Below are 461,373 nucleotides of genomic sequence, written 5' to 3' on the forward strand. Positions count from 1 at the left end.
GGGCGGCCCGTCGCCAGCCGCGATCCGTCCGGCACGCGCCGGCGCGAGTCAACCGCCCGCACCTGCCCGGCGTTGTCCCCTGGAAGGATTCCGATCCAGCGAGGAGACACCCGATGCGATTGCCCATGGCGCGCTGCCTGGCCTGGCTGCTCTGTTGCGCGGCCACGGCGGCCCAGGCCCAACAACAGGCCGTGCACTTCCCGTCGCTGGACGGTCCGCCGGCGACCTCGCTGAGCGCCTACCTGTTTCCCGCGCCCGGCGAGGTCCGCCACCCGGCCATGGTGTTCCTGCACGGCTGCGGGGGCCTCTACAACCGCGCGGGACGGATCGAATCGCGCGAGCGCGAATGGGCGCGGCGCCTGAACGACGCCGGCATCACGGTGCTGATGGTGGACAGCCTGGGTTCGCGCGATCACGGCGAGATGTGCGCGCCGGCGCATTTCGTGGCCGCGATCTACCGCGCGCGGGCCTATGACGCCTACGCGGCGCTGCGCTACCTGCAGGCGCTGCCCGAGGTGCGCGCCGACCGGGTCGGCGTGATGGGCTGGTCGCAAGGCGGCGGCACCCTGCTCAACACGATCCGCGCCACCAGCCCGGCGCGGCCCGCGAGCCTGCCCGACGGCGATTTCCGCGCGGCCGTGGCCTTCTATCCGGCCAGTTGCAACATGAAGCGGCAAGGCGGCAGCTGGGCCAGCCCGGTGCCGCTGCTGGCGCTGATCGGCGCGCGGGACGTGTGGACCCCGCTGGCGCCCTGCCAGGCGCTGATGAATTCGCTCGCCGAGGGCACCGAGGTCAGCCTGCAGGCCTACCCGAACGCCTATCACGACTTCGACTGGCCGGACATGCCGGTGCACGAGGTGCCGGCCTTCCGCACCCGCGACGGCGTGGTGCCGATCGAGGGCACCGACCCGGAAGCGCGCGCCGACGCGCAGCAGCGCGTGATGGCCTTCCTGACGGCGCGCCTGCTGGCACCCTGAAGCCCTGAACCCGGCGGGCCGGCGCCGGGCAGGCGGGCACGCCAGCGTCAGGCTCGCGCGCCGGGCTCAGCGCTTCTTGCGCGCGACCTCGACCAGGATCCGCTCCACCGCCTCCACATAGCCCGCGGTACCGAAACGGCGCACCGCCGTCTCGAAGCCATTGGCCACCAGCGCCTCGCGCCGCGCGCGATCGTGGCGCAGCGAGCTCAGCGCGGCGGACAACGACGGCGCCTCGCCGGGCTCGCAAAGCAGGCCGTTGACACCATCGTCGATGATCTCGATCACGCCGCCGGCCCGCGCGGCCACCACCGGGCGCCGCGCCAGCATCCCCTCGACGATCACGCGCCCGAACGGCTCGGGCGTGATCGAGGTATGCGCGACCACGTCGACCGCCTTCATCCAGCTGGCGATATCGCGCTGGAAGCCGGCGAAGGTGACACGGTCGCCCAACCCGCGCTGCGCCACCAGGTCCTGCAGTTCGGCCGCGTATTCGTCCTCGCCGAACAACGGCGCGCCAACCAGCACCACGTGCAGGTCCGGATCGCGCATCGCCGCGTCGAGCAGCAGGTGCTGCCCCTTCCAGCGCGCCAGGCGGCTGAACGAGCCGACGATCCAGGCCCGTTCCGGCAAGCCCAGCCGCGCGCGCAGGACCGCCTGCGGCAGCGCGTCGAGCGCCACGAAGGGCGCCGCGTCGATGCCGTTGAACACCACGTCGACCGATTCCTGCTCGCCGCCCGTGAGGGCCAGGTAGGCCTGCGCGGAGGCATTCGAATTGGCGATCACGCGCGTGAGCCCGAGGCGCGCGCAGCGGCGGATCGCGAACAACTGCTTGGCGCCGAAATGCTCGCGGCTGACGATGTCGCGCAGGTGCCAGACCACCGGCTTGCGCGCGATGCGCCCGGCCAGCGCGCCAACCACCATGGCGCGCTGCGTATTGGCATAGATCACGTCGACCTCGCGCGCGCGGCGCACCACCTCGCGCACCAGCGAGAGCAGGCCGCCCACGGCGCGCAGCGAGGCGCCGCCCTGCTTGCGCACGCCGTCGAGCCCGCGCGACTTCAGCACCTCGACCTCGACGCCGGCCTCGGCCAGCGCGGCCTGGAACGGGCCGTCGTCGAACAGCAGCACGCTGGCGCTGCCGCGCCAGTGCGTGACGAATTCGAGCAGGGACAGCTCGGCGCCGCCGAGCACGCCGCTCTGGTCCAGCACCAGCGCGCGCACCTGGCTGGCCGCCGCGGTGCCCGCCTCGCGGGCACCGGCCCGCGCGCGGGCCTGGGCATCGGGCAGCAGGCTCTCGATCTGCTCGACCAGGCGGCGCCGGAAATGCTGGGTCGCGAAACGTTCGGCATTGGCGCGGCAGACCTCGGGCCGGAACCGCGCGGGATCGGCCTCGAAGGCATCCACCGCGGCCACGATCGCCGGCACGCTCTGCTCCTCGAAGAACAAGCCGGTGGGCGTCGCATCGACGGCGCCGTCGCGCACCGTCTCGAGCGCGCCGCCCTTGCCATAGGCGATCACCGGCGTGCCGCAGGCCTGCGCCTCGACCACCGAGATGCCGAAATCCTCCTCGGCCGCGAACACGAAGGCCTTGGCGCGCCGCATGTGGTCCTGCAGCACCGAGAACGGCTGGTAGCCCAGCACCTCGACGTTCGGGCCGGCCTTGGCGCGCACCTTGGCCATGTCGGGGCCGTCGCCGATCACCACCAGGCGGCGCCCCGGCATGCGCGAGAAGGCCTCGGCGATCAGGTCGATCTTCTTGTACGGCACCATCCGCGAGGCCGTCACGTAGAAGTCCTCCTTGTCGGTCGACAGCGCGAAACCGTCGACGTCGACCGGCGGGAACACCACCGCCGCGTCGCGCTGGTAGACCTTGCGGATGCGCCGCGCGATGAAGGCCGAATTGGCGATGAAGCCGTCGACCGAGTTCGAGGTGCGGATGTCCCAGTTGCGGATGTAGTGCAGGATCAGCCGCGCCATCATCGACTTCGGGCCGCGCGTGAGCTGCGACTGCTCCAGGTACTGGTGCTGCAGGTCCCAGGCATAGCGGATCGGCGAATGCACGTAGCTGACGTGGATCTGGTCCGGCCCGGTCAGCACGCCCTTGGCCACCGCGTGGCTGCTGGAGATCACCAGGTCGTAGGCGGATACATCGAGCTGCTCGATCGCCAGCGGCATCAGCGGCAGGTAGCTGCGGTACTTGGTGCGCGCGAACGGCAGCTTCTGGATGAAGGAGGTGGTGACCGGCCGGCCGTGCAGGAAGCCGCGGTCGTCGAGGAAGTCGACCAGGCTGAACAGGTCCGCGTCGGGGAAGCAGGCGATGATCTGCTCCAGCACGCGCTCGGCGCCGGCATAGGTGACCAGCCAGTCGTGGATGATGGCCACGCGCAGCGGCCGGCCCGCGGGCTTGCCGAGCTGCCTGCCGGCGGCGGCCGCGGCCGGCTGGAGCTGGCGCGCGAAGGAAGCCGCCGAGCGTTCTACGAGTTCGCCTTTCATACGCTTTTCCCGGGAATCAGTCGCCCGATCGCACCGCGCGCGAGCGCGCGCAGGCCGGGCGTCGTCAAGAGCGACCACGCCATGTTCAGCGCGGCCACGAGTGCGCAGAGCGCGATGGCTTCCAGCAGCGTCGGGCCGGTCCAGGCCAGCGCCAGGCTGGCGAGCAGGAAGGCCAGGTGGGCCGCCATGTCGAGCAGGATCGGGCGGCGCCGCACCGAGGACAGCATCAGCAGCACGCCGTAGTCGACCAGCGCGCGCGCGGCCACCACCACCGCCGCGCCGATCAGGCCGAAGTGCGCGACGCCGAACCAGAGCGCCGCCACGAAGAACGGCAGCTGGATCACGCCGGCCAGCCCGGCGCGCGCCGGATTGACCTGCGACTGGATCAGGATCCGCACCACGCTGGCCTGGCCGACCAGCCAGATGCCGATCACCAGCACCCGGCCCACCGGCGCGGACTGCAGCGCCAGCTCGGGTCCCACCCACAGGTCGAGGAAGGGCTGCAGCGCGAAGATCGCCACGATCATGATCGGCGTGAACACGCCGTTGAGGAATTCCAGCGACTGGCGCACCAGCTTGTCGGCATGGTCGCGATCGATCGCCGACAGGCGCGGGAACAGCGTACGCACCACCGCGTTGGGCAGCATGTTCAGGCGCGTGACGAGGTTCTGCGGCACCGTGTAGTAGGTCACGTAGCGCGCGCCGAGATGGGCGCCGAGCAGCACCCGGTCGAGCGAATCGGCCACCATGCTGGCGGTGCTGGCGATCAGCATCCAGCCGCCGAAGGTGAACAGTTCCTTCGCGGTCTGCCAGCGCGGCGGCGCCACGCGCCGGATGTTCAGCACGCGCAGGCTGGCGCGGCCCAGCAGCAGCGCCGCCACGAGGCGCGCCAGCACCGCGGCGGCCAGCACCGACTGCAGGTTCGGCGCGATCAGCCAGGCCGCGCCGAGCGGCAGCAACTGGAACAGGAAGGTGCCGAAGGTCTGGTTGGCGTTGTAGATGCCGAAGCGCTCGGCGCCGTTGATCGCGCCCGAGAACACCCAGGACACGTTGGCGATCGGGATCGCGCAGGCCAGCCACGGCAGCGCCTGGTAGACCTCGTGCTGCAGCGCCGGCGACACCTTGGTGAAGTAAGCCGTGTAGATGAAGGCACCGAAATAGATCAGCAGGCCGCCCACGATGCCGGTGCCGAGATTGAGCCAGCAGGCGCTCCAGAACACGCGCTCGCATTGCTCGGGGTCGCCGCTGGCGAGCGCCTTGGAGATCTGGTTCTGGGCAGCCATGCTCATGCCCAGGTCGAGGATCCCGAAATAGCCGATCAGCGTCCACACCAGGCTCACCACGCCGTAGCGATCGACGCCGAGCGCGTGGATGTAGGCCGGCACCGTCACCAGCGACACGAAGGTCGGCAGGATCAGCCCGACGAAGTTCACCGCGACGTTCCTCAGCATGCGCTTATCCATGCCGCCGCCCCGGTAGGTCCCGCCCGTTCCGCTCGACTTGCTCGATCGCCATCATTGCCTCGTGTGCCTCCCTCATCGCGGCGTCCACCGATACATCATCACCTTGCCGCGCGCGTCCTCCTCCACGAAGACCAGGTACTCGCCGTTGTCGCGGCGATGCGCGCTGATCCCGAACGGCACGTCGACCCAGCCCGAGGCGCGCCCCACTTCCGGCCCCGGCTTGATCACGCCGAGCTCGCGGCCGGTGTCCTTGTCGTAGACGTGCACGATGCCGACCGGCTCGACGCCGAACAGGTAGCGGCCTTCCACGGTCAGGCTGATCAGGTTCAGGATCGGCTTGGCATCGGGCGCCCAGGGCAGTTCGACCTGGTAGCGCTTGACGGGCGTGCCGCTCGACCACTTGTCGTAGCGCACCAGCACGCGCCCCACCTCCTTGTTGATGCCGGGCTTGGGCTGCGCATCGGCGGTGTAGCCGGTCACGTAGAGCGTGTCGCCGGCCGGATCGTAGATCGCGCGGCGCAGCTCGGTGAAGGGCTCGGGCACCGGGTAGGCGGTGAGCTTGTCGTAGGAGTAGATCGGGTTGCCGACCTTGTCGAGGCCGCCGTAGCGGAAGCGGAAGATGCCGCGCTTGTCGCTGGCGCGCCAGATGTCGCCGTTGGTATCGACCCACCAGCCCCAGCCGCCGGGCTTGGCTTTTCCGCTGGTGTTCAGCGTGAATTCGCCGTCCTCGAAATGGCCGTTGCCGTTCAGGTCGCGCCAGATCCAGTCGCCGCCCGGCGGCCGGTTCGGGATCTTGTCGACGCCGCGCGCGCGGCCCGCGAACAAGCCCGAGGGAATCGCCGTCTCGCCGTCGCGCTTCGCGTCGAAGCGGTAGATCTTCAGGTGATCGGCGTACATGTCGGTCAGGTACAGGAAGGTGTGACCGTCCAGGCGTCGCGCGGTGGGCAGGCCCGGCCACTGGTCGGTGTTGAAGACCGGATCGTCGGGGTACTTGAAGCGGTTCGACAGGAAACCCGCGTATTTCCATTCGTGCCCGGCCGGCTTCGAGAAATCGAGTTCGAAGCGCTTGTTGCCGGTGTAGACGCTGTTCGGGCGAGCCGGATCGATGCTCGCGCCGTCGACGAACAGCAGGCCGTCGACCTGCCAGCGCAGCTTGCCGCCGCCGTCGTAGCTGGCCAGCGTGGCGCCGAGCCCGGCGCCGATGGTTCCCTGCTTCGGGCCGATGCCATTCATCGACACATAGATGTTGCCGTCGCGATCGGCGCCGACGCCGGTCAGGCCGTTGAAGCGGCCTGGGCCGGGACGGCCCGCCACGCCGGAGAAGATCCCGCCGCGCTCGCCCAGCGGCGTGGCCGGCACGTATTTGTCGCCCTGCTTCGCGTAGATCAGGATCTGCTGGCGCGGGCCGTTGTCGGCCACCAGCACGCGCGATTTCGCGTCGACGGCCACGTCCACCGCCTCGCTGTCGGCCGGCAGAGCCGGCGCGTCGTCGATCGGGCGGCCGTCGGCGCGCACGTGCAGCAGCTTCGCCGGGCCCGTCAGCGTCTTGGAGAGCAGCCACAGCGTGCCGTCGGCGGCCAGCGCGATGCGGCCCGGCTCGGGGGCGCTGAACGAGGACAGCTTGTCCATCGTCTCGGCGTCGTAGACATCCACGCTGTCGTGATTCGGATCGGTGGCGTAGAGCCGCTTCATCGAGGCCGCCAGGCCGCCCACCTCGTCGCGCGTGCCGGTCGGCACGTCGTTGACCTTCAGGAAACTGGCCGCCATCTTCGCGCGCGAGTCGCCCGCGGTGGCCGCGCGGAACGGCGCGGGCTGGCGCATGTCGCCGATCGCGCGGCGCGAGATGCCCCACCATTGGCGTCCCTTCTCCGGCCAGATGCCGGGGCTCACCAGCCGCCCCTTCTCGTTGCCCACGCCGATCGCCACATAGGCATAGCGATCGTTGACGGCGATCGCGCTGCCGCCGGCATTGCCCCAGCCGTGCGTGCCGCCCGCGAAGCCGAGCATCTTGCCGTCCTGGTAGACGCTGGCCTCGGCGCCGCTCTCGTCCCAGGGCGCGTTCGTATAGACCTTGCCTTGCGGCGTCACGGCGATCGCGCGGATATCGATCTGCGTCCAGCTGCCGTCGCCGTAACCATAGGTATTGCCGATCCACGAGGTGGTGGCATCGAGCACGGTTTCGGCCGGCGCGCGGCCGGGCAGGCAGACGAAGGAAATCAGGACGGCGAGGACGATCAGTAGCGGACGTCGCAATGCGGCTCTCCGGAATGGGCTGGCGGGCGGTGATGAACGGCGCTTCCGTGCCCGCGGGGAGGGGGTGGCGCGCATCAGGTGAAATGCCCGGCGCGGCGCCTGCCGAGCACCGCCATGCACCTGGATGCGGCACCGCGTCAGGCCTGCCCGCAGGTACGGTGCGACGCAGGTTACAAGCGAAAATAATCACAAGAAAATCCGAATAATTTCCGCGGCGCCGTAAATGTTTCAATCTCTCATCGGTCGCGTCGGGATTCGGTATTTACGAGTCGATATCGATGCGGCGCGGCAAGATCGACCGGGCATTCGTGCATCGCGTCGTAACATGTACCGGGCACGCAGCCCGCTGCACCGGGGATCGGAAGGCGCGCCGCTGTTTTATTCAGCAGTACCGGATGATGCAGGGATCCATTCCACAAAAAAATCGTTCAGCCATCCGCAATGGCTCGATGGATTTTTTGCCGATTTCTTTTCCCTAGAATTCGGCTCGAATCGACCCGCAAACTTTTACCGACGGAAAGCTTGCGCGTTTCGGCGCTCCGGCCGCGGCACATGGAGAGCCGGCGCAGGCGCCGTCAGGCTCGCCCTTCCGGACACGATGACGATCGACACTCCCGCTTCCGCGCCCTCGCCCCATTCCGGCCGTATCGTCCAGCTCGACGGCCTGCGCGCCATCGCCGTGATGGCCGTGTTCCTGCAGCATGCGCTCAAGGCGCCGCTCTGGATGGGCGTGGACCTGTTCTTCGTGCTGAGCGGTCTGCTGATCACCGGCATCCTGCTCGACCGCAAGGCGCGCGGGCTGCCGCTGTTCCGCCATTTCTACGTGCGCCGCGCGCGCCGCATCCTGCCGCCCTACGCGCTGCTGCTGGTGGTCTCCACCCTGTTGTTCGGCGCCGGCTGGCTCGCGCACTGGCCCTGGTACGCGTTCTTCTCGACCAATATCGGCTTGTCGCTCGGCAGCATCGGCCACGAGAGCCTCAACGTGCTGTGGTCGCTGGCCGTGGAGGAGCAGTTCTACATCTTCTGGCCCTTCGTGGTGCTGCTGTGTCCCGAGCGGGCGCTGGCCTGGGTGGCCGCCGCCCTGGTGGTCGCCGCGCCGCTGCTGCGAGCGATCGCCACGCCCTGGTTCGATTCGTTCTGGCCGATCTACTACCTCACGCCATTCCGCATGGACCTGCTGGCGGCCGGCGCGCTGCTGGCCGTGCTGCTGCGCCGCGACCGCCGCGCGCTCGAGCCCTATACCGGCCTGGCGGTGGCCGGCGCCTGCATCGCGCTGGCGCTGCTGGCCTGGCTGCATCTGTCCAACCCGCGTTTTCGCGCCGCCAATACGCCGCTCTCGAATGCCGCCCTCTACAGCATCTCGCTGCTGCTCTGCACCTCGATCGTGGTGATCGCGCTGCGCGGCCGCGGCCTGGTGCAGCGCGTGCTGACGCATCCGGTGCTGGTCTATGTGGGCACCATCAGCTACACGGTCTACCTGGTCCACCTCAGCGTGCTCTATGCGCTCTGGCCCTGGCACCTGAACCGCTACCTGACGGCCGTGCTCGCGCTCGCGATCACGCTCGCCTACGCCAGCTTCACCTGGTTCGCGTTCGAACGGCGGCTCACGCGCGGTCCCACGCGGCCGGTGATCGTCGCGGCGCCGCGCCCGACCGCCTGACTCCCTTCACTAGTTCATTCCGGAAACATTCATGAGCCAAGCACGTACCGCCATCGTCACGGGTATCACCGGCCAGGACGGCGCCTATCTGACGAAACTGCTGCTCGACAAGGGCTATCGCGTGACCGGCACCTATCGGCGCACCAGTTCCACCAACTTCTGGCGCATCGCCGAACTCGGGGTCGAACAGCACCCGAACCTGAGCCTGGCCGAGCACGACCTGACCGATCTCGGCTCGACCCTGCGCCTGCTCGAACGCACGCGTCCGGACGAGCTGTACAACCTGGCCGCGCAGAGCTTCGTCGGCGTATCTTTCGACCAGCCGATCACCACCGCCGAGGTCACCGGCATCGGCGCGCTGAACCTGCTCGAGGCGATCCGCATCGTCAGCCCGAAGACGCGCTTCTACCAGGCCTCGACCTCGGAGATGTTCGGCAAGGTGCAGGCGATCCCGCAAGTCGAGTCAACGCCCTTCTATCCGCGCAGCCCCTATGGCGTGGCCAAGCTCTACGCGCACTGGATGACGGTCAACTACCGCGAGTCCTATGGCCTGTTCGGCTCCAGCGGCATCCTGTTCAACCACGAATCGCCGCTGCGCGGCCGCGAGTTCGTCACGCGCAAGATCACCGACACGGTCGCCAAGATCAAGCTCGGCAAGGCGCCGCGTCTCGAACTCGGCAATCTCGACGCGAAACGCGACTGGGGCTTCGCCCAGGAATACGTGGAAGGCATGTGGCGCATGCTGCAGGCCGACGAGCCCGATACCTTCGTGCTGGCCACCAATCGCACCGAGACGGTTCGCGACTTCGTGCGGATGGCCTTCGCCGCGGCCGGCTACCAGCTCGAATGGACCGGCAAGGACGAGCAGGAACGCGGGCTCGACGCCGCCACCGGCAAGGTGCTGGTGCAGATCAATCCGCGCTTCTACCGGCCGGCCGAGGTGGACCTGCTGATCGGCTGCGCCGACAAGGCGAAGGAGAAGCTGGGCTGGCAGCCGCAAACGACGCTCGAGCAGTTGTGCAATATGATGGTGGAGGCCGACATCACGCGTAACCAACACCATGACACCTTCTGATTCACCGGGCCGCCGCCGCGCGCTCGTCACCGGCCTGGCCGGCTTCACCGGCCGCTACGTGGCCGAGGCGCTGGAGGCGGCCGGCTACGAGGTTTGGGGCACGGTCTCGCCCGAAGCCGCGCCGCCCGCCGACCCGGCTCTGGCACGCGCCAGGCTGCTGCAGGCCGACCTGCTCGATCCCGACGCGCTGCGCGAGGCGGTGGCCGAGGCGCGGCCCGACGCGGTGATCCATCTCGCCGCGCTGGCGCACGTGGCCGACAACGACCCGAGCGATCTCTACCTGGTCAACGTGGTCGGCACGCGCAACCTGCTGGCCGCGCTCGATACGCTCGACGCCAGGCCGCGCTGCGTGCTGCTGGCGAGCAGCGCGAACATCTACGGCAACGCACGCGTCGAATCGATCGACGAGAGCGTGCCGCCCGATCCCGCCAACGACTACGCCGTCAGCAAGCTGGCGATGGAATACGCGGCGCGGCTGTGGTCGGAACGCCTGCCGATCGTGATCGCGCGGCCCTTCAACTACACCGGCGTGGGCCAGCGCGAGAACTTCCTGCTGCCCAAGCTGGTGGCCCATTACGCGAGCCATGCGCCGCGTATCTCGCTCGGCAATCTCGACGTCAGCCGCGATTTCTCCGACGTGCGCGACGTGGCCGCCGCCTATGTGCGGCTGGTCGAGGCCGCGCCGATCGGCGAGACCTTCAATGTCTGCTCGGAACGCGCCTGTTCGCTCAAGGAAGTGCTGGCGATGCTGGCGCGCATCGCCGGCTACGTGATCGACGTGACGGTGGATCCGCGCTTCGTGCGCGGCAACGAGGTGAAGATCCTGAAGGGTTCGCGCGCGAAGCTGCGCGAGCGCATCGGCGAACTGCCGGTCACGCCGCTGGAGGAAACGCTGCGCTGGATGATGAAGGCGGCGCGCGCCGCCGAGGGCGCGGCCTCGGCCTGACCCGCGGCCCGGCGAGACCATGAGAAACGGGGCCGGGCTTACGCGCCGGCCCCGCTCGATTCGATCACGCCCGGTTCGCTCAGCTATCCAGCCCGCGCGCCAGGTCGCGACGCAGGTCCTCGGCGCTCTCCAGCCCGACCGCGAGCCGGATCAGGCCTTCGGAAATCCCCGCCGCCGCGCGCGCCTCGGGCGTGATGCGCGAGTGCGTGGTGGTGGCCGGGTGGGTGATGGTGGTGCGCGTATCGCCCAGGTTGGCCGTGATCGACGCCACGCGGGTATTGTCGATCACGCGCCAGGCATTGGCACGCTGAGCTTCCGGCGTGTCCCCCTTGAGCTCGAACGAGACCACCGCCCCGCCCGCCTTCTGCTGGCGCTTGGCGATCTCGTACTGCGGATGCGACGCCAGCCCGGGGTAGAACACGCGCTTGACGGCCGGATGCTGCTCCAGCCAGCGCGCGATCTCCAGCGCGTTCGCCGATTGCCGCTCGACGCGCAGCGACAGCGTTTCCATGCCCTTGAGCAGCACCCAGGCGTTGAAGGCCGACAGCGTCGGCCCGGCGCTGCGCACGAACGGGAACACCTTGCCCGTGATGAATTCCTTCGAGCCCACCAGCGCGCCGCCCAGCACGCGGCCCTGGCCGTCGAGGAACTTGGTGGCCGAGTGCATCACCACGTCGGCACCGAGCTTGAGCGGCTGCTGCAGCGCCGGGCTGCAGAAACAGTTGTCGACCACGAACAGCGCCTTCGCCTCCTTGGCGACGGTCGCGATCGCGGCGATGTCGGCCAGCTCGGTGAGCGGGTTCGAGGGCGTCTCGAGGAAGAACATCTTGGTTTCGGGACGCACCGCCTCGCGCCAGGCGTTCAGGTCGGTCGGATCGACGAAGGTGGTCGTGATGCCGAACTTGCTGAAGATCTGCGAGAACATGCCCAGCGTCGAGCCGAACAGGCTGCGCGAGCTGACCAAGTGGTCGCCCGCCTGCAGCGCCGACATCACCACCGACATGATCGCCGCCATCCCCGAAGCCGTCGCGATGCAGGCCTCGCCGCCCTCCAGCGCCGCCAGGCGATCCTGGAACATCGTCACGGTGGGGTTGGTGAAGCGCGAATACGTGTAGTTGTCCTCGGAGTTCGCGAAGCGCGTGGCAGCGTCCTGGGCGCTCGTGAAGCAGAAGCTGGAGGTCAGGAACAGCGCTTCCGAATGTTCGTTGTATTCGCTGCGCAGCGTGCCCGCGCGCACCGCGAGGGTTTCGAGGCTGAGAGAGTCGTCCATGTCTGATTTATCCGGGTTCCTGCGCGCCGCGTCAGGGGCGCGCCACTGAAGGCCGCAAGGCCAACGAAAAAGCCCGCGACGCGTCGGCATCAGCGGGCTTCAGTGCGGTACCACAGCCTGGACTCCAGCCGGCGGTGCCGGCCTTCGCTTTAGCTGTTTCGGGGCGATTGCCCCACGTCCGCAAGCTGAATCAAATCGACGCAAGGCGCATCGTAACACGCGAGCGCGAAACGATGCACGCCGGCGCTCATTCGACCGACAGCTGCAGGTTCATCTGCGAGCGCGAGGACTCGCCGTTCTGGTCCCGGTCGAGCTGCGAGGCGGGCGCCAGGCGCGCGCGCTCCAGCGAATCGAGGTACTCGGCGCTGACGTTGCCGGTGATGTAGTTGCCGTCGAAGCAGGACGCCTCGAAATTGTGGATCTCCGGGTTGATGTCGCGCACCGCGCGGCGCAGGTCGTCGACGTCCTGGTAGATCAGGTAGTCGGCGCCGATGATCTTGGCCACCTCTTCGTCCGAGCGGCCGTGCGCGACCAGCTCGTTGCGCGTCGGCATGTCGATCCCGTAGACGTTCGGGAACTTCACCGGCGGCGCGGCCGAGGCGAAGATCACCGACTTCGCGCCGGCATCGCGCGCCATCTGGACGATCTCGTGCGAGGTGGTGCCGCGCACGATGGAGTCGTCGACGATCAGCACGTTCTTGTCCTTGAACTCGATGCTCATGGCATTGAGCTTCTGGCGCACCGACTTCTTGCGCACCGCCTGCCCCGGCATGATGAAGGTGCGGCCGACGTAGCGGTTCTTGAAGAAGCCCTCGCGATACTCCACGCCGAGCTTGTTGGCCACCTGCATGGCGGCCGGGCGCGAGGAATCGGGAATCGGCATCACCACGTCGATCTTGACGTCCTTGAGCTCGCGCTTGATCTTCTCGGCGAGGTAGTCGCCCATGCGCAGGCGCACGTTGTAGACCGGCACGCCGTCGAGGCAGGAATCGGGACGCGCGAGATAGACCCACTCGAACATGCAGGGGTTCAGGCTCGGGTTCTCGGCGCACTGCTGGCTGTGGAAGCTGCCGTCCTGGCCGATGAAGATCGCCTCGCCCGGCGCCACGTCGCGCACGAACTCGAAGCCGATGCCTTCCACCGCCACCGATTCGGAAGCCAGCATCCATTCGACGCCCTGCTCGGTTTCCTGCTTGCCGATGCACAGCGGGCGGATGCCGAACGGGTCGCGGAAGGCGACCATGCCGTAGCCGGCGATCTGCGAGACGATCGCGTACGACCCCTGGGCGCGGCGATGCACGCCCGAGACGGCCTTGAACACCGCGGACGGGTCGAGCTCGAGGCCGGTGGTGGCGAGCTGCAGCTCGTGCGCGAACACGTTGAGCAGCACTTCGCTGTCGGAGTTGGTGTTGATGTGGCGGCGGTCGATCCGGAACATCTCGTCCTTGAGCTGTTCCATGTTCGTCAGGTTGCCGTTGTGCGCGAGCACGATGCCGAACGGCGCGTTGACGTAGAACGGCTGCGCCTCGGCCTCGCTCGAGGCCGAGCCGGCCGTCGGGTAGCGCACCTGGCCGATGCCCGCGGTACCCGGCAGGCTGCGCATGTTGCGGGTGCGGAACACGTCGCGCACCATGCCGTTGGCCTTGTACATGTGGAAGTTGCTGCCGTCCGCGGTCACGATGCCGGCTGCGTCCTGGCCGCGATGCTGCAGCAGCAGCAGGCTGTCATAGATGAGCTGGTTGACCGGGGAGTGAGAGATAAAACCTACGATGCCGCACATGGCATGGTCCTTCAAGGATACAAAAACGGTTTCGGCCGCTGCGCAATCAGATGTGGATATACGCAGCCAGCCCGTCGGGCAGGAACGGCTTCAGATCGCGCACGCCCTGCTCGGCGAAGGGACGCAACAGCCCGTTGCGCCAGAAATCCTGTTTCGGCAGTTCGGTCAGCCCGGCCGCAGCCACCAGCAGCAAGACCAGCAGCACGCCGCGCAGCAGCCCGAACAGCAGCCCCAGCGAGCGGTCCACGCCGCCCAGGCCGGTGGCCTGCGCCAGGCGCGACAGCAGCGCATTGGCCACGCCGGCGACCAGCACCACGCCGATCACGATCGCCCCGAAGGCGATCACCCACTGGGTCAGCGCCCCGCCCGGCCAGGTGGACGGAATATAGGGCAGCACGACGCCGACATAACGGCAGGCCACGAAAAACGCCACCAGCCAGCCGATCAGCCCGAAGATCTCGGAGACGAAGCCGCGCCACGCGCCGCGCAAGGCCGACAGACCGATCACCGCCAGCACGGCGTAGTCGAACGCGGTCAGCATCGGCGCTTACTGGGTCAGGCCCGCGTCGCGCACCTTCGCGATCGCGGCCGAGGCGGCCGCGCGGTCGGCGAACGGGCCCGCACGCAGCAGTGTAGTCGCGCTGCCGTCGGCCTGCTTGCGATGTTCGACATATGCGGGCACTCCCGCCGCTTTCAACTTGTCCGCCCAGCCGCGCGCGGTGGCCTCGTCCGGGAACGAACCCAGCTGGACCGCGAAGCGCGCGCCGGCGGGCTGCGAGGGCGAGGCGCCGTTCGCGGCGGCCGCGCGCGCGGGCGGCTGCGCCGCCGCAGCGGCGGGCTTGGGCGCGGGCACGGCGGGCTTGGCCGCGGCCTGCTGCGAGGCTTGCTGGGCAGCCTGTTGCTGAGCCGGCCTGGGCGGTGCCACGTCGGCCTTGCTGTCGGAGGAATCGGGGGAAGTGGCGGATTGCGCCGTCTGCGTGTCGTCGGCCGCGCCCGAGGCGGGCGGCTCGTCGTGCGCGACGCCGGCCTGCGTGTCGATCGGATCCTCGTCGCGCGAGGGGGCCGCGTGGGCAGGCTTGTTCGGGATGTCGATCGCGATGTCGTCGGTGACCGGCTTCGGATGCGAATCGAGGATCATCGGCAGCACGATCACCGCGGCCACCACCAACGCGATCGCGCCGACCAGGCGCCGACGCGCGCGTTGTTTCTCGGGGAGGGTCGGGTCGAGCATCATCGCGTCCGAGGGCCGCTCGGCGCGGCGCGTGGTGCGCCGCTCGACTCGCTCGCTGCGTACGGCCCGGGAGCCGGATTTCGACCCGCGCCGGGACGGCGCGTCGTCGTCTTTCTTCTTGCCGAACGAGAAGATTCCCATGTATGGCTGGTCCGAACTACCCGTCAGTGTTGCTGCGATTTACGGTAGGCCATCACGCCGGCCACCGTATAAAAGCTACCAAAGACCACGATTCTATCATTCTCCGAGGCCCGTTTCAGGGCATCTCGAAAAGCGTCCGCGGGTGTGGCGTGATGCGTGACGCTGCTGTCTGGGCCGTCCTCGACGCCTGCCTCGCGCAGCGCCGTCTCGAGCGTCTCGGCCGACGCGGCACGCGGCAGCGGCAGGTCGGTCACGCACCAGTGATCGATCTCGCCCTTCAACTGCTTGAGCACGCCGGCGATGTCCTTGTCGCGCATCGCGCCGAACACCGCGTAAGTGTACGGAAAGAAACCCATGTTGCCGAGGTTTTGCGCGAGAACGGCCGCTGCGTGCGGATTATGCGCAACATCGAGGACGATCGCGGGCTTGCCGGGCAGCACCTGGAAGCGCCCCGCCAGCTCGACGTTGGCCAGGCCCAGGCGGATGTCCTGGGCCGACACCGGCAGGCGCGAGCGCAGCGCCTCCAGCGCGGCCAGCGCCGCCGAGGCATTGATCAGCTGGTTGGCGCCGCGCAGCGCCGGGTAGGCCAGCGCCGGGTAGCGCTTGTCGCGGCCCAGGTAGCTCCACTGCTGGCGCTCGTTGCCCGGCTGCGCCTCGTAGCGGAAATCGCGACCGACCAGCCACAGGTCGGCGCCGATCGACTCGGCATGGTCGATCAGGGTTTGCGGCGGCGAGGGATCGCCGCAGATCGCCGGCGTAGCCGGGCGGAAGATGCCGGCCTTCTCGAAGCCGATCTTCTCGCGCGTGTCGCCCAGGTATTCGGTGTGGTCGATGTCGATGCTGGTGACGATCGCGCAGTCGGCGTCGATGATGTTCATCGCGTCGAGCCGGCCGCCCAGGCCCACCTCGAGGATCACCGCGTCGAGCCCGCTGTCGGCGAACAGGCGCAGGATCGCCAGCGTGGTGAACTCGAAGTAGGTCAGCGTGACCGGCTGCGCCAGGCTCAGGCGCGCCGCCTCGACCGCCTCGAAATGCGGCAGCAGCAGTTCGTCGGCCACGTTCTCGCCGCCCAGGCGCGCGCGCTCGTTGAAGGCGATCAGGTGCGGCGAGGTGTGGCAGCCGACGCGATAACCGGCCTTCAGCAGGATGGTTTCGAGGAACGCGCAGGTCGAGCCCTTGCCGTTGGTGCCGCCGACCGTGATCACCGGGCACGAGAAGCTCAGTCCGAGCGCCTCCTTGACCAGGGTGATGCGGGCCAGGCCCATGTCGATACCGACCGGATGCGCGGTTTCGAGGTGCGAGAGCCAGGCCTCGAGAGTAGGAAATGTGCTCATCTGTACCACTGCGAATCTGCAGGAACGCTGAAAAACGAAAAACGCGCCGCCCGGCCGGGCCGGACGACGCGTCGGCATGGGCCGCGCGGGGCGCGTGACTTCAGGCGAGCGCGTCGGCCGGCTGGCGCTGCAGCAGCGCGAGCAGTTGGGCGATCTCGTCGCGCATCTTGCGACGGTCGACGATCATGTCGATCGCGCCCGACTTCAGCAGGAATTCCGAGCGCTGGAAGCCTTCCGGCAGCTTCTCGCGCACCGTCTGCTCGATCACGCGCGGGCCGGCGAAGCCGATCAGTGCCTTCGGCTCGGCGATCACCACGTCGCCGAGGAAGGCGAAGCTGGCCGACACGCCGCCCATGGTCGGATCGGTCAGCACCGAGATGAACGGCAGCTTGGCTTCCGCGAGCTTGGTCAGCATCGCGGTGGTCTTGGCCATCTGCATCAGCGACAGCAGGCTTTCCTGCATCCGCGCGCCGCCCGAGGCGGTCACGCAGATGAAGGGCACGTGCTGCTCGAGCGCGTTCTGCGCGCCGCGCGCGAAGCGCTCGCCGACCACCGAGCCCATCGAGCCGCCCATGAACGAGAATTCGAAGCAGGCCGCCACCACCGGCAGCGTGCGGATCGCGCCGCCCATCACCACCATCGCGTCGGTTTCGCCGGTTTCGTCCATCGCTTCCTTGAGACGATCCGGGTACTTGCGGCTGTCCTTGAACTTCAGCGTGTCGACCGGCACGATTTCCTGGCCGATCTCGTAGCGGCCTTCCGGATCGAGCAGCGCGTCCAGGCGCTCGCGCGCGCCGATGCGCATGTGGTGATCGCATTTCGGGCACACGTGCAGGTTCGCCTCGACGTCGGAGCGGTACAGCACGGCCTCGCAAGACGGGCACTTGACCCACAGCCCCTCGGGGATGCCCTTGCGGCTCTTCGGGTCGGTCTGCTTGATCTTCGGCGGCAACAGCTTGTCGAGCCAGCTCATCGTATGGTTTCCCTCATCAGAGCGGGCCGGATCGTTCCGGCCCGCATTCGGTGTTTCTCGGTATGTCGCGTGACGTCGCGCGGCGGCCTCAGGCCGCCCTGGTCTCGCCGTCGAGCGCGGCGCGGATCTCGGCGATGAAGGCCTTGAGCACGCCCACCGCCGCTTCCGGCGCCGCTTCCTCGAGCAGTTGCACGAGGCGGCTGCCGATCACGACCGCGTCGGAAACTTCGGCCACCGCGCGCGCCGTGGCGGCGTCGCGGATCCCGAAGCCGACGCCGACCGGAACCGGCACGCGCGACTTGATGGCCGGGATTTTACCCGCAATGCTGGAAACATCCAGATTTCCGGCGCCTGTCACCCCTTTCAGCGACACGTAATAGACATAACCGCTGGCGATCCGCCCCACCTCGGCCATCCGTTGCTCGGTCGAGGTGGGCGCCAGCAGGAAAATGGGGTCGATGCCGGCGGCGCGCATCGTGGCGGCGAAACCGGCCGCTTCCTCGGGCGGGTAGTCGACCACCAGCACGCCGTCGACGCCGGCCGCGGCGGCCGCCTCGGCGAAGGCCTCGGCGCCCATGCGCTCGATCGGGTTGGCATAACCCATCAGCACCACCGGGGTGCGGTCGTCGCGCTCGCGGAAGCGCTTGACGTCGTCCAGCACGTGCCGCAGCGTCACGCCGCGCGCCAGCGCGCGCTCGGACGAACGCTGGATCACCGGGCCGTCGGCCATCGGATCGGAGAACGGCACGCCGAGCTCGATCACGTCGGCCCCGCCTTCGGCCAGCGCGTGCATGAATTCGACGGTTTTCGCCGGGTCCGGGTCGCCCGCCGTGAGGAAGGGAATCAGGCCCTTACGGCCCTGGGCGGCGAGTGCTGCAAAGGTGTTCTGGATACGGGACATGATGTCGTTTCCTGGATTCGGTCGCGATCGGCGGCGAGCGGCCCGTTCGGGCTCAGGCATCGGCCGGCGCGGCGAGCGCGGTGACGCGCTCGCGCGCGATCGCGCAATAACTCTCGTTGATCTCGTAGCCGATGAAGCGGCGTCCGTGTCGCGCGCTGGCCACGGCGGTGGTGCCGCTGCCCATGAACGGGTCCAGCACCACGCCGCCCGGCGGGCAGCTCGACAGCACCATCCGCTCGACCAGCTCGAGCGGTTTCTGGGTCGGGTGGTCGACTCGCTCCGCGTGCTGCCGATGCAGGCGCGAGACCGACCAGACGTCCTTCGGGTTGTAGCCCATCTCGAGCCACTTGCTGCCTTCGAACAGCTTGCGCGAACGCGCCTTCTTCGTTTCGGCGTCGTAGGGGATGCGAACCGGATCGAGATCGAAGTAATAGCCTTTCGATACCGCGAAAAAACCGATGTTGTCGTGCACCGAGGTGAAGCGGCGCGTGGTGCCGCCCATGCTCGGCACGCGGCGGTCCCAGATGATCTCGTTGATCATCGTCAGGCGCGTCTTCAGGAAGCTGAAGATCTCCGGCGCGTACTGCCAGGTGCAGAACACATAGAGCGAGCCGCTCGGCTTCAACTTCGGGATCGCCAGCTCGAGCCACTGCCGGGTCCACGCCAGGTGGGCGTCGCCCTGCAGCTTGTCGGAGTCGTTGCCGTAGTCCTTGCCGAGCCCGTAGGGCGGATCGGCGACGATCAGGTCGATCGACGCATCCGGCAGGCTCGCCGCATCGGTCAGGAAATCGCGGTGACGCAGCTCGATGCCGCCCGGCAACGCGGGTTCGGGACGCACGGACGCGGCGGCGGCCTCGGCCGCCTCGCCCTCGCTCGCCGCGCCGCCGGCCGGCTCCTCGATCAGGTCGCGCATCCGGGCGTCAGAGCACGATGCCGCCGCGTTCCGCGACGGTATGCATGTCCTTGTCGCCGCGGCCCGACAGATTGACCAGCAGGATGCGGTCCTTCGGCAGGGTGGCGGCGAGCTTGGCGCCGTAGGCGATCGCGTGGCTCGACTCGAGCGCCGGGATGATGCCCTCGATCCGGCAGCAATCGTGGAAGGCCTTCAGCGCTTCCTCGTCGGTGATCGGCACGTATTGCGCGCGGCCGCTGTCCTTGAGCCAGGCGTGCTCGGGGCCGACGCCGGGATAGTCGAGGCCGGCCGATACCGAATGCGTCTCGATGATCTGCCCGTCGTCGTCCTGCAGCAGGTAGGTGCGGTTGCCGTGCAGCACGCCGGGGCTGCCGCCCGTCAGCGAGGCCGCGTGACGGCCCGTGTCGAGCCCGTCGCCGGCCGCCTCGACGCCGATCAGCTGGACGTTCGTATCGTCGATGTACGGGTAGAAGATCCCCATCGCGTTCGAGCCGCCGCCCACGCAGGCGATCACCGCGTCGGGCTGGCGCCCCGCCATCTCGGGCATCTGCACCTTGCACTCGTCGCCGATCACGCGCTGGAAGTCGCGCACCAGCATCGGATACGGATGCGGGCCGGCCACCGTGCCGATGATGTAGAAGGTGGTCTCGATGTTGGTGACCCAGTCGCGCATCGCCTCGTTGAGCGCGTCCTTGAGCGTGCGCGAGCCCGATTCGACCGGCACCACGGTCGCGCCGAGCAGCTTCATGCGGTAGACGTTGGCGGCCTGGCGGCGCACGTCCTCGGAACCCATGTAGACGATGCACTCCATGCCGAAGCGCGCGCAGATGGTGGCGGTGGCCACGCCGTGCTGGCCTGCGCCGGTCTCGGCGATCACACGCTTCTTGCCCATCCGGCGCGCCAGCAGCGCCTGCCCGATCACGTTGTTGATCTTGTGCGCGCCGGTGTGGTTCAGGTCCTCGCGCTTCAGGTACAACTGCGCGCCGCCGAGCAGTTCGCTCCAGCGCTGCGCGTGGTAGATCGGCGAGGGACGGCCGACGAAGTGCTTGAGCTCGCGGTTGTACTCGGCGACGAACTCGGGATCGTCGCGAAAGCGGTCGTAGGCCTCGCGCAGCTCGTCGAGCGCGTGAATCAGGGTTTCGGCGACGAACACGCCGCCATACGGGCCGAAGTGGCCGCGATCATCAGGAAGGTCGTACATGAATGTGTCTCTCGACTGGCAGGCCCGGCGCATGCCGCGCCGGCCTTGTGCTCACTGGGCGTCCGCCGCGCGCACCGCGCTCACGAACGCCGCCATCCGGGCGTGATCCTTCACGCCCTTCTCGCCCGGTACCTCGATGCCACTGGAGACATCGACCGCGTACGGGCGGATCTGGCGTATCGCATCACCGACGTTTCGAGCGCTCAAGCCACCACTCAAAACGGCCCGATGCACGAGCTCTGCGGGAATAAGTGACCAATCGAAGACCTTGCCGCTGCCGCCGTAGTCCGGCACATGGGTGTCGAACAACAAGCCGCTGGCTGTCGAATAGTGAAGTGCCGATTCTACCAAATCGGCGCGCTGCGTCGAGGCCCCCACGCGCAGGGCGCGCATCCAGGGCAGCCGGGCCTCGCGCGCGAGCGCCAGGCACTGCTCCGGCGTCTCGTCGCCGTGGAACTGCAGCGTGGTGAGCGGCACCGCGTCGAGCACGCGTGCCAGTTCCCCGGGCGCGGCGTTCACGAACAGCCCGACCGCCGAGACGAAGGGCGGCACGCGCCGCACGAGTTCGGCGGCCTGCGCGATGCTCACCGCGCGCGGGCTCTTCGGGTAGAACACGAAGCCGACCGCGTCGGCGCCGAGCGCCACGGCATGATCGACATCGGCGGGACGGGACAGCCCGCACAGCTTGATGCGGGTACGGGCTTGCGGCGTGGCGGCGGGGCCGCCGGCGGAAAGGGTCGTATCGGTCATCGTCAGGCGTTCCTGCTGGCGCGCGCGCCGCGAAGCCGGATCGGCTCGCGAGCGCGCGGCTCGGGTTCGATTGAGGCGCTCAGGGCTGCGGGTTCGCGCCGGGCGCCGGGCCGTCGAGGTCGGCCCACACCGTGCTCCACGGCACGCTGCCGAGTTGCGCGGGCGGCACCGCGAATTCCTCAGGATAGCCGACATGCGCCAGGTACAGCCCGTCGGGCGCGAAGGTCGGCGCGGCGCGCTCGCGGTTGCGCGCGGCCAGCACCTCGGCCATCCAGTCGGCCGGGTAGCGCCCGCGTCCCACCGCGATCAGGCAGCCCATCAGGTTGCGCACCATGTGGTGCAGGAAGGCGTTGGCGCGGAACCGGAAGTGGATGAAGCTGCCCGAGGCGCGGATATCGATCTGGTACAGGTGCTTGACCGGCGTCTTCGACTGGCATTCCGAGGAGCGGAACGAGGAGAAGTCGTGCTCGCCGATCAGGTGCCGCGCGGCCTCGCGCATCGCCTCGATATCGAGCGGCGTGTGGACCCAGCCGGCACGCGAGGCGAGCATCGGCGAGCGCACCGGATGCACGTAGAGCGCGTAGTAATAGGTGCGCTCGAACGCGGCGAAGCGCGCGTGGAAGCTGTCCGGCATCGGCCTGGCCCACTGCACGGCCACCGTCGAGGGCAGGAAGGCGTTGGTACCGCGCACCCAGGAGAAGTCGCTGCGATCGAGGTCGGTGTCGAAATGGACCACCTGCCCCAGGCCATGCACGCCCGTGTCGGTGCGACCGGCCACCACCGTCTGCAGGGGCACCAGCGCGAACGCCTTGAGCGCGCGTTCCAGCTCGTCCTGCACGGTCTTGCCGTGCGGCTGCGATTGCCAGCCGCAGAACGCCGCGCCGTCGTACTGGATACCGAGGGCGATGCGCATCACGAGGCGTCGGCGAGTTTCGCGAGCATGGCGCGCGCGGCCTCGCGCGTGTCGGCGCGGTTCGCGTCGATCACCTCGCCCAGCAGCAGGCGCGCGCCGTGCAGGTCGCCGAGCTCGACATATTCCCCGGCCAGTTCAAGCTTGTTGCGCGCAATCTGGTCCAGCGCGGCCTCAGTCGGCGGCGGCAGCGTCGCGCCCGGGCCGGCCGGCAGGTCGAGGTCGAAATCGAGATTCAGCGCGCCGAACTGCGCGGCGCCGAAAGGCGTGAAGCTCGGGGCGGGACGGTTTTCTGGGATCGATGGACCGGGCTCGTCGTCGAGCGGCAATTCGTCGGCGGCGGGATCCGTCCCCGCATGGGCCGCCGACGAGCCATGAAGGTCACCCTTCTGTTTGCCGGTTTCATGTGGATGAGTGGATTCGGACGGCTCGAGGCCCGCAGCCGGCAGGCGCGGGTCGGGCAGACCGTTAGTTGCGTCATGCGATGCAAAATCGAGGCCCGCGTCGGGCAGGCCGCTGCGCGGCGGCAGCGGCATGTCGAGGCTGTCCAGCGCGGACACCGCATCGGCCGGGAATTCGTGCACGGGCACACCGGACGAGACGGGATGAGTCAGTTCATTCAATTCGGTCAAGCTCGAAGGTTCGGCGGGAACGGTCGGCGGCGCTGCCTCGAGCGGCGCCGGCAGGTTCCCGTGGTCGGACTGGCCCGGCGGCGGCTCGGCCGCGTCGGGCGTGTTGGTATGCGCGGCCAGGTCGGCCGCGGGTGCCGCGGGTTCGGCCGGCGTGACCGTCTCGTCAGGGACGATCGCGGCGGCCGGTGTTTCGTTGGAAACCGCCGTCGGCGGGATGGTCGGCGGCGTGATCTCATGATCGCGATGATCGAGCGGGGCCGGGGCTTCCGGTTCGGCCGACGTGCGTTGCGCCGCCGCCTCGGCGGCAAGCACGCCCGCTCCTGCCACGGAGTCGGCATCGGCGCCACGCGCCGACGGCCGCGGCGTGACGGCCGCCTCGTCCGCGACCTTGCCCGCCGGCGGTTCGGACTTCGCGGCGGCCGGCACGGCTTCGTCATCGGGCTCGGCGCGTTTGCGACGCCGGAATGCGAAACCGAGGATCAGCGCCGCCGCCGCGACACCGACCGCGATCACCGCGGTCCGGTCGAACGGCGCTGCCGGGGCACTGGGTTGCGCGGCGGCCGGCTTGGCGGGCGCTGCTGCAACGGGCGGTGCCGAGGCCGGCGCGGACGACGCCGAGGCGCTGGAAGCCTGCTCCGCCCCGCTCGCCGCCGATGCCACGCTTGCTGGCGCCGCCTTCGACGGCGCCGCTGCCGGCTTCGCCTTGGGTGCCGCGCTGTCGGGCGCGGGTTTGCCGATGCCGTGCAACTGCAATTCCATCAGCACGCGGTTCTTCAGCGCCAGCAATTGCTGCAGGCTGGACGGACGCGCCTGCGGTGCGTTCGCCAGCGGCGCCGAGGCCGCGCGGGGCGTGACCTGGACCGCGCTGCCGGGGGCCAGCAGTGCGGCCTCCGCGGCGCTCGATCCAACCGGCGGCGCGGTCTGGATCGAACCGCTCCAGGAATGCGCGCTGGCCGGATCGCCGGGGTTGCCGCCATTGGCATGCTGGGCGGCGCCCGGCTGTGTTGCCGGTGCAGCCGTCGCCGCGGAGCCGCCCTGGGCGAGCGCCGCCGAAGTCGGTGTCACCGCCGCGGCCGCCGACACGCCCGTTACCGCAGCCGACGAGACGCCGGCCGGATGCGCGGGCAACGACGCGTCGACATGCGATGCGCCCGAAGCCGACGAAGCGCCTGCGACCGGGGCCGCGCCAGTGGCCGCTGTTGCAACCGTCGCCGGATGCGGCATCGAACCACCGGCAGCCGGTACGGCGGCAGCAGGATTGGAATGCGCTCCCGCAACACTTCCCGCCGACGACGCGCCCGGCGTAGCCGAGCTGCCCGCATACGGCGCCACTGCGCCTGCCACGGCCGTCGCGGCAGTGCCTGCATGTGCGGGCGCGGCCCCGGCCGGCGCCGAAGCCCCTGAAGCCCCCGAAACAGTCGATGTGGCAACCGGCGACGCCACGGCCGACCCGCTTGCGTCGAGCGGCGGCACCGTCAGCGTCGCGCCCACCTTCAGCCGGCTCGGGTCGTGCTTCATGAAAGCCTGCGGATTCGCGGCGAACAGCGCGCGGCCGGCTCGCGCCAGCACGCCCGGATCGCGCGACTGGGTGGCCGCCACCGCGATATCGTTGAGCGATTGACCTGGCTGGACCGTGATCGACTGCGGTGCACTCGCCGCGGCATCGGACGGCGCGGCCTGCGCGAGCGGCACGGCCGAAGCGGACATCAGCGCGAACACCGCGCCCGCGATCGCACGAAGCGCGAACGCTCGCGGCGACAGCGCGGCGCGTGCTCGGGCAAGAGGGGAAATACCGGGGAAAAATCGCAGCGTCATCGGCACATTCGCCGCGGCAGCGCGCGGCCCTGGTTCGCGTTGGAAGGAGGACAGGATTCTGGACGTCGCGGGGGCGCAGGGCGCCACGCGTGCGCGACGCCGATTGCGTCGTAACCGCGTAGTTTACTTTACCCGCCGGCCATTTCGTCGAATTTGTGGCGCCGGCCGCGGATCCGGACCGGACGCGACCGCCGCGCGACGGGCACAAAAACGAAACGGCGCTCGCCGCCCCGGCGAAACACCGGGCACCGCGAACGCCGTCGCCGCCGTCCTTGCCGGACGCGGAACGCTTCGGCTTACTTGTCGAGCAGGATGCGCAGCATGCGGCGCAGCGGCTCGGCCGCGCCCCACAGCAGCTGGTCGCCGACCGTGAAGGCCGACAGGTATTCGCCGCCCATCGCCAGCTTGCGCAGGCGGCCGACCGGCACCGTCAGGGTGCCCGTGACGACGGCCGGTGACAGCTCGCGCATCGAGGCCTCGCGCTCGTTCGGCACCACCTTCACCCAGTCGTTGGCCGAGGCGAGGATCGCGTTGACCTCGTCGAGCGGCACGTCCTTCTTCAGCTTGATGGTGAGCGCCTGCGAATGGCAACGCATCGCGCCGATCCGCACGCACAGGCCGTCGACCAGGATCGAGCCCGGCTCGCCCATGGCAGGCTTGCCGAGGATCTTGTTGGTCTCGGCGCCGCCCTTCCACTCCTCCTTCGACATGCCGTTGCCGAGATCCTTGTCGATCCAGGGGATCAGCGAGCCGGCCAGCGGCACGCCGAACTGGCTGGTCGGCATCGCCTCGCCGTTCATCGCGGCCAGCACGCGGCGGTCGATGTCGAGGATCGCCGAGGCCGGATCGGCCAGTTGCTCGGCCACCGCGCCGTGCAGCGTGCCCATCTGCGACAGCAGCTCGCGCATGTTCTGCGCGCCGGCGCCCGATGCGGCCTGGTAGGTCATGGCCGTCATCCAGTCGACCAGGTTCTCGCGGTACAGGCCGCCCAGCGCCATCAGCATCAGGCTGACCGTGCAGTTGCCGCCGACGAAGTTGCGGGTGCCCTTGACCAGCGCGTCCTTGATCACGTCGAGGTTGACCGGGTCGAGGATGATGACCGCGTCATCCTTCATGCGCAGCGACGAGGCCGCGTCGATCCAGTAGCCGTTCCAGCCGGCCGAGCGCAGCTTGGGGAACACCTCGTTGGTGTAGTCGCCGCCCTGGCAGGTGATGATCACGTCGCACTTCTTGAGATCGTCGATGCTCGAGGCGTCCTTGAGCGTGGACTCGTTTTTCGCGAAGGCCGGTGCCTTGCCGCCCGCGTTGCTGGTGCTGAAAAACACCGGCTCGATCAGATCGAAATCGCCTTCTTCCTGCATGCGCTGCATCAGGACGCTGCCGACCATGCCGCGCCAACCTACGAGACCTACGTTCATGACTAACCCTTTGCTTGAGAGCTTCCCCGCCTTTTCCGTCCCCCGTGTAACCGCGCGGGGAAATCAGGCGGGCACGACGGATGACGATCAGCTTTTCGTGATCGTTTTCGTGGTGATGATTTTCGTGGAGACGATGGCGCGCGTCAGCGCACGGGCCGTGATGCCGTGCAGCTTGGAGACCGGGGAGATCGAACGATTTTGCGCCATGCGAAAGAGTCTACACAAACCTGGTGGGCCGTACAACGGCCCGTCGTTGCTATCGTGCGCGATGTCGCGCGGGTACTCTGTTTCCGGGACAGATCGAGGCAATACGCACCGGAACGAGGGTTCGCCGCGCCTCGCATCGCGAACCGGAACGGCCGCCGCGCCGTCGCTTCACGCGGCGGGCCGCCCGCTCGGGCTTACAGCGCGGCGACCACCGCGTCGCCCATCTGCACCGTGCCGACCTGCTTGCAGCCCGGCGTGGCGATATCGCCGGTCCGGTAGCCCTGCTCCAGCACCTTCTGCACCGCGCGCTCGATACGCTCGGCCTGCTCGCCGCGATTCAACGAGTAGCGCAGCAGCATCGCGACCGACAGGATGGTCGCCAGCGGATTGGCGACGCCCTTGCCGGCGATGTCCGGCGCCGAGCCGTGCGAGGGCTCGTACAGGCCCTTGTTGTTCTTGTCGAGCGAGGCCGAGGGCAGCATGCCGATCGAGCCGGTCAGCATCGCGGCTTCGTCCGAGAGGATGTCGCCGAACATGTTGCCGGTGACGATCACGTCGAACTGCTTGGGCGCCTTGGCCAGTTGCATCGCGGCGTTGTCGACGTACATGTGCGAGAGCTCGACCTCGGCGTATTCCTTCGACACGTCGATCATGATGTCGCGCCAGAACTGCGAGGTCTCGAGCACGTTGGCCTTGTCCACCGACAGCAGCTTGCGGTTGCGCTTCTGCGCGGCCTGGAACGCGACGTGGGCGATGCGGCGCACCTCGGGCTCCGAATAGCGCATCGTGTCGAAACCCTCGCGCGCGCCGGCGAACGGGCCGTCCGGCGCCTCGCGCGTGCCGCGCGGCTGGCCGAAGTAGATGTCACCGTTCAGCTCGCGCACGATCAGGATGTCGAGGCCCGAGATCAGCGCCGGCTTCAGCGGCGAGGCGTCCACCAGTTGCTCGTAGCAGATCGCCGGGCGGAAGTTGGCGAACAGCTCGAGATGCTTGCGCAGCCCGAGGATCGCCTGCTCCGGACGCAGCGCACGCTCCAGCGAGTCGTACTTCCAGTCGCCCACGGCGCCGAACAGGATCGCGTCGGCTTCCTTGGCCAGCTTCAGCGTGGCCTCGGGCAGCGGGCGGCCGGCGGCCTCGTAGCCGGCGCCGCCGACCGGCGCCTGTTCGAGTTCGAATTGCTCGTCGAGGGCGTTCAGGACCTTCACCGCTTCGGTGACGATCTCCTGGCCGATGCCGTCGCCCGGCAGCACTGCAATCTTCATGCGATTTTCCTGAAAGAGTTGTGAGTTCGGAACCCGCGCGCCGCGCGCGCCTTCAGCCGATCAGACGGTTGTTGAGCCAGGGCTGCTTGGCCAGGCGCTCGGCCTCGAACTGGCGGATCTTGTCGGCGTGGCGCAGGGTCAGGCCGATGTCGTCGAAGCCGTTCAGCAGGCAATACTTGCGGAAGCCCGACACCTCGAACGGATATTCGCGGCCGTCGCCGGTGCGCACCACCTGCGCCTCCAGGTCGATGGTCAACTGGTAGCCGTTGAACGCGTAGGTGTCGTTGAACAGGTGGTCGACCTGCTGCTCGGTCAGCACGATCGGCAGCAGCCCGTTCTTGTAGCAGTTGTTGAAGAAGATGTCGGCGAAGCTCGGCGCGATGATGGCGCGGAAGCCGTATTGCTGCAGCGCCCAGGGCGCGTGCTCGCGCGAGCTGCCGCAGCCGAAGTTCTTGCGCGCCAGCAGCACCGAGGCGCCCTGGTAGCGCGGCTGGTTCAGCACGAAGTCGGGATTGAGCGGACGCTTGGCATTGTCCTGGCCCGGCTCGCCGCGGTCGAGGTAGCGCCATTCGTCGAAGGCGTTCGGGCCGAAGCCGGTGCGCTTGATCGACTTGAGGAACTGCTTCGGGATGATCGCGTCGGTGTCGACGTTTTCGCGATCGAGCGGCGCCACGACGCCGGTATGCACTGTGAATTTTTCCATGATCCGTTTCCAGATTGGACGCCGGCCCCGGGGCCGGCGCTCGACTGTTCTTCGCTTGGTCCGTCAGGCGGCGATCAGTTCGCGGCGCGCGTGATCGCGCGGCCCGCGGCATTGATGTCCTCGCCGACGCCGGCCACCGTGTGGCAGGCGGCCAGCCCGAATACCATGCCCGCCAGGGCGAGCGCCGCCGCCAGGCGGCCGACGATGAGGTTGCGGTTGCTGCGCATGCTTATCCCAGCCGGCGAATATCGACGAAATGGCCCTCGATGGCGGCGGCTGCCGCCATCGCCGGGCTGACCAGGTGGGTGCGGCCGCCCGCGCCCTGACGACCCTCGAAATTGCGGTTCGAGGTGGACGCGCAGCGCTCGCCCGGCTCGAGGCGGTCGGCGTTCATCGCCAGGCACATCGAGCAGCCCGGCTCGCGCCATTCGAAGCCGGCATCCTTGAACACCTTGTCGAGCCCTTCTCGCTCGGCCTGCGCCTTCACCAGGCCCGAGCCCGGCACCACCATCGCCAGGCGCACGTTGGCGGCGACGCGACGATTCAGCTTCTTCACCACGTAGGCGGCCGCGCGGATGTCCTCGATGCGCGCATTGGTGCAGGAGCCGATGAAGATCTTGTCGACCTTGATCGATTCGATAGGCATGTTCGGCTCGAGCGCCATGTAGCTCAGCGCGCGCTCCATCGCGTCGCGCTTGACCGGGTCCTTCTCGCGCTCGGGATCGGGCACGCGGCTGTCGACCGCCGTGACCATTTCCGGCGAAGTGCCCCAGGTCACCTGCGGGACGATGTCGGCCGCGCTCAGCTCGACCACGCGGTCGAACTGCGCGCCGTCGTCGGAGCGGAAGCCGCGCCAGTACTGCACGGCCTGGTCCCACTCGGCGCCGGTCGGCGAGAACGGGCGGCCCTTGAGGTAGTCGATGGTGGTATCGTCCACCGCGACCATGCCGGCGCGCGCGCCTGCCTCGATCGCCATGTTGCAGACCGTCATGCGGCCTTCCATCGACAGCGAGCGGATCATCGAGCCGCCGAATTCCATCGCGTAGCCGGTGCCGCCGGCCGTGCCGATCTTGCCGATGATGGCCAGCACGATGTCCTTGGCGGTGCAGCCGCGCGGCAGTTGCCCCTCGACCTTGATCAGCAGGTTCTTGCTCTTCTTCTGCAGGAGCGTCTGGGTGGCCAGCACGTGCTCGACTTCCGAGGTGCCGATGCCGTGCGCCAGCGCGCCGAACGCGCCGTGCGTGGAGGTATGCGAATCGCCGCAGACGATGGTCATGCCCGGCAGCGTCGCGCCCTGCTCCGGGCCGACGATGTGCACGATGCCCTGGCGCACGTCGTTCATCTTGAACTGGGTGATGCCGAAGCTGTCGCAGTTCGCGTCGAGCGTGTCGACCTGCAGCTTCGAGACCGGATCGGCGATGCCGTGGGTGCGATCGGTGGTGGGAACGTTATGGTCGGACACCGCGAGGTTGGCGCTGATGCGCCAGACCGGGCGCTCGCCCATCTTCAGCCCTTCGAACGCCTGCGGGCTCGTCACCTCGTGCAGCAGGTGACGGTCGATGTAGAGCAATGCGGTGCCGTCCTCCTCGGTGTGGACGACGTGCGAATTCCACAATTTGTCGTAGAGAGTCTGTGCCATGGTATGCGGGGTTTGTGGTGACGACGGTTCCTTCTGGGTTCGGTCGATTATGCCACCAAGATTGCCGCCCGGCACTACCAGGATGAGAAAAAACCCAATAAAAACAGTGGGTTGAATGGTAGTTTCGATACCTGGATAAGTGCTACCCGGCAAATGGGGGCGCTAACGGGCACCCCGCGCCGAATCAGGCCACCTCGTACTGCACGCTCACCTGCCCCTTCTTCTCCTTGACCTTGGTGATCAGCACCGCGCCGATCTCGCCCGTGCCGGCCACGTGCGTGCCGCCGCAGGGACTGAAATCGTGTTCGCCATAGGCGATCACGCGCCGCCCTTCCCGCTCGGCCAGCACGCGCGGCAAGCCGGCCGCGATCATCGCGTTGACGCCGTTCGCGAGCGCCTGCGCCTCGATCGCGGCCAGCTCGGCGTCGGCGCTGTCGCGCTCGAACACCACGCGCGCCTCGCCGGGCCAGTGATGTCCCTTCACGGCGCGCCAGCCGACGGCCGCGCCCACGTAGGCGATCAGGTGCCCGGCCGAATGCAGGCGCGCATGCAGCGCGCGCGGCCCGGCGTCGACCTCGATCTCGACCTCGCCCGGCACCACGGCGCGATCGACCAGGTGCACGACGACCTCGCCGTCGGCGGCCACGCGCAGCACGCGCGCCTCGCCGATCCGGCCCGTATCCGACGGCTGGCCGCCGCCTTGCGGATGGAACAGCGTCTCGGCCAGCGTCACGCGAAAGCGCCCGGCCTCCTCGTCGGGCTCGCAGGCGAGCACCTCGGTGCTCAGCGTCAGCGCATCGCTGTCGAAATAGCGGCGGATCGTCATGGTGTTTCCTCGTGCGGGGATATCGAGGTTCCGACTATGCGGTCGACAGCCGCGCCGCTCAAGGGGTTCGGGCCATTCAATTTTTTACAATCCGCGCCCGACGCCGCGCGCGTAGCCTGATGCCCGAACCACTCCTTTCCTCAGACGACTCGCCAGGATCACGCCTCATGGAACACGCCCCGACGCCGGACCAACCGACCCTGAACTTCAGCAGCGACAACACCGCCGGCGCGGCGCCCGCCGTGCTCGATGCCCTGGTCGCCTGCGCGGCCGGCCACGCGGCGCCCTATGGCGCCGATCCCTGGACCGCGCGCGTCGAGCAAAGGCTCGCCGAGCTGTTCGAGCACGAGGTGGCGGTGTTCATCGTCTCCACCGGCACGGCCGCCAACTCGCTCGCGCTGGCCGCGCTGACGCCGCCCTGGGGCAGCGTGCTGTGCCACCCGGGCAGCCACATCAACAACGACGAATGCGGCGCGCCGGCCTTCTACGCCGACGGCGCCAAGCTGATCACGGTGGACGGCCCCGCGGCCAAGCTGGACCCGGCCCGGCTGCGCGCGGCCGCCCGCGCCAAGCTCGGCGACGTCCATACCACCCAGCCCTCGGCCGTCAGCATCACGCAAGCCACCGAAGTCGGCAGCGTCTACACGCTAGACGAGATCGGCACGATCGGCGAGATCTGCCGCGAGGCCAATCTGCCGCTGCACATGGACGGCGCGCGCTTCGCCAATGCGCTGGTATCGCTGGGCTGCTCGCCGGCCGAGATGACCTGGCGCGCCGGCGTCGACGTGCTGTCGTTCGGCGCGACCAAGAACGGCGTGCCGGGCTCGGAGGCGGTGGTGCTGTTCGACCCGCGCCGCGCCGGGGAACTGGCCTTCCGCCGCAAGCGTGCCGGGCAGCTCGCCTCGAAGATGCGCTTCCTGTCGGCGCCGCTCGACGCCTATCTGGCCGACGATCTCTGGCTGCGCAACGCGCGTCACGCCAATGCCATGGCGCAGCGTCTCGCGGCCGGGCTGGCCGGCGTGCCGGGCGTGTCGATGACGGGTGCCGCCGAGGCCAACATCCTGTTCTGCCGGCTCCCGCAGCCGGTGATCGTCGGCCTGCTGGCGGCCGGCGTGCACTTCTATCACGATCGCTGGGAACCGGGCGTGGTGCGCTTCGTCACCTCGTTCGCCACCACCGAGGCAGAGGTCGACCGCCTGCTGGACATCGCGCGCATCGCGGCCGGCTGAGGCAGCGCACGAGCGAGCGCCCCGGTTTCGCGCGGGCGCGTCGGCACGTTTGCCTGGATGGCGTTCAGTAGCGCGACGGCGCGCAGCCGAAGGCGCGCCGGAAGGCGCGGTTGAAATGGCTCTGGTCGTAGAAACCGACGGCCTGCGCGACCTCGGCGATCGACTGCGTGCCCCGGTGCAGCATCAGGCAGGCACGCTCCAGGCGCAGCCGCACCAGCCAGGCATGCGGTGTCATCGAGGCGCTGCGCTTGAACAGCTTGAGGAATACGAAACGGTCCAGCTCGCAAAGCGCGGCCAGTTCGTCCAGCGTGATCTTCTCGGCCAGATGCGCCTCGCAGTAGTCGCGCACGCGCTGCCATTGCAGATCCGACAAGGCACCCGCGACCTGCCGCGGCGCCCAGGCGCGCGATTGCGCGAACAGGCGCTCGAGCGCGACCAGCCAGGCCGACTGCACGCCCAGCGGGGCATCGCGGTATTCGCCGCGCAGCGCAGCGTGAATCGCGTTGAGCCGCTGCGCCAGCCCCAGATCCTCGAGCGAGGCGCCCTGCAGCGCGGGCTCCCGCGTGCTGCCCGACAACTCCTCGGCCAGCCCCGCCATCAGCTCGGGCGGCAGGCGGAAGGTCTTCAGCGTGTAGGCGCCGTCGCCCACGCGCGTGCCGTCATGCACCTCGCCGGGCGGCATCAGTGAGACGCTGCCGGGGCCGAGCAACACCGTCTTGCCGCCGAACTGCTGGCGCTGGACGCCCTCGGTCACCACCCCGACGTGGAAATCGAGGTGGTAATGACGATCGAAGCGGAATTCGCTGAAACGCGCGTCGCCGAGCACGAGTCCGGGGACGTCGCGGCTGCGGGTGTATTCGACGCGGTCTTTCATGGGAAGCGGCTGGATGCGGGAAGGCGGGAACGGGCCGTGGCCGCCTCCTCGGCGGCGCGGCATAGCCGGCCCTAAGCCGGAGTGCGTTCGAGCTTAGCATGCCCGGCCCCGGGGCGCCGGAGCCGCTTCAAGGCCGATAGGGGCGGGTTATTCGGTCGACATCGGCGCCGACGAGGGCGTCGCGAACGGATAGGTATCCGAGGACGACTTCGCGATCCGGTTCGATTCGCAGGCCGGCCGGAAGATATCGCCGTGCCGCGGCGGCGACAGCATGGACGCGCTGGCCGCGAGCACGGCCAGCGAGGCGAGGCCGATGCCGGCACCCAGCAGCCCGCCGCCGCCCTCGCCGCGCAGCATGGGATACGGCGGCGGCCGGGTGACATCGGCCCGGCAGGTCGGCGCGGGCGGGACCGACTTGGTCAGCGTACCGTTCGCGGCGTCGCGGATGTTCTGTTCGGCGACGCCCGCGCTCGCGCCGATCGAGCCGGACAGCGTCGCGGCGGCGAGCAGGCTCGCCAATAGGGATTGGATACGCACCGGCGCCCCCTGAATTTGATCGTTCTGGTGAATGTCCGCAGTGTAGACGGATCGGCCGCGCCGCCTGTCGAGTTTTGTACGCGCTTTGTGACAGGCGGCGCCGGCATTCATTCCGGCTCGTGGCAGACCACGCAGAGCTTGTTGCCGTCGGGATCGCGAAAATACGCGCCGTAATAATCGCGGTGGTAATGGGGCCGCAAGCCGGGCGCCCCTTCGCAACTGCCGCCGCCGGCCAGCGCGAGCGCGTGGCAGCGCTCGACGGTGGCGCGATCGCGTGCCAGCAGGGCCTGCATCTGGCCGTTGCCGGGCGCCGGCGCGCCGCCGTCGAACGGGCGGCAGACCAGCAACAGCGGTCGCGCCGCCTCGGCCGGCATCCACCCCGCCATCTCGGGCGGGTTGCGGAATTTCAGCCGCAGGCCCAGCGCCTCCATCAGCGGCGCGTAAAACGCGTAGGCGCGCTCGACATCCTCCACACCGATACAGACATGAGACAGCATCGACGGCTCCCGACGACGGAATGTCCTGATGATGCCACGCCGCCCCGCCGCCTGCGTCGAGCCGGCGATACACGGCATGCGAGGCACCCAGGGCACGCCCAAAACAAAACACCCCGGGGCCGAGGCCGCCGGGGTGTTTCGGGTCGTCAGGCTAGGCTGCCGACAGGCGCCGCTCAGGCACGCTTGTCGATCGCGGTCGCTTCACGCGGCGTGGAGCCGATGAAGAGCTGACGCGGACGGCCGATCTTCTGCTCCGGATCGCCGATCATTTCGTTCCACTGGCCGATCCAGCCGACGGTACGCGCCATCGCGAAGATGCAGGTGAACATCGAGGTCGGGATGCCCAGCGCGCGCTGGACGATGCCCGAGTAGAAGTCGACGTTCGGGTACAGCTTGCGCGACACGAAGTATTCGTCTTCCAGCGCGATCTTCTCGAGCTGCATGGCGAGCTTGAACAGCGGGTCGTCGTGCAGGCCCAGTTCGTTCAGCACTTCGTAGCAGGTCTCGCGCATCAGCTTGGCGCGCGGGTCGTAGTTCTTGTAGACGCGGTGGCCGAAGCCCATCAGCTTCACGCCCGAGTTCTTGTCCTTCACCTGCTTGATGAACTCGGGGATGTTGTCGGGCGAGCCGATCTGCTCGAGCATGTTCAGCGCGGCTTCGTTCGCGCCGCCGTGCGCCGGGCCCCACAGACAGGCGATACCGGCCGCGATACACGCGAACGGGTTGGCGCCCGAGGAACCCGCCAGGCGGACCGTCGAGGTCGAGGCGTTCTGCTCGTGGTCGGCGTGCAGGATCAGGATGCGGTCGAGCGCGCGAACCAGCACGTCGTTGACCTTGTACTCCTCGCACGGGTTCGAGAACATCATGTGCATGAAGTTCGCGCTGTACGAGAGTTCGTTCTTCGGATAGACGAAGGGCTGGCCGATGCTGTACTTGTAGGCCATCGCGACCAGCGTCGGCAGCTTGGCGATCATGCGGATCGCCGAGACTTCGCGGTGACGCGGATCGTTGATGTCGAGCGAGTCGTGGTAGAACGCCGACAGCGCGCCCACCGCGGCCACCAGGATCGCCATCGGGTGCGCGTCGCGACGGAAGCCGCGGAAGAAGAAGTGCATCTGCTCGTGGACCATCGTGTGCTTCGTGACGGTCTCGACGAATTCCTTCTTCTGCGCAACGTTCGGCAGCTCGCCCTTGAGCAGCAGGTAGCAGGTCTCGAGGAAGTCGGCGTTCTGCGCGAGATTGTCGATCGGGTAACCGCGGTACAGCAGCTCGCCCTTGTCCCCGTCAATGTACGTGATGGCCGAATTGCACGACGCCGTGGACATGAAGCCCGGGTCGTAGGTGAACTTGCCGGTCTGGCCGTACAGCTTGCGGATGTCGATCACGTCCGGGCCCATCGTGCCCTTGTAGATCGGCAGTTCGACGCTCGGCGAATTGTCGCTGAACGATAGCGTGGCTTTAACATCAGACGGGGTCATGGCACATCCTCAATCGAAAATGGAAACGGGATTCGATAACGGGCGCGGCGCTCTCACACGCTGCGCAGCATCTCCAGCAGCCGGGAAACATCCGGGCCGGCAAGGTCGCCTTCCGGTTCCTTGCGCGCGAGCAGCAAGTCCATCAGGTCGTTGTCGGATAGTTCGAGCAGGCGGGTCAACGCACCCACGTCGGTATCGGTGAGGTCATGCTCGTATCGGCTGAAGAAACGCTCGATGATGAGATCGTTCTCCAGCAGACCGCGCCGCGCGCGCCAGCGAAGGCGCGCGCGGCGGTGCGGGTCGGACTGGTGCGACTGTTCAGTCATGTCGAATCAGCTCAGACCGCGCGGCGAACCATCAATTCCTTGATCTTGCCGATCGCCTTGGTCGGGTTCAGGCCCTTCGGGCAGACGTCGACGCAGTTCATGATCGTATGGCAACGGAACAGACGGTACGGATCCTCGAGATTGTCGAGGCGTTCGGCGGTGGCTTCGTCGCGGCTGTCGGCGATGAAGCGGTAGGCCTGCAGCAGGCCGGCCGGGCCGACGAACTTGTCCGGGTTCCACCAGAAGCTCGGGCACGAGGTCGAGCAGCTGGCGCACAGGATGCACTCGTAGACGCCGTCGAGCTCTTCGCGCTCTTCCGGCGACTGCAGGCGCTCCTTCTCGGGCGGCGGCGTGTCGTTGATCAGGAACGGCTTGATCGAGTGGTACTGGTTGAAGAAGTGCGTCATGTCGACGATCAGGTCGCGCACCACCGGCAGGCCCGGCAGCGGGCGCAGCACGATCTTCTGCGGCAACTCGTTCAGGTTCGTGAGGCACGCCAGGCCGTTCTTGCCGTTGATGTTCATCGCGTCCGAGCCGCACACGCCTTCGCGGCAGGAGCGACGGAACGACAGGGTTTCGTCGACTTCCTTGAGCTTGACGAGCGCGTCGAGCAGCATGCGTTCATGCGTGAGCTCGAGTTCGTACGTCTGCATGCGCGGCGCCGCGTCCTTGTCCGGATCGTAACGATAGAGTTCGAAAATGCGTTTTGCCATGGTCAGATTCTCCGGATTCGGCTTAGAACGTACGTGCCTTGGGCGGGACGGATTCGACCGTCAGCGGCTGCATGTGCACCGGCTTGTAGTCGAGGCGGTCGCCTTCGCTGAACCACAGCGTATGACGCATCCAGTTTTCGTCGTCGCGATGCGGGAAGTCGTCCTGCGCATGCGCGCCGCGGCTTTCCTTGCGGGCCTCGGCCGACACCATCGTGGCACGCGCCACTTCGACGAGGTTCGCCACTTCGAGCGCTTCGACGCGCGCGGTGTTGAACACCTTCGACTTGTCCTTCAGGTGGATGTGCTGGGCACGCTCGGCCACCTTCTTGATGTCTTCCACGCCTTCGGCCAGCAGCGCCGAGGTACGGAACACGCCGGCATGCTTCTGCATCGAGCCGCGGATCTCGTTGGCGACGCTCTGCGCGTATTCGCCCGAGCTCGAGCTGTCGAGCTTGGCCAGGCGCGAGAGCGCGAAATCGGCCGCGTCCTTCGGCAGCGGCTTGTGCTCGCGCTGCTTCTTGACGTGTTCGACGATGTGGTTGCCGGCCGCGCGGCCGAACACCACCAGGTCGAGCAGCGAGTTGGTGCCCAGGCGGTTCGCGCCGTGCACCGACACGCAGGAGCACTCGCCGACGGCGTAGAAGCCGTTGATCGGGTCTTCGTGGCCCTTCGAGGTACCGACCACCTGGCCGTGGATGTTGGTCGGGATGCCGCCCATCTGGTAATGGATGGTCGGCACGACCGGGATCGGTTCCTTGATGCAGTCGACGTTCGCGAACTTCAGCGCGATCTCGCGGATCGACGGCAGACGCTTCATGATCGTCTCGGCGCCGATGTGCGACAGGTCGAGCAGCACGTGGTCCTTGTTCGGGCCCACGCCGCGGCCTTCCTTGATTTCCTGGTCCATCGAGCGCGAGACGAAGTCGCGCGGCGCCAGGTCCTTCAGGGTCGGTGCGTAGCGCTCCATGAAGCGCTCGCCGTCCGAGTTGCGCAGGATGCCGCCCTCGCCGCGCACGCCTTCGGTGATCAGCACGCCCGCGCCGGCCACGCCGGTCGGGTGGAACTGCCAGAACTCCATGTCCTGCAGCGCGATGCCCGAACGGGCCGCCATGCCGAGGCCGTCGCCGGTGTTGATGAAGGCGTTGGTGGAGGCCGCGAAGATCCGGCCGGCGCCGCCGGTGGCGAACAGCGTGGTCTTGCCTTCGAGGATGTAGACGTCGCCCGTTTCCATTTCCAGGGCGGTCACGCCGAGCACGTCGCCGTCCGCGTCGCGGATCAGGTCGAGCGCCATCCATTCGACGAAGAATTGCGTCTTGGCCGCGACGTTCTGCTGGTACAGCGTGTGCAGCAGCGCATGGCCGGTACGGTCGGCGGCCGCGCAGGCGCGCTGCACCGGCTTCTCGCCGTAGTTCGCGGTGTGGCCGCCGAACGGGCGCTGGTAGATCGTGCCGTCGGCGTTACGGTCGAACGGCATGCCGAAGTGCTCGAGCTCGTAGACGGCATTCGGCGCTTCGCGGCACATGAACTCGATCGCGTCCTGGTCGCCAAGCCAGTCGGAGCCCTTGATCGTGTCGTAGAAGTGGTAGTGCCAGTTGTCTTCGCTCATGTTGCCCAGCGAGGCACCGATCCCGCCTTGCGCGGCGACCGTGTGCGAACGCGTCGGGAACACCTTCGACAGCACGCAGACCGACAGGCCCGCGCGCGCGAGTTGCAGCGAGGCGCGCATCCCCGAGCCGCCCGCGCCGACGATGACCACGTCGAACTTGCGACGCGGCAGGGAAGTATTGATTGCAGCCATTCTTTTACACTCTCCAGAGAATCTGCGCGGCGTAGCCCGCGCACGCGAGCAGCCAGACGATCGTCAGCGATTGCAGCAGCAGCCGCACGCCGACCGGCTTCACGTAATCCATCCAGATATCGCGAATGCCGACCCAGGCGTGATAGAACAGCGCCAGCAGCGTGACGAAGGTCGCGAGCTTCATCCATTGCGTGGCGAAGATCGATGCCCAGCCGTCGTAGGAGAAATCGCGCGCCGCGAAGAACCAGGCGAGCAGGATCACGGTGTAGACCGCCATGATGACGCCGGTGATGCGTTGCGCGAGCCAGTCGCGCAGGCCGTAGTGAGCGCCGACCACGAGGCGCTTCGAGCCGATTCGGTTGTTGCCTGCCATTTTCTTAGAATGCTCCGAACAGTTTGAGCGCGAACACCAGCGTCAGCGCCAGCGACACGACGAACACGACGATGGCCGTGCGCTTGCCGCTTTCCTTGGTGACGGCGTCATGGTTGACGTCCATCAGCAGGTGGCGGATGCCGGCGCAGAAATGATGGAGGAACGCCCAGGCCAGCACGAGGACGACCAGCTTGACGATGATGTTGGAGAGGAAGGCCTTGAAGACGTCGAAGCTGATTTCGGACGTCAGGCTCTTGTCGAAGAGGAACAGCAGGAACGGAAGCGACAGGAACAGCAGCGCGCCGCTGATCCGGTGGAAGATCGAGAGTTGCCCCGCGATCGGCAGGCGGTAATGGCGAGTTATGTCTCCGATGCCGATGTTCCGATACTCCGGCCTCGGTTTTCTTACTGCTTCAGTCATGCTAGACCCCTACTATGTAGTCACACTAATCCGCGATTTTAGCGCCTTTTTATGTCGCGCTGCAGCGAAAACCTGCTCAGGACAGTTACACCGCAGCGAACAAAAGGCGGCCCAAAACGTGCTTCGCATGTGGGCGCGAGCCCGTTCCCCACTGCCTTGCGGCCGTTCTTCGACGGCCCGCCATCATTCGATCAGCTCAGATCGTTCTGATAGTAATACCCGGTTGTGACATACCAACCGCGGCGCACCTCGACCGGACGGTCTCCATAGGTATAGGACACGCGTTCGACCGACAGCAAAGGAAATCCTTCGGACACCGACAACAGTTCGGCCACCGCCGGCTCCGCCGCCACCGCGCGCACCTTCTCGGTGGCGCGGATCATGCGCGTGCCGAACTCCGACTCGAACATCGCGTAGAGCGGCCCCTTGTACTCGGACAGGCGCTCGAAGCTCAGGCCGCGGAACATCGCGCCCGGCAGCCAGATCTCGTCGAGCACGGTGGCCACGCCGTCGAACTCCAGCAGCCGGCGCACCTGCACCACCGGATCGGCCGGCTTCAGGTCCAGCTGCCGTGCGATCTCAGCCGGCGCCCGGGTGCGGCGGCACTCCAGCAGGCGGCTCACGTGCGGGTGCTCGACGCCGTCCTCGGCCAGCAGGCGCAGGAAGCGGAACTGCGCGCGCTCCTCGCTATGGGTCGCCACGAAGGTGCCCTTGCCCTGCCGGCGCACCAGCAGGTTGTCGGCCGCCAGCTCGTCGATCGCCTTGCGTACCGTGCCCTGGCTCACCTTGTAGCGCGCCGCGAGCTCCACTTCGCTTGGTATGATCTCGCCGGGCTTCCACTCGCCCGATTCCAGCCCCTGGGTGATCAATGCCTTGATCTGCTGGTACAAGGGGCTGAAGGTCGGCGACGGGGCCTGCGCAGGCGTCGGCTCGCCGCCGGCCGAGGCCTGGCCGGGGGCGTTCGGATTCGACGCGTTCGCCTGGTTGGATGTCATGGCGCGCATTTCAACACAAAGCCAAGTTTTTCGTCCACATTTTTCCAGCAATACTCTGTCTTATATAAGACATAAGATACCGTTTGACTTTGCCATAGCTCGCTCCTACACTCCGGGGCGAGCAAGGAAGCGCCCCCGGAACGCGCTCGACCCGCGCCCAGCCTGGCTTCCAGGCCGATCGCCCGGCGCCGGCCCGAGCCGGACGCGCCTCCTGCGCACCGCTTCAATGCAATGCGACGCATAACGCGCATAAAATGGCGCTTTTGCTCGCGTCCCACGCCCATCGTCCTGGAGATTTCTCATGGCTAAGCCCGCAAAGCGCGTTGCCGTTACCGGCGCCGCAGGTCAAATCGCATACTCGCTGCTGTTCCGCATCGCGAACGGCGACCTGCTCGGCAAGGATCAGCCGGTCATCCTGCAACTGCTCGACCTCCCGCAAGCCCAAGCCGCCGTCAAGGGCGTCGTGATGGAGCTCGACGACTGCGCGTTCCCGCTGCTCGCCGGCGTCGTGATCACCGACGATCCGAAGGTCGCCTTCAAGGATGCCGACGTGGCGCTGCTGGTCGGTGCCCGCCCCCGTTCGAAGGGCATGGAGCGCAAGGACCTGCTGTCGGCCAACGCCGAGATCTTCACGGTGCAGGGCGCCGCGCTCAACGAAGTCGCCAGCCGCGACGTCAAGGTGCTGGTGGTCGGCAACCCGGCCAACACGAACGCCTACATCGCCATGAAGTCGGCCCCGGACCTGCCGAAGAAGAACTTCACGGCGATGCTGCGCCTGGACCACAACCGCGCGCTGTCGCAACTGGCCGCCAAGGCGGGCAAGCCGGTCGCCTCGATCGAGAAGCTGGCCGTGTGGGGCAACCACTCGCCGACGATGTACCCCGACTTCCGCTTCGCCAGCGCCGAAGGCGAATCGCTGCTCAAGCTGATCAACGACGACGTCTGGAACCGCGACACCTTCATCCCGACCGTCGGCAAGCGCGGCGCGGCCATCATCGAGGCGCGCGGCCTGTCGTCGGCGGCTTCGGCGGCCAACGCGGCGATCGACCACGTGCGTGACTGGGTGCTCGGCACCAACGGCAAGTGGGTCACGATGGGCATCCCGTCGGACGGCTCCTACGGCATCCCCGAGGACATCATCTACGGCGTGCCGGTGACCTGCGAGAACGGCGAGTACAAGCGCGTCGAAGGCCTGGAAATCGACGCCTTCTCGCGCGAGAAGATGGATGGCACGCTGGCCGAGCTGCTCGAGGAGCGCGACGGCGTCGCCCACCTGCTGAAGTAATGCCCGCCGGGACGGGCACGCCTCGCGCGTGGCCCGCCCCGCACCGGCCGGCGCCCGGCCGAGCTCACGGCGAGCTCGGCCCCCGGGCGCCGGCCGATTCGCATTCGATCCGCGCGCGCTTTGCCCGCCAGGCCGGCCCCGGCCGATGCCCCAGGCACCGCAGAGCCCGCTCGAATCCGATGCCTTTTCGATGCTTGCGATCCCACGCGTAACCACGATGCCCGCGCTCTCCCCCGCCGAAGTCCTCTACGACGGCGCCTCGCCGCCCGCGATCCTGCCCTGCTGCGATCACTACGCGGGCAGCGAAAAGCTGATGCGCAAGTCGCTCGCGCTGCAGGCCGAGCTGGGCCCGGTGTTCGACCTCACGCTCGACTGCGAGGACGGCGCCGCGGTCGGCCGCGAGGCCGAGCATGCCGAGCTGGTGGCCGCCATGCTGGGCGACGCGGCCAACCGCTTCGGCCGCGCCGGCGTGCGCATCCACGACTTCAGCCACCCGCATTGGCGCGACGACGTGCGCATCGTGCTGCGCGCGGCCCGCGCGCCGGCTTACATTACGCTTCCGAAAGTCACCAGCGCGGCCAATGTCGCCGAGGCCTGCGCCTTCATCGAAGGCACCCGCCGCGAGCTCGGCATCGACCGGCCGATCCTGGCCGACGTGCTGATCGAGACGCACGGCGCGCTCGAGCAGGTGGCCCGGATCGCCGCGCTGCCGGCCGTCTCCACGCTCAGCTTCGGGCTGATGGACTTCGTCTCGGCCCACCACGGCGCGATCCCCGACAGTGCGATGCGCTCGCCCGGCCAGTTCGACCACCCGCTGGTGCGCCGCGCCAAGCTCGAGATCGCCGCCGCCTGCCATGCCCACGGCAAGACGCCCTCCCACAACGTCAGCACCGAGATCCGCGACATGAGCGTGGTGGCCGGCAATGCCCGGCGCGCCCGCGACGAGTTCGGCTACACGCGCCAGTGGAGCATCCACCCGGCCCAGATCCCGGTGATCGTGGCGGCCTTCGCGCCGCGCGAGGACGAGATCGCCCTGGCCGCCGAGATCCTGCTGGCCGCGCAGGCCGCCGACTGGGGCCCGACGCGCCACCACGACACGCTGCACGACCGCGCCAGCTACCGCTATTACTGGAGCGTGCTGCGCCGCGCCCATGCCACCGGCCGCGCGATGCCCGCCGAGGTCGCGCCCTGGCTGCCGCCGCGCGACGAGGCGCGTGCATGAGCCGGGCCCGCGATTCGCTTGCCGGCTCGCGCCCGGGCGCCCTCGCCGGCCCCGGCGTGCGGCCGGCGAGCCGACTGTTTCGCGAAATCACGACAGAAGCTTCGAATTCCCTTAAAACCATCGCGCGAATTAGGAGAAAATAGCGGCCGCTGCGCACCATGGGGCGCGTGTCGCGCGCCGGCCGCCTCCCTCGTCAACCGATATCCATAAAAGGCTTGAGCACATGAACAAACTGTTGATCGCCGCCGCCATCGGCACCCTGTCCGCCACGCTCCTGAGCGTCGCCCCGCAAGCCTCGGCACAGACCGCCGGCACCACCGCCAAGGCGCCCGCCAAGAAGGCCGTGGCCAAGCGTCCGGCGCCCAAGCGCCACCTGATCCCGCGCAGCAAGCGCGCCCAGGCGGCCGCGGCGGCCAAGGTCGATCCGGCACCGGACGGCGCGGTCAAGTGGTCGTGCAAGGACGGCCTGTCCTACCAGTTGGCCGGCGACATGAAGCGCGACCAGATCGTCACGGTCCACTGGGCCAACAAGAACTACAAGCTGCCGCGCCAGGCCACCACGACCGGCGCCGACGTGTTCTACGATCCGGCCAGCGGCCTGAAGCTGGTGGTGATCCCGACCAAGGGCATGCTGTTCAGCGACAAGGAAGACACGCGCCTGGCCGACGAATGCGTGACCGCCGAGATGGCCGCCAACGGCACGCCGGCGCCGACCCAGTCGAACGAACTGGCACCGAACGTCCAGAAGTAAGCCGTACCCGCAAGCAGCACCCGGCGGTACCCGATCCGCAACGAAACAGCAGGCCAGCCACGACAGGAATCCTGATGTCCGCCCCGCAAACGAATCTCCGGCCCGCGCCGGACCCGGTACTGGTCGAGATCGTCGACTACGTGCTGGGTTTCGAGATCGACAGTGAGCTCGCGCTGGAAACGGCGCGCCACTGCCTGCTCGATACGCTCGGTTGCGGGCTCGAGGCCCTGTCCTACCCGGCCTGCACCAAGCTGCTCGGGCCGCTGGTGCCCGGCACCGTGGTGCCCAACGGCGCGCGCGTGCCGGGCACCTCGTTCCAGCTCGATCCGGTCAAGGCCGCCTTCGACATCGGCGCGGCGATCCGCTGGCTCGATTTCAACGACACCTGGCTGGCCGCCGAATGGGGCCACCCGTCCGACAACCTCGGCGGGATCCTGGCCACCGCCGACTGGCTCTCGCGCACCGCGATCGCCGCCGGCAAGCCGCCGCTGACGATGCGCGCGGTGCTGGTGGCGATGGTCAAGGCGCACGAGATCCAGGGGTGCCTGGCGCTCGAGAACGCCTTCAACCGCGTCGGCCTCGACCACGTGCTGCTGGTCAAGGTCGCCTCCACCGCCGTGGTCGGGCAACTGCTCGGCCTCACCCGCGACGAGCTGATCAACGCGCTGTCGCTGGCCTTCGTCGACGGCCAGGCGCTGCGCACCTACCGCCACGCGCCCAACACGGGCTCCCGCAAGTCCTGGGCGGCCGGCGACGCCACCTCGCGCGCGGTGCGCCTGGCGCTGATCGCGCGCACCGGCGAGATGGGCTACCCCTCGGCGCTGAGCGCGCCGACCTGGGGCTTCTACGACGTGCTGTTCGAGGGCAGGCCGTTCCGCTTCCAGCGTCCCTACGGCAGCTACGTGATGGAGAACGTGCTGTTCAAGATCGCGTTCCCCGCCGAATTCCATGCGCAGACGGCCGCCGAGGCCGCGCTCGCGCTGCATCGCCGGATCCTCGCCGCCGGGCGCGACGCCGAATCGATCCGGCGCGTCACGATCCGCACGCACGAGGCCGCGATCCGCATCATCGACAAGAGCGGGCCGCTGGCCAATCCGGCCGACCGCGACCACTGCATCCAGTACATGGTGGCGGTGCCGCTCCTGTTCGGACGGCTGACGGCCGCCGACTACGAGGACGACGTCGCTCGCGACCCGCGCATCGACGCGCTGCGCGCGAAGATCGCCTGCGTAGAGGATCCGCAATTCACGAAGGACTATCACGACCCGGACAAGCGCGCGATCGCCAACGCGCTGACGGTCGAATTCGACGACGGCACGGTGCTCGACGAGGTGGTGGTCGACTACCCGATCGGGCATCGCCGCCGTCGCGCCGAGGGCATCCCCCTTCTCGTCGAGAAATTCCGCGGCAACCTGGCGCGGCGTTTCCCGGCGAAGCAGCAACAAGCGATTCTCGACGTGTCGCTCGATCCGGCAAGGCTCGCCGCCATGCCGGTCAATGAATACGTCGACTTGTATGTGATCTAGCCGTCAGATACAGGACATCTTTCCTCGCCTCAACCCAGGAAACCAGGAAAACACCATGGCCCACAATCTCCACAAAACCCTCAAGGAATTCGACAGCGGTTCCGGAAAAGGCAAGTTCTATTCGCTGCCCCAGCTCGGCAAGGAACTGAAGACCAAGATCGAACGCCTGCCGGTGTCGATCCGTCTGGTGCTCGAATCGGTGCTGCGCAACTACGACGGCAAGAAGATCACCGAGGAACACATCGAGCAACTGGCGAACTGGAAGCCCGATGCCAAGCGCGTCGACGAGATCCCGTTCGTGGTCGCGCGCGTGGTGCTGCAGGATTTCACGGGCGTGCCGCTGCTCGCCGACATCGCGGCCATGCGCGGTGTGGCGCAGCGCGCCGGCCAGGACCCGAAGAAGATCGAACCGCTGGTCCCGGTCGATCTGGTGGTCGATCACTCGGTGCAGATCGACTACTTCCGCCAGAAGAACGCGCTCGACCTGAACATGAAGCTGGAATTCCAGCGCAACAACGAGCGCTACCAGTTCATGAAGTGGGGCATGCAGGCCTTCGACACCTTCGGCGTGGTGCCCCCGGGCATCGGCATCGTCCACCAGGTCAACCTCGAGTACCTGGCGCGCGGCGTGCACAAGAAGGCCGACGGCGCCGACACGGTGTACTACCCCGACACGCTGGTCGGCACCGACAGCCACACCACCATGATCAACGGCATCGGCGTGGTGGGCTGGGGCGTGGGCGGCATCGAGGCGGAAGCCGGCATGCTCGGCCAGCCGGTGTACTTCCTCACGCCGGACGTGGTCGGCGTCGAGCTCAAGGGCAAGCTGCGCGAAGGCGTGACGGCCACCGATCTGGTGCTGACCATCACGGAAATGCTGCGCAAGGAAAAGGTGGTGGGCAAGTTCGTCGAGTTCTTCGGCGAAGGCACCGCCTCGCTGTCGCTGCCGGATCGCGCCACGATCGGCAACATGGCGCCCGAGTACGGCGCGACCATGGGCTTCTTCCCGGTCGACGAGAAGACCATCGAGTACTTCGAGGGCACCGGCCGCACCAAGGCCGAGATCGCCGCCTTCGAGAACTACTTCAAGGCCCAGAAGCTGTTCGGCGTGCCCAAGGCCGGCGAGATCGACTACACCAAGTCGCTCACGCTCGACCTGTCGAGCGTGGCGCCCTCGCTGGCCGGCCCGAAGCGTCCGCAGGACCGCATCGAGATCACCCACGTCAAGTCGACCTTCGCCGACCTGTTCTCGAAGCCGGTTGCCGAAAACGGCTTCAACAAGAAGGCCGAGGACCTCAGCGCGCAGTACACCACCAGCAACGGCGTGAACGTGAAGAACGGCGACATCCTGATCGCCGCGATCACCTCCTGCACCAACACCTCGAACCCGAGCGTGCTGCTGGCCGCGGGCCTGCTGGCCAAGAAGGCGGTGGAAGCGGGCCTGACGGTCGCGCCGCACATCAAGACCTCGCTGGCGCCGGGATCGCGCATCGTCACCGAGTACCTGACCAAGACGGGCCTGCTGCCCTACCTGAGCAAGCTCGGTTTCGAACTGGCCGCCTACGGCTGCACGACCTGCATCGGCAACGCCGGCGACCTGACGCCCGAGCTGAACGAAGCGATCGTCAAGAACGATATCGTGGCCGCGGCCGTGCTGTCGGGCAACCGCAACTTCGAGGCGCGCATCCACCCGAACATCCGCGCCAACTTCCTGGCCTCGCCGCCGCTGGTGGTGGCCTACGCGATCGCCGGCACCATCACGCGCGACCTGATGACCGAACCGGTCGGCAAGGGCAAGGGTGGCCGCGACATCTACCTCGGCGACATCTGGCCGACCAGCGAGGAAATCCAGTCGCTACTGAAGTACGCGCTCGACCCGAAGGCCTTCGAGTCGAATTATTCGAAGCTGACCAAGAAGGGCGACCTGTGGAGCAAGATCGAGGGCGAGACGGGCCAGGTCTACGACTGGCCGAAGTCGACCTACATCGCCGAGCCGCCGTTCTTCGGCAAGGACTTCCCGATGCAGCCTTCGGACTCGATCGCGCCGGTCAAGGGCGCGCGCGCGCTCGGCGTGTTCGGCGACTCGGTGACCACCGACCACATCAGCCCGGCAGGCTCGATCAAGGAAGACTCGCCGGCCGGCCGCTGGCTGAAGGAGAACGGCGTGCAGAAGGCCGACTTCAACAGCTACGGCTCGCGTCGCGGCAACCATGACGTGATGATGCGCGGCACCTTCGCCAACGTGCGGATCAAGAACCTGATGATCCCGGCCAAGGCCGACGGCTCGCGCGTCGAGGGCGGCCTGACGATCCACCAGCCGAGCGGCGAACAACTGTCGATCTACGACGCGGCGATGAAGTACGTCGACGCCGGCGTGCCGACCGTGATCTTCGCGGGCGAGGAATACGGCACGGGTTCGTCGCGCGACTGGGCCGCCAAGGGCACCCAGCTGCTCGGCGTGAAGGCCGTGGTGGCGCGCAGCTTCGAGCGGATCCACCGCTCCAACCTGGTCGGCATGGGCGTGCTGCCCCTGCAGTTCAAGGGCTCGGACAGCGTCCAGTCGCTCGGCATCACCGGCGAGGAAACCTACGACGTGGAAGACCTCGGCGACGACTTCAAGCCGCAGCAGGACGTCACCCTGGTGATCCACTACAAGAACGGCGAAACCAAGCGCGTGCCGGTGCTGCTGCGCGTGGACACGCCGATCGAGGTGGACTACTACAAGCACGGCGGGATCCTGCCCTTCGTGCTGCGCTCGCTGCTGGCTGCCTGAGCGCGCGGTTTTTGCAGGTGCCGCGCGTCGGAGACGATGCGCGGACGATTCGAGCCCGGCTCCGGCCGGGCTTTTTTTCGTCCCGGCCCGGGGCGCGATGGCGATGGCGGCGCGCTGACCCGATCGGCCGGGCGGCGACGGCAGCGCGAGCCGGCTCGAGCTCCCGTTCGAGATTCAGGGCACTCGCGCGGCGACGCTTCGCCAGCCGCGCATCACGCGCCGCCCGCCTCTGCCTCTCGTCCCGCTCTCGCCCCCTACTTGGCGCCCCGCTCCGACGGCACCGCCTTGCCCGAGCGATGGGAGGGCGCGAACAGGCGCAGGCCGCTGGCCAGGCTGGCGGCGGCCGAGAAGCCGGCGCCCAGCCCGAGCGCCAGCGTCGGGCCGTGCTTGGCGGCGATACCGAAGCACAGCGCGACCAGGGCCGCGCCGGTGGCCTGCCCGATCAGGCGCGCGGTGGCGATGATGCCGCTCGCGCCGCCGCTGCGCTCGGGCGGCGCGCTCGCCATCAGGGCCTTCAGGTTGGGCGACTGGAAGAAGCCGAAACCGGCGCCGCACAAGGCCATGCGCCAGACGATGTCGGACACGTGCGGATACGGCGGCAGCATCGCCAGCAAGGCCATGCCGAGCGCCAGGATCGCCAGCCCCACCGCGCCCAGCAGCCCCGGCGGATAACGATCCGACATGCGCCCGGCGATCGGCGCGGACAGCGCCACCACCGCCGACCAGGGCGTCATCAGGAAGCCGGTCTCGACCGCGCTGCGATGCAGGACGTCCTCGAAGTAGAACGGCAGCGAGACGAAGGCCAGGCCCTGCGCCGCGAACGAGCAGACCGCCGTCAGCGCCGACAGCGCGAACACCGGCCGCTTGAACAGGTCGACCGGCAGCATCGGCGCGGGATGCCCCGCCTCGCGGCGGATCAGCAGCCAGCCGAACACCAGGGTCACGCCGGCGGCCGCCAGGCTGAAGGCCAGCGGCCCGCGCTGCGAGGTCTCGCCGAGCGCGAAGATCAGCGCCGCGAAGGTCACCACGTTGAGACCGGCCGCGACCGGATCGAAACTGTGGCCGCCGCGCCCCGTGTGCGGCAGCGCCGGGATCGCCACCGCCAGCGCGGCCAGCCCGAGCGGCACGTTGACGGCGAACAGCCAGGGCCAGTCGGCCAGCGAGAGGATCACCGAAGCCACCGTCGGCCCCACCGCGAAGGACACGCCGACGATCAGCGCGTTCAGGCCGAGCCCGCGCCCGAGCCGCTGCGCCGGGTAGAGATGGCGGATCAGCGCCGTGTTGACGCTCATGATGGCCGCCGCGCCCAGGCCCTGCACGATACGCGCCGCGGTCAGCATCGGCAGCGTCGAGACCAGCGCGCAGGCCAGCGAGGCGGCCGTAAACACCACCAGCCCGCCGATATAGATGCGGCGATGGCCGACGATGTCGCCCAGCGCGGCCAGCGGCAGCAAGGTGGCCACCATCGCGAGCTGGTAGGCGTTGATGATCCAGACCGAGGCGGCAGGCGCCGTGTGCAGGTCGGCGGCGATGGCGGGCAAGGCGGTGTTCGCGATCGCCGTATCGAGCGTCGCGAGCGCGACCGCGAGCAGGATCGCGATCATCGCGCGCCAGTTGAACGCCGGCTCCGCGGGGCGGCCGGCGAGAAGGGTTTCGGACAAGGCAGGACTCGGCAGGACGGGCGACGCGGATCGCGCATCGCGAATGGTTCGACGCGGCGGCGCGTCGATTGCCCGATTTCCGGAAACGAAACCCGCCGCAGCCTCCGTATTGTTGCAGAGCGGCGCCGATCCTGCAGGCTCGCGATACGCGAGAAAGCTGGTCGAAAGCCTGGCTGCCGGTGATGGCAGCCGGTGGCTTCCGGCAGTGCCGGCGAAGCCGGCAGGCACGGCGCCGCGGGCTGCCGTCGTCGGCCGATTCACCGCCGGCCGGATCTGCTTGCCGCCCGCCCTTCGCTTCCTCGCCTCCTCGCGTCCCCGTCTACCCGCCCGCGCCGAGCGCGCCGCGATCGAGCGAGGCCGCGCGAATCGCCTCGCCGGGCTCGGTGAAGGTCTGCTGCCGCAACTGCGCGATGCGCGCGTCGCGATCGTCGGGCGAGAGCCCCTGCGCGAGAATCCGATCGCGTTCGGCCGCATAGGCCTGGTAGCGACCCTGCCAGGCATCGTCGTCCTGCTGCAGCTTGGCGGCGCGCGCGGCTGCCTCGGGCCCGAGCGCCTGCGCGAGCTGGGCGCGCATCTGCTCCGGCGTCGCGCCGGCCTGCTGCATGGCCGCGATCTTCGACACGGCATCCTGCTGGGCCCGGATCGCCGCCTGCTGCGCGCGCTCGGCCGGCGTCAGTTGCGCATCGAGCGCGGCCAGGCGCGCGGCCTTCTGCTCGTCGCTGAGCGCGGGATCGCGCGCGATCCGGATTCGCTCCAGGTCGAGCCGCTGGCGGCGCTGCTCCTCGCCGAAGAAGGGCTCGGCCCATTCGCCGAGCGTGCGGCTGGCCAGCGTCGCGCGCTGTTCGAGCGCGAGCTGCATGGCGGCCGGATCAAGCTTGTCGCCGAGCACCGAGCCGCCGCCCGGCAGCCGCGCGAGTCCATCGAAATAGGCGCGATAGCGTTGCCAGGCATCGAGCGCGTCCTGCTGCGCCGGGCTGCCCTCCAGTTGCGCGGCGATCTCGCGACGCACCAGCGCGTCGAGCCCGGCCGGCGTGAGGTCGTGCTGCGCGCTCAGGCAGTAGTCGAGGAAGTCGCGCACCGCGCGCGTCCTCGCCAGCCTGCCGCCGGCATCGAGCGGCAGGCGCGGCGCGCTGGAACCGGCCAGCGAGGCCGGCAGCGTGGCGGCCAGCGGCACCGCCTCGCCCGCCGGCCCGGCGCTCGCCGCGACGGCTGCGGACGCAACGACCGCGGCCGCGTCGTGGCGAGGCTCGCCGCCCGGCGGCAGCAGCCACCAGGCGATCGCGCCGGCCGCGACGAAGCCGCTCGCCGCGAACAGCGCGACGCGCCCGGCCCGCGCGGCGCGCACCGGACGATCGGGCCGCACCATCAGATGCCCTGCTGCTTGAGGCGGTTCACGTGAGTGCGGATCACCGCGACCGGATCCTCGGCATTCGCGCCGCGCACGCCGAGCAACTGGTTGATCTCGTCGAGGTGGTTCCAGTGGTAGCTGGTGCTGATCACCTGGCCGAACAACGAGCTGCAGCGCGACACCAGCCCGTCGTTCTGTCCCGAGCCGCGATTGATCATCACCGCGCCGGTGCCGAGCAAGGCCAGCGTCGAGATATCGGTGACGTTGGCCGAGTCGAAGGTGCTGGTGCTGGTATCGCTCGCGCCCGTCACGCCGAGCACGGTCGCGCCCGGCTGGATCGCCGTGCCGCCCCAGGAATAGAGCAGGTGCTGGTTGCCGGCGACGGTTTCGGTCGCCGCCCCCGTCTGGCAGGTGCCCGGCGCGCCGAGCCCGGCGCTAGGGAAGTTCTTGTTGTAGGCGGCCGTCTGCGCGGTGGTCAGCGTCTTGAGCGCGGCCAGCGCGTCCTGGTTGGTGTTCAGCGAGCTGTTGATCAGCGTGCCGAACACGTTGACGAAGGCGGCGATCACCGTCGACGACAGGCCGGTGGGATCGGTCGCCAGCACGCCCTGCACGAAATCGGCGAACTCGGAGCCGCGATGCGGCGTGCCGATGGTGGTCACCGAAGCCACCAGTTGCGGCGCGACCGCCGCCACGTAGCGCGAAGTCAGCCCGCCCTGGCTGTGGCCGATCAGGTTGACCTTGGTCGCGCCGGTGGCTGCCAGCACCTGCTTGACGTAGGCCAGCAACTGCTCGCCGCGGCCGTTCGGGCCGTCGTCGCTCTGGAAGCCGGACAGGTTGGCCACGTAGACCTTCGCGCCATGCGATTGCAGGTCGCTCTGGATGCCGTACCAGTAGTCGAGCACATTCGCGAACTTGTCGGTGCCGGCCAGGCCGTGCACCAGGATCACCGGATAGCGCGTCGCCGCATAGGTATCGGCCGCCATCGCCGCGGGCGCCGCCGTCATCGCCAGGCCCGCCGCCCCGGCCAGCGGCATCGCCGCCAGCGCCCATGCCACCGCCCTCGCCGCCAGCCTCGAACGCATCGATCTGCGCATGCTTATCTCCCTCGTTATTGGATCCGTCGATGTGAATGCAGCGCTCGATCGCGGCTTCGCGCGAAGCCGGGCGCGGCAAGTGCGGAGTGAAACACGGCGGTGGCAGTCCTGTCTGAACTCACACGGATGTTTGGATGCGCGTCTCTAATCGATTGACGCGCGTGATCGGGAACGGCGGCCGAACGAATCGCGTGGCGATGCTGCGTCGCCACATGGGGATATCACGGACTGCGAAGCATCGCGCGATGTGCGCACGGAACAGACGCGACAAGCCGGCCGGCGATCATGCCGGCCAAGAACGCACGAGGGAGGAAGCTCGGAAAGCAGCGCGTATGTTGCAGGCGCAACCAGCACGCGGGTTCGTTTTGTTACGGCAGGATGCGCCGCAATGTGGCATCGCGCTTCACGAAGTGATGCCAGAGCGCGGCCAGCGCGTGCAGCCCGATCACGAAATAGAAGCTGTTGCCGATCAGTTCGTGGGCTTCCTTGAGCGGCCCGCGCAAGGCCGGGTTCGCGTCGAACAGCGTGAACGAGATACCGAGCGGCGCGATCGTCACGGGATGGCCGCCCATGTTGACGAAGGCGATGCCGAGCAGCGGCTGGGCCAGCGTGAACAGGTAGAGCGCGAGATGGGAGAGCTTGGCGAGGAACGCGAGCACCGGCGGCTGCGGCAGCGGATCGGGCCGGCGCGAGGCGAAGCGCCAGAGCACGCGCAGGATCGAGAGCGACAACACCAGGGTGCCCGCGCAGAAATGCACGTTGGTCCAGAACAGTCGGCTGTCGGTGCCCTTCGGGCCGCGAATCTCGATCGCGAGGTAGCCCAGCGCCACCAGCAGCACGATCAGCCAGTGAAAGGCGATCGCGGGACGGTTGTAGCGCGGCTGGGTCGCGAGGATGTTCTTCATCGGGGCTCCGGCGGGCGGATCGTATCGGGGGCGGCGCCTGGCTGGTGGCGGCCGGCGGCTATCGCGGCGATTGTACCGGGGCGAAGTGGCTCGCGACAGCTTCGGCCAGCACGGATGCGGCGATTGGTCAGGCGTCGCGAGGGAGCCGCAGGGTCCGCAGCGGGGCGAAGCGATGAGGGATCGGCGCAGCCGGCAGCCACGCGATGCGCGTGCCGCACGAACCACCGCAGCGGAAAAAACAACGGCGCGCGCCCCGTCGGGAGCGCGCGCCGCATCGGCGATCGGCAATCAGCCGCTGATCGACCTGGGATCGACCGGTAATCAGCCGCCGTTGCGCGGCAGGAAACCGATTGGGTCGACCGGCTTGCCGTCCTGCCGGACCTCGAAGTCGAACGAGGAACGGCCATCCGGATCGGTGGCCATCTCGGCGATCGCCTGGCCCGCCGCGACGGCGTCGCCGTCGTTGACCAGCAGCTTGCCGTTGTGTCCGTAGGCGGTGATCAGGCCGCTCTCGTGCTTGAGGATCACCAGCGGGCCGTACTTCGCGACGCCGGTGCCGGCATACACCACCCGGCCCGCGGCCGCGGCGCGCACGGTCTTGTCGCCGGTCGAGGTGATCGTGATGCCGCGCGTCTTGCCGGGGATGAAGCGCGAGGTGACGGTGCCCTGCGCCGGCCAGGCCAGCGCCGGCGGCTCGGCCGCCGTGGCGCCGGGCAGCGCGGACGAGGACGGCTGGCCCGAGGACGGCACCGGCGAGGTGATCGCGGTATTGCCCGGCGGCGGCGCGACGCGCAGCACCTGGCCGGGCGTGAGCATGTCGGTTGGCGCGATGTGGTTCCAGCTGGCGACGTCCTGGCTGCGCTGACCGAAGCCGGCCGCGATGGACGGCAGCGTATCGCCGGGGTTGACGCGATAGTAGCCGGCCAGCACGCCGCCCTGGTTCTGGCGGCTGGGTTGCGGCGTGCTCGTCGGCTGCCACGAGTCCGTCCACGGCGTCATCGTGCAGCCGCCGACCAGCGCGGCGCCGACGGCGAACAGGGTCGCGCGCGAGACGGCGCGACGATACGTGGTGGTTTCAGTGAAGATCGTTCTTCTCAAGCTGCCTCCCTAGTTTCGCTTCGCTGCGGGCGGCCTGCATCGCGGGGATGCGTGGCGCGCGCCGCGTGGCCCGGGTCGGGCCGGTCCCGACAGGAGTGGGACCTTCAGACGCTGCCTTCGGTTTCCACGACGAGAATACGAGCTTCCCCGCGTGGATGGGCGACGTGTTCCGTCCCCACCGTGGCGTGAAAGATGTCGCCGGTCTCGAGCAGGGCAATATGCTCGCCGGCGGCATCGCGATAGTGCATGTCGACTTGTCCGTCGAGGACGACGAACACTTCCTCGCCGTCGTTCACATGCCAGACGTAAGGCTGGTCGGTCCAGTGCAGGCGCGTGGTGATACCGCGCATATTGGCGATATCGAGGGCGCCCCAGGCACGCGACGCGGTAAAGGTCTTGCTGCGGATGAGCTTCATGTCGGGTTCCGGCATCGCGGCCAGATGGCCGCGAATCTCGCCGCGCGGCCCGGCCCGGCCGCTGCGTGCCCGTCGGATAGTACCTGCTCGGCGCGAATTTCGGAACCTTCGCGCCCCAGATTCGGCGGCTCGGGAACGCCCGGGCGCTGGATCCGGACCGAGCGCGCCGGGGATTTCGCCATGCAAAAAAAATCGGCCCGTGGGTTCCTGGTGGAACACCACGGGCCGATCCGGACTGCGGTACAACTCGACTTCCACTGCAACTTCAACTACCTGCTTCGATTACCTGCCACGGGCGGCGCGGCCATCCCGGCGCGCCACCCGCGTCGATCAGCGACCCTTGTAGACCGGGGCGCCGTCGGCGATGCGGCGAACCTTCGACGGCGTGCCCGACTCGGCGGCCGCGGCCGGTTGCGCGCCGTAGCCGCTGGTATCGGCGTTGGCGAAGTTTTGTTGCGGGTTGATGCGGGATTCAGCAGCCTGGATACCGTTCGGGTAGTCGTTGCGGTCAGCGCTCGGGTTGTAACCGGCCTTTTCCAGTTGGGCCAGTTCGGCCTTCACTTCGGCACGGGTCAGCGGGCCGTTGGTCGGTTGAGCAAACGAGAGAGCCGGGACAGCGAGAACGGCAGCGGCAGCAACAGTAGCGATCAGCGATTTCATGATTTTCACCTCCGAGACTTTTTTTGCTTCACCGCACACACCATGTGAGCAGCGAGTGATGTGAAGTCTAGTCTTCTCGGCACCTAGGGAAAACCATGAAACGACGAAAACACTGTTCCGCGAACGATAATAATCAGCGGGTTCCGACGCTATCAACCAGATAGATAGCGTGGTTAATCGCAACAATTACCGTTCGCACCCTCCTCAGGCCCAGTTCGCGTGGAAGCTGCCCGGCTTGTCCGTGCGCTCGAAGGTGTGAGCGCCGAAGAAGTCTCGCTGCGCCTGCACAAGGTTCGCCGGCAGGCGTTCCGAGCGGTAGCTGTCGAAGTAGGCGACCGCCGAGGAGAAGGCCGGCACCGGCACGCCGGCCTGCACCGCGGCCACCACCACGTCGCGCAGCGCCTGCTGGTAGTTGGTCGAGATCTCCTGGAAGTACGGGTCGAGCAGCAGGTTCGCGAGTTCCGGGCTGGCCGTGTAGGCATCCGTGATCTTCTGCAGGAAACGCGCGCGGATGATGCAGCCGGCGCGGAAGATACGCGCGATTTCGCCCAGGTTGAGCTTCCAGCCGTATTCCTTCGAGGCCGTGTCGAGCTGCGCGAAACCTTGCGCGTAGGAGATCACCTTGCTCAGGTAGAGCGCGCGGCGCACCGCCTCGACGAAGGCGGCACGATCGCCTTCCGGCTTGGCCGGCGAGGGCCCCTTCAGCACCTTGCTGGCGGCCACGCGCTGCGTCTTCAGCGAGGACAGCACGCGCGCGAACACCGATTCGGTGATCAGCGGCAGCGGCACGCCCAGGTCCAGCGCGTTCTGGCTGGTCCACTTGCCGGTGCCCTTCTGCGCGGCGCGGTCGAGGATCACGTCCACCAGGTGCTGGCCGGTTTCCTCGTCCTTCTTGTCGAAGATCTTCGAGGTGATCTCGATCAGGTAGCTGTCGAGCTCGCCCTGGTTCCATTCGGTGTAGACCTTGCCGAGTTCCTCGTTCGACAGCCCCGCCACCTGCTTGAGCACCGCGTAGCTTTCGGCGATCAGCTGCATGTCGCCGTACTCGATGCCGTTGTGGACCATCTTCACGTAGTGGCCGGCGCCGTCCGGGCCCATGTAGGCCACGCAGGGCTCGCCGTCGCCCGGCGCCTTGGCGGCGATCTGCTTGAGGATCGGCTCGACCAGGTCGTAGGCGTCGCGCTGGCCGCCCGGCATGATCGAGGGGCCGTGCAGCGCGCCCTCCTCGCCGCCCGACACGCCCGTGCCGATGAAGTGCAGGCCCGATTGCGCGAGTTCCTGGTTGCGGCGGATGGTGTCCGTGAAATGCGTGTTGCCGCCGTCGATCAGCACGTCGCCCTTGCCGAGCAGCGGCTTGAGCGCGGCGATCGTCGCGTCCGTGGCTTCGCCCGCCTTGACCATCAGCAGGATGCGGCGCGGCGTTTCGAGCGACGCGACGAATTCCTCCAGCGTGTAGGTCGGCACCAGCTTGCGGTCGGGGAATTCGGCGATCAGCTCGTCGGTCTTGTCGCGGCTGCGGTTGTACACGGACACGGCGTGACCGCGGCTCTCGATGTTCAACGCCAGATTGCGGCCCATCACGGCCATCCCGACCACGCCGATTGCTTGTTTGCCCATTGTTCATTCTCCGAAAAAAACACGGCGCGACCCGACCGAGCCGCGCGCATAGCCGCAAGGATACGGGAAAACCAGGCGAGGCCGCTGCCTCGCGCGCGCCGCGCCGATCAGGCGCGGCGGCGCAGCACCACGCTCAGGTTGTTGGCCGGCATCGCCACCACGCGCTCGAGTTCGAGGCCGGCCGCCTCGGCCAGCGCGACCACCGCCTCCAGGTCGCGCACGCCCCATTCGGCATCGCGCGCGCGCAGTTGCGCGTCGAACTCGGCGTTGGAGGGCGCGGTATGCGCGCCCGCGCGGCGATACGGGCCGTACAGCAGCAGCACGCCGCCGGCGGGCAGCCGCCGCGCGGCGCCGTTCACCAGCGCGATGGCCGCCGCCCAGGGCGCGATGTGAATCATGTTGATGCAGACCACCGCGTCGACGGCGTCCACCAGCCAGGGCTCGGCGCGCACGTCGAGCGCCAGCGGCGCGCGCAGGTTCGGCAGGCCGGCTTGCGCGACCCAGGCGGCGATCGAGCGCCGCGAGCGCGGCTCGGGGTCGCTCGGCTGCCAGTCGATGCCCGGCAGCGCCGCCGCGAAATGCACGGCGTGCTGGCCGGTGCCGCTCGCGATCTCGAGCACGGTGCCGCGCTCGGGCAGAACCTCGCGCAGCACCGCGAGGATCGGCTCGCGGTTGCGCTCGGCCGCCGGCGCCTGCAGGCGATCGGCCGGATTGGCGGCGGCTTCGCCCGTGCATTCGGCACTCGGCCGGGCGTGATTCGGATCGGTGGAATTCGTCATGCGAGAGGATCGGTGGAGGATGAGGACGGGACGGCGGGAAGCCGCGATGCGCGCAGTGTGCCGCATCGGCGGGCTCGGTGGTAGCGGACGCGGGGCGCCTTCGACGCCTCGACACGCTGGCGACGAGCCACGGGCTGGTTCGGCTCGTTCGGCATCGCGGGTCAGGCGGGCCAGCACGCCGGCCCGCTAGACCTCGTCGATTCAGCGCACCGGCACGCGAGCACCCGCGCCCTCAGCGCACGAGGCTCGCCCCCTCTTCCGGATCGGCCAGCCCGAGCCGTGCCAGCAGTGCCTCCAGCGTCGCGCCGCAAGCGGCCTCGACCTTCAGCGCGAGCAGCGGATCGGCGCGCGTGCGCCCCAGGTTCAGCGCGGCGACCGGCTTGCCGCGCTCGCCGGCCCAGACGCAGAAGCGATACCCCGAATACACCATCAACGACGAGCCGACCACCAGCATCGCATCGGTTTCGTCGAGCGCGCGCGTCGCGGCGGCCACGCGTTCGCGCGGTACGTTCTCGCCGAAGAACACCACGGCCGGCTTGAGCATGCCCGCGCAGATCGGGCAGGCCGGCACGCGGAAATCGTCGAGCGTATCGAGTTCGAGCTGCGCGTCGCCGTCGGCCAGCGGTACGGCTTCATAGGCCAGCAGCGCGGGATTGTCGGCCTCGAGCGTGTGCTGGATCGCCGCGCGCGTGTGATGGGCGCCGCAATCGAGACAGCTCACGCCGTCGATACCGCCATGCAGCTCGATCACGCCGCGGCTGCCGGCGCGCTGGTGCAGGCCGTCGACGTTCTGCGTGACCAGCCCGCCGATCCGCCCGGCCGCGCCGAGCCGCGCGATCGCGCGATGCGCCGCGTTCGGCCGCGCGCGCCCCACCACCGGCCAGCCGAGCATGCTGCGTGCCCAATAACGGCGGCGCGCCGACTCGGAACCGACAAATTCCTGGTACTGGATCGGAGGCGAGCGCATCCACTGGCCGTTGCGGTCGCGGTAGCCGGGAATGCCGGAATCGGTGCTGATGCCGGCGCCGGTCAACACGAACAGGCGGGGATGGCGTTCGACGAAAGCGTGCAGCGCGTCGAGCGCCGCCGGGTCCGCCGCGACGAGTTCGGGCAGGGAATCGTGATCGTTCATGGCTGGGTGGGGTGGTCCTGCCGGCGGGTTCGGGGAGCAATCGCCTCGTCCGCCGGCCTGCGCGAGATCATACCGAAGGCCCTGAATCGACGTCGATCGCCTTGTCAGGCATGGCCGACAATGGGGCAAGATCGTTCGCGGCAGCGACCTGGCAGGCCGTTCCGCGTTGCGTGAACACAACGCCGATACGATGTCTAACGAATTCGCTTGCCACGCCTAGTACAAACCCTTAGTATTGCGTCTGTCTCCTCCATGTCTCCAACATGGATTCAGCCCGCAACAGTGTTGCGGGCTTTTTCTTTTGTGGCCCGCGTCGGCGCCCGCCCGCTTCCCGACCCCGCTTCTCCCCCCGTTCTCCCGAACTCGCGCCCTTTACAGCCAGTCTCGCCGTCCTCAAACCCTGAATGCCCGTCGGCACAGGTCGGAACTCGAGACCAATCACGCCGCGATACCAAACGGCCCGACACGAACCGAGCCGAACCGCATCACTCGCCGCGCCGCGCCAGCTCGCCGATCCCCTGCACCGGCAGGCACCGAGCCTCATCGCCCTCTTCCCGCGCCTGCCCCATCGCGCGCGGTCCCGCCGCCAACGCCGCGCCCCGCGCGTGCGCAGAGCCGCGCACGAAACGCCGCCGCGCCGGGCCATACACGGCATCGGGCTCCGGGAACAACCAGACGAAAACGAGATAAAGCGCGCCGCCGAGCAGCAAGGAGATCGGCACGCTCAGGTCGAAGCCGCCGGCCAGGTTGCCGAGCACGCCGACGAACTGCCCCGGCAGGTTGACGAAGGCCAGGCCGACCAGGGCCGCCGGCAGCCAGGCGCCCATCGCCCGCAGGTTCCAGCCGTGCGTGAACCAGTAATGGCCGCCGCGCAGGCCGCGATTGAAGACCTGCAGGTCGTCGGCCAGATAGAAGCCGCGCCGCGTCACGTAGCCGATCACCATGATCGCCATCCAGGGGCAGCTGAAGGTGCCGATCAGGGTCGAGAAGGTCGACACGCTCTCCACCAGGTTGAAGGCGAAGCGCCCCACGAAGATGAAGCCGATCGCCAGCGTGCCGATCAGCAGCGTGGCGCGCACGCGGTTCAGCCGCTTGGGGAACATGCTCGACATGTCGAGCCCGGTGCCGTACAGCGCGGTGGTGCCGGTCGACATGCCGCCGATGATGGCGATCACGCAGGTGGGCAGCAGGAACCAGCGCGGCGACACCGCCAGCAGCCCGCCCACGTAGTCGTTCGAGGCGATGAACGAGGGCGCGTGGGTGGCGATGATGCTGGCCGTGGCGAGCCCGAACAGGAACGGCACGAAGGTGGCGAGCTGCGCCACGAACACGGCGCCGATCACGCGGTGGCGCGGCGTGTGCTCGGGGATGTAGCGCGCCCAGTCGCCGAGCGTCGAGGCGAACGACACGGGATTGCTCATCGCCACCAGCGCGGCGCCGCAGAAGGCGGCCCAGAAGCCCGCGCCGCCCGCGTGCAGGGTGCCGGCATAAGCGGCGTCGAAGCTGCCGGAAAACGCGAAGGCGCCCACCAGGAACATCAGGCTGGCGGCCCACACGGCGATCTTGTTGACCCACAGCATGAAGCGGAAGCCGTAGATGCAGACCACCAGCACCAGCACCGCGAACACCAGGTACGAGAGGCCCACCGTGGCGCCGTTGACGGGCAGGCCGACCAGGCTGTGGGCGCCGCCCACCAGCGCGTCGCCGGAGCTCCAGACCGCCAGCGAGAAGAAGGCCACCGAGGTCAGCAGCGCCAGGAAGGAGCCGACGATGCGGCCGTGAATGCCGAAGTGCGCGCCCGAGGAAACCGGGTCGTTGGTGCCGTTGCGCGTGCCGAACAGGCTCATCGGCGCGAGGATGCAGGTGCCGGCCAGCACGCCGAGCACGATCGCCAGCGCGCCGTCGCGAAACGACAGGCCGACCAGGATCGGGAAGCTGCCGAGCACCGAGGTGGAAAAGGTGTTGCAGCCGCCGAACAGCAGCCGGAACAGGTCGATGGGCCGCGCGTAGCGCGAGGCATCGGGGATGCGTTCGAAACTGAAGGTCTCGATCCGCGTCATGCTGGTGTCGTCGTGGGAAGTGTCGCTCATCGTCTCGCTCCATTCGGGCGCCGGTCCCGCCCGTCGCGCGGGCTGGCCGGCATATCGTGCCGATCGTTGTTCATGCCGCGGGCCGGGGCCCGGCGCGCGGTTTCGCTGGCGCGCCGCGCGGGGCCGGCCCTCGCTCACGGGCTGTCGTGCCCGTGCCGGGGAAGGCTCGAAGTTCGGCGGGCTCGGGCGGCCCGTGCCCATAGGCTTCGGCGGGATCGGAAGTGGTCGAAAACATCGGAGAACGAATCGATCGACAAAGGCGCCGGCGGCACCCAAGGAAACGACGCGGCCGGCACCTGGCCGGCCGCGTCGCGCTCACATCGGGAAGCCCATCGCCTTGATGCCGCGAATCCAGGCGCGTTTCCAGCCGCCCTCGGCATCGGCGCCGTCGAAGGCGTGGAAGGTGATCTTGGCGGCCAGCCAGCGCACCGGCTCGGGCGGGATGTAGGTCGGGCTCTGCCTGGCGATGTCGAGCCGGCGCTCTGGACTGTCGCGATCGAACAGGATGTTCAGGCCCATGAAGGCGCCGAAGCGGCTGGCCGCGACGCCGAAGCCCGTGTAACCGGCCACGAACACGCCCTTGCCGCCCAGGTAGCGCTTGGCGAACACCGAGCCGCGCGAGCAGTAGTCGATCGGGCCGCCCCAGGCATGCGAGAAGCGCAGCCCGGCCAGTTGCGGGAAGGTGCGGAAGAAGGCCTGCGCCAGCCGCGTATAGGTATCGTGGCGCGCATCCTGAGCCGGCTGCGGATTGCCGTCGAAGTGATAGCTGACCAGGCCGCCGAAGATGATGCGGTTGTCCTTGGTGAGACGGAAATAGTTGAGCTGGGTGCGCGTGTCGTAGACGCCCTGCCGGTTCTTCCAGCCGATTAGCGCCAGTTGCGCCTCGCTGAGCGGCTCGGTGGCCAGCACGTGGTCGCGCACCTGCAGCACGCGCCGGTTGATGTCGGCGATGCCGACCTTCGCGGTGCCGCTGCCGAACAGCACGCGCGGCGCGCGGATGCTGCCCTCGGGCGTGCTGGCCAGCACCGTGTCGCCTTCGTCGCGGATCGCCTCGAGCGGCGTGTGCTCGTGGATCCTCACGCCCAGCGAGAGCGCCGCGCGCTTGAGGCCCCAGGCCAGCTTGGCCGGATGCACGATACCGCTGCGATTGCGCGACCAGAGCGCGCCGGCGAACAGCGGCGAAGCCAGTTGCTCGAGCGTCTGTTGGCGATCCAGCAACTGCACGTCGTGGCCATGATGCGTGTGCAGTTCGTGATCCTCGCGCAGTTGCCCGAGATGCGCGGGGTCGACCGCCACCGTCATCTCGCCGTTCCACTCGATGTCGGCATCGATGCCGTAGCGCTCCAGGCTCGCCTCGAAGCCGTCGAGATTGAGATGGCCGAAGCGTTCCAGCTCGGCGATGTCGTTCGGGAACACGCGCACCGCGTTCGGCAGCCCGTGCATCACCGAGGTCGAGATGATGCCGCCGGCGCGGCCCGAGGCGCCATGCGCGACGCGCCCTGCCTCGATCAGCACCACCTCGAGTTCGGGCATCTGCTCCTTGGCCTGGATCGCCGCCCACAGCCCGGTGAAGCCGCCGCCGACGATCAGCAGGTCCGCCTGCCGGTCGCCGCGCAGCGCGGCCTCGGCGGGTGGCTCGGCCGGGTTGTCGAGCCAGTACGGCATCAGCTTCGCGCCGGCCAGCGCGCGTTCGGCATCGGCCTGGCTGGCCTCGCCGCGCGCGCCGCCCCGGCCCTCGTGGCGGGCCGCCGAAGCGGACGAAGGCGCGCCGCCGAGACCGGCTTCACGATGGTTCGCGGTATCAAGCATCGGGGGACTCCTGACGAATGAGGCCGCCGCGATGCGGCGACGAAACGAGGTTCATGCGGGGCGCCGCGGGCGCGAGGCACGCACGCGGGCAACCCGAGGCGGCGAGCGGAAACATCGCGCGGCGCGGCTCAGGCCTTCTCGAGCAGCACGTAGAACTTCTTCGCGTCCTCGAGCGTTTCCCAGCGGCCCGCGAAACCGGCCGGCAGCAGATAACCCTGCCCCGCCGCGAACTCCTGGCGATTGCCCTCGAGATCGGTCAGCGCGACGCGCCCCTCGACCAGCCAGACCGCCTCGTCCGCCTCGGTGGCCGGGAAGTCGAGCGCGCCGACCTTGCCCTCCCACCAGCCGATCACGTGGCCCGCGCTGGGGCCCGCGCCGGCGCGCCAGTCGCATTCGTCCATGCCGTAGTCGAGGCGCGTGAATTCGCCTAGGCCGGCGCCCAGCGGGACGATGTCCTGAATCAGTTTGCTCATTGCGTGGTTCATTCCGTGTAGAAGGGATGAGCTGGACTGTAGCGAGCGGCCGCGCCCCGGTATGCCCCCCCGCAGGGGGGGCAAGCCGCGCTTTCGCCCTCCCGCGAGCCTGCGGAAAACCCCGGATTTACGGCCGGCACGAGGCCTGATCTATAATCGGCTCGCCTCCATTCCGGCATGCATCATGGCCGTTCACGCCCTTTCCTCCCCGCTCGATTCCGCCCCGATCCCGCTGTCGTTCCAGACGCTCGGCGAAGTCATCGACTCGGTCGGCACACCTGATTTCGTGCCGCGCCTGACGGTGCTGCTCAACCAGATCGTGCCGGTCAACGCGGTCCATATCGAACGCTCGCGCGTCGACGCGGCGATGCCGACGGGCTTTCGCTGCGAATGGGTCGGCAGCGGCGGCGTGGGCATGGACCACGGCACCATCGCCGAGGTGATGACGCTCTACTACGACCGCTTCTACGATCGCGATCCACTGTTCGCCGGCATCCGCGGCGAGGTCGGCACCCTGCTGGTGGTGCGCGACATCGGCGCGATCCCGCCCGGCGAATTCCGCCAGCGGCTCTACGACGAGGTGCAGATCGCCCACGAATGCGTGCTGGCGCGCGGCACGCGCCATGCCCAGCACTCGATCGCCCTGGAACGCGATACGCGCCAGCCCGCCTTCTCGCTGGCCGAGATGCAGCGCTTTCGCACCGTCAGCGACTGCCTGTTCCCGCTGCTCGAACTGCATGCCGCCACCGCGGCCTCGCGACGGATCGCGCACGTCACCCCGCACCTGCATCCGCTCGCGCAGTTCGATGCGCGCCTCGCACGCGACCAGCCGCGCCTGTCCAGGCGCGAATACGAGATCTGCGCGCAACTGATCGGCGGACGCACCGTGCCCGAGGCCGCCGAGATCGTCGGCGTGCGGGTGGCCACCGCCGAGTCCTACGTGAAGCGCGCCTTCGCCAAGCTCGGCGTGCGCACCAAGCGCGAGCTGCTGGCCTGGGCGCAGTCGGCAGCCGCCTGAAGGCAGGCCCGCGCGGCACGCGCCGCATGCATCGATCGCGATCGATGTGGACATCGGCAATTCGCGATTCGTCCGCTGCCGGAACTCCCCTACCATCGTCGCGACGCGATCCTCGCAACGATCGCGCACCGAACCCCGGAGACACACCCGATGAGCCTTGTTCCGACCCGCCGCGCCGACGACGGCCGCGCCGTCCATCCCGCCGCGACGATCGCCGGCACCGATCACTACCGCGAAGCCGGCGAACCCGGCGCGCGCACGCCGCTGCATCACGCGGCCACGGGCGCGCCGGCCGGCTGGCAGGACAGCGCGACGGCCGAGCTGGTCGACGAGGCGGTGGCGGCGGCCCGCGCCGCGCTGCCGGCCTGGCGCGCGACGGCCAGCGCCGAGCGCGGCCGGCTGCTGCATGCCATCGCCGATCGCATCGAGGCGGATCGCGAGGCGCTGGCCGCGCTGCAACGCGAGATCAGCGGCAAGCCGCCGGTCGAGGCCGACATCGACGTGGGCGACGCGGCCGCGACCTTCCGCTATTACGCCGAACTCTGCGAGCAGGCCACGCTGTTTTCTCCCGAATCGATCGCGATCCCCGGCGCCGGGATCGCGGCCGAGCGCGACTACCAGCCGGTGGGCGTGGCCGCGCTGATCGTGCCGTGGAATTTCCCGATGGTGACCACCGCCTGGAAGCTCGCGCCGGCGCTGGCCGCCGGCTGCACCGTGGTGCTCAAGCCCTCGGAGCTGAGCTCGCCCGTCGAGCATCGCCTGGTCGCCCACGTGCACGCGGCCGGCGTGCCGGCCGGCGCCGTCAACGTGGTGAACGGCGGCGCCGAGGTGGGCGCGCTGCTGAGCTCGCATCCGCGCATCGACAAGATTTCCTTCACCGGCAGCACCGCCGCCGGCCGGCACGTGATGCGTACGGCCGCCGAGCGGATGACGCGCCTCACGCTGGAGCTGGGCGGCAAGTCGGCGCTGGTGGTGCGCGAGGATGCCGATCTCGAGCTGGCGGTCTCGCTCGCGGTGGGCGGCGCCTTCACCAATGCCGGGCAGATGTGCTCGGCCACCGCGCGCATCCTGGTGCATCACACACTGCATGGCGCCTTCATGGCCGCCTTCGAATCGGCGGTGCGCGAGCTGGTGGTCGGGCCGCCGCAGTTGAGCGGGGTGACGATGGGCCCGCTGATCTCGGCCGCGCATCGCGCGCGCGTGAACGCCGCGCTCGAGGCCGGGCTGGCCGCCGGCGCCGCGATCGCCTTCGAGGGCCGGCTCGATCCCGCTTGCGGCGACGGCTTCTTCCACGCGCCGGTGGTGATCGACGAACCCGCGCTCGACAATCCGCTGTGGACCGAGGAAGTGTTCGGCCCGGTGGCCTGCGTGAAATCGTTCCGCGACGACGAGCAAGCCATCGCGCTGGCCAACGACACCGCCTACGGGCTGGTGGCCACGGTCGTCACGCGCGATGCGGACGCGGCGCGGCGCTATACGCAGGCGCTGCGCGCGGGCCTGGTGTGGATCAACACCCCGCAGCTGATCTTCCCGCAGGTTTGCTGGGGCGGGCTGGGGCTCAGCGGGATCGGCCGCGAACTGGGCCTGGCGGGGCTGCGCAGCTACCAGGAACTGCGGCACCGGATCTCGGCTTGAGGGAGCGGCGCGTGGCTTGCCGCGTCGTGCCGCGGCGCATGTGAATCGCTCCGTCGCCACGCGCGCGGCACCGCGAACGCATCGTCTCGAAGCACGCGAGCGCCATCTCGTGCCCGCCCTTCGATGTCAAGCTGCTGGCACGAAACGGCGGGCCGTTTCGCTGGCCCTTCCCGGGCCTCTCGATCGCAGGCCAAGCGAAAGCTCGGCCCACTAGAATCGCGGCGAGACCAACCCGGGAACCCCTCCCCATGAAAATCAAGACTAGCTGGATGCTGGCGCTGCTGGCCACGCCGATGATCTGCCGCGCCGACGGCATCCCCGCGCCGACCATCACGCCCGGCGACACCTGGACCTACATCAACACGGCAGAGACCGGGCCGAACGGCTGGCGCCAGTCGCACGACAGCATCGTCGCGCTGCGCACCACCGCCGATCACATCTATGTCGAGACCAAGACGGCGAACTCCCCCCAGGCTCCGATCGAATCGATCTCGGGCCTCGACTGGAGCCGCGCGCGCAACGTCAACGGCACCGAGCAGGTGGTCAGCCGGCCGCTGGCGTTCCCGCTCGGCACCGGCAAGCAGTGGGAGGTCAAGTTCACTGAGCAGCAGCCGAACGCGCGCCTGAACTCGCGCACCTACGACACCAGGATGCGGGTGGTGGGCCACGAGGCGATCGACGTGCCGGCCGGCCATTTCGACGCGATCAAGATCGAAGGCGAAGGCCAGTGGACGGCCGAGCTCGCGCCGACGCAAGTCGCCGGCAGCACGGTGGTGCACGACAACAACGGCGTCACCGCGATCGCGCATGCCGGCGGACAGAAGGCCGTCACCACCACCGGCCGCCTCTACAAGGCGGTCTGGTACGTGCCCTCGGTCAATCGCTGGGTGAAGACCGTCGAGGAGTACTACAACCCGAACGGCACGCGCGCGCAGCGCCTGTCCTCGGAGCTCGAGTCCTTCCATTCGGGCACCGCGCACGGCGGCACCGCGCCGAGCGCCGCCCAGGCGCCGGCATCGGCCGTCAATCCCGCCACGCCGGCCTCCTGAGCGCCGCGCTTCAGGACGCTTGGCGGCGCCAGGCGTGTTCGGCCAGCGCCGCCGATAGCGCCTGCTCGGTCCAGTCCTCCGTCAGCGCCTGCCGCAGCAACTGCTGCTGGCTGGCCGGCGCGAGGCCGCCCAGAGGCGGATCGCGATCGAGCCGGGTGGGGAACGGATAACCCTCGGCACTCGATGCGATCACGGCCTCGGCCTGCGCTTGGTCCAGCCGCCCCGAGGCGCGCCAGGCGCGCAGCACCGGGTAGAGCCGCTCGCACATCGCGCGCCGATCGAGCGTCTCCATCGCGCGGCCGTAGGCGGAGGACACCTGCAGCAGGTTCGCCATGCGCTGCACGTCGGCCGTGCGATTCTCGCCGGCGGCATGGAACAGCGCGGGGTTGAAGAACAGCGCATCGCCCTTGCGCAGCGGCAACTGCACGCAATGGGCCTCGAAATAGGCGCGGAAATCGGCCCGCCGCCAGGCGACATAACCAGGCGCATAACGCTGCGAATACGGCAGCAGCTTGGTCGGCCCGCTCTCGACCGGCATCGCGCCATGCGCCACCGCGCCTTGCAGCGTCAGCAGCGCCGACATGCGATGCACGTGCGCCGGGTAGCGCGCGGCTTGTTCGGCGCTCTGGAAACCGAGGTGGTAATCGCGATGCGCCTGCTGCGCGGCGCCGCCGGGCCGCACCACGTTGACCTGCGAGGTCATCTGGTAGGCAGGCCCGAGCCAGGCCTCGGCGATCGCCCGCAGCGCGGGATTGGCGAAATACGCCGCGAACACCTCGGGCGCCTGCCGGCACAGCTTTTCCTGGGCGTTCCAGATCCGGTCGTTGGCGCCGGCCCGCGCGAAGTGATCGGCTCCGCCGCCGCCCTGCTCGCGCTCGGCACGGATGATCGCCTCGAACACCTCGGTGGCGGCGTCGACCGGCGCCGTGTCCTCGTAGGCATGGGCCAGCACCAGCACGCCCGCGCCGTGCTGGAGCACGGCGGCCCATTCGGCCTGCCAGGCCATCAGCGCCTCGCAATCGCGCCACACGCCGCGCAAGTCGCGGCAATCGTAGATCGGCACCTGCCTCAGCAGCTCGCCGGCGCGCGCCGGCCTCCCGTGCTCCCGCTCGCCGCGCCCGAGTTCGGCGACGAAGGCATCGAGCGAGCAGCCCGCCTCGCTGAACCAGTTCGGTTCCGGCTCGGCATCTCCATTCGGAATCCTGTCGAATACTTGCGCTTGCGCCCGGCTCGTCATCGCTTCGTCTCCCGCCTGTCGTGCAGGCTCGTAATGCGAGACGAGTATAGCGATGCACGGCCGATCCGAACTATCATCGATCCATCAAGAACACCTCAAATCCGGATCGCCGAAATCATGGCCCACAAGTTCCTGGTCAAGGAAATCGCCCTGCAGGCCGGCGTCGGCGCGGCCACCGTCGATCGCGTGCTGAACGGCCGGGCGCATGTGCGGGACCACACGCGGCGGCGTGTCGAGCAGGCGATCCGCGAACTGGAGAAGCAGGCGCGGCAGCTCGATGCGGCCGGCCGCAAGCTGATCGTCGACGTGCTGGTGGAGGCGCCCGCGCGCTTCGCCGACGAGATCGGCGCGGCGCTCGATGCCGAGCTGCCGGGCCTGCATCCGGCCGTGTTCCGCCCGCGCCTGCTGATGCGCGAGACGCTAGGCACCGCCGAGGTGGTGGAGGCGCTGCGCGCGATCGGCAAGCGCGGCAGCCACGGCGTGCTGCTCAAGGCGCGCGACGAACCCGCCATCGCCGAGGCGATCGCCGCGCTGCACGCGCAGGGCATCCCGGTGGTGACGATCTTCACCGACCTGCCGGGCTCGGCGCGCCTGGCTTATGCGGGGCCCGACAACCGCGTGGCCGGCGCGACGGCGGCCTGGCTGATCGGGCAGTGGCTGGGCGAGCGCTCCGGCAAGGTGCTGGTGACCCTGAGCGACGAGCGGTTTCGCGGCGAGGAGGAACGCGAGATCAGCTTCCGGCGCGCGCTGCGCAGCCGCTACCCGAAGCTGGGCCTGATCGACGCGAGCGGCGGCCACGGGCTGGACGCGGCCACCGGCGAGCGCGTGCACGCCGCGCTCGGCAGGCGGCGCGAGATCGTGGCGGTCTATTCGATGGGCGGCGGCAATGCGGCGATCGTCGCGGCGCTGGAGGCGCGGCGCCTGGCGCCGGTCTGCTTCGTCGGCCACGACCTCGATCGCGACAATATCCGCCTGCTGCGCGAGGGACGCCTGCACGCGGTGCTGCACCACGACCTGCGCCAGGACCTGCGCGCGGCCTGCCAGCACCTGATGCACTTCCATCGCCTGCTGCCGGCCGGCGCGATCGCGCCGTGTTCGTCGCTGGTGGTGATCACGCCGGAGAACATCCCGGCGCACATCGCGGCCCGTTTCGCCGGAGCGGGCGAGGCGCCCGAGATCGATTCGCGCCGGCCCGCTATCGTCTGAAAAATCGATGCGAGTACAACGAAACGCATCGTTTTCATTCGATTGGACGATTCATCCATCCAGTAGATGGATTTCATCAAAATTACTCATATAACGAAAAATTAACAATGGCATAGTGCCGGAGCCTCGATTTCCACCACGGTCCACGGACCGTCCCGGGAGCGCCAAGCCAGTTCGTCGAGATCACGACAGCCAGGTGCCGCCAGCCGCAAAACGCTTGCCCCGCAACGCCCGCCCGGGTGTCGGCCAGCGTGAGCCAGCGCATCGACCTTCAGCCCGAAGCGCGCGCGACGTCACCCTCGTCGCCGCCGACGCCTAGCGCCGAACCGCAATTCCCCCAGCCGTTTCCCGTGTGTCGATCCGTTGCGGCGCGGCCATTTCCCTTACGGAAGCCCTCGCACGAGTATGTCGGACACGCAGCAAACCGCTTACGAATAAACATGATTCTCATTCTAATTTCGCCCATCGTTTGCCGATAAGCCCGGCATCCGATGCGTACTTCCGGCATGTTCGCTACCCGCGAATCCGGCGGCAACCCATCTCGACACACGACAACAGGACACATCGCATCATGGCAAGGACTGGCCGCCATTTCACCGAAACCACCCGCCTGACCCGCTGCGCGGCGCTCGCCGCGCTCGCGTGCCTGTCGATCGCGGAGCCGGCATTCGCGCAGGAATCCGATCCGAAACCGAAGGAGCCGCAGAACACCACGGTGCTCGACACCATCAACGTGTCGGGCGACTGGCTCGGCAGCGGCCTGCAGAACAGCGTGAAGACCTTCGCGGGCGCGCGCACCGTGGTCAACCACCAGGCGATCGAGGACAGCGGCGCGTCGAGCATCGGCGACGTGCTGCGCCGCGTGCCGGGCGTGCAGGCCACCGACAACTCGGGTTCGGCCGGCAGCGCGATCTCGCTGAACATCGGCGTGCGCGGACTGACCGGTCGCTACGCGCCGCGCTCGACCATCCTGCTCGACGGCATTCCGCTGGCCTTCGCCCCCTATGGGCAGCCGCAGATGTCGTTCGCGCCGATCAGCCTGGGCAACATCCAGTCGATCGACGTGGTGCGCAGCGGCGGCTCGGTGCGCTACGGCCCGCAGAACGTGGGCGGCGTGATCAACTTCCGCACCCGCGACATCCCCAGCCAGCCGGGCCTGAGCGCCGACGCCACGATGCGCGAGAACATCTACACGCACGGCGGCGCGAGCACCCAGTACAGCACCTTCCTCGGCACCCAGATGGACAACGGCCTGGGCGTGGCCCTGCTCTACTCGGGCATGGCCGGCCGCGACTGGCGGGTGGGCAGCGACGAGAGCGTCAACGACCTGCAGCTGAAATGGCGCTACGAGCTCACGCCGAGCTCCGAGCTGTACGGCAAGTTCTCCTACTACGACGTCAAATCGCATACGCCGGGCGGCCTGACGGTGGCGCAGTTCAATGCCGACCCGTTCCAGAACACGCGGCCGACCGACTTCTGGTACGGCGACCGCAAGGGTTTCGACATCGGCTACCTGAACACCATCTCGGCGAACCAGGAATTCGAGATCCGCACCTTCTACAACGACAGCTACCGCACCAGCTCGCTGATCAACGCGGCGCGCACGCAGTTGCAGGACCAGCCGCGCACCTACTCGGTCTATGGGATCGAACCGCGCTTCACCCAGCGCCTCTCGCTGGGCCCGACCACCCATGACGTGACGGTCGGCTATCGCTACATCCGCGAGCGCGGCACCGACAACAGCTTCAACCAGTCGATCCTGACCGGCATCCTGACGAGCCCGACGCGCTTCGACAACTCGACCGACGCGCACGCCGTCTACATCGACGACAAGATCGCCTTCGGCCGCTGGCGCCTGACGCCGGGGATCCGCTACGAGCACATCGAGTCGGTGCGCCGCGACGACATCCTGAACCAGAGCTTCGGCTCGAAGAACAACAAGCCGCTGCCGGCGGTGAGCCTGTCCTACCTGCTGACGCCGGCGCTGACGCTGTTTACCGACTACAGCACCTCGTTCGGCCCGGTGCAGAACCTGCAGTTGAACTCGCAGTCGGCCAACAACCCGCTGCAGCCGGAAACCGCCAAGACCTTCGAGGTGGGCGCGCGCTGGACCAGCCGGCAGATCCACGCCGAGGTGAGCGCCTTCAACATGCGCTTCGACAACCAGATCCAGCAGGTGGTCGGCGTGGTGCCGGCCACCTTCCAGAACATCGGCGCGACCCATCACCAGGGCGTGGAAACCGCCTTCGACTACGAGTTCGCCGACGACGGCCCGCTGCGCGGCCTGGACGCCTACATCAACTTCACCTACACCAAGGCGGTGCAGGAGTCGGGCCAGTTCGCCGGCCGCGACGTGCCGTTCTACTCGCGCTTCACCGATACCATCGGCGCGCGCTACAAGACCGGCGCCTGGACCTTCAACGTCTCGAGCACGCACCAGAGCGCGCAGTATTCGGACACCGCGAACACGGTGGCCGAATCGGCGGACGGCAGCGTCGGCCGCGTGCCGGGCTTCCGCGTCTGGAACCTGCAGGCCGACTGGAAGATCCCGAAGATGAAGGGCAGCACGCTGACCGCCGGCATCAACAACGTCGGCGACGCGCGCTACTACACGCGCAACGTCGACGGCAACGCGGGCCGCATGGTCGGCGCGCCGCGCACCGTGTACGTGCAGGGGCACTTCGTCTACTGAGCGCGCTCGGCCAGGGCCGCCGGTCCTGGCCGCTCATCAGGCAAACGGGGCACCGGAGGCGCACGCACTTGCCGTGTCGCGCCCTCGGTGCCCCGTCCCAGGCGGCGCCCACGCGCCGCCTCGTGTCTTCGAGCGCGCGCGTTCAGACGTGCGCGCCGAACCAGGCAAGCTGCTTCGCGATGCTGTGCTCGAAGTGCTGGCCGTCGTACATGTCGTAGTGGCCGGCGCCGGCCTCGACGAACAGCTCCTTGACGCTCGCGCCCACCGCCTCGTGGAGCGCGGTGCCCTGCTCCGGCGGGTTCACGCCGTCCTCGCCCGCCACCACCACCAGCACCGGGCACGCCACGCGCGCCGCGGCCTCGGCCGGCTTGTAGTTCAGCATCTCGTGCACGGTCAGGAACGGGATCTTGATGTCCATCTCCGGATGACGCGCGCGCGCCTCCACCACGAAGGCCTTCGACTGCTCGTCGGTCAGCACCTTGGTGATCGCGACGAACATCTCGCGGCCGGTGGCGGCCTTCTTCTCGCGCATGCGCTCCAGCGTCGAGACGAAGGCCTGCTTCTCCTCCTCGCTCATGCTGCGCGTGACCACCTGCTCGCCGTCGGCGAAGCTCAGCTGGCTCACCACCGCCTTGACGGCGGGATCGGCCGCGGCCGCCGCCAGCACGTGGCCGCCGCCCAGCGAGGTGCCCCACAGGCCGATGCGTGCCGCGTCGATGCCGGGCAGCGCCTTGACGAATTCGAGCACGGTGGCGATGTCCTCGATCTGCATGGCCGGCACCAGGCGGCCCTGCTCGCCGCCGCTCGCGCCGAAACCGCGATAGTCGAAGGTGACGGCCGCGTAACCGGCCGCCACGAAGGCTTCGGCGAAGCGCGGCAGCAGCAGTTCCTGGATGCCGCAGAAGCCGTGGCAGAGCACGATGACGGGCAGCGCGCCGGCGGCATCGGGACGGCGCAGCGTGATCGCGATGTCGTTGGCGGTTCGGTGGGTGGTGATATCCATGGGATCGGGGCTGGGAGTGGATGGACGGAAGTCCGCGAGCCGGCGCGAGACCCGGATCGACATGCGGCACGCATGGTCCGATCCCGATGGCAGGCTGGGCCTGCGCTCGACGCCGCCGGACGGCGGCGCCCATGATACAAGAGCCGCATGCTTCGCGCGCGGCGTGGGCTCCGTCGTTTCGCGCCAGCGGCGCGGGATTCGCGCGCGGCGCCCCCGCGCCGGGGCGCAGGCTCAGTCGGCGCCGACCGCGCCCGGCCAGGCATCGACGATCGGCAGCAGCTCGGCATCGCGCGTCGCAATCCAGTCCAGCCGCAAGCCGGCCAGCCCGTGCGAGTTCGACAGGCAGCCGAGCGACACCGCTCGCTCGTGGAGGTCGCAGGCCGTCGGCAGCCGCTCGTCCTCGTCGAACACGAGGCCGCGATCAACCTCGTCGCTGAACAGGATCGGCCCGTGGCGGCGCGCGAACTCGGCCACCCGCATGAACAGCTCGCGCGACGGCAGGTAGCCGGCGGGATTGTGCGGCGCGCACGGCACGATCGCGCGCTCCTTCAGGCCGTATCGCGCACCGGCCCGCCCGACGCCGCCGCCGGCGCGTCCCGCCCCGGCAGCATCCTCAGCAGGATGCCGTCACGATCGACGAAATGATGCTTGAGCGCGGCCAGCACATGCAGCGCGATCACCGCGCCGGCGCTCCAGGCGAAGGCGCGGTGGATCCACATCCAGAGGTCGTAGCTGGCCTTGTCGACGGGAACCAGCGGCGGCAGGTTGACGATGCCGAGCAGGGGCACCGGGTGCCCCGCCACCGAACTCCAGATCCAGCCCGACAGCGGCGTGGCGATCATCGCGCCGGCATAGAGCAGCAGGTGCACGCCGCCGGCTAGCCGCCGCATCGGCGGCGAGATGCTCGCGGGCAGCGCCGGATAGGCGCGCCGGCGCCAGATGCGATAGACGATGCGCGCCGCCACCAGGAACAGCACAGTCGAGGCGATCGCCTTGTGCACCAGCAGCAGCGTGCCCCCGCGCGGCGCATCCCCGCGCAGGTGCGCCGAGCCGAAGCCGATGCACCAGACCGTCACGATGATGGCCGCCATCAGCCAGTGGAACCGCCGAGCGCCGCGCGGATAACGCGCCGCCGGCCCGGCATCGCCGTTGCCGTTGCCGTTGCCGTGAAGTTGAGCCATGTTTTCGCCTCCTATATAATCGCCACGCGCAATAATTGATTTTGCAAACAGATGGGCGGATGCCTTGCCGACGCCCTTCATCCCCGCACGCCAGGCTCGCCGACATGCCCGATCTCGATCACTACCGATTCACCGAAGCCTTCCCCTACCTGCTCGCCAAGGTCGGGGTTCGCATGGAGCAACTGTTCTCCGCCGAGCTGCGCGAGGTCGGCCTGACCCTGCCGATGTATCGCGTGATGGCCGCCCTGCGCGAGCAGGAAGACCAGCGCCTGATCGATCTCGCCGAGATGGTGTCGAGCGAGCTGTCGACGCTCTCGCGGCTGGTCGGCAAGATGATCACGATGCGTCACGTGACCCGCAAACGCCTCAGCGACGACGGCCGCACCGTCTGCATCTCGCTGACCGCCTCCGGGCGCGCGCTGGTCGAGCGCTGGATCCCGCGCGCGATCCATTACGAGAAGCTCGCCACGGCCGGGCTCGACAACACCCAGCTCAAGCAGTTGAAGCTGCTGATGGACCACATCTTCGCGAACCTGCACAGCGACGAGGCGACGGCGCCGCGGGTCGAACCGGAACCCGCGCCGGCCCGATCGCGCGCGGCGGCGGCGCGCAAGACGCGCCGCTAAGCCACTCGCTTCCTCGCGCCCCGGGCGAGCCTGGTAGCGCTCGCCCTGCCCCTCTTCCGGCGCACCGCGCCTTGCCGCGCGCCGTGTCGATACGCTAGACCGCGTAGGTCTGCGTGATCTGCTTGCGCTCGATGAAATCCTCGAGCGAAGCCACGCCGCCCAGCCGTCCCAGCCCGCTCGACTTGTAGCCGCCCTCCTCGAACTCGACGGCGATGTTGGCCCAGCCGTTGATCGACACGAAGCCGGCCTCGAGCCGCCGCGACACGCGCACCGGCCGGTCCACGTCGCGACTCCACACGCAGGCGCTCAGGCCGTATTCGCTGTGGTTGGCCAACGCGATCGCCTCCGCCTCGGTATCGAACACCTGCAGGGTCTGCACCGGGCCGAACACTTCCTGCTGCGCGATCACCAACGCGGGATCGTCGATCTCGAGCAGCGCCGGCCGATAGAAATTGCCCTCGGCGAGCGGCGCCTCGGTGACGATTCCGCCGCGCACGATGGCCTTCGCGCCGGCCGCCAGCGCGGCCTCCACCATCGCGTCGATGCGGCCCAGCGAGGCACGGTCGATCAAGGGCCCCATGTCGCTGGCGGGATCGGCGGCCGGGCCCGGCCGGACCGCGCGCAGCCGCGCCGCCAGCCCCTCGCGCACGCGCTCGGCGATGCCGCGCTGCACCAGGATCCGGCTGCCGCACATGCAGAACTGCCCGGCGAACACCGTCGAGGATTTCTCCAGCACCGGCAGCAGCGCATCGAGATCGGCATCGTCGAACACCAGGTGCGGCGTCTTCCCGCCCAGCTCGAGGCCGACCCGCTTGAGCTGCGCGGCGGCGGCCAGCGCGATCGCGCGGCCCGTGCCGGTGCTGCCGGTGAAGCTGACCGTCTTCACCAGCGGCGAATCCACCAGGCGCTTCGCGCCGGCCGCGCCCGACTCGATGAAGAGATTGACCGCGCCCCTGGGCAGGTCCGGCACCGAGGCGAGGATCTCGCTCATCAGCGCCGCGGTCTGCGCGGCCTGCATCGGCATCTTGATCGCCGCCGTGCAGCCGGCCGCCAGCGCCGGCGCGAGCGCACGGATCGACAGGTAGGCCGGCGAATTCCAGGGGATGATCAAGCCGGCCACGCCGATCGGCTGCACGATGCTCATGCCCTGGAAGCCGGGGCGCGGGTCCATCACGCGCCCGAAGTTCTGCAGCGCGAGGCCGGCCGCGAAACGCAGCCCGCGCAGGATCAGCCCCGCCTCGAAACCCGCCTCGTGGCGCAGCTTGCCGTTCTCGCGGCAGAGCGTGGCCACCACCTCCTCGCGGCGCACCTCATAAGCATCGGCCAGGCGCATCAGCGCCACCGCGCGGCGCTGCGGATCGGCGGTCCAGCTGTCGTCCTCGAAGGCGCGCGCGGCCGCCGCGATGGCCAGCTCGGCCTCCTCGGCGCCGCCATCGTGATAGCGGCCGATGATGCGGCCGGTGGCCGGGTCGACGCTGTCGCCCATGCGCGCCGAGCCCAGCCACTCGCCGTCGATCCAGTGCCGCGCCTCGATCGGCGCCGCGGCGCCCTGTTCACTATCCTTTTGCATCAGTCCACTCCTTGCCTGTTCCCATCGATGCGAGGCATCTTACATAGCAATCGCAATACTTGCAATTGCAAACAAATGCACGCGATTCGGACCCGGATCGCGTGCCTCGTGGCGCTTCCTCAGAAGCGTTGCCGCAAGCCCACGCGCACCACCACCTGCTTGTCGGTGGCCGAGGGCGAGAAGCCGCCGATGGTGGCCACCGCCGGCTGGCCGAGCGAATCGCGACCGCTGGCGCGCTGCAGGATCGCCAGCAGGTAGACGTCGGTGCGCGTCGAGAACGCGTAGTCGGCCACCGCGTCGAGCTGCAGGTAGCGCGCGCCGCCGTCGCCGTCGACCGAATTGCGTCGCGTGTAGTCGAAGGCGATGCCGGTCTGCAGGGCCGGCGTGATCAGCGTGCGCACGCCGAGCTCGGCGCTGGTGAACACCGCGTTGCCGGTATAACCGAGCGGATTCGGGCCCGAGGCCGAGCCCAGCGAATCGAAGCGGGTGCGGGTCAGCACGCCGCCCACAGTGGTGCGCCCGAAGCTGTAGCTGCCGCCCAGCCCCATGATCTCCAGCGTATTGGCCGAGGCGTAACCAGCGAAGGCGGGAAACGATTCGGGCGTGGTCGCCGAGCCGGCCGAGCCGATGTTGTTGACCGTGGCGAGCCCCTTGTTCGGGGTATTGCCGTAGAACGACACGTTCGGATTGCGCGCGTTGAGGTAGCCCGCGCCGAAGCCGAAGCCCCCATGCTCGTAGCTCGCGCCGAGCGACCAGACCTGGTTCTGCCCGCCCGCGCCGGGCACGCCGCCGAAGCTGTAGAGCCCGCTCACGCGCAGCCCGCCGAACACCGGCGTGACGTACTTGACGGCATTGTTGATGCGGTACAGCAGCCCGAGGTCGTCGATGTCGCCGACGTGCGAGGCCATCCAGCCGGCCCAGGACGGCGCCGAGAAACGCTGGATCGAGTCGAGCAGCGTGTCGTACTGGCGCCCGAAGGTCAGCGTGCCCAGCCGCGTGGAGGCCAGGCCGACGAAGGCCTGCCGCCCGAACTCCGCGCCGACTTGCGTGAGCGCGCCGTTGTTGATCGTGAAGCCGTTCTCCAGCGTGAAGATCGTCTTCAGGCCGCCGCCCAGGTCCTCGCTGCCGCGAAAGCCCCAGCGGCTACCCGACAAGCCCGCCGTCAGGCCGTCCTGGAACGACACCTGGCCGGCCCCGGTCGGGCGCCCGCCCGGCCTCGCGGTCTGCACGTCGTTCGCGTAGGACACCCCCGCGTCGATGATCCCGTACAGCGTCACGCTGCTCTGCGCGTGCGCGCAGACAGCTCCCAGCGCGGCCAGGCCGCCCAGAATGCAATGCTTCATGACCTATCGTCTCCAATTTCATAATAATTAGTTCTCTTTATCGTCACGATCGTGCTGCTGCGGCTACCAGGTGGGTGGCGGTCTCCTTGGTCTTGGTGGCGGGATGACGGGCGGCAGGCGCGCGTCGCCGGGGTTCAGCCTTCCTCGCGCTTGAGCACGAAGGGTCGATCGGTTTTCCAGAACGGGCCCGAGAACCCGTAGGCGGCCGCGGCGCCGGCATCGTCGACGCGCTCGAACTCGCCGACCAGGCTCTGCTTCACGCCGAACACCGTGTCCTCGGCGAGGTAGGGGCAATCCGGCGAGAAGATGTGCGTGATCACGGTCTCGAAGCCGGGCGCCTGGATCATGAAATGGATATGCGCGGCGCGATTCGGATGGCGCCCCAGCGTGGCCAGCAGCTTGCCGACCGGGCCGTCGTCGGGAATCGGGTAGTCGCGCGGGCGCACGCTGCGGAACCAGAAGCCGCCCCCGGCATCGCTCTCGAACTTGCCGCGCAGATTGCCCTCGGGCTGCAGGCCCTTCTGCTGCACGTCGTAGTAGCCGTCGTCGTTGGTCTGCCAGACGTCGATGGTGGCGCCCGCCACCGGCCGGCCCTCGGTATCGCTCACGCTGCCGGTCACCACCAGCGGCTCGCCCTTGCCGTCCAGGCAGAGATTGCTGCCGGCCGGCAGCACCGGCAGGCCCTCCACGAAGAACGGGCCGAGGATGGTGTTCTCGGTGGCGTTGCCGGGCCGCCGGTGATTGATCGCGTCGACCAGCATCGACACGCCGAGCACGTCCGACAGCAGGATGAACTCCTGGCGCCAGTCGCTGCACATCTGGCCGGTTTCGGTCAGGAAGCGGATCGCCGCGTACCACTCCTCGTGGGTCGGCTCGATCTCCTTCACGGCCGCATGCAGGTGGCGCACGATCGCGGCGGCCATCTGCGCGGTGCGCGGCGCCACGTCGGGCCCGATCCGCGCGTTGACGATCTCGGCCGAGTCCTGTTCGGAAAACAGCGGATAGCTTCGTTGTGGGGTGTCGCTCATGGTGCGTGTTCCTTGCTTCAGGCCGCGACAGCCGGCGCCGCGCCCTGCCAGGCACGTTCCAGCAGGCTCCGCAGCCCGGCCGCCTCGGGCGGCCGCGGGTTCCAGTAGGGATTGGCGAGTGCCAGTTCGACCGCGCGCGCGATGCCGGCCTCCGGCATGCCGATCGCGCCCAAGCCGTGTGGCGCGCCGATCGCCAGGTTCAGATCATGCAGCGCCAGGCAGGCATCGTCCACCTCGAGCGCCGCCGCGAGGCGCGCCATCACGTCCGGGACGGCCGGCGCGTTGTAGGCGAGCGCGTGCGGCAGCACCAGCGCGTGCGTCTGCGCATGCGGCAGGTCGAAGCTGCCGCCCAGCACATGGCAGAGCTTGTGGTGCAGCGCCATGCCGACCGAGCCCAGGCAGACGCCGGCCAGCCAGGCGCCGTAGAGCGCGTCGGCGCGCGCGGCGCGGTTGGCCGGATCGGCATGGATCGCCGGCAGCGCCCTGGCCAGGGCTCGCACGCTGTCCAGCGCGAGCGCATGGATCACCGGGTTCGCGTCGCGCGCGTAGAGCGCCTCCACCGCATGCGCGATCGCGTTCATGCCGCTCATCCCCGACATCTCGACGCCCAGGCCCAGCGTCAGGTCGACGTCGTAGATCACGCATTCCGGCAGGATGCGCGGGCTGCGCCGGGTGGTCTTGATGCCGTTCTCGGTCTCGCCGAGGATCGGCGTCATCTCCGAGCCCGCGTAGGTGGTCGGCAGGATGATCTGCGGCAGGTCGGTGTGCAGGGCGAGCGCCTTCGCGAGACCGGTGGTCGAGCCGCCGCCGATCGCGATCAGCCCGTCGATCTGGCGCGCCTCGACCAGCGCGAGCGCCTCGGCCGTCACCGCCACCGGCGTGTGCATGCGCGCGCCGTCGAAACGCGCGGCATCGCGTGCGCCGAGCAGCCCGGCCAGTTCCTCGGCCACCTCGGCATGCGGCGGCCCATACAGCAGCAAGGCGCGCGAGATGCCGAGCCGCTCGACCGCCTCGCCGAGCTGGGCGCGCGTGCCATGCCCGAAATGCACCCGGGCCGGCAGCGCCTCGTAGGTAAACGGCAGACAGGTGTTGACGGCCGCGTAGGGAATCGGATTCATCGCTTCGATCCAGTCAAGGTGGCGCGCATCCGGCTCAACGCCCGAGCTTCAGCAGCCGCTCGGCATTGCCGCGGCCGATCTTGATGCGATCGTTCTCGCTGATCGAGGCATGGTCGAACCAGTCGGCCGCGTGATCCATGTTCTCGAAGGGCCAGTCGGCCGAGAACAGGATGCGGTCCGAACCGATCTCGAGCATCGCGTCGATCAGCGTCTGGGTGCGGAAATTGCCCGAGGTGGTGAGCCAGAAGTTGTTGCGGAAATACTCGGCGATCGGCTTCTCGGCCGGGTAGTTCGGCTTGGCCGACACCCAGGCGTTGCGATTGTCGACGCGCCACATGCTGTAGGGCAGGCCCTCGCCCATGTGCCCGAGGATGATCTGCAGGCGCGGATGCGCGTCGAACAGGCCCGAGCCCATCAGGCGCAGCGCATGCACTGCCGTTTCCTGCCCGAAGGCCCAGGTCGGCCCCATCAGCCACGAGTGACCGTCGTAGATCGGCGCGCGGCCCGCCAGCGGATTGCGCGGATGCAGGTAGAACGGCACCTCGAGCGCTTCCAGCGCGGCCCAGAGCGGACGATAGCGCGGCAGGTCGTAATAGAGCTCGGCACCGTCCTCGGCCTCGCTGAAGCCATTGACCAGCGCGCCGACGAAACCGAGCTCGCGCACGCAGCGCTCGGCCTCGCGGATGGCCTGCTCGGGCACCTGCATCGGCAGGGCCGCGAAGGCGCGGAAGCGATCCGGGCGGCGCGCCACCTGCTCGGACAGGTAGTCGTTGGCGCGGCGTGCCAGCTCGACGGCCTGGCGCGGATCGCGGATCGCCTGCACGGCCGGCGCGTTCAGCGACAGCACCATCAGCTCGATGCCGGCGCGATCCATCTCGGCGAGGCGCCGCTCCTGGATGTCGAGCAGGCGGCCGCGCAGCTCCACCCAGTCGTCGGGCGGCACGAAGCCGGCCGAATCCTCGATGGTCTCGGCGATGGCGAAATGCTCCTCGAGCGCGATCTTCTTCACATTGCTGAACGTCATGCCAATCTCCAGTGTCAGGCAGTCGGGGCGAGGCCCGTTCAAGGCACGGGCTCGCGGTTCGGTACATCGCTCAGTCGTGCAGACGAGCGGATGCGGGATAGGGGAAATTCATCTCGGTGCCATCAGTGCTCGACGGCGGCCTCGCGCGCGCCGTCGGCCGATGCCGCGTCCCGAGCTTCGGCGTCGCCCGGCCCGTCGCGCCGCCGCGCCAGGACGAGCGTCATCGCGCAGGAGGTCAGCGCGATCAGCGCCGAGGCCACGAACATCGCGTGCGCCGAGCCGCCCAGCGCGACCAGCTGCCCCGCCGCCACCGGCCCGACGATCGAGCCCGCGCGGCCGATGCCGAGGCCCCAGCCGATGCCGGTGGCGCGGATGCGGGTGGGATAGACCGAGGCGGTCAGCGCATTGATGGCCGGCTGGCCGCCGACGATGCAGATGCCGCCGAGCAGCACCACCGCGAACAGGGCCGGCAGCGGCAGGCCCGGCTGGCCGATCAGCAGGATCGCCAGCGCCGCCGCGACGAAGCCCGGCACCAGCACGCGGAAATAACCGGCGCGGTCGATCAGCAGGCCCATGCCGATCGTGCCTAGCGTGCCGCCCACCTGCAGCAAGGTGCCGATCGCGAGCGCCACCGCGCGCGGCTGGCCCAGGTCGCTGACGATGGTCGGCAGCCAGTTCGAGAGGAAGAACAGGTTCAGCAGGTTGGCGAAGTTGAGGCCCCAGAGCAGCAGCGTGGCGCGGGCGCGACCGGCGCGGAACAGCTCGGCCACCGGCGCGCCGGCCGGCTTCGCGCCGCGCACCAGGTAATGCGCTTCGGCGAGCCACGCGGCCGGCTCGTGCGGCACGATGCGCTTCACCAGGCGCGCGATGCGTTCGCGGCGCGCGCCACGCAGCACCAGGAACTGCACCGACTCGGGCAGCATCGCGGCCATCAGCAGGCCGATCGCGAGCGATACCAGGCCGCCCGACAGGAACACGGCGCGCCAACCCGCCAGCGGGATCAGCCAACCCGCGATCAGTCCGCCGCACACGGCGCCGGCCGTGAAGCCGCAGGACACCAGCATCATCGTCGAGGCACGCCGGCGCGCCGGGCAGTATTCGCTGACCAGCGCCATCGCATTGCCCATGATCGCGCCCACCCCGGCGCCGCTCAGCGCGCGCAGCGCGAGCAGTTGCTCGAGCGTCCGTGCATGCGCGGTGCCCAGCATGCAGAGCCCGGCGAACAGCATCGAGGCCACCAGCACCGGGCGCCGGCCGATCCGGTCGGCCAGCACGCTCAGCGCCAGCGAGCCGAGCAGCATGCCCACCAGGCTCGCCGAGAACACCGAGCCGAGCGCGACGCGCGCGATGCCCCAGTCGCGCACCAGCTCCGGCGCGACGAAACCCATCGACTGCACATCGAAACCGTCGATGATCATCGCCGCGCCGGCCAGCACGAACACCCCGAGCTGGAAGCGGCCGATCGGGCTCGCGTCGATCAGGGCCGGGATGTCCAGCGTCGGCCCCTGGGCGAGGTGCTGCGGTGAAGTGGTGCTCATCGTGATCGGCATGCAGTGGCCGCGCGCGGCGGCGTTCGGGCGTGATCGTGACGGGCGCCGCCGGTTCGGCTCGCCCGAAATTTATTTGCAAACGCAAACATGTGTCGAAGTATATATTTGCTTTTGCAAGCAAACATAGGCGTTTACGCGGATATGGCGCGAACGGCAGCGCCGCCGGCCATCAGGCGGCAGCAATCGAAAGCGACAGGCGTCGCGATGCGCGACGAGGAAAACGCGAGGACGGGAAGGAAGCGGTGAGGTTCACCGCGTCATGCGCGGCGGCTCGGCAAGGAGGCGAAACGGGAAAAATGACGGATGCGCGAATCGCGAGCGGTCGAATTTGCCTGGCCATGGCGGCGAGACTCCGGCATGCGACGAGCCGCGATTTGCAGCATCGCCGATGCCGCCTCGATACGTGGCGCCGGGCTCAGCTCAACGCGTAGTCGAGTACCAGGGTGCCGCGTCCGGCGAAGCCCTTGATCAAGCCGCGCCGCGCGACTTCGCGAAACGCGGCATACACGGTGTTCGGATGAAACCCCAGCGAATCGGCAATGGCCTGCTGGCTCGGCAGGCGATCGCCGGGGCGGAACAGCCCGGCGCGAATCGCCTCCTCGATCTGGTCGGCGATGGCGAAGGCCACATGGCCGCGAATTCGTGAAAAGTCAGGGCGCCAATCTTGCGCGAGACGCGTCGCGCGCGATTCGCTCGCGCGGCCGACTGCGGTTTCGATGAATCCTTGCATGCGATATCCACCTAGTGTGAGAGCCCTTTCACGCCGGCAGGCAATGGAGCGCGATCTCGTGCCGCGCTGACGCCGATCCGGCGGTGCAGCGATTTTGACATCAAACCCCCGCCGGACTCCAGCCTCGCGACGGCTCGCGTGGCATTGCACCACGCACTCGCCGATTCGAGCATTCGCGCGATCCGATTTCGTTTTGCTTCGCTGCACAATAATCGATCGGTTCGCCGGCAATGAAACGATGCCCGGCGCGATTCGCAACGATTCCCTCCCTCGTCCCGCCTGAAGCGCCCTTCCCGCGCATCTCCCGGCCTGTTTAAATTTCGCCGTAAACCCTTTCCGCGATAGGATGAATCGCCGCCTGGCCGTTTGGAATTCGCTGTCCATTTACTTGAAAGACGCTACGCATCATAGTTTCGCGAAACAAGTTCCAGCAAATAACACGCAGCGCGTACCGACGGAGACATCGATGCTACGCACGCAAACAAGGGGCCAATCGGGCGAGACTCGCCCGTCATTCCCGCCGGAACGAACAGCGCGCACGAGGCGCATCGCGTTCGTCCCTTCGCCGATACGGCATTCATATCCGCATTTTCACGGATGCGTCGCCACGAGCCGCGCAACCCGCATCCGCTTCACGCATTCGTAATTCCGGACGTCGCGGCCGGTGCCCTGGTGGTGCCGGCCGCGCGCCCGAACCTCGTCGATCGAACCGCCGCATCCGACGGGCCAGGCAAGGCCCGCGCCCCGATCGACGTCGAGACACCGGGAATCACCAACAAGGAGGGGGTATGTTCCGCAACACCAAGCCGCGCATGGCGCTGCTGTCCTGTTTCGCGCTCGCGATGCCGTTCTTCGCCGGATGTGGCGGCGGCGACGGCGGCGATCCACCGGCCGCGATCCAGGTCCCGCAATGCTCGGGCAGCAGCTGCCCGGCAAGCGGCTCGACCACCCAGCCGAGCACCCCCAACGCACTCTGCCCCAGCACGCTCGACTACTCGACCGTCTATACCGGCGGCTCGGGCAGCGGCGAATACGTGAGGGTCCGCTTCGATACCACCAAGCTGACCTACCAGATGGACTTCATCCTGTCCTCGGTGCCGGTCAGCGCCGGGCAGATCAACAACACGCGCGCCGGCCAGACCATCACCGGCACCTTCCATCGCGCCACCAACCTGCCGACCGCCGCGCAGAACCAGTGCGCCTTCGTGCTCGACAACGGCGCCTCCGCCGACGGCTCGTATTCGATCACCGTCAATCCGGCCGACGCGCCCACGCTGTTCGTCGGCAACGGCGTGGTGGGCGGCGGGATTCCCGGCGCGACCATCGCCTTCCCCGGGATCACGCTCGCGCCCGGCATCACGCTCGGCTCGGTGCCCTCGCGCAGCTTCGATTTCTTCCCCTACATCGGCTTCACCGATACCGAGACCGATTTCACCAAGGTGGCCGGCAACTACAACGAGCTGGGCATCCATCTCTCGCCGACCGGCACGGGGTACCAGACGGCGCAACCGCAAGGCTGGCAGCCGGACGTGATCAACTGGAACGAGACCCTGAACGCGGACGGCTCCTGCTCGATCACGGCCGGCAGCGACTACTCCTGCCATACGACCGGCACGCCGTGGACGCTGCGCACCAACGCCGACGGCTCCGCCGACAACGTGTTCGTCAGCAAGCCGACCTCGGCCGGCGCCGCCTATACCAGCGCAGGACAAGGCCAGCCGATCGTGCTGCTCGCGCCGAGCCAGGCGCAGGGGATCATGATCGTCGGCAAGCTGCGCGGCGCGCTGATCCCGATCGTGATCCGGGTTGGTTATGCCTCGACGCCGCCGGGTGATCTGCTCGACACGGTCGCCGACGCGGAAATCGGCATCTCGGCGCTCGCCCCGGCCACGCCGATCGCCGCGAATTCGCTGACCGGCGGCTTCATCGGTGCGACCAGCGCCGCGGCCTGCGGGATCGTGGCCAACAATGGTCCGTCGTCCTCGCCGGCTGTCAGTTCCCCGGGATTCGACGCGAGCAAGCCGCATCCGAACCTGCCGGGCGTGTATGCCAACGGTTCCTTCGATCCGTCGGCCGGCAACTGCCTGGACGGCACCGCGGTCTCGACCTACGGCGCGAACTACACGTCCACGCTGTTCAGCGGCGCCACGGCCGCCTTCGTCAACCCGCTGACCTCGCTGGCCTCGAGCACCTTCTCGCTCGACTACACGCAGGCCACGCCGGGCCTGGTGAAGGTCACCGCGCTGCAGGACTTCAACGCGGTCAACAGTACCGGCAACGTGGCGATCTTCAAGCAAGGCGCCACCGGCTGGGCGATCAAGGTCGGCGAGGTCTACGCGATGGTGGTGAACGACAGCCAGTTCAACCCGTTCTTCACGGTCGGCGCGTTCGTGCAGTAAGGCGGTATTCGAGGTATTCGCAGCAGCAGGCGCAGTAATCGGTACGGATCGGCGGCAGCACTCCTGCCGCCGATCTGGCCGATGGCCGAATCGGTAGGATGCCTATCTATATGGAATCCTGAGAGAAGCGAGGGGGACGTCAGCGCGGGTGGCGCGCGGCGTACCAAGCGGCGCGTCACATCATGCATCGATCAAACGATGCGCCGCCATCCGGCAACGGGTATCGAGGCTCCGTTGCCGGCCATGCTGGACTGTTTCGACCGGGCGCGTCCGCGCGGACGCAAGCGGTTACCCGCGGAACGCGGGCGGTACGCCGCCCGACGTCCGCTCACCCAAGGCGGTTCGCCGCCATTCGTCAATTGAGGCACGCATCATGACTATTCGAAAAGTGGCTTCCCTTGTCGTCGCTCTGGCTGTTTCGTCGGCACTGGCCGCGCCGGCATTGGCCGTCACGGTTTCTCGCGCTGACGGCAATCCGCTGAATCCCAACGGCGAGCCGTTCTCGGCCACCGGCGGCACCACGCTCACGAAGGGCTCGGTAACGGCGAACTGCACCGCCACGTTCAACGGCACGATCACGAGCACCGGGATCCTCACGATTACCTCGACGTCCTTCACCGGCGGCGGCCTGTGCGGGCTGATCCAGGGCAGCGCCACGAGCGCCACTCCGTGGACCGGCCAGGCCGATACGCCCACCCAGCTGACCATCAACAATGCCCAGGTCAGCGCCTCGCTGCTCGGTACCTGCGGCCCGAGCCAGGTCGTGACGGCATGGAACGATTCGGCCTCGTCGCTGACGTTCCAAAATGCCGTCTTGACGCCGAACTGCACGGTCACGGGCACGATCAATACGTCGCCGAAGTTCCACGTCCAATAAACCGCGACGCGCCGGGGCGCAGGGCCGCGCGCCGGAGCGAATCGTGGAATCGGGCAGGACCCGGCAAGATCGAACGGGGTGGTGTCGCGCGCACCACCCCGTTTTCTTTGCGACGGCGGAAGATGCGCGGAAATGAAAAACCGATGCGCGGGCCGCTCAAGGCGGAAACATCATGAATGCGGCATGGAAGAAACCGCCGCGAATACAAATACCCGAAAGCAAAACGGGCCGGCACACCCGGCCAGCCCGCATTTCCCTGCCGCTCAGTTGCGCGACGCCGCCGCGTTCACGGCAGGCTCGTGCGCCAGCTTGATCATCAGCGCGATCAATTCGACGAACTCGTCCTCGGGCAGGTGATCCGACCAGAACCGATAATCGCGCTCGCTCATCTCGAAGAAGCCCTGCCCCAGGGCGCGCACCTTGTCGACCACGCGATCGCGCGCCCCGGCGTCTTCCAGCCAGTCCGGCAAGGCGTCGCCGCGCTGCGGAAACCGGTCCCCGATCCTTTGCTTCAGTTTGTATCCCGTAATGCCTCTCATACCTGCCCCCGATTGTATTGTTGTCGGGCCGCTATCTCGCAGTTCATGCGGCCTTCGCGTCGCGCGGCCTCGCCGCCGGCGACATCAGGCGATACCCGCGCCTCGCGTCCGTCGCCGCCGGCCCGGGCGAAGCCGCGCGTCGAGCCAGGACGACTCGTCAGTAAAAACATCGAAGTTCGTTCACGCAATCGTTGCACCTTGGGAATTTGACCTGAATCAAGCAGATTTATGCTGATTGACGGTCGGGCGCGGCGGAACTTGAGAGGCGCCTGTGAAATCGCCGAGAACGCCATTGCTGACTGGCGCGATAGGCAATGGCGGCATGGCGGAATCGCCTGCCGATACCATTCGTTTCACTGGATCATTTTGTGATGGCCATCAGAAAAACTGAAGGCTCGAATAAAAAATACTCGCTTGGTCGGCCGAGGCGATTCTGGGATAGTGCCTGTCATATTGCCGCCGCATAAGCACGCGTCGAAAGCGGCATCGATCCGATCCCGAACCGACTTCCCAAGCAGGAGACCCGTCATGCCCGCCCACTCGCCGCTCGACGCAGCCGAATCCCTCGCCGTCGAGGGCAGCCTAGCCGCCCTCGCGCAGGCCAAGGCCGCCACGCCCTACCAGGCGGTGCTGCAGAACCCGACCTGCGCGCTTGCCACCAACGCGGGCGAACGCCCCGACGTGGCGAGCAGCGCGATCCTCGGCTACAACTGAGCGAGCCGGCCCGGCCGGGTTCTCAGTCGGGGTAGTTGGCGTCCACCTCGAAGTGCGCGAGCTTGAGGATCGTGCGCAGCGTGCGCGGGTGGATGTCGCGGCCGCCGGCCAGCGAGCCGAGGATGAAGTCGAGCGCGCGGCCGTAGCGATAGAGCGCGAGCCAGCTCTCGGTATCGCCGGGTTGCGCGTGCAGGTGCTCGGCCACGCGCAGCATGCTGGTCGACAGGGCGCGCGCCATGTCGAGTTCGATGCGTTGCTTCTCGCCCCATTCGGCCGGTTGTGGCTGCGTCAGCAGTTTCGCCAGGAAGGCCTGGAATTGCGCGTCGGATTGGTTCGGGCAGGTATCCATGATTCGTTCCGTCAGGCGTTGCCGGACCGCTCGGCGGCCCGTATGTCGTTGATGACGGTTTTTCAGCAGAATTCGTACCAGCTCCGGCGAATCTTTACCGCCTCGCGTTCGATCGGCGTGAAAGCCAGTCCCGATAAGGCCCTGCGGGATCCCCGCGGTTTCCCGCGATGCGTTTGCGCGCCGCGCGCCCATGCCCGCGAGTGCGCGATGTGTCACCGATGTAACGTGACATGCTCGACCCGGCACGTCACGCGGCAACACTTCTCAAGTTTTGTTTACACTGCGCGCGGCCCGGAAAGGCCGGGCTATAATCCGCGCCATGCGACTGCTCCGCACCCTTTTCATCCTGCTGCTTTGCGCGACGCTGCCCCTGAGCGGGCTGGCGGCGAGCGGGCTGACGGGCGCCTGCCCGATGATGCAGGCAGAGATGGGGGCGGACGGCACGAGCGCCATGCCGGAAATGGGCGGCATGTCGGCCAGCGCCATGAACGACATGGCCGCGATGGCCGGCTGCGACGACATGAAACCGGCGCCGGCCGGCCAGCACAAGGCCGGCGGACATCTCTGCAAGATGTCGGCGCAATGCCAGTTCGGCAATCTCTATCACCCGCCCCTGCGGGCCGACCTCAGCCGGCCCGCCTCGCTGACCCAGCCGCTGCGCTTCCACTACACCGAATCGCTGGTGGTGCGCGACCCGAACGGCCTGTGGCGCCCTCCACGTCTCGTCTGATCCCGCAATGACCGGTTCACCGCCTGCGCGGTGAGTGTCGTCCCGTCCACGGGACACGGAATCCGTTCGCGATTCCGCTGTTGGGGTTAGATCATGTCCTTCCATACCGGCGCGCCGTCGATGCGGCGCGCCTTCTCGCGCGCGCCCGCCCTGGCGGCCGTCGCGCTGTTCGCGGCTGCCGCCCAGGCGCAGACGCCCGCTTCCGCCGGACCGGCCGCCGATGCGGCCGCCAATCCGGCAACCAACCCGGCAACCAGCCCGGCCATCCACCCGGCCGCCAGCGCCGCCGCCCTCGCGCCGCCGCCCTTCACGCTCGAGGCCGCGCTGCAATCGGCGGCCGAGCGCTCGGCCGCCATGCAGGCCGCCCAGGCCTCGGTGCGCGCCAGCGGCGAGGCCGCCGTCAAGGCCGGCCAGCTTCCCGACCCGACGCTGAAGGCCGGCGTCGACAACCTGCCCGTGACGGGCGGCCAGCGCTACACGATCGGCCAGGACTTCATGACGATGCGGCGCATCGGCATCGAGCAGCAATGGGTTTCGCGCGACAAGCGCCGGCTGCGCACGGCGCTGGCCGACCAGCGCACCGGTCGCGAACGCGCCGGCTACCTGATGGAGCTGGCGACGGTCCGCCAACAGACCGCCACGGCCTGGCTCGACGCCGCCTACGCCAAAGCGGCGCTGGCCTTGCGCGAGCAGCTCGCCACGCGCATGGACGAAGAACTGGCGGCGACGCGCGCCGCCTATCGCGGCGGCGCGAAATCCGGCGGTGCCGCCGACGTGGTGGCCGCCCAGGCCCTGCAGGCGCAGGCACGCGACCAGGTGCTGGCCGCCCGCCAGGCGCTGCAAAGCGCGCTGATCGCGCTGTCGCGCTGGACCGCGCGCCCGGTCGGCGACGTGGCCGGCGCGCCGCCCGCGCCCGAGTCCTACGTGTCCTCGCTGCCGCCCGAGGCACTGCGGCTGGCGCAGCCGACGCTGATCGCCGCCTCCGACGACATCGCCGTGGCCGAGGCCGATACGGCCGTCGCCACCAGCGAGCGCAAGCCCGACTGGACCTGGGAGATCGCCTACCAGCAGCGCGGCGGCGCCTACTCGAACATGGTGTCGATCGGCGTGTCGATCCCGCTGCCGATCAACCGCCGCGACCGCCAGGATCGCGACGTGGCCGAGAAGGCCGAGCTGGCCAGCAAGGCGCGGCTCGGCTACGAGGACACCGAACGACAGGTCGAGGCCGACATCCGCAACGATTCGGCCGTGCTGAGCAGCGGCCGTGAGCGCATTGCCAATCTGCGCGCGGCCCTGCTGCCGGCCGCCGCGCAGCGCGTGCAACTGGCCGACGCCGCCTATCGCGCCGGCACCGGCTCGCTGGCCGACAGCTTCGCGGCCCGGCGCGCGCAGCTCGATGCCGAGTTGCAGGTGCTCGAGCTGCAACGCGAGGTATCGCGCACCTGGGCCCGGCTCGAATACCAGGTGGTGCCGTCCACCCTGGCCGCCGCGCAATGAGGGAGCCCGTCATGACGATCCGTTCCCTTTCCCTGCGCGCGGCGCTCGCGCTGATCGCCGGCGCGGCCCTGCTCGGCGCCGGCTACCTGGCCGGCAGCCGCCATCGCGGCGGCGGCGATTCGATGGCCGCTGCCGCGGTACCTTCGGCCGGCGGCGCGCCCGCCCCCCGCAAGGTGCTCTACTGGCACGACCCGATGGTGCCGAACCAGCACTTCGACAAACCCGGCAAGTCGCCCTTCATGGACATGCAGCTGCAGCCCGTCTATGCCGACGGCGACGACGGCGCGCCCGGCGCGCAGCCGGGCATCCGCATCGACGCCGGCCTGCAGCAGGATCTCGGGATCCGCTACGCGAAGGTCCGGCGCCGCGAGACCAGCGACGGCATCGACGCGATCGGCACCACCCAGTTCGACGAATCGCGCGCCGAGGTCGTGCAGTCACGCGTGACCGGCTACATCGACCGTCTCTATGCGAACGCGCCGCAGCAGCGCATCGCCAAGGGCGCGCCGGTGGCCTCGCTGTTCGTGCCGGACTGGCTCGCGCCGCAGGAGGAATACCTGGCGCTGCGCCGCGGCTCGGGCGGTGCCGGCGGCTCGGGCAGCCCCGCCGATGCCGCGCTGCTCGACGCGGCGCGCGCGCGGATGCGGGCGCTGTCGATCCCCGACGCGCTGGTGGCCGCGGCCGAGCGCAGCGGTCGCGCGCAGACCCACCTCACGCTGGCCGCGCCCGACAGCGGCGTGGTGAGCGAGCTGGACCTGCGCGAAGGCGCGATGGTCGCGCCGGGCCAGACCATCGCCAAGATCAACGGGCTCTCGACGCTGTGGCTGCTGGTCGAGATCCCCGAGGCGCTGGCGCTGCGCGTGCGGCCCGGCATGGCCGTCGACGCGACGCCCGCCGCCGATCCCTCGCGCCACATCCAGGGCCGCCTGCGCGAGATCCTGCCCGGCATCGACACCGGCAGCCGCACCCTGCAGGCGCGCGTCGAGCTCGACAACCGCTCGCTGGCGCTCACCCCCGGCATGCTGATGCGGGTGCGCGTCGACGGCGGCGCGACGCGCTCGCGGCTAGTGGTGCCGTCCGAGGCGGTGATCGTCACCGGCAAGCGCAGCGTGGTGATCGTGCGCGATGCCGACGGCAAGCTGCGCCCGGCCACCGTCAGCGTCGGCCGCGACCTGGGCGACTTCACCGAGGTGCTCGACGGCCTCGGCGAAGGCGAGACGGTGGTGGCCTCGGGACAGTTCCTGATCGACTCGGAAGCCAGCCTGAAATCGGTGCTGCCGCGTCTCGAGCACGATGCCGCGAGTAGCGAGGCAGGGGGTGAAGCACGCAACGGCCCCGGCGCGACGGACGCCTCGTCCCGGGCGGCAACTTCATCGATGTCGTCGATGCCTGCCTCCCCCGCATCCGCCGCCGACGCGGCCGGCCTCTACGAGACCACCGGCCGCATCGAGCACATCGACGCGCAGGCCATCACGCTCTCGCACCAGCCGGTCCCCGCGCTCGGCTGGCCGGCGATGACCATGAGCTTCGAGAAGCCTTCGCCCGGCGCCTTCGCCGACGCGAAGGTCGGCCAGACCGTGCGCTTCGCGTTCCGCCATGCCGGCGAGGGCTACCGCCTGAGCGCCGTCGAACCGAGCGGAGGCCCGCAATGATCGCGCACCTGATCCGCTGGTCGATCCGCCATCGCCTGCTGGTGTTGCTGGCCACGTTGCTGCTGGCGGCCTGGGGCCTGCAGTCGCTGCGCGAGACGCCGCTCGACGCGTTGCCGGACCTGTCCGACACGCAGGTCATCATCAAGGTCTCCTATCCCGGCCAGGCGCCGCAACTGATCGAGGACCAGGTCACCTACCCGCTCACCACCACCCTGCTCGGCGTGCCGGGGGCGAAGACGATCCGCGCCTATTCTTCGTTCGGCGACGCCTTCGTCTACGTGCTGTTCGACGACAAGACCGATCCCTACTGGGCGCGCTCGCGCGTGCTCGAGTCGCTCAACCAGGTACAGGGCCGCCTGCCGCCCGGCGCGACGGTCACGCTTGGCCCCGACGCGACCGGGGTGGGCTGGGTCTACGAATACGCGCTGGTCGACCGCAGCGGCCGGCACGATCTCGGGCAACTGCGCGCGCTGAACGACTGGTTCCTGCGCTTCGAGCTGAAGACCGTGCCCGATGTGTCGGAGGTGGCCAGCCTGGGCGGCATGGTGCGCCAGTACCAGGTGGTGCTGGACCCGGACCGGATGCGCGCCTACGGCGTCACGCAGGCGATGGTGACCGACGCGCTGGCGCGGGCCAACCGCGAGGCGGGCGGCTCGGTGGTGGAGATGGCCGAGTCGGAATACGTGGTGCACGCCTCCGGCTACCTGCGCACGCTCGACGATTTCCGCCAGGTGGTGCTGCGCACCAACGCGGCCGGCACGCCGCTGCTGCTCGGCGACGTGGCGCGCATCCAGATCGGCCCCGACGCGCGGCGCGGCGTGGTCGAGCTCGACGGCCAGGGCGAGGTGGCCGGCGGCGTGGTGGTGATGCGCTCCGGCAAGAACGCGCTGAGCACCATCGAGGGCGTCAAGGCGAAGCTGGCGGAACTGAAGCGCTCGCTGCCGGCCGGCGTCGAGATCGTCACCACCTACGACCGCTCCGGCCTGATCGAGCGCGCCGTCGACAATCTCGAGGGCAAGCTGGTCGAGGAGTTCGTGATCGTCGCCCTGGTCTGCGCGCTGTTCCTGTTCCACCTGCGCAGCGCGCTGGTGGCGATCCTGTCGCTGCCGCTGGGCGTGCTGGCCGCCTTCATCGTGATGCGCCACCAGGGCATCAACGCGAACCTGATGTCGCTGGGCGGCATCGCGATCGCGATCGGCGCGATGATCGACGCGGCGATCGTGATGATCGAGAACGCCCACAAGCATCTGGAGGCGCACCAGCAGGCGCATCCGGGCGAGCCCTTGACGGCCGCGCGGCGCTGGGAGCTGATCGCGCACGCGGCCGCCGAGGTGGGCCCGGCGCTGTTCTTCTCGCTGCTGATCATCACGCTCTCGTTCGTGCCGGTGTTCACGCTGGAAGGCCAGGAAGGCAGGCTGTTCGCGCCGCTCGCCTATACCAAGACCTACACCATCGCCGCCGCGGCCGGGCTGTCGGTGACCCTGGTGCCGGTGCTGATGGGCTACCTGATCCGCGGGCGCATTCCGCCGGAGCACGCCAACCCGATCAACCGCTGGCTGACCCGGCTCTACGCGCCGCTGATCGCTGCCACGCTGCGGCGGCCCTGGGTCGCGATCGGCCTGGCCGCGCTGGCGCTGCTGCTGACGGCGATCCCGCTCAGCCGCCTCGGTGGCGAATTCATGCCGCCGCTCGACGAGGGCGACCTGCTCTACATGCCCACCGCGCTGCCCGGCATCTCGGTCGACAAGGCCGCCGAGCTGCTGCAGCAGACCGATCGGCTGATCCGCACCGTGCCCGAGGTCGAGACCGTGTTCGGCAAGTCGGGGCGCGCCGATTCGGCCACCGATCCGGCGCCGCTCGAGATGTTCGAGACCACCATCCGCTTCAAGCCGCGCAGCCAGTGGCGGCCCGGCATGACGCCGCAGAAGCTGGTGGACGAACTCGATCGGATCGTGCGCGTGCCGGGGCTCTCGAACGTCTGGGTGCCGCCGATCCGCAACCGGCTCGACATGCTGTCCACCGGCATCAAGACGCCGGTGGGCGTGAAGATCACCGGGCCCGAGCTGGCCGGCATCGATCGCGTCGCGGCCCAGGTCGAGCAGGCCGTGAAGGGCGTGCCGGGCGTGAGCTCCGCGCTGGCCGAGCGCCTCAACGGCGGACGCTACATCGACGTCGACATCGACCGCCTGGCGGCCGCGCGCTACGGGCTGTCGGTGGCCGAGCTGCAGTCCTTCGTCACCACCGCGATCGGCGGCGAGAACCTCGGCGAGGTGATCGCGGGCCGCGAACGCTACCCGATCTCGGTGCGCTACCCGCGCGAGGTGCGCGACTCGCTCGACGCGCTGCGGCAGTTGCCGGTGCTGACCGAACGCGGCGCGCAACTGCGGCTCGGCGACGTGGCGCGCCTGTCGATCGCCGACGGCCCGCCGATGATCCGCAGCGAGAACGCGCGCCTGGCCGGCTACGTCTACATCGACATCCGCGATACCGACCTGCGCTCGGCGGTGCTCGCGATGCAGCGCGCGGTGGCGCGGCAGGTGACGCTGCCGCCCGGTTACTCGATCGCCTGGTCCGGGCAGTTCGAGTACCTGGAGCGCGCCGCGGCGAAGCTGCGCACCGTGGTGCCGGTCACCCTGGCGGTGATCTTCGTGCTGCTGTTGCTGACCTTCGGCTCGGCCGCCGACGCAGCGCTGCTGATGAGCACCGTGCCGTTCGCGCTGGTCGGCGGCTTCTGGCTGATCTGGCTGCTCGGCCATGCGGTGTCGGTGGCCACCGCGGTGGGCTTCATCGCGCTGGCCGGGGTGGCCGCCGAGTTCGGCGTGGTGATGCTGCTCTACCTGAAGGGCGCGCTGCAACGCCGGCTGGATGCCGGCGAGCCGCTCAGCGAGGCGCTGCTGGCCGAGGCGATCCGCGAGGGCGCGGTGCAGCGCGTGCGGCCCAAGGCCATGACGGTGGCGGTGGTGCTGGCCGGGCTGGTGCCGATCCTGCTCGGCCAGGGCACCGGCTCCGAGGTGATGCAGCGCATCGCCGCGCCGATGGTGGGCGGCATGATCACCGCGCCGCTGCTGTCGATGTTCGTGATTCCGGCCGCCTGGTTCCTGCTGCAACGCCGCCGCGTGCGGCTCGCGGCCCGGGCGCGCCATGACCTTTCCCCCACCTCGGGCACGACCGTGCCCGTCATTTCCACCGGAGATAACCGATGAACCCGATGTTTTCCGCTTTTGCCTCCCGCGCCTCCTTGCGCTTTCCCGCCCGCTTTCCGGCCCGCTCTCTGGCCGTGCTCGGCGCCCTGGCCGCCGCGCTCGGTACCGCCGCCACGCCGGCGCTGGCCGACGACGACATGGCCGGCATGAAGATGGCCGCGCCCGCCGACACGGCCAAGGATGCGGGCCTGACCGATGCCGAGGTGCGCAAGGTCGATCCCGCCACCGGCATGATCACGCTCAAGCACGGCACGCTGGCCAACCTCGGCATGCCGGCCATGACCATGGCCTACAAGGCCCGGGACGCCGCGATGGTCCAGCAGGCGCATGCCGGCGACAAGGTGCGCGTGCGCGTCGAGAACGTGAAAGGCACGCTGACCATCGTCAAGCTCGCCAAGCCCTCCTGATCGCGCTCCATCGAGGCCGCGCGCGACGCGTCGAACGCGTCGCGCGTGCGCGCCTCGGCAGGCGCGTTTATCCGGCCTGCCCGCCGACCTGGCGCAGGTCGACCACCGGCTCGAACGGCAGCCCGAGCGAGCGGAAGAAGGCCCCCACCTGCGGCAGCCAGAGCCGCACGCCCGCTGGCGTATCGAAGAAGTCGTGCGAATTGCCGCCGAACACGCCGATATCGACATAACGCGCCTCGGCCGCCGGCCCGCGCGCCTGCTCGCGATAGGCGCCGAACATGCGCTGCGGCAAAGGTTGCGGCCACAACTGGTCGTTGTCGCCGTAGAACCACAGCGAGGGGTAATGCGCCGCGCCGCCGTAGCGCGCGTAGGTGTCGACCAGCGCGTCCTGCCAGCCGGCGCACGCGCTCTTGCGCACCCCGCCCGAGAAATTCACCAGCCCCAGCACGCCGGGAATGCGCCGCGTGCCGAGCGCGATGGTGGTCAGCCCGCCGTCGGATTGCCCCGCGATCACGATGCGCGAACGATCCACGTAAGGCAGCTTGACCAGCGAATCGATCGCGGCCGCCACGTCGGCGGCTTCGTCGATGCCATGGCGGGCGCTGTCGCAGCGATCGCCGTGATAGACGCCGCCCGAGCCCGCGAAACCCTCGCGCATCGGAATCGCCACCACGTAGCCGCGCCGCACGAACTGGGCGGCCACGCGCAGATGGCGCGAGCGCGGCTGCCGACGCGCGTCGCCGGGGTTCTTGCCGTGGTTGAGCACCACCAAGGGGAACGGCCCGGGGCCGGGCGGCTTGAAGACGGTGGTCTGCAATTCGATGGCGCCATTGCCTGGATTGCCCGGGTTGCCTGGATAGCGCGGCAGCATCAGCACCTGTTCGCCGAGCCGCGCATCCAGTTGCGGCACCGCCTGCGCGACGCTGTCGACGGAATTCGCGCCGGCGGCCGGGACGCAACCGGCGGCGGCGATGCCAAGTGCCAGCGCCAGCGCGGCGAGCACCGGCGCGCGGCGCGGGCGGATCACGCCGGTCGGGCCGACGAGCCGGCGCGGGGAAAGGAATCGTGTCTTCAAGGGGCTGCCTTGCGGGTCGGGAATGGGCGAGGATCGGAGCGCGGCGCATGACGGCCGCCACCGCATCACAACGCGCGCCAGCCGGCGATTATTCCATCGCCGGCGACGGCCGGGCGCGTTGCGCTTCGCCCTGCCGTGCCTGGCTGCGGATCGTCGCTGGCGCCCCTCGCGGCGCCTCGTCGAACCGGCGCCTTCGCGCCGGCCCGCTGCGATCCGCCATGCTCGGCGAACCCCGCCGCCGCATGCGCGAACCGCGCGCCGGCAGCCTCCCGACTCAATCCGCCGGCAAGCGAACCCGATACAAGGCGATCGGCAGCCGCATCGTCGAATGGCCGTGGTTGAACACCGGCGCGCCGTCGATCTGCGGCACCGGCAGGTAGAGGTGGCCCTGGCCGTCCAGGAAGGGCGCGTCGACCCAGCGCAGCCGCGCATCGCGCGCGAGCCGGGTGATCCGGCCGTCGGGCGCGCGGCGCATCAGCGTGTTGTCGGCCAGCGGCGTGTAGTAGAGGTTGCCGGCCGCGTCCATCGCGGTGCCGCCCACCGGCGGCAGCGCGAACCAGCGCCGCACGTGGCGCGCGAGTTCGGCGTCGCTGAGGTGGTCGTCGTCGAGGTAGCGCGTCTCGATCCGCGACATCGGCCCCGACAACGGCCCGAAGTAGAAAGTCTTGCCGTCCGGGCTCAGCTCGAGCGGATCGGCGTTCACGCGCAACGGCCGGCCGTCGGGCCCGCGCAGCACGCGCCCTGCCACCACGATGCGCGCATCGGGCGCCGCCTGCGCGAAGGCCATGCCGTCGAAACGGCGCCGCACCGCGCCGCTGTCGAGATCGAGCACCAGGATCGCGCCCTCGCCCGCGTCGGTCAGGTAGGCGTGCCGGCCGTGGATGCGCACGTCGTCGACATAGGTATGCGCGCGAATCGCGCTGGCCGGAAACGGGTAGACGCGCAGCACGCGGTCCTCGCGCGGATCGACCTGCACCAGCTTCGCGCCGTTCGGCACCGGCGTGCCGCCGAACTCGGGCGAGCCGGTGTCGACGATCCACAAGCTGCCGTCGGCCTCGCGATGGATCGCGTTGATGCTGACGAAGGCTCGCGCCGCGTCGGCGCCGGGCGTCCAGCCGTTCCAGGTCGCGTCGGGATAGGGGGCGAGCCGGCCATCGGCTTCGATGGTCGCCAGCGCCGGCCCGGTGCCGCCGGTCCATTTCGGGGAACTGACGAAGATGCGCCCGCGCGCGTCGAGCGCCACGGCGTTCCAGGGCATGGTGGTCGATTGCGCGACCAGTTCGAGCGCGGTGGTGTCGGCCGCGCCGGCGGCCGGGGCGCCGAAGCTGCAGGCCACGAGCAGCGCGAGCAGGGAGGAAAGAAGGATTCGAGGTGTCACGAGAGGCTCCCGCCGGAATTCGCACGCGGCCCGATTGCCGCGTTTCGGCCGCCGATTATCGATAGCCGGGCGAGCGCGAAACACCGCGCATCGACGGAAACAGCTTCGTCGCCGCGACGAAAATCGCTGCATCGGGAATGTTCCGAATCGCCGCTTCCGGCCGATGTCGCCAGCGCGTCTTCAACGCACCGCCGAAAATGTTTCCGGGCCGCGCGGCTGGATCGCGGCGCCTGCCGTTCGCATGATGAGGCCATCCCCATCCATCAACGGAGCCCTTCATGCCCGCCTCGCCGACCATCACGCTGGCCACCATCGACCTGAGCTTCCATCATGCCGCGGCCGGCGTGGTGCGCGCCGTGCTCGAACGGCACGGCGTGGCCGTCACCGAGCGGCGCGCGGCGCACGAGGCCGCCTTCGCGATGCTCGCCGACGATTCGGCCGACCTGCTCTGCAGCGCCTGGCTGCCGGGTAGCCACGGCCGGTATTTCGACCCGCTCGCGGCCAGCTTCGAGAAGCTGGCGGTGCTCTACACGCCTTATGCGTTGTGGGGCGTGCCCGCCTACGTGCCTGTCGACGAGCTCGCTTCGGTGGCCGACCTCGCGAAGCCGGCCGTGCGCCGCCGCATGACGCCGCTGATCCAGGGCATCGGCCCGGGCGCCGGCATCAGCCGCTTCTCGCGCGAGATCATCGACCATTACGGCCTGGCCGCGCTCGGCTACCGCTTCGAGAACGGCACGCTGGCGGATTGCGTGGCGGCCTTCGAACGCGCCGTGGCCGCGCGTGCCTGGGCCGTGGTACCGCTCTGGCGACCGCAGTTCCTGTTCGCGCGCCATGAGATCCGCGAGCTGGCCGAGCCGAACGGCCTGCTGCGCGGCACCGACCAGGCCACCCTGCTGATCCGCCGCAGCCGCCTCGACGACCTGCCGCCGGCCGCGATCGCCGAGCTGCGCGCGCTCTCGCTCGGCAATGCCGCCGTCACTCAACTCGACCTGGCCGTGCACCAGGGCCGCGATGCGCTCGAGGCCGGCCGCGCCTGGCTGGCCGACGCTCAGGCCGACGGCGCGTCGAGGTAGTCGCGCACCCGCGCCTGCAGCGCATCGCGCAAGGCGGTGACGGTGGGCGAGATCAGCGTGCGATGGGTGGTCACCAGATGCAGCGGCGCCGGCTCGCCCTGGTGGTCGGCCAGTGCCTGCACCAGAGTGCCGGCGCGCAGGCTGGCCAGCACGTCGAGCCGCGACTTGTAGGTCAGGCCATGGCCGGCCAGCGCCCAGCGATGCACCAGCTCGCCGTCGTCGGCCACGCGGTCGCCGCTCACCTTCACCGGGTGCGCCTCGCCGGCCGCGTCGAAGAAGGTCCATTGCTGGTGGATCGTATCGCCGAGCGCGAGACGCAGGCAGTTGTGCGAAGCCAATTCCGCCGGCGTGCGTGGCATGCCGTGCTCGGCGAAATAACGGGGCGCGGCGCACAGCACGCGCCGGTTGTCGGGCGCGAGCGGCAGCGCGACCAGCGCGGAATCATGCGGCGGCCCGTAACGCACGGCCAGGTCGACGGGCTGCCGGTACAGGTCGGCGATGCGATCCGAGAGCCGCACGTTCAGGCGTACCGCGGGATGCTCGGCGAGAAAGGCGTCGAGCCAGCCGAACAGCAGGTTGCGGCCCAGGTCCGAGGGGACCGACAAGGACACCTCGCCGCCGATCGTGTGCCGGCCCGCCGCGATCGCGGTGCGTCCCGCCTCGGCCGCGGCCAACATGCCGCGCGCGTATTCGAGGTAGCGCTCGCCGTCGGGCGTGAGCCGCAGGTTGCGCGTCGAGCGCGTCAGCAGGCGCGTGCCGAGCGCGGCCTCGAGCCGCTTGAGCGCGGCACTGGCCACCGCGGGCGTGATGTCGAGCGCGCGCGCGGCGGCCGACAGGCTGCCGTTGTCGGCCGTGCGCACGAATACGCCGATGTCTTCGAGTCTTTCGATCATGCCGGGTCGATGAAGTGGGCCTGGGTTCGGGAGGCGATTGTCGCATTCAGGCATCGCGAGCCGGTCGATACGAAGCGGAAGGCGGAAATCCGAAGACAGAAAAACGAAAGCACGATGAAATATCGAAAATGGGTGGAATGCTCCGGCTCGTGTCGATAGGAAAAAACTGAAAGCTCCAACCGACGCCACCTGCCACGCCCTGCCATCGCCCTTCTCCCATACCATCATGGCTGGATTGCGTTTCGCTCGAAACAGCATCGCCCGACGCATGTTCTGTCACATTACAAAATTAGCATTTCATTTTTTCAAAACTCATACTCGAATAGCTCGACTGTCAGGATTCTTTGACATTCGGCGAGCGCGGCGTTCGCGGCCGCGTGCGTATCGAGCCGTTGTTGTGCAAGCCGCGTGTCCCGTTTCGACAACCCACCTACTCGATGAAAAAGAACATCGCCATGACATTCTCAAGGACCGGTATTTCCTGTCTGCTGCTCGCCCTGGTCGGCAGCGTGGCCCTGACCGCCTGCGGCGGTGACGACGATCCCGCCACGCCGCCGCCGGCCCGGACGCCTACCGCGCTGAAGACGCTCGACGGCAATGCGCCGCTGGTGATCGGCCATCGCGGCCTGCCGGGCCTATATCCCGAGGAAACGCAGGTGTCCTACGAAGCGGCCGCCGATGCCGGCGCCGATTCGCTCGAGGAAGACCTGCACCTGAGCCGCGACTGCGTGCTGGTGGTGCGCCACAACCCCTGGCTCAGCGACAACACCAACGTCGCCGACGTCGCCAAGACCAATGCCGACGTCGCCTCGCGCAAGCGCACCGTGCCCGGCGTGCGCGTGCCGGTGAAGTGGACCACCACGGCCACCACCGGCCCCTCGACCTACCTGTCCGACCTGACCAACCCGGCGGACCCGAAGTCGGTGCTGAAGTCGCTGATCGTCGACGGCGAGGACCACACCAACGACTGGTCGATCACCGACTTCACGGTGGCCGAGCTCAAGCAGTGGATCCGCGGCACCACCTACGACGCCAAGGACGTGCGTCCCACCGCGCTGAACGGCCAGTTCCCGATCCTGACCATGCAGGAGGTGTACGACATCGCGCGCGCGAAGTCGGCCGTCACCGGCAAGCCGTTCACGATCTACCCGGAATCGAAGAACCCCTACTGGAACAACCAGCAGGCGATCGCCAACGGCTGCGGCACAGGCACCCATCCGTTCGAGGACGCGATCGTCAAGTTCCTCAACGACAACAACCTGAACACGCGCACCGCGCCGGTGTTCGTGCAGAGCTTCGACCCGGCCAGCCTGAAATACATGCGCGCGCGCGGCGTGCAATCGCGCATGGTGCAGCTGATCGACGGCAACGGCGTCAACTACCAGACCGGCGAGATGATCTACCAGACCAACGATGACTACGCCTTCGTCGACGGCCGCCCCTACAGCTGGACCATCAACGGCGATTCGCGCTGGTTCGGCGACCTGCTGACGCCGGCCGGCCTGGCCGACATCAAGACCTACGCCGACGGCATCGGTCCGTGGAAGCCGCAGGTGTTCGCCTGGAAAGCCACGCCGTGGAAGGACAAGAACGCCGACGGCACGCCCTACGCGGGCTCGCTGGCCGACGTGAACTCGGTCGAGCCGACCAGCCTGATCGCCGATGCGCACAAGGCCGGCCTGTTCGTCCACTCGTACACGTTCCGCAACGAGGCGCGCTACCTGCCCGGCAAGTACAAGGGTGATCCGGTGGGCGAATACCTCGACGCCTACCGCGCCGGCATCGACGGCGTGTTCTCCGACTTCACGAACACGGCCGTGGCCGCGCGCGCGCAGTACCTGAAGGAAACCGGTCGCTAAGCGCGCCGCCCGGGCCGCGATGCACCGACACGAATCCGCCTCGCCGGCGGCGCGGGATTTCAGCGCCGCCGGTCCCGCCGGCTTCCCGCCTTGGCAGATTCACTGCCGCTTTCAATAAACAGTCGTTTGAATTGGAATTGCATTCCGGCAATTACGGATCCAATCGTCAATTAGCGAATTCATTCTGATACGAGTATTTATCCCGCTGTCCGGCGAATCGGCCCGCCTGCCCCACCCTGCCTGTTCCAACAGGCACGGCGCGGCATCGCTTCCGGATATTTACATCGAGCCGTCAATTCATTACGAAAACCATTCAAATTATCTTATCTAACTTTTTTAGATATTCCTGAAAAAAGTTTGTGACGCTGATTTGACGATGCTACTATCCACGTCGAAATCGACCGGCGATTTTCTGTAGTCGTTCCCTGATTGAGATTCGAAAAAAACCGGCGCCATCCTGGCCGATGGCAAACCGGCGTCGTATCGGCTGGCGGGCTCGTCCCGTGGTGCCAGCCTGCTTCCGCGTCACGGCTTCACACGAATTGCTTAGCAATCCGCATCAATGGGTCTCTTTGCAGAATACCGTGCGTGTCTCGACCGGCGCGATCCGCCGGCCCCGCCGCGCGCGGACGAACCTGCGCGATGCCTACCGCAGAGCGCAGCGGCAGTGACGAAGTCGTCCAATCATCCGAGGGGGAATCATCCAATGAATCGTGTTTCCGGTAATGTTCGCCAGCATTTCACCAAGCTCCTGATCGCATCGGCCGCGCTCGCCGCATTCGGCATGCAGGCCGGCCATGCGGCCACGCAACAAGGGTGGACCACCACCCGTACCAAGGCCTTCCTGCCTCTCGTGCAACCTGCCGCGAGCACCGCGGCCGCAGCCTCGCTCACGTCCTCCGCCGGCCTCACCCAGGCGGCCTCGAGCCTCGATCTCGCGAGCGGCGCCGCCGTTCACGTGACGGTGGGCCTCAAGCTTCGCAACGAGGCCCGGCTCGACCAGTTCATCGCCAAGCTCCAGCACGGCAGCGGCGGCGGCTTCCTCACGCCGGCGCAGTTTGCAGAGCAATATGGCCCGACCCAGGCGCAGGCCGACGCGGTGGCGGCGCACCTGCGCGCCTCGGGCTTCACCAATGTGCAGATCGCGCCGAACCGCCTGTTCGTGACGGCCGACGGCACGGCCGGCACGGTCAAGCAGGCCTTCAACACGCAACTCAAGCAGTTCACCACCGCCAAGGGCCGCCGCGTGTTCGCCAACGCGCAGGACGCGCAGGTGCCGAGCTCGCTCGGCGGCGTGGTCGACACCGTCCTGGGCCTGCAGGACGTGGTGGTCGCGCACACCTACCACCATCGCTTCCAGCCGTCCGAGCAGCAGGGCGAGGCGGCAGCCTCGCTGACGCGCGCCGTCGCTGCCGGCACCGCCACGGGCCACAACCCGGTGCAGTTCTCGTCGATCTACGACGCGGGCTCGACGCCGAGCGCCGCCAACACCACGGTCGGCATCATCACCTACGGCAGCCAGACCCAGACGGTGAAGGACCTGAACACCTTCGCGAGCGCCAACCATCTCGCAGCGGTGTCCTCGCAGGTGATCAACACGGGTGGCTCTGGCCGCACCTACAACAGCGGCGACCTCGAATGGCAGCTCGACAGCCAGTCGATCGTCGGCGCGGCGGGCGGCGCGGTGCAGAAGGTGGTGTTCTACAACGCACCGGACGATGCACAGACCGACCAGGCCCTGCTCGACGACATCTCGAACGCCTTCAACCGCGCGGTCAGCGACAACGTGGCGAAGGTGATCAACGTCTCGCTGGGCTGGTGCGAATCCGACGCGGACGGCTCCAGCATCCGCGCGGCCGACAACAACATCTTCAAGCAGGCGGTCGCGCAGGGCCAGACCTTCTCGGTGTCGAGCGGCGACGAAGGCGCCTACGAGTGCAGCACCAGCCGCGTCTCGGGCGTGGGCGGCGTGCCGAACACCACGCACTACTCGGTGTCGGCGCCGGCCAGCTCGCCGTACGTGATCGCCGTGGGCGGCACCACGCTCTACACCTCGGGCAGCACCTGGGCCAACGAGACGGTGTGGAACGAAGGACTGCAGGCGATCGGCTACTACGACAACGAAGGCGACTACGATTCGACCAAGCGCCTGTGGGCCACCGGCGGCGGCTACAGCACGGTCGAGGCGGCGCCGTCGTGGCAATCGTCGAGCGTCACCGGCACCTCGAGCGGCCGCGCGCTACCCGACATCGCCTTCGACGCGGCATCGAGCACCGGCGCGATCCTGTACTACAACGGCAGCACCACCGACGGCAGCGGCAACCCGAACCAGGTCGGCGGCACCAGCCTGGCCTCGCCGATCTTCGTGGGCATCTGGGCGCGCCTGCAATCGGCCAACGGCAATGCGCTCGGCTTCCCGGCCGCGAGCCTCTACCAGTACTTCCCGAGCAATGCGTCCCTGCTGCACGACGTGACCTCGGGCAACAACGGCAGCGGCAGCTACAAGGGTTTCGCCGCCGCCACCGGCTGGGACGGCTCGACGGGCTTCGGCAGCATCGACATCTCTAAGCTCTACAGCTTCATCAAGAGCCATTCGGATTTCGCGCGCTGATCGCGAGCCGGCACGCGTGAACCGGCCGGTCGGGATTCGATGACCGACGCTGATGCGCGCGTGCGATGCCTCCATCGCGCCGCTTCCTCCCGGGAGCGGCGCGTTTTTCATGGTGCGCGGCGCTCCACGAAAAAACCGGCCGAAGCCGGTTGTCCATGAAGGTGGCACGCAAGCGCCCGTTCAACGACGGCCCGCGCCCCACTCCGCCATGTAGCGGGCCGGCGGCGCGCCGAGCGTCCTGCGAAACATCGTGACGAAGGTGCTGGCGCTCTCGTAGCCGAGTTCGTCCGCGACCTGCTGGATCGACATGCCGTTCGCCAGCCACTGCACGGCCAGCATCAGGTGGAGCTGCTGGCGCCAGCGGCCGAAGCTCATGCCGGTCTGCTCCGTGACGCGACGTGCCAGGGTGCGCTCGCTCAGGCCCGCGCGCCGCGCCCACACGCGGATCGTGCCGCGATCGGCGGGCCTGGCCATGATCGCCTCCGCGATCCCGCGCAGGCGCGTGTCGCCCGGCATCGGCAGGTGCAGCTTGCCGGCCGGCGCCAGCGCCAGTTCATCGAGCAGCAGGGTCATCAGATGCGCGGCGAGACCGCCGTCGGGATACTCGACGGGCAGGCTGGCGGAGCGGATCACCAGCTCGCGCAGCAGCGGCGTGGTCGCCAGCACGCAACAATCGGCGGGCAAGGCCCCTGCCGCCTCGGGATCGACGAACACCACGTAGCACTCGAGCATGCCGGCGGAAACGAACTTGTGCCGGATCCCGCCCGGGATCCAGATCGCGCTTTGCGGCGGCACGATCCAGAAGCCGCCGTCCACCTCGCAGGTGAACACGCCGCGCAGCGCCAGCAGCAGCTCGCCCTTGTGGTGCTGGTGAAATTCCATCGCCGCGCGATGGCGCAGATCGCCGGCGGGGCCGCCGTGATCCTCCAGCACGATATCGGCGGCGCCGATCGTGACCACCGGCCGCGGCACGCGATCCGGGTCCACCCAGTCGTCAAGCGAGGCAAGTCCGCTCAGGAAAGGCATGTCGATGTTCCCGCCGCGAGGGCGTTCCGGTGATTGGCAAGAATTCCATACAGTTTGGCATCTTCGCCCAATGCCGGGGCGCGTCCACGCCCTTACGCTAGGCAGGCGATCGCAAGCGACATCCTCTCTTCGACATCATTTGGACTACTCCTCATCATGAATTCATTGAACACGACCCGCGTGGCCGACACGCTGCAGCGGCTGTTCCAGCAGGCCGAACAGGCCGACCAGGCGCTGCTGGCGCAATTCGAGGCCGAGCATGCCGGCGGATCGCTCGATGACGCCCTGCGCGAGGTGTTCGCCGAGGAAGCGCGCGACCTGCAGGGCTACTATCGCGGCCTGGCCGACAACTTCCTGAACGTCACGCCGCAATACGGCCGCTTCCTCTACCAATGCGCCCGCGCGCGCAAGGCGAGGCGGATCGTGGAGTTCGGCACCTCGATGGGCATCTCGACGCTGCATCTGGCGGCCGCGCTGCGCGACAACGGCGGCGGGCGGCTGATCGGCACCGAGCTGGAAGCGGGCAAGGCCGCCCGGGCGCGCGCCAACCTCGAGGCCGCGGGGCTCGACGACCTGGTCGAGATCCGCGTGGGCGACGCGCGGCAGACGCTTGCCGAACTCGACGGCGAGATCGACCTGGTGCTGCTCGACGGCGCCTTCAGCCTGTACCTGCCGATCCTGACGCTGCTGGAGCCGCACCTGGCGCCGGGCACGCCGATCCTGGCGGAGAATGCCGTCGAGCGGGGCAACGCCTACCTCGACTACGTCCGCGACCCGGCCAACAGCTATCTGTCCCAGCCGATCCCGATCAGCGAGGGCCGCGGCAACGAACTGAGCGTCGCGACCTGGTGATGACGTTCCAGGCCGGGCCGATATTGCATCGATAATCGAATGAACCGGTTTTCCGGGGCACCGGATCCCGGTTCGGCGCCTAATCTAAAGGCTCGTGCTTGCCGGCGAGCAAACCGAACCCGCCGCAACCGTCAACCTGGAGACCCGCCATGCCGCTGAATCCGCTGCGCCGCGCCCTGTGGCTGCTGCCGCTCTCGATCCTGCTCGGCAACACCGCCTCGGCGCAGAGCTGCATCTCGACGCAATACGGCGCGCTCGCGCAAGGCAGCTACACGATCCAGAACGACGAATGGGGCCTGGCCAACAACCCCGGCGGCTGGCAGCAGGTCTGCACCGGCAGCGCCGCCGGCAACAGCTGGTCGTCGACCTGGTGGTGGGCCACCGGCAGCGGCGGGATCAAGTCCTACCCGAGCATCTATCGCGGCTGGCAGATGGGCGCCTGGTCGCCCGACCCGGGCGGCTTTCCGGTCCAGGTGTCGAGCCAGGCGCCGCTGCCCACCCAGGTCAGCTACAGCATGAGCGGCAACAACCAGTACGACGCGGCCTACGACCTGTTCTTCTCGCCCTCGACCAACCCCGGCTCGCCCTCGGGCGAGATGATGGTCTGGCTTGCCTACTCGGGCAATCGGCCGGCCGGCAACCTGGTGGCTTCCGGCGTGACGCTGGGCGGCATGGACGGCAGTTGGGACGTCTACCAGGGCAGCAACGGCTGGCCGGTGTGGAGCTTCGTGCGCACCGCGCAGACCACCAGCTTCAGCGGCAAGCTCCAGCCCTTCATCTATTACCTTGCCTACACCAAGGGCTGGCTGAACCCGAGCTGGTACACGCTGAACACCCAGTTCGGCGTCGAGGTGATCCAGAGCAACGGCGCCAACGGCTCGGTGAACGTCAGCAGCTTCAGCGCCTCGGCACGCTAGGTATCGCGCTTTTCACCAAGCCGACGAATCTTTCATTTTTATTTCGCAATCCCTGCCCCAAAACAGGGATTCGCATCGAGTTTTCAAACGACAGGCACAATATGCGTCGGCGACGCCTCCGCGCCGCCGTTCGCCAGCCGAACGGTCCCGGCCCGCGCCGCCGCTCCGCCCTCTCGATGCCGTCATGAACCACGATACTGCCAGCCGTAGCGTCACCGCCCCGCGCGCGACGAACTCACCCCGTTTCCTGCTGTTCCTGATCTGCCTGTTCGCCTCCGCCGGGCAGCTCGCGATCGACATCTACGTGCCCGCCCTGCCGGCCATGGCGCATTTCTTCTCGACCTCGCCGCAGGCGATCCAGTCGAGCGTATCGGGCTACATGGCGGCCTACGCGCTGGGCCAGCTGATCTTCGGCCCGGTGGCCGACGCCTATGGACGCAAGCGCGTGCTCGCCTTCGGCCTGGTGATCTACACCATCGGCTGCCTGCTCTCGCTGGGCGCGCCGAACCTGGAAACCTTCATCCTGGCGCGCTGCCTGCAGGGCTTCGGCATCGCCACCACCAACCTGCTGGCCAAGGCGATCATCACCGATTCGTTCTCCGGCCAGGCGCTGATGCATGCCTTCACCTACATGTCGATCGCCTGGGGGCTGGCGCCGATCATCGCGCCCGTGATCGGCGCGCACCTGCAGGAATGGTTCGGCTGGAAGGCCTGCCTGGTGTTCCTGCTGGTCTATTCGCTGATCATGTGGGCGCTGCTGTGGCGCTATCGCGAGACCCTGCCCAAACCGGTGAAGCTGGAGCCGCGCACGCTGGTGACGAATGCCGGCAAGGTGCTGTCGAGCCCGGTGTTCCAGAGCTGCTTCCTGGCGCAGGGCGTGTGCTACAGCATCCTGCTGGTGTTCAACATCATCGGGCCGTTCATGGTGCAGAGCACGCTGCACAAGCCGCCCACCTACTTCGGCTACCTGGCGCTGGCGATCGGCGCGATGTACTTCTTCGGCGGCCTGTCGAACCGGATCCACAGCGCGGCGCTGCCGACTTCGGAGCAGCGCCTGCGCATCGGCGCCTATGTGATGGCCGCGGCCTCGGTGGCGATGCTGGTGTTCGCGCTGACCATCGGCCTGCGCGTCTGGACCCTGGCGCTGCCGGTGTTGGTGATGGGCTTCTGCGCCGGCGCGATGTACCCGACGCTGATGGCCAAGGGCAACTCGCTGTTCCCGCATATCGCCGGGCTGACCAGCGCGATCCTCGGCTGCGCGCTGCTGCTGGTGTCCTCGGCGATGATGGGGCTGGCCGGCTTCGTGTCGGTGCGCGAGCTCACGCCGCTGGCGGTGTTCTTCGTGATCCTCGCCGTGGTGGTGGTGGTGATGGTCGGCAAGCTGCTGCGCCACCTGGCCCGGGCCACGCCGCCGCAGCCGGTGGCCTGCCGCGGCGAGACGGCCTGAGCCGGCCGCCCGCTGCGGCATGAGTTCGCGAACCAACGCACAACGCTGGCCAGGCAAGCGGCTCGCTCGCGATTTTTTCCTGCGCAGCCCGCTGGAAGTCGCACCGCAACTGCTCAACAAGGTGCTGGCCGCGGCCGATGGCCGGGCCGGCCGCATCGTCGAGGTGGAGGCCTATCTCGGCGCGATCGATCCGGCCGCGCATACCTATCGCGGCAAGACCCGGCGCAACGCCACCATGTTCGGGCCACCGGGGCACATGTATGTCTACTTCACCTACGGCATGCACTGGTGCGCCAACTGCGTGTGCGGCCCCGAGGGCGACGGCAGCGGCGTGCTGATCCGCGCGCTGGAACCGCTGCATGGGCTGGATGCGATGCGCGCGGCGCGTGGCGAGCGGATTCGCGATCGGGATCTGTGTCGCGGGCCGGCACGGCTCACGCAGGCGCTGGCGATCACCGGCGCCCAGGATGGAGTCGATCTGATACGCGCCGACGAGGGGTTCGCGGTGGTGGACGACGGCACCGCGCCGCCGGAAAACCCGGCTTGCAGCACGCGGATCGGGATCAGCGTCGCGAAGGATTTTCCGTGGCGGTGGAGCGTGCCGGGGAGCCGATTCGTGTCGGGAACGGCGGTGGCGAATGGGGGCTCGGGGATGGCTTCGGCGTAGCGAAGCACACGCCACGCCGCCCACGCCCGCCCCTCGCCCGCGCCCTTACTTCCCCGCCCCCTCGCCGCGCACCCGCTCGGCCGCCGCCACGATGGCATCGGCCACCGCCCGCGGCTGGCTCAGCATCTCCACATGGCTGGCGCCCACGCGCGTAACCGTCGCGCCGATCCGCTCGGCCATCCGCTGCTGCAGCTTCGGATCGATCATCATGTCCCGGGTCGCCACCACGAAGCTCGACGGCTTGTCGTGCCAGGCCGCCTGCGTGACCTTGTCCTCGATGCAACCACCGAACCAGGGCCCCTGCGTGGCCGCCACGACATCCTGCTCGGCACGCGGCAGGTCGGATGCGAAATCCTCGTGGATCGCCTTGTCCGAGAGCGTCATGAAACCCGCCGAATCCTTGCGCAGCTCGCCCACCCAGGCCGGCGGCGGCGCATCCTTGGTCAGGTCGGCGATCGACTGGCCGTTGTCGGGCGCGAAGGCCGCCACGTAGACCAGCGACTTGACCTTCTCCTCGTTGCCCGCCTGGCTGATCACCACGCCGGCCCAGGAATGGCCGACCAGCACCACCGGCCCGTCCTGCTGCTCGATCACGCGCCGGGTGGCCGCCACGTCGTCGGCCAGCGAGCTGAGCGGATTCTGCACCGCCACCACGTGCAGGCCGCGGGCCTCCAGCAGCGGAATCACCTTGCTCCAGCTCGAGCCGTCGGCGAACGCGCCGTGCACCAGCACGACATTGGTGCCCTTGAGGTCGGCCACCGGCGCGGCGCTCGCCACGCCGGTCGCGCCCGCGAACACACCGCCGGCCAGCGCGGCCGAGATCAGCATCCCCTTGATCGAAACCTTCATCGTTACTCCCCCTTCCATGGATTGTCGAAATAAGTCGTGAACGGCGAATGCCTGCGCCGCCGAAGCGGCAGGCGCCAGGCCAACCGCCCTTGCATCAGGAATGCGCGTACACCGCACCGAAGCCCGGCACCTCGTCGCGCGCCGCCTGCGATCGAACCGTCGCGCGACGATGCGCGGCCGGCTTCGGCGCGCGCTCGTCGTCGGCATCGAACTGCGACAGCGACGGGCTGTTCTGGTCGCTGCGCACACGCACCAGCGCGGCCTGCAGGTCCAGCGGGTATTGCGCGTCGTAGCCCGCCGGGTGGTAGCCGGCCTGCTCGACGCGGACCAGGTCGGCGCGCACCTCGGCGCGCGTCAGGCCCGGCGTGCTGCCGGCGAACGACAGCACGGGCGTGCAGGCAAGCGCGGCAAGGACGAGCAATCGGGTGGTGTTCATGCGTTTCTCCTGATATCGGGCGATGGATTGCGGGGTTCGGCAGCGGCGCATTCCGCGTGTCGTCCGCATGAAGCCATTTGAACCGCCGGACGTATCCGGAATGTTTCCGCACGGGGCCTGCCGTGCAAGCCAGTTTTTCCACGGCGGCCCCGGATACGAAACGCTACAAATCCACCGCCCGATCGGGCCGGGTCAGGCGTTGCGCAGCGGCCGGAAACCGGCCCGCACTTCCTGCGCGAACAGCAGCGGTTCTTCCCAGGCCGCGAAGTGGCCGCCCTTGTCGACCTCGTTGAAATAGATCAGCTTGTGATAGGCGCGCTCGGCCCAACTGCGCGGCGCCTGGTAGATCTCGCCCGGGAACACCGTGATCGCGGTCGGCAGGGAGATGTCGACGGCATTGAAGTTGTTCGAATGGTCTTCCCAGTAGATCTGCGCGGCCGAGGTGGCCGAGTCGGTCAGCCAATACAGCGAGATGTCGTCAAGGATCTCGTCGCGCGTCAGCGAGCGCTCGGGCACGCCGCCGCTGTAGGTCCATTGCGAGATCTTGTCGTACATCCACGCGGCCTGGCCCGAGGGCGAATCGGCCAGCGCGTAGCCGACCGTCTGCGGGCGCGTGACCATCATCGCCGAGTAGCCGCAGTTGTCGCGATAGAAGGTGCCGAGCTTGTCGTAGGCGGCCTTCTCCTTCGGCGACAGCCCGGCCGGCGCCGGCGCGTCGAGCTGCAGCAGCCTGGCGATCTCGGGCGGCACGGTGGCCGGCATGTTCACGTGGATGCCGACCAGCCCCTTGACCTTCTGCATCGCCATGCGATGCGAGACCACCGAGCCGCAGTCGCCGCCCTGCGAAACGAAGCGCGTGTAGCCCAGGCGCGCCATCAGCTCGCCCCAGGCGCGCGCGATATGGTCCGAGCCCCAGCCGGTCCTGGTCGGCTTGCCCGAGAAACCGAAACCGGGCAGCGACGGCACCACCACATGGAAGGCATCGTCGGCGCTCGCGCCATATGCCGTCGGGTCCGACAAGGGGCCGATCGCCTTCAGCAGCTCGAAGATCGAGCCGGGCCAGCCGTGCGTCATGATCAGCGGCATCGCGTTCTCGTGGCGCGAGCGCACGTGGATGAACTGGATATCGAGCCCGTCGATCTCGGTCACGAACATCGGGAAGCCGTTCAGCTTGGCCTCGCCCTTGCGCCAGTCGTAGTCGGTGCCCCAGTACTGGATCAGCTGCTGCATGCGCGCGAGGCGCACGCCCTGCGATTCGTCGGCCACGGTCTCGCGCGACGGCCAGCGCGTGGCGGCGATGCGGCGGCGCAGTTCGACCAGGTCGGCATCGGGCACGCGGGCGCTGAAGGGGCGAATCGCGGTATTGCCCGCGGCCGCGCGCGCCGCGGCGGGCAGCATGCCCAGCGCGCCGGCCGCGGCCGATGCCGCGAGCAGGTGGCGCCGCATCGGGGAAAACTCGGAGTGAGACATGGTTCTTATCCTTGTTCCAGTGGTTGATCAGACCGCGTCGCCGGCTCGTCGCGATGCCGGCTGGCCGTGGCGGTGACAGCCATTGGAAAGATTCAATGTATCGGGCATGTGTGCGTCATGTACCGCTTTGTATCCGCCCGACCGAAACGCTGAGTTTTCCTGATCTTTTTCGTTTCGCCTTTACGCCTTGGCCGCGTACACGACACGCCGACGCCGCCAGGGAATTCCCTTGCGCGACAGTCACCTGCATGCGGCACGCCGGGCGCCGTCGCGCGCCATTCGCGCGCGCGGCTTCGCACGGCCGCGCAATGCCGCTCATACGAAGGTATTAAGGCCTCGATATCAATGCATGGGAAGCGGCAGATGCAGGTCTCATGGAATCGGGATAGGTGCCGCCGCTATGCTTTTTCCCATCGGTTCACCTGCTGCTGCCGATCGATTCCGGCTCGCCCGGAACCGCCCGGCAAGTGCGCCGCCACCTTGACGACGCCAACGCGATCCGGCCCGCCCGGCTCGCCCCCGCCCCTGACGACTGGAGAGATATCGATGATGCCGACCGCCCATGAACTGCCCGGTCTCGCCTGTGACGACATCGCGGCGCGCGCGCTGCTCGACATGCTGTTCCCGCCCGTGGGCGGTCTGCCGGCGCGCCCGGCACGGCGCCGCGCCGCACGTCCGGCACGCGACGAGGCCGCCGCCGCGCGCGAATGTCCGTTCGACGCGCGCCTGTGCCCGGATCATGTCGCCGTGATCGACCGGCCCTCGCCGGGCTCGATCACGGTGACCTGGAGCGATCCGCGCTTCGGCAAGCATTCCGAACAGATCTGGCATACCGCGCTGTCGCACGGCCCCGCCGTCTGCGCCTTGACCGGCCGCGAGATCCCGCGCGGCAGCCGCGTGTTCCGGCCGCGCAAGCGCGATGCCAACGAACCGGCCGACTACCCGTGGATGATCCTGTCCTCGGTGATCGACGCCGGCATCGAGTTGCCGATCGCGAACGCGGCCTGCCGCCGCCAGGCCGGCGCCCTGCTCGGGCAGGTCCGCTGACAAGCAGGCAGACGGGCCCCAAGGCCCGCGGATGACCCGGCAAGTCTCCTGCCGGGCCCGGCGCGTGTTCGTGCCGGCGCCCGGATTTCGCGGGCGCTCCCTCCACCGAGGCAAGCGCCCGTTTTGTATCCCAGTGTGTATCGCACGCCGCCCGTTACAGACGCTTGCGCAAATCCCGCGCGGCGGACAAGCCCCGGATACACCGGTGAGCTGAAATCCTTCCCGTGTCCTCCCTGCCTCGCGCGGCCCGCCCCGGCGCCCGCCGCGCGACCACCGACCTCGACCCGGATCCGATCATGTTGCTGATACTCATCGCCTTCCTTGCCGGCGTGCTCACGGTGCTGAGCCCCTGCATCCTGCCCGTGGTGCCCTTCGTGTTCGCCAGGACCGACGGCCCCTTCGTTCGCACCCGCCTGCCGCTGCTGATCGGCCTGGCGGCCAGCTTCGCGCTGGTAACGGGCCTCGGCGCGGCCGGCCTGGGCGGCATCGCGCAGCTCAGCCGCTACGGGCGCTGGCTCGCGCTCGGCGGCTTCGCGCTGTTCGGCGTCGCGCTGTTGTTCCCGGCCCTGGCCGCCCGCGTCGGCCAGCCGCTGACGCAGGCCGCCAACTGGATCATCGGCCGCTCGCAGCAGGCCGGCCCGCGCCGCGGCGTGCTGTCGGCCGCCCTGGTCGGCGTCGCCACCGGGCTGCTGTGGGCGCCCTGCGCCGGCCCCGTGCTCGGCCTGATCCTCACCGGCGCGGCGCTGCATGGGCTGTCGTGGTGGACCATCGCGGCGCTGGCCGCCTACGCGGCCGGCGGCGCGGGCTCGCTGGTCGTGATCTCCGGGCTCGGCCAGCGGGCGATGCAGATGCTCAAGCGCCGCGCCGGCTTCGGCGAGCGCCTGCGTCGCGCGACGGGCGCGGCGGTGCTGCTCGCGGCCGGCGCGATCGCGCTCGGCTTCGATACGCAGGCGCTCGCGCAACTGCCGAGCACCCCCACCAGCGGGCTCGAGACGCGCCTGGTGGGCCTGCTCGGCAAGCACGGCGCCGACGACCAGGGCAAGGCCACGCGCCAGACGCCGCCGGCGGCGCCGGCCGCCGCGCCGATCCGCCTGCGCGACGAGGGCGAACTGCCGATGCTCGACGGCGCGAGCGGCTGGCTCGATTCGCCGCCGCTCACGCGCGATGCCTTGCGCGGCAAGGTGGTGGTGGTCAACTTCTGGACCTATTCCTGCATCAACTGCCTGCGTACGCTGCCCTACCTGAAGACCTGGGCCGAGCGCTACGGCAAGGACGGCCTGGTGGTGATCGGCGTGCACACGCCCGAGTTCGGCTTCGAGCGCGATCCCGGCAACGTGCGCCGCGCGCTGAAGGACCTCGGCATCCATTACCCGGTCGCGACCGACAACGACTACCGGATCTGGCAGGCGTTCGACAACCAGTACTGGCCGGCCTTCTATATCGCCGACGCGAACGGCCGGATCCGCTTCCACCACTTCGGCGAGGGCGGCTACGACGACGCCGAGCGCGCGATCCGGCAGTTGCTGGCCGACGCCGGCCACGGCATGCCGGCGGCCGACGGCGGCGCGCCGGTGGCGACCGGCGCCCTGGCACCGGCCGACCCCGACGACATCGGCTCGGAGGAAACCTACGTGGGCTACCGCCAGGCGCAGGGTTTCGCCTCGCCCGAGCCGGTGCGGCCCGACCACGACGCGGCCTACAGCACGCCGGCGCGGCTCGCGCTCAATACCTTCGCCCTGGCCGGGCAGTGGAACGTGGGCGCCGAATCGGCGGTGGCGACCGCGCCAGGCGCGCGCCTGAGCTACCGCTTCCACGCGCGCGACCTGCACCTGGTGCTCGGGCCCGGCGCCGACGGCCGTCCGCTGCGCTTTCGCGTGAGCATCGACGGCGCGCCGCCCGGCGACGCGCATGGCGCCGATGTCGCCGCCGACGGCAGCGGCAGCATCGACGCCTCGCGCCTGTATCAACTGGTGCGCCAGCGCGGGCCGGTACGCGACCATACCTTCACGATCGAATTCCTCGATCCGGGCGCCAAGGCCTTCAGTTTCACCTTCGGTTGAGCGTGGCGCTGCCGGGGCCTACCGGCGGCGGAAGGCAAAAACCCCCGGATCGCCGATCAGGCGATTCGGGGTTTCGTTCATGTGGGGCGCCATAGCGGCCATGGCGGGCCATAGCAGGCCGTGGCGGGCCCCGCCGGCCCTTGGCAGGCCGGCGCCGGCCATACCCCGCCCATGCCCTTCCGACAAGCCGCTCCACCGATTTTCCCCGCTTTCGCACCCCGGAAATACCGGGTCGGAATCCCTGCTGCCCCGAGATTTGTGTCGCAACGTATCCGCCCGCGTATCCGATACATGTGCTTGCAACAAACCCGGTTCGACGAAACACACGAGATACGTGCGCCGGTTGTAATGCTTTCACGCCGGACGCAAACGCAAGCCGGCCAGTCACCCGGCCGGCAACGACCGGACGACGCGAAACCCCGACGCACCACCGACCACTGAACCGTTCCAGGAGAACACCATGAAAGTCTCGAAGATCGCCCTGTCGTTTGCCCTCGCCGCCTCGTTCGCCGCCGCTTCCTCGGCCTTCGCCTCGGTGCCCGCCCAATCGGCCCCGGCCCAGGACACCGTGCAGACGCAAGTGTCCCGCGCGATGAACGCACCGCTCACACGCGCCGAAGTCCGCGCCCAGTTGATCGAAGCGCAGAAGGACGGCCAGCTCGCCGCCCTGCAGAACCTCTATCGCGGCAGCTGATCCTCACGCAGCCACGCAGCACCACCCGACATTCCCTCAAGCACGAACGAACACTCACTGAAACTGGAGAACACCATGAAAGCCTCGAAACTCGCCCTGTCGCTCGCCGTCGCCGCCCTGTCCGCCACGGCAGCCAGCGCCTTCGCCGCGATGCCCGCCCAATCGGCTCCGGCCCAGGACACGGTGCAAACGCAGGTCGCCCGCGCCATGAACCATCCGCTCACGCGTGCCGAAGTCCGCGCCCAGTTGGTCGAGGCGCAGAAGGACGGCCAGCTCGCCGCCCTGCAGGACCTCTATCGCGGCAGCTGATCCGCGCGCAGTCACGCAGCATCACCCGACCTTCACCCAAGCACTGCCGAACACTCACTGAAACTGGAGAACACCATGAAAGCCTCGAAACTCGTCCTGTCGCTCGCCGTCGCCGCCCTGTCCGCCACGGCAGCCAGCGCCTTCGCCGCGATGCCCGCCCAATCGGCCCCGGCCCAGGACAGCGTGCAAACGCAGGTCGCCCGCGCCATGAACCATCCGCTCACGCGTGCCGAAGTCCGCGCCCAGTTGGTCGAGGCGCAGAAGGACGGCCAGCTCGCCGCCCTGCAGGACCTCTATCGCGGCAGCTGAACGCCACGAACCAGCGACCGTCCACTCCCACACTCATCGACTCGAGGTAAAGCATCATGTTCAAGCCCTACCTGATCGCGGCGGTCGTCGCCGCCGGTATCGCCGCGGCCCCGGCCGCCTTCGCCAGCGGCTACGGCCCGGCCCCGCACTACGACCCGCTCGCCGGCGCACCGGCATCGCAGCGCGGGCAGAGCGCGCAGACGCTCCACGCCGAAGCGGCGCAATGGATGATGGACCAGGCCGATGTCGCGAAGACCTCGTATGGCGCCGAAGGCCATGCCGGCGCGGAATCGGGCGCGCGTCTCGCGCCGGTCGACACGGCCTCGCTGTATGCGCATCACTGACGGACTCGGATCTCCGTCCCGGGATGTCGCTTCGCCAGGCAGCACGCGAAACGCCATGCCTTTTGTCATCGAGCAACACGGCGGCCGGCGCGGAACCCCGCGACGCCGCCGGCAGGCAGGCAATCAAGCGGTACCTGCCGCTCTAGAGATGCAGTCGAATCGCTTCGACGCCGCCGCCTCGCGATCCTCAGGCGATCCTCAGGCGATCACCAGCGGCAGCCGCAAGGTGGCCTCGAGCCCGCCGCCCCGACGATTGCGCAGTTGAAGATCGCCGCGCATCGCCTTCACCAGCCGGCGCGCGATCGCCAGGCCCAGGCCCGAACCCTTCGCCTTCGCGGCTGATTCCGGCGCGCGATACCAAGGTTCGAACACCGCCGCCAGTTGCGAAGGCGCGATGCCGGGCCCCGAATCGAGCACCGCGAGCACCAGGTGCTGGGCCTCCACGCGCACGCGCAGGCGCACGTCGGTGCCGTAGCGCAGCGCATTGTCGATCAGGTTCATCAGCACGCGGCGCAGCGCATGCGGGCAGGTGACGATCGGCCGGCCGACCCGGCCATCCAGTTCGACCACGCGCCCCGCGTCGTGATAATTGTCGACCAGCGTATCGAACATGCGATCCGCGTCGACCCGGCGCGGCGATTCGAGCCCGCCCGACTGGGTCCGCGCGCAGGCCAGGCTGGCCTCCACCAGTTCGTTCATCTCGGCGAGATCGCCGGCCATCGCGTCGCGCATCGCCGTGTCGTCGAGCATCTCGCTGCGCAGGCCGATGCGCGTGAGCGGCGTGCGCAGGTCGTGCGCATAGGCGGCCTGCACCACCAGCAGCTCGGCCTCGCGCTCGGCCGCCTGCCGGCCAGTGCCGTTGATCGCCTCGATCAGCCGGTCGAGCGCCGCGCCGCCGTCGGGCGGCAAGGCCGCGCGCGTGCCCTCGCGGCACTGCCGTTCCAGCGCCGCGGCGAGCCGCGCGATGCGCCGGCGCTGGCCGCGCAGGCGCGCCAGCGCGTGGGCGGCCAGCAGCGCGAAGCCGGTGCCGGGCACGATCATCAGCGTCATCATCAGCAGGTGCGCATAGGGCCGCTGCATGCTCAGCGCCATCGCGCCGTTGACGGCCAGCGTGGCGCACATGAAGCCGATCCGCACCAGCGCCGCATGGCGATGGCCGCGATAGGCGACGCTGCGGGTCAGCCGGCGCAATCGCAAAAGCGGCATGGCGGCAAGCGCGCGGGGACGCGCGGACAACTCGAGGGCGTTGCTACGCAGCAAGGTCAGGGTCCTGTTCATTCCGGTTCTCCCGTCTCGATCGGATCGAAGGCACGGTGCACATGACACCATGGCCGCCGGGAGGCGCGCTATCAGACGAGAGGGCGTCCACCCCCTACCAAGGTTTATCGGGCGATGCGCAGGTTCAGGTCGCGGGCGGCGCGGGCCACAGGCCGAGCGCGCGGCCGATCCACGACTCCAGCTCCGAGGCGTCGATCGGCTTGTCGATCACGCACAGCGCGCGGCTCGCGTTGGCGCGCTCGAGCGTGCGGCCCGAGGCGAACGCGGTGATGAAGACGGTGGGGATCAGGATGCCACGCGCTTCGAGCAGCGAGAGCAGCTCGACGCCGTCGGTGCCGGGCATCTGCACGTCGCAGACCAGGCAGCCGGTGGCCGCGAGCGTATCCGATGCGAGGAATTCGTCCGCGGTCGCGAACACGCGCGCATTCCAGCCGAACGAACGCACCAGGCTGCTGGTGGCGGCACGCACGAACGGATCGTCGTCGACGATGGATACGAGCTGGTTGGCGTCTACGGACAAAAGAAATCTCGCTCATGACCTGGTGAACGAGGCGGCTCATCCGACCATCGTCCGGGGACTAGAGTACCGCGGCGCGGGGGGCGCCAACCATCATATCGAAGTATAGGGTGGCCCCGCCGCGCGCCCGCGTGGCGGGCCGGAAGCCGCGCCGGGCAGGCATTTTCGCGACGCGGCGGCGGCGCCGGGCCCGCTAGCGCGGCGCCAGCCGCTCGATGCCGAGCGCTTCCATCTTGCGCACCAGCTCGGCCACCGAGCGCGAGTTCATCTTGCGCATGGCCTGGCCGCGATGGATCTTCGCGGTGATCTCGGCGATCCCCATGCTGGCGGCGATCTGCTTGTTCATCAGCCCATCGGCCACGTGCCGCAGCACCTCGCGCTCGCGCGGCGTCAGCGACTCCCAGCAGGCACGCGCCTCGCCGAGCTGGCGGTCGGTGGCCAGGCGCGCCGCGTCGCGCTCCAGCGCGCTGATCACCGCGTCGATCATGTCCTGGTCGCGGAACGGCTTGGCGAGGAAATCCATCGCACCGGCCTTCATCGCCTTGACCGTCATCGGGATGTCGCCATAGGCGGTCATGAAGATGATCGGCATGTGCGGGCCGCCGTCGTCCATCAGGGTGCGCTGGAAGGCCAGGCCGCTCTGCCCCTTCAGGCGAACGTCGAGCACCAGGCAGGCCGGGCCGCCGTGGCGCGGCGCGGCGACGAACTCCTCGATCGAGCCGTAGGCGCGCACCTCCAGGTCGATCGAGCGCAGCAGGCCGGCCAGCGCGCCGCGCACCAGCTCGTCGTCGTCGACGACGTAGACGATGCGGGCATCGCGGCGCAAGGCGGGATCGCTTTCGGGGGGACGGGAATAGGACATCGTGGTCAGGGCATGGCCCGTGAAGGCGGCCGCCGCGCGGGCGGCCTGGGTTCGGGGGCGCCGCCGCGGCGGCAGGCGACGGGACGGCCGATGCGGCAGGCCCGGCCAATCGAGCGCGGCGTATCGATCGTGTCGGTTACGTCGCTCACATCGATCGCGTCGATCGAGCGGCGCGGCCGGCGGTTCATGGCGCGAGCAGCGGCAGCGCGAAGCTGGCGCGGGTGCCGGCCTCGGCGCGCCGCGTCAGCGTCAGCGAGCCGCCATGCGCCTCGACGATCGAGTGCGAGATCGCGAGACCCATGCCCATGCCGTTGTCCTTGGTGGTGAACAGCGGTTCGAGCAGGCGGCCGGCGATGCCGGGATCGATGCCGCAGCCGTGGTCGTCGACGCTCACGCGCGCCCAGCCGCCCGGCTCCTCGTCGCAGGACAGCACCAGCCGGCGATCGCCCGCCGCCTGCCCGGCCATCGCCTCGGCGCCGTTGGTCAGCAGGTTGATCACCACCTGCTGGAGCTGGATCCGGTCGCCCTGCACCTGCACGCCGGCCTCCAGCCCGCGCAGCTCGAGCGCCACCTCCAGCGCATCGAGCTGCCCCGCCACCAGGGTGGCGGCCTCGCGCAGCGCCTCGCCCAGGTCGACCGCGGTGAACTGCGGCTCGGCCTTGCGGGCCTTGGCGCGCAGCGCCTGGATGATGGTCTTGGCGCGGGTCGCGCTGAGGCTGATGTAGCGCAGCATCTCGCGCGTCTCGTCGATATCGGGCGGCTCGCGGTTCAGCCAGCGCAACGCGGCGCTCGCCGAGGTGTCGACCGCCGCGATCGGCTGCCCGACCTCGTGCACGATCGAGGCCACCAGCTCGCCCATCGCCTTCAGGCGGCTGGCGCGTTCGAGTTCGGCCAGCGCATTGCGCAACTGTTCCTCGGCCCGCGCGCGCTGGCCATATTGCTCGACCAGCTCCTCGTAGAGCCGCGCGTTCTCCAGCGCGAACGCGGCCTGGCTCGCGATCACTTCCAGCACCGCCGCCTTGGCGGCAGTGAACACCTTGGCGGCGAGCTTGTTCTCCAGGTAGAGCACGCCCACCAGGGTGGCATGCCGCATCAGCGGCACGCACAGCACCGAGCGCGGCCGGTAGCGGCGCACGTACTCGTCTTCCTCGAAGGCCGGCGCGTCGCGCATGTCGTCGATCAGCAGGCCGTCCTGCTTGCGCGCCACCGCCTGCACCAGCGACACCGGCAGCACCTCGGCGCTGAACCCCGCCCCCTGCTGCGTGACCGTGATCTCGCCGTCCTGCACGTAGGCCTGCGCCGGCACGCGCCAACCCTCGGCGCGCAGCAGCGCGAGCACGCAATACCCGGCGCCGGAATTCTCCAGCGCGGTGCGCAGCACCGTCTCGACCAGCCGCGACGGCACGATATCGCTGGCCAGCGCGTTCGAGATCCGCAGCACCGCCTGCACGTCGAGCTCGAACAGCCGGCTGGCGGCCGAGGCGCGCGCATCGGACTCGAACACCGCCGGATGATCGGCCTGCAACTGCCGGACCTTGGCCATCGCGCCCCAGCGCTGCCAGGCACCGCGCGCATGACGCAGATAGGCGGCCGCCGGCACTTCCTCGCCGCGCGCGCTGTAGAAGCGCCCCGCCAGCTCGGCGGCCAGCGCCTCGACCTGGGTGAAGCCGTGACGCCGCGCGTGGGCCACCGCGGCGGCATAGGCGGCGCCGGCTTCGGCGGCGCGATCGCGGGTGCGCAGCCATTCCGCGTGCACCAGGTCGCGACGCGCCACGAAGTTCGCCGGGCAGGCATTGGCCCAAAGCGCGAGCTGGTCGATATGCCGTTGCAGGGCCGCGTCCTGGGCGGCATCGCGGCTGCGCAGCGCGATCAGCGCCAGCGCGCCGTAATAGGCCAGGTCGCCGCTCTCGGCGAACGAGCGGCCGAACCACACGCAGGCCTCGGCGCGGCGCCGCGCCTCGAGCGCGTCCCCCGCGTCGCCGAACATCACGCCAAGCTGCAGGCGATAGACCCAGTAGGCCACGTCCACCAGGGTGACCGGCGCGCCCTCCACCGGCACCGGCGGCGGCGGCTCGCGCCGCTCGGCCGGGTCGTCCTGCAGGCGCGCCAGCAGGTTCGATTGCGCGAGCAACTGGTTGATCACCAGCAGGAAGTTCGAATCGCGCGCCAGCACCAGCCCGCGCCGCACCGTCTCGCGGATGTCGTCGAGATACTCGCCGCCGAAGATCATGCCGGTCGCTTCGTTCGGACTGCAGTAGTTCGCGAAGGTGTGGTCGCCCGATTCGAGCGCGACCGTGTAGGCGCGCCGCGCGTAGTCGCGCGCCGAGCGCGCCGGCAGCGTCCAGGGCACCACGAAGCAGCCGAACACCATGTAGACGCGCGCCTGGTAGCGCTTCAGGCCCAGCTCGTCGACCAGGTACAGCGCCAGCCGGCCGAAGTCGAGCGTGTAGGAATAGTCGCCATAGCGCGCGCCGAACACCAGGTTCATGCAGGTATAGGCGTTCGCCGAGGCATCGGACTGGCCGTAGGCGATCGACAGCGTCGCGGTGCGCATCACCATCAGGTCGACCAGGTTCTGGTCGGTGTACATCGCCGGCGGGATCAGGTCGGCGAGGATGTCCATCAGCGCGCGACGCAGCGGGTCGGCGGCCACCGGCAGCGCGCGCAGGCCCTCCATGCCGTGCTCGTCGAGCCAGCCGCGCAGCCGCGCGTATTCGCGATCGACCTCGGCCACCTCGGGCTGCATCGGGATCTCGATGCCGGCGCGGCGCAGGAAGGCCAGGCCGGTGCCCATCGCCAGGTCGTAGCGGCCCAGCGTGGTGTAGAGCGCTGCGCGCAGGCGCGCCAGGTCGGCGCCGAAGATGCCGTCGCCGGCCACCGCCTCGAGCGCCGCGAGCCGCGCCTCGGCCGCCTCCAGCGCGCCCGTCATGAATTCGGCCTCGCCGCACAGCAGGCGCGCATCCAGGCCCATCTGCTCGCCGTCGTCCTCGCCGATGAAGTCGAGCGCGGCGCGGAAATACACCAGCGCCGAGTGATGCGCGGTGGCGGCCTTGGCGCGCCGCCCCGCGTCGAGATTGAGCGCGGCGAAGGCGGCCCGCTCGCGCCGCGCGTCGACCGCCTCGCGCGCCAGGTTGACCTGGGTTGCCATCGCGAACACGTCGGCCTGCGCGCCCGGGTGCCCGAGCAGCCGGCGCGCCACCAGCAGGTGCAGCGCGGCGCGCTCGCCTTCGGGAATCGAGGCATAGGCCGATTCGCGCATGCTGTCGTGGCCGAACGCGTAGTCGTCGCCGTCGCTGAGGATGGTGCCGGCCTCCAGCGCCGGCTGCAGGTCGCGCACCACCTCGAACGGCGTCAGCCCCGCGGCGATCGACAGCCGCTCGATCGAGGCGCGGTCCCCCAGGCAGGCCAGCAGCCGCGACAGCCTCTGCGCGGCCGGCGGCAATTGCTCCAGCTTGTGCACCAGCAGCTCGAACATGTCGTCGATGCCGCGATGGCGGGCGATGTGATCGAGATTCCAGCGCCAGGTGGCGGCGTCGTGGTCGTAGTCGAGCAGGCCGTCGTCGGCCAGCACGCGCAGCAGGTGGCGCGCGAAGAAGGGATTGCGCCCGGACTTGCGGTCGATCTCGGCCACCAGCGGTTCGAGCGCGGCCGCGTCGCCGCTCAGCGCGCTGGCCACCAGGTCGTGCAGCGCCGCCGCGTCGAGCGGGCCCAGCGCGATCGGCAGCGAGGCAATCCGTTGCGAGCGCAACAAGGCCTGCAGCGCATGGGCATCGTCGATCTCGTTGCCGCGGAAGGCGCCGATGACTGTGATCGCAGCATCGGCATGCTGCAGCAGCACGCGTTCGAGCACTTGCAGGCTACCGACATCGGTCCATTGCAGGTCGTCGAGCAGCAGCACCAGCGGCCGGTCCGGCGCGGCGAAGCAGGCCAGCAGCCGCGCCATGCCCTGCAGCACGCGCTCGCGTTCGAGCGCCGGCTGCGCATCGGGCGGCGCGACCGGCTCCGGCTGCGGGCCGAGCACGGTGGCCAGCGTGGGCAGGAAGTCGGACAGCGTGCGGCCGACCGGCGTGGTGGCCTCTCGCACGCGCTGGCGCCAACTGGCGAAGGTCTCGTCGGGACAGGCCAGCACGTACTGCAGCAGCGGCTCCAGCGCCTGGATCAGGATCGCGTAGGGCGTGCCGCGCCGCCCCTCCTCGCTCTTGCCGCGCGCCAGCAGCGGCGCGCCCTCGCGCTGGATGCGCGAGACCACCTCGTGCAGCAGGGTGGACTTGCCGATGCCCGACTGGCCCGAGATCCAGGCGACGCGCGCGCGGCCGCTCTCGGCCACGGTGCGATGCAGGGACAGCAGCGCATGGATCTCCCGCTCGCGGCCGACCACCACCTCGCTGTGGCGCAGCGAGCGCATCGCCGCGCGCGTATCGAGCGCGAACGGATCGATGCGGCCGTCGCGCCGATAGAGTTCCTCGCAGCGACACAGATCGTCGAGCAGGCCCGCCGCGTTCGCGTAGCGCTGCTCGGGCGCCTTCTCCAGCAGCTTCAAGACGATGCGTGACAGTTGCCGCGGAATGCCTGCCGCCACCTCGGGCAGCGGCCGGGGCCGGCGCGTGGCGTGGGCGTGGATGCGCGTGGCGGTGTCGCCGGCCTCGAACGGCGGCACGCCGCTCAGCAGTTCGTAGAGCACGCAGCCGAGCGAATAGAGATCGGCGCGCGCGTCGACGCGCACGTTCATCCGCGCGCCGAGCTCGGGCGCCATGTAGACGAAGCTCTCGTCGTCCCATTCGAGTTCGTCGTCGGCCCAGCGGCCGGCGCCGAGCGGGTTGCCCCGCTGCCCCTGGCCAGCCTGGGTCGCGCCGCCGCGCACCGCGAAGCCGAAGCCGGTCAGGTAGACGCGCCCCTCGCGATCGGCGAGAAAACGCTTGGGACCGAGCGCGCGATGGATCAGGCCGGCGCCGTGCATCTCGCCGACCGCCGCCACCATGCCGCGCGCCAGCGCGAAGAACGCGGGCAGCGCCTCGCCGCCCATGCCGCCGCGCGGCAGGGGTTCGCCGCCGCGATCGGCCAGCACCAACAGCACGCCGTCGCCATAAGGCATCAGCGCCTGCGGCACCGCGCTCCAGGCTTCGTCGAGCACGTCGCGCAAGGCGAACTCGCGCTGCAGCGCGGCCACCGCGGCCGGCGTCGCGCTGCCCCGGCCCGCCACCAGCAAGGGCGGCTCGCCGGGCGCCTGGGCGCGCTCCATGCGTGGCAGGCCGACGCTGAGCTCGATGAAGCTTCGTCTGAAAAGATCAATCATGGGACGAATCGGAACATGACGACTGACGTCGCGGCGATGTCAAGGGCGGTTATTGAAGTCCAGCAGTCCGAACGGATTATAGCGGCGGACCGGCATTATTTCCTCACTTTTATTAACAATTCGCGAGGCAATTAGATTGCACATACAACGAATAAGCTTATGCCCTGCGGAAGCTCGCGCGCGACGGAATGGTCTGGATATTGGCGAGTCGAGCGGCACTTGCCGAGAGTTCGCCACATCAACGAAAACCCTTGCCAGCATTGAGTTTTCATGGCAACGAAGTGAACCGGTTTCAGGCCTTTTTGATTCATATGCGCAATCTTCTCGCTGCATATGAAATATCTTCAGTTCTTTGAAACGCAAATCAGGTGCTCTCCCGTTCAGCGCCTCGAGTGGTTTAGCCCACAGTCCGGTCGAATATTGCTTCGATGAGTTTTTATTGCATCTGCAGCGGATCGGCGCAGCCGGGCTGCGCCCCCGCCGAGCGCGACATGGATGTCGGACGTCGCATCGACGCCGCGGGACGAGCGCCGGCGCTCGCCTTAGCGGCCGTGCAAGCGGCGACGCCAGGCGGCGGGCGTGGCGCCGGTGTTGGCGCGAAAGCGGCTGGTGAAATGGCTGGCGTCGGTATAACCGAGATGCGCCGCGATCCGCGCGACCGGCCAGCGGGTCTGCGCGAGCAGCCGCTGCGCCTCCTTCAGGCGCGCGTTCGAGACATGGCGCATCGGCGTGATGCCGAGCCGGCGGCGGAACTGGCGCACCAGTTGCGAGACGCTGAGATGAGCGACCTCGGCCAGTTCGGCCAGCGAGAATTCCTGCGTGAGATGGGCGTCGATCCAGGCAGTGACCGCAGCCAGCCGCGCATCGACGCGATCGACGGCGGGTGCCGTGCCGCCCTGGTCGGCCAGCAGGGCCAGCAGCGCGAGGCTGCGCCCTTGTGCATGCAGGGCCGCGAACGGCGTGGCGCCGGCGGCTTCGCCGGCCGCGCAGGCCTCGAACATCGATGCCAGCTCGGCCGCGAGGCGCGCATGGCGCAGCGCCGTGAGCGGGCGCAGCGCGCCTTGCAAGTCGTCCAGCCAATCCTGGCGCGGATCGATCAGCACCAGGCCGTAGCTGACGATGCCCTCGCCGATCGTGCTGCCGCGCACCTCGGAGCCCGCCGGCCGGAACGAGACCAGCCCCGGCTCGCTGACGAAGCGCTCGCGCGCGGCGCCGGCCACTTGCCGCTCGCACTCGAAACCGCGGCTCATTTCGGCGTAGATCGCGTGCCGCTCGTGCGCGACGTGGAGCCTGGCCGGCGCGCCCGCCTCGATGCGGCGCCGGACCAGTTCGATGCTGGTGCCGCCCAGTCGCGTGACCGACCTCGACACCAGGTTCGCATCGTATTCCCGCATGCGCGCTCCCTGAACGACCGCCGACGACGGCGCGGCGGTTCGCGCGGATTCTAGCACCGGGGTTCATGCCCCGCCGCCGCGAAAAAAAGCACCGCGCGGGGCGATGCGCATTTCCTGCCAGCATTCGCGCATCGCCTGCCAGCCGTGCGCGGCGCACCCGCCTAGACTGCGCACTTCCCGTTCGCGGCCCCGCCCTTTGCCATGCCCGAGATTTCGCTCGCCGATCGCCCCGCCCGGCTGACCGCCTGCCTTACCCTGGTCGCCTTCCTGCCGATGCTGTCCTCGGACCTGTTCCTGCCCGCGCTGCCGGCCATCGCGAGCGCCCTGGCGGTGCCGGTGGCCGCCACCCAGCGGCTGTTCGACAGTTACTTCGCCGGCCTCGCCCTGTCGCTGCTGGTCTGCGGGCCGCTGTCCGATCGTCATGGGCGCCGCCGGCCGCTGCTCGCCGCCCTGGCCCTGCACGCCGCGACCAGCCTCGCCATGGCCGGCGCGCACGATCTCGCCACGCTGTCGGCCTGCCGCTTCGCGCAGGGCCTGGCCTCAGGGATTCCGGTCGCGCTGTGGCGCAGCATCGCGTTCGACGCGCTGCCGCTCGAAGCGGCGACGCGCGCGATCTCGGTGGTGGTGCCGGTGATGGTGGTGTCGCCCGCGCTGGCGCCGATCGTCGGCGAGTGGATCGCGGCGCTGGCGGGCTGGCGCGCGATCTTCGCGGCGCTGGCCGGCGTCGGCGCGCTTGCCTTCTTGCTGACCTGGGGCTTCGTGCCGGAAACGCATCGCCCCGCGCCCGCTGGCGGAGCGGCACGGCAATGGATGAGTTCGTGGCTCGCGCTGGCGCGTTCGCGGCGCTTCGTGTCGTTCTGCGCGCTGGCCTGCGCGGCCTATGCGGCCTACTTCCTGTACCTGTTCCAGGCGCCGCTGCTGCTGCTCGCGCTCGGCTACACGCCTCGCGCGATCAGTTACGCCTACCTGCCCGTCACCGCGGGCTTCGTGCTGGGAAGCGCCGTCGGCCGGCGGCTCGCGCCGCGCGCCGGCGATCGCGCCATCGTCACCGCCGGCACGGCGCTGTTCGCGGCCGGCGCCGTGCTGCTGGCGGGCTGGGGCGTCGCGGGCCGGCCGCTCGGCGCGGCCGGGCTGCTGCTGGCCGCCGCGCTGCTGGTGGCCGCCAACGGCACCCTGTTGACGATCGGCGTGGCACGCGCCATGGCGCAGTTCCCGACGCTGCGCGGCACCAGTTCGGCCTTGCTCGGTTTCTCCCAGGCGGCGGTCACGGCCCTGATGGTCGGCCGCATGTCGCGGCTCAACGAAGTGCTGCCCCAGGCGCGCAGCCTGTCGATCATGATCGGCGCCTGCCTGCTGCTGGCCATGGCGGCGCTGTGGGTCTATCGCCGCGCGATCACTGATACGTCATCGTGAAGGTCAGCACCGCGTTCGCGCTGCCGGGCGTCACGCTGGCCGAGGTCTGGTAGTAGTTGGCGGTAAGCGGAATCGTGTAGGTGCCGCCCGTCGCGCTGCTGTAGCTCGTCAGCGTGTATTGGCTGTTGTACTTGAGCGCCTTGCCGCTGCTGTCCTTCAGTTGCAGGCCGATGCCGCTGGCGGTCGAGTCGCTCGACAGGGCCAGCACGCCGTTGGTGCTGTCGAGCACCGCGTTGACGGGGATGAACTGGTACTGGATGGAATTCAGGCCGGCCGGGCAGGCATTGACGCCCACCTTGAAGGCCACCGCCGGCGTGGTCGAGCCCACCCCGGTGAAGGCCGACTGCTTGTACGAGCCCATGTCGACCGTCACGTTCGGCGTGGTGCAGGCCGCCACGTTGATGACGGTTTGCGTCAGCGAGAAGGACTTGCGCCCGGTCTGCATGGTGTAGCCGCCGCCCTGCGAGACGGCCGCGGCGGCCTCGAACAGCACGCCGCCATTGACGGTACCGGCCGTGATCGGCCCGGTCTTGACCAGCGCCATCTCGGCCTGGCCGCCATTGGTCAGCGAGTTGCCCGTGCCGCTGCAGGCCTGGCCCACCCACGGGCTGGGGAAGAACGACGAGGGCACGCCGAGGTCGGCGAAGCCGAGCCAGCCGCAGCCGTTCACAAAGACGCGCACGCCGATCGCGATGCCGACGCCGGGCACATTGGTGTTCCAGACCGTATAGCTGCCGTGAGGACTGGTCACGTTCATCCCGGCCTTGGTCAGGGACAAGGGCTCGAAGCCGGTACCCGTCGCCCCGCTTCCATTGACCTGGCAGTTGAAATAATTATTGGTCATCGAGGTGGACACCCAGGTCGTCAACACCGTGCCGACCGCCGCATCGCGCGGCACCGTGATCGAGGACGGCATCGACACCGTGAAGGTCTGCGCCGTGCTTGAGCAACTGGCGGTCGCCCAGGCCGCGTGCGAGGACAGCGCGAGGACCAGCAGGGCCGCGCAGCGCGCCGCGAGCCGCCACGCCGCCGAAGCGCCGTGGCGATGAAGATGGCCCAATCGCCGTATCCAATCCGACATGCTCGCGATACCTCCGTATTCGTCGAAACCCGCTGCGCGCAACCTACTGGTACGTCATGGTAAAGGTCAGCACCGCATTCGCGCTACCGGGCGTCACGCTGGCCGAGGTCTGGTAGTAGTTGGCCGTGAGCGGAATCGTGTAGGAACCGCCCGTCGAGCCGTTGTAGCTCGTCAGCGTGTACTGCGTGTTGTACTTCAAGGCCTTGCCGCTGTTGTCCCTCAATTGCAGGCCGATGCCCGCGGCCGTCGAGTCGCTCGACAGCGCCAGCACGCCATTGGTGGTGTCGAGCACCGCGTTGACCGGGATGAACTGGTACTGGATCGAGTTCAAGCCGGCCGGGCAGGCATTGACGCCCACGTTGAAGGCCACCGCCGGCGTGGTCGACCCCACGCCGGTGAAAGCCGACTGCTTGTACGAGCCCATGGTGACCGTCACGTTCGGCGTGGTGCAGGCCGCCACGTTGATGATGGTCTGGCTCAGAGAGAACGACTTGCGGCCCGAGGTGGCGACGGTATAGGGCCCGTTGATGTCCATGGCGGTGACCGAGGCGCCCTCGAACAGCACACCGCCCGAGACAGTGCCGGCGGTAATGGTACCGGTCTTGACCAGTGCCATTTGCGCTTGGCCGCCGTTGGTGACCGAACCGTTGGCGTTGCAGGCGCTCCCCTTCCATGGCGACGGCAGGAACCCCGAGGGCGTGCCCAGGTCGCCCCAGGCCTGCCAGCCGCAACCGTTCACGTACAAGCGCACGCCGATCGCGATGCCGACTCCCGGCACGTTGGTGTTCCAGACCGTGTACGCCGCGCCATTCGGCCCGGTCACGCTCAAGCCCGCCTTGGTCATGGACAGCGGCTCGAAGGCCATGCCCGACGCGGGGCGCACGGTATTGCCCACCGGCACCACCGTGCAGTTGTAGTAATTGGTCGTGGCCGCCGTGGATACCCACGAGGTGAGTATCGTGCCGTTCGCGGCATCGCGCGGCACCGTGATCGAAGCGGGCATCGAGATCGGAACCGTTTGTGCGCTCCCCGAGCAGGTAGCGCTCTGCGCGAGCGCCGTGCGCGAGCCCAGCCCGAGCATCAACACCGCCATCGCGAACAGCCAGAACAGCAGCCGGCCGATCTTCGCCGGCTTCCCAACCCGCTTCCCTCTCTCTCCCAGGCCCATCGCCCACCCCTCGTTCACTTCGTGCATACCGCCTCCGCGTCGGTCCAGCGTTGCTTGCTCGCCTTGTCCGCGACCGGCAGCTTGTACGACAGCGAGCAGCCATCGGCGGCCGTCTCGCCCCACTTCACGCTCAGCGTGCCCGTATCGCTCTTCAGCCCGCGCAGCACGATGCGGCCTTCCTGCGCCACCGTGCCGACGTTCTGACCGCTCGCGTCGTTCACCTCGGCGCCGAACGGCACCGGCTGGCCGTCGCTCATACGCGCGCGCATGATCACCGAGCGCCCGCCGCCCTCGGTCTCGAACTTCAGGCGCACCACCGCGCCCGCGGTCGGCGCCGTGTGCTGCGCGCTGGTCTTCAGCTCGACGCTCATCGGCAGGCCCTTCGGGTCGATCTCGATCTCGTTGGTCGAGAACGGCGTGAGGCTCGACACGATCGCATGGCCGAACGGATCGATGCGCAGCCCGCTGCCGGTCGTCACGCGCGCCCCGGCGGCATCCTTGGCCTCGACGATCGCCACCGTCTCGCCCATGGTCGGCGTGAAGGCCACGCCGCCGGAATAGGCCACCACGCCGCCCGAGATGCCGGCGCCGTACTGCGTGAAGCCGGTGCCCTTCGAGGCGTTGCCCGTGACGGTCGCGTACGGCGACATGTAGGAGACGTTGCCGCCCACGTTGGTGGTCGAATTCGCGCCGCCGCCGGTGGTGTGGCCCACGTTCACGCCGTAGCTGAGCGCGTTGTCCACGCCCAGCGAGCCCGTCAGCGACTGCTGGACCACGGTCGCGCCGCCGGTATCGCGCTGCAGGCTGGTGGACGAGTACACCACGTGCGAGCCCAGGTTCAGCGGGATCGACAGGTTCAGCATGAAGCGGTTGTCCCAGCGGTTCTGGGTCACGTCGAACTGGCGCGAGGCCGACACGCCGTAGTTGATGCGCTTGAAGTTGTTGTTGTAGCCGGCCTGGTACTGCGTGTCGTTGCCGCCGCGGTTCCAGTAGTTGACCGTCGAGCCCGACAGGTAGAACGAGCCCCAGCCTTCCGGCAGGCTCTGGTTCAGCGTGACCTGGAACTGCCCGCGGCGGATGCCGCCCGAGAGCAGCCCGTTCACGCCGCCCGTCTGCGGATCGCGCAGCTGCATCGCGTCCTGCAGGCCGAGGTAGCCGCTGCTCGAGTAGCGATAGGCGGCCACCGTCACGTTGGTGTTGGTCGGGCTGATCAGCTTGCTGTAGGAGATCCGCACGCTCTGCCCGTGGCGCGAGGCCATGCCCGGCAGCTCGGTGTTGGCCTGCGTGATGTCGAGCGCGAAGGAGCCCAGCTCGGTGTTGAGCGCCGCGCCGATCACGCCGGCCAGGTAGCCGCGCGCGGCCGTCACGCCGCCATAGCCGGTGATCAGATTGGTGAAGCCGTGCTGGATGGTGGCCTGGAACAGCGCCGGCTTGCTCGACAGCAGCGGGTTGCGATACACGCCGGCCGTCACGCTGAAGTGCGTGATGCCGGGGCGCAGCGAGTTCACCGCCGAGGCATACGGCACCTTGAAGGTGTGGATGCTGCCGTCGGCCTCGGTCACCACCACGTCGAGGTCGCCGCCGTAGCCGGTCGGGTAGAGATCGTTGATCTCGAACGGGCCGGTCGCCACGTTGGTGCTGTAGATGATGTTGCCGTTCTGGCGCACCTGCACCAGTGCGTTGCTGTTGGCGATGCCGTGGATGGTCGGCGCATAGCCGCGCTGCGACTCGGGATACATGCGCTCGTCGCTGGCGATCTGCACGCCGCGGAAGCCCACGCTGTCGAACATGGTGCCGTCGGTGAACGCGTCGCCGATCACGAACTGCGACTTCAGGCGCGCGATCGAGCGCTGCAGGCTGGTCTGCACGCTCTGGTAGTGCGTGCCGCCGTGCGAGTCGTAGGTGAGGTTGCCGTTGTGGCGCAAGCGCCAGGGGCCGAAGTTCAGGCCCGCGGTCAGGCCCATGTAGGCCTGGGTCGAGGACGAACCCTGGTTGTCGGAGCGATAGACGTTGCCGTTGTACGACAGCAGCGCGGCCGGCACGCCCTCGTCCCAGTAGCGCGGGTCCACGTAGCCGCGCGCCTCGCGGCTCAGCGAGGCCTGCGGGATGCTGACGTCCAGGCGCTGCTCGCCGTTGTCGAAAGTCGCCACGCCGTCCGGCACCAGCATGCCGAGGGTCGCGCAGCTCGCGCCCGGCTCGGTCAGCAGCTTGGTGGCCTCGGGCGACAGCTTCGAGATGTCCACGCCCACCTGCTGCAGCAGCTCGCGATCGAAGCAGGGCTGCACGTTGCCCGTGTCGCCGCCGATCTGGCGCAGCGTGATCTCGGCGCGGCCGATCCAGTTGGTATTGACGAACAGGTCCGCGCGATACGAGCCCGGCGCCGCCACGTTGCCCTTGTCGAAACGACTCACGTCCACCTTCACGCCGTCCGGATGCTGCAGGAACAGGTCGTTGAACTGGACTTCCGCCACCTGCATGCTGCCCGCGGCGGTCGCGGCCATCGCGCCCGTCGAGACGAACATCGACAGCGCGAGCACGCAGCACGGACGCGGACGCCAGGGCATGGACAGCGGCAAGGAGGAGGTGCGTTGGTTCACGATGGCGGCCGAAACGTGGGCAAGGCTGCGCCCTGCCCTGGCGGGCATGGACGGTCTTGCGTTGGGAAGGACGTGGCGCGCTACGCGCGACTCACTCGACGGGGGAGTCGGTCAGGCCTCATTTCGAGGAGGCCGCGCCTCCCAGGGGCGTGTCGCCATCGACCGAAGCGCCGTAGTCGTTCAGCGTGGTGTAGTGCACGCTGGCGCCGGCCGCCTCGAGCGCGTCGCCCGAGAGCGGGAACATGTGCGTCTCGCCCGGGCCGATCATGCCGCTGTCGTCGGCGGTGGCCTTGCGGGCGCCCGACTGCAGCGTGATGCCGATCACCGACACGTAGTACGGCGTGGGATTGCGCGCTTCCAGGGCCGGCTTGCCGTCCACCTGGGTGAGGCGCCAGGCGAGCTGCGAAGGCGCATCGGCCGACTTGCCCTTGAGGTTGTCGGGGCGGTAGAACAGCTTGATGCGCGAACGGAACGCCAGCTGGATGCGGTTCATGTCGGCCTCGGCGGCGCTCGGCTTGGGCGGCACTTCGAGCACGTCGAGCCAGAACACCGATTCGCGATCCTTCGGCAGCGGCTCGCCGGTATAGACGATGCGCAGCGTCTGCGACTTGCTCGGATCGATCCGCGAGATCGGCGGCGTGACCACGAAGGGCACCTTGGTGGTGGACGGCGCGGATTTCACGTCGCCTGCATCGACCCACGATTGCACCAGCGCTGGCGCTTGCCCCTCGTTGGACAGCTTGATCGTGACCTCCGGCTCGCTCGCGCCGTAGATCACGCGCGTGCCGCCGATCACCACCGAGGCTTCGGCGGGCGTCGTGAGCTGGCTGAACCACGCGACGCAGGCGGTGGCGATCGCGAATCTGAGTGCTTTGCGGAGCTTCATGGCATGGATCGATGCAGAAAACGTGCGAGTGGGGGAAGCGAACGGCTGGTTCGCCCCGCCCCGCTGGTTACTTCGTATGACTATGCGTCAGCTTACTGGTAGGCGATGGTGTACATCACGCTCGAGTTCGCCGCGCCGGCCGTTGCCGCGCCGGTTGCATAGTATTGCGCGTAGAACTGCAGGGTGGCCGCGCCGCCCGTGCTCACGTTCACCGGCTTCGAGTTCTGCGAGGCATCGGCCTGGCCGAGCTTGACGGCCGACTGGTCGGCGGCGTTCAGCAGCTGGATCTCGACGTTGGTGGCGCCGCCCGAAGCGAGGATCAGGTTGCCGGTGGTGGTGTCGATCGTCGGGCCTGCCTCGAAGTAGGCGTGCACGGCCTTGACGGCGTTGGTGCCGGTGGTCGGCGTGCAGGCCGTCAGGGCGATGTTGAACGGCGTGGCACCCGCGGTGGCGCCGGCGGTGGCCAGCGAGCTGGCCGACACGGTCGGCAGCGTCACGGTGAAGTTCTTCGAGCCGCTGCCGTTGCCGTTGATCGTGCAGGTCTGCGCGGTCACGTTGCCGGAGAACGTGATCGTGCCGTCGGCTGCGAAGGCGACTTGCGAAGCCGTGGCGGCGCCCGCGATCAGCAGGGCGGAAATGAGCTTGGTTTGCATGGTGATTGGTCTCACAAACTAACTGGATGGATATGCGACGCCGCGACTATCTTCACATCAATATCGCTGCTCGACATCCAATGGCAACCCCGAAATAAACATCACGCGTCCGGATGTGTTTTGTTTCGGAACGGTCACCCTTGGACTGGGCGAATCCTAATAGAACCATGCAACTAATACTGTAAAGCATTGTTAAGCGCCGAATATTTAGCATGTAAATTAAACGTTTGCGGGCCACCCCGGCGAAGCGTACAGGAACAGAAGGTTTTCACTGCCTTCACTCTTCCGACGAAATTAGAAAAATCGCCGAAACACCTTGTTACACGGGCTTTCCAAGGATTTCACGCAATCCGGAACGGCAGTCCGGAAGCCACCTGCCGCCCTGCCAGCCAAGCCTCACCCGCAACCCGCCGGAATCAATCATCAAATCTTCAAAGGTAAAACAACGGATTCCTGCCGAATCGAAACCAACGACGAAAACTGTCAAATGTTTTTGACAATTCGAGACTGTGTCCAATCGTCAACAACGACAAAAATAGACAGATTCGACAATTCCGAATACACAATCCCAAACAACCAGAAATAAACCTTGATTATCCGATTCGACGGCTTTCAATAACCACTTATCAGGCGCTCCCGGTTATCGAAATACAGCAACAGGATTTCGATAATCACCCGACCAATCTATAGTCCGATTCGTTTTGGATAACGGTATCCGCCTTGTGCGTCTTGATTGCAGTGCAGCATGTCCCGGCGCCGGAAAAGCGCGGCGCGCGACGAGCCATCGCCTATCGTGACTGGCGTCACTCGATCATCGGGAGGCGCGCATGAGTTACGAGGGAAGCTGTCATTGCACAAGGATCCATCCCTATGCGGACGGCGCGGCCCCGGATGGACGCCCGATGACCGCCGTCAACCTGCGCTGCATCGAGGAGATCGACCTCGAGGCGATCCCCGTCACGCATTACGACGGGCGCGCGCACTGAAACGCCAAAGCCGGCCGGGCCGCGCAAGGCGCGGCGCCGGCCGGCTTCTTCGGTACCGCCCCGTCAGGCCGGGCTCAGTGCGAGCTCCAGCCCTTGTAGCCGGCGACGTTGTCGCGCGTGATCAGCGAGGGCTCCAGCAGGATCATCGGATTGGCCGGCTTCTTGCCGTTCATCACGCCATAACCCACCGTCACGGCCTCCTTGGCCATCGCGTAGGGGTCCTGGCTCGCCGAGGCCTGGATCAGCGAATTCGACTTCAGCGCCGCCTCGATATCCGGCGCCCCGTCCACCGAGGTGATCACGATATTGCCGCGATTGAACTGCTTGGCCGCCAGGTCGGTGCCGATCGCCTGCGGGTCGTTGATCGCGAACACGCCGTCGAGCTTGGGAAAGCGCGTCAGGTACCCCTGCATCGCCGCCAGGCCGCCGTCGCGCGAGCCGTTGCCGTTCTGGTCCGAGGACAGCAGCTTGATGCCGGGATTCTTCGCCAGCACGCCCTTGCAGCCGTTCACGCGGTCGATCACGGCCGACACCTGCGGCCCGTTCTCGATGATCACGTTGCCCTTGCCGCCGATCTTCTTCACCAGGTAGTCGCAGGCCAGCTCGCCCGCCTTGACGTTGTTGGTCTGCACCGTGGCGTCGGCGCCGGCCGCGGCCACGTCCACCGCCACCACCGCGATGCCGGCCGCCTGCGCCTTCTTCACCGCCGGCAGGATCGCCTTCGGATCGGCCGCGTTGAGCAGGATCAGGTCGACATGGGCGGCGATGAAGTTGTCGATCTGCGTGAACTGCTTGTTCAGGTCCCAGTCGGCCGAGATCGCGGTAACCTTCACGTTCGGGTTGATGGCCTTGGCCTGCGCCTCGGCGCCCTTCACCACCGTCACGAAATACGGGTTGCCGAGCGAGCCGACCGTGATGCCGATCGACTTCAGCGGCTTGTCCGCCGCCTGGGCGAGCTGGGCCGCGCCGGCGGCGAACAGCAGCGCGCAGGCCGCGCCGGCCCGCAACGAGCTCTTGAGCTTCAACATGAGGTTTGTCTCCGTGGGTCGATGAGGAAAACGGGCGCGCGGGACCCGACGTCGCGCCGCTGTCGAGGACGGGCCGGTTCCACCCGGCCCGCATGAACAAGCTGGCAGGTGCCTCGCTTCAGGTATGCGCCGAGCTCTGCCGGTAACGGTCGAGCGCCACCGCGCCGATGATCACCAGGCCCTTGATGATGTACTGCCAGATGTCGGACACGCCGAGCAGCACCAGGCCGTTGGACAGCACCGCGATGATCAGCGCGCCGATCAGGGTGCCGACGATGGAACCCACCCCGCCCACGAAGCTGGTGCCGCCGAGGATCACCGCCGCGATCGCGTCGAGCTCGTAGGACTGCCCGAGCTGCAGGCCGTTGGCGGCATACAGGCGCGCCGCCGACATCAGCGCGCCGAGCCCGGCCAGCAGCCCCGAGGCGCCGTACACGAACAGCTCGATAGCGCGCACGTTGATGCCCGACAGGCGCGCCGCCTCGCGATTGCCCCCCACCGAGTAGATGCGCATGCCCAGCACCGTGCGGCGCAGGATGAACCAGGCGGCGGCCACCACCACCAGCGCGATCACCACCAGCCAGGGCACGCCGAGGATCGCGCCGTTGCCGATGAAGGCGAACGGCAACTGCGGGTTGAAGATGGTCGAATCGTTGCCGAGCAGGCGCGCCACGCCGCGCACCGCGGTCAGCGCGCCGAGCGTGACGATGAAGGGCGGCAGGCGCAGGAAGGCGATCAGCGAGCCGTTGACGAGCCCGAACACGAGCCCCACCGCCAGCGCGATCGGCACGCCCAGCCAGCCCCAGCCGGCGATGTTCGAGCCCAGCAGCGAGGCCACCGCGGCGGCGGCCAGCACCGAGCCGACCGACAGGTCGATGCCGCCCGTCAGGATCACGAAGGTCATGCCGGCGGCCAGCACGATATTGATCGAGGCCTGCTGGGCCACGATCGAGATGTTCTGCCAGCTCGCGAAACCGTCGGTCAGCAAGCCGAAGCCCAGGCAGAGCAGCACCAGCACCGGCAGCATGCCGGCGGTGCGCATCAGCGACTGCATGCGGGCGCGGTAGCCCGCGTCGGCGCGCGTCTCGCGCCGGGCCGGGCCCGCGCCGGCGGCGCCGGGTTGGCTTTGATCGTTCATGTCGTCCTCCTGCTGATATCGAATAGGGATGCCCGTGAGGTGATGCGCAGGCTCTCGCGCCTCAGGCCGCCGCGTCGAGCGGCTCGCCGGAGCCGGTGGCCAGCGCGATCACCGCCTCCTGCGTGAGCGCGCTGCCGGTATGCCCGCCCAGCTCGCCGACGATCTCGCCCTCGCGCATCACCAGCACCCGGTCGGCCACGCCGATCAGCTCGGGCAGCTCGCTGGAGATCACGATCACGCCCACGCCCGCCTTGGCCAGCTCGTTGATGATCCGGTAGATCTCGGACTTCGCGCCGATATCGACGCCGCGGGTGGGCTCGTCGAGGATCAGGATGCGCGGCTGCGTCTCCAGCAGGCGCGAAAGCAGCACCTTCTGCTGGTTGCCGCCCGACAGCGCGCCCACGTGGATGCGCGCGTTCGGCACGCGGATCGACAGCGAGGCGATCGCCTGCCTGGCGCGCTGCGCGCCGCGCGCGCGGTCGAGCACGCCGCCGGCGCGCGCGTCGCGCCCGCACACGGCGATGTTGATGTTGCCGAGCACGCTCATGTCGAGAAACAGGCCCTGGCGCTTGCGGTCCTCGGTCAGGTAGACCAGGCCCGCCTCGATCGCCTCGCGCGGCGTGCGCATCGCCAGCGCCCTGCCCTCGATCTCGATCGAGCCGCGCGTGCGGGCTTCGGCGCCGAAGATCAGCCGCGCCAGCTCGGTGCGCCCCGCGCCCACCAGGCCCGCGATGCCGAGCACCTCGCCGGCGTGCAGCTCGAGGCTGCAGCCGCGCACGCGCGCGCCGTCGGCGATGTCGCGCACCGACAGCAGCAGCCGGCCCGGATCGTAGGGCGCATGCGCCTTCTTGTAGAAGCCCGACATGTCGCGCCCGACCATCATCTGCACCAGCCGCTCGGCCGACAGCGCCTCGCGCTCGAGCGTGCCCACGTAGCTGCCGTCGCGCAGCACCGAGACGCGGTCGGACAGCTCGTAGATCTCGGCCATGCGATGGCTGATGTAGATGATCGCCAGCCCCTCCTCGCGCAACTGGCGGATCAGCGCGAACAGGCGGTCGGTCTCGCGCGAGGACAGCGGCGTGGTGGGCTCGTCCATCACCAGGATGCGGGCCCGCGCATGCACCGCGCGCGCGATCTCCACCAGTTGCTGGCTCGCGATCGACAGCGTGCCGACCAGGGTGCGCGGCCCGAAATCGGCGCCCAGGCGCTTGAGCACGTCCTCGCAGTCGCGCTCCATGGCGGCGCGGTCGATGGTCGGCAGCCCGAAGCGTCGGCGCCGCAGCTCGCGGCCGACGTGGATGTTCTCGGCCACGCTCAGGTTCGGCGCCAGGCTCAGCTCCTGGTAGATCACCGCCACGCCGAGCGCGCGCGCGGCCAGCGGCCCGTCGATCTGCACCGGCCGGCCGTCGACCAGGATCTCGCCGCCCGGATCGGCCCGATAGGCGCCCGACAGGATCTTCATCAGCGTCGACTTGCCGGCGCCGTTCTCGCCCATCAGCGCATGCACCTCGCCGGCGCGCACGCTGACGCAAACGTTATCGAGCGCGCGCACGCCAGGGAAGGTCTTGCAGATGCCGCGCATCTCCAGGATCGGCGGCGTCGGCACGGCATCGGTCATGACATACCTCGCTTGGGACAATGAGGAAAGGAAAACGAAGCGCCTCGGCGCGGCCCGGCGCGCCGGCTCATCCGCTGCACCCGCAGGAATCGCGTATCCGCAGCGCCGGCGCGAGCCGGTGCACCGAGTAGTCGCCGCCGGGCTCGGCGATGCGCCGCATCAGCAGGTCCACCGCGCGCGTGCCGATCTCCTCGAGCGGCTGGGCCAGCACGGTCAGCCGCGGGCTCACGTACTCGGCCCAGTCGAAATCGTCGAAGCCGACCAGGGCCATGCGGCCCGGCACCGCCACGTCCGCCTCGCGCAGCGCATGCATCGCGCCGATCATCATCAGGTTGTTCGACACCGTGATCGCGCTGGGCGGCTCGGGCAGCGCCAGCAGCGCATGCACGGCGCGCCGCGCCGGCTCCTTGTCGGAATGGCCGCATCGCACCAGCTCGGCGTCGAAGGGCAGGCCCGCGCGATCGAGCGCGAGCCGGTAGCCGTCGAGCCGCTCGACCGAGGTCGGGATGTCGGGCGCGCCCGACACGAAGCCGATCCGGCGATGGCCGTGCCCGACCAGGTGCGCGACCAGGCTCGCGATCGACTCGAGGTTCTCCACGCCGATCTGGTCGAAGCGGCCGGTGGTGATGCGGTCCACCATCACCGAGGGAATCCGCGCGGTCTCCAGGTAGTCGAGCGCGCGACGCTCGGGGCCGACGGTCGGCGCCAGGATGATGCCGTCCACGCGGCGCTGGTGCAGCGCCTGCACCACGCGCAGTTCCTGGCCCGGATCGTCGTGCGTGTCGGCCAGGAACATCATCAGGCCGCGCCGCGCGCACTCGGCCTCGATGGCGCGCACCGTTTCCGAGAAGTAGTGGTTGGTCAGCGCCGAGATCGCCACGCCGATGGTGCGCGAGGCCGCGCCGGCCAGCGCCTGGGCCAGCGTGTTCGGCACGTAGCCGGTCTTGCGGATCGCCTCGCGCACGGCCTCGACCGTCGCCGGGCTGACCTTGCGCGTGCCGTTCAGCACATGCGAAACCGTGGACATGGAGACATTCGCCTCGCGGGCGACATCTTCCATCGTGGCCATGCATCGTTCTCCGTGACGGCGGACGGCACCGTGCGCGGCCGTCTCCAGGCAGCGCCAGCCCGCTCCAACGCGAGCTAGTATAGAGAACGCAAGCGCTTGCGCAAGCGCTTTCGTCTAGGAAAAAACCCGCAGCCGAGGAGCATTTTCGCGCCGCGCCAAGCGATCAGCGAAAGAGAAAGAACACCGCGCGCCAAAGCCTGGCGATTAATCCGGCCAAGCACGCGCGGCAAGAATGCCGATTGATATTGGCGCGAATGCCGAAAATCAACATCCAGCCCCGCCCTGATTTTCCGACCAGGCCCCCGCTTCTCACCCGGCAATGAAAACCATCGCGCCGCAAACAAGTCTCCATTGAGCGGGATTAACCAGCGACTCACTACCATCTCGCATCGCGGCAATAAAAAACCCGCCCGATCGGAGCGGGCGGGTTTCAATCGCTCGTCATGCGCGGCGAGTCGCGCCGCGCATGCAACCGGCACGCCTCATGCGGCGCGTTCGTTTTCCTGCAGCAGCCACTGCACCGCGACTTCCTGGTCCTCGACGCGATGGACCGTCTCGCCCTGCACGTAGGTATAGGACGCCTTGCCGGCGCGACCCCACACGCTGTCGAGCTGGATCAGCAGCTCGGTGACGTGCGGCGCGCCCAGCAGCGGCGGAATCGCCGTGCCCTGCAGCGCATAGACCTGCTTGGCACCGCCGACGCCCAGCGAATGCACCGAGCCGTGGAAGGCCGATTGGTTGTGCAGCGGCGGGTTGGTGGCCTGGCTCAGCACGCCGTGGCCCGTCACCTGGCTGGTGCCCTGCGGCACGGTGAGGATGGCCTTGAGCAGCAGCCCACCGGGCAGGCCCAGCTTGCCGATCGTGAAATTGCCGGTGTGATTGAAAGGATGAAGTTCTGCCATGATGGTCCCCGTAGGTGGTTGAATGGCGATTTTCGTTTTACCGCGTCATCCCCGAATTAATCGAGGACAAGAGAAAATTAGCATGCAGGTTTTCACATCACCACTGACAGATTTACGAGGTTGAATCGTTAAAATCAAAAATTTATCGAATGCATAGGCGGCGATTTGATTATCAAGATAATAGGAAGGTATTTAATCGAGTCATTAATGGAGTCCGACTCGATCAGTTTTTTCCCAAATCCAGGGATTTGAATCGGAGCCAATGCAATCGGCCCGGCGCCTCCCGCCAGGGAAGCACCGGGCCGATCGTTTCCCGCCGCCGCCGGGGCCTTGCGTCAGGCGAACTGCCGCTCCACGCGCGCCAAGCGCCCTTCGTGCCGGATCGTCGCCTCGGCCGGTCGCAGCACCGCGTCCGACACCTCGAACACCGACACCGCCGCCTTCAACTGCTCGGTCTGCTGGTGCAGCGAGGAGGCCGCCGCGGCCGCCTCCTCCACCAGCGCCGCGTTCTGCTGGGTCATCTCGTCCATCTGCGTGACCGCCATGTTGACCTGCTCGATGCCCGTACTCTGCTCGCGCGAGGAGGCGCTGATCTCCTCCATGGTCTGCGCCACGCGCGAGATGGTGGTCGAGACCCTGCCCATCGCCTCGCCCGCGTTCTCGACCAGCTCCGCGCCGCCGCGAATCAGCTCCACCGATTCGTTGATCAGCGCCTTGATCTCCTTGGCCGACTGCGCGCTGCGTTGCGCCAGGCCGCGCACCTCGCCCGCCACCACCGCGAAGCCGCGGCCCTGCTCGCCGGCGCGGGCCGCCTCCACCGCCGCGTTGAGCGCGAGGATATTGGTCTGGAAGGCGATGCCGTCGATCACCGAGATGATCTCGGCGATGCGGTCCGAGCTCTGCGCGATGCTGTGCATCTTGTCCACCACCTGGTTGACCACCTCGCTGCCCTGGGCGGTCGCCTCCAGCGCGCTGGCGGCCAGGCTGTTGGCCTCGCGCGCGTGCTCCGCGTTGTGGCGCACGGTGGAGGTCAGCTCCTCCATGCTCGAGGCGGTTTCCTCCAGCGAGGCGGCCTGGCTCTCGGTGCGCGCCGACAGGTCGGCGTTGCCGGTGGCGATCTCGTCGGCGCCCAGGTGGATCGCGTCGGCCGATTCGCGCACCAGCTTGACGGTGCCCGCCACGCTGGCCTGCATGTTGGCCAGGCCGGCGAACAGGTGGCCGATCTCGTTGCTGCCGCGCGCGGCGATCGGCGTGTCGAGCTTGCCGGCCGCGATCCGGTCGAAGTGGCGCCCCGCTTCCTCGAGCGGCGCGACCAGGCCGCGCCGCAGCCCGAGGTGGATGGCCGCCGTGACGGCGGCCAGGAACAGCAGGATCACCACGCCCACCAGCTTGAACAGCGACAGGCGCGCGTCGATCGCGTCGAGCGAGGCGCGCCCCGAGCTGCCCGCATAGGCCTCGAAGCCGCGCACCTCCTTCAGGTAGTTGTCCTGGAAGGACTGGGTGGGCTGGTCGAGGAAGGCCTGCACGTTGCCGGCATCGAGGAACTGCGCCAGCTCGCCGAGCGCGGCGTGGTACTTGCCGTAGCGATCCACCAGCTCGGCCGCGCCGGGCGCGGCGTGCTCGCCGCGGCTGGCCTCGGCGAAACGCGCGAAGCTCTGCTCGGCCGCGCCGAGCTGCTCGCGCGCGTGCTGCACGATGTCGGTCGGCTCCACGCCGCCCTTCACCATGCGCGTGCCGGCGCGCGAGAGATTGATGCGCGCGTCCATCAACTGCTGGGTGGCATCGGTGACGGACTTCATCTGCTCGACGGCCACGTTCGACAGTTCGATGACGTTGTCGTGCGTGCGCGTGAGCGCCCAGTAACCGAGCGCGGCGGTGACGAGCTGGAACGCGCAGAACGCGACCAGGACGCACAGCAAGCCGGTTGAAACCTTGATTTTGCTGAACATGCTAATTAACGGAATGAGCGTCGGGGGATCCGACGCTGCGTAACCGCGGTTAACGGCCCGCGCGCCAGCGGCTTGAATCGTAATTCGGGGCACGGTTTCGCCTTGCCGTCCCCACCACGCACCGGAAATGGGCGCATCCGCCCCACGAGGGCAAACCCCAATGACATCCGATCCCGACGACGGTTACTGTATCGATACACTAAATCGATACAGTGTCGAGCGACGGGCCGCGCCGATACCGGGACACCTTCAATCACGAACCAGCCCTGCCCGCTGCGCGGCAACGGCAATCAGGAGACACCACATGCAGTCGACTTCCCGCAGACGCTTCCTCCAGACCGCCTCGGCGGCATCGCTCGCGGCCGCGAGCCTCGGCCTGCCGGCCATCGCGCGCGCCGATTCACCGGTCGCGCTGCGGCTGTCCTCGTCGATGCCGGCCAACGAGAACGCCGCGCATTACGTCTGGTACCAGCACCTGGCGGCGAACCTGAAGGCCAGCGTGGGCGACAGGATCCGCATCGACTTCTTCCCGAACAGCCAGCTCGGCAAGGAAAGCGACGTGGTGCAGCAGGTCAAGGTGGGCGCGGTGGACATGATGGTGTCGGGCTCCTCGATCTGGGCGACGGTGCTGCCCGAGCTCGGCATGCTCGACCTCGGCTACCTGTTCGACGGTTTCGACCACGTCGGCCGCGCCATGGACCGCTCGGTGGGCGCCTCGTTCGACAAGCTGCTGCAGCAGCGCGCCGGCTGCTCGGCGGTGGCCTGGGGCTACTCGTTCGGCGGGCGCAACGTGTTCACCAAGAAGCCGGTGCAGTCGCTGCAGGACTTGAAGGGCCTGAAGCTGCGCGTGCTGCCCACGCCGGCCTTCATGGACACCTTCCGGCTGATGGGCGCGGTGCCCACGCCGATCCCGATCGGCGAGCTCTACATGGCCGCGCAGACGGGCGTGGTGGACGGCTTCGAGCACGACTGCGCGACCGTGCTGGCCAGCAAGTTCGACGAGGTGGTGAAGTCCTGCTGGCAGACCCAGCACGTGTTCAGCCCGGTGGTGGCGGTGATGGGCCGCCGCGCGCTGGCCAAGATTCCCGAGGCGCTGCGCCCGGCCTTCCAGGCCGCCATGCAGGACGCCACCGCCAAGCAGCGCCAGGCCGCGATCCAGACCGCCGCCAACGCCGAGCAGCAGCTCAAGCAGCACGGCATGCGCTTCACGCCGATGTCGCCGGCCGACCGCGATGCGGTGCGCCACACCATGCAGACCCAGCTCTACGCGAGCTTCTCGAAGCAGTACCCGGCCACCTCGCCGTTGTTCCAGGCCATCGCGGCCGCGCGGAGCTGAGCTCATGCGCGCCCTGTCCACCTCGCCCGATCCCTCGGCGGCCCCGGCGGCAGCCTCGCCCGACTCCACCGCGCCGTCCGCCGCCCGGGCCGGCACGCCGCTGGCGCGCGGCCTGGCCGCGCTGCTGCACGGCATCGAGTATTTCTGCGCGGCCGTGCTCGCGGCCGACGTGGCCGTGGTGTTCGTCTCGGTGATCTACCGCTACTTCCTGCACGACCCGGTGGACTGGGCCGAGGAGGTGGCGGGCGCGCTGATGATCGTGCTGGTGTTCTGCGGCGCGGCCAGCGTGCTGGCGCGCAGCCAGCACGTCGGCGTCGACCTGTTCCGCGGCATGCTGCCCGGGCGCTGGCAAGCCACCCTGGTGCAGGCCGGCCACTGGGTGATCGCCGCGGTGGCGGGCAACCTCTGCGTGTCCTCGGTGTTCCTGCTGCTCGACTCCTTCGGCCAGCAGACGCCCAGCGGCCTGCCCGCCTGCATCAACGTCTATCCGCTGGCGGCCGGCAGCGCCTTCATGACCGTGTTCGGCCTGGCCAATGCCCTGAACGGCCCGCGCCGCGAGGTGCTGCGCTCGCTGGTGCTGTGCCTGGCGGCGGCGGGTGCCGTGTTCGGCTGGAACGCGCTCGCGCCGGCCCACGCGATCGGCCCGGGCCTGCTGATGGCGGCGGGCTTTGTGGGCGGCCTGCTGCTGGGCGTGCCGATCGGCTTCGTGCTGGCCTTCTCGGCCCTGCTCTACTTCCTCGCCGAACCCTCGCTGCCGATGCTGGTCTACGCGCAGCAGGTGATGGCGGGCACCGATCACTTCGTGCTGCTGGCGATCCCCTTCTTCGTGCTGGCCGGCCTGCTGATGGAAAGCAACGGCATGTCCTCGCGCCTGATCGAGCTGCTGCTGCGCCTGTTCGGGCGCGTGCGCGGCGGCCTGGGCCTGATCACCATCATCGCCACTGCCTTCTTCTCGGGCGTGTCGGGCTCCAAGCTGGCCGATATCGCCGCGGTGGGCGGCGTGGTGATGCCGGCGGTGCGCCAGAGCCGCGAGGATCCCGACGAGGCCGCGGCCCTGCTGGCCGCCAGCGCGGTAATGGCCGAAACCATCCCGCCCTGCGTGAACATGATCATCATGGGCTTCGTCGCCAATATCTCGATCGCGGGGCTGTTCCTGGCCGGGGTGGTACCGGCCGCGGTGCTGGCCGTCGCGCTGGCCGCGGTGACCGTGATCGCCGGGCGCCGCATCGACCTGGCCGCGGCGCTGCCCAACCCGCGCAACTGGCTGCCGCTGCTGGGCGGCGCGCTGGTGGCCCTGCTGATGATCACCATGATCGGCAAGGGCGTGACCTCGGGCATCGCCACCTCGACGGAAGTCTCGGCCTTCGCGGTGGTGTATGCGCTGCTGGTGGGCTGGCTGGCGTTCCGCGAGCTGAACCCGCGGCTGATCGTGCGCGTGTTCGTGCGCGCCGCCTCGATGGCCAGCAGCATCCTGTTCATCGTGGCGGCGGCTTCCAGCGTGTCCTTCGCGCTGACCATCGAGCAGGTGCCGATGCTGGTGTCCGATTCGATGATCGCCTTCGCGCACCAGTACGGGCCGACCATGTTCATCATTCTGTCGGTACTGCTGATGATCGTGTTCGGCGCGGTGCTGGAAGGCGCGCCGGCGCTGATCATCTTCGGCCCGCTGCTCACCCCGATCGCCATGCAGCTGGGCATCAACCCGCTGCACTTCGGCACCGTGATCGTGGTGGCGATGGGGCTGGGCCTGTTCGCGCCGCCCATCGGCCTGGGCCTGTTCGCGACCTGCGCGATCACCGGCACCGAGGTGAAGGCGGTGGCGCGCCCCATGCTCAAATATCTGGTGGTATTGTGCGCGGCTCTCGTGGTACTGATCCTGGTACCGTCGTTTTCCCTGTGGTTGCCGACCCGGCTCGGCCTGTAGCCGGTAACAAGATCCAGACATGAGCACCATTCAGGATGTCGCGCGCCAGGCCGGCGTGTCCGTCAGCACGGTATCGAACGTCCTCAACGGCCGCATCGACCAGATGCGCGAGGACACGCTGGCGCGCGTGCGGGCCGCGATGGAGGCGCTGCAGTATCGCCCCAGCAAGCTCGCGCGCCAGCTCAAGACCGGCCAGACGCCGCTGGTCGGCCTGCTGCTGCCCTCGATCGCCAACCCGATGTTCGGCTACATCGCGCGCGAGATCGAGACGCTCGCGCAGGAGCGCTACGGCCATCGCGTGCTGATCGGCAACACCTATCGCGACCCGCGCAAGGAAGCCTCGTTCTTCGAGGACCTGTTCTCGCAGGGCGTGCGCCGCGTGATCGTGCTCTCCTCGCTGGCCGACGAGGGCCACCTGGAGACCGCCGCCGCGCGCGGCATGGTGGTGGTCAGCTACGACCGCCGCGCGATCGACGGCGAGCCCAGCCGCATCGACCACGTCACGCCCGACAACTTCGGCGCCGCGCGCCTGGCCACGCGCCACCTGATCGAGCACGGCCACACGCGGCTGGCATACGCGACCCTGGCCGGCGTCACCATGAGCCGCCGCGACAAGATCGACGGCTTCCTGGCCGCCGCGGCCGAGGCGGGCCTGGCCGCCAGCGCGCGCGTGCTCGACAGCGGCCACGTGGACGAATACGGCGATTCGATGATCGCGCAGAACGGCCTGGAGCTGGCGCGCCGGCTCGCGCTCGACGCCGAGCGCCCGAGCGGCATCGTGGCCGTCAACGACCTGATGGCGCTGGGCCTGATGGCCGGCCTGCGCGAGGCGGGCCTGCGCGTGCCGGAGGATATTTCCGTGGTCGGCATGGACGGCCATTTCCTCGGCGCGATCTCGAACCCGGCGCTGACCACCGTGCAACTGCCGGTGCCGGCGATGGCCGCGGCGATGGTGGAGCGCGTGATGCGCGCCCCCGAAGCCCTGCGCGAACACGAGCCCACGCTCTTTACGGACATCGCGCTCGTCGAGCGCGAATCGGTCGCGCGTCCGTCCCGGACCCGGCCTTAAAGGACTCTTCACATGACCCAGGTATTCGTGAGCCATCCGCGCTCGATGCTCGACCATTACTTCGGCGCGCACGCCACGGCCGCGCTGGGCGCGATCGCCGAGGCGCGCTTCAACCCCGAGGACCGCGAGCTGAGCACCGCGGAACTGATCGAGGCGGCACGCAATGCCGACATCATCATCGGCTATCGCCAGACGCCGGCGCCGCGCGCGCTGTTCGAGGCGCTGCCGGATCTGCTCGCCTTCGCGCGCTGCGCGGTCGACATCCGCACCATCGACGTGGCCGCCGCCAGCGAGCACGGCGTGCTGATCACGCAGGCCAGCGCCGGCTTCATGGCCGCCGTCAGCGAGTGGGTGATCGGCGCGATGCTGGACCTGTCGCGTTCGACCACCGACTACGCCGCCGCCTACCGCCGCGGCGAGCGCCCGGTGCCGCGCATGGGCCGCGAGCTGCGCGGCGCCACGCTCGGCGTGATCGGCTACGGACAGATCTCGCGCTATCTGTGCGAGCTGGCGCTGGCCTTCGGCATGCGCGTGGTGGTGGCCGACCCGTTCGCCACCGTCACCGACCTGCGCATGCACCAGGCCGGGCTCGAGGCCCTGCTCGGCGAGGCCGACTACGTGGTATGCCTGGCGCCGGCCAATGCCGACACGGCGCAGTTGATGAACGCCGAGCGTTTCGCGGCGATGAAGCCCGGCGCGGTGTTCGTCAACGCGGCGCGCGGCGAGCTGGTGGACGAGGCGGCCCTGCTGGCCGCGCTCGACGGCGGCCGGCTCGGCGGCTGCGCGCTCGACGTCGGCATGGCCGCCGACCAGATGCCCTCGGCGCGACTGGCCGCGCATCCGCTGGTGATCGCCACGCCGCACGTGGGCGGCCTCACGCCCGGCGCGATCGAGCACCAGTCGCTCGAGACCGTCGCCCAGGTCGAGGCGCTGCTGCAGGGGCGCATCCCCGCCGGCGCCGTGAATGCCGCCCATGCCACGCGCCTGGCGCGTCGCCAGCCGATCGAACTCCAGGAGCCGAACCGATGAGCCCGGTGCACGCGCTGGCAGGCGCCTGCGACTGCCATGTCCACATCTACGACGACGCCTACCCGCTCGCCCCGAGCGCAACCTTCGTGCCGCCGCCGGCGCCCGCCACCGCCTATCGCGACATGCAGCGCGCGCTCGGCCTGTCGCGCGTGGTGGTGGTGCAGCCGACCGGTTACGGCACCGACAACCGCTGCACGCTGGCCGCGATCGAGCAGCTCGGCGACGGCGCGCGCGGCGTGGCGGTGGTGGAGCCCGGCGTGGACGACGAGGAACTGCAGCGCCTGCACGCGGGCGGCATGCGCGGGCTGCGCTTCATGATGCTGCGCGGCGGCGTGCTGGGCTGGGATGCGCTCACGCCGCTGGCCTCGCGCATCGCCGCGCTCGGCTGGCACATCAACCTGCAACTGGACGGCCGCACCCTGCCCGACTACGAGGCGCTGCTCGCGCGCCTGCCCACGCGGCTGGTGATCGACCATCTCGGCAAATTCCTCGGGCCGGTGGCCGCCGACGGCGAGGCCTTCGCGGCGCTGTGCCGGCTGCTCGACGGCGGGCGCTGCTGGATCAAGCTGTCGGCGCCCTATGAGAGTTCGCGCGAGGGGCCGCCCGCCTACCAGGACGTGGCCTGGATCGCGCGCGAGCTGGCCGCGCGTTATCCCGAGCGCTGCCTGTGGGCCTCGAACTGGCCGCATCCGAACGTGAAGCCGGTGCCCGACGACGCGGCCTTGCTCGACTGGGCAATCGGCAACCTCAGCAGCGCCGCCACGCTGGCGCGGATCCTGGTGACCAATCCGGCCGAGCTGTATGGGTTCGCGTCAGGCGACGGCGCGGCCTGAAGAAACTCGGGCGGCCACCCGATCGTGGTGGCCGCCGATCGGCATCGAATTAAAAAATTTACAAGCTCGATCCGCGTCTCGAATCTTCAATACCCCGATTTTCAATACGGAACAATTTACTCAAATCGATTTTCGAATTCGATAAAAAATACTTGATACAAAATACGAATCGAATCGGCAATCCTCCCGGCGATACCACGACAAAATCTGCAAAAATCAGGCTCATCAAGCATTTTCATCGAGTCGAATCGCTTTCAACAGCATTTCAATTACGCTTTACACCACACTGGAAACAAGCAATCCCGAATCGAATAATCGGGATCGCCATTCCATTCACAAATATGACATCGGCCTTGAATCAAGATATCGCCATCTTGAATTCGAACATAATCACAGGTCGGCAAAATGAAAGAATCGAGGGTTCTGGTGGTGCTGGCCGCGCTGCTGATGCTGGCCGGCTGCGACAAGGGAAATCCGGCCGGCGCCGCGTCCTCGCGGCAGGATTTCGCGGCGCTCTCGCTGCACCCGGCCGATAACGCGGGGGGCGCCAATCGCTTCGGCACCGCGCCCGATTCCAGCGCCCCCGGCACGGCCCCCGCCGCCGCGCCGCCCATCGCCGACGCGCCGCACGACACCTCCCCGATCGACCCGCCCTCGCCGGCCATCGCGATGTCGGCCGGCGTGACCGAAACCGTCGATCCGCCGCGCGCCGCCCAGGCGCTGGCGCCCACCATCGATCCCGGCCACGGCGAGTCCGCCTGGCTGGCCGCCGAGCAATCCACCCCGGTCGTCCACTACCCGCCCGAGCCCGCGGCGGACGCCAGCAACTGACCGGTATCGAAGTCCTCAGCAGTCCTGGCAGTTCCCGGCAGTTCGCCAATAGAAAGCCGCCCACAAACGTATCACCGTATCTCTCACGAGAGGCCCGACCATGTCTACCTACAATCGACGACGCTTCCTGCAGACCGCCGCCTCGACGGCCGGCGCAGCCGCTGCCCTGACGGTGTTCCCCGATGCGATCCGCAAGGCGCTCGCCATTCCGGCGGCTTCCGGCACGGGTTCGATCCAGGACGTGCAGCACGTCGTGGTGCTGATGCAGGAAAACCGCTCGTTCGACCATTACTTTGGCCACCTGCGCGGCGTGCGCGGCTACAACGACCGCTTCCCGATCCCCCTGGCCAGCGGCCAGCCGGTCTGGTTCCAGCCGTCCAAGGCCAACCCGCAGACGCCGGTGCTGCCGTTCCGCTACAACGTCAACAAGATCAGCGAGTGCCTGGGCGACCTGGACCATAGCTGGTACCCGACCCACAACGCGATCAACAACGGCCGCATGGACGCCTGGCCGGCCAACAAGTCCGACCTGACGATGGGCTACCACGTGCGCGAGGACATCCCGTTCCACTACGCGCTGGCCGACGCGTTCACGATCTGCGATCACTATTTCTGCTCGATGCCGGGGCCGACGCACCCGAACCGCACCTACCTGATGACCGGCATGGTGGACCCGACCGGCAAGCAGGGCGGCCCGCTGCTGGACAACAACGACGCGGTCGACAACGACCTGCCGCCGAAGTGGGACCTGCTGACCTGGACCACCTACCCGGAGCGCCTGCAGGCCGCCGGCATCTCCTGGCAGCTCTACCAGCAGGGCGTGAACGGCAACGATCCGGTGAACGGCAACTACGGCACCAACATGCTGCCGAACTTCGCCAACTTCATCAACGCGCCGGCCGGCTCCGCGCTGCAGACGCGCGGCAACGCGGTGCGCACCCTGGTCGACCTCAAGAACGACGTGCTGGCCAACAAGCTGCCGCAGGTCTCCTGGCTGTGCCCGCCGGCGATCTATTCCGAGCACCCGAGCTACACGCCGGCCTACGGCGCGACCTACATCGCCCAGATCCTCGACGCGCTGACCGCGAACCCGGATGTGTGGAGCAAGACCGCCTTCTTCCTAATGTACGACGAGAACGACGGCTTCTTCGACCACATCGCCCCGCCGCAACCGCCGACCAACCGCGCCCAGGGCCTGTCGACGGTGGACGTGAGCGCCGAGATCCACAACGTGGTGAACCCGCTGCGCGGCGGCAGCTACACGGCCGACAACCTGCCCTACGGGATGGGCCCGCGCGTGCCGATGATCGTGATCTCGCCCTGGACCAAGGGCGGCTACGTCAACTCGCAGGTGTTCGACCACACCTCGGTGATCCGCTTCATCGAGCAGCGCTTCGGCGTGATGGAGCCGAACATCACCCCGTGGCGCCGCGCCGTGTCGGGCGACCTGCTGAGCTGCTTCGACTTCAGCACGCCGGACGCCGCGTTCCCGACGCTGCCGAACACCAGCAACTACCAGGCGATGTCCGACGCGTCCTGCCAGAACCCCAAGGCGGTGGTGCCGGCGGTGCCGAGCCCCACCTCGATCAAGGAACAGGAAACCGGCGTGCGCGCCGCGCGCGCCCTGCCCTACGAGCTGCACGCCAACGGTCGCGAAGTCAGCAAGGACAACGAATTCCAGATCAACTTCTCGAACACGGGCAAGGTGGGCGCGAGCTTCTACGTGTACTCGACCAACCGAAGCGACGGCCCGTGGCGCTACACGGTGGAGGCCGGCAAGTCGATCGCCGACACCTTCAACCTGGCCGGCACGGACGGCGTCTACAACTTCCTGGTGTATGGCCCGAACGGTTTCGTGCGCCAGTTCGTCGGCGCGATCCCGCAGGACAAGAAGACCCGGAACAAGTCGGCCAAGCCGGTGGTGGTGGTGGGCTACGACGCGGCCAACGGCAACGTCATGCTGAAGATCAGCAACAAGGGCGCCAAGGCCGTGAAGCTGTCCGTCACGGATAACGCCTACGGCGCGCAGACGCGCCACTTCTCGATCCCGTCGGAAGGTTTCGTCGAGGAAGTCTGGACGCTCAAGCACAGCCACCAGTGGTACGACCTGACCGTCTCCGACGGCGCGGCCTTCGCCTGGCGCGCCGCCGGCCACGTGGAGAACGGCAAGAGCAGCTTCAGCGATCCGGCCGCCACGCAGGTGGTGACCGAGCTGCCGAGCTCGATCACTTCCTCGCCGACGGCGATCGCGATGCAGGACCTGGACCTGCCGGACATGCTCGACGCCTGAGCGGTCGGGCCAGCCCGCCAGCCGGCCCCGCTCGCGCGGGGTCGGTCAGGGACGCCACCGGCACCGCGTGCCGGTGGCGTTGCCGTTTCAGATCACGTGCAGCACGCCGCGGACGAACACCGTCGCGGCCGCCAGGATCGCCACGCCGAAAACCAGGCCGGCCAGGTGCGCGCCGAGCAGGCGCCAGGCCAGTGCGGCTTCGCTGTCGTGCTCGTGCTCGTGCTCGTGCTCGCCGCTCGCCCGGGCGCGGCCGGCGTGATCGATCTTTCGCAGGGATTCACCGGCGCAGGCCATGGTTCGCGAACTCAGCCCGCCGTGGCTTCGGCAAGCGCCGCATCGCTTCCGCCGGCCAGCCATTTGTCGAAGCGATAACCGGGTTCCACGTCTTCGCCGAAATCGTGCGCGTAGAACAGCCGATAACCGCTGCTCCGGTACAAGCCGATCGCCTCGGGCTGGCGCGGCCCCGTGCTGAGATAGACGCGCGTATAACCAAGCCCCAGCGCGCGCCGCTCCAGCTCGGCCAGCACGCGCCGCGACAAGCCCTGCCCGCGATGCTCGCGGGCCACCCAGATGCGCTTGAACTCGGTGGTGCCGGCGTCGGCGTGAGGCATGAAGGCGCCGCCCGCGATCGCGATGCCCTCGCGCAGCAGCAGCACCAGCGCGCCGAGCGGCGGCTCGAAATGCTCGGGCGGATAACGCACGAACTCCTCGCGCAGCGCCTCGGGATCGACCAGCCCGGCGTAGCGGCTGCCGTATTCGTAGGCCAGTTCCTCGAACAGCGGCCGCGCGCGCGGATCGACGACGCTCACGCCGACAAACACCTCGCTCGCGCCCGAACGCGCCACCTCTCGCGCCGCCGGCGCCTCGCTCGCTGGCACGCTCATCCCAAGCCCCCTCTTCGCCGAGGCATCACAGCACCTTCGACAGGAAATCGCGCGTGCGCGGATGGGCCGGCTCGACCAGCACGCGCGAGGGCGGCCCCGATTCGAGCACGCGGCCGCCGTCCATGAACACGATGGTGTCGGCCACCTCGCGCGCGAAGCCGATCTCGTGCGTGACGATCAAGAGCGTGGTGCCCGAGTTCGCCAGTTGGCGGATCACGTCGAGCACCTCCTTGACCAGTTCGGGATCGAGCGCCGAGGTGGGCTCGTCGAACAGCAGCACCTTGGGCTTGAGCGCCAGCGCCCGCGCGATCGCCACGCGCTGCTGCTGGCCGCCCGAGAGCTGGCGGGGCCAGGCCTCGGCCTTGTCGGCCAACCCGACGCGCGCCAGCAGCGCGCGCGCCTCGCGTTCGGCGCGCTCGCGCGGCACGCCGGCCGCCAGCGGCGCTTCCACGAGGTTGTCCAGCACGTTCAGGTGTGGAAACAGATGGAAGCCCTGGAACACCATGCCGACGCTGCCGCGTCGGCGCAGGATCTCGCCTTCCCGCAACTCGCGCAGCGTGTCGCCATCGCGACGATAGCCGACCAGCTCGCCGTCGATCTCGATGAAGCCGTCGTCGACGCGCTCGAAGTGGTTGATCGAGCGCAGCAGGGTGGACTTGCCCGAGCCCGACTGGCCGAGGATCACCGTCACGCTGCCCGGCGCCACGCTCAGCGACAGGCGATCGAGCACGGTATTCGAGCCGTAGCGCTTGGACACCTGGTGGATGCGCACCGCGCCGCCCGCGCGGCGTTCGGCCCAGCTCGCGACCGACGCGGCATCGACACCGGCTTGCGCCGTGGCGATGTCGCGCGCACGGCCGGCACGGCGCGCCCCGGCAAGCAGCCCCCGCAGCATGGCCGCGAGCCGCGACGGCGCCACGCCCTCGCGCGTCGCGCCGCGCGAGAAATGCCGCTCCACCAGCCCCTGCAGGGCCGACAAGCCGGTGAGGATCACCAGGTACCAGACGGTGGCCACCATCAGCAGCGGAATCACCTCCAGATTGCGGTGGTAGATGATCTGCACGGTATAGAACAGGTCCGGCATGGCGAGGATGTAGACCACCGAGGTGCTCTTGGCCAGGCCGACCAGGTCGTTGAAGGCCGCGGGCAGGATGCTGCGCATCGCCTGGGGCAGGATGATGCGGCGGATCTGCCGGCCGCGCGGCAGGCCCAGCGCCGCGGCGGCCTCGCGCTGGCCGTGGTCGACCGACAGCAGCCCGCCGCGGATCGCCTCGGCCGAGAACGCGGCCTGGCTCAGCGTGAGGCCGATCGCGGCCGCCATGAAGGGCGTGACGAGCCCGGTGGTGGGCGCATCGAGCAGCACATGCCCGGTGAAGGGCATGGCGATATGCACCGTCTCGTAGAGATAGCCGAGGTTGTTCAGCAGGAGCAGCAGCACGATCAGCGGGATCGAGCGGAACAGCCAGATGTAGCCCCAGGCCAGCGCGCGCAGCAAGGGCGAGGCGGACAGGCGCGCCAGCGCCACCGGCAGCGCCAGCGCGAAGCCGGCCGTGCCGCCCACCAGGGTCAGCACCAGGGTCTTGACGAGGCCGTCGAGCACCGGCGGCGCGAAGAACCACTGCGCGAACACGCCCCATTCCCAGCGCGGATTGCCGAGCACCGAGTCGAGCACCAGCGCGAGCAGCGCGAGCGCCAGCACGCTGCCGGCGATGCGCCCCAGGCGCCGGTTCGGCACGATGCGCAGGTGCCGGTAGTCGTCGGGCCCGCCCGCCTCGCCGAGGGTACCCGCGCCGAGCGGGAGAGCCGCGATGTTCCGGGAGCTGTCGTTCATGGTCTGGACTCCTTCGGGCTCAGGCGGCGGCGTGTTCGGCGGCCTGGCGGGCGTGCCGGCTCTCGCGGCGTGGCAGGCCGAGATGGTCGCGCAAGGTCTGCCCGGTCAGCTCGCGCTGGTAGCGCCCGCGCGCTTCCAGCGCCGGAATCACGTGGCGCACGAAGTCGTCGAAGCCTTCGGCCTGCACCGGGAAGCCGAGGATGAAGCCATCGGCCGCGCCGGCGTCGAACCAGCGTATCAGTTCCTCGGCGATGCTCTCGCCGGTGCCGAGGAACTGCGCCTTCGGCGTGGTCACGTCGAGCGCCACCTGGCGCAGCGTCGCGCCGCTGGCCTTGGCCTCGGCCTTGATGCGGTCGGTGGTGGAGCGGAAGCTGTTGCGGCCGATCTCGCCGAGCTCGGGGAACGGCGCGTCGAGCGGGTACTGGCGGAAGTCGTGATGGTCGAAGAAACGGCCCAGGTAGGCCAGCGCCTCGTCGATGCTGACCAGCTCGCGGATCGCGCGATGCTTGGCCTCGGCCTCCTCGCGGGTGGCGCCGACGATCGGCCCGATACCCGGGTAGAGCTTCACGTCGCCGGCCGCGCGGCCGTGCCGGACGGCACTGGCGCGCACGCGCTCGGCGAATTCGCGGGTTTCCTCCAGCGAGGGCGAATGCGTGAACACCGCGTCGGCGTACTTGCCGGCCAGGTCGATGCCGGCATCCGACGAGCCGGCCTGGAAGATCACCGGCTGCCCCTGCGGCGAGCGCTGGATGTTCAGCGGCCCCGCCACCTCGAAGAAGCGCCCCTTGTGGTCGAGCGTGTGCAGCTTGTCGCGATCGAAGAAGCGGCCGCTGGCACGCTCGCGCACGAAGGCGTCGTCGTCCCAGCTATCCCACAGGCCCTGCACCACCTCCAGGTACTCGTCGGCGATCTCGTAGCGCAGCGCGTGATCGGGATGCTGCCCGCCGTAGTTCTTCGCCGAGCCTTCCAGCGGCGAGGTCACCACGTTCCAGCCGGCGCGCCCGCCGCTCAGCAGGTCGAGCGACGCGAACTGCCGCGCCACCGTGAACGGGTGGCTGTACGAGGTCGACAGCGTGCCGGCCAGGCCCAGCTTGGTGGTGGCTACCGCCAGCGCGGACAGCACCGAGATCGGCTCGAAGCGGTTCAGGAAGTGCGGGATCGAGCGCTCGTTGATATAGAGGCCGTCGGCCACGAAGGCGAAGGCGATGCCGTTGGCTTCCGCCTCGCGCGCGATGCGCGTGAGGAAGCCGAAGTTGACGCTCGCGTCGGCCGGGCCGGACGGGTGCCGCCAGGCGTTCATATGGCCGCCCGCGCCATGCAGCATGATGCCGAAGCTGAGGTTTTTCCGGGTCATGTCGGGATCCGCAATCAGTTAAACGAAGCACAAGGTGGAAGGCGCCGCTCGCGCGACGCCCGGTTTTTTCCCGCTCAGGCCGGCACCGCGTCCAGCGCGCCGGCGATCGCCTCGATCGAGGCCAGGCGCTTGGCGTGTTCGGCCACCGGCGTGTCGATCACGAACTCCTCGATGCCGAAGCGCCGGTGCAGCGCGTCGAGTTCGGCGCGGATCTCCTCGCCGGTGCCGGCCGCCGCGTGCGGGCGCAGTTCCTCGAGCCGGTAGTCGCTGGCGCCCACCTGCGCCGCATAGGCGGCGGCCGCCGCCTCGTTGGGCAGGTTCACGGCCTGCCCGTCGGGCAGGTGCAGCTTGACGATGCGCAGCGCGCCCAGCGCGGCGCGTGCCGCCTCGCCCGATTCGGCCGCGTAGGCGTAGAGCGCCAGCAAGGGCGCGCGGCCGCTGGCCTGGCGATAGGCCTCGATCGAGCGCTCGATGTTCGCCACGTCGCCGTTGAAGTGGCCGGCATAGCAGAACTGCCAGCCGTGGCGCGCCGCCAGCGTCGCGCTCGACGGGCTGCCGCCCAGCAGCACGCGCTGCGGCGCCTCGCCAGGCTGCGGGAAGGCTTGCGCGCCGGCCAGCGCGGGATCCTCGCTCGCGCCCTTGCTCACGAAACCGTCGAGCTCGGCGAACAGCGCATCGAACGACGTGCGCGTCGCGCGATCGTGCCGGGCCTGCAGCGCGCGCGTGGTGGCCGGCAGCCCGCCCGGCGCCTTGCCGATGCCGAGATCGACGCGCCCCGGCGCCAGCGCGGCCAGCAGCCGGAAGGTCTCGGCCACCTTGAAGGGGCTGTAGTGCTGCAGCATCACGCCGCCCGAGCCGATGCGGATCGACGAGGTGACGGCCAGCAGGTGCGCGATCAGCACCTCGGGCGCCGAGCTGGCCAGCGCGGGCGAGCCATGGTGCTCGGCCACCCAGAAGCGCCGGTAGCCGAGCGCCTCGGCGCGCCGCGCCAGGCGCAGCGTGGCCTGCAGGGCCTCGGCCGCGGTGCCGCCCTCGGGGATCGGGCTCTTGTCGAGAAGCGAAACGGTATAGCTCATGATTGCGGATTCCAATCCGGGAGCGGGCCCGGCGGGAAGTTTGGATGTCGCCTGACATCGGCGTGGCATCCATCGATTATGGTCAGTCGCGCGGCGCGCCGTTCGAGCAATTCCTGCGATGCATATGACGAAAAGCTCAGAACGCGTAACGCAGGCGCGCGTAGTAGAAACCGCCGTTCGCGCCGATGGTGGCCGCCGCCGAGTCGTAGCGGATCCCTTCCAACTGCGCCTCGTAGGGCAGCTCGGAAGGCTTCGCGTCGAACAGGTTGATGGCGCCCAGCGCGACCTGGAACCGCTTCGTGAGGTCGTAGCGGACCTCGATATCGGTGGTGTATTTCGCGGCGTTCCGGAAGCGCAGGAACTGCGTGGTCGAGAAGGCATTCGGGCCGACGATGTAGGTTTCCTCGCTGGTGGTGGGGCCGAAGCGCGTCTCGTGGATCGTCACGGCCCACTTGTCGCGATGCCAGGTGCCGCCGACGATCACGCGGTTCTTCGGCGTGGAGGTGGTGAGCCAGGCGATCTGCTGCGCGTTGAGCTGCGGCGCGCCGCTGGCGGTGGTGCCGGCGCGCGTCACCGAGGTGGTGTTGAAGTTCACGCCGAGATCCCAGTCCACCTGGCCGTAGGCGCCGAAGCCGGTATGCCAGGTGCCCGTCAGGTCGAGGCCGCGGGTGCGCGTGTCGGCGCCGTTGGTGAAGTAGCTGGCCGAGACGGACGAGGCCGGCACGCTGCCCGGCACCGACAGGCCGGCTGCCTGCAGCGCGGCGATGGCGGCCGTGCCCGAGGCGGTACCGCCCTCCACGATGCGGTCGCGGATGTCGATCTGGTAGGCGTCGATCGCCAGGTTCAGGTCGCGGGTGGGCGTCAGCACCAGGCCGAGGTTGAAGTTGGTGGATTTCTCCGACTTCAGCGGCTGCGCGCCGATCAGCCGGGCCGCGCCCGAATTGGCGGCCAGCAGCCCGTTGGCCGAGGCCGGCGAGACGTTGACGTTGGTGTAGTTCTCCTCGGCCAGCGAGGGCGCGCGAAAGCCGGTGCTGACGCTGCCGCGCACAGCCAGCGCCGGCGAGAACTGGTAGCGCGTGGCGAGCTTGCCGTTGGCGGTGTCGCCCACGTCGCTGTAGTGCTCGAAACGGCCGGCCAGGTCGATCTTCCAGCGCGGCGTGATCAAGGTCGAAAGATCCACGTAGGTGCCGAGCACGTCGCGCGAGGAACGGCTCGCGCTGACCGGCGCCAGCCCCGGCAGCGCCTGCGCGCCGCCCAGCAGGTAGGAAGCCTCGTCGCCGGGCGAGACGCTGTAGGTCTCGTGGCGCTGCTCCAGGCCGAAGGACACCGACAGCGGCGCCGGCAGCAGCGGCAGGCGCAAGGCGCGCGACAGGTCGAGGTTGTTGGTCAGCTGGGTGCTGCTGACCGTCGACAGGTGGAAGCTGGTGGGCGTATTGCCCTGCGCGCTGTACAGGCCCGTGTTGGCGGAATCGAGCAGGCCGAAGGATTCGTAGTTGCCGCCGTAGGTCGAGTTGAGATCCCAGCTGAAGCCGAACAGGTTCTCGCCCTTGATGCCGGCGGTGACCGAGAAGTCGTTCTCGTTGACGGTCTCGACCGGCGAGAAGCCGTTCGGGTAGACGGCCGGCAGCACCGTGCCGGGACGGAAGTTCTGGTAGGCCTCGCCGCGCCGGTGCGCGTAGGTGCCGAAGCCGTACAGCTCGACCGAATCGCCGAGGTGATAGCCGGCATTGAAGCCCACCGAGGTCCGGGTGCTGGCCGGGTCGCCCTCGATCGGGTTGGCGTAGCCCTGCCCCGGCGCGAAGCGGCCGAAATAGTCGTCGGGTCCGGTGCGCACCGTGTGGTTCTGCCGCGAGAAATCGGCGGCCAGGTCGAGGAAGCCGTTGCCGCCCAGGTTGAAGCCCGCCACGGCCGATTCGTTGTTGCGGAAGCCATCGCCAGCATAGGTCTGGCCGTTGCTCGACTCGACCGAGCCGCCGCGCGAGTTGCGTCGCAGGATGATGTTGATCACGCCTGCGATCGCATCCGAGCCGTATTGCGCGGCCGCGCCGTCGCGCAGGATCTCGATATGGTCGATCAGCGCCACCGGGATGGTGGAGATGTCGACGCCGGTGGAACCCTGGTTCAGGCCGCCATCCAGCGAGATATTGGCCGTTGTGTGGCGGCGCTTGCCGTTCACCAGCACCAGCACGTGGTCGGGCGTGAGGCCGTGCATCGACAGCACGTCGGTCAGCACCGCCGTGTCGCCCGCATAGGACTCGCGCGTGATCGAGGGCGAGAGCCGCACCAGCGCGTCGCGCAGGTTGGCCGCGCCGGTCTGCTGCAGTTGCGCGCCGCCGATCACGTCGACCGGCGTGAGGCTCTGGCTGGCGCGGGTTTGCGTGCGCGCGCCGGTCACCACCACGGCGTCCTGGCGCACCGTGACGGGCGCGCCGGTTGCCGTGCCTGCCGTCGCTCCCGCCGTCGCTCCCGCCGTCGCTCCCGCCGTTGCTCCGCTTGCCGCGGGCGTCACGCCAGCGTCGGGCGTCGCGTGCGCGGCAGGCACGGCCGGCGCGAGCGGCGAGCCGACTGGCCTCGCCTGTCCCTGCGGACCATGGCTCGTGCCCGCATCGTTCGTCGCCGGCGCGGCGGCCTGTGCCCAGGCCGAACCGCAGGCCAGCGCCAGCGCGCCAGCCGTCGCCCATCGCCAAGGCGCGACGGCCATGCCGCGCGCGCTTGCCCTGTGTTCCCTTTGTTCTGACTGCATCGACTATCCCGTGTACGAGACGAGCGTGGTCGCGCGCGCGCCTCGCGGGCACGCGCGACGAGGTCGGCCGTCGTCGTCGCGACGGCCTTCCTGCTTCGCATGACTAAGTGAATCGGCCGAGCCCGGACGGGCCGGCCGGGCTTCGGGTCAGCTCTTCGGCAGACCTGGCGGGTTGGTGCGCGCGGCGTCGATCGCCTCGGCACCGAGGTTCCAGCGCTCCAGCACCTGGCGGTACTTGCCGTTCTTGATCAGGTCGTTGAGCAGCAGCGTGATCGGCGCGGCCAGCCCGCTGCCCTTGCGGGTGGTGACGGCCACCTCGGCCGTGAGCGGCCAGCCGCCGCTGACGGTGCCGACCGCGCGGATATCGTGCGTGCGCGACTGCTGGTAGGCGAGCGTGGCGTTGACGCTGAAGATCGCGTCGGCGCGCCCCGCTACCAGGCCGAGATAGCGTGCGGCCACGTCGTCGAAGTAGATCACCTGCACCGGCTTGAGCCCCTGCGCGACGTTCTGCTTGTCCCAGGCCAGCAGGATCTTTTCCTGGTTGGTGCCCGAATCGGTGATGATGCGCAGCCCCGCCACGTCGCGGCGATCGCGGATCGCCTGGATCCGGCTGCCGTTCGGCACGTAGAAGCCGAGCACGTCGCGACGATAGGTCGAGAAGTCGAACTTCTCCTTGCGCTCCTCGGTGACGGTCACGTTCGACAGCACCGCGTCGACCTTGCCCGATGCCACCGCCAGCGGCCAGTCGGCCCAGGCCAGCGGCACCAGCTTCAGCTTGAGGCCCAGGCCGTCGGCCACCAGCTGGGCGAGGTCGGGATCGTAGCCCACCAGGGTCTTCGCGTCGGAAGCATAGGTGTCGAGCGGCGGCGACGAGGGGGCCAGGCCGACGGTCAGCTCGCCCTTGGTGACGAAGGGGAAGCTGGCCGGGATCGCCGCGATCGCGGCGCGATCGGCGGTGGTCCGCACGCGGTCGTGCTGGTCGGGGCTCAGGTTCAGGGCCGCGGTCGGGGTCGCGGCCTGTGCCGGCACCGCCAGCCATGCAAAGGCGCTCACCAGCAGGCCCGCCATCGTCGCTCGGAATGTGCTGCCTTGGTTCATCGTGTCTTGTCCTGGTTGGTATCGTGGGGAGAAAGCAGGCTCGGCCAGCCCGCTCGGGCTCAGCGCCGTCCGAGCGGCCCGGGGCGCCGCAGGTCGGCCAGCGTGTCGCTGCGCGCGCTCTCCAGCAGGTCCTTGCCGAAGGGCAGGCGCCAATGCACCTCGACCGGGATCGCCGGGTCGTAGAGCGGCGCGTAGCCGGCCGCCAGGTACAGGCCCACGGCTTCCGGTTGGCGGTAGCCGGTGGTCAGGTAGAGACGCCGATAACCCTGCCGGCGCGCCCTCGCCTCCAGCGCGTCGAGCACCTGGCGCGCGACGCCGCGGCGGCGCCAGGCATCGTGGGTCCAGATGCGCTTGAGCTCGGCCGTGATCGCGTCGTAACGCTGGAATGCGCCGCCGCCCACCGCCTCGCCCTCGTGCAGCAGCAGCACGAAGGCGCCCGAGGGCGGCGCGAAATGCTCGGCCGGGTAGGTATCGATCTCGTGGCGCGCCTGCTCCACCCCGCCCGGCCGGAACTCGCGGTAGCGCGTCGCGTATTCGGCGGCGAGCCCGCCGAGCAGCGGCTCGGCCAGCGGATCGAGGGGCGAGGTGTCGACGACGTCGTAGGTGAGGAGCATGGTGGTCCGGGAATCGAGATCGATGCCTGCCGGCACGCGGCACGCAAGCCAAGATAGCAGCGCCCGGGCCTGCCACTAACCAAGCATTCGGCAGATCCTTATGCCCGCGCGAACCGCTATGCGCAGCACGGATCGGCGCGATGCGCGAGGCCCTCCGCCGGGCCGGCGGCGGCGCCGCTCAGGCGTCGAGCGGCGACGCCAGATGGAACAGGCAGTCGCCGCGCCGGACGGCGGCCGGCACGCGGCGGCACACCAGCTCGCCGGCGGCGGCGAAGCGCAACAGCACCGGCTCGCGCAGCGGCGTGTCGGGGAAGTGAATGCGCGCGGCCGCGTCGCCGGCCGCCACCGTCGCGCCGAGCTCGACCAGCGGCTCGAACAGGCCGGCATCGTGCGCGTAGAGGTATTGCTCGCCGCCCGTCACGCGATAGAAGCGCGGCGGCGCGCGCGGCGCCTCGGCGGGCACCAGCGGGCCGTGCAGCAGCCCGACATGGGCCAGCAGCCGCAGCAGCCCGAGCCGGCCCTCGCGCAGCAGCGCCGGGCGCAGCTCGCCGCCGCCGCCCAGCTCGGTGGTGATCGCGATCGCGCCCTGCCGGCGCGCCGCGCCCGAGCTGAGCACCGGGTTCTCGCGATGCAGGAAGGCGCGCGGCAGGCCGAAGGCATTCAGCAGCCCGCGCAGGCGCGTGTGCTCCCCAGCGTCGCGCGGCTCGATCGCCAGCATGTTGCCGCCGTCGTAGCGCAGCGAGCTGCCGCCCGAATGCAGGTCGACCAGGTAATCGGCGCGCGCGAACAGATCGCGCTCCAGGTACTCGGCGATCGCCGCGGTCGGGCCGCCGCGCGCGTCGCCCGGAAAGCTGCGGTTCAGGTTGCCGCCGTCCAGCGGCGAGGTGCGCAGCCCCGCCTCGGCAGCCGGGAAATTCGCCATCGGCAGCAGGATCAGTTGCCCGCGCAACCAGGCCGGGTCGATCTCGCGGATCAGGCTCGACACCAGCACCTGCCCCTCGTATTCGTCGCCGTGATTGCCGGCCATCAACAGCACTACCGGCCCCTCGCCGCGGCGCAGCGAGGCGATCGGCACCGGAATCCAGCCGTAGGCCGAGCGGTGCACCGAATGCGGCACGCGCAGATAGCCGACTTGCCGGCCCTCGGCGTCGAGGTCGATCTCGCTGGTGATGGTGCTCATGACGGTTCTCGTGCGGGCGTGGAGAGAAAGACAGCCATCGACCTTAAGCAAGCCGCGCCGCCGCCGGGAACGAATTTTTTCGCCTTTCGATATGTCGCCCGGGCGTTGGGCCGGCCCGGCGCGCTCACGCTCCGGCGCTGCCGCGTCGATCGTCGCGCGATCGCATCGGGTTAGCGCGATCGCGCATATGCTTGGCTCGATTTCTTCGTGGCCCCCTCGGCAGCGGGCCGGCAGAATCGAAGGCTCCTCAGCAACCGACCAGGACCTTGCATCGTGAGCCGCGACCTTCTGCTGTTGCTCGAACCGGGTTTCACCGATCCCGCCCATCCCGGCGAACGTTTCGTCTGCCCCTACGGCATCCCGATCGAGGGACTGCTGGCGGCCGCGCCCGATCGCGCGGCGCGGCTCGACGTGAAGCGCCTGCCCTTCCCGCGCCCGCGCCCCGAGGTGATCGCGGCCCTGGACGAGGCCCACCAGGGCCTGCCGGTGCTGGTGCTCGGCGACGAACATCCGCTGCCCGAGGACGCCGTCGCACTCGGCGACAAGCATTACGTCACGGATACCAAGCGCATCCTGACCTTGCTGGCCGAGCGGCACGGCTTCCCCAAGCTCCATTGACGCGCCCGCGATGAGTGCCACGCCACCACGCCGCCTGCACCTGAACGTCAACGCCTGGCTGCAGGGCTTCGCGCCCTCTTCCTGGCGCGTGCCCGAGAATTCGCCGCGCGGCTTCGTCGAGATCGAGCATTACCTGCGCATCGCGCGCATCGCCGAGGCCGGCAAGTTCGACGCGATCTTCCTGGCCGATTCGGTCAGCCTCGACGGCCTGGCCACCGGCCCGATCACCGCGCTCGAACCCACCGTGGTACTCACCGCGGTGGCCGGCGCCACTACCCACCTGGGCCTGATCGCCACCGCCTCCACCAGCTACAACGAGCCCTACAACCTGGCGCGCCGCTTCGCCTCGCTGGACCTGGTGAGCGGCGGGCGCGCGGGCTGGAACATCGTCACCACCGCCGACCTGCAATCGGCGCGCAACTACGGCCTCGACGCGGTGCCCGACCACGCCACGCGCTACCGCCGCGCGGCCGAGTTCACCGAGATCGTCAAGGCGCTGTGGAATAGCTGGGGCGATGACGCCTTGCTGGCCGATGCCGCCAGCGGGCGCTTCGTCGACCTCGACAAGCTGCGCGCGGTCGAGCATCGGGGCGAGTTCTTCGCGGTGCACGGCGTGCTGAACCAGCCGCGCTCGCCGCAAGGCCATCCGGTGCTGGTGCAGGCCGGCGGCTCGAACGACGGCCGCGCGCTGGCCGCGCGGCATGCCGAGGCGGTATTCTCGGCCTCGGCTTCGTTCGAGGAAGCGCTCGACTACGCGCAAGGCCTCAGGCACGCCGCCGAGGCGCAGGGCCGCGGCGCGGACGCGATCCGGATCTTCCCTGGCCTGGGCACCTTCATCGGCGGCACCGAGGCCGAGGCGAAGCGCCGGCATCGCGAGCTGATCGACCTGATCCCGCCCGAGCACAGCCTTCGGCGGCTGGCCGGCCGGCTCGGCGTCGCGCCGGAGCGGCTCGCGCTCGACCGGCCGCTGCCGGAAGACCTGCCGCTGCCGGCCAACGGCAACCACACCTTCTTTCGCACCATCCTCGCGCGCTCGCGGCAGCACGGCTACACGCTGCGCGAACTGCTGCGCGAGCTGGCCGGCGGCGGCGGGCATCGCGAGATCGTGGGCACGCCCGAGCAGATCGCCGACGATATCGAGCGCTGGTTCCGCGCCGGCGCGACCGATGGCTTCAATCTCATGCCCGACGTGCTGCCGGGCGGCTTGCAGGACTTCGTCGACGAAGTGGTGCCGATCCTGCAGAGGCGCGGGCTGTTCCGCACCGAGTACGAGGGCGGCACGCTGCGCGAGCACCTGGGGCTGGCGCGACCGGCGGCCTGAGCCGCGACGCAAGGCGCGGCCCGGACCCGCCCCGGCGCGCAAGCGTGCTCAGAACGTATGCTGCATGCCCACCCCGAGCGTGTTGCCGGTCGGGTTGCCGCTGAGCTTGTCGTAGGAATAGACCGCGTAGACGAAGGTGCGCCGCGACAGCACGTATTCATAGGCCAGGCTCGCCGTGTTGCGGATGTCGCTCGCGTTGGCCGGCTTGCTGTGATGCGTGCGCGCCCACTCGGCCAGGATCAGGTTGGTGGGCGTGATGCGCACCGTGGTACCCAGCTCGTAGGTACGCGAGCCCGATTCCGCGCCGTGGTTGCTGGTGGTCTGCATCGCCGCGTAGAACTTCGCGTACTTGGTGTCGTAGGCCGCGCCGGCCAGGTACAGGTACTGCCCCGCGCTCGGCGCCACCGCCGCGGTGCGCACGTGCTGCGCCGAGAACACCGCCGTCAGCGGCCCGCTCGCATAGGTCAGGTGCAGGCCGAGGTTGTCCTTGCCCTGGTGGCCGACGGTGCCGCTCACGCCGTAGATCACCGTGCCGGTCAGCCCGCCGTAGTTCGGCGAGACGTACTCGAGCGCGTTGTCCCACACGGTGTCGCCGATCTCGGTGTTGTCGTAGGTGCTGGTGTAGGACTGCACGATCAGCGGCGAGAACACCACCGAGGAGCCGAACGGGTTCACCAGCTGCTGGTTGATGTAGGTCGGGTTGGTCTGCTCGCCGATCCGGAACGTGCCGTAATGCGCCGAAGCCAGGCCCACATAGGCATTGCGCGAGAAGAAACCGTCGGTGGTGTTGCGTCCCATCTGCCCGGTATTGGGCCGGAAGAAGCTCTCCAGCGAGAACACCACGGCATTGCCGCCGCCGATCTCCTCGCGCCCGCGCACGCCCCAGAACGAGGTGGTCATGCCGCCGCCGCCCACCTGCGCGGTGCTGGCCTTCGAGGTGCTGAGCTTGGAGGTGTCGACGTACATGCCGATCAGGCCATACAGCTGCACCGAGCCCGAGGCGGTGGCCAGCGCGGCGGCCGAGGAGGCGTTGAGGTCGTCGGCGCGGGCCTGGCTCGACAGCACGGCGATCAGGATGCCGAACAGTATGGCGCGATGAAGCACGTTGGGCAGACAGGGCGCGAGCGATGTGCGATGCATGACGGTATCTCCAGGTGTTTTTTTGAGTGCGAGCGGCCCCTGCCGCGCCGCGCGGAGCGCGGGCGGAAGCAGGCCCTTCGGTTGTTATGGGTTCGGCCGGCTCGGCCGGCCAGGCGAGGCGAGGCTTCGCTGCCCCTGCAGCAAAGCCCGCGGATCAGCCCGCCCGGCGGCGCGACATCACCGCGTCGAGCTTGTCGCGATCGAGTTCGCGCTCCCAGGCGGCCACCGCCAGCGTGGCGACGCCGTTGCCGATGGTGTTGACGATCGCCAGGCCCGTGCCCATGAAGCGATGGATGCCGAGGATCAGCACCATGCCCGAGACGGGGATCAGCGGGAACACCAGCAAGGTGGAGGTGAGCATCACGAAGGCCGCGCCGGCCACGCCGCTGGCGCCCTTCGAGGTCAGCATCGCGACCCCGACCAGGGTCAGTTGCTGGACCAGGCTCAGCTCGACGTTGAAGGCCTGTGCGATGAACAGCACCGCCATGGTCAGGTAGATGTTGGTGCCGTCGAGGTTGAACGAGTACCCGGCCGGCACCACCAGCCCGACCACCGATTTCGAGCAGCCCAGCGCCTCCAGCTTCTCCAGCATCTGCGGCAGCGCCGCCTCGGAGGAACTGGTGCCGAGCACGATCAGGATCTCCTCGCGGATATAGCCCATGAAGCGCAGGATGCTGAAGCCGAGCGCGCGCGAGATCGCGCCGAGCACCACCACGACGAACACCAGCAGGGTCAGGTAGAACGCGCCGATCAGCTTCAGCAGCGGCAGCACCGCGCCGATCCCGTAGGTGCCGATGGTGAAGGCCATCGAGCCGAAGGCGCCGATCGCGGCCACCTTCATGATGATGTGCACGATCCCGAAGAAGGTATGCGCGACCTGGTCGATCAGCTGGGTCAGCGCCCGGCCGCGTTCGCCGAGCGCGGCCAGCGCGGCGCCGAACAGCACCGAGATCAGCAGGATCTGCAGCACGTTGCCGGTGGTGAAGGCGCTCACCAGCGTCTCCGGAATGATGTGCATCAGGAAGTCGACGGTGTTCTGGTGATGCGCGGCCGTGGTGTAGTCGGCCAGCGCCTTGGTGTCGAGCCTGGCCGGATCGAGGTTGAAGCCGGCACCGGGCTTGAGCAGGTGCCCGCCGATCAGGCCGACCACCAGCGACAGCGTCGAGACCACCTCGAAGTAGAGCAGCGCCTTGCCGCCCACGCGCCCCACCTTCTTCATGTCGCCCATGCCGGCGATGCCGGCCACCACGGTGCAGAAGATGATCGGTCCGATCACCATCTTGATCAGCTTGATGAAGGCATCGCCGAGCGGCTTCATCTTGACCGCCAGCGAGGGCGCGAAATGGCCCAGCAGCACGCCCAGCACGATGGCGGCGAACACCTGGAAATACAGTGCGCGGTAGAACGGCTTGCGCGGGCTGCGCGCGGTCTGGGTCAGGGCGGCGCTCTGGTTCACGAGGCCTCCCCGGTGCCGCGGGCGGCGGCGCTGTCGAAGCGGATCATGCATGTCTCCTGGTGGGTGTCGCCGGTGCCTCGGCACCGGCTTCCTGAACGGCTCCGCCGTCTGGCGCGGCGGTGGGTGAATCGGGTCGAATCGTCGAACGGGCCGGCCGAGGCGGGCCCGATTCAATGGCCTCGATGCAGCGGCCGTGTTGGGGGCATGGACTCAGCGGCCATACAAGCGGTTCGGATTGTCGACCAGCAGCTTCTGCCGCAACTGCGCGTCCGGGCAGAAGCGGAACAGCAGGTCGACCAGGCCGCCGTCGTTCGGCATGTCCTTGCTGATGTTCGGATGCGGCCAGTCGGTACCCCACAGCACGCGATCGGGTGCCGCCTCGATCAGCGCGCGCGCGAAGGGAATCGCATCGTCGAAGGGCTTGCGGCCCACCGAGACGCGCTCGGCGCCGCAGACCTTGACCCAGGCCAGCGGGTTGCGCATCAGCGCCAGCAGCTCCGCGAAGGGCTGCTGCTCGAGCCCCGCCTCGGCGCGCACGCGGCCCATGTGGTCGATCACGAAGGGCACCTCGATGCGCTCGATCCGGTCGGCGTAGGTCAGGATGTCCTGCGCGTCGAGGTGCAGCACCACGTGCCAGCCCAGGTGCTGGATGCGCTCCAGCACGCGGTCGAACACGTCCAGGTCGGGCGCGCCGCCCAGGTGGGCCACGAAGTTGAAGCGCACGCCGCGCACGCCGCGCGCGTCCAGCTCGGCCAACTGCTGGTCCGTGATGTCGCCGTCGACGATCGCCACGCCCTTGTAGCGCCCCTCGCTGCGTGCGATCGCATCGAGCATCGCCGTGTTGTCGGTGCCGTGGCAGCTCGCCTGCACGATCACGCCGCGTTCGAGACCCAGGAAGTCATGCAGGTCGACCAGGCGCGCGTAGGGTGCGTCGGGCGGCGTGTAGCTGCGATCGGGCGCATACGGGAACACGTCGCCGGGGCCGAACACGTGGCAGTGGGCGTCCCAGGCGCCGGCGGGCAGGCCCTGCGAGGGACGAATCGGGTTCGGATCGGGAGGCAGGCAGGATTTCATGGAATGTCTCAAGGGGGGCCGCTCGCGGCGGCCTGTTTCGCAATATTCGGGAATGGGATGCATTGTCTAGCTTCCGTGTGACCACTACAATCGCCATACCGAACTAGCTGATATGTGAAATTCACATACCAAAGCCATGGATCTCAAGCAACTCGATGCCTTCGTCCACGTCGCCGAACTCGGCAGCTTCACGCGCGCGGCCAACACGCTCAATACCAACCAGCCGGCGCTGAGCCGGCTGGTGCGGCAACTGGAGGTGGAACTGCGCCATACCCTGCTGGAGCGCAACGGCCGCGGCGTGACGCTGACGCCGGCCGGCCAGCGCATGCTGGCCCACGCCAAGGGCCTGCAGCAGCAGGTGCAGCGCGCCTCGCAGGATCTCGACGAGCTGCGCGGCACGCCGGGCGGCCATTTCGGCATCGGCATCACGCCCAGCTTCGCGCGGGTCGGCACGCTGGCGCTGGTGCGGCGCTTCCGGGCCTCGTTCCCGGGCGCCACGCTGTCGGTCGCGCAGGGCCTGTCGACCTACCTGACCGAGTGGCTGATGATGGGCCGCATCGACGTGGCCGTGCTCTACGACACCTTCGACACGCCCTCGATCGACAAGCGCACCATCCATACCGAGGAGCTGTTCCTGGTCGGGCCCGGCGGCGGTGACGGCGACGGCAGCGGCGAGGCCGAGGCGGAGCGCATCGAGACCATCGCGCTGCGCGAGATCGTGCGCTACCCGCTGGTGATCCCGGGCCGCATGCACGCGATCCGCCACATGGTGGAGGCGGCCGCCGCCGAGCAGGGGATCCGCCTGAACATCGAGCTCGAGGTGGACGGCGTGGCCTCGATCCTCGATTTGGTCAGCGAGGGGATCGGCCACGCGGTGCTGGCCCTCAACGCGATTCCCGCCGAGCTGCGCACCGGCCGCTTCCGGCTAACCCGCATCACCGAGCCGACCCTGTACAGCCGGCTGGCGATCGCCACCAGCCGGCGACATCCGCTGCCGCAACTGGCGCGGCAGGCGATCGCCATGCTCGAGGCCGACGTGCTGCCGCTGTATGGCGCGAGCGCGCCGGGGGCGGGCTACGACGCGATCTAGCGAGCCGGTGCCCGGCTAAGCCGCTTTCCCCTCCTGCTTATCGCCGCGCCTGCTTTCCTAGCGACGATTTCTTGGTTCGCGCGCCGCCGCGTCCTGCGTAAATTGCCAGGTTTCCCAGACGACACGGCGCCCCGCCGCCCCTCCCGGAGACCACCCGATGAAGCCGTCCTGGCTGCGCGTGCTGCGCCACGCCGCCCTGTCGATCGCCGCGCTCGCCGCCGGCGTCGCCGCCCTCGCCTCGCAGAACGCGGCGGCCGCCCCTGCCGCGCCCGCCGAGATCCGCGTCGACTACGCCTACTACTCGCCCGAAAGCCTGGTGATCCGCCATTTCGGCTGGCTCGAGGACGAATTCAAGCCCGACCACGTGGCGATCCGCTGGCTGCTGAGCCTGGGCAGCAATCGCGCGCTTGAATACCTGAACAGCGGCGCGGCCGATTTCGGCTCGACCGCCGGCCTGGCCGCCGTGCTGGGCCGCGCCAACGGCAACCCGATCCGCGCCGTCTACGTGTTCTCGCGGCCGGAATGGACCGCCCTGGTGGTGCGCAAGGATTCGCCGATCCACTCGCTGGCGGACCTGAAGGGCAGGAAGATCGCGGCCACGCGCGGCACCGACCCGTTCCTGTTCACGCTGCGCGCGCTGCACACGGTCGGTCTGACGCGCGACGACGTGGAGCTGGTCAACCTCCAGCATCCCGACGGCCGCACCGCGCTCGCCAACGGCCAGGTGGACGCCTGGGCCGGCCTCGATCCGCACATGGCCGCGGCCCAGGTGGACGACGGCGCGAAGCTGCTGTACCGCAACGTCGGCTTCAATACCTATGGCTTCCTGAACGTGCGCGAGGCCTTCGCCAGCCAGTATCCGCAGGCCGTCACGCGCGTGCTGAAGGTGTACGAGAAGGCGCGGCTGTGGATCGTCGCGCATCCTGACGAGACCGCGCGGATCGTCGCCGACGAATCGAAAGTCTCGCTGCCGGTGGCGAAGCTGCAGTTGCAGCGCAACGACTTCAGCGACCCGGTGCCCGGCGAAACCCAGCGTGCTGCATTGAAGGCCGCCGCGCCGGTGCTGACCGAGGAGCAGCTGGTGAAACCCGGCGTCGATCCGGCCAAGGTGGTGGACGCGCTGATCGACCCGAGCTTCGCGCGGCCGCTGGCCGCCTCGCGCTGAGCATGGCCCGCTTCGCCGCCCGCGACGACGCGCTGGCCGCGCCAGGGCCCGCGCACTCGCAGCCGCGAGAGGATGCCGAGGCGCGCCCGCCCGCGCGCCGCGATGCGCTGCGCGCCTGGCGTCTCGCCGGGCTGGCGCTGCCGGTGCTGCTGCTCGGCCTGGTCGAGCTGGCCGTGCGCGCCGGCTGGCTGCCCGATCACCTGGTGCCGGCGCCGAGCGAGATCTTCGCCACGCTCGAACGAATGGGCCTGGCGCGCCTGATGCGCCATGTCGGCGCGAGCACGCTGCGTGTGGCGGCCGGTTTCGCGGCCGGCGCGGGGCTGGCGCTGGCGGTGGGCGCGGCGATGGGCCTGAGCCGGCGCATCGACGCGCTGCTGGAGCCGAGCTTCCAGGCGCTGCGGGCGATCCCCTCGCTGGCCTGGGTGCCGGTGCTGCTGCTGTGGCTCGGCATCGACGAAGCGCCCAAGATCACGCTGATCGCGATCGGCGCCTTCTTCCCCGTGCATCTGGCGGTGGTGGCCGGGATTCGCGGCGTGGACCGCAAGCTGGTCGAGCTGGGCGCGGTCTATCGGCTCGGCGCCTTCGCGCTGTTCCGCCGGATCCTGCTGCCGGCCGCGCTGCCGCAGATCTTCACGGGCTTGCGCACCGGCCTGAGCCTGGCCTGGATGTTCATGGTGGCCGCCGAGCTGATCGCGGCCACGCGCGGGCTCGGCTTCCTGCTCAGCGACGGGCGCGAGACCGGGCGGCCCGACCTGGTGTTCGGCGCGATCCTGCTGCTGGCCCTGCTCGGCAAGCTCAGCGACGGCGCGATGCGCCGCATTGAGCGGCGCTGGCTGGGCTGGCGCGATGCCTTCGACGGCGCCCGGCGCAAGGAGGCGGCATGAGCGCCACCCACCTGCTGCCCGAGCGCGTCGCCGCAGCTGCTCGCGACGACACCCCGCTGCTCGACCTGCGCGTCGAACGCAAGCGCTACGACGGCCGCATCGTGCTGGCCGATATCGCGCTGCAGGTGGCGCGCGGCGAGATCGTCTGCCTGGTGGGGCCGAGCGGATGCGGCAAGAGCACCCTGTTGCGCATCGTCGCCGGGCTCGACGGCGACTATCGCGGCGGCGTGCGCCTGGATGGCCAGCCGCTCGACGGCCCCTCGGCGCGCATCGGCGTGATCTTCCAGGAGCCGCGCCTGCTGCCCTGGCTGTCGGTGGCCGACAACGTTGGCTTCGCGGCCGGCTCTCGTGGCTCTCTTGGCACACGTGGCTCTCGCCACGGCCGCGCGGCCGAGGTCGAGCGCTTGCTGGCCGAGGTCGGGCTGGCGGGGCAAGGCGCCCTGCTGCCCTCGGCGCTGTCGGGCGGCATGGCGCAGCGCGCCGCGATCGCGCGCGGCCTGTTCGGCGAGCCGGAACTGCTGCTGCTCGACGAGCCGTTCAGCGCCGTCGACGCGCTCACCCGCATGCGCCTGCAGACCCTGCTGCTCGGCGTGGTACAGCGCCATGGCACGGCGGCGATCATGGTCACGCACGATCTCGACGAGGCGCTCTACCTCGGCGATCGCGTGCTGATGCTGGGCGCCGATCCGGGTCGCATCGACGAAGCGGTGCAAGTCGATATCGAGCGACCGAGAGACCGGCGCGACGCGCGTCTGGCGGCGCTGCGCGGGCGCCTGCTCGATGCGTTCCACCGGCTGCACGACGCCGGGGATTAGGGAGGGCGTGGCGCCTGCCTCGATGGCCCTCAGCGGTACTTCGCCCCGCCGTCCGCGTCGATCACCACGCCGCTCAGGTAGGACGCGCGCTCGGAGGCGAGGAAGCTGACCAGATCCGCCATCTCCTCGGGCTCCGAGGGCCGCCCGAACGGCAGCGCCTCGAGCAGCTCGCGCCAGCGCGAGGCATCGCCGAAGGCCGTTTCGGCGCGGCTGCGATAGAGCTTCTCGAGCCGCTCGGTGGCGCAGGGCCCGGGGTTGATGCCGACCACCCGCACCCCACGCCGCGTCGAATGCGCGCCTACCGCCTGGGTGAAGGCCACCAGGGCCGCATTGGCGGTCGAGCCGAGGATGTAGTCGTAGCGCGGCGTGACGCCGGCCGCGCCGATCACGTTGACGATCACGCCGCTGCCGCGCGCCATCATCTCCGGCAGCACCAGCTTGGCGAAATCCATGTAGCCGAACAGCTTGAGCTCCCAACTGGCGCGCCAGGCGGCCTCGTCGATCGCCTCCAGGCCGCCGCCGGGAATCGCACCGGCGTTGTTGACCAGGATGTCGACCGGGCCGACCTCGGCCAGCAGTTCGCGGCGCGCATCCGCGTCGGACAGGTCGAGCGCGCTGGCCTTGACCGGCGTCCCGCAGGCGGCTTCCAGGTCGCGCCTGGCGCGCTCCAGCGGCTCGGGATTCGACGACACCAGGTGCAGGCGGCAGCCTTCCCTGGCCAAGGCCATGGCGCTGGCCATGCCGATGCCCTTCGAGGCACCCGTGACGAGTGCCAGGCGGCCCTTGATACCGAGATCCATGTGGACTCCGTGGGGATGAGAGGAACGGGAGATCGCGACGGCCGGCGGGCGGATCGATTCCCGGGCCTTTCATGCGAATGAATACGAGGATCGTAGCGGAAAACCGGAAAACGCGAGGGACGCCGCGCTAGGCGAGGTTTCAGCGGCTAGCGCGGCGCGATGGCGCGGCCTGGGCAGGCGCCGGGGAAGTCGCCCGCGCGAGGCAGGCGAGCGGGGAATCAGGCAAACGCGCCCTCAATGCACCTTCATCTCGTCGACGAAGGGAAACGGGCTCATGGTGCAGACCACGTGGAAATAACCGCCGCGCGCATAGGCGGTGACCTGTTCGAGACGCTCCGATTCGGCGCCCAGGTGGCGGCCGTCGGCGCCGGTTTCCCCGGTTGCGGTGGGGCCGGCGGAAACAGCGAGGCGACGGGCCCGCGCGGCGCCGGGCGCGAGCAGCGATGCCAGCCGCCCCACCAGGGCGAGCGGCGCCAGTCCGATCGAATTCGACATCATCGGCTCCTTCAAGCATGGATCGAGACTTCAATCTAGCCACGCCCGGCGCCGGCGCCAAACAAGCATTTCCGCTTAGCTTTCCAGGCGAGTGGCCCCCGCCCCAAGCGAGCACGGCGCGCACGGAACCCATCGAGCAAATGCGCCGCGCCGCCCGTTCAAGCTTCGGCCGTCACACCCCCGCGCGCCAGCACCGGCACCAGCGCCTGCCCGGTATGGCTGGCCGCCACGCGCGCCAGCGCTTCCGGCGCCGCCGCCGCCACGATCGCGCCGCCGCCCGTGCCGCCTTCCGGCCCGAGGTCGATGATCCAGTCGGCCTCGGCGATCACGTCGAGGTCGTGCTCGATCACCACCACGCTGTGCCCGCCGTCCACCAGCCGGTGCAGCACGCGGATCAGCTTGGCCACGTCGGCCATGTGCAGGCCGACGGTGGGCTCGTCGAGCACGTAGAGCGTGTGCGGCGCCTTCTGCCCGCGCCGGGTGATGTCGTCGCGCACCTTGCTCAGCTCGGTGACCAGCTTGATGCGCTGCGCCTCGCCGCCCGACAGCGTCGGCGAGGGCTGGCCCAGCGTCAGGTAGCCGAGCCCGACGTCCTTCATCAGCTGCAGCGGATGGGCGATGTTCGAGATCGGCGCGAAGAACTCCACCGCCTCGTCGATCTCCATGGTCAGCACCTCGCCGATGTTGCGCCCGCGCCAGCTGACGGCCAGCGTCTCGGGATTGAAGCGCTGCCCGTGGCACACGTCGCAGGGCACCTTCACGTCGGGCAGGAAGCTCATGCCGATGGTGCGCACGCCCTGCCCCTCGCAGGCCGGGCAACGCCCGTCGCCGGTGTTGAAGGAGAAGCGCGAGGCGGTGTAGCCGCGCGCGCGGGCCTCCAGCGTGTCGGCGAACAGCTTGCGGATGGTGTCCCACACGCCGATGTAGGTGGCCGGGCAGGAACGCGGCGTCTTGCCGATCGGCGTCTGGTCGACCTCCAGCACGCGGTCGATCGACTCCCAGCCGGTGATCGACTCGCAGCCCTGCCAGGCATGCGTGACGTTCAGCGAGGGCCGCGGCGCGCTGCGCGCCAGCACACTGCCGCGGCGGCCGGCCGGCGCCGCGTCCTGGCCGGCGGCCTTGCGCGCGCGGCGCGTGGCCGGCGAGGACAGCACCGAGCGCCCCACCGCGTCGAGCAGGTTGGCCATCAGCACGTCGCGCGCCAAGGTGGACTTGCCCGAGCCGCTCACGCCCGTCACCGCCACCAGCCGCGCCAGCGGAATCCCCACCGTGACCTCGCGCAGATTGTGCAGCTTGCCGCCATGCACGGTCAGCCATTGCTCCGGCACCGCCTGCGCGCCCTTGCGGCCCGGCGGCACCACGCTGCGGCGCGACTGCAGCGGATGCACGATCGGCTCGGCCAGGTAGCGGCCGGTCAGCGAGGCCGATTGCGCGGACAGGTCGGCCACGCCGCCCTGCGCGACCACCGTGCCGCCGCGCTTGCCGGCGCCGGGGCCGACGTCGATCACGTGATCGGCGCGGCGGATGGTGTCCTCGTCGTGCTCGACCACCACCAGCGTATTGCCCTTGTCGCCGAGCTTGCGCAGCGCGTTCAGCAGGATCTGGTTGTCGCGCGGGTGCAGGCCGATGGTCGGCTCGTCGAGCACGTAGCAGACGCCCTGCAGGTTGCTGCCGAGCTGCGCGGCCAGCCGGATGCGCTGCGCCTCGCCGCCCGACAGGCTGGGCGCGGCGCGGTCCAGGCTCAGGTAGCCGAGCCCGACCTCCTCCAGGAAGGCCAGGCGGCTGCCGATCTCGCTGACGATGTCGCGCGCGATCTGCGCGTCGCGCCCCTCGAGCCGCAGCGCGTCGATCCACTCGCGCGTCTGCGAGACGGTCCATTGCGCAACCTCGACGATCGAGTGCGCGTCGAAGGTGACTGCGCGCGCCGAGGGATTCAGGCGCGTGCCATGGCAATCCGGGCAGGGCTGGTCGCCCAGGCCTTCCGGTTCCTGCTCCTCGGAGGGCAGGGTCTGCTCGCGGCCGCGGCCGTCCTCGGCGCCCAGCACCGTGTCGTCGTAGGCGGCGCGCTGCTCGCGCGTGAGCGCCAGGCCCGTGCCCACGCAGGTGGTGCACCAGCCATGCTTGCTGTTGTACGAGAACATGCGCGGGTCCAGCTCGGGATAGCTGGTGCCGCACACCGGGCAGGCGCGCTTGACCGACAGCACCTTGGTCTGGCCGATCCGCGCGGTCGCCCCGCGCCCGGCCAGCGCCTCGCCCAGGCCGTCGAGCGGCGCGAGCAGGTGCAGCACGCCCTTGCCGATCTCGAGTGTCTCGTCCAGGCGGCGGCGCAGCTCGGCCTCGTTGTCGGGCGACACCACCAGGTCGGCCACCGGCAGCTCGATGGTGTGCTCGCGGAAGCGGTCGAGCTTGGGCCAGGGGTCGACCGGCACGAATTCGCCGTCCACGCGCAGGTGCGAGTTGCCGCGCGCCTTGGCCCACTTGGCCAGGTCGGTATAGACGCCCTTGCGGTTGACCACCAGCGGCGCGAGCAGCCCGACGTGCTGGCCGCGATGGTCGCGCAGCAGTTGCGCGGCGATCGACTCCACCGTCTGCGAGGTGACCGGCGTGCCGTCGTGGATGCAGTGCTGCAGGCCCAGCTTCACGTACAGCAGGCGCAGGAAGTGCCAGACCTCGGAGGTGGTGGCCACCGTGCTCTTGCGGCCGCCGCGCGACAGGCGCTGCTCGATCGCCACGGTGGGCGGGATGCCGTACACGGCATCCACCTCGGGGCGCCCGGCCGGCTGCACGATCGAGCGCGCGTAGGCGTTCAGCGATTCGAGGTAGCGGCGCTGCCCTTCATGGAACAGGATGTCGAAGGCCAGCGTCGACTTGCCCGAGCCGGACACGCCGGTGATCACGTTGAACTTGCCATGCGGGATGTCGACGTCGAGCGACTTCAGGTTGTGCTCGCGCGCGTTGACGATGCGCACCACGTCCTCGCCCTCGATGGCGCGCCGCTCGCGCACCGCGTTGAGCTTGGCCTGCAGCGGCACGCCGTGCTCGGCAAGCTCCGCCTCGGCGGCCATGGCGCGCTCGTACTGCGCCAGCGCCGCGCCGGTATGCGAGCCGGCGCAGGCCTTGACGTCCTCGGGGGTGCCGGCGCACAGCACCAGGCCGCCGCCGTCGCCGCCTTCCGGGCCCAGGTCGATCAGCCAGTCGGCGGCGCGGATCACGTCCAGGTTGTGCTCGATCACGATCAGCGAATGGCCGCTCGCCAGCAGCTTGCCGAAGGCCTGCATGAGCTTGGCGATGTCGTCGAAGTGCAGCCCGGTGGTGGGCTCGTCGAACATGAACAGGCGCTCGGCGCTCGCCGCCTTGGCCGCCTTGCCGCGCGCGCTGCCCGCCGCCGCCGATTCGGCCAGGAAGCCGGCCAGCTTCAGGCGCTGGGCCTCGCCGCCCGACAGGGTCGGCACCGGCTGGCCCAGCTTCACGTATTCGAGCCCGACGTCGACGATCGGCTGCAGCACGCGCAGCACCTCGGCGTCGCCGGCGAAGAAGGCCGCCGCCTCGCTGACGGTCAGGTCCAGCACCTCGGCCACGTTGAGCAAACGGCCGCCGCGCTCGATGCGCACCTCCAGGATCTCGGGGCGATAACGCTGGCCGTCGCAATCGGGACAGCGCAGGTAGACGTCGCTGAGGAACTGCATCTCGACGTGCTCGAAGCCGGAGCCGCCGCAGGTCGGGCAACGCCCCTCGCCGGTGTTGAAGCTGAACATGCCGGCGCCGTAGCCGCGCTGCAGCGCCAGCGGCGCCTTCGCGAACAGCTTGCGGATCTCGTCGAAGGCGCCCACGTAGCTGGCCGGGTTCGAGCGGGTGGTCTTGCCGATCGGCGATTGGTCGACGAACACCACGTCGCTGACCTGGTCGGCGCCGGCCAGGCGCCGGAACGCGCCCGGCGCCTCGGTGGCCTTGCCCATGTGGCGCGCCATCGCCGGATAGAGCACGTCCTGCAGCAGGGTCGACTTGCCCGAGCCCGACACGCCGGTCAGGCAGACCAGTCGCTGCAGCGGGATCTCGACCGTGACGTCGCGCAGGTTGTGCTCGCTGGCGCCTTCCAGCACCAGCCGCGGCGTGCTCGCGTCCACCGCGCGGCGCGACCATTGCGAGGCATGCGCCACCTCGCGGCGGCCGCCCAGGTAGGCGCCGGTCAGCGTGTCGGCCGAGCGGATCTCGCCGGGCGTGCCGTCGTAGACGATGCTGCCGCCGCGCTCGCCGGGGCCGGGGCCCATGTCGATCAGGCGATCGGCGGCCAGCATCACCGAGGGATCGTGCTCGACCACCACCAGCGTGTTGCCGGCGTCGCGCAGCCGCTGCATGGCCTCGACGATGCGGTTCAGGTCGCGCGGATGCAGGCCGATGCTGGGCTCGTCGAGCACGAACAGGGTCTTGGTCAGCGAGGTGCCCAGCGCGGTGGTCAGGTTGATGCGCTGCACCTCGCCGCCCGACAGGGTGCGGCTCTGGCGGTCCAGCGTCAGGTAGCCGAGGCCGACGTCGCAGAGGTATTTCAGGCGCGTGCGCACCTCGGCCAGCAGCAGCTTGAGCGCATCGTCGAGCAGCGCGCTGGGCAGACTGATGCCGTCGAAGAAACGGCGGATCCGCTCGATCGGCAGCAGCATCAGGTCGTGCACGGTCAGGCCCGGCAGCGCCTCCAGCTGGGCGCGGTTCCAGTCGACGCCGCGCGGCATGAAGCGCGCGGCCGGCGCCAGCACCGCGTCGGCGTCGGCCTTCGAGCCGAGCCGCCACAGCAGCGATTCGGTCTTCAGGCGCGCGCCGCCGCAGACTTCGCAGGGCGTGTAACTGCGGTACTTCGAGAGCAGCACGCGGATGTGCATCTTGTAGGCCTTCGACTCCAGATAGCCGAAGAAGCGCTTCACGCCGTACCACTGGGTCTGCCACTTGCCGTCCCAGTCGGGCGAGCCGTTGATCACCCAGTCGCGCTCGGCATCCGTGAGCTCGCCCCAGGGCGTGCCGCGGCGGATCTTCGCGCGCTCGGCATAGCGCATCAGGTCGTCCTGGCACTCCTTCCAGGCCGGCGTCTGCATCGGCTTGATCGCGCCCTCTCGCAGCGTCTTGCGCGCGTCGGGAATCACCAGGCCCAGGTCGACGCCGATCACGCGGCCGAAACCGCGGCAGGTCTCGCAGGCGCCATAGGCCGAGTTGAACGAGAACAGCGCCGCCTGCGGCTCGGCATAGCGCAGGTCGCTGTCGGGATGGTGCAGGCCGGTGGAGAAGCGCCAGACCTGCGGCTCGGGCGCGGCCTCGTTGGCGTTCTCGGGGGCCGGCGCCAGCACGTAGACGTTGACGCGGCCGGCGCCGCGCCTGAGCGATGCCTCGATCGCCTCGACCACGCGCGCCTTCTCCGTGTGCTGCAGGCGGAAGCGGTCGGCCACCACGTCGAGCACCTTGCGCGTGCCCGCCTCGGACACCACCTCGCGCTGCGCCTGCACGCGCGTGTAGCCGCTCGCCGACAGCCACTGCTCGACCTCCTCGGCCGTCACCGCCTCGGGCAGCTCGACCGGGAAGGTCACCACCAGGCGCGGGTCCTCGCCGGCCGTGCGCGCGGCCAGCTCGGCGTAGATCGTCTCGGGCGTGTCATGCCGCACCGGCTGCGCGGTCTTGCGGTCGAACAGCTCGGCCGCGCGCGCGTAGAGCAGCTTCAGGTGGTCGTTCAGCTCGGTCATGGTGCCGACCGTCGAGCGCGAGCTGCGCACCGGGTTGGTCTGGTCGATCGCGATCGCGGGCGGCACGCCGTCCACGCGGTCCACCTGGGGGCGGTCCATGCGGTCCAGGAACTGCCGCGCATAGGCGCTGAAGGTCTCGACGTAGCGGCGCTGGCCCTCGGCATAGAGCGTGTCGAACACCAGGCTCGACTTGCCCGACCCCGACGGACCGGTCACGACCGTCATCTCGCCGGTGCGCAGGTCGAGATCGACATTCTTGAGATTGTGCTGGCGTGCTCCGCGAATGCGGATCAGATGGCTGGATGACAATTGGCCTGTCCGTATGAAGGGGTTGAACGGGTCTGGCGGGCCGCGAGGCTGCGTCATGCCCGAATGACTGCGACACTATACTGTATATTCATACAGCTTTCACGGCGCCCCGCGGGCTGGGGATGACGGCGGCATCCGGTCGGATCCGCCCGACTGGAAGACACGACCGATCGAGGCCGGTTCCCGCTTCAGTCGAGCGGCGGCACCACGCCTTCCGACAAGGTCTTGAGCAGGCGCGCGCGGCGCCGCTCGAGCTCGGCGATCTGGCGCTCGATGGCGTCCAGGCGCCGGCGCTGCACCTCGCTGATCTGGTCGCAGGAGCGCGCGCCCTCGATCAGCAGCATGCAGTCGGGGAAACCGCGGATCTCGTCGAGCGTGAAGCCGGTCGCGATCATGCGCTGGATCTGCCTGACCTGCGCGACCGCCTGCGCCGGGAAGCGGCGATAGCCGTTGTCGGCGCGCGACGAGGCCAGCAGGCCATGCTCGTCGTAGTGGCGGATCGAGCGCACGCTGGCGCCGGTGCGCCGGGCCAGCGCGCCGATCGTCAGCCATTCCGGGGAGTTCGAGGCGTTCATGGGCGGCAGGCTAGCATGTTTCGCTTGACCCTCACACTGGTGTGAGGGTCGAGACTGGGTGGACCATCACTTCAGAGGAATCCTCTCATGTCCGCCCGTTCGTTGTTCCCCTCTTTATTTCGCCCGCTGTCCCGCCTGCTGCTGGCCGTGCTGTCGTCGGCCACGCTGTTCGCCGTCGCGCCCGCCGCGCAGGCAGCGCCCGACCACTACTCCGTCACCTCGAAGGACGGCGTGAAAATCGCCGTCGAGGAAAGCGGCAATCCCGACGGCCCCGCCGTGATCCTGATCCATGGCCTGCTCGGCAGCCGCCTGGACTGGGATGCCCAGCTGCAAAGCCCGGACTTGCGCCGGTTCCGGCTGATCAGCTACGACCTGCGCGGCCACGGCTTGTCCGACAAACCCGCCGGCGCCGAGCCGTATCATGACGGGCGCCGCTGGGCCGACGACCTCGACGCGGTGATCCGCAGCGCGCATGCCAGACGGCCGGTGCTGGTGGGCTGGTCGCTGGGCGGCGTGGTGATCTCCAACTACCTGGCCGCCTATGGCGACGGCGATATCGGCGGCGCCGTGTACGTGGATGGCGTGGTCGAGCTGAAGCCGGAGCAGTTGGTGAGCCATCCCGAGGTTTACCGGGACATGACATCGCCCGAGCTGCGGACGCATCTCGACGGCGAGCGCCGCTTCCTGGCGCTGTGCTTCCACCGCCAGCCCGATGCCGCCCTGTTCGAGCGACTGCTCGCCAATGCCGCGATGGCCTCGTGGGACATGCAGCGCGCGGTGCCGGGCATGACCGTGGCGGCCGCCGAGGGCTTGAGCCGCGCGCGCGTGCCGCTGCTGTTCATCCAAGGCGGCCGCGACGCGCTGGTCGATACGCCGGCCACCCTGGCCCGCGCCCGCGCGCTGAACCCGCGCATCGCGAGCAAGCTGTACGAGGAATCGGGCCACGCGCCCTTCATCGAGGAACCCGAGCGCTTCAACCGCGATCTGGCCGATTTCGTCGGATCGCTGTCCGCCGCACAACCCTGAGCCAAGGAGGCAAGCATGAGCATCGACACGCCGCCGCCCGGCGACGACGATTTTTTCCCCGGCTTCGCGCCGCTCGAGATCGAGGCCGGCGAGGTGGCGTTTCGCGGCCGGATCGGCGGCGACGGGCCGCCGGTCCTGCTGCTGCACGGTTATCCACAGACCCATCTGGCCTGGCGCCGGATCGCGCCGACGCTGGCGCGCTCGCACACGGTGATCGTGCCGGACCTGCCCGGCTACGGCGCCAGCCGCATCCGCCAGCCGTCGCCGCGCTGGAGCAAGCGGCGCGTGGCCGGGGCGCTGCTCGCGCTGATGGACGCGCTCGGCCATCCGCGCTTCGCGGTGGTCGGCCACGATCGCGGCGCGCGCGCCGGCTACCGGCTCGCGCTCGACCACCCGCGGCGCGTGAGCGCCTATGCCTCGCTGAGCGTGGTGCCCACGCTCGATGCCTTCGCCGGCGTCGACCGAGCCTTCGCGTTGAACGCCTGGCACTGGTTCTTCCTGGCGCAGCCGGCCGGGCTGCCCGAGCGGATGCTGGCGGCCGACCCCGATGCCTTCATCGATGCCGCGCTGGCCAGGATGGCCGGCGGCCTGGAGCGGATCGAGCCGCGCGCGCTCGCGGCCTATCGCGCCGCGTTCCGCGATCCCGAGGTGCGTCACGCGATCTGCGAGGACTATCGCGCGGCGGTGGAGGAGGACCTGGAGCACGACGCGGCCGACCGGGCGGCCGGGCGACGGCTCGACTGCCCGGTGCTGGTGCTGTGGGGTGAAAAGGAACGCAAGGCGGACGCGCCCTCGCCAGTCGAGACCTGGTCGCGCTGGGCCGCGACGGTGAGCGGCCACGGGCTGCCGGCCGGGCATCTGCTGCCCGAGGATGCGCCGGAGCCGGTGCTCGCGGCCTTGGCGGCGTTGCTGGGCGAAAGCGCCTGAGCACGAGGCGGGCGCCGTGCTGGCCGAACGGCCCCGGCGCCCGGCAGCCGGGGCGCGGCGGCGCATCGCTGCGCCGGGCCGCCCTCGCCGAGCCGCGCGCGGCTTACTGCGCCGGCGCGGCGGCCGGCGTGGCGAGCGGCTTGTCCTTGGCGACCACGTGCACCGTGATCAGCGCGACCGCCGCCTCGCCGTCGTTGCGCACGCTGTGCGCCACGCCCGCCGGCACCACGAAGGCGCCGCCGGCATGCACCACCTGTTGCGGCTTGCCGGCCACCAGCAACGTCAGGTCGCCCGACTCGACGTAGCTGATCTCGTCGCCGTCGTGGGTATGCCAGCCGAGCACGCCGCGCGGCGCGACCGTCACGCGCGAGACCACCGCGTGGCGCCCCGGCACCGAGACGTCCTGCGTCAGGACCTCGGTGCGGCTGATGCCGGGCGCCTGCGCGAACGAGGCGGCCGAGGCCAGGAAAAACGATGCTGCCAGGGCAATGCGTATCGATGTTTTCATGTGGGGGTCCCGCGTGTGGATAGGCCGGCTCGGGCCGCCGCACATGGTACTGCGCCGGGCCGCGCCGCGCTCGCGATTTCCGCTGCCGCAGGATTACCGTTGCGTACACATCGATCGGGCCGGGCTCCCGGCTTACGTTCTTCATACAAGACGGCCCACGTCGAGCCTGCCCGCCGATTCCTCGGCGTCACCAAACCGATTTATCATTGCTCGCCAGAACCGGCTCGCAACGGGCGAGCGAGGCGCTGCCCACCCCGGCCGCCGAGGACTCCCTTTCGTTTCGTATGCTCATAACCGACACCGGCGCGACCCCGGTCGCGCCAGCGGAAGGCCTGCCGGCGCAGGCCGAATGCGGCGCCCTGCTGCGGCTCGCCTGCGCGCATTTCGGGGTCGACGCGGCGCTGGTCGTCGGCCCCGGCATCGACGGCCCGGCGGCGCTGGCGGCCGAGGGCGCCTGGCCGGCAGCCCTGCCGCTCGATCCGTTCGCGCCAGGCCCGGGACAGGATTCGGAGCCCGAAGCGATGGTGCTGATGCCCGAGGCGGGGCCGGCCTGCCGGCTGGTCGGCGCGGCCGATGCGCACCGGCCGCGCCTGTTCGCCGCCTGCTCGCTGCGCGACGGCCACGGCGCCCGGCTCGGCACCCTGTTCCTGCTCGCCCCCGCGCGTCGCCCTCTCGACGGCTCGGAACACGCCTTCCTGCTCGATCTCGCCGCGCTGGCCGGCCCGGCGCTGGCGCGCGCGCTGGCCTCGGCGGCCGCGGCCCCGGCCGAGGCGCGCGCGGCCGCGCCCCCCCGTGCCGGCGCCGTCGACACCATCGACCAGGAACTGGTCGCGCTGGCGCTGAACGGCAGCGGCACCGGCATCTGGGATCGCGACGTGGCCAGCGGCGAGATCCGCTACTCGCCGGAATGGAAGGCGATCCTCGGTTATGCGCCGCATGAACTGAGCAGCCGCATCGAGGACGCGGTGGACCGCCTGCATCCCGACGACCGCGAGTATGTCCAGGCGGAGATGCATGCGCACTTCGAGGGCAGGACCGATCGCTACGAGGTCGAGCACCGGATCCTCTGCAAGGACGGCGGCTACAAGTGGATCTGCAGCCGCGGCAAGGTGATCGCCCGCGATGGCGACGGCCGGGCGCTGCGCATGGTGGGCGCGACCACCGACATCACCGCGCTGCGCGAGGCCGCCGCGCGCCTGCAGCAGACCATCGACCTGATCACCAACCTGACCGACGAGGTGGACGGCCTGGTGTTCCAGTATCGCGAGACGGCGGCGGGCGATCGTTTCTTCAGCTACGTGAGCCGCGGCATCCAGCAGATCTACGAACTCGAGCCCTCGCAGGTGGCGGCCAGCGCGGCACCGGTCGAGGCCTGCATCGATCCGCGCGACCTCGCCGCCTACCGGCACTCGTTGCGCGAGTCGGCCGCGCGGCTGACGCCGTGGCGGCTCGAATTCCGCGTGCAGCTGCCGCGCCAGGGCCTGCGCTGGCGGCACGGCGAGGCACGGCCGCAGCGCCTGGCGGACGGCGGCACGCTGTGGCACGGCTTCATCACCGACACCACCGAGCGCAAGCGCATCGAGGCGGAGCTGCACGAGCTCGCCACCATCGACCACCTGACCGAGCTGGCCAACCGGCGCGATTTCCTGGCCCGCAGCGAGGCCGTGTTCATGCGGCTGCGCCACACCGGCAACGGCGAGGCGGCGGTGCTGATGCTCGATCTCGACCACTTCAAGTCGCTCAACGATCGCTGGGGCCATGCGCTCGGCGATCGCGCGCTGCGCCACTTCGCCCAGTTGCTGCGGCAGGAGGCACGCAGCACCGATATCATCGGGCGCATCGGCGGCGAGGAATTCGCGGTGGTGCTGCCGGGCCTGAGCATCGACGCCGCGATCGACTACGGCCTGCGCCTGCAGCAGCGCATGACCAAGGCGCCGCTGGCGGTCGGCGAGCGGCTGGTGGCGCTGACCGTGAGCATCGGCATCGACCGCATGAGCGCCGCCGATCTCGGTGTCGACCAGGTGCTCACGCGCTGCGACAAGGCGCTGTATGTCGCCAAGGCGCGCGGGCGGAATCGGATCGAGTTGTATACGGATTGAAACCTGGGACCTGATGCACGCCGGACCGGGCGATTACAATCCGGCGGTAGCTGCCTGACGAGACGCATCGATCCTCCCGATCCGCACGACAAATCGAACCCGCTCGCCGCATCATGACGACAACAAGAAGAAGCCTCGCGCTCATCGCCGCCGCTCTGCTGGCCGGGTCGCTGCAAGCCCACGCCCAATGCGTCGACCTGATCGCGCCGCTCGACGACAGCCAGCTGCTGCCCTCGCGCATCGCGCTGATCGATCGTGCCGCGCCCGCCGAGCAGATCCGCATCCTCGCCTACATCTTCGAGCTCGACCAGACCGGCAGCCTGGTGCTGCGCCACCTGGTGCAGGCCGCGCGCCGCGGCGTGCCGGTCAAGCTGCTGGTCGACGGCATCGGCCCCGAGCCGCACTACCCGATCGAGGACGAGCTGATCGTCGCCCTGCACCAGGTGGCGCCCGGGCTGGCGCTGCGCATCTTCCACCCGCGCGCGCAACTGGCCGAGCTCTCGCATCGCATGCACGACAAGCTGTTCCTGGTCGGCGACACCGCCGTGATCGGCAGCACCTCGATCTGGGATTCGAGCTTCCGCAACTGGCTCAGCGAGCGCGACCTGATGGTGGCCGGCGATGCCGGCCAGGATGCCTCGACCCTGCATGCCATGCACCAACATTTCGACCTGTTCTGGGGCAGCGAGGCGGCGGTCAGCCCCGAGCCGGAAAAATTCCTCGGCATCGACTCGCCCTATCGCATCTCGCAGGGTTACGCCACGCTCGATCCGACGCGCATCCGCTACTGGCGCGAGCGCCTGCTGGCGCCGCTCGATATCGATGCGGGCGCAACCGACGCGAACGGTGCCGCCGGCGCCCCCTTCGATCCGAGCTGGACCCCGATCGCCTGCGAGCGCCTGCGCTACATGCACGACCAGCCCGACAAGCGCTCGCCCGGCACGCTACAGGACATGCTGCACGAATTTGATCGCGCGCAACACGACATCCTCGTCATCAACCCCTACCTGATCCTGGTGCCGGCGCTGCGCGACGTACTCGTACGCAAGCAACGCGAAGGCGTGCGCGTGACCCTGGTGAGCGCCTCGCTGGCCAGCACCGCGCAGGAATTCCCGGCGGTCGGCCGCGCCTATGCCGACGAATTGCCGGGCCTGGTGAACGCCGGGATCGAGGTGCTCGAGTATCACGACCGCGAGAACCGCATGATGCACGCCAAGCTGGTGCGCATCGACGGCCATCGCTACTACCTCGGCAGCTACAACTTCGATCCGCTGTCGGCGCACGCCAACACGGAAAACGGCCTGTGGATGGATATCCCCGAGGACGGCGCCGATCCGCTGCGCGACAGCGTGGCGTTCTACCTGCGCCATGCGAGCCCGGTGACCGATGCCGACGGCCACCTGCTGGAGGATCCCGATGCGCGCTGCCGGGCGGCGGGCTGCGGCGGCGTGTGGGGTTGGGTGACGAAGCTGATCTGGGGTTATCTCTGAGCGCGGATCACGCATCGCGCCCGCGCCGCGAACGCTTCAAGCCGCGCCGGGCGAATCCACGGTCTACAGGGTGAACAGGCGCACCGCGTCGTCGAGTATCTCGGCCTGCCGCGACAGGCTGTGCGCGGTCGCGGCGCTCTGCTCGACCAGGGCGGCATTGCGCTGCGTGGTGTCGTCCAGGTGCAGCACCGAATCGTTGATACTGTCGATACCCTGCGACTGCTCCTGGCTCGCGCCGACGACTTCGGCCATGATCGAGCCCACGCGCGTCATCACCTGATCGATCTCGGCCATGCGCGCGGCAGCGTGCGACACGCTCGACGCGCCCTCAAGCGCGACACCGACGTTCGATTCCACGATCGAGCGAATTTCGCGGGAAGCGCCGGCGCAACGCTGTGCCAGGGCCCGGACCTCGCCGGCCACCACCGCGAAGCCCCGGCCCGATTCGCCGGCGCGCGCGGCCTCCACGGCCGCATTCAAGGCCAGGATGTTGGTCTGGAAGGCAATGGTATCGATCGTCGCGACAATCGCCACGATCTGCTTGGAGGATTGCGAAATCGCCTCCATGGTCCGCTCGGTGGCCTGCACCGCATCGCAGCCGGTCCGGGTCGTGGCGCGCGCCTGCTCGACGATCTCGTTGGCGTGCCGCGCGGCCTGCGAATTGCTCTTGACGGTTGCGGTCAGTTGCTCGAGCGCGGCGGCCGTCTCCTGAAGCGCGGCCGCCTGCATCTCGGTCCGATTCGACAGATCCAGGTTCGCCGCGGCGATCTCCCGAGTCGCGAACGGCAACTGCACGGTTTGCTTGCGCACGTCCGAGACGATCGCCGTCAGATTCGTGACCGGGACATGCGACGAGCGCACGCGCCGCGCCGCGATGCGGCTGGCTCGTGCCCGCGGCGTCTCGGTGGCCGGCGCGCCGGGCCATCCGGTGCGTGCCGCAAAACTCGCCGCGCTGCTGGCCGCAAGTGCCTGCACCGGCGCTCCAGGCGCCGGATGCGAGGGCCGAACCGGCCGAGGAGGATTTCGCGAGTATCCGGATCGACGGCGTGCAACTGTCGATCGACGATCTCGGCACCGGCTACGCTTGCCTGGCAGCGCTGCTGGATGTCCCCTTCAACGAACTGAAGCTCGACCGCCGCTTCGTCGGCGAGGCGCTCCGCGATCCCGATGCGCGACGCATTCTGCACACCACGGTGGCCCTGGCCCGGGAGCTGGGGATGCGCTGCGTGGCCGAGGGCGTCGAACAGCGCGCGATCGCCGAAAGCCTGCAACTCGAGGGCTGCGACGCGGCCCAGGGCTGGCTGTGGGCCCCCCGATGGACGAACCCGCCTTGCTCGCCTGGTTGAGCGACCATGCTCATCGGGTGCCGAACGACCGGCACCTCGCCGAGACTGCCTGATGAAGCGCGACGCTGCCCGTGACGGCCGCGCGGCCGCCGCCGGCATTGATGCCAACGCGCACCTGGCGCTGGCCTGCTTGCCGAGCTGACCGTCGGCGCCGTCGAGCCCGACGACACCACCGTGGCGCTGTCCGCCCCCGCCCGATCGGCCGGCGTGAGGCAGGGAAAACACCAGCGACGCGCGGCACGGCCGGCACCTTCAGCATCGTGACGCGCCTGCCGACATCAATGTCATGCGGGGATGCGACGACTGCCGGCAGGCCTCCCCGGCCGCCACGCCGTCGACTGGAAAGATAGGATCCTGTTTATTATGGAGTGCATATGTTTGTCGCAATCGGATGGATCGTGGTGCTCGCCTCGGTGATCGGCAGCTTCGTCGGGGTGGGCGGCCATCTGCCCGCCCTGCTGCAGCCCTTCGAGCTGCTGTGCATTTTCGGGGCTGCAGCGGGGGCGTTCGTGGTCAGCAATCCACGCGACACGCTCGGCAAGACCCTGAAATCGCTGCCGTCGTGCTTCAAATCGACCAGCTATACGAAAACCCAGTATCTCGAACTGATCGCCCTGCTCTACGAGCTGCTCCAGAAGGCGCGCCGCGACGGCATGCTGTCGCTCGAATCCGATATCGAGAATCCGGCGAACAGCCCGCTGTTCCAGAAGTACCCGCATGTGCTGGGCGACCACCACCTGCTCGATTTCATCATCGACTACCTGCGCATGATGTCCACCGGCAATCTCAATCCGCTCGAGATGCAGGACCTGATGGACGAGGAGCTCGAAACGCATCACGCCGAGGTCTCGGTCGCGCCGTCGGCCATCCAGAAGATGGCCGACGGCCTGCCGGCATTCGGCATCGTCGCGGCCGTGATGGGGGTGGTGCATACCATGGGTTCGGTGGGCGCGCCGCCGGCGGAACTCGGAAAGATGATCGCCGGCGCCCTGGTGGGTACCTTCCTCGGCATCCTGCTCGCCTATGGTTTCGTCGGCCCGCTCGCGGACCTGCTCAACGCCAAGGGCCGCAATTCGGCCAAGCCGTTCCACTGCGTGAAGGCGGTGCTGCTGGCATCGCTGAGCGGCTATGCGCCGGCGGTGGCGGTGGAGTTCGGCCGCAAGGTGCTGTTCACCGCCGATCGCCCGAGCTTCCAGGAGCTCGACGAGGCGGTACGCGCCACCAAGACGAGCAAGGCCTGAGGGAGCACGGCATGAATAACGACCGGGCCGCGGAACAGGCGGTACGCAAGGCGGCGGGCGGCACGACGGTGGTGCGGCGCGTCAGGAAGAACGCGCACGAGGGGCATCACGGCGGCGCATGGAAGATCGCCTACGCGGATTTCGTCACCGCGATGATGGCGTTCTTCCTGCTCATGTGGCTGCTCGGCTCGACCTCGAAATACGATCGCAAGGGTATCGAGGACTACTTCAATACGCCCCTGTCCACGCTGCTGGGCACGCATGCCGACAGCAACGGCACAGCACGCTCCAGCGTGCTCCAGGCAGGGGGGCAGGATCTGTCGGACCGGCGCAACGGCAACGGCCATGCCGCGTCGGCACCCGCCGCGCCGGCCGTCGATGTCGATGACGCGGCGCGGCTGTCGCGCCTGAGGCAGCAATTGAGCACGCTGGTCGAGGAGAACCCGCAGTTGCGTGCGTTCAAGGACCAGATTCGCCTGTCGATCACGCGCGAGGGCCTGCGTATCGAGATCGTCGACTCGCGCAGCCGCCCCATGTTCGCCACCGGCAGCGCGAGGCTGGAGGACTATGCCAGCGACATCCTGTTTCGGATCGGCACGCTCCTGAACCAGGTCGACAACCGCGTGTCGATCGCGGGGCATACCGATGCGGTTCCCTATTCGGGCGGCATCGCCGGCTATTCGAACTGGGAACTCTCTTCCGAGCGCGCGAACGCGGCGCGGCGCGCGCTGGTGGCGGGCCATCTGCGCGAGGACAAGCTGCTGCAGATCCGCGGGCTCGCCGACGTGCTGCCGCTCGATCAGGGGGCGGCCGACGCCGAGGTGAACCGGCGCATCAGCATCCTGGTTCTCAACAAACAGGCCGAGCGCGCCTTTTTCGCCGATGCGGCGGCCGGGCCGCCGGCCACGACACCCGGCACGCCCGCCGGGCCCTGAACGCCGCGACGGGCCCGGGCCAGTGCCGCCTCATAGCGACACCTGATCGAAACCGCGGCGATTCAGACGGATGTGCAGGACCACCAGCGCGTGCCAGGGACAGTCGCGCGACACCGCTACGCTGCCCGGCGTGGGCATCCCGAGCCGGGCATGGCAGCCGTCCAGCGCGGCGTGGAACGCCCGGGCCGCCGACCAGCGTATCGCGAGCGCCGCCGCCGCGAGCGCCATCAGCATGTACGGGCGAAGACCCGGGCAATGGAGCCGGGCCGCCGGGATCCGCAGCATGCCCAGCGACACCAGCACGCCCGCCTGCACCAGCACGCCGGCCAGGCCGGCGAGTTGCAGATGCGCGCGCCATTGCTCGAGTCGGGATGAAGTCATGATGGGGGGGCTCCGCTGAATCGGACGATGTCGAGGCACGCGCCTGTCGATCCGTCAAGCGATGGTAACGGGGTCGGCGGCCGGCAACCTTAAGCAAGCTTCAGGCAGGCCGAGACTCGCGCGGCGCTCGATTACAATCCATGACACGGCAAGGCCGGGCAAAGTGGGTCATCATTCCCGTCGCCCCCTCACCCGCCAGCGAATGAAAATGCGACTGCTTCTCGTTGAAGACGACGACCTGATCGGCAGCGGCCTGGAAATCAGCCTGCGCCAGGCCGGTTACGAGGTCGACTGGTTGCGCGACGGGATCGCGGCCCAGGCCGCGCTCGCCACCGCCGGCTACGCACTGGTGGTTCTCGATCTCGGCCTGCCCGGCAAATCGGGCTCGGCCCTGCTGCGCATGCTGCGCGCGCGCGGCGACACGATTCCGGTGCTGGTGATCACCGCCCGCGGCACCGTGGCGGACCGCGTGCGTGGTCTCGACGAGGGCGCGGACGACTATCTGGCGAAACCCTTCGATCTGAGCGAGGTACTGGCCCGCTGCCGCGCCCTGGTGCGGCGTTCCCAGGGCCGCACCCGCGACGCCTTCGTCCGGGGCGACATCGCCATCGACCTGACAAGCCGCGTCATTACCCGCAATGCGTCTCGCATCGCGCTGACCGCCCGGGAGTGGGCGATCCTGATCCAGCTTGTCGGCCAGCGCGGCGTGCCGCAATCTCGGGCGCGCCTGGAGGACGCCCTGTACGGCTGGCAGGACGGCGTCGAGAGCAACGCGATCGAGGTCCACGTGTCGAACCTGCGAAAGAAGCTCGGCGCGGACTTCATCCGCACCGTGCGCGGCATCGGCTACGTGGTCGAGCCCGCATGAGCAGTCGCTCGATCCGGCGCGGCGCCACCCTGCTCGCCCTTGGCTGCGTCGGCACGGTCTGGCTGCTTGCCGTATTCGGCTGCTTGCACCTGGTCGACCGCGAGATCGAGGAATGGCAGGACGCGCGACTGGCTGAATACGCGGATTTCCTGCTGCGACTCGACGCGCCCGACCTGACCCGATTCGCACGCGCGCCGGTCGATGCGAGGGTGGAGTTGCCGCGTGCCGGCGAGCCTCCCGGCACGGAGCGGGATGGAGACAAGCTGCCGCGCCAGATATTTTTCGAGGTGCGTGATGCCGGTGACCGCGTGCTCGCCTCGAACCTGCCGCCCGAGGCGGCGGCCGCCACCCTGGCGCCGGGTTACGGACAACCGCCGGCTCCGATGCGCATGCGCGGCATCGAATGGCGCAGCTTCGCGTCGCGCGAGGCCGGCTCCGGCCGCAGCATTCGCGTGATGGAAACCGCCAATACACGCAGCGACCTCGCCGCGCGCGTGGCGCGCGGCATCGTCTGGCCGCTGGGCGCCGCGCTGCCGGTGCTCGCCCTGCTGCTCTGGTATGCGATCGGCAGGGGGCTCACGCCACTGACCGCGCTGTCCACGGCGATCGCCGCGCGCGACGCGCGCTCGCTGGACCCGATCGGCGCGGCCGCGGTACCGCGCGAGGTGGAGGTTCTGGTCGATGCGATAGATCGGCTGCTGGATCGCCTGCGCACCTCGATCGCGCGCGAGCGCACGTTCACGGCGGACGCCGCCCACGAGTTGAAGACCCCGCTCGCCGCCATCAAGATCCAGGCGCAGCTGGCATTCGCCTTCGAGAACGCCGCGCTCAGGCAGCAGGCCTTGCAGCGCGTGATCCAGGGCGTCGACCGCGGCGCGCGGCTGGCCGAGCAACTTCTGCTGCTGGCACGACTCGACGAATACGAGCGGATTCCCAGCCTGGCAGTCGCCGTGGCGCCGCTGATCGATGCCGCGGTGACACGGCATGCGGAGTCTGCCGCCGACCGGGACACGCGCATCGAGGTCGACTGCGAAGCCGGCCTGAGCGCGCACGCCGATCCGGTCCTGTTCGGCATCCTGCTCGACAACCTGCTCGACAACGCGATCAAGTACGGCACGCGCGGCGGACGGATTCGAGTGTCGATGCAGCGCCAGAACGCGCGGCGGCGCCTGTCGGTCAGCGACGACGGCCCCGGCGTGCAAGCGGACGAATACCCGCGGCTCACCGACCGCTTCTATCGCGGTCTCGGCGCGCAATCGCCGGGCAGCGGCCTGGGTCTGTCGATCGTGGCACGCATCGCGCATTACCTCGGCGCTCGCCTGTGGTTCGAGCCCGGCCTCGACGGGCGCGGCCTGTCGGTCCTGGTCGAGCTGGACGCGGCAAGCCCGGACGATGCGCTACAGCGCGACAAGGGCCTTAACGTTTCGTTAAGCATTCCGCATTAGACTCGATTCGCTCATCCAACTCAAATTCGCTCCTCGGGGTGTTCCATGTCGAAACCGGATCGATACGATGGCGTCGCACGCCTGCTGCACTGGTTGATCGTCCTGCTGGTGCTGGTCCAATACCTGCTCGGCTGGTGCATGCCGGATGTGCATCACGACACGCGACCGGTCGGCCTGATCGCCGCCCACCTGGCGGTCGGTACCGCGCTGCTCGCCGCCATGGCGCTGCGCGTGATCTGGCGCGCCACCCATCGGCCGCCTCCGGTCGAGCTGTCGCCCGCCGCGCGCCTGCTCTCCGCGCTGACCCACGGCGGCCTGTACCTGCTGCTGATCGCGGTGCCCGTGCTGGGCTGGATCAATGCCTCCTCGCGGGACTGGCCGGTATTCCTGGCCGGCCTGTTCCCCTTGCCCTCGCTGTCGCCGAGCGGCTCCGCGTTCGGCCACGCCATGGGCGACGTGCATGGCGTGCTGGCCTGGGTCTTGATCGGTCTGATCGGCTTGCATGTCGCCGCGGCACTGCTGCATCGCTTCGTGCTGCGCGATCGCGTGCTGCAGCGAATGCTGCCTTGGTGAGCACGGCGCGGCGGCGCCTCAACCCGCCGCCAACTCCTCGGTGACGGCCAGGAAACGCTCGATATCCTCGGATGTGTGGCAATGCAGCGGCGAGATCCGCACCGCACCCGCCAAACCGAAGGACTTCAGCATGCGGCCCGAATACAGGCTGGTAGCCACCCGCTCGTAGACGATCACGCCGCGCTTCTCGTACTCGCGCACCGCCTGCGTCGGCTCCAGTTTCGCGAAGCCGATGCCGACGATCAGGTCGCGCCGCGCCAGCTCGTCGTGATCCCAGTACACCTCGACGCCGTCGATCGCCCGCAGCCCGCGCCGGCCGCCCCGGCCGTCGAGCAGGGTCGCCAGCAGCGCGCGCTCGTGCGCCTCGATGCGTTCCATGCCCGCCACGAACAGCGCGCGCCGATCGTTCGAATCGACGAAGTGCCGGCCGATCCACACCACGTAGTCGACGATCGCCGTCACCACCGCGAACTGCGCGGGCGCCGGGCTGCCGAGTTCCCAGACCCCTTGGTCGCGCGCCGCCAGCCGGTGATGCGGCAGCGCCGCCGCGCGCGGCGACAGCCAGGAGATGCCCGAGCCACGGCAGCCGAAGAACTTGTAGGGCGCGAAATTGATGCCGTCGACGGGCGTCTCGCGCAGGTCGATCAGGCCATGCGGCGCATGCTGGACCGCGTCGACCAGGATGTACAGGTCCGGCTTCACGGCGCGCGCGCGCGCCACGATCTCGGCCAACTCGAACTTCGCGCCCGAGATGTTCGAGGCCGCCATCACGCTGAGCAGCGCCGTGTCGGCATCGACCAGCGAGACGATCGCCTCGACGTCGACGCCACCGGTGCGCGGATTGCTCGGCGCGAGCCGCAGCGACTTGCCGGTGCGCTGCGCGTAATACGTCATCGCGTCGTACGAGGACGGATGCTCGAGGATGGTGGTGACGGCATTGCCGCCGGGCACGTTCTCCATGATCGCGCGCACCATCTCGAACATCGCGCCCGAGGCGGTCAGCGAGGGATAGACGCTGCCGCCGACGGCGTTCAGGATGGTCCGCACGTCGGCCTCGCCACCGGCCTGGATCGCCTGTAGATCGAGCGCGCGCGCATGGATGCGCTCGGGACAATCGGGCAGCGCGTCCACGCGCGCCCAGGCCTCGACGGCCGTCTTCAGGCGGAACGAGCCGCCCGCGTTGTCGAGGAACAGGCGCTCGCGGCCGTCGATATCGCGATCGACGTGATGGAAACGCGACCTGATTTCCGTCATCAGGGTTTCGGGGAAAAAAGCGCCTCGTTCACTGCTCATCTGTCTTGCTCCTGTCATTATCGATTTCCGCCGGCCCACCGGGGCCGGCCTCATTGCTCCAGCGAGGCGAGATAGGCGCGGCCCTTCGCTTCGTCATACCGACCTTCCCACCTGGCGATCACCAGCGGCGCGAGCGCATTGCCGACCACGTTCAGCGCGGTGCGCCCCATGTCCATCACGCGGTCCACCCCGGCGATCATGGCCAGGCCCTCCAGCGGCAGCCCGGCGCTGGCCAGCGTCGCCAGCAGGATCACGAACATGAAGCCGGGCACGCCCGCCGCGCCCTTCGAGGTGACCACCATGGTCAGCGTCAGGACCAGCTGCTCCTGCCAGCCGAGATGAATGCCGTACAACTGCGCGACGAACAGCGTGCCGATGCCCAGATAGATCGAGGCGCCGTCGAGATTGAAGGTATAGCCGGTCGGCACCACGAAGGTGGTGATGCTCTTGGGCGCGCCGTAATCCTCCATCTTGCGCATCAGCTGCGGCAGCACGGTGGCCGAGCTGCAGGTGGAGAAGGCAATGATCAGCTCCTGGCGGATCACGCGCAGCAGCGTCATGATCCGGAATCCGAACAGACGCGCGGCGAGGCCGAGCACGCCCAGCGCGAACAGCAGGATGGCCAGGTAGGTCACCGCCACCAGCTTCAGCAACGGCAGCAGCGAGGCGAAGCCGAAATTCGCCACGGTCACCGCGATCAGCGCGCACACGCCGATCGGCGCGTAGCGCATCACCATGCCGGTGACGTTGAACATGGTGTCGGCGATGCCCTTGAGCATCGCCAGCACCGGCTTGCGGTACTCGTCCGGCACCGCCTGCAGGCCGAGCCCGAACAGCAGCGAGAAGAAGATCACCGGCAGCAGGTCGCCCTTGGCCATCGAGGCGACGATGTTGTCGGGAATCACGCCCAGCAGCAGCGCCATCAGCCCGTGATGCCCCTGCACCTGCCGGGTCGCCTGCTGGTAGCCCGAGATATCGACATGGCCGAGCCGCGAGAGATCGGTGCCCACGCCGGGCTGCAGCAGGTTGCCGATCAGCAGCCCGAGCACGATCGCGATGGTGGTGACCACCTCGAAATAGATCAGGGTCTTCAGGCCGATGCGCCCGAGCGACTTGCCGTCGCCCACGCCGGCGATGCCGATCACCATGCTGGTGAAGACGATCGGCACCACGATCATGCGGATCAGCTTGATGAAGATGTCGCCGGCCGGCTGCAGGAAGCCCGTCACGGCGGCCTCGCGCAGCGAGGGGAAACGGTTCAGCACCAGCCCGGCCGCGATGCCGAGCGCCAGGCCGATCACGATCTGCCAGGCCAGGCCCAGGCGCGGCCGGCGAACCGTGGGCGGGGCGGGCTGGGCCGGCGGGGCGGGCGGGTTGTCGACGGCGGTATCCATGCTCACTCCAGGTTGGTGGGTCGGTGCGATCAGGCCACCACCTTATGCAGCCGAAATAAGCAAAAAAAGCGATTTTTTGATATGTGAAAATATCGCTTTTCTTCATGCGAGGGCCGCGCGATGCTGACCTTCAAGCAGATGGAGGCGCTGTACTGGATCGTCCAGCTCGGCTCCTTCGAGGCCGCGGCCGCGCGGCTCAATACCACCCAGTCGGCCGTCTCCAAGCGCATCCAGGAACTCGAGCGCGCCTTCGAGCTGACCATGTTCGATCGCGCGCATCGCAGCGCGCGGCTCACCGACAAGGGCGCGGAACTGTTCGAGCACGCGCGGGATCTGCTGGAGCGGCGCGACCGCATCGTCGAGCAGATCATCTCGAAGGAGGCGCTGGTCAGGCAGATCCGCATCGGCGTGACCGAGCTGACCGCGCTGACCTGGCTGCCGCGCCTGGTGGCGGCGATCCAGGCCGCGTATCCGAAGGTGCGCGTGGAGGCCGAGGTGGACCTCAACGCGACGCTGCGCGAGCGCCTGGCCGCCGACACGATCGACCTGATCGTGGTGCCGCGGATCCACGCAACCGAACCCTTCGCGGCCACCCCGGTGGGCCGCGTCGACAATGCCTGGATGTGCGCGGCGGGCGTGGCGCCGCGGCGCCGGGGGCCGCTCGCGCTGGCCGACATCGCGCAACTGCCGCTGATCCTGCAGGGCAACCTGTCGGGCACCGGGCAGCTCTACACGCGCTTCCTGCAGGAGCAGGGCGTGAACCTGCAGCGCGTGCTGGCCAGCAACAGCCTGATCGCGCAGATCGGCCTGGCGCTGTCGGGCCTCGGCATCAGCTACCTGCCCCGAGCCTGCGTCGCGCATCTGGTCGACAGTGGCGCGCTCGAGGTGGTGCGCACGCGCCCCGCCCTGCCGCCGGTGCACTACGTCGCGCTGCACCGCGCCGAGCGGGCCCAGGCCCTGCATGCCGAGATCGCGCGGCTGGCGGCGCAATCCTGCGACTTCGGGCTCAACCTGATGGCGCCGGCCGCGCCGCGTGCCTGAGGCGAGCCGGCCCGCGCAACGCCGCCCGGCCCGCATCGCCGGTTGGCTCCCGCCCATCGCCGGTGGTAGACTGCGCTGCGATTTTTCCCACCCGATTCCTATGCGCCGGCGCTCCCGCACCCGATTCACCGCATGGCTTGGCCTGCTGGCCATGTGGCTGATCGTGCTCGCGCCGCTGGTCAGCCAGCTGCTGGCGGCGCATCGCGCGGACGATCCCACCGTGGCCGCGATCTGCTCGACCGCGCACGCGCCATCGCAGTCGATGGCCATGTCGATGCCGATGCCGGCCGACAGCGCGATGCAGATGGATCACACCGACCCGCTGGCCGCCTGCGGCTACTGCGACCTGCTCGCCGACCATCTCGTGCTGCCCAGCCTGCCGCCCGCGCCGCTGGTGCTGGTGATGCTGGTCGCGCTGGCCGCCGCGCCTGTTCTGTCCACCCGCTTCACGCCGCTCGGCGCCTTCCCTTCCGGCCGCCCCCGCGCCCCACCCCGGCTTTCCTGAGCCTTGCCTGTTGCCTGCCGCGCCACGCCCTGCCTGGCGCGGGCAGCCGCATGTCCATGCATTCCAGGAAATTCCATGTTGTCCTACCTATCCCGAGCGGCGCATGTCCGCTCGCGGCCGCGTGCCCGCGCCATCGCGCTGGGCCTGCTGCCCTTTTCCCTGCCCCTGCTGATCCAGCCGGCCCATGCCGACAACACGGCTGCCGCCGTGCCCGACGCCGCGCGCAAGCAAGCCGGGCCCACGTCCGGCACGACGCCCTCGCCCGACGCCCCCGTTGCGGTGCTGCCGACCGTCAACGTCAGCGCCGCCTCGCCCGCCGGCGGCGGCACCGCCCGCCCCGCGCTGGACCCGAACCTGCCGGCCTCGACCGAAACCGTCACGCGCCGCCAGTTCGAGAACTGGAACGTGGTGAATACCGAGGACGTGCTGAAGTACATGCCCAACCTCGCGGTGCGCAAGCGCTTCATCGGCGATCTCAATTCGATCATCGCGGTACGCGGCACCAGCAATTCGCAGAGCGCGCGCGGCCTGGTCTACGCGGACGGCCTGCTGCTGTCGAACCTGCTCGGCAACAGCTATTCGTTCCCGCCGCGCTGGTCGATGGTGTTCCCGGCCGAGATCCGCCAGGTGGACGTGATCTACGGGCCGTTCTCGGCGCTCTACCCGGGCAATTCGCTGGGCGCCACGGTGCTGATCAGCACCCGGATGCCGACGCACTTCCAGGCCGATGCCGACCTGAAGGCCTTCACCCAGCACTTCAGCCTGTTCGGCGTGAACCGCAACTTCAACGGCAGCGAAGGCAGCGCGACGATCGGCAACCGGATCGGCAAATTCTCGTTCTTCATCGGCGCCAACCACCTGGAGAACACCAGCCAGCCGCTGCAGTTCGCCACGCTCGCGAAGTCGAGCACGCCGGCGAAACCGGGCGACATCCCGGTGACCGGCGCCTCGTTCTACAACAACCAGACCAATACGCCGACGGCCGTGCTCGGCGTGAACGGCGAAGGCATCGAGCACACCGTGCAGGACCAGCTCAAGCTGAAGCTGCAATACGACTTCACGCCGACCTTGCAGGGCGGCTTCACGCTCGGCTACTGGCACCAGACCTACAACAGCGACACGCCGAGCTTCCTGCGCGACGCGAACGGCAAGCCCGTCTACAGCGGGCTGGTGAACATCGGCGGCTACGAGTACAACATCCCGGCCGCCGCGCTGGCGCCGAGCCTGGGCTGGAGCGAGAACTGGCTCTACGGGCTGTCGCTGAGGACGCATCACGCGACGGGCTGGAACGGCGAGGCGATCGCCTCGCTCTACGACGTGTCGAACAGCGTGGCGCGCACCGCCAATTCCGGCGTGCCCGGCAACGGCCCGGGCCTGGTCGCCTACGGCGACGGCACCGGCTGGAAGACGCTCGACCTGAAGGCGACCTGGACCCCGCCCTCGGCGCAGGCGGGCCTGGCCAACCACGCTCTCAGCTTCGGTTACCACTACGACAACTACTACACCGACAGCCGCACCTTCAACACCGCCGACTGGCGCGACGGCGCGGCCGGCAGCCTGGCCAACGCCTTCGCGGGACGCACGCAGACCCAGGCCGCCTATGCGCAGGATGCCTGGCGCTTCCTGCCGCGCTGGAAGCTCGTCTACGGGCTGCGCTACGAGGACTGGCAGGCTTATGGCGGCTCGCAATCGCTCGGCGGCACCCGCCTGCCCTACGCCGGCGCCGACCAGCATCACTACTCGCCGAAGGCCTCGCTGTCCTTCGACCTGACCGACGAGCTGACGCTGCGCGCCTCGATCGCGCGTGCCTACCGCTTCCCGACCGTGGGCGAGCTGTTCCAGGGGCAAATCACCGGTTCCTCGATCGTCAACAACAATCCGAACCTGCAGCCCGAGAACGACCTGTCGAAGGAACTGACCGCCGAGTGGGCGCACTGGAACGGGTTGTTCCGGCTCTCGCTGTTCGAGGACGAGGTGAAGAACGCGATCTTCAGCCAGACCGACATCACCGTGATCCCTAACGTCACCAACTTCCAGAACATCGGCAAGGTGCGTTCGCGCGGCGTCGAGCTGAGCTACACGGGCCAGGATGTCGGCCTGCGCGGCCTGGACCTGATCGCGAGCCTGGCCTACACGCAGTCGCGGATCCTCGCCAACGCGCAGAACCCGGCCACGGTCGGCAAGACCTTCTATCGGATCCCACTGTGGCGCGCGGATCTCGCCGGCACCTACCGCATCGGCGAACGCTACGCGGTGACGCTCGCCGCGCGCTACTCGGGGCGCCAGTACAACACGCTGACCAACACCGATTCGAACCCGAACGTGTTCGGCGGCACCAGCAGCTACCTGGTGGCCGATGCCAAGTTCACTTTCCATCCGAGCAAGCTCAGCGAGATCGGCGTGGGCATCGACAACCTGTTCGACTCGCGCTACTTCGTCTACCACCCGTATCCGGGCCGCACCTTCTACCTGGAAGGCCGGCTGCGGATGTAGGGGCGCGGGGCGCCGGCCGAATGCCGGCGCCCGCCGCTCCCCCTTTTCGATGAAGCGGGCCGCCCGAAATCCGGCCCGGCTTCGTCACGCCCGATCGTGTGACCCTACTAACATCATGAGATTGCATTCTCACATTTAATGTGATTTCATTATCACCCGCGACGGGCCGCTTCCGACCGAGCCCGCTCCGCCCTCATGACAAGGAAGAGACCCAGATGGAGACAATCGCCGTGATCGGCAGCAACATGGTCGACCTCGTGACCTACGTCGAGCGCATGCCCGTGCGCGGCGAGACGCTGGAGGCGCCGAACTTCGAGCTCGGCTGCGGCGGCAAGGGCGCCAACCAGGCGGTGGCGGCGGCGCGCCTGGGCGCGCGCGTGGTGATGGTCAGCAAGGTCGGCGACGACGTGTTCGCCGACAACACCCTGCGCAACTTCGAGCGCGAAGGCATCGACACCACCCACGTGGGCCGCGTGCCCGGCGTGCCCAGCGGCGTGGCGCCGATCTTCGTCGAACCCGATTCCAGCAACAGCATCCTGATCGTCAAGGGCGCCAACCGGCACCTGCTGCCGGCCGACATCGAGGCGGCCGCGCCCAAGCTGCGCGAATGCGCGCTGATCGTGCTGCAGCTCGAGATCGAACTCGAGACCGTCTATCACGCGATCGAATTCGGCGCGCGGCACGGCATCCCGGTGCTGCTGAACCCGGCGCCGGCCACCGCCGCGCTCGATTTCGAGCGGATCCGCACGGTCGAATTCTTCGTGCCCAACGAAACCGAGCTGGCGATCGTGTCCGGCATGCCGGTCGATTCGCCCGAGGCCGCGGCGCGTGCCGCGCAGGCGCTGGTCGCGCGCGGCCTCAAGCAGGTGCTGGTCACGCTGGGCGCCCAGGGCTCGCTGCTGGTCTCGCGCGAGGGCGTGCAGCACGTCGCCGGCGTGCCGGTGCAGGCACGCGACACCACCGGCGCGGGCGACGCCTACATCGGCTGCTTCGCGCGCTACTACGCGAGCTCGCGCGACGCGGCCAGCGCCATGCGCCACGCCTCGGCCTATGCCGCGCATTCGGTCACCGGCTTCGGCACCCAGAAGTCCTACGCCGACGCGGCCGGCTTCGAACGCTTCCTGCGCGACGCCGGCCGCTGAGCGCGGCGCCGCCCATCGACGCAACCAGACAGAGAGACAACCCCGGGAAGGAGACACCCATGAGCCGAGCCAGGATCGAACAATCGCCCGACGGCTATTACCTGAATCGCACGCCCCTGTTCGCGTTCACGCTGCTGTGCTGCCTGTTCGCGCTGTGGGGCACCGCCGCCAACCTCAACGACGTGCTGATCGCGCAGTTCAAGAAGTCCTTCTTCCTGTCCGATTTCGAATCGGCCTTCGTGCAGTCGGCCTTTTATCTCGGCTACTTCTTCCTGGCGATCCCGGCCGCCACGGTGGTGAAGAAATTCAGCTACAAGACCACCATCCTGGTCGGCCTGCTGCTCTACACGACCGGCTGCCTGCTGTTCTTCCCGGCGGCCTCGACGGCCAAGTACAGCATGTTCCTGGTGGCGCTGTTCGTGATCGCCGCCGGCCTGTCCTTCCTCGAGACGGCCTCGAATTCCTATTCGACGCTGATGGGCCCGCGCGAGACCAGCACGCGCCGCCTGAACATCTCGCAGACCTTCTACCCGTTCGGCGCGATGGCGGGCGTCTACATGGGCAGCTTCCTGATCTTCAAGCAGGGCGACGCCTCGCACGCGCAGCTCGCGGCGATGTCGGCCGCCGAGGCGCATGTGCACCAACTGGCGATGATCCAGGCCACGCTGGAGCCCTACAAGTTCCTGATCGTGGTGCTGGCCGCCGTGTTCGTGGTGTTCGCGCTGACGCCCTATCCGTCCTGCAAGGGCAACACCGGCACCGCGGCCACGCATCGCATCGACGCGCGCGGCACGCTCGCGCGCCTGTTCGGCAACCGCCGCTTCGTGGCCGGCATCGTCGCGCAGTTCCTCTACGTGGGCGCGCAGGTCGGCGTGTGGAGCTTCACGATCCGGCTGGCGATGCAGATCGGCGGCCTGAGCGAACGCGGCGCCTCGCGCTACCTGCTGGCCACCTTCTTCGCCTTCTTCGTCGGCAAGCTGGTCGCCACCCTGGTGATGAAGCGCGTCGGCCCGGCCAAGGTGCTGATCGTCTACGGCGTGCTGTGCATCGCCCTGCTCGCCTACACCATCAGCGTGCACAACATCACGGCCGTCTACGCGGCGGTGGGCGTGAGCGTGTTCCTGGGCCCCTGCTGGCCGACCATCTACGGGCTCACCATCGACGGCCTGGGCAAGGACACCGAATACGGCGGCTCGATCCTGGTGATGAGCATCGTCGGCGGCGCGGTGGTGCCGCTGATCCAGGGGCTGATCTCCGACCACACCGGCGGCAACATGCAGCTCGCCTTCGTGGTGCCGCTGGCCTGCTTCGTGGTGATCGTCTACTACGGCTACTACTGCCTGCGCCACCGGCCGGCCGCGACGCCCGACGTGCCGGGCGAGGCCGATGCCGGCTCGCGCTACGTCGACACGCGCCACACCTCGGGAGCCTGAGCATGCGAGGCGAGATCGAACTGCGTCGCGACGACTTCCGCGAGACGCCGCGCACGCTGTACCGCGCCGAGGGCATGAGCGTCACCGCCTTCGCCTATCCATCGGGCGTGGAGGCGCTGCGGCTGGAGAATCGCCGCGGGCAGCTGGTGGTGCTGCCCTACCTGGGGCAGATGATCTGGGCCGCCGCCTTCGACGGCCGCGATCTCACCATGAAGCAGATGTTCCGGCAGCCGAAGCGCGCGGCCTCGATCATCGACACCTACGGCTGCTTCATGTTCCATAGCGGCCTGCTGCGCAACGGCTGCCCGGGGCCGGAAGACACGCACGCGCTGCACGGCGAGATGCCCTGCGCGCCGATGGATCGCGCCAGCCTGGTGGTGGGTGCCGACCAGCACGGCGGCTGGCTGGAGGTGACGGGCGAATACGAATACGTGCAGGGTTTCGGCAGCCACTACCTGGCGCGGCCCTCGGTGCGGCTCGCCGAGCACGAGGCGCTGATGCGCATCGGCATGCAGGTGACGAACCTGGGCGGCACGCCGATGGAGCTGATGTACATGGCGCACCTGAACTACGCCTATGTGCCGGGCGCTCGCTTCGAGCAGGCGCTCGGGCCCGGCGGCCTGCGTCTGCGCGAGAGCGTGCCGGCCCATGTCAGGCCGACGCCGGCCTGGCGCGACTACACGGCGGCGCTGGCGCGCGAACCCGAGCGGCTCGCCACGCTCGACACGCCCGGGCTGTACGACCCCGAGATCGTGTTCTTCATGAACCGGGCGCGTGCCGGCCGGGACGGCCTGGCGCATTTCCGGCTGCATCATCCGGACGGCGGCGCGTTCCATACCGCCTATCGCCCCGAGCAGTTCCCGCATGCGACGCGCTGGATCCTGCACAACGCCGACCAGCAGGTGGCCGCCTTCGCGCTGCCCTCGACCTGCGAGCCCGAAGGGTACCTGGCCGAGCAGCGCAAGGGGCACGTGGCCGTGCTCGCGCCCGGCGCGAGGCGCGAATTCGAGGTGCTGACGGGCTATCTGAGCCCCGCGGAAATGATGGAGGGGAAGTACGCGATGGAGCCCGCGCGCGATGCCTGAGGGACCGCGCCGCCCGCGCTCAGGTCACCAGGGCGATGCCGTGTTCGCGCAGGCTGCTCTCGTAGCGCGGGTTCGGCTGCGCATCGGAGATCACGTAGTGGAAGTCGGTCAGTTCGGCGAAATAAGCCGCGCGGACTTCGTCGAACTTGCTGTGGTCGACCAGCAGGAAGCGGTTCTGCGCGCGCTGCATCACCTTCTTCTTGGCGTCCACTTCATGGAAGTTGAAGCAAGTCACGCCGCAGCGATCGCTCACGCCGGCCGCCGAGATGAAGGCCTTCGAGACGCGCACCGTGTCGAGGATGCCGGTCTCGGCCACCGATTCGAATACCATGTTCTTGCGGTGATAGACCCCGCCGCACAGAATCACGCTGCAATGCGGCTTCTGCTGCAGCTTGGCGAACACGTTCAGCGAATTGCAGACGGCCGTGAATTCGAGTTCGTCGGGAATGAAGTCGATCAGGAAGGGCGTGGTGGAGCCGCAGTCGACGAAGATGGTGTCGCCGGTCTTGACGAACTGCGCGGCGAGCTTGCCGAGGCGGCGCTTCTGCTCGGTCTGCCGGTGGTTCTCGGCGCTGATCAGGTATTCGCCGATATCGCTGCGCTGCGCATCGAAATGGCGCGTCACGTAGCCGCCGATCAGGCTCAGGCCATGCGGATTGTCGGCCAGGTCGCGGCGGATCGTCATCTCGGACACGTCGAACAGCTCGGCCACTTCCCGCAGATGAATCGCGTTCTGCCCTTGCAGCACGTTCATCAGCGTCCTGATCCGTTCGCCCTTCCTGGTTTCCATGCCTGTATCCTGCCTGCCCGTCGCGTGTGGTGCCGGGCGCGGGGGCCCGGTCGGAATGTCGTATTTGTAACAAACCGATGTGAAAACATCAACTTTCCGTGTGCCGTTTTTTCTATCCATTCGACGCACGCTCCGTGGAGTTCCAAAACATGTCGCTTTCCAACGCCCAACTCGCCCAAACCATCGATCACACGCTGCTCGCGCCCGACGCCAGCGACGCGCAGATCCGCGAACTCTGCCGCCAGGCGGCCGAGCATCGCTTCTACTCGGTCTGCGTGAATTCGGCGAACGTGCCGCTGGCCGCGCGCGAGCTGGCCGGCAGCCCGGTGCTGGTCTGCTCGGTGGTCGGTTTCCCGCTCGGCGCGGGCCTGTCCGCGGCCAAGGCCTTCGAAGCCTCGGCCGCGATCGCGGCCGGCGCCGGCGAGATCGACATGGTGGTCAATCTCGGCGCGCTCAAGAGCGGCCGCCTCGACGACGTGAAGGCCGATATCGCGGCCGTGCAGCAGGCCTGCGCCGCGGTGCCGCTGAAGGTGATCCTGGAGACGGGCCTGCTCGACGAGGCGCAGAAGGTCGCCGTCTGCGAGATCTGCCGCGAGCTCGGCGTGGCCTTCGTGAAGACCTCGACCGGCTTCGGCCACGGCGGCGCGACGCTCGACGACGTCCGGCTGATGCGCCGCGTGGTGGGCCCGGAGATGGGGGTGAAGGCCTCGGGCGGCGTGCGCGACCGCGCCGCCGCGCTGGCCATGATCGAGGCCGGCGCCACGCGCCTGGGCACCAGCTCGGGGGTGGCGATCGTCAGCGGCGGGGAGAACCAGGGGAACGGGTACTGAGCAGCGGAATGTGACAGGCAGCCATCCGGCTGCCTGTTGAAGCGGACCTCGCCGAAGCGCGCCATGCCTTTTCAAGGGACAGCCGCGACGGCGAGCTTCGTGCGGATTCGGCGTCGATCCGCTATGGGCCCTTGAACGGGTTCAGCACACGGGCACCGGTTCCGGCGAAATCATCCACGTTGCGCGTCACCACGGTCAGATCGTGAATCAAGGCCGTGGCGGCGATCACCTTATCCAGCGAGTGTTCCGGGCGAGGTACACGCAGGTAGCCCCACATCTGCCCGATCTCCTTGTCCACCACGAGAATGTTCGCGGCAAACTCCCGGAGCACGCCATCGAGCCAGTTCGCGAGACGCGTTGCCTGGGATTCGTCGCCACGGTGACGGATGATTTCCACACCTCGCCGCAGTTCGCCCACCGTCACCACCGACAGGTACAGGCCGGCATCGTCGCGGGCCGCCTGGCGAAAGAAGGCCATCACACCCTTGTCCGCACGATCCCGTTTCCGGACTTCGCTGACCACATTGGTGTCAATCAAATACATTCGCCGCCTCGCCATCGTCCACGCGCGCAAAATCGGCATCGCTACCGACGTTCGGCATGCCCATCAGCACTTGCGCGAATGTCTTGCGTTGCGGCTCGCGCAGCGCCCTTGCCAGGATTGCACGATGCTCGGCTTCCGCGCTGTGCCCGTGAGCGGCAGCCCGCTCGCGCAAGATTTGAACAAGCATTTCGTCCACGTTTCTCACCAGAAGATTCGCCATGAGTCGCTCCATGATCGCGATGCTATCAATGCTATCACTCATCGCTGAATACGCGAACACGGAGATCCAATCCCGACAACGTGCCGCATCGTCTACTGCCAAATCGGCTGCTCGTCGTCGTGACCTGGCCACATCATGCTCTCGAACATCCGGTTTCAAGCGTTCGCTAGCCATCCGGCAGAGTGTTGGATTGACGTCACGGGGCTACGGCATGCCTATCGAGCGAGTTGCCGCTCGGCATCATTCGCGTCGTCGTGACGCATAATCGCGGCGCGCCTTCCATCCCTGACACCGCTCCCGGGCAGCGAGCAGCGCCTACGACCCGCTCGCCACCCAAGGCACCTCGCCCAGCCCCGGCATCACGCCACCGCGCCCGCCCGCTGGCGCCGGCACACCCTGCTGCTGGCTCTCCTGCAGCAGCCACTGCCTGAGCATGGTCACGTCGGCGCGCTGGCTGGTCTCGGGGTTCTCGACCAGCACATAGCGCCCCGCATCCACCGTGTACTCGGGGAACAGTTCGACCAGCCGCCCCTGGGCCAGCAGCCGGTCCACCAGCGGGCGGCGGCCGAGCGCCACGCCGTGCCCGTCGAGCGCGGCCTGGATCACCTGGTCGTACTGTGTGAAATGCAGAGTGCGCATCTGGCGCAGCGGCGGCACGCCGAGCATCGACAGGAAGGACTTCCAGGCCAGCCACGGCCATTCGTCACCGGCGTCGTCCACATGCAGCAGCACGTGGCGCTCCAGGTCGCGCGGCGCGCGCAGCGTCGCCGCCAGGGCAGGGCTGGCGACCGCCACCACGTGTTCGTGGAACAGCGGCCGCGCCTGCGCCAGGCTCATCCGCGCGGGCACGAAACGAACCACCAGGTCCAGTCGCTTGCGCGACAGATCCTCGCTCTCGCGCGCCGTCGAGACATGCACGTCGATCTCGGGATGCCGCGTGGTGAACGAACCGAGGCGCGGGATCAGCCACAGCGCCGCGAAGGGCACGGTGGTCGACAACGAGATCGAGCGCCGCACGCCGCCCGAGGAAAAACTCCAGATCGCCGCCTCGATCTCGGCGAGCGCGCCGGAAATCGCCGCGTAGAACACGTGCCCGTGCTCGGTCAGGCTCAGCGCGCGGATATGGCGATGGAACAGCTCGACGCTGAGCTGCTCCTCGAGCGCCTTAACCTGCCGGCTGACCGCCGACTGCGTGATGTCGAGCTCCTGCCCGGCCCGCGTGAAACTGAGATGACGCGCGGCACTTTCGAATCCCCTCAGGAAGTCGAGCGAATTGAGGATTTTCAGCCGCTTTTCATTCTTCATCGATATCCCTGTTGAATATAATCCCCTCCACGCTGGTTCAAATCATTTCCGCGTCGCCTCGCCAATCCCGATATCCACCGGAAAATCGGCGCCGATTCTTCGCGAATACAAATTCGCATGATCGCGCCGGCGAGTCAAACGAAGAAATCATACGAATCTCCAACATCGCGATTTCAATCACAAAAAGAATTCGTCAGTTATTGACCACTTCGAGGAAAAAATCGCCGATTTCCAGAAAATAATTCCACCGACGTGCCCGAAACCCATGACATGAGAATGTTTCCCACGCCAGTCCTGGAATCTGGCGAGCCAGCCGGCCTGACATGAATGCGCGAGACGCATGCATCGACCGATTAAATATCGTTTGCCAACCGGTCCCGTGCCATGCCTCGGCATGCTGCCCGCCACGCCTTGCGAAGCGCGCAATCCGATCCAGGATGAATGCGCGTCGATCATGCATCGACTGATTAAATATCGTTTGTCGAGGCGGCCGGTATTAACAAAAATTGCATCGCCGAACCAAGCCGAAAACCGAGTCCCGATTGATTCGGCCTGCCGGGTTCCGCCCTCGATCAGCGTGTCACGTCATGGGAGATTCGAAATTGCGCAGATTTGATTCGATGATCGATGCGATTCTCGCGGCCGCCGAGCACCCGGATACGCATCGTCCGGCGCTCCTGGCCGTCATCGAGGACGACGGCCAGGAGCGCAGCCTAGACTACGAGGTGTTCGCGCACCGCGCGCTGGCCGCCTGCGCGGCCCTGCACGAGATGGGCGTGCGCCAGCGCGACCTGGTGATCCTGGCGCTGCCGACCTCGGTCGACCATCTGCTGGCGCTAGCCGGCTGCGTGCTGCTGGGCGCGATGCCCTGCACCGTGCCGCTGCCGGGGCGCCTGGCCACCGATTCCTCGAAGAACCAGCTCTATCTCGCCTGCCGAACCTTCTCGCCGCGCCTGGTGATCGCTCCCGACCTGCTCGCGCAGGGCTTCCGCGACGATCTCGCGAACGCGCGCACCCACGTGATCGCGATGTCGGAGCTGCGGCTGGCCGCCCAGGCTGGCGGCACGCCCGTGATCGGCCGGCGCGGCCCGCACGAGGCGCATCACGTGCAGCTCACCTCGGGTTCGACCGGCCGCCCCAAGGCCGCCGTGCTGACCCATCGCAACGTGCTCGACAACAGTTACGGCATCGGCGGCTCGGTCGGCTACGACACCGCGCGCGGCGATGCCAGCGGTAGCTGGCTGCCGCTGTTCCACGATCTCGGCCTGCTCACCCTGCTGTCGAACATCGCCTACCAGTCGCCGATCCTGCTGATGCAGCCCTCCAGCTTCATCCGCAACCCGCTCGGCTGGCTCAAGCGGATCGCCGCCTTCGGCGCGACCACCACCGCCTCGCCGACCTTCGGCCTGCAATACTGCGTGCGGCGCTTCCGCGAGGCCTCGATGCGCGAGGTCGACCTGAGCCGCCTGCGCAACATCTTCATCGGCGCGGAACGCGTCGACGAGGCCTGCCTGCACGATTTCGCGGACCGGTTCGGCCCCTACGGGCTGTCGCGCTCGGCGCTGCAGCCCTGCTACGGCATGGCCGAGTCGACGCTGGCCACCACCATGCACGACGCCACGCGCAACTACGATCCGCGCTCGCTTGCCTACGTGGTGCCGGACCGCATCGATTCGGAAGCCGTGATCAAGCAGGGCTACGCGCTGCCGGCGCGCGCCGACAGCCATCTCACCGAGAGCATCCTGTCGATGGGCCGCCCGATCCCCGGCATGGAGCTGCGGGTGATCGCGCCGGCCGGCACGCAGGCGCACGAGCGCGAGGTGGGCGAGATCCACATCCGCGGCACCTCGATCATGTCCGACTACCTGCCGGCCGAAGGCCAGACCGAGCGGCACGACCGCGACAGCTGGTTCGCCACCGGCGACCTCGGCTACCTGCTCGACGGCGAGCTCTACGTGCTCGGTCGCAAGAAGGAAATCATCATCATCCGCGGCAACAACTACTTCCCGCACGAGATCGAAGACGTGGTGGCCGCGCATCCGGGCCTGAGCGAGGCGGCGATCGTCGCCGCCGGCGTGTTCGACGAGGTGCAGGGCACCGAGAACATCGTGCTGTTCATCGAATCCGAGACGGTCGACCTGATGGGCGAGTTGCACCGCGCGCTGCAGGCCGCGCTGCGCGAGGCCTTCGGCTTCGGTGCGCAGGCCATCGTGTTCGTCAGGAACGGCAGCCTGCCGCGCACCAGCAGCGGCAAGCTGCAGCGCCTCAAGTGCCGCGATCTCTACGTGCAGGGCCGGCTCGCGGTGGTGGCCGAGCCCGAGGCCGCGCGCCTCGAGGAGCCGGCCGCGCTCTGAAGCCGCGCCCGCGCGGGCGCGCCCCGAATCCCGAACCGCGATCCACGCGGCCGACGGCGCCCCGCGCCGCCGCGCCGCGCGCATCTCAACCGGCAGCAACCGCAGTCCATCCCAGGAGAACCCCATGAGCGCCAACCAGGCAACCAACACGCTGGACATTCTCGCCAAGGAAGTGGCGAAGATCATCAACGCCGACCAGGTCGACACCCACGTTGGCATCGGCACGCTCGGCATCGACTCGCTGAACATCGTCGAGCTGATCGTGTTCTGCGAGCAGCTCTACGGCTCGGTCGACCCGGAGCAGATCAACCTCACGCAGGACACCACGCTCGCGGAACTCGACAGCCGCCTGATCGCCCAGCAGGTGGCGTGACGCGCCGCGCGGGCGCCGCGCACGCGCATGCGCCCCGCCGCCGTCCCCGACCTGCGGCCGCCCGCCGGTCGCGACCAATCCTTTTCCCGGAGTACTTATGTCTTTGATGGTGGGTAGGCCGGCCGGCGAGATGCCGGTCAAATGGAATTTCGCCGTCGATGCGTACATGGCCGAGAGCTACGACTTCAGCGATGAAGATCTCAACGCGCTGTACCAGAAGGCCAAGGCCAACCAGTGGGACGTCAACACCGACATCGACTGGTCGTACCAGCTCGATGCCGCCAATCCGCTCGGCATGCCCGACGCGACGCTGCTGATCTACGGCTCCGACGTCTGGAACAAGCTCGACGAGAAGGGCCGCACCGAGGTCCGCCACCACTGGCAGGGCTGGATGCTCTCGCAGGTGCTGCACGGCGAACAGGCGGCGATGATCTGCGCGGCCAAGCTCGCCACCGCCGAGGAAAGCCTCGACGCGCGGCTGTGCGCGGCCGGCCAGATCATCGACGAGGCGCGCCATATCGAGGCCTATGGCCGGCTGGTCAACGAGAAGCTGCCGATCAGCTATCCGATGAGCCGCTCGCTCAAGAGCCTGCTCGAGGACACCATCACCAGCCGGCATCTCGACCTCACCAATCTCGGCATGCAGGTGCTGGTGGAAGGCATCGCGCTGTCGCTGTTCCAGAGCATCGTGGCCTACACCCAGGACCCGTTCATCAAGGACCTGGTAACCCGCATCCAGCGCGACGAGGCGCGTCATTTCGCGATCGGCCGCATCACCCTGCGCCGCGCCTACCAGGACATGAGCGGCGCCGAGCGCCGCGAGCGCGAGGAATTCGTGGCCGAGGGCGCCCACACGCTGCACGAGCATCTGTGCGCGGACGACATCTGGGAACCGATGGGCATGTCGAAGAAGGATTGCAGCCACCTGGTGCGCCACTCCGACGTGGCCAGCTCGATGCGTCGCTCGATCTTCCGCCGCCTGGTGCCGGCGGTACGCGAGATGGGCCTGCTCACGCCACGCGTGCAGGACGCCTTCGAGAAGCTCGACGTGCTCGACTACGCGGCCATGCCGGTCGCCACGCAATAGCCCCGGCAACGCGCCGGCACGGGGCCGGCGCCTCGCCCGGCGAATCTGCCGTCACGATTAGGAATCCAAAGGAGCTCGACGTGTCATCGACCACCATGCCCCTGGCCGCCACGGCGGGCGACGCCTTCGCCGCCGAGCTGCGCGACACGCTGGGCCCCGGCGCGCTGCTGCACGGCGAGGCGGCCGGCCCGCACCTGGTCGACGTGCTGGGCCACACCGGCCGCGCCGCGGCGGTGGTGCTGCCGCGCGATACCGCCGAGGTCGCCGCGGTGCTCGGCGCCGCGAGCCGCCACGGCGTGCGCCTGGTGCCGCAGGGCAATCGCACCGGGCTGGTGGGCGGCGCCCTGCCCGACGGCTCGGGCCGCCAGGTGGCGCTGTCGCTCTCGCGCATGCGCCGGCTGCGCGAACTGGACCCGCTCAATCGCAGCGCCACGGTCGAGGCCGGCATGGCGCTGTCCGAGCTGAATCGCACCGCCGCCGCTCACCGATTGCAGTTGCCGGTCGATCTCGGCAGCGACCCGAGCATCGGCGGGCTGATCGGCGCCAACGCCGGCGGCAGCCGCCTGCTCAAGTACGGCGACACGCGCCGCAACGTGCTGGGCCTGGAGGTGGTGGTGCCCGACGCGCACGGCGGCCCGGGCCGCGTGCTCGACCTGCTGCGCCCGCTGCGCAAGCACAACGCCGGGGTCGATCTCAAGCAGCTGTTCATCGGCACCGGCGGCGCCTTCGGCGTGATCACCGCGGCCAGCGTGGCACTGCAGCGCGCCGAGCAATCCACCGATACCACGTTCATCGCCCTGCCGGACTACGCGGCCGCCAGCCGGGTGCTCGATGCCTTCGAGCAGGACTTCGGCGACCTGCTGTGCGCCTTCGAGGTGATGTCGAGCGCCTCGCTGGAGGCCGTGACCGAAGCCTTCCCCGCGCTGCGCCACCCGCTGCCGGCGCCGTTCGCGCAATGCTACGCGCTGGTCGAGGTGGCCAGCGCGATGCCCGGGCTCGACAGCCTGCTGGCCGAACGCCGCGACGCGCTGCTGGCACGGCTCCATGCCGACGGCCTGGTGCTGGACGCCGCGCCCGGCCATACCGAGGCGTTCTGGCGCCTGCGCGACGCGCTGCCCGAAGCGATCGCCCGGCAAGGCGCGGTGTTGTCCTTCGACGTTTCGTTCCCGCGCTCGCGCCTGGCCGCCTTCCGCGAACACGTGGTGGACTGGCTGCGGCGCGCCCACCCGCTGCTGCGCGTCTACGACTTCGGCCATTTCGGCGACGGCGGCTGCCACCTGGTGGTGTCGATCCCGAGCGCGCACGCGGCGGCCTACGGCATCGCCAGGACCGTGCAGCTGCGCGGCGCGCTCTACGAACTGGCGGCTCGCCACGACGGTTGTTTCAGCGCCGAGCACGGCGTCGGCCCGCTCAACGCGGCCTTCTATCGCAAGCACGTGGACGCCGCCGCGCAGGCGCTGGCGGCCAGGCTGCAGACGGCGACCGACCCGCTCGCGGTGCTCGGCCGCTTCCGCTACGGCTGAACGACTCCCTACCGGTTTGGCGCCTCCCGCGACGCGATCCCGGCCCTGAAACCCCGACGAAGCGACACCCACACCATGTCAGTCGAAGCCCCTACGCAAACCACCATCAACTACCGCAAGCGCTACGCCGACGAGGCGCGGCGCCTGAGCCAGGTGAGCGCCGCCGCCTCGGCCTGGGTGATCGCCCGTCAATGGCTGGTGATCGCCGCCGCCTTCGCGCTGCCGATCGTGGTGGTCCACGCGCTGAGCGGCCAGCTCGGGCTGTGGCACGCGCTCCGCACGCTGCCGGCCTGGGCGGTGGCGCTGGTGCTGCTGTCGCTGGCCCTGTCCTTCTTCGTGCTGGCCTGCAAGCAGCACGCGCTGGGCATCGTGATGCACGATGCCACCCACTTCCGGCTGTTCGGCAACCGCCGCGTCAACGAGCTGGCCAGCAACTGGCTGTGCGCGTTCCCCAACGGCATGGTGACCTCCAGCTACCGGCGCGGCCACCTGCCCCATCACCTGTTCACCAACAAGCCGAACGACCCCTACTGGGTGCGCCTGACGGTGGACCGCAACTACGTGTTCCCGATGCCGCGCGGCGCCTTCTACCGGATCCTGCTGGGCGACCTGTTCGGCCTGCACCTGCGCGCCTGGTGGCCGATCATCCGCTACTGGACCGGCTGGGCCTTCGTGTTCGACAACCGCGAGAAGCTGCTCACCCAGTCGGAGCGGGTCCAGTTCATCGCCTTCTGGCTGCTGGCGGCCGGCGCGGTCGCGGCCAGCGGCCTGTGGGGCTACTTCCTGCTGCTGTGGATGCTGCCGATGTTCACGCTGGCGCTGGCGCTCACGCGCATCCGCATCGTCGCCGAGCACCCGCTCGACCAGCACGAGACCGAGCTGCTGCGCACCCGCCACGTGGACGGCACCTGGCTGGAGCGCTTCGCGCTGTCGCCGCTGAACATCAACTACCACGTCGCGCATCACCTGTTCCCCTCGGTGCCGCTCTACAACCTGCCGAAGATGCACGCGATCCTGCTGGCCGACCCGGCGTTCCGCGACGAGGCCGAGCTGTGGCCCACCTACCTGGGGCCGCGCGACGGCGCGGTCGGCAGCCAGCTGACCTGAGCCCGGCCTCACGACTCGAACAGGGCTCCCTCCCGATGGACATGCTCACCCGCGCCGACACCCCGGCGCCGCCGCTTGCCGCCGACCGGCAATTCCGCTGGCAGATGCTCGGCGGCTTCATGTCGATGTGCGGCCGGCAACTGACGCTGAGCGCGCTGCCCTGGCTGGTGCTGGCGCTCACCAGCAACAGCGTGGCGCTGGGCCTGGCGATCGCGGCGCTGGAGCTGCCGCGCGCGGCCTTCACCCTGGTGGGTGGCGCGCTGGTGGACCGCCATTCGCCGAAATGGATCCTGCAGCGCTCCACGCTGGCCTCGGCGACGCTGCTGGCCGGCCTGGGCGTACTCGCGGTAGGCGGCGCGATCCGCATCGAGGGCCTCTACCTGCTGGCCTTCGCGATGGGCACGGTGGGCGCCTTCTCCGGCCCGGCCGCAGCCTCGCTGGTACCGCAGACGGTGCCGCGCGAGCGCCTGCAGACCGCCCTGGCGATCTTCATGAGCCTGGCACAGGCCGCCACCTTCCTGGGCCCGCTGATGACCGGCGCCCTGCTGGTGCTGCCGCGCCTGGACCTGTCCGCGCTCGGCATCCGCCACGGCAACGGCGCCGGCACCGGCGGGCTGGGCCTGGCCTTCCTGTTCAACGCCTTCACCTACCTGCTGGCGGCGCTGACCCTGACGCGCGTGGTGCGCTTCATCGGCGCGCCGGCTGCCGTGCCCGGCGCGAGCGCGGCCACCGGCGCGGCGCCCACGCGGCGCGGCATGTTCGCCGCGATCGCCGAGGGCGCGGCCTGGATCGGCGCCGAGCGCGCGCTGCGCTCGCTGTACGGCTACTGGGCGCTGTCGATCTTCCTGCGCGCCGGCGCGCTGCAGATCGGCATCCCGCTCTTGGTGACCACCCAGTTGCACCGCGACGCGGCCACCGGCGCCAGCCTGATGTCCCTGCTCGGCGCCGGCAGCATCGCCGGCATGCTGCTGTCGACCCGGCTCTCGCGCCTGTCGCGGCTGTCGGCCGGCCGGCTGCTGTTCCATGTCGACCTGCTGGTGGGGGCGATCCTGGCCGGTTTCGCGGCGGTCGGCTCGCCGGCCGCGGCCGGCGCCCTGCTGCTGCTGCTCGGCTTCGCCGCCGGGGTGGTCGAGGTGCGGCTGCTGGCCTGGATCCAGGCCCGCATCCCCGGCGAGATGCGCGGGCGCGTGATGAGCTTCCAGATGTTGCTGCTGACCAGCGCCGCGCCGCTCTCCTCGATCCTGGCCGGCCTGTTCATCCACTACGTTTCCACCGCGAGCCTGTTCGTCGGCGCGGGCGCCGGCCTGGTGCTGGTCGCGCTGGCCGCGATCGCGAGCCCCATGCTGCGCTCGATGGACTGAGCCGCCGCCGGCCGCGCGCGGCCGGCACCGCCCGATGCCGTTCGGCGGCGCGCCCCGGCGCTCCGCCCCATTGATCCTGGACCACCGACATGAACATCCTCGACAAGCATCTCGCCCATCCGCTGTCCGCGGCCCAGACCGACCTCTGGATCGCGCACAAGCTCGATCCGGCCAATCCCTCCTACAACACCGCGTCCTACGTGGAATTCCACGAGCCGCTCGAGGCCGCCGTGTTCGAGCGCGCGCTGCGCCAGGCCATCGCCGAGACCGAATCGCTGACCACCCGCTTCGTCGAGATCGACGGCGTGCCCTCCCAGATCATCGGCACGCTGGAGAACTGGCAGTTGCCGGTGCTGGACATGAGCGGCGACGGCGACCCGCTCGCCTCGGCCGAGGCCTGGATGCGCGCCGACTTCATGCGCGCCACCGATCTCACGCGCGACCCGCTGTTCGCCTACGCGCTGTTGCGCGTCGCGCCGGACCGGGTGCTCTGGTACCAGCGCTACCACCACCTGGTGGCCGACGGGGTGGCCGCCAGCATGATCCTGCGCCGCATCCTGGAGGTCTATGCCGCGCTGCTGGCCGAGGCGCCGCTGCCCGACGGCGCCTTCAAGCCGCTGCGCCTGCTGCTGGAGGACGAGGCCGCCTATCGCGAGTCGCCGCAATACGAGCGCGACCGCCGGTTCTGGCTGGCGCGCTTCGCCGACCGCCCGCAGCCGGTCACGCTGAGCAACCGCGAGGCGCCAGCCGCCGCCCATCACTTCCTGCGCCGCAGCGGCAACCTCGGCCGCGACGCGCTGGAGCGGCTCAAGGCCAATGGCGTGGACTGCAGCTGGGCGCAGCTGCTGATCGCCGCCACCGCGATCTACCTGCACCGGCTGAGCGGCTCGGAGGACATCGTGCTGGGCCTGCCGGTGCCGGCGCGGCTCGGCGTGGCGCGGCAGGTGCCCTGCATGGCGGCCAACGTGCTGCCGCTGCGCCTGGCGATCCGCCACGGCGACACGCTCGCCGACGTGCTCCGGCAGACCGCCCGCGAGGTGCTGCAGGTCCAGCTGCGCCAGCGCTACCGCAGCACCGAGCTGAGCCGCGAGCTGGGCCTGCCCGCGCTGGGCCAGCGCCTGTACGGCCCGCAGGTCAACATCACCTTCTTCGACGGCCCGCGCTCGCCGGCGCCGCGCTTCACCTCGCATACGCTGTCGACCGGCGCGCCGACCGACCTGACGATCTCGGCCTCGATGTCCTCGGTGGACTACGAGAGCGTGCGCATCGATTTCGACGGCCATCCTGCGCTCTACAGCGAGGACGAACTGGGCGAGCACCAGCAGCGCCTGTTCCGCCTGATCGAGGATGCCGTGGCGCGCCCCGCCGAGCCGGTGCACCGGCTCGGCCTGCTCGACGAGGCCGCCCGCGCACGCCTCTTGAGCGAATGGAACGATACCGACGCGCCGTTTCCGCACGACACCCTGCATGCGCGCTTCGCGCAGCAAGTGGCGCGCACGCCCGAGGCGATCGCCGTCACCGCCGGCGCTGCCTCGCTCAGCTATGCCGAACTCGAGCGTCGCGCCAACCGCCTCGCGCATCGGCTGCGCGCGCTCGGCGCCGGCCCCGACCGCGTGATCGGCGTATTCGCCGAGCGCTCGCTGGCGATGATGGTGGCCCTGCTCGGCACGCTCAAGGCCGGCGCAGCCTACCTGCCGCTCGACCCGGAACATCCCGCCGAGCGGCTCGCCTACCTGCTCGACGACGCGCGCGTGCCGATCGTGCTGAGCCAGGCGCATCTGCTGGAGCGCCTGCCGGCGACGCAGGCGGCGCGGGTGACGCTCGACGAGGACGGCGAACAGGGCGAACGCGATACCGCCGCGCTCGCCGCGCATCCCTGCGAGGCGCCGCCCGAGCTGGCCGCGCCGCATCATGCCGCCTACGTGATCTACACCTCGGGCTCCACCGGCCGTCCCAAGGGCGTGCTGGTCGAGCATCGCGGCATCGTCAACCGGCTGGCCTGGATGCAGAAGGCCTACCGGCTCGACGCGCAGGACCGCGTGCTGCAGAAGACCCCGTTCGGCTTCGACGTGTCCGTCTGGGAGCTGTTCTGGCCGCTGCTGGAAGGCGCGCGGCTGGTGATGGCCGAACCCGGCGGCCATCGCGACCCCGCCTACCTGGCGCGCACCATCGACGCCGAGCGCATCAGCGTGATGCACTTCGTGCCCTCGATGCTGGACGCCTTCCTCGAACACGCGCCGGCGAACTGCGGCGCCAGCCTGCGCGACGTGATGTGCAGCGGCGAGGCGCTGCGCGCCGATACCCAGAACCGCTTCCTGACGCGCTTCGGCGCGCGCCTGCACAACCTCTACGGCCCCACCGAGGCCTCGGTCGACGTGAGCTTCTGGCCTTGCCGGCTCGACACCGAAACGGCCTCGGTGCCGATCGGCGCGCCGATCGACAACCTCCGCCTCTACGTGCTCGACCGCGCGCTGCAACCGCAGCCGGTGGGCGTGGCCGGCGAGCTGTACCTGGCCGGCGCGGGCCTCGCGCGCGGCTACCTGAACCGCCCGGCGCTCACCGCCGAGCGCTTCGTGGCCAATCCGTTCACGCCGGGCGAGCGCATGTATCGCACCGGCGACCTGGCGCGCTGGCGCGCCGACGGCCAGGTCGAATACCTGGGCCGGCTGGACCATCAGGTCAAGCTCCGCGGCCTGCGCATCGAGCTGGGCGAGATCGAGGCCGCCGCGCTGGCCGAGCCCGGCGTCACCCAGGCGGCGGTGATCGCGCGCGAGGACCGGCCCGGCGAGCCGCGCCTGGTCGCCTACGTGGTACCGCAGGACGGCCTGCGCGAGGACGCGCCGTTCGACGCCGAGCCGCTGCGCGAGGCGCTGGCGCGCGCCCTGCCCGACTACATGGTGCCGGCCGCCTTCGTGCCGCTGGCCGCGCTGCCGCTGAGCGCCAACGGCAAGCTCGACCGGCGCGCGCTGCCGGCTCCGGCCGATGCCGATTTCGCGCGCGATGCCTACGCGGTGCCGGTCGGCGAGACCGAGACGCGGCTCGCGGCGCTGTGGGCCGAGGTGCTGGGCCTGGAACGCGCCGGCCGCTTCGACCACTTCTTCTCGCAAGGCCACTCGCTGCTGGCGGTGCGGCTGCTGGCGCGCGTGCAGCAGGCCTTCGGCATCGAGATCCCGCTGGTCGAGCTGTTCGCCGCGCCGGTGCTGGCGCAGTTCGCCGCCGCGCTCGACGCGCGCCGCGCGGCGAGCGGCGGCGAGGCGGCCGCGGTACCGGCCCTGGTGCCGGTGCCGCGCGGCGGCGACCTGCCGCTGTCGTTCGCGCAGCAGCGGCTGTGGTTTCTGTCCCAGCTCGACGGCGTCAAGGACACGTATCACGTGCCGCTCGCGATCCGCCTGCGCGGCGCGCTCGACGTCGATGCCTGGCGCCGCGCGCTGGACCGCGTCTATGCGCGCCACGAGGCACTGCGCACCGTGTTCGCGGCGCCCGGCGGCCAGCCGCGGGCGCGGCTGCTGCCGGCCGAGCCCGGCCTGCCGCTGCTCGAGCACGACCTGCGCGCGCTGCCCGACGCGCCGCGCGCCGCGGCGCGCCTGGCCGCCGAGGAGGCGCGCGCGCCCTTCGACCTGTCGCGCGGGCCGCTGGTGCGCGCGCGGCTGATCCGCGTGGCCGAGCAGGAACACCTGTTCCTGCTGACCCAGCACCACATCGTCTCGGACGGCTGGTCGCTGCAGGTGCTGATGCGCGAGATCGCCGCGCTCTATGGCGCCTTCACCGCGGGCGGCGAGGACCCGCTGCCGCCGCTGCCGATCCAGTACCTCGACTACGCGGCCTGGCAGCGCGAATGGCTGTCGGGCGCGCGCCTGGAGGCGCAGGCCGCCTACTGGCGCACCGCGCTGGCCGATGCGCCGGCGCTGCTGGCCCTGCCCACCGACCGACCGCGCCCGCCGCAACAGTCCTTCGCCGGCGCGCTGCTGCCGCTCGCGCTCGGCGCCGAGCGCACGCGTGCGCTGCGCCGCCTGAGCCAGCGCCACGGCACCACCCTGTTCGTGACCCTGCTGGCCGCCTGGGCCGCCGTGCTGGGCCGCCTGGCCGGCGAGGAGGACCTGGTGATCGGGATTCCCACCGCCAACCGCGGCCGGGTCGAGCTGGAGGCGCTGGCCGGCTTCTTCGTCAACACGCTGGCGCTGCGCATCGACCTGTCCGGGCAGCCGGACGTGGCCGCGCTGCTGGCGCGCGTGCGCGGCGCCACGCTGGCCGCGCAGGACCACCAGGCGCTGCCCTTCGAGCAGGTGGTGGAGATCGTGCAGCCGCCGCGCCGGCTCGATCACACCCCGCTGTTCCAGGCCATGTTCGCCTGGCAGAGCCAGGGCGCGGGCGAGCTCGCGATCGCCGGGCTCGACGCCTCGACCGTGCACGGCGACTACGACGTGGTGAAGTTCGACATCGAGCTGCACCTGAGCGAGCACGGCGACGACGTCGAGGGCGCGCTGAACTACGCCAGCGCGCTGTTCGACGAAGCCAGCATCGCGCGCCAGCGCGGCTACCTGCTCAGGCTGCTCGACGCGATGATCGCCGACGACAGCCAGGCGGTGGCGCGCATCGACCTGCTTTCCGAGGACGAGCGCCATCTGCAACTGGAGACCTGGAACGCCAACGAAGTGCCGTTCCCGGCCGAACTCGGCACCCACCAGGTGTTCGAGGCGCAGGCGGCGCGCACGCCGGAGGCGATCGCGCTGATCCACGGCGAACGGCGCCTGAGCTTCGCCGAACTGGAGGCGCTGGCGAACCGCATCGCCCATCGCCTGATCGCGCGCGGCGTGAGGCCCGGCGAACGCGTGGTGATCGTGCTCGAGCGCGGCGTGCCGCTGGTGGCCGCGCAGCTCGCGGTGCTGAAGGCCGGCGCCGCCTATGTGCCGATCAACACGCAGACGCCGGCCGAGCGCCAGGCCTGGATCGTCGAGGATTGCGGCGCCGCCCTGGTGCTGACCGAGGACGGCGCGCCGATCCCCGGCAGCCGGGTCGCGACGCTGGCGATCGGCGCGCTTGCCGAACCGGGCCCGGATCGCGATGCGGAGTTGCCCCCCGCGCTCGCGCTGTCGAGCGAGCTGCCCGCCTACGCGATGTACACCTCGGGCTCCACCGGCACCCCCAAGGGCGTGCTGATCCCGCATCGCGCCATCAACCGGCTCGCCATCAACAGCAGCTTCGCCAGCTACGGCCCGGGCGATCGCATGGCCTTCTGCTCGAACCCGGCGTTCGACGCGAACACGCTCGAGGTGTGGCCGGCGCTGCTCAACGGCGCGGCCGTGGTGATCGTCGACCAGCAGGCCCTGCTCTCGGCGCAGGCCTTCCGCGAGGTGCTGGAAGCGCAGCAGGTCAACACCATCTGGCTCACGGTCGGCCTGTTCAACCAGATCGCCGCCACGCTCGCGCCGATCTTCCCGCGCTTCAAGACCGTGATGGTGGGCGGCGACACGCTCGACCCGGCGAAGATCGCCGAGGTGCTGCGCGGCACGCCCCCGCAGCGCCTCGTCAACGGCTACGGCCCGACCGAAACCACCGTGTTCGCCTTGGTCCACCCGATCGAGTCGGTCGACGCGCGCGCGATCCCGATCGGCCGGCCGATCCCCAATACGCGCATCTACCTGCTCGATGCCGATCGCCGCCCGGTGCCGATCGGCGCGCCGGGCGAGATCTTCATCGGCGGCCCCGGCGTCGGCCTCGGCTACCTGAACCGCCCCGAGCTGAGCGCCGAGCGCTTCCTCGACGATCCGTTCAGCGCCGTGCCCGGCGCCCGCATGTATCGCAGCGGCGACCTCGGACGCTATCGCGCCGACGGCAATCTCGAGTTCCTGGCCCGCACCGACCAGCAGGTGAAGATCCGCGGCTTCCGCGTCGAGCTCGGCGAGATCGAGGCACGCCTCACCGAGCACGAGGAGGTGAGCTCGGCGGCCGTGATCGTGCGCGAGGACACGCCCGGCGACAAGCGCCTGGCCGCCTACCTGACGCTCACGCCCGGGGCTCGGACCCACACGCTGCCAGGCCGGCTGCGCGCCGGCCTGGCCGAGGTGCTGCCCGACTACATGGTGCCGTCCGCCTACGTGGTGCTGGCGGCGCTGCCGCTCACGCCGAACGGCAAGCTCGACCGCCGCGCGCTGCCCGCGCCGGCGGCGGACGACTACGCGCGCGAAACCTATGCCGCGCCGCAAGGTGAAGTCGAGACCACGCTGGCCGCCTTGTGGGAATCGCTGCTGAAGGTCGAGCGCGTGAGCCGCTTCGACAACTTCTTCGCGCTCGGTGGCCATTCGCTGCTGGCCGTGCAGATGATCGAGCGGCTGCGCGAGCGCGGCCTCGGCACCGATGTGGGCGCCTTGTTCGCCGCGCCCACGCTGGCGGCGCTGGCCGAATCGCTGGGCCGGCAGCGCAGCGTGGCGGTGCCGCCCAACGGGATCCCCGCCGGCTGCGAGGCGATCAGCCCCGAGATGCTGCCGCTGATCGCGCTGAACCAGGACGAGATCGATCGCATCGTCGCCCAGGCGCCGGGCGGCGCGGCCAAGGTGCAGGACATCTACGCGCTTTCGCCGCTTCAGGAAGGCATCCTGTTCCATCACCGGCTGGCCGAGCAGGGCGACCCCTACCTGCTGATCGACCATCTTTGCTTCGCCGAGCGCGCGCTGCTCGACCGCTACCTGGCCGCCGTGCAGCAGGTGATCGCGCGGCACGACATCCTGCGCACCGCCTTCGTCTGGGAAGGGCTGACGCAAGCGGCCCAGGTGGTCTGGCGCGAGGCGCAGGCCGAGATCACCGAGCTCGCGCTCGACCCGCGCGACGGATCGGTGCACGCGCAACTACTGGAGCGCTACGACCCGCGCCATTACCGCATCGAGCTGGGCCGCGCGCCGCTGCTGCGCTTCGTGGTGGCGCGAGCCGAGGACGGCCGCTGGATCCTGCAGCAGCAACAGCACCACCTGATCGGCGATCACTCGACCCAGGAACTGCTCTACGGCGAGGTGCGCGCGCTGCTGTCGGGCCGCGCCGAGGCGCTGCTCGCGCCGCGGCCTTACCGCAACCTGGTGGCCCAGGCGCGCCTGGGCGTGAGCGAGGAGGAGCACACGCGCTTCTTCCGCGCCATGCTGGGCGACGTGACGCAGCCCACCCTGCCCTTCGGCCTGGCCGAGGTGCGCCGCGACGGCAGCCGGGTCGGCGAGCATCGCGCGATGTTGCCGGCGGAACTCGACTCACGACTGCGCGACCAGGCGCGTCGCGCCGGCGTGAGCCTCGCCAGCCTCTGCCACCTGGCCTGGGCGATGGTGCTGGCGCGTACCAGCGGCCAGTCGCAGGCCGTGTTCGGCACCGTGCTGTTCGGCAGGATGCAGGCCGGCGAGGGCGCCGATCGCGCGATGGGCCTGTTCATCAACACCTTGCCGCTGCGCGTGCCGGTCGATGCCACGCCGGTGGCCAGCGCCGTGCGCGACACGCATGCGCGCCTGAGCGGGCTGCTGGTGCACGAGCATGCGCCGCTGGCACTGGCGCAGCGCTGCAGCGGCGTGGACGCGGGCACGCCGCTGTTCAGCGCGCTGCTCAACTACCGCCACAACAACCTGCCCGATGCCGACGCGCAAGCCTCGGGCATCGAGTGGCTGGGCGGCGACGAGCGCAGCAACTACCCGTTCACGCTGTCGGTGGAGGATTACGGCACGGCGCTCGGGCTGACCGCGCAGGTGGTGGCGCCGTTCTCGCCGGAACGTCTGTGCGGCTACGTGGCCCGCGCGCTGGAGCAGCTCGCTGCGGCGCTCGAATCGGCCGGCGCGACGCCGGTGGCCGAGCTCGACGTGCTGCCGGCCGAGGAGCGCACGCTGCTGCTGGACACCTGGAACGCCACCGACCTTCCCGCGCCCGGCGCGCATCCGGTGCATCGCGAGATCGAGGCACAGGCGGCCGCCACGCCCGAGGCGATCGCGCTGGTCGCCGACGAGGAAAGCTGGACCTACGCGCAGCTCAACGCGCGCGCCAACCGGCTCGCCCACCGGCTGATCGAGGCCGGCGTGGTGCCCGACGCGCGCGTGGCGATCTGCGCCGAGCGCAGCCCGGCGATGGTGCTGGCGATCCTCGCGGTGCTGAAGGCCGGCGGCGCCTATGTGCCGATCGACGTCAACTACCCCGCCGAGCGGATCGCGCACATCCTCGACGACGCCGCCCCGGTGCTGGTGCTGGCCGACGCGGCCGGCCGCGAGGCGCTGCGCGAGCGCGACGGCAGCCGCGTGCTCGACCTCGACGCGCCGCTGCCCGACACGCTCTGCGCCGAGGACCCGCATGTGCCGGACCTCGGCGCCTCGAGCCTGATCTACGTGATCTACACCTCCGGCTCGACCGGCAAGCCCAAGGGCGTGATGCTGGAGCACGGCAGCTTCCGCAACCTGATGCACTGGTACCTGGAGGACGTCGGGCTCGACGCCTCGGACCGCGTGCTGCTGGCCTCCTCCTACAGTTTCGACCTGACCCAGAAGAACATCCTCGGCCCGCTGATGGTGGGCGGCAGCCTGCACCTGACGCGTGCCTTCTTCGATCCGCCCGCGCTGGTGGCGCGAATCCGGCACTGGGGCATCACCCACCTGAACCTGTCGCCGAGCGCCTTCCACGCGCTGGCCGACGCCGACCTCGACGGCCGGGCGATCGCCTCGCTGCGGCGCGTGGTGCTCGGCGGCGAGCCTCTCTCGCTGAGCCGCCTGCGCACGCTGCCCGCGCCGCGCCCCGAGATCATCAACAGCTACGGCCCGACCGAATGCGCCGACGTGATCGGCTGGCACCGCCTGGCCGAGGATCTCGAGCGCTACGACGGCGCCTCGGCGCCGCTCGGCAAGCCGCTGCGCAACGCGCGCCTGTACCTGCTCGACGCGGCGCGCCGCCCGGTGCCGCTGGGCGCCGTCGGCGAGCTCTACCTCGGCGGCGTGGGCGTGGCGCGCGGTTATCTGAACCGGCCCGAGCTGAGCGCCGAGCGCTTCCTCGACAACCCCTTCGGCCCCGGCCGCCTGTACCGCTCGGGCGATCTGGCGCGCTGGCGCGCCGACGGCGAGCTCGAGTACCTGGGCCGCGACGACCACCAGGTGAAGATCCGCGGCTTTCGCATCGAGCCCGGCGAGGTCGAGGCCCAGTTGGCCGCCTGCGAGGGCGTACGCGAGGCGGCCGTGATCGCCCGCGAGGACGGCGGCGCCGGAGCGCGCCTGGTGGCCTACGTGGTGGCCGAGCCCGACGAGGCCCTGGCCGCCGCGCTGCGCGCGCGCCTGGCCGCCGTGCTGCCCGACTACATGGTGCCGGCCGCCTTCGTGCGCCTGGACGCGCTGCCGCTCACGCCCAACGGCAAGCTCGACCGCCGCGCACTGCCCGCGCCGGACGCGCTGGCCTTCGCGCGCCAGGACGGCGAGGCGCCGCGCGACGAGCGCGAAGCCAGCCTCGCGGCGCTGTGGAGCGAGCTGCTCGGCGTCGAGCGGATCGGCCGCCACGACGACTTCTTCGCGCTCGGCGGCCATTCGCTGCTGGCCGTGCGCCTGCTGGCGCGGATCTCGCAGACCTTCGGCGTGACGCTGCCGCTGAGCACCGTGTTCAGCGCCACCACCCTGGCCCGGCTCGCCGAGGCGCTGGAGGCGCAGCGCGGCCGTGCCGAGCGCCCGGCCCTGCCGCCGCTGCGGGCCCTGCCGCGCGACGGCGGCCCGCTGCCGCTGTCGTTCGCGCAGCAGCGCATGTGGTTCCTGATGCAGTTCGACGGCTTGCGCACGGCCTACCATGTGCCGCTCGCGCTGCGCCTGAGCGGCATGCTCGACACCGCCGCGCTGCGCGGCGCGCTGCAGCGCGTGCTGCAACGCCACGAGGCGCTGCGCTCGGTGTTCGTCGAGATCGACGGGCAGCCGGCGATCCAGGTGCTGCCCGCCGACACCGCGCTGCCCTTCGAGGAACACGACCTGCGCGGCCAGCCCGCCGACCGGCGCGAGGCGCTGCGCGCGCGGCTGGCCGCCGAGGCCGCGCACGCGCCCTTCGACTTCGCGCGCGGCCCGCTGCTGCGGGCCAGCCTGGTGCGCGACGAGGAGCATGCCTGGCTGCTGGTGCTGACGCTGCATCACATCGTCTCCGACGGCTGGTCGCTGGCGGTGCTGCTGCGCGAGCTGGGCGCGCTCTATGCCGCCTGCGCGGCGCAGCGCGAGGACCCGCTGCCCGCGCTCGGCGTGCAATACGCCGACTACGCGGCCTGGCAGCGCGGCTGGCTCGGCGAGGCGCGCAGCGCGGCCGAGGCCGCGCACTGGCGCGATACCCTGGCCGGCGCGCCAGCCCTGCTGGCCCTGCCCACCGACCGGCCGCGCCCGCCGCGCCAGTCCTTCGCGGGCGCCACCGTGCCGCTGCGGCTCGACGCGCAGCGCGCCGCGGCACTCGCCCGGCTCGGCCGCAAGCACGGCGCGACGCGCTTCATGACCCTGCTGGCAGCCTGGTCGGTGGTGCTCTCGCGCCTGTCGGGCCAGCACGACGTGGTGATCGGCACGCCCACCGCGAACCGCAGCCACGGCGGCCTGGGCTCGCTGATCGGCCTGTTCGTCAACACCCTGGCGATGCGCGTCGACCTGTCGGGCGACCCCGACACGGCCACCCTGCTGGAGCGCGTGCGCGGCACCGTGCTGAACGCGCAGGACCACCAGGACCTGCCCTTCGAGCAGGTGGTGGAGATCGTCAACCCGCCGCGCCGGCTCGACCACACGCCGCTGTTCCAGGTGATGTTCGCCTGGCAGGGCGAGGGCGGCGGCGGGCTCGACCTGCCGGGGCTGCGCGTCGACACCGAGACGCTCGCCTACCAGGCCGCGCGCTACGACCTGGAACTCACGCTCGGCGAGGCCGGCGGCGAGATCGTCGGCGAGCTGCGCTACGCCACCGCCTTGTTCGACGAGGCCACGGCGCTGCGTCATCGCGACTACCTGCTGGCCGTGCTCGACGCGATGACGGCCGCCCCGGCGCAGCCGGTCGGCGCGCTCGCGATGCTCTCGGCCGCCGAGCGCCGGCTGCTGCTCGAGACCTGGAACGACACGGCCGCGGCGCTCCCGGCGCGGGGCTGCGTGCACCAGTTGTTCGAGCAGCAGGTGCGCGCCACGCCCGCGGCCATCGCGCTGCGCGATGGCGCGAGCGGCGCCGCGCTGTCCTATGCCGAGCTCAACGCGCGGGCCAATCGGCTGGCGCACCGGCTGATCGCGCTCGGCGTCGGCCCCGACCGGCTGGTGGCGATCTGCGCGGCGCGCGGCGTGGACATGGTGGTGGGGCTGCTGGCGATCCTCAAGGCGGGCGGCGCCTACGTGCCGCTCGACCCGAGCTACCCGGCCGAGCGCCTGGCCTACATGCTGGAGGACGCGCGGCCGGTGCTGCTGCTGGCCGACGCGGCCGGCCGCGCGGCCCTGGGCGGGGGCGATACGGCGCATGGCGGGGACGATGCCGCTGCACTGCCTCCCTCACTGCCGCCCTCGCTCGCGCTGGACGCCGCCCTGCCCGGCGATCCAGCCGACAGCGACCCGGCCCCCGCCGCGCTCGACGCCGATTCGCTGGCCTACGTGATCTACACCTCGGGTTCGACCGGCAAGCCCAAGGGCGCGCTCAACGCGCATCGCGGCGTGGTGAACCGGCTCGCCTGGATGCAGCACGCCTACGCGCTCGACGCCGGCGACGCGGTGCTGCAGAAGACGCCATTCGGCTTCGACGTCTCGGTCTGGGAATTCTTCTGGCCGCTGATGACGGGCGCCACCCTGGTGATGGCGCCGCCCGAATCGCACAAGGACCCGCGCGCGCTGATCGAGCTGATCGTCGCGCACGGCATCAGCACCCTGCACTTCGTGCCCTCGATGCTGAGCAGCTTCCTCGACATGGACGAGGCGGCGCGCTGCACCTCGCTCAAGCGCATCGTCTGCAGCGGCGAGGCGCTGCCGGCCGCCAGCGTGCGCCGCTGCCGACGCGCGCTGCCCGGCGCGGCGCTGCACAACCTCTACGGCCCGACCGAGGCGGCCATCGACGTCACCGCCTGGACCTGCCCGGCCGATTTCGCCGGCGAGGTGGTGCCGATCGGCAAGCCGATCGCCAACCTGCGCATCTACCTGCTCGACGCGCATGGCCAGCCGGTGCCGCGCGGCGCGGCCGGCGAGCTTCACATCGGCGGGGTGGGCGTGGGCCGCGGTTACCTGAACCGCCCCGAGTTGAGCGCCGAGCGCTTCGTGCACGACCCGTTCGCCGCCGAGGCCGGAGCACGCATGTATCGCACCGGCGATCTGGCGCGCCACCTGCCCGATGGCGAGATCGAGTACCTCGGCCGCAACGACCACCAGGTCAAGATCCGGGGCTTCCGTATCGAGCTCGGCGAGATCGAGGCGCGGCTCGCCGCCTGCGGGCTCAAGGACCCGGTGGTGCTGGCGCGCCGCGACGCGCTCGACAACCCGCAGCTGGTGGCCTACCACGCCGGCCCGGAGCGCCCCGCCGCCGCGCTGCGCGCCGAGCTGCTGCGCAGCCTGCCCGACTACATGGTGCCGGCCGCCTTCGTGGCGCTGAAACGCCTGCCGCTGAGCCCGAACGGCAAGCTCGACCGCGCCGCGCTGCCCGCGCCGGGCGAACTGGATGCCGCGCGCCGCGACTACGTGGCGCCGGCCACGCCGCTGGAGGCCGGCATCGCGGAACTGTGGGCCGAGCTGCTGCAACAGCCGCGCGTGAGCCGCGACGACGATTTCTTCGAGCTGGGCGGCCATTCGCTGCTGGCGATCCGGATGCTGGTGCGGCTGCAACGGCAGTTCGGCGTGGCGCTGCCGATCGGCGCGCTGTTCGAGGCGCCCACGCCGGCCGCGCTGGCCTCGCGCGTGGCCGCCGGCGACGACGCTTCGGCAGGCGCGCGCGACAGCTTCGGCGTGGTGCTGCCGATTCGCGCTGCCACCGCGAACTCGACGCAGGCGCCGCTGTTCTGCCTGCCGCCGAGCTTCGGCCTGGGTTGGTGCTACAGCGCCCTGCTGCCGCTGGTGCCGGCCACGCGGCCGATCTACGCGCTGCAGTCGCCGGCCTTCGCCAAGCCGGACGCGCCGCTCGACTACAGCGCCGAGGCCCTGGTCGAGTTGCATCTGGCGGAGATCCTGCGCATCCAGCCGGCGGGCGACTACCACCTGCTGGGCTGGTCCTTCGGCGGCGGCCTGGCGCACGCGCTGGCCACCCGCCTGCAACGCTCGGGCCGCCAGGTCCGGCTGCTGGCGATGCTCGACAGCGTGCCGCCGGGCCACGGCGACACCGCGCAAGCCCCCGACGAGACCCGCATCCTCGCCGAGGTGGTGAACGCCTTCGTGCCGGACACGCGCGAGGCCGCCCCCACTACGCCGGCCGGGCCCACGCTCGACCAGGCCGTCGAGCAGGTCTGCCGGGCGACCGGCAAGCCGCGCGAGGTGGTGGCGCGCCTGCTCGACATCACGGTGCGCGTGACGCGCCATCACGCGGCGATCCAGGCCGGCTTCCGGCTCGAGCGCTACGCCGGCGAGCTGCAATTGTTCAGTGCCGCGCGCGGCGACGCACCGGCCTCGGCCGGGCACTGGCGCGCGGCCTGCGAGAGCAGCCGCATCGCGGTGCACGAGATCGACGCCGACCACCACGGCATGCTGCGGGCCGCCCCGCTGGCCGCGATCGTCGCGGCCCTCGCCCCCCGACTGAACCCTTGAGACCAGGAGACGCCATGGAAAGCCTCTTCGAACGCGACGACGCCCGCTACCAGGTGCTCGTCAATGCCGCCGGCCAGCATTCGCTGTGGCCGGAATCGCTCGACCTGCCGGCCGGCTGGCAGGTCGCGCTGCCGGCCGGCCCGCGCCGCGAGGCGCTCGACTACGTGGAGCGGCATTGGGCCGGGCTGGGGGCCGATCAGACCGCCTGAGCCGGCACCGGATGCCCCCAAGCAACCACCAGCACGATCGAAACAGCGCCCGACGGCGCCACCGTCGGATTCCCGGGCCGGATCGCGATTCGCGCGGCCACGGCCAGCCAAGCACGGAGATCGACCATGACGAGCAGCACCTTCCTGTTGGACCGACCGGAAACGCAGTTGGAGAGCCAGGACATCCACCTCGACAAGCCGCTCGACGGCGTGATCCGGCGCATGTTCGAGGCCATCGACTCGCGCGACTTCGCGCGTCTGCCGGACTTCTTCCACCCGCGCGTCGCCTACGAGCGGCCCGGTTACGCGGTGATCGACGGCCTGCCGGCGCTGACGCATTTCTACGAGAACATCCGCATCATCGCCGAGGGCCGGCACACCGTGCATTCGGTGTTCGTGTCGGGTGCCAGCGCGGCGGCGGCCTGCGGCCTGTTCGTGGGCCGCTCGCGCAGCGGCGAGCCGCTCAACGAGCAGTTCTGCGACGTCTATGTGTTCGAGGCCGAGCGCATCGTGCGCCGCAAGACCTTCTTCTTCCGCAAGGCCATCTGAGCGACAGGCTCGCGCCTCGCGTCGAGCGGCGCGGGCGCGCGAGCGCTCCCCGGCCTCGCGTTCAACCCTGGAACACGAAACCCGTCGACATGAACTACTCCCACGAAGCAACCCCCGCCTGGCTGTGGATCGTCCTGCTGCTGGTGGTCTGGCGCGCGATCCGCGCGCTGCAACCGAAGATCATGTCCACCAGCCGCATGCTGATCTTCCCGGCGCTGTTCACGGTCTGGAGCATCGGCAACCTCGAGCATCGCGCCGAGGGCCATGCGGTCCCGATGCTGGCGGCGATCGTCGCGCTGGCGCTCGGCGTGGCCGCCGGCTGGTACGCGGCCGGCACCGGCCGGGTGCGCGCCGATCACGAACGCCGGCTGATCGAGCGGCCCGGCGGCGTGGTGCCGCTGATCGTCGTGCTGGTCAGCGTCGGCGGCAAGCTGCTGTTCTTCTCGGGCGGCGCGCCGGGCGCCATGGCGATCCTGTTCTCGGTGCTGCTGCTGGGCCTGCTGTGGGGACGCACGCTGCATTACGGCCAGCGCTACCTGAGCGCGCCGCATACTTCGCTGACTCCGGCTACCTGAGCGGCGCGCCGAAACGAAAAACGGCACGCCATGGCGTGCCGCTTCGCGTACCCCGCCCGCCGCGAACGGCGCCCCGTCCTCAGGGCAGCGCCACCGCACGCCCGGTCACTTCCTTGCGATAGCGATTCAGCTCCTGCGCGGTGGAGAAGCTGCGCTCGAACAGGATCGACAGGTTGTGCAGGATCCGGTCGACCACCTTCTTCTCCCACTCGCCGTCGAAGCGGATCTGCTCGTCGAGCCAGTGCTCCAGCCAGTCGGGATCGGGCAGGCGCGACTGCACCGTGTCGCGCGGGAACAGCGACTGGTTCACGTGCAGGTTGGTGGGGTGCAGCGGCTTCTCGGTGCGGCGCGCCGAGGCCATCAGCACGCCGATCTTGGCGAAGGCCGAGCGCGCGACGTCGCCGCAATCGACCAGCGCCTTCTTCATGTAGCGCAGGTAGGCGCCGCCGTGACGCGCCTCGTCGCGCGAGATGATGTCGTAGATCTGCTTGATCACCGGCTCGGTATGCCACTCGGCCGCGCGGCGATACCAATGGTTCAGGCGGATCTCGCCGCAGAAGTGCAGCATCAGCGTCTCCAGCGGCGGCGCCGGGTCGAAGACGAAGCGCACCGCGTGCAGCTCGGCCTCGGTCGGCATCAGCTCGGGCCGGAAGCGCCGCAGGTACTCGATCAGCACCAGCGAGTGCTTCTGCTCCTCGAAGAACCACACGCTCATGAAGGCGGAGAAATCGCTGTCGTGCTGGTTGTCGCGCAGGAACATCTCGGTGGCCGGCAGCGCCGACCATTCGGTGATCGCGTTCATCTTGATCGTCCGCGCCTGCTCGTCGGTCAGCAGCGCGGCGTCGAAGCGGTCCCACGCGATGTCCTTCTCCATGTCCCAGCGGACGGCTTCGAGCGATCGATACAGCTCCGGATACAGCATCATCGGTACCCCTCGGTGGCTACGGTTGGCGCGCGAGCGCGTGGCACCGCGGGCGCGGCGTCGAGGCGACGCGCCCCGGATGCGGATCGGCCCCGCGCGGCGCCGTCATGAGGGCGCGCGCGAGTCGGGCGCGACGTATTGTTTCGCCGGCCGCGCCCCCTGACAAACGACTTTTCCGAACCTCATGGATGAGGCTCGCGCATGATGGCGAGCCTTGCCGGGCGGCTCCGCGCGGGCCGCGCCATGAATGCCCGTGGCGCATGCATTGACTGCAAATATTCCGTTTGTCGCGTGCCCGCGGATTCGACAAGATGATTGCGTCCGTCAACCAACCCGCGCCGACCCGCGCCACGACGCGTCGAGGAACCACGCCGATGACGATGTGCCCGCACCGCGTTCCCCGGCCTGCCCGCCTCGCCCGCCATCCCTCATGAGCCCACCGCTGTCCTTCGCCTGCCGCCGCGACACGTTCCGGATCGGCATCGACGCCGCCGCCTACGAGCTGCCCGGCGCGCGTGTCGAGATCGAGGCCTGGGCCGCCGAGCACGGCTACCCGGCCGAGCGCGCCGCCGCCATCGCGCGCGCCGGCAGCCGCTATTTCCACGTCGCGTCCGATACCAGCGAGACCGAGCTGGCGATCGCGGCGGTGCAGCGCCTGCTCGACACGTCGCGCAGCAGTGCGAAGCAGATCGGCGCGATCGTGCACGTGCATACCCAGCCGTTCAGCGTGCCGCCCGCGCCGCGCAGCCTGCCCCACGAGGTGGCCGCGCACTGCGGGATCGCGCCGCTGTGGATGGGCTCGATCGCGCCGCTCGCCAGCGCGTCGATCGCCACCGGCATCGAGGCGGTGCGCGCGCTGATGCGGCGCCACGCGCAGCTCGACGCGGCCCTGGTCGTGTCCTCGGATCGCGCCTACGGCGAGGACACGCGCATGCGGCAGGATCGCGGCGTGCAATGCGACGGCGCGGCGGCGATGCTGCTGGTGCGCAACAGCACCCGCAACCGGCTCGGCGGCATCGCGCTCTCCACCTCGGCGCCCGCCTACCGCGACGCGGACGCGGCCGGCTACGAGACCGGCTTCGACGGCGCGCCGGAAGCGGGCTTCGAATCCAGCTTCGATTCACGGCTCGATTCACGGCTCGATTCACGGCTCGATTCACGGCTCGATTCACGCTTCGATTCGCGCTTCGAATCGGCCTTTGAATCCCGCCTCGGCGAGCGCCACCGCGCCGGCTTCGCCCCCCACGCGCGCGCGCCGAGCTGGCCGGTCACGCGCGAGGTGATCGACGCGGCCGTCGCGATGGAGCCGCACCCGCTCGCCGACTACGCCCTGCTGCTGCCGCCCAACGTGGACCTGCCCGGCTGGGATGCGCTGTGCCGCGAGATGCGGCTGCCGCGCGAGCGCCTGTTCGCGGCCAACATCCACGCGCGCGGCCACGCCTGCTGCTCCGACTTCCCGATCAATCTCGCCGATGCCGGGCTCGACGCGCTCGCGCTGGGCCAGCACGTGATCGGCGTGATGCAGTCCAGCCGCGGCGCGCACGCGGCCCTCACCCTCCACCCCGCGAGCCGCCATGACGATTGACCGATCGATGCCGCGCGATGCCGACCATGCCTGGCTCGCCGGGCTGCGCACGCCCTGCTACGTGTACGACCCGCAAGTGGCGCTCGCGCGCTACCGCGCGCTGAAGGCGCGGCTCGGCACGCGCCTGGTGGTGTCGCTCAAGGCCAATCCCGATCCCGCCCTGCTGGCGCGCTGCGCGAGCGGCTTCGAGGACGGCGTGGAGCTGGCCAGCCGCGGCGAGCTGGCCCTGGTCGAGACGCGCACCGAGCTGCCGCGCTACCTGAACAATCCCTCGATGGACGAGGACTTCATGCGCGCGGGCCTGGCCGCGCGCTGCCGCATCGTGCTCGACAACCTCGACGCGGCAAGGCGCTTCGTGCCACTGGCGCTCGAATCAGCCGCGCACGGCAGGCCGCCCGAGGCGATCCTGCTGCGCCTGAACGCCGGCGCGCTGGCCGGCGAGCAGGCACGCCCACACTGGCACGACCACTTCGGGATGACGCCGAACGAGGCTGCCGCGGCGGTGCGCGCGCTCGCCGCCGCCGGTTTCGCCGCCGCCGGCCTGCACGTGTTCGCCGGTCCTCACAGCTTCGCGCGCCAGGACGCGAGCCCCGCCGACCTGCGCATCCTGCCCGAGGCGCTGGCCGCGCTGGCGCGCGACCTCGCGCCCCTCAACGGCGCGCCGCTCACCCTGCTGGGGCTGGGCGGCGGTTTCGCCGAAACCCCGGCGCCCGAGGCGATGTTCGACGGCTATCGCGCCGCGCTGGCGCCGCTGGCCGCCGCGCACACGCTGACCCACGAGGCCGGCCGCGCGATCTTCGCCGACGCGGGCTGGTTCGTCACGCGCGTGGTGGCGGTCAAGCACTGGGCCGACCGCAGCATCGCGGTCTGCGATGGCGGCCTGTCGCACAGCTTCCTGCTGGCGCAGACCGAGCTGGTGATGCGCCGCCTGGCCAGCCCGATCCTGGTGCGCCGCACGCCGGCCGGCGTCGCGCGCGCGGTGCCCACGCTGTTCGTCGGCAGCACCTGCAGCCGCGCCGACGTGATCGGCCGCGACGAACGGCGCGACGCGCCGCCGCCGCAAGCCGGCGACCTCGCCGTGTTCCCGCGCTGCGGCGCCTATCACCGCACCTACTCGATGACGCACTTCCTGTCGCACCAGCCCGCCCACGTTGAGATCCGGCCGACCGGCACGGATCCGGAATGAGGAGCCGCCCATGAACGCCCTGATCAGCCTTGCCGACATCCTCGAGGACAGCGCGCGCCGCTGGCCGCATCACCCGGCCTTTGCCGACAGCAAGCGCGAGGCGAGCTACGCCCGGCTCGCGCAGGCCGTCGCGCACGGCGCCGCCGCCCTGCTCGCGGCCGGCGCCGCGCCCGGCGAGCGGATCGCCATCCTCGGCCCCAAGCAGTTCGAGACGGTGGTGGCGATCCTGGCCGCCAACGCGATCGGCGCGCTGTTCGTGCCGATCAATCCGCAGTTGAAGGAAACGCAGATCGAACACATCGTCGCCGACAGCGGCGCCAGCCTGTTGCTGGCCGGCGCGGAGCGGCTCAAGCGCATGCCGGCGCTGGCCGCGCGAATGGCCTCGCGAACGCTGCCGATGGAGGCCTTCGCCGAGGCGATCCATGCCGGCGGGGCCATCGTCGACTCGCCGACGACGAGCGCCGCGCGCCGGCTGGTCGACGACGACCCCGCCGCCCTGCTCTACACCTCCGGCTCCACCGGCAAGCCCAAGGGCGTGGTGGTCTCGCAGCGCAATCTCGTGTCGGGCGCCTTCAGCGTGGCCGCCTACCAGGGCCTGGAAGCGCACGACGTGATCCTCGGCGTGCTGCCGCTGAGCTTCGACGCGGGCCTCAGCCAGCTCACCACCGCCCTGGTCTCGGGCGCCTGCTACGCGCCGCTCGACTTCCTGCGCCCCTCGGAAGTGCCGAAATACTGCGAGGCGCGCGGCGTCACCTCGATCACCGCGGTGCCGCCGCTGTGGATGCAGCTGGCCTCGGTCGAATGGAGCGAGGCCGCGCGCCAGCGCATCCGCCGCTTCGCCAATACCGGCGGCCACCTGGCCACGCCGCTGCTGAACCGGCTGGAGGCGCTCTACCCGCGGGCCGCGCCCTACCTGATGTACGGGCTGACCGAGGCGTTCCGCTCGACCTACCTGCCGCCGGCCGAGGCGCGGCAGCGCCCGAGTTCGATCGGCAAGGCGGTGCCCAATGCCGAGATCCTGGTGCTGCGCGCCGACGGCAGCGAATGCGGCGTCGACGAGCCCGGCGAGCTGGTGCATCGCGGCGCCTTCGTCACGCTCGGCTACTGGAACCAGCCGGAGCTGACCGCGCAGCGGTTCCGGCCGCTGCCCAGCCGCCACGGCGAGATCCCGCGCCACGGCGTGGGCGTGTGGTCGGGCGACATCGTGCGCCGCGACGCGCAGGGCTACCTCTACTTCGTGGCGCGCGCCGACGACATGATCAAGACCTCCGGCTACCGCGTCAGCCCCACCGAGGTGGAGGACGTGCTGTTCGCGCTGCCGCACGTGCGCGAGGCGGCCGCCTTCGGCGTGCCGCACCCGGCGCTGGGCGAGGCGATCGCGGTATCGATCGTCACCACCCTGGATGCCGAGCAGTGCCGCGAGGACATCGCCCGCGCCTGCCGCGCCGCGCTGCCCACCTACATGGCGCCGCTGATCGTCGACATGCAGCCGGCCCTGCCGCGCAACCCGAACGGCAAGATCGACCGCGCCGCGCTCAAGGCGCTACACCGCCACAAGTTCACCGGCGCGGCGCGCCCGGAGACCCACGCATGAGCCTGTCGAGGCACCACGCCGCGCGGCACGGGGCACGCGGCGGGACACCCGCCGCGGCGCTCGCCGCGCGGCCCGCGCTGACGCTGTCGGGCGGCGTGCTGGTGCTGCCGGCCGCGGTCGCCTTCGGCACCGTGCAGGCCCAGGAGCGGCACCCCGGCTATCGCCACCTGCTGCTGCCGCAGGCGCGTTTCGCGCGGCCCTGCGACGCGCCGGGCCACCTGGCGCCGGCCGGCCGCGCGCGCCTGCACGTGGCGCCGCCGGGCCGCAGCCTGGCCGACCTGGCCGCCGACGCCGCGCTCGACCTGCGCGACCAGCTCGGCTCGCTGCGCCTGGCGCGCAGCACCCACGTGGTGGTGGCCAGTTGCGCGCTCGACGAGCGGATCGGCGCCTCGGTGGTGGGCCGCATGCAATGCGAGCTGGGCCTGCGCGATGCCGCGCCGCTGGCGCTGGGCCAGAACGGCACGCTCGGCTGGTACGGCGCGCTCGACCTGCTCGACGGCATGCTCGACGAGGGCGAGCAGGCGCTGGTGATCCTCAGCGATAAATGGCTGCATCCCTTCGTGCGGCAGTTCGGCGACCTGGTCGGCTACGGCGACGCGGCCGCGGCCCTGCTGGTAAGCCGCGAGGCGGGCGCCCCGCGCGAGCCGGTCCGCGCCGGCGGCCAGGGCGCGAACTGGGGCGAGCTGCGCGGCGTGGCGCTCGAATTCGGCCCGGCGATCGCCGATCCCTGGTGCGCCGCGCCCGAGGCGCTGCGCGAGGCGCTGACCCCGCTCGCCGCGCGCGCCATCCGCCGCGCGCTCGAGCAGGCCCGCACGCCGGCCGACACCCTCGACTGGTGCGTGCCGCCCGGTTTCGATCCGGCCTTCGTGGCCCGCGTCGCCGACGCCGCCGCGATTCCGGCCGGCGCGCGGGTGCGCCACGAACTGGCCGGCCACCTGTCCTCGTCCGATTCCGCGGCCTCGCTGATCCAGCTGGCCGCCTCGCTCGACGAGGGCGAACGGCGCAGCGTGCTGGTCTGGGACGCCGCGCTGCACGGCGCGGCCGCGGCCGCCGTCTACGACGTGACGGGCGGCCTGCACGCCGCCCTCGATATCGAAGGAGAGGCGCGATGAGCGCATACAAGCTGAGCCTGCGCGAACTGCGCTTTTTCCTGTGGGAGCTGTTCGAGACCGAGCAGCGCTTCCTCGGCGAGGGCCCCTACGCGGGCCTCGATCGCGCCGCGCTCGACGCGCTGCTCGAGCGCGCGCGCGACTTCGCCCTGGACCTGGGCCGCAGCTACCAGCAATCGGATGTCGAGGGCTGCGAGCTGCTGGCCGACGGCCGGGTGCGCATCCCCGCCGACTTCCACGGCCTGTGGGCGCGCTTTCGCGACGAGTGGTCGAGCACCCTGTTCGGCACCGAGCGCGGCCTGCCGCCGATCCTGACCCAGGTGCTCTACGAGATGTTCATGGGGGCCAACCCGTCCTTCATGACCTACGGCGGCTTCTCGCGGCCGGCCATCAAGCTGCTGCAGTCGAGCGGCACACCGGCCCAGAAGGCCCTGATCGAGCCGCTCAGGACCTCGCGCTGGGACGCCTGCTTCTGCGCCACCGAGCCGCGCGCCGGTACCGACCTGACCGCCGTCGGGCTGCGCGCCGAACCGCTCGATCAGGACGTCTACACGCTGCGCGGCGAGAAGGTCTTCATCTCGGCCGGCATGCACGAGCTGACCGAGAACACGCTGTACTTCGTGCTGGGCCGCGTCGAATCCTCGGCACCGGATTCCTTCTCCCTGTCCTGCTTCGTGGTGCCGCGCTTCTGGCCCGACGAGGCCAGCGGCGAGCTGCGTCCGAACCACGTGGAATGCATCGGCCTGCCGCGCAAGATGGGGCTCAAGGGCTGCGCCAACACGCACCTGGTGTTCGGCCGCGGCGGGGCCACTCGCGGCTGGCTGCTGGGCGCTCGCCGCAACGTCGGCCTGCTGCAGCTGATCCCGCTGATGAACCAGGCGCGCATGAGCACCGGCATGTTCGGCGTGGGCGTGGCCTCCAACGCCTACCTGCACGCGGTCGACTACGCGCGCCAGCGCCGGCAGGGCCGCCCCATCGAGCAGGCCTCGAACACCAGCGCCGAGCGCGTGGCGATCATCGAGCATGCCGACGTGCAGCGCATGCTGATCGACATGAAGAGCCGCCTGGACGGCTGCCGCGGCCTGCTCGGCAAGCTGGCCGCCACCGCCACCCAGGCGCTGGTCCTGGAGGCCGCGCCCGATGCCGACCCGGCCCTGATCGAGCGCCGCCGCAAGCTGCAGCAGATGCTCACGCCGATCTGCAAGGCCTTCATCTCGGACCAGGCCTGGCGCATCTGCGAGAGCGCGATCCAGGTGCACGGCGGGCTCGGCTACACCGACGCGAGCCCGGTCGAGCAATGCGCGCGCGACGTCAAGGTGCTGTCGATCTGGGAGGGCACCAACTACATCCAGGCCCAGGACCTGGTGCGCGACAAGCTCGGCTACGGCCGCCAGTCGCGCCTGATCCAGTATTACCGCGACGAACTGGAGATCTTCCTCGCGCAGCGCGGCCGCGCCGACACGCCGGCCGAGCTGCGGCCCTGCTTCGACGCGCTGCGCGCCGGCGCCGAGCGCATCGCCACGGCACTCGACCACATCTCCCGCGACGTGCGCGACGGGCTCACGCATCGCAGCAGCCAGTTCTACACGCGCTTCCTGGAGATGTTCGGCATCGTCACCTCGGCCTGGGTGCTGCTGGAATCGGCCTGCATCGCCGCGCGCCGGCTGGCGCTGCCCGAGGTGGCCGGGGACGCCGCCGAGGCCGCGTTCTATCGCGGCAAGCTCAAGAGCGCGCGCTACTACTTCGCCAACGTGCTGCCCCTGGTCGACCAGCATGCCGCGCTGATCGCGACCATGGGCGAGGCGGCCATCGAGATCAGCGGCGACGAACTTGCACAGGTGGAATGACATGGAGACGAACCCCAGCAGCACGGCCGAGCCGGTCGAGATCGCCGGGCGTGCCGAACGCACGGCGCCGGCCGGGCGGAACATGACCGGCCGGGCCGAAGCGGCGGACCAGACGGCCCGGGCCACCTCGCCGCCGGCGGCAGCGGCCGCCGGCAAGCCCGACGGCCCGCCACGCGACCTGTTCGGCCGCCCGGTGACGCGCCATCGCGGCACCGACATCGACGGCGCGACGCTGGCCCCCGACGAGGCGTTGCGCGTGCGCGGCATGGACCTCAACGCGCTGATCGGCGCCACCAGCTTCGAGGGCGCGCTGGCCCACCTGTGGTTCGACGTCGAGCCCGGCGCGGCCGGCCACGCCGGGCACGAACTCGCGCTGCGCGCGCGTCTGGCCGAGCTGTCGGGCGCGCTGCTGCCGGGCTCGGCCGCGCAGACGGTGGCCGCCGAGATGGGCGCGGCCGGCGTGGCGCCGGTGTTCGCGGCGGCTGCCGGCCTGCTGCGCGGCCTCGACGACGCCTGGGCGCGCGTGGCCACGCCCTCGCCGTTCGACGCCGACCTGGAGGCCATGCTCGGCAGCGCGGCCGCCGCGCCCTTCCTGCTGCGCGCGGCGATCGAGGGCAGCCCCTTCGCGGCCGGCGCGCGCGCCGACGACGTGGTGGCCTTCGACGCCGGCTCGACCCACGCGCGCCGCATGCTGGCGCTGACCGGCGCGCGCCGCCACGACGCGCGCGCCGAGCAGACCATGGACGCGCTGCTGGTGGCCTGGCATGCCGGCTTCGGCTATATCACGCCGACCGTGCTGGCGCCGCGCGTGGCGATCGGCACCGGCATCACGCTGAGCCAGGCGGTGGCGGCCGGCTTCATGGCCAGCGGCCCCTCGCACGTCGGCGCCGCGCTGGAGGCGATGCAATGGCTCACGGCGCTGGCCGACACGGTGAGCGCGCCGCGCTCGCCCGCCGCGCTGGAGGCCGCCGCGCGCGCCGCGATCGACGCCGCCCTCGAGGCGCGCCAAACCCTTTACGGCTTTGGCCATCCGCTGTTCACGGCCGATCCGCGCCCGCCGCACCTGCGCCGGCTGCTGGGCGAATTCGGCCTGGACGGCGGCCCCTTCCTGAGCCTGTTCGACGCCAGTTGCGAGCACGCCGCCGCGCGCCGCGGGCTGCGTCCGAACATCGATTTCCTGACCGCGACCGCCCTGCTCGAACTCGGCGTCGAGGCGCCCTCGTGGGGCGTCGGCGTGGGGCTCGGCGCGCGCATCGCGGCGATGTGCGCGCACGCGGTCGAGCGCCGGCAGCGGCCGGCCTTCGGCGTCAACAGCGCCACCGCGCGACGGCTGCTGGCCGCCGTGCCGGCGGGCTGGCTGTAATCCCCCCAATCCTCACCTCATCTCATCCATCGGGAGCTCATCCATGCTGCTCAAGAACCTGAGACCGGCGAACGACTACGATCGCTTCGCCACCGAAACGCTCGAACCCTGGGACCTGATGTTCATCGGCCGGATCCGCCAGTTGGCGCGCGGCATGACGCCGGGCGTGATCGCCGACATCGGCACCGCCACCGGCGTGGTGCCGGTGCGGCTCGGCTCCGATCCGGCGATGGCCGGCTGGCGCTTCGTCGGCGTCGACCTGGACCCGGCGATGCTGGAGGAAGGCATGCCGCGAATCCGCGAGCTCGGCCTGGAACCGGTGATCGAGATGCGGGTGGGCGACGCGCTCGACCTGCCCTTCGAGGACGGCTCGCTGACCATGGCGGTCGGCCGTGCCACCCTGCACCACCTGCCGGACAAGGCGCTGAGCCTGACCGAGATGTACCGCGTGCTGGAGCCGGGCGGCATCGCCCTGGTGCACGACATGCGCCGCGACGCGCCCCAGCATCTGCTCGACCGCTTCACCGAGATGCGCGCCGCCGCCAACTACCCGCCGACCCACGTCGAGGAGAAGGTCACGCTGGCCGAGGCGCGCGAGCTGGTGGACAGCGCGGGCCTCACGCCCTACGCGACCCTCTTCAGCCCGGCCGGCGGCCTGGGCGCGCTCGGTTTCGAGATCCTGCTGAAGAAGCCGGCGCTGGCCTGAGCCATGAACGCCCCAGCCCCCCTCATCCCTGACGCGGCGGCCCTGCTCGGCGCGGATGCCGTGCGATGCGCGCCGCTGGTCGAAGGCAGGCTGCTGCCACTGTGCGTGACGCCGCTCGCCCCCGAGCTGGCCAGCTCGACCGAGGCCTTCACGGCCTGGTACGCGACCCGGCGCGCGGCCGTCGACACCCTGCTCGACGCGCACGGCGCGGTGCTCTGGCGCGGCTTCGCGCTGCCCGACACGGCCGCCTTCGGCCGCTTCGGCGCGCTCTACCCGGCCCACCGCCAGGGCTACACGGCCGGCGCCGCGCCGCGCCAGCAGATCGCCGGCCAGGTCTACGAATCGACGCGCATGCCGCCGCCGTTCAAGATCGGCCTGCACCAGGAGATGGCCTACATGCCGGTCTTCCCGCGCCTGGTGGCCTTCTACTGCCGGCAACCGGCCGAGGCCGGCGGCGAGACGCCGATCTGCGACATGCGGCGCGTCACCGAGCGGCTGCCCGCGCCGCTGCGCGAGCGCTTCGCCGAGCGCGGCGTGATGTACCTGCGCAACTTCGCGGCCCCGGGTGAATCGGCGGCGGACAAGGAGGTGCGCGCCAGCTCGCCGTTCGGCGAATACCACCGCGCCTGGGACGACGCCTTCGGCACCACCGGGCGCGCCGAGGTCGAGCGGCTGTGCGCCGAGCGCGATCTCGGCTGGCGCTGGCTGGACGACGGCAGCGTGACGGTCTCGCATGTCGGCCCGGCGATGCGCGTGCATCCGCGCACCGGCCAGGCGGTCTGGTTCAACCAGGCCAGCGCCCAGCATCCCAACCCGCGCTCGATGAACGCCTACAGCTTCCGCTACCTGCAGCGCGTCTATGGCGGCCGCGCCGCGTTTCCCTACGAGATCCGCTACGGCGACGGCGAGGCGATGCCCTTCGAGGATCTGATCGCCGTGTACGACGCGCTGGACCGGGAGGAACTGTCGTTCCCGTGGCAGCGCGGGGACCTGCTGCTGGTCGACAACATGCTGGTCGCGCATGGGCGCAATCCGTATCGCGGACATCGCGACACGCAGGTGATGCTGTTCGATTGAGGGACACCGCCGGGCCGCCGGTCATCGACCTGGCGGGGCACGAAGCGCGCGCGGGCCTCAATAACCGTGCGCGTCGCCGTTGCCGGCGCCGCCGCCGTTGCGCGAATCGCTGCCGCGCGGGGACGCGCCGCGTGAATCGGGCGAGCCGCGATGCGCGCCGGCATGGCCGGCGGCGCGATTGTCGGGCTGCACCGCGCCGCCCGTCTCATGCACGGCGTTCGGGCTTTCTCCATGCGGCTGGGAAGCACCCGAGGACAATTGCGGGCGTCCCGGCACGCCCGGCGCGATGTTCTGGGCCGAGGCCGCGCCCGGCGCGCCGGCCGCCGCGAACGCGCCCGCCGCGATGACGATGCGCAGGATGGCACGATATCGGCTGTTCATGGCGTTCTCCTCCCGAGTGGATTGATAGCGACTCCATCAGCAAGCCGCGTTCCGCCGCGCGCGCGGCGCGGGTATCGCGTTTGCGTCCCGAGCCGCCACCACCTTGACCGCGCGAGCCGCCATGAAGCCGACATCCCCACCCGAATCCCCTTCCTCCCCCGGCGAGCAGCCTGTCGAGGTCCGTCGCGGCCAGGTCGAGTCGATGCTCTCGCGCAAGGCGTTTCGCGAACGCTATCGCGCGCGCTTCCACGATCCGGCCTTTCACGGCGAGGATGCCGCCATCGCGCGGCTCGAGGCGATCGCCTGGGACGCCTATTCGAACGGGCGCAAGTCGCCGCTCACGCACGCGGCCGGCCCCGGTTTCGTCGATCCCGGCTACGCGCTGTCGGACGAATGGCGCGCCGCGCGCGAGCGGATCGAGCAGGCGCAGGCGCGGCAAGCCGATCCGGCCTCGCCCTCGCGCGTGCTGGTGGTCAACGCGTCCTCGCGCAACGACTACACCTGCCCGGGCGAGATGTCGAAGAGCTTCCGGCTCAGCGGCATCCTGCGCGAAACGCTGGAAAACCGCGGCTGCGAGGTCGACCTGCTCGACCTGTCGCGGCTCGCCTCCGATCCCGACCTGCACATCCATCCCTGCAAGGGCTGCGTGTCCAGCGCGATGCCGCTGTGCCACTGGCCCTGCAGTTGTTATCCGAACCACTCGCTGGGCCAGGTGAACGACTGGATGAACGAGATCTACGCGCGCTTCGCGGCCTGCCACGGCGTGATCTTCGTCACGCCGGTGTACTGGTACCAGGTCAGCAGCCCGCTGAAGCTGATGATCGACCGGCTGGTCTGCGCCGACGGCGGCAATCCCGATCCGACCTCGACGCACGGCAAGCAGGTCGACGAGGCCAAGCAGCTCGAGCTGGCCGGCTGGGATTATCCGAAGCACCTGGCCGGGCGCGCCTATGGCGTGATCGTGCACGGCGACGTGGCCGGCATCGAACCCTCGCGGCGCGCGCTGAGCGACTGGCTGGACTGGACCGGCCTGGTCGAATCGGGCGCGAAATCGCGCCTGGATCGCTACATCGGTTATTACGAGCCCTATGCCACCAGCCACGCTGCGCTCGATCGCGACGAGGCGCTGCGGCAGGAAACCGCGAACGTCGCCGAGGCGGTGGCGGTCAACGTGGCGCGGCTGCGCCAGGGTCATGCGCCGCCCGACGCCGAATTGCCGACGCCGCGTGCCAAGTAGCGCCGCGCAGGTCGATCCGCTTCATCGGCCCGCGCCGCCCATCCGTTTCGCCAATCCTTTGTAGCGAGTGCTCGTTCACCACTTCCGCGCCGCGCCGGCCGTCCCGACGGGCCGCGGCGCACGCGCGGCGCGCGGCGGCACGCCGCCTGCTGCCTCATGACAGGCAAACCCGGCCACGGCAACCGCCGCGCGCCCCAATCCAGTCACCGGGAGCCACCATGAAAGCACTTGTCTACGAAGGACCGAGGAACGTCACGGTCAGGAACATGCCGGACGCGAGGATCGAGAAACCGACCGACGTGCTGGTGAAGATCACCACCACCAATATCTGCGGATCGGACCTGCACATGTACGAGGGCCGCACCGACATGGAAGCCGGCCGCATCCTCGGCCACGAAAACCTCGGCGTGGTGATCGAGGTCGGCCAGGGCGTGGAGCGCGTCAAGGTGGGCGATCGCGTCTGCCTGCCCTTCAACATCGGCTGCGGCTTCTGCAAGAACTGCGAGCGCGGCCTGACCGGCTTCTGCCTGACCGCCAACCCCGGCATGGCCGGCGCGGCCTATGGCTTCGCCGGCATGGGCCCCTACAGCGGCGGCCAGGCCGAGCTGCTGCGCGTGCCCTTCGGCGACTTCAACTGCCTGCTGCTGCCGCCCGACGCCGAGGAAAAGGAGAACGACTACGTGATGCTGTCGGACATCTTCCCCACCGGCTATCACGCCACCATGCTGGCCGGCGTCGAACCCGGCGACAGCGTGGTGATCTACGGCGCGGGCCCGGTCGGCCTGATGGCGGCGATGTCGGCGCGCCTGCGCGGCGCCGCCAAGGTGATGGTGGTCGACACCCACGCCGACCGGCTCGCGCTGGCCGAGCGGCTCGACGCGATCCCGATCGACGACAGCGACGGCGGCGCGATCGATCGCGTGCTGGAGCTGACCGGCGGCGAAGGCGCCGATCGCGGCTGCGAATGCGTCGGCTACCAGTGCAGTTGCCACGGCCGCGAGGTGCCGCATGCCACGCTCAATGCGTTGATCAAGGCGGTGCGACCCACCGGCGGGATCGGCGTGGTGGGCGTGTTCGTGGCCGAGGATCCGGGCTCGCCGGACAAGCTGGCCCAGCAGGGCAAGCTGGCCTTCGACTTCGGCCCGTTCTGGATGAAGGGCCAGCGCATCGCCACCGGGCAGGCCAACGTCAAGGCCTACAACCGCAAGCTGCGCGACCTGATCCAGGCCGGCCGCGTGCAGCCCTCGCGAATCATCTCGCACGAGCTGCCACTGGAGCAGGCGCCGGAAGGCTATCGGAAGTTCGACGCGCGCGAGGACGGCTGGACCAAGGTGGTGCTCAAGCCGGCAGCCTAGGCGGCGACGATAGCGGCATCGATGGCGGCATGCCGCGCCTCCTCGCGAAACAGGCGGCGAGCGGCCCGCCGCCGCGTTTCAACGACGCCGCACGGCCGCCACGAACAGCCCGAGCGCGACCACCAGCAGCGCGATGCAGCCGATCCGCTCGACCAGCGCCATCGCGCTCGACACGCCTGCCAGGCAGCGCGCAAGACATGTACCGCGCGCCGCCGGGGGCAAGGCGTGGATGGCCGCGCGGCACTGCGCGACTCCCGACGAATGGCTACAAGGCAAGAGGCGCCCGCCCGGGCCGGCATGCGGCTTGCGAAGCTCTGGCAACCGACAGGAGCCGCCATGGAACTGACCGATGCGATCCCCGCACCCGCGCGTGAGGATGCCGCCTCCCGCGCCGACGCGCCGCCAGCCGCGCCCGGCACCTGCCGGCGCTGCCCGCTGTGGGCCGATGCGACCCAGGCGGTGGACGGCCGGGGCCCGGCACCGGCCGCGCTGATGCTGGTCGGCGACCAGCCCAGCGACCACGACGACCGGCACGGCGCCCCATTCAGCGGCACCTCGGGCCGCATCCTCGAGCGCGCGCTGCGCGAGCTCTCGCTGGCGCGCGACAAGGTCTATCTCACCCACGCGGTCAAGCATTTCAAGTGGGAAGCGCGCGGCAGGCAGCGCCTGCATCGCCCGCCCGCGCCCGACGAAGTCGCGGCCTGCCGCTACTGGCTCGACCACGAGATCGAGGCGGTCAAACCACGCGTGATCGTGACGCTCGGCACGCTGGCCTGGCGCACCCTGCTCGACGACCCGCTCGCCAGCCTGCCGGTCACGGCGCTGACGGTCCGGCTGCCGGGCGGCTCGTGGATCGTCGCGGCCCCGCATCCGGCGCTGGTAATGCGCACCCGCGACGCGGATTCGCGCGAACGCGTCTACGGCCGGCTGGTCGATGCGCTGCGCATCGCGAAACGGTTGGTCGAGGCCGACGAGGACTCGCGCTGAAATCGATGGCGCTGGATGGCGCGGGCGACGCGATGTCGCCCGGCAAGAACGACCGCGCCGACGGCGATCCGCGCAATCGCATCGCTCGCCGGCGCGATTCCGCGCTTGGTCACCGCATCGAAGCGGACCTCGTCGCTCCGGCCTGACGTATCGAGACACTCGGCATGGCGCGCGTCATGGCGCACCGCTGGAGCGGGCCGTCATGCGTCGCGCTCACGGTCAATTGCCGTTGGCGGGACGATTGCCGCTGCCCGCGCCTCCGAGCGCCATCGGGTGCATGCCCGGGTCGGTGCGGCTGCGCATCGCCGCGCCGCTGTCCTGACCCTGCGTGCCCGAGGCCGGGTAATGCGGATCCTCGCCGCGCGCGCCGGGCGAGGTGCGGGTCGGCGCCTGGGTGGTACCGGTCGGCGCGGGCCGCATGGTGGTCTGTGCCTGGGCGCCGGCGGACATGCCGGCCAGCACCAGCAGCGAAGCGGCCGTGGCCGCGCGAAGCAAGGGTCGGGGGATGCGATGCATGGGAAGGATCTCCTTCGGATTGAGGAAATCCAGGGCACGCAATGGGTGTTCCGGAGATGTGACAGATCGGCGACAAGCCGGTGAGGCATCCCGGCTGCGCGAGGCCGGCCAGCGGCACGGCCCGGATCCATCGCCGCGCGAGGAACCAGGGCGCGGCACGGCCGGCGGTTTTGACAAGTCTTGCAGAAAGTACCGCGTCATCCGACGCGCCGACGGGTATCGATGCCGCCATCAGCCCCGCCCGCGCTCCCGCTTGCCCGGCGCGGGCGTCGAGCCGAGCGCGTCCGAGTGGGTGACGGTGCGGCGCTCGGGCGTCAACACCACCGAGGCGCCGCCGATCGGTTCGACCGCGATCCGGTTGTCCACGCTCGCCACCGCGGGGCATTGCGCGGCGGCATGGCCGATCGCCTCGCGCAGCGCGTCGGTCGGCACCTTGCCTTCCAGCGTGACATGCGCCTGGCGCACGGCGATCGAGACGCGGCCCGCGCCGGCATCCAGAACCGGGGCGATCGCCTCGCGCACGGCGCGGTCGATCCCGGCATCGTCGTCGCGGCCCTCGCGCGGGACCGCCGGATTGTGCGGATCGTCGCGCGACGCGCCGGGCTCGTCGTCCGCGCCGGAGGCGGCCGTCATCAGGCTCGGCCCCGCCCCGCCTGCGGCGGGTCCCTCGGTGATCGGCAGCGCGCCGAGGCGGCGCCAGTCCAAGCCCGCATGATGCGCGGCGAAATGAAGTCGGAATGTCATGGTGGCCTCCACGAAACAGGGTGGTCGGGGTGATCGGCGATACGCGCGGCTGGCTCTCGAGCGCGGGGCCATCGCGCGATCAACGCCATCAATACGTAATCAACATGCAAGCATCGTGCCGCCCTTGCCCGGGCACATCGATTGCGCGATAGCGGGATTCCAGCCGATCCTCCGGAGTCCAGATGAACGTGCCCCAGTTGCGCATCCAGCCCCTGCCATTCGACCCGATGTTCGAGCGGATCCCCGACGACGAGGCCGACACCGCCCGGCAACTGCTTGCCGCCCTCGAGGACATCCAGGCCACCACCTCGCGCGACTACGCGCATGCGGTGCGCAGCGTGCATGCCAAGAGCCACGGCCTGCTGGAAGGCGAACTGACGGTGGACGGCGAGCTTCCGCCGGCGCTGGCGCATGGCGTGTTCGCGCGTCGCGGCAGCTATCCCGTGACGCTGCGCCTGTCGACCAACCCCGGCGACGTGCTGGACGACGCGGTATCGACGCCGCGCGGCCTGGCGCTGAAGATCGCCGAGGTCGACGGCGAACGCCTGCCGGGCAGCGAGGCACATACCACGCAGGACTTCGTGATGGTCAACGCCCCGGCGTTCGCGGCGGCGACACCGAAGGCCTTCGTGCGCAGCCTGGCGATGCTGTCGAAGACCACCGATCGCGCGCCCGGCGGCAAGAAGGCGCTGTCGGCCGTGATGCGCGGCGCCGAACGCGCGTTCGAGGCGCTCGGCGGCGAAAGCGCGATGCTGAGGAATCTCGGCGGCCATCCGGCCACGCACATCCTCGGCGAGCGCTTCTACACCTGCGCGCCCTGCCTGCACGGGCCGTATTTCGCCAAGCTCGCCGTGGTGCCGGTGTCGCCGGAACTGCTGGCCTTGCGGGACGCGCCGATCGACCTGAAAGGCCGGCCGAACGCCTTGCGCGAGGAGGTCGAGGCCTTCTTCGCCGTGCACGGCGGCGAATGGGAGCTGCGCGTGCAGTTGGCCACCGACATCGAGAAGATGCCGATCGAGGACGCCTCGGTGGTCTGGCCGGAAGACCTGAGCCCGTATCTGCGCGTCGCGACGCTCCGCGTGGCGCCGCAACCGGCCTGGAGCGACGCGCGCTCGGCGGCGATCGACGACGGCATGGTGTTCAGCCCCTGGCACGGGCTGGCCGCGCATCGTCCGCTAGGCGGCGTGATGCGCGTGCGCCGCAGCCTCTACGAAGCGTCCGCCGCATATCGCAGCCGCTTCAACGGCTGCCCGGTACACGCTTGATACGCGCGGCGCCAGCCACGCCGCCGCCCCGGCATCGGGCGAGGCAAGGCGCGCCGCGTGGCACCGCATCAAAACGGCTCGCCATATGCCCACGACGGGCACGGTCGTTGCGTCGACAACGAACGATGTGCCGGCGACCGCCCCGGCACCCGACTTTCATCTGCCAGGAGGAACCGATCCATGACCGATCACACCGACCAGACCACCATGCGCGACCCGCTCACCCAGTACCCGCGTCCCGACTTCGAGAAGCAGCCGCAACCGGCGCCGGGCCTGGCCCGCGAGATGCGCCCGAAGCCCGACCACGGCGAGCAGAGCTATCGCGGCTCGGGCCGCCTGAAGGGCCGCCGCGCCCTGATCACCGGCGCCGACAGCGGCATCGGCCGGGCCGTGGCGATCGCCTTCGCGCGCGAGGGCGCGGACCTCGCCCTGAACTACCTGCCCAGCGAGGAGGCCGACGCGCGCGAGGTGGTGGAGCTGGTCGAGGCGGCCGGCCACAAGGCCATCGCGCTGCCCGGCGACATCGGCGACGAGGCCTTCTGCCAGCGGCTGGTCGACGAGGCCGTGGCCAACCTCGGCGGGCTCGACATCCTCGTCAACGTGGCCGGCAAGCAGGTCTATGTCGAGAAGATCGCCGACCTGCCCACCGAGCAACTCGAGGCCACCTTCCGCACCAACGTGTTCGCGATGTTCTGGCTCTGCAAGGCGGCCCTGCCGCACCTGCCGCCGGGCGCGACCATCATCAACACCACCTCGATCCAGAGCTACCAGCCCAGCCCCGGCCTGCTCGACTACGCGTCGACCAAGGCCGCCATCACTGCCTTCACGCACGCCTTCGCCAAGCAGGTGATCGACCAGGGCGTGCGCGTCAACGCGGTGGCGCCGGGGCCGATCTGGACCCCGCTGCAGCCCAGCGGCGGCCAGCCCCAGGAAAAGGTCGAGGTGTTCGGCTCGGAGGCGCCCATCAAGCGCCCTGGGCAGCCGGCCGAGCTCGCACCCGTCTACGTGCTGCTGGCCTCGCAGGAATCGAGCTACGTGACGGGCGAGGTGTATGGCGTGACCGGCGGCAATCATCTGCCCTGAGCCGCGGCGCGGGGAAAAATGACAAGGCGGGCAATTTCCGCCGGGTTCCGGAATCGACCCGCCGGCACGCGCCTGCCCCGGTGCCGGGCGTGTCCGGCGCCGGGAGCCGGCATCGTGCTTGCTCGCCGATATCGATCACGGCATGAACAGGGAGGGACCATGACGCCAAGCCCGCAAACCCAGCCGCGCAGCGATCCGCCGCGGCAACCGGCGCCGCGCCGACCGGCCGTCGCGCGTGCCCCGGCGCAAGCCGCCCCGCGCGATCGCGTGCCGGACCTCGCCGAGCTCGATGCGCTGCTGGCCGGCATGCCCGCCCCGCTCGACGACGCCGCGCTCGCCTCGGCGGCGCATCGCCTGGCCGCCGACTGGCCGTCGCTGCCGCGGCCCGGCGCGGGCGACACGTTGGCACGCTGGCGCTTCCTGGCCGGCGTCGCCGCCCACGACCTGCCGCTGGTGAAGCTCTACGAGGCCCATGCCGATGCCGAGGCGATCCTGGCCGAACTCGACGCGCAGCCGGCCCGGAATGAGCCCGAACCCGAGCCCGGGCCCGGGCTGCTGGCCGTGTGGGCGGCGCGCATGCCGGGCCAGGAACTACGCGTCACGCATCGCGAGGGGGAAGGCACGGCGGTGCGCCTCACCGGCACCAAGGCCTGGTGCTCGGGCGCCACCTGCGTCGACACCGCCCTGCTCACCTGCCTCGACGAAGCCGGCCACGACCGCCTCGCCGCCGTGCCGATGCGGCAGCCCGGCGTGACGGTCAGCACGCGCGGCTGGGAGGCGCTGGGCATGCGCGCCACGCAGAGCGTCGAGGTCGATTTCGCCGACGCGTCCGCCAGGCTGGTCGGGCCGCCCGGCGGCTACCTGAGGCGCCCCGGCTTCTGGCATGGCGGCGCCGGCATCGCCGCCTGCTGGTACGGCGCGGCGGCCGCGCTGGCCGCGCGCCTGCGCGAGGCGGCGGCGCGGCGCGAGGACCCGCATCTGCAGGCCCATCTCGGCGCCGCCGACGTGGCGCTGAGCGCCGCGCGCGCCCTGCTGCGCGAGGCGGCGCAAACGATCGACGCGAACCCGCGCGCCGATGCGATGACGCTCGCGCTGCGCACGCGCGGCGCCGTCGAGCAGGCCGCCGAGGCGGTGCTGCGCGCCGCGCTGCGTGGACTCGGCGCGGGCCCTCTGTGCCGCGACCGCTGGTTCGCGCGGATGGTGGCCGACCTGCCCGTGTTCATGCGCCAGAGCCATGCCGAGCGCGACCTGGCCGCGCTTGGCGCGGCGCTGGCCCAGGCGCGGGAGGACTGGCGCCTATGAGGCCTATGAGGGCGCAACGCAGCGAAGCCGTCCCGGCCGGGCACGAGCGCCGCGCGCGGCAAGCCGAATTCGACGCGAAGTTCGCCGCACAGGACGATCCCTGGCGCTATCGCAGCAGTTGGTACGAGGCGCGCAAGCGGGCCCTGCTGCTGGCCGCGCTGCCGCGCCAACGCTATCGCCGCGCCTTCGAGCCCGGCTGCGCCAACGGCGAGCTGTCGGCCGAACTCGCGCCGCGCTGCGAGACGCTGCTGTCGGCCGATTTCGCGCCGCGCGCGGTGGCGCTCGCGCAGCGCCGGCTCGCGCCCTTCGCGCAGGCCCGCGTGGAAACGCGCGCGATGCCGGACGACTGGCCCGAGACGCGCTTCGACCTGATCGTGATCAGCGAATTCGGCTACTACCTCGACGAGCCGGCTTGCGCGGCGCTGGCGAGCCTGGCCTGCGCCTCGCTGGACGGCGACGGCACGTTGGTTTGCTGCCACTGGCGGCATGGCGCCGAGGACATGCGCATCGGCGGCGGCGCGGTGCACGCACGCTTCGCGCAGGCCGCGCGTCGTGCCGCGCTGGAGGTGGTGGCGCATGTCGACGATGCCGATTTCCTGCTCGACGTGTGGAGCGCGGAGCCGGCCAGCCTGGCGCGGCGCGAGCAGCGCCGTGGCGATGCCGCGGATCGCTAGGGCCGCGCGCCGGCGGGCCGCCGCGACGACCGCGGCGTGCTTCGCCTCACGGCGAACCAATGCGCGGCCGCAAGAACCCGGCAACGCGCGCCTCGAGGCGGGATCCTCTTCAAGTCGTGCAGCCCGTCGCGCCGCGCCATTCCATGCGCCAGTAGCGCTCGGGCCGCTCGAGATCGGCCAGCGGCGCCCCGCCGAACGCGCGCAACTGGCTCGCATAGGCCGCCACCGCGCGCCGCTTGATGCCGCGCGCGCGCCTCGCCTCGCGATCGGGGCACCAATCGACGCCGAGCGGCGTGATCTCCAGGCCGGCGCGCTCCAGCTCGGCCAGGCGCCGCCGCGTTTCGTCGGGTGCGGCGCGATGGATCGCCTCCTCGTAGACCAGGCAGGCGCCGACCCGTCCCGCGCGCAGCAACGCGAGCCAGGCCGCCGCGACGCGCCGATGATCGGGATGGCGCAGGCCGAGCGGCAGCAGCGGCGCGGCGCCGGCATGCCGCGCCAGTTGCGTGGCCAGCGCCTCGGCCAGGGCCGGCACCTCGGGCGAGGCGCCGTATTGCGCGTCGAGGAAATCCAGGCAGACGCCGCGCGCCGCGCACCAGGCCAGCGCGCGCTCGTCCTCGCGGCGCCGTTCGTCCATCGCGGCGGTGGAATCGGCGAAGCCGGCCGCCTGGTCCCAGGGCTGCCGCTGCGGCGCCGCGGGCGTGCCGGCGAACACGGTGCAGACCACCGCGCCGGGCCGCGCCGCCAGCAAGGCGGCGCAGCCGAACACGGCGTCGTCCAGGTGCGGCGAGACCACGAACAGCGGCGCGCGCTCGTCGCGCGTCATGTCGGGCAGCGTGGCGGCTTGGGCGCTCGCCTCGCCTCGCCGACACGCCTCGACGGGCGATGGAGCACCACGCTGGCCGCTGGCCTCCTGGATCGGCCGCCTCATCGCAGCTCCGGCGCGGCATCGCCGGAATCGACCACGGCCGGCGCGCGCGGCAGGCCCGACGCGACGGCCGCGCCGTCCACCCTCGCCCAGGTTTCCAGCGTGTCGCCGAAACCGCCGCGCACGCGAGGGTCGGCCCGCGCGCTGGTGCTCACGCGCGGCGCGGCGCTCCAGGCGATGGTGGCACCGGTCGCCGCCAGCAGGTCGACCAGCATCACGTCCTCGCCGCAGGCCAGCGGCGGAAAACCGCCGGCACGCCGATATGCCCGCGCGCTCACACCAAGGTTCGCGCCATGCACGTGACGATGCCCGTCCACGTCGCGATAGGCGCGGTGCCAATGCTCGCGCACGCAGGCGGGATGGCCGCGCCAGTCGTCCACGGCCACCGTGCCGCACACGGCGTCGGCGCCAAGCGAGAGCTGCACGGCCAGCCAGTCGGGCGCGACGCGGCTGTCCGCGTCGGTGAAGGCCAGCCAGCGCGCGCCGAGCCGCAGCAGATGCGCGGCGCCGGTGGCGCGCGCCACGCCCACCTTGCGCGCCTCCACGCCCAGCACCTCGACCGGGTACCGCGCCGCGATCCGCGCCGAGGCGTCGCTGCAACTGTCGAGCACCACCACGATGCGCACCACCTCCTCCGCCAGCGCGGGATGCCGCGCCGCCGCGACGGCGGCCGCCAGGCAGCGCGCGAGCCGCCTTGCCTCGTTGTGCGCGGGTATCACGATACCGATCATGCTTGCTCCCGGGTCCAGGTCATCGATCGACACGAAACCGCAATTTCGGTGCCCAGCCGCCGCCTCGCGCGAATCGTCTACCGAGGCGATCTCGCGCTCGTGGCGAGCGCAACTTTCTGCACGGCACGGCGGTCGATTGAAGAAATCGCGGGCCAGTGGCAAGGCGGACCCTGCCGTACCATTTCGCACCCCGCAGCAATCATTCGCGGCCATCGATCCCGCCACCGCGGGGCCCTCGGCCGCCCTTCAGGGAGGAACGCCGATGCTCCATGAAACCCTCTGGTATCTGCTGGTCGGCGGCGTGCTGATCGCGGTCGGCGTGCTGGGCTCGGCCCTGCATCGGCTGCCCTGCAGCACCGCGATGATCTATCTCGCGGTGGGCGCCGCGCTCGGGCCGGCCGGGCTCGGCATGATGGATCTCGATCTCGGGCGCGACGCCAAGCTGCTCAGGCAGATCACCGAGGTGGCCCTGCTGGTGTCGCTGTTCGCGATCGGCCTGCGCCTGCGGGTGGCCGCGCTGGACCGCCTCTGGCTGCTGCCGGTGCGGCTCGGCTTCGTCGCGATGATCGTCACGGTGCCGCTGCTGGCCGCCGTGGCCATGCCGCTGCTGGGCCTGGCCTGGGGCCCGGCGCTGCTGCTCGCGGCGATGCTCGCGCCCACCGACCCGGTGCTCGCCCACGACGTGCAGGTGCGCAACCCCGGCGACGTGGACCTGGTGCGCTTCGCGCTGTCCGGCGAAGGCGGCCTCAACGACGGCATCTCGTTGCCCTTCGTGCTGGCCGGCCTCGCGCTGTGCGGCCATGCCGGGCTGATCGGCGGCGCATCGCCCGCCTCGCTCCACTACGCGCTGGAGGTGGTCTGGGGCATCGGCGGCGCGCTGGCGATCGGCGCCGCGCTCGGCTGGCTCACCCTGCGCGGCGTCACCTGGTTGCGCACGCATCATTCGCAGGCGCTCGGCCTGGAAGGCTTCTTCGCGCTCGGGCTGATCGTGGTGGCCTTCGGCCTGGCCCAGCTCGCGCACGGCTTCGGCTTCCTGTCGGCCTTCGCCGCCGGCGTCGCGATGCGCCGCGTCGAGCATCGCGCGAGCGGCCCGAACGCGCCGCGCGAGGTGATCGGCACCATCGACTCCACCGACGTGGGCGCCACCGCCCAGGACCCGCAGCGCGCCCACGCCTACATGGCCGAATCGGTGCTCGGTTTCACCATCGAGCTGGAGCGCATCGCCGAGGTGGTGGTGATGACCATGATCGGCAGCCTGCTGCCGGGCCTGCTGACGGCCCGCGGCTGGTGGCCGATGCTGGCGGTGGCCGCCGCGCTGATGCTGCTGATCCGCCCGCTCGCGGTGGCCGTCTCGCTGGCCGGCTCGCCCACCAGCCCGACCCAGCGGCGGCTGGTGGGCTGGTTCGGGATCCGCGGCATCGGTTCGTTCTACTACCTGCTGTTCGCGCTGGAATACGCGCCGGCCGCGGCGCGGCCGCTCGCGCCCGTGGTGCTGGCGATCATCGCGCTGTCGGTGGTCGCGCACGGCATCTCGGCCACGCCACTGATGAACCGCTATCACCGCCACGCGCAGGCGAAAGACTGAGGTACTCCGCGCCCTGGCTCGCTCACCACCCGCCGCCCCGCGGCGACGCGGCAGCCATGCAGGATTCGGCGCGGTTTTGAAAAAAATGCCCGCCGGATGCGAGTTTCGATCCGCGCACCCGAGCCTCGCGCCTTGCCTGCCGGCGCCTCGCATCCCTGGTCCGGAACTTGCAGCCATCCTCGGATGGCTGGCTCGCTCCGGCCGGTCATCGCCCCTCAATCGCTTGCGTCCCTCCACGACAAGACAGCCCATGCCCCACATCCTGGTGGTCGACGACGACGCGGAAATCCGCGCGTCCATGGCGGCCTTCGCCGCCTCGCGGGACCTGCCCTGCGATACCGCCGGCTCGCTCGGGCAAGCGCGCGAGCGGATCGCCGCGCGCTTGCCGAGCCTGGTGCTCTGCGACCTGATGCTGCCCGACGGCAGCGGCCTGTCGCTGCTCGACGAATTGCCCCGGGAGCGCTGCGAATTCGTGGTCGCCACCGGCAATGCCTCGCTCGACACAGCGATCCGCGCGATTCGCCTCGGCGCCAGCGACTACCTGGTGAAGCCGTTCAACATGGAGCGCGTGCAGCGCCTGCTCGCGCGCGTGGCGCGCCAGGAGCAACGCGCCGACAATCTCGAGGCGCTGGCCGCCGAACTGCGCCGCTCCTCGCGCTTCGGCCGCATGCTGGGCCGCTCGCCGGCGATGCTTGGCGTCTACGATGCGATCGCGCGCGTGGCCGGCACCTCCGCCTCGGTGCTGCTGACCGGAGAATCGGGCACCGGCAAGGAGCTCGCCGCGCAGACCGTGCACGACCTGAGCCCGCGCCACGACCAGCCCTTCGTGGCGATCAACTGCGGCGCGCTGCCGGCCAACCTGATCGAGAGCGAGATGTTCGGCCACGAGCGCGGCAGCTTCACCGGCGCCGAGCGCGATCATCGCGGCTTCTTCGAGCGCGCCGACGGCGGCACCCTGTTTCTCGACGAGATCACAGAGATGCCGATCGAGCTGCAGGTGCGCCTGCTGCGCGTGCTGGAGACGCGCCGCGTGATGCGCCTGGGCGGCACGCGCGAGGTGGAAGTGGACGTGCGCATCGTGGCGGCCAGCAATCGCGATCCGCTCGCCTCGATCGACGAGGGCACGCTGCGCGCGGACCTCTATCACCGCATCAACGTGTTCCCGATCGCGCTGCCGCCGCTGCGCGAACGCGAGAACGACGTGGTGCTGCTGGCCGAGGACTTCCTGGCGGCGCTCAACCAGCAGGCGGGCCGCGCCTTGCGGTTCTCGGAGGCGGCCAGACACGAGATGCGCCAGCGCAACTGGCGCGGCAATGTGCGAGAGCTGCGCAACCTGGTGCAGCGCGCGGCGATCTTCTGCGAGGGCGAGCTGATCGACACGCTGCCGCTGTCGATCATCGACGAACTGGCGCAGGCCGCGCAGGTGCCGGGCGAATCGGTCTCGGTGCCGCTGGCCGTGCCGCTCGACGAGATGGATCGCCGCCTGGTGGCGGCCACCCTGGCGCATTGCGCGGGCGTCAAGGCCCATGCCGCGGAGATGCTCGGCATCAGCCTCAAGACGCTCTATAGCCGGCTCGCCGCCGATCCGGCCGAGGGCGGCTAGGCGCCGGGCGGAGCGCCGCCAGCAGCACCCTCGCCACGGACGCGGTTCGCGACGCGCGCCACAACGGCGCCGGGCTCGCGCGCCGCCCCGCCGCGAGCGAGCCCGAGATCCGCGCCAGCGCGTGCTGGATCATGCAGCGGTGGTTGTCGTCGTAGTGGTAGGTCACGCGCGCCGCCGGCAGGCCGAGGCGTCGCGCTCGTCTCCCAGGCTCACGCGGCGCTCGGCCAGCGGCAGCGTCGCCCCACAGGCCGCGCCCGACAGCTCGCCGCGGGATCGCCTGGCCGGTTTCCTGCGTGACGGCAAGGGGCAACCGGCAAGCGGTGCCCCGCGCGAAGACGGCGAGCCATAAACCGCGCGAACCCGCAGCCCGCCAGACCAGGGCGGTCAAGCTCGAACATGGTGAAGCCGTGCGTGGACCGCTCCGGCGGCCACGCGCGAGACACACCGCTCAGTGGCAGCTTCGAACGCGCTGATTCTGCAGCATCGCCACTTCGACGCTATCGCGCGAGATCTCGACCAGGTGGTCGAGCGCCTCCTCCAGACTCAGGCCAGCCTTCAGGTATGGCTTGATGCCGATCGTCACCGGCAGGCGGGGTACGCCGCCATCGGTGTCGGTGACGTGGATGCGGGCAACCGACCGCTCGGGATGCAGTTCAACGAGCACGCGGGTGGTGCCGACGACGAGGCTTCGGGAGAGTGGATTCATGATGGTCGAACGCAAAATAAGGCGCACGTCCCGGGCTTTGCGGCTTCGTCCTTTTCTACCGGCGGCTCGGGGACACGCGCATATTCACGGAGATTCACGCAGCTTAATAAACGGAAGAAAACCCTGCAATAGCAGTTTTCAATTTCCAAAAATCTCGCGATTGAATCCGTCTGCGCGTGCTCGGACCTCACGCGAAGTCCGGCGCACTGGGCCGCGAGCCGGCTCGCCGACGCCGCAACTGGCGCGCGATCGAGCAGATGGTTGCATGGCCGGTGGATCGGGCGGGTCGAGAAACGAGCGCCTCTTGCCGATCAGATGGGCACGTCGGCCCCCGTCTGCGTGGCGCTCCAGCATGATCAAGCGGCGCCCGGCGACGGGCGCGACCGGGCGGCCGCGCCACCTAGCGTGCCGCCCGCGCGGCCCGCCGAACTCACCGCCTCATCCGGCGCTGACCTCGATGCGCCGCGGCTTCGCCTCCTCTCGGCGTGGAATGCTCAGCTTCAGCACGCCGTCGCGCAATTGCGCGTCGATGCGCGCCACGTCGAAATCGGGGCTCAGCGTGAAGGCCCGCCAGAAACGCGGATGACGGACCTCGCCATGCTGCAGGCGCAGCCCGGTCGGCGTCGGAATCACCGCCTCGGCCTCGATGTTCAGGCTGCCGTCCGCCACGCGCACGTCGAGCTTGTCGCGCGGCACGCCGGGCAGGTCGGCATACAGCGTGATGCCGTGGCTGTCCTCGATGATGTCGACGGCCGGCGAAATGCGCTCGGTCGGTTTCGCGCCGCCAGCCGCGTCCTCGCGCTGCGCCAGGTCGGTACGCTTCGGTTGGGTGGTCAGTTCGCTGTTCTCGGTCATGATGGGCTCCGTTGTCTCTGATCGTCGTGAAAGCTCATTGAATCGACACCTGGCGCGGCCGGGATGCCTCGGCACGCCCGACGCTGATCATCAGGCAGCCGTTCACGTAGCGCGCGCCGACGCGGTCGGGATCGGCATGCTGGGGCAGTTCGATCACGCGCCGGAACGCGCCCATGAAGCGCTCGCGCGCATAGACGCGCGCACCGGCTTCACGCTCGGGCGCCTTGCGCTCGCCGCTGATGGTCAGCAGCCGCTTGTCGATCGAGACGTCGATCGTGGCCGGATCGAGGCCCGGCACGAACGCGACGATCTCGACGCTGTCGTCGGTGTCGCCGATGTTGAGGGGAGGAAAACTCTCGCTGCGCGAGGCGCGCAGGCTGGCGGGGAAACCCGCCAGGCGGCTCATCTGCCGGTGCAGGCGGTCGAACTCGCCCAGCAGGTCGGTACTGAAGAAAAGATCGCTCATGATCGGCTCCTTGAAAAATCGGGGCGTCACACGAACGAGGAATTGGACCACGCGCTCCAGTTCGCTCGTCCGTGGGGCAACCCCATCAACAAACAAATCGAAACACGCAGCGCGAATCGCGACTGCCTGAGCGATGCATAACATAGCGCAGGGAAGGAAAATTTCAAGAGCCGGCCAAGCTGAAATATTTTGTTACATAGTGGCTTTCGGCGCCCTCTTGAAGGGCCCACGCCCCACCTCTATTTCGAGTACCGCCGGACCATGGCACGGGCCGCGCGACCGTCGCGCCAGCCATGGCCGGGCGCTGGACCCGCGACGGCTCCAGGTGGCCGACGCGGGCGGATCACACCGCTGCTGGACACGCATCATGAAACTGAGCCTCACGATCGATTCGAATCCGCTCGATATCGAGCTCGACGAAGTGGTCGCCGGCCTGCTGGGCGTTCGCCTCGGTTTGCCGCCGGCGCCCGTGGCCGCCCTGCAGGCGCCGATCACCCGACATCTGAACGACACCGCCGGCCCCTGGACGCTCGATGCCGAGCACATGCGAGCCCGCATCCTGCGCAAGGTGATACTCGACATCGCGGACCCGGCGCTGCTGCTGCGCTATCTGTCGGATTAGCGGCAGCCGTTAGCCGCGCGGCTGGCCCCATGGGTTGACGGGCCGTGCCCCGCTTCGACAAGGCACTTGCCGGCAAGGCCCGGCGAATGCTTCGCATTGCTCATCAGATTCCAAGCCCGAACGCTCAAATCAAATACAGGAGGCTGAAGTGAGTCGTCTCGTCGTGGTATCGAACCGGACATCCGATCCGGACAGTTCGGCCCCGGGAGGCCTGGCCGTCGCGCTCAACGACAGCCTGCAGCAGCGCGGCGGCATCTGGTTCGGCTGGAGCGGCAAGCTCGCCGAGGCCGACAGCGATCCCGGCAACCAAGAGGTGCAGGTCCGCGAATACGGCAACATGGAACTCGCCACCATCGACCTCTCGCAGCGCGACTACGACGCCTACTACCTCGGCTATTCGAACAACGTGCTCTGGCCGGTGTTCCACTACCGGCTCGACCTGGCCAACTTCGACGTGCAGTTCAGCGAGGGGTATCGCCGCGTGAACCGCCTGTTCGCGCGCAAGCTGATGCCCCTGCTCAAGCCCGACGACGTGATCTGGGTGCACGACTACCACCTGATCCCGCTGGCCACCGAGCTGCGCGCCCAGGGCTGCCGCAACCGGATCGGCTTCTTCCTGCACATTCCCGTGCCGCCGCCGCAGATCATGGCCGCGATCCCCGAGCACGAATGGCTGATGCGCTCGCTGTTCGCCTACGACCTGGTGGGCTTCCAGGCGCATACCGATGTCACCCACTTCGTGCGCTACGCCGAAGCCGAGGCCAACGCGCAATTCATCGACGGCGAACGGCTGCGCGCCTTCGACCGCACCATCCGGGTGGGCACCTTCCCGATCGGCATCGACGTGGACGGCTTCGCGCAGATGGGCAGCGACGACGACGGCCTCAACATCTACGAGCAGATGCGCGACGAGTATTCGCGCCGCAAGCTGCTGCTCGGCGTGGACCGCCTCGATTATTCGAAGGGCCTGCCGCAGCGCGTGCAGGCGTTCCGCGAGATGCTCGACGCCTTCCCCGACACACGCAAGCAGGCCACCCTGATCCAGATCGCCGCGCCAAGCCGCGAGGACGTCGACGCATACGGCCAACTGCGCCAGGAGATGGATGCGCTGTGCGGCTCGCTCAACGGCGACTACGGCGAACTCGACTGGATGCCGGTGCGCTACATCCACCGCAGCCTCGAGCGCAGCTCGCTGCCGGGGCTGTACCGCGCGAGCCGGGTGGCGCTGGTCACGCCGCTGCGCGACGGCATGAACCTGGTGGCCAAGGAATTCATCGCCGCGCAGGACAGCAGGGACCCCGGCGTGCTGGTGCTGTCGCGCTTCGCCGGCGCCGCCGAGCAGCTGACCGATGCGCTGCTGGTCAATCCCTACGACATCCAGGGCACCGCGCGCGCGATCCAGGCGGCCCTGACCATGCCGCTGGACGAGCGCGTGCGGCGCCACACGGCCCTGCTCGCCGAGATCCGCAAGCACGACGTGCACTGGTGGACCGCGAGCTTCCTCGATGCGCTGGACGAGACGGGCGCGGCGCGCGAGCGCCGTCAGCCGCGACTGGTTCAGTCGGCCGCCTGAGCAGCGAGCCCCGTGCCGCGCGTGAAACCTGACCGGGATGGCCACCACGCCGCGGTACGGCGTCGAAGCGCGCCTCGTGGCCGCGTGCGTCCCGCCGGCCGGCCGCCTCCCGGCTCCACGTCACGGCACCGGCTACGCTCGCCGCGCAGGTCCCGGTGCGTCTTTCTCGCCTGATCCCGCCGCGCGCATTGCATTTTTTCCAGGCCTCGACGTTCCTGCCCGGCTCGTCCGCGCCGCCGGCGTGCCTCGACATCGCCAGCAAGCTACGCGCCTGCCGCCGGAACAGGCGAGCGCAAGCGCGCTCGCCTGCTCGCCAGCTCCGCCACCTTCGCGCCCTCACGCGGCGCGTGAGGAAATCGACAAGCGCTTGAAAAAACGCGCCGCTTCCCCGGCATCGCGTTTGCTACGCAATTCCTCATCCCGACCGACGATGCCGGGATCGATCCGGAGGACCCTGCATATGAAACATTCCAGCACCCAGGCGCCGCGTCGTTTTGCCAAGGACCCGCGCCCTCCCGCGCCGCGGCGGGAACCGCTCGCACGCCGCGCGCCGCGCGGCTCGCCAAGCGCGGGCGCGGCATCGGCGCGGCCCTCGCGCTCTCGAGACGGCGGCAAGGACGGCGCCGCGCAGCCCGACCCGCCGCTGCGCCGCGTCGACGACAGCCGGCCCGGCTACACGCGCCGGCGCGGCGCCGACGGCTTCGTCTACCTCAATACGCGCGGCCTGCCGATCCGCGACCTGCGCGAAATCGCCCGCATCAATGCACTCGCGATCCCGCCCGCCTACGTCGACGTGTGGATCTGCGTGGACCCGCTCGGCCACCTGCAGGCCACCGGCCGCGACGATCGCGGCCGCAAGCAGTACCGCTACCATCCGCGCTGGCGCGAGCTGCGCGACGCCGAAAAATACGCTCGCCTGGCCGCCTTCGCGCAGGCCTTGCCGCGCATCCGCGCGCGGGTGAGCCGCGACCTGTCGAAGCCGGGCCTGCCGCGCGAGAAGATCGTCGCCGCCGTGGTGCGCTTGCTGGACAGTACCCTGGTACGCATCGGCAATGCCGAATACGCGCGCGACAACGCCTCGTTCGGGCTGACCACGCTGCGCAAGCGCCATCTGTCGATCGAGCCCGGCGCGATGCGGCTGCGTTTCGCGGGAAAAAGCGGCGTCGAGCACGACGTGACGATCGACGACGCGCGCGTGCTGCCGATCCTGCACGCCTGCGCGAAACTGCCGGGGCGGCACCTGTTCCAGTACCTCGACGCCGAGGGCACGCGGCACGCGATCGGCCCCGTCGAGATCAACGACTACCTGCGCGAGACGGGCGGCGCCGACTTCAGCGCCAAGGACTACCGGACCTGGGCCGGCAGCGTCAACGCGCTGGCCCTGCTGCGGCGTGCCGCCTGGCTCGATGCGCGGCAGGCGCGAAAGCAGATCGTCGCCACGGTGCGCGAGGTGGCGGCGCTGCTGCACAACACGCCGGCCGTGTGCCGGAGCAGCTACATCCACCCCGTGGTGCTGGAAGCCTTCGAGACCGGCGCGCTCGCCGTGCTCGGGCCCTGCACCAAGCGGCGCGGGCTGCGCACCGACGAGATCCTGTTCGCGAGCCTGCTGACGGGCACGACGGCTCGCGCGTAGCGCACCACGCCCGGCGCGCGAACGCCGGCACGAATGCCGCCCGCTTGCCGATGCGCGCATCGCGGGCAACGGCTGACGAAACCTCATGGAGCAAGGAGCACGATGATGAACCAAGCCAATACACCGGCACCGCGAGACCGGAACCGGGACCAGGAAGAGGACGAGGACCGGGACGCGAACGACGCGCCGCCCGCCACCCGGCCGGCCAATCCCTCGCCGTCCCCCGACAAGCGCTTGCCGGACCTGCCCGATCCGGTGGAGGTGGGCGAGGACGGCTGATGGCAGCCGGCTTCGTGGGGGCTTCGATATCCCGAGGCGGGATTGCGTGCATACTCGAACGCGGCCTGGATGACGGCAGCCCGAGCGCATCCGGCCGCGACGCAATCACGAAAGCACAACATGGAGATGCCCCCGTGAATCCCATCCAAGGCTTCAGCGTAGACCCGGCCTCGATCCGCCATGTCGGCCACGACCTGCAGCGCCCCGAATGCATCCTCGCGCAGCGCGACGGCTCGCTGCTGGTGGCCGACGCGCGCGGCGGCGTGCAGCGCATCGCCCCCACCGGGGAACAGACGCTGATCCTACCTAAGGGCGCCGCCGCGACCGCCGCCTCGGACGGCCTCACCAGCGGCTCCTTGCCCAACGGCCTGGCGCTCGACGCCGAGGGCAACATCCTGATCGCCAACATCGGCACCGACCGCGTCGAGCGGCTCACGCACTCGGGCGAGCTGCGGGTGCTGTTCGACGGCCTGGACGGCAAGCCGCCCGGCAAGGTCAACTTCGTGCTGCGCGACAGCCGGGACCGGCTGTGGGTGACCATCTCCACGCGTGTCGATCCCTGGCCGAACGCGGTGCGCAACAACCTGGCCGATGGCTACATCGTGCTGATCGACCCGCGCGGCGCACGCATCGTGGCGGATGGCCTGGCCTTCACCAACGAGATCCGGCTCGACCCCGACGAACGCTTCCTGTACGTGGCGGAAACCACCGCGAACCGCGTCAGCCGCTTTCGCGTGCTCGACGACGGCGCGCTGGGCCCGCGCGAGACCTATGGCCCGAGCCGGCTCGGGCCGGGCCTGATCGATGGTTTCGCCTTCGACGCCTACGGCAACCTGTGGTGCGCGATGATCTTCGCCGATCGCATCGTCGCGATCGACCCCGAGGGCGACCTGCACACCCTGCTGGACGACGGCGACGCGGCCGCCACCGCGCGCTTCGACGCGGCCTTCGCGAGCGGCGAGATCGTGCCGATGTCGATCATGGCCGAGACGGGCGGCAGCATCGCGCCCTGGCTGACCAGCGTGACCTTCGGCGGCCCGGACCTGAAGACGGTCTACCTCGGCAGCCTGAAGGGCACCACGCTCGCCAGCTTCCGCTCGCCGGTGGCTGGCCGGCCGATGATCCACTGGTAGGCGGCAACGGCGAAACGACGCCGCCGCCGAGACGGTTGTCGGCGGCGGCGAGCCGGGCCGGGCGCGAGGCCCGGCCGGCGGTTCAGCGGTTCAGCGGTTCAGCGGTTCAGCGGTTCAGCGGTTCAGCGGTTCAGCGGTTCAGCGACGATCCGCCCATACCGTCTGCGCGTTGCAGAACTCGCGCAGGCCGAAGTGCGAGAGCTCGCGTCCGAAGCCGCTCTTCTTCACGCCGCCGAAGCCCACCCGCACGTCGCTGGCGCTGTAGCCGTTGATGAACACGCCGCCCACCTCAAGCTCCGCCGCGATCGACTCGGCCAGCGCGGCATCGCGCGTGAACACCGAGGCGCACAGGCCGAAGTCGCTGTCGTTGGCCAGTTGCACCGCGTGCGCGGCGCTGTCGGCGGGGATGATCGCGGCCACCGGCCCGAACAGCTCCTCGCGGAAGGCGGTCATGCCCGGCTTGACGTCGGCCAGCACGGTGGGCTGGTAGTAGTTGCCCTCGCCCTCCACCTTGTGGCCGCCCACCAGCAGCGTGGCGCCCTCGGCCAGGCTGCGCTCGACCTGGCGATGCAGTTCGTCGCGCAGGTCGTAGCGGGCCATCGGGCCGATGTAGTTGTCCGCCACCCGCGGGTCGCCCATGCGCAGCGCCTTGACGGCCGCCACGAAGCGCTCGGTGAACTGCGCCAGCACCGGCGCCTCGACGATGAAGCGCTTGGCCGCCGCGCACACCTGGCCCGAATTCTGGAAGCGCCCGGCCACCGCGGCCGCCACGGCGAGATCCAGGTCCGCGTCGGCCAGCACGATGAAGGCATCGGAGCCGCCCAGCTCGAGCACGCACTTCTTGAGCGCGGCGCCCGCCTGCGCGCCGATCGCGGCGCCGGCGCGCACGCTGCCCGTCACCGTCACCGCGGCGATGCGCGGATCGGCGATCGCCGCCGACACCAGATCGTTGCCCAGGTCGACCAGCTCGAACACGCCGGCCGGGAAATCGGCCCGCTCGAAGGCCTCGGCCAGCAGCCGGGCCGAGCCCAGCACGTTGGGCGCGTGCTTGAGCACATAGGTATTGCCGGCGGCCAGGGCCGGCACCGCGCCGCGCACCACCTGCCAGATCGGGAAATTCCAGGGCATCACCGCCAGCACCGGCCCGAGCGGGCGATATTCGATGCGCGCCTTCTGGCCCTCCACCTGGGTGGGTTCCGGAGCCAGCAGGGCCGCCGCGTGCTCGGCGTACCAGTCGCAGACGCCGGCCGACTTCTCCACCTCGGCCAGGGCCTGCTTGATCGGCTTGCCCATCTCCAGCGTGATGGTCTCGGCGATGCGCTGCGCGTCGGCCCTGAGCACCTGGCCGAGCCGGCGCAGCGCCGCGCAGCGCTCGGCCATCGGGCGCCGCTTCCAGTCGCGGAAGGCGGCCGAGGTGCGCTGCAGGGCCTGTTCGAGCTCGGCCGGCCCCTGGGCCGGGAATTCGGCGAGCCGGCGGCCGTCGAGCGGGCTGATGGAACGGAATACCTGAGGATCTGCGCTGCTCATGCTGAACTCCATTGGCTTGGGATGGCGCTCATAGTAAGCTCCGCACACGCTCAGAAAAACTGAATAGTTTTGAGCAACTTATTCACGTTTCGAGAATGTCGACATGGATCTCATCCAACTGGAAATGTTTCAGGCGGTGGCGCGCCACGGCAGCATCGCGGCAGCCGCGCAGGCCGTGCACCGGGTGCCGTCCAACCTGACCACGCGCATCAAGCAACTGGAGGAGGAGCTCGGCGTCGACCTGTTCACGCGCGAGCGCAACCGGCTGCAGCTATCCCAGCCGGGGCGCGTGTTCCTCGACTACGCGAGCCGGATCCTGGGCCTGGTGAGCGAGGCGCGCGCCGTCACGGCCGGCCAGCAGCCGGCCGGCCGCTTCGCGCTGGGCGCCCTGGAAAGCACGGCCGCGGTGCGCATCCCCGGCATCCTGGCCGCCTACAACCAGCGCTTCCCGCAGGTGGCGCTGGAACTCGCCACCGGGCCCTCGGGGCAGATCATCGACGCGCTGCTCGGCGGCGACCTGATCGCGGCCTTCGTCGACGGCCCGCTCGACCACCCCGAGCTGACCGGCTTCCCGGTGTTCGACGAGCAGATGGTGGTGGTGGCGCCGAGCAATCACGCGCCGATCCGCCGGGGCCGCGACGCCGACGGCGATGCGCTCTACGTGTTCCGCAAGAACTGCTCGTATCGCCGCCACCTGGAGCGCTGGCTCGCCAACGACGGCGCGGTGCATGGCGAGATCCGCGAGCTGGAGTCGTATCACGGCATGCTGGCCTGCGTGAGCGCGGGCGGCGGCCTGGCGATCATGCCGCTGAGCATGCTGGAGAGCATGCCGGGCTCGCAGACGGTGCGCGCCTGGCCGATGGGCAAGGAGTTCGGCCTGCTGCGCACCTGGCTGGTGTGGCGCAAGGAGACCATCTCCAAGGCGCTGGAGGCCTTCACACAGTTGGTGAAGGCGAGCGCTTCGGCCTGAGGCGGCCGGCGCGGCTATTCCTCGCGGATCTCGGCGGCGCCCTTGCCGGTCCAGCGCTTCAGCGCGCGCCGGAAATTGGCGACGTCGGTAAAGCCCACCAGCATCGCCACGTCCTCGGTGCTCATGCGGGTGGTGCGCAGATATTCGATCGCCAGCGAGCAACGCACGTCGTCGACGATCGCCACGAACGAGGTGCCTTCCGATTCGAGCCGGCGTCGCAAGGTCCGGCTGGTCATGCCCAGGGTGGCGGCCACGGCCTCCATGCCCGGGAATTCGCCGGGGCTGCGCATCAGCAGCTGGTACACCTCGCCCGAGGCGCCGGACGAGGTCTTGGCCTGCCCGATCAGCCGATCGCAGGTGTCCTGCAGCAAGGCCGCCGAGTGCCGATGCGCCAGGTGCGGGCGCAGCTCGAGGATCGCGCTGTCGTAGATCAGTTCGCACTGCTTGGCATCGAAATCGCAGGGGCAACCGAGGTACTCGGCATAGAGCGCGGCATGCGCCGGCGCGGCATAGGAGAAGCGCGCGCGCAGCGGCGGGCAGGCGCGGCCGGCCACGTCCTGCAGATGGGTGACGTGCTGGGTGTACTGCTGCTCGAGCAGGAATTGTTGAAGCTCGTGGGGGAGGTTCGGGCCGAACGCGTCGGGAAAGGTCCATACCGCGCGATCGGGGAATTCCCGCCATTCGATCGTCAGGGTCGGCGTGGCCAGGCGATGGTATTTCACGCCGAGCCGGAAGTAGTCGCGCAGCGACAGGCAGGACATCAGCGCATAACCATACATGCCGTAGGCGGCCAGGTGCAGGCGCGAGCCGGTCCGGAACGGCGTGGCCGGATCGGACGACAGCTCGATCGCGTTGCGGCACACGACAGCGTACTGGCGCACCGAGGTCAGCACCGCGGCATCGTCGAGCTGGTCCACCGACAGGCCGCTGCCGCGCAGGCTGTCGAGCGGCGCGATGCCCTGCTCGGCCAGCACCTCGACCAGGGCCGCGATCTTGTAGGGTGCATAGATGCGCTCGTTGAGCAGGGGGTACCGCGCCGCCATTCGCCTCCCGGGGATGTCCTGCGAGGACATGCAACTGTCCGAAAATGACCTTACCGCCGCGATCGTATCTCACTAATATGGTGGCAACAAGAATCGAGGGCGCGGCGCTCCCGGCGCGCGCCCGGATCCAGGAGACGAACATGCGCAGCATCCTCGCCGCCGCGTCGCACGGCCGACGCGCCACGCCCCCGCCGGGCCCGCCCCGCTGAGCGGAATTCGCCCGCGTCGCGATCGCAACCCGCGCGCGGGCATATCCGGCGCGGCTCGATCCGTACATAGCCGGCAGCTTCCCTTCCATCCACGCTCAGGCCTCCTCATGAACGGCCTGCGCCCCGCGTTGCCGGCGCTTCCGGCAAGGAAATCCTCCATGAGCCAGGCCCATCCCGTCATCATCACCTGCGCCGTGACCGGCTCCGCCCACGTGCCGTCGATGTCGCCTTACCTGCCGATCACGCCCGACCAGATCCGCTCGCAGGCGCTGGAAGCCGCCGAGGCGGGCGCCGCGATCCTGCACCTGCATGCGCGCGACCCCGAGGACGGCCGGCCCACGCCCGCGCCCGAGGTGTTCCGCCAGTTCGTGCCGGCGATCGCCGCCGCCACCGATGCCGTGATCAACATCTCCACCGGAGGCAGCACCCGGATGAGCCTGGACGAGCGGCTGGCCTACGCGCGCCTGGCCAAGCCCGAGATGTGCTCGCTCAACCTCGGCTCGATGAACTTCTCGCTGCATCCGGTGGCCGCCCGCATGCAGGAATGGCGCTTCGACTGGGAGAAGGATTACCTGGAGGGCATGGAGGACATGATCTTCCGGAACACCTTCCGCGATATCCGCAACATCCTCACCGAGTTCCGCGACTACGGCACGCGCTTCGAGTTCGAGTGCTACGACCTCGGCCATCTCCACAACCTGGCCTACTTCGTCGACGCGGGACTGGTGAAGCCGCCCTTCTTCATCCAGTCGGTGCTCGGCATCCTGGGCGGGGCCGGGCCGGATCCCGAGAACCTGGCCGTGATGCGCGCCACCGCCGACCGGCTGTTCGGCCGCGAGAACTACGCCTTCTCGGTACTGGGCGCGGGCCGTCACCAAATGTCGCTGGTCACGATGGGCGCGATCCTGGGCGGCAACGTGCGGGTCGGGCTGGAGGACAGCGTGTACCTGTCGCGCGGCGTGAAGGCCCGCTCGAACGCCGAGCAGGTGCGCAAGATCCGCCGCATCCTCGAGGAGCTGTCGTTCGAGATCGCCACGCCCGCGCAGGCGCGTGAGCTGCTCGGGCTCAAGGGACGCGAGCGGGTCACGCTGTAGGTCCTGCCGCAAGGCCATCGGACACGAACCATAAACACATTCCGGAGACACCCGCCATGACTGCCGCCACGCCCGCCGCCGACCTGGGCGACACCCACCGGCTCGCGACCCGCAAGGCCATGACGCGCCTGCTGCCGCTGATGGGCCTGATCTACTTCCTGTCCTTCATCGATCGCACCAATGTCGCGCTGGCCAAGACGGCGCTGGCCGCCGACCTCGGCATCGGCGCGGCCACCTACGGGCTGGGCGCCGGCATCTTCTTCATCGGCTACGCGCTGCTGGAGGTGCCCAGCAACCTGGCCGCGCATCGCTACGGGCCGCGCCGCTGGATCTCGCGCATCGCGGTGAGCTGGGGCCTGCTGTCCACCGCCATGATGCTGGTGCGCGGCGACGCCTCGTTCTACCTGCTGCGCGTGCTGCTCGGCATCGCCGAGGCGGGGCTGTTCCCGGCGCTGATGTACATGGTGACGCTCTGGTTCGCGCCGCGAGACCGGGCGGTGGCGGTCGGCTGGATCTACACCGCGCCCTCGATCGCGCTGATCATCGGCAGCCCGCTCGGCGCGGCGCTGATGCAACTCGACGGCACCGCCGGGCTGCGCGGCTGGCAGTGGCTGTTCCTGCTCGAAGGCCTGCCCACCGTGCTGGTCGGCATCCTGCTGTACTTCAAGCTGCCGGATCGGCCCGCCGAGGTCGGCTGGCTGACGCCGGACCAGGCGCGCTCGCTCGAACGGCACGCGGTGGCCGAGGTGCACGGCCAGGGCGCGTTCGGCTCGGCGCACTGGATCGCCGCGCTCAAGCGCCCCACCACGGTGCTGATCGCCCTGATCTACTTCATGAACCAGGTGGCCTTCGTCGGCCTGTATTTCTTCATCCCCTCGATCGTGGCGCAAATGCACGTGAGCTCGCCGCTGCTGGTGGGGCTGCTGTCCAGCAGCGTGGGGATCGGCTTCCTGATCGGCGTGCTGTGGCTGCCGCGCCTGCATCGTCGCGTGCGCAACGACTGCGGCTTCCTCGGCGCGCTGACCGCCGGCGTGCTGGCGAGCGCCCTCGCCTTCGTCGCCATCCGCAGCCAGGCGCTGCAGGTGCTCCTGCTCGGCGTCACCGGCTTCTTCGCCGGCGGCATCCTGCCGTCCTACTGGGCGGTGGCCATGAAGCGCCTGCAGGGCATCCAGGCCGCCGCCGGGCTGGCCTTCATCAATACCGTCGGGCTGCTGGGCGGCTTCGTGGGCCCCTATCTGTTCGGGCTGGCGGAGAGCGTCACGGGCCGCAGCGATGCCGGCTTCAAGGTCGTGATCGCGGCCTCGGCGGTCGGCCTGTGCCTGGTGCCGCTGCTGGCCCGCGCGATCGATGCCGAATCGCGACCGCGGGCGGCGGGCAGCGGCCTTGCGCTCGACGACGAGCAGCCGCAATACCCGGGGCGATGAAGCGCGCGCCGGCCATGCCGGCAGCCTGCATCGCGTCGATTCTCGACCTCGCTTCTCCCGTCGCGCAGCCGCCGGCCGCTCGCCGGCCGGAATGCGCGACGGACCACCCCCTATCGCCCACACGGGCAAGGCAGTCATGAACACCTTCGAGCTTCTCAAACCCCGCCCCGGCCTGCGCGTGGTCGTCTCCGGCGCGGCCTCGGGCATCGGCGCGGCGATCGCCGAGGCCTTCCTCCAGGTGGACGCGCGGGTCTGCATCTGCGACGTCGATCCCGCCGCGATCGAACAGGCCAGGGCGCGCCACCCCGGGCTGCACGCCACGCTGGCCGACGTCGGCGACCGCGTCCAGGTCGACCGGCTGTTCGACGAGGTGGCACGGCACTTCGGCGGCCTCGACCTGCTGGTCAACAACGCGGGCATCGCGGGGCCGACCGGCGGGATCGAGACCATCGCCCCCGAGGACTGGGAGCGCACCATCGCCACCAACCTCAACAGCCAGTACACCTTCCTGCGCCGCGCCGTGCCGCTGCTGAAGGCGAATCCGGACGGCGGCGGCATCATCGCCATGTCCTCGGTGGCGGGCCGCCTCGGCTACGCGTTTCGCACGCCCTACGCGGCCAGCAAATGGGCCATCGTCGGGTTGATGAAGTCGCTGGCGGTGGAACTGGGGCCGAGCGACATCCGCGTCAATGCGATCCTGCCCGGGGTGGTCGAGGGCGAGCGGATGGATCGCGTGATCGCCGCGCGCGCCCAATCCACCGGCACCAGCTTCGAGGCGATGAAGGAGCAATACCTGGGGAAGATCTCGCTGCACCGCATGGTGAGCATGGCGGATATCGCCGCGATGGCGCTGTTCCTCGCCTCGCCGGCCGGGCGCAACGTCTCGGGGCAAGCCATCGGCGTGGACGGCAACCTCGAATATCTCTGAAGCCGCCGCGCGGCATGCCCGTTCAGCGGCTCGCCAGTTCCCGCAGGTAGGCGCAGAACATATCGGACATGGCCCTGGCATAGGCCTCGATCTCGGCCGGCGTGCGCGGGCGCTCGGAAAACTGCTTGCCGACCAGCCGCAAGGTGGCGCCGATCATCTCCCCGGCCAGTTGCAGCGTGGCCGGCGACGCGCCGGGCAGCACCTCCAGCATGAAGCGATCCAGGGTGCCGGCGCTCGAGGCCCGGACCTCGCGCGCTTCCGGCGCGTCGCGATACAGCGGCGCGGCGTCGTTGAGCGCCACCCGCATGTCGGCTTCCTCGCATTCCGAGAGGATGAAGGCGTGCACCATCTTGTGCAGGCGCTCGGGCGGCGGATCGCGGCGGTCCTCGAGGATCGCGCGCAGCATCGCGGTGGTGCGGCGCCATTCGTCGGATTGCAGGCGAAACAGGATCGCCGCCTTGTTCGGGAAATACTGGTAGACCGAGCCCACGCTGACCCCGGCCTTCTCGGCCACGCGCGCGGTGGTGAAGCGCGCCGCGCCTTCCCTGGCCAGCACCTGGGTGGCCGCCTCGAGGATGGCCGCGACGAGTTCCGTCGAGCGTGCCTGTTGCGGCTGCTTGCGCACCGCAAGACGGGGCGTGCGACGCGTGCTCATGAGGTGGCGGCGGCCAGGCCGGTTCGCGGGTCGACATGCGACAGCGCCTGGGCCGGCACGCCCTGGTCGAGCGCCTCGATCAGCACCTCGCGGAACCAGTCGACGAACACGCGCACGCGGTTGGGCATGCGCTGGCTCGGGTAGTAGACGATGTGCACCGGCTTCGGCGGCGGCCGATGCGCGGGAAGGATCTCGCGCAGGGTGCCGGCGTCGAGGCAGGGCTGGAACGCCAGGCGATAGCCGAACGCGATACCCAGCCCGGCGACCGCGCAGGCCAGGTAGGCATTCGCATCGGCCGCGCTGGCGCGTTGCCGCAACGCGCCCCGCACCACGATCTTCTCGCCCTCGTCCCATTCGCCCGGCGCGTGCACGCCATTGCCGACGATTGGATGCGCACGCAACTGAGTCAGCTCGCGCGGCTCCGCGTGCCGGCGCAGATAGGCCGGCGCGGCGCAGAAGATCTCCGCCGCGTGGCCCACCGGGCGCGCCACCAGGCTGGTCTCGCGGATCGCGCCGACGCGCAGCGCGCAATCCACCCCGGCCTCCACCAGGTTGAGCTCGCCGTCGGCCGTCACGATCTCGACGTCGAGCGCGGGATAGGCCTCGAACAGCAGCGGCAAGGCGGGGATCAGCAGATGCTGCGCGAACGGCGCGGGCAGCGCCACCCTCACGCGCCCTTCCGGCACGCCGGCCGCCAGCTCGGTGCTGCGATCGAGCCGATCGAGCTGGCTCAGCAAGGCCACGCAGCCCTCGTAATAGGCATAACCTTCCGGCGTCGGGCCGACGCTGCGCGTCGAGCGGCTCAGCAGCCGCAGCCGGGTGCGCTCCTCCAGGCGCCGCATCACCCTGGACACGGTCGGCGTGGTCAGCTGCATGGCCTCGGCGGCCCGAGTGAAGCTCAGCAGCTCGACGATCTTCACGAAGATCCGCATCTCCTCGACGCGGTCGTTGACGATTCTCATGCTCATGTCCTCATGCAAGCGTGGCGGCCATGTCGCGACGGCCGCCCGTTTCAGTCGATGCGCTCGTGCGCGTCGGCCTGCCCCGCCACCCAGTATCCCGAGAACTTGAACCACTTGGCGGGATGGCCGCGATCATCGACGAAATGACGGCGCAAGGCACGCGCCACGGTCGCCTCGGCGGCCACCCACAGGAAGGTATCGGCCTCGACCTCGATCTCCCGCGCCGCGGCCAGCAGCGCATCGGGCCGATCTGCCTCGGACAGCGGCCGGTAGGCCCAGCGCGCATCGAGCCGCGCGGCGCTCTCGAAGTGCTGCCGCTCGGCGGCGCCGGCCACGCTGACCAGGCTGGTGATGCGCGTGCCGGCGCTCGCCTCCTCGATGCGGCGGCCGATCGCCGGCAGCGCCGTCTCATCGCCGATCAGCAGCCAGCGACGCACCTCCGGCGAGATCACCGCCGAACCCTTGGGGCCGCCGATGCTGAGCGTGTCGCCGGGCCGCGCGGCACGTGCCCAGTTCGAGGCGGGGCCGGCGTCGTGCAGGGCGAAGTCGATCACCAGCAGGCGCGCGTCGACGTCGACGCGACGCACGGTGTAGTCACGCCGCGATTCGAGGCCGGCGGCGCTGGTGAAGGACAGCTTGACGCGATCGTCGGGGGCGAGGCTGCGGAAATCCGCCAGTTCCTCGCCGGTAAAGGTCACACGCGCCATGTGCGGCGTCAGGCGCTCGACCTGCGTCACGCGCAGCGTGCGGATCTTCACGTCGTGACGGATCCGCTCGATCCGCGGCGCCTGCGCGCCGCCATGCAACCAGGAAAAATTCATCGCGTTCTCCTTGGGCGGTTCATTGCGCCACGGCCACGCGCGCGCGGCGCAGGTACAGCGCGATCAGCAGCCCGGCCAGGGCCGCCAGGCCGCCGGTGAGGAACACGTGGCCGTAGCCGGCGCGATCGGCGAGCAGGCCCGCCACCGGCCCGGTCAGGCCGTAGGCGAGATCCTGGAACGCGGCGAAGGCGCCCATCGCGGTGCCGCGCAGGTGCGGCGCCACCAGGTGCACCACCTCGCGGCCCATCGCCGGAAACACCATCGAGCAGCCGAGCCCGGTGAGGAAGGCGCCCGCCAGCGCCAGGGCCGGGTCGTGCGCGCCCCAGATCAGGAACTGGCCGACCGTCTCCACCGCCAGCGAGCCGATCGCCACCGGCAGGCCGCCGATGCGGTCGGGCAGATGGCCGAAGCTCATGCGCACCAGCACGAAGCCCGCGCCGAAGGCGCTCAGGCCCAGGCCGGCGTAATGCCAGCCCTGCTGCAGGAAGTCGAGCGCGAAGAAGGCGCCGATCGCGGCGAAGCCGATCCCCTGCAGGCAGACCACCAGCCCATGCAGCCAGACCTGGCCGACCACGCTCAGGAAGCTCGGGCGCTCGGCATGCGGATGCGGCGCGACGCCCGCCATGCCGGCGATCGCCGCGAGCCCGAGCAGGGGCAGCACGGCGCTGATCGCCATGGTGCCGGCGAAGCCGACGCGATCGAACAGCAGCAGGCCGAGCGGGCCGCCCACCACGAACGCGCCGTAGAAAGCCGCGCCGACCACGGCCAGCACCTGGCCGGAGCGCGCCGGGCCCATCAGGCCCACGCCCCAAGTGATGATGCCGACGCCGACCAGGCTCTCGCCGACGCCCAGCAGCAGGCGCCCGGCGATCAGCGTCGCCAGCGCGGCCGGCGCGCCGCTCGACAGGCCGGCGAGCAGCGACACCGCCGCGCCCGCGGCGTACAGCAGCATGCCGCGCGCCACGGCCGTCTTCGCGCCGTGCCGGTCCGCCAGCTTGCCGGCGTAGCCGCGCGTGAAGATCGTGGTGAAGAACGCGACGCCCACGCCCAGGCCGGCCCAGACGTTGTCCAGACCGAGCTGGTGCGTCACGAACACGGGGATGACCGGCAGCGGGATCGCCACGCAGAGATAGGAAACGAACAGGACCGCGGCGAGCAGGTAGAGCCGCGCTCGCGATGCATCGGCTTGCGAATATGTCGACATGATGAGTTCTGCGAAGGAAATGAATGCGGATGGCGCGCATGAGAGGCGCGCGCCATGAATCGAATCTCGCCGTGCCGGCGCGGAACACCCGCGCGAGCAGTTGGCAGGGACGGCCGGCGAAACCCTCGTTTCGCTTCCGGCCTGCCCCGAATGTGACGAATCCGTCGCACTCAAGAATACGATCGATCCTTCGCGTTTCCTACTCGCATCGCGGCGCGGCGTAACGGTGCCTCGCGATCGGCCCGACAGCCTTGCTGGCAAAGGGATCGAGGCAATGGGAGCGGCTCCGGGCGGCGCCGGTCGCGGCGAGCTTATTCACATTTTCCCGCGCCGATCGGGATACCGGAGCGTGCTTCCGGTCGTTCTTTCAGGCGGTCTTTTTCACCGACTCCGCCGACTCGCGCGATGTCGCCGACGGATCCGCGCTCGCCATCAAGGCCGCGATCCGCCGCGCCGTATCGGTCGACGGCGCCGGCGCATACACCATGATCCGCATGCCCGGCGCATCGGGTACCTCGAGCGAGAGCGCGTCGAGTTCCAGTCGCCCCGCCCGTGGATGCGCGATGCGCTTGCGCCAGTCGCTGCGTTCGAGCACCTCGTGCTCGGCCCACCAGAGGCGGAAATCCGGGTCGCTGTCGATCAGTTCCTCGACCAGCTCGCGCAGGAACACGTCCTCGGCCGGCCGCAGGATGTAGTCGCCCCGAAACTGCGCGAGCACGCATTTCGCGTAGGCGTCCCAATCGAGAAACAGCGAACGCGCGCCGTCCTGCTGGAAGGTGAACCACAGCAGGTTGCGGCGCGGCGCCGGCATCGCGCCGAAGTCGCCGAACACGCGCCGCGCCGCCTCGTTCCAGCCCACGTAATTCCAGTTGCCGTCCACCACGTAGGCCGGCATCGCCCCGAGCTGGTCGAGCATGCGGCGCACCGTGCCGGTCACGTTCTGCACCACCGGATAGGGGCCGGGCGGCGTATAGTGATTGGCCAGTTCGAACAGGTGCCGGCGCTCGTGCGGCGGCAGCCTCAGCGCGTTCGCCAGGCTCTCGACGGTCTTGAACGAGACGTTGACCTCGCGGCCCTGCTCCAGCCAGGCATACCAGGTCATGCTGATGCCGGCCAGCTCGGCCACCTCCTCGCGCCGCAGGCCGGGTGTCTTGCGGCGGCTGCCGGCGGGCAGCCCCACATCCTCGGGCCGCAGCCGCGCGCGGCGCGTCCGCAGGAAATCACCCAGTTCGTCCAGGCGTTGCTGCTTTTCCATTTCGCTTCTCCGGCAGCCACCCTGTCACTGCCAATACCAGGAATGGCAGTTGCTGGATGCACCGCTTGATTCATGCCACATTCCGCGCTCGGCCGGGACGGTGCCCCATCACCCGAGCGCAGCGCGCGATTATAGATGGCGCGCCGGAACGCGGCAGCCGGCCGGCTCGATCAACCCTTCTCATCCGAGGCTTCATTCCATGGAAAAACGGGCACTCATCATTGGCGCGAGCGGCATCGTCGGCTCCAACCTGGCCGACCAGCTGCGCTCGAGCGGCTGGCAGGTCGCCGGCCTGTCGCGCGGGCGCACGGCCGTCTCGCCCGACATCGAGCCAATCGTGGCCGACCTCGGCGACGCGGCTTCGGTGCAGGCGGCGCTGGCGGGCCGCAGCTTCAGCCACGTGTTCTTCACGGCCTGGGCCCGCCAGGCCACGGAGAAGGAGAATATCCGCGTCAACGGCGCCATGGTGCGTCACGTGCTGGATGCCGTGGGGCCTTCGGGCAGCATCGAGCATGCCGCGCTGGTGACGGGCCTCAAGCACTATCTCGGCCCCTTCGAGGCCTATGCGACCGGCGCGGTGCCGCTCACGCCGTTTCGCGAGGAACAGGGCCGGCAGCCCGTGGAAAACTTCTACTACGAGCAGGAAGACCGGCTGTTCGAGGCCGCGCGGCGCCATGGCTTCAGTTGGAGCGTGCATCGCCCGCACACCATCATCGGCCATGCGATCGGCAATGCGATGAACATGGGCGTGACGCTGGCCGTCTATGCCACGCTGTGCCGGGAGACCGGCCAGCCCTTCCGGTTCCCAGGTTCCGAGGCGCAATGGAACGGCCTGACCGACATGACCGATGCCCGGCTGCTGGCCCGCCACCTGGAATGGGCGGCCGATTCCGACAACGCCCGTGACGAGGCCTTCAACGTCGTCAACGGCGACGTGTTCCGCTGGAAATGGATGTGGTCGCAACTGGCCGACTATTTCGGCATCGAGGCGGTGCCCTTCGACGGGCAACCGCGTCCGCTGGAGGCGCGCATGGGCGATGCCGGAGCGGCGTGGAGCGAGATCGCCGCCCGCTTCCAGCTGCGCGAGCCGGAGCTCGGCAAGCTGGCCTCGTGGTGGCATACCGATGCCGATCTCGGCCGCCCGATGGAAGTGCTGACCGACATGAGCAAGAGCCGCAAGGCGGGCTTCCTCGATTACCAGAGCACGCCCGATGCGTTCTTCGCGCTGTTCGAGCGGCTCAGGCAGGAGCGGGTGATTCCGCGGTGAACGGTGAAGGCGGCGCGCCGGGCAACCGCCGGCCGAGCCGCCGACGCCTAGGTTCCGGCTCAGAACGAATGCCGAATTCCCGCCATGATGCCGAGCTGGCCGACGCCGGCATTGGGCGTGGCACCGGGCCCGCCCTGGCTCAGCGTGTAGCGCGCCCTCGCGCTGTTGAACACGTAGCCGCTTTGCAGGTACACGCTGCTGCGCTTGGACAGCAGGTAGGTGCCGCGCAGCGCGGCCAGCGTGGCACGCGTGTCCTGGGCCGTGTCGATGGTGCGATAGGCGCCGCCGTCGAGGATCACCGTGGGCGTCACGAACCAGGTTCCGCTCAGGTAGAAGATGTCGGTATGCACGCCCTGCAGCCCCGGCGTGCCGACCACCACGCGCCGCCCCAGCCAGCCGCCGCCGAGCTTCACCGGCCCGAGCTTGAGATAGCCGTTGAGCTGGGTGCGCGCGTCCTTGTCGCCGCTATGGGTGAGCGGGATCGCCGCGCTGCCGTTGAACAGGTTGGCAGCCGCGCCGGGGCCGCCGCGCTGCTCGTCGTAGGCCGCCGCCACCCCGAAGCTGCCGGCGTCGTACCGCAGGAGTACTGACCATTGACGGCACGCGTTGAAATCCCCCGGGATCGATCCCGCGCAGGTGCCCTGCCCCGGCGAGTTGCCGGTGCCAGCCGAATCGCGCCCGAACGAATAGGTCGCGCCCAGCGTCACGCCGCCGAAGCTGCCCTTGTAGGCGATGGTGTTGTCGCTGCGCGCGTTGGGGATGTACGAATCGATCGAGCCGACGCCGCCGTAGATGTCGGGCCCCAGCGCATCGGCATCGACGATCGCCCAGAACGACATGGTGTATTGCCGCCCGAAGCTGAGCGTGCCGTAGCGATTCGCCAGGCCGACCCAGGCCTGCCGGCCGAACAGGCGGCCGCCCTGGTTGAGGTCGCCGCCACGCAGGTTGAAGCCGTCCTCGAGCACGAAGCTCGCCGAATAACCTCCGCCCAGGTCCTCGGTGCCGCGCAGGCCCCAGCGCGAGGGCACCGAGCCGGTGATGCCGGGCATCCGCACCAGGCTCTTGCCGCTCGGCCCGGCATGCGTGACGAACTCGAGGCCCGTATCGAGTATGCCGTACAGCGTCACGCTGCCTTGCGCGCAGGCGCTCCCGCAGCCCAGCGCGAGCGCGCCGGCCGCCATCATCCTTGTGCACTTCATGTCTCCGTCCATTCATGTGGTTTTTTTGGGTCCCGCGCGAACAGCGATGATGAGCGTCACACCTCGCTGTTTCGAGTGAAGTTGTCGGGGACTGCCGGCCCCCACATATAGAGCGAATCCTCCGGGTCGAAATCGCCGGCGGGCCACGCCTGTCCCGCCGAGACATAGTCGATGTCGGCCGAGTACTCGCAAAACGAGCCCCAGGGATCCTCGACGTAGTGGAAATAGTTCGAGCCGAGCACGTGCCGCCCGGTGCCCCAGCCGCGCGTGTAGCCGGCCGCCGCCATTTGCGCCGCGCCCTCGCCCACGCGGTTGACGTCCTCCACGTCCCAGGCGGCGTGATGCCAGCCGCGCGCGCTGCTCTTGGCGAACGCCAGCAGGTGGTGGTCGCTGCCGTGCGGGGCATGCGTGAAGGCGATCAGGTCGAGCGAGCGATCGGACAGGCGCAGGCCCAGCGCGCGCCCGTGGAAATCCAGCGCGCGCGACACGTCGGGCGAGAACAGCAGCACATGCGAGAGGCGCCCCGGGCGCACCTGCCGGACTTCGGCGCGCGTGCAGTTGCCGCGCCGGTCGGCCGGCGTGCCCGGTACCGAGTGAGGGATCTTCGACGCGGGGCTGGTCTTGGGGCCGGGCTTCACCTCGACCAGGTTGCCGTCGGGATCGTGGAACCAGAAGCCGGGCCCCTCGCCCGTCGTCAGCCTGCCTCCCGCCGCCCGCGTCTGCGCCAGCAGCGCGTCGAGATCGGCTTCGTAGCAGTTGAAGCTCAGGTAAGCCAGCGACTTGCGCGCGGCGGGCAGCACGCGCGCCCAACGCCGGCCGTCGCCGGCGCGCAGTTCGAGTTCCTCGCCCCGCGCGCCGGCGCGGCGCACGTCCAGGCCGAAGCGGGTGTAGAAACGCTCGGCCTCGTCGATCGACGGCACGTTCAAGGCGAAGTGATCGATCGAATGCACGCCGGCCCGGGCCGACGGCGCTACCGGTTCGCTCATGATGTCTCCTGTCCTGGTTCGATGCATCTGGTTCGATGCTCTGGTTCGATTCCGGTGTCGATGTCCCCGTTCTCGCCCTCAGCGGGCCGCTTCGTCCGCGATCGGATTGCGCAGGGTGCCCATGCCCTCGACGCTGACCTCGCAGACGTCGCCGGCCTTCATCAGCAGCCGCGGCGTGCGCGCCCAGCCGATCCCCGAGGGCGTGCCCGAGACGATCACGTCGCCGGGCTCCAGGGTGATCGCCTCGCTGATGATGCTGATCAGCGTGGCGACGTCGAACACCAGGTCGTCGGTGCTGGCCGACTGCACCAGCTCGCCGTTCAGCCGCGTTTCCAGCCGCAGCCCCTTGATCCCGGGCGGCAGCTCGTCCGACGTGATCAGCTCCGGGCCGAAGGCGCCGGTGGCGTCGAAGTTCTTGCCGACGGTCCATTGCGGCGTCTTGAACTGGTACTCGCGCACCGAGCCGTCGTTGAACAGCGCGTAACCCGCCACGCAATCGAGGGCCCGCTCCCTGGCGATATGGCGCCCGCCCCGGCCCAGCACCACGGCGATCTCGCCCTCGAAATCGAGGCCCTCGGAATCCTTCACCGCCGGGCGGATCATCGGCTGCCCATGCGCCACCAGGCTGGTATCGACGCGCAGGAACAGCGTCGGATAGGCCGGCTGCTCGTAGTTGCTCTCCCTGGTGTGGTCGGCGAAGTTGAGGCCGACGCAGAGGATCTTCGGCGGATGCCGCAGCGGCGGCAGCCAGTGCAGGCCGTCCACCGGCAGCCGGCGCCCATCGTCCTGGGCGCTCGCCCACTCGGCCAGGTCGATGCCGCGCGCCAGCAGCGTCTCCAGCGTCTCGTGGCCGAGCACGCGCACCGCGTCGCCATCGCGCACGCCGAGCGTGGCACGTCCATCCATCATGAAATTCACCAAGCGCATATCCACATCCTCGTTGCAAAGAGATTGAAAAGTTCCGTCACGCCCGCGCCGCGCCGTCCGGGCCACCTGCCCGGTAGAGCCAGCCGGTGGCGAACATGGCGAGGCCGGCCACCACCACCGGCGCGGCGAACACCGCGAAGGCCGCCGTCGGCGCAGGGAGTTCGACCAGCAGCAGGCCGCCCGTCATCGAGCCGATGATCGAGCCGATGCGGCCCACGCCGAGCGCCCAGCTCACGCCGGTGGCGCGCGCCGCGGTGGCGTAGAAGCCGGCCACCAGCACGTTCGCGCCGGTCTGCGCGCCGGACAGCCCGAAGCCGGCCATGAACACCGTCAGGTAGACCAGCGCGGGATGGCCGATCGCGCCGCCGATCAGGGCGACCGCCACGGCGGCGATCGCATACGAGCCGCTCAGCACGAAGAAGGGATTCATGCGATCCATCAGGCGCGCGTTGACGAGCGAGCCGAGGGTGCCGCCCAGCGGCAGCATGGCGCCGACGCGGGCCGCGTGCGAGGCGCTGATGCCCGCGCCGGTGATCACCGTGGGCAGCCAGCTGCTGACCTGGTAATAGACCCACAAGGTGCAGAAGAAGGCCAGCCAGAGCAGCCAGGTGCCGGTGCGATAGCGCGGCGAGAACAGCAGGCCGATCGCGTTTCCGGCACGGCTGTCGGCTTGCTCGCCTTCGGGCACCAGCCGTTCGATCGGCGTGTTCGCATCGCCGCTCAGGCGCGCGATCACGCGGCGCGCCTCCGCTTCGTGGCGCGGCTTGCCCGCCATGAAGCGCAGCGATTCGGGCAGCCAGATCCAGATCACCGGCACCAGCAGCAGCGGGAACAGGCCGCCGAACACGAACACGCCCTGCCAGCCGAAGCTCGGCAGCAGCAGCGAGGCGACCAGGCCGCCGCCCGCCAACCCAAGCGTGAAGCCGCAGAACATCAGCGTGACGCGCATCGCGCGGCCCTTCGCCGGGCTGAACTCCGAGGAGAGCGTGATCGCGTTGGGCATCGCCCCGCCGAGCCCCGCGCCGGTCAGGAAGCGCAGCGCGACCAGCCAGCCCGCGCTGGGCGCGAAGGCGCAGGCCAGGCTGCCCAGGCCGAACAGCAAGAGCGAGATCGCGATCACGCGCTTGCGGCCGACGCGATCGGCCAGCGGCCCGAACAGGAAGCTGCCCACCGTGAGGCCGAACAGCCCCGCGCCGAAGATCGGGCCGAGCTGCGCGGGCGTCAGCGCCCAGGCCGATCTCAGCAGCGGCGCGACGTAGCCGACCGAGGCGACGTCGAAGCCGTCGGCCGCCACCACGAGGAAGCACAGCACGAGCGTGAGCAGGGGTAGCGAGGAAGCCTTCGCGGCCTCGACGGCGCCCGGCGGTGATACGGATTGCGCTTGCATGGTCTTGTCTCCTGCTTGTCGGGGTTCGTCGTTTCCGTCGAGCGGCCGCGAACCTTTGGTTAAGACTGCTCACTGCATGGCGTGGGCCGCCTCCTGCCGCCGCGCATGACCGACGCTGCGCCAGGCCGCCGCCTCGAAACCGCCGTCTAGCGCGCGGCCGCGCCAGGCCACGTGCTGGTCGGGGCGGATCAACACGTAGCGGGCCTGGTAGGCCTGCGCGAGCTCCGTTTCGTCGTCGAGCCGCAGCACCGCGAGTTGCGGCAGCGCGCGCGCGGCCCGCTGCACCGCCTGCGGGTCGAAGGCCGCGCCCTCGGCGCCGGTGCAGAGCAGCGTGAAGCCCGGGCCGAGGCGGTCGTAGAGCGAGGCGCCGTCGGCCAGCCAGACGTGCGGCGCGCGATGCCCGGCGCGCGCGCTCGGCAGGTAGAGATTGGCCGCGTCGGGCGGCGCCGCGCCCGGCTCGGCCTCGACCAGCGGCGAAGCCTCGTAGCGCGTGCCCAGGTGCACGCCCGGAATCACGAATTCGGCCCGGGCATGGAACGCGAGGTACTCGCCGATCGCGGCACGCGCGGCCTCGCCGGCGGCGCTCGCTTCATAGGCGGCCGCGGGCAGGCTCACATGGCCGATGCCGTCGGCGAAACCGCGCGCGAAGGCGGTGTTGCGCAGCGCGGCCGGGCGCCGTTCCGCCTCGTAGCTCGCGCCGAGCGCCTCGCCGGCCAGGCCCTTGACCATCGCCTCGAGCTTCCAGGCGAGGTTGGCGGCATCGTCGATGCCGGTGTTGTAGCCCAGGCCGCCGGTCGGCGTGAACAGGTGCGCCGCGTCGCCGGCCAGGAAGATCCGCCGCTCGGAGAAACGCTCGGCCACCAGCGCGAAGCCCGCCGTCCAGGTCGAGCGGCTCTTGAGCTCGAAGGGCACCTCGGCCCCGATCGCCTCGGCGATGCGGGCACGCACGTCCTGCGCATCGGCCGCCTCGCCGTCGCGCAGTTGCACGTTCATGATGAAATCCCCTGCGCCGTCGACGGCAATCACCAGCGCACGCTGCCGCGGGCCGAAGGTCCAGTACTGCCAGGCCGGCGGGCGGCGGCTCGCGCGATAGAGTGCCGGCGCATGGAAGTACACGGCATCCATCTGCCCGCCCATGAATTCGCGCCGCTCGCCGGCCATGCCCTCGAAGCGGATGCCGAGCGACTTGCGCACGAAGCTGCGCGGGCCGTCGCAACCGATCAGGTAGCGCGCGCTCACGGTGCGAGTGGCGGCCTCGCGGCCTTCCACGGCGTCGAGCTCGACCGTCGCCAGCACGCCATCCTCGTGCTGTTCGAAGCCGACCACGCGCGAGGAGAAATGCACGCGGCAAGCGGCATGGCTGCGCGCCGCCTCGAGCAGCACCGGCTCGACGTAGAGCTGCGAGCAGCGATGCGGCGGCTCCGGCGTCGGCCAGGTGAAGGCGTGTCCCCTGGCCCATTCGACCGCCTCGCGCGAGGTGGGCTGAGGCAGCCGCGCCAGTTCGTGCCCGGCGATCGAGGTGAAGTAGGCGATGTCGGGCGCGTAGTCGGCGGGCAGGCCCAGCGAGCGCACCCGCGAGGCGATGCCGATGCGCCGGAAGTGCTCCATGGTCCTCGCGCTATTGGCATTCGCGGCGGGATGGCGGCTGGTGCCGTCCTTGGCGTCGAACAGCTCGACGCTCACGCCCCGCTGCCCCAGTTCGGCGGCGAGGAACAGCCCCACCGGGCCGCCGCCGACGATGATCACATCGCAATCCAGCACTTCCGTCTCCTGTTTTTTCGAAGCCGGATGCAAAATTAATCGCCTGGCCTCTATAAATCCATACAATGAATTTCATATCCAGAATGAATCGAATGCATACATGAACACGCCCGACCTGAACTTCCTGTACGTGTTGCAAGCGCTCGCCGAGGAGCGCAGCGTGTCGCGCGCCGCCGACCGCCTCGGCCTGACCCAGCCCGCCGTCAGCCACGCGCTGGGCAAGCTGCGGGTGCTGTTCCAGGACGACCTGTTCGTGCGGGCGGGCCCGGTGATGGCGCCCACCGCCGTGGGCGAGCGGCTGCTGAAGGGAGTCGAGCACGTGCTGGCGGTGGTGCAGGAGGAAATATGGAGTGCCAAGGCTTTCGACGCGGCCACCACCACCCGCAGCTTTTCGGTCTGCTTGAGCGACATGGGCGTGATCGTGCTGCTGCCGCGCCTGCTCGCGGCCTTCCACGAGCGCGCGCCGGGCGCCGTGCTCAAGCCGATCCAGCTGCCTTCGCCGGAGCTGGCGGGGGCGCTGCAGGACGGCGCGCTGGACCTGGCGATCGGCTATCTCGGCAGGCTCGGCGACAACCTGCACCAGCAGCCGCTGTTCCGGCGCTCGCTGGTGGGGATCGTCAAGGGCGGCACGACGCGCCGCAAGCGAGGCATGACGCTGGCGGAATTCGTCGAGCGCAAGCACGTGGTGGCCGGCACGCTGGCGCTTACCAACCAGTTGCTGGAGAAGGAGTTGCGCCGCCACGGCGCGCGCCTGAAGGTGGGCGTGGACGTGCCCTACCTGCTGGCGGTGCCCAGCCTGGTGGCGAATTCGGACTACATCGCGGCGATTCCCGACGAACTGGCGGCCCTGTTCGCGCGGCTGGCCCATGTGGACGTGTTCCCGCTGCCGATCGAGCTGCCGGACCTGACCGTGCAGCAGTTCTGGCACGCGCGCCACCACAACGACGCCGGGCATCGCTGGTTCCGCCGGCTGGTGGCGCAGACGCTGGCGCAGGACGACGCGGCGCCGGCGCGGTAAGCCGTCGGCGTCACGGATGGCAACATCCGCGCATGATCGAACACGGATTCGCCACAATTTCGACACAGACCGACCACCGAGCCCTGCCTAGACTTCTTCCCTGCCGGCTCGCCAGCACGAGCCGACCGCCCTGCCCGGCATGCCCGGCGATCGGGGCGCCATCCAGCCAGGGAGCCTCATGGAACAAGCAGACGAAGGGAAGCATCGCGGCGCCGCGTGGCGGGCGTGGCATACGAGAGCGACGGGATGGATCGGATGCGGCGCGCTGTGTCTCGCGCTGGGCGGCTGCGGACTGGCCGCGGCACCCTGCCGGGTCGCCTCGGCCGGACTGAAGGCCGTGCCGCTGGTCGGCCACGTAGCCGCCTTGCCGACCGATGCCTGCGCGGGCGTGGTCGATCCCTGATCGCCCGATCGCAGCAAGCGGCCGGGCGGCCGGGCGGCATCAGCTCGTGCCGCCTCGCATCGACGAACACGGCTTCGCCTCGGCGACGGCCATCGCTCGACCACCGCGCATCAAGCCGCCCCCATCCAGCGCAGCACCTGCTGCCAGCGCGGCGCCGTCATGGCCTCGAACCAGTCGTCGTGATTCGCCCCGGGCAGCAGCATCAGCCGGCTGCCCGGATGCAGGCTCGCCAGCCGCTCGGCATGCGCCACCGGGATCAGCGTGTCGCGCACCGAGCCGATCACCACCAGCGGCCCGCGATAGGCCGACAGCGCCGCGATCGAATCAAAACCATCGTGCAGCATCCAGCGCACCGGGAACATCGGGTACTTCTCCCCCGCCACCGAGGCGAGCGTGTCCCAGGGCGTGATCAGCGCCACGCCGGCCAGCACCTCCTCGTTGCCCTGCACCACGCGCGCCGCCATCCCCGCGCCGAGCGATTCGCCCACCAGCCAGACCGCGCCCGGCCAGCGCGCCCGCGTGGCCGCCAGCGTCTCGCGCGAGGCCCCGAGCGCGGCGCGCATGGTGCGCGCGCCGGCGCGCCGGCCATGGCCCGGGTACTCGGCGATCACCACGCGATAGCCGGCATGCACGAAGATCTCGGCCAGCGGCAGCTTGGTTTCGGCCGATTCCTCGTTGCCGTGATAGACGATCACGCTGCCGCGCGGCGCGACGCGCTCGGGCGTGACGAGGTAGCCGGCGTATTGGCCGCCGACCTGCCAGGGCTCGACGCGCTCGCCGGGATGCGAAACGCTGGTGGGATCGACCGCGGGCGGCGTGGCCGGCAGCAGCCTGCGGTCCTGCAGCAGGTAGAGCGCCGCCCCCGCGGCCAGGTAGGCCGCGACGGCAATCGCCAGACAAGAAACGAGAATCCGCTTGATCGACATCGCGCGTCAGGAGAGTGGAGACGCGCCAGTATAAGGAGTCGATCGAGTTCGTGACGGCACGGGCCGAACGAACGTCGCCGCGCTTCCGGCGGCGGGACGACACTTCGTGCCGATCAGTTCGCCGCCGGCACCGAGGTATCGACGCCGAACCACTGCACCGAGATCTTCCTGAGCGTGCCGTCCTGCTTCATGGCGCTGATGGCGTCGTCGAGCGCCTTGGCGAACTTCGGGTTGCCCTTGCGGAACGGAATGCCCATCTCCTGGCCGCCGCCGGGCACCACGGCGCCGGCGCGCAAGGGCAGCTGGGTGGTCTTGAGCAGGTACGGCACCATCAGGCGGTCGTCGAGCGTGGCGTCGATGCGGCGGTTGACCAGGTCGCTCAGCTTCTCCGGCGCGCCGGGGTAGGTCTGCGCGTTGATGCCGGGCACCGCGCGAGCCATCGCGTCGTAGTTGGTGCCGAGCGTCACGCCGAGCTTCTTGTCGCCCTTGAATTCCGCCAGGCTGCCGAACCGCCGGTCGTCCTTGGCGCGCTGGATCAGCTGGGCCGCCGAATAGACGTAGGGCTGGCTGAAGTCGAGCGCCTGCTTGCGCGGTGGGGTGATGGTCACCTCGTTGACGATCACGTCGTACTTGCCCGCCTGCAGGCCGGCGAGGATGCCGCTCCATTCGGTGGCGATGAACTGGGGTTTCACGCCCAGGCGAGCCGCCACCGCCTTGGCGACGTCGACGTCGAAACCGACCAGGTTGCCGCTGGCGTCACGCGAATCGAAGGGGGGATAGGTGCCTTCCATCGCGATCTTGAGCACCCCCGCCTGCTTGACCGTGTCGAGCAGGTCGGCGGCCTGGGCCGCGCCGGCCGCCACGCCGAACCATGCCGCGATGCACGCGAGCTTGAACATCGGCTTCGAAACCTTCATTGCTTGTCTCCCTGACGAAAGGCGGAATATTTTTGAACATGACCGGCGCACGTCGGAACAGAACCGGTTGTCATGTTCCGCAGCGCATCGGTCAGCGACACGCTTAATCGGATCGACAGGAAAAAGGCTCCCCGATGAATCGAATCGGCGAATGCATGGATGCGCTCAACTCGCGTCGCCCTGCCCGCCCTGGTACGCCGGCCAGGCCGACTCGATCGCGCGCAGCGCGCCCAGCACGATCGAGCGGTTCAGCGCGGCCGCCAGCACGCCGTCGCGTTCGGCATAGGCCTCGCAAAGCCGCTGGTGATCGGCGCACGAGCGCTGCATGCGCCCCGGCAGCGAGGTGCTCAGGTGGCGCAGGCGGTTGGTGCGCATGCGCATCGAATCGAGCACCTGCTTCACCGTGCCGTTGCCGCTGATGCGCAGCTCCTCGTCGCGAAACGCGACGTTGGCCCAGAAGTAGCCATCCACATCGCCCTTCGCCGCCACCTCGGCCAGCCGCTCGGCGGCGCGCCGCAGCGTGGCGATGTCCGCCTCGTCGGCGCGCTCGGCGATCGCCATCGACACCTGCCCGTACAACAGCGCGCGCAGCTCGTAGATCTCGCGGATCTCCTTCAACCGCATGGTCGCCACGCGCGGGCGGCGCCGCGGCGGCCAGTCCACCAGGCCCTCGCGCACCAGCGCGAACAGCGCCTCGCGCACCGGCGTGCGGCTCACGCCGAAGCGCCGGGCCAGGTCCACCGAATTGAGGTCGTGGCCGGGCGCGAGCCGCCCCTCGATGATGCCGCGCGCCACCCAGTCGACGATCTCCGCCACCGGCGTGGTTTCCTTGTCTTCGGCAGGCAGGCTGGTGCCTTCGTCCAGATCCATCGGGCAGTCCTCGAGGGCGCAAAAAAGGTCCGCGATTGTAGCAAACCCGGTTTGGCGGCTTGCGGCTTGGCTCATGCCAATTCCGTTAAGTGTATACACTAATCAGGAATTACTGCGAATTCTTTCAGTTAACTGGCATCATATCCGAAAAATGTCGACACTCAATCGAATCGTCGGCATCACCTCATTCAGGAGACGCCATGTACATGGAACAGGAGATCGCCGGCTCCGCGCGCCAGCGCGAGGCGAGCGTCTCGGCGCGGCTGGACCGCCTGCCGCCGACCCGCTACTTCCGCGGGCTGGTCGCGCGCATCGCGATCGGCGGCTGGTTCGAGTTCTACGAGATGTTCATGGCCGCCTACATCTCGCTCGGGCTGATCAAGGGCGGCATGTACCACGCCACCACCGAGGGCATCTTCGACGTCAACGGCTTCGCCAGCTTCCTCGGCTCCTTCTTCGCCGGCATGTTCGTCGGCACGGTCGCGCTGGGCGGCTTCACCGATCGCTTCGGGCGACGCGCCGTGTTCACCGGCGCGATGCTGCTCTACTCGGTCGCCACCTTCGCGGCCGCGTTCCAGGTCTCGCCAGAGGCGATGGATACCTGGCGCTTCGTGGCGGGCCTGGGCATCGGCGTGCAGCTGATCACGGTCGACACCTATATCTCCGAGCTCACGCCCAACCACGCACGCGGCAAGTACATGGCCTTCAGCATCCTGGTGATCCTGAGCTCGGTGCCGACGGTCGCCCTGCTGTCCTACGTGCTGGTGCCGCATACGATCCTCGGGCTGGACGGCTGGCGCTGGGTGATGATCATCGGCTCCGCGGGCGCGCTGCTGATCTGGCTGATCCGTCGCGACCTGCCGGAATCGCCGCGCTGGCTCGAGTCCAGGCAGCGCGTGGCCGAGGCGCTCGCGATCGTCGAGCGGATCGAGAGCCGGGTGGTAGCGGAAACCGGCCAGCCGCTCGCGGCGCCGATGCTGGACGCCGCCGCGCCCGAGCAAGGCCAGGGATCCTGGTCGGAGATCTGGCGAAGGCCCTACCTGGGCCGCACCCTGATGCTGTCGCTGTTCAACTTCTGCCAGACCTTCGGCGTGTACGGCTTCGGCGCCTGGGTGCCGGTGCTGCTGTATTCGAAGGGCATCACCATCACGCATTCGCTGCTCTACACGATGGTGATCGCGATCACCACGCCGCTGGGCGCGATCGGGGCGATGGCCTGCGCGGAGCGCATCGAGCGCAAGTGGCAACTGGCGGCCTGCGCGGCGGTGGTGGCGGTGGCCGGCGTGATGTTCGGGATGGTGCGCGAACCGGCGCTGATACTGCTGTTCGGCAGCGCGGTGACGATCGCCAACAACTGGCTGATCGGCATCTTCCACACTTACCAGGCGGAGCTGTACCCGACCCGCATCCGCGCGCGGGCGGTGGGCTTCGTGTTCAGCTGGAGCCGGCTCAGCTCGATCTTCGTCGGCTTCTGGGTGGCGGCGCTGCTCAAGCACTATGGCGTGCCGGCCGTGTTCGTGCTGATTTCCTCGGCCATGCTGGTGATCGTGGTGGCGGTCGGCGCGTTCGGCCCGCGCAGCAACGGGATTCGGCTGGAGGAGCTGTCGCGCTGAGCGGCGCCGCCAAGGCGGCCCTCGATCCCGTGGATGACGAGCGGGACCGCCGCTTCACGGACCGTGCGACGACGCCGGCGCGTTCACTGCAGGCGCGGCCCCGCCACGCACTGGTAGCTGGCCGCCGCGTTGCGATCCCCCGTGCCGCGATACCGCGGATAAGCCGGATAAACGCACACGGGCCGTTCGAACGCGACGCCCGAGGCCGGGTTGTCGTCGACGTACTTGGTCGCGACAAAGCCGTCCGGCGCGACGCCGCCCTCCACCCATGCGCGCAAGCCGGCCACCACGTCGCGGCTCGCATCGCCGCGCAGCGGCGGCACCGCCCCGCCGATCGTGTTGGCGCCGGGGCCGCCGCCGCAATGATCCATGCCCGGCACCATCACCACGCGGAAGAACGGCGTGGTCGCGTCGATCCCGCCCTGCCGTGCCGCGACCTGCTCGAAATACTCGATCGGCAAGGTCTGTGCATTGAGCGAATCGACCCAGCCCTGGGTCATGATCAGCTTGCCGCCGCGCGCGGCGAATGCGGACAGGTCGGGGTTCGTCGAATTGATTTTCGGCGTGAGCATCGCGTCCACGCGCGCCGCGTCCTGGCCGAAATCGAAGCGGGTCCAGTCCCAGTTCGGATCGCCGAACACGGTATTGGCCAGCAGCGGCTGCGCGTAAGCGCCGATCAGCGCGCCCTGGATCGAGGCCCAGTGCCGTTCGCTGCCGAACGCGAAGCCGGGGTAGATCTCGCTGCCGTCGACGGTATTGCGCACCGGCGAGTAGAGACGCTGCGCCTGCCGGACCTGCGCGGCGCTCAGGCAGCGCGCCGGATCCTGGCCGGCCGCGCATTGCAGGCGCGTGACGTCGAAGCTGCAGGCGAGCGGATTGGCGAGGAAGCCATCGCCGGCGGCCTGGCTGCCGCCGCACTGGTTCAGCACGGCATCGTTGAGCAGCGCCATCGCGGCCGGCGTGAGCGTCGCCTCGGGCTGCGTGCTCGGCAGCAGCCCGCCCCACAGGAAACTCTCCATCAGGTGGCTGTAGCCCATGCCGGGCGAGCCCGCATGAATGCCGTCGTAGTCGTCGGGATAGAACTCGGCCTCGGCCATCGCCTCGTTGCCGCCGGTCGAACAGCCTTCGAAATAGGCGTGCTGCGCGCCCTGCCCGTAGAAGGCGTGGACGATCGCCTTGGCCGAGACCGTCATCAGGTGCACCGAGGTCCGTCCCCAGTCACGCAGTTGCACGGGATCGACCGCCCAGCCGAGCACCTGCCCGATCGCGCCCGAGGCGCCGCCGAGGTGGCCCGTGTCGGTATTCGCCGCCGCGTAGCCGTTCGCGATCGCGGACATCAGGCCGCCATAGACGATCGCGCCGCCGAATCCGCCCGATCCCGTGCCGAGCAGGCGCCCGTTCCAGTTCGAGGCCGGCAGCCAGACCTCGATGCCGACGTGCTCGCCCGGCTCGCTGCCGACGGTGGCGACAACGCGGCAGAACGCGGCGGCGGCCTTGCCCGCGCTGCCGGTGATCGGCTGCAGGTCGGCGCCCGCCGCGACGAACTGCGTTTGCTGCACGGTGGTGTCGGTGAAACGCGTGGCGGCCAGGTTCGCGCAGCCTTGCGCGTCGGGGGAAGTGGCGACGTCATCGCTCGAACAGCCGCCCGCGGCCAGGACCATCGCGGCGAGCACGGACGCGAGCCGGATCGTTCGCGATGCGAAATATTGGAATGTCATCCCTCGTCTCCAGATTGGACTTGTGATCTGTCAGGCGACCATCACGGGAGACGACGCGGCGCCGGCCGCGTGGAAGAGAAATGCATCGGCGCACCACGCTCGCTGCCCTTGTCTGACGAGAAGCAAGCCTAGAGGCGATGCGCCGATCCAACAATTGAAATGATTTTATTGCTGCGATTACGGATGGTGATGCTTGGCTCGCACGATTGCCGCCGCAAAGGCGGCCTCGCCCTCAGCCCGAGCTGGTCGAATCGCGCAGCAACCCGAGCCGCACCAGGCTCTCGGCGGTCGCGACGATCGCCTCCTCGCGCGAGCGCGGCGCCCAGCCCAGCAGGCGCCGGGCCTTGTCGGCGCTGGCGTTCATGTCGACGCCGAGCTGTGGCAACAGGATCCGCATCGAGGGATTGGCGAGCGCGATCAGGCGCATCAGCCAGTTGGGCAGCACGCGGGTCGGCACCCGGCGCGCATCCGCCCCCATGCGATCGCGCAGGACGCGGGCGAGCTCGGCCATCCACATGCTTTCGCCGGCGATCGCCAGGAAGCGCTCGCCCTTGGCGGCGGGATGCGTCATGGCGAGCAGGTGCAGGTCCGCCAAATCGCGCACGTCGACATAACCCGAGTTGATCCTCGGGCATCCCGGCTGGCCGTTCATCAGGCTCGCGACGATGCGGATCGAATGCGAGTAGTCGGGGCCCAGCACCGGGCCGAGCACGGCGGTGGGGTTGACGGCCGCGAGTTCGAGCCCGCCCCCTTCCCTGGCGATGAAATCCCAGGCGGCGCGTTCCGCGAGGGTCTTCGACTTCTGGTACGGCGCGATCGGGCTGGACAGGTCGCTCCAGTCGGCCTCGGTGAAGGGACGGGGATGATCCGGCGCGTGCCCGACGCCGACCGCGCCGAACGCGGAGGTCAGCACCACGCGCTCGACGCCGGCCTCGCGCGCGGCACGCAGCACACGCAGATTGCCGTCCACGGCGGGCCGGATCCACGCCGCTTCGTCGACCTGGTCGCCCGACGGGGTCGGCGAGGCGCCGTGGAGCACGTAGCGGCAGCCGGCGGCGGCCTCGGCCCAGCCGCGGTCGTCGCCCAGGTCAGCGGCCACGAAGGCGAGGCGCTCGCCCGGTTCGGCGCCGCCGGTCCTCAGATTGGCCCGCACCTCGGCTTCCCGCCCGGGCGAGCGAACCGTGGTCCGCACTCGATAGCCGCATCTGAGCAGCGCCAGGATGCAGTGCTGGGCGATGAAGCCGGTGCCGCCCGTAACCAGTACCCATTCGTTGTTCATGTCGATTTCCTGAAGGCCGCCCGGCGGCCGATGGTCGTCGCAGCCCGGGCGGTGCCTCGGGCTGGGACAAGGAAACGCGAGATTACGGATGAGTTGCCGAGCCGGGAATGCTCGAACGTGCGCTTTACTTGCGCGATCGGACGGGAAACCGCGCCGGTGTGGTCAGGCGCGTTCGCGAATGGGCCAGGAGATGACGATGATTAAACGGATCGCGGCGGCGCCACCGGCAGCCTTCCGGCAGGCATTGCGCCGCCGCGATCCGGGGCGACGCCGATACAGCCGGCGTCGCGCGCTCAATCGCGCGTCGCGCCCCTGGCCGGACGTCCGGCCCAGTAGCCGGCCAGCAGCGAGCCCGACAGGTTGTGCCATACCGAGAACAACGCGCCGGGCAGCGCGGCGATCGGCGTGAAATACAGTTTGCCCAGCGTCGCGGCCAGGCCCGAGTTCTGCATGCCGACCTCGATCGCCAGCGTGCGGCACACGGCTTCGTCGAAGCCGAGCAGGCGCCCGCCCCAGTAGCCGCCGAGCAGGCCGATCGCGTTGTGCAGCACCACGCCGACCATCACGACCAGGCCCACCGAGGCGATGCTGTTGCGCGTGCCGGCCACCACCGCGGCGATGATCAGCAGGATCGAGACCATCGACACCAGCGGCAGGTAAGGCTCGATCGCGTTCACCGCGCGGCGCAGCAGGTGGTTGACGATCAACCCGACCACGATCGGCAGCGCGACGATCTGCAGGATGCTCATCAGCATGCCGTGCACGTCCACGGCGATCGAGGCGTCGACGTACAGGCGCGTGAGCAGCGGCGTGGCGAACACGCCGACCAGGGTCGACAGCGCGCTGATCGTGACCGACAGCGCGACGTCGCCGCGCGCGAGGTAGATCATCACGTTCGACGCGGTACCGCTCGCCACGCTGCCGACCAGCACCATGCCGGCGGTCAGGTCGGGCGGCATGCGCAGCAGCCTGGCGAGCGCCCAGGCGGCCAGCGGCATCACCAGGTAGTGCAGCACGATGCCGGCGATCACCGGCGCGGGCCGCGTGAAGACGCGCCGGAAATCGGCGAGCGACAAGGTCACGCCCATCGACAGCATGATCAGCGTGAGCAGCGCGGTGACGTGCGGCGCGACGGGCGAGAAGGAAGCCGGCGAGAAATAGGCGGCGAGCGAGATCAGCACGGCCCACAGGGGGAAGAGTCGGGTAACCCGGGCAAGCATGAGGCGAATCCTTGGTCGGTCTTGTGTTGGAGGCGAATGGCGGTGCCGCCCCGGATGCAGCGGGCGCAATCGGCCCGGGCGGGCCTGGCCGGCATCTCGATCGATGCGCGAGGCGCGGAGCCGATGGCGGGTTCGCCGCCGATCGGCTGGATGCCGGCCCGGGTGGGGAGCGGCACGCGTCCGGGAGAAGCACGAAACCGGCGATTCTACTCCGCGAGCGCTCTCCATCCCTTCCGGTGCCGGCGCCCTGCCACGGCCAAGCTCGGGGCCCGGCGCCGACCGCCCTGCAAGACCGGCCCGGATCTCGCCGCCGCGGCCGCCCTCGCAAGATCAAGACCCAATCGTCCTCAACGCCCCTTGCTGGCCGCCGCCACCCACTGATCGAAGCTCGCCTTGTTCGCGGCGATCCACTGGTCCGCCAGCGTCGTGACGATCGCCGACGATCCATGCGCCTGGCTGATCGCCAGCTCCCAGTTCGACCAGGTCGACGAGGGAAAATGGATCTGCTCGACCAGCGCGCGCACCGGCGCATTCGCGGCGATGAAGCCCTTGTTGGCCACCGCGCTGTAGTTCCACGAGGCCATTGCCATCCGGCACGGATTCGCCCCGCCCGCGCAGCCCGGCACGTCCTTCACCAGCGCCGAGCCCGCGTTCGGCACGTTCGGCGGCAGCGCGTCGGCCGGCGTGGGCAGCCACACCACGTCCTTGCCCGGCACCAGCTCGCTGGTGGTCCAGGACGGGCTCCAGGCATAGAAGAAGGCCGGCTCGCCGCCCTTGATGCGCGACACCACGTCGGCCATCAGCGCCTCGTACTTGCCGGTGACCGGCTTGACGGTCTGCCGGAGCCCGAACTTGTCGAGCTGGTAGTTCACCACCTCGCCGCAACTCCAGCCGGGGTCGCAACTGATCAGTTGCGCCTTGCCGTCGTTGCCGAACAGCGCGGCGATCTTAGGGTCCTTCATCTGCTCGAGGCTGGTGATGTTGTGCGCGAGCGCCGTCTTGCGGTCGATCAGGTAGCCGTTGATGCCGCCGCCGTCGATCTGCCCGCGGCCCACCTGCACGGCGCGATCCTGCACCGCGCGGAAATCCGGGTCGCTCTGCGGGAAGTTGACGTCGGTTTCCAGGTCGACGTCGCCTTGCGCGACGGCCTGGAAGAACAGCACCGTGCCCATGGTCTTGAGCTTGACCTCGTATCCCATCGCCTTGAGCGCCTTGATGGTGATCTGCACCGACACGTAGTTGGCGCCGAGGCCGTCGGTCTGCGCATAGTTGATGGTCTTGCCGGCGCCCGGCAGGCCGGCGGCGGATGCCGTCGCGCCGCCGGTGGCGAACATCGCGACGCACGTCAGGGCGGCCAGCGCCGGTTTCAGTCTGTTCATGATCGATCTCCATGCCTGTCTGGATAGGGTGTGCTGCATGCCGGCACGCCAGGCGCGCCGGTCTGTTCTTGTATTCCACTTGCCGAGAACCGCCTCAGCGGGCCGACAGGTTCGCGTCGGATGCCCAGGACGGCAAGCTATCCACCTTGGTCTTGACCACCTTCGTCACCACGTAGGTGAAGTACCGCTCGATGCCGAGTTGCGCGCCGAGCAGGCCGTCGATGAACTGCTGGTAATGCTCGATGTCGCGCGACAGCACCTGCATGACATAGTCCACGCCGCCGCCGGTGGCCAGGCACTCGACGACCTCCGGTGCCGCCGCGACCCGCTCCTCGAAGCGCCGCATGTCCTGCGCGGTGTGCCGCGCGAGCGTCACTTCCACCACCACGCGGCTGCCGGTGAACGCGCCGGCCCAATCCACTTCCGCGCGATAGCCGCGGATCAGCCCTTGCGCCTCCAGGCGCTTGACTCGCTCCCAGGCCGGCGAGATCGACAGGTTCACCTCCTGCGCGAGCCGCGATTTGGTGATGCGCCCCTCGGTCGAGAGGATCCGCAGGATCGCGATGTCGTAACGATCGAGCTTGATCCGCCCGGCCCCGGCGCCTGCCTGTTCAGCCTTCATGGTCTCCCCCTATCCTCGACTGGAGGACCTACCTTAGGGAATGCCAAAAAACCGTGCTTCCTCCGAAACGAGGAAAGCGAGCCGCGGCACTCCGTCGTTTGCTAGCAGCGCCGCCCGGCTCTCGTGCGTTCCACGGGTTTACCTGGCGCCGGCCGCGACGCGATCCGCAACCTGGTCGACCGCCTGCTTCACCCGCGCGACGATCTCGTCGGCCTCGGCGCGCGTCATCACCAGCGGCGGCGCGAAACCGAGGATGTCGCCGTGCGGCATGGCGCGTGCGATCACGCCGCGTTCGAGCGCGGCCGCCGACACCTGCGCGCCGATCTTCGAGGCCGGACCGAAGGGCTGGCGCGCCTCCTTGTCGGCCATGAATTCGAGCGCGGCCAGCATGCCCACGCTGCGCACCTCGCCCACCAGCGGATGCGCGCCGAACTGCTCGCGCAGGCGTTCGCCGAAATAGGCGCCGACCTCGGCCGCGTTGCCGGCCAGGTTCTCGCGCTCCAGGATGTCGAGGTTGGCCAGCGCGGCCGCCGCGCAGACGGGATGCCCCGAATAGGTCCAGCCGTGTCCCATCGGGCCATGCTCGCGCGAGCCGCGCGCGATCACCTCCCACACGCGCTCGCCGACGATCACGCCCGACAGCGGCGCATAGGCGCTGGTCAGCCCCTTGGCGACGGTCACCAGGTCCGGCTCGATGCCGTAATGCTGGGCACCCATCCTCGAACCGAGCCGGCCGAAGCCGCAGACCACCTCGTCGGAGATCAGCAGGATGTCGTGGCGGCGCAGCACCTGCTGGATGGCGTCCCAGTAGCCGGCCGGCGGCGCGATGATGCCGCCGGTGCCCATCACCGGCTCGGCGATGAAGGCCGCGATCGTATCCGCCCCCTCGCGCGCGATCAGCTTCTCCAGTTCCCCGACGCAATACGCGACGAATTGCGGCTCGCTCATGCCGGCCGGCGCCTTGCGATACCAATGCGGGCAGATCGTATGCCTGACGCGATCGATCGGCAGGTCGAAATGCTGGTGGAAGCTCGGCAGGCCGGTGAGGCTGCCGGTCACGATGCCCGAGCCGTGATAACCGCGCTCGCGCGAGATGATCTTCTTCTTGTTCGGCCGCCCCAGCACGTTGTTGTAGTACCAGACGATCTTGACCTGGGTTTCGTTGGCGTCCGAGCCGGACATGCCGTAATACACCTTCTTCATGCCCGCCGGCGACCACGCGATGATGCGCGACGAGAGCTCGATGATCGCGTCGGAGGAATGGCCGACATAGGTGTGGTAATAGGCCAGCGCCTTCGCCTGGGCATGCATCGCGTCGGCCACCTCGGTGCGCCCGTAGCCGATGTTCACGCAATAGAGCCCGGCGAACGCGTCGATATACTCGCGCCCCTGGTGGTCCTCGATGCGAATGCCCTTGCCGCCGCGAATGATCTTGCCCGGCAGGGCGCCGCAAGCATGGTCGTAGGCATGGGTCGACGGGTGCATGAAATGTTCGCGGTCCTGGTCGAACAGCGTGTCGAGCGGCTGAGTCATGGAATCTCCTGTTGTGCTTGCGTCAGGCCATCGGCGTCACGGGCAGGCCGAGATCGCCGAGGCAGAAGTACTTGGTTTCGGTGAACGGCTCGAAGCCCTCGCTGCCGCCCTCGCGGCCGAGCCCCGAGGCCTTCATGCCGCCGAACGGCACCGGCGCGCCGGTGAAGCTCGCGCCGTTCACCGAGATCATCGCGAAATCGAGCCGGCGCACCAGCTGGAAGATCAGGTCGGCGCGCGTCGCGCACACGTAGGCGGCCAGGCCGTATTCGGTATCGTTGGCCGCCGCGACCACCTCGTCCAAGGTGTCGAAGGCGCTGACGGCCGAGATCGGCGCGAAGTTCTCCTCGTCGACCACGCGCATGCCGGGCCGCGCGTCGGCGATCACGGTGGGCTCGAAGAACCAGCCGCCCAGCGCATGCGCGCCGCCGCCGGCCAGGATGCGCGCGCCCTGCTCGCGCGCATCGGCCACGCGCGCGGCGGTGGCATCGAAGGCGGCCTGGTGCATCAGCGGCCCGATCTGCACGCCAGGCTCGAACGCCGAGCCCACCTTCAAGTCCAGAACGGCGGCGGCATAACGTTCGAGGAAGGCCTCGTAGAGCGGCCGCGCCACGTAGATGCGGTTGGCGGCGCAACAGTCCTGGCCGGAGGTCTGGAACTTCGCCTCGACCGCTACCGCCACCGCCCGTTCGAGATCGGCGCAGGCGGTGACGACGAAGGGCGCGTTGCCGCCCAGCTCCAGCGCCACCTTCTTGATGCCGGCCCCGGCGACGGCCTGCATCACGAGCTTGCCGACGCGCGTCGAACCGGTGAAGCTGACCGCGCGCACGCGCGTATCGGCCACCAGCGTCTCCATCGCCATCTGCGGCTCGCCGAGCACCACATTGAACACGCCGGGCGGCAAGCCCGCTTCCTCGGCGAAGTGGGCCAGCGCGAGCGCGGAGAACGGCGTCTCGTGCGCGGGCTTGACCACCACGCTGCAGCCGATCGCCATCGCCGCGGCGGCCTTGCGAGTGATCATCGCCATCGGGAAGTTCCAGGGCGTGATGAGCGCGGCCACGCCGACCGGCTCGGCGATCGTGCCCAGCTGGGCACCGTCGATATGGGAGGCGATGGTGCGCCCTGCCGGGCGCCTGGCCTCGTTGGCGAACCACTCGATGAAGCTCGCGCCGTAGCGCAGCTCGCCCCGGGCCTGCGCCAGGGGCTTGCCCTGTTCGAGCGACAGCAGGGCCGCGAGATCGTCGAGATGGCGCAGCAGTAGCGCGTGCCAGCGCAGCAGCAAGGCGCTGCGCCGCGCCTGGGGCACCCAGCGCCAGCTTTCGTGGGCGCGTTGCGCGGCATCCACCGCCGCCACGATCTGCGCCCGATCGAGCATCGGCACCTGGCCGATCACCGATCGGTCGGCGGGATTGCGCACCTCGAGCGTCGCGCCGCTGTCGCTCGACAGCCAGCGGCCGTCGACATGGCACAACGAGCGGATCGGGACCGGATGTCCGGTAAGCATGGCATCGACTCCAGAAGGAACGGTATGGCCATTACTATGTCCCGGCGGGCTGCCCGAAACTTTTGGTTCCGGGGCGTCCGGCTTGCGGTTTTTTCTGCTTGTCGGGCGGCGCGCGGAAAGAACCGGAACCCGCGCCGCCCCGCCCGATTCAGCCCAGCCCGTTCAGCCCAGCGCGCCCTCGCTCAGCAGCACCTCGTGCGCCGCCTTGAAGGCACCGAGGCCGTGAGGAATCCCGGAATACGCCGTCGCGTGCAGCAGGGCCGCCTTGATCTCCTCGACGCTCACGCCGTTGTTCAAGGCGCCCTTCACATGCAGCTTGAGCTCGTTGGTATGGCCGGCCACGGTCAGCAGCGCGATCTGCATCAGGCTGCGGGTGCGGCGGTCCAGGGTCTCGTCGCCCCAGGCCCATCCCCAGGCCCAGGTGGTAGTCGCACGCTGGAACGCCATCATGAAATCGTCGGCCTTCGCCATCGAGGCATCCACATACTCGGCACCCAGCACCTCGCGGCGGATCGGCAGGCCCTTGCGGAACAGCGCGTCGTCTTCGTTCATCTCCATTCTCCTTTCGTCGGGCGAAAAAAAAGCGCACGGCTCGCCGTGCGCCCGGTCGAGGCCATGCCTTACTTCGCCTGGCTGGCCACCGTGATCCATTGATCGAGCTGCGCCTTGTTGCCGGCCATCCAGTCGCCGGCGAGCTGCGTGATCAGCGCCTGGCTGCCGCCTTTCCTGCTGATCGCGTATTCCCAGGCGGACCAGGTGGTCGAGGGGAACTTGATCTGCTCGATCAGCGAGCGGATCGCCGGATTGGCCGCGATGAAGCCGCGGTTGCCCACGGCGCCCCAGTTCCAGGACGCCATCGCCATCCGGCAGGGGTCCGCGTCGCCGGCGCAGCCCTTCACGCCGCTCACCAGCGGCGACCCGCTATTGGGCATGTTGGGCGGCAGGGCCGCTTCCGGCGTCGGCAGCCACACCACGTCCTTGCCCGGCACCAGGCTGCTGACGGTCCAGGACGGGCTCCAGGCATAGAAGAAGGCCGGCTTGCCCTGCTTGATGCGCGCCACCGTGTCGACCATCAGCGCCTCGTACTTGCCGCGCACCGCGCGCACCGTGTCCTGCAGGCCGAACTTCCTGAGCTGGAAGTCGACCACGTCGCCGCAGCTCCAGCCCGGATCGCAGCTGATCAGTTGCGCCTTGCCGTCCGAGCCGAACAGCGCGGCCAGCTTCGGGTCCTTGAGCTGGGCGAGATTGGTGATCTTGTAGGCGTCGGCGGTCTTCTTGTCGATCAGGTAGCCGTTGATGCCGCCGCCCACGATCATGCCGGTGCCGACGATCTGCGCGTCCTTCTGCACCGCGCGAAACGCCAGCTCGCGCTGCGGGAAGTTCACGTCGGTGGCGAGGTCCTCGTCGCCCTGCGCCACCGCCTGGAAGAACAAGGTGGTGTTCATGGTGGTCAGCTTGACCTCGTAGCCGAGCCGCTTCATGGCCGCCATCACGATCTGGGTGGCGACGTAGTTGCCGCCGAAACTGTCGCCCTGCGAATACTGGATCGTCCTGCCCTTGCCGGGCATGTCCTGCGCGAACGCCGGCACGCCTGCCATCATCACCGCCGCGAGCGCTGCCGCGCCGCATGCTGCCGCCAACCTCTTCATCGAGCTACTCCTGCGTGTGGATACGATCGTCCATGGACGATGCTTGCTGGGAATCGATCCGGCGCCATGCCGGCGACCGGGAACACGGCGCGGCCGCCCCGCGCGGCCGCGCGCTTGCGCTGCATGGCTTCAGAGCGCCTGCTTGGGATCGCTGCGCTCGGGCAGGGCCGGCGCCGCGGCCTCGCCGCGCCCGCCGCCGCGTACCAGCCGCGCCAGCACCGAGCGCAGCGAACCGCCCGCGCCGGGCTGCGAACGCGCGAGCTTCTGCGTCACGCGGTCGAGCATCATGGCCAGCAGCACGATCGCCACGCCGCCGATCGCGGCCTGCCCCACGTCGAGCCGGCCCAGGCCCTGCAGCACCACCAGGCCGAGCCCCTCGGCGCCGATCATCGAGATCACCACCGACATCACCATCGCGGTCAGCACGGTCTGGTTCAGGCCGCCGAGGATGGTCGGCACGGCCAGCGGCAACTGCACCTCCCAGAGCAACTGGCGGCGGTCCGCGCCGAACGCGAGGCCGGCCTCGACCAGCTCGTGGTCGACCATGCGGATGCCGAGGTGGGTGAAGCGGATCAGCGGCGGCATCGCGGCCGTCACCACCGCCACCTCGCCCGACACGGTGCCCACCCCGAACAGCATCACCACCGGCACCAGGTAGACGAAGGTGGGCGTGGTCTGCATGATGTCGAGGATCGGCTGCACCACGCGCCAGACCCGCTCGCTGCGCGCGCAGGCGATGCCGACCGGAATCCCGATCACCGCGCAGAAGGCGATCGCGGTGACGATCAGCGCGAGCGTGGTCATCGCGTCCGACCAGACGCCGAGCACCGCGACGGCCAGCAGCCCGAGCAGGGTGAACGCGCCGATCGCGCGGCCCGCGAAGCGCCAGGCCAGCAGCGCGCAGACCAGACAGAACAGCGGGAACGGCACCGCGTGCAGGGCGTCGATATTGGCCTCGAGCAGCTTCTGGATCGGCCACTTGACGGCCAGGAACAGCGGACGCAGGTGCAGCGCGATCCACTGCACGGCGGCCTGGATCCACTGCGCGATCGGGAATACCGCCAGATCGTCGGCTTTAAGCATGATGAGCTCCGTTGACGCTGCCCGCGCCGATGCGTGCGAGGACCTGCCCCGCTTCCAGCCGGCCGACCAGCCGGCCCGATTCGTCGAGTACGCCGAGCGCGCGCGCCGTGCCGAAATGGCCGGCCACGTCGATCAGGCGCGCATGGCCCGGCACGCAGGCGAACGCGCCGTCCAGCGGCGGCAGCGCGGCGCCGTCGCGCAAGGCCTGCAGTTGCGTGTCGCCCACCGCGCCGAGCATGCCCAGCACGCGCGCCTCGCCGTCCACCACGAAGGCCGGCCCCGGCCCCGCGCAGCCGAGCACGGTCCAGCCCTCGCGGCGCACCAGCGGCGCCAGCGGCGTCATCGAGGCTTCGGCGTTGAACAGGCGCGAACGATCGACCTCGCGCGTGAAGGCGGCCACGTAGTCGCTGCCGGGCGCGGTCACGATCGACTGCGGTGTGCCCTCGCGCACCAGCTTGCCTTCCGACATGATGGCGATGCGCGTGCCCAGCTTCAGCGCCTCCTGGAAGTCATGCGTGATGAACAGGATGGTCTTGTTGAGGCTGCGCTGCAGACGCAGCAGCTCGTCCTGCATCTCGGTGCGAATCAGCGGATCGAGCGCGCTGAAGGCCTCGTCCATGATCAGGATGTCGGCGTCGGTGGCCAGCGCGCGCGCCAGGCCCACCCGCTGGCGCATCCCGCCGCTCAGCTCGTGCGGCATCTTGCTGGCCCAGCGCGCCAGGCCCACCACCTCGAGCACCTGCTCGGCGCGCTTGCGGCGCGTCGTGCCGTCCACGCCGCGCAGCTTCAGGCCGAACTCGACGTTCTCGATCACGCGCCGGTTCGGCAGCAGGGCGAAATGCTGGAACACCATCGAGATGCGCTTGCGGCGCACCTCGCGCAGCTCGCGCTCGCCCAGCGCGCAGAGGTCGACGTCGTCGAGCAGGATGCGCCCGGCGCTGGGCTCGTTGAGCCGGTTCACGCAGCGCGCCAGGGTCGACTTGCCGGAGCCGGACAGGCCCATGATCATGTACATCGCGCCGGCCGGCACGCTCAGCGACACGTCGTCGAGGCCCACCACCTGGCCAGTGTCGCGCAGCACGTCGGCCTTGCTGGCGCCCTGGCGCAGCATGCCGAGCGCGCGCTCGGGGCGATCGGAGAACACCTTGTACAGATGCTCGATTTTCAGGCGTTCAGTCATCAAGCTCACTCCTTCGGTGGAACGGGCCGGGCACCCGGCTCGGCCTGCCCGGTCGGCAGTTGTTGCAGCGGCGAAAACGCGGTCGGCACCAGGATCCGGTTCTCGGCCTGCTCGATCAGCTCGGACAGGCGCGGGACGAAGGCCTGCCAGCGCGGGTCGGCGGCGAGCCGCTGGCGGCGCAGGCGGCGGTCCTCCAGGTCGGCATAGCCCCACCAGTGCACCACCTGGGACAGGCAGCCGATCTCGGTGGTGAAATACCCGAGCAGGTTGCCCAGCGCCGGCTGCTGCATCGGCAGCGCCTCCTCGGCGACCAGCTTCAGGAAGCGCGCCATCGCGCCGTTGCGGATCCGGTAGATGCGCTCCTCGACGATCATCGGGCCGCCTCCCCGCTGTCAATCAGGAACGCCCGCATCAGCGCCGCCACCTGTTCGGGCGCCTCGTTGAGCAGCGAATGGCGCAGATTAGGCAGGATCGCCAGCCGCGAATCCGGAATCCGTTCATGCATGTAGCGTGCCATCCGCGGGTTCGAGCCGGCATCGCATTCGCCGGTCGCGATCAGGGTCGGCATCGCGATCTGGTCGATCAGGCCGCCGAAATCGGTCTGCGCCAGCACCCGGTAGGCCGCCGCGTAGCAGTCCGGATCGTTTCGCGCGTTGCGTCGGCGCAGTTCGTCCACCAGCGCCGGGTGCCGCGCCTGGAAATCCTCGGTCAGCCAGCGCGACAGCGAGGCGTCGTAATGCGCGCCGCGCTCGCCCGCCTGCAGGGCGGCCAGCCGCTCGGCCACGCGCGCGCGCTCCTCGGCGGTGCGCCCGGCCACGGTGGCCAGCAGCACCAGCCGGCGCAGCCGCGCCGGATGCGTGAGCGCGAGCCGCTGCGCGATCAGGCCGCCCAGCGAGAAGCCGGCCAGGTCGAAGCGGGCGAAGCCGGCGTGATCGGCCAGCGCCAGCACGTCGCCGACGAAATCGTCGATCTCGTAGCGCCCCTTCACGCGCTCGGAGCGGCCGTGGCCGCGCAGGTCGAAGCTGAGCACGCGAAAGCCGCCGCCCAGCGCGTTGATGGCGCCCTGCCAGGCCTCGAGGTAGGAGCCCACGCCGTGGATGCAGACCAGCTCGCGCGGCCCCTCGCCCTGCAGGCGATAGGCCAGGCGCACGCCGTCGACGTCCAGGCTGTCCTCGATCGCGTCGGGCGGCGCCTCGGGAAGTGCGTCGCGCATGGCTCAGGCCCCCGCCGCCGCGGCCTGGCGCTCGCGCGCGGCGAAGTGCGGCATGATCTCGTCGATGAACAGGCGCAGCGTCTTCATCTGCAGCTCGAAGGGCAGGTTGAACGACAGGCCCAGGCAATACTGGTCGACGCCCTCGTCCTCGTAGATCTGCAGCTTGCGGATCACCTCGTCGGGGGTGCCGAACATCAGGTTGTCGCGCACCGCGGCGGGATCGTAGTTGGCGCGGTTGGCGACGGTCTCGAAGGGCACGGCCTCCGGGAAGCCGTTGTGCACGGTGCCGATGTTCTGCATCAGGTTCTCGAAGTAGCGGCCGTAGTCGACGCTGTGGCGCACCGCGGTCTGCCAGTCCTCCTCGCGGTCGTAGACGCAGGTGCGCCGCTGCATCATGAAGCGCGGGCGCGGATGCTCGGGATGGTCGGCCACCGCCTTGCGGAATTTCGCGCCGAGCACGGCCACCTCGGAAGGCGGCGCCGACAGCGGCGTGGACAGGATGTTGGCGCCGATGCCGACCGCCCAGTCGAAGCTGCCGGGGTCGCGCGTGGCCACCCAGATCGGCGGATGCGGCTGCTGCAGCGGCTTGGGCACCGAGGTGGCGAGCGGGAAGCGCCAGTAATGGCCGTCGTGCTCGTAGTCGCCTTCCCACAGGCGCTTGACGGCCGGCACCAGCTCCTTCATGTAGGCCACGCCTTCCTGCTGGGGAATGCCGCCTGCCATCCGGTCGAACTCGTATTGGTAGGCGCCGCGCGCGATGCCGAACTCGAGCCGGCCGTTGCTCAGGTGATCGCACATGGCGGCCTCGCCGGCCAGCCGGATCGGCGACCAGTAAGGCGCCACCAGGGTGGCGGTGCCCAGCCGGATGCGCTCGGTGTGCTGGGCCAGCCAGGTCAGCACCGTGAACGGGTTCGGCGAGATGGTGCATTCGATGGTGTGATGCTCGGCGGTCCACAGCGTCTCGAAGCCGCCTTCGTCGGCCACGCGCGCCAGCGCCAGCAGCCGGTCGCGCGCCTCGGTCATCGACGCCTCGGGGGAGAACCGCTCCATGCTCAGTGATACGGCGAATTTCATAGATGCCTCGTGTCGGATGGAAACGCGCGTTTCAACGCAGACGAATGACGAACGGGTCCTGCATCGCGCCCGAGTAGTCGAGCACCACGTTCTTGAGCCGCGAGAACTCGCGCATCACCTCGAAGCCGCCGCGCCGGCCGTAGCCGCTGTGCTTGAGGCCGCCGTTCGAGGACATGTAGGCGGCCGAGCGGTAGGTGTTGATCCAGACCGTGCCGGCGTCGATGTCGCGCGCGAAGCGCATCGCGCGGTCGATGTCGCGGGTCCAGATGCCCGACGCGAGCCCGTATTCGGTGTCGTTGGCCAGCGCCATCAGCTCGGCCTCGTCGTGGAACGGCACCACGCCCACCACCGGCCCGAAGATCTCCTCCTGCATGAAGCGCATCGAATTGGTGGCCTGGGTCATCACGGTCGGCTCGAAGTACCAGCCCTCGGCCAGCGCGCCCGTGTTCGGGCGGCGCCCGCCGGCGGCGATGCGCGCGCCCTCCTCCACGCCCGAGGCCACGTAGCGCTGCACCTTGTCGAGCTGGGTGGCCAGCGCGAGCGGCCCGATATCGGTGTCCTCGTGCATCGGATGGCCCACGCGCACGCGCCGGGTGCGCTCCACCAGGGCCTCGACGAAGCGCTCGTAGACCGAGGCCTCGACGAAGCAGCGCGAGCCGGCCACGCAGGTCTGGCCCGCCGCGGCGAAGATGCCCGACACCACGCCGTTGACGGCGCGCTCGATCTCCACGTCGCCGAACACCACGTGCGGGGACTTGCCGCCCAGCTCCATCTGGCAGGGCACCAGGTTCTGCGCGGCATTGCCGGCGATCTTGCGGCCCGTGACGGTGCTGCCGGTGAACACGTACTTGGCGACGCCGGGATGGCGCGTGAGCGCCTCGCCGGTGGTGGCGCCGTCGCCGGTCACCACGTTGAACACGCCGGGCGGAATGCCCGCCTCGATGGCCAGCTCGGCCAGCGCCAGCGAGGAGGCGGTGGCGTGCTCGGAGGGCTTGACCACCACCGTGTTGCCGATCGCCAGGCACGGCGCGAGCGTGCCGGTCAGCATCATCAGCGGCGAATTCCACGGGATGATCATGCCGACCACGCCGATCGGCTCGCGCAGGTTGAAGTTCAGCATGTCGAGCTTGTTGACGGGGATCGTGTCGCCCTGCAGCTTGTCCGCCATGCCGGCGAAATACAGATAGGAATCCGGAATGGCACGCATCTGCGCGCGCATCTCCTTGAGCAGCTTGCCGTTGTCGCGGCATTCGAGCAGGGCCAGCGCGTCGGCATTCTCGAGCACCAGCTCGCCCAGGCGGCGCACCAGCTTGCCGCGCTCGGTCTGGGTCATGCGCCGCCAGGCGGGGTTCTTCAACGCGGCCTGGGCCGAACGCACGGCCGCGTCGACGTCGGCCGCGTTCGACTGCGCGAACTCGTACCAGGGCGTCGAGGTGGTGGGGTCAAAGCTCGGGGCGTAGCTGCCGCTGGCCGGCTCGACGAAGCGGCCGTCGATGAAATTGCCGATGCGGGCATGCTGCAGGGTTTCGACTGTGGTCTTCATGAAATGTCCTTGGTCATCCAGCCTGGGTTCAGGACTGCACGTGATGGCGCCACGGCTGCGCGGCGCCAACCGTCGCGACGCGGCCGCCGTCGTGCGAGCCCATGTAGATCGAATAACTGCCGCCGCCGGCCGTCTCGCGCACGAAACGGCGCAGCATCGCGCGCATCTCGACCGAGGCGATTTCGTCGTAGGGAAGCGCGTCGGGGGCGAAGAAGCGGAATTCCGGCGGCAGCGCCAGCGCGCCGCGCGGCTCGGCCAGGCGGGCCCGGTAGATCAGGTAGCCGGAATCGTGGCCGTCGGTGTCGTAGACGGAATAGAGGAAGGTGTCGTCGGGCACCAGCGCCAGCGAGCCGCCGCCCGCCACCGGCAGGCGGGCGTCCACCAGCCGGCGCGGCGCGGTGGGCAGCACCCAGCCGCCCTTGCCGTCGGCCACCAGCAGCACCTCGCCCTGCGCCTCGATCAGGTAGCCGACGATCATGTCGGTGGACGACAGCCAGCCCGGCGGCAGCGGGTCCTTGACCTGCGCGTAGCGGCCGCGGCAGAAGCCCAGCGGCGCCGCGGGGCTGGTGCCGAAGGCCTGCACGCGGCCGATCAGGATCAGGTGGTCGCCGGCCTCGACGCGGTCGTGCATCGAGCAGTCGAACCAGGTCAGGCAGTCGGTCAGCACCGGCGCGCCGGTATGCACCACGTCGTGGTTGATCGCGGCGAACTTGTCGGCCGCCTTCGAGGCGAACAGGTTGGAGACATCCACCTGGCTGTCGCTCAGCAGGTTCACCGCGAACTTGTCGGCGGCGGCGAAGGCCGGGTAGCTCGACGCGCCCGCGCCGACGCAGACCAGCAGCAGCGGCGGGTCGAGCGAGACCGAGGCGAAGGAGTTGGCCGTCATGCCGCGCGGGCGGCCCTCGGCGTCGATGGTGGTGAGCACCGTCACGCCGGTGACGAAGGTGCCGAAGGCACGGCGCAGCGCCTTCGGGTCGATGGTGGTTCGGTTATCGGATACTGCCGCTTGCATGGCCATTCACCTCGTACATCGTTGTCCTGAGGTGAATGTAGGTGGCTGAAATCGGGCTGGCTTCCTGCGGATCGAAGGAGAACCGGGGGAACCTCACCTGCTGTTCGTCGGACCGGGAAAACCACTAGTGGGGACTTCGCGGGCGAGCTGGTGACGGGGCCCGCGACGCGCGCGGGCCCCGTCGGCAGGCGCTGGCGAGGGCGTCCCGCCTAGTGCGCGCCGTGCGCCGCCGCGGCCACCGGCGGGCTGCCCTCCAGCAGGTTGTGCAGTTGCAGCGCGAGCTCGATCGCGAAGCGCCGCTCGGGCGTCTCCACGTCGATGCCGAACAGGTCCGAGATACGCGACAGCCGGTAGCGCAGCGTGGTCACGTGCAGGCCCATCGCGTCGGCGCAGGCCTGGCTGCGGCAGCCGTGGCGGATGTAGATCGCCAGCGTGTCGAGATAGGAGGCGCGGTGGCTGGCGTCGTATTCGACGATCGGCCCGATGGTGCCGGTGATGAAGGCGCGCACGTCGGGCGAGTCGGCCGCGCCCATCAGCATCGGCAGCGGCCCGAGGTCGGGCACGCTCAGCGCGCCGGTCTTGCCGAACGAGCGCGCCACGCGGATCATCCGCCAGCAGCGGTCCCATTCGTTGGCCAGCTCGGTCAGGCCCGCCACGCGGTCGCTGGCCACCAGGGTGGGCTCGCCGCCGAACAGCGGGCTCAGTGCCGCGCACAGCTGGCGCGCGAAGGCGTTGATGCTGGCCAGCGGCCGCTGGCCGTCGTCGGGCAGCAGGCAGACCAGGCCGCCGCCGACCGTCACCGGATGCGCGGCCAGCTTGTGCTGGGCCGCGATCAGGCCGGCGGTGCGATGGCATTCGGCCGAGCGGTCCAGCGCCGGGCCCTCGCGGCGCGGATAGTCGACCACCAGCAGGCGCATCGGCGCGCCCAGCGCGATGCCGAGCCGGCGCGAGCGCTCGACGATGTCCTGCTCGTCGCGCCAGCGCCGCTCGACGATCTCGAAGAACAACTCGGTCAGGGTGCGCGTCTCGGCGCGAAAGCGGATCACGCTGCGCATCAGCTGCACGCTCATCGCGAACTTGGCGCTCTCGATCGCGAGCGCCTGCAGGTCGCCCTCGGCGCGCCCGCCGAAGCTCAGCAGCGCGCCCACCGTGTCGCCGTCCACCGCCAGGGGCTCCACGTCGGCCGTGAGCGGCACCCCGCCCGGCAGCTCGAAGCGCACCCGCCGCAAGGCATGGCGCGCGATCGCCTCGCGCGCGGTCTCGCGCATCTGGCGGCCGGTCTCGCCGTCGAGCAGGGCGCGCCAGGCGGCGCCGTCGAGCCCCTCGACGGGCGGGCGCGAGGCCAGCAGCTCGCCGCCGTAGAAGTCGATCACCAGCACCGGCGAGTCGAGCAGGTCGGCCAGCATGCCTGTCAGCGTGTCCATTGAGCCGCCCACCAGCACCTCCTGCAACATCGCGCCCTGCACCGAGAGCACGCGTCGCAGTTGCTCGGCGGCGGCCTGCTGGGCGCGCTGGCGATGGGCGCGCTCGATCGCGATCGCGCCGAGGTGCACCACCAGCTCCATGAAGGCCAGGTGCTCGGGCGCCACGTCCACCACCTTGCGCGCCGACACCACCAGCACCATCGGCCGCCCCTCGGCATCGCAGCTCGCCATCGGCAGCACCAGCACGGTGCGGTAGCCGCGCTCGGGCGCCTCGCGCCGGTAGCCGAGGAATTCGGTGGTCTCCAGCGCATCGCGGATGTAGACCGGCTCGTTGCGCTGCAGCGCGACCAGCGCGGGGCTGGTGGCCAGCTCCCAGCGGTCGGCCAGCGCGCGCTTGAGCAGGGTCGGGTCGCGCCGCGCGATCACCAGCGCATAACCGTGCGCGATATCCACGCTCATGATCGAGCCGAGATCCCAGGAGCCGTGATGACAGGCCAGCTCGATCAGGCTGTGCAGCAGCGTGTCGACATCGGCATCCGCATTGATTCGGCTGGCGACGTCGCGCAGGGACGACATGAGCGACAACGTATCCGGCATCGAGAGCTCCTGTTGGGCGTGGCTGACTATACGACTTATCGCAGTGTCAAAAAAGTCGTGCTTCCCCCGGAACGGAGGAAGACGCTCGAATTGACGCTACTTAGCATGCCTCGCATCGATCACGTCATCCGATTGGAGTGCTGATGAATACCGATTTGCAAGTGCGCAAGATCTCGACCTTCGTCGAGGAACTGATGGTCGAGGGCGGCCGCGCGGCGCCGCGCCCGATCACCACCGTGGTGGTGGCCGCCGTGCTGAAAAACCCCTGGGCCGGGCAGGGTTTCTGCGAGGACCTGCAGCCGGAGATCCGGCGCCTCGCGCCGCCGCTGGGTGCCGAGCTGACGCGCCGGCTGGTGGCGCTGATGCCGGCCGCGCGCGTGGAAGCCTATGGCAAGGCCGCCGTGGTGGGCGTGAACGGCGAGATCGAGCACGCCTCGGCGCTGATCCACACGCTGCGCTTCGGCAACCTGTTCCGCGAGGCGGTGGACGGCACCGCCTTCCTGAGCTTCACCAATACGCGGCTCGGGCCGGGCTCGATGGTCTCGCTGCCGATGATCCACAAGTCGGCCACGGGGCAACGCTCGCACTTCCTGACGGCGACATTTCAGATCGCCGACGCCCCGGGCCCCGACGAGGTGCTGGTGGCGATCGGCGCGGCCGACGGGGGACGCGCTCATCCGCGCATCGGCGATCGCTTCATCGACATGGCCGAGATGGAGGCCCGCAAGCCGGCCGAAGCGCAGACCTGGGGCGACTGAGGCGCGGGCGCACCCTCGCGGCGCGCCTGCTCCGAGCCCCGGCGCTTCCGCTGCGCTTTTCCTCCGATTCGCAGCAAACCCCGGCGCGCACGCACGGCGTGCCCGCTCCACCGTTTCCGCCGCCACGGCACCCGCCATGAACGACATCATCATGCTGGCCACCCGGCTGCCCGCCGGGCAGGAGGCCAAGTATCGCGCCGCGCTCGCCGCGGCGATGCCGGACGAAACCATCGTGCCGTTGCGCGAGGCCGATGCCGATGCGCGTGCCGGCGCGAGGATCGCGATCGTGGCGCGTCCCGATCCCGCCGAACTCGCCGCCCTGCCCCGGCTCGCCTGGATCCAGAGCCTGTGGGCCGGCGTCGAGCAACTGCTCGAGAGCCTTCCGGCCACGGCGCCGCCCGTGGTCCGGCTGGTGGACCCGGAAATGTCGCGCACCATGGCCGAGGCGGTACTGGCCTGGACCTACTACCTGCAACGCGAGATGCCCGCCTACCGCGGCCAGCAGCAGGCGCGCGAATGGCGGCAGCGGCCCTATCGCAAGCCCCGGGACATACAGGTCGGTATTGTCGGCCTCGGCACGCTCGGGGCGGCCGCCGCGGCGCGGCTGCTGGAGGCGGGCTTTCGCGTGGCCGGCTGGAGCCGCTCGCCGAAGCGCATGGCCGGCGTGGACACCCATCACGGCGCCGAGGGCCTGACGCGCCTGCTCGGCGCGAGCGAGATCGTGGTGTGTCTCGTGCCGCTGACCGACGAGACGCGCGGCCTGTTCGACCGGCACACGCTGGCGGCCATGCGGCCCGGCGCGGCGCTGATCAACTTCTCGCGCGGCCCGGTGGTGGTCACCCGGGATCTGCTGCAAGCGCTCGATGCCGGCCGGCTCTCGCATGCGGTACTCGACGTGTTCGAGGTCGAGCCGCTGCCGGAAGCCTCGCCGCTCTGGGCCCATCCCGCCGTGACGGTGCTGCCCCACATCTCGGCGCCGACCGACCTGCACACGGCGGCGGCCGTGGTCGCGGCCAACGTCGCCGCCTATCGCGCCAGCGGCCGCATTCCGGCCGGCGTCGATCTCTCGCGCGGTTACTGAGCCGGCGCGAACCCTTTCGTTTCATCCGGCCCGAGCCGCGCCATCGGTCGTCTTCGTCCGCTGGTGTGTACCCGCACGCCGGCGCAGTGCCAGCAAGGCTTCGATTCATGCAACACGACCACCACCAGGGGAAATCATGAGCAAGGCAGCAGGCTTGGAAACACGCATCGCGGCAGCGGTGGCGACGGCGCTGGCGATACTCGCCGGCAGCAGCACGGCGGCGCAGGCACAGAGCAGCGTCACGTTGTACGGCATCATCGACGAAGGACTCAACTACACCAGCAACGCGAAGGGACACGGCACCTTCCAGATGAAGAGCGGCGACACCTTCGGCAGCCGCTGGGGCATCGCCGGCTCGGAAGACCTGGGCGGCGGCACGCGCGCGCTGTTCCGCCTCGAGAACGGCTTCGACGTGAACAGCGGCGCCTTCAAGCAGGGCGGCCGCGAGTTCGGCCGGCAGGCCTGGGTCGGCCTGCAATCGGACCGGCTCGGCACGCTCTCGTTCGGCCGCCAGTACGGCCCGACCATCGATCTCTGGAGCGGCCTGACGGGCGCGGGCGGCGTGAGCGGCGACGTCGCCTCGCACCCGTTCGACAACGACAACGCCGACTTCGATTTCCGCGTCAACAACTCGGTCAAGTACACCAGCCCGAACTTCAACGGCCTGAAGGCCGAGGCGATGTACGGCTTCAGCAACGACACCGGCTTCGCCAACAACCGGCTCTACAGCGCGGCCCTGCAATACAAGCTGGCGGGCCTGACCGCCGCGCTCGGCTACCTGAAGATCGACGCGGGCGGCTCGGCCAACGGCGCGGTGTCCACCGACACGGTGTTTACCGGCTCGTCCGAGCAGAACATCGTGGCGGGGCTGTCCTACGCGTTCGCGGCCACCAGGCTGGGCCTGTCCTACTCGCATGTCGACGTCTACGACCCGACCGCGAACGCCTATATCGCCTCGACGGCCACCCAGCCGCCGGGCGGCCACTGGCAGTCCTGGAAGTTCGACAACTTCGAGGTCAATGCGAAGTACGCCTTCACGCCGTCGTTCTGGCTGTTCGGCGCCTATACCTTCACCGAGGCGAACCTGCATGCGAGCACCGGCGATTTCGAGCCGAAGTGGCACCAGCTCTCGCTGATGCTCGACTACGACCTGAGCAAGCGCACCTCGCTCTACATGCAGGCCGCGTACCAGCACGTGGTCAGCGCGCATACCGGCACGGCCTTCGATTTCGCCACCACGCCCGCCTCGGCCGGCGCCTCGTCGGGCGAGAACCAGACGCTGGTGCGGCTCGGCATGATCCATCGCTTCTAGGCGCGCTCGCGCGCCGTTTTCCGCGGCCGGTGCTCCCGATGCGCCGGCCGCGTCCCGATCCCCGGCGGATCCCTTTTCGAGGTAGCAGATGCAAAAAGACCTTCTGGTCGACGCCGATCGTCGACACCTGATTCACCCGGCCGTGGCCTATCGCGCGCACGAGGCGCGCGGCGTGACGATCCTGGATTCGGGCCATGGCGTATGGCTGCGCGACGCCGACGGCCGCGAACTGCTCGATGCCTTCGCCGGGCTCTGGTGCGTCAACACCGGCTACGGCCAGGCCAGCATCGTCGAGGCGGCGATGCGCCAGATGAGCCGGCTGCCCTACGCCACCGGCTATTTCCACTTCGGCTCGACGCCCGCCATCGAACTGGCCGAGCGGCTCACCGCGCTGGCCCCGGCCTCGCTGTCGCGCATCTACTTCACGCTGGGCGGCTCCGACGCGGTCGATTCCGCGGTGCGCTTCATCACCTACTACTACAACGCGATCGGCAAGCCGGCGAAGAAGCACTTCATCGCGCTGGAGCGCGGTTACCACGGCTCGTCATCATTCGGCGCGGGGCTCACGGCGCTGCCGGTGTTCCATCGCGGCTTCGACCTGCCGCAGGCGACCCAGCACCATATCCCCTCGCCCTATCCGTATCGCAGCGCCACGCCCGACGATCCGCGGGCGATCATCGCCGCCTCGGTCAAGGCACTCGAGGACAAGGTGGCGGAGCTTGGCGCCGAACACGTGGCCGCCTTCTTCTGCGAACCGGTGCAGGGCTCGGGCGGCGTGATCGTGCCGCCGACGGGCTGGCTGAAGGCGATGCGCGAGGCCTGCCGGCGGCTCGGCATCCTGTTCGTGGCCGACGAGGTGATCACCGGCTTCGGGCGTACCGGCCCGCTGTTCGCCTGCGAGGCCGAGCAGGTCGAGCCGGACCTGATGACGGTGGCCAAGGGCCTGACGGCCGGTTACGCGCCGATGGGCGCCGTGCTGATGGCCGAGCATGTGTACCAGGCGATCGCCGACGGCGCGCCGGCCGATGCGCCGATCGGCCATGGCCAGACCTATTCCGCGCATCCCGTCAGCGCGGCGATCGCGCTGGAGGTGCTGCGCCTCTATCACGAGGGCGGGCTGCTGGAGAACGGCCGCACGCGCGCCCTGCAGTTCGGCGCCGGGCTCGATGCCCTGCGCGAGCATCCGCTGGTGGGCGACGCGCGCCATCGCGGCCTGCTCGGCGCGCTGGAACTGGTCAGCGACAAGGCCGCGCGCACGCCCTTCGATCCCGCCGTGAAGCTGCCCACGCGCCTGTTCGACACGGCCGGCCGCAACGGCATCGTCCTGCGCGCCTTCGGCGACGGCACGCTCGGCTTCGCGCCGGCGCTGTGCCTGGGCGAGAGCGAATGCGAGGAACTGTTGGCGCGCGTGAAGCGCGTGCTGGACGAGGTGCTCGACGAAGCGGAGGTGCGTGCGGCGCTGAGAGGTGGGCTCATGGCCTGAGCTTGCGCGCGCGCCGCATCGCCTGACCGGGGGCCGTGCCGCCGATCAGGCCTTGCTCGTCGAAGCCGCTTCGTGAAGCTCGGCGTCGCGTGCGCGCCGGCGCCCATGCCAGCGCGCGTAGGCGGCCGCCGCCAGGGGCGCCAGCAGAGAGGTGACGATGGTCGAGGCCGCGATCTGCGGCGTGGCCATCGCCACCAGCGAGCCCAGGCGCGGGTCCACCGCCGCGATCGCGGTGGGCGTCGCCACCGCATTGCCGGCGGTGGTGGCCGCCGCCATGCCGGCCACGCCGGTGCCGCCGGCCAGCCGCGAGGCCAGCACGTTGCACACGGCGCCCGCGGCCAGCGTGATGAGCCCAAGCAGGATGCCGGACAGGCCCGCGCCGAGGATCGCGTGCAGGTTGATCTGCGCGCCGAGGCCGAAGGCGAAGAAGGGGATCAGCAGGTCGCCGCCAGACTTGAGGAAGCGCCGCATGTCCTCGTCGAGGTTGCCGAGCACCATGCCGATCACGATCGGCAGCACGGTGGCCACCAGGTCGATCACGGGGATGGTCGCCAGCCCGGACAAACCGAGCGCCACCATCGTCACGAACGGCCCTTCGAGGATCGAGAGCACCGCCAGCGCGCCGCGATCGACCTCGTCGCCGAACTGGCGCGTCACCGCCGCGTACAGGCCCATGTTGGCATTGGTCACGGCGGCGATGATCGCCATGCCCGACAGGCCGAACAGGCCTTGAGGCCCGCACAGCCGGCTCACCGCGAAGCCGATCGCCACGCCGCTGGCCAGCTTGGCGAGGGTGATCGCCGCGCCGTTGCGCAGCGCCCGGGGGGCGGTGCGCAACTGGATCTCCGCGCCCATGCAGACGAAGAACACCGCCAGGATCGGCAGGGCGCCGTGGGCGAGCTGGGTGGAGAAGCTGCCGATGGCGAGGACATGCGGCGCGAACGTGTTGAGCACGCTGCCCCACAGAAGGGGGATCACCATCATGCCGCCGGGAAAGCGCTCGATGGCTCGTTTGATCTTCATGCCGAGTCTCCGTCCGGTGCGCGCAGCCTGGCGTCGCGTCACCGGCACTTGATTGGTATTGCGAATCGAATCGATCGCGGCGGGCCGCGTCCTCGCGCGCGGCGCCCGCCGTGCCGCCTTACATCTGCGCGCCGATCATCCAGGGCACGAATTCCTCGTTGCCCACGCCGAGCGCCTCGCTCTTGCTCTTGCCGCCCGAGGCGACCTCGATGATCATGCGGAAGATCTCCTCGCCCTTCTGCTCGACCGAGGCGCCGCCCTCCATGATCTCGCCGCAGTTGATGTCCATGTCGTCCACCATGCGCCGGTACATCGCCGAGTTGGTCGCGACCTTGATCGACGGCGCCGGCTTCGCGCCGAAGCAGGACCCGCGTCCGGTCGTGAACACCACCAGGTTGGCGCCGCTGGCGATCTGGCCGGTCGCGCCCATCGGGTCGTAGCCCGGCGCATCCATGAACACCAGCCCGTTGGTGTCGATCGGCTCGGCGTAGCGGTACACGCCCATCAGCGGCGACGAACCGCTCTTGGCCACCGCGCCGAGCGACTTCTCCAGGATCGTGGTCAGGCCGCCCGCCTTGTTGCCCGGCGTCGGATTGTTGTCGATGCTGCCTTTTTCACGCTCGGCATACGACTCCCACCAGTGGATGCGCTCGACGATCTTCTCGCCCACCTCGCGGCTGACCGCGCGACGCGTCAGCAGATGTTCGGCGCCGTAGATCTCCGGCGTTTCGGTCAGGATCGCGGTGCCGCCGTGGCTCACCAGCAGGTCCACCGCGGCGCCCAGCGCGGGGTTGGCGGTAATGCCGGAGTAACCGTCGGAGCCGCCGCATTGCAGGGCCACGCTCAGGTGGGAGACCGGCAGCGGCTCGCGGCGCGCCTGGTTGGCCAGCGGCAGCATCGCCTCGACGGCGCGGATCGCGGCGTCCACCGTCTTCTGCGTGCCGCCCTCCTCCTGCATCACCAGCGGCACCAGCAGCGGCCCCGGCTCCACGCCCTCGGCGACGAACATCGCGCCCATCTGGTTGGCCTCGCAGCCCAGCCCGATGATCACCACGCCGGCGAAGTTCGGATGCCTGACGTAACCGCCGATGGTGCGCCGCAGTTGCTGGATGCCCTCGCCGTGATGGTCGATGCAGCAGCCGAAGCTGTGCGTGATCGGCACGATGCCGTCCACGTTCGGGTAGGCATCGAGCGCGCCGGGCGCCGCGAAGTGCTGGCTCACCAGCTTGGTGACGGTGGCCGAGCAGTTGACGGTGCTGATCACGCCGATGTAGTTGCGGGTCGCCACGCGCCCGTCGGCGCGGCGAAAGCCCTGGAAATCGAGCGGCGCGGCGGCGGGCGAGACCGGGCGGAGGTCCTCGCCGAACGCGTAGTCGCGATTGAATTCGCCGATCGACAGGTTGTGCACGTGGACATGCTCGCCGGCGCGGATCGCCTGCGTGGCGAAGCCGATGATCTGGCCGTAGCGGCGCACCGGCGCGCCCTGCGCGACGTCGCGGCAGGCGATCTTGTGGGCGGGCGGAATCTCCGCGCTTGCGACAAGGTCGTCGAATTCGGCGAGAATCGTTCCCGCGGCGATCGCGCCGCGCGCGATCAGCACGTCGTCCTTGTCGTGCAGCTTGATGGCGAGCGTGGGCTGGCTCATGTGATGCCTCCTGATTGTGGGGTCGAGCTGCCGGGCCGCGCCTGTCGTGTGGAGCGCCGCATGCGCTGGACCGGGTGCAGGCATCATCCGGCGAAGGCCGACGGCGGCGCAAATTGGTCAGGCCACTTTTCCGGGCGGCCGGCCAGGCGGGTCAGGAGTGGAGCTGGGTATGAAAAGCACGGGTGCGCTGAATCGGACTATCCGGCAGATCGAGACCGGTATTTCGGAGGGACGATGGCTGGCCGGCGAACGCCTGCCGGCCGAACGGGCGCTGGCCGAGTCGCTCGGCGTGTCGCGCGCGACGGTGCGCGAGGCGATCGGCCGGCTGGTCAGCAAGGGCTTGCTGGAGAGCCGGCACGGCAGCGGCGTCTATCTGCTGGGGAACAAGCCGGTGGGTACGGCGGCGCCGTGGATGCAGCTGATCGCGGAAACCCCGCCGCTGCGCTCCGAAACGCTCGAATTCAGGATGGTGTTCGAATGCGCGGCGGCACGCTTCGCCGCGCAACGCGCATCGGCCCAGCAGGTGGAGCGCTTCGAGGGGATACTCGAGCGCATGCAGGCGGCCGTGCGGCAGGCCGATGTCGACGAGGAAGCGCGTACCGATTGCGAATTCCACGCCATGCTCACGACGGCCTCGCACAACCGCATGCTGGACCAGTTCTATGCCGGCGTGATCACCATGCTGCGCGAGCATATCGCCAGCAATACCTACGACGCGACCGTCAACAACCTCAATGCGGCGGTGCAGGCGCGCGATCGGCTGCTCCAGCACGAAACCATCTATCGCGCCATTCGCGACCGCAATCCCGACGCGGCGCAGGACGCGATGTTCGCGCACATCGACTACGTGGGGCGGCAGTTCAACGTCGAGTTGGGCGGGTAAGTGGTCGAATGAGCGGCCGACGCTTTCCGCGAAACACGGCCTGCGCCCCTAGCGGGACGCGAGGCCGGTTTCGCCTGCCTTCCGGCGGGAATCAGCGGAACGGATCGGCCGGCAAGCGCAGCTATATCTGCCCGAGCAGGACCAGCACGATCACGATGACCAGCACCACGCCCAGCAGGCCGCTCGGCCCGTAACCCCAGCTGCGACTATGAGGCCAGGTGGGAATCACGCCGACCAGTATCAGCACGATGATGATCAGTAAAATCAGTCCCAGTGACATGTCGTACCTCCTTGGATTTGTATGAATGACGCCTTGTCCGGGCGAATCCCTGGCCGGCCCCCGTCGCGGCACCGCGTTCAGGCGGGGCCGCCTATCGGTTCGGGTTCGCCGGTGGCCGATGCGTCAGCCTGGTTCGAGCAAACCTCGTACCCGGCCGCCGGCGGGCGCCGGCCGGCCGGATTCGCGGCGCGCCCGAGGCACCCGGGGCGCTTTGCCCGGAGCGGCACGGGGCCGGCGGCGAAGCGGTGTCGCGCCATGGAACGGATGTCCGCGCGTCATTCATCATCCTCGGCAGCGAGGACGCTCGATCCGGGTCGTGTCATCCGGCAGGTACATGAGCGACGGTAAGATTTTCACGAAGCCGCCCGGAACGACACGGGCGGACTTCGCCCAGCCGGTACCCGCCCGCGGGTCTCACCTGTCGAGGCCGCCCATCAGCACATACTTCACTTCGACGTATTCCTCGATCCCGTGGTAGCTGCCTTCGCGGCCATAACCGGAATGCTTGATGCCGCCGAAGGGAATCGACGCGGTCCCGACCGAGCCGCTGTTGAGGATCACCATGCCGGACTCGATCGACCTCGACAGGCGGAGCGCCCGCCCCAGGTCGCGCGTGAACACATAGGCGACCAGGCCGTATTCGGTGTCGTTGGCGCGCTTCACCACCTCGTCCTCGCTCGTGAATCGATAGACCGGGAACACCGGGCCGAAGATTTCCGTGCGGGCGATCTCCATCGTGTCGTCGAGCCCGGTCAGGATGGTGGGCTCATAGAACAGGCCGCCCTTCGCATGCGGCTTGCCGCCGAGCACGAGCTTCGCGCCGGCCTGCCTCGATTGCTCGACCAGTTGCGCCACCTTGTTCAAACCGGCCTGGTTGATCATCGGGCCGACCACCGATTCCTCCTGCATACCCTGGTCCACGCGGATTGTCGCGACCTTCTCCGCCAGCGCGGCGACGAAGCGGTCGTGGATGCGCTCGTGGACGTAGATCCGATTGGGCGAGATGCAGACCTGGCCGGAGTTGCGCAACTTGGCGGCGACCAGCCCCGCCACCGCCCCGTCGAAATCGGCATCGTCGAACACGATGAACGGCGCATTGCCGCCCAGCTCGAGCGTCATCTTCTTCAGGTCCTTGCCGCAGGCGCTGGCCAACAGCTTGCCCACCGCCGTCGAGCCGGTGAACGACAGCTTCCGGATACGCGAGTCGCTGGTGAAGAGCTCGCCGATCTGCTTCGGATCGCCCGTGACCATTTCGAACACGCCTTCCGGGATGCCGGCCTTGCGGGCGTATTCGAGCAGCTTGTAGGCGGTCAGCGGCGTCAGCTCCGACGGCTTGATGATCATCGTGCAACCGGCGGCAAGCGCCGTCGCGATCTTGCGCGTGATCATCATGAAGGGGAAATTCCATGGCGTAATGGCGGCCGTCGGACCCGCCGGCTCCTTGACCACCACCACCTGGGCGTTGGCGGCGTGAGTCGGAATGGTGTCGCCATACACCCGCTTGGCCTCTTCCGCGTACCACTCGACAAAGCCGAGGCCGTAATCGATTTCTCCCATGGCATCGGAAAGGCATTTGCCGTTCTCCCTGACCATGATTTCCGCGAACGCGCGCTTGTCGTCGCGCACCAGTTCGAACCAGCGACGCAGCAACTCGCCGCGCTCCCTGGCGAGCTTCTTCGACCATGCCGGAAAGGCGTCGCAAGTGCGCGCGATCGCGGCCCTGACCTGGTCCGATGTCATTTCTGGCGCCTCGCCGACGAAGCTGCCATCCGCGGGATTGATTACCTTGATCATGATTCAGGATTCCTTTGTAAGTCAGTTTGGGAAGCGCAAAAAACCGGTGATTCAAGCGCTCGAGATGGGATCGGGATGCGCAATCAAGCTTAAGGCGACTGGCCGATTTCCACGATGACACGGTGTCTATTTCTATTGCCTAATCCTATGTTCGCGGCCTCGGCGGACCTTCCGCCGTCAACGGCCGGCCGGCAATTCGTCGCCGGCTGCTCGCACCGGAGCCGCATCGGCGCCGGCTGCGCACCGTCCCGCCGCTTCCTGCCCGAGGCCCCAGAAAGCGGTCACGACCAGGCAGGGCGCCATCGCAAGCATCGAGTACACGACGCCCGCCAATTGATTGCCCGTCAGATGGACGAAGAACAGGCTGATCAGGGGAAGAAATCCGCCGAACAGGATGTTGCCCAGTTGCTGGGACAACCCGAAACCGGTGGTGCGGCTCTGCGGCGGAAACGATTCGGCGATAAAGGCCGGCAGCGGCGCCATGATCATGGCGGTCAGGATGGCGAGCACGCTGATCAGCGCAATGACGGCGCCCCACTCGCCGGCCGATACCGCCGCGCGAATCCCGGCGAAGCACGGGTATGCCGCGACGATCCAGAGCGCAATGCCGACCAGGATCACCTTCGCCCGGCCGATCGCATCGGACAGGCGCCCGAACACCGGGTACATCGGCGCCGCGACCAGGATCGCCACGCCCAGGCAGAGGCTGGCCCGCGTTTGCTCCACCTTCAGGACATTCTCGAGAAAATAGAGCATGTAGACGATCGACGTGTACAGCGACACGGAGGTCCCGCCCTGGGGGCCGAACATCGCCACGAAGATCGCCTTCCAGGATGTCTTGCTGCCCAGGGTGTCCTGCAGCGGCGACGCCGACAATCGTCCGGCATGCTTCAGCGCCATGAAGGTCGGCGTTTCGGACATGCCGAGCCGAATCCAGGTTGCAATCACCACGATCGGCGCGGAAACGAGAAACGGGACCCGCCATCCCCAGGCGCGGAAGTCCTCGGCATCCAGCGCGAACCGGAGCGTGCAGACGATCAACAGGGCCAGCAGCAGGCCGATCGTCGCCGTGCTTTGCAGCACGCTGGTCGCCATGCCCTTCCTGCCCGCCCCGGCATGCTCCATCACGTAGACGACCGCCGAGCCGTATTCCCCTCCCAGCGCCACGCCCTGGACGATACGCAGGCTCAGGAGCGCCGCCGGCGCGGCGGCACCGATGGCCGCATAGGTGGGAAGACAGCCGATTCCCACCGTCCCGATCCCCATGATCGCGAGCGTGATCACGAAGGTCTTCTTCCGCCCTATCCTGTCGGACATCGGGCTGAAAATCAGCGTCCCCAGCGGTCGCGCGACATAGGCGATGCCGAAGGTCGCGACGCCCGCCAGGCTCATGACGAGGCGATCGGTAGCGGGCAGGAACAGCTCGGTGAGCGTCGAGGTCAGCGCGACGTAGATGAAAAAATCGTAGTACTCGAGCATCGTGCCGATGCTCGAACTGGCAATGATCCGGAACATACCGGGCCGGCGATGCCCGGCCTCGTGATCGGCGAACATGCTTGTCTCCTTTGACTCGAACACGGGCTGTCGTGCCACTTGGCGCGGCCGCAGCTCTTTTTTCGCGTGCTTATCGATTGCGCCTGGCCAGCGCCTGCTGCTCGTTGAATTCCGTCACCCGCTGCTTGTGCTCCTGGCCGCAAAGCAGGATGGCCTGCATGCTGGCCGCCATCTCGAGCGCGGCCGCCAGGGGGATCTGCGCCGATTCGCGAACCAGTTTCTTGGCCATGCGCGCGGCGCCGGGCGGATGCGCCGCGATACGCGAGGCGAGCGCCAATGCTTCGTCGTCCAGGTCATCGTCGGGCACGACCCTGGTGACGATGCCGAGCCGGCAAGCCTCGTCGGCATCGATGAACTCGCTGGTCAGCGTCAGTTCCAGCGCCTTGGCCGGCCCCACCACGCGGCTCAGGAACCACGCGCCGCCAATGCCCGAGATGAGGCCGAGGCGCAGGAAGCTTTCGGCGAACAGCGCGCGCCGGCCGGCGATCCGGATATCGCACATCAGGGAGAGATCGAAGCCGGCCCCGATCGCCGCGCCATTGACGGCACAGACCGAGGGCACCTCCATCTCCTGAAAGCCACGGGTGATGCGGTGCAGGCTGCCGTGCAGGCGATCGCGAACCTCGGTGGCGCCGCCTTCCATCAGATCGCCGCCGCTTTGCATGTCCTTGACGTTGCCGCCGGTGCAAAAATGCTTTCCCGCCGAGCGCAGCAGGACGCAGCGCACGTCGTTTCGGCGATTGGCCGCTTCCAGCTCGTCCGACAAGGCTTCCGTCATGGCGATCGTGAGCGCATTGCCGTTCCTGGTTTCGTTGAGCGTGATGGTCAGGATTCCGGATTCGAAGGACGTCGCGACCAGCCGGCCGTCCTGGTTGTCATGGGAAGACATGGTTGAACCTCTAGTTCAAGGTGAAATGCCGCGCGAGCGCCGGCAATCAGCGGTTGTCGAATTTCGCGGGACGCCGTTCGATGAATGCCGCCATCCCCTCCTTCTGGTCCGCCAGGGAAAACCCGGCGTGAAATGACCTGCGCTCGAACAACAGCCCTTCGGAAAGGGAGGTTTCGAAGGCGCGATTGACGGCCTCCTTGATCGCGACGATCACCGGCAGGGAATGCCTGGCGACCTGCCCGGCGACGAGCATCGCCGCATCGATCAGTTCGTCCGGGGCCACCACCTTGGCGACCAAGCCGCCGGCAAGCGCTTGCTGCGCGGTAATGGGCTCGCCGGTCAGGCACATCAGCATCGCGCTGGCCTTGCCGAGCGCGCGCGGCAGCCGTTGCGTGCCTCCCGCGCCGGGCACGATGCCCAACTTGATTTCCGGTTGGCCGAATATCGCGTCCGAAGCGGCGATCACCACATCGCACATCATCGCCAGCTCGCAACCGCCGCCCAGGGCGTAACCCCGCACGGCGGCAACCAGCGGCTTGCGCAAGGTACGCAAGGCATCCCAGTTGCGCCCGATGTAATCCAGCTCGAACGCCGTGGCGTAGTCGAGCTTCGACATGCCGACGATATCCGCCCCCGCGGCAAAGGCCTTGTCGGAGCCGGTGATGACGCTCGCGTGAATGTCCGGGTCCGCCTCGTTGATCGACAATGCCTCGACAAGCCCATCGATCAGTTCGTCGGTCAGCGGGTTCAGTGGATTCCTCGAGCTCAGGCTGATCAGCGAAACCTTGCCGTGACGCTCTTGTTGTATGCAGCTGTCCGTCATTCCTGTCCTTCGTTACCGTAATCTGCCTGGGCGGGGCACGGGGAGCACGCGTGAATCACGCCTTGTTCGAGCAGCGCGTCGATTTCCTCGCGGCCGATGCCGTGTCGTTCGAGCACGGCGATGGTGTGCTCGCCTTTCAGTGGAGCGGCCCGGTCGGCCTGGCCCCGTGACGTCCCGGAAGGCCCGAGGGCGAAACCGATCGTCCGCATGCGGCCCGCCACCGGGTGATCGACCATGCGGGACAGACCGCTTCCCGCGTATTCGTCGGATGCCACTACTTCGTCGTACGAAACAATTGGCGCACACATGATGTCTCGCGAGGCGAGACGCTCCATCCACTCGGCCGTGCGGCGCTCAGCCAGTTTTCCGGCCAGCAGTTCGTGGAGCGCCGCTCGGTTTCGTACGCGCAGATCGTTGCTCGCGAAGCGCGCATCCGCCACGAGCCATGGCATGTCCAGTTCATCGCACAAGGCGGCCCAGCGCGCCGGATGATAGGCCACCACCATGATCCAGCCGTCCCGGCTGGGAAATGCCTCGTTCGGCGCCGCATAGGGCGCGGCGCTCCCCAGCCGGTCCGGGTTGCGCCCCGTCGCGAAATACGCGGCGAAACCCGTTTGCTGCAGCATGACGGTGGCGTTGTAGAGGCTGATATCGAGGTGCTGGCCGCCCTTGCCGTCGCGAACGCGGTGCAGCGCGCCGAGGATCCCGATCGAAGCGAGATAACCGCCGATCATGTCCGCGATCGGAACGGGAACCTTCAGGGGATCGTCGGCGGCGGCGCCCAGGGTGCTCATCAGCCCGCTGGCGGCCTGGATCACGCCATCGACCCCGGGGCGCCGACGATGCGAGCCGTGCTGGCCAAAGGCCGAAATGGAGCAATACACGATGCGCGGATGGGCGGCGCGAATCGAGTCGTAGTCGAAGCCCATCGACTTCATGACGCCGGGCCGGAAGTTTTCCACCAGCACGTCGGTGCTATCCAGCATCTTCCAAACCAGACGGCGGCCCGCTTCGGTCTTCAGATCGATCGAGACGCCCTGCTTGTTCCTGTTCACGCTCATGAAGGTGGCGCTTTCGCCCTGTATCCAGGGCGGTCCGATCTTCCTTCCGAGTTCGCCATCGGGAGGCTCGATCTTGACGACTTCCGCCCCGAGGTCCGCGAGCGTCATCGAACAGACCGGGCCTGCCAGCACGTGCGAGAAATCGAGCACCCGCACGCCAGCCAGACTATCTGTCAGCACGTTGAATGTCCTGTCTGCCGGCTCGTCACCTCGACAAGCCACGAGACGAGCATAAGGACCGCGCACCGACGCGACAAACGACTTTATCTCAGCGACTTTTTGACTTTTTGTTAAAAGGCCCGTTCCTGGGCGACGAGCGCCACCAGCCAATCGCGAAAGATCTCGAGCGCTTTCGAGGCGCGGCGCTTGCTGGGCCAGACGAAATAGTAGGTATGCGCGCCACGGTCGAGCTTGAACGCGAAAGGCGCGACCAGGGCGCCGGAATCGAGTTCGGCGCGCACCAGCGCTTCCTGCGCGATGGCGATGCCATGCCCTTCGATCGCGGCCTGATAGGCGAGCAACGAGGTCTCGTAGCGCATGCCTCGTCGCGCCGGGTGCGGCGGCCGTCCCGAGGCCTTGAGCCAGAGCAACCAGTCCTCCGGCCGGGCCAGCGAATGCAGGAGCGTCTGCCCCTGAAGCGGCGAATCCTCGTCGACCAGGCGCGACGGCGCCGCCACCGGGACCAGCAGGTTCGGAATCAGGCGCCGCACCTCGACGTCCTTCCAGTCTCCATCGCCGAGCTGGATTCCGGCATCGATATCGTCGCGACCGAAGTTCAGGGGCGCTGACGAGGTGGTGAGCTGGACCTCGATGTCCTCGTGCAATCGGTGGAAATTGGCCAGGCGCGGAATCAGCCAGCGCACCGCGAAGGTCGAGGGCGATCGGATCTTCAGGATGCTCGCGCGGCGGGTGGTGGTGCGAATGCCGGTCGTGGCGTCGCGCAGCGCCGCGAAGATGGGCATCAGTTCGGCAAGGTAGGCGGCCCCCGCGGCCGTCAGTTCCAGGCGCCCTTTCACGCGTTCGAACAGCTCGACGCCGAGGTAGAGCTCGAGCGTCTGCACTTGGCGACTGACGGCCGCCGGCGTGACAGCCAGTTCCTGGGCCGCCTTGGAGATGCTCAACAGACGGCCGGCAGCCTCGAAGGCGCGCGTCGGGTTGAGCGGCGGAAGCGACTCTCGTGGCTCCATGAACCATCCGGGCTGGGTAGTGGTCGCCGCAATTCTGTGCCAGAACGAATAATTGGGCAATATTGCCGGCCAGGACGCATCGGGCTTGCGCTGGCGGCATGCCCGGGTCAGGGCGACGCCACCGGAAGCGCTCGCCGCCGAGTGCGGAAGAATGCCCAGAGCATCGCGCTCGCGTCCGGGCCGCGCGCCGCGTTGAACGGCAGCCGATCGTCGCCGCCGCTCCAGGCGTGGCCGAGCCCTCGCACCATGCAGACTCGCACGATCGCGCGCCCGCGGCGCCGATAGTCGACGACCAGGCGGTCGCCATGCTCGGTCATCACGCGCGTGCCGCCCGTCGCCTCGCCGCTCGCGTCGACGAGGCCATTGACGCGCAGCCACTGCCGCGCCGCCTGCTCGGCATTGATCTTCGCGACCACGCCATCCAGTTCGCCATGCACGATCAGCACCGGCATGCCCGGGTAGCGATCGAGCTCGATCGCCGCGTCGATCAACGCGATCGGCTCGGCGCGGCTGCCGTGCTGCATGACGCGCAGCGCATGGATCGACGAGCGCGCGGCACCGGCCAGGGCGCCCGAATGAAGGCCGAGCGCGGCGAACAGTTGGGGCTCATGCAGCCCGAGCTGCGCGGCCAGCCCGGCGCCGGCCGACATGCCGGCCAGGTAGACACGCGCCGGATCGAAGCCGTGCAGCGCGATCATCGCGCGCACCAGCGATGCCACCGCATCGGCATCCGAGCCGGGCGCGGGGGCCGGCGGATCGAACCAGTTCCAGCAGCGATGCGGATGCCTGCCGGTCGACTGTTCCGGCAACAGCACCGAAAAACCATGGCGGTCGGCGAGGCGGTCGATGCGCGTGCCGAGCGCGAACGCCTCGGCGGTCTGCTTGCAGCCGTGCAGCATCACGACGAGCGGGCCGCCGGGCTTGGCGAGCGGCGGACGGTAGAGCAGATAGGTGAGGTGATTCACGAGTTGGCCCGGTGCCGGCCGGGCCGAATGGAACGAACGGGTCCACGTGCCCAGCGGCGACAGCGTCGGCCGGGAGCGTGCGCCGCGGCCGGTTTTCGGAGGCTTCGGCGAGGTCGGCGACGAGCGAGGCAGGGAGCCGCCCGCCCCCTTTCGCGCGGCGAGCGATGGCTTGGCCGGCGCGGGTTTCGACAAGGGCTTCGGCGGCTTGCTCGCGCCGCCTCGCTTCGATCGGCGTGTCACCGGGGTGGCGAAGCTGGCGAGCAGCTTGAGCCAGGCGTTGGAGGATCGACGAGGCATGTTCTGGCAGCGGGCCTCGGCGCCATCGGCGCCGCGACGAGGTTCGTGGAAGGATTAGCCTGACGATACAGGAAGGCGAATGACGACATCGGCTCTCATGGCTCCCGACGTCGGCCAACGCATGCCGGACATGCGCGGGACGCCGGCGCCGGGCAATTTTCGCGCCTCGCCGCGGCCCTCCTGCTCGCGGCGTTTCCTGCCTCCACGCCCCCGTTGACATAGAAACCGATCAGTCCATATAATGCGTCCATCTTCCACGAGGCTCATCCATGGCAAACCCCGCTGGTCTCGGCCGTCCCCGCGAATTCGAACTCGACGACGCCGCGCGCGACGCGATGAACGTGTTCTGGGACCGAGGTTATGAAGGCGCGTCCCTGCCCGATCTGATCGCGGGCACCGGGCTGTCGCGCGGCAGTCTCTACAAGGCGTTCGGCGACAAGAAGGGCCTGCTGCTGGCCGCGCTCGACCTGTACATGGCCGACGGCCTCAAGGCGACCGCCGACATCCTCGCGCAGCCCGGCGCCGTGAAGGACGCCATTCGCGATTCGCTGCTGCGCTACGCCCGTCTTTCGCTCGGCGCCGCCGGGCGACGCGGCTGCCTGGTGGTGGCAATGACCACGGAAATGGCCGCGCACGATGCCGAGGTCGCGGAACGCAGCGGCCGCATGTTCCGCCGCCTGCAGCAGCTTTATGCCGGCGCGATCGTGCGCGGCCAGGCGAGCGGCGAGGTTGCCGAACGCGACGAGCAGGTGCTGGCGCGCTTCCTGGTCTGTCAGATCGAGGGAATGCGCGTGCTGGGCAAGACCGGCATGGACGAAGCGGACATGCTCGCGCTGGTCGACAGCACGATGCGCATCCTCGACTGATTTTTTTGCTCAATTTGGAACCGAATGGTTCCGTAACAAGGCTCATTCATGTCCTCAAACACGCCCCTTTCACCCGATCCGCGCCGCTGGGCCATGTTCTCGATCCTGTTGGTCGGCGCCTTCCTGCCACCCCTGGATTTCTTCATCGTCAACGTCGCGCTGCCCTCGATCCAGGGGGAACTGGGCACCTCCTCCTCGGCCGAGCAACTGGTCATTTCCTCCTATGCGGCGTGCTATGCCGTGACGCTCATCACCGGCGGCCGGCTGGGAGATCTGTTCGGCCGCGGACGCATGTTCTTCCTCGGCCTGACCGGCTTCGCGGCGGCATCCTTGCTGTGCGGCATCGCGTGGTCGCCGTGGACGCTCATCATTGGACGCGCCTTGCAGGGCGTGACGGCGGCCATCATGGCGCCGCAGGCACTCGCCTCGATCCAGGCGATCTTCCCGGAAACGGAAAAATCGCTCGCGCTGAGCCTCTATGGCGCGGTCTTCGGCCTGGCCTCGGTGATCGGGCAGGCGCTGGGCGGCATCCTGATTTCGCTGAACCTGTTCGGCATGGCCTGGCGCACGATCTTCCTCGTCAACCTGCCGGTGGCGATCCTGGTGGTGCTGTTCGGCATTCCCCTGCTGAAGGAGACGCGTGCGGAACACGCCCGCAAGCTGGACCTGGTCGGCACGGCGCTGTCGATGGCGACGCTGGGCGCGCTGATCGTGCCGCTGATCGAGGGGCGTGCAGCGGGTTGGCCGCTGTGGTCATGCCTCTGCCTGGGCGCGGTGCCGGCATTGGCATGGATCTTCTGGCGCTACGAAAGCCGGCTTGCCGGCAAGGGCGGCGCCCCGCTGCTCGATCCGACCGCCCTGCGGGCGCCGGGCCTGGGCCGCGCATTGCTGGTCGCCCTGCTGTTCTATGCGATCGCCGCCTTCTTCCTGCTGTTCTCCGTCTACCTGCAAAACGCCCTGCACGTCGACGCCTTGAGCGCGGGCCTCGTGTTCCTGCCGTTCGGCGCGGGCTTCCTGCTGGGCCCCTTGTCCACGCCGCTGGCCGCGCGCATGCTCGGCGCCTATGTCAATCCGTTCGGCATGGGCCTGGAAGTGCTCGGCTTTGGCGGCCTGGCCGGCTTGATCGCGGCCTCGCCGGCCGGCATGCCGCCCGCCTCCGCGCCGCTTGCCATCGCGCTTTTCACGATCGGCTTCGGACAAGGGCTCGCGCTGCCGACGCTGATGCGGATGGTGACCGGCCGCGTCGCGCCGACCATGTCGGGCATGATCGCCGGCATCGCCAGCTCGACCCTGCAGATCAGCACCGCGCTCAGCGTCGCGGTCATCGGCGGGATTTTCTATACCGTGCTCGGCTCGCGCCAGGACCCGGCGTCGATCGCGCACGCCTTCGTGATCGCGATGCTCTGTATCGCCTTCTGCCTTGCCGTCGGCGCCACGCTCAGCCTCACCCTCGCCCGGAAACCCGCGACACGGAGCCCGGCGGGCGCCCGCCTCGCGGCGGCACTCGAGCCGGGCAAGCGCTCCTGATAACCGGTCTCGGCAGGCATCTCACACGATTTATTCGCATTGCAAATCAAACGACGAAGCGTCGCCGGTCGCCACGCGCGACGCTTCGCATCCGAACCGACCGTCCATCAGTCTGAATTGGAGGCTTCCCATGTACTTCATCGTTTCCTATCGTCGTGCCCCAGGTATGCGGTTCGATTCCCGATACTATGTCGAGCAACATATCCCCCTCGTGGAAAAAACGTGGAAGCCGTTTGGGCTCGACTACATCGACGCGTTTTTCCCATCCCGGGAGGACAGCGACGTGATCGTGGTGGCGATGTGCCGTTTCAAGGATCGCGCGGCACTGGACGCCGCCCTCGCGGCCGAGGAAACCGCAATCATCATGGCCGATATCGAGAAGTACACCGATGGCGAGCCGGACCGGCATGTCACGGAGGTGTTTCAGCTTTCCCGGTGAGCGAATATCCGCCGGCTTCAGAACACCAGGACCAAGGTCGTATAGGCGTTGAGCGAGCTGCCTCGCTTCGGCGAGAACGTGGGATTGTCCGTATAGATCAGCGCGGATTGAAGATACACGCCCTGCCTCACGCGGTAAGCGTAGGAGATCGACAGATTGGTCGTCGCGTTCGCGTAGTCCGCGCCCGACAACGCCGCATTGCGCTTCAACCAGTTGCTGTACTGGTTCCTTGAAATGCCGAAGGCAAGAAGATCCTAGGGACGAGATTCGAACGGCGCCAGGCTGTAGATCGAAGCACCGAACGCGATGGGCAGGTATCTCACGCTGCCGGCCTCGACGGACAGCCCCGCCTCGCTGTGGGATCACTCGCAGCCGCAAGGTTTCATCGATCTCTCGCACAACTTCCCCGAACACGCGCCGGGCATGGCCGGCGCGCATGCGCTGCTGGGGACCCAACTGCGCGTGGAAGATGCCGCGCGCCTGCTCGCCACGCAGGTGGATGCCGGCCATGTCGCGCATCGCACCGCCGCGGCACGCTGGCTCGACAGTCGCGGCGTGCCGGCCGTGGCGGACCATCTGGTCGTGACCTGCGGAGCCCAGCATGGCCTGTTGCTCGCGCTCGGCGCGCTGACGCGGCCCGGCGACATCGTGCTGACCGAGGAGCTGACCTATTACGGCCTGAAGTCGGCCGCCGCGATGATGGGGCGTTCGCTGGTGGGCGTGCGCATGGATGCCGAAGGCCTGCTGCCGGAAGCGCTCGACATGGCTTGCCAACGCTCGGGCGCGAAGGTGCTGTTCTGCTGCCCCACCCTCCACAACCCCACCACCGCCACCATGAGCGCCGCGCGCCGGCGCGAGATCGTCGAGGTCTGCCGGCGCCGCGATCTCCTGATCGTCGAAGACGACGTCTATGGCTGGATGCCCGAGGAAGCGCTGCCCTGCCTGGCGATTCTGGCGCCGGAGCGCACCACCTACGTGACAGGCCTGTCGAAGCTGGTCGGGCCGGGCTTGCGCATCGGTTTCGTCGTCACGCCGCCGCAGCATGTCCACGCGCTGGGCGTCGCGTTGCGTGCCACCACCCTGATGGCATCGCCGCTCAACGCGGCGATGGCGACCAGCGTATTGGAATCCGGCGAGATGACCCACATCGTCGAGACGATCCGGGAAGAAACCCGGGCACGACAGGCGCTGGTCGCGGCGAGCCTGCCGGCATCGGCGATCGTGACGCGCCCGGGCGCGTTCTATTTCGGACTGCGTACCGGCAACCACCAGACCGGGCAGGGTTTCGCCCGCGCCGCGGAGGCAGCCGGAATCGGCGTCACGCCCTACGATCTTTTCGAGGCCACGCCCCTGACCGGCAGCACCCTGGTACGCGTGTGCCACAACGCGGCCCCCGATCGCGACAGCCTGCGCCGGGCCCTGGCGGGACTGGCGCGGATGCTCGACCAGCCGGTCGCGGCGCCCCCGTTCAGGCAGGGGATCTGAGGGCCGCACGAAACAGGCGTCGTGCGAAGCAGCGGCAAGCCATTCGCTCGCTCGCGGCTCGCGCGGACCCGAGCAAGTGCAAGGAGTTCGCCATTACACAACGCCAGTGATTGGCGAGCGCTGGCGCTCCCCGCCTCAACCGATACCGAGCGCCTGCAACACTGGCAGATGAAGCTCGGCGAAGCGCCTGGCCTGTGCCACCCGTTCCGCCAACGAAACCGCCGTATCCCCGGGTGGCGCCGCGACATTCAGCACGCCTTCGGCGAATTCGGCCCACTGCACCGGGTCCGGTTTGTCCTGCCGCCGCGCCAGCAGGAACAATTGTGCAACGCGCGGCATCAGTACCCCCGAGCCCGCCACCGGGCTCGCCAGGAACCCTACCTCGTCGCTCGTGCGCGCCGCTTCGCAGATCGCCACATTCAGACGCTCCGCACCTGCGCGAGCACGGTCGATTTGTTCGTCATCCTGCGCATTGAGCAGCGCTCCCGTGCCGATCAGCAGTGTGACAGCCTTGACGATCCGCTCGAGCGTGATGCCTCGCGCGCGAAGTGCCTGCTCGATCTTGCCAAGCGCGGTGGGTTGGTGGTCGGCCAGCACGTCGAGGATCGGGCCGTACAGGGCTTCGGGCAAGGCCGCCTCGCCCAAGGTGCCGCGTACCTTCAGGATCACCGAGGCCCGTGGCAAGGCCAGGACCACGCGATGTGCGCGCAAGGCGGCATCGCGCGCCGCGTCGTCGAGCCGGCGCGGCGCCTTGATCCAGTAGTCGCGCCGCAGCGACCGGTTGAGACAGACATCGCGCACGGTCTCGCGCAAGCCGATGTCGGCGATCTGCGCCAGCATCGCGCGTTGCGCCGCGTCGAGATGGATCTCCTCCGCCCGGTCGCGGTAGTCGGCGGAGCCGGCGTAGATCAGCCCGGCATCCGTCAGCGACGCGTGGACCTCCTGGAACAACATCGCGCGCCAGTCACGATTGAAATACTCGTGCGCCAGATAGCGCGGGTCCGCCCGCGACAGGGCCTCGACGCGTTCGGCCAGCAGCGGGTTCACCACGGCGTAACCGGGCTGGGTCGCAAACACGCCGCGAACAAAATCGATCGCGGCCTTCACGCGCATGGCGATCGCCTGCTCGGTGGGCACGGCCTCGCGGGCCTTGACGGCATCGGCGGCGGCGTTGAAATGGAAATGCCGGTACAGCAACTCGCGCACCGGCAGCATCGGTGTCCAGCCCGGCTGGGTGTTGTAGCTGAGATAGAGCACACCGCCCGGTTTCAGCTTGCGAGCGATGAACTCGCCGATCAGCCCGCGATTCTCCTCGGAAACCCAGCTCCAGATGCCGTGCATGCCGATGAAATCGAAATCAGGCAGGTCGTCGCGCAGGCAGAATGTCGAAAAACTCTCGCCGGACAGGCTCGCCTGCGATCCGGCATGCTGCGCGAGCCGTTGCGCGAAACCGGCGTGGGCCGCGTTGAAGTCGGTGCCATGCCAGCGCGTGGTGGAACCGGCCGCATGAATGTTGACGCTGACGCCGTAGCCGAATCCGAGCTCGCAGGCGGTCTCGACGGCAGGTACCGCGAACCCCGCCTGCAGCAAGGGAAGCTTCAGCCGCAGCGGGTTCAGTTCATCGCAATAGCCGAACGTGTAGGCCACCTCGTCCACGCTACCCACATTCCAGTTGTTCATCTGTCGTTTTCCAGGGGTTTGCGGTTAGGGACGACGATGCCTCTTTCACGGCACGCGAGCCTTGAGACTAGCTGCCTTGAGCTGCCCATGCATTTTGCAGTATCTCTTTTAGCAAGCGATGCCCGTCCAGCCTCCCCTGCAAGGGATGCACAGACTCAGGCAGACATGCTCGGAGGGAAGTGTGGTGGGCCCGGCGGGGTTCGAACCCGCGACCAATCGATTATGAGTCGACTGCTCTAACCGCTGAGCTACAGGCCCTGATCTGACGCAGTGGGAAGACTGCATTGACGCGCGCCCCGGCAGACTACACTCGGGGACGGCATTGTACCGAACAATTGGGGAGAGAAGAACCGCCGCCGACCTTCACGGCCGGCGGCGGCCACATGCTTGACGCCGATCAGTTCCCTTCCAGGAACGACTTCAGCTTGTCCGAACGGCTCGGGTGACGCAGCTTGCGCAGCGCCTTGGCCTCGATCTGGCGGATCCGCTCACGCGTGACGTCGAACTGCTTGCCGACTTCCTCCAGCGTGTGATCGGTGCTCATCTCGATACCGAAACGCATCCGCAGCACCTTGGCCTCGCGCGGCGTCAGCGAATCGAGTACGTCCTTGACGACGTCGCGCATGCTGGCATGCAGCGCGGCGTCGGCCGGGGCGACCGTGTTCGAATCCTCGATGAAGTCGCCGAGATGGGAATCGTCGTCGTCGCCGATCGGCGTTTCCATCGAGATCGGTTCCTTCGCGATCTTCATGATCTTGCGGATCTTGTCTTCCGGCATCTCCATCTTCTCGGCCAGGGTTGCCGGATCCGGCTCGAGGCCGGTTTCCTGCAGGATCTGGCGCGAGATCCGGTTCATCTTGTTGATCGTCTCGATCATGTGAACCGGAATCCGGATGGTACGTGCCTGGTCCGCGATCGAACGCGTGATCGCCTGGCGGATCCACCATGTCGCGTAGGTCGAGAACTTGTAGCCGCGACGGTATTCGAACTTGTCCACCGCCTTCATCAGGCCGATGTTGCCTTCCTGGATCAGGTCGAGGAACTGCAGGCCGCGGTTGGTGTACTTCTTCGCGATCGAGATCACCAGGCGCAGGTTGGCCTCGGTCATTTCACGCTTGGCCTGGCGCGCCTTCAGTTCGCCCGCCGCCATCTGGCGGTTGGTTTCCTTGAGGTCCTTGAGCGGCAGCACCACGCGCGCCTGCAGATCCAGCAGGCGCTGTTGCTGCTCGTGGATCGCCGGCACGTTGCGCTGCAGGATGGCGCTGTACGAATGGCTTTCCGTGGCGATCTTCTCGGCCCAGGCCAGATCCGTTTCGCTGCCCGGGAAGCGCGAGATGAATTCCGAACGCGGCATGCCGCACTTGTCGACCACGATGTGCAGGATCTGGCGCTCGACCTGACGCACCTCGTCGACCTGGGCACGCAGTGTGTCGCACAGACGCTCGACGGTACGCGCCGTGAAGCGGATCGACATCAGCTCGTTCTGGATCGTTTCCTGCGCCTTCAGGTAGGACTTCGACTTGTAGCCTTCCTTCTCGAAAGCGCGACGCATCTTGTCGAACCATTCGCTGATCAGGGCGAACTTCTCGAGCGAGGTGCGCTTGAGCGCTTCGAGCTGGGCGGCGTTGGCGGTGGCCTGCGCGGCACCGTCGTCGTCCTCTTCCTCTTCGTCCTCGCCGGCTTCCTCTTCGTCCTCGTCCGCCTGCTCGGCTTCTTCCGCTTCCTTCGCGTTGAAACCGTCGGCGTCCTCGGCGTTCGGATCGTTCAGGCCGTCGACCAGCTCGTCGATGCGGATTTCGTCGTTCGCGACGCGCTCGGCCATCGCCAGGATGTCGGCGATCGTGGTCGGGCATGCCGAGATGGCCATCACCATGTGGCGCAGGCCGTCCTCGATGCGCTTCGCGATCTCGATTTCGCCTTCACGCGTGAGCAGCTCCACCGTGCCCATCTCGCGCATGTACATGCGGACCGGATCGGTGGTGCGGCCGAATTCGGAATCGACCGTCGACAACGCGACTTCGGCTTCCTCCTCGACCTCGTCGTCCGACGACGCGGCGGGCGCGTTGTCGTTCAACAGCAGCGTCTCGGCGTCCGGCGCCTGCTCGTAGACCGCCACGCCCATGTCGTTGAACGTGCCGATGATGCCTTCGAGCGCTTCCGTTTCCGTGAAGTTGTCGGGCAGGTGATCGTTGATTTCCGCGTACGTCAGGAAGCCGCGATCCTTGCCCAGCTTGATGAGCGCACGCAGCTTGACGCGCCGCTCCTCGAGCTCCTCGGCCGTGCCGGGCTGGCTCGTCGCGAACGCTTCCTTCAGCAGCAGCTTTTCCTTCGCGCGACGATCCCGCGCCTTGGTTTTTTCCTTGCCCGCTGCAGCGGCGGGCTGCTCGTCGCTCTGGGTTGCGTCGTCATCGACGGATACTTCGTTCAGCTTTTTCGTCATGGAGTTCGCCGTACCGGCTAAATCGACTCGCGGCTGCTGGACAACAGCCTCTTGAACCGTGGATGCTTGAGTAGTGCGTACTGCCGTTTCGTCCGCGGCGGCAGCCGCTGCCCTTGCGCTATTCGCACTTGCCCGCTTCGCCGACGGCTTGGCCGCCGTACGCGATTCGGACTTCGCGACGGCCCGTGATGCGCGAACCGTCGGTGCCGGCGCAGCCTTGGCGGTGCCGGCAGCAGTGCGTTTCCTGCCAACTGGCGACGCGCCGGACAACGACTTCGCGGAAGATGAAGATGCAGTGCTGGCCTTCGTGACCTTGCCGGTCGGCTCGTCGGAGCCCTTGCCTACTGATCTTTTCCCGCCTGTCGTCTTTGCCATTGCGAATCTCGCCTTTGTGCTTAGAAAACAAACCGCTGAAAACCTTGTATTATAGCACGTTGGGGTAGGCCTCTCGCCCTACCCCGTTGTTCCTCGTTTACAGTCCCAGTTTTGCCTTCATGTCCGTGCGTGCGCGATTGAGCGCCATCAGCTCGGTCAATTCCTCTGGAGAATGCGTCGACTGGCGCGACAACTGGTTAAGCCGGTCGTTGCAGGCGTCGTAGCGCATCTTCAGCACGGCAGCCTTCAGTTCCTCCCCCGCGATCCGTTCGCGCTCGCGCACGGCCTCCTGGCCGGCCTCGTCCTCGGGGCTTTGCAGCAGCAGCTCCCGGACGTTTTCATCATAGTCGAGAATTTCGCGGAAGATTTCGTCGTAGGTTTCGGCGTTCGTCGTATTGCGGAGAACGTCTGACAACAGCCGGAATTCGGCCGCATCGCCCAGCTCCCGCGAGATCGCCAACACCTCGTCGAATAGCTCCCCATTTCTAGGCAAGCCGCGTAGGGTCGCAACATCATCCTCGTCGAGCAGGGCCACGATGCGCGGGTACATCACCAGGTTGCGCAGCGTGCGTTTCTCGTGGTCGGTCACGCGGCGCCGGTCGGCGCGCGCGGGCGCCTGGCGGGCCGGCGCGGCGATCCGCGCGTCGACGTCGCTCAGCCCCGCCACTTCCTCGAACGGGATGTTCAGGCGATCGGCGAACATGTGCATGATCTGCGCGCGCAAGGCATTGGCCGGCAAGGCCTGCAGCAGCGGCTTCGCCTCGAACAGCGCCTTGGCGCGCCCTTCCGGCTGGTCGAGCTCCTTGCCGGCGATCGCCTCGTTGAGCAGGAACTGCGACAGCGGCATGGCGCGGCGCACCTGGTCCGAGAACGCCTCGGCGCCGAATTCGCGCACGTAGCTGTCGGGATCATGCTCGGTCGGCAGGAACAGGAAACGGATCGTGCGATTGTCGGCCGCGTGCGGCAGGCAGGCCTCGAGCGCGCGGCGGGCGGCGCGGCGGCCGGCCGCGTCGCCGTCGAAGCTGAACACCACCGTGTCGGTCTGCCGGAGCAGCTTCTGCACGTGGATCGGCGTGCAGGCCGTGCCGAGCGTGGCCACCGCGTTCGGAAAACCGAGCTGGGCGAGGGCCACCACGTCCATGTAGCCCTCCACCACCAGCGCGTACTTCTGGTCGCGGATCGCGAGGCGCGCCTCGAACAGCCCGTACAGCTCGCTGCCCTTGTTGAACAGCGGCGTCTCGGGCGAGTTGAGGTACTTCGGCTCGCCCGAGTCGAGCACGCGGCCGCCGAAGCCGATCACGTTGCCCTTCACGTTGCGGATCGGGAACATGATCCGCTCGCGGAAGCGATCGTAGCGGCGCGCGGTGCCCTGCGCGTCGGTCTTCTCGCTGACGATCACCAGGCCCGCGTCGACCAGCGTGTCGGCGCGGTAGTCCTCGAAGGCTGTCTCGAGGTTCTGCCAGCCGTCGGGCGCGTAACCGAGCCCGAAGCGCATCGCGATCTCGCCGGTCAGGCCGCGCTTCTTCAGGTACTGGATCGCATTGGTCGCGCCGCGCAACTGCTTGCGGTAATAGTCGCTGGCCGTCTGCATCACGTCGGTCAACGCGGTGGTGACCGATTTCGAGGCGGCCGGCAGCGAGCTGCCCTCGCCGCCGTAGCCGCCACCGCCCCCGCCGCGCATCGAGGGCTCATGCGGGACGGTCAAGCCGACCGACTGCGCGAGTTCCTGCACGGCCTCGGGGAAGCTCAGCCCGGCATGCTCCATCAGGAAGCCGATCGCGGTGCCGTGGGCGCCGCAGCCAAAGCAGTGATAGAACTGCTTGGTCGGGCTGACGGTGAACGACGGGCTCTTCTCGTTGTGGAACGGGCAGAGCCCCATGAAATTGGCGCCGCCCTTCTTGAGCTGGACGAAGCGGCCCACCACGTCGACGATATCGACGCGGTTCAGCAGATCCTGGAGAAAGGAACTCGGAATCACGATACAGGCGTGGACAGGAACCGGCGGACGCCACGAGGCGCCCGCCCGACGCTCACTTCGACAGGGCGGCCTTGACGCTCGCGGACACGGCCGTCATGTCGGCCTTGCCGGCCAGCTTGGCCTTCAGCACGCCCATCACCTTGCCCATGTCCTGCGGGCCGGCCGCGCCCACCTCGACGATCGCGGTCCGCACCGCGTCGGCCACCTCGGCCTCCGAGAGCTGCGCCGGCATGTACGCAACCAGCACCGCCACTTCCGACTGCTCCTGCGCGACCAGGTCGTCGCGGCCGGCGGCCTGGAACTGGGTGATCGAATCCTTGCGCTGCTTGAGCATCTTGTCGACCACAGCCACCACGCCGGCGTCGTCGATCGTGATGCGCTCGTCCACCTCGCGCTGCTTGATCGCGGCCAGCAGCAGGCGGATCGTGGCGAGCCGCGCGCTGTCCTTCGCGCGCATCGCGGCCTTCATGTCTTCGCTGATCTGGTCTTTCAAACTCATTGCTTCACCCGGAGAGAAAAAATACGGAATGCCCGAGCGCCCGGGCATCAACACAAAAACCCGCTTGAGAGCTTGCTCAAGCGGGTTTGCTCGAATTCGGCATCGACAGCCCGCTGCGTGGGACTACCGGCGCGCCGCCTGGCCAAACTGCGGCGCCTGAGATGTGAGGGGTGGGTGACGACCCGCGTTCAGTAGAGCTTTTTCGGCAGCGTCTGGCTGCGGATGCGCTTGTAGTGCCGCTTCACCGCGGCTGCCTTCTTGCGCTTGCGCTCGGCCGTCGGCTTTTCGTAGAACTCGCGGGCGCGAAGTTCGGTCAGCAGACCGTTCTTCTCGATCGTCCGCTTGAAGCGGCGCATCGCGACTTCGAAAGGCTCGTTTTCTTTAACGCGAATGATCGTCATGACCCGTCACTGAAAAAGGGAAACCACGGAAGAAAGGTTTCCGAGTATAGCAGACGCGTTGCACAAACGCACTAGCACGTCAAGCGCCGCGAGCCAGTTCCGCGGCCGCCTGCCCGGCCGCCACGCCCGAGGCCCAGGCCCACTGGAAGTTGTAGCCGCCGAGCCAGCCGGTCACGTCGACTGATTCGCCGATAAAAAATAGTCCCGGAACGCGCGCACTCATCATCGTCGACGAGGACAGCTCGCGCGTATCGACGCCGCCCTTGGTCACCTCGGCCTTCTTGTAGCCCTCGGTGCCGTCGGGCACCAGGCTCCAGCGCGACAGCGCGCCGCCGACCTGGCGCAGCGTCTTGTCAGGCAGGTCGGCCAGGCGCGCGTCGGCCGCGACGCGCTGGGTATCGAGCCAGGCCTGGGCCAGCCGCGCCGGTACCCATTCCGACAGCAGCGCGCCGACCTGCCGCTTCGAGCCGGACTTGGCGGCCAGCAGCGCCTCGCTCGCGTCCTCGCGCGGCAGCAGGTCGACGTGGATCGGCTCGCCTGGCTTCCAGTAGCTCGAGATCTGCAGGATGCCGGGGCCGGACAGGCCGCGATGCGTGAGCAGCAGGTCCTCGACGAATTCCGCGCCGTCCTTCCTGCCGCCGGTCGCCACGCGCACCTCCAGCGACAGGCCCGAGAGCGCCGCGAACGGCGCCCAGTCGGCCGAGGCGAACGTCAGCGGCACCAGCGCGGGGCGCGTGTCGATCAGCTTGTGGCCGAACTGCTTGGCCAGCCGGTAGGCGAAATCGGTGGCGCCGATCTTGGGGATCGACAGGCCGCCCGTGGCGACGATCAGCGTGCGCGCGTTGATCGCGCCGGCGCTGGTGTCGAGCGTGAAGCCGGTGTCGTCGGCATGGCGCACCGCCTCAACCGAGACGGGGCGCCGCCAAGCGATGCGCCCCGCGTCGCATTCGGCACGCAGCACGTCGATGATGCCCTCGCTGAGCTGATCGCAGAACAACTGGCCCTTGTGCTTCTCGTGCCAGGTGATGCGGTGGCGCGTGAGCAGCGCCAGGAAATCGCGCGGCGTGTAGCGCGCCAGCGCCGATCGGCAGAAACGCGGGTTCTGCGACAGGTAGTTCTCCGGCCCCGTGTTGAGATTGGTGAAATTGCAGCGGCCGCCGCCGGAGATGCGGATCTTCTCGGCCAGGCGCGGCGAATGGTCGACCAGCACCACGCGGCGCCCCAGTTGCCCGGCGACGGCCGCGCTCATCATGCCGGCCGCCCCCGCGCCGATCACGGCGATATCGAAATTTTCCATGGCGCGGATTGTAACCGCCCGGCAAGCCGCGCCCGGCGCCGACCGGCCCCTCGCTGCTATACTGCCCGGTTGCCAATGCTGATCCGGCTGTCCAGCCGCCCCACCAACCATGCTTGTCCTCGGCATCGAAAGCTCGTGCGACGAAACCGGCCTCGCGCTCTACGACACGCAGCGCGGCCTCGTCTCCCATGCGCTCCACTCGCAGATCGCGATGCACCGCGAATACGGCGGCGTGGTACCCGAACTCGCCTCGCGCGACCATATCCGCCGCGCGCTGCCGCTGCTCGAGCAGGTGTTCGCCGAGGGCGGCGTGACGCGCGAGCAAGTCGACGCGATCGCCTTCACGCAAGGGCCCGGCCTCGCGGGCGCGCTGCTGGTCGGCGCGAGCATCGCGAACGCGCTGGCGATGGCCTGGGACAAGCCCACGGTCGGCATCCATCATCTCGAAGGCCACCTGCTCTCGCCGCTGCTGGTCGAGGCGCCGCCGCCGTTTCCGTTCGTCGCGCTGCTGGTGTCGGGCGGCCATACGCAGCTGATGCGCGTGACCGACGTCGGCGTCTACGAGACGCTCGGCGAAACGCTCGACGACGCGGCCGGCGAAGCCTTCGACAAGACCGCCAAGCTGATCGGCCTCGGTTACCCGGGCGGCCCCGAGGTGTCGAAGCTGGCCGAGCGCGGCACGCCCGGCGCGGTCGCGCTGCCGCGGCCGATGCTGCATTCGGGCGATCTCGATTTCAGCTTCAGCGGCCTGAAGACGGCGGTGCTCACGCAGATGAAGAAGATCGAGGCCGGCGGCGCGACGGGCGAGGCGCTCGAGGCGGCCAAGGCCGACCTGGCGCGCGGTTTCGTCGATGCGGCGGTGGATGTGCTGGTCGCGAAATCGCTGGCGGCATTGAAGCAGACCCGGCTCAAGCGCCTGGTGGTGGCCGGCGGCGTAGGCGCGAACCGGCAACTGCGCGCGGCGCTGTCGGCTGCCGCGAAGAAGCGCGGTTTCGAGGTGCATTACCCCGATCTCGCGCTGTGCACCGACAACGGCGCGATGATCGCGCTGGCCGGCGCGCTGCGCCTCGCGCGCTGGCCCGAGCAGGCCAATCGCGACTACGCCTTTACCGTCAAGCCGCGCTGGGACCTGGGTTCGCTGGCGGCTTGAACCTGGCGGCGCTACTCGGCGCCGATTCCAGCGCGCCGGATGCGCACCGAGCGCGTTATCGCCACTCAAAAAATAGCGGCGAACGAGATCGCATCATCAGATGGATTCTGATTATTCAGATGCCGGCGATTTTGATTCCCTGATAGCCCCGAAAACCACCTGATATTTCCATGCCCGATCGATACGATCGGCCGCATGGTTTTCGTCGTTCTCCGTGGCTATATTCCCCTCGCACATCAAGTTCACGACGTCGCCGTGGTTCTTGCCGAACTTTCGGCGCGAGGGAAAGCCATCATCGCCATGCCGCATTCCACGCAAAACTTAAGAGAACTGAAGTTCGATTGTTGCAGCGTCCTGCCTCACGGCTTCCTGTTGATCGATCCCGTCACTCGGATCGATACCCCCGAGCTTTCCGAATTCGACGGACAGCCCTGCGTGCCGCGTGTACTGGCACATCGTGAAGAATGCATGCCGCAACTGGTCGATATAGCCGCCCTCGACGACCAGGCAAGAACCCTGGCAACCCGATATCTGCTTGCCGAGAGGCATGTCGAACGAGCCCCCGTGATCTGTGCCTGGCTCGACAGCGAAGCAAGCGGCAATGCAATCAGGGAACACATTGCGAACCATCTCGTCGGCCCCGGCGCTGAAGGCGCGGACGTTTTCTGGCGCTTTTACGATCCGCGCGTGATGAGCCTGGCGCTCGCGGTCCTGGATCCCTCGCAACGACAAGCGCTACTCGGACCGGTGACATCGTGGACGTTTCCATGGGCGGGGCATTACTGGTGCGTCGAGACGAGCGACAACGGGCGTGCCGCCGTCGACGCATCGTCCGGGTGGCCGCGCCCGGACCAATGGCCTCGCATCGACCGCAGCGATCTTGCCGACCGAATCGTGCGCCGGCGCCTCGCTTTTTCAATCGATCACCTCGCACATCTCCCCAGCACCCTGGATCGGATGTTTTGCGAAGCGGTGCGTCAGGGAATCACGAGCCCCGATGCGCTTGTCGATTACGCGCTGCATCGCCTGCGACAAGCGCTCCTTGTTCCCTGATCCAGCACCACGGCGCTCCAGCCGGCTACCGAGGATGCCTTTCATGCCAGCCCGCAAAGCTTGCCCAATGTGTGATCGCCAGTCATTGCTGATCCATCCGGTTCGCTACGCAATCGCGTGCCCGCGTGGCGCGGACAAGGCGCCGCCCTTGTCCGGCAATTTCCGGATCGACGATCGCGCGCCGCAATCCGTCGCCTCCGCCCGATACACCTTGCGCGCATTGCGCGGCGGCTACCTCTACACCTACGACGAGAAACGCAAGCTCCTGCGTGCCTACATGGTGATCGATAACGGCATGCTCTGGCGTTTCCCTCCCGGCATCGCGCCGCCGGCCGGCGATGCTCCCGAGCGCTTCATTGAACAGGCTTGCCCGGCGAGCGACACGGCTTATGAATCGTATGGGCGTTGCGTGGATGTGCTGCATACCCCGGGCAGCGACGAGGCGACCAGGCTCTGGATCGGCTGGTCCAACGTGCGTTGGACACGCGAGCTCGTTTTCAAGAAGATCGAGAGCGAGGCGTGGCGCAAGCAGCACATGCAATGCATCGATATCCCGGCCATGCTCGCCGGCAATGCATGCGACACGGGAGAGTTTCAAGCGTCGCATCGGCAGATCGCGCATTTCGCGATGGACGACCAGGCGATGACGGAGGCTTTCTTGTTCAGCAATCAGCCTGTCAAGTACGAGACGCTCGCGCGCCGCAGCCAGGTGGCCAAACGTATCGGCGACGCGATGGCGGAATCACCGAACAAGAAAGGTTTCGTGGTCGCGGTCAATGATCCAGTGGGCATTACCAACGATCTCGCGGAATTGACGGTTCCCAGCCTGCATAACGGCTTCGACGAACAGATCTACTGGAAATCCATCTCGGCACGGCTTCTGGAGCGCGCGGAAGCCGGCATTCGCGCCAATGCGCGAGCTACGGCCGGCTTGACGTATGGCGTGTCAAAAGCGATTGCGGAGGCCAACGCCGTCAACACGAAGATCGGTCGCCCAGTATCGGCGGATGCAATGGGAGCTTTTCATGTGCTGCGCCGGTGGATCAAGACAGGAAGCCTCGAGAAGGCCGTGAAAGAGGAAACGAAGAAAGCGAGCGATATTCCCGCAACCCAGGAGGATGCGGCCAACGAGGCTTGGGAGGAGGCTTCGACCAGGGTTGGTGCGGACGGAAAGCGAGTCAGCGTGATCGACACGGAGGCGCTGAAGCGCTTCCCGCAGGAATACCAGCAAGCGCTCGACGCGTTCAGGCCAACATGGGAAGCCCTCGTGCAGGCTCATGCCGATTGGTTGAAATCGCTGCTGCTTGCCGAATGGATGGCAGGCAACCATGACGTGAAGGACTTGCGCAGCGGTTATGCCTACAGCGAATCCTGCGCGCAGGCGATCGGCGCCGCCGCAGGTACCGAAGCCTGCAAGAAGGTGCTCGACGACTGGCTGAACGGCCAGGCTTCGGATATCAGGAATCTGTATGCGCGGGCCCTGATGTTCAATCATGAGCAGTTGATGAAGGCGGCTGACGCGCATATCCATGCCTCGGATATTCCGTACGAAAACTTCCTGAATATCTACAAGCTGGCCTTCGATCAGATCAAGGATCTGAGCAAGGCCGACAACTTGCGTGACAGGCTCGTGATCACGACGGCCAATCAGGTCGTGGACGTATTGACGAAAGCGGCGCGTAGTTCCGCGGTGGGTTTCATCACGATCCGCCTGGCGATGCAATCGGGTGTTCGGATCAAGCGATCGGAAGCCAGCAAGCTCGCGATACGTGATTGGACGCTGGAACAGGTCAAGACGCTGGAAGTGAAGCTCGATGGCGATCGGACCAGCCAAAGGGCAGCCGCCACGCAGGTCGGCAAGCAGGTTCTGAGGGCGGCGCCCGCGACGGATATGAATATCGTCGCCTACGAGATGGACGTCGATGCGTTGGTGAAGAACGGGAAACTCGAGGCCGGCGCGATCAAGGCGATCAGGGTGCCTGGGGTGGATGCGACGAAGAGGTGGCTGGGGTCATCCACGGATTTCAATCTCGGCATCGTAACGATGATTTTCCAGCTTGCGACGCTGCGCTTCGCGACCAAGGAATGGGAGGGGCGTGATCAGTTCAATCACGACGAAGCGGAATTGAAGCTTGCCGCCGCTGTTGTGTCGATTCTTGGAACGGTTATCGAAACGGCTTCGATAACGATTATAAAAGCACCTGCTCATCCGCTATCGACGTTCATTATGAAGCAGTGGGCAAGAGCAAGTGAATGGGCCGGAGTCGGCATTCGGTTCGGACAAGGACTCAGCGCTATCGGCGGCATATGTTTTGCAACTTACGACGCATTAAACAAAGCGCCCGAGGCGTTTACCAACAACAACTCCCAACTAGGATGGTTATATCTCTCGAGCGGAACATTGGGAACATACATCTCCGTCGCACCGCTTTTCAGCCTCCCACTTTTTTGGACGACATTCATCGCGTCGATATTACTCAGCATCGCAATCGCGATTTGCAGACAATCAGCAATCGCGGAGTGGATATCGAGAAGCAAGTTCAGCAAGGACAACCACTATCAATCGCTTGACGATGAAATCAAAGCTTTTCATTTCTCAATAGAAGGGTAGCAATGGACGAACTCGCGATGAAAAGCTGTATCGGCAAACCCATACCAGAATGGGACATAACACACCGATTGAGCATTGATCAGCCCGTCGGACCATCCTTACAGGATTTTGGCGCCACGTTTCGAATAAATTCAAACCACATGGATGCAACTGAACCATCATTCCTGGACAAACAGTGGTCTATTACGGGAGTTGCCTTGTCCGTCATTGCCACTGGATTGGGCCCATATGCCTATTGGCTTACCAACGTACGCTATCCCTACGCTGGAGGATTAATCGGAAACATGTTTTCCGCCGGCGTTTCCTTGGTGTTTGCAACCATTGCCTGGAAATTCGGCCACGTCCTATTTTTCAGCCTGCGCTACAGGCCAGTTCGATTCCATCGCCAAGATCGCAAAATCTACGCAATCCGATCCCGACGTTACTTCGCGAAACCCGGCGAAGGCGACATAGTCTGGGAAGCCCCCTGGTCGACCGAATCGATCTTCTGCCTGCATCGGGAGCACACATCGTTCGGCACCATTTTCCACATCCGACACTACACGCTCGACGACAACGGCAACGTCGCACGCGTGTTCTCGATCGGCAGGGAATGGACCGGCTACCCGCAAATCGACATGGCTCTTGCCCAATGGAACTACTGGTGCACCTACATGAACGATGGACCGGAAGATCTACCCAAACCGATGTTGTTCCATACCCAGCAAGAAACGCTACGCGAGGCATTCCTGTTCTCGCTTTACAGCTTCGGCTTGCGCGCCCCGGTCGTCGTCCGGCTGCTGATGATGCCGCTCATCCTCGTCTTCACGGTCATGCGCGTATTCGCAAACGCAACCTGTCGCGCCCCCATCTGGCCTGAAACGATCGAACGCATCTCGAACATTTCCGCCGACGATCCCCACGCCGAACCTCGCCCGGGTACCCCTGTCGGCTGGGGCGACACCATCCTGGCCCAGCAACGCGGTGAATATCCAGACAACCCCCAAGCCCAAGTCAAAAACTGGAACGGGGAAATGAACGAGCAAAAAAACGCCGCTGCATGGATCGAAAATCCGGCCGCGGCCACCCGCCGAACCTCACAAGGCAAGCGGTGAAAGACGACCACGCACGACACGCGCCACCTACTCGCCCCAAGGAAAACAAAACCCCTCGTGATGGAAGTCACGAGGGGTTTTGTCCGTCCGCCCAGCCCGACGTCAGTCGTCAACCGATCCGCTTGTCGCGCTCGATCAACGCATACGCGCTGTGATTGTGAATCGACTCGAAGTTCTCCGCCTCCAGCACATAAGCGACAATCCGCTCGTCGGCATTGAGCCGCTGCGCGACATCACGCACCAGATCCTCGACGAACTTGGGATTCTCATAAGCGCGCTCGGTGACGAACTTCTCGTCGGGACGCTTGAGCAGCCCCCACAGCTCGCAGGAGGCCTCCTCCTCGGCAATCCCGATCAACTCCTCGACGGCCACCTCGCCATCGAACTCGGCGTCGATCGTCACGTGCGAGCGCTGGTTATGCGCGCCGTACTGCGAGATCTTCTTCGAGCACGGGCACAGGCTCGTCACCGGCACTAGCACCTTCAAGAACAGGCGCGTCGCGCCATTGCGCACCTCGCCGGCCAGCGTCACCTCGTAATCGAGCAGGCTCTTCACCCCCGACACCGGCGCGGTCTTGCTGACGAAATACGGAAATGTCACCTCGATACGCCCGGCCACGGCCTCGAGCTTGTCGAGCATCGATGCCAGCAGCCCCCGCAACGCCTCGGGCCCGAGCGGCTCCCGGTTGTCCTCGAGCAGCGCGACGAAGCGCGACATGTGGGTGCCCTTCTGCTCGGCCGGCAGATGCACGTCGAGGTTCCAGGTGCCGACGCTCGGCTGGATCTCGCCGCTTGCGGTGCGCACCGTGAGCGGATGGCGGACCGCCTTCACGCCGACGCGCTGGATCGGGATCTGCCGCGTATCGACCGTGCTCTGCACGTCGGGCATCGCGAAGCCGGGATTCATCTGGTTCATCTTGTTCGAGTCCTTGTCGTCGCGCGACGCGCCGCTTGCGGCACGCGCGCCTCCGCTCGCAAGCGGGGAGCCGGAAAAGCAACATGGGCCCGCAGGCCCATGTGTTCCGTTCCGGAGATACGGGATGCCCGCCCGCCAAACCGGCCGGGCGGCGCCGCGATCCTCAGGCCACGCGCTTCGCCTGGTCGGCGACGCTGTTGGCCTGGTCGAGGAAGCGCTCGCGGATCGACTTCGCGATGCCGGCGGCGTCGAGGCCGCACAGCGACAGCAGCTTGGCCGGGTCGCCGTGATCGATGAAGCGGTCGGGCAGGCCCAACTGCAGCACCGGACGAATCACCCCGCCTTCCATCAAGGCTTCCACGCAAGCCGAACCCGCGCCGCCCTGGATGCAGCCTTCCTCGACCGTGACGAGGTAGTCGTGCGTCTGCGCGAGTTCGCGCACCAACTCGGCGTCGATCGGCTTCACGAAGCGCATGTTGGCGACCGTGGCGTCGAGCTCCTCGGCGGCGGCCAGCGACGGCGCGACCATCGTGCCGAAGGCCAGGATCGCGACGCGCTTGCCTTCCGGCTGCGCCGAACGGCGGCGCACCTCGCCCTTGCCGACCGGGATCGCCGTCATCGCCTTCACGGTCGGCACGCCGGCACCGGCGCCGCGCGGGTAGCGCACGGCCGTCGGGTTCGGCTGCTGGACCGCCGTGTAGAGCATCTGGCGGCATTCGTCCTCGTCCGACGCAGCCATCACCGTCATGTTCGGGATGCAGCGCAGGAAGGCCAGGTCGTAGGCGCCCGCGTGAGTCGCGCCGTCGGCACCGACCAGGCCGGCGCGATCGATCGCGAACACCACCGGCAGGTTCTGCAGCGCCACGTCGTGGATCAACTGGTCATAGGCGCGCTGCAGGAAGGTCGAGTAGATCGCGACCACCGGCTTGAGGCCCTCGGTCGCCATGCCGCCGGCGAAGGTCACCGCGTGCTGCTCGGCGATGCCGACGTCGTAATAACGATCCTTGAAGCGCTTCTCGAACTCGACCATGCCCGAGCCCTCGCGCATCGCCGGCGTGATGCCGACCACGCGTGCGTCGAGCTCGGCCATGTCGCACAGCCATTCGCCGAACACCTGCGTGTAGGTCTTCTTGGCGGGCGTGGTCGAGGGCTTGATGCCTTCGGCCGGATTGAACTTGCCCGGGCCGTGGTAGAGCACCGGATCGGCCTCGGCGAGCTTGTAGCCCTGGCCTTTCTTGGTAACCACGTGCAGGAACTGCGGACCGCGCAGCTCCTTGATGTTCTGCAGCGTCGGGATCAGCGAGTCGAGGTCGTGACCGTCGATCGGGCCGATGTAGTTGAAGCCGAATTCCTCGAACAGCGTGGCCGGCACCACCATGCCCTTGGCATGCTCCTCGAGCTTGCGCGCGAGTTCGAGCACCGGCGGCGCGACGCTGAGCACCTTCTCCACGCCGGCGCGGGCGGCCGCGTAGAAGCGGCCCGACATCAGGCGCGCCAGGTGGCGGTTCAACGCGCCGACCGGCGGCGAGATCGACATGTCGTTGTCGTTGAGGATCACCAGCAGCTTGGCATCCTCGGACACGCCGGCGTTGTTCATCGCCTCGAAGGCCATGCCGGCCGTCATCGCGCCGTCACCGATCACGGCGATCGAGAAGCGGTCGTCGCCGTTCAGCTGGCTGGCGAGCGCCATGCCGAGCGCGGCCGAGATCGAGGTGCTCGAATGGGCGGTGCCGAAGGTGTCGTAGACCGATTCCGAGCGACGCGGGAAACCCGAGATCCCGTCGAACTGGCGCAGCGAGCTCATCTGGTCGCGGCGGCCCGTCAGGATCTTGTGCGGATAGGTCTGGTGACCCACGTCCCACACGATGCGATCGTTCGGCGTATTGAAGACGTAATGCAGCGCAAGCGTCAGTTCGACCGTGCCGAGATTGGACGACAAATGGCCGCCCGTCTTCGACACGCTGTCGAGCACGAACGCACGCAGCTCGTCGGCGAGCGGTTGCAGTTGGCGACGATCGAGGCGGCGCAGGTCCGCAGGGTCGTCGATGGTTTTCAGCAAGTCGTACATCGTCGTTCCATTGTAGGAAATCAAACGCGCCCGCACTCCTTATGCACGCTTCCTGGCGACCGGAAGCGCGGCGGCGGGCTTTCGCGTCAGCTGACCCGGTTCACCACCAGGTCGGCGAGTTCGGCAAGACGCTGGGCGCGCGCGCCGAACGGTTGCAGCGCCGCGTGCGCGTCGGCACGCAGTTGCGCGGCCAGCTCGCGCGAGGCATCGAGGCCGATGATCGACACGTAGGTCGGCTTGTTGGCCGCCGCGTCCTTGCCCGCCGTCTTGCCGAGCGTCGCGGAATCGGTCGTCACGTCGAGAATGTCGTCGACTACCTGGAAGGCCAGGCCGATCGCGTCGGCATAGACGTCGAGCGCGCGCATGGTGTCGTCCGACGGCGTCTCGCCGGCGAGCGCGCCCATGCGCACCGCGGCGCGCAGCAGCGCGCCGGTCTTCTTGCGATGCATCGTCTCGAGCTGCTCGCGCGTGAGCATCAGGCCCACGCTGGCCAGGTCGATCGCCTGGCCGCCGGCCATCCCGACCGAACCGCTCGCCAGCGCCAGTTCGCGCACCAGCGCGGCCTGCTGGACAGCCGTCAGCGCGGCCGCGTCCGTCAGCGCGACGAAGGCCTGCGATTGCAGCGCGTCGCCGACCAGCAGCGCGGTCGGCTCGTCGTACTGGATGTGGACGGTCGGCTTGCCGCGACGCAGCGCGTCGTCGTCCATGCACGGCATGTCGTCATGCACCAGCGAGTAGACGTGGATCATCTCCAGCGCTGCCGAGGCGGCATTGCGCGCGGCCTCGGTCGCCCCCGTCAGCTCGCCCGCGGCGTGGCACAGCAGCGGGCGCACCCGCTTGCCGCCGCCCATCACCGCGTAGCGCATCGCCTCGTGCAGCTTGCCCGGCACCACCGTCTCGGCCGGCAAGTAGTGGCCCAGCGCATCTTCGACGCGCGCCAGCACTGCGCGCATCCATTGTTCGAATGTCATAGATCGTCGTCTTCGCCGTCCGTGGCGCCCGCTCCGTTGGCGTGCGGCTTCAGCGTGGCCCCGTCGAGCACACGCACCTGCTGCTCCACCTTGTCGAGTTGTTGTTGGCAAAACGCAACAAGAACCGCCCCGCGCCGATAGGCGGCGAGCGAATCCTCGAGGCTCAGTGTCCCGCCCTCCATCCGTGCGACAAGCGTTTCGAGCTCCTCGAGCGCGGTTTCGTAGGAGGCCGGCACCGATTCGGGGCCGGCACCCGACGCCGCAGCGCCCGGAGTTGCGTTTTTCGCCATGGGACGAGGTATCAAATTTAAAAACAAGTCGGACATTCTACGGCAAAAGCGGAATCCAGCACGGCTCGACGTGAGCGATCCGCCCCCGCCGGCTTCGCCGCGGCTCTGCCGGCAGGACAAGATGCTGCGGGCCGCGATACGAAATTTGACACAAATCAGGTACTTAACTTACCCCCGGGAAACAGTTCCGGGTATAATCGCCGGTTCCCCTAAATCGATTTTTCGATGGTTGGGTTGTTCACTGCTTTCACGCTTTCCGGGAGTGGGAATGTCCAATCTGAGCGACGCGCTGCAGTTGAAGTCGGCATCCAGCCAGCTTCCAGTCACGGCTTACTTCGATGAGGCGCTTCTCCAGCGCGAAGTCGAAACCCTATTCAAGAAAGGACCTCGCTACGTCGGGCACGAATTGATGGTGCCCGAGGCGGGAGACTATTTTGCCTTGCCTTCCGAGAAGGAAGGCCGCGTGCTCGTGCGCAACCAGGAGTCGCGCATCGAGCTGCTGTCCAACGTCTGCCGCCATCGGCAGGCGATCATGCTGAACGGCCGCGGCCACGCGAACAACATCGTGTGCCCGCTGCACCGCTGGACCTACGATCTCGACGGGCAACTGCTCGGGGCGCCGCATTTCCCCGACAAGCCCTGCCTGAACCTCGGCAAGTCGCCGCTGCAGAACTGGCAGGGGCTGCTGTTCGAGGCCGAAGGCCGCAACGTCGCGCAGGACCTCGCGAACCTCGGCACGCGCCATCACTTCGACTTCTCGGACTACCAGTTCGATCACGTCGAGGTACACGAGTGCGACTACAACTGGAAGACCTTCATCGAGGTCTACCTCGAGGATTACCACGTCGTCCCGTTCCACCCAGGCCTCGGCAGCTTCGTGTCCTGCGACGATCTCAAATGGGAGTTCGGCGACTGGTACAGCGTGCAGACGGTCGGCATACACAACGCGCTCGCCAAGCCGGGCAGCCCGACGTACCAGAAATGGCACGAACAGGTGCTGCGCTTCCGCGATGGCGTGCCGCCCGAGTTCGGCGCGATCTGGATGGTCTACTACCCGGGCCTGATGATCGAGTGGTATCCGCACGTGCTGGTGGTGTCCTGGCTGATCCCGCGCGGGCCGCAGAAGACCACCAACATCGTCGAGTTCTACTATCCCGAGGAGATCGCGCTGTTCGAGCGCGAGTTCGTCGAGGCCGAGCGGGCCGCCTACATGGAAACCGCCGTCGAGGACGACGAGATCGCGATGCGCATGGATGCCGGCCGCCGCGCGCTGATGGAGCGCGGCGAATCGCAGGTCGGGCCGTACCAGAGCCCGATGGAAGACGGCATGCAGCACTTCCACGAATTCCTGCGACGCAAGCTGGGAAGCTTCTGAGGCAACCAGCAGCGCCGGCATGCCAAACGAAAAAGACGGGCCGTGGCCCGTCTTTTTTTGTTTAGACTGGATGGATCCGGCCGTTTTCCTCGGAGGAGCCATCATGCCCCACACTCACTACACCACCCTCATCTCCGCCGGCAATCTCGCCGAGCGCCTCGCCGCCGCGCCCGACAGCGTCTTAGTGTTCGATTGCCGCTTCGACCTGGCCGATCCCGATTCCGGCTCGCAAGCCTATGCGGCAGGCCACCTGCCCGGCGCCCGCTACCTGCATCTCGATCGCGACCTGTCGGGCCCGAAGACCGGCAGCAACGGCCGTCACCCGCTGCCCTCGCGCGACACGCTGGTGGCGACGCTGGCCGCCAAGGGCCTGCGCGCGAACCAGCAGGTGGTTGCCTACGATGCCCAGGGCGGCATGTACGCGGCCCGGCTCTGGTGGCTGCTGCGCTGGCTCGGCCATGATTCCGTCGCCGTGCTCGACGGCGGGCTGCAGGCCTGGCAGGCCGCCGGCCAGCCGCTCACGCAGGCGGCCCCGGCCGACCAGGCCGGCGACTTCCGCGCCCAGCCGCCGCTCGCCACCGTGATCGACGCGGCGGCCGTGGTCGCGAACCTCGCCTCGAAGTCGCGGCTGGTGGTCGACGCGCGCTCGCCCGATCGCTATCGCGGCGAAAACGAAACGCTCGATCCCGTCGGCGGCCACATCCCGGGCGCGGCCAATCGCTTCTTCAAGGACAACCTCAATGCGGAAGGCCGCTTCAAGAGCGGCCATGAACTGCGCGAGGACTGGACCCGCGTGATCGGCGACCAGCCGGCCAACAACGTGATCCTGCAATGTGGCTCGGGCGTCACGGCCTGCCACAACGCGCTGGCGATGGAGATCGCCGGGCTCCACAACCCGCTGCTGTACGCGGGCTCCTGGAGCGAATGGAGCGCGGACCCGTCGCGGCCGGTCGCGACCGGCCCGAACCCCTGATCCGCGCGCGCGGCGTCACAGAACGCCGTGCTGATGGAACCACGCGAGCGCGCGCTTCCAGCCGTCATCGGCATCGGCCTTCACGTAGCTGGGCCGGTAGTCGGCGAAGAAGGCGTGCCCCGCGTCCGGATAAGCGAGGATCTCCGAGTCGCGCGCGGCCTTCAGGTTGCTCGCCAGCAGCTTGCCGCGCATCTCGGAGAGCGTCGACTGCGGGATGCTGTCGTCCTTCGCGCCATATAGGCCCAGCACCGGCGCCTTCAGGTCGGCCACATGGTCGATCGGATTGAAGGGCGTCATCTCGTTGCGATCGCCCACCACCTTGCCGTACCAGGCCACCGCCGCGCGCACGTGCGGGTTGTGTTCGGCGAACAGCCAGGCCTGGCGCCCACCCCAGCAGAAACCGGTCACGCCCAGGCGCGTCAGGTCCCCGCCGTTCTTGCCGGCCCAGGCCACCGTCGCGTCGAGATCCTCGGTGACTTGCCGGTCCGGCACCTTGCTGACGATCGCCTCGTAGAGCCCCTGGATGGTCGGGTATTTCGAGGGATCGCCTTCCCGCGAATACAGGTCGGGGGCAATCGCCAGGTAGCCGAGCTTGGCGAAGCGACGGCACACGTCGGCGATATGCGCATGCACGCCGAACACCTCGTGGATCACCAGGATCACCGGCAGGTTGCTCTTGCCGTCCGGCTGCGCGCGATAGGCGGGCACGCTGGCATCGCCCGAGCGGATCTCGACGGTATCGCAGTCGAGGCCGTTGCTGTCGGTAGTGATGGTCTGCGCCGAGACCGGCAGCACGGCGGCGGCGAACGAGCCGCCCAGTGCCGCCTGCATGAAGCGGCGGCGATTGAACGGAACGTGCGGAACGAGGCTGTCCACTTCGGGTTTCAACATGGAGGGCTCCTTGTAATTCAGCGCGACGGCATCGCCGAGGCACTCGGCAACGCCGGAAAGTCGAACGAGGAAAGCCGGTGGAGCGAGCCGCGCGGCAAAAGGCCGGCGCACCGCCCACGGGTTCCGGCGATCCGGACCCCGCACACGATGCCGAATCTTACATACCGCCGTCAACTGTTTCGCGCGCCCGGGGCACGATCGGGCAGCGTCCTGTCAGCCCGGCGCCAGCCTGCTGCCAGCATCGCACCGGGCTTCATCCCGCCCGCTGGGCCTCGCGCACTGCCCCGCTCCGCCTCAATGCAGCTTGACCCGCGGCAGGGTCGAGCGCCGCAGCCAGTGCGCGAAAGTGTCGAGCACCATGCGCGGATAACCGTGCAGCGCGGCGATATGCAGGCGATACAGCGACATGTACATGAAGCGCGCGAACAGCCCTTCGATCAGCATGTTGCCGCCGATCAGGCCGCCCATCAGGTTGCCGACCGCGCTGAAGTGGCCGAGCGAGACCAGCGAGCCGAAGTCGCGATAGCCGAAGGCCGGCAGCGGCCGGCCCTCGAGCCGGCAGGCCAGCGCGCGCAACAGGAAGCTGGCCTGCTGATGCGCGGCCTGCGCGCGCGGCGGCACGTTGCGATCGGTACCGGCCCAGGCACAGGCCGCGCAATCGCCGAGCGCGAACACGTCGTCGTCGAGCGTGGTTTGCAGCGTGGGACGCACCACGAGCTGGCCGAGCCGGTTCACCTCCAGCCCGTCCAGTTGCGCGAGCACGGCCGGCGCCTTGATGCCGGCGGCCCAGACCGTCAGGTCCGCGCGCACCGCGGCGCCGCTCGCGGTGTGCACCATGCCCGGCGCGACCTCGGTCACGCGCTCGCCCATCATCAGCCGCACGCCGAGCTTCTCCAGCAATTCGGCGGTGGCCGTCGAGACGCGCTCGGGCAGCGCCGGCAGGATGCGCTCGCCCGATTCGATCAGCACGATGCCGACGTCGTGCTTCGGATCGAGCTTGTGCAGGCCATAAGCCGACAGCACCTGCGCGGTATTGCGCAACTCGGCCGATAGTTCGACGCCGGTCGCGCCTGCGCCGACGATCGCGATCTGGATCGGCGGCTCGCCGGGCGTCGCGGCCTGCGCGGCCGCCTCGGGCGTGCGATGTTCGGCGCGGATGCAGGCCGCGATCAACCGCTTGCGGAAACGCTCCGCCTCGCCGACCGTATCGAGCGCGATCGCGTTGCGCTGCGCGCCCTCGACGCCGAAGAAATGCGTGGTGCTGCCGATCGCGATCACCAGCGTGTCGTACTCGAGCACGCGCTGCGGCATCAGCTCCAGGCCGTCGCTGTCGAGCACGGACGACACCACGATGCGCTTCGCGCCGCGATCGACCGAGCTCAGTTCGCCCTGCTGGAACTCGAAACCGTGCCAGCGCGCCTGCGCGGCGTATTCGAGCTCCTGGGTGAACGGGTCCATGCTGCCGGCAGCCACTTCATGCAGCAGCGGTTTCCAGATGTGGGTCGGATAACGATCGACCAGCGTGACGAGTGCCCGGGCCTCGCGCTTGCCGCGCGCGCCGTAGCGATCGCCGAGCCGGGTCGCGAGTTCGAGCCCGCCGGCGCCGCCGCCTACGATGATGAAACGATGCATTCGAATCCCCCAATGCGTGATCCTGGCCTTCAGGAGTGCAGAGGGTCGCGCGCCCGTGAACGAGATGCGCAACCGCGTCGAACGCGCCGCGGCCGGTCGAACCGCGGCGGCATGCCCATTTGTCGATCGCGCCGGCATGTCGGCGCGTGCTTCCTCAGGCCGGCGCGACGCGCGAAGCGCCATCGTCGGCCGGGACGAGGCGACCGCCCGGCCGCCCCGCCCCGATTCCGGTGGCGCTCAGTGCGCCTCCTCCCAGTTGTCGCCGGCGCCGACCTCGGCGACCAGCGGCACCTTCAGCTTGGCGACCCCGCTCATCATCTCGGGCAGCTTCTCGCGAACCAGGGCGAGTTCGTCCTCGGGCACCTCCAGCACCAGTTCATCGTGCACCTGCATGATCATGCGCGAACGCAGCTTGTCGCGTTCGAGCCAGCCGTCCACGGCGATCATCGACAGCTTGATCAGGTCGGCCGCGGTGCCCTGCATCGGCGCGTTGATCGCCGCGCGCTCGGCCGCCTGGCGGCGCGGGCCGTTGCCGCCGTTGATCTCGGGCAGCCACAGGCGACGCCCGAACACGGTCTCGACATAGCCCTTGTCCTTGGCCACCGCGCGCGTGGTTTCCATGTAGTTGGCCACGCCCGGGTAGCGGGCGAAGTAGCGGTCGATATAGAGCTTGGCCGCATCGCGCGTGATGCCGAGGTTCGAGGCCAGCCCGAAGGCGCTCATGCCGTAGATCAGGCCGAAGTTGATCACCTTGGCGATGCGCCGCTGGTCGTTGCTGACCTCCAGCGGGGTCACGCCGAACACCTCGGCCGCGGTCGCGCGGTGGATATCCTCGCCCTGCGAGAAGGCACGCAGCAGCGATTCGTCCTCCGAGATATGCGCCATGATGCGCAGCTCGATCTGCGAATAGTCGGCCGACACGATCCGGCAGCCCGGCGAGGCGATGAAGGCCTCGCGGATGCGCCGGCCCTCGGCGGTGCGCACGGGGATGTTCTGCAGGTTCGGATCGTTCGAGGCCAGGCGCCCGGTGACGGCCACCGCCTGCGCATAGTTGGTGTGGACCCGGCCGGTCCGCGCATTGATCATGCGCGGCAGCTTGTCGGTATAGGTGGACTTCAGCTTCGACAGGCCGCGGTGCTCCAGCAGCAGCTTGGGCAGCGGGTAGTCCTCGGCGAGCTTCTGCAGCACCTCCTCGTCGGTCGAGGGCGCGCCGCTCGGCGTCTTCTTGACCACCGGCAGTTGCAGCTTCTCGAAGAAGATCTGGCCGATCTGCTTGGGCGAGCCGAGGTTGAACTCGCCGCCGGCCAGCTCGTAGGCTTCGCGCTCGAGCTCGATCAGGCGCACCGCGATCTCGTGGCTCTGCTTGTCGAGACGCGCGCTGTCGATCAGCACGCCGGTGCGCTCCATCCTGCGCAGCACCAGCGACACCGGCATCTCGATCTCGGCATAGACGCGCTTGAGGCCCGGCTCGCGCGCGACCTGCGGATACATCGCCAGATGCAGCTGCAGCGTGATGTCGGCATCCTCGGCGGCATAGGCCGCGGCGGTCTCCAGCGGCACCTCGTCGAAGCCGATCTGCTGCGCGCCCTTGCCCGCCACTTCCTCGTACTTGATGGTCTTCACGCCCAGGTGACGCAGCGCGAGGCTGTCCATGTCGTGCGTGCGATGCGATTCGAGCACGTAGGATTCGAGCAGCGTGTCGTGCTCGATGCCGTTCAGCGCGATCTCGTAGTTGGCGAGCACCTGCGCATCGTACTTGAGATGCTGGCCGACCTTCCTGCGCTCGGCACTCTCCAGCCAGGGCTTCAGCTTCGCCAGCACCTCGTCGCGCGGCAGTTGCTCGGGCGCGTCGGGGCCGCGATGCGCGACCGGGATGTAGGCCGCGCTGCCGGGCTCGGTCGACAGCGAGATGCCGACGATCTGCGCAACCATCGGATCGAGCGAGGTGGTTTCGGTGTCGAAGGAGGTCAGCTCGGCCGCCTCGATCTTCGCCAGCCAGGCGTCGAACTGCGGCCAGGTCTGCACGGTCTCGTAGTTGCGCTCGATGGCGGCGGCCGCCGGCACCGGCTCGGCCGCCGCTTCGCCCGCCGGCACATCGCCGGGCGCGTCGGCCGGCGCGGCCTCGAGCTCGCGCCGCCAGGTCTTGAAGCCGTAGTTCTCGAAGATCGGCAGCAGCGCCTCGCGCGATTCGCCGAGCGTGGCCAGCGAGGCCTCGATCGATTCCACCTGCGGCTTCAGCTCGCAGGCCGTCTCGACTGTCACCAGCTTGCGCGCGAGCGGCAGGAAGTCGAGCGCGCGGCGCAGGTTGTCGCCGACCACGCCCTTGATCTCGGCCGCATGCTCGACGACGCCGTCGAGCGTCTCGTATTGCGTGAGCCACTTGACGGCCGTCTTCGGTCCGCACTTCTCGACGCCGGGCACGTTGTCGACGGTGTCGCCGATCAGCGAGAGATAGTCGACAATGCGCTCGGGCGGCACGCCGAACTTGGCGATCACGCCGTCGCGGTCGAGCAGTTCGTTGCTCATGGTGTTGACCAGCGTGACCCGCTCCGTCACCAGCTGGGCGAGATCCTTGTCGCCGGTCGAGATCACCACCTTCATGCCGCGCGCCTCGGCGGCATGCGCGAGCGTGCCGATCACGTCGTCGGCCTCGACGCCCTCGATCATCAGCAGCGGCCAGCCGAGCGCGCGCACCGCCTGGTGGATCGGCTCGATCTGCAAGGCGAGATCGGTGGGCATCGAGGGGCGGTTCGCCTTGTAGTCGGCGAACAGATCGTCGCGAAAGGTTTTGCCCTTTGCATCGAACACGCACGCGCTATACTCTGCTGTGACTTCCTTGCGCATGCGGCGCAGCATGTTGATGATCCCGTAGAGCGCGCCAGTCGGTTCCCCGCCCGGCCCGCGCAAGTCAGGCATCGCATGGTAAGCCCGATAGAGATAGCTCGAACCATCAACCAACAGCAGGGTCTTACCTTCCAGGTTCCGTTCTTCAGGCATTATGAATAAGAGAAAAGTGATTCCGAGCTTGCGTTCGCTCGCAGATCAAGAACGCGCGACAGCAAAGAAAGCCCGCGCTTCGTGGCAGATGTTCACGATTATGGCAGAGTTTATCGAGGCCACCGAGTACCTGTCCGAGATCCGCCCGGCCGTCAGCATCTACGGTTCGGCGCGCCTGAAAGCCGATTCCCCGCACTACCAGCTCACCGTGGAAATCGCCCGCAAGCTGTCCGACGCGGGCTTCGCGGTGATCTCCGGCGGCGGCCCCGGCATCATGGAAGCGGCCAACAAGGGCGCGCATGCCGGCAAGGCGCCGTCGGTGGGCCTGAACATCGAGCTGCCGCACGAGCAATCGGGCAACAACTACCAGGACATCTCGCTGCGCTTCCGCCATTTCTTCACGCGCAAGGTCACCTTCGTGAAGAATTCCGACGCGGTGGTGGTGATGCCGGGCGGCTTCGGCACGCTCGACGAACTGTCCGAAGTGCTGACCCTGATCCAGACCAAGAAATCGCGCCTGGTGCCGATCATCCTGGTCGGCACCAGCTTCTGGCAGGGCCTGCTGCAGTGGTTCCGCGACCAGTTGATCCCGATGGGCCTGATCAATCCGGACGACATGAACCTGATGCAGGTGATCGACGATCCGGACCAGGTGCTCGAGGCGGTGCTCGCGTTCTACGAGGACACCGGCGAGGAAGGCGGCACGCCCGAGGAGCCGCAGCGCGCGCAAGACGACCGCCACGACGACGACCGGATGTTCTATCTGTAGGCAGCCGGGCCGGTGTTGAAAACGAAAAGGGCGACGTCGAATCGACGTCGCCCTTTTCCTTGGACGCTCATGCTTCGCAGTGCTTGCCTTCCTCGCGCGACCGGGCACCTCGTCCCGAGCCGTATCCGCCCTTCAGGCCTCAGCCAGCACGTCGCGCCGCCATCACGCTGCGCCGCGCGAGCGGCCCGTCGTCGTGCTGCAGGTCGCCGATCAAGCGCTGCAGCAAGGCGATCTGCCCCACCGCATCCATCTCCAGTTGCGCGAGCTTCTCGCGCGGCGGCAAGGCGCGACGCGGCGGCACGCGTCCCGAGGACAGCATCGCGTCGATATCCTCGCTCGCCGTGGCCACCCATTCCACCAGGTCGATCTCCATGCGCGGCCCATGCACGCTCGCGCGCAGATGCGCGGCGGTGCCGGCCATCCGGCGCAGCAGCCCCAGCACGGTGGAGGCGGCCGTATCGAAGCGCGAATCGTCGAGCCGTTCGAGGCGGATCCGGTTGAAGGCTTCCTCGGCGTTGTTGCTGGCCAGCCCCGCCTCGCGGCGCAGGCGCTCGGCCTCGCGATTGGCGCGCCCCGGCGCCTCGATCGCATCGACCAGGTAGCGCAGGTTGGCCGCGATCGCCGCGGCGAGCTGGCCACGGATATCGATCTGCTCGCGGGTCGGCCACAGCAGGAAGGTCGCGGCCAGCGCGATCGCGCAGCCGAGCACGTTGTTGCCGAGTCGCGTCAGCGCATAACCGAGCTCGTTGGCGGCCGGGGTGGCGAAGTCGGCCACCAGCACGAAGGTCGGCGTGAGGAACAGCACGAACAGGCTGTAGCTGACCGGCCGCAGCGCCATGGTCGCGCAGACCAGCGGAAACACCACCAGCGAGATGCCGATCGGCGAATGCACCGTCAGCCCGATCGCGGCGGCCAGCAGGCCGCCGATGATGCTGCCGGCCGCCCGCTCGACGCTGCGCGGCCAGGTGCCGGCGATCGAGGGCTGCAGGATCAGCAGGGTCGCCATGGTGGTCCAGTAGCCGAAGGGCACGCCGAGCAGGCGCACCACCAGGAAGCCGAGCGTGGTCGCCACGCCCACCCGCGCGGCGTGGCGCAGGCCGATCGACTGCCACGACAGGTTGGCGCGCAAGCTCGCCCAGGACCTCGCCAGCACGCCGCGCAGGCTGCGCGTCCAGGTCAGTTGGCGGCGCGGCGTGGGTGCCACGTCGGCGGGATCGGGCTCCAGTTGCAGGGCCATCGTCATCGATTCGCCGAGCGCGGCGTCGAGCCCGCGCGCGAAGCGGCGCAGGCGCCGCTGCAGCATGTCGGGCCGCTCCCAGGGCGCCGCGTCGATCGCGTCGCCGGTGCGATGCAGCAGCTCGGCGATGCCGGCCAGCACGCGCGCGGCGCGCGCCGGATCGCGCAAGGTCTGCCGGCCGCGCTGGCAGACGCCCGCCACCGCGATCAGGTGCGCGAACCAGCGCTCGCCCTCGGCCAGCGCGATCAGCAGGTTCGCATAGGATTCGCGGCGGTCGGTCCTGGCCACCGGCATGCGCGCCAGCGTGCGGCGCGCGGCCTCCAGCGCGGCGCGCGCGTCCGAGCGGTACTTGCTGGCATGCAACTCCCAGGCGCGCTGGCCCGGGGCCGGGTCGGCCAGCAGGCGGGAGGCGTCCAGCGCGATGTCGGCCAGCCGCACATAGATGCCGCGCACCGCGCCGCGGCTCTGCGCGAACGGGTGGATGCGCCAGACCGTCAGGCTCAGCACGATCGCGAACACGCAACCGCCGAAATAGACGCCGAGGAAGGCCAGGCCCGCGCGCCAGTCGTGCATCGGCCGGTCGGCCATCACCACGCAGGCGGTAGCAGCCAGGATCGAGACCTGCGCGGTGGCCGCGCCCCAGATCCGCCCGAGCGCGCCCAGCGAGGTGAACACCAGCACCGCCGCCAGCGCGGCCAGGGTGCCGACGCCGGAGGCGAAGGCGGTCACGCCGCCGCAGATGGTCGAGAGCACCGCGAAGCTCGCCATCGAGGCGAAGCGCGTGCGGTTGGAGCCGGCCGCATCGGCCAAGCAGGTCCAGAACGCGCCGATCGCCGCCCAGGCGAAATCGGGCTCGTGCAGGAGGTTACCGATCACCAGCATCGCCGTCGAGGCGCAGGCGGCGCGCAGCCCTTCGGACAGGCTCGCGTCGTTGACGGCGAAGGACACCATCCACAACGGCCGGCGACGCGACCAGGCGCCCGCGAGCACGTTGAGACTTCTCAGGCGCGCGACGACCAGGTGCCGGACGCGATGGTGTAGATGGCGAAGCATTGCGAATTCGATCTTGAAGCAAGTGAAAAACCGGGGCCGCTAGCGAATCCGGCGACGACTGACTACTGAAACAACGGCTACCGACCCGGAATCGATGATAAGGGAAAACCCTTGGTTTCAGAAATCATCGGGCCGGATGGACGCGCGAACCGGGAAATCGCCGCCCGCGCAGACAGCCGGGGCAACGCGCGGCAGGCGCCGGCAACGCTGCGCCAGCGTATCGGAGCCGCGCGGCGATTTCATGGTTCGCCCCCTGCAACACTCGCCGCGATTCGTAACCAGCCGTTTCAGCAGACCAGAGGCCAATCCATATCGAGGCACCCGCCCGCGCCGACTCGCGGCAAAGTTCGGGCCGGATCGCCGGCCCGCGTCGGCCGAGCCGGCGGCACCCCGCCCGGCGAATCCAAGGTTACAAATCCACACGCTAATTAATCTGCCCGATCGCCAGACTGAAGCCATGCCGTGACCGCCGCGGCACCGGGCAAGCGCGCCAGCCGGCCGCCCCCGCCATCCAGACGCGGCGGACATCCCCGATCCACCTTTCGAGGAGAAGACCATGAAACGCACCCTGATCGCCACGCTGCTGGCCGCCTTCGGTATCGCCCTGTCGGGCGGCGCCGCCAACGCACAAGTCGTCAACGTCCAGGTCGGCGGCCCGCGGGTAGTGGAGGGATGGCATGGCGACCGTTACTGGGATGGCCATCGCTACTGGCAGCGCCAGGAATGGATGGAGCATCATCGCCATGACCGCCCGCACTGCCCGCCGGGACACTGGGGGCACAACGAGTGCCGATAAGCACGCGACGCTGATCGACCGACAGGCCGATCAGCGGGTGAAAAACAGGCCGCGCCGACGAGAAGTCGGCGCGGCCTGTTTCGTCATCCGGGCGGCACGCGAAGCGCACGAAGCGTGATCAGGCCGCGCGAACTGTACTGGATCCCGCCACGCGATTCGCCGTCGATCGACAAAAAAGCACATAAGCCGATCGATCGCGACGGAATCGATGCGCGAGCGCTGCCTTCCCTGCTTACTGGAACGCCACCTCGGCGAAGCTGCGCAGCTTGCGGCTGTGCAGCTTGGCCAGCCCGTTGGTGCGCAGGATCTCCATGGCGCGCACGCCGATCTGCAGATGCTGGTCGACCTGCGCGCGGTAGAACTGGTCGGCCATGCCCGGCAGCTTCAGCTCGCCGTGCAACGGCTTGTCCGATACGCACAGCAAGGTGCCGTAAGGCACCCGGAACCGGAAGCCGTTCGCCGCGATGGTCGCGCTCTCCATGTCGAGCGCGATGGCGCGGCTCTGCGAGAGCCGCTGCACCGGCTCGCGATGGTCGCGCAGCTCCCAGTTGCGGTTGTCGACGCTGGCCACCGTGCCGGTGCGCATCACGCGCTTGAGCTCGCTGCCGTCGAGTCGGGTGACTTGCGCCACCGCGCGCTCGAGCGCCACCTGCACCTCGGCGAGCGCCGGGATCGGCACCCACAGCGGCAGGTCGTCGTCGAGCACGTGATCCTCGCGCACGTAGCCGTGCGCCAGCACGTAGTCGCCGAGCCGCTGCGTGTTGCGCAGCCCCGCGCAGTGGCCGAGCATCACCCAGGCATGCGGGCGCAGCACGGCGATATGGTCGGTGATGGTCTTCGCGTTCGAGGGGCCCACGCCGATATTGACCATCGTGATGCCGCTGCCGTCGGCGCGCTTCAAGTGGTAGGCCGGCATCTGCGGCAGCCGCGGCGGTGGCGAGCCCTCCATCGGCTGGCTGCCGAGGTTGGCGTTGTAGGTCACCACGTCGCCGGGCTCGACGAAGGAGGTGTACTGGCTGCGGTACTCGCGCACCTCCGGATCGTCGCTGGCCGACATCATGGTGCGGCCCAGTTTCACGAATTCGTCGATATAGAACTGGTAGTTCGTGTACAGCACGTAGTTCTGGAAGTGCGTCGGCAGCGTGGCCGTGTAGTGGCGCAGCCGGTGCAGCGAGAAATCGACGCGCGCGCCGGTGAACAGCGCGAGCGGATGCGGCTCGTCCGGCGCCGGCTCGTAGGTGCCGTTGACGATGCGGTCGTCGAGATTGGCCAGGTTGGGCACGTCGAACACGTCGCGCATCGCCAGCAGGCGGTCGCGGTCGAGATCGCCCTCCAGGTGGATGCCTTCCGAGAACGCGAAATGGATCGGAATGGGCTGGTCGGACACGCCGACCTCGATCTTCGCGCTGTGGTTCTTCACCAGCAGGCGCAACTGCTCGCGGTAGTAGCTGGCGAACAGGTCCGGGCGCGTGACGCTGGTCTCGAACACGCCGGGGCCGGCCACGAAACCGTAGGAGCGGCGCGAGTCGATATTGGTGTTGACCTCGGTGCGCACCCGCACGAACGGGTAGCAGGCGCGCACGTGGCCGCCGAGCGGCTCGCTGCGGCGGTAGCGGGCGAACGCCTCGCGCAGGAAGGCGGTATTGGTCTCGTAGATCGAGGACAGCCGCTCGAAGGCGGCGGCCGGGTCGTCGAAGGCTTCGACAGGGGGGCTCTCGGGCGAGAGCGGAAGATGCTGGCGATGCGTATCCTTGTTCATTGTCGATTGCCTCTTCGGTTGCGTTCGACATTATCTCGCAAGCGAGCGCGCGTCGGTGCCCTTCGCGCGCCGACGCGGCGCCGCCACAGCGGCGCGACGGCAAGCTCGGCGCCCGGCCGGTTTTGCTAGAATCGTGCGGTTAATCCGGAGAACCTCATGAAGCCGCTCATTTTCGCCGCAGCGCTCGCGACGGCCGTCGCCCTCACAGGGCCCGCATTTGCCGACGGCCAGCAGCCGAGCGACGAAGCACGAGCCCGGGCCGCGCAGGACGAAGCCGCCGGCCTGCCCGATCTCACCAAGATCAACCGCCCCGGCGCCGAAGTCAGCTCGAAGGTCGAATTCGACGACATCACGCGCACGCCGAGCTTCCACGAGAAGAGCGTGAGCGGCACCGAGGTCACCGAGTACCGCGATCGCGGCAAGCCGGTCGAGATCGACGTGCGTTCCAACTTCGGCACGCGCTACCAGATGAGCTCGACGCCCGACATCTCGCCGCGTCCCCACCAGGGCAACGTGCCGGTCACGCGCGTGCCCTCGATCAACCTGCACTATTGATCCATCCCGCCGGCATCGCCGGCCTGGCGGGGCGGCCCCGCCCGCCCCCTCCGCAGCCGCCGGCCCGCTCGCCGGCCTGCCAACCCGTTTCGACGCATCCCCGCATGGCAGTTTTCACCGCAGTCTCCGATTCCGATCTCGCGCACTGGATGCGCCACTACGATCTCGGCGAAGTCGTCGCGTTTCGCGGCATCCCGTCCGGCATCGAGAACAGCAATTTCTTCCTGACCACCACGCGCGGCGACTACGTCCTGACCATCTTCGAGAAGCTGACGGCCGCGCAACTGCCGTTCTACCTGGAACTGATGCGCCATCTCGCCGGGCACGGCGTGCCGGTGCCGGACCCGGTGGTACGCGCCGACGGCACGCTGTTCGGCGAGCTGCACGGCAAGCCGGCCTCGATCGTCACCAAGCTGGAAGGCTCGGCCCAGCTCGCGCCCGAGGTCGAACACTGCGTCGAGGTCGGCCAGATGCTGGCGCGCATGCACCTGGCCGGCCGCGACTACGCGAACCGCCAGCCGAACCTGCGCAGCCTGCCCTGGTGGCAGGACAACGTGCCCGCCATCGTCCCCTTCGTCGACGATGCGCAGCGCACGCTGCTCGAGGGCGAACTCGCGCACCAGGCCGCCTTCTTCGCCTCGGACGACTACGCCGCGCTGCCCGAGGGCCCCTGCCACTGCGACCTGTTCCGCGACAACGTGCTGTTCGCGCACGCGGCGCCCGATACCGGCCATACGGTGCGCCTGGGCGGCTTCTTCGATTTCTACTTCGCGGGCTGCGACAAGTGGCTGTTCGACGTCGCCGTCACCGTCAACGACTGGTGCACCGAGCTGGCCACCGGCGTGCTCGACACGCGGCGCGCCGACGCGCTGCTGCGCGCCTACCAGACCGTGCGCCCGTTCACCGACGACGAACGCCGCCGCTGGCCCGACATGCTGCGCGCCGGCGCGTACCGGTTCTGGGTGTCGCGCCTGTATGATTTCCACCTGCCCCGCGCCGCCGAGATGCTGAAGCCGCACGATCCCGGCCATTTCGAGCGGATCCTGCGCGAACGCATCGCCCATGCGCGGGCGCTCCCCGAGCGACACGACCCATGCAACTGATCGAAGTCCCCGCCAAGACCGGTTACGTCTGGTTCCGCCAGGGCATCTGGCTGTTCCGCCGCAATCCGCTGGCCTTCATCACGCTGTTCTTCACCTACCTGCTGGCGATGATGATCGTCTCGCTGGTGCCGGTGATCGGCCCGGCGCTGCCCTTGCTGTTCATCCCCGGCATCTCGGTCGGCTTCATGGCGGCCTGCCGCGACGCGGTGGCCGGCAAGCCGGTGCTGCCGACGATCCTGATCGACGGCTTCCGCGCCTACGGCAGCCTGACCACGCAGCGCCTGTTCACGCTGGGCGGCATCTACATCGTCTCGATCGCGCTGGTGTTCGCCTGCTCGGCCTTCGGCGACGGCGGCATGCTGCTGCGCCTGATGTTCGGCCTGGGCGACGACAAGCCCGATCCGAACCTGATCCTGTCGATGGGCACCCTGGTCGCCCTGCTGATCTGCGCCACGCTCTACGTGCCGGTCGCGATGATGTTCTGGTTCGCGCCGGTGCTCACCGCCTGGCACGAGATCCCGCCCGTCAAGGCGCTGTTCTTCAGCGTGGTGAGCTGCTGGCGCAACCGCTGGGCCTTCACGCTGTACGGCCTGCTGTGGTTCGCGGTCGCCACCGGCGCCTCGTTCAGCCTGGCCGCCCTGCTGCAGGCGCTCGGCGTCGGCGTCTACGCCATGACGATCATGATGCCGGTCTCGGTGGTGATCACCGCGGCGCTCTACTGCTCGTTCTACGCCACCTATCGCGGCTGCTTCGGCGTGCAGGAGCCGGGCAGCACGGCCGTCCCGCCCCAGCGCTGAACTCGGCGGGCGGTGGCCATGATGCGCCGCCGCTCGCCAGCCGGGCGCGATCGGCGCACAATCCTTAGTGTGCGAATTTCTTGTGCCCGATCAACGGGCCGCCGATCATGACCGACCTCCCCGCCCTCCCCACGCTTCCCGCCACGCTCGACGAGCAGCTCTGCTTCGCGCTCTACTCCACCTCGCTGGCCATGACAAAGGCCTACAAGCCCTTGCTGGAGCGGCTCTCGCTGACCTATCCGCAATACCTGACGATGCTGGTGCTGTGGGAAACCGACGATCTCGCCGTCAAGGACATCGCCGCGCGTCTCAACCTCGATTCGGCCACGGTCACGCCGCTGCTCAAGCGGCTCGAGTCGCTCGGCTATCTCGAACGGGTGCGCGGCACCGCCGACGAGCGGGTGGTGCATGCCCGCCTCACCGCCGAGGGCACCGCGCTGCGCAAGGCCGCCCGCTCGGTACCGGTCGACCTCTATTGCGCCATGCAGCAAACGCCCGAATTCCTCGGGCAATTGCGCGAAAACCTCCGCCAACTGCGCGAGGCGCTGAAGGAGCACAACGAGGAATAAAGGGAGTCGCCGGCACGCTATCGCCGGTCGTCGCCGGCTTCATCGAAAATTCATTTGCACACTAATCTTTTGTTCGATATATTTCCATCCATGGCTGGCGGACGCGATACGGCAAGTCCGGGCCGGTTTCCCTTCTCACCGAGATGAACAGGAGTCGAGCATGAACATTCTGTACAAGACGAGCGCCACCAGCACGGGCGGCCGCGACGGCCGCGCGGTTTCGGAAGACAACAAGCTGGACGTGAAGCTGGCCGCGCCGCGCGAGCTGGGCGGCACGGGCGCGGAAGGCACCAATCCGGAGCAACTGTTCGCCGCCGGCTATTCGGCCTGTTTCCTGAGCGCGATGAAGTTCGTGGCCGGCCAGACCAAGCAGGCGCTGCCGGCCGATACGACGGTGACGGGGCAAGTGGGCATCGGCCCGAACGACAAGGGGGGGTTTGCGCTGGACGTCGAGTTGCGCGTCTCGCTGCCGGGCCTGGCGCCCGAAGCGGCCAAGGCACTGGTCGACAAGGCACACGAGGTGTGCCCGTATTCGAACGCGACGCGCAACAACGTGCCGGTGCGGCTCGTGATCGCCTGAGGCAGGTGCCCGCTCAGGCCCGTGCCCGGCCAAGCCGGGCACGGCGCGGCGGATATGAAAAAAGCGTGGCAACCAGGCTGGTTGTCACGCTTTTTTGTCTGCGCGAGACTCGCGCAACGGCGGGAAGATCAGGAACGCATCGCCCGGTTCGAAGCCGGAGCCGGCGATCAACGTGCGGCCATCCAGGCCGGCGCGCGATGTGCGGCTTCCTGGTCGAGCTTGCGGATGCGGAATTCGAGATCGTAGAGATCGGTGGCATCGGCCAGATACGCATCGGCGCGTTCCTTGGCGATCTGTTCGGAAGACTTGGTCAGGAACAGGAACAGGCGGCTCAGCATGTACATCATGATAGGGCTCTCCAAATTCAGGGTTATTGCTTAAGTATTAACCCGAATTATAGGGAAAACCCTTAGTCCCGCCAAGCGTTTCAAAAATACCTGGTCACCTTGTCGCACCCTGGCGACAATGCTCCGCGAAAAAGCCCCAGATCATCGTGCTCGCATCCGGTCCGACCGCCGCGTGGAACGGCACCGTTTCGTCGCCGCCGGCCCAGGCGTGGCCGAGCTTGCCGACATGGCAGACGCGCAGCATCGTCGTGCCGTCGCGACGGTAATCGACCAGGCTCGCGTCGCCCATGTCCGTCTCGGTCCGCGTGACGCCGCGCCGTGCCCCGCCCGCCTCGACCATGTCGTTGAGCCGCAGGAATTCCAGCGCGAGGTGCTCGGCGTTGACGGGCGATACCACCGGATCCTCGTCGCCATGGACGATCAGCACCGGCATGCCGGGATAGCTGCCGGGTTCGGCGTATTCGTCGGCGATCGCGACCGGATCGCGATGCAGGCCGCGCCGCATCACGTCCATCGCCGCGATGCTCGAGCGCGCATCGCCGAAGGCCGGCCCCGAATGCAGGGCGATCGCCGCGACATGCGCCGGGAAATGCAGCGCCAGCAGCGTCGCCAGCCCGGCCCCCGCCGACAAGCCGGCGACGAAGACGCGAGACGCGTCGAAATGTCGCTCCTCGACCAGGCTGTCGACCAGGTCGACCACGGCACGCGCCTCGCCGCGGCCGCCCCGCTCGGTGTCGTCGTACCAGTGCCAGCAGCCATGCGAATGCGCCTGCGTCGACTGCTCCGGGTACAGCACCGCGAATCCGTGCCGATCGGCCAGCAGGTTCATGCGGGTGCCTTGCGCGAACTGGTCGGCATCCTGGGTGCAGCCGTGCAGCATCACCACCAGCGGCGCGCCTTCCGGGAGATCGCGCGGCACATACAGCGCGTAGCCGAGGTGCCGGACCAAGCGGCCGATCACGAAGGGCAGCGGATGCTCGCCGCGGCTCCATTCGCCGCCGGCCCAGGCGGCCGCGCGTGGCCGAACGCGCGATTCGCGCGGCGGCACCGGCGCGCGTGCATCGGCGCCGCGGGGCGTGGAACGGGGGGCGCTCGCGACGCCGGCGGGCGATCGCGGCGCGGGCGTGCGCAGCATTTTTTTCATACCGCCCAGCCAGAGTTTCGTCAGACTTTTGGTCATCGATCGGCTCGCAGTCGAATCGGGGCGCCAACAGCGGCGCCACCACGTTGAATTTGTGCATTGCACAATAACATTGTTTCAGCCGCTTGACCGGGGGCCGGATCGTGTAGCGCCGGGATGGACCCCGTTATACTGGGCAGTCGCCGTCCGCCTCACGGCTCGCGTTCCGCCTCTTTCCACTTCATCTCGCCGCCGTTTCTCGATGTACGACCTGCCGCTTCAACTGTGGAACTGGATCACCTACTTCGGTAGTGCCGGCATCACGCTCCCCCTCGCCGCCACGCTCGCGATCTGGCTCGCGCTCGGCTACTCGGCGCGTCTCGCGCTGACCTGGCTGGCCGTGCTCGGCGTCGCGGTGGCCGCGGTCGGGCTGACCAAGATCGCCTTCCTCGGCTGGGGCATCGGCATCCGCGCCTGGGATTTCACCGGCTTCAGCGGCCATTCGATGCTGTCGAGCTCGGTCTACCCGGTCGCGATGATGATCGCGATGACGCGCGCCCATCCTGCCTTGCGCGCGGCCGGCGTGGCGGCCGGCCTGGCGCTGGGGGTGGCGGTCTCGTTCTCGCGCGTGGTGCTCTCGGCGCATTCGCCTTCCGAATCGATCACCGGCTGCGTGGTCGGCGCGCTGGCCGCGCTGTCCTTCGTGCTGATCGCCTGGCGCGCCGAGCCGCATCGCTGGTCGGTGCCGGCCGTGGTGGCCAGCCTCGCGATCGTCACCATCACCCTGCACGGCATCCCGGTGCCTTCGCAGCGCTGGGTCACCGAGGTCGCGCTGAAGGTATCGGGCCACGAGCGTCCCTATGTGCGCGCCCGCTGGAAGGCCAACCCGAACTATCGGCCAGCCTCGCGCCCCGGCGCGGCCTCTTCCTCCTCCCGACCACCCGCCTTCCGCAGCATCTGAGCCATCCTCGCGATCCCGCTGCAATCGGCTCCGTGACAGCGACTCGCGCACGGCGGCGTCGCCTCACTCAGCGCCCAGTGCCGACGTTCGCCTCCACGCGCTAGCCGCGCAGCTTGGGGCGCCACAGCTTGCGCAGTTGCGCCTCGGCCGCGATCGTCGCGTAATGCTGCGCGGCCGCGCCGTAGCCGCGCGCGAAGCCGAGTTGCTCGGGCGGCGCGGCGAGGCGCTCCAGGTGACGCAACGCGACCTCGACATCGTTGGCGTCGCCCAGCGTGCCCTGCACCTCCGAGACCCGCTTGATCAGCTTGCGGCGCGTGTCCTGCGAAGCGATCGAGGCGAAGAATTCGAGCGCGTAGCGCAGCCGTTTCGCGTCGATCCGCACGCGGTGGCGCGCGGCGGCATCGAGCGTGGCCAGGTCCGGCGCGCCGTAGACGCGTGCGAACAGCTTGTCGACGCGCCGGGCGGCATGGCGCCTTAGCGCGCGGCGCTGGCGCCGCGTGGCGACCTGCTCGCCGCGCAGCGACAGCAGGCACAACCATTCGACCCAGCCCAGCACCAGCCGCGCATAACGCGAGGAACCCAAGGCCTGCCGCAGCTCGCCGCGCGCCACCTCGCGCTGGCGTGCCGCCGCCTCGAGCGTGGCGGCCCAGGCGGGCGCGCCGGCGACGTCGGTATCGGCCTCGGCCAGGCGCGGCAGCGTCTCGCTGACGCAGACATCCCAGTCGCGCACCACGCCGAGCTGTGCGCCGAACCAGGAGAGATCGGCCGCGAAGGCCTCGCGATAGGCCTCGTCGGCGTAATCGCGGAACAAGCGCATCAGCGTGCGCAGCCGGCGCAGCGCGATGCGCATCTGGTGAACATATTCCGGATCGCTGCTGTCGCGCACGCCGGCGTCGTTGCCTAACCATTGCGCGACCACGTTCGCGCCGAACGCGAACAGGGCCTCGCGCTGCCGGCGCATGCCGGCCAGGTCGACGGGATCGGCGCGCACCGGGCCGCGCTCGGCATCGGGCGGCACGCCGGCGCAGGCCAGGTCGAGCAGCGAAGCCGGCTTCAGGAAGGCAGGCCAGGCGCCGCTCAGTTCGCGCGCCGCATCGAACAGCGATCGCAGGGCCAGTTCCCGGCCGGCATCGTCGTCGACATAGTCCACCGCCAGCCGCAGCTCGCAGGCGCGGCCGGCGCCCTGTTCGCCGCGCCAGCCCAGGTCGTCGAGCGTGAGGTCGACCGGCACGCGATCCTCGCGCTGCCAGCGGCCGCGCCGGCGCTCGCAATCGAAGCCGAACGCATCGGCGGCCGGCGTTTGCGTCGGCCGCTCGCTTGCTTCGGATTCCGCATGATCCGCGCCGGCCCCCATCGCATGGGCAGGCACGCTCCCCTCGCGCAAGACGCGCCGCAGCTCGGCGGCCAGCGAGCCGTCGTCGGCGGCCGCCTCGGCATCCTGCGTCTGGTCGGGCAGCGTCTCGCGTATCGCGACGCCCGGCGCGAACGGCGTCGACTGCACCGCCACCCACCGCTCGCCGGCCTGCCCCGTCTCGCGCCAGGCACGCCAGCGCGATGCATGAGGCAGCGCCTCGGCCAGCGCCAGCGGGGTAATCGCGATGCTTTCGTGCCCGCGCTTCATCCGCACCGGCGGGCAGATCCGCCAGGCACGAACCAGTTCCGCGCCGAAGTCGCGCACCGCGCGCGCGGTACCGCGGCGGCGCCCGGTGGTCACCCCGCCCGACGGCAAGGGCAGGGCAAGCACGATTTCCAGCACACGCGTCATGAGGCCTCCGCTCGCCAGCCTGCCCGTCGCGCCCATGCGCGCCGTCGACGGCTGTCGATGACGAGCATGGTACACGGCACGGCCTGGCCGGGAACGCGGCGCCCGACGCGCCGCCGGCGCTCAGTTCGCGTACTGCGCGAGGCCCATCCCGAACGACCAGTCGTCGAGCTTGACCTCGACCAGGCTGATCAGCACGTCCTCGGGACGCACGCCCGGCGAGGCCCCCAGTTCCTCGACGATCAGCCGATACAGCTCGCGTTTCTGCTCGCGCGTGCGCGTATCGCTGACGGTGATCTGCAGCATCACCAGGTCGTCGCTGCGCTCGATGCCGAGGTAGTGGCGCCCGAAGATGAAGTCCTCGGCGGCGTGTTGCGTGACCAGCATGAAGATGTCGTCCTCGGGCACATTGAAGGCGCGCTGCAGGGCGCGATGGACGCCGGCGGACAAGGCGCGGCGATCCTCGACGGAACGGCCTTCGCGAACGGCGATACGGGTGAAGGGCATGACGGGCTCCTGGCGGTTGAAGGGGAAACGGGTGTTTCCCATCAATGTCTCCCAGCATAGGCAGGCCCATCTATAATCAACAGACATCACCGGATATATCATTCATTTTCATTCGAAATGAAACCACTCGATCTCGATGCCGTCCGCGCCTTCGTGCTGGTCGCCGAGCTGGCCAGCTTCACGCGCGCCGCCGACGCGCTCGACACCACGCAATCGGCCGTCAGCCTCAAGATCAAGCGGCTCGAGGCGCATCTGGGCCGCGCCCTGCTGGAGCGAACGCCGCGCGTGGTGCGGCTCGCCGTCGACGGCGAGGCCTTCCTGCCGGCCGCGCGCGAACTGCTCGACGCGCATCAGCGCGCGCTCGGCACGGTGGCCGCCGAGCCGCGCCGACTGTCGATCGGCGTCAGCGAGCACGTGGCGGTGCCGGACCTGCCCGCGCTGCTGACCAGCCTGCACCGGCACGATCCCTCGCTGTCGCTGGAGATGCACCTGGGCTCCTCGGCCCGGCTGCTGGCCGACTACGACGAACGCCGCTTCGACGCGGCCGTGGTGCGCCACGAGCCCGGCGAGGACCCGCCGCGCGAGGATGCCGTGCCGCTGTTCAGCGAGGCCTTGAGCTGGCTGGCCGCGCCCGACTGGGCGCCGCGCGCCGGCGAACCGCTGCCGCTGTCGGTACTGGCCGGCCCCTGCGGCGTGCGCGCCGCCGCGCTACGCGCGCTCGAGCGGGCCGGCATCGCCTGGCGCGAGCGCTTCACGGGCGGCGGCGTGGCGGCCGTGGCCGCCGCCGCCGCCGCGGGCCTGGCGGTCTGCCCGCTGGCGCGCCGGGTGGCGCCGCGCGGGCTGGTGGAGGTCGGCGCGCGCTTCGGCCTGCCGGCGCTGCCCATCTCGCAGGTGGTGCTCTACTCGCGCGTGCGCGAGCCGCGCTCGGCCGACACGCTGCGGCGTTTCACCGCCAGCCTGGCCGCTTCGGCATAAACTCTCTCCTTTTGCGCCTTTTCGAATCCCCTCGCCGATGACGCCCGTCGCCCGCCTCCACCTCCGCGCGAACCTGCTGATGCTGGCCGCCGCCGTCATCTGGGGCTCGGCCTTCGTCGCCCAGCGGCTCAGCCTGTCGGTGATCGGGCCCTTCCTCTACACCGGGCTGCGTTTCCTGCTCGGCGCGCTGGTGCTGGTGCCGCTGCTGCTGACTCGCCAGTGCGCGCGCCGCGAGATCGCCGCGCTCGCGCAACGGCCGGCCGGGCTGCTGCCGGGCCTGTTGCTCGGCCTGCTGCTGGCCGCCTCGATCTCGCTGCAGCAGATCGGCCTGCAATACACCAGGATCGCCAATGCCGGCTTCATCAGCTCGCTCTACGTGGTGCTGGTACCGCTGATCGGCGTGCTGCTGCGCCATCGCGCCGGCACCGGCACCTGGCTGGGCGCCACGCTGGCCGCGATCGGCCTGTACTTCCTCAGCGTCGACGAGCACTTCAGCGTGATGTACGGCGACGGTTTCCAACTGGTCGGTGCGATCCTGATCTCGATCCACGTGATCGCGGTCGGTTATTTCGCGCGCCGCCACGATCCGCTGGTGCTGGCCTTCCAGCAGTTCCTGGTCTGCGGGCTGCTATGCGGCGCGATCGGCCTCGGCGTCGAGACGCTCGACGCCAACACCCTGGCGCGCGCGCTGCCGACCCTGCTCTACGGCGGCCTGCTGTCGGTCGGCGTCGCCTATACGCTGCAGGTGGTGGCGCAGCGCGACGCCGCGCCCGCCCACGCGGCCGTGATCTTCAGCATGGAAGGCGTGTTCGCCGCGCTGGCCGGCTGGGCCGCGCTGGGCGAGACGCTGAGCCTGCGCGCCCTGCTCGGCTGCGCGCTGATGCTGGCCGGGCTGCTGGTCTGCCAGTTGCTGCCGAACCGCGCCGCCGCGCGCGAGGACGGCGTGCCGGCCTGACGGCCGGCGCGGGGCCACGATCGCGCCGAAACCGCGCGAAACCAGGAAAATCGGCGGCATGCCGCGGGCGACCGGCCCCGATCAATAGGCGCCGATCGATTCGCAACATCGCGCATCGGCGCGCATTCGCCCTCGAAGTCGGCGCGACGCGTCCCGGTCCGGTCCCTATAATGTGGATTCCGTCATCTCAGCACCGCCCTCGTGACCCTCTCCCCCGCCGATCCCCGCACCGAGCTGCTGCGCGAGCGCGCCGCCCGTTACGCCGCCGAGGCCGCGCTGTTCTCGCGCGACCAGGCGCTGTCCGTCGCGTCGCACGATCTGCGCAGCCCGCTCAACGCCATGCATAGCTGGGCCTATGTGCTGGAGCGCCAGTTGCCGGCCGGCGACGCGTCCCTGCAACGCGCGCTGAGCGGCATCCGCACCGGCATCGAGCAGCAGACCCGGCTGATCGAGAGCGCGCTCGACGCGCCGCGCGCCGATACGCGCGCGCTGGCGATCGCGCCGGCCCCGGTGGTACTCGCCGAGCTGCTCGACGAGGTGGCCGCGCTGGCCCGCGCCGCGCTCGCCGACGCGCGCGGCACCCGCCTCGAGATCCATCTCGAAGGCGCGCGCGAAGCCACCCTGCTGGCCGATCCCGAACGGCTCGCGCAGGCGCTGTGGACGCTCGCGGTGTTCGCGATCGAGGCCGCCGCGCCGGGCTCGACCGTCACGCTCGCCTGCGACGCGCTGCACTCGGCCGACAGCGTCGGCTTCGAGCTGGCCTTCGTCGCCGAGCCGAACGCGATCGTCGACGCCTCGCTGCCGCACGCGCTCGATCCCGGCGCGCGCCGCGAGGCCCTGCTGGAGCGCGACGGCCGCCGCCCGCCCTGGGCGATCGCGCTGTGCCAGCGCGTGGCGCTCGCCCACGGCGGCAGCTTCACGGCACCGGAACTCGCCGCCGGCAGCGCGGCACGCGGCACCCTGACGCTGCCGCGCAAGGCCAGCGCATGAGCTTTTTTCCTGCGCACGAACTTTACGTGCGCCTTTCCGCCTCTATACTGACGCTTCCTTTATTCCCGGAGTCGTTTCGTTGATACAGATCATCGCGCTGATCGGCGCGTTGTTGCTGGTGGCCCTGAACGGGTTCTTCGTGGCCGCCGAATTCGGTCTCGTCAAGCTGCGCGCCACGCGCGTCAAGACGCTGGCCCGTCAGCACGGCCTACGCGGCCGCATCCTGCGCATCGTCCATGCGCGCCTCGACGCCTACCTGTCCGCCTGCCAGCTCGGCATCACGCTGGCCTCGCTCGGCCTCGGCTGGATCGGCGAGCCCGCCTTCGCCGAAATCCTCTCGCCGCTGCTCGACGTGCTCGGCATCGAATCGCCGCAACTGGTGCACGCGATCTCGCTGGTGTTCGCGTTCTCGGTGATTTCCTTCCTGCACATCGTGGTGGGCGAACTCGCGCCGAAATCGATGGCGATCCGCCAGCCCGAGCAGGTCGGCCTGTGGCTGGCACTGCCGCTCTATGCCTTCTACTGGATGATGTACCCGGCGATCTGGGTGCTGAACAGCAGCGCCAACGCGGTGCTGCGCATCGTCGGCCTGTCCGCCGAGCACGGCGGCGACTCGCATTATTCGACTGACGAGCTGAAGCTGATCCTGCGCAGCCGTCGCAACGCGGCCGGCGCCAAGGCGCCGGTAGCCACCTACAGCAACGACGAGTGGAACACGCTGGCGCATTCGCTCGACTTCTCCTCGATGACGGTATCGGACCTGATGCGCCCGGCCAACGAGATGATCGGCCTGCGCCGCGACCTGCCGCTGCCCGACAACATGGAGGTGGTGGCGCGCCATCGCTTCAGCCGCTACCCGCTGTTTACCGACGCCTCGCGCGAGCAGGTGACGGGCCTGATCCACCTGAAGGACCTGCTGCTGGCGCGCCATGCCGGCGCCGCGCTGGAGGACCTGTCCGACTACGTGCGCCCGGTCCAGTACGTACGGCCCGACACGCCCGCGCTCGAGCTGTTCCGGCGCTTCCGCAAGGGCGCACCGCACTTCGCGCTGGTCGGCAACAAGCACGAGAAGCCGATCGGCTTCCTCACGCTCGACAACCTGCTCGGCGCGCTGGTCGGCCAGATCCACGACGAGTTCCGCCAGGGCGACGCCGACTGGGCGCGCCTGGACGACGGCACGCTGATGGGCAAGGGCAGCCTGCCGGTGGTGTCGCTCGAGCAGGCGCTGGGCATCGACATCGACGAGGGCCGCGCCGAATCGGTCGGCGGCCTGGTGATCCAGGCGCTCAGCGACCTGCCGACCGAGGGCCAGCGCGTGTCCTTCGACAGCTTCGACGTGGTGGTGAAGAAGATGAACGGGCCGCGCATCGTGCTGGTGCGCGTCTACCCGAAGGCGCTGAAGGAAGCCGACGAGTAAGCGCGACGGCGGCTTCCCCCTCCCTCGCCGCCGTTCTCTCTCCCCAAAACAAAAGCGCCCGCGCGCGACGGCCCCGAGGCCATCGCGCGCGGGCCGGCTTGCGCCCTTTTCCGCCGCCGTCACGCGCCGGATCGGCGCGCCGCCTCAGGCGCGCTCGTGCCGCATGTCGGCGGCGATCCAGTCGAGCACCGAGGCGTGCTTCGGCTGCCAGCCGAGCAGGCGCTTGGCGCGTTCGCCGCGCACGCGGCTGTTCGAGCCGAGGCCGTAGTTCGCCATCTCGTAGCCCCATTCCGCCTCGGCGTCCTTCAGCGGCCAGTCCTGCGCCGCGCCCAGGCCCATCGCCCTGGCGATCGCGGCCGACATGTCGCGGAATGCCGCCTCGCCGTTCTCGACGAAGTAGAAGGTGCCTTCGGCCGGCGTGCGCTGCAGCGCGAGCCGATAGACCTCGACCACGTCGTCGATATGCACGTTCGACCAGATGTTGCGGCCCGGGCCGACGTGGCGCACCACGCCGCTCTTGCGCGCCTGGCGGATCAGGCGCGGCAGTTGCACGCTCTCGCGCGGCAGGCCCAGGCCATGGCCGTAGATCAGCGTATTGCACAGCACGGCGGGACGAATGCCTTGCCGCGAAGCGTCCAGCACGAGATTGTCGATCGCCACGCGCGCGGCCTTGTCGGCGGTCGGCTCGGGCAGCTTGTCCTCGTAGTAGATCGTCTCGCTGCCCTCGCCGCCCGAGGCGTCGCCGACGATGCTCGAGCCGCTGGTATGCAGCAGCACCTTGCCCGAACCGCCCAGCCCTTCGATCAGCGCCTCGACCGCGCCGCGATGGTCGCTATCGGCCGCGTTGATCACCGCATCGGCCGCCTGGGCCTCGCGCACCAGCAGCGCGCGATCGTCGAGCGAACCGAGCCGCGGCTCGACGCCGATCGCACGCAGTTCCTCGGCCTGCTCCTCGCGGCGCACCAGCCCGACCACTTGGTGCCCGTCGCCGGCCAATCCAGCGGCGATCGAGCCGCCGATGAAACCACCCGCGCCCGTGATGAAAATCTTCATGTCGCACTCCTTGTATCGATTCGTGAATGCAGCCAGTGTGAGCGCGATCGGGCCTCGCAAAAACCGTGTTAGGCTCAAGTCATTCTTGAATCAGGATCAAAAATGAAGACCTCGACCGAGGAATTGCAGACCTTCGTCGCGATCATCGACAGCGGTTCGATCACCGCCGCCGCCGAGCAGCTCGGCCAGACCGTGTCGGGCGTGAGCCGCGCGCTGAACCGGCTGGAGCGCAAGCTCGGCGTCACGCTGCTGCGCCGGACCACGCGCAGCTCGCAGTTGACCGACGAGGGCGAGTTGCTGCTCACGCGCGCGCGCGACATCCTGCAATCGGTGGAAGAGGCCGAGACGGCCGTGTCGCTGGGCCGCGTGAAGCCGGCCGGGCGGCTGCGCGTGGACGCCGCCACGCCCTTCATGCTGCACGCGATCGTGCCGAACCTGCCCGCCTTCACCGCGCGCTATCCCGACATCCAGCTCGAACTGACCAACAACGAACGTTTCGTCGACCTGATCGAGCAGCGCATCGACATCGCGATCCGGATCGGCACGCTGCCCGATTCGACGCTGCATGCGCGAGCGCTCGGCGCCTGCCCGCTGCACATCCTGGCCAGCCCCGCCTACCTGGCCGAGCACGGCACGCCGCGCAGCGTCGCCGACCTGAAGCGGCACAAGCTGCTCGGTTTCAGCGACATCGAAACCCTCAACCGCTGGCCGCTGCGCCGGCGCGGCGCGGGCGGCCAGCCCGACGGCGAGGGCGTCGTCATCGAGCCGGCCCATACCGCCTCGAGCGGCGAGACGCTGCGCCATCTCGCGCTCGGCGGGCTCGGCATCGTCTGCCTGTCCGATTTCATGAGCGCCGCCGATATCGCGGCGGGGCGCCTGGTCCCACTGCTCGGCGAACTGATGAGCGACTATCGGCAGCCGATCAATGCCGTCTACTATCGCCATGCCGCGCTGACCGGGCGCGTGCAGGGCTTCCTCGATTTCCTGAGCCAGCATGTCAAGCTCTGAGACCGCGGCGCGTCCCGCGCTGCCGGCCGTCTACCTGATCACGCCGGAGCCTGCATCCGCCTCGGGCGATGCGCTCGATGCGTTCGTGGCGCGGCTCGAAGCCGCCTTCGCGAGCGGCATCGCGTTGCTGCAATTGCGCGTGAAAAGCCTCGATGCAGTCGCCTACGCCGTGCTCGCCGCGCGCGTGATCGAGCTCGCGCATGCAGTGGGCGCACGCGTGATCTGCAACGGCGCGATCACGCCGGCCGCCGCACTCGCGCTCGGTGCCGATGGCGTGCATTTGAGCGAGGCCGCGCTATTCGCCATCTCGTCGAGGCCGGTGGCGCCTATGGTGCTGTTGTCGGCGGCCTGCCACGACGCGACGTCCTTGCGGCAAGCGCAGCAGATCGACGTCGATCTCGTCACGCTCTCGCCGGTCAAGCCCACCCTCACCCATCCCGGCACGCCCGCGCTCGGCTGGCACGGCTTCGCGCAATGCATCGCGCAGGCAGGGCCCGCCATCGAATCCGCGGCGGCGCTGCCAGCGCGCCCCGCCATCTACGCGCTCGGCGGCATGACGCCCGAGGACCTGCCGGACGCGCGCGCCCACGGTGCGCATGGCGTCGCCGGCATTCGCGGTTTCGGGGTGTTCTGAGAGAGGGAATGCGCGCGGCGCCGCCGACCCGGCAACACCGCGCGACAGGGGAGAAACGCCGCTCAGGCGTTGAACGCCGCGGCACCCTCGCGAGGATAGAAGCGCGCGTCATGCGAGAGCGCATAACGATTGACGTCGCCCGTCACCCAGGCGACCAGCGCATAAGGCGGCAACTCGCCGAACAGCACGCGATCGCGCGAGCGCGCCGGCGTCTCGAACACGATGGTGCCCTTGGGCACATGCGCGAGCGTCAGCGGATCGGGCGACAGGTTCAGCGCGAGACTGAGCAATTCGCCGTCGCCAAGCCGCCAGACCGCCAGCAGCGCATCGGCCTCGACGCCATCGGCCAGCCTCAGCAACTCGGCCGATTGCGGCCGCGAATCGAGCAGGCGCGGCGCGATCAGCTTGGCGCGCACCGCCAGCGCCGATTGCACGAAACGCTCGCTGGCCGCGTCGGGCGCGGCCTCGGCGAACACCAGCGGGATCTGCGGCGTCAGCAGCGACAGCGCGAGCGCCGCCAGCCCCGCCTCGCGCGTGGCGGCCGTCGGTCGACGAGCGCCGTCGGACAACACCAGCGAGGTGATCGGCAGCGTGATGTCGTTGCCGCCGCGTTCGTCGCCGACGCGCTGGTAGGCCGAGCCGCCGGCCGTCAGCGCGCGGGCCAGCGTGTGGATGGTCTGGCGCGTCGAGATCGCCTCGCGATACGGATGCGCGGCGCGCCCGGTCAGGCGATGCAGCGCGCGCTCGCCGCATTCGTTCCATTGCGCGTCGAAATGCGTGTCGGCCAGGTGCGAGGGATGGCGCTCGCTGCCGAGCACGAAGTGCACGAGACGATCGGACGACAACGCCGCGCGCGCACGATCGGCGATCTCGCGCAGGCCCGCGTTGCTGATCCGGTCCGCCTCGCGCAGGCGCAGCCCGTCGCAGCGATACTCCTCGATCCAGTAGAGCGCGTTGTCGCAGAAGAAATCGCAGACTTCGGGATGCTCCAGCGCGAGCGGTGCCTGCTGGGGATCATCGCGCAGTTGGAAGAACGGCACCGCGTAGCGCCGCAAGGCTTCGTTGCCGGCACCGAAGCGCGCGTAGTCGAGATCGAGCAGCACCGCGAGGCCCAGGCCATGCGCCGCGTCGATCAGCGCCTTGAGCGCGTTGGGGCCGCCGTAGGCGGCCACCGGCGCGAACGGCAGGCTGTCGTGCGTGGCATCGGGCGAGGCCAGCAACTCGATGGCGGTCACGCCGAGCCGCGCGAGCTGCGGCAGGCGCTGGCGCACGGCATCGTAGCCGCCGAGCGCGCCGGGACGGATCGCGTACAACGCGATCTCCTCCCAGGGCCGGCCGCGCCAGAAGGTGTTGCGCCACTCGAAGGCGCGCGGATCGATCACCTCGCTCGCGCCGCCGATGCCCTCGGGCTGCGAGCGCGAGGCGGGATCGGGAATCAGCAGCGTGTCGTCGAGCCGGTAGCGGTAGCGCGCGCCGGGGCCGCATTCGGCGAAGGTCTCGAACCAGCCGTTGCCGGCCGGCGCCATCTCGATGGCGGGTTCCGCCGCGCCGTCGATGCCGAATTCGAGGCGCACCTCGGCGCTGGCGGGCGCCCACAGGCGGAAGTGGGTACGAAGCGTGGCGGCGGAGGCGCTGCAGGGTTGGGCGCCGAACGGCAGGCAATGCGTGTAGCGGTGTGCGTAAGGGTCGTGCGGACAGTCGGACATGTGATGCGCTCCTTTAGGGAGGCATGGCCGGCACTGCAAGCGACGTGCCGGGCAGCAGGAACAAGCAGTATGCGCCGAATAGCGAGCGCGTGCGAGTGTCGGACTCCGCTTTTAAATGCGTCTTGACCCTTGCGCACCGTGCCCAGGCAGCGTCGCGCAAGGCTGGTGCTCGATGCACCTGCCGCGCGCGCCGAGCGCATTGCATGTCGCTCGACGGTGCACGCGATTCGACAGGAACCCGAAACGATCGAGGCCAGCGTTCAGCTCGTGGCGACACCTGCCGCATCGGCCTGCATCAACTGGAACACGTTGCCTTCCGGGTCCGTGCCGTCGCAAAGGCGATAGGGAAAACCGTCGTAACGCTTGATGCCGCGCATCGGCACGCCAGCCTTCAGCAGACTGTCGTGCAAGGCCTCGATGCCGGCTTCGATCCGGAACACGAACTTCGCATTGGAACCCGTTCCCGAACGCGCCGCGCCTTCCCCGGGCGGGCTTCGATACGCCTCGCCGACGCGATGCAGGGCGAGCTCGATACCGCCCGCGTCGAGCACCACCCATTCGCCCTCGATCTCCTCGCGCAGCGGCAGTGAAAAATACGTTTGGTAGAAACACTTCAACTGGCGCACGTCTTGCGTGTATAGAATCAGCCGGGTCATCGGAATCGGCATCGGCAAGGTCTCTCTCGTATGGATGTGGAACGCGGGCCGTCACGGGCTCGCCAGCGCGAGCATAACCCGGCCGGCCCTGTTCCGGTCCGCTCGCCCGTCGCCATCGCGAGCGGCACGCTCCGCGTGCGAGGCGCCCCCATCCAACAGGCCCATGCTGACCGTCCACCACCTGAACAACTCGCGCTCGCAGCGCGTGCTCTGGCTGCTAGAAGAACTCGGCGTTCCCTACGAACTCAAGCGCTACGAGCGCGATCCCAAGACCATGCTCGCGCCGCCCGAGCTGCGCGCCATCCATCCGCTCGGCAAGTCGCCGGTGCTCACCGACGAAGGCTTCACGATGGCCGAGTCGGGCGCGATCATCGAGTATCTGGTCGAGCGCTACGGCGAGGGCCGTTTCGCCCCGCCGCCGGGCACGCCGCAGCGGCTGCGCTATACCTACTGGCTGCACTACGCGGAAGGCTCGGCGATGCCGCCGCTGCTGCTCAAGCTGGTGGCGCTGCGCATCGCGCAGGCGCCGATGCCGTTCTTCGCCAGGCCGATCGCGCGCAAGATCTCGTCGACGCTGCAATCGAGCTTCGTCGATCCGCAGTTGAAGCTCCATCTCGGCTACGTCGACGCGGCGCTGCGCGAGACCGGCTGGTTCGTCGGCGACAGCTTCAGCGCCGCCGACGTGCAGATGAGCTTTCCGCTGGAAGCGGCCGCCTCGCGCGCCGACACGCTCGCGCAACTGCCGGCGATCCGCGCCTTCCTGGAGCGCATCCATGCGCGGCCCGCCTACCAGCGCGCGCTGGAACGCGGCGGCCCCTACGCGATGGTCGGCTGAGGCACGGCGATACCGGGCGCGGAGCGGGCATGCACCGCGCCTAGCCCAGCAGCCCGGCCGCCACGTTGATCGACAGGCCCAGCACCGCCATGTTGAAGTAGAACGAGAGGATCGACTGCGCGAGGCCCGCGCGCCGGATCGAGCGATTGTTCAGCATCACGTCCGAGGTCTGCGAGGCGACCGCGATGGTGAACGAGAAGTAGAGGAAGTCCCAGTAATCGGGCTCGAGCTCGCGATCGGGAAACTGCAGCGCGCGCGCCTCGGGCGGCGACTGGTAATAGAGCCGCGCGTAATGCAGGGTGAAGATGGTCGGGATCAGGAACCAGGCGCCGAACAGCGTCGCGCCCGTCACTGCGTAGTGCTCGATGCCGGCGCGCAGGCCCACGCTCTTGGCGCTGGCCAGCTCCACCGCGATCGCGGCCACACTCGCCACCGTCGCCAGGCAGATGATGGTCAGCACGGTGGTGGCGCTTTCATCCTCGCGCATCGCGATCTCCCGCACCTTGTCGTAATGCGCGCGCGTCATCTGCCACCACATCAGCGCCAGATAGAACCACACCGTCACGTCCCAGCCGATCAGCATGCGCGCGAAACGGCTGTGCACGGCCGGCAGCAGGGCCGCGGCCACCATCCCCACCAGCAGCGCGACCCACATGCGCGGACGATTGCGAAACAGCATCGGCAGACTCGACATCGGTATCTCCGGGGAACGCGGGAATAAGCGGAAATAAGCGGCCGGCCTCAGCCGACCTGGTTCAGCTCGAACACCACGTCGACGGCCGAGCCGTTCCAGTTGTATTCGAGGTAGGCGGCGTGATGGCAGTCGCGCAGCAAGGTGGTGCGGAACGCGGCCAGGCACTCGCCGCCGCGATCGCGCACCGAGGGATAGGCCAGGCCCGCGAAACCGGCGCCGCGCACCATGCGCCCGAAGGCCTGCCCCGCCGAATAGTCGAGCGCGTCGAGCAGGGCCGGGTCGCGCTCGGGCCAGGCGCGGATGTCGGCCACCTCGCCCTGCGCGGCCACGGTATAGAGCCGCATCTGCTGGCGCATCGGCTTCTCGCGCGTGGCGGCCAGGAACAGGCCGGTGTGATGGCGCGTCTCGGCGATCGCGGTGGCGCGCGAGCGCGCGCAGTAGAACACGCCGTAGCTGCCATCGGAGAAACGACTGCCCTGCGGATTCAGGTGCGTGAAGGCCGCCATGATCGGCCCGTAGCCGGGGCCGTAGCGGCGCTCCGCCGGCGGCACCAGCTCGAGCTGGCCGACCTCGGCGCGCACCCGGTCGTTGGTCATCGCCTCGAGCGCGTAGAGCGCGTCGAAATCCTCGGGCGAGGCCACCCGGTCGAACAGGTTGATGGCGGGAAAGCGGGTGGGAATCACCCGGTAGGCGGGCGCCCAGTCGAGCGTGGTGACGGGCCAGCGGGTCGAGCGATCGGCCGCGCTCACGCCCAGCCCCCCCGTACCGCGTCGAGATACTGGCGCACCGCCACCAGGTCGCTGACGTTGCCGGCCAGCATGCGGTCCAGCGCGCGGCCGCCGTTGAAGGGCGCGGCGCTGTTGCTGCGCTTGAGCCAGCCGTCGGCCGCCTCGGGCGGCAGCAGGATCTGCAGCGCCTTGTAGATGCCGAGCATCAGCGACAGGCGCTCCAGCGTGTCGCGCGGCAGGCGCGCCGCCTGCGGCGCGTTCTTCCATTTGAAGAAGGTCGAGCGGCCCGGCGAGCCGAGCAGGACGATCTGCTGCTCGGTCGACAGGTCCCAGTCGCGCGCGATGTTGAAGAACGCACGCAGGCCGGCGGCGGACATCTGCGCCGGGGTCGCTTCGGGCACCGGATGCGAATCCGGTAGCGGGGTCGGTGCGGGTCGAGACATGGCCGTTAGTCTCAAAGTGAATTGACTAACAAGATTAGTCCATTCTCGGATGATTGCAAGGGCCCGATGATCGGAAGTTGCGGTCGCGGCGGCGGGGACAGCCGCCGATTGGTCGCCGGCGTGGCCCGGCAAGCCCTTCCGGCGGTACCGCTGCCGCGCTGGCCTGGCGCGAACGCCGCGCCGATCGGCTCGGCGTTCGCAGCAAAAAGTCAGAGGAATCGCCATCGAAAGATGCGGCGGCGCGCGGTCATCACGCCATCGCGACGTCATCGGCCCGCGCAAAAAAAAGCGGCGACGCATCGCGCCGCCGCCTTGCCTGCCTGCCGGGTCGTGCCCGGCTTCATCCTCGTGCCGTCTTGCTGTCGTTTCGATGGGGTCCGGGCCGCCACCCGCCGCCCTCAGGCCGCGCCGAGCCGCCTGCGCACCGCCGAGACCTGCGGCTCGACCCAATCGGCCTGCCGCGCCTCGTTGGCGGCGACGATCTGCGACATCATCGCCAGATGGCGCCGGTTGTCGTGATCCCAGGGATGGAAACCGGGCCGGAAGAAATCGAGCCATTCGCGCGCGATGCGCGGAAACACGCCGTGGCGCGGCCCGTAGAGGAACTTGATCACGCGCCACATGCCGCGCACGCGGTGGTCGGCCTGCCGATCCGAGCGGATCAGCCGCGTGTGGATCAGGAACACGGTCGGCCAGAAGGTCAGCGTGGTCATCAGGTAGGTGCCCACGCGCAGCAGGTAGCGCTTCGCGCCCGGCTCCATCACGGCGTTCCAGACGTCGAAGGACACCGCCTTGTGCTCGGTTTCCTCCAGCGCGTGCCACAGCCACATCTGCTTGTAGCCCTCCTCGGCGCCGTTCATGCGGGACGGATCGTCGAGCAGCAGCCCGGCCAGCATGGCCGTGTAGTGCTCGGCCGCCACCGTGTGGGCGAGCTGCATCGAATGCGGCATCACGCGCTTCATCCAGCCCAGCACCTTCCAGACGCGCTGGTCGAGCTTGCGCGCCGGCAGCCGGTTGGCCTGCAGCGCCTCGTTGTACTCGACGTGCTCGCGCGTGTGCATCGCCTCCTGGCCGATGAAGCCCAGCACCTGCTGCTTGAGCACCGGATCGTCGATGCGGTCGCGGTAGTTGCGCACCGAATCCATGAAGAAGCGCTCGCCGGCCGGGAACAGCAGCGACAGCGCGTTGAAGAAGTGCGTGACGGCCGGGCCCTGGCCGTGCCAGTCCTTGGCGCGCTCGATCGCGAGCGGGAAGCGCAGGTCCCGGCGCACGGGCATGATGTCGGCCGCGACGGCGGCTGCTGACGGATGAGGCATCGTCGACGCTCCTTGGCGGCACGCGCGGTTCGCGGGTTCGCCGGGCGCCTCGCCCGGCTCGCGGATCGATCGCGCGCCGAATTGATTACATTGGACGATGTAAAGATACGGCGATTCGCCGCGCCCGCGCAAGTCCCCCGCTAGTGCCGCGCTTCCAAACGAGACGCCCGGCGCGGCGGGCCGCCGGGCCGGGCAGGGCCGCCCCGCTTGAAACCGCGCCTGTCTGAGGAATCGATGAAAAAGGGGGCGGTACCGGCTGAAAAAAATCCGGCCGACGGCGAAAAACGACAGGCTCGGGGCCTGCTCGGGATGGGGTCGAAACGTTCGAGGCCGATTTCGGCGGCAAATTCGGACGCTCGGACGCTCCGGTGTCTCAGGCGGCGACCGCCGCCGGCTCTTCGGCCGGCGGCACGAAGATGTAGCCGCGCCCGCGCATGGTCTGGATATGCCGGGGCCGGTCGGGATCGTCCTCGATCAGCGCGCGCAGCCGGAACACCAGCACGTCGAGGCCGCGCTCCGAGCGCGATTCGTCGCCGACCTGCAGCAGTTGCAGCAGGGTCGCGCGCGACAGCACCTGCAGCGGATGGCTGACGAAGGCCTTGAGCAGCGCGAATTCGCTGGGGCGCATGCCGAGATCGCGGCCGTGCTTGCGGGCGCGGCGCGCGGCGAAGTCGATCTCGATCGCGCCCAGCATGCGCGGGCGCGGCACCTGCATCACGCCGAGCGCCGGGCCCACCGGGCGCTGCACGATGGTGCGGATGCGGGTGGACAGCTCCAGCAGGTTGAGCGGTTCGGCGAGGAAATCGTCGGCGCCGAATTCGAGCGCGAGCACCTTGTCGCTGACATCGGGCGCCTCGCCGATCATCACCACCGGCATCTCGTAGCCGGCCGCGCGCAACTGGCGCAGCGAAGCATAGGTATCGGGATAACCGGGCCCGGCGCGCATCACGATCGCGGTGGGCTGCTCGCGCTCGACGCGTTCGACCAGGGTGGCGCTCGAATACCAGACCGACATCTCCATCCGGTGCTTGCTGAAATGGCTGCGCAGCGCGTCGCGCTGGGCTTCGTTCGGTTCGATGACGAGGATGTTGATGCTCATGGGCGATCCGTGGTTGACGTCGGTGCGTGCGCGAAGCGCCACCGGCCCGCGCCGCCGGGGCGCATCGCGGGCGGGGCGATGCACGATGGCCCCCGAGACTAAGCACAGAATGCGCATCAAAAATGGGGGAAATGAGGAGAAAATATGAAATCCGCCCGCGCCGGCACGCGGGCCGCCGCAAAACCGGGACAATCCGCGGCTGACCGCCGCCTCGGCCCTGCATCCGGCCCCGAGTAAGCCCCGCAACCGGCCGGCGCCGGACCTTCCAGCCCCGCCCTGCTCGACACCACCGCTGCGCATGAAAGTCGGCATCACCTCCAAGCTGTTCCTCGCGATCCTCGCGACCTGCGTGGCCGTCGCCGTGGCGATGGGCGCGGCGATGCGCTACAGCTTCGAGAGCGGCTTCGGCCACTACCTGGTGGGCCGCAACGACGAGGAAATCACGCGCGTGACCAAGGCGCTCGAACGCGAGTACGCCGAGCACGGCAGTTGGGCCTTCGTCACCGACCGGCCCGGTGCCTGGATCGGCTTCGTGCGCTCGGTCACGCCGATCTTCCCGCACGAGGCGACGGGCCCCGAGGGCTCGGGCTGGGACCAGCCGCCCGGCGCCTATCGCGGCCCGCGCTGGGGCGAGGGCAAATTCGGGCCGCCGGGCGGCGGCGATGGCGGTGACCGCGGAGACGGCGATGACGGCCGCCGCGACGGCCGCGGCTGGGGCGGGCCGCCCTGGGGCCAGGCGCCCTGGGCCGACGAGCCGGCCGGCTTCGACGGCTCGCGCGGCAACCGTCACGACGGCCCGAGCCCTGCCTCGCGCGAAGCCGCCGACGCAGCGGCTTCGGCCGGCACCGCGGGAGGCGCGGCCTCGACGCCGGCCGCCTCGCCTCCCATCCCGGCAAGCCAGCGCGCCGACACCAGCACCGATCCGGCCTCCTCCACGCCACCGTCCTACCCTGGCCCGGGCCCCCGCGACGGCTGGCGCGAGCACCCGCCCGGCTTCCATCATCCGCCGCCGATCGCGCTCTACGACGCCGGGCGCCACCGCATCGCCGGCTACCCGCCGCCGCCCGGCACGCCGCTGCATGCGCTGAGCTCAGGCGGCAAGCTGGTCGGCTGGCTCTCGGTGGCGCGCCCCGGCGGCCCGTTCTACGCGGCCGACCAGCGCTTCCAGATGCAGCAGTCGCGCGCCACCTGGGTGATCGTGATCGCGGCGGCGGTGCTCTCGGCCCTGGTCTCGATGGTGCTGGCGCGGCTGATCCTGGCGCCGGTGCGGCGCATCGTGCGCGCCACCCACCGGCTCGCCGAAGGCCAGTACGCGGTGCGCGTGCCCGAGCGCGGCAGCGACGAGCTGAGCCAGCTGGCGGGCGACTTCAACCGGCTGGCCGAATCGCTGGCCGCCGCCGAGCGCGCGCGGCGCAACTTCATCGCCGACATCTCGCACGAGCTGCGCACGCCGCTGGCCGTGCTGCGCGGCGAGATCGAGGCGCTCGAGGACGGCGTGCGGCGCCCCGACGCCGGCACCTTCGCCTCGCTGCAGGCCGAGATCGCGCTGCTGAGCAAGCTGATCGACGACCTGCACGAGCTCTCGCTGGCCGATATCGGCGCACTCTCGTTCGAGATGATCGCGGTGGACCTGGCGCGGGTGGCCGAGATCGCCGCCGAGTCCTTCGTCGACCGGCTCGGCGCCAAGCGCATCGCGCTGGAGACGCGGATCCCGGCCGGCCCGGTGCTGGTCTCGGGCGACCCGCACCGGCTCGCGCAACTGCTGCAGAACCTGCTCGAGAATGCGCTGCGCTACACCGATGCCGGCGGCAGCGTGCGGGTGGCGGTCGGCGCCAGCGGCCGGCACGTGCAGCTCGACGTGCTCGACTCCCACCCTGGCGTGCCCGAGCCGATGCTCGGCCAGGTGTTCGAGCGGCTGTTCCGCGTCGACGCCTCGCGCAGCCGCCAGAGCGGCGGTTCGGGCCTGGGCCTGGCGCTCTGCAAGCACATCGTCGAGGCGCATGGCGGCAGCATCGCGGCACGCCGCTCGCCGCTCGGCGGCCTCTGGATCATGATGCTGTTTCCCCTGCTCGAGCCGGACCATGAACCCTGATCGCCCTGGACCCTCCATCCTGATCGTCGAGGACGAACCCAAGCTCTCGGCCCTGCTGGCCGACTACCTGCACGCCGACGGTTACGCCACCGCGATCGTCGCCGACGGCCGCGAGGTGGTGCCCCACGTGCGCGCTCACGCGCCCTCGCTGGTGCTGCTCGACCTGATGCTGCCTGGGCGCGGCGGCCTCGACATATGCCGCGAGCTGCGCGGCTTCTCGACCATCCCGGTGATCATCCTGACCGCACGCGTCGACGAGATCGACCGCCTGCTCGGCCTCGAGCTCGGCGCCGACGACTATGTCTGCAAGCCCTTCAGCCCGCGCGAGGTGGTGGCGCGCGTCAAGGCGATCCTGCGCCGGATCGAGCAGGCCGAGAAGCAGGCCGAAAAGCAGGCCGAGAGAAAGGGGAAAGGCGAGGCGGGCCACGAGGCAAGCGCGGCCGACGGCGGCGCGGCGCCGTTCGAGATCGACCCCGAGCATCACGTGGCGCGGCTCGACGGCCGCAACCTGCACCTGACGCCGGTCGAGCTGCGCCTCCTGGCGCTGCTGGTGGCCAACCCGGGCCGCATCTATTCGCGGGATTTCCTGCTGCGGCGGCTCTACGACGACCATCGCGTGGTCACCGACCGCACCGTCGACAGCCATGTGAAGAACCTGCGCCGCAAGCTGCAGGCGGTACGCCCCGAGCGCGACTTCATCCGCTCGATCTACGGCGTGGGCTACCAGTTCGAGCTCGACGCGGAAGACGCCGACAACCCCGCCGACAAGCATGCTGACAAAAACGTCGGCAGCCCACCGCCGCCGCGCCGCTAGACGTTCGCGACGCGGAAATCGGCCGCCACGCAGCCCGTCAGCACGCGATCGACGTTGGGCAGGTCGTTGCCGTCGAGCTTCTCGACGATCGCCGCCTCGCTCATGCCGTAGCCGTGCCAGCGCGCCGAGAGCCGCTCGACCAGCACCGCGCGCGGCACCTGCAGCATCACGGTGAGATCGAAGAAGGCGCGCAGCGGCGCCCAGGCCGGATCGTCGAGCAGCAGGTAGTTGCCCTCCACCACCACGATGCGCGCGCCGGCCGGGATGATCGCCGCGCCGGCGCGGGCGATCTCGATCGAGCGGTCGAACACCGGCACCGCGATCTCGCGGCCGTCGTCGGCCTTCAGGCGCGCCAGCATGGCGCCCAGCCCGTCGATGTCGAAGGTATGCGGCGCGCCCTTGCGCGGGCGATCGCCGCGCGCCTCCAGCACGCGATCGTCGTAGTGGAAGCCGTCCATCGCCAGCAGCGCGGCGCGACCCGGCGCCGGCGCGTCCAGCGCCTCGCGCAGGCGCTCGGCGAAGGTGCTCTTGCCCGCGCCGGGCGGCCCGGCCACCGCCACGATGCGGCGCGCGGCCGGATCGGCATCGGCCAGCGCCGCCACCAGCGCGGCGAAATCGACGTCGCGCGTCACGCTCATGGCAGGCGGCTCCGCTCGGCCTGCTTGAGCGCTTCCTGGGCCGACTTGAGCTGGGCGCGCGTGTACATCAGCGCGTGCGAGGCGAGGTCGCGCCCGTCTTCCCAGAGGTTGCGCCAGATCGCGAGGATCCCCTCCAGCGGCTGCCCGACCACGCGCGAGGAAAAGCTCTCGAAGGTGATCGGCCCCGTATAGCCCGAGAACACCAGCGCGCGGAACACTTCCGCGAAGTCGATGCTGCCCGAGCCCAGGTAACCGCGATGCGAATCGCCGGTATGGAAATAGCCCAGATGCGCGCCGGTTTCGCGTATCGCCGTCATCACGTCGGATTCCTCGATGTTCATGTGGTAGGTATCCAGATGCACCAACACGTTCGGCCGGCCGATCCGCTCGCAGAGCTCGACGCCCTGCGAGGCCGTGTTCAGCACGTTCGACTCGTAGCGGTTGACCACCTCGAGGCCGAGCATGATGCCGCCCGCCTCGGCCGTCTGCGCCACCTGCGCGAGGATCTCGACCGACATCGCGACGCCGGCCGGGGTGGTCGGCACGAAGTTCTTCTGGAATGCGGAGTAGAGGATACCGCAGACATGCTTCGCGCCGCACTCGTGCGCCACGCGGATCGCGGCCTCGAGCTTGCGCTTGCCGCGCGCGGCCTTCTCCGGGTCGCCGCTGGAGATGTCGGAATCGGCATCGAGCCCCAGCGAGAAGCTGCAGCCGATGCCGGCGCGCTCCAGCTCGCGGCGCGTGAAGGCGGTATCGATCGAGGCCGGATCGAGCGCCGGGATCTCGATGAAGTCGAAACCCACCTCGGCCGTGTTCGCGATCGCGCGCGCGGCTTCCTCGTGGCTCCAGCCGGCCTCCCAGACCAGTGCATGTACGCCCAGCTTGTTCATTCGCTCTCCTTGTGTCGACGGGATGCGGGCGCGGCCACCGGGGATCGGGGCCCGCGCTCGCGGATGAGGGATGGCAGCCCGCCTTGCGCCCAGGCCCAGCGGGCCAGCATCACGGCGAGCAGGAAGGCGCCCCACAGGGCGGTGGCGAGGTGCTGGTTGGCACCCAGCAGGTTCAGGCCCGAGGCGATCACCTGCAGGATCACCAGCGCGATCACCACCGGCACCACCCGGCCGAAGCCGCCGAACGGATCGACCCGGCCGAGGAAGCAGGCCAGCACCGAGATCAGCAGGAAGGCTTCGCCGTGGCCGACGCGCACCGAGTTGAAGCTGCACAGCATCACCACCCCGGCCACCCCGCACATCAGGCCCGAGAGCAGGTAGATGCGGGTGATCGCGCGCGCCGTGGCGATGCCCGAGTAGCGCGTGGCCTCCAGGTTCGAGCCGACCATGCGGGTGGTGAAACCGAGCCGCGAGCGCGTCATCACCACGTGCCAGACCAGCGCGCAGGCGATGAAGATCCACAGCGGCACCGGCACGCCGAGCCACAGCCCGTTGCCGAGGTAGCGCACCGAATGCGGGAAGCCGGAAATGTCGCCGCCGCGCGTGAGGAATTCGCCCAGGCCGCGCAGGAAGATCATCGCCGACAGCGACACCAGGATCGGGCTCGCGCCGGTGTAGGCGATGATCGCGCCGATCATCGCGCCGGCCGCGGCGCCCGTGGCCAGCGCCGCGAGGATGCCGAGCAGCACCACGCCGAGGCTGGCATCGGCGCCGCCGTGCGACTGGATCACCCAGGCCATCGCCAAGCCCGCCATGTTGGCGGTGAAGGTGGCGGCCAGGTTGAAGCCGCCCGAGATCAGCGGCATCAGCATGGCCAGCGCGAACAGGCCCAGCTCGGGCAACTGGAACGCGATCGACTGGAAGGTGCCGGCCGTCAAGAAGCGGTCCGAGGCGAGGCTCATGCCGATCACCACCACCGCCAGGAAGCCCAGCAGGCCGGCCACGTCGGCCGGCACGCGGAACACGGACGAAGTACGGGATTGCGACGTGTTCATGAGCCCACCTTGGCGCGAGAAGCCGAGACGCGCGTGCCGACCAGGCGCGCGGCGCCCTCGCTGGACAGCGTGATCGCGACCAGGATCACCGCGCCGACGATCATCTTGTACGCATACGAGGAAATGCCGAGCAGGTTCAGGCCGTTGGCCGTGACCGACACCAGCAGGATGCCGAGGATCGCGCCGAGCACCGTGCCGCGCCCGCCGCCCAGGCGCGCGCCGCCCAGCACCACGGCCGCCAGCACCTCCAGCTCGCGCCCGTAGAGCGCGTTGGGCACCACCTCCTGCACGTAGTGCGCCTGCATCAGGCCGGCCACGCCGCTCATCATGCCGAGCCAGCCGTAGGCGAGGTAGTGCATGCGGCCGATGCGGATGCCCACGCGCCGCGCCGCCTCCGGGTTGTCGCCGGTGGCATAGAGCTGGCGGCCCGCCGTGGTCCGGCGCAGCAGGAACCAGGTGGCCGCCACGCAGGCCGCCATCACCGCCACCGGCAGCGACAGCGTGGCCACCCCGCTGGACGTGCCCAGTTGCAGCAGCGAGACGCGGTTCATCCACCAGTCGGGCAGGTCGTAGATCGACACGCCGCCGGTGACGAACATCAGTCCGCCGAAGAACAGGTTGAAGGTGGCGATGGTCACCACGATCGAGACGATCCGGAAGCGGTAGATGATGGTCGCGTTGAACGCGCCGAGCAGGAAGCCGAAGCCGAGCGAGGCCGCGAAGCCGAGCGCCCAGTTGCCGCCGCCGAGGTGGCTCACGGCCAGCGCGGTCAGGTACTGCGTGACCGAGGCGCCCACCGCGAAGGAGATGTCGATGCCGCCGGCGATCAGCACCACCAGCAGGCCGACCGCGAAGATGATGTTGACCGCGCTCTGGTTGAGCAGGTCGAACAGGTTGGACAGCGTCAGGAAGGTCGAGGTGGTGAGGCCGAGGCCGATCGCCATCACGGCGAGCACGGCGATCAGCAGCGCCTCGATCGAGCCGATCCCGGTCTTGCGCAGCAGCTCATGCATGGACGTCTCGCTCGATATGGTCGATCGGAACCGCGCCCGGCACGTACTCGGCGACGAGACGGCCATCGCGCATGTGCAGGATCCGATCGGCGTTGAAATAGACCTCGGGGATCTCGTCGGAGATCAGCAGGATCGCCATGCCCGCCTGCGCCAGCTCGCGGATGATGGCGAAGATGCCGGCGCGCGCGCCGACGTCCACGCCCACCGTCGGCGAGTCGAGGATCAGCACCTTCGGGCTGGTGGCCAGCCACTTGGCCAGCACCACGCGCTGCTGGTTGCCGCCCGACAGCGTCGAGACCGGATCGTCGGGATGGCCGATCTTCACCGCCAGGCGGCGGATCCAGTCGTGCACCAGGGCATCGCGCCGGCCCGGCGAGATCAGCCGCGCGCCGTCGAGCAGTTCGTCGAGCACGGCGATGCAGGTGTTGTCGCCGATCGACTGCGGCTGCACCAGGCCGAGCTGCAGCCGATCCTCCGAGACGTAGGCGATGCCGGCGCCGATCGCGTCGCGGTTCGAGCGCAGCGCGAGCGCGCGCCCTTCCAGCTCGATCGCGCCCGACTCGGGCCGCGTCATGCCGAACAGCGAAAGCGCCAGCTCGGTGCGCCCGGCGCCGAGCCGCCCGGTCAGGCCGAGGATCTCGCCGCGGCGGATCTCGAGGGAGATCTCACGGTACTCGCGCCCGCGCGTGAGCCGCTCGACGCGCAGCACCACCGGCGCGGCCGACAGGTCGGCGTCGCGCACCGCGTAGTCGAGACTGCGGCCCGTCATCAGCTCGCCGAGCCGCGTCTGCGTCATGCCGGCGGTCGGGAAGGTGCCGACCTGGCGGCCGTCGCGCATCACCGTCACGCGCGTGCACACCGCCAGCACCTCGGCCAGCCGGTGGCTGACGAACACCACCGCGATGCCGTCGGCCGACAGGCGCCGCACGATCGCCAGCAGCGCCTCAGTCTCGGCGTGGCTCAGCGAGGCAGTCGGCTCGTCCATGAACACCAGCCGCGCCTCGGCCACCAGGGCCCGCGCGATCGCCACGATCTGCCGCTGCGCGATCGACAGCTTGCGCACCGGGCGCTCCAGGTCGAGCTCGACGCCGAGCCGCGCCAGGATGCGGCGCGCCGAGGCCTGCATGCGGCCGTAGTCGACCCAGCGCAGCCGCTCGCCGAGGTTCTGCTCGAAGGCGATGTTCTCGGCCACCGTCATCTCGGGAAACAGCGCGAGGTCCTGCCAGATCACCTGGATGCCGAGCCGACGCGCGCCGGCCGGATCGAGCGCCTCGACCGGCTCGCCGTCGAAGCGCATCCGCGAGCCCGGCTCGGGCTGGTAGACGCCGCTGACGATCTTGATCAGGGTGCTCTTGCCGCAGCCGTTCTCGCCGGCCAGGCACAGCACCTCGCCCGGCAGCACCTCGAAGCTCACCTGCTGCAGCGCCTTCACGCCGCCGAAGGTCTTCGAGACGTTCTCCAGTTGCAGCAGCGGCGGGGCCAGCGCGGCGGCGGGCACCGTGCCGGTGGCGGCCGCGGCCTGCCCGGGGGAAGCTGGATTCATGGCACGAATCTCCAGTACAGGATGCGCGCGCGAGGCGGGGCCGCCCCGCGCGCCGTCACACTTCAGAGGCCGAGCTTGGCGAGATCGTCGACGGTCTTGTCGTTGAGATCGACCAGCTGGTCGACGATCAGGTTGTGGCCGCTCGGGTGCACCACGCCGAGGCCCGGGATCGTCATGCCGTCCTTGATCGGCTGGCCCTTGGCGACCATCGTGCCGAGCGTGACGAACACCTCGCCGGCCTGCTCCGGATTCCACATGTAGCCGCCGGTGAGCACGCCGTCATGCACCAGGCGCCGGCCCTGCCCCGGCGAGAACGGCCCCAGCACGATCACCTTGCCCTTCTGCTCGCGCTCGGCCACCGCGCGCGCCGCGCCGATCGGGCCCTGGCTGCCGAAGGCCAGGATCGCGCGCAGGTTCGGGTGGGCGCGCATCAGGTCCAGCGCGGTCTGGCGCGAGGCGTCGACGTTCTCGGCCACGCCGTAGCGGTCGCCCACCAGGGTCATGCCCGGCGCGTTGGCCTTCAGCCAGGCGATCGCCGCGTCGGCCCAGGCGTTGTGCAGCGGCACCGTCAGCGAGCCGACGAACACCGCGTACTCGCCCTTGCCGCCCACCAGGGCGGCGAGCCGCTTGGCATAGGCCTCGCCGAAACCCTTGGCCGAGGCCAGCTCGAAATCCCAGTCGGCGTTCTTCTGCTGCGGCGACTCGTGCGTGATCACCTTGATGCCGGCCGCGCGCGCGCGCTGCAGCACCGGCTCGAGCACCTGCGCGTCGTTCGGCACCACGCCGATCACGTCGACGTGCTGGGCGATCAGGTCCTCGATGGCGCGCACCTGCAGGGCCGGGTCGGCGCTGGTCGGGCCCACCATGAAGGCCTTCACGCCGAGCTGGTCGGCGCGCTTCTTGATGCCGGCCTCCATCGCGTTGAACCAGGGAATCCCGCCCACCTTCACCACCACGCCGATCACCGGCTTGTCCGGCGAGGCGAGCGCCAAGCCCGTCGCCAGCGCGAATGCCGTCATGCCCACGCAGAACCTGCGCATCAGCTTGCCCACCATGTCTCCTCCCGTTCCAGTGAGGGCCGCTGCCGTGCCGAGGGGCCGGCAAGCGGCGTTCTTACAGTTCGCTTTTTGCTGCTAAATCCATTCAGCATAAAAAGTTCGTGTATGCTGAATCCATTCAGCGCCAACGGGAAGCATGGGAAAACCCTGATAATGGCAAGCGGAGCGGCCCGCCCTCGCCCCGCCAGGATTCCGAGGCAGGCGCGCACGGGACGACCAATGAACTCCACATCCAGCGGCAAGAAATCGACCATCTACGACATCGCGCGGGCCACCGGCTCGTCGACCTCGACGGTCAGCATGGTGCTGAACGGCAACTGGGCGCGCTACCGCATCAAGGAGGACACCGCGCGCCGCATCCTCGAGTGCGCGCGCGCGCTCGGCTACCACGTCAACCAGAGCGCGCGGGGGCTGCGGCTGTCGCGCTCGGGGCTGGCCGGGATGATCATTCCGCACTACCGCAACCGCTTCTTCGCGGGGCTGGCCGAGACCTTCGAGGAGCGCGCCAAGGGCCGCGCGCTGTGCCCGATCGTGGTGGGCACCAAGCGCGATCCGGAGGTGGAGCTGAACGTGACCCGAACCCTGCTGTCGCAGCGCGTCGAGCTGCTGTTCATCGCCGGGGTACGCGATCCGGGGCCGCTCAACGCGCTGTGCGCCGATGCCGGCGTGCCCTCGGTCAATCTCGACCTGCCCGGCGAGGGCGCGCCCTCGGTGGTGTCGGACAACCGCCAGGGCGCCAGCACCCTGGCCGGCATGCTGCTCGACAAGATGCTCGCGCGCGGCGCGGTGCCCGAGGAACTGATCCTGCTGGGCGGGATCGCCCACGAATACGCCACCGAGATGCGGATCGCCGGCTTTCGCGACGCCTTCGCGGCGCGCGGCCTGCCGGCCCCGGCCGAGGACGCGATCGAGTGCTGCGGCTATGGCCCGGCCGCCACGCGCGAGGCGCTGGCGCGGCGCGTGGCGCGGCTCGGCCGCTTGCCGGCCGGCATGCTGATGAACTCGATCACCGCCTTCGAAGGGCTGGTGCAATACGCGGCCGACCTGCCGCTGGCCGAATGGCAGCGCGCCGTGGTCGGCTGTTTCGACTGGGATCCGTTCGCGGTGCACCTGCCCTTCGACGTGACGATGCTGCGCCAGGACGTGCAGACCATGATGTCGGAGGCCTTCGCGCTGGTGGACCGCGCCGCGGCCGAGGGCATCGCCGGCGGGCCGCATCCGCGCATCGTGGTGCCGACCCGCTTCGGCGAGCGCTTCGACACCAACGATGCCGAACCGCGCGTCGATCCGGACCTGTCCTGAGGGGCGCCGCCGGGGCGCGCCGACCGCTGCCCGGCCGGCTCCCCTACAATAGCGGTTTGTCCGTTCAATTCAGGAGTTGCAGATGACTGTCGTTACCACCGAAACCGGCCTCAAGTACGAAGACCTGACCGAAGGCTCGGGCGCCGAAGCCGTTGCCGGCAAGTCCGTCACGGTCCACTACACGGGCTGGCTGACCGATGGCCAGAAGTTCGACTCGAGCAAGGATCGCAACGACCCGTTCGTGTTCGTACTCGGCGGCGGCATGGTCATCAAGGGCTGGGACCAGGGCGTGCAGGGCATGAAGGTCGGCGGCACGCGCCGCCTGACGATCCCGGCCGAACTCGGCTACGGCGCGCGCGGCGCGGGCGGCGTGATCCCGCCGAACGCCACCCTGGTGTTCGAGGTCGAGCTGCTGGCCGTCTGAGGCCGCGGGCGGGGCGCGAGGCCGGCTTTGTCCAGCCGGCTTCCTGCCAGGTCCATGCGCCGGCTCCCGAGCCGCTCACGCGCCGACGCCCGCCCTTTCCGTTTTCCTTTCTGCTGATGACTACCCGCCCCGCCGCCCCGTCGATCTCGCTGCGCGCCTACGAGCGCGCCGAGGCCTCGGACGTGCATGACTTCCACCAGGTCGTGCTGGGCGTGGACGGGCAGATGCTGATGTCGATCGACGGCGTGGCCGAGCGCATCGACGGCCGCCACGCCTGGCTGATCCCGGCCGGCGCGCGGCACGACTACGCCGGGCTCGGCCCCAATCACCAGCTCGTGCTGGACCTGCCGATCGCCTCGCTGGCGGTGCCCGAGCGCCTGTTCGAGCGCGGCCGACCGTTCGCGGTGGCGCCCGCGCTGGGCAGTCTGGTCGACGAGCTGGCACGGCTGACTACGCACGGCGACTCGCGCGCGCTGCACTGGCAGGCCGCCGCGCGGCTCTGCGAGGCCCTGCTCGATGGCGCGCCTTCGCCCGCCGGCGACACAGCCCGCCTCGATTTCGCGCGCATCGACCGCTGGCTGCGCACGCGGCTGGCCGAGCCGCTGCGGGTGGCCGACCTGGCCGCGCATTGCGGTTTCGGGATGCGGCGCTTCCATCAATTGTTCGTCGACGCCTTCGGCGAAACACCCCATCAATACCTGCTCAAGCTGCGGCTCGACACTGCCGTGCTGCTGCTCGCCAATCCCTCGCGCGCGCTGGCCGAGATCGCCGCCGACGTCGGGTTCGCGGACCAGAGCGCCTTGACGCATGCCTTCACGCGGCGCTTCGGCGTCGCGCCCGGGCAGTGGCGGGCCGGCCGCCACTGAACGCGAACGGCGCGGGCCCTCGATGGCACCCGCGCCGTTCTTCGTCACCGCCTGGTCCTTCCCTCCCGCCGGCTTCAGGCCGCGCGGATCGCTTCCTCGTAGACCTGCGCCACGCGCCTGGCGATCACCGCATTGTCGAAGTTCTCGCGCGCGTAACGGCGGCAGGCATCGGCATCGGGCAGCTTGAGCGTGCCCGACAGCGCGCCGTCCAGCCCTTGCGCGATCGCCGCCGTGCCGGTGCCGCCCAGCACCAGTTCCTCGGAGAGCCCCGAGACGGCCTCGGGCAGGCCGCCCACCGGCGTGACCAGCACCGGCGTGCCGGAGGCCAGCGATTCCACCGTGATCAGCCCGAAGCCCTCCAGCGCCACGGTCGGCACCACGCTGACGGTGGCGGCGCGATACAGCGCGGCCAGGTGCTCGTCCGGCACGAAGCCGAGCAGCTTCACATGCTCGCCGAGCCCCGCCGCGTCGATGCGCTGCTGCAGTTCCTCGGCCAGCCGCCCCTTGCCGGCGATCAGCAGCAGGATGTCGGGATGGCGACGGCGCACCTGGTCCACCGCGTCGATCAGGTCCTCCAGCCCCATGCGCCGCACCAGGCGCCGCACCGCCAGCACGATCGGCCGGCCCTGCGGCAGTTGCAGCTTGCGGCGCGCCTCGGCCTGCGTGATCGGCAGGTCGAACTGGGCGGTGTCCACGCAGCCCGGCACGATCCGCACCTTGTCGCGCGCGATGCCGTAGCGCGAGGTCAGGATCTCGGCGAACGCGCTGGACAGCACGATCAGCCGCGAGGAACGCGCGTAGACGGTCTGCTCCAGGTAGCGCTTGGCGCGCTGGCCCAGCGAATCGGCGCCCTCCACCTGGCTCTCGTCGGCCCAGGGGCCCTGGAAGTGCGAGACCTGAGGGATGCCGCGCGTGACGTCGAGCCCCGGGAAGGTATAGAGCGCGAAATGCGAGGACACCACGTCGGGCCGCTCGTGGCGGATCACCTCGCGCAGCGCGCGGCGCGCGGCCATCATGCGGCGCGGCAGCGATTGCGCGGCGGAGCCGAAACCGCGGATCGCGCCGTCGGTGTCGGCGGCCACGCGCCCCGAGCCGGCCACCACGCCGCGCACGGCGACGCCCGCGCCGGGCAGCGCGCCGACCAGCGAGTAGTACATGCGGTCCAGGCCGCCGGCGCGCTCGGGGAACCAGTGCATGCCGATCTGCAACGACTTGATGCTCGAAGATTGAGGAAGGGTGCTCATCGGAGGGGCTCCTGGGTGGGCAACGGGCCGGGGCCCTGGGTCGGCACGTGGGCCGGCGGCGGATTCACGGCCTGCGTGCCCGACGAAATCGGTTGAGGTTGGGAAATCAGCCTCCGGTAGAGCGCCAGGTACTGGGCGCCCATCTGGTTCCAGCCGAAATCGTTCATCAGGGCGCGCGCGGCGCGCCCCATCTCGCGGCAGCGTTCGCGCGAATGCGCGAGCGAGCCGATCGCGCCGGCCAGCGCGTTGGCGTCGTCCGGATCGTCGAGCACGATCCCGCAATCGGCCGTGATGATCTCGGCGCCGCCCGCGGTGCGCGCGGTCACCACCGGCAGGCCGGCGGCCATCGCCTCGAGCAGCGACAGGCTCATCGCCTCGTAGCGCGAGGGGAACACATAGGCGTCCACCGAGGACATCAGCTGCGGCATGGTCTTGACCAGGCCGAGGAAGTGCACGCGCGAGGCGATGCCCAGCGCGCGCGCCTCCTCGGGATAGGGGCTGCCGGGCAGGTAGCCGGCCACCGCCAGGTGCACGTGCTCGGGCAGCTCGGTGAGCGCCTTGAGCACGGTGCCGAGGTTCTTGCGCGGCGTGCGCAGGTCGCCCACGAACAGCAGCAGGAAGGCGTCCTGCGGCAGCCCGTAGGCGCCGCGATCGGGCTGCGCGCCGCCGAAGGCCTGCGCGTCCACGCCGTTGTAGATCACGCCGATGCGGTTGCCGTCGATGCCCAGCCGGCGGATCTCGTCGGCCACCTTGCCCGATACCGCGATCACCGCGCGCGAGCGCCGGTAGGCCCAGCGCTCCAGCACCGCGTTGACGCGCGTGTACACGTATTGATAGGCCGACCACAGGCCCCGGCCCGGCGAGAACGGGTAGTAGCGGCTGGCGAACCAGCCGCCGTGCACGAAATGCGCGGTATTGACATCGGCACGCACCCACGAGATGAAGCCGTTCACATGCAGCACGTCGAACTCGTCGCGATGACGGTTGATCCACAGCGCGCTCTTCAGGGCGAACACCTGCTGGCGCAGCAGGTTGCTCGGCCAGAAGCGGCCCGGCTGCACCGGGATCCAGCGCACCCGCGGGTGCTCCAGCAGCTCCGGCGCGACATGCGACGCGACGAGCGTCACTTCGCACTGCTCGGCAAGTGCCGCGCGTGCGATCTCGTAGTTGACGCGGCCTTGCCCGTCGTTGTGACGGACCACGTGCGTGACGATGGCGATTCTCACAGTCCTGCTCCCCGATTGCGTTTGGCGGCGGCACGCTGGATTTTTTGCCAATGCGATGCCGCCAGGATCGAAAACAAACTCATGAACAGCAACAAACCTCCCGTTCCGATCAGCGAATTGGTGAACACCAGCATCGCGAAGATCGAGATCGCGAGGCTCACGCAGGCGGCGACGTATTTGTCGTCGCGCATCCCGAACGACACGCGCAGCGCGCGCGCCAGCAGCCAGAGCGTGCCCGACAGGTAGAGCAGCGTGCCGGGCCAGCCGAGCACGAAGGGCACGTTCATCACGCCGCTGTCGAAGCTGCCGTACTTGCCGAGCTCGCCGCTGTCGCTGGACAGCTTGGTGGAGGCGCCGGTGGCGCCCAGCCCCTCGCCCGCCACGTCGGTGAAGGCGGTCTGCGCGAAGCTGGCGTAGAACTTGTTGCGATCGTCGTAGCTGCGATCGTCCTTGAGGTTGGTGATCGACTCCAGGCGCTGGCCGAGCCGGTCGGCCACCGGGCCCACCGTGAGCAGCGGCACCGACAGCCCGGCCAGCACCATCGCGCCCACCACCATGCGCAGGCGCACGCGGTTCGAGGATTTCGCCAGTTGCACCGCCAGCGCGATCACCCAGCCGCCCCAGGTCGAGCGCACCAGGCACAGCATGAAGGCGATGAAGCCGGCGCCGCCGGCCAGCCAGCGCACCCGCTGGGTGGCCGCCAGCATGAACACCAGCGAGCCCATCATCGCGAAGGCGAACGGCCCCGAGGAGTTCATGGTGCTGAACACGCGCACGCCATAGGGCACCGGCTCGCCCTGCGAGGCCATCTGCGAGCCCACCATCCACAGCACGTCCCAGGCCGGCATGATGAAGAACTGCACCATGCCGTAGGCGCCCATCACCAGCATCCCCCACACGAAGGTCGAGACGATCACGTCGCGGTATTCGGGGTAGTCGCGCGCGTTCACCGCGATGTGGAAGCCGATCAGCACCGGGTAGATCCAGTTGGCCAGGTCGTAGGTGGCGGCCAACAGGCCTGCCGAGACCAGCCCGACGAAATAGGCATAGGCCAGGCCCGCCAGGATCATCAGCATCGGCAGGCCGCGCCGCTGCGCCAGCACGCGGTAGTGGCGCAGCAGGCCGAGCCCGCAGATCATGGTGACCGCCAGCGGCGCGATCTGGATCAGGCTGGTGGGCGTGTAGGCGCCGCGCGACCAGTCGGCCAGGCGCCGCACCTCGGGCGCCAGGAACCACAGCCACCAGACGAAGCCCACGTAGCGCGCGGGGCTGCGGAAGTAGAGCCAGAAACCGGTGGCGATCGACAGCGCGGGGAACGCCAGGGTCAGGATCGAGCCCTGGTGCGCGAGGATCAGCAGCCCGGTGAGCGTCCACAGGCCGGCCTGCGCGGCCCAGTGCTTGGGCTCGGCCAGCAGGCGCCGCTTGGGCTGCTTGCCGCGGCGCGCGCGGACGAGCGGTTCGACGGGATAGGCGGGCGTACTCATGCGGCTCGGTGCGTCAGTTCGAGGGCGTGCGCGAATCGGCCAGCGGCAGCGGCGCGGCGGCGCCGGCCGTGACGCGGCGGCGCTGCAGCAGCTCGCGCGTGATCCGCACGTGCTGGGCCGCGAAGGCCTCGGTGGTCAGCTCCGCCTCGACCAGCCGCGCCGCGGCCGCGCGGGCCCGCGCCAGCGCCCGCTCGGGCTGGGCCACCATGCGATCGGCCGCGCCGCGCATGGCGCTGGCGTCGAAGGCCGGCACATAGGCCGCGCAATCGTTCGGGAAGTAGTCGCGCAGGCCGCCCACGTCGCTGACGATCATCGGCTTGCCCACCGCCGCCGCCTCCAGCATCACGGTGATGCCCGAGGCGTGGTGGTTGGGCCGCAGCGGCACCACGATCACGTCGGCCCAGTCGTAGAACTCGCGCTGCCTCGCGATGCCGGACACCGAGGCGATCTCCACGTTGGGCCGGTGCAGCTCGCGCGGGATGCGCCGCCGCGTGGCCAGCTTGACCTGGTAGCGCGGCAGGCCGCCGAAGGCCTCGATCAGGGTGGCCCAGTCGCGGTCGCGGTCGTTGCCGATCGCGGCGATGCGCAGCGGGCGATGCGGCGTCCAGGTCTCGGGCATGCGCACCGGGAAGTCCTGCGTGTTGAGCCCGTAGTAGACCTGCACCGCGTCGCGCTGCAGGAACTCGCGGCACAGCACGGCGTTGTCGCGCGCCAGCGTGGTCAGCACGTCGGCGCGCGCCAGCAGCTTGCGATAGACCCAGCGGCGCAGCGCGCCGAAGCGCGGCCAGCGATCCAGCAGCCAGACGCTCTGCGCCAGCAGCAGCGGCCGCGCGCCGCGCGCGCCGGCCAGCTTCAGCACCAGCGCGGCGGCCAGATGCTCCTGCTCGGTATGCGTCCAGATCACGTCGGCCGCCAGCAGCGCCTCGCGATTGCGCCAGGCATGGATCGCGTCGAAGCCGAGCGCGGCCTTCAGGGCGCGGCGCGCCACGCTGACCGGGCGCGATTCGCGGCGGTCGCGCGAATAGCTCATGGCGAATTCGTCGGAGGCCGCGTGGTGATAGCCGTACAGGCAGCCGATGTTGTCGCCGGCGCGATAGCTGCGCGGATCGGCGCCGTAAAACAGGTGAACGTGCACGTTCGTGGCGGTCATGCGGAATCTCCGGGTTCGGTGCTCAACAAGCGTGCGCGTGCGCGCCGGCGCGGGGCGTCGTCGCGCGACAGCGGGCGGCAGCGGGCGGGCCGCGCGAGGCGGCCCGGGCGCGTGGACGCGTTCATGCCGTTCATGCGGTAGCCAGCGGCCGGCCCGTGGCCGAGGTCTCGCGGCGCGCGTCGTGGGCGCCCTCGCGCACCGCGCGCCAGCGCTCGCGCACCCGCGAGCCGCCGCGCGGACCGAACGACAGCAGCACGTGCGCGAAGCCCGGATAGACGCGCGTGCCGACCAGCGCGTACCACCACCAGGCGATCTCGCGCCGCGCCGGCGGCAGGTGCTCGCGCAGCGTCAGGTGCAGGTTGTAGGCGGCGTTGACGATCGCCTGGCGCGAGGCGGCATCGCGCCGGTCCTCGTCGAAGCGCTCGGCCGGATAGTGGTCGACCGCCACCGCCGGGTCGTAGACCAGCTTCCAGCCGCGCCGCTTGACGGCCATGCTGAAGGCCATGTCGTTGTGGGTCTGGGCGCCCGCGCCGCGCAGGCGCGTGTCGAAGCGCAGCCCCGAGATCGCCGCGCGGCGGTAGATCATGTTGGCGCCCTTGAGCATGTCGACCTCCCGCGCGCCGCCGATGCCCAGGTGATGGTTGCCGATCAGCTTGCCCGAGAGCCGCACGCGGCCCACCTCGGGCCGCTCGCCGTCGATCACGCGGCCCTTCTCGTGCACCCAGTCGCGCCCGCCCAGCGCGCCCAGCCGCGCATCGGCGGCGAACGCGGCGGCGATCCGCTCGAGCCAGTCGGGATGCGGCGCGGCATCGTCGTCGGTGATCGCCACCACGTCGCCCTGCGCGGTGTCGAGGCCCCGGTTGAGCGCGGCCACCTGCCCACCCACCTCGACCGGCGCGACCACCAGCGGCAGCGCGCCGCGCACGCGCGGATCGGCCAGGCATTCATGGGTGGCATCGTCCTCGGGACGGGCCACCACGATCACCTGGTCGGGCGCGCGGCGCTGGCGCTGCAGCGCGATCAGGCAGCGCGCGAGATCGGCGGGACGCCGGTAGGTCGGGACCAGTACGGAGAGTTTCATCGGTGCATACCTCGTCGTCGTTGTGCGGCACGCCCGTCAGGCGTTCAGGTATTCGTGGACCGAGGCATAACCCCGGCCGTAGCCGCGCGTGCGCGGCGGCACGCCGTTGAAGATGCCGCCTTGCAACTGCACGCCCGCGGTGCGCAGCCGCTTGATCGAATCGCCGATCTCGCCCTCGGTATGCATGCCCGAGCGCAGCACTAGGAAGGTGGAGCCGGCCAGCACGCCGAAGATGGTCGCGTCGGTAACGGCCAGGATCGGCGGCGAATCGACGATCACCGCGTCGTAGCGCTTGCCGAGCCCGTCGAGGTAGAGCGCCAGGCGCGGCGACATCAGCAGCTCGGAGGGATTGGGCGGGCGCTGGCCGGTCGGGATGAAGGACAGCCCCGGCACCTGGGTCTCGCGGATCGCCTCCTCCAGCGCGATCTGGTCGCTCAGCAGCTCGGACAGGCCGTTGCGGCGCGGCACGCCGAAGTAGCGGTCGAGCGCGCCGCGACGCATGTCGGCGTCGATCAGCAGCACGCGCTTGCCCGAATGCGCCAGCAACGCGGCCAGGTTGACGGTCAGGAAGCTCTTGCCGATGCCCGGGGTCGGGCCGGTCAGCACCATCACGCGGTTCTTGGCGTCCATCAGCGCGAACTGCATGGCGGTGCGCAGGCTGCGCAGGCTTTCCACGCTGAGGTCCTTGGGCCGCGCCACCGCCAGGATCGGGCGCATGTCGCTGCCGCTCTTCTGGGCCGCCGCGTCGAGCCGTTCGAGCTCGACGCTCTTCGGGATCAGGCCGTACATCGGCAGGTTGAACATGCGCTCGACGCGCTCCGGATCCTCGATGCCGTGGAACAGGTTGCGGCGCAGGAACACCACGCCGGTGCCGACGATCAGGCCCAGGATCACCGCCGCCGACAGGATCAGCGCCTTCTTCGGCTTGACCGGCACGCCGGGGCGCAGCGCCGCGTCCACCAGGCGGATGTTGCCGCCGGTGCCGGCGCGCTGCACCGAGAGCTCCTGCACGCGGTTGAGCAGCAGCACGTAGATGTCCTCGGCGACCTTGGCGTTGCGCTGCAGCGCGACCGCCTTGACCTCGGTGGCCGGCAGGCTGCGGAACTTGTCTGCGTACTTGTCGCGTTCCTTCTGCAGTTGCGCGAGCTGCTGGTTGGCCGCGATCACCATCGGATGCTCGGGCGTGAAGCGCTGTTCGAGCGAGGCCAGTTGCAGGCGCTGCGCGGCGATCTGCTGCTCGTACTGGATGCTGCCCTCCAGGTAGACCTTGGCCTCGTCGCTCGCGTTGATCGAGCCCGAGGTGCTCTGGTACTCGGTCAGCGCGGCCTCGGCGCGCTCCAGGTCGGACTTCAGGCGCGGCTCCTCGCTCTTGAGGAAGTCCAGCATCTTGTTGGCCTCGGCCTGCTTGCTGTTGACGTGCTGCTGCAGGTAGGACTGCGCCAGCGCGTTGGCGATCATCGCGGTCTGCACCGGGTCCTTGCCCTCCAGCGAGATCTGCACCACGCCGGTCTGCTTGCCCTGCTCGCTCACCTGGATCGCCGACTGGAAGGCGGTGATCGCGTCCAGGTCGTTCTGGCGCACCACCACGAACTGCGTGCCGGGCCGCGCCACCAGCTGGCTGACCAGCAGCGACACGCCATTGCCCTCGGCGCGCTCGCCCACGCGGCCGCGCAGCAGCAGGCCGCCGTCCTCGTTGGCCAGCGTGTAGGCGCCGTCGGCGCCGGCCGTCAGCATCAGCTTCTTGCCTTCGAGCGCCGGCGTCACGTCGATCGAGTCGACCGCCGCCTGCTCGCCGCCCCAGGCATAGGAGCTCATGCCGAGCCAGGGCTTGGCCAGCTTGCCCGGCGCGGCCAGGCGCGCCGAGATCGCGCCCAGCAGCGGGAAGGTCTTGGGCGCCACCGAGAAGTTCAGCTTGCACTGCTCGACCACCGGGCCGACCACGCCGCGGCTCTTGATGATCTCGATCTCGGCGTCGGTGGCGGGCGTGGCCGGCCCGCCGTTGATCACCGCGCCGGTCTGGGTCTGGGTCAGCGCCTGCGAGGTGTTGTCAGCCGCCTCGACGCGCACGTGCGCGTCGGCCGAGTAGATCGGCTTCGCGAGGTAGCAGTAGACGCCCGCGAGCGCCACGATCAGCGCGGCGATGCCCAGCAGCAGCCAGATGTCGTCGAGGATCACCTGGATCAGCTGGCCGAGGACCACGTCCTCGTCGTCGGGCTTGGCCGCCATGTCGGCGTAGGGATGTTTGACTTGCGTATTCACGATGGCTATCCGCCTCAGGTTGGTGGGCCGGCGTCGGGGGACGCCGGCCTCGCCAGATCAGCGCGTGATCTGCTTCATGTAGTAGATCGACTGGATCGTCGGGAAGATCTGCTGCAGCAGGCGGTTGAACTGCACCGACCCGGCCGTGCCCACGTAGACCACATCGAGCGGCTTGAGCTGGAACCGGCTCGACAGCATCAGCGCGTCGGGCTGGGTCATGTCCAGGCGATAGATGTCCGGCATGTCGGGCTTGTCCTGCAGGTCGCGCAGCACATAGACCTGGCGCGGATTCGCGTCGGTGTCGAGGATCCCGCCGCCGGCCGTGATCGCGTCCGCGATGGTGAGCTTGCCCTTGAGCATCGGCACCGTCACCGGCTGCTTGACCTCGCCCATGATGAACACGCGGCTGTCGCTGCGGTCCGGCACGTTGATCACGTCGCCCGGCTGCAGCATCACGTTCTCCTTCGCCTCGCCGCGATCGAGCATGGCGTTCGCGTCGAGCACGTAGAACTTGCCGTCGCGCGTGAGCCGCACGCGCTGCAGGTCGGCCTCGGCGGTGGTGCCGCCCGAGCGCGTGATCGCGTCGACCAGGCGCAGCGGCACGTCGGTGATGGCCAGCGGCCCCGGCGTCTTGACCTCGCCGGTCACCTGCACCTTCTGGCTGCGATACGACAGCACGCGCAGGTCGATCTGCGGGTTCTTCACGTAGCGCGCCAGCTTGACGGCCAGCTCGTCGCGCACGTCCTGCGCGGTGCGCCCGGCCACGCGGATGCGGCCCACGAACGGGAAGTAGATGGTGCCGTCCGCGCCGACCGTCTGGCCGTAAGGATCGGCCTGGCCCGGCAGCGCATTGGTATAGGGCTGCTGCAGCGCGCCGGCGATGGTCTGGGTGGTGTTGCCGCCGGCCGAGAAGGACTGGCCCTGCGGGGTGGTCAGCTCGGGGTGGTCCCAGACCGTCACGCCGAGGATGTCCTGCGGCTCGATGCGGTAGACGTACTGGGTCGGATCCGGGAACAGGTCGGCCGGCAGCGGGCGGCTGTCGTGCTGCGCCAGCGCCTGCGAGACCACCAGTTGCGGCGTGATCAGCTTGACGTCGTAGTGCGTGTCGGGCATCGAGCCCTTCTCGTCGAGCCGCGAGGTGTTGATGTAGTTGCCCGGCGCAGTGGCGCAGGCGCCGAGCAGCGCGGCCGCCACGAGCGGCGCGAGCGCGGTGAGGAAAGTTCGCTTGAGCAGGCGTTTCAGCATAGTTTGTGCAGCCATCCTTGAACCAGGCGTTCGATCAATTGGCAGCTTTCGCGGTACGCGGCCTCGCTGCGTCCGTGCGGATCGGCGATTTCCGCGTCCTCCCACTTGCCGAGCAGGAACACCTTGCCGCGCGCGCAGGGATCGACCGCCTCGATCGCGTCGATCTGGCGCCGCTCGGTGACCAGCACCAGGTCGGCGTCGCGCACGATCGCCTGGCTCAGGCGGCGCGAGCGGTGCGTCGAGGCATCGACGCCGCGCTCGGCCAGCAGGGCCTGCATCACCGGGTCGATGCCGTCGCCGTCGTTGGCGTCGAGGCCGGCCGAGTGGAAGGCGCAGTCCTCGCCGAGCGCCTCGCGCCCGTGGGTGCGGAACAGCATCTCGGCGGTCGGGCTGCGGCACACGTTGGCATGGCAGACGATCAGCACGTTACGGAACATCGTGTGTCCTCCTCGGGTTCGGGCGCTCAGGCGCCGGCCTCGGCGGCCGGGCTGGCGCTGGCGGCCGGCTGCGCGGCGGCACGGCCCGCGGCCGGCGCCTGCGCCTGCGCCGCGTGCGCGCGGCCGATCGCGTGGTATTCGATGCCGAGCTCGCGCATCGCGAGCGGCTCGTAGAGATTACGGCCGTCGAAGATCACCGGCGCCTTCCAGCGCTCGGCCAGGGCCGCGAAGTCGGGGCTCTTGAAGGCCTTCCACTCGGTGACGATCACCAGCGCGTCGGCCTGGTCGGCCACCTCGCCCGGCTCGTCGACGAAGCTCAGGCGTTCGAGCCATTCGGGCTGGCCGGCCAGGTCGAGCGCGAACACGCGGCGCGCCTCGGCGGTGGCCACCGGGTCGTAGGCCCGCACCCGCGCGCCGCGCGAGAGCAGCTCGGCGATCAGCGCGCGGCTCGGCGCCTCGCGCATGTCGTCGGTATTGGGCTTGAAGGCCAGGCCCCAGACGCCGAAGCTGCGGCCGGTGAGGTCCTCGCCGTAGCGCGCCACGATCTTGCGCGCCAGCACCTGCTTCTGCTCGGCATTGACCTGCGAGACCGCGCGCAGGATCTGCAGCGACTGGCCGCTGGCGTCGGCGGTGCGGATCAGCGCCTCCACGTCCTTCGGGAAGCAGGAGCCGCCGTAGCCCGCGCCGGCGTACAGGAAGTGATAGCCGATGCGCGGATCGGAGCCGATGCCGCGGCGCACCGCCTCGATGTCGGCGCCCACGCGATCGGCGAAATTCGCCAGCTCGTTCATGAAGGAGATGCGCGTGGCCAGCATCGCGTTGGCCGCGTACTTGGTGAACTCGGCCGAGCGCACGTCCATGTAGAGCGTGCGCTCGTGGTTGCGGTTGAACGGCGCGTAGAGCTTCTTCATCAGCTCGCGGGCCTTCTCGCCCGGCACGTCGTCGTCGCAGCCGATCACGATGCGGTCGGGTCGCGCGAAATCGTCCACCGCCGCGCCTTCCTTCAGGAACTCGGGGTTCGAGACCACCGAGAACATGGTGTCGACGCCGCGCGCGGCCAGCTCCGCGGCCACCGTCGCGCGCACGCGCTCGGCGGTGCCGACCGGCACCGTCGACTTGTCGACGATCACCTTGAAGGAGGTCATGTACTTGCCGATGTTGCGCGCCGCGGCCAGCACGTACTGCAGGTCGGCCGAGCCGTCCTCGTCGGGCGGGGTGCCCACCGCGATGAACTGCACGTCGCCGTGCGCCACCGCCGAGGCCACGTCGGTCGAGAAGCGCAGGCGCCCGGCCGCGCGGTTGCGCGCGATGATCTCGGCCAGGCCCGGTTCGTGGATCGGCACGCCGCCGTCGTTGAGCACGCCGATCTTGACGGGATCCACATCGAGGCAGAACACGTCGTGCCCGATGTCGGCCAGGCAGGCGCCCGTCACGAGCCCCACGTAGCCGCTGCCGATGATAGTCAGGTTCATTTGTCAGCCCTTGCGACCGTCGCCGGTCGTCGTCGTTGAAGCGGAAATTCGAGGAGGAGGCGCTGCCGCGCCTCAGTAGGCGTTGCTGCCGGTGAAGCCCTTCCAGAGCGTCAGCACCACGATCTTGATGTCGAGCCAGAACGACCAGTTCTGCATGTAGTAGAGGTCGAGCTTGACGCGGCCCGACATCTTCTCGATGCGGTCGGTCTCGCCGCGAAAGCCGTTGATCTGCGCCCAGCCGGTGATGCCGGGCTTGATCCGGTAGCGGAACATGTAGCCGCGCACCAGATCCTTGTAGATGTCGTCGTGCTCCAGCGCGTGCGGGCGCGGGCCGACCACCGACATCTCGCCCTTGAGCACGTTGATGAACTGCGGCAGCTCGTCGAGGCTGGTGCGGCGCAGGAAGCGCCCGACCGGCGTGATCCGCGCATCGCCCTTGCGTGCCTGGGTGACCTGCCCCTTCACCTCGGCATGGACCTTCATCGAGCGGAACTTGTAGATGCGGAACTCGTTGCCGTCGATGCCCTTGCGGGTCTGGCGGAAGAACACCGGGCCCGGCGAGGTCAGCTTCACCAACGCCGCGATCAGCAGCATCACCGGCGCCAGCATGGTCAGCGCGACCAGCGCGAACATCCGGTCGAACACGAACTTCGGCAGGATCCGCACGTCGGTGATCGGCGAGGCCGCCAGGTTGATGGCCGGCACGCCCAGCAGCTCGACCACCTCCTGGTTGAAGAAGGACAGGCTGCGCACGTCGGGGATCAGCCGGATGTTGACGAAGTCGTGCTGGAACTCGGTGACGATGCGGTGGATCTGGCGCTCCTCGGTGATCGGCAGGGTCAGCCACAGCTCGCGCAGGTGGCGGCAGCGCACCAGCCGCACCAGCTCGGAGAAGCGCCGCTCGACCGGCACGCCGTCGAACTCGCGGGTGTCGACCTTGCCCGTCACGTCGAAGATGCAGGAGGGCGTGAAGCCGGCCTCGGGGCGCGCGCGCATCTGCGCGATCAGGCGGCGCGTCACGCCGGTGTCGCCCACCAGGCCCACCGCCTTGTGGTTGTAGCCCTCGCGACGCAGGCTCTGCAGCACCCAGTGCACGCCGGCCTTGGTGGCGATCAGCAGCGCCGAGGTGGTCACCGCCCAGTAGCCGAGCCACAGCCGCGACAGCTCGCCGGAATGGTGGAAGCTGAAGCTCATCAGGATCCCGGCGCCCTCCACCACCAGCCAGCCGATCGCCACGCGCCAGAGCAACGCGCGGATCGGCTTGCCGCGCCAGGACTGGTAGATGCCGAAGGCCGGGAAGAACGCGACGATCAGCATGCCGTTGAACAGCACCATCGAACGCTGCAGATCGTCGAGCGCGACGATGCCGCCGCGATGCAGCGCGGCCGCGATCAGCGCGCCCAGCAGCGCCATCGCGATATCGATCACTCTCGCCAACACGCTCAACATGGTCGCTCCCTCGCCTGACAGATGATCGGATCGCAGTGCATGACGGGTCCGACGCGGAACCGTTTCGCTCTGCTGCAGACGCTATGAAGCGGTAAGAAAAATGTTGCTGCAAGCGCGCAAGTATTTCTAAAAATATTCGGAAAGTTTTGCGTATTTTCTTTGAATTTTTCTCGGCACTTTTTTCCTGCGACAAGTCAAGTCCGGATCCCTTCGTGGCGCGTCATTTCACAAATCTCATAAATTTCAAATACTTGCCATCATTCATTCCCTATTTTTTACTTTTTTTATCAAGGCAAATATTGAGCGCGGCTTAGACATTATTTTTTATATTTTTCCAGGATCTTACGATGCCGCGCCGCAGCAAAAACTTTTTAGCGTCTTTCTGTTGTGCTAAAAACGTTCTGACCGATCCACCGTTTCGAGGAGTGTCCCGATGAATCCTCCGTCCGTCGCCGGCGTCGAGCCGGACGTCGCGTCCCCGTCCTCCCGCGCCAATCCCGCGTCCGCTCCGGCCGACGGCGCGGCGGCCCCTGCCGGCACGCGCCTGGCGGTCCAGCAGGTGGTGCTGGCGGGCGGCTCCGGCACGCGCCTCTGGCCGATGTCGCGCGAGCAGTTCCCGAAGCAGCTGATCGGCCTGCTCGGCGAGGAATCGCTGCTGCAGTCGACCACCCGGCGCCTGGAGGGTTACCAGGGCGAACATCCGGTCTCCGAACGATTGATGGTGGTCTGCGGCGACGATCATCGCTTCACCACCGCCGAGCAGTTGCGACTGGTCGGCCGCGAGGCCTCGATCGTGCTCGAGCCCTTCGGCCGCGATACCGCCCCCGCGCTGACCATCGCCGCGCTGCGCGCGCTCGCCTGCGAGGGCGACGCGGTGCTGACGGTGATGCCGGCCGACCACGCGGTGGCCGATCTCGCGCGCTTCCAGGCCGCGCTCGACGCGGCCATCCGCCATGCCGCGCAGGGCCGTATCGCCACCATGGGCATCCTGCCGGATCGCGCGGAAACCGGCTTCGGCTACATCCGCGTCGGCCAGGCGCTCGACACGCAGGGCGAGATCGCCGTGCGCCGGCTCGAGCGCTTCGTCGAGAAGCCGCACCTGGAGCTGGCGCAGCAGTACGTGGATTCGGGCGACTACTGGTGGAACAGCGGCATTTTCGTGGTGCGTGCCTCGGTCTGGCTCAAAGCGATCGGCCATTTCCAGCCGGCCATCCTGGCGGCCTGCGAGCGCGCGGTCTCGCTGGGCCGCGACGACGGTACCTTCTTCCGCCTCGATCGCGACAGCTTCGGCGAATCGCCCTCGAACTCGATCGACTACGCGGTGATGGAGCCGCTGGTGGGCGCGCCGCAGATCTGCGAGAGCGTGGTGGTGCCGCTCGACGCCGGCTGGTCCGACGTCGGCTCCTGGGATGCGATCTGGCAGATCTCCGAGAAGGACGAGGCGGCCAACGTCGGGCGCGGCGAGGTGATGTTCGAGGGCGCGAGCGCGACCTTCGCGCATTCGGAAAGCCGGCTGGTGGCCTGCGTCGGCACCCGCGAGCTGATCGTGGTGGAGACCGCCGACGCGGTGCTGGTGGCCGACAAGGCGCACGTGCAGGACGTCAAGAAGATCGTCAAGCGCCTGAAGAGCGAGTCGCGCGGCGAGGCGAGCAATCATCGCAAGGTGCATCGCCCGTGGGGCCATTACGATTCGGTCGACATGGGCGAGCGCTTCCAGGTCAAGCGCATCGTCGTCAAGCCCGGCGCGCAGTTGTCCCTGCAGATGCATCATCATCGCGCCGAGCACTGGATCGTGGTGTGCGGCACGGCCCGCATCACGCGCGGCGAGGAAAGCTTCCTGCTGTCCGAGAACGAATCGACCTACATCCCGCTCGGTGTCAAGCACCGGCTCGAGAACCCCGGCAAGATGCCGCTCGAACTCATCGAGGTGCAGTCGGGCTCGTATCTCGGCGAGGACGATATCGTCCGCTTCGACGATACCTACGGCCGCGGTTGATTCACGGGGCGGGCTTCCGCCCGCCTTTGCGTTCACTGGCCGCTCGCGATCGCGCTGTCCAGGCGCGGCGCGGGCGGCCCCCCTTCCCTCCTCGTCCCTATCCTCTCGCGATCCGCCGCGACGCATGACATGCCGGTGCGATCGACCTCGGCTTCCTCGTCATTGGATGACCTGCCGCGTGCGCGGCGTAGCGCGCCAGCATCGCGCATGAGCTCGCGCGCATGAAGCCACGAGCAGCGAGGCCGCGGAATACCCGCGCAAAAAAAACCGGCAGCCCGAAGGCTGCCGGCGCATCATCCGGCGCACGGCGCCGAATCGATCTCAACCGATCTGGTAGGCGAACTCGCGATGCGCGAATTCGGTGGCGAGCGTAGCCGGATCGGTCAGCTCGCCGTCCATCAGATGGCGGCGCTCGGTGCCGAAGTGGCGCACGTTGCCGCGATCGGCCGGCACCAGCGTGGACAGCGTCGCCAGCGCTGCTGCCGAGTGCGCGGTGCGCATCGGCAGCAGCGCGGCGGCGGCTTCCGCCTTGGCGCGCGGCGCCGGCACCGAGGCGACGGCGGCCACCGGCTCGGCATGGACTTCGCGCGGTGCATCGGCCGCGGCATCGGGCTGGACCTCGAGCGCCAGTTGGTGATCGACCCAGTCGCGGCCCCAGGCGATCGCATAACGCTCGGCCGCCTCGGGATCGGAGAAGCGCGGGCCGATCAGGCCCGAGCGTTCCACCCGGCGGCCGTCCTGCGCGATCTCGGCCCAGGCGCGATACATCATGTTCTGCACCGGCTGCGCGGTGCCGTAGAGCGTGTAGCCGTGATACGGCTCGGACTGCGGCGCGACGGTGGCGAAGCGCACCGACACCGGCCGCGGATGCTCGCCGTGATCACCCTGGTCGCCATGCTCGGTGGTCTCGCCGGCAACCGGCGCGGCCGCCGCATCGGCGCGGGCTTCGCGCGCGAGCAGGGCCGCGCGCGCCGCGCCGGCCTGCAGCTCCGCTTGCGCGACCTGCTTCGCCAGTTGCGCGACGGCCGCCGCCGGTGCCTCGCGCACCGTCTGCCGCATGCCGACCTCGTCTTCCTCGTCCTGCCATTCGTCCGTCTCGGCCACCGGCAGGCGCCACGATTCGGGGTTCTGCCAGAACACGCCGCGCAGGCGGTCGTTGTTGGCGACCGGCTCGGCGCGCGGCGCCGGCACCGCCAGCTCAGGCGGCGGCGGCACATAGGCGAACGCGCGCCCGCTCAATTCAGTGAGCATCGCGACCATCTCGCCGAGCGTGCCGCTCGCGAGCCACTCCTCGAAGCGGCGGCGGCAGGTCGGGCCCGAGGGATAACGGCCGGGCAGTTTCGACCACGGCTCGCCCGTGGTCAGAATCCACAGGATCGCGTTCGCGACCACGCGCGTCTCCGCGCGCGGTCGCCCGCGCCGGTTCAGCCGGATCGGTTCGTCCGCGATCAGCGTCGACACGCGTGTCCATTCTTCATCGCTCAACTCATCGAAGAACATAGATCTCTCCACACGCAGCCAGGCCGGGGCTGCGATCGGGGCAACATGACCGTGTAGCACGCACGATCATGGCCAGGTTGCACATTGGACGATACCGGGGGGCGCCGCGCCGATGCATTGCGCACTGAAGCGGTGCTGCAATTCACGACGTCGATGCACGAAACCCCTGTCGCAGTGGGATGCGGGATTTAATGTGCATGAAGCATACCACCATCAGGGTTTATCTCAATATGACAATCTCGTATTGTTACCCGCTGAAACAAGGAATTCTCAAGCTCCGCCTCATCCAATCCGACACTGATTTAAATGCTTATCCATTTTGTTGAAAAGCCTTGCCCAGCAAGGGCTTTGAGCTTGGTCATATTTGCTTACGATTTGTTGCAGATTGGAGCCACTGATTGAAAAAGGAATGAATTTCCGATTGATATCTCCAATCGGTAAATTCTCCGGAAATTCGATAAAGAATTTTTGATTCGCATTGCCAATCCGCCTGTCGGTTTCTACAGGAATACAGGTCTGTCAGGGCATGGAGCGGTGTAGACGCGGTTGGCGAAATGGCGTGTCGCCATTGCCGTCGCATACGGCGGAGGAGATGAAAAGGAGACTATCGGAATCGGCGGAGGCCGGAGCAAGGGGGACGGCGCGGACGCCACGCGCGAGGCATGGGTCCGCGCCGGTGCTTCAGAACTTCCAGAGCAGGTTGCCGAGCACCGCGTTGTCGCGCACGCCGCTGCCGTACTGGCCGCTGTAGGTCAGGCCCAGCTTGAGCCGCTGCGTGAGGTTCGCGTCGACGCCCAGCTCGACCACTGCCGCGTCGCGCGCGATCGGCACGCCCGACACCTGGAACGCCGAGCCGCCGTTCACGAAGGCGAAGGTCGAGTTCGGCGTGGTCGAGCCGAAGGCATGGCGCCAGCCGGCCATCGCCCGCGCCGAGAAGCCGCCCCGGGACATCACGTCGAACTTGGTGGCCGCGCGCAGGCCGGCGGTCGAGAAGCCGATGCTGTTCGACTCGTTGGCGCTGCGCAGGGCCGCCGCGCCGCCCGTCTCGGTCATGCCGTCGGTGTGCAGGTTCACGTAGGCGAGGTTGACGAAGGGCTCGAGGGCCACCGCGCCGGCCGGCAGCGCGTAGCCGACTTCGCCGAACACCTGCGCGGTCTGCGCGTTGATGCCGCTTTGCGCGTGGTCCGAGAAGCCCGCGAAGCCCGGGTAGCGATCGGTGTCGATGCGATGCCAGGTGTAGGCCGCGCCGCCGCGCAGGCCGAGCGCGCCGAACTGGCCGCCGCCGTAGATCGACAGCGAGTAGCTGTCGGCGCTGGCCGAGGACTGCGTGTCGTTGTCGAAGCTGCTGTGGGTCACGCCGCCGGCCACACCCGCGCGCCAGTGGTCGCCCAGGCCGACGTCGGCACCGGCGATGAAGCCCGTCATGCTGCGCGAGACGCTCGAGGCGTTGTTGTTGCCGTCGAAGCGGCTGCGGCCGCCGAAGGCCTGGCCCCACACCACCGGCTGATACGGCGTGGACTGGCAGCGCTGCTGCGCGGTGGCCGCACCGGCCGGGCCGGACAGCACCGAGTTCGCGTCGCCGCACAGCGAGGCGCCGCCCGCGGCGAGCGCCGAGAGCGGCCCGCTGGAGGCCGCCAGGCCCTGCCGCACGCGATCGGTCACGGCATCGCGCACATAGCGGCTGTCGGTCAGCAGCAGGCTCTTCATGCTCGCGTAGAGCTCGCCGTCGAGCGAGTTGTAGGCCGCCCGCGCGGTGGGCGCATCGGTCGACAGCAGCGTGTCGTAGACCGGGTTGCCGGCGCCGAGCGTGCCGATCGCGGCGGCCACCTCGTGCTGGTTCGGGGTCTGCGCCACGTCGGTGAACGAGGTGCCGTTGGCCACCAGGGCCAGCACCGCGCGATTCGCGTCGTAGCTGAGCTGCGGCTTGAGGAAGGCGAGGTTGCTGGTGACGTTGCTGAAGGTGCCGCTTAGGCCGCCGCTCGCATCCACGATGGTGTAGCTGGTGGACGGCGAGTAGACCCCCGTGTTGGCCAGCACCTGCACCGTGCCGCCGCCGATCTGCGCGGCGCCGGTGGCCTTCACCGAGCCGGCCTGCTGCGGGTTGGCCGCCACCTGCAGCGTCGAGCCCGGCTGGAAGATGAGGTTGCCGCCCACGTTCAGCGAGCTGCCCGGCTGGCTGGCCGCCGCGGTCGCGCCGTTGCCGACCACCAGGCCGCCGATCGTGCCGGTGCCGGTCACCGTGCCGCCGTTCATCACCGTGACGGTCGACTGCGCCAGCGAGCCGGCCACGTTCAGCGTGCCGGCCGCCACCGTGGTCGGGCCGCTCAGCGTGCTGGCGCCGGTCAGCGTGAGCTGGCCGCTGCCGGCCTGGGTGAGCGAGCCGGTGCCGCTCACCGTGCCGCCGAAGCTGGTGTCGTCGGAGCGGTTGAAGACCAGCGAGCCCGCGTTCGCGACATTGCCGGCCAGGGTGCCCGAGGTGCCGCCGTTGCCGACCTGCAGCGTGCCGCCGGCGATGGTGGTGCCGCCCGCGTAGCTGTTGTCGCCGGTCAGCGTCAGGGTGCCGGTGCCGCTCTTGGTCAGCGAGCCGGCGCCCGTCAGCGCGCCGCCGTAGGTGCCGCCGCCCGCCACGTTCAGGCCGCCGCTGCCGGTGTCGATGGTGCCGCCCGCGGCGCCGTCCAGCGAGCCGAGCGTGAGCGTGGTGCTGCCCAGCAGCAGGCTGCCGCCGTTGACGGTCAGCGCGCCGGTGCCGAGCGCCTGCGCGTTGCCGAGCGCGAGCGAGCCGCCGTTCAGCGTGGTGCCGCCGCTGTAGGTATTGCTGCCCGAGAGCGTGAGCGCCGCGTTGCCGTCCTTGACCAGGCCGCCCGTGCCCGACACGGTGCCGGCCAGCGTCAGGTCCTGGCTGCCGCCGATGGTGGCCGTGTTGCCGAGGTTGACCGCGTTGTTGAGCGTGACCGCCGCCGAGGTGTCGAGCGTGGCCGGGCCGCTGACGGTCAGCGCGCCGCTGCCGAGCGCGCCGTTGCTGCCCACCACCAGGGTGCCGCCGCCGAGCGTGGTGCCGCCGCTGTAGGTGCTGTCGGCGCCCAGCGTCTGGCTGCCGGTGCCGGCCTTGACCAGCCCGCCGGTGCCCGTGATGGTGCCGCCGAAGCTGGTGTTGCCGGCGCCGCCGAGCGTCAGCGTGTTGCCGCCGAGGTTGACCGTCGAGCCCGCCGCGCCGGCGAGGCCGCCGACCGTCTGCGGCGTGTTCGCGCCGCTCAGGTCGAAGCGCGTGCCGGTGTTGGCGAGATTGACGGTGCCGCCGGCCGCGAGCGAGCCGCCCGCGCCGATCGCCAGCGTGCCGGCATTGACCGTGGCGCCGCCCGTGAAGCTGTTGGCCCCCGTCAGGGTGGCGGTGCCCGTGCCTTCCTTGGTGATGCCGCCGGTGCCGGCGATGGTGCCGCCGAAGGTTTCGTTGCCCGAATCGCCGAAGCTCAGGCCGTTGCCGCCGAGGTTGACGGTGGTGCCGACCACGCCGGTCAGCCCGCCGATGGTCTGGGCGCCGCCCGCGTTGCCGATGTCGAAGGTGGCGCCCGCGTTGGCGAGGTTGACGCCGGTGCCGGCCGAAAGCGCCCCGCCCGCGCCGATCGCCAGCGTGCCCGCATCGACCGTGGCGCCGCCCGTGAAGCTGTTGGCGCCGGTCAGCGTGGCCGTGCCGCTGCCGATCTTGACGATGCCGCCCGCGCCGCCGATCGAGCCGCCGAAGGTCTCGTTGCCCGAATCGCCGAAGCTCAGGCTGTTGTTGCCGAGCGTGACGGTCGAGCCGGTCACGCCGGTCAGCCCGCCGATGCTCTGCCCCGCGCTCGAATTGCTGATGTCGAGGCCCGTGCCCGCGTTGGCGAGGTTGACGCCGGTGCCCGCCGCCAGCGACCCGCCCGCGCCGAGCGCGAGCGTGCCGGCGTTGACCGTCGCGCCACCGGTGAAGGTATTGACGCCGGTCAGCGTGGCCGTGCCCGTGCCCGACTTGATGATGCCGCCGGTGCCGGCGATCGTGCCGCCGAAGGTTTCGTTACCCGAATCACCGAAGCTCAGGCCGTTGCCGCCGAGGTTGACCGTCGAGCCGGCCACGCCGCTCAGGCCGCCGATGCTCTGTGCGCCGCCCGCGTTGCCGATGTCGAAGGTGGTGCCGGCATTGGCGAGGTTGACGCCGCTGCCGGCCGAGAGCGACCCGCCCGCGCCGATCGCCAGCGTGCCGGCATTGACCGTGGCGCCGCCCGTGAAGGTATTGGCGCCCGTCAGCGTGGCCGTGCCGCTGCCTTCCTTGGTGATGCCGCCGGTGCCGGCGATCGTGCCGCCGAATGTTTCGTTGCCCGAATCACCGAAGGACAGGCCGTTGCCGCCGAGGTTGACGGTGCTGCCGGCCACGCCGGTGAGGCCGCCGATCGCCTGCGGCGTGGTCGCGCCGCTGATGTCGAAGCCCGTGCCGGCGTTGGCGAGGTTGAGGCCGGTGCCGGCCGTGAGCGAGCCACCCGCGCCGATCGCCAACGTCCCCGCATTGACGGTCGCGCCGCCCGTGAAGGTGTTCACACCCGTCAGCGTCTCGGTGCCGGTACCGGCCTTGGTGATGCCGCCGGTGCCGGTGATCGCGCCGCCGAAGGTCTGGTTGCCGGCGTCGCCGAAGCTCAGGCCGTTGCCGCCCAGCGCCACCGTCGAGCCGGCCGCGCCGCTCAGGCCGCCGATGGTCTGCGCCGCGCCCGAGTTGCTGATGTCGAAGCTGGTGCCCGAGTTGGCGAGGTTGATGCCGGTGCCGGCCGCCAGCGAACCGCCCGCGCCCAGCGCCAGCGTGCCGGCGTTGACGGTCGCGCCGCCCGTGAAGGTGTTGGCGCCGGTCAAGGTGGCGGTGCCCGTGCCCTCCTTGGTGATGCCGCCCGTGCCGGCGATCGTGCCGCCGAAGGTTTCGTTGCCGGCATCGCCGAAGGACAGGCCATTGCCGCCGAGGTTGACGGTGCTGCCGGCCACGCCGGTGAGGCCGCCGATCGCCTGCGGCGTGGTCGCGCCGCTGATGTCGAAGCCCGTGCCGGCATTGGCGAGGTTGACGCCGGTGCCGGCCGAGAGCGAACCGCCCGCGCCGATCGCCAGCGTGCCCGCATCGACGGTCGCGCCGCCGGTGAAGGTGTTGACGCCCGTCAGCGTGGCCGTGCCGCTACCCGACTTGATGATGCCGCCGGTGCCGGCGATCGCGCCGCCGAAGGTTTCGTTGCCCGAATCACCGAAAGTCAGGCCGTTGCCGCCGAGGTTGACCGTGCTGCCGCCCACGCCGGCCAGGCCGCCGATGGTCTGCGGCGTGGTCGCGCCGCTGATGTCGAAGCCCGCGCCCGAATTGGCGAGGTTGATGCCGGTGCCGGCCGCCAGCGAACCGCCCGCGCCGATCGCCAGCGTGCCCGCATTGACCGTAGCGCCGCCCGTGAAGGTATTGGTGCCCGTCAGCGTTTCGGTGCCGCTGCCGTTCTTGGTGATGCCGGCCGTGCCGGTGATCGCGCCGCCGAAGCTCTGGTTGCTGCCGTCGCCGAAGGTGAGGCCGTTGCCGCCCAGCGCCACCGTGGTGCCCGCCACGCCGGACAAGGCGCCGATGGTCTGCGCCGCGCCCGCGCCGCTCAGGTCGAGTGCCGCGCCCGTGCCCGTCAGCGCCACGCCGCCGGTCGCGGCCAGCGAGCCGCCCGCGCCCAGCGCCAGCGTCCCCGCGCCGATGGTGGTGCCGCCCGTGTAGGTGTTGGCGCCCGTCAGCGTCTGGGTGCCGGTGCCCTGCTTGACCAGCCCGCCCGTGCCGCCGATCGCGCCGCCGAAGCTGGCGTTGCCGGCATCGCCGAGCGTCAGCGTGTTGGCGCCCAGATTGACGCTGGCGCCGCCCACGCCCGACAGTTCGCCGATCGTCTGCGGCGTGGTCGCGCCGCTGATGTCGAAGCCCGTGCCGGCATTGGCGAGATTGATGCCGGTGCCGGCCGCGAGCGACCCGCCCGCGCCGATCGCCAGCGTGCCGGCATTGACGGTCGCGCCGCCCGTGAAGGTGTTGGCGCCCGTCAGCGTTTCGGTGCCGCTGCCCTCCTTGGTGATGCCGGCCGTGCCGGTGATCGCGCCGCCGAAGGTCTGGTCGCTGCCGTCGCCGAACGTCAGGCCGTTGCCGCCCAGCGCCACCGTGGTGCCCGCCACGCCGGACAAGGCGCCAATGGTCTGTGCCGCGCCCGCGCCGCTGATGTCGAAGCTCGCGCCCGTGCCGCCCAGGTTCACCGCGCCGCCGGCCGCCAGCGAGCCGCCCGCGCCCAGCGCCAGCGTGCCGCCGTTGATGGTGGTGCCGCCCGTGTAGGTCTGCGTGCCCGTCAGCGTTTCCGTGCCGGTGCCGGTCTTGGTCACGCCGCCGGTGCCCCCGATCGTGCCGCCGAAGCTGTGATTGCCCGCATCGCCAAGCGTCAGGCCGTTCGCGCCGAGGTTCACGCTGGAGCCCGCCGCGCCCGCCAGCCCGCCGATCGCCTGCGGCGTGGTCGCCCCACTCAGGTCGAGCGAGGTGCCCGCGTTCGCCAGGTTCACCGTGCCCTGGTTCGACAGGCTGCCGCCCGCGCCGATCGCGATCGTGCCCGCATTGATGGTGGTGCCGCCCGTGTAGGTGTTGGCGCCCGTCAGCGTCTCGGTGCCCGCGCCCTGCTTGACGATGCCGCCCGTGCCGCCGATCGCGCCGCCGAAGCTCTGGTTGGTCGCGTCGCCGAAGCTCAGCGTGTTGCCGCCCAGCGAGACGGTGGTGCCGGCCACGCCCGACAGCGCGCCGATGGTCTGGTTGGCACCCGCCGCGCTGATGTCGAAACCCGCGCCGGCGGTGCCGAGGTTGACGCTGCCGCCCGCCGCCAGCGAGCCGCCTGCGCCCAGCGCCAGCGTGCCGCCGTTGATGGTGGTGCCGCCCGTGTAGGTATTGGCGCCCGTCAGCGTTTCGGTGCCGCTGCCCTGCTTGACCAGGCCGCCGGTGCCGCCGATGGTGCCGCCGAAGCTCTGGTTGGTGCCGTCGCCCATGGTCAGCGTGTTCGCGCCGAGCGAGACGGTGGTGCCGGCCGCGCCGGCCAGCGCGCCGATGGTCTGGTTCGCGCCCGAGGCGCTGATGTCGAAGCCCGCGCCCGCGCCGGCCAGGTTGACCGCGCCGGTGGCCGCCAGCGAGCCGCCCGCGCCCAGCGCCAGCGTGCCGCTGTTGATGGTGGTGCCGCCCGTGTAGGTATTGGCGCCCGTCAGCGTGGTGGTGGCCGCGCCGTTCTTGACCAGCCCGCCCGCGCCCGAGATCGCGCCGCTGACCGTCATCGCGTTGCTGCCGCCCAGCGCCAGCGAGGCGCCGGCATTGACGGCCACCTGGTTGGCGACGGTAACCGCCTGGCTGCTGTCGAGCGTGGCGTTGCCGCCCACCGTCAGCGTGCCGGTGCCGAGCGCCTGGTTGTTGCCCATCACGATGGTGCCGGCGTTGAGATTGGTGCCGCCCGTGTAGGTATTGTTGCCCGACAGGATCAGCGTGCCGCTGCCCGACTGGGTGACCGGCCCGGCGCCCGAGATGGTGCCAGACAGGTTCAGGGAGGCGCTGCCCGACACGCCCAGCCCGGCGCCGCTGGTGCCGATGTTGTTGGACAGCGTGAGGCCCGGCGTGGCCGACTGGATCGCGCCGCCGTTGGCGTTGATGGTGCCGGTGCCGAGCGAGGCGGCATTGTTGACCACGGCGGTGGCGCCGTTGCCGAGCGTGGCGTCGGCCGCGCCCGAGGCGCCCGACAGCGTCCAGGTGCCGCTCTGCACGTCGAGGTGGTTGAAGTTGACGTAGTTGCCGTTGTTGATGGTGCCGGTGGCCGAAGTGCCCTGCTGCAGGGTCAGCGTGTTGTTGCCGCCCGCGCCGCCGTCGACGGTGCCGGTGGCCGCGAAGCCGATGGTGATCGCGCCGATGCCGAGATTGACCGCCAGGCCGGTGCCGCCCGAGCTGTTGACCGAGGAATCGGTGGTGGCGATGAACTGGTTGGTGCTGTTGGCGCCCATCGAGACGCTGCCGTTCACCGTGCCCGAATTGGTGAAGGTATTGCCGCCGGCCGAGCTGCCGAGCGCCACGCGCCCGGTGATGGTGCCGGAATTGTTGATGTTGACCTGGCCGCCGCCGTAGGCGGCGATCACGCCCGCATCGGGGCCGAGCAGGGTGGCGCCGATGATGCCGCTGGTCGACATGGTGCCGGTGTTGGTGATGTTGGTGGTGCCGCCCGCGCCGTTCTGCACCGCCAGCGCCATGCCGGTCAGGCCGATCGACAGGCCGGTGGTGCCGGCCATGGTGCCGTTGTTGGTGACCGTCTGGGTGCTGGCCGAGGCATTGCCCATCACCACGCCCGAGGACAGCACGCCCAGCCCGGTGCCGAGCAGGGTCGGGTCGATGCGGCCGTTGTTGGTCAGCGTGTCGTTGCTGCCGGTGAGCGTCATGGCATTGCCGCCGACACCGAGCAGCACACCGACGCTACCGCCCGGATTGACGGTGACGTTGAGGTTGTTGGCGCCATTGGCATAACTGGGCGCAAGCGGATTGGCGGCGCCGGAACAACTGACATTGGAGCCGGCCGCGGTACACGCCGCCTCGGCCGGAATGATTCCGGCCCCGACCAATGCAAGGAATACGCCCATGGCGGGCAGGAGTTTCGGCAATTCGCCGTCTTTCGAATCGCGGGCGCGGACCATCTGTCAATTCTCCTTAACACGGTTTCATACGATGTAAATCTGTTAAGCAAGGCAAATCGATGGCGGCAATCGGCAACCGATCCGGAACGCGCGTGCCAAACCGGGCTCCGGGGCGAAAAACGCGGGACGAGCGAAGCCCCGCCGCGTTTATGCGCAGCGCCAAGCACCTGAAACAACTGGGAAAATTCAGTACATCAACGCAACGTCGCAGCGGATCAGCTCGGCATGGCCGTATTCCCCCTCAGGAATAAAACGTGCGTCTCGGTCGATCGGGTTAATTCTTTTGTATGACAAAAAAAGGCTACAACAAAGCACGGCAAATTGACAATTACCATCGGAACGAATTTTACGAATTCGACAGGAAAAGCGATTGCGAGACCTCCGCGAGCCGAATAATAGGCACCTCAAATTTTTCAATTGAAACAATCGGGGAATGAGACAAATCGAGACTCGATTGAATTGAGCCGTGCCTTGTTCAATTGTGCGGATACAGCAATTACGCCGCGTCAAGGCAATGGATAGGCCCATGGCTTGTTCGTCGCAGTGCAGCGAAGGGCGGGATGCGCTCGCGCGAGGGGCAATGAACACACCCGGCCCCGGCACGGCGTTGTCGTGCCCTTGCAACGGATGCACGCGCTGGATGTGCATGTCGATGCGATCGCTGTGTCGCGACAGGGCAACTGTCGGTGATGCGCAACAGAGAGCCGATCGAAGTGGTTCGGGGGGCGACCGATGCGCGTGCCGCATTCCATCCGGGCAAGCGTGGACGGCACGCGGCGCATGCCAGCCGTCGAAGAGGAGCGGGCCGTCGCAGCGGACGGCCCCGCCCCGCGCTCAGCGCCTCGTGACGGGCAGCGCGGCGGCGCGCGCGAGCAGCAGTTCGCGCTCGCGCGCATTGCGCGTCAGGTCCGCTGCGCGCAGCCATTCGGCACGCGCCTCGTCGTGACGTTCGAGCCGCGCCAGCAGGTCGGCACGCACGCCCGGCAGCCAGGGATAACGCACCAGCGCGGGATCCCCGGCCAGCGCATCGACCAGCGCCAGCCCGGCCGCCGGGCCCGCGGCCATGCCGACCGCCACCGCGCGATTGAGCGCGACGACCGGCGAGGGCGTGACCTCGGCCAACGCGTCGTAGAGCGCGACGATACGAGACCAGTCTGTATCTTCAGCCGTCCGCGCCTGCGCGTGACAGGCGGCCAGCGCGGCCTGCAGCGCATAGGGACGGCGCGCGCCGCCCAACGCACGCGCGCGCTCGAGCGCGGCCAGCCCGCGCCGGATCAGCAGCCGGTCCCAGCGGCCGCGGTCCTGGTCGAGCAGCAGCACCGGACGGCCAGCCGCATCGATGCGTGCATGCATGCGCGAGGCCTGCAGTTCCATCAACGCCACCAGCCCATGGACCTCGCTGTCGCCAGGTGTCAGTTCGGCCAGCACGCGGCCCACGCGCAGCGCCTCGTCGGTCAGGGCCGGGCGGGTCCAGTCGTCGCCGGCGGTGGCCGAATAACCTTCGTTGAAGATCAGGTAGATCACCTCCAGCACCGAGCCGAGCCGCGCCGCGCGCTCGTCGTCGCGCGGCACCTCGAACGGCACCCGAGCGGAGGCGAGCGTGCGCTTGGCGCGCACGATCCGCTGCGCGATGGTCGGCTCGGGCGTCAGGAAGGCGCGCGCGATCTCGTCGGTCGACAGGCCGCCGAGCAGCTTCAGCGTCAGCGCGACCCGCGCGTCCCTTGACAGCACCGGGTGGCAGGCGATGAACACCAGCCGCAGCAGGTCGTCGCCGATATCGTCCTCGCGCGCGGCCTCCAGCGCCTCGGCCACGTCGGGCGCGACCCAACTGCCGAGCGTGTCGAGTTCATGGCCGAGCTGCTCCTGCTTGCGCGTGTGGCGCGTGTCCTGACGCAGCCGGTCGAGCGCGCGGCGCTTGGCGGCCGTCATCAGCCAGGCTGCGGGATTGTCGGGCACGCCCTCGCGCGGCCAGTGCTCGAGCGCGGCCACCAGCGCGTCCTGCGCGACCTCCTCGGCCGCGCCGACGTCGCGCAGCATGCGCGTCAGGTAGGCGACGATCCTGGCCGATTCGATCCGCCACACGGCTTCGATCGCGCGCGAGGCCGCGGCGCCCGTCATGCCGCGGCTCCGCTCGCGCGGGCCGGCGGCCGGTTGTCGATGCGCTGCTGCACGGCTGTCTCCTCGGGGCATCGGCCAAGCGCGGCCGTGCCCGGTATGCACTCCGAATGAATGCGCCGTTGGTTCTTGGGATCGACGCCGGCATGCGCAGGATGCGTCGTGCTCGTCTCGCGCCCGGCCCGGCGCGCCGGTCGCCTGGATATCTACCCGGAGGCCGGCCGTGTCGCGCCGCGACCGGGCCCTTGCCTCAGGCGCGCGCCTTGCGATCGAAGTAGCCGCCCGGCTCGAAGTCCTCGGGCTCGAACAACTGCCGCACCTCGATCGTGCCGTCGTCCTCGCCGAACGGCGAGGGAAAGCGCCGCGACCATTCGAGCGCCTCCTCGCGCGAGCGCACCTGGATCATCGTGTAGCCGGCGATCAGCTCCTTGGTCTCGGCGAACGGCCCGTCCAACACGGTGCGCCGCCCACCCGCATGCTCGACGCGCCAGCCTTCGTCGCTGGGCCGCAACCCGGCCGCGTCGAGCAGCACGCCCGCCTTCGCGAGCTCAACGTGAAAGACCTCCATCGCCTCCATCAGCGCCTGGCCGGGCCGCATGCCGGCCTCGCTCGCGCGGGTCGCCCGCACCATGATCATGAATCGCATCGCTTCGTCCTCCGTTGGTCGTGGATCGGTGCCGCGCCGTCTGGCGGGCTCCTGTCGCTACGACGCACGAGCCGACACGATTTCGACATCGCCTCGGGAAAACCACGAGCGTGCCGCTGCCGCTACAGGAAACAGGGGCCGAGCTCGCGAACCTCAACCGTGCACCATTCGGCCGCCGGACAGGTCTTGGCGATCGCCACCGCCTCGCCCTCGGTCGCCACGTCGAGCAGGAAGAAGCCGCCGATCATTTCCTTGGCCTCGGCGAACGGGCCGTCGACCACCCGCGCCTCGCCGTTGCGGACCTGCACGCGCGTGCCCTTGTCCTCCGACACCAGCGATTCGGCCGCGCGCAGCACGCCGCGCGATTCCAGCTCGCCGGCGAAGCGCAGCATCCGCTCGTACAGCGCGCGCCCCTCCTCCTGCGTGCGCTGCGCGCGCTGGCCGACGGGTTCGGCAATCAGAAGCATAAAAGCCATGATCTTCTCCGGTGATCGAACGGTGGACCAAGCAGCGCGGCAATGCGAATGAGCGCGGCGCCGGGCCCGAGCCGCCTATTCTGGGCGCGCGTCCGGCGAGCGTCCATCAGGGCCGGCCCACTCGCGAACGATGCGCCAGGCCGCGGCGCCGGCCAGCCACAGGCAGGCGGCCGCGATGCCGGCCAGGTGCCCCTCGACCCGCACCGGCCCGCCCAGCCAGGCGGCTTCGGCCGCCGGTGAGCCGACGACGGCCTGCCAGCCGACCCTGGCCAGCACGGCGAGCAGCAACAGCCGCGCCGGCCAGCCCTGGCGCGCGAGCGGCGCCAGCCCCAGCACGGCCAGCGCATAGATCACGCCCGACAGGCCCACGTAGTGCGCGACGCCGGGCGCGCCGGCCCACAGCAACAGGCCGCTCGAGGCTGCCAGCCCGGCCAGGGTCGGCAACGCGCGCCGGCGATACGCCATCAAGGGCATGCAGACCGCCAGGCAGGCCAGGTTCAGCGCCGCATGCCGCCAGCCCAGATGCACGAAATGGCCCGTGACGAGCCGCCAGAGCTCGCCGCCGCGCAGCGCGGCGCGATCGAAGGCGAGCGCCTCGCGCCAGGCCGGCGGCAGCGCCTGCAGCAAGGCGATCGCCAGCCCGGCCACGAGCCAGCCGCTCCAGCCGCCCCAGCCGGCCAGCGCCTCGCGCCCGGCGCCCGGCACGACCGGCACGACCGGCGACGCGCGCCCCGCCACCCCTTCCAGCCCCTCCATGCCCGCCTCCCTTGCCTCGACCGACGATCCAGCCCAGGCCCCAAGCGTACCGGCGCCAAACCTCGGGCACATCCTGGCCGAATGGCCAGGTTTCGCGGCGTCCCGCGAATCATTACATTTCACTGTCACCATGCAAACGTAATCTTCTCGATTCCTTTCATAATCATAAAAATCCCATGACACTAGCCATTCCGCGTTTCCTTCTCGTGTCGCTGTGCACCGCGCTGGCCACCCTGCCGGCCCGGGCCGCCGTGGTCAGTGCCGCCTGCGGCGACCCCGCCACGCCGATCGCCGAGATCCAGGGCAGCGGCGCGCCCTCGCCGCTCAACGGGCAGACGGTGTCGATCGAGGCCGTGGTCACCGCCGATTTCGGCGGCACCGACGGCTTCGGCGGCTTCTTCGTCCAGCAGGACGACAGCCGGCGCGTCCACCAACCCGGCGTGTCCGAAGGCCTGTTCGTCTACGCGCCGAAGCTGCGCGCCAAGGCCGGCGACATGATCCACCTGAGCGGCAAGGTCGAGGAGAAGTACGGCCAGACGCAGCTCACCCTCGCTGGCGCGATCGCCGTCTGCGCGAGCGGCCAGAGCGTCACGCCGGCCACCCTGACGCTGCCGGTCGCCGATCCGAACGCGTTCGCCGCCGTCGAGGGCATGCTGGTGCGGGTGCCGCAGAAGCTGACCGTCAGCGAGGTCTACGAGCTGGGCCGCTACGGCAGCGTGCTGCTCTCGAACGGGCGCCTGCCGGTGCCCACCAACGTCGCCGCGCCGGTCGACGCGAAGGCGCAGGCCGCCGCCAACGCACGCAACCGGCTGATCCTCGACGACGGCTCGAACAAGCAGAATCCGCTGGCGGTGCCCTACCCGGCGCCGGGCCTGTCGGCCGCGAACACCTTGCGGGTCGGTTACACGGTGGAGAACGTCGAGGGCGTGATGGAGAAGCGTTACGACGCCTGGCGGCTGCAACCCGTGCCCGGCACGGCCGCGCCGAGCTTCGACGCGAGCGCCAATCCGCGCGGCGAGGCGCCAGCGCGCCATGCGCAGGCCGATCTGCGGGTCGCCTCGTTCAACGTCCTCAACTACTTCAACGGCGACGGCAAGGGCGGCGGCTTCGACGCGCCCGACAATCGGGGCGCGCCCACCTACAAGGAGTTCCAGCGCCAGGAAGCGAAGATCGTCAAGGCCATCACGGCCTTGCAGGCCGACGTGATCGGCCTGATGGAAATCGCCAACAACGGCTACGGCGAACTGAGCGCGGTGCGCCAGCTCGCGGCCCGGCTCGGCGACGGCTGGCGCGTGGTGGATCCCGGCACGGAGAAGCTCGGCGGCGACGCGATCAAGGTCGCCCTGCTCTACAACAGCCGCTCGGTCGAGCCGATCGGCAAGCCGGCCACGCTCGCGATCGACAACAAGAACCGCCAGCCGCTCGCGCAGACGTTCCGGCGCATCGGCGGCGCGCGCGCGGTGACGGTGGTGGTCAACCACCTGAAGTCGAAGGGCTGTACCGACGCGAGCGGCGGCGATGCCGACCAGGGCGACGGCCAGAGCTGCTGGAACCCGACGCGCGTGCGCGCCGCCGGCCTGGTTGCCGACTGGCTGGCCGGCAATCCGACCGGCGTGGACGGCGCCGGCGTGCTGCTGATCGGCGACATGAACAGCTACGCAAAGGAAGATCCGATCGCGCTGTTCGAGGCGCGCGGCTACGTGAACCTGGCGGCGCGCTTCATCGGCGCGGGCGCCTACAGCTACGTATTCGGCGGCGAGACCGGCTATCTCGACCACGCGCTGGCCTCGGCCTCGCTGCTGCCGCGCGTGAAGGCCGTGCACGAATGGCACATCAATGCCGACGAGCCGGTGGTGCTGCAGTACACGCTGGCCTACAAGAGCGCCGAGCAGCAGAACAGCTTCTATGCGCCCGACGCCTATCGCTCCTCGGACCATGACCCTGTGGTGGTCGACCTGGCGATGGCCGATGCGCCGCCGGCCGTCGACGACAGCGCGGCGGGCCCCGGTGCCGCGCCGGGCAGCAGCGGCGGCGGCAGCGCCGATCCGTGGCTGCTGCTCGCGCTCGGCGCGGGGGCGGCGCTCGCCTGGCAAGCCAGGCCGGGCCGCCCCTGAGTCGCCGGAACCGCGAAGGAATGCCGGGCGAGCGGCTCGCCCGGCAAGGGAAAAAACTACAAACTCGCCAGTTTCTTCGTGCAAAAAAGCACCATCGGCCCACAATTTCGCGGCAAATGTGAAATTCCGTCAAATCCGGCCGGGACGGGGCCCGGCACGCGCCATGCGAGGCGCGCCGGGCGCCTGTCGCCGATCACGCCTCGATGGCGTCGCGATCAGGCCCGACAACGCCCGGCGGGGATCTCGCAACTCGCGCGCCCGTTGTCGACCGGCCTTTCCTGCCGGGTCCCGCCACCCGACGAACGGAAAAATCTACCGCTGTGGAAGCTTCCGTCGAAAGCGCCACGAAAATTTGTTTCATTTTCGCAAGCCCCTGTCGCGAAAGGACTTTTCCATCGGGGGGCGCGACATGGCACGCGAGTTGCGAAACTCGACGGGAGAATGCGAATCACACCCGAGCAGTGTCTCGCACCATCGACCCTTTTCTCGATCGTAAGGAGAACGACCATCATGGCACTCACGAACAGCATCGAAGACAAACTCGACCGAGGTTTCACGGAGCTGCGCCGCACCGGCCGCCGTGTGGCGCGCGATGCACGCCACAACGCCCACAACCTCAATGCCGACGTCAAGGACGACGTCCGCTCGCTGGTCGAGGAACTCGAAGATCTGTTGAAGAAGGAAGACGCCGACGTCGAATCGCTGCGCAAGCGCCTGCACGGCCGCCTCGCCGAAGTGCGCGGCACGCTCGACGACGCCACCGACGACGCGCTCTATCGCCTGCGCGCGCAGGCCGACCGCGTCTCGCAGGCGGTCCACGAAAATCCGTGGCAGACCGCCGGCGTGGTCGCCGGCCTCGCCTTCGTCGCGGGCCTGCTGCTCGCGCGCCGTTGATTCGGCACACCGCCCCCTTTGGCCAACACGTAAAAATCCAACCTTCAACGAGGGAGAACAAACCATGCGTCAAGCACTTGTGATGAAAGCCGCCGCCGCCGTCGTGATCGGTGGTCTCGCCCTGGCCGGCTGCACCACCACCCCGCCGAACGAACCGCAAAGCGCCTCGGCCAATGCGTCGAAGCGCCAGGCCATCAATTCGAGCGTCGACGCGACGCTCTCGCGCCTGTACACGACGGTGCCGGGCTCGCGTGAGCTGGTCGCGAAATCGCGCGGCGTGCTGGTGTTCCCGAGCGTGCTGCAAGCCGGCTTCATCCTCGGTGCCCAGACGGGCAACGGCGCGCTGCGCGTGGGCGGCAGCACCGTCGGCTACTACAACACCTCGTCGCTGTCGGTCGGCCTGCAGGCGGGCGCGCAGTCGAAGGCGGTGATCTTCCTGTTCATGACGCAGGAGGCGCTCGACAAGTTCCGCAGCACGGACGGCTGGTCGGCCGGCGCCGACGCCTCGGTGGCGGTCGTGAAGATCGGCGCGAACGGCGCGGTCGACTCGAACACGGTGCAGTCGCCGATCGAGGCGATCGTGCTGACCAACGCCGGCCTGATGGGCGACCTGTCGGTGAACGGCACCAAGGTCACGCGCATCAACCCGTAAGGGCAAGGCGCCGTTCGCGGCGCGCCTGCCTGACCCGCGCCGCGGACTGGCTCCGCGGCGTTTTTTTGCCCGCGCGCCACGGCCGCGCGGCAGCCGCCGCCCGGCCTTCCCGCATCTCGCCGCGCTACCCGGGCGCCGCGCTTGCAGGCATACTCGCGGGAATTCGAAATTTAGCAGCGAAGGCGCGCAGGCGCCCTCGCCCAACCGGGCCGTCCGAGCGACCACATGGAAAGCGGCAAAGACCACCAAAAATTCTTCCACCTGCTGCTGGCGATCGTCACGATCGGCTTCTGCTGGATTCTCGTGCCCTTCTTCGGCGCGATCTTCTGGGGCACGATCCTGGCGATCCTGTTCCAGCCCGTGCAACGCTGGTTCGCCGCGCATTTCGGCAAGCGCCGCAATCTCGCCGCGCTGGTCACACTCTCGCTGATCGTGCTGATCGTGATCCTGCCGCTGACCTTCGTGGCCGGCACCCTGGTGCAGGAAATCGCCTTCGCCTACCAGCAGATCAAGGCCGCGCAGCCGAACATGACGGGCTGGTTCCAGGAGATCGTCCACGCGCTGCCCGCCTCGCTGCAGCGCATCCTGCACAGCTACGGGCTGACCGACATCGCCGGGATCCAGAAGAAGCTGACCGACGGCGCGGCCGCGATCAGCCAGTTCGTCGCCGCGCAGGCGTTCAGCATCGGCCAGAACACCTTCCAGTTCATCGTCAGCTTCGGCATCATGCTCTACCTCGTGTTCTTCCTGCTGCGCGACGGCGGCGAGATCGGCCGGCGCGTGCGCCGCGCGCTGCCGCTCGACGAGGATCACAAGCAACTGCTGCTGACCAAGTTCACGACCGTGGTGCGCGCCACGGTGAAGGGCAACATCGCGGTGGCGATCGTGCAGGGCGCGCTGGGCGGCCTGATCTTCTGGATCCTCGGCATCGAGGGCGTGCTGCTGTGGGGCGCGCTGATGGCCTTCCTGTCGCTGCTGCCGGCGATCGGCGCGGGGCTGGTGTGGGCGCCGGCCGCGGTCTACTTCGCGGTCACCGGGCAGATCTGGAAGTGCGTGATCCTGGTGGCCTTCTGCGTCGGCGTGATCGGCCTGGTCGACAACCTGCTGCGCCCGATCCTGGTCGGCAAGGACACCAAGATGCCCGACTGGGTGGTGCTGATCTCCACACTCGGCGGCATGGCGCTGTTCGGCATCAACGGCTTCGTGATCGGGCCGCTGGTGGCGGCGCTGTTCATGGCGAGCTGGGACATCTTCGCGCGCGCCGACCAGAACGGCTGAGCCGGCCGCGCACGCCCGGCCACGGGGCCGGAAACGACAAGGGCACGCGGATCGGATCCGCGTGCCCTTGTGTCTTTTGCGCCGTCGCGCCGGCGCCCGGTCGAACGAGTCGATCTAGTCGAACTTGAACTGCATGTCCTTGACCACCGCCTGCTGCCCCCACACGAAGGAGCACACGCGCCCGGTCTCGACGCTGACCGCCTCGCCGCCCTTGCCCTGCGTCTCGGTCAGCGGGTGGCAGCCGCCGGTGATCGTCACGGTTCGCATGCCCTGCTTCGAGAGCGGGAATTCATTGCTGTCGTCCTCGGGCACCGTGTGGGTGAGCGAGACGTTCTCGACGTAGTCGTCGGGCAGCATGAACACCGGCGCGTCGTCGACCCACAGCGTGTAGTAGTCGTGCTTGAAGGGCGTCTGCTCGATGCAGAGCTTGGATTTGTGGCTGCCCTGCGTCTGCGTCTGGCAGAGCGGCGCGGCCAGCGCCGCCGTGGCGCCGCCCAGCAGCAGCGCGGCCACGCCCGCGCGCAACGCGTCTCGTGTCTTCATGTTTTTATCCCGGAATAAGAGGCCCTGTGGAACGGCCAGGCACGTGGCGCGCGCGGTGAAACCACCGCGTGCGCGACATGCGCTGCCGCGATCCGCCTTCGGTACGTCTTCGGCGGCTGCCATCTTACCTAAGTCCGGGCGCCCGCCAAAGCGGGCTCGAGCCCTTCCTCGACGCGCGGGCCGGGATCAGAAGGTGGTGCGCAGGCCCACCATCACGCTGCGCCCGCCTTCCGGCGCGATATCCCGCACCACCGAGCTGGCGTAGCGGATCTCCTGGTTGGTGAGGTTGTCGCCGCGCACGTAGGCCAACCAATGGGTCGAGCCGACATGGAAGCGATAGCTCAGCACCAGGCCCAGCGAAGTGTAGCTGTCGGTGGGCAGGTCGTTGTCGGGCACGCGATGCTGGGCCCAGGCGTGGGTGAGCTGCGCGCGCGCGCCGAACGGCCCGTAGCCGTAGTCGGCCGCCAGCGAAGCGCGCAGCGGCGAGATCCGCGGCAGCGGCTCGCCCGTCTCGGCGTTGCGCGCATGCGTGTAGTCGCCCGTCAGTTCGATGTCCAGACGATGCGCGCCCTTCTCGAAGGCGCGCCACTTGCCTTCCCATTCGAGCCCGTAGAACTCGGCGCGCACGCCGCGGTAGACGGCTTCCTTGAGCGCGTCGTCGGTGCCGGGCGCGACCACCTCGCCGTCGTCGTCGACCAGGCGCCCGGTGTTGAACTCGGTCAGGTAGTTCGAGAAGCGCGTGTAGAACACGCCGATGCTGCCCTTGTTCGGACCGGCCGCGTAGCGCAGCGACAGGTCGGTCGAGACCGCCTTCTCCTTCTGCGCGCCGGGCGCGCCGATCAGGTACTGGCCGGTCGCGTCGTGCGGGCCGTTCGCGTAGAGCTCGTAGAAGGTCGGCGCGCGCTCGGTGTAGGACACGCTGCCGGCCAGCGACCACACCGGGTTCAGCTTGTAGAGCGTGCCGAACGAGACGCTGCCGGTATTGAAGCTGTGGCCGCTCGCGCCGGCGAAGCGCTCGTTGCCGGCCGGCGTCGGATCGAGCTTGACGTGCTCGATGCGCCCGCCGAGGCTGAACTTCAGCGCCTGGGTGGCCTGCCATTCCTCGAGGCCGAACAGCGCCACGTTGGTGGTCTGGGTGGTCGGCACCAGGGCCTCGTCGCCGAGTGCCGAGAAGGTGTTCTGCGAGACCTGGATGCCGAACGCGCCCTCGAACGGCCCGATCTTGCGATGGCGCGCCTCGATGCGCGCCTCGTAGCCGTGGTTGCGGAAGGTGGTGCTGGTCTCGCCGTTGTCGATTTCCTTGTGTTCGTAGTCCGTATAACCGAAGTCGAACTTGAGCTGCGAGATCGGGCCGGACAGGTTGCGGATCTCGGACGAGGCCGCCAGGTGCTGCTGGCGCATGCGCAGCCGCACGTCGCTCTCGGCCACCGAGCCGTAGTTCGATTCGAAGCCGCTGTACGACAGGCCCGCGTAGCCGTCGGCCCAGGTGTAGGCGCCGCCGACCGCGCCGCCGTGCGAACGGCCGTCGCTGTTGGGGATGCTGCCCGAAGCCTCGCTCGCGTCGGGGCCGTCGAGCGCGCGCTGGCGGTCCGAATGCGCGAAGCCCGGGATCCGCAGCTTGCTGGTCTCGCGATCGAAGGCATCGACGTGGAACGCGAAGCGGCCGTTGCCGCCCTCCACCAGCGCGGCGCCGGCACGCGCGTCGTTGGCGCCGCCGTAGCTCGCGTCGACCGCGCCCGACACGCCCTTGATCGCCTCGCGCGGAATCCGGTTGTCGATGGTGTTGACCACCCCTCCGATCGCATTGCCGCCATAGAGCAGCGCCGCCGGCCCGCGCACGATCTCGACGCGCTCGACCGTCAGCGGGTCCTGCGGCACCGCGTGGTCGTAGGACAGCGAGGAGGCGTCGAAGGCGGCCACGCCGTTCTGCAGCAGCCGGATCCGGTCGCCGTCCATGCCGCGGATGATCGGGCGGCCCACCATCGGCCCGTAGGTGGTGGTCGACACGCCCGGCAGCCCGTCGAGCGTGGCGCCCAGCGAATCGGCGCGGCGCAGCGCCAGCGCGTCGCCGCCGATCGAGGCGGTCGGCGAGATCAGCTCGGTGTCGCCGATCGGGTTCGCCGTGACGAACACCGGCGCCAGCGTGGGGGTGGGCGTGGCGATGGCGGGCACCGCGGCAGGCAAGCCCGTCGCGCCGTTCGCCGCCGACTGCGCATAGGCCAGGCTGGCGACGAACATCAGGGTCAGGGGAGGCAGCCCGCGCGCGGCGGACAGGGATCGAAAACGGGCGGAGTCGCGCATGATGAAGGTGGTTGTCGTGAAATGAGCCGGAATGCGCCGCCGGCTGATTCGCGCGACGTTATAACGTATCATCGCGAATCCGTGGTTCGCCGTATCGATTCGACGTCATCCACGCGACCGGGCCGAGAGAGAGGAGCTCGGGGTCGGAAGAAGCAGCACTCGGATATGTTATATCATTTCAGAATGTAACAACAAGCACGGACTTCGAAAGATTCATGAATAGATTTCGTCATCGAGGGAAATGCCCGCGCGAGCGCGCGGATCAGGCGCCGCGGGCGATGAGGGATCGGGAAGGAAGGTCGAGGGATGCAAACGCGCCGCTCGGGCGCAAGACTCCGTAAGCCTCGTTAATCACGCTTAATCGCGCGAAATTGACTCTACGGCGGCGCAGCAGAAGAATGAAGTCTGTCTCGTGATCATCTTCCGGCCACCCCGGTACACGGTGATCAGAGGCGGCCAGACCTCCAGTCATACCCCCCTCTTGACTGGGAATTGCAAGCCACGGAGCAATCCGTGGCTTTTTTTTGCCTTCTTTTTGCCTCTCGGCGGCGCGGCCCTCAGGCGTCCTCGGCCACACGCAGCACGAGCTTGCCGACATGGCTGCCGTCGAACAGGCGATTGAGCACCTCGGGTGCGTTCTCCAGCCCCTCGGCGACGGTCTCCTCGGCCTTGATGCGCCCCTCGCTCAACCAGGCGGCCAGTTGCTGCACGGCCTCGCGATTCTTGCGGTAGTCGAGGATCAGGAAGCCGCGCATGCTGAGGCGCTTGGAGATCACCGTGCCGAAATCGTCGCCGGCGCGGCCGTTGTTGTTGTAGTTCGAGATCACGCCGCACAGCGCCACGCGCCCGCCGATCACCATGCGCGAGAGCACGGCGCGCATCACCTCGCCGCCCACGTTCTCGAAGTTCACGTGCACGCCGTCGGGCGTGGCGGCCTTCAGCGCGGCCTTGAAGTCGGGCGCCTTGTAGTCGACCGCGGCGTCGAAGCCGAGCGTCTCGGTCAGGTAGCGGCACTTCTGCGGGCCGCCGGCGATGCCGACCACGCGCGCGCCCTGGATCTTGCCGATCTGCCCCGCGATCGAGCCCACCGAGCCGGCCGCCGCCGACACCACCAGGGTCTCGCCCGGCTGCACCGGCGCGATGTCGGTCAGTCCGTAATAGGCGGTCAGGCCGCTCATGCCGCAGGCGCCGAGCAGGGTCGGCAGCGGCAGGCCCACCTCGGGCAGCCGGGTCAGCCTGGGCACCTCGTCGGCGAGCACGTGGGCATAGTCCTGCCAGCCCACCAGCCCCTGCACCAGGTCGCCGACCGCGAACTTGTCGGCGCGCGAGGCGACCACCCGGCCGAGGCCGAGCGCGCGCATGGTCTCGCCGATCGCCACCGGCGGCAGGTATTGCGGGATGTCGCTCATCCAGACCCGGTTGGTCGGGTCCATCGACAGATAGAGCACGCGCACCAGCACCTCGCCCTCGCCCAGTTCGGGCAGCGGCGCTTCGACGAGCGAGAAATGTTCGGCGCCGACGCGCCCTTCGGGGCGCGCCTTCAGGCGCAACTGGCGGTTGAGGGTTGCGGACATCGTGCCTCCTCGGCTTGACTGTTCGACTGCGGCGCCCGGCGCGAACGCGCCCGGCAGCGGGTGGATTGGATGGCGGTGCGCGATGCGGGCGATGCAGGCGATGCACGCTACGCAGGCGCGCCGCCGCTTACATCGCGCACAGGCCGCCGTCGATCACCAGCTCGGCGCCGGTCACGTAGCGGCTCTCGTCCGAGGCCAGGTAGATCGCCGCGTAGGCGACGTCGTCGGGCTCGCCCAGGCGGCCCATCGGCACGCCGCGCACCAGCTTGCGGGTGGCCGCGCTCTCGCCGAGCTGCGCGAAGAAGGGCTCGACGATGCCGGTGCGGATGAACGAGGGATGCAGCGAATTGCAGCGCACGCCGGTCTGCTTGCGCGCGCAGTCGACCGCGATCGACTTGGTTAGCGAGGCCACCGCCGCCTTCGAGGCGTTGTAGGCGGTGTACTCGGGCTCGTGCTTGAAGGCTGCCACCGAGGACACGTTGATGATCGAGGCCGGCTGACTGTCGCGCAGGAACGGCAGCGCATGGCGCACGCCCAGCACGATGCTCTCGACGTTGACGTCCATCACGCGGCGCCACTCCTTCTGCTCGATCTGCTCGACCGTGCCGAGCGAGCCGATCCCGGCATTGTTGACCAGCACCGACAGCGCGCCCATCGCGCCATTGGCCTCAGCGGCCAGTGCCTGCCAGCGCGCGTCGTCGCGCACGTCCTGCTCGGCCGACCAGGCCACGCGCGCGCCGGCCGCCTCGTTGAGCTGCGCGGCCAGCGCCTCGAGCGCCTCGCGCTGCGCGGCCACGTCGGTCAGGAACAGCTTCGCGCCGTGCTCGGCCATGCGCGTCGCAATCGCGCGTCCCAGCCCTCCCGTCGCGCCGGTGATCCAGGCGCACTTGCCCGCCAGCCGCGGGGTTCCGATCGTCGTCATGGGTTCTCTCCTCCTTGCTGTTGTCCGCATGCGGCGCCCTCGCGCCGCGCGTCGCCACTATACCGACAGATATCCGCCGTCCACGTTGAGCACCGCGCCGGTGGTGTAGCTCGACGCGCCCGAGGCCAGGAACAGGATCGCGCCGGCCATCTCGGAGGGCGCCGCGACGCGACGCATCGGCACGTGGGCCAGCACCTGCTCGAGCACGGCCGGGTTCTTGGTCAGCGCCGAGGCGAACCTGGTGTCGGTCAGGCCCGGCAGCAGCGCGTTGCAGCGCACGCCGTCGGCCGCGCATTCGATCGCGAAGGCCTTGGTCATCGAGATCACCGCGGCCTTGGTGATCGAATAGATGCCCTGCTTGTCGCCGGGGATCACGCCGTTGACCGAGGCCACGTTGACGATCGCCCCGCCGCCATTTGCCGCCATCCGGCGCGCGCCGTGCGAGGACATGAAGAAGTAGCCGCGGATATTGACGTCGACGGTCTTCTGGAACGCATCGACGCCAGTGTCGACGATCGGGCCGTAATAGGGATTGGCGGCCGCGTTGTTGACCAGCACGTCGAGCCGGCCATGCTTCGCGTCGATCGCGGCGTAGAGCGCCTCGATCTGCTCGAGTTCGCCGATATGGCAGGCGGCGGCCTCGGCCGAGCCGCCGTCGGCGACGATCGCCTCGGCCACGCGCCGGCAGTCGTCGATACGGCGGCTGGCGACGATCACGTGCGCGCCGAAGGCGGCCAGCAGGCGCGCGGCCTCCTCGCCGATGCCGCGGCTCGCGCCGCTGACGACGGCGATCTTGCCGGACAGGTCGAACAGATTGGGTGCAGTCATCGTGGGATGTTCCGATGGAGTTGACGGAAAAGGCAGCGGCACGCGCCGCGCGCACGAAGCGGCGGCGCGTTGCACGGCATGCAGCCGAGGGACGATCGCGTCGGCATCAGCGATGCGTCACCAGCGCGGCGTCGGCGGCGGTATCGAGATGCGGCCACGCGTTGTAGGTGACGAGCTGGGCGCCGCGCCGGCCGGTGCGGATCCGCGACACGCTGGTATTGACCAGCGGCCAGGCGAAATCGAAGGCCCGCTGCGGGTCGGCGCCGGCCAGCAGGGTGGCGATCACGGCGATCGGGCCGCCCGAGGACACCACCCAGACTTCCTCGGCGCTCTCCTTGGCGAGCGTGTCCCAGGCCGCCAGCACCGCGGCGCGGAAGGCCGGCCAGGCGAGCGTGTAGTCGCCGTCGGCCTGGCCCGAGGTCCAGCGCGCCACGGCCGCCGAGAACAGCGCCTGGAACGCGCGGCGCGGGTCGCCCGAGGCGGCCAGCTCGGCCAGCAGCGCCTCGCGCGAGGCCAGCTCGGGTCGCAGGCGCGCCACCAGTTCGTCGGAATCGAGTTCGTCGAGGCCGGGCAGCACGCGGATCGGCGGCTCGATGCCGGCCGCCCGCGCGGCCAGCGTCGCCGTCTGCGCGTGGCGGCGCAGCGTGCCGGTGAAGATCGCGCCGGGCCGGCCGCCGCGCGCCGCCATCCAGGCGCCGAGCTTGCCGGCCTGGGTCTCGCCGCGCGAGGACAGGCAATCGTAGTCGGCCGCGTCGAAGCTGGCCTGCGCGTGGCGGATCAGGAAGATCTCGCTCATCGCCACGCTCTGGCCGCCTCGATGCGCGCGCGGCAGCGCAGCGTCAGGTAGCGCACCGCGTCGCCGAAGCCCGCGAAGGCCGGGTTGGTGGTCTGGCCGAGCACGTAGCGGCGGTAGATCTGCTGGATGATGCCCATCAGCCGGAACAGGCCGAACACCTCGTAGAAGGCGAAACCGCCGATCTCGGTGCCGGTGCGCTCGCCGTAGTGCGCCACCAGCTCGGCGCGCGTCATCATGCCGGGCGCGTGGGTCGGCTGGCGGCGCATCGCGCGGAACGGCGCCTCGTCGTCGGCCTGCACCCAGTAGGCGAGCGAGCCGCCCAGGTCCATCAGCGGATCGCCGAGCGTGGCCATCTCCCAGTCGAGCACGCCGACGATGCGCAGCGGGTCCCGCGGATCGAGCACCACGTTGTCGAAGCGGTAGTCGTTGTGGATCACGCAGAGCCGCCCGTCGCGCGCCGGCCGGTTCACCTCCAGCCAGCCCGTCACGTCCTCGGCGGGATCGGTGCCGTCGGTCAGCGCGCGCTGCCAGCGCTCGCGCCAGCCGCTCACCTGCCGCGCCACGTAGCCTTCGCCGCGGCCGAAGGCGGCGATCGCCGGCGCCGAGGCGTCCACCGCGTGCAGCTCCACCAGCCGCTCGACGAAACTCTCGCAGAGCCGCCGCGTGCCGGCCGCGTCGAGCCCGAGCTCGGGCGGCAGGTCGCGCCGCAGGATCACCCCGGCCAGTCGCTCCATCACGTAGAACTCCGAACCGATCAGCGAGGCGTCGTCGCAGCGCGCGACGATGCCGGGCACGTAGGGATAGGCTGGCTTGAGCGCGGCCATCACGGCGGCCTCGCGCAGCATGTCGTGGGCCGAGCCCGCCTTCGCGCCGGCCGGCGGGCGGCGCAGCACCAGCTCGCGATCGGGATAGCCGAGCAGGTAGGTCAGGTTCGAGGCGCCACCATGGAACTGGCGGATCTCGGGCGTGCCTGCCAGGCCGGGCACCTGCGCCTTGAGGAATGCGTCGAGCCTTGCCGCGTCGAGCCGGTCCTCGTCGCGCACCTCGCGGGCGCCGTCGATCGGCGCGCTCATGCCGCGGCTCCCGCGCGACGGCTCGCCTGCTCACCGGCCTGGCGCTTGAACTCGAGCTTGGCGACCACTCCGCGATGCACCTCGTCGGGCCCGTCGGCCAGACGCAGCACGCGCGCATAGGCATACAGGTGGGTCAGCGGCACGTCGTCGGACACGCCCGCGCCGCCGTGGATCTGGATCGCCGCGTCGGCGGCCTGCTGGGCCACCGCCGGCACCACCACCTTGATCTGCGAGATCAGGCTCAAGGCTGCCTTGACGCCCTGCGTGTCGATGGTCCAGGCGGCCTTCAGCGTCAGCAGGCGCGCCTGGTCTATCGCCATGCGCAGGTTCGCGACGATGTCGGCATTGCCGCCCAGCGCCGCCAGCGGCTTGCCGAACGCGGTGCGCGAGGCGGCCCGCTCGCACAGCAGGCCCAGCGCGCGTTCGGCGGCGCCCAGCGCGCGCATGCAGTGATGGATGCGGCCCGGCCCGAGCCGGCCCTGGGCGATCTCGAAGCCGCGCCCGGGGCCGAGGATCACGTTCGAGGCCGGCACCCGCACCTGGTCGAACACCACCTCGCCATGGCCCGAGGGCTCGTCGTAATGATGGAAGGCCGGCAGCATGCGCTCGATGCGCACGCCCTTCGCGTCGAGCGGGCAGATCACCATGGTGTGGCGGCGATGCGGCTCCGCCCCGGCATCGGTCAGGCCCATGAAGATCGCGACCCGCGCATGCGGATGGCCGATCCCGGTCGACCACCACTTGCGGCCGTTCAGCACGAACTCGTCGCCGTCGGGCGTCGCGGTGGCGCGCATGTTGGTGGCGTCCGACGAGGCCACCTCGGGCTCGGTCATGCAGAATGCCGAGCGGATCTCGCCGGCCAGCAGCGGCGCGAGCCAGCGCGCCTGCTGCCCGGGCGTGCCGTAGCGCGCCAGCACCTCCATGTTGCCGGTGTCGGGCGCGTTGCAGTTGAACACCTCGGGCGCGATGAAGGAATGGCCCATGATCTCGGCGAGCGGCGCGTACTCGGCATTGGACAGCCCCGCGCCGCCGTGCTCGGCCTCGGGCAGGAACAGGTTCCAGAGGCCGGCGGCGCGCGCCTTCTGCTTGAGCGCCTCCATCACGGGCGGCTGGCGCCATTGCCGCCAGTCGGCGCCGCCGGTCAGTTCGGCGGCATAGTGCGCCTCGGCGGGCGCGATCTCGTCGCGCATGAAGCGGCTCAGTCGGTCGGCGAAATCCTGGCTGCGAGCGGTCGGCGTGAAGTCCATGGCATCGTTCCGGTTGAAGTGGCACTCAATCTACGCCGATCCCGCCGATCGATGAAATGAATGTTCTTCATGTCAGGTCATCAAAGGGATTAATATGCTGGCTTCCCTTTCGCCCGCTGCGGCCCGTCGCCGGCCGCCCGCCCCGTGAGCTCCGACCTGCGCCTCGACCTCAACCTGTTCCGCGTGCTCGACGCGATCCACAGCCATGGCGGGATCAGCGCGGCCGCGCGCACCCTGCACCTGACCCAGCCCGCCGTCACGCACGCGCTGAACCGGCTGCGCGCGCATTTCGACGATCCGCTGTTCGTGCGCCAGGGCAATCGCATGACGCCCACCGAGCGCACCCGCGCCATGATCGGCGAGGTGCAGCGACACCTGAAGGGCCTGCAGGCGGCCGCGCAGGCACAGGCGAGGTTCGATCCCGCCACGCTCGAGCAGCGCTTCGTGGTGGGCATCCGCGACGTGCTCGAGTCGATCGCGCTGCCGCAATTGGTGGAGCGGCTCGCGCGCGAGGCGCCGCGCATCACCGTGGTCAGCCGGCGCATCGTGCTGGCCGAGGTGGGCCGCGAGATCGCCGGCGGCCAGCTCGACCTGGCGATCGACCGGCGCGTGCCGACCGGGCCGCAGATCGTGCGCGAGCCGCTGGTCGACGACGCGCTCGCCGTGGTGCTGCGCCGCGATCATCCGCTCACGCAGGGCCCGCTGCGCCGCGCCGAGTATTTCGCGGCGCGCCATGTGACGGTCTCGCCGCTCGGCGAGCCGAATTCGCTCGACGTCCTGCTGGCCGCCGACGGCCGCTTTCGCCGCATCCAGCTGGTCTGCCAGCACTATTTCGCGGCCTGCCAGATCGCGGCGGCGGGCGACCTGCTGCTGACCCTGCCGCGCTCCTACGCGCGGCGCATGGCGGCGCTGCTGCCGATCGTCGTCAGGCCGCTGCCGCTGCGCGTGAAGCCCTATGCGATCCAGGCCTACTGGCACGAGTCGCGCGACGGCGACGGCGCGCATCGCTGGTTTCGCGAGCGGGTGGCGCAGATCGTGCGCGAGGCGGCCACCGGCGAGGCCGGTGCCGTTGGCGAGGACGAAGCCGGCTGAGGCGGCTGAGGCGGCTGAGGTGGCTGAGGTGGCTGAGGTGGCTGAGGTGGCTGAGGTGGCGGCAACTGGAACGGCCGCCGCCGCGCCGTGGCCGGCAGCGACACCACATCCTGGCGGCAAGACGTTTATGCTTCGAGGGCGCGAGCACGCATCGCGGGCTGCGAATCCGGCCGACCGCGATGCGCCGCTCGCCGAAGCCAGCACCGAACCCATCGCCGCATCACCGCATCACGACGAACCGAGGAATGCCATGCCCCTGATCCACGCCGCAGCCGAGCTGGCTGCCGATGCCCCGAACTATCTCGTCGACATCCAGGCCGGCGCCCATCGCTTCCAGGGCGACGAGGCCGAACGCGAGGGCGGCCGCGGCGCCGGCCCCGCGCCCTACGAGCTGCTGCTGGCGAGCCTCTGCCAATGCACCGTGGCGACGCTGCGCATGTACATGCAGCGCAAGGAATGGCCGGCCGTGAAGCTGCACGCGCATGCCGAGCTGCACGCGGACCGCGACGGCGCGCAATACGTGCGTCGCACCATCACGGTCGACGGCGAGCTGGAGGAGGCGCAGCGCGCGCGGCTCGGCGAGATCGCCGAGAAGACGCCGCTCACGCTGTTCATCAAGCGCGGCACGCGCATCGAAACCACCTTGCGCTGAAGCACCGGCATGAAAAATCCGCGCGACCAGGCATGCAAGCTGGTCGCGCGGTGTGTCCCTGGCACGGGGCGACGCCGCCCCGCCCGCCTCGTCAGATGCCGAGCGCCGACAGATCGGGCTTGCCGTCCTCACCCGCCGGCGGGCACCAGAAGAACGCGCCCGTGATCGGCTGGGTGAAGCGGAACAGCCCGTCGAGCACGCCGTCGGTGGCGCCCACCATGCGCCGCATCTGCACCTCGAAGGCCCGGAACGAGTGGCCGAAGGCGACGAAATAGAGGCCCGCGCGGCGCTCGTCGGCCCACGGCGCCGAGCGGCGCAGCACCTTGGCCTCGGGCGTGAAGCTCTCCTGCTCGGTGCGCTTGACGTGCGCATAGGCCGGCGCGTCCTCCAGCTCCTCGTTGTCCGACTTGCGGCGGCCGACGATGCGATCCATCTCATCGCCCGGAATCGCCTCCATCGACGGGAAATCGTGCACCCATTGCTGCACGGCCACGAAGCTCGCGCCGTCCAGGCCCGGGCCCTTGCCGCTCACGAAGGCGGTCTCCACGGCTTCCTCGGCTTCGGGATTCTCGGTGCCGTCCTCGTAGCCGGACAGGTCGCGATCGTCGGCATAGCGGAACGCATTGGCGGCGCTGTCGAGCACGAAGGCCGGCGCCAGCAGCTTCTCGATCGCGCGCGAACGCAGCGTGATCTCGCCATGATCCTCGCCGCGCAGCCAGATCCACAGCGCCACCTGGGTGGACGGCACCGGCGCGCCCGGCTTCGACATATCCGGGAACGGCTTGAGCCCATCGATCTTGCGGTCGAGCCCCTGCACCAGCGAGGGACCGAAGCCGACCACCGTGTGCGCCGTGTCGATCGCCTCGCGCAGCGCGCCGAGCGCGCGCACGACGTCCTCGGCGCGGGCGGTCTGGAACGAGAGATAGCGGTTGGCCGACGGAAGCGGCGCCAGGATGCCCTGCTGGAAGGTGCTCATCGTGATGTGGGTCTTTTCGGTGGATGCGGGATGCGGGGATGCGGGAATTCGAGGGCCGGATTGTCCCATACCTCGCACGCAGCGCCCAAGGCAGGCGAACGGCGGCGCGGCGACGCCGCGTGTCGCATCGGCAACACAAGCCCCAGCCGACGCTTGGCAGCGCCTCCCGCCTGTGTTTACAATCGCGGTCATGGGGCAAAATGTCGCCCCAAGAAAGTCGTAGTCCAGCGCGAGCGGCGCCTGCCCCGCGCGTTTCCCATCCACGCTCCATCCATTCACGTTCAAGGGAGGTCAGAGATGATGCATCACATGCCATCCACGAGTGGCTTCCCGAACGCCGTCCGACAAGGCACCTGCTAGGTCCCTTGCACGCGACGGGCTTCCGAGGCCCGTCCGTCCGCAGTTCTCCCGGTCGTCCGTTCCTGTATCGCCCCGCGCGAGCGTCGTGCCTTTGCGTTCGCGCCGCCGCCTGGTTTCGTTGCCTCGACGAGCCCGGCGGCATCGACGACCCGTTCGTTACCGACAATTGACAAGTCCTGGCGCACACAATGCGACCAGGCCACGACACATGATCCAACACACCGATCGTCACGGCAGCCGGCCGTTCAACGACGTGCTCGGCTTCACGTTCCGCCACTGGCGCCGCCAACCCGCGCGCGCCCTCGCGGTCGCCCTGTTCGCCCTGCTCGCCGCGCTCGGCGACGTCCTCACCCCGCTGTTCGCCGGCAAGCTGGTGGACGCGGTCTCGCTCGGCCTGACCGACCGCGCGGCGGCCTGGAGCGCCGCCCTGCACGCGTTCACGATCCTGATCGCGCTGGGCATCGCCGCCACCCTGCTGCGCCAGGCGATGTTCATGAACATCATCGTGCTGACGCTGCGCATGATGAGCGAGATCTCGGCGGGCGCCTTCCATCGCGTGCAGCGCTTCTCCACCGATTGGCACGCCAACAGCTTCGCCGGCTCCACGGTGCGCAAGATCACGCGCGGCATGTGGGCGCTCGACCTGCTCAACGACACGCTGCTGGTGGCGCTGCTGCCCTCGGTGGTGATGCTCGGCGGCGCCACCCTGCTGCTCGGCTGGCACTGGCCCGTGATGGGGCTGGTGGTGGGCGCGGGCTCGCTGCTGTTCATCGCCATCACGGTGGGGCTCTCGCTGGGCGTGATCGCGCCGGCCGCGCGCCTGGGCAATGCCTGGGACACGCGGCTGGGCGGCGCGCTGGCCGATTCGGTCAGCTGCAACGCGGTGGTCAAGGCCTTCGGCGCCGAGACGCGCGAGGAAGCGCGCATCGGCCGGGTGATCGGCAAGTGGCGGCTGCGCACGCGCCGCACCTGGATCCGCGGCACCCTCAGCGGCGGCCTGCAGGGCACCCTGCTGGTGCTGATGCAGGCGGCCATCCTGGGCTCGGCGCTGTGGCTCTGGTCGCATGATCGCGCCAGCGTGGGCGACATCGCCTTCGCGCTGACCATGTTCTTCATGCTGCAGGGTTACCTGCGCGACATCGGCATGCATATCCGCAACCTGCAGCGCTCGGTCAACGACATGGAGGAACTGGTGGCGCTGGAACGCCAGCCGCTCGGCATCGACGATGCGCCCGACGCGCGGCCGATCGCGATCACGCGCGGCGAGATCCGCTTCGATCGCGTGACCTTCCGCTACGGGCCGCGCAGCGCGCCGCTGTACTCGGACTTCTCGCTGCGCATCGCGCCGGGCGAGCGGATCGGGCTGGTGGGCCATTCGGGCTCGGGCAAGACCTCGTTCATCAAGCTGATCCAGCGGCTCTACGACATCGACGGCGGCCGGATCCTGATCGACGGGCAGGACATCGCGAAGGTCACGCAGGAATCGCTGCGCAACCATATCGCGATCGTCCAGCAGGAGCCGGTGCTGTTCCACCGCTCGCTGGCGGACAACATCGCCTATGCGCGCCCCGAGGCGACGCGCGACGAGATCATCCGCGCCGCGACGCTGGCCAGCGCGCACGGCTTCATCTCGGAGCTGCCGGAAGGCTATGACACGCTGGTCGGCGAGCGCGGCGTGAAGCTGTCGGGCGGCGAGCGCCAGCGCGTGGCGATCGCGCGCGCGTTCCTCGCCAACGCGCCGATCCTGATCCTCGACGAGGCCACCTCGAGCCTGGACAGCGAGAGCGAGCTGCTGATCCAGCAGGCCATGGAGCGGCTGATGGTGGGGCGCACCACCATCGTGGTGGCGCACCGGCTGTCGACCGTGCGTTCGCTGGACCGCCTGCTGGTGCTCGATCGCGGCCGCGTGATCGAGGAAGGCGATCACGACGCGCTGATCCGCATCGAGGGCGGCGTCTACCGGCGCCTGTTCGAGCGCCAGGCGCTCGAGCTCGCCAAGGGGCTGATCGAGCAGACCGGCGGTTACGGCATCGACCGGCTCGGCTCCCGCGTGGCCGCCGGTGCCGACGGCCACGTGCAGCCGCTGGTACGCGATACGGTCGCGAAGTAGGCGCGGGTTCGCATTACCGCGTACTCGCCACGGGGCGGTAGCCGAAAGCTGCCGCCCCGTTTTTCATGGCCGTCGATGCTTCGCAGTCCTCGCTGCCTCGCGCATTGATTCGGCATTCTCGCGAGTCGCCGACTTTCGACTCGCTTTCCATCTCTTTTCGAATTCAATCGAATCGTCCACCGTTTCGCCGGGAAATCGTCATGCGATTTTTTCAAGCGGCTTTCACTGCTTCAAAATCCGCGCCAAGCGCTTCATGGCGACACGCTCTCGACAATACTCCCGGCCTTTCCCGAAATATTTTTTTGTGTCGTTTTGTCGGTCGGCCAAATCTCACCGACAATCTCGCGACACCTTGCCGGCCAGTCCCATCATGGCTTCGAGCGATACGCCGCGCACTCGACCGGCATCCGGAACCGGCAGTAAGACAGAGCGGCGCATTGACGATTTTCACATGCCTATACCATTCATCGCGGATGATCCACATAATCACGGTAACTCGCGGACAGGCATAAAGTGCCTTCAAAAAGCCTACAAGGCTTATCCATTACCGTTTTCGACATCCATTCAAAGACGAGGACATGACCCGGTGAAAGACGTGATGACCACCGACCGATCCCGCCCCCCGACGTTCGCGCGTTTCAGCCGTCTGTGGTTCGGCCCCGTCGGGCTGCGCACGGGGTGGGCCGCGCTGCTGTATGCCGCGATCGTCGCCGTGCTGATGGCCGGCGCGGACTGGCTCGCGCGCCGCCTCGGCCTGCCGTTCCGCCTGCAGGGCGAAGTGAGCGCCGCGCACCAGGTAGTGTTCGAACTGGCGATGTGCGGCGCGGTGCTGGTCGCCACCCGCGTGATGAGCCGCATCGATCGCCGCGCCTGGCTCGATTTCGGCCTGCGCGCGCCGCGCCGCCTGCAGCACCTGCTGCTCGGCGGCGCCTGCGGGCTGGCCGCGGTATCGGCCATCATGGCGCTGCTGGTGGCCACCGGCGGCGCCACGCTCGCCTATTCCGGCATGAGCCTGGCCGCGGCCCTGGAAGCGGGCCTGATGTGGGCCTTCGCCTTCGCGCTGGTGGCCGCCGCCGAGGAACTCGCGTTCCGCGGCTACCTGTTCTTCCGCCTCGCGCAGGGCATCCCGCCGACCGCGGCCGCCGTGCTGACCTCGCTCGCCTTCGGGCTCGCGCACATGTCCAACCACGGCGAGAACATGGCCGGCATCGTGCCGGTGGTGATCTACGGTTTTGTCGCCTGCCTGGCGATCTGGCGCACCGGCTCGCTGTGGTGGGTGTTCGGCGTGCACGCCACCTGGGACTGGTCGGAATCCTTCCTGTTCGGCGCGCCCAACAGCGGGCTGGTACCCGGCAGCAGCCTGCTGGAAAGCCATGCGATCGGCCCGGTCTGGCTGAGCGGCGGCACGGTCGGCCCGGAGGGCAGCGTGCTGGTGTTCCCGGCGCTCGGCGCGCTGGCCTGGGTGGCCTGGCGCGCCCTGCCCGCCACCGGCGACGCCGCGCGCGCGGCGGCCGGCACGCGGCCGGGCCGGGGTCGCGCGGGTCGCGCCGGCTGACGCCTCGAAGGCGCCGGCGGCAGCCGCAGGCCCGGCTCCGGCGTCGATGCGCTCGCGCCGGCTGCCTCGCGCGAACTTCGCCGCCGGTGCCGCCGGTGCCGATTTACCCTGCAGTCCTCAGCATCGAACGGCATGGCCCCGCCTCAGGCCGGCTCACGCTCGCTCTCCCGCTTGGGCTCCGTCGCCGGCCGCCGCAGCGCCGCGTCGGCGAGCCGCCCGCCCGCGCTGAGCCAGGGATGCTTGGCATGGCCGATGCGCTGCGCGCGATAGATGCCGGTGTGCCCCGAGAACAGGTAGGCGATCACGCAGGCCAGCGCGGCGAACATCCCGATCGGCGCGCCGAACAGCTCGATCGCCATGATCGTCGAGGCGATCGGCGTATTGGCCGCGCCCGCGAACACCGCGACGAAACCGAGCGCCGCCAGCACCGGCAAGGGCAGCGCGAGCAGGTGCGAGAGCGCGTTGCCGAGCGTCGCGCCGATGTAGAACAGCGGCGTCACCTCGCCGCCCTTGAAGCCGGCCGCGAGCGTGAGCACCGTGAAGCCGAACTTGCCGGCGAAGTCGTAGACCGGCAAGGGCCCGCGAAAGGCCGCCTCGATGGTGGGAATGCCGAGTCCGAGATATTGCGGCACGGCCAGCACGCTGCCGGCCAGCGCCACCAGCACGCCGCCTGCCATCGGCCGCAGCGGCCCGTAGGGAATCCAGCGCTTGAAGCGCGCGCCGAGCGCGTGCGTGGCATCGGCGAACAGCATGCCCACCACGCCGAAGGCGACACCCGCGACGATCGCCGAGCCGGCCGTGGCCAGGCCCATCGGCGGCACGTAGGGCACCGGGTAGACGGGATGGTGGATGCCCCACAGCCGGCACACCAGGTCGGCGACGATCGCCGCCGCCACGCAGGGAAACAGCGCGTCGTAGCGCAGGCGGCCGATCGCCAGCACCTCCAGCCCGAACACCGCGCCCGCCAGCGGCGTGCCGAACACCGAGGAAAAACCCGCGGCGATGCCGGCCATCAACAGGATGCGCCGCGTCTCGGCATCGACGCGCAGGATTCGCGCGACGCGATCGGCCAGCGCCCCGCCCATCTGCACGGCGGTGCCCTCGCGCCCCGCCGAGCCGCCGAACAGGTGCGTGACCACGGTGGCGATCATCACCAGCGGCGCCATGCGGGTGGGCACCGCGCGCGCCGGATCGTGGATCTCGTCGATCAGCAGGTTGTTGCCGCCCTCCACCGAGCTGCCGATGCGCAGGTAGACCCAACCCATGGCGAAGCCACCCAGCGGCAGCAGCCACAGCAGCCAGGGATGCGCCAGGCGCGTGCCGGTGGCGAGATCGAGCAGGTAGAGGAACAGGGCGGAAGCAGAGCCGGCCAACGCGCCGACCAGGCTCGACAGCACGAGCCAGCGGCCGAGCGCGCGCAGCATCGCGACTTGCTCGACGGATTCGAAAGCTTTCATGGTTTCCAGATTCGACGGGACATCAAACCTGGGCGGCAGGACGCCGCTTGTCGTCAAGACGGCCTACGACCTCCTGTACCCAGGATGCGTAGGCATCATCAGCCGGCTGACCGGCGGTTGTGTACGGAGGAATGCCATCTCCGGCAAGCACGGATTGTACGCGAAGTGCAGGCGAAAAAAATGCGGCGGCATCGAAATCGCCGCCGCGACGCGGAGCGCATCGGCTCGCGCGGCCTGCCTTTCGCAATGCTTAGCCGTTGCCGCCGGCGGCCCCGCCGCGCGGCATGCGCGGCGGGGCCGGGCGCTCGAACCTCAGTGCAGGTCCGAATGCTTGCGGATCGCGTCGGCGGTCTGGCCCGCCTTCTCCTGCAGCTTGCCCTGGGTCTTCTCGGCGACACCTTCCGCCTCGGTCTTGCGGTCGCCCGTCACCTTGCCGAGCGCCTCCTTCATCGAACCCTTCACCTGCTTGAGCTTGCCGTCAATACGATTCTTGTCCATGGTCGACTCCTTGAGGGATTCATCGGGACCGGCCGCGCGGGCCAGGGCCGCGCGCCGGGGGAGTCACCATCTTCGCAACGCGCGGCCGCCGCGAGCAGATGCAGATGGGCCAGCGCTTTTAGTGCATTCGCACCGGCCCGATGTTCAGCGCGCGGCCCGTCCGCGCGGCGTGCGCGCCGCGCCGGTGGCCTTGGCGGCGGGTTTCGCGGCCGGTTGCTGCACCGCGGCAGGCGCCCCGGTCGGGGCGGGCGCCGCGGCCTCCACCGCGCCGACGATACCCCGCTCGCGCGCCCACACGATCGCCTCTCCGCGGCTATGCACGTCGAGCTTGTTGTAGATGGTCGAGACGTGGTTGCGCACCGTGTTCGGCGCGAGCCCGAGCCGGTTGGCGATCTCCTTGTCGGGCAGGCCGTGGCAGAGCAGGTCGAACACGTCGCGCTCGCGCGCGGTCAGGTCGGCGAGCTGGGCGCCGGCATCGGGTGCCTTGTCACGGCGCACGTTGGCCAGCTTCTCGATCAGGGTGCGGCTGAACCAGGAGGCGTCCTGCATCGCCGTCTCGATGGCCTGGATCAACTCCATCTCGGTGCGCTTGCGCTCGCTGATGTCGAGCAGCGCGAGCAGCAGGCAGTCCTGTCCGTGGATCGCCACCATGTCGGCCGACACCAGGCAGTCGCGCGGCTCGCCGTCATGCCGGAGCACGCGCGCATCGCGCATCCGCACCGCACCCTCGCGGCCGATCGCGTCGACGATCTCGCGCTGCATGCCCGGCTCGGCCCACAAGCCGATCTCCTCGGCCGAGCGGCCCAGCACCTCGTGCTGCGCATGGCCGGTCATGGCGGCGAAGGCCTCGTTGCAGTCGAGGATCTCGCAGCCGCCGGCGGTCAGTATCGCCATCGCCACCGGCGCCATCCGGAACGCCTTGGCGAAGCGCTCCTCGCTCTGGCGCAGCGCGGTCTCGGCCAGCCGGCGCGGCTGCAGGTCGGTGAACGTGAACAGCATGCAGGCGTGCTCGCCCATGTCGATCGGCTGGCCCGACACGATCACCGCGTGGTCGCCGCCGTCGGCGCGGCGCAGCAGCGCCTCCATCGGCGGGATCGACATGCCGTCGCCGAGCCGCTCGATCGCCAGCTCGCGCCGCTCGGCGCGATCGAACACGTCGAGCTCGTAGACCGAGCGGCCGATCACCGCCGCCTCGCTGGCCTGGCCGGTGATGTCGAGGAAACCCTGGTTGACCTTCACGTAGCGGAAGTCGTCGAGCCGGCAGATCGCGGCGGGCGCCGGATTGGCGTTGAAGGTGCGTTCGAAGCGCTGCTCGGCGCTGGCCCAGTCGGTGGCGTCGTGCAGCACCAGCGCCAGGCAGTCGGGCTCGCCCGCCGCGTTGGTCAGCACCAGGCTGCGGATCCGGTGGACCCAGCGCAGCCGGTCGTCGGTGGCCGATTCGACCTCCACCGTCACGTCGCTGAACTGCTCGCCGCTGATCACGCGATCGATCGGATACTGGCCCTGCCGGACCGGGTCGTGGTTGGTGTCGCGCAGCCGGAAGCGCTCGCGATACTCGGTCACGTCGGCGCCCAGTTCGGCAAGGCTGGCCGCGCCGTGCATGGCCAGCGCCGCCTCGTTGGCCCACACGATGCGCTGGTCCGGCTCGACCAGGATCACGCCCTCGGTCAGCCCGGCGATGATCTGGTGCAGTTGGCGGCGGTCGGTATGTGTCTTCAGTGCCTGCTCGTCGGGCGGCGCTGGCTGGAATTCGGCGGCGGGTCGGTTCATCGATGACAGAAGCATGGCTGGCGCGGTCGGGTAAATCGGCAAGAATCGGCCGCGCCGGCACTGTAAAAATTGCACGCCCCGGCGCGGCCCGGCCGCCGCGCGGGCTTGCGGGAACGTCCGGCAAGCCGCCGCGAGGCGGGCTGTCGCAAGGATCGAGCAAGTTTCGTGCAAGGCTGCCGCGAACACCATGCAGGCACCACGCAGACACCGCGCGAGCGTCGCGCGCAAGCCGGGCAAGCGGCCCGGCCGCCTCCCGCAAGCGGCGTTCAGCGCGAGCGCGCGAAGCGCTGCAACTGCAGGGTGACGCGCTCGGCGATCTGGTCGAGCGGCAGGATCGCCGAGGCCGCGTCGATCGCGGCGGCCGCCTTGGGCATGCCATACACGGCGCTGGTGGCCGCGTCCTGGGCGATCGTGTAGAAGCCCTTGGCGCGCATCGCCTTCAGGCCGAGCGCGCCGTCGCGACCCATGCCGGTCAGCAGCACGCCGAGCGCGTCGCCGCGCCAATGCTCGACCACGCTGTGGAAGAACACGTCGACCGAGGGCCGATACGGCGTTTCCTCGGGATGGCGCGTGTAACCGAGCTGGCCGCGCGCGGTGAGATGGAGGTGATCGTTGGTGGCGGCCAGCAGCACCTCGCCGCGCTGAGGCGCCCCGCCCTGTTTGGCCACGCGCACCGGCAAGCGCGTGAAGCCGTCGAGCCATTCGGCCATGCCGATCGCGAAGGCCGCGTCGACATGCTGGACGATCACGATGGCGGCCGGGAAATCCTCGGGCAAGGGCTTGAGCAGGGCGGCCAGCGCGGTGGGCCCGCCCGCCGAGGCGCCGATCGCCACCAGCGGTGGCAGCCCCGTGGCGGGCGCCGCCGCCGGCTGCGCCGGCACCGGCCCGCGCGTGGCCAGCAGCCGGCCGATCTGGTCGATCTTGGCCAGCAGCGGCTGCGAGGCATCGGCCAGCATGCCCTGCGCGAGGGTCGGCGTATCCACCGCGTCGAGCGCGCCGGCGCCCATCGCCTCGTAGATGGTGGCCTTGTTGGCATCCACGCTGGCGGTCACGATCAGGATCGCGCAGGGCGAGCGGGCCATGATCTGGCGGGTCGCCTCGACGCCGTCGACGCGCGGCATGATCAGGTCCATCAGCACCAGGTCGGGCGGGTTGGCGACGCAGAAATCGACCGCCTGCTCGCCGTCGGCGGCCACCCACAGCACACGGTGCTCGGGCCGGTGCGACACCGCCCGGCGCAGCGCGGCCACCGCGAGCGGCAGGTCGTTGACGATGCCGATGTTCATGCGCTGGCCTCCCCGATCAGGTCGTGGACGGCGTCGAGCAGGGCCTCGTCGTGGAAGCTGCCCTTGGCCAGGTAGTAGTCGGCGCCGGCTTCCAGGCCGCGCCGCCGATCCTCGTCGCGATCCTTGTACGAGACGATCATCACCGGCACCGCCTTGAGCAGCGGATCGCCCTTGATCAGCGTGACCAGCTCGATGCCGTCCATGCGCGGCATGTCGATGTCGGTCACCACCAGGTCGAAGCGCTCGCCGCGGATCGCGTTCCAGCCGTCCATGCCGTCCACCGCGATGGTCACCGCGTAGCCGCGCTTCTCCAGCAGCTTGCGCTCGAGCTCGCGCACCGTCAACGAATCGTCGACCACCAGCACCTGCTTGCGGCGCTGCGCGAGCGCGCCGCCCGCGTCGCGACGGATCTTGGTGAGCTGGCCGCCGCGGATCAGCTTGTCGATCGAGCGCACCAGGTCCTCGACGTCGACGATCAGCACCGGATCGCCGTTCTCGAGCAGGGCGCCGGCGGCGATGTTGCGAATCTTCTGCAGGCGCGCGTCGAGCGGCTGCACCACCAGCATGCGCTCGCCGAGGAAGCGGTCGACCGCCACGCCGTAGGTTTCCGGCTCGGCGCCGATCACCACCACCGACGTGCCGGGCCCCGCGCCGTCGGGCTCGCCGGCATCGAACAACTGGTGCGCGGTGACCAGCCCGACGCGGCGCTCGTCGAGCGAGAAGTGCTGCTGCCCCTCGAGCACGTCGATGCCGGCGCGATCGATCTCGAGCGCGCGCCGCACGTGCACCAGCGGGAACGCATAGGGCTCGCCGCCGACCTCGACCAGCAGGCTGCGGATCACCGACAGCGTGAGCGGCAGTTGCAGCACGAAGCGCATGCCCTGCCCCGGCTCGTTGAAGATCCGCACCGCGCCGCGCACGCGCTTGACCATCTCGTGCACGGCATCGAGCCCGACGCCGCGGCCCGACACGTCGGTGACCTGCTCGCGCATCGAGAACCCCGGCAGCAGCAGGAATTCCAGCACCTCGGCATCGGTCAGGCGAGCGGCCGTCCCGGCATCGGTCAGGCGCTGCCGCACGATCGCCGCGCGCACCGCCGACAGGTCGGCGCCGGGCCCGTCGTCGGCCACGCTGATCAGGAGCGAGCCGGCGCTGTGGCGCGCCTCCAGTGTGATGCTCGCCTCGGGCGGCTTGCCGCGAGCCACGCGCAGCTCGGGGGCCTCGACGCCGTGGTCGAGCGCGTTGCGCAGCAGGTGGCCGAGCGGCGCGTCGAGCATGTCGAGCAGGTCGCGATCGACCTGGGTGGATTCGCCGACGATCGAGAAACGCACCCGCTTGCCCAGCGAACGCGCCAGGTCGCGCACCACGCGCGGATAGGCGCGGGTGGCGTCGCCGAACGGCCGCATCCGGCATTGCAACGCCTCGTCGTAGAGCTGCTCGGCGATATGGCTGCTGCGCCGCTCGAAGCGGTCGAGTTCGTCGATGCGGGCCGTGAACGCGCGCTGCAGGTCGTTCATCATCTGCCGCACCTCGTTGAGCGCGGCCTCGCGCCCGGGGTCGAGATCGTCGGCCAGGCTTTCGTAGAGCGTGTCGAGCGCGCGCGCCGCGTCGCGCTGCGTGCGCCGGATGCGCAGCATCGAATCGGCGAAGGGCTTGAGCCAGCGCGATTCGACCAGCGATTCGCCCGACAGGCTCAGCAGCCGGTTCAGGCTGTCGGCGCGCACGCGGCGCATCTGGCCGGCGTCGCCGGCGCTGTCGTGGCTGTCGCGCGCGGCCGGCTCGATGCTTGCGGGCGCAACGGCTCCGGCGGGATTCGCGGCGTCGCCGCGCGCGGCGCCGGCCGATCCGCCCGCCGATCCGCCGGCCACGCCAGCATCGGCCGCCAGGGGCGGCGCCGCGGCGGGTTCGTCGAGCCGCAGTTGCGCGGCCAGCTCGGGCGGCACGGTCGATTCGAACGGCATGGCCGCCTCGTCGAGCCCGCGCGGCAGCGGCGCGAGCGACGGCTCCAGCGGCAGCCGGACGTCGTGCTTGGCGAGCGCCTCGTCGGGCAGCGGCTCGGACAATCGCAACTGCGCGGCCAGCTCGTCGAGCGAGAGCGGCGCGGCCGGCGCCGACACGGCGGCGCGACCCGCCTCACCGCCCTCGCCGGCATTCGCCAGCGCGACCGCGAAGGCGTCGATCTCGATCGGCGTCACCGAAGCGGCCGTGCCCGGGTCGCCGACGCGCACCAGCAGGTCCACGCCGGTCAGCAGTGCATCGATATGGCTGGCGCCCAGCACCTGCTCGCCGCGCTGCGCGGCGACGAAGCATTCCTCCATGCGCCCCGCGATCTCGACGCCCTGCGGCACGCCGACGATGCGCGCGGCGCCCTTGAGCGAATGCGCGGCGCGCATGCAGGCCTCGAACGCGGCGGCATCCTGGGCGCCTTGCTCCAGCGCGAGCAGGTGCCGCGACAGCGCCTCGGTCTGGGTCTGGGTTTCCTCGCGGAACAGGTCGAGCAGCGACTGCCGGCTCAGGTCGTCGTCATGGCTCATCTGAGGCTCCGCAACAGCGAATCGAACAGCCGGTCCTCGTCGAGCAGGCCGACCACGCGCTCGCGCCAGCCGAACACGCAGCGCGTATGCGTCACGCCGGCGCGCGCGACGGTGGCCGGCGGCGGCACGCGATCGGCGGCGGCGAAGCGCAGCACGCCCTCCACCTCGTCGACCGGGAACACCACCGGCTCGCCGCGATGGGCCACCACCAGCATGCGCGTGAAGGCCGCGCGCGCGCCCTCGGCGGCACGCCCGGCGGCGGCGTCGAGATCGAGCAGGCGGGCCAGCGAGACCGCGATGCGCAGCGTGCCGCGCACGTTGACCACGCCCAGCACGGCGCGGCTGCGCCGGTCGGGCAGCGAATGGATCGGCCGGTCGTCGACGATCTGCCGGACCGTCGAGGTGGACAGCGCGAGCCATTCGTCGGCCACGCGAAACGCCAGCACCGACTGGCCCTCGCCGTGCTCGCCGTGCTCGCCGGGCGTCGCGGCGGCGGGCGAGGCGGCCACCCGCCGCGCGGCCTGCGCGAGATCCTCGCCCGACAGCGGCCGGTCCAGCAGGTGCGCCGCGTGGCGCGCGAACACCGGGCAGTTGAGGCAGCGCTGCACCTCGGCCAGCCGCTCGCAGGACTGGTCGCCGCGCACGCCGATGCGGTTCCAGCAATCGTCGATCGCGTCGATGTCGACCACGCCGTCAGCGACGTCGCGCATGATCGCGTCCTCCCGTGTCCTTGCCGCCGGCCTGGGCCTCGGCGCGGCGCGCGCGCTCCTTCAGCCAGCGCGCGCCGTCGTGGTCGCCGGCGATGTCGAGCAGCGTCGCCAGGTGAGTCAGCGCCTCGCGGTGGGTGGGCGCCAGGTAGAGCGCCTTGCGGTAGTGCTCGGCGGCCACCGGCAGCCCCTGCGCGTCGGCGATCAGGCCGAGCAGGTAGTAGGCCTCGGCGCTCGGGCCCGCCGCGCTCATCGCCTCGAGCACGGCGCGCTCGGCGGCCGCGAAGTCGCCGGCATCGGCGCGGGCGCGAGCCGTCTCGAGCGCCTCGGCGCCAGTGACGGCGGGGATCGTGCCGCCAGCGGCGGGCGCGGCGGGCACGACGGAAGCGGCCTTCGCGCCGGCGGGTCCGGTGCGGCCCGGCAACGTCGTCACGGTGGCGGTGGCGGTGGCACCGCGCGGCGCGGACTGGGCCGGCGAGGAAAGGCCCGCGCCGCCCGGCGCGATCCGACCGCGGCGCCAGGGCGTCGCGCCCTCGCCGCCGTCGACGCTCGCCGTCGGCGCCTCGGCACCCGGGCCGCCGGCCCGGGCGGCCCTGCCCGGCTCGGCCGTCGGCAAGGGCCAGGCGATATCGGCGAACCATTCGTGCGCGGCCGATTCGGCCGGCGCGGTCAAGGTCGCGCGCACGCCGACCGGCGGCAGGCCCGGGCCCGGCTCGACGGCGTGACGGCGCCCCGTCCCCGAACCGGCGGCGGCAGCAACAACGGGCATCGCGACCGCGGCACGCGGCCACGCGGCCGGCGCCTCGGCTTCGCGCGTGCGGCGGAACGCGAAGGCCAGCGGAATCTTCGCCGAGCTCATCGCCTGGCGCATCACCACGCCGGTCTCGGCCGGCCCGACGAACAGCAGGCCGTCCTCGGCGAGGCGCGCGTCGAGCGCGCGCAGCGCGCGCTCCTGGGCCTGGCGGTCGAAATAGATCAGCACGTTGCGGCAGAAGATGAAGTCGTAGCGCCCCTCGTCGGCCGCCTGGCCGGGGCCGCCCAGTTCGAGCAGGTTGGCGCGGCGGAAACGCACGCAGTCGCGGATCCGCGCATCGAGCCGCCAGCCGTCGGCGGTCGGCGTGAAATAGCGGGCGCGAAACTCGAGCGCGTGGCCGCGAAACGAATTGCGGCCATACTCGGCGCGCTGCGCCTGCGCGATCGCGCGTGCGCTGATGTCGAGCGCGTCGATCTGCAGGCGCGCCGGATCGATGCCGGCGTCGACCAGGGCCATCGCCGCCGAATAGGGCTCCTCGCCGGTCGAGCATGGCGCGCTCAGCACGCGCAGCGGCAGCGAAGGTTCGGCGCGCAGCCTTTCGAGCGCGCGCGCGGCCAGCGCGACGAAGGCCTCGCGTTCGCGGAAGAACCAGGTCTCGGGCACCACGCACTGCTCGATCAAGGCGCGCTGCTCGTCGGCCGAGGCCAGCAGCAGGCGCCAATGGGCATCGATATCCTCATCGTTCAATTGCCGCGCGCGCTGCATCACCGCCGACGACGCGGCGGCGGCCTCGCCGGCCAGCATCGCGGCGATCCGCTCGGCCAGCACGCGCGCCACGAAATCGGCGCCGAGCGAATCGGAATCGATGCCGGTCTCGCGCGCAAGCCAGTCGTGGATGCGCATCAGGTTGGCACGCGTCATCGGCGTTCTCCGGCCCAGGCGTCGAGGCTGTCGACGGCGCCCTGGCCGTCGCCCGCATCCGCGGCCTCGCGCGCCGCGGCGGCATACAGCAGCGCGCGCGCCTCCTCGCCCAGCAGATGACGCACCGTCACCCACTGCAGCACGCCATGCGCGTCGTGCGCGACCGGCCCGAGCCAGCGCGCGTGCGGCGTATCGATGCCGCCGTCGCTGAACGCCGCCGGGTCGAGCCGCGCGGTCTGCGTGGCATGCTCGACGATCAGCCCCAGCAGGCGCTCGCCCTCGGCCTCGGCCGGCTCGGCATCGCCGTCCAGCGGCAGGCGCAGGCGCACGATCACCAGGCGCGTGGAGCGCATCGGCGCGGCGGCGCGACCCAGCGCGAGCCGCGACACGTCGATCACCGGCACCGGCACGCCGCGATGGATCAAGATCCCGGCCACCCAGGCGGGCGCGCCCGGGATCGGCTTGGCGGCGGCCAGCGGCAGCACCTCGGCGATGTCGGCGGCATCGAGCGCATACCGCGCGCCCTCGAGTTCGAACAGCAGGAACAGCATGGTGGGGCGGGTCGGGGCGCTCACGCCTCGACCTTGAAGCGCGAGACGCTGGTGCGCAGCCCGTTGGCGACCAGGGTCAGGTCGTCGATCGCCTGCGAGGACTGGCGCAGCGATTCGGCCGTCTGCTGGGCCGCCTCGGACAGTTGCGAGAGCGCCTGGGTGATCTGCTCGGCGCCGCTGGCCTGGGTCTGCATGCCCTCGTTGACGAGCTGGAAGCGCGGCGCGAGGGTCTGCACCTCGGTGATGATCTGCGAGAGCTGCGAGCCGACCTGCTGCACGTCGAGCATGCCGCGCCGCACTTCCTCGGAGAACTTGTCCATGCCCATCACGCCGGCCGACACGGCCGACTGGATCTCCTTGACGGTCTGCTCGATATCGTAGGTCGCCACCGCGGTCTGGTCGGCCAGGCGGCGGATCTCGGTGGCCACCACGGCGAAGCCGCGGCCGTATTCGCCCGCCTTCTCGGCCTCGATCGCCGCGTTCAGCGACAGCAGGTTGGTCTGGTCGGCGACCTTGGTGATGGTGGCCACCACCTGGTTGATGTTGAGCGCCTTCTCGTTGAGGATCGCCAGCTTGGCGTTGACCGAGCCGGCCGCGTCCATCACGCTGCGCATGGTCTCGCCCATCTGGGTCAGGCCGTTGCGGCTCATGCCGGCCAGCGTGGCCGACTGCTCGGCCACGTTCGACACCTCGTTCATGGTGTGCAGCAGGTCGCGCGAGGTGGCGAAGATCTCGCGCGAGGTGGCGCCGATCTCGGTGGTGGTGGCGGCCGTTTCGTTGGCGGTGGCCTGCTGCTCGCGCGAGGTGGCGGCAATCTCGGCCACCGAGGTGGTGACCTGCAGCGAGGACTGCTGGGCCTGCGCGACCAGCGAGGTGATCTCGTCGGCCATGCGGTTGAAGCCGGTCTCGAGCGTGCCGAACTCGTCGCGCCGGCCGAGCTGCAGGCGCTGGGTCAGGTCGCCGGTGCGCATCACGTCGTGCACGCCGACCAGTTCCGCCATTGGCCGCATCACCGCGCGGTACAGCAGCCAGCCCATCACCAGCGCGGCCACCAGTTCGACGGCCACCACCGTGGCCAGCGTGATCTGCGTGCTCGACACCGATTCGCGGATCGACTGCGCCGACTGATCGGCGAAGCTGCGATTCTCGGTAACCAGGATGTTGGCATTGCGGATCACGTCCTCCCACACCGGCGTGCAGCGCGCGTAGGCGCTCACCGCGTCGGCATGCGAGCCGCTGCGTGCCTTCTGCACGGCATCGGCCAGCAGCGGCAGGTAACGCTCGTAGACGCCGCGGAAGGTCGCGAAACGCTGGCGATCGTCCTCGCGGAAGGTCGATTTCTGGTAGGTGGCCGACAGCTTCTCGAACGCATCCAGCATGCCGGGGATCTTGTCGAGTTCGGCGGCCGAGGCAGCCGCGTCGGCATCCACGAAGATGGCGCGCTGCATCGCCGTGTAGGACTCGTTGGCCGAGGCGCGCAGCGAGGTGGCCAGGTACACGCCAGGCAGCGAATCGCGCTGGATGCTGTTGGTTTCCTCGTCGATCAGGCGCAGCTTGGTGTAGGAGAAGCCGGCCATCACCAGCATCAGCACGAACAGCGCGCCGAAGCTGAGCAGGATCCGGTTGCCGAGCGTGATCCGCGCGCCGGCGGACTTGGAGGGATGCTCGATGCTTGCGCGAGGCGACACGTTGGCCATGTTTTCGATGTGGGTAGTCAGCGGATGCGTTCGGGAGCCGTCGCGGCACGGACGGCATGGCGCCCGGCGGGGCGCGAGCCAGCACGAGTGTACTGTCTTTACGGCCGCCTAGACAGCCCGGGCGGGCCCGGCGTGGCGGGCGCGCAGCGGCGGCGCGCGGCTCGCGCCGGCGGCGGTCCCCCGAAACAGGGACGGAAGGATGCGCGGCAGGTTCGAGGCGGAAGAAAACGGCACGGGAGAGGCGGCCGGGAACCGCTCGCGCCGGGCGCGGGCGCGTCCGCTCAGGCGCGCGGCGAGGCCTTGGGCAGCGCGAGACCGGTCATGAAGCCGCGCGCGGTGTAGCGCATCAGGATCTCGCCGCGATGCTTGCCGGCGGCGGCCCGCACGAAGGCCAGGCCGAGCCCGAAGCCGCCGCGCTGGGTGCCGGGCCCGTGGGTCAGGCGCACGAAGGATTCGGTGGCGCTGGCGCGCAGCTCGGGCGCGATGCCCTGCCCTTCGTCCTCGACGCCGACCAGCCAGTCCTCGCCGTCGTCGGCGATCAGGCAGCGCACCTCGGCGCCGGCCGGCCCGTACTTGAGCGCGTTGTCGATCAGGTTGGCGACCGCGCGCGTGAGCATCATCCGGTCGCCGATGCAGAGGCACTCCAGCTCGGGCACCCCCACGCTGATCCGGCTACCCATGTTGCCCGCCTTCTCCCAGAGCTGGTCGGCCGCGTCGAGCAGCACCTCGTTGAGGCTGACCAGCTCGGTCGGCTGCTTCTCTGATTGCGCGCGGGTCAGCTGGATGAAGCCGTCGGCCAGCGCCAGCGCGCGACGCGCGTGCAGTTCGATGCGCTCCAGCAGCAGGGGCATCTCGCCGTGGGTGGCGCGGTAGGTGTCGAGCAGCGAGAGGATCGAGCTCTGCGGCGCGCGCATGTCGTGCGAGAGGAAGTCGAGCACCTCGTCGCGCTGACGCAGCGTGCGATAGGAATTCGAGTGATAGCGGATCCGCGCGATCATCTCGATCGGGTCCGGCAGCTTGACCAGGTAATCGTTCGCACCGGCGACGAAGGCTTCGCGTTTGGCCAGCGGATCGTCGTTGACCGAGAGTACGATGATCGGCACCAAGGCCGTGAAGGCCTCCGCGCGCCAGGCGCGCACCATCTCGAGCCCGTCGATGTCCGGCATCACCAGATCCTGCAGGATCACGCTCGGGCGCACCTCGCGCGCCATCTCCAGCGCGGCGTGCGCGTCGGCGCAGACATGCAGCGCGATATCGGATTCGGCGGCGAGCAGACGACGCACCACCTCGCCGACGAACGCCTGGTCGTCGACAAGCAGCACCGAAATGCCGGATTCATGCGAATCCGGCGCGTAGTCCGTATTGGTTGTTCCGTTCATGGAGTCGTCGCGTGTGCCGTCGCCCGCCGCCAGGGATGGACAGCGGCTGGGTCCATGCGGGGGCGGCTCCGCCTGCGCCCTCTCTGGCGCACTTCCGGTTGTGAATGCCCGGTTTTCAGCGGCATTGCTTCTTTTAGAGAAATATAACCTAATGATTCTAAACGATTTTTATATTTCACGCTGGGGAATCCGACGCACTGGGCATGCGCCATGCTCATTTGCGACGCAATCGCGGACGACATCCTGAGCAAGCCGCCGGGGCAACCGCCGCGGGCGAAAAAAACCGGCCGCGCCGGGCTTGCGCCACGACGCGGCCGGATTCGCAGCGAGCCGCCTCGGCAAGGCGTTCAGCCGGGTTGGCGGACCACCATCAGGCGCGGCTCGGTCATGTCCTCGATCGCGTAGCGGATGCCCTCGCGACCGAGCCCCGAATCCTTGACGCCGCCATAGGGCATGTTGTCGACGCGGAACGAGGGCACGTCGTTGATCACCACCCCGCCCACCTCGAGCGCGTCCCAGGCGCGATGCGCATGCGACAGCGAATCGGTGAACACGCCGGCCTGCAGGCCGAAGTCGCTGTCGTTGACGCGCGCCAGCGCATCCTCGAAGCGCTCGAAGGATTCGAGCAGCGCGACCGGCCCGAAGGCTTCCTTGCGATAGAGATCCTGATCGCGGCCGACCTTCTCCAGCAGGGTGGCCTCGAACATCGCGCCGTCCACCTTGCCGCCGGCCACGATCTTCGCGCCGGCCTGCACCGCCGCCTCCATCCAGCCGGCCAGGCGGCGCGATTCCGATTCGGAGATCATCGGCCCGACGAAGGTTTGCGGATCCTTCGGGTCTCCCATCTTCAGCGCGCGGGTCTTGGCGATCAGCTTCTCGCGCAGCGCCTCGTAAAGGCTTGCGTGCACCAGGATCCGCTGCACCCCGATGCAGCTCTGCCCCGATTGATAGAAGGCGCCGAACACCAGCCGCTCGACCACGTAGTCGAGCCGCTCGCGCTGGTCGGCGTCGACGATCGCGGCCGCGTTGCCGCCCAGTTCGAGCACCACCTTCTTCTTGCCGGCCTTCTGCTTGAGGTCCCAGCCCACCGCCGGCGAGCCGGTGAAGGAGAGCAGCTTGAAGCGCGCGTCGGTGGTGAACAGGTCGGCGCCGTCGCGATGCGCGGGCAGGATCGAGAAGGCGCCCTTGGGCAGGTCGGTCTCGGCCAGCACCTCGCCGATGATCAGCGCGCCGATCGGCGTGCGGCTGGCCGGCTTGAGCACGAACGGGCAGCCCGCCGCGATGGCCGGCGCCACCTTGTGGGCGGCCAGGTTCAGCGGGAAGTTGAACGGCGAGATGAACGAGCAGGCGCCGATCGGCACGCGCTTCACGTAACCCGAATAACCCTGGGCGCGCTTGGAGATCTCCAGGTCGACCAGCTCGCCGCCGATGCGCACCGATTCCTCGGCGGCCACCCGGAAGGTGTCGATCAGGCGCGTGACCTCGCCCTTCGAATCGTTGATCGGCTTGCCGGCCTCGATGCACAGCGCG

At 69.4% G+C, this 461,373-nt stretch carries 383 protein-coding genes, 1 tRNA gene, 2 pseudogenes and 1 riboswitch (1 of these 387 only partly in view); of the genes and pseudogenes, 157 read left to right on the forward strand and 229 right to left on the reverse strand.

The genetic code is table 11. From position 1 onward, the window contains the following. Positions 1-113 precede the first annotated feature (113 nt). Positions 114-977 (forward strand): dienelactone hydrolase family protein, encoded by an 864-nt coding sequence (locus BM43_RS08090; protein ID WP_088555542.1) that lies wholly within the window; start codon positions 114-116, stop codon positions 975-977. Between the two features lie 66 nt (positions 978-1,043). Here BM43_RS08090 and BM43_RS08095 read toward each other — a convergent pair whose 3' ends face one another. The 3 genes from BM43_RS08095 to BM43_RS08105 all read right to left on the reverse strand — a co-directional run bounded on the left by BM43_RS08095 (position 1,044) and on the right by BM43_RS08105 (position 7,186). Continuing rightward, complete coding sequence (locus tag BM43_RS08095; protein WP_036055925.1) at positions 1,044-3,470, reverse strand: glycosyltransferase family 4 protein; 2,427 nt, start codon at positions 3,468-3,470, stop codon at positions 1,044-1,046. Continuing rightward, complete coding sequence (locus BM43_RS08100) at positions 3,467-4,933, reverse strand: oligosaccharide flippase family protein (protein WP_017920158.1); 1,467 nt, start codon at positions 4,931-4,933, stop codon at positions 3,467-3,469. Before BM43_RS08100 ends, BM43_RS08095 begins: the two co-directional genes overlap by 4 nt. 72 nt (positions 4,934-5,005) lie before the next feature. After that, positions 5,006-7,186: an NHL repeat-containing protein gene (locus BM43_RS08105; protein ID WP_042286146.1), complete on the reverse strand. Its 2,181-nt coding sequence runs from the start codon at positions 7,184-7,186 to the stop codon at positions 5,006-5,008. Between the two features lie 278 nt (positions 7,187-7,464). Here BM43_RS08105 and BM43_RS40255 point away from each other — a divergent pair, with 278 nt between their 5' ends. The 4 genes from BM43_RS40255 to BM43_RS08120 all read left to right on the forward strand — a co-directional run bounded on the left by BM43_RS40255 (position 7,465) and on the right by BM43_RS08120 (position 10,867). After that, positions 7,465-7,665 carry a hypothetical protein gene (locus BM43_RS40255; protein ID WP_144417638.1) on the forward strand — a complete coding sequence of 67 codons (201 nt, stop codon included), beginning with the start codon at positions 7,465-7,467 and terminating at the stop codon, positions 7,663-7,665. Positions 7,666-7,784: 119 nt separating this feature from the next. Continuing rightward, on the forward strand, positions 7,785-8,846 hold the full coding sequence (locus BM43_RS08110; RefSeq protein WP_036055924.1) for an acyltransferase family protein: 1,062 nt from the start codon (positions 7,785-7,787) through the stop codon (positions 8,844-8,846). A gap of 31 nt (positions 8,847-8,877) precedes the next feature. Further along, the gene (gene gmd / locus BM43_RS08115; RefSeq protein ID WP_036055923.1) at positions 8,878-9,921 is read left to right on the forward strand and encodes a GDP-mannose 4,6-dehydratase; all 1,044 of its coding nucleotides are present in this window, start codon (positions 8,878-8,880) and stop codon (positions 9,919-9,921) included. Beyond that, positions 9,908-10,867, forward strand: a complete 960-nt coding sequence (locus tag BM43_RS08120; protein WP_042286145.1) for an NAD-dependent epimerase/dehydratase family protein — start codon at positions 9,908-9,910, stop codon at positions 10,865-10,867. Before gmd ends, BM43_RS08120 begins: the two co-directional genes overlap by 14 nt. A gap of 79 nt (positions 10,868-10,946) precedes the next feature. On the opposite strand, the gene BM43_RS08125 is transcribed toward BM43_RS08120, so the two are convergent. The 13 genes from BM43_RS08125 to asd all read right to left on the reverse strand — a co-directional run bounded on the left by BM43_RS08125 (position 10,947) and on the right by asd (position 26,136). Beyond that, positions 10,947-12,137: an O-succinylhomoserine sulfhydrylase gene (locus BM43_RS08125; protein WP_036055921.1), complete on the reverse strand. Its 1,191-nt coding sequence runs from the start codon at positions 12,135-12,137 to the stop codon at positions 10,947-10,949. A 247-nt stretch (positions 12,138-12,384) separates the two neighbouring features. Continuing rightward, the gene (purF, locus tag BM43_RS08130) at positions 12,385-13,917 is read right to left on the reverse strand and encodes an amidophosphoribosyltransferase (protein ID WP_013690571.1); all 1,533 of its coding nucleotides are present in this window, start codon (positions 13,915-13,917) and stop codon (positions 12,385-12,387) included. Positions 13,918-13,963: 46 nt separating this feature from the next. Continuing rightward, the gene (locus BM43_RS08135) at positions 13,964-14,458 is read right to left on the reverse strand and encodes a CvpA family protein (protein ID WP_013690572.1); all 495 of its coding nucleotides are present in this window, start codon (positions 14,456-14,458) and stop codon (positions 13,964-13,966) included. A 6-nt stretch (positions 14,459-14,464) separates the two neighbouring features. Beyond that, entirely contained in the window at positions 14,465-15,289 is an 825-nt protein-coding gene (locus BM43_RS08140; RefSeq protein WP_036055920.1) for an SPOR domain-containing protein, read from the reverse strand. Positions 15,290-15,312: 23 nt separating this feature from the next. Further along, a complete protein-coding gene (folC, locus tag BM43_RS08145) occupies positions 15,313-16,623 on the reverse strand; it encodes a bifunctional tetrahydrofolate synthase/dihydrofolate synthase (RefSeq protein ID WP_036055919.1) in 1,311 nt (436 codons plus the stop codon). Positions 16,624-16,723: 100 nt separating this feature from the next. Beyond that, on the reverse strand, positions 16,724-17,596 hold the full coding sequence (gene accD, locus BM43_RS08150; protein ID WP_013690575.1) for an acetyl-CoA carboxylase, carboxyltransferase subunit beta: 873 nt from the start codon (positions 17,594-17,596) through the stop codon (positions 16,724-16,726). Positions 17,597-17,684: 88 nt separating this feature from the next. Beyond that, on the reverse strand, positions 17,685-18,497 hold the full coding sequence (gene trpA / locus BM43_RS08155) for a tryptophan synthase subunit alpha (RefSeq protein ID WP_036055918.1): 813 nt from the start codon (positions 18,495-18,497) through the stop codon (positions 17,685-17,687). 52 nt (positions 18,498-18,549) lie between these two features. Further along, positions 18,550-19,410 carry a DNA-methyltransferase gene (locus BM43_RS08160; RefSeq protein WP_013690577.1) on the reverse strand — a complete coding sequence of 287 codons (861 nt, stop codon included), beginning with the start codon at positions 19,408-19,410 and terminating at the stop codon, positions 18,550-18,552. Between the two features lie 7 nt (positions 19,411-19,417). After that, positions 19,418-20,611: a tryptophan synthase subunit beta gene (trpB, locus tag BM43_RS08165; RefSeq protein WP_013690578.1), complete on the reverse strand. Its 1,194-nt coding sequence runs from the start codon at positions 20,609-20,611 to the stop codon at positions 19,418-19,420. A gap of 51 nt (positions 20,612-20,662) precedes the next feature. Next, complete coding sequence (locus BM43_RS08170) at positions 20,663-21,361, reverse strand: phosphoribosylanthranilate isomerase (protein ID WP_036055917.1); 699 nt, start codon at positions 21,359-21,361, stop codon at positions 20,663-20,665. 79 nt (positions 21,362-21,440) lie between these two features. Further along, on the reverse strand, positions 21,441-22,274 hold the full coding sequence (gene truA / locus BM43_RS08175) for a tRNA pseudouridine(38-40) synthase TruA (RefSeq protein ID WP_036055916.1): 834 nt from the start codon (positions 22,272-22,274) through the stop codon (positions 21,441-21,443). Then, the gene (locus tag BM43_RS08180; RefSeq protein WP_042286723.1) at positions 22,274-24,718 is read right to left on the reverse strand and encodes a FimV/HubP family polar landmark protein; all 2,445 of its coding nucleotides are present in this window, start codon (positions 24,716-24,718) and stop codon (positions 22,274-22,276) included. The genes truA and BM43_RS08180 overlap by 1 nt, the downstream gene beginning before the upstream one ends. A 296-nt stretch (positions 24,719-25,014) precedes the next feature. Then, positions 25,015-26,136: an aspartate-semialdehyde dehydrogenase gene (asd, locus tag BM43_RS08185; RefSeq protein ID WP_036055914.1), complete on the reverse strand. Its 1,122-nt coding sequence runs from the start codon at positions 26,134-26,136 to the stop codon at positions 25,015-25,017. On the opposite strand from asd, the pseudogene BM43_RS42665 reads away from it, so the two are divergent. Continuing rightward, a pseudogene (locus BM43_RS42665) lies at positions 26,135-26,293 on the forward strand (3-isopropylmalate dehydrogenase); the annotation flags it as partial. The gene asd and the pseudogene BM43_RS42665 overlap by 2 nt on opposite strands. Positions 26,294-26,537: 244 nt before the next feature. On the opposite strand, the gene leuB reads toward BM43_RS42665, so the two are convergent. From leuB to BM43_RS08215, 5 genes are all read right to left on the reverse strand, one after another. Further along, a complete protein-coding gene (gene leuB, locus BM43_RS08195) occupies positions 26,538-27,605 on the reverse strand; it encodes a 3-isopropylmalate dehydrogenase (RefSeq protein WP_036055913.1) in 1,068 nt (355 codons plus the stop codon). Between the two features lie 52 nt (positions 27,606-27,657). Further along, a complete protein-coding gene (leuD, locus tag BM43_RS08200) occupies positions 27,658-28,308 on the reverse strand; it encodes a 3-isopropylmalate dehydratase small subunit (protein WP_013690584.1) in 651 nt (216 codons plus the stop codon). A 74-nt stretch (positions 28,309-28,382) separates the two neighbouring features. Then, a complete protein-coding gene (locus BM43_RS08205) occupies positions 28,383-28,535 on the reverse strand; it encodes an entericidin A/B family lipoprotein (protein WP_025098901.1) in 153 nt (50 codons plus the stop codon). Positions 28,536-28,537: 2 nt separating this feature from the next. After that, positions 28,538-29,947: a 3-isopropylmalate dehydratase large subunit gene (leuC, locus tag BM43_RS08210; RefSeq protein ID WP_036055912.1), complete on the reverse strand. Its 1,410-nt coding sequence runs from the start codon at positions 29,945-29,947 to the stop codon at positions 28,538-28,540. Between the two features lie 184 nt (positions 29,948-30,131). Beyond that, positions 30,132-30,773 carry an alanyl-tRNA editing protein gene (locus BM43_RS08215; RefSeq protein ID WP_036055911.1) on the reverse strand — a complete coding sequence of 214 codons (642 nt, stop codon included), beginning with the start codon at positions 30,771-30,773 and terminating at the stop codon, positions 30,132-30,134. 167 nt (positions 30,774-30,940) lie between these two features. Between BM43_RS08215 and BM43_RS08220 the strand changes: the two genes are divergently transcribed. Beyond that, positions 30,941-32,002 carry a threonine aldolase family protein gene (locus BM43_RS08220; RefSeq protein WP_036055910.1) on the forward strand — a complete coding sequence of 354 codons (1,062 nt, stop codon included), beginning with the start codon at positions 30,941-30,943 and terminating at the stop codon, positions 32,000-32,002. 64 nt (positions 32,003-32,066) lie between these two features. On the opposite strand, the gene BM43_RS08225 is transcribed toward BM43_RS08220, so the two are convergent. The 10 genes from BM43_RS08225 to BM43_RS08270 all read right to left on the reverse strand — a co-directional run bounded on the left by BM43_RS08225 (position 32,067) and on the right by BM43_RS08270 (position 40,014). Further along, positions 32,067-32,876, reverse strand: coding sequence for an AraC family transcriptional regulator (locus BM43_RS08225; RefSeq protein WP_025098905.1), 810 nt, complete (start codon positions 32,874-32,876; stop codon positions 32,067-32,069). A gap of 147 nt (positions 32,877-33,023) precedes the next feature. After that, positions 33,024-33,524, reverse strand: coding sequence for a hypothetical protein (locus BM43_RS08230; RefSeq protein ID WP_144417639.1), 501 nt, complete (start codon positions 33,522-33,524; stop codon positions 33,024-33,026). Next, positions 33,521-33,910 (reverse strand): VOC family protein, encoded by a 390-nt coding sequence (locus tag BM43_RS08235; RefSeq protein WP_036055908.1) that lies wholly within the window; start codon positions 33,908-33,910, stop codon positions 33,521-33,523. Before BM43_RS08235 ends, BM43_RS08230 begins: the two co-directional genes overlap by 4 nt. 173 nt (positions 33,911-34,083) lie before the next feature. Further along, positions 34,084-35,388, reverse strand: coding sequence for a citrate synthase (gltA, locus tag BM43_RS08240; RefSeq protein WP_025098908.1), 1,305 nt, complete (start codon positions 35,386-35,388; stop codon positions 34,084-34,086). Positions 35,389-35,441: 53 nt separating this feature from the next. Continuing rightward, the gene (locus tag BM43_RS08245; protein WP_013690591.1) at positions 35,442-35,714 is read right to left on the reverse strand and encodes an FAD assembly factor SdhE; all 273 of its coding nucleotides are present in this window, start codon (positions 35,712-35,714) and stop codon (positions 35,442-35,444) included. Positions 35,715-35,725: 11 nt separating this feature from the next. Then, on the reverse strand, positions 35,726-36,427 hold the full coding sequence (locus BM43_RS08250) for a succinate dehydrogenase iron-sulfur subunit (protein ID WP_013690592.1): 702 nt from the start codon (positions 36,425-36,427) through the stop codon (positions 35,726-35,728). Between the two features lie 22 nt (positions 36,428-36,449). Continuing rightward, entirely contained in the window at positions 36,450-38,225 is a 1,776-nt protein-coding gene (sdhA, locus tag BM43_RS08255) for a succinate dehydrogenase flavoprotein subunit (protein WP_013690593.1), read from the reverse strand. Positions 38,226-38,229: 4 nt separating this feature from the next. Further along, the gene (gene sdhD, locus BM43_RS08260) at positions 38,230-38,598 is read right to left on the reverse strand and encodes a succinate dehydrogenase, hydrophobic membrane anchor protein (protein ID WP_013690594.1); all 369 of its coding nucleotides are present in this window, start codon (positions 38,596-38,598) and stop codon (positions 38,230-38,232) included. 4 nt (positions 38,599-38,602) lie between these two features. After that, positions 38,603-39,019: a succinate dehydrogenase, cytochrome b556 subunit gene (sdhC, locus tag BM43_RS08265; protein ID WP_013690595.1), complete on the reverse strand. Its 417-nt coding sequence runs from the start codon at positions 39,017-39,019 to the stop codon at positions 38,603-38,605. A 191-nt stretch (positions 39,020-39,210) separates the two neighbouring features. Beyond that, on the reverse strand, positions 39,211-40,014 hold the full coding sequence (locus BM43_RS08270) for a GntR family transcriptional regulator (protein ID WP_025098911.1): 804 nt from the start codon (positions 40,012-40,014) through the stop codon (positions 39,211-39,213). 301 nt (positions 40,015-40,315) lie between these two features. Between BM43_RS08270 and BM43_RS08275 the strand changes: the two genes are divergently transcribed. The 5 genes from BM43_RS08275 to acnA all read left to right on the forward strand — a co-directional run bounded on the left by BM43_RS08275 (position 40,316) and on the right by acnA (position 47,571). Continuing rightward, complete coding sequence (locus BM43_RS08275; RefSeq protein ID WP_013690597.1) at positions 40,316-41,299, forward strand: malate dehydrogenase; 984 nt, start codon at positions 40,316-40,318, stop codon at positions 41,297-41,299. A gap of 217 nt (positions 41,300-41,516) precedes the next feature. After that, positions 41,517-42,521: an HpcH/HpaI aldolase/citrate lyase family protein gene (locus tag BM43_RS08280; protein WP_036055907.1), complete on the forward strand. Its 1,005-nt coding sequence runs from the start codon at positions 41,517-41,519 to the stop codon at positions 42,519-42,521. 223 nt (positions 42,522-42,744) lie between these two features. After that, positions 42,745-43,272: a hypothetical protein gene (locus tag BM43_RS08285; RefSeq protein ID WP_013690599.1), complete on the forward strand. Its 528-nt coding sequence runs from the start codon at positions 42,745-42,747 to the stop codon at positions 43,270-43,272. A 74-nt stretch (positions 43,273-43,346) separates the two neighbouring features. Then, positions 43,347-44,798, forward strand: coding sequence for a bifunctional 2-methylcitrate dehydratase/aconitate hydratase (locus tag BM43_RS08290; protein WP_036055906.1), 1,452 nt, complete (start codon positions 43,347-43,349; stop codon positions 44,796-44,798). Between the two features lie 55 nt (positions 44,799-44,853). Further along, complete coding sequence (acnA, locus tag BM43_RS08295; protein WP_013690601.1) at positions 44,854-47,571, forward strand: aconitate hydratase AcnA; 2,718 nt, start codon at positions 44,854-44,856, stop codon at positions 47,569-47,571. 254 nt (positions 47,572-47,825) lie between these two features. Here acnA and BM43_RS08300 read toward each other — a convergent pair whose 3' ends face one another. The 13 genes from BM43_RS08300 to BM43_RS08360 all read right to left on the reverse strand — a co-directional run bounded on the left by BM43_RS08300 (position 47,826) and on the right by BM43_RS08360 (position 62,653). Next, positions 47,826-49,175 (reverse strand): MFS transporter, encoded by a 1,350-nt coding sequence (locus tag BM43_RS08300; protein ID WP_042286731.1) that lies wholly within the window; start codon positions 49,173-49,175, stop codon positions 47,826-47,828. Positions 49,176-49,551: 376 nt separating this feature from the next. Further along, positions 49,552-50,598: a lipase secretion chaperone gene (locus BM43_RS08305; protein ID WP_036055904.1), complete on the reverse strand. Its 1,047-nt coding sequence runs from the start codon at positions 50,596-50,598 to the stop codon at positions 49,552-49,554. Beyond that, positions 50,598-51,674 (reverse strand): alpha/beta hydrolase, encoded by a 1,077-nt coding sequence (locus BM43_RS08310; RefSeq protein ID WP_017920562.1) that lies wholly within the window; start codon positions 51,672-51,674, stop codon positions 50,598-50,600. The genes BM43_RS08305 and BM43_RS08310 overlap by 1 nt, the downstream gene beginning before the upstream one ends. Before the next feature lie 368 nt (positions 51,675-52,042). Next, a complete protein-coding gene (locus BM43_RS08315; protein ID WP_036055903.1) occupies positions 52,043-52,579 on the reverse strand; it encodes a cytochrome b in 537 nt (178 codons plus the stop codon). Positions 52,580-52,900: 321 nt separating this feature from the next. Then, on the reverse strand, positions 52,901-53,677 hold the full coding sequence (locus BM43_RS08320; protein WP_013690606.1) for a peptidoglycan DD-metalloendopeptidase family protein: 777 nt from the start codon (positions 53,675-53,677) through the stop codon (positions 52,901-52,903). Between the two features lie 104 nt (positions 53,678-53,781). Continuing rightward, a complete protein-coding gene (locus tag BM43_RS08325) occupies positions 53,782-54,093 on the reverse strand; it encodes a cupin domain-containing protein (RefSeq protein ID WP_036055902.1) in 312 nt (103 codons plus the stop codon). Positions 54,094-54,423: 330 nt separating this feature from the next. Continuing rightward, on the reverse strand, positions 54,424-54,753 hold the full coding sequence (locus tag BM43_RS08330; protein ID WP_013690608.1) for a DUF4148 domain-containing protein: 330 nt from the start codon (positions 54,751-54,753) through the stop codon (positions 54,424-54,426). 204 nt (positions 54,754-54,957) lie between these two features. Beyond that, positions 54,958-56,370, reverse strand: coding sequence for an NADP-dependent phosphogluconate dehydrogenase (gndA, locus tag BM43_RS08335; RefSeq protein WP_013690609.1), 1,413 nt, complete (start codon positions 56,368-56,370; stop codon positions 54,958-54,960). Between the two features lie 107 nt (positions 56,371-56,477). After that, positions 56,478-57,149 (reverse strand): DUF938 domain-containing protein, encoded by a 672-nt coding sequence (locus tag BM43_RS08340; RefSeq protein ID WP_230676422.1) that lies wholly within the window; start codon positions 57,147-57,149, stop codon positions 56,478-56,480. Positions 57,150-57,381: 232 nt separating this feature from the next. Further along, complete coding sequence (locus BM43_RS08345; RefSeq protein WP_036055901.1) at positions 57,382-58,281, reverse strand: NAD-dependent protein deacetylase; 900 nt, start codon at positions 58,279-58,281, stop codon at positions 57,382-57,384. Between the two features lie 485 nt (positions 58,282-58,766). Then, on the reverse strand, positions 58,767-60,371 hold the full coding sequence (locus BM43_RS08350; RefSeq protein WP_036055900.1) for a purine-cytosine permease family protein: 1,605 nt from the start codon (positions 60,369-60,371) through the stop codon (positions 58,767-58,769). A gap of 315 nt (positions 60,372-60,686) precedes the next feature. Beyond that, the gene (locus BM43_RS08355; RefSeq protein ID WP_042284990.1) at positions 60,687-62,036 is read right to left on the reverse strand and encodes an NAD(P)/FAD-dependent oxidoreductase; all 1,350 of its coding nucleotides are present in this window, start codon (positions 62,034-62,036) and stop codon (positions 60,687-60,689) included. 272 nt (positions 62,037-62,308) lie between these two features. Next, complete coding sequence (locus BM43_RS08360) at positions 62,309-62,653, reverse strand: cupin domain-containing protein (protein ID WP_013690614.1); 345 nt, start codon at positions 62,651-62,653, stop codon at positions 62,309-62,311. 184 nt (positions 62,654-62,837) lie between these two features. Here BM43_RS08360 and BM43_RS08365 point away from each other — a divergent pair, with 184 nt between their 5' ends. From BM43_RS08365 to BM43_RS08375, 3 genes are all read left to right on the forward strand, one after another. Next, positions 62,838-63,671: a helix-turn-helix transcriptional regulator gene (locus BM43_RS08365; protein WP_017921992.1), complete on the forward strand. Its 834-nt coding sequence runs from the start codon at positions 62,838-62,840 to the stop codon at positions 63,669-63,671. Between the two features lie 150 nt (positions 63,672-63,821). Then, on the forward strand, positions 63,822-65,306 hold the full coding sequence (locus BM43_RS08370; protein WP_036055899.1) for an aldehyde dehydrogenase family protein: 1,485 nt from the start codon (positions 63,822-63,824) through the stop codon (positions 65,304-65,306). A 248-nt stretch (positions 65,307-65,554) separates the two neighbouring features. Continuing rightward, complete coding sequence (locus BM43_RS08375) at positions 65,555-66,355, forward strand: hypothetical protein (protein WP_036055898.1); 801 nt, start codon at positions 65,555-65,557, stop codon at positions 66,353-66,355. A 10-nt stretch (positions 66,356-66,365) separates the two neighbouring features. Here the strand turns inward: BM43_RS08375 and BM43_RS08380 are convergent, their stop codons facing one another. After that, on the reverse strand, positions 66,366-67,592 hold the full coding sequence (locus BM43_RS08380; RefSeq protein WP_088555541.1) for a phytanoyl-CoA dioxygenase family protein: 1,227 nt from the start codon (positions 67,590-67,592) through the stop codon (positions 66,366-66,368). A gap of 117 nt (positions 67,593-67,709) precedes the next feature. Here BM43_RS08380 and BM43_RS08385 point away from each other — a divergent pair, with 117 nt between their 5' ends. Further along, the gene (locus BM43_RS08385; protein ID WP_042284948.1) at positions 67,710-68,798 is read left to right on the forward strand and encodes a LacI family DNA-binding transcriptional regulator; all 1,089 of its coding nucleotides are present in this window, start codon (positions 67,710-67,712) and stop codon (positions 68,796-68,798) included. Between the two features lie 571 nt (positions 68,799-69,369). Further along, positions 69,370-71,490, forward strand: coding sequence for a TonB-dependent receptor family protein (locus tag BM43_RS08390; RefSeq protein ID WP_036055897.1), 2,121 nt, complete (start codon positions 69,370-69,372; stop codon positions 71,488-71,490). A gap of 142 nt (positions 71,491-71,632) precedes the next feature. Here the strand turns inward: BM43_RS08390 and uilS are convergent, their stop codons facing one another. The 3 genes from uilS to BM43_RS08405 all read right to left on the reverse strand — a co-directional run bounded on the left by uilS (position 71,633) and on the right by BM43_RS08405 (position 73,674). Next, the gene (gene uilS, locus BM43_RS08395; RefSeq protein ID WP_017919244.1) at positions 71,633-72,493 is read right to left on the reverse strand and encodes a UilS family quorum-quenching N-acyl-homoserine lactonase; all 861 of its coding nucleotides are present in this window, start codon (positions 72,491-72,493) and stop codon (positions 71,633-71,635) included. 231 nt (positions 72,494-72,724) lie between these two features. Next, a complete protein-coding gene (locus tag BM43_RS08400; RefSeq protein ID WP_302055630.1) occupies positions 72,725-73,045 on the reverse strand; it encodes an aminotransferase class I/II-fold pyridoxal phosphate-dependent enzyme in 321 nt (106 codons plus the stop codon). Then, positions 73,042-73,674: a cytochrome b gene (locus BM43_RS08405; RefSeq protein WP_080742071.1), complete on the reverse strand. Its 633-nt coding sequence runs from the start codon at positions 73,672-73,674 to the stop codon at positions 73,042-73,044. Before BM43_RS08405 ends, BM43_RS08400 begins: the two co-directional genes overlap by 4 nt. Positions 73,675-73,778: 104 nt before the next feature. Between BM43_RS08405 and BM43_RS08410 the strand changes: the two genes are divergently transcribed. Beyond that, entirely contained in the window at positions 73,779-74,300 is a 522-nt protein-coding gene (locus tag BM43_RS08410; RefSeq protein WP_036055895.1) for a MarR family winged helix-turn-helix transcriptional regulator, read from the forward strand. A 94-nt stretch (positions 74,301-74,394) separates the two neighbouring features. Here BM43_RS08410 and BM43_RS08415 read toward each other — a convergent pair whose 3' ends face one another. The 7 genes from BM43_RS08415 to BM43_RS42200 form a co-directional block, all read right to left on the reverse strand. Beyond that, complete coding sequence (locus BM43_RS08415) at positions 74,395-75,870, reverse strand: aldehyde dehydrogenase family protein (protein WP_042284951.1); 1,476 nt, start codon at positions 75,868-75,870, stop codon at positions 74,395-74,397. 119 nt (positions 75,871-75,989) lie between these two features. Next, positions 75,990-77,213, reverse strand: coding sequence for a porin (locus tag BM43_RS08420; protein WP_036055894.1), 1,224 nt, complete (start codon positions 77,211-77,213; stop codon positions 75,990-75,992). Between the two features lie 134 nt (positions 77,214-77,347). Further along, a complete protein-coding gene (locus BM43_RS08425) occupies positions 77,348-78,241 on the reverse strand; it encodes an intradiol ring-cleavage dioxygenase (RefSeq protein ID WP_025097928.1) in 894 nt (297 codons plus the stop codon). A gap of 17 nt (positions 78,242-78,258) precedes the next feature. Further along, on the reverse strand, positions 78,259-79,359 hold the full coding sequence (locus BM43_RS08430; protein WP_042284954.1) for a maleylacetate reductase: 1,101 nt from the start codon (positions 79,357-79,359) through the stop codon (positions 78,259-78,261). 34 nt (positions 79,360-79,393) lie between these two features. After that, entirely contained in the window at positions 79,394-80,383 is a 990-nt protein-coding gene (locus BM43_RS08435) for an amidohydrolase family protein (protein WP_036055893.1), read from the reverse strand. 122 nt (positions 80,384-80,505) lie between these two features. Continuing rightward, entirely contained in the window at positions 80,506-81,921 is a 1,416-nt protein-coding gene (locus BM43_RS08440) for an MFS transporter (RefSeq protein WP_230676421.1), read from the reverse strand. Between the two features lie 427 nt (positions 81,922-82,348). Continuing rightward, positions 82,349-82,921 (reverse strand): GntR family transcriptional regulator, encoded by a 573-nt coding sequence (locus BM43_RS42200; RefSeq protein WP_227742787.1) that lies wholly within the window; start codon positions 82,919-82,921, stop codon positions 82,349-82,351. A gap of 530 nt (positions 82,922-83,451) precedes the next feature. Between BM43_RS42200 and BM43_RS08450 the strand changes: the two genes are divergently transcribed. Then, positions 83,452-85,062 carry a DUF2957 domain-containing protein gene (locus BM43_RS08450; RefSeq protein ID WP_036055890.1) on the forward strand — a complete coding sequence of 537 codons (1,611 nt, stop codon included), beginning with the start codon at positions 83,452-83,454 and terminating at the stop codon, positions 85,060-85,062. A gap of 373 nt (positions 85,063-85,435) precedes the next feature. Beyond that, complete coding sequence (locus tag BM43_RS08455; protein WP_013690633.1) at positions 85,436-85,939, forward strand: hypothetical protein; 504 nt, start codon at positions 85,436-85,438, stop codon at positions 85,937-85,939. A gap of 263 nt (positions 85,940-86,202) precedes the next feature. Here BM43_RS08455 and BM43_RS08460 read toward each other — a convergent pair whose 3' ends face one another. After that, a complete protein-coding gene (locus BM43_RS08460) occupies positions 86,203-86,409 on the reverse strand; it encodes a hypothetical protein (RefSeq protein WP_017919252.1) in 207 nt (68 codons plus the stop codon). 597 nt (positions 86,410-87,006) lie between these two features. On the opposite strand from BM43_RS08460, the gene BM43_RS08465 reads away from it, so the two are divergent. After that, complete coding sequence (locus BM43_RS08465) at positions 87,007-87,192, forward strand: hypothetical protein (protein WP_017919253.1); 186 nt, start codon at positions 87,007-87,009, stop codon at positions 87,190-87,192. 22 nt (positions 87,193-87,214) lie between these two features. On the opposite strand, the gene BM43_RS08470 is transcribed toward BM43_RS08465, so the two are convergent. Then, positions 87,215-87,541 (reverse strand): hypothetical protein, encoded by a 327-nt coding sequence (locus BM43_RS08470; protein ID WP_013690634.1) that lies wholly within the window; start codon positions 87,539-87,541, stop codon positions 87,215-87,217. 319 nt (positions 87,542-87,860) lie between these two features. Between BM43_RS08470 and BM43_RS08475 the strand changes: the two genes are divergently transcribed. The 5 genes from BM43_RS08475 to BM43_RS08495 all read left to right on the forward strand — a co-directional run bounded on the left by BM43_RS08475 (position 87,861) and on the right by BM43_RS08495 (position 95,030). Further along, positions 87,861-88,271, forward strand: a complete 411-nt coding sequence (locus BM43_RS08475) for a hypothetical protein (protein WP_036055888.1) — start codon at positions 87,861-87,863, stop codon at positions 88,269-88,271. A 93-nt stretch (positions 88,272-88,364) separates the two neighbouring features. Beyond that, a complete protein-coding gene (locus tag BM43_RS08480; RefSeq protein WP_036055887.1) occupies positions 88,365-89,768 on the forward strand; it encodes a TolC family protein in 1,404 nt (467 codons plus the stop codon). A gap of 11 nt (positions 89,769-89,779) precedes the next feature. Continuing rightward, a complete protein-coding gene (locus BM43_RS08485; protein WP_036055885.1) occupies positions 89,780-91,420 on the forward strand; it encodes an efflux RND transporter periplasmic adaptor subunit in 1,641 nt (546 codons plus the stop codon). Then, complete coding sequence (locus tag BM43_RS08490) at positions 91,417-94,623, forward strand: efflux RND transporter permease subunit (protein WP_036055884.1); 3,207 nt, start codon at positions 91,417-91,419, stop codon at positions 94,621-94,623. Before BM43_RS08485 ends, BM43_RS08490 begins: the two co-directional genes overlap by 4 nt. A 5-nt stretch (positions 94,624-94,628) precedes the next feature. Further along, positions 94,629-95,030 (forward strand): copper-binding protein, encoded by a 402-nt coding sequence (locus BM43_RS08495; RefSeq protein ID WP_370449005.1) that lies wholly within the window; start codon positions 94,629-94,631, stop codon positions 95,028-95,030. Between the two features lie 67 nt (positions 95,031-95,097). On the opposite strand, the gene BM43_RS08500 is transcribed toward BM43_RS08495, so the two are convergent. The 3 genes from BM43_RS08500 to BM43_RS41510 form a co-directional block, all read right to left on the reverse strand. Further along, positions 95,098-96,105 (reverse strand): dienelactone hydrolase family protein, encoded by a 1,008-nt coding sequence (locus BM43_RS08500; RefSeq protein WP_036055883.1) that lies wholly within the window; start codon positions 96,103-96,105, stop codon positions 95,098-95,100. Between the two features lie 274 nt (positions 96,106-96,379). Further along, the gene (locus BM43_RS08505) at positions 96,380-97,483 is read right to left on the reverse strand and encodes an L-dopachrome tautomerase-related protein (protein WP_042284959.1); all 1,104 of its coding nucleotides are present in this window, start codon (positions 97,481-97,483) and stop codon (positions 96,380-96,382) included. 55 nt (positions 97,484-97,538) lie between these two features. Further along, positions 97,539-97,763 (reverse strand): hypothetical protein, encoded by a 225-nt coding sequence (locus BM43_RS41510; protein ID WP_162487440.1) that lies wholly within the window; start codon positions 97,761-97,763, stop codon positions 97,539-97,541. Here BM43_RS41510 and BM43_RS08510 point away from each other — a divergent pair. Then, positions 97,762-98,556 (forward strand): glycine betaine ABC transporter substrate-binding protein, encoded by a 795-nt coding sequence (locus BM43_RS08510; RefSeq protein ID WP_036055882.1) that lies wholly within the window; start codon positions 97,762-97,764, stop codon positions 98,554-98,556. The two genes, BM43_RS41510 and BM43_RS08510, sit on opposite strands and share 2 nt — an antisense overlap. Here the strand turns inward: BM43_RS08510 and BM43_RS08515 are convergent. After that, positions 98,532-99,449 (reverse strand): LysR family transcriptional regulator, encoded by a 918-nt coding sequence (locus tag BM43_RS08515; RefSeq protein WP_217281869.1) that lies wholly within the window; start codon positions 99,447-99,449, stop codon positions 98,532-98,534. The two genes, BM43_RS08510 and BM43_RS08515, sit on opposite strands and share 25 nt — an antisense overlap. A gap of 455 nt (positions 99,450-99,904) precedes the next feature. On the opposite strand from BM43_RS08515, the gene BM43_RS08520 reads away from it, so the two are divergent. Both BM43_RS08520 and BM43_RS08525 read left to right on the forward strand, forming a co-directional pair. Further along, a complete protein-coding gene (locus tag BM43_RS08520) occupies positions 99,905-101,308 on the forward strand; it encodes a glycerophosphodiester phosphodiesterase family protein (RefSeq protein WP_036057208.1) in 1,404 nt (467 codons plus the stop codon). A gap of 706 nt (positions 101,309-102,014) precedes the next feature. Next, a complete protein-coding gene (locus tag BM43_RS08525) occupies positions 102,015-103,919 on the forward strand; it encodes a S53 family peptidase (RefSeq protein WP_036055881.1) in 1,905 nt (634 codons plus the stop codon). A gap of 180 nt (positions 103,920-104,099) precedes the next feature. On the opposite strand, the gene BM43_RS08530 is transcribed toward BM43_RS08525, so the two are convergent. Beyond that, positions 104,100-104,945, reverse strand: coding sequence for an AraC family transcriptional regulator (locus tag BM43_RS08530; protein ID WP_025097909.1), 846 nt, complete (start codon positions 104,943-104,945; stop codon positions 104,100-104,102). 156 nt (positions 104,946-105,101) lie between these two features. Here BM43_RS08530 and BM43_RS08535 point away from each other — a divergent pair, with 156 nt between their 5' ends. From BM43_RS08535 to BM43_RS08550, 4 genes are all read left to right on the forward strand, one after another. Beyond that, positions 105,102-105,797 carry an O-methyltransferase gene (locus BM43_RS08535; protein WP_036055880.1) on the forward strand — a complete coding sequence of 232 codons (696 nt, stop codon included), beginning with the start codon at positions 105,102-105,104 and terminating at the stop codon, positions 105,795-105,797. A 149-nt stretch (positions 105,798-105,946) separates the two neighbouring features. Further along, on the forward strand, positions 105,947-106,714 hold the full coding sequence (locus BM43_RS08540) for a GH12 family glycosyl hydrolase domain-containing protein (protein WP_036055879.1): 768 nt from the start codon (positions 105,947-105,949) through the stop codon (positions 106,712-106,714). Between the two features lie 184 nt (positions 106,715-106,898). Next, the gene (locus tag BM43_RS08545; RefSeq protein WP_036055878.1) at positions 106,899-108,161 is read left to right on the forward strand and encodes a multidrug effflux MFS transporter; all 1,263 of its coding nucleotides are present in this window, start codon (positions 106,899-106,901) and stop codon (positions 108,159-108,161) included. Between the two features lie 19 nt (positions 108,162-108,180). Then, positions 108,181-108,828 carry a DNA-3-methyladenine glycosylase gene (locus BM43_RS08550; RefSeq protein ID WP_036055877.1) on the forward strand — a complete coding sequence of 216 codons (648 nt, stop codon included), beginning with the start codon at positions 108,181-108,183 and terminating at the stop codon, positions 108,826-108,828. Between the two features lie 45 nt (positions 108,829-108,873). Here the strand turns inward: BM43_RS08550 and BM43_RS08555 are convergent, their stop codons facing one another. The 3 genes from BM43_RS08555 to BM43_RS08565 all read right to left on the reverse strand — a co-directional run bounded on the left by BM43_RS08555 (position 108,874) and on the right by BM43_RS08565 (position 111,583). Then, positions 108,874-109,677: an alpha/beta fold hydrolase gene (locus BM43_RS08555; RefSeq protein ID WP_036055876.1), complete on the reverse strand. Its 804-nt coding sequence runs from the start codon at positions 109,675-109,677 to the stop codon at positions 108,874-108,876. 94 nt (positions 109,678-109,771) lie between these two features. Beyond that, the gene (locus BM43_RS08560; protein ID WP_036055875.1) at positions 109,772-110,113 is read right to left on the reverse strand and encodes a DUF4148 domain-containing protein; all 342 of its coding nucleotides are present in this window, start codon (positions 110,111-110,113) and stop codon (positions 109,772-109,774) included. A gap of 192 nt (positions 110,114-110,305) precedes the next feature. Next, a complete protein-coding gene (locus tag BM43_RS08565) occupies positions 110,306-111,583 on the reverse strand; it encodes an epoxide hydrolase family protein (protein WP_025097902.1) in 1,278 nt (425 codons plus the stop codon). A 546-nt stretch (positions 111,584-112,129) separates the two neighbouring features. Here BM43_RS08565 and BM43_RS08570 point away from each other — a divergent pair. From BM43_RS08570 to BM43_RS08595, 6 genes are all read left to right on the forward strand, one after another. After that, positions 112,130-112,630, forward strand: coding sequence for a DUF3331 domain-containing protein (locus BM43_RS08570; RefSeq protein ID WP_052409157.1), 501 nt, complete (start codon positions 112,130-112,132; stop codon positions 112,628-112,630). A 296-nt stretch (positions 112,631-112,926) separates the two neighbouring features. Beyond that, a complete protein-coding gene (locus BM43_RS08575) occupies positions 112,927-114,690 on the forward strand; it encodes a cytochrome c biogenesis protein DipZ (RefSeq protein WP_036055874.1) in 1,764 nt (587 codons plus the stop codon). A 460-nt stretch (positions 114,691-115,150) separates the two neighbouring features. Then, a complete protein-coding gene (locus BM43_RS08580; protein WP_036055873.1) occupies positions 115,151-115,384 on the forward strand; it encodes a DUF4148 domain-containing protein in 234 nt (77 codons plus the stop codon). A gap of 75 nt (positions 115,385-115,459) precedes the next feature. After that, positions 115,460-115,693 carry a DUF4148 domain-containing protein gene (locus BM43_RS08585; RefSeq protein ID WP_036055872.1) on the forward strand — a complete coding sequence of 78 codons (234 nt, stop codon included), beginning with the start codon at positions 115,460-115,462 and terminating at the stop codon, positions 115,691-115,693. 75 nt (positions 115,694-115,768) lie between these two features. Continuing rightward, positions 115,769-116,002 carry a DUF4148 domain-containing protein gene (locus tag BM43_RS08590; protein WP_025097897.1) on the forward strand — a complete coding sequence of 78 codons (234 nt, stop codon included), beginning with the start codon at positions 115,769-115,771 and terminating at the stop codon, positions 116,000-116,002. Positions 116,003-116,058: 56 nt separating this feature from the next. Next, positions 116,059-116,346, forward strand: a complete 288-nt coding sequence (locus BM43_RS08595) for a hypothetical protein (RefSeq protein WP_036055871.1) — start codon at positions 116,059-116,061, stop codon at positions 116,344-116,346. Positions 116,347-116,544: 198 nt separating this feature from the next. Here BM43_RS08595 and BM43_RS08600 read toward each other — a convergent pair whose 3' ends face one another. The 5 genes from BM43_RS08600 to BM43_RS37470 all read right to left on the reverse strand — a co-directional run bounded on the left by BM43_RS08600 (position 116,545) and on the right by BM43_RS37470 (position 125,690). Continuing rightward, positions 116,545-117,624 carry a sensor histidine kinase gene (locus tag BM43_RS08600; protein WP_036055870.1) on the reverse strand — a complete coding sequence of 360 codons (1,080 nt, stop codon included), beginning with the start codon at positions 117,622-117,624 and terminating at the stop codon, positions 116,545-116,547. Positions 117,625-117,748: 124 nt separating this feature from the next. Further along, positions 117,749-118,144 carry a response regulator transcription factor gene (locus BM43_RS08605; protein ID WP_036055869.1) on the reverse strand — a complete coding sequence of 132 codons (396 nt, stop codon included), beginning with the start codon at positions 118,142-118,144 and terminating at the stop codon, positions 117,749-117,751. Positions 118,145-118,334: 190 nt separating this feature from the next. Next, positions 118,335-119,003 carry a response regulator transcription factor gene (locus tag BM43_RS08610; RefSeq protein ID WP_036055868.1) on the reverse strand — a complete coding sequence of 223 codons (669 nt, stop codon included), beginning with the start codon at positions 119,001-119,003 and terminating at the stop codon, positions 118,335-118,337. 184 nt (positions 119,004-119,187) lie between these two features. Next, the gene (locus BM43_RS08615; protein WP_036055866.1) at positions 119,188-124,296 is read right to left on the reverse strand and encodes a trifunctional serine/threonine-protein kinase/ATP-binding protein/sensor histidine kinase; all 5,109 of its coding nucleotides are present in this window, start codon (positions 124,294-124,296) and stop codon (positions 119,188-119,190) included. A gap of 542 nt (positions 124,297-124,838) precedes the next feature. After that, positions 124,839-125,690, reverse strand: coding sequence for an AraC family transcriptional regulator (locus tag BM43_RS37470; protein WP_052409158.1), 852 nt, complete (start codon positions 125,688-125,690; stop codon positions 124,839-124,841). 201 nt (positions 125,691-125,891) lie between these two features. On the opposite strand from BM43_RS37470, the gene BM43_RS08625 reads away from it, so the two are divergent. Continuing rightward, positions 125,892-127,103, forward strand: coding sequence for a Bcr/CflA family efflux MFS transporter (locus tag BM43_RS08625; protein WP_036055865.1), 1,212 nt, complete (start codon positions 125,892-125,894; stop codon positions 127,101-127,103). Here BM43_RS08625 and BM43_RS08630 read toward each other — a convergent pair. From BM43_RS08630 to BM43_RS08650, 5 genes are all read right to left on the reverse strand, one after another. After that, positions 127,084-128,163 (reverse strand): fimbrial protein, encoded by a 1,080-nt coding sequence (locus BM43_RS08630; protein WP_230676419.1) that lies wholly within the window; start codon positions 128,161-128,163, stop codon positions 127,084-127,086. The genes BM43_RS08625 and BM43_RS08630 overlap by 20 nt on opposite strands. A gap of 64 nt (positions 128,164-128,227) precedes the next feature. Then, positions 128,228-129,379, reverse strand: a complete 1,152-nt coding sequence (locus BM43_RS08635) for a fimbrial protein (protein WP_036055863.1) — start codon at positions 129,377-129,379, stop codon at positions 128,228-128,230. Continuing rightward, positions 129,367-131,997, reverse strand: a complete 2,631-nt coding sequence (locus BM43_RS08640) for a fimbria/pilus outer membrane usher protein (RefSeq protein ID WP_036055862.1) — start codon at positions 131,995-131,997, stop codon at positions 129,367-129,369. The genes BM43_RS08635 and BM43_RS08640 overlap by 13 nt, the downstream gene beginning before the upstream one ends. 70 nt (positions 131,998-132,067) lie before the next feature. Next, positions 132,068-132,835 (reverse strand): fimbria/pilus periplasmic chaperone, encoded by a 768-nt coding sequence (locus BM43_RS08645; protein WP_036055861.1) that lies wholly within the window; start codon positions 132,833-132,835, stop codon positions 132,068-132,070. A gap of 92 nt (positions 132,836-132,927) precedes the next feature. Continuing rightward, positions 132,928-133,488: a fimbrial protein gene (locus BM43_RS08650; RefSeq protein ID WP_036055860.1), complete on the reverse strand. Its 561-nt coding sequence runs from the start codon at positions 133,486-133,488 to the stop codon at positions 132,928-132,930. Between the two features lie 827 nt (positions 133,489-134,315). On the opposite strand from BM43_RS08650, the gene BM43_RS08655 reads away from it, so the two are divergent. Continuing rightward, positions 134,316-134,474 carry a hypothetical protein gene (locus BM43_RS08655; RefSeq protein ID WP_370449002.1) on the forward strand — a complete coding sequence of 53 codons (159 nt, stop codon included), beginning with the start codon at positions 134,316-134,318 and terminating at the stop codon, positions 134,472-134,474. Positions 134,475-134,548: 74 nt separating this feature from the next. On the opposite strand, the gene BM43_RS08660 is transcribed toward BM43_RS08655, so the two are convergent. The 6 genes from BM43_RS08660 to BM43_RS08685 all read right to left on the reverse strand — a co-directional run bounded on the left by BM43_RS08660 (position 134,549) and on the right by BM43_RS08685 (position 142,178). Further along, positions 134,549-135,502, reverse strand: a complete 954-nt coding sequence (locus tag BM43_RS08660) for an ABC transporter substrate-binding protein (protein ID WP_013690666.1) — start codon at positions 135,500-135,502, stop codon at positions 134,549-134,551. A gap of 118 nt (positions 135,503-135,620) precedes the next feature. Further along, complete coding sequence (locus BM43_RS08665) at positions 135,621-136,640, reverse strand: ABC transporter permease subunit (protein ID WP_025097881.1); 1,020 nt, start codon at positions 136,638-136,640, stop codon at positions 135,621-135,623. Between the two features lie 61 nt (positions 136,641-136,701). Continuing rightward, positions 136,702-138,258: a sugar ABC transporter ATP-binding protein gene (locus BM43_RS08670; protein ID WP_036033741.1), complete on the reverse strand. Its 1,557-nt coding sequence runs from the start codon at positions 138,256-138,258 to the stop codon at positions 136,702-136,704. A 67-nt stretch (positions 138,259-138,325) separates the two neighbouring features. Then, positions 138,326-139,327 (reverse strand): LacI family DNA-binding transcriptional regulator, encoded by a 1,002-nt coding sequence (locus tag BM43_RS08675; protein WP_025097879.1) that lies wholly within the window; start codon positions 139,325-139,327, stop codon positions 138,326-138,328. 482 nt (positions 139,328-139,809) lie between these two features. After that, entirely contained in the window at positions 139,810-140,229 is a 420-nt protein-coding gene (locus BM43_RS08680) for a DUF1842 domain-containing protein (protein WP_025101048.1), read from the reverse strand. A 335-nt stretch (positions 140,230-140,564) separates the two neighbouring features. Beyond that, positions 140,565-142,178 (reverse strand): methyl-accepting chemotaxis protein, encoded by a 1,614-nt coding sequence (locus BM43_RS08685; RefSeq protein WP_036055859.1) that lies wholly within the window; start codon positions 142,176-142,178, stop codon positions 140,565-140,567. A 304-nt stretch (positions 142,179-142,482) separates the two neighbouring features. On the opposite strand from BM43_RS08685, the gene BM43_RS08690 reads away from it, so the two are divergent. The 7 genes from BM43_RS08690 (at position 142,483) to BM43_RS08720 (ending at position 151,490) form a co-directional block, all read left to right on the forward strand. Beyond that, positions 142,483-143,514 carry a TRAP transporter substrate-binding protein gene (locus tag BM43_RS08690; RefSeq protein ID WP_036055858.1) on the forward strand — a complete coding sequence of 344 codons (1,032 nt, stop codon included), beginning with the start codon at positions 142,483-142,485 and terminating at the stop codon, positions 143,512-143,514. Positions 143,515-143,518: 4 nt separating this feature from the next. Then, the gene (locus BM43_RS08695) at positions 143,519-145,438 is read left to right on the forward strand and encodes a TRAP transporter large permease subunit (protein WP_036055857.1); all 1,920 of its coding nucleotides are present in this window, start codon (positions 143,519-143,521) and stop codon (positions 145,436-145,438) included. 19 nt (positions 145,439-145,457) lie between these two features. After that, entirely contained in the window at positions 145,458-146,507 is a 1,050-nt protein-coding gene (locus tag BM43_RS08700; protein WP_036055856.1) for a LacI family DNA-binding transcriptional regulator, read from the forward strand. Between the two features lie 12 nt (positions 146,508-146,519). Next, positions 146,520-147,536, forward strand: coding sequence for a hydroxyacid dehydrogenase (locus tag BM43_RS08705; RefSeq protein WP_036055855.1), 1,017 nt, complete (start codon positions 146,520-146,522; stop codon positions 147,534-147,536). Beyond that, a complete protein-coding gene (locus BM43_RS08710; RefSeq protein WP_036055854.1) occupies positions 147,533-148,369 on the forward strand; it encodes an amidohydrolase family protein in 837 nt (278 codons plus the stop codon). Before BM43_RS08705 ends, BM43_RS08710 begins: the two co-directional genes overlap by 4 nt. A 405-nt stretch (positions 148,370-148,774) precedes the next feature. After that, on the forward strand, positions 148,775-149,200 hold the full coding sequence (locus tag BM43_RS08715; RefSeq protein WP_120513429.1) for a hypothetical protein: 426 nt from the start codon (positions 148,775-148,777) through the stop codon (positions 149,198-149,200). 100 nt (positions 149,201-149,300) lie between these two features. Further along, positions 149,301-151,490, forward strand: a complete 2,190-nt coding sequence (locus BM43_RS08720; protein WP_036055852.1) for a phosphocholine-specific phospholipase C — start codon at positions 149,301-149,303, stop codon at positions 151,488-151,490. Between the two features lie 87 nt (positions 151,491-151,577). Here the strand turns inward: BM43_RS08720 and BM43_RS08725 are convergent, their stop codons facing one another. From BM43_RS08725 to BM43_RS08770, 9 genes are all read right to left on the reverse strand, one after another. Then, entirely contained in the window at positions 151,578-151,784 is a 207-nt protein-coding gene (locus BM43_RS08725; RefSeq protein WP_036055851.1) for a hypothetical protein, read from the reverse strand. Between the two features lie 11 nt (positions 151,785-151,795). After that, positions 151,796-152,374 carry a GNAT family N-acetyltransferase gene (locus BM43_RS08730; RefSeq protein ID WP_042284969.1) on the reverse strand — a complete coding sequence of 193 codons (579 nt, stop codon included), beginning with the start codon at positions 152,372-152,374 and terminating at the stop codon, positions 151,796-151,798. A gap of 25 nt (positions 152,375-152,399) precedes the next feature. Next, on the reverse strand, positions 152,400-154,205 hold the full coding sequence (locus BM43_RS38540; protein WP_080742074.1) for an amino acid ABC transporter permease/ATP-binding protein: 1,806 nt from the start codon (positions 154,203-154,205) through the stop codon (positions 152,400-152,402). A 19-nt stretch (positions 154,206-154,224) separates the two neighbouring features. Continuing rightward, positions 154,225-155,559 (reverse strand): LLM class flavin-dependent oxidoreductase, encoded by a 1,335-nt coding sequence (locus tag BM43_RS08745; RefSeq protein WP_036055850.1) that lies wholly within the window; start codon positions 155,557-155,559, stop codon positions 154,225-154,227. 74 nt (positions 155,560-155,633) lie between these two features. Further along, on the reverse strand, positions 155,634-156,635 hold the full coding sequence (locus BM43_RS08750; protein WP_036055849.1) for an LLM class flavin-dependent oxidoreductase: 1,002 nt from the start codon (positions 156,633-156,635) through the stop codon (positions 155,634-155,636). Positions 156,636-156,771: 136 nt separating this feature from the next. Beyond that, entirely contained in the window at positions 156,772-159,336 is a 2,565-nt protein-coding gene (locus BM43_RS08755) for a TonB-dependent receptor plug domain-containing protein (RefSeq protein WP_232484044.1), read from the reverse strand. A 189-nt stretch (positions 159,337-159,525) separates the two neighbouring features. After that, on the reverse strand, positions 159,526-160,476 hold the full coding sequence (locus BM43_RS08760; protein WP_036055847.1) for an ABC transporter substrate-binding protein: 951 nt from the start codon (positions 160,474-160,476) through the stop codon (positions 159,526-159,528). A 59-nt stretch (positions 160,477-160,535) separates the two neighbouring features. Further along, positions 160,536-161,090 carry a GNAT family N-acetyltransferase gene (locus BM43_RS08765; protein WP_036055846.1) on the reverse strand — a complete coding sequence of 185 codons (555 nt, stop codon included), beginning with the start codon at positions 161,088-161,090 and terminating at the stop codon, positions 160,536-160,538. Positions 161,091-161,268: 178 nt separating this feature from the next. Next, entirely contained in the window at positions 161,269-162,270 is a 1,002-nt protein-coding gene (locus tag BM43_RS08770) for a succinylglutamate desuccinylase/aspartoacylase family protein (RefSeq protein ID WP_036055845.1), read from the reverse strand. Between the two features lie 273 nt (positions 162,271-162,543). Here BM43_RS08770 and BM43_RS08775 point away from each other — a divergent pair, with 273 nt between their 5' ends. Continuing rightward, positions 162,544-162,888 carry a DUF3088 domain-containing protein gene (locus BM43_RS08775; RefSeq protein WP_013690686.1) on the forward strand — a complete coding sequence of 115 codons (345 nt, stop codon included), beginning with the start codon at positions 162,544-162,546 and terminating at the stop codon, positions 162,886-162,888. A gap of 10 nt (positions 162,889-162,898) precedes the next feature. Continuing rightward, entirely contained in the window at positions 162,899-164,209 is a 1,311-nt protein-coding gene (locus BM43_RS08780; protein WP_036055844.1) for an LLM class flavin-dependent oxidoreductase, read from the forward strand. Between the two features lie 48 nt (positions 164,210-164,257). On the opposite strand, the gene BM43_RS08785 is transcribed toward BM43_RS08780, so the two are convergent. The 3 genes from BM43_RS08785 to BM43_RS08795 all read right to left on the reverse strand — a co-directional run bounded on the left by BM43_RS08785 (position 164,258) and on the right by BM43_RS08795 (position 167,879). Continuing rightward, positions 164,258-165,349 carry a porin gene (locus BM43_RS08785; protein ID WP_036055843.1) on the reverse strand — a complete coding sequence of 364 codons (1,092 nt, stop codon included), beginning with the start codon at positions 165,347-165,349 and terminating at the stop codon, positions 164,258-164,260. Positions 165,350-165,503: 154 nt separating this feature from the next. Then, positions 165,504-166,805 (reverse strand): dicarboxylate/amino acid:cation symporter, encoded by a 1,302-nt coding sequence (locus tag BM43_RS08790; RefSeq protein WP_042284977.1) that lies wholly within the window; start codon positions 166,803-166,805, stop codon positions 165,504-165,506. A 210-nt stretch (positions 166,806-167,015) separates the two neighbouring features. Then, the gene (locus tag BM43_RS08795; protein ID WP_036055842.1) at positions 167,016-167,879 is read right to left on the reverse strand and encodes an amidohydrolase family protein; all 864 of its coding nucleotides are present in this window, start codon (positions 167,877-167,879) and stop codon (positions 167,016-167,018) included. Positions 167,880-168,015: 136 nt separating this feature from the next. Here BM43_RS08795 and BM43_RS08800 point away from each other — a divergent pair, with 136 nt between their 5' ends. The 4 genes from BM43_RS08800 to BM43_RS08815 all read left to right on the forward strand — a co-directional run bounded on the left by BM43_RS08800 (position 168,016) and on the right by BM43_RS08815 (position 171,833). Then, entirely contained in the window at positions 168,016-168,969 is a 954-nt protein-coding gene (locus BM43_RS08800; RefSeq protein WP_036055841.1) for a LysR family transcriptional regulator, read from the forward strand. A 157-nt stretch (positions 168,970-169,126) separates the two neighbouring features. After that, positions 169,127-170,134 carry an aliphatic sulfonate ABC transporter substrate-binding protein gene (locus BM43_RS08805; RefSeq protein WP_042284980.1) on the forward strand — a complete coding sequence of 336 codons (1,008 nt, stop codon included), beginning with the start codon at positions 169,127-169,129 and terminating at the stop codon, positions 170,132-170,134. A 2-nt stretch (positions 170,135-170,136) separates the two neighbouring features. Continuing rightward, complete coding sequence (locus tag BM43_RS08810; protein ID WP_036033791.1) at positions 170,137-171,018, forward strand: ABC transporter permease; 882 nt, start codon at positions 170,137-170,139, stop codon at positions 171,016-171,018. Next, positions 171,015-171,833 (forward strand): ABC transporter ATP-binding protein, encoded by an 819-nt coding sequence (locus BM43_RS08815; RefSeq protein WP_036055840.1) that lies wholly within the window; start codon positions 171,015-171,017, stop codon positions 171,831-171,833. The genes BM43_RS08810 and BM43_RS08815 overlap by 4 nt, the downstream gene beginning before the upstream one ends. Positions 171,834-171,862: 29 nt before the next feature. Here the strand turns inward: BM43_RS08815 and BM43_RS08820 are convergent, their stop codons facing one another. The 4 genes from BM43_RS08820 to BM43_RS08835 all read right to left on the reverse strand — a co-directional run bounded on the left by BM43_RS08820 (position 171,863) and on the right by BM43_RS08835 (position 179,732). After that, positions 171,863-172,633 carry an SDR family oxidoreductase gene (locus BM43_RS08820; RefSeq protein ID WP_013690694.1) on the reverse strand — a complete coding sequence of 257 codons (771 nt, stop codon included), beginning with the start codon at positions 172,631-172,633 and terminating at the stop codon, positions 171,863-171,865. Between the two features lie 234 nt (positions 172,634-172,867). Beyond that, on the reverse strand, positions 172,868-173,128 hold the full coding sequence (locus BM43_RS08825; protein ID WP_144417640.1) for a hypothetical protein: 261 nt from the start codon (positions 173,126-173,128) through the stop codon (positions 172,868-172,870). A gap of 158 nt (positions 173,129-173,286) precedes the next feature. Continuing rightward, a complete protein-coding gene (uvrA, locus tag BM43_RS08830) occupies positions 173,287-179,157 on the reverse strand; it encodes an excinuclease ABC subunit UvrA (RefSeq protein ID WP_036055838.1) in 5,871 nt (1,956 codons plus the stop codon). A 188-nt stretch (positions 179,158-179,345) separates the two neighbouring features. After that, on the reverse strand, positions 179,346-179,732 hold the full coding sequence (locus BM43_RS08835; protein WP_036055836.1) for a MerR family transcriptional regulator: 387 nt from the start codon (positions 179,730-179,732) through the stop codon (positions 179,346-179,348). Positions 179,733-179,819: 87 nt separating this feature from the next. Between BM43_RS08835 and BM43_RS08840 the strand changes: the two genes are divergently transcribed. Then, complete coding sequence (locus BM43_RS08840) at positions 179,820-180,758, forward strand: alpha/beta fold hydrolase (RefSeq protein WP_042284983.1); 939 nt, start codon at positions 179,820-179,822, stop codon at positions 180,756-180,758. A gap of 15 nt (positions 180,759-180,773) precedes the next feature. Then, entirely contained in the window at positions 180,774-181,685 is a 912-nt protein-coding gene (locus BM43_RS08845; RefSeq protein ID WP_036055835.1) for an alpha/beta fold hydrolase, read from the forward strand. A 103-nt stretch (positions 181,686-181,788) separates the two neighbouring features. Here BM43_RS08845 and BM43_RS08850 read toward each other — a convergent pair whose 3' ends face one another. Continuing rightward, the gene (locus BM43_RS08850; protein WP_042284985.1) at positions 181,789-182,193 is read right to left on the reverse strand and encodes a cupin domain-containing protein; all 405 of its coding nucleotides are present in this window, start codon (positions 182,191-182,193) and stop codon (positions 181,789-181,791) included. A gap of 284 nt (positions 182,194-182,477) precedes the next feature. Here BM43_RS08850 and BM43_RS08855 point away from each other — a divergent pair, with 284 nt between their 5' ends. After that, positions 182,478-184,292 carry a sensor domain-containing diguanylate cyclase gene (locus tag BM43_RS08855; RefSeq protein WP_036055834.1) on the forward strand — a complete coding sequence of 605 codons (1,815 nt, stop codon included), beginning with the start codon at positions 182,478-182,480 and terminating at the stop codon, positions 184,290-184,292. A gap of 113 nt (positions 184,293-184,405) precedes the next feature. Then, positions 184,406-185,782, forward strand: coding sequence for a phospholipase D-like domain-containing protein (locus tag BM43_RS08860; protein WP_036055833.1), 1,377 nt, complete (start codon positions 184,406-184,408; stop codon positions 185,780-185,782). Between the two features lie 63 nt (positions 185,783-185,845). On the opposite strand, the gene BM43_RS08865 is transcribed toward BM43_RS08860, so the two are convergent. Continuing rightward, on the reverse strand, positions 185,846-186,511 hold the full coding sequence (locus tag BM43_RS08865; protein WP_272947765.1) for a methyl-accepting chemotaxis protein: 666 nt from the start codon (positions 186,509-186,511) through the stop codon (positions 185,846-185,848). A 236-nt stretch (positions 186,512-186,747) separates the two neighbouring features. On the opposite strand from BM43_RS08865, the gene BM43_RS08870 reads away from it, so the two are divergent. The 3 genes from BM43_RS08870 (at position 186,748) to motB (ending at position 189,304) form a co-directional block, all read left to right on the forward strand. Then, a complete protein-coding gene (locus BM43_RS08870; protein ID WP_036055832.1) occupies positions 186,748-187,128 on the forward strand; it encodes an EAL domain-containing protein in 381 nt (126 codons plus the stop codon). Between the two features lie 374 nt (positions 187,129-187,502). Then, complete coding sequence (motA, locus tag BM43_RS08875) at positions 187,503-188,369, forward strand: flagellar motor stator protein MotA (protein ID WP_013690705.1); 867 nt, start codon at positions 187,503-187,505, stop codon at positions 188,367-188,369. A gap of 11 nt (positions 188,370-188,380) precedes the next feature. Beyond that, complete coding sequence (gene motB / locus BM43_RS08880; protein WP_036055831.1) at positions 188,381-189,304, forward strand: flagellar motor protein MotB; 924 nt, start codon at positions 188,381-188,383, stop codon at positions 189,302-189,304. A gap of 30 nt (positions 189,305-189,334) precedes the next feature. Here the strand turns inward: motB and BM43_RS08885 are convergent, their stop codons facing one another. Then, entirely contained in the window at positions 189,335-189,685 is a 351-nt protein-coding gene (locus BM43_RS08885; protein WP_036055830.1) for a hypothetical protein, read from the reverse strand. 208 nt (positions 189,686-189,893) lie between these two features. On the opposite strand from BM43_RS08885, the gene BM43_RS08890 reads away from it, so the two are divergent. Genes BM43_RS08890 through BM43_RS08900 form a run of 3 tightly spaced genes read left to right on the forward strand, consistent with a single transcriptional unit; the run spans position 189,894 to position 192,571 of the window. Next, positions 189,894-190,553: a response regulator gene (locus BM43_RS08890; protein ID WP_013690708.1), complete on the forward strand. Its 660-nt coding sequence runs from the start codon at positions 189,894-189,896 to the stop codon at positions 190,551-190,553. Beyond that, the gene (locus BM43_RS08895) at positions 190,550-191,998 is read left to right on the forward strand and encodes an ATP-binding protein (protein ID WP_036055828.1); all 1,449 of its coding nucleotides are present in this window, start codon (positions 190,550-190,552) and stop codon (positions 191,996-191,998) included. Before BM43_RS08890 ends, BM43_RS08895 begins: the two co-directional genes overlap by 4 nt. Before the next feature lie 45 nt (positions 191,999-192,043). Further along, positions 192,044-192,571: a cytochrome b gene (locus BM43_RS08900; RefSeq protein WP_036055827.1), complete on the forward strand. Its 528-nt coding sequence runs from the start codon at positions 192,044-192,046 to the stop codon at positions 192,569-192,571. 18 nt (positions 192,572-192,589) lie between these two features. On the opposite strand, the gene BM43_RS08905 is transcribed toward BM43_RS08900, so the two are convergent. After that, positions 192,590-193,864, reverse strand: coding sequence for an aminotransferase class V-fold PLP-dependent enzyme (locus tag BM43_RS08905; RefSeq protein WP_036055826.1), 1,275 nt, complete (start codon positions 193,862-193,864; stop codon positions 192,590-192,592). Positions 193,865-193,914: 50 nt separating this feature from the next. Next, positions 193,915-195,258, reverse strand: coding sequence for a cation:dicarboxylate symporter family transporter (locus BM43_RS08910; protein WP_036055825.1), 1,344 nt, complete (start codon positions 195,256-195,258; stop codon positions 193,915-193,917). A gap of 120 nt (positions 195,259-195,378) precedes the next feature. Between BM43_RS08910 and BM43_RS08915 the strand changes: the two genes are divergently transcribed. The 6 genes from BM43_RS08915 to BM43_RS08940 all read left to right on the forward strand — a co-directional run bounded on the left by BM43_RS08915 (position 195,379) and on the right by BM43_RS08940 (position 202,957). Next, positions 195,379-196,299: a LysR family transcriptional regulator gene (locus BM43_RS08915; RefSeq protein WP_036055824.1), complete on the forward strand. Its 921-nt coding sequence runs from the start codon at positions 195,379-195,381 to the stop codon at positions 196,297-196,299. Between the two features lie 100 nt (positions 196,300-196,399). Continuing rightward, positions 196,400-196,804 (forward strand): DUF2946 domain-containing protein, encoded by a 405-nt coding sequence (locus BM43_RS08920; RefSeq protein WP_036055823.1) that lies wholly within the window; start codon positions 196,400-196,402, stop codon positions 196,802-196,804. Positions 196,805-196,879: 75 nt separating this feature from the next. Beyond that, entirely contained in the window at positions 196,880-199,297 is a 2,418-nt protein-coding gene (locus BM43_RS08925; protein ID WP_036055822.1) for a TonB-dependent receptor, read from the forward strand. 215 nt (positions 199,298-199,512) lie between these two features. Continuing rightward, positions 199,513-200,439, forward strand: a complete 927-nt coding sequence (gene rbsK / locus BM43_RS08930; protein ID WP_036055821.1) for a ribokinase — start codon at positions 199,513-199,515, stop codon at positions 200,437-200,439. 59 nt (positions 200,440-200,498) lie between these two features. After that, the gene (gene fucP, locus BM43_RS08935; RefSeq protein ID WP_036055820.1) at positions 200,499-201,872 is read left to right on the forward strand and encodes an L-fucose:H+ symporter permease; all 1,374 of its coding nucleotides are present in this window, start codon (positions 200,499-200,501) and stop codon (positions 201,870-201,872) included. Between the two features lie 2 nt (positions 201,873-201,874). Further along, positions 201,875-202,957 carry an aldose 1-epimerase family protein gene (locus BM43_RS08940; RefSeq protein ID WP_036055819.1) on the forward strand — a complete coding sequence of 361 codons (1,083 nt, stop codon included), beginning with the start codon at positions 201,875-201,877 and terminating at the stop codon, positions 202,955-202,957. A 19-nt stretch (positions 202,958-202,976) separates the two neighbouring features. Here the strand turns inward: BM43_RS08940 and deoR are convergent, their stop codons facing one another. Next, complete coding sequence (deoR, locus tag BM43_RS08945) at positions 202,977-203,747, reverse strand: DNA-binding transcriptional repressor DeoR (protein WP_036055818.1); 771 nt, start codon at positions 203,745-203,747, stop codon at positions 202,977-202,979. Positions 203,748-203,896: 149 nt separating this feature from the next. On the opposite strand from deoR, the gene deoC reads away from it, so the two are divergent. After that, positions 203,897-204,577, forward strand: a complete 681-nt coding sequence (gene deoC, locus BM43_RS08950) for a deoxyribose-phosphate aldolase (protein ID WP_036055817.1) — start codon at positions 203,897-203,899, stop codon at positions 204,575-204,577. Between the two features lie 121 nt (positions 204,578-204,698). On the opposite strand, the gene BM43_RS08955 is transcribed toward deoC, so the two are convergent. The 3 genes from BM43_RS08955 to BM43_RS08965 form a co-directional block, all read right to left on the reverse strand. Then, complete coding sequence (locus tag BM43_RS08955) at positions 204,699-205,121, reverse strand: type II toxin-antitoxin system VapC family toxin (RefSeq protein WP_036055816.1); 423 nt, start codon at positions 205,119-205,121, stop codon at positions 204,699-204,701. Continuing rightward, the gene (locus BM43_RS08960) at positions 205,108-205,341 is read right to left on the reverse strand and encodes a FitA-like ribbon-helix-helix domain-containing protein (protein ID WP_036033948.1); all 234 of its coding nucleotides are present in this window, start codon (positions 205,339-205,341) and stop codon (positions 205,108-205,110) included. Before BM43_RS08960 ends, BM43_RS08955 begins: the two co-directional genes overlap by 14 nt. Before the next feature lie 315 nt (positions 205,342-205,656). After that, positions 205,657-206,646: a LysR substrate-binding domain-containing protein gene (locus BM43_RS08965; RefSeq protein WP_036055815.1), complete on the reverse strand. Its 990-nt coding sequence runs from the start codon at positions 206,644-206,646 to the stop codon at positions 205,657-205,659. A 620-nt stretch (positions 206,647-207,266) separates the two neighbouring features. Here BM43_RS08965 and BM43_RS08970 point away from each other — a divergent pair. The 10 genes from BM43_RS08970 (at position 207,267) to BM43_RS09015 (ending at position 229,484) form a co-directional block, all read left to right on the forward strand. Beyond that, positions 207,267-209,000 carry an AMP-binding protein gene (locus tag BM43_RS08970; protein WP_230676417.1) on the forward strand — a complete coding sequence of 578 codons (1,734 nt, stop codon included), beginning with the start codon at positions 207,267-207,269 and terminating at the stop codon, positions 208,998-209,000. A 124-nt stretch (positions 209,001-209,124) separates the two neighbouring features. Next, positions 209,125-209,373 carry an acyl carrier protein gene (locus tag BM43_RS08975; protein ID WP_013690725.1) on the forward strand — a complete coding sequence of 83 codons (249 nt, stop codon included), beginning with the start codon at positions 209,125-209,127 and terminating at the stop codon, positions 209,371-209,373. A gap of 97 nt (positions 209,374-209,470) precedes the next feature. Then, entirely contained in the window at positions 209,471-210,460 is a 990-nt protein-coding gene (locus BM43_RS08980) for a ferritin-like domain-containing protein (protein ID WP_013690726.1), read from the forward strand. Positions 210,461-210,540: 80 nt separating this feature from the next. After that, positions 210,541-211,983, forward strand: coding sequence for an FAD-binding oxidoreductase (locus BM43_RS08985; protein WP_080742285.1), 1,443 nt, complete (start codon positions 210,541-210,543; stop codon positions 211,981-211,983). Positions 211,984-212,088: 105 nt separating this feature from the next. Next, a complete protein-coding gene (locus BM43_RS08990; protein WP_172535101.1) occupies positions 212,089-213,090 on the forward strand; it encodes a fatty acid desaturase family protein in 1,002 nt (333 codons plus the stop codon). 35 nt (positions 213,091-213,125) lie between these two features. Continuing rightward, complete coding sequence (locus BM43_RS08995; protein ID WP_036055810.1) at positions 213,126-214,451, forward strand: MFS transporter; 1,326 nt, start codon at positions 213,126-213,128, stop codon at positions 214,449-214,451. 89 nt (positions 214,452-214,540) lie between these two features. After that, positions 214,541-228,151 carry an amino acid adenylation domain-containing protein gene (locus BM43_RS09000; protein WP_052710564.1) on the forward strand — a complete coding sequence of 4,537 codons (13,611 nt, stop codon included), beginning with the start codon at positions 214,541-214,543 and terminating at the stop codon, positions 228,149-228,151. Positions 228,152-228,165: 14 nt separating this feature from the next. Further along, on the forward strand, positions 228,166-228,360 hold the full coding sequence (locus BM43_RS09005; RefSeq protein ID WP_017921608.1) for an MbtH family protein: 195 nt from the start codon (positions 228,166-228,168) through the stop codon (positions 228,358-228,360). Between the two features lie 126 nt (positions 228,361-228,486). Next, positions 228,487-228,909 (forward strand): nuclear transport factor 2 family protein, encoded by a 423-nt coding sequence (locus BM43_RS09010; protein ID WP_042287084.1) that lies wholly within the window; start codon positions 228,487-228,489, stop codon positions 228,907-228,909. 89 nt (positions 228,910-228,998) lie between these two features. Next, positions 228,999-229,484, forward strand: a complete 486-nt coding sequence (locus BM43_RS09015) for a hypothetical protein (protein WP_013690732.1) — start codon at positions 228,999-229,001, stop codon at positions 229,482-229,484. Between the two features lie 79 nt (positions 229,485-229,563). Here BM43_RS09015 and BM43_RS09020 read toward each other — a convergent pair whose 3' ends face one another. Then, on the reverse strand, positions 229,564-230,406 hold the full coding sequence (locus BM43_RS09020) for a ferritin family protein (protein WP_036057194.1): 843 nt from the start codon (positions 230,404-230,406) through the stop codon (positions 229,564-229,566). 430 nt (positions 230,407-230,836) lie between these two features. On the opposite strand from BM43_RS09020, the gene BM43_RS09025 reads away from it, so the two are divergent. The 8 genes from BM43_RS09025 to BM43_RS09060 are packed head-to-tail and all read left to right on the forward strand — an operon-like array spanning position 230,837 to position 240,873. Further along, entirely contained in the window at positions 230,837-231,991 is a 1,155-nt protein-coding gene (locus tag BM43_RS09025; RefSeq protein ID WP_036055809.1) for a beta-ketoacyl-[acyl-carrier-protein] synthase family protein, read from the forward strand. Further along, on the forward strand, positions 231,981-233,177 hold the full coding sequence (locus BM43_RS09030; RefSeq protein ID WP_036033847.1) for a type III PLP-dependent enzyme domain-containing protein: 1,197 nt from the start codon (positions 231,981-231,983) through the stop codon (positions 233,175-233,177). Before BM43_RS09025 ends, BM43_RS09030 begins: the two co-directional genes overlap by 11 nt. A 10-nt stretch (positions 233,178-233,187) precedes the next feature. Beyond that, entirely contained in the window at positions 233,188-234,771 is a 1,584-nt protein-coding gene (locus BM43_RS09035; RefSeq protein ID WP_036055808.1) for an acyl-CoA ligase (AMP-forming), exosortase A system-associated, read from the forward strand. Then, positions 234,768-235,883, forward strand: coding sequence for a hypothetical protein (locus BM43_RS09040; protein ID WP_230676416.1), 1,116 nt, complete (start codon positions 234,768-234,770; stop codon positions 235,881-235,883). Before BM43_RS09035 ends, BM43_RS09040 begins: the two co-directional genes overlap by 4 nt. Next, positions 235,880-237,727: an acyl-CoA dehydrogenase family protein gene (locus tag BM43_RS09045; protein WP_017921938.1), complete on the forward strand. Its 1,848-nt coding sequence runs from the start codon at positions 235,880-235,882 to the stop codon at positions 237,725-237,727. The genes BM43_RS09040 and BM43_RS09045 overlap by 4 nt, the downstream gene beginning before the upstream one ends. A 1-nt stretch (position 237,728) precedes the next feature. Continuing rightward, entirely contained in the window at positions 237,729-239,090 is a 1,362-nt protein-coding gene (locus BM43_RS09050) for a citrate/2-methylcitrate synthase (protein WP_088555540.1), read from the forward strand. Positions 239,091-239,133: 43 nt separating this feature from the next. Continuing rightward, positions 239,134-239,796 (forward strand): class I SAM-dependent methyltransferase, encoded by a 663-nt coding sequence (locus tag BM43_RS09055; RefSeq protein ID WP_013690740.1) that lies wholly within the window; start codon positions 239,134-239,136, stop codon positions 239,794-239,796. A 3-nt stretch (positions 239,797-239,799) separates the two neighbouring features. Further along, positions 239,800-240,873 (forward strand): TauD/TfdA family dioxygenase, encoded by a 1,074-nt coding sequence (locus BM43_RS09060; protein WP_036055807.1) that lies wholly within the window; start codon positions 239,800-239,802, stop codon positions 240,871-240,873. 57 nt (positions 240,874-240,930) lie between these two features. Here the strand turns inward: BM43_RS09060 and BM43_RS09065 are convergent, their stop codons facing one another. After that, on the reverse strand, positions 240,931-241,254 hold the full coding sequence (locus BM43_RS09065; protein WP_036055806.1) for a hypothetical protein: 324 nt from the start codon (positions 241,252-241,254) through the stop codon (positions 240,931-240,933). Positions 241,255-241,375: 121 nt separating this feature from the next. On the opposite strand from BM43_RS09065, the gene BM43_RS09070 reads away from it, so the two are divergent. The 4 genes from BM43_RS09070 (at position 241,376) to BM43_RS41305 (ending at position 244,979) form a co-directional block, all read left to right on the forward strand. Continuing rightward, positions 241,376-242,491, forward strand: coding sequence for a flavodoxin family protein (locus tag BM43_RS09070; RefSeq protein ID WP_172535100.1), 1,116 nt, complete (start codon positions 241,376-241,378; stop codon positions 242,489-242,491). 218 nt (positions 242,492-242,709) lie between these two features. After that, a complete protein-coding gene (locus BM43_RS09075; protein WP_036055804.1) occupies positions 242,710-243,846 on the forward strand; it encodes a glutathione-independent formaldehyde dehydrogenase in 1,137 nt (378 codons plus the stop codon). Between the two features lie 336 nt (positions 243,847-244,182). Next, entirely contained in the window at positions 244,183-244,833 is a 651-nt protein-coding gene (locus tag BM43_RS09080) for a uracil-DNA glycosylase family protein (RefSeq protein WP_036055803.1), read from the forward strand. Between the two features lie 5 nt (positions 244,834-244,838). Continuing rightward, entirely contained in the window at positions 244,839-244,979 is a 141-nt protein-coding gene (locus tag BM43_RS41305; RefSeq protein WP_155296550.1) for a hypothetical protein, read from the forward strand. A 73-nt stretch (positions 244,980-245,052) separates the two neighbouring features. Here the strand turns inward: BM43_RS41305 and BM43_RS09085 are convergent, their stop codons facing one another. Continuing rightward, on the reverse strand, positions 245,053-245,349 hold the full coding sequence (locus tag BM43_RS09085) for a hypothetical protein (protein ID WP_144417641.1): 297 nt from the start codon (positions 245,347-245,349) through the stop codon (positions 245,053-245,055). Positions 245,350-245,580: 231 nt separating this feature from the next. Further along, a complete protein-coding gene (locus BM43_RS09090; RefSeq protein WP_036055801.1) occupies positions 245,581-246,093 on the reverse strand; it encodes a BON domain-containing protein in 513 nt (170 codons plus the stop codon). Between the two features lie 182 nt (positions 246,094-246,275). Here BM43_RS09090 and BM43_RS09095 point away from each other — a divergent pair, with 182 nt between their 5' ends. From BM43_RS09095 to BM43_RS09110, 4 genes are all read left to right on the forward strand, one after another. Next, positions 246,276-247,358: a catalase family protein gene (locus BM43_RS09095; RefSeq protein WP_036055799.1), complete on the forward strand. Its 1,083-nt coding sequence runs from the start codon at positions 246,276-246,278 to the stop codon at positions 247,356-247,358. A 180-nt stretch (positions 247,359-247,538) separates the two neighbouring features. Then, on the forward strand, positions 247,539-248,441 hold the full coding sequence (locus BM43_RS09100; protein WP_036055798.1) for an SDR family oxidoreductase: 903 nt from the start codon (positions 247,539-247,541) through the stop codon (positions 248,439-248,441). Between the two features lie 159 nt (positions 248,442-248,600). Then, entirely contained in the window at positions 248,601-249,743 is a 1,143-nt protein-coding gene (locus BM43_RS09105) for an acyl-CoA dehydrogenase family protein (protein ID WP_036055797.1), read from the forward strand. Beyond that, the gene (locus BM43_RS09110; protein ID WP_230676415.1) at positions 249,740-250,417 is read left to right on the forward strand and encodes an SAM-dependent methyltransferase; all 678 of its coding nucleotides are present in this window, start codon (positions 249,740-249,742) and stop codon (positions 250,415-250,417) included. The genes BM43_RS09105 and BM43_RS09110 overlap by 4 nt, the downstream gene beginning before the upstream one ends. A 109-nt stretch (positions 250,418-250,526) precedes the next feature. Here the strand turns inward: BM43_RS09110 and BM43_RS09115 are convergent, their stop codons facing one another. Together BM43_RS09115 and BM43_RS09120 are read right to left on the reverse strand one after the other, a co-directional pair. Next, a complete protein-coding gene (locus tag BM43_RS09115; RefSeq protein ID WP_052409307.1) occupies positions 250,527-251,345 on the reverse strand; it encodes a PIG-L deacetylase family protein in 819 nt (272 codons plus the stop codon). Then, positions 251,342-252,073 (reverse strand): glycosyltransferase family 2 protein, encoded by a 732-nt coding sequence (locus BM43_RS09120; protein ID WP_080742300.1) that lies wholly within the window; start codon positions 252,071-252,073, stop codon positions 251,342-251,344. The genes BM43_RS09115 and BM43_RS09120 overlap by 4 nt, the downstream gene beginning before the upstream one ends. Before the next feature lie 262 nt (positions 252,074-252,335). Here BM43_RS09120 and BM43_RS09125 point away from each other — a divergent pair, with 262 nt between their 5' ends. Continuing rightward, a complete protein-coding gene (locus tag BM43_RS09125; protein WP_036055794.1) occupies positions 252,336-253,658 on the forward strand; it encodes a cation:proton antiporter in 1,323 nt (440 codons plus the stop codon). A 250-nt stretch (positions 253,659-253,908) separates the two neighbouring features. Next, positions 253,909-255,261 (forward strand): sigma-54-dependent transcriptional regulator, encoded by a 1,353-nt coding sequence (locus tag BM43_RS09130; RefSeq protein ID WP_036055793.1) that lies wholly within the window; start codon positions 253,909-253,911, stop codon positions 255,259-255,261. Positions 255,262-255,340: 79 nt separating this feature from the next. Here BM43_RS09130 and BM43_RS42560 read toward each other — a convergent pair. The 4 genes and pseudogenes from BM43_RS42560 to BM43_RS09145 form a co-directional block, all read right to left on the reverse strand. Further along, positions 255,341-255,504: pseudogene (locus BM43_RS42560) on the reverse strand (GMC family oxidoreductase); the annotation flags it as partial. 205 nt (positions 255,505-255,709) lie between these two features. After that, positions 255,710-255,967 (reverse strand): hypothetical protein, encoded by a 258-nt coding sequence (locus tag BM43_RS09135; RefSeq protein ID WP_111946511.1) that lies wholly within the window; start codon positions 255,965-255,967, stop codon positions 255,710-255,712. Between the two features lie 438 nt (positions 255,968-256,405). Continuing rightward, positions 256,406-256,822: an Hsp20/alpha crystallin family protein gene (locus tag BM43_RS09140; RefSeq protein WP_036055791.1), complete on the reverse strand. Its 417-nt coding sequence runs from the start codon at positions 256,820-256,822 to the stop codon at positions 256,406-256,408. A 34-nt stretch (positions 256,823-256,856) separates the two neighbouring features. Further along, on the reverse strand, positions 256,857-257,288 hold the full coding sequence (locus BM43_RS09145) for an Hsp20/alpha crystallin family protein (protein ID WP_036055790.1): 432 nt from the start codon (positions 257,286-257,288) through the stop codon (positions 256,857-256,859). Between the two features lie 367 nt (positions 257,289-257,655). Between BM43_RS09145 and BM43_RS09150 the strand changes: the two genes are divergently transcribed. From BM43_RS09150 to BM43_RS09165, 5 genes are all read left to right on the forward strand, one after another. Beyond that, positions 257,656-257,910: a hypothetical protein gene (locus BM43_RS09150; RefSeq protein ID WP_013690806.1), complete on the forward strand. Its 255-nt coding sequence runs from the start codon at positions 257,656-257,658 to the stop codon at positions 257,908-257,910. 148 nt (positions 257,911-258,058) lie between these two features. Next, a complete protein-coding gene (gene otsA / locus BM43_RS09155) occupies positions 258,059-259,483 on the forward strand; it encodes an alpha,alpha-trehalose-phosphate synthase (UDP-forming) (RefSeq protein WP_036055789.1) in 1,425 nt (474 codons plus the stop codon). 460 nt (positions 259,484-259,943) lie between these two features. Continuing rightward, the gene (locus BM43_RS09160) at positions 259,944-261,116 is read left to right on the forward strand and encodes a DNA topoisomerase IB (protein WP_230676414.1); all 1,173 of its coding nucleotides are present in this window, start codon (positions 259,944-259,946) and stop codon (positions 261,114-261,116) included. Between the two features lie 105 nt (positions 261,117-261,221). Next, complete coding sequence (locus BM43_RS41310; protein ID WP_155296534.1) at positions 261,222-261,395, forward strand: hypothetical protein; 174 nt, start codon at positions 261,222-261,224, stop codon at positions 261,393-261,395. 134 nt (positions 261,396-261,529) lie between these two features. Beyond that, positions 261,530-262,528, forward strand: a complete 999-nt coding sequence (locus BM43_RS09165) for an SMP-30/gluconolactonase/LRE family protein (RefSeq protein WP_088555538.1) — start codon at positions 261,530-261,532, stop codon at positions 262,526-262,528. Between the two features lie 138 nt (positions 262,529-262,666). Here the strand turns inward: BM43_RS09165 and BM43_RS09170 are convergent, their stop codons facing one another. Then, entirely contained in the window at positions 262,667-264,055 is a 1,389-nt protein-coding gene (locus BM43_RS09170) for an aldehyde dehydrogenase family protein (RefSeq protein WP_036055788.1), read from the reverse strand. Positions 264,056-264,158: 103 nt separating this feature from the next. Here BM43_RS09170 and ptrR point away from each other — a divergent pair, with 103 nt between their 5' ends. Further along, entirely contained in the window at positions 264,159-265,025 is an 867-nt protein-coding gene (ptrR, locus tag BM43_RS09175; protein WP_013690812.1) for a putrescine utilization regulator PtrR, read from the forward strand. Between the two features lie 14 nt (positions 265,026-265,039). Here ptrR and BM43_RS09180 read toward each other — a convergent pair whose 3' ends face one another. After that, entirely contained in the window at positions 265,040-266,068 is a 1,029-nt protein-coding gene (locus BM43_RS09180; protein ID WP_036055787.1) for an AraC family transcriptional regulator, read from the reverse strand. Between the two features lie 367 nt (positions 266,069-266,435). Here BM43_RS09180 and kce point away from each other — a divergent pair, with 367 nt between their 5' ends. The 3 genes from kce (at position 266,436) to BM43_RS09195 (ending at position 269,723) form a co-directional block, all read left to right on the forward strand. Further along, complete coding sequence (gene kce, locus BM43_RS09185) at positions 266,436-267,371, forward strand: 3,5-dioxohexanoate:acetyl-CoA acetone transferase (RefSeq protein ID WP_036055786.1); 936 nt, start codon at positions 266,436-266,438, stop codon at positions 267,369-267,371. A gap of 56 nt (positions 267,372-267,427) precedes the next feature. Then, the gene (locus BM43_RS09190) at positions 267,428-268,795 is read left to right on the forward strand and encodes an MFS transporter (RefSeq protein ID WP_042286112.1); all 1,368 of its coding nucleotides are present in this window, start codon (positions 267,428-267,430) and stop codon (positions 268,793-268,795) included. Positions 268,796-268,931: 136 nt separating this feature from the next. Further along, positions 268,932-269,723, forward strand: coding sequence for an SDR family oxidoreductase (locus BM43_RS09195; RefSeq protein WP_036055785.1), 792 nt, complete (start codon positions 268,932-268,934; stop codon positions 269,721-269,723). 22 nt (positions 269,724-269,745) lie between these two features. Here BM43_RS09195 and BM43_RS09200 read toward each other — a convergent pair whose 3' ends face one another. The 5 genes from BM43_RS09200 to BM43_RS09220 all read right to left on the reverse strand — a co-directional run bounded on the left by BM43_RS09200 (position 269,746) and on the right by BM43_RS09220 (position 274,620). Beyond that, positions 269,746-270,378, reverse strand: coding sequence for a TetR/AcrR family transcriptional regulator (locus tag BM43_RS09200; RefSeq protein ID WP_036055784.1), 633 nt, complete (start codon positions 270,376-270,378; stop codon positions 269,746-269,748). Then, positions 270,375-271,340 (reverse strand): LysR family transcriptional regulator, encoded by a 966-nt coding sequence (locus BM43_RS09205; protein ID WP_052710565.1) that lies wholly within the window; start codon positions 271,338-271,340, stop codon positions 270,375-270,377. Before BM43_RS09205 ends, BM43_RS09200 begins: the two co-directional genes overlap by 4 nt. A gap of 50 nt (positions 271,341-271,390) precedes the next feature. Further along, complete coding sequence (locus tag BM43_RS09210) at positions 271,391-272,161, reverse strand: siderophore-interacting protein (RefSeq protein WP_036055783.1); 771 nt, start codon at positions 272,159-272,161, stop codon at positions 271,391-271,393. A gap of 19 nt (positions 272,162-272,180) precedes the next feature. Then, positions 272,181-273,365 carry an arabinose transporter gene (locus BM43_RS09215; protein ID WP_036055782.1) on the reverse strand — a complete coding sequence of 395 codons (1,185 nt, stop codon included), beginning with the start codon at positions 273,363-273,365 and terminating at the stop codon, positions 272,181-272,183. Positions 273,366-273,732: 367 nt separating this feature from the next. After that, positions 273,733-274,620: a helix-turn-helix transcriptional regulator gene (locus BM43_RS09220; RefSeq protein ID WP_013690817.1), complete on the reverse strand. Its 888-nt coding sequence runs from the start codon at positions 274,618-274,620 to the stop codon at positions 273,733-273,735. Between the two features lie 199 nt (positions 274,621-274,819). Between BM43_RS09220 and BM43_RS09225 the strand changes: the two genes are divergently transcribed. Further along, positions 274,820-275,887: an SDR family oxidoreductase gene (locus BM43_RS09225; RefSeq protein ID WP_036055780.1), complete on the forward strand. Its 1,068-nt coding sequence runs from the start codon at positions 274,820-274,822 to the stop codon at positions 275,885-275,887. Between the two features lie 59 nt (positions 275,888-275,946). Here BM43_RS09225 and BM43_RS09230 read toward each other — a convergent pair whose 3' ends face one another. The 5 genes from BM43_RS09230 to BM43_RS09250 form a co-directional block, all read right to left on the reverse strand. Further along, the gene (locus tag BM43_RS09230) at positions 275,947-277,086 is read right to left on the reverse strand and encodes a porin (RefSeq protein WP_036055778.1); all 1,140 of its coding nucleotides are present in this window, start codon (positions 277,084-277,086) and stop codon (positions 275,947-275,949) included. Between the two features lie 56 nt (positions 277,087-277,142). Continuing rightward, positions 277,143-278,072, reverse strand: coding sequence for a VOC family protein (locus BM43_RS09235; RefSeq protein ID WP_036055777.1), 930 nt, complete (start codon positions 278,070-278,072; stop codon positions 277,143-277,145). A 78-nt stretch (positions 278,073-278,150) separates the two neighbouring features. Continuing rightward, positions 278,151-278,999, reverse strand: a complete 849-nt coding sequence (locus tag BM43_RS09240; RefSeq protein WP_036055776.1) for a fumarylacetoacetate hydrolase family protein — start codon at positions 278,997-278,999, stop codon at positions 278,151-278,153. 37 nt (positions 279,000-279,036) lie between these two features. Next, on the reverse strand, positions 279,037-280,386 hold the full coding sequence (locus BM43_RS09245; RefSeq protein ID WP_036055775.1) for an MFS transporter: 1,350 nt from the start codon (positions 280,384-280,386) through the stop codon (positions 279,037-279,039). Between the two features lie 69 nt (positions 280,387-280,455). Further along, positions 280,456-282,147 (reverse strand): FAD-dependent monooxygenase, encoded by a 1,692-nt coding sequence (locus tag BM43_RS09250; RefSeq protein WP_036055774.1) that lies wholly within the window; start codon positions 282,145-282,147, stop codon positions 280,456-280,458. Positions 282,148-282,247: 100 nt separating this feature from the next. Between BM43_RS09250 and BM43_RS09255 the strand changes: the two genes are divergently transcribed. Continuing rightward, positions 282,248-283,165, forward strand: a complete 918-nt coding sequence (locus BM43_RS09255; RefSeq protein ID WP_036055773.1) for a LysR family transcriptional regulator — start codon at positions 282,248-282,250, stop codon at positions 283,163-283,165. Positions 283,166-283,415: 250 nt separating this feature from the next. After that, positions 283,416-283,568, forward strand: a complete 153-nt coding sequence (locus tag BM43_RS38545) for a DUF6726 family protein (protein WP_308729303.1) — start codon at positions 283,416-283,418, stop codon at positions 283,566-283,568. Positions 283,569-283,678: 110 nt separating this feature from the next. On the opposite strand, the gene BM43_RS09260 is transcribed toward BM43_RS38545, so the two are convergent. The 3 genes from BM43_RS09260 to BM43_RS09270 form a co-directional block, all read right to left on the reverse strand. Next, positions 283,679-284,494: an alpha/beta hydrolase gene (locus BM43_RS09260; RefSeq protein WP_036055772.1), complete on the reverse strand. Its 816-nt coding sequence runs from the start codon at positions 284,492-284,494 to the stop codon at positions 283,679-283,681. Between the two features lie 113 nt (positions 284,495-284,607). Next, complete coding sequence (locus tag BM43_RS09265; protein WP_036055771.1) at positions 284,608-285,411, reverse strand: transporter substrate-binding domain-containing protein; 804 nt, start codon at positions 285,409-285,411, stop codon at positions 284,608-284,610. A gap of 165 nt (positions 285,412-285,576) precedes the next feature. Next, positions 285,577-286,281 (reverse strand): GntR family transcriptional regulator, encoded by a 705-nt coding sequence (locus BM43_RS09270; RefSeq protein ID WP_036055770.1) that lies wholly within the window; start codon positions 286,279-286,281, stop codon positions 285,577-285,579. A gap of 200 nt (positions 286,282-286,481) precedes the next feature. On the opposite strand from BM43_RS09270, the gene BM43_RS09275 reads away from it, so the two are divergent. Further along, a complete protein-coding gene (locus BM43_RS09275; protein ID WP_042286110.1) occupies positions 286,482-287,894 on the forward strand; it encodes an MFS transporter in 1,413 nt (470 codons plus the stop codon). A gap of 83 nt (positions 287,895-287,977) precedes the next feature. On the opposite strand, the gene BM43_RS09280 is transcribed toward BM43_RS09275, so the two are convergent. From BM43_RS09280 to BM43_RS37475, 17 genes are all read right to left on the reverse strand, one after another. Next, the gene (locus BM43_RS09280) at positions 287,978-289,612 is read right to left on the reverse strand and encodes a tannase/feruloyl esterase family alpha/beta hydrolase (RefSeq protein ID WP_036055769.1); all 1,635 of its coding nucleotides are present in this window, start codon (positions 289,610-289,612) and stop codon (positions 287,978-287,980) included. 232 nt (positions 289,613-289,844) lie between these two features. Then, the gene (locus BM43_RS09285; RefSeq protein ID WP_036055768.1) at positions 289,845-290,891 is read right to left on the reverse strand and encodes an SDR family oxidoreductase; all 1,047 of its coding nucleotides are present in this window, start codon (positions 290,889-290,891) and stop codon (positions 289,845-289,847) included. 293 nt (positions 290,892-291,184) lie between these two features. Beyond that, positions 291,185-292,111 carry a ketopantoate/pantoate/pantothenate transporter PanS gene (gene panS, locus BM43_RS09290; protein WP_036055767.1) on the reverse strand — a complete coding sequence of 309 codons (927 nt, stop codon included), beginning with the start codon at positions 292,109-292,111 and terminating at the stop codon, positions 291,185-291,187. Positions 292,112-292,458: 347 nt separating this feature from the next. Then, positions 292,459-293,490 carry a glycine betaine/L-proline ABC transporter substrate-binding protein ProX gene (proX, locus tag BM43_RS09295; protein ID WP_036055766.1) on the reverse strand — a complete coding sequence of 344 codons (1,032 nt, stop codon included), beginning with the start codon at positions 293,488-293,490 and terminating at the stop codon, positions 292,459-292,461. A gap of 94 nt (positions 293,491-293,584) precedes the next feature. Continuing rightward, positions 293,585-294,112 (reverse strand): Lrp/AsnC family transcriptional regulator, encoded by a 528-nt coding sequence (locus tag BM43_RS09300; RefSeq protein ID WP_080742208.1) that lies wholly within the window; start codon positions 294,110-294,112, stop codon positions 293,585-293,587. Positions 294,113-294,250: 138 nt separating this feature from the next. Continuing rightward, positions 294,251-295,645, reverse strand: coding sequence for an aspartate aminotransferase family protein (locus tag BM43_RS09305; protein WP_036055765.1), 1,395 nt, complete (start codon positions 295,643-295,645; stop codon positions 294,251-294,253). A 22-nt stretch (positions 295,646-295,667) separates the two neighbouring features. Further along, complete coding sequence (locus tag BM43_RS09310; protein ID WP_036055764.1) at positions 295,668-297,146, reverse strand: NAD-dependent succinate-semialdehyde dehydrogenase; 1,479 nt, start codon at positions 297,144-297,146, stop codon at positions 295,668-295,670. Positions 297,147-297,308: 162 nt separating this feature from the next. Then, a complete protein-coding gene (locus BM43_RS09315) occupies positions 297,309-297,698 on the reverse strand; it encodes a carboxymuconolactone decarboxylase family protein (protein WP_025097127.1) in 390 nt (129 codons plus the stop codon). Between the two features lie 68 nt (positions 297,699-297,766). Then, a complete protein-coding gene (gene proX, locus BM43_RS09320; RefSeq protein WP_036055763.1) occupies positions 297,767-298,795 on the reverse strand; it encodes a glycine betaine/L-proline ABC transporter substrate-binding protein ProX in 1,029 nt (342 codons plus the stop codon). Between the two features lie 129 nt (positions 298,796-298,924). Further along, entirely contained in the window at positions 298,925-299,878 is a 954-nt protein-coding gene (locus BM43_RS09325) for an ABC transporter permease (RefSeq protein ID WP_036055762.1), read from the reverse strand. Further along, positions 299,871-301,058: a quaternary amine ABC transporter ATP-binding protein gene (locus tag BM43_RS09330; protein ID WP_025097124.1), complete on the reverse strand. Its 1,188-nt coding sequence runs from the start codon at positions 301,056-301,058 to the stop codon at positions 299,871-299,873. The genes BM43_RS09325 and BM43_RS09330 overlap by 8 nt, the downstream gene beginning before the upstream one ends. A 5-nt stretch (positions 301,059-301,063) precedes the next feature. After that, entirely contained in the window at positions 301,064-301,432 is a 369-nt protein-coding gene (locus tag BM43_RS09335; protein ID WP_013690834.1) for an NIPSNAP family protein, read from the reverse strand. Continuing rightward, positions 301,429-302,271, reverse strand: a complete 843-nt coding sequence (locus tag BM43_RS09340; protein WP_036055761.1) for an alpha/beta fold hydrolase — start codon at positions 302,269-302,271, stop codon at positions 301,429-301,431. Before BM43_RS09340 ends, BM43_RS09335 begins: the two co-directional genes overlap by 4 nt. Before the next feature lie 3 nt (positions 302,272-302,274). Beyond that, complete coding sequence (locus BM43_RS09345) at positions 302,275-303,345, reverse strand: LLM class flavin-dependent oxidoreductase (protein ID WP_013690836.1); 1,071 nt, start codon at positions 303,343-303,345, stop codon at positions 302,275-302,277. Between the two features lie 31 nt (positions 303,346-303,376). After that, a complete protein-coding gene (locus BM43_RS09350; RefSeq protein ID WP_025097120.1) occupies positions 303,377-304,888 on the reverse strand; it encodes an aldehyde dehydrogenase in 1,512 nt (503 codons plus the stop codon). Between the two features lie 28 nt (positions 304,889-304,916). Beyond that, positions 304,917-305,900: a flavin reductase gene (locus tag BM43_RS09355; protein WP_025097119.1), complete on the reverse strand. Its 984-nt coding sequence runs from the start codon at positions 305,898-305,900 to the stop codon at positions 304,917-304,919. 209 nt (positions 305,901-306,109) lie between these two features. Then, a complete protein-coding gene (locus tag BM43_RS37475) occupies positions 306,110-307,921 on the reverse strand; it encodes a helix-turn-helix domain-containing protein (protein WP_025097118.1) in 1,812 nt (603 codons plus the stop codon). 143 nt (positions 307,922-308,064) lie between these two features. On the opposite strand from BM43_RS37475, the gene BM43_RS09365 reads away from it, so the two are divergent. The 4 genes from BM43_RS09365 (at position 308,065) to BM43_RS09380 (ending at position 312,555) form a co-directional block, all read left to right on the forward strand. Next, a complete protein-coding gene (locus BM43_RS09365; protein WP_025097117.1) occupies positions 308,065-308,679 on the forward strand; it encodes an amino acid synthesis family protein in 615 nt (204 codons plus the stop codon). 136 nt (positions 308,680-308,815) lie between these two features. Further along, positions 308,816-309,760 (forward strand): 2-hydroxyacid dehydrogenase, encoded by a 945-nt coding sequence (locus BM43_RS09370; RefSeq protein WP_036055760.1) that lies wholly within the window; start codon positions 308,816-308,818, stop codon positions 309,758-309,760. Between the two features lie 136 nt (positions 309,761-309,896). Beyond that, positions 309,897-311,072 (forward strand): porin, encoded by a 1,176-nt coding sequence (locus BM43_RS09375; RefSeq protein ID WP_036055759.1) that lies wholly within the window; start codon positions 309,897-309,899, stop codon positions 311,070-311,072. Positions 311,073-311,160: 88 nt separating this feature from the next. Beyond that, positions 311,161-312,555, forward strand: a complete 1,395-nt coding sequence (locus BM43_RS09380; RefSeq protein ID WP_036055758.1) for an aspartate aminotransferase family protein — start codon at positions 311,161-311,163, stop codon at positions 312,553-312,555. Positions 312,556-312,600: 45 nt separating this feature from the next. On the opposite strand, the gene BM43_RS09385 is transcribed toward BM43_RS09380, so the two are convergent. Next, on the reverse strand, positions 312,601-313,578 hold the full coding sequence (locus tag BM43_RS09385; protein ID WP_013690844.1) for a 2-keto-3-deoxygluconate permease: 978 nt from the start codon (positions 313,576-313,578) through the stop codon (positions 312,601-312,603). Between the two features lie 118 nt (positions 313,579-313,696). Next, entirely contained in the window at positions 313,697-315,223 is a 1,527-nt protein-coding gene (locus BM43_RS09390; protein WP_013690845.1) for a UxaA family hydrolase, read from the reverse strand. A gap of 169 nt (positions 315,224-315,392) precedes the next feature. Between BM43_RS09390 and BM43_RS09395 the strand changes: the two genes are divergently transcribed. After that, positions 315,393-316,106, forward strand: coding sequence for a FadR/GntR family transcriptional regulator (locus tag BM43_RS09395; RefSeq protein WP_036055757.1), 714 nt, complete (start codon positions 315,393-315,395; stop codon positions 316,104-316,106). Between the two features lie 121 nt (positions 316,107-316,227). Here the strand turns inward: BM43_RS09395 and BM43_RS38550 are convergent, their stop codons facing one another. The 8 genes from BM43_RS38550 to BM43_RS09435 all read right to left on the reverse strand — a co-directional run bounded on the left by BM43_RS38550 (position 316,228) and on the right by BM43_RS09435 (position 324,659). Beyond that, entirely contained in the window at positions 316,228-316,386 is a 159-nt protein-coding gene (locus tag BM43_RS38550; protein WP_013690847.1) for a DUF3309 family protein, read from the reverse strand. Positions 316,387-316,800: 414 nt separating this feature from the next. After that, positions 316,801-318,180, reverse strand: a complete 1,380-nt coding sequence (locus BM43_RS09405) for an NAD-dependent succinate-semialdehyde dehydrogenase (RefSeq protein WP_036055756.1) — start codon at positions 318,178-318,180, stop codon at positions 316,801-316,803. 177 nt (positions 318,181-318,357) lie between these two features. Then, the gene (locus BM43_RS09410) at positions 318,358-319,734 is read right to left on the reverse strand and encodes an MFS transporter (protein WP_036055755.1); all 1,377 of its coding nucleotides are present in this window, start codon (positions 319,732-319,734) and stop codon (positions 318,358-318,360) included. Between the two features lie 70 nt (positions 319,735-319,804). Next, positions 319,805-320,623 carry an enoyl-CoA hydratase-related protein gene (locus BM43_RS09415; protein WP_036055754.1) on the reverse strand — a complete coding sequence of 273 codons (819 nt, stop codon included), beginning with the start codon at positions 320,621-320,623 and terminating at the stop codon, positions 319,805-319,807. Between the two features lie 46 nt (positions 320,624-320,669). Beyond that, entirely contained in the window at positions 320,670-321,446 is a 777-nt protein-coding gene (locus tag BM43_RS09420) for an enoyl-CoA hydratase-related protein (RefSeq protein WP_036055753.1), read from the reverse strand. Continuing rightward, positions 321,443-322,687: a CaiB/BaiF CoA transferase family protein gene (locus BM43_RS09425; protein WP_080742207.1), complete on the reverse strand. Its 1,245-nt coding sequence runs from the start codon at positions 322,685-322,687 to the stop codon at positions 321,443-321,445. The genes BM43_RS09420 and BM43_RS09425 overlap by 4 nt, the downstream gene beginning before the upstream one ends. Positions 322,688-322,797: 110 nt before the next feature. After that, positions 322,798-323,694: a LysR substrate-binding domain-containing protein gene (locus tag BM43_RS09430; RefSeq protein WP_036055752.1), complete on the reverse strand. Its 897-nt coding sequence runs from the start codon at positions 323,692-323,694 to the stop codon at positions 322,798-322,800. A gap of 107 nt (positions 323,695-323,801) precedes the next feature. Then, entirely contained in the window at positions 323,802-324,659 is an 858-nt protein-coding gene (locus BM43_RS09435) for an extracellular catalytic domain type 1 short-chain-length polyhydroxyalkanoate depolymerase (protein ID WP_230676413.1), read from the reverse strand. A 46-nt stretch (positions 324,660-324,705) separates the two neighbouring features. Here BM43_RS09435 and BM43_RS42205 point away from each other — a divergent pair, with 46 nt between their 5' ends. The 4 genes from BM43_RS42205 to BM43_RS09450 all read left to right on the forward strand — a co-directional run bounded on the left by BM43_RS42205 (position 324,706) and on the right by BM43_RS09450 (position 327,788). Continuing rightward, positions 324,706-325,014 (forward strand): hypothetical protein, encoded by a 309-nt coding sequence (locus BM43_RS42205; protein WP_230676412.1) that lies wholly within the window; start codon positions 324,706-324,708, stop codon positions 325,012-325,014. A 211-nt stretch (positions 325,015-325,225) separates the two neighbouring features. After that, positions 325,226-325,822, forward strand: a complete 597-nt coding sequence (locus BM43_RS09440; protein ID WP_036055750.1) for a TetR/AcrR family transcriptional regulator — start codon at positions 325,226-325,228, stop codon at positions 325,820-325,822. Between the two features lie 48 nt (positions 325,823-325,870). After that, complete coding sequence (locus BM43_RS09445; RefSeq protein ID WP_036055749.1) at positions 325,871-327,349, forward strand: MFS transporter; 1,479 nt, start codon at positions 325,871-325,873, stop codon at positions 327,347-327,349. 130 nt (positions 327,350-327,479) lie between these two features. Further along, on the forward strand, positions 327,480-327,788 hold the full coding sequence (locus BM43_RS09450) for an EthD family reductase (protein ID WP_042286106.1): 309 nt from the start codon (positions 327,480-327,482) through the stop codon (positions 327,786-327,788). A gap of 17 nt (positions 327,789-327,805) precedes the next feature. On the opposite strand, the gene BM43_RS09455 is transcribed toward BM43_RS09450, so the two are convergent. Continuing rightward, on the reverse strand, positions 327,806-327,997 hold the full coding sequence (locus tag BM43_RS09455; protein WP_036055748.1) for a hypothetical protein: 192 nt from the start codon (positions 327,995-327,997) through the stop codon (positions 327,806-327,808). A gap of 97 nt (positions 327,998-328,094) precedes the next feature. Between BM43_RS09455 and BM43_RS09460 the strand changes: the two genes are divergently transcribed. Next, positions 328,095-329,273: an aminotransferase-like domain-containing protein gene (locus BM43_RS09460; protein ID WP_230676411.1), complete on the forward strand. Its 1,179-nt coding sequence runs from the start codon at positions 328,095-328,097 to the stop codon at positions 329,271-329,273. Between the two features lie 135 nt (positions 329,274-329,408). On the opposite strand, the gene BM43_RS09465 is transcribed toward BM43_RS09460, so the two are convergent. From BM43_RS09465 to BM43_RS09495, 7 genes are all read right to left on the reverse strand, one after another. Then, positions 329,409-330,953, reverse strand: coding sequence for a class I SAM-dependent methyltransferase (locus BM43_RS09465; RefSeq protein WP_036055747.1), 1,545 nt, complete (start codon positions 330,951-330,953; stop codon positions 329,409-329,411). A 182-nt stretch (positions 330,954-331,135) separates the two neighbouring features. After that, positions 331,136-331,211, reverse strand: a tRNA-Ile gene (locus BM43_RS09470). Positions 331,212-331,350: 139 nt separating this feature from the next. Next, positions 331,351-333,768: an RNA polymerase sigma factor RpoD gene (gene rpoD, locus BM43_RS09475; RefSeq protein ID WP_080742206.1), complete on the reverse strand. Its 2,418-nt coding sequence runs from the start codon at positions 333,766-333,768 to the stop codon at positions 331,351-331,353. 97 nt (positions 333,769-333,865) lie between these two features. Next, on the reverse strand, positions 333,866-335,746 hold the full coding sequence (gene dnaG / locus BM43_RS09480; RefSeq protein WP_036055746.1) for a DNA primase: 1,881 nt from the start codon (positions 335,744-335,746) through the stop codon (positions 333,866-333,868). A 52-nt stretch (positions 335,747-335,798) separates the two neighbouring features. Then, a complete protein-coding gene (locus tag BM43_RS09485) occupies positions 335,799-336,245 on the reverse strand; it encodes a GatB/YqeY domain-containing protein (protein WP_013690883.1) in 447 nt (148 codons plus the stop codon). 188 nt (positions 336,246-336,433) lie between these two features. Beyond that, entirely contained in the window at positions 336,434-336,646 is a 213-nt protein-coding gene (gene rpsU, locus BM43_RS09490) for a 30S ribosomal protein S21 (protein ID WP_006479415.1), read from the reverse strand. A gap of 79 nt (positions 336,647-336,725) precedes the next feature. Then, entirely contained in the window at positions 336,726-338,069 is a 1,344-nt protein-coding gene (locus BM43_RS09495) for a BaiN/RdsA family NAD(P)/FAD-dependent oxidoreductase (protein ID WP_330219051.1), read from the reverse strand. Here BM43_RS09495 and tsaD point away from each other — a divergent pair. The 4 genes from tsaD (at position 338,053) to BM43_RS09515 (ending at position 343,851) form a co-directional block, all read left to right on the forward strand. Further along, the gene (tsaD, locus tag BM43_RS09500) at positions 338,053-339,093 is read left to right on the forward strand and encodes a tRNA (adenosine(37)-N6)-threonylcarbamoyltransferase complex transferase subunit TsaD (protein WP_036055744.1); all 1,041 of its coding nucleotides are present in this window, start codon (positions 338,053-338,055) and stop codon (positions 339,091-339,093) included. The two genes, BM43_RS09495 and tsaD, sit on opposite strands and share 17 nt — an antisense overlap. A 195-nt stretch (positions 339,094-339,288) precedes the next feature. Continuing rightward, entirely contained in the window at positions 339,289-340,146 is an 858-nt protein-coding gene (locus tag BM43_RS38555) for a DUF4123 domain-containing protein (protein WP_080742205.1), read from the forward strand. A 43-nt stretch (positions 340,147-340,189) separates the two neighbouring features. Next, positions 340,190-342,757, forward strand: coding sequence for a T6SS effector BTH_I2691 family protein (locus BM43_RS09510; protein ID WP_036055742.1), 2,568 nt, complete (start codon positions 340,190-340,192; stop codon positions 342,755-342,757). Positions 342,758-342,759: 2 nt separating this feature from the next. Then, a complete protein-coding gene (locus tag BM43_RS09515; protein WP_036055741.1) occupies positions 342,760-343,851 on the forward strand; it encodes a DUF6708 domain-containing protein in 1,092 nt (363 codons plus the stop codon). A gap of 109 nt (positions 343,852-343,960) precedes the next feature. On the opposite strand, the gene folE2 is transcribed toward BM43_RS09515, so the two are convergent. From folE2 to BM43_RS09535, 4 genes are all read right to left on the reverse strand, one after another. Further along, positions 343,961-344,767: a GTP cyclohydrolase FolE2 gene (gene folE2, locus BM43_RS09520; protein WP_036055740.1), complete on the reverse strand. Its 807-nt coding sequence runs from the start codon at positions 344,765-344,767 to the stop codon at positions 343,961-343,963. A 163-nt stretch (positions 344,768-344,930) separates the two neighbouring features. Next, entirely contained in the window at positions 344,931-346,835 is a 1,905-nt protein-coding gene (dxs, locus tag BM43_RS09525) for a 1-deoxy-D-xylulose-5-phosphate synthase (RefSeq protein WP_013690890.1), read from the reverse strand. Between the two features lie 86 nt (positions 346,836-346,921). Beyond that, complete coding sequence (locus tag BM43_RS09530; protein ID WP_013690891.1) at positions 346,922-347,806, reverse strand: polyprenyl synthetase family protein; 885 nt, start codon at positions 347,804-347,806, stop codon at positions 346,922-346,924. Continuing rightward, positions 347,803-348,096: an exodeoxyribonuclease VII small subunit gene (locus BM43_RS09535; RefSeq protein ID WP_025100639.1), complete on the reverse strand. Its 294-nt coding sequence runs from the start codon at positions 348,094-348,096 to the stop codon at positions 347,803-347,805. The genes BM43_RS09530 and BM43_RS09535 overlap by 4 nt, the downstream gene beginning before the upstream one ends. A gap of 268 nt (positions 348,097-348,364) precedes the next feature. On the opposite strand from BM43_RS09535, the gene BM43_RS09540 reads away from it, so the two are divergent. Next, positions 348,365-349,471 (forward strand): aromatic ring-hydroxylating oxygenase subunit alpha, encoded by a 1,107-nt coding sequence (locus BM43_RS09540; RefSeq protein WP_036055739.1) that lies wholly within the window; start codon positions 348,365-348,367, stop codon positions 349,469-349,471. 103 nt (positions 349,472-349,574) lie between these two features. Beyond that, positions 349,575-350,444, forward strand: a complete 870-nt coding sequence (locus BM43_RS09545) for a sulfurtransferase (RefSeq protein WP_036055738.1) — start codon at positions 349,575-349,577, stop codon at positions 350,442-350,444. A 15-nt stretch (positions 350,445-350,459) separates the two neighbouring features. Here the strand turns inward: BM43_RS09545 and BM43_RS09550 are convergent, their stop codons facing one another. The 3 genes from BM43_RS09550 to polA all read right to left on the reverse strand — a co-directional run bounded on the left by BM43_RS09550 (position 350,460) and on the right by polA (position 355,964). Next, positions 350,460-351,335: a dienelactone hydrolase family protein gene (locus tag BM43_RS09550; RefSeq protein WP_036055737.1), complete on the reverse strand. Its 876-nt coding sequence runs from the start codon at positions 351,333-351,335 to the stop codon at positions 350,460-350,462. Positions 351,336-351,629: 294 nt separating this feature from the next. Beyond that, entirely contained in the window at positions 351,630-352,967 is a 1,338-nt protein-coding gene (locus BM43_RS09555; protein WP_036055736.1) for an NAD(P)/FAD-dependent oxidoreductase, read from the reverse strand. 237 nt (positions 352,968-353,204) lie between these two features. Beyond that, positions 353,205-355,964, reverse strand: a complete 2,760-nt coding sequence (gene polA, locus BM43_RS09560; protein ID WP_036055735.1) for a DNA polymerase I — start codon at positions 355,962-355,964, stop codon at positions 353,205-353,207. Position 355,965: 1 nt separating this feature from the next. On the opposite strand from polA, the gene BM43_RS09565 reads away from it, so the two are divergent. Then, positions 355,966-356,733, forward strand: coding sequence for an LOG family protein (locus BM43_RS09565; protein WP_036055734.1), 768 nt, complete (start codon positions 355,966-355,968; stop codon positions 356,731-356,733). Between the two features lie 139 nt (positions 356,734-356,872). Here the strand turns inward: BM43_RS09565 and BM43_RS09570 are convergent, their stop codons facing one another. Next, complete coding sequence (locus BM43_RS09570) at positions 356,873-359,023, reverse strand: FUSC family protein (protein WP_036055733.1); 2,151 nt, start codon at positions 359,021-359,023, stop codon at positions 356,873-356,875. A 556-nt stretch (positions 359,024-359,579) separates the two neighbouring features. Here BM43_RS09570 and BM43_RS09575 point away from each other — a divergent pair. Further along, on the forward strand, positions 359,580-359,819 hold the full coding sequence (locus BM43_RS09575; protein ID WP_036055731.1) for a membrane protein: 240 nt from the start codon (positions 359,580-359,582) through the stop codon (positions 359,817-359,819). A gap of 232 nt (positions 359,820-360,051) precedes the next feature. On the opposite strand, the gene BM43_RS09580 is transcribed toward BM43_RS09575, so the two are convergent. Beyond that, the gene (locus tag BM43_RS09580; RefSeq protein WP_036055730.1) at positions 360,052-361,578 is read right to left on the reverse strand and encodes an AMP nucleosidase; all 1,527 of its coding nucleotides are present in this window, start codon (positions 361,576-361,578) and stop codon (positions 360,052-360,054) included. A gap of 156 nt (positions 361,579-361,734) precedes the next feature. On the opposite strand from BM43_RS09580, the gene BM43_RS09585 reads away from it, so the two are divergent. The 5 genes from BM43_RS09585 (at position 361,735) to BM43_RS09605 (ending at position 365,182) form a co-directional block, all read left to right on the forward strand. After that, positions 361,735-362,133, forward strand: a complete 399-nt coding sequence (locus tag BM43_RS09585) for a hypothetical protein (protein ID WP_013690902.1) — start codon at positions 361,735-361,737, stop codon at positions 362,131-362,133. A 104-nt stretch (positions 362,134-362,237) separates the two neighbouring features. After that, entirely contained in the window at positions 362,238-363,236 is a 999-nt protein-coding gene (locus tag BM43_RS09590; protein WP_036055729.1) for a homoserine kinase, read from the forward strand. Continuing rightward, entirely contained in the window at positions 363,227-364,033 is an 807-nt protein-coding gene (locus BM43_RS09595) for a BPSS1780 family membrane protein (RefSeq protein WP_036055728.1), read from the forward strand. The genes BM43_RS09590 and BM43_RS09595 overlap by 10 nt, the downstream gene beginning before the upstream one ends. Before the next feature lie 107 nt (positions 364,034-364,140). Next, positions 364,141-364,602, forward strand: coding sequence for a MarR family winged helix-turn-helix transcriptional regulator (locus BM43_RS09600; protein WP_036055727.1), 462 nt, complete (start codon positions 364,141-364,143; stop codon positions 364,600-364,602). A gap of 160 nt (positions 364,603-364,762) precedes the next feature. Then, positions 364,763-365,182, forward strand: a complete 420-nt coding sequence (locus tag BM43_RS09605; RefSeq protein WP_036036958.1) for an organic hydroperoxide resistance protein — start codon at positions 364,763-364,765, stop codon at positions 365,180-365,182. Between the two features lie 167 nt (positions 365,183-365,349). Here BM43_RS09605 and BM43_RS09610 read toward each other — a convergent pair whose 3' ends face one another. Together BM43_RS09610 and BM43_RS09615 are read right to left on the reverse strand one after the other, a co-directional pair. Then, the gene (locus tag BM43_RS09610) at positions 365,350-365,526 is read right to left on the reverse strand and encodes a DUF3563 family protein (protein ID WP_080562447.1); all 177 of its coding nucleotides are present in this window, start codon (positions 365,524-365,526) and stop codon (positions 365,350-365,352) included. A gap of 97 nt (positions 365,527-365,623) precedes the next feature. After that, the gene (locus BM43_RS09615; RefSeq protein WP_036055725.1) at positions 365,624-366,709 is read right to left on the reverse strand and encodes an extracellular catalytic domain type 1 short-chain-length polyhydroxyalkanoate depolymerase; all 1,086 of its coding nucleotides are present in this window, start codon (positions 366,707-366,709) and stop codon (positions 365,624-365,626) included. 202 nt (positions 366,710-366,911) lie between these two features. Between BM43_RS09615 and BM43_RS09620 the strand changes: the two genes are divergently transcribed. Beyond that, on the forward strand, positions 366,912-367,610 hold the full coding sequence (locus BM43_RS09620) for a phosphatase PAP2 family protein (protein ID WP_036055724.1): 699 nt from the start codon (positions 366,912-366,914) through the stop codon (positions 367,608-367,610). A gap of 100 nt (positions 367,611-367,710) precedes the next feature. Here BM43_RS09620 and BM43_RS09625 read toward each other — a convergent pair whose 3' ends face one another. Next, positions 367,711-369,375: a CHAD domain-containing protein gene (locus tag BM43_RS09625; protein WP_036057179.1), complete on the reverse strand. Its 1,665-nt coding sequence runs from the start codon at positions 369,373-369,375 to the stop codon at positions 367,711-367,713. 120 nt (positions 369,376-369,495) lie between these two features. Further along, positions 369,496-369,879: a tautomerase family protein gene (locus BM43_RS09630; RefSeq protein ID WP_013690911.1), complete on the reverse strand. Its 384-nt coding sequence runs from the start codon at positions 369,877-369,879 to the stop codon at positions 369,496-369,498. Between the two features lie 117 nt (positions 369,880-369,996). On the opposite strand from BM43_RS09630, the gene BM43_RS09635 reads away from it, so the two are divergent. From BM43_RS09635 to BM43_RS09650, 4 genes are all read left to right on the forward strand, one after another. Beyond that, entirely contained in the window at positions 369,997-370,854 is an 858-nt protein-coding gene (locus BM43_RS09635; protein ID WP_025100622.1) for a LysR family transcriptional regulator, read from the forward strand. A gap of 37 nt (positions 370,855-370,891) precedes the next feature. Further along, positions 370,892-371,809: a DMT family transporter gene (locus BM43_RS09640; protein ID WP_036055723.1), complete on the forward strand. Its 918-nt coding sequence runs from the start codon at positions 370,892-370,894 to the stop codon at positions 371,807-371,809. Between the two features lie 201 nt (positions 371,810-372,010). Beyond that, positions 372,011-372,799: a sensor histidine kinase gene (locus BM43_RS09645; RefSeq protein WP_036036950.1), complete on the forward strand. Its 789-nt coding sequence runs from the start codon at positions 372,011-372,013 to the stop codon at positions 372,797-372,799. 79 nt (positions 372,800-372,878) lie between these two features. Further along, the gene (locus BM43_RS09650) at positions 372,879-374,216 is read left to right on the forward strand and encodes a hemolysin family protein (RefSeq protein ID WP_036055722.1); all 1,338 of its coding nucleotides are present in this window, start codon (positions 372,879-372,881) and stop codon (positions 374,214-374,216) included. Between the two features lie 144 nt (positions 374,217-374,360). On the opposite strand, the gene BM43_RS09655 is transcribed toward BM43_RS09650, so the two are convergent. Next, positions 374,361-375,269, reverse strand: a complete 909-nt coding sequence (locus BM43_RS09655; protein WP_036055721.1) for an NAD-dependent epimerase/dehydratase family protein — start codon at positions 375,267-375,269, stop codon at positions 374,361-374,363. Between the two features lie 102 nt (positions 375,270-375,371). On the opposite strand from BM43_RS09655, the gene BM43_RS09660 reads away from it, so the two are divergent. After that, positions 375,372-376,277: a LysR family transcriptional regulator gene (locus BM43_RS09660; protein ID WP_017920617.1), complete on the forward strand. Its 906-nt coding sequence runs from the start codon at positions 375,372-375,374 to the stop codon at positions 376,275-376,277. Next, complete coding sequence (locus tag BM43_RS09665; RefSeq protein ID WP_036055720.1) at positions 376,264-376,911, forward strand: thiamine phosphate synthase; 648 nt, start codon at positions 376,264-376,266, stop codon at positions 376,909-376,911. The genes BM43_RS09660 and BM43_RS09665 overlap by 14 nt, the downstream gene beginning before the upstream one ends. Before the next feature lie 62 nt (positions 376,912-376,973). Here the strand turns inward: BM43_RS09665 and BM43_RS09670 are convergent, their stop codons facing one another. Further along, entirely contained in the window at positions 376,974-378,617 is a 1,644-nt protein-coding gene (locus tag BM43_RS09670) for a DUF3459 domain-containing protein (protein ID WP_013690919.1), read from the reverse strand. A gap of 260 nt (positions 378,618-378,877) precedes the next feature. Then, entirely contained in the window at positions 378,878-379,285 is a 408-nt protein-coding gene (locus tag BM43_RS09675; protein ID WP_036055719.1) for a VOC family protein, read from the reverse strand. A gap of 151 nt (positions 379,286-379,436) precedes the next feature. On the opposite strand from BM43_RS09675, the gene BM43_RS09680 reads away from it, so the two are divergent. Further along, positions 379,437-380,108, forward strand: a complete 672-nt coding sequence (locus BM43_RS09680; RefSeq protein WP_036055718.1) for a glutathione S-transferase family protein — start codon at positions 379,437-379,439, stop codon at positions 380,106-380,108. Positions 380,109-380,148: 40 nt separating this feature from the next. On the opposite strand, the gene BM43_RS09685 is transcribed toward BM43_RS09680, so the two are convergent. The 5 genes from BM43_RS09685 to BM43_RS09705 form a co-directional block, all read right to left on the reverse strand. Then, positions 380,149-380,802 (reverse strand): DUF1345 domain-containing protein, encoded by a 654-nt coding sequence (locus BM43_RS09685; protein ID WP_036036930.1) that lies wholly within the window; start codon positions 380,800-380,802, stop codon positions 380,149-380,151. A 47-nt stretch (positions 380,803-380,849) separates the two neighbouring features. Beyond that, on the reverse strand, positions 380,850-381,551 hold the full coding sequence (locus BM43_RS09690; protein WP_036055717.1) for an RES family NAD+ phosphorylase: 702 nt from the start codon (positions 381,549-381,551) through the stop codon (positions 380,850-380,852). Further along, the gene (locus BM43_RS09695; protein ID WP_013690924.1) at positions 381,548-381,973 is read right to left on the reverse strand and encodes an MbcA/ParS/Xre antitoxin family protein; all 426 of its coding nucleotides are present in this window, start codon (positions 381,971-381,973) and stop codon (positions 381,548-381,550) included. Before BM43_RS09695 ends, BM43_RS09690 begins: the two co-directional genes overlap by 4 nt. Before the next feature lie 398 nt (positions 381,974-382,371). Beyond that, positions 382,372-383,289: a metal-dependent hydrolase gene (locus tag BM43_RS09700; protein ID WP_025101175.1), complete on the reverse strand. Its 918-nt coding sequence runs from the start codon at positions 383,287-383,289 to the stop codon at positions 382,372-382,374. A 373-nt stretch (positions 383,290-383,662) separates the two neighbouring features. After that, positions 383,663-384,388 (reverse strand): response regulator transcription factor, encoded by a 726-nt coding sequence (locus BM43_RS09705; RefSeq protein ID WP_013690926.1) that lies wholly within the window; start codon positions 384,386-384,388, stop codon positions 383,663-383,665. Positions 384,389-384,686: 298 nt separating this feature from the next. On the opposite strand from BM43_RS09705, the gene BM43_RS09710 reads away from it, so the two are divergent. Next, positions 384,687-386,480 (forward strand): ATP-binding protein, encoded by a 1,794-nt coding sequence (locus BM43_RS09710; RefSeq protein ID WP_052710566.1) that lies wholly within the window; start codon positions 384,687-384,689, stop codon positions 386,478-386,480. Further along, positions 386,470-387,294, forward strand: a complete 825-nt coding sequence (locus tag BM43_RS09715) for a response regulator (protein ID WP_036055715.1) — start codon at positions 386,470-386,472, stop codon at positions 387,292-387,294. The genes BM43_RS09710 and BM43_RS09715 overlap by 11 nt, the downstream gene beginning before the upstream one ends. On the opposite strand, the gene BM43_RS09720 is transcribed toward BM43_RS09715, so the two are convergent. From BM43_RS09720 to BM43_RS09745, 6 genes are all read right to left on the reverse strand, one after another. Next, on the reverse strand, positions 387,291-387,932 hold the full coding sequence (locus tag BM43_RS09720) for a nucleoside/nucleotide kinase family protein (protein WP_036055714.1): 642 nt from the start codon (positions 387,930-387,932) through the stop codon (positions 387,291-387,293). The two genes, BM43_RS09715 and BM43_RS09720, sit on opposite strands and share 4 nt — an antisense overlap. Further along, positions 387,929-388,822 (reverse strand): sugar phosphate isomerase/epimerase family protein, encoded by an 894-nt coding sequence (locus BM43_RS09725; RefSeq protein WP_013690930.1) that lies wholly within the window; start codon positions 388,820-388,822, stop codon positions 387,929-387,931. Before BM43_RS09725 ends, BM43_RS09720 begins: the two co-directional genes overlap by 4 nt. Continuing rightward, positions 388,819-389,877, reverse strand: coding sequence for an ABC transporter permease (locus tag BM43_RS09730; RefSeq protein WP_088555597.1), 1,059 nt, complete (start codon positions 389,875-389,877; stop codon positions 388,819-388,821). Before BM43_RS09730 ends, BM43_RS09725 begins: the two co-directional genes overlap by 4 nt. After that, positions 389,874-390,890 (reverse strand): ABC transporter permease, encoded by a 1,017-nt coding sequence (locus tag BM43_RS09735; protein WP_080742281.1) that lies wholly within the window; start codon positions 390,888-390,890, stop codon positions 389,874-389,876. The genes BM43_RS09730 and BM43_RS09735 overlap by 4 nt, the downstream gene beginning before the upstream one ends. Next, entirely contained in the window at positions 390,883-392,433 is a 1,551-nt protein-coding gene (locus BM43_RS09740; protein WP_036055713.1) for a sugar ABC transporter ATP-binding protein, read from the reverse strand. Before BM43_RS09740 ends, BM43_RS09735 begins: the two co-directional genes overlap by 8 nt. Positions 392,434-392,495: 62 nt before the next feature. Next, complete coding sequence (locus BM43_RS09745; RefSeq protein ID WP_080742282.1) at positions 392,496-393,488, reverse strand: substrate-binding domain-containing protein; 993 nt, start codon at positions 393,486-393,488, stop codon at positions 392,496-392,498. Positions 393,489-393,710: 222 nt separating this feature from the next. Between BM43_RS09745 and BM43_RS09750 the strand changes: the two genes are divergently transcribed. The 3 genes from BM43_RS09750 (at position 393,711) to BM43_RS09760 (ending at position 396,083) form a co-directional block, all read left to right on the forward strand. Continuing rightward, on the forward strand, positions 393,711-394,793 hold the full coding sequence (locus BM43_RS09750; RefSeq protein ID WP_036055712.1) for a LacI family DNA-binding transcriptional regulator: 1,083 nt from the start codon (positions 393,711-393,713) through the stop codon (positions 394,791-394,793). Between the two features lie 82 nt (positions 394,794-394,875). Next, entirely contained in the window at positions 394,876-395,217 is a 342-nt protein-coding gene (locus BM43_RS09755; protein WP_013690936.1) for an FKBP-type peptidyl-prolyl cis-trans isomerase, read from the forward strand. 116 nt (positions 395,218-395,333) lie between these two features. Continuing rightward, complete coding sequence (locus tag BM43_RS09760) at positions 395,334-396,083, forward strand: AraC family transcriptional regulator (protein ID WP_036055711.1); 750 nt, start codon at positions 395,334-395,336, stop codon at positions 396,081-396,083. A gap of 74 nt (positions 396,084-396,157) precedes the next feature. On the opposite strand, the gene BM43_RS09765 is transcribed toward BM43_RS09760, so the two are convergent. From BM43_RS09765 to BM43_RS09810, 10 genes are all read right to left on the reverse strand, one after another. Then, a complete protein-coding gene (locus tag BM43_RS09765) occupies positions 396,158-397,327 on the reverse strand; it encodes a glycosyltransferase family 4 protein (protein WP_013690938.1) in 1,170 nt (389 codons plus the stop codon). Further along, positions 397,324-398,553 carry a glycosyltransferase family 4 protein gene (locus tag BM43_RS09770; RefSeq protein ID WP_017919993.1) on the reverse strand — a complete coding sequence of 410 codons (1,230 nt, stop codon included), beginning with the start codon at positions 398,551-398,553 and terminating at the stop codon, positions 397,324-397,326. The genes BM43_RS09765 and BM43_RS09770 overlap by 4 nt, the downstream gene beginning before the upstream one ends. After that, the gene (locus tag BM43_RS09775; RefSeq protein ID WP_013690940.1) at positions 398,550-400,037 is read right to left on the reverse strand and encodes a glucose-6-phosphate isomerase; all 1,488 of its coding nucleotides are present in this window, start codon (positions 400,035-400,037) and stop codon (positions 398,550-398,552) included. The genes BM43_RS09770 and BM43_RS09775 overlap by 4 nt, the downstream gene beginning before the upstream one ends. A gap of 13 nt (positions 400,038-400,050) precedes the next feature. Beyond that, positions 400,051-401,187 carry a glycosyltransferase gene (locus BM43_RS09780; protein WP_036055710.1) on the reverse strand — a complete coding sequence of 379 codons (1,137 nt, stop codon included), beginning with the start codon at positions 401,185-401,187 and terminating at the stop codon, positions 400,051-400,053. Positions 401,188-401,317: 130 nt separating this feature from the next. Next, on the reverse strand, positions 401,318-402,268 hold the full coding sequence (locus tag BM43_RS09785; RefSeq protein ID WP_013690942.1) for a glycosyltransferase family 2 protein: 951 nt from the start codon (positions 402,266-402,268) through the stop codon (positions 401,318-401,320). A 36-nt stretch (positions 402,269-402,304) separates the two neighbouring features. Further along, entirely contained in the window at positions 402,305-404,530 is a 2,226-nt protein-coding gene (locus tag BM43_RS09790) for a polysaccharide biosynthesis tyrosine autokinase (RefSeq protein ID WP_036036901.1), read from the reverse strand. A 54-nt stretch (positions 404,531-404,584) separates the two neighbouring features. Then, positions 404,585-405,772 (reverse strand): polysaccharide biosynthesis/export family protein, encoded by a 1,188-nt coding sequence (locus BM43_RS09795; RefSeq protein WP_017921522.1) that lies wholly within the window; start codon positions 405,770-405,772, stop codon positions 404,585-404,587. Beyond that, entirely contained in the window at positions 405,766-406,209 is a 444-nt protein-coding gene (locus tag BM43_RS09800) for a low molecular weight protein-tyrosine-phosphatase (RefSeq protein WP_013690945.1), read from the reverse strand. The genes BM43_RS09795 and BM43_RS09800 overlap by 7 nt, the downstream gene beginning before the upstream one ends. Before the next feature lie 26 nt (positions 406,210-406,235). After that, entirely contained in the window at positions 406,236-407,681 is a 1,446-nt protein-coding gene (locus tag BM43_RS09805) for a UDP-glucose dehydrogenase family protein (RefSeq protein WP_036055709.1), read from the reverse strand. Positions 407,682-407,753: 72 nt separating this feature from the next. Further along, positions 407,754-409,130: an undecaprenyl-phosphate glucose phosphotransferase gene (locus tag BM43_RS09810; RefSeq protein WP_036055708.1), complete on the reverse strand. Its 1,377-nt coding sequence runs from the start codon at positions 409,128-409,130 to the stop codon at positions 407,754-407,756. Between the two features lie 433 nt (positions 409,131-409,563). Between BM43_RS09810 and BM43_RS09815 the strand changes: the two genes are divergently transcribed. After that, entirely contained in the window at positions 409,564-411,126 is a 1,563-nt protein-coding gene (locus BM43_RS09815) for a mannose-1-phosphate guanylyltransferase/mannose-6-phosphate isomerase (RefSeq protein ID WP_036055707.1), read from the forward strand. A 321-nt stretch (positions 411,127-411,447) separates the two neighbouring features. Here the strand turns inward: BM43_RS09815 and BM43_RS09820 are convergent, their stop codons facing one another. The 6 genes from BM43_RS09820 to rrtA form a co-directional block, all read right to left on the reverse strand. Beyond that, complete coding sequence (locus BM43_RS09820) at positions 411,448-412,626, reverse strand: transposase (protein WP_036055706.1); 1,179 nt, start codon at positions 412,624-412,626, stop codon at positions 411,448-411,450. Positions 412,627-413,307: 681 nt separating this feature from the next. Continuing rightward, entirely contained in the window at positions 413,308-421,329 is an 8,022-nt protein-coding gene (locus BM43_RS09825; RefSeq protein ID WP_036055705.1) for an autotransporter-associated beta strand repeat-containing protein, read from the reverse strand. A gap of 834 nt (positions 421,330-422,163) precedes the next feature. After that, positions 422,164-423,447: an RNA polymerase sigma factor gene (locus BM43_RS09830; RefSeq protein WP_036055704.1), complete on the reverse strand. Its 1,284-nt coding sequence runs from the start codon at positions 423,445-423,447 to the stop codon at positions 422,164-422,166. A gap of 247 nt (positions 423,448-423,694) precedes the next feature. After that, positions 423,695-424,090 (reverse strand): YciI family protein, encoded by a 396-nt coding sequence (locus BM43_RS09835; protein WP_036055703.1) that lies wholly within the window; start codon positions 424,088-424,090, stop codon positions 423,695-423,697. Between the two features lie 122 nt (positions 424,091-424,212). Next, the gene (locus BM43_RS09840; RefSeq protein ID WP_025100977.1) at positions 424,213-424,566 is read right to left on the reverse strand and encodes a YciI family protein; all 354 of its coding nucleotides are present in this window, start codon (positions 424,564-424,566) and stop codon (positions 424,213-424,215) included. Positions 424,567-424,641: 75 nt separating this feature from the next. Further along, complete coding sequence (rrtA, locus tag BM43_RS09845; RefSeq protein ID WP_052409292.1) at positions 424,642-425,322, reverse strand: rhombosortase; 681 nt, start codon at positions 425,320-425,322, stop codon at positions 424,642-424,644. A 176-nt stretch (positions 425,323-425,498) separates the two neighbouring features. On the opposite strand from rrtA, the gene BM43_RS09850 reads away from it, so the two are divergent. The 4 genes from BM43_RS09850 to BM43_RS09865 all read left to right on the forward strand — a co-directional run bounded on the left by BM43_RS09850 (position 425,499) and on the right by BM43_RS09865 (position 430,260). Then, positions 425,499-427,436, forward strand: a complete 1,938-nt coding sequence (locus BM43_RS09850) for an ExeM/NucH family extracellular endonuclease (RefSeq protein ID WP_042286606.1) — start codon at positions 425,499-425,501, stop codon at positions 427,434-427,436. A 510-nt stretch (positions 427,437-427,946) separates the two neighbouring features. After that, positions 427,947-428,330, forward strand: coding sequence for an ElaB/YgaM/YqjD family protein (locus BM43_RS09855; protein ID WP_013690956.1), 384 nt, complete (start codon positions 427,947-427,949; stop codon positions 428,328-428,330). A gap of 64 nt (positions 428,331-428,394) precedes the next feature. Beyond that, positions 428,395-428,982: a BPSL1445 family SYLF domain-containing lipoprotein gene (locus BM43_RS09860; protein WP_036036882.1), complete on the forward strand. Its 588-nt coding sequence runs from the start codon at positions 428,395-428,397 to the stop codon at positions 428,980-428,982. 225 nt (positions 428,983-429,207) lie between these two features. Continuing rightward, positions 429,208-430,260, forward strand: a complete 1,053-nt coding sequence (locus BM43_RS09865; RefSeq protein ID WP_036036879.1) for an AI-2E family transporter — start codon at positions 429,208-429,210, stop codon at positions 430,258-430,260. A gap of 114 nt (positions 430,261-430,374) precedes the next feature. On the opposite strand, the gene BM43_RS09870 is transcribed toward BM43_RS09865, so the two are convergent. The 8 genes from BM43_RS09870 to BM43_RS09905 all read right to left on the reverse strand — a co-directional run bounded on the left by BM43_RS09870 (position 430,375) and on the right by BM43_RS09905 (position 439,544). Next, positions 430,375-430,803: a hypothetical protein gene (locus BM43_RS09870; RefSeq protein WP_017920515.1), complete on the reverse strand. Its 429-nt coding sequence runs from the start codon at positions 430,801-430,803 to the stop codon at positions 430,375-430,377. A 186-nt stretch (positions 430,804-430,989) separates the two neighbouring features. Beyond that, the gene (locus BM43_RS09875) at positions 430,990-433,104 is read right to left on the reverse strand and encodes a TonB-dependent receptor (RefSeq protein ID WP_042286620.1); all 2,115 of its coding nucleotides are present in this window, start codon (positions 433,102-433,104) and stop codon (positions 430,990-430,992) included. A gap of 557 nt (positions 433,105-433,661) precedes the next feature. Next, complete coding sequence (locus tag BM43_RS09880) at positions 433,662-434,678, reverse strand: NADP-dependent oxidoreductase (RefSeq protein WP_036055702.1); 1,017 nt, start codon at positions 434,676-434,678, stop codon at positions 433,662-433,664. Between the two features lie 127 nt (positions 434,679-434,805). Beyond that, on the reverse strand, positions 434,806-435,600 hold the full coding sequence (locus tag BM43_RS09885; protein ID WP_036036876.1) for an SDR family oxidoreductase: 795 nt from the start codon (positions 435,598-435,600) through the stop codon (positions 434,806-434,808). Between the two features lie 57 nt (positions 435,601-435,657). Then, the gene (locus tag BM43_RS09890; RefSeq protein ID WP_013690963.1) at positions 435,658-436,428 is read right to left on the reverse strand and encodes an SDR family oxidoreductase; all 771 of its coding nucleotides are present in this window, start codon (positions 436,426-436,428) and stop codon (positions 435,658-435,660) included. A gap of 106 nt (positions 436,429-436,534) precedes the next feature. Then, entirely contained in the window at positions 436,535-437,224 is a 690-nt protein-coding gene (locus tag BM43_RS09895; RefSeq protein WP_036055701.1) for a histidine phosphatase family protein, read from the reverse strand. Next, a complete protein-coding gene (locus BM43_RS09900; RefSeq protein WP_036055700.1) occupies positions 437,221-438,297 on the reverse strand; it encodes a phosphotransferase family protein in 1,077 nt (358 codons plus the stop codon). The genes BM43_RS09895 and BM43_RS09900 overlap by 4 nt, the downstream gene beginning before the upstream one ends. Beyond that, positions 438,294-439,544 carry an acyl-CoA dehydrogenase family protein gene (locus tag BM43_RS09905; protein ID WP_036055699.1) on the reverse strand — a complete coding sequence of 417 codons (1,251 nt, stop codon included), beginning with the start codon at positions 439,542-439,544 and terminating at the stop codon, positions 438,294-438,296. The genes BM43_RS09900 and BM43_RS09905 overlap by 4 nt, the downstream gene beginning before the upstream one ends. A 144-nt stretch (positions 439,545-439,688) precedes the next feature. On the opposite strand from BM43_RS09905, the gene BM43_RS09910 reads away from it, so the two are divergent. Both BM43_RS09910 and BM43_RS09915 read left to right on the forward strand, forming a co-directional pair. Beyond that, positions 439,689-440,636, forward strand: coding sequence for a LysR family transcriptional regulator (locus BM43_RS09910; protein ID WP_036055698.1), 948 nt, complete (start codon positions 439,689-439,691; stop codon positions 440,634-440,636). A gap of 250 nt (positions 440,637-440,886) precedes the next feature. Further along, positions 440,887-441,288: an OsmC family protein gene (locus BM43_RS09915; RefSeq protein ID WP_013690968.1), complete on the forward strand. Its 402-nt coding sequence runs from the start codon at positions 440,887-440,889 to the stop codon at positions 441,286-441,288. A 91-nt stretch (positions 441,289-441,379) separates the two neighbouring features. On the opposite strand, the gene BM43_RS09920 is transcribed toward BM43_RS09915, so the two are convergent. Then, the gene (locus tag BM43_RS09920; protein WP_036055697.1) at positions 441,380-442,264 is read right to left on the reverse strand and encodes a Dyp-type peroxidase; all 885 of its coding nucleotides are present in this window, start codon (positions 442,262-442,264) and stop codon (positions 441,380-441,382) included. Between the two features lie 568 nt (positions 442,265-442,832). Here BM43_RS09920 and BM43_RS09925 point away from each other — a divergent pair. Both BM43_RS09925 and BM43_RS09930 read left to right on the forward strand, forming a co-directional pair. Further along, positions 442,833-444,734 (forward strand): ABC transporter ATP-binding protein, encoded by a 1,902-nt coding sequence (locus BM43_RS09925; protein WP_036055696.1) that lies wholly within the window; start codon positions 442,833-442,835, stop codon positions 444,732-444,734. A 598-nt stretch (positions 444,735-445,332) separates the two neighbouring features. Further along, positions 445,333-446,289: a CPBP family intramembrane glutamic endopeptidase gene (locus BM43_RS09930; protein WP_045577447.1), complete on the forward strand. Its 957-nt coding sequence runs from the start codon at positions 445,333-445,335 to the stop codon at positions 446,287-446,289. Between the two features lie 143 nt (positions 446,290-446,432). Here BM43_RS09930 and BM43_RS09935 read toward each other — a convergent pair whose 3' ends face one another. From BM43_RS09935 to BM43_RS09985, 11 genes are all read right to left on the reverse strand, one after another. Beyond that, a complete protein-coding gene (locus BM43_RS09935) occupies positions 446,433-447,746 on the reverse strand; it encodes a voltage-gated chloride channel family protein (protein WP_036055695.1) in 1,314 nt (437 codons plus the stop codon). Between the two features lie 82 nt (positions 447,747-447,828). Next, a riboswitch (Fluoride riboswitch) is annotated at positions 447,829-447,897 on the reverse strand. A gap of 161 nt (positions 447,898-448,058) precedes the next feature. After that, complete coding sequence (locus BM43_RS09940) at positions 448,059-448,244, reverse strand: CsbD family protein (RefSeq protein WP_013690973.1); 186 nt, start codon at positions 448,242-448,244, stop codon at positions 448,059-448,061. 144 nt (positions 448,245-448,388) lie between these two features. Beyond that, entirely contained in the window at positions 448,389-450,014 is a 1,626-nt protein-coding gene (locus BM43_RS09945; RefSeq protein WP_105851088.1) for a helix-turn-helix transcriptional regulator, read from the reverse strand. A 266-nt stretch (positions 450,015-450,280) separates the two neighbouring features. After that, a complete protein-coding gene (gene cheB, locus BM43_RS09950; protein WP_036055694.1) occupies positions 450,281-451,300 on the reverse strand; it encodes a chemotaxis response regulator protein-glutamate methylesterase in 1,020 nt (339 codons plus the stop codon). Continuing rightward, positions 451,297-453,834, reverse strand: a complete 2,538-nt coding sequence (locus tag BM43_RS09955; protein ID WP_036055693.1) for a hybrid sensor histidine kinase/response regulator — start codon at positions 453,832-453,834, stop codon at positions 451,297-451,299. The genes cheB and BM43_RS09955 overlap by 4 nt, the downstream gene beginning before the upstream one ends. After that, positions 453,831-454,547, reverse strand: coding sequence for a chemotaxis protein CheW (locus BM43_RS09960; protein ID WP_370448942.1), 717 nt, complete (start codon positions 454,545-454,547; stop codon positions 453,831-453,833). The genes BM43_RS09955 and BM43_RS09960 overlap by 4 nt, the downstream gene beginning before the upstream one ends. Continuing rightward, positions 454,528-456,216, reverse strand: coding sequence for a CheR family methyltransferase (locus BM43_RS09965; protein WP_036055692.1), 1,689 nt, complete (start codon positions 456,214-456,216; stop codon positions 454,528-454,530). The genes BM43_RS09960 and BM43_RS09965 overlap by 20 nt, the downstream gene beginning before the upstream one ends. Continuing rightward, positions 456,213-456,767: a chemotaxis protein CheW gene (locus tag BM43_RS09970; protein WP_036055691.1), complete on the reverse strand. Its 555-nt coding sequence runs from the start codon at positions 456,765-456,767 to the stop codon at positions 456,213-456,215. The genes BM43_RS09965 and BM43_RS09970 overlap by 4 nt, the downstream gene beginning before the upstream one ends. 20 nt (positions 456,768-456,787) lie before the next feature. Beyond that, complete coding sequence (locus tag BM43_RS09975) at positions 456,788-458,464, reverse strand: methyl-accepting chemotaxis protein (RefSeq protein WP_036055690.1); 1,677 nt, start codon at positions 458,462-458,464, stop codon at positions 456,788-456,790. Positions 458,465-458,745: 281 nt separating this feature from the next. Further along, positions 458,746-459,843 carry a hybrid sensor histidine kinase/response regulator gene (locus BM43_RS09980; RefSeq protein WP_013690981.1) on the reverse strand — a complete coding sequence of 366 codons (1,098 nt, stop codon included), beginning with the start codon at positions 459,841-459,843 and terminating at the stop codon, positions 458,746-458,748. A 347-nt stretch (positions 459,844-460,190) separates the two neighbouring features. Further along, on the reverse strand, positions 460,191-461,373 hold the 3' portion of the coding sequence (locus tag BM43_RS09985; RefSeq protein ID WP_036055689.1) for an aldehyde dehydrogenase family protein. The gene runs 254 nt beyond the window's last position; the window shows 1,183 of its 1,437 coding nt (coding positions 255-1,437); its start codon lies off the right edge, out of view; the stop codon is at positions 460,191-460,193.

It is taken from the genome of Burkholderia gladioli, from assembly GCF_000959725.1.
Classification (GTDB): domain Bacteria; phylum Pseudomonadota; class Gammaproteobacteria; order Burkholderiales; family Burkholderiaceae; genus Burkholderia; species Burkholderia gladioli.

Coding starts and splice junctions, on each gene's coding strand:
- BM43_RS09465 (WP_036055747.1), bottom strand. CDS start 330,953: ATGAACAACTGGAATGTGGGTAGCGTGGACGAGGTGGCCTACACGTTC.
- BM43_RS08100 (WP_017920158.1), bottom strand. CDS start 4,933: ATGGATAAGCGCATGCTGAGGAACGTCGCGGTGAACTTCGTCGGGCTG.
- BM43_RS08565 (WP_025097902.1), bottom strand. CDS start 111,583: ATGTCTCACTCCGAGTTTTCCCCGATGCGGCGCCACCTGCTCGCGGCA.
- BM43_RS08435 (WP_036055893.1), bottom strand. CDS start 80,383: ATGACGTTCAGCAATGTGAAGAAGATCGCGCTCGAGGAGCATTTCGCC.
- BM43_RS08845 (WP_036055835.1), top strand. CDS start 180,774: ATGAGCATCGACACGCCGCCGCCCGGCGACGACGATTTTTTCCCCGGC.
- fucP (WP_036055820.1), top strand. CDS start 200,499: ATGAGCCGAGCCAGGATCGAACAATCGCCCGACGGCTATTACCTGAAT.
- BM43_RS08635 (WP_036055863.1), bottom strand. CDS start 129,379: ATGCACGAAGTGAACGAGGGGTGGGCGATGGGCCTGGGAGAGAGAGGG.
- BM43_RS09005 (WP_017921608.1), top strand. CDS start 228,166: ATGGAAAGCCTCTTCGAACGCGACGACGCCCGCTACCAGGTGCTCGTC.
- BM43_RS08125 (WP_036055921.1), bottom strand. CDS start 12,137: ATGGACGACTCTCTCAGCCTCGAAACCCTCGCGGTGCGCGCGGGCACG.
- BM43_RS08995 (WP_036055810.1), top strand. CDS start 213,126: ATGGACATGCTCACCCGCGCCGACACCCCGGCGCCGCCGCTTGCCGCC.
- BM43_RS09350 (WP_025097120.1), bottom strand. CDS start 304,888: ATGAAGACCACAGTCGAAACCCTGCAGCATGCCCGCATCGGCAATTTC.
- truA (WP_036055916.1), bottom strand. CDS start 22,274: ATGCGCATCGCCCTCGGTATCCAGTACGACGGCGCGGCGTTCTGCGGC.
- BM43_RS09260 (WP_036055772.1), bottom strand. CDS start 284,494: ATGTCGATCAAGCGGATTCTCGTTTCTTGTCTGGCGATTGCCGTCGCG.
- gndA (WP_013690609.1), bottom strand. CDS start 56,370: ATGGGCAAACAAGCAATCGGCGTGGTCGGGATGGCCGTGATGGGCCGC.
- BM43_RS09800 (WP_013690945.1), bottom strand. CDS start 406,209: ATGTTCCGTAACGTGCTGATCGTCTGCCATGCCAACGTGTGCCGCAGC.
- BM43_RS08750 (WP_036055849.1), bottom strand. CDS start 156,635: ATGAGCTATACCGTTTCGCTTCTCGACAAGAGCCCGATCCCCGAGGGC.
- BM43_RS08940 (WP_036055819.1), top strand. CDS start 201,875: ATGCGAGGCGAGATCGAACTGCGTCGCGACGACTTCCGCGAGACGCCG.
- BM43_RS09440 (WP_036055750.1), top strand. CDS start 325,226: ATGGCAAACCCCGCTGGTCTCGGCCGTCCCCGCGAATTCGAACTCGAC.
- BM43_RS08725 (WP_036055851.1), bottom strand. CDS start 151,784: ATGGCCTGCGCCGGTGAATCCCTGCGAAAGATCGATCACGCCGGCCGC.
- BM43_RS09750 (WP_036055712.1), top strand. CDS start 393,711: ATGAACTCCACATCCAGCGGCAAGAAATCGACCATCTACGACATCGCG.
- BM43_RS08485 (WP_036055885.1), top strand. CDS start 89,780: ATGACGATCCGTTCCCTTTCCCTGCGCGCGGCGCTCGCGCTGATCGCC.
- BM43_RS08160 (WP_013690577.1), bottom strand. CDS start 19,410: ATGCGCGACCTGATCGAGGAGCCGGCCGGCGGCGCGGCGAGCGAGGGC.
- BM43_RS09105 (WP_036055797.1), top strand. CDS start 248,601: ATGACGCCAAGCCCGCAAACCCAGCCGCGCAGCGATCCGCCGCGGCAA.
- panS (WP_036055767.1), bottom strand. CDS start 292,111: ATGCTTGCCCGGGTTACCCGACTCTTCCCCCTGTGGGCCGTGCTGATC.
- BM43_RS08475 (WP_036055888.1), top strand. CDS start 87,861: ATGCGACTGCTCCGCACCCTTTTCATCCTGCTGCTTTGCGCGACGCTG.
- BM43_RS08425 (WP_025097928.1), bottom strand. CDS start 78,241: ATGAGCGACACCCCACAACGAAGCTATCCGCTGTTTTCCGAACAGGAC.
- BM43_RS09585 (WP_013690902.1), top strand. CDS start 361,735: ATGAAGCCGCTCATTTTCGCCGCAGCGCTCGCGACGGCCGTCGCCCTC.
- BM43_RS08215 (WP_036055911.1), bottom strand. CDS start 30,773: ATGACGATCCGCCGCTATTTCGACAGCGATGCGCTGACGCTGAGCACC.
- BM43_RS09980 (WP_013690981.1), bottom strand. CDS start 459,843: ATGAACGGAACAACCAATACGGACTACGCGCCGGATTCGCATGAATCC.
- BM43_RS08970 (WP_230676417.1), top strand. CDS start 207,267: ATGATCGATGCGATTCTCGCGGCCGCCGAGCACCCGGATACGCATCGT.
- BM43_RS09225 (WP_036055780.1), top strand. CDS start 274,820: ATGGAAAAACGGGCACTCATCATTGGCGCGAGCGGCATCGTCGGCTCC.
- BM43_RS08170 (WP_036055917.1), bottom strand. CDS start 21,361: ATGACCGATACGACCCTTTCCGCCGGCGGCCCCGCCGCCACGCCGCAA.
- folE2 (WP_036055740.1), bottom strand. CDS start 344,767: ATGAACCAGATGAATCCCGGCTTCGCGATGCCCGACGTGCAGAGCACG.
- BM43_RS37475 (WP_025097118.1), bottom strand. CDS start 307,921: ATGCCGGATACGTTGTCGCTCATGTCGTCCCTGCGCGACGTCGCCAGC.
- BM43_RS09670 (WP_013690919.1), bottom strand. CDS start 378,617: ATGTCCGACTGTCCGCACGACCCTTACGCACACCGCTACACGCATTGC.
- leuD (WP_013690584.1), bottom strand. CDS start 28,308: ATGGAAAAATTCACAGTGCATACCGGCGTCGTGGCGCCGCTCGATCGC.
- BM43_RS09825 (WP_036055705.1), bottom strand. CDS start 421,329: ATGGTCCGCGCCCGCGATTCGAAAGACGGCGAATTGCCGAAACTCCTG.
- gmd (WP_036055923.1), top strand. CDS start 8,878: ATGAGCCAAGCACGTACCGCCATCGTCACGGGTATCACCGGCCAGGAC.
- proX (WP_036055766.1), bottom strand. CDS start 293,490: ATGAACAGACTGAAACCGGCGCTGGCCGCCCTGACGTGCGTCGCGATG.
- BM43_RS09485 (WP_013690883.1), bottom strand. CDS start 336,245: ATGAGTTTGAAAGACCAGATCAGCGAAGACATGAAGGCCGCGATGCGC.
- BM43_RS08580 (WP_036055873.1), top strand. CDS start 115,151: ATGAAAGTCTCGAAGATCGCCCTGTCGTTTGCCCTCGCCGCCTCGTTC.
- BM43_RS08340 (WP_230676422.1), bottom strand. CDS start 57,149: ATGACGAATTCCACCGATCCGAATCACGCCCGGCCGAGTGCCGAATGC.
- BM43_RS09515 (WP_036055741.1), top strand. CDS start 342,760: ATGGACGAACTCGCGATGAAAAGCTGTATCGGCAAACCCATACCAGAA.
- BM43_RS09075 (WP_036055804.1), top strand. CDS start 242,710: ATGAAAGCACTTGTCTACGAAGGACCGAGGAACGTCACGGTCAGGAAC.
- BM43_RS09315 (WP_025097127.1), bottom strand. CDS start 297,698: ATGAACGAAGACGACGCGCTGTTCCGCAAGGGCCTGCCGATCCGCCGC.
- BM43_RS08855 (WP_036055834.1), top strand. CDS start 182,478: ATGCTCATAACCGACACCGGCGCGACCCCGGTCGCGCCAGCGGAAGGC.
- folC (WP_036055919.1), bottom strand. CDS start 16,623: ATGAGCACATTTCCTACTCTCGAGGCCTGGCTCTCGCACCTCGAAACC.
- deoC (WP_036055817.1), top strand. CDS start 203,897: ATGTCGCTTTCCAACGCCCAACTCGCCCAAACCATCGATCACACGCTG.
- BM43_RS09905 (WP_036055699.1), bottom strand. CDS start 439,544: ATGGACTTCACGCCGACCGCTCGCAGCCAGGATTTCGCCGACCGACTG.
- BM43_RS08815 (WP_036055840.1), top strand. CDS start 171,015: ATGAGCGCCACCCACCTGCTGCCCGAGCGCGTCGCCGCAGCTGCTCGC.
- BM43_RS08350 (WP_036055900.1), bottom strand. CDS start 60,371: ATGAGCGACACTTCCCACGACGACACCAGCATGACGCGGATCGAGACC.
- BM43_RS09965 (WP_036055692.1), bottom strand. CDS start 456,216: ATGACGCGTGCCAACCTGATGCGCATCCACGACTGGCTTGCGCGCGAG.
- BM43_RS08530 (WP_025097909.1), bottom strand. CDS start 104,945: ATGCCTTTCCTGAGCGGACTTGCCTCGCTTGACGACTGGGTGGACCCG.
- BM43_RS08600 (WP_036055870.1), bottom strand. CDS start 117,624: ATGAACAGGACCCTGACCTTGCTGCGTAGCAACGCCCTCGAGTTGTCC.
- BM43_RS09865 (WP_036036879.1), top strand. CDS start 429,208: ATGGAAAGCGGCAAAGACCACCAAAAATTCTTCCACCTGCTGCTGGCG.
- motB (WP_036055831.1), top strand. CDS start 188,381: ATGAATAACGACCGGGCCGCGGAACAGGCGGTACGCAAGGCGGCGGGC.
- BM43_RS09935 (WP_036055695.1), bottom strand. CDS start 447,746: ATGAAAGCTTTCGAATCCGTCGAGCAAGTCGCGATGCTGCGCGCGCTC.
- trpB (WP_013690578.1), bottom strand. CDS start 20,611: ATGTACGACCTTCCTGATGATCGCGGCCACTTCGGCCCGTATGGCGGC.
- BM43_RS08770 (WP_036055845.1), bottom strand. CDS start 162,270: ATGAGCACCATCACCAGCGAGATCGACCTCGACGCCGAGGGCCGGCAA.
- BM43_RS09740 (WP_036055713.1), bottom strand. CDS start 392,433: ATGAATCCAGCTTCCCCCGGGCAGGCCGCGGCCGCCACCGGCACGGTG.
- BM43_RS09725 (WP_013690930.1), bottom strand. CDS start 388,822: ATGAACAAGCTGGGCGTACATGCACTGGTCTGGGAGGCCGGCTGGAGC.
- sdhC (WP_013690595.1), bottom strand. CDS start 39,019: ATGACTGAAGCAGTAAGAAAACCGAGGCCGGAGTATCGGAACATCGGC.
- BM43_RS08670 (WP_036033741.1), bottom strand. CDS start 138,258: ATGACCGATGCCGTGCCGACGCCGCCGATCCTGGAGATGCGCGGCATC.
- BM43_RS09265 (WP_036055771.1), bottom strand. CDS start 285,411: ATGAAGGTTTCGAAGCCGATGTTCAAGCTCGCGTGCATCGCGGCATGG.
- BM43_RS09430 (WP_036055752.1), bottom strand. CDS start 323,694: ATGGAGCCACGAGAGTCGCTTCCGCCGCTCAACCCGACGCGCGCCTTC.
- BM43_RS08235 (WP_036055908.1), bottom strand. CDS start 33,910: ATGCTGTCTCATGTCTGTATCGGTGTGGAGGATGTCGAGCGCGCCTAC.
- BM43_RS09780 (WP_036055710.1), bottom strand. CDS start 401,187: ATGACCGCCACGAACGTGCACGTTCACCTGTTTTACGGCGCCGATCCG.
- accD (WP_013690575.1), bottom strand. CDS start 17,596: ATGAGCTGGCTCGACAAGCTGTTGCCGCCGAAGATCAAGCAGACCGAC.
- BM43_RS08330 (WP_013690608.1), bottom strand. CDS start 54,753: ATGAAATCGCTGATCGCTACTGTTGCTGCCGCTGCCGTTCTCGCTGTC.
- BM43_RS08965 (WP_036055815.1), bottom strand. CDS start 206,646: ATGAAGAATGAAAAGCGGCTGAAAATCCTCAATTCGCTCGACTTCCTG.
- BM43_RS09000 (WP_052710564.1), top strand. CDS start 214,541: ATGAACATCCTCGACAAGCATCTCGCCCATCCGCTGTCCGCGGCCCAG.
- BM43_RS09060 (WP_036055807.1), top strand. CDS start 239,800: ATGAACGCCCCAGCCCCCCTCATCCCTGACGCGGCGGCCCTGCTCGGC.
- BM43_RS08825 (WP_144417640.1), bottom strand. CDS start 173,128: ATGTCGAATTCGATCGGACTGGCGCCGCTCGCCCTGGTGGGGCGGCTG.
- BM43_RS09850 (WP_042286606.1), top strand. CDS start 425,499: ATGACACTAGCCATTCCGCGTTTCCTTCTCGTGTCGCTGTGCACCGCG.
- BM43_RS08390 (WP_036055897.1), top strand. CDS start 69,370: ATGGCAAGGACTGGCCGCCATTTCACCGAAACCACCCGCCTGACCCGC.
- BM43_RS08730 (WP_042284969.1), bottom strand. CDS start 152,374: ATGAGCGTGCCAGCGAGCGAGGCGCCGGCGGCGCGAGAGGTGGCGCGT.
- BM43_RS09450 (WP_042286106.1), top strand. CDS start 327,480: ATGTACTTCATCGTTTCCTATCGTCGTGCCCCAGGTATGCGGTTCGAT.
- BM43_RS08245 (WP_013690591.1), bottom strand. CDS start 35,714: ATGACTGAACAGTCGCACCAGTCCGACCCGCACCGCCGCGCGCGCCTT.
- BM43_RS09355 (WP_025097119.1), bottom strand. CDS start 305,900: ATGCAAGCGGCAGTATCCGATAACCGAACCACCATCGACCCGAAGGCG.
- BM43_RS08575 (WP_036055874.1), top strand. CDS start 112,927: ATGTTGCTGATACTCATCGCCTTCCTTGCCGGCGTGCTCACGGTGCTG.
- BM43_RS09280 (WP_036055769.1), bottom strand. CDS start 289,612: ATGACATTCCAATATTTCGCATCGCGAACGATCCGGCTCGCGTCCGTG.
- BM43_RS09010 (WP_042287084.1), top strand. CDS start 228,487: ATGACGAGCAGCACCTTCCTGTTGGACCGACCGGAAACGCAGTTGGAG.
- BM43_RS08415 (WP_042284951.1), bottom strand. CDS start 75,870: ATGCAAAAGGATAGTGAACAGGGCGCCGCGGCGCCGATCGAGGCGCGG.
- BM43_RS09765 (WP_013690938.1), bottom strand. CDS start 397,327: ATGAGCACCCTTCCTCAATCTTCGAGCATCAAGTCGTTGCAGATCGGC.
- BM43_RS09035 (WP_036055808.1), top strand. CDS start 233,188: ATGAACGCCCTGATCAGCCTTGCCGACATCCTCGAGGACAGCGCGCGC.
- BM43_RS08535 (WP_036055880.1), top strand. CDS start 105,102: ATGAATTCATTGAACACGACCCGCGTGGCCGACACGCTGCAGCGGCTG.
- BM43_RS09810 (WP_036055708.1), bottom strand. CDS start 409,130: ATGTTGAGCGTGTTGGCGAGAGTGATCGATATCGCGATGGCGCTGCTG.
- BM43_RS09605 (WP_036036958.1), top strand. CDS start 364,763: ATGAACATTCTGTACAAGACGAGCGCCACCAGCACGGGCGGCCGCGAC.
- BM43_RS08325 (WP_036055902.1), bottom strand. CDS start 54,093: ATGAAGCTCATCCGCAGCAAGACCTTTACCGCGTCGCGTGCCTGGGGC.
- BM43_RS09335 (WP_013690834.1), bottom strand. CDS start 301,432: ATGATCGTCGAGGAGCGCATCTACCGGATCCGCAACGGCGCGATGGCG.
- BM43_RS08310 (WP_017920562.1), bottom strand. CDS start 51,674: ATGCGCAGATCGATGCGTTCGAGGCTGGCGGCGAGGGCGGTGGCATGG.
- BM43_RS08375 (WP_036055898.1), top strand. CDS start 65,555: ATGAAAATCAAGACTAGCTGGATGCTGGCGCTGCTGGCCACGCCGATG.
- BM43_RS09195 (WP_036055785.1), top strand. CDS start 268,932: ATGAACACCTTCGAGCTTCTCAAACCCCGCCCCGGCCTGCGCGTGGTC.
- BM43_RS09275 (WP_042286110.1), top strand. CDS start 286,482: ATGTACATGGAACAGGAGATCGCCGGCTCCGCGCGCCAGCGCGAGGCG.
- BM43_RS08525 (WP_036055881.1), top strand. CDS start 102,015: ATGAATCGTGTTTCCGGTAATGTTCGCCAGCATTTCACCAAGCTCCTG.
- BM43_RS09795 (WP_017921522.1), bottom strand. CDS start 405,772: ATGCTGAAACGCCTGCTCAAGCGAACTTTCCTCACCGCGCTCGCGCCG.
- BM43_RS09310 (WP_036055764.1), bottom strand. CDS start 297,146: ATGCTTACCGGACATCCGGTCCCGATCCGCTCGTTGTGCCATGTCGAC.
- BM43_RS09540 (WP_036055739.1), top strand. CDS start 348,365: ATGTCCAATCTGAGCGACGCGCTGCAGTTGAAGTCGGCATCCAGCCAG.
- BM43_RS08230 (WP_144417639.1), bottom strand. CDS start 33,524: ATGAATGCCGGCGCCGCCTGTCACAAAGCGCGTACAAAACTCGACAGG.
- BM43_RS08315 (WP_036055903.1), bottom strand. CDS start 52,579: ATGAAGAACATCCTCGCGACCCAGCCGCGCTACAACCGTCCCGCGATC.
- BM43_RS09620 (WP_036055724.1), top strand. CDS start 366,912: ATGTACGACCTGCCGCTTCAACTGTGGAACTGGATCACCTACTTCGGT.
- BM43_RS09230 (WP_036055778.1), bottom strand. CDS start 277,086: ATGAAGTGCACAAGGATGATGGCGGCCGGCGCGCTCGCGCTGGGCTGC.
- BM43_RS08760 (WP_036055847.1), bottom strand. CDS start 160,476: ATGAACCAAGGCAGCACATTCCGAGCGACGATGGCGGGCCTGCTGGTG.
- BM43_RS40255 (WP_144417638.1), top strand. CDS start 7,465: ATGCGGCGCGGCAAGATCGACCGGGCATTCGTGCATCGCGTCGTAACA.
- BM43_RS41305 (WP_155296550.1), top strand. CDS start 244,839: ATGGCGCTGGATGGCGCGGGCGACGCGATGTCGCCCGGCAAGAACGAC.
- BM43_RS08955 (WP_036055816.1), bottom strand. CDS start 205,121: ATGTATTTGATTGACACCAATGTGGTCAGCGAAGTCCGGAAACGGGAT.
- BM43_RS09140 (WP_036055791.1), bottom strand. CDS start 256,822: ATGACCGAGAACAGCGAACTGACCACCCAACCGAAGCGTACCGACCTG.
- uilS (WP_017919244.1), bottom strand. CDS start 72,493: ATGGATATCACCACCCACCGAACCGCCAACGACATCGCGATCACGCTG.
- motA (WP_013690705.1), top strand. CDS start 187,503: ATGTTTGTCGCAATCGGATGGATCGTGGTGCTCGCCTCGGTGATCGGC.
- BM43_RS09255 (WP_036055773.1), top strand. CDS start 282,248: ATGAACACGCCCGACCTGAACTTCCTGTACGTGTTGCAAGCGCTCGCC.
- BM43_RS41510 (WP_162487440.1), bottom strand. CDS start 97,763: ATGAAGGGCTCCGTTGATGGATGGGGATGGCCTCATCATGCGAACGGC.
- BM43_RS08920 (WP_036055823.1), top strand. CDS start 196,400: ATGCGCCGGCGCTCCCGCACCCGATTCACCGCATGGCTTGGCCTGCTG.
- BM43_RS08715 (WP_120513429.1), top strand. CDS start 148,775: ATGAAAGAATCGAGGGTTCTGGTGGTGCTGGCCGCGCTGCTGATGCTG.
- BM43_RS08810 (WP_036033791.1), top strand. CDS start 170,137: ATGGCCCGCTTCGCCGCCCGCGACGACGCGCTGGCCGCGCCAGGGCCC.
- BM43_RS09150 (WP_013690806.1), top strand. CDS start 257,656: ATGAAACTGAGCCTCACGATCGATTCGAATCCGCTCGATATCGAGCTC.
- BM43_RS09755 (WP_013690936.1), top strand. CDS start 394,876: ATGACTGTCGTTACCACCGAAACCGGCCTCAAGTACGAAGACCTGACC.
- BM43_RS08590 (WP_025097897.1), top strand. CDS start 115,769: ATGAAAGCCTCGAAACTCGTCCTGTCGCTCGCCGTCGCCGCCCTGTCC.
- BM43_RS09730 (WP_088555597.1), bottom strand. CDS start 389,877: ATGAACACGTCGCAATCCCGTACTTCGTCCGTGTTCCGCGTGCCGGCC.
- BM43_RS08795 (WP_036055842.1), bottom strand. CDS start 167,879: ATGAAATCCTGCCTGCCTCCCGATCCGAACCCGATTCGTCCCTCGCAG.
- BM43_RS08090 (WP_088555542.1), top strand. CDS start 114: ATGCGATTGCCCATGGCGCGCTGCCTGGCCTGGCTGCTCTGTTGCGCG.
- BM43_RS09710 (WP_052710566.1), top strand. CDS start 384,687: ATGAAAGTCGGCATCACCTCCAAGCTGTTCCTCGCGATCCTCGCGACC.
- kce (WP_036055786.1), top strand. CDS start 266,436: ATGAGCCAGGCCCATCCCGTCATCATCACCTGCGCCGTGACCGGCTCC.
- BM43_RS09915 (WP_013690968.1), top strand. CDS start 440,887: ATGCCCCTGATCCACGCCGCAGCCGAGCTGGCTGCCGATGCCCCGAAC.
- BM43_RS08300 (WP_042286731.1), bottom strand. CDS start 49,175: ATGATCGCGATCCTGCTCGCGGTCGCGCTCGCGACGCTCGATACGGCG.
- BM43_RS08370 (WP_036055899.1), top strand. CDS start 63,822: ATGAGCCTTGTTCCGACCCGCCGCGCCGACGACGGCCGCGCCGTCCAT.
- BM43_RS08865 (WP_272947765.1), bottom strand. CDS start 186,511: ATGCAGGCGGCCGCGCTTCAGGAGACGGCCGCCGCGCTCGAGCAACTG.
- BM43_RS09615 (WP_036055725.1), bottom strand. CDS start 366,709: ATGACCAAAAGTCTGACGAAACTCTGGCTGGGCGGTATGAAAAAAATG.
- sdhD (WP_013690594.1), bottom strand. CDS start 38,598: ATGGCAGGCAACAACCGAATCGGCTCGAAGCGCCTCGTGGTCGGCGCT.
- BM43_RS08780 (WP_036055844.1), top strand. CDS start 162,899: ATGAGTGCCACGCCACCACGCCGCCTGCACCTGAACGTCAACGCCTGG.
- BM43_RS09785 (WP_013690942.1), bottom strand. CDS start 402,268: ATGAAACTCTCCGTACTGGTCCCGACCTACCGGCGTCCCGCCGATCTC.
- BM43_RS09595 (WP_036055728.1), top strand. CDS start 363,227: ATGCAACTGATCGAAGTCCCCGCCAAGACCGGTTACGTCTGGTTCCGC.
- BM43_RS09635 (WP_025100622.1), top strand. CDS start 369,997: ATGAAACCACTCGATCTCGATGCCGTCCGCGCCTTCGTGCTGGTCGCC.
- BM43_RS08275 (WP_013690597.1), top strand. CDS start 40,316: ATGGCTAAGCCCGCAAAGCGCGTTGCCGTTACCGGCGCCGCAGGTCAA.
- BM43_RS09190 (WP_042286112.1), top strand. CDS start 267,428: ATGACTGCCGCCACGCCCGCCGCCGACCTGGGCGACACCCACCGGCTC.
- BM43_RS09375 (WP_036055759.1), top strand. CDS start 309,897: ATGAGCAAGGCAGCAGGCTTGGAAACACGCATCGCGGCAGCGGTGGCG.
- ptrR (WP_013690812.1), top strand. CDS start 264,159: ATGGATCTCATCCAACTGGAAATGTTTCAGGCGGTGGCGCGCCACGGC.
- BM43_RS08290 (WP_036055906.1), top strand. CDS start 43,347: ATGTCCGCCCCGCAAACGAATCTCCGGCCCGCGCCGGACCCGGTACTG.
- BM43_RS09610 (WP_080562447.1), bottom strand. CDS start 365,526: ATGTACATGCTGAGCCGCCTGTTCCTGTTCCTGACCAAGTCTTCCGAA.
- BM43_RS09885 (WP_036036876.1), bottom strand. CDS start 435,600: ATGACGACGATCGGAACCCCGCGGCTGGCGGGCAAGTGCGCCTGGATC.
- BM43_RS09945 (WP_105851088.1), bottom strand. CDS start 450,014: ATGAACCGACCCGCCGCCGAATTCCAGCCAGCGCCGCCCGACGAGCAG.
- BM43_RS09405 (WP_036055756.1), bottom strand. CDS start 318,180: ATGATCAAGGTAATCAATCCCGCGGATGGCAGCTTCGTCGGCGAGGCG.
- BM43_RS09930 (WP_045577447.1), top strand. CDS start 445,333: ATGACCACCGACCGATCCCGCCCCCCGACGTTCGCGCGTTTCAGCCGT.
- BM43_RS09345 (WP_013690836.1), bottom strand. CDS start 303,345: ATGAAATTCGCCGTATCACTGAGCATGGAGCGGTTCTCCCCCGAGGCG.
- BM43_RS08650 (WP_036055860.1), bottom strand. CDS start 133,488: ATGCAAACCAAGCTCATTTCCGCCCTGCTGATCGCGGGCGCCGCCACG.
- gltA (WP_025098908.1), bottom strand. CDS start 35,388: ATGACCCCGTCTGATGTTAAAGCCACGCTATCGTTCAGCGACAATTCG.
- BM43_RS09695 (WP_013690924.1), bottom strand. CDS start 381,973: ATGTCTCGACCCGCACCGACCCCGCTACCGGATTCGCATCCGGTGCCC.
- BM43_RS09110 (WP_230676415.1), top strand. CDS start 249,740: ATGAGGCCTATGAGGGCGCAACGCAGCGAAGCCGTCCCGGCCGGGCAC.
- BM43_RS08710 (WP_036055854.1), top strand. CDS start 147,533: ATGAGCCCGGTGCACGCGCTGGCAGGCGCCTGCGACTGCCATGTCCAC.
- BM43_RS09660 (WP_017920617.1), top strand. CDS start 375,372: ATGAAGACCTCGACCGAGGAATTGCAGACCTTCGTCGCGATCATCGAC.
- BM43_RS09975 (WP_036055690.1), bottom strand. CDS start 458,464: ATGGCCAACGTGTCGCCTCGCGCAAGCATCGAGCATCCCTCCAAGTCC.
- BM43_RS09625 (WP_036057179.1), bottom strand. CDS start 369,375: ATGACGCGTGTGCTGGAAATCGTGCTTGCCCTGCCCTTGCCGTCGGGC.
- BM43_RS08225 (WP_025098905.1), bottom strand. CDS start 32,876: ATGAAAGACCGCGTCGAATACACCCGCAGCCGCGACGTCCCCGGACTC.
- BM43_RS09285 (WP_036055768.1), bottom strand. CDS start 290,891: ATGAACAACGAATGGGTACTGGTTACGGGCGGCACCGGCTTCATCGCC.
- BM43_RS08805 (WP_042284980.1), top strand. CDS start 169,127: ATGAAGCCGTCCTGGCTGCGCGTGCTGCGCCACGCCGCCCTGTCGATC.
- BM43_RS08560 (WP_036055875.1), bottom strand. CDS start 110,113: ATGAACACCACCCGATTGCTCGTCCTTGCCGCGCTTGCCTGCACGCCC.
- BM43_RS09820 (WP_036055706.1), bottom strand. CDS start 412,626: ATGTTCTTCGATGAGTTGAGCGATGAAGAATGGACACGCGTGTCGACG.
- BM43_RS09815 (WP_036055707.1), top strand. CDS start 409,564: ATGAATCCTCCGTCCGTCGCCGGCGTCGAGCCGGACGTCGCGTCCCCG.
- BM43_RS09510 (WP_036055742.1), top strand. CDS start 340,190: ATGCCAGCCCGCAAAGCTTGCCCAATGTGTGATCGCCAGTCATTGCTG.
- BM43_RS08360 (WP_013690614.1), bottom strand. CDS start 62,653: ATGAGCAAACTGATTCAGGACATCGTCCCGCTGGGCGCCGGCCTAGGC.
- BM43_RS08695 (WP_036055857.1), top strand. CDS start 143,519: ATGCGCGCCCTGTCCACCTCGCCCGATCCCTCGGCGGCCCCGGCGGCA.
- BM43_RS08895 (WP_036055828.1), top strand. CDS start 190,550: ATGAGCAGTCGCTCGATCCGGCGCGGCGCCACCCTGCTCGCCCTTGGC.
- BM43_RS09030 (WP_036033847.1), top strand. CDS start 231,981: ATGACGATTGACCGATCGATGCCGCGCGATGCCGACCATGCCTGGCTC.
- BM43_RS09325 (WP_036055762.1), bottom strand. CDS start 299,878: ATGCTTAAAGCCGACGATCTGGCGGTATTCCCGATCGCGCAGTGGATC.
- BM43_RS08705 (WP_036055855.1), top strand. CDS start 146,520: ATGACCCAGGTATTCGTGAGCCATCCGCGCTCGATGCTCGACCATTAC.
- BM43_RS09860 (WP_036036882.1), top strand. CDS start 428,395: ATGCGTCAAGCACTTGTGATGAAAGCCGCCGCCGCCGTCGTGATCGGT.
- BM43_RS09365 (WP_025097117.1), top strand. CDS start 308,065: ATGAATACCGATTTGCAAGTGCGCAAGATCTCGACCTTCGTCGAGGAA.
- BM43_RS08675 (WP_025097879.1), bottom strand. CDS start 139,327: ATGGCCACGATGGAAGATGTCGCCCGCGAGGCGAATGTCTCCATGTCC.
- BM43_RS08430 (WP_042284954.1), bottom strand. CDS start 79,359: ATGAATCCGATTCCCTACGCGGCCGTCAACACCTGTCTGCCGTTTACC.
- BM43_RS08975 (WP_013690725.1), top strand. CDS start 209,125: ATGAGCGCCAACCAGGCAACCAACACGCTGGACATTCTCGCCAAGGAA.
- BM43_RS09880 (WP_036055702.1), bottom strand. CDS start 434,678: ATGTCCGCAACCCTCAACCGCCAGTTGCGCCTGAAGGCGCGCCCCGAA.
- BM43_RS09220 (WP_013690817.1), bottom strand. CDS start 274,620: ATGGAAAAGCAGCAACGCCTGGACGAACTGGGTGATTTCCTGCGGACG.
- BM43_RS08305 (WP_036055904.1), bottom strand. CDS start 50,598: ATGGTGCGGCCCGATCGTCCGGTGCGCGCCGCGCGGGCCGGGCGCGTC.
- BM43_RS08250 (WP_013690592.1), bottom strand. CDS start 36,427: ATGGCAAAACGCATTTTCGAACTCTATCGTTACGATCCGGACAAGGAC.
- BM43_RS08180 (WP_042286723.1), bottom strand. CDS start 24,718: ATGACGCTGCGATTTTTCCCCGGTATTTCCCCTCTTGCCCGAGCACGC.
- BM43_RS09415 (WP_036055754.1), bottom strand. CDS start 320,623: ATGTCTTCCCATGACAACCAGGACGGCCGGCTGGTCGCGACGTCCTTC.
- BM43_RS08910 (WP_036055825.1), bottom strand. CDS start 195,258: ATGGATACCGCCGTCGACAACCCGCCCGCCCCGCCGGCCCAGCCCGCC.
- BM43_RS08655 (WP_370449002.1), top strand. CDS start 134,316: ATGAGTTACGAGGGAAGCTGTCATTGCACAAGGATCCATCCCTATGCG.
- BM43_RS09760 (WP_036055711.1), top strand. CDS start 395,334: ATGACTACCCGCCCCGCCGCCCCGTCGATCTCGCTGCGCGCCTACGAG.
- BM43_RS08690 (WP_036055858.1), top strand. CDS start 142,483: ATGCAGTCGACTTCCCGCAGACGCTTCCTCCAGACCGCCTCGGCGGCA.
- BM43_RS09045 (WP_017921938.1), top strand. CDS start 235,880: ATGAGCGCATACAAGCTGAGCCTGCGCGAACTGCGCTTTTTCCTGTGG.
- BM43_RS09570 (WP_036055733.1), bottom strand. CDS start 359,023: ATGCTTCGCCATCTACACCATCGCGTCCGGCACCTGGTCGTCGCGCGC.
- BM43_RS09215 (WP_036055782.1), bottom strand. CDS start 273,365: ATGTCGACATATTCGCAAGCCGATGCATCGCGAGCGCGGCTCTACCTG.
- BM43_RS08765 (WP_036055846.1), bottom strand. CDS start 161,090: ATGCTCCTCACCTACGACGTCGTCGACACCTCGCCCCTCGATCCGCTG.
- BM43_RS08545 (WP_036055878.1), top strand. CDS start 106,899: ATGAACCACGATACTGCCAGCCGTAGCGTCACCGCCCCGCGCGCGACG.
- BM43_RS09390 (WP_013690845.1), bottom strand. CDS start 315,223: ATGAGCCAGCCCACGCTCGCCATCAAGCTGCACGACAAGGACGACGTG.
- BM43_RS09745 (WP_080742282.1), bottom strand. CDS start 393,488: ATGGTGGGCAAGCTGATGCGCAGGTTCTGCGTGGGCATGACGGCATTC.
- BM43_RS09420 (WP_036055753.1), bottom strand. CDS start 321,446: ATGACGGACAGCTGCATACAACAAGAGCGTCACGGCAAGGTTTCGCTG.
- BM43_RS09210 (WP_036055783.1), bottom strand. CDS start 272,161: ATGAATTTTTCCTGGTTGCATGGCGGCGCGCAGGCGCCGCGGATCGAG.
- BM43_RS09685 (WP_036036930.1), bottom strand. CDS start 380,802: ATGTCGAGTCTGCCGATGCTGTTTCGCAATCGTCCGCGCATGTGGGTC.
- BM43_RS09680 (WP_036055718.1), top strand. CDS start 379,437: ATGCTGACCGTCCACCACCTGAACAACTCGCGCTCGCAGCGCGTGCTC.
- BM43_RS38555 (WP_080742205.1), top strand. CDS start 339,289: ATGGTTTTCGTCGTTCTCCGTGGCTATATTCCCCTCGCACATCAAGTT.
- BM43_RS09565 (WP_036055734.1), top strand. CDS start 355,966: ATGAATAAGAGAAAAGTGATTCCGAGCTTGCGTTCGCTCGCAGATCAA.
- BM43_RS09530 (WP_013690891.1), bottom strand. CDS start 347,806: ATGACATTCGAACAATGGATGCGCGCAGTGCTGGCGCGCGTCGAAGAT.
- BM43_RS09380 (WP_036055758.1), top strand. CDS start 311,161: ATGCAAAAAGACCTTCTGGTCGACGCCGATCGTCGACACCTGATTCAC.
- BM43_RS09025 (WP_036055809.1), top strand. CDS start 230,837: ATGAGCCCACCGCTGTCCTTCGCCTGCCGCCGCGACACGTTCCGGATC.
- BM43_RS09970 (WP_036055691.1), bottom strand. CDS start 456,767: ATGCTGTTCCTGCTGTTCGAACTCGAGGGCGCGCGGTATGCGCTCGAT.
- BM43_RS09875 (WP_042286620.1), bottom strand. CDS start 433,104: ATGCGCGACTCCGCCCGTTTTCGATCCCTGTCCGCCGCGCGCGGGCTG.
- BM43_RS09235 (WP_036055777.1), bottom strand. CDS start 278,072: ATGAGCGAACCGGTAGCGCCGTCGGCCCGGGCCGGCGTGCATTCGATC.
- BM43_RS09395 (WP_036055757.1), top strand. CDS start 315,393: ATGAAAAGCACGGGTGCGCTGAATCGGACTATCCGGCAGATCGAGACC.
- BM43_RS08595 (WP_036055871.1), top strand. CDS start 116,059: ATGTTCAAGCCCTACCTGATCGCGGCGGTCGTCGCCGCCGGTATCGCC.
- BM43_RS09830 (WP_036055704.1), bottom strand. CDS start 423,447: ATGACGGGCGCCGCGGCCTCGCGCGCGATCGAAGCCGTGTGGCGGATC.
- BM43_RS08840 (WP_042284983.1), top strand. CDS start 179,820: ATGTCCGCCCGTTCGTTGTTCCCCTCTTTATTTCGCCCGCTGTCCCGC.
- BM43_RS09630 (WP_013690911.1), bottom strand. CDS start 369,879: ATGCCCTTCACCCGTATCGCCGTTCGCGAAGGCCGTTCCGTCGAGGAT.
- BM43_RS08615 (WP_036055866.1), bottom strand. CDS start 124,296: ATGATTGATCTTTTCAGACGAAGCTTCATCGAGCTCAGCGTCGGCCTG.
- BM43_RS09550 (WP_036055737.1), bottom strand. CDS start 351,335: ATGTTGAAACCCGAAGTGGACAGCCTCGTTCCGCACGTTCCGTTCAAT.
- BM43_RS09370 (WP_036055760.1), top strand. CDS start 308,816: ATGAACGACATCATCATGCTGGCCACCCGGCTGCCCGCCGGGCAGGAG.
- BM43_RS08410 (WP_036055895.1), top strand. CDS start 73,779: ATGCCCGATCTCGATCACTACCGATTCACCGAAGCCTTCCCCTACCTG.
- BM43_RS08585 (WP_036055872.1), top strand. CDS start 115,460: ATGAAAGCCTCGAAACTCGCCCTGTCGCTCGCCGTCGCCGCCCTGTCC.
- BM43_RS09020 (WP_036057194.1), bottom strand. CDS start 230,406: ATGCTGTATCCGGAGCTGTATCGATCGCTCGAAGCCGTCCGCTGGGAC.
- BM43_RS09135 (WP_111946511.1), bottom strand. CDS start 255,967: ATGAATCCACTCTCCCGAAGCCTCGTCGTCGGCACCACCCGCGTGCTC.
- BM43_RS08665 (WP_025097881.1), bottom strand. CDS start 136,640: ATGAACGATCAAAGCCAACCCGGCGCCGCCGGCGCGGGCCCGGCCCGG.
- BM43_RS08285 (WP_013690599.1), top strand. CDS start 42,745: ATGAACAAACTGTTGATCGCCGCCGCCATCGGCACCCTGTCCGCCACG.
- BM43_RS08420 (WP_036055894.1), bottom strand. CDS start 77,213: ATGAAGCATTGCATTCTGGGCGGCCTGGCCGCGCTGGGAGCTGTCTGC.
- BM43_RS08345 (WP_036055901.1), bottom strand. CDS start 58,281: ATGAACGATCACGATTCCCTGCCCGAACTCGTCGCGGCGGACCCGGCG.
- BM43_RS09085 (WP_144417641.1), bottom strand. CDS start 245,349: ATGCATCGCATCCCCCGACCCTTGCTTCGCGCGGCCACGGCCGCTTCG.
- BM43_RS08270 (WP_025098911.1), bottom strand. CDS start 40,014: ATGACATCCAACCAGGCGAACGCGTCGAATCCGAACGCCCCCGGCCAG.
- BM43_RS08520 (WP_036057208.1), top strand. CDS start 99,905: ATGACATTCTCAAGGACCGGTATTTCCTGTCTGCTGCTCGCCCTGGTC.
- BM43_RS09535 (WP_025100639.1), bottom strand. CDS start 348,096: ATGGCGAAAAACGCAACTCCGGGCGCTGCGGCGTCGGGTGCCGGCCCC.
- BM43_RS09700 (WP_025101175.1), bottom strand. CDS start 383,289: ATGCCTCATCCGTCAGCAGCCGCCGTCGCGGCCGACATCATGCCCGTG.
- tsaD (WP_036055744.1), top strand. CDS start 338,053: ATGCTTGTCCTCGGCATCGAAAGCTCGTGCGACGAAACCGGCCTCGCG.
- BM43_RS08660 (WP_013690666.1), bottom strand. CDS start 135,502: ATGTTGAAGCTCAAGAGCTCGTTGCGGGCCGGCGCGGCCTGCGCGCTG.
- BM43_RS08205 (WP_025098901.1), bottom strand. CDS start 28,535: ATGCGCAGCAACCGCAACCTCATCGTCGGCCGCCTGGCGGCGGCGCTC.
- rbsK (WP_036055821.1), top strand. CDS start 199,513: ATGGAGACAATCGCCGTGATCGGCAGCAACATGGTCGACCTCGTGACC.
- BM43_RS08860 (WP_036055833.1), top strand. CDS start 184,406: ATGACGACAACAAGAAGAAGCCTCGCGCTCATCGCCGCCGCTCTGCTG.
- deoR (WP_036055818.1), bottom strand. CDS start 203,747: ATGGAAACCAGGAAGGGCGAACGGATCAGGACGCTGATGAACGTGCTG.
- BM43_RS08405 (WP_080742071.1), bottom strand. CDS start 73,674: ATGGCTCAACTTCACGGCAACGGCAACGGCAACGGCGATGCCGGGCCG.
- BM43_RS09495 (WP_330219051.1), bottom strand. CDS start 338,069: ATGCCGAGGACAAGCATGGTTGGTGGGGCGGCTGGACAGCCGGATCAG.
- BM43_RS08820 (WP_013690694.1), bottom strand. CDS start 172,633: ATGGATCTCGGTATCAAGGGCCGCCTGGCACTCGTCACGGGTGCCTCG.
- sdhA (WP_013690593.1), bottom strand. CDS start 38,225: ATGGCTGCAATCAATACTTCCCTGCCGCGTCGCAAGTTCGACGTGGTC.
- BM43_RS09245 (WP_036055775.1), bottom strand. CDS start 280,386: ATGCAAGCGCAATCCGTATCACCGCCGGGCGCCGTCGAGGCCGCGAAG.
- BM43_RS09555 (WP_036055736.1), bottom strand. CDS start 352,967: ATGCATCGTTTCATCATCGTAGGCGGCGGCGCCGGCGGGCTCGAACTC.
- BM43_RS37470 (WP_052409158.1), bottom strand. CDS start 125,690: ATGCGGGAATACGATGCGAACCTGGTGTCGAGGTCGGTCACGCGACTG.
- BM43_RS08570 (WP_052409157.1), top strand. CDS start 112,130: ATGATGCCGACCGCCCATGAACTGCCCGGTCTCGCCTGTGACGACATC.
- BM43_RS08745 (WP_036055850.1), bottom strand. CDS start 155,559: ATGACCCGGAAAAACCTCAGCTTCGGCATCATGCTGCATGGCGCGGGC.
- BM43_RS08470 (WP_013690634.1), bottom strand. CDS start 87,541: ATGGATACCTGCCCGAACCAATCCGACGCGCAATTCCAGGCCTTCCTG.
- BM43_RS09050 (WP_088555540.1), top strand. CDS start 237,729: ATGGAGACGAACCCCAGCAGCACGGCCGAGCCGGTCGAGATCGCCGGG.
- BM43_RS09720 (WP_036055714.1), bottom strand. CDS start 387,932: ATGAGCGTGACGCGCGACGTCGATTTCGCCGCGCTGGTGGCGGCGCTG.
- BM43_RS09940 (WP_013690973.1), bottom strand. CDS start 448,244: ATGGACAAGAATCGTATTGACGGCAAGCTCAAGCAGGTGAAGGGTTCG.
- polA (WP_036055735.1), bottom strand. CDS start 355,964: ATGCCTGAAGAACGGAACCTGGAAGGTAAGACCCTGCTGTTGGTTGAT.
- BM43_RS08555 (WP_036055876.1), bottom strand. CDS start 109,677: ATGAAGGTTTCGATCAAGGGGATGCTGATCTCGGCCGCGCTGGCCGGC.
- BM43_RS38550 (WP_013690847.1), bottom strand. CDS start 316,386: ATGTCACTGGGACTGATTTTACTGATCATCATCGTGCTGATACTGGTC.
- BM43_RS09080 (WP_036055803.1), top strand. CDS start 244,183: ATGGAACTGACCGATGCGATCCCCGCACCCGCGCGTGAGGATGCCGCC.
- BM43_RS09715 (WP_036055715.1), top strand. CDS start 386,470: ATGAACCCTGATCGCCCTGGACCCTCCATCCTGATCGTCGAGGACGAA.
- BM43_RS08490 (WP_036055884.1), top strand. CDS start 91,417: ATGATCGCGCACCTGATCCGCTGGTCGATCCGCCATCGCCTGCTGGTG.
- BM43_RS08905 (WP_036055826.1), bottom strand. CDS start 193,864: ATGAGCAGTGAACGAGGCGCTTTTTTCCCCGAAACCCTGATGACGGAA.
- BM43_RS09115 (WP_052409307.1), bottom strand. CDS start 251,345: ATGAGGCGGCCGATCCAGGAGGCCAGCGGCCAGCGTGGTGCTCCATCG.
- BM43_RS08440 (WP_230676421.1), bottom strand. CDS start 81,921: ATGAGCACCACTTCACCGCAGCACCTCGCCCAGGGGCCGACGCTGGAC.
- BM43_RS09145 (WP_036055790.1), bottom strand. CDS start 257,288: ATGAGCGATCTTTTCTTCAGTACCGACCTGCTGGGCGAGTTCGACCGC.
- BM43_RS41310 (WP_155296534.1), top strand. CDS start 261,222: ATGAACCAAGCCAATACACCGGCACCGCGAGACCGGAACCGGGACCAG.
- BM43_RS08385 (WP_042284948.1), top strand. CDS start 67,710: ATGGCCCACAAGTTCCTGGTCAAGGAAATCGCCCTGCAGGCCGGCGTC.
- BM43_RS09805 (WP_036055709.1), bottom strand. CDS start 407,681: ATGAACCTGACTATCATCGGCAGCGGCTACGTGGGGCTCGTGACGGGC.
- BM43_RS08980 (WP_013690726.1), top strand. CDS start 209,471: ATGTCTTTGATGGTGGGTAGGCCGGCCGGCGAGATGCCGGTCAAATGG.
- BM43_RS09675 (WP_036055719.1), bottom strand. CDS start 379,285: ATGCCGATTCCGATGACCCGGCTGATTCTATACACGCAAGACGTGCGC.
- proX (WP_036055763.1), bottom strand. CDS start 298,795: ATGAAGAGGTTGGCGGCAGCATGCGGCGCGGCAGCGCTCGCGGCGGTG.
- acnA (WP_013690601.1), top strand. CDS start 44,854: ATGGCCCACAATCTCCACAAAACCCTCAAGGAATTCGACAGCGGTTCC.
- BM43_RS09925 (WP_036055696.1), top strand. CDS start 442,833: ATGATCCAACACACCGATCGTCACGGCAGCCGGCCGTTCAACGACGTG.
- BM43_RS09445 (WP_036055749.1), top strand. CDS start 325,871: ATGTCCTCAAACACGCCCCTTTCACCCGATCCGCGCCGCTGGGCCATG.
- BM43_RS08510 (WP_036055882.1), top strand. CDS start 97,762: ATGCCCGCCTCGCCGACCATCACGCTGGCCACCATCGACCTGAGCTTC.
- BM43_RS08850 (WP_042284985.1), bottom strand. CDS start 182,193: ATGAAAACATCGATACGCATTGCCCTGGCAGCATCGTTTTTCCTGGCC.
- BM43_RS09130 (WP_036055793.1), top strand. CDS start 253,909: ATGCCCCACATCCTGGTGGTCGACGACGACGCGGAAATCCGCGCGTCC.
- BM43_RS08785 (WP_036055843.1), bottom strand. CDS start 165,349: ATGCATCGCACATCGCTCGCGCCCTGTCTGCCCAACGTGCTTCATCGC.
- BM43_RS09055 (WP_013690740.1), top strand. CDS start 239,134: ATGCTGCTCAAGAACCTGAGACCGGCGAACGACTACGATCGCTTCGCC.
- BM43_RS09120 (WP_080742300.1), bottom strand. CDS start 252,073: ATGATCGGTATCGTGATACCCGCGCACAACGAGGCAAGGCGGCTCGCG.
- BM43_RS09920 (WP_036055697.1), bottom strand. CDS start 442,264: ATGAGCACCTTCCAGCAGGGCATCCTGGCGCCGCTTCCGTCGGCCAAC.
- rrtA (WP_052409292.1), bottom strand. CDS start 425,322: ATGGAGGGGCTGGAAGGGGTGGCGGGGCGCGCGTCGCCGGTCGTGCCG.
- BM43_RS08135 (WP_013690572.1), bottom strand. CDS start 14,458: ATGCTGACCGCGTTCGACTACGCCGTGCTGGCGGTGATCGGTCTGTCG.
- BM43_RS08915 (WP_036055824.1), top strand. CDS start 195,379: ATGCTGACCTTCAAGCAGATGGAGGCGCTGTACTGGATCGTCCAGCTC.
- BM43_RS09270 (WP_036055770.1), bottom strand. CDS start 286,281: ATGGATCTGGACGAAGGCACCAGCCTGCCTGCCGAAGACAAGGAAACC.
- BM43_RS09340 (WP_036055761.1), bottom strand. CDS start 302,271: ATGCGCGACGCACTTCCCGAGGCGCCGCCCGACGCGATCGAGGACAGC.
- cheB (WP_036055694.1), bottom strand. CDS start 451,300: ATGAACATCGGCATCGTCAACGACCTGCCGCTCGCGGTGGCCGCGCTG.
- BM43_RS08835 (WP_036055836.1), bottom strand. CDS start 179,732: ATGAACGCCTCGAACTCCCCGGAATGGCTGACGATCGGCGCGCTGGCC.
- BM43_RS09855 (WP_013690956.1), top strand. CDS start 427,947: ATGGCACTCACGAACAGCATCGAAGACAAACTCGACCGAGGTTTCACG.
- BM43_RS08550 (WP_036055877.1), top strand. CDS start 108,181: ATGAGTTCGCGAACCAACGCACAACGCTGGCCAGGCAAGCGGCTCGCT.
- BM43_RS09090 (WP_036055801.1), bottom strand. CDS start 246,093: ATGACATTCCGACTTCATTTCGCCGCGCATCATGCGGGCTTGGACTGG.
- BM43_RS08355 (WP_042284990.1), bottom strand. CDS start 62,036: ATGCCGTACTGGCTCGACAACCCGGCCGAGCCACCCGCCGAGGCCGCG.
- BM43_RS09665 (WP_036055720.1), top strand. CDS start 376,264: ATGTCAAGCTCTGAGACCGCGGCGCGTCCCGCGCTGCCGGCCGTCTAC.
- BM43_RS09305 (WP_036055765.1), bottom strand. CDS start 295,645: ATGACTCAGCCGCTCGACACGCTGTTCGACCAGGACCGCGAACATTTC.
- BM43_RS09890 (WP_013690963.1), bottom strand. CDS start 436,428: ATGACTGCACCCAATCTGTTCGACCTGTCCGGCAAGATCGCCGTCGTC.
- BM43_RS09835 (WP_036055703.1), bottom strand. CDS start 424,090: ATGCGATTCATGATCATGGTGCGGGCGACCCGCGCGAGCGAGGCCGGC.
- BM43_RS09095 (WP_036055799.1), top strand. CDS start 246,276: ATGAACGTGCCCCAGTTGCGCATCCAGCCCCTGCCATTCGACCCGATG.
- BM43_RS09590 (WP_036055729.1), top strand. CDS start 362,238: ATGGCAGTTTTCACCGCAGTCTCCGATTCCGATCTCGCGCACTGGATG.
- BM43_RS09580 (WP_036055730.1), bottom strand. CDS start 361,578: ATGAACAAGGATACGCATCGCCAGCATCTTCCGCTCTCGCCCGAGAGC.
- BM43_RS09705 (WP_013690926.1), bottom strand. CDS start 384,388: ATGAGCATCAACATCCTCGTCATCGAACCGAACGAAGCCCAGCGCGAC.
- BM43_RS09840 (WP_025100977.1), bottom strand. CDS start 424,566: ATGGCTTTTATGCTTCTGATTGCCGAACCCGTCGGCCAGCGCGCGCAG.
- BM43_RS09460 (WP_230676411.1), top strand. CDS start 328,095: ATGGGCAGGTATCTCACGCTGCCGGCCTCGACGGACAGCCCCGCCTCG.
- BM43_RS09735 (WP_080742281.1), bottom strand. CDS start 390,890: ATGCATGAGCTGCTGCGCAAGACCGGGATCGGCTCGATCGAGGCGCTG.
- leuC (WP_036055912.1), bottom strand. CDS start 29,947: ATGGCACAGACTCTCTACGACAAATTGTGGAATTCGCACGTCGTCCAC.
- BM43_RS08455 (WP_013690633.1), top strand. CDS start 85,436: ATGACTATTCGAAAAGTGGCTTCCCTTGTCGTCGCTCTGGCTGTTTCG.
- asd (WP_036055914.1), bottom strand. CDS start 26,136: ATGAACGTAGGTCTCGTAGGTTGGCGCGGCATGGTCGGCAGCGTCCTG.
- BM43_RS08680 (WP_025101048.1), bottom strand. CDS start 140,229: ATGGCAGAACTTCATCCTTTCAATCACACCGGCAATTTCACGATCGGC.
- BM43_RS09385 (WP_013690844.1), bottom strand. CDS start 313,578: ATGAAGATCAAACGAGCCATCGAGCGCTTTCCCGGCGGCATGATGGTG.
- BM43_RS09575 (WP_036055731.1), top strand. CDS start 359,580: ATGAAACGCACCCTGATCGCCACGCTGCTGGCCGCCTTCGGTATCGCC.
- BM43_RS08465 (WP_017919253.1), top strand. CDS start 87,007: ATGCCCGCCCACTCGCCGCTCGACGCAGCCGAATCCCTCGCCGTCGAG.
- BM43_RS08900 (WP_036055827.1), top strand. CDS start 192,044: ATGTCGAAACCGGATCGATACGATGGCGTCGCACGCCTGCTGCACTGG.
- BM43_RS09330 (WP_025097124.1), bottom strand. CDS start 301,058: ATGACTGAACGCCTGAAAATCGAGCATCTGTACAAGGTGTTCTCCGAT.
- BM43_RS09895 (WP_036055701.1), bottom strand. CDS start 437,224: ATGAGCGAGATCTTCCTGATCCGCCACGCGCAGGCCAGCTTCGACGCG.
- BM43_RS08220 (WP_036055910.1), top strand. CDS start 30,941: ATGGAACACGCCCCGACGCCGGACCAACCGACCCTGAACTTCAGCAGC.
- BM43_RS08645 (WP_036055861.1), bottom strand. CDS start 132,835: ATGAAGCTCCGCAAAGCACTCAGATTCGCGATCGCCACCGCCTGCGTC.
- BM43_RS08095 (WP_036055925.1), bottom strand. CDS start 3,470: ATGAAAGGCGAACTCGTAGAACGCTCGGCGGCTTCCTTCGCGCGCCAG.
- purF (WP_013690571.1), bottom strand. CDS start 13,917: ATGTGCGGCATCGTAGGTTTTATCTCTCACTCCCCGGTCAACCAGCTC.
- BM43_RS09015 (WP_013690732.1), top strand. CDS start 228,999: ATGAACTACTCCCACGAAGCAACCCCCGCCTGGCTGTGGATCGTCCTG.
- BM43_RS08365 (WP_017921992.1), top strand. CDS start 62,838: ATGGCCGTTCACGCCCTTTCCTCCCCGCTCGATTCCGCCCCGATCCCG.
- BM43_RS08640 (WP_036055862.1), bottom strand. CDS start 131,997: ATGCCCGCCAGGGCAGGGCGCAGCCTTGCCCACGTTTCGGCCGCCATC.
- BM43_RS09205 (WP_052710565.1), bottom strand. CDS start 271,340: ATGAGAATCGTCAACGACCGCGTCGAGGAGATGCGGATCTTCGTGAAG.
- BM43_RS09170 (WP_036055788.1), bottom strand. CDS start 264,055: ATGAGCAGCGCAGATCCTCAGGTATTCCGTTCCATCAGCCCGCTCGAC.
- BM43_RS08540 (WP_036055879.1), top strand. CDS start 105,947: ATGCCGCTGAATCCGCTGCGCCGCGCCCTGTGGCTGCTGCCGCTCTCG.
- BM43_RS09125 (WP_036055794.1), top strand. CDS start 252,336: ATGCTCCATGAAACCCTCTGGTATCTGCTGGTCGGCGGCGTGCTGATC.
- BM43_RS08625 (WP_036055865.1), top strand. CDS start 125,892: ATGCCCGAGATTTCGCTCGCCGATCGCCCCGCCCGGCTGACCGCCTGC.
- BM43_RS08110 (WP_036055924.1), top strand. CDS start 7,785: ATGACGATCGACACTCCCGCTTCCGCGCCCTCGCCCCATTCCGGCCGT.
- BM43_RS08700 (WP_036055856.1), top strand. CDS start 145,458: ATGAGCACCATTCAGGATGTCGCGCGCCAGGCCGGCGTGTCCGTCAGC.
- trpA (WP_036055918.1), bottom strand. CDS start 18,497: ATGTCCCGTATCCAGAACACCTTTGCAGCACTCGCCGCCCAGGGCCGT.
- BM43_RS08925 (WP_036055822.1), top strand. CDS start 196,880: ATGTTGTCCTACCTATCCCGAGCGGCGCATGTCCGCTCGCGGCCGCGT.
- BM43_RS08960 (WP_036033948.1), bottom strand. CDS start 205,341: ATGGCGAATCTTCTGGTGAGAAACGTGGACGAAATGCTTGTTCAAATC.
- leuB (WP_036055913.1), bottom strand. CDS start 27,605: ATGAAGATTGCAGTGCTGCCGGGCGACGGCATCGGCCAGGAGATCGTC.
- BM43_RS09160 (WP_230676414.1), top strand. CDS start 259,944: ATGAAACATTCCAGCACCCAGGCGCCGCGTCGTTTTGCCAAGGACCCG.
- BM43_RS09545 (WP_036055738.1), top strand. CDS start 349,575: ATGCCCCACACTCACTACACCACCCTCATCTCCGCCGGCAATCTCGCC.
- BM43_RS08755 (WP_232484044.1), bottom strand. CDS start 159,336: ATGGCCGTCGCGCCTTGGCGATGGGCGACGGCTGGCGCGCTGGCGCTG.
- BM43_RS09870 (WP_017920515.1), bottom strand. CDS start 430,803: ATGAAGACACGAGACGCGTTGCGCGCGGGCGTGGCCGCGCTGCTGCTG.
- BM43_RS38540 (WP_080742074.1), bottom strand. CDS start 154,205: ATGAACGACAGCTCCCGGAACATCGCGGCTCTCCCGCTCGGCGCGGGT.
- BM43_RS08685 (WP_036055859.1), bottom strand. CDS start 142,178: ATGTTCAGCAAAATCAAGGTTTCAACCGGCTTGCTGTGCGTCCTGGTC.
- BM43_RS09100 (WP_036055798.1), top strand. CDS start 247,539: ATGACCGATCACACCGACCAGACCACCATGCGCGACCCGCTCACCCAG.
- BM43_RS08610 (WP_036055868.1), bottom strand. CDS start 119,003: ATGTCCTATTCCCGTCCCCCCGAAAGCGATCCCGCCTTGCGCCGCGAT.
- BM43_RS08480 (WP_036055887.1), top strand. CDS start 88,365: ATGTCCTTCCATACCGGCGCGCCGTCGATGCGGCGCGCCTTCTCGCGC.
- BM43_RS08800 (WP_036055841.1), top strand. CDS start 168,016: ATGGATCTCAAGCAACTCGATGCCTTCGTCCACGTCGCCGAACTCGGC.
- BM43_RS09180 (WP_036055787.1), bottom strand. CDS start 266,068: ATGGCGGCGCGGTACCCCCTGCTCAACGAGCGCATCTATGCACCCTAC.
- BM43_RS09900 (WP_036055700.1), bottom strand. CDS start 438,297: ATGAGCGCGCCGATCGACGGCGCCCGCGAGGTGCGCGACGAGGACCGG.
- BM43_RS08140 (WP_036055920.1), bottom strand. CDS start 15,289: ATGGGAATCTTCTCGTTCGGCAAGAAGAAAGACGACGACGCGCCGTCC.
- BM43_RS09300 (WP_080742208.1), bottom strand. CDS start 294,112: ATGAAGGCTGAACAGGCAGGCGCCGGGGCCGGGCGGATCAAGCTCGAT.
- BM43_RS08890 (WP_013690708.1), top strand. CDS start 189,894: ATGCGACTGCTTCTCGTTGAAGACGACGACCTGATCGGCAGCGGCCTG.
- BM43_RS09040 (WP_230676416.1), top strand. CDS start 234,768: ATGAGCCTGTCGAGGCACCACGCCGCGCGGCACGGGGCACGCGGCGGG.
- BM43_RS08515 (WP_217281869.1), bottom strand. CDS start 99,449: ATGATCGAAAGACTCGAAGACATCGGCGTATTCGTGCGCACGGCCGAC.
- BM43_RS09775 (WP_013690940.1), bottom strand. CDS start 400,037: ATGAGTACGCCCGCCTATCCCGTCGAACCGCTCGTCCGCGCGCGCCGC.
- BM43_RS08280 (WP_036055907.1), top strand. CDS start 41,517: ATGCCCGCGCTCTCCCCCGCCGAAGTCCTCTACGACGGCGCCTCGCCG.
- BM43_RS09070 (WP_172535100.1), top strand. CDS start 241,376: ATGAAGCCGACATCCCCACCCGAATCCCCTTCCTCCCCCGGCGAGCAG.
- rpoD (WP_080742206.1), bottom strand. CDS start 333,768: ATGGCAAAGACGACAGGCGGGAAAAGATCAGTAGGCAAGGGCTCCGAC.
- BM43_RS08495 (WP_370449005.1), top strand. CDS start 94,629: ATGTTTTCCGCTTTTGCCTCCCGCGCCTCCTTGCGCTTTCCCGCCCGC.
- BM43_RS09655 (WP_036055721.1), bottom strand. CDS start 375,269: ATGAAGATTTTCATCACGGGCGCGGGTGGTTTCATCGGCGGCTCGATC.
- dxs (WP_013690890.1), bottom strand. CDS start 346,835: ATGTACGACTTGCTGAAAACCATCGACGACCCTGCGGACCTGCGCCGC.
- BM43_RS08450 (WP_036055890.1), top strand. CDS start 83,452: ATGTTCCGCAACACCAAGCCGCGCATGGCGCTGCTGTCCTGTTTCGCG.
- BM43_RS08885 (WP_036055830.1), bottom strand. CDS start 189,685: ATGACTTCATCCCGACTCGAGCAATGGCGCGCGCATCTGCAACTCGCC.
- BM43_RS09200 (WP_036055784.1), bottom strand. CDS start 270,378: ATGAGCACGCGTCGCACGCCCCGTCTTGCGGTGCGCAAGCAGCCGCAA.
- BM43_RS09240 (WP_036055776.1), bottom strand. CDS start 278,999: ATGCGCTTGGTGAATTTCATGATGGATGGACGTGCCACGCTCGGCGTG.
- BM43_RS09065 (WP_036055806.1), bottom strand. CDS start 241,254: ATGAACAGCCGATATCGTGCCATCCTGCGCATCGTCATCGCGGCGGGC.
- BM43_RS08120 (WP_042286145.1), top strand. CDS start 9,908: ATGACACCTTCTGATTCACCGGGCCGCCGCCGCGCGCTCGTCACCGGC.
- BM43_RS09640 (WP_036055723.1), top strand. CDS start 370,892: ATGACGCCCGTCGCCCGCCTCCACCTCCGCGCGAACCTGCTGATGCTG.
- BM43_RS09410 (WP_036055755.1), bottom strand. CDS start 319,734: ATGTTCGCCGATCACGAGGCCGGGCATCGCCGGCCCGGTATGTTCCGG.
- BM43_RS08380 (WP_088555541.1), bottom strand. CDS start 67,592: ATGACGAGCCGGGCGCAAGCGCAAGTATTCGACAGGATTCCGAATGGA.
- rpsU (WP_006479415.1), bottom strand. CDS start 336,646: ATGACGATCATTCGCGTTAAAGAAAACGAGCCTTTCGAAGTCGCGATG.
- BM43_RS09955 (WP_036055693.1), bottom strand. CDS start 453,834: ATGAGCCATGACGACGACCTGAGCCGGCAGTCGCTGCTCGACCTGTTC.
- BM43_RS09600 (WP_036055727.1), top strand. CDS start 364,141: ATGACCGACCTCCCCGCCCTCCCCACGCTTCCCGCCACGCTCGACGAG.
- BM43_RS08720 (WP_036055852.1), top strand. CDS start 149,301: ATGTCTACCTACAATCGACGACGCTTCCTGCAGACCGCCGCCTCGACG.